At 32.6% G+C, this 461,373-nt stretch carries 395 protein-coding genes, 4 tRNA genes and 3 pseudogenes (1 of these 402 only partly in view); 173 read left to right on the top strand and 229 right to left on the bottom strand.

Annotated features, from left to right (window positions below; all coding sequences use genetic code 11):
* Positions 1-173: 173 nt before the first annotated feature.
* Both BUA99_RS04330 and BUA99_RS04335 read right to left on the bottom strand, forming a co-directional pair.
* Complete coding sequence (locus BUA99_RS04330; RefSeq protein ID WP_072988782.1) at positions 174-1,409, bottom strand: ABC transporter permease; 1,236 nt, start codon at positions 1,407-1,409, stop codon at positions 174-176.
* Positions 1,410-1,487: 78 nt separating this feature from the next.
* Entirely contained in the window at positions 1,488-1,982 is a 495-nt protein-coding gene (locus tag BUA99_RS04335; RefSeq protein WP_072988785.1) for a YkgJ family cysteine cluster protein, read from the bottom strand.
* Between the two features lie 86 nt (positions 1,983-2,068).
* Here BUA99_RS04335 and BUA99_RS04340 point away from each other — a divergent pair, with 86 nt between their 5' ends.
* Positions 2,069-2,785, top strand: a complete 717-nt coding sequence (locus BUA99_RS04340; protein WP_072988788.1) for a class I SAM-dependent methyltransferase — start codon at positions 2,069-2,071, stop codon at positions 2,783-2,785.
* A 162-nt stretch (positions 2,786-2,947) separates the two neighbouring features.
* Here BUA99_RS04340 and BUA99_RS04345 read toward each other — a convergent pair whose 3' ends face one another.
* From BUA99_RS04345 to BUA99_RS04385, 8 genes are all read right to left on the bottom strand, one after another.
* Positions 2,948-3,349: a DUF2059 domain-containing protein gene (locus BUA99_RS04345; RefSeq protein ID WP_072988791.1), complete on the bottom strand. Its 402-nt coding sequence runs from the start codon at positions 3,347-3,349 to the stop codon at positions 2,948-2,950.
* A 36-nt stretch (positions 3,350-3,385) separates the two neighbouring features.
* Positions 3,386-4,018, bottom strand: coding sequence for a 7-carboxy-7-deazaguanine synthase QueE (locus tag BUA99_RS04350; RefSeq protein WP_072988794.1), 633 nt, complete (start codon positions 4,016-4,018; stop codon positions 3,386-3,388).
* Positions 4,019-4,198: 180 nt separating this feature from the next.
* Entirely contained in the window at positions 4,199-5,893 is a 1,695-nt protein-coding gene (locus BUA99_RS04355; protein WP_234972911.1) for a tetratricopeptide repeat protein, read from the bottom strand.
* A gap of 12 nt (positions 5,894-5,905) precedes the next feature.
* Positions 5,906-6,799, bottom strand: a complete 894-nt coding sequence (locus tag BUA99_RS04360) for a PstS family phosphate ABC transporter substrate-binding protein (RefSeq protein ID WP_072988797.1) — start codon at positions 6,797-6,799, stop codon at positions 5,906-5,908.
* A 233-nt stretch (positions 6,800-7,032) separates the two neighbouring features.
* Positions 7,033-7,833 (bottom strand): energy transducer TonB, encoded by an 801-nt coding sequence (locus tag BUA99_RS04370; RefSeq protein WP_072988802.1) that lies wholly within the window; start codon positions 7,831-7,833, stop codon positions 7,033-7,035.
* A 40-nt stretch (positions 7,834-7,873) separates the two neighbouring features.
* Entirely contained in the window at positions 7,874-8,422 is a 549-nt protein-coding gene (locus BUA99_RS04375) for an ExbD/TolR family protein (protein ID WP_072988805.1), read from the bottom strand.
* A gap of 18 nt (positions 8,423-8,440) precedes the next feature.
* Positions 8,441-9,052, bottom strand: coding sequence for an ExbD/TolR family protein (locus BUA99_RS04380; RefSeq protein ID WP_072988807.1), 612 nt, complete (start codon positions 9,050-9,052; stop codon positions 8,441-8,443).
* A gap of 36 nt (positions 9,053-9,088) precedes the next feature.
* Positions 9,089-9,907: a MotA/TolQ/ExbB proton channel family protein gene (locus BUA99_RS04385; protein ID WP_072988810.1), complete on the bottom strand. Its 819-nt coding sequence runs from the start codon at positions 9,905-9,907 to the stop codon at positions 9,089-9,091.
* 370 nt (positions 9,908-10,277) lie between these two features.
* On the opposite strand from BUA99_RS04385, the gene BUA99_RS04390 reads away from it, so the two are divergent.
* The 3 genes from BUA99_RS04390 to BUA99_RS04400 are packed head-to-tail and all read left to right on the top strand — an operon-like array spanning position 10,278 to position 13,525.
* Positions 10,278-11,798: a helicase HerA-like domain-containing protein gene (locus tag BUA99_RS04390; RefSeq protein WP_072988811.1), complete on the top strand. Its 1,521-nt coding sequence runs from the start codon at positions 10,278-10,280 to the stop codon at positions 11,796-11,798.
* A 39-nt stretch (positions 11,799-11,837) separates the two neighbouring features.
* Entirely contained in the window at positions 11,838-12,200 is a 363-nt protein-coding gene (locus BUA99_RS04395; protein ID WP_072988814.1) for a cupin domain-containing protein, read from the top strand.
* A gap of 44 nt (positions 12,201-12,244) precedes the next feature.
* Positions 12,245-13,525 (top strand): NAD(P)/FAD-dependent oxidoreductase, encoded by a 1,281-nt coding sequence (locus BUA99_RS04400; protein WP_072988817.1) that lies wholly within the window; start codon positions 12,245-12,247, stop codon positions 13,523-13,525.
* 13 nt (positions 13,526-13,538) lie between these two features.
* Here BUA99_RS04400 and BUA99_RS04405 read toward each other — a convergent pair whose 3' ends face one another.
* Both BUA99_RS04405 and BUA99_RS04410 read right to left on the bottom strand, forming a co-directional pair.
* Positions 13,539-14,879 (bottom strand): FAD-dependent oxidoreductase, encoded by a 1,341-nt coding sequence (locus tag BUA99_RS04405; protein WP_072988820.1) that lies wholly within the window; start codon positions 14,877-14,879, stop codon positions 13,539-13,541.
* 59 nt (positions 14,880-14,938) lie between these two features.
* Positions 14,939-17,332 carry a penicillin acylase family protein gene (locus BUA99_RS04410; RefSeq protein ID WP_072988822.1) on the bottom strand — a complete coding sequence of 798 codons (2,394 nt, stop codon included), beginning with the start codon at positions 17,330-17,332 and terminating at the stop codon, positions 14,939-14,941.
* A 159-nt stretch (positions 17,333-17,491) separates the two neighbouring features.
* Between BUA99_RS04410 and BUA99_RS04415 the strand changes: the two genes are divergently transcribed.
* Both BUA99_RS04415 and BUA99_RS04420 read left to right on the top strand, forming a co-directional pair.
* Positions 17,492-18,133, top strand: coding sequence for a flavin reductase family protein (locus BUA99_RS04415; protein WP_072988826.1), 642 nt, complete (start codon positions 17,492-17,494; stop codon positions 18,131-18,133).
* Between the two features lie 2 nt (positions 18,134-18,135).
* Positions 18,136-19,668, top strand: a complete 1,533-nt coding sequence (locus BUA99_RS04420; RefSeq protein WP_072988829.1) for a cryptochrome/photolyase family protein — start codon at positions 18,136-18,138, stop codon at positions 19,666-19,668.
* A 64-nt stretch (positions 19,669-19,732) separates the two neighbouring features.
* Here the strand turns inward: BUA99_RS04420 and BUA99_RS04425 are convergent, their stop codons facing one another.
* On the bottom strand, positions 19,733-20,164 hold the full coding sequence (locus tag BUA99_RS04425; RefSeq protein ID WP_072988831.1) for a YMGG-like glycine zipper-containing protein: 432 nt from the start codon (positions 20,162-20,164) through the stop codon (positions 19,733-19,735).
* A gap of 87 nt (positions 20,165-20,251) precedes the next feature.
* Complete coding sequence (kynU, locus tag BUA99_RS04430; RefSeq protein ID WP_072988833.1) at positions 20,252-21,538, bottom strand: kynureninase; 1,287 nt, start codon at positions 21,536-21,538, stop codon at positions 20,252-20,254.
* Between the two features lie 152 nt (positions 21,539-21,690).
* Here kynU and BUA99_RS04435 point away from each other — a divergent pair, with 152 nt between their 5' ends.
* Positions 21,691-22,425, top strand: a complete 735-nt coding sequence (locus BUA99_RS04435; protein WP_072988836.1) for an SIMPL domain-containing protein — start codon at positions 21,691-21,693, stop codon at positions 22,423-22,425.
* A 77-nt stretch (positions 22,426-22,502) separates the two neighbouring features.
* On the opposite strand, the gene queA is transcribed toward BUA99_RS04435, so the two are convergent.
* The 3 genes from queA to BUA99_RS04450 form a co-directional block, all read right to left on the bottom strand.
* A complete protein-coding gene (queA, locus tag BUA99_RS04440) occupies positions 22,503-23,552 on the bottom strand; it encodes a tRNA preQ1(34) S-adenosylmethionine ribosyltransferase-isomerase QueA (RefSeq protein ID WP_072988838.1) in 1,050 nt (349 codons plus the stop codon).
* 163 nt (positions 23,553-23,715) lie between these two features.
* The gene (locus tag BUA99_RS04445; RefSeq protein WP_072988841.1) at positions 23,716-24,942 is read right to left on the bottom strand and encodes a 3-phosphoshikimate 1-carboxyvinyltransferase; all 1,227 of its coding nucleotides are present in this window, start codon (positions 24,940-24,942) and stop codon (positions 23,716-23,718) included.
* A 99-nt stretch (positions 24,943-25,041) separates the two neighbouring features.
* Entirely contained in the window at positions 25,042-25,368 is a 327-nt protein-coding gene (locus BUA99_RS04450) for a nucleotide pyrophosphohydrolase (RefSeq protein WP_072989690.1), read from the bottom strand.
* A 283-nt stretch (positions 25,369-25,651) separates the two neighbouring features.
* Here BUA99_RS04450 and BUA99_RS04455 point away from each other — a divergent pair, with 283 nt between their 5' ends.
* Together BUA99_RS04455 and BUA99_RS04460 are read left to right on the top strand one after the other, a co-directional pair.
* Positions 25,652-27,394, top strand: a complete 1,743-nt coding sequence (locus tag BUA99_RS04455; RefSeq protein ID WP_072988843.1) for an APC family permease — start codon at positions 25,652-25,654, stop codon at positions 27,392-27,394.
* A gap of 5 nt (positions 27,395-27,399) precedes the next feature.
* Positions 27,400-28,212, top strand: coding sequence for a mechanosensitive ion channel family protein (locus BUA99_RS04460; protein ID WP_072988847.1), 813 nt, complete (start codon positions 27,400-27,402; stop codon positions 28,210-28,212).
* Positions 28,213-28,224: 12 nt separating this feature from the next.
* On the opposite strand, the gene dtd is transcribed toward BUA99_RS04460, so the two are convergent.
* The 7 genes from dtd to BUA99_RS04495 form a co-directional block, all read right to left on the bottom strand.
* Entirely contained in the window at positions 28,225-28,677 is a 453-nt protein-coding gene (gene dtd, locus BUA99_RS04465; protein ID WP_072988850.1) for a D-aminoacyl-tRNA deacylase, read from the bottom strand.
* A 107-nt stretch (positions 28,678-28,784) separates the two neighbouring features.
* Positions 28,785-29,762, bottom strand: a complete 978-nt coding sequence (rsgA, locus tag BUA99_RS04470; RefSeq protein ID WP_072988852.1) for a ribosome small subunit-dependent GTPase A — start codon at positions 29,760-29,762, stop codon at positions 28,785-28,787.
* Positions 29,763-29,949: 187 nt separating this feature from the next.
* Positions 29,950-31,032: a bifunctional 3-deoxy-7-phosphoheptulonate synthase/chorismate mutase type II gene (locus BUA99_RS04475; RefSeq protein WP_072988854.1), complete on the bottom strand. Its 1,083-nt coding sequence runs from the start codon at positions 31,030-31,032 to the stop codon at positions 29,950-29,952.
* Positions 31,033-31,068: 36 nt separating this feature from the next.
* Positions 31,069-31,950 carry a prephenate dehydrogenase gene (locus BUA99_RS04480; protein WP_072988856.1) on the bottom strand — a complete coding sequence of 294 codons (882 nt, stop codon included), beginning with the start codon at positions 31,948-31,950 and terminating at the stop codon, positions 31,069-31,071.
* Between the two features lie 225 nt (positions 31,951-32,175).
* Positions 32,176-33,324, bottom strand: a complete 1,149-nt coding sequence (locus BUA99_RS04485) for an aminotransferase class I/II-fold pyridoxal phosphate-dependent enzyme (protein ID WP_072988859.1) — start codon at positions 33,322-33,324, stop codon at positions 32,176-32,178.
* Between the two features lie 63 nt (positions 33,325-33,387).
* Entirely contained in the window at positions 33,388-34,212 is an 825-nt protein-coding gene (locus BUA99_RS04490; RefSeq protein ID WP_072988861.1) for a prephenate dehydratase, read from the bottom strand.
* A gap of 366 nt (positions 34,213-34,578) precedes the next feature.
* Positions 34,579-35,505, bottom strand: a complete 927-nt coding sequence (locus BUA99_RS04495; protein WP_072988864.1) for a M20/M25/M40 family metallo-hydrolase — start codon at positions 35,503-35,505, stop codon at positions 34,579-34,581.
* A gap of 256 nt (positions 35,506-35,761) precedes the next feature.
* On the opposite strand from BUA99_RS04495, the gene gldA reads away from it, so the two are divergent.
* Positions 35,762-36,661, top strand: coding sequence for a gliding motility-associated ABC transporter ATP-binding subunit GldA (gene gldA / locus BUA99_RS04500; protein ID WP_072988867.1), 900 nt, complete (start codon positions 35,762-35,764; stop codon positions 36,659-36,661).
* Between the two features lie 3 nt (positions 36,662-36,664).
* On the opposite strand, the gene BUA99_RS04505 is transcribed toward gldA, so the two are convergent.
* From BUA99_RS04505 to fbp, 3 genes are all read right to left on the bottom strand, one after another.
* On the bottom strand, positions 36,665-37,972 hold the full coding sequence (locus BUA99_RS04505) for a TIGR00341 family protein (protein WP_143151714.1): 1,308 nt from the start codon (positions 37,970-37,972) through the stop codon (positions 36,665-36,667).
* Positions 37,973-38,037: 65 nt separating this feature from the next.
* Positions 38,038-38,823 carry a polysaccharide deacetylase family protein gene (locus BUA99_RS04510; RefSeq protein WP_072988870.1) on the bottom strand — a complete coding sequence of 262 codons (786 nt, stop codon included), beginning with the start codon at positions 38,821-38,823 and terminating at the stop codon, positions 38,038-38,040.
* A 342-nt stretch (positions 38,824-39,165) separates the two neighbouring features.
* Entirely contained in the window at positions 39,166-40,185 is a 1,020-nt protein-coding gene (fbp, locus tag BUA99_RS04515) for a class 1 fructose-bisphosphatase (RefSeq protein WP_072988873.1), read from the bottom strand.
* A gap of 169 nt (positions 40,186-40,354) precedes the next feature.
* On the opposite strand from fbp, the gene BUA99_RS04520 reads away from it, so the two are divergent.
* The 7 genes from BUA99_RS04520 (at position 40,355) to BUA99_RS04550 (ending at position 51,411) form a co-directional block, all read left to right on the top strand.
* Positions 40,355-40,858: a GNAT family N-acetyltransferase gene (locus BUA99_RS04520; protein ID WP_072988875.1), complete on the top strand. Its 504-nt coding sequence runs from the start codon at positions 40,355-40,357 to the stop codon at positions 40,856-40,858.
* A gap of 43 nt (positions 40,859-40,901) precedes the next feature.
* Positions 40,902-42,155: an aspartate kinase gene (locus tag BUA99_RS04525; protein ID WP_072988878.1), complete on the top strand. Its 1,254-nt coding sequence runs from the start codon at positions 40,902-40,904 to the stop codon at positions 42,153-42,155.
* A 1,054-nt stretch (positions 42,156-43,209) separates the two neighbouring features.
* Positions 43,210-46,641, top strand: a complete 3,432-nt coding sequence (locus BUA99_RS04530; RefSeq protein WP_072988880.1) for a hypothetical protein — start codon at positions 43,210-43,212, stop codon at positions 46,639-46,641.
* Between the two features lie 60 nt (positions 46,642-46,701).
* Positions 46,702-47,751: a glycosyltransferase gene (locus tag BUA99_RS04535; RefSeq protein WP_143151715.1), complete on the top strand. Its 1,050-nt coding sequence runs from the start codon at positions 46,702-46,704 to the stop codon at positions 47,749-47,751.
* Between the two features lie 93 nt (positions 47,752-47,844).
* A complete protein-coding gene (locus BUA99_RS04540) occupies positions 47,845-48,423 on the top strand; it encodes a non-canonical purine NTP diphosphatase (RefSeq protein ID WP_072988884.1) in 579 nt (192 codons plus the stop codon).
* Between the two features lie 194 nt (positions 48,424-48,617).
* Positions 48,618-50,555: a DEAD/DEAH box helicase gene (locus BUA99_RS04545; protein WP_072988886.1), complete on the top strand. Its 1,938-nt coding sequence runs from the start codon at positions 48,618-48,620 to the stop codon at positions 50,553-50,555.
* Positions 50,556-50,643: 88 nt separating this feature from the next.
* Positions 50,644-51,411: a carboxypeptidase-like regulatory domain-containing protein gene (locus BUA99_RS04550; protein WP_072988889.1), complete on the top strand. Its 768-nt coding sequence runs from the start codon at positions 50,644-50,646 to the stop codon at positions 51,409-51,411.
* A gap of 515 nt (positions 51,412-51,926) precedes the next feature.
* Here the strand turns inward: BUA99_RS04550 and guaB are convergent.
* Complete coding sequence (guaB, locus tag BUA99_RS04555) at positions 51,927-53,399, bottom strand: IMP dehydrogenase (RefSeq protein ID WP_072988892.1); 1,473 nt, start codon at positions 53,397-53,399, stop codon at positions 51,927-51,929.
* A gap of 158 nt (positions 53,400-53,557) precedes the next feature.
* On the opposite strand from guaB, the gene BUA99_RS04560 reads away from it, so the two are divergent.
* Positions 53,558-56,065 (top strand): cation-translocating P-type ATPase, encoded by a 2,508-nt coding sequence (locus BUA99_RS04560; RefSeq protein WP_072988895.1) that lies wholly within the window; start codon positions 53,558-53,560, stop codon positions 56,063-56,065.
* Positions 56,066-56,071: 6 nt separating this feature from the next.
* On the opposite strand, the gene BUA99_RS04565 is transcribed toward BUA99_RS04560, so the two are convergent.
* From BUA99_RS04565 to BUA99_RS04575, 3 genes are all read right to left on the bottom strand, one after another.
* The gene (locus BUA99_RS04565; protein WP_072988898.1) at positions 56,072-57,466 is read right to left on the bottom strand and encodes a DUF5723 family protein; all 1,395 of its coding nucleotides are present in this window, start codon (positions 57,464-57,466) and stop codon (positions 56,072-56,074) included.
* A complete protein-coding gene (locus BUA99_RS04570) occupies positions 57,463-58,014 on the bottom strand; it encodes a hypothetical protein (protein ID WP_072988900.1) in 552 nt (183 codons plus the stop codon). Before BUA99_RS04570 ends, BUA99_RS04565 begins: the two co-directional genes overlap by 4 nt.
* Before the next feature lie 90 nt (positions 58,015-58,104).
* Positions 58,105-58,968: a hydroxymethylglutaryl-CoA lyase gene (locus BUA99_RS04575; protein ID WP_072988902.1), complete on the bottom strand. Its 864-nt coding sequence runs from the start codon at positions 58,966-58,968 to the stop codon at positions 58,105-58,107.
* A 180-nt stretch (positions 58,969-59,148) separates the two neighbouring features.
* Between BUA99_RS04575 and BUA99_RS04580 the strand changes: the two genes are divergently transcribed.
* Positions 59,149-59,760: a hypothetical protein gene (locus BUA99_RS04580; protein WP_072988904.1), complete on the top strand. Its 612-nt coding sequence runs from the start codon at positions 59,149-59,151 to the stop codon at positions 59,758-59,760.
* Positions 59,757-60,467 carry a DUF3307 domain-containing protein gene (locus BUA99_RS04585; RefSeq protein ID WP_072988906.1) on the top strand — a complete coding sequence of 237 codons (711 nt, stop codon included), beginning with the start codon at positions 59,757-59,759 and terminating at the stop codon, positions 60,465-60,467. Before BUA99_RS04580 ends, BUA99_RS04585 begins: the two co-directional genes overlap by 4 nt.
* On the opposite strand, the gene BUA99_RS04590 is transcribed toward BUA99_RS04585, so the two are convergent.
* Positions 60,450-61,472 carry a quinone-dependent dihydroorotate dehydrogenase gene (locus BUA99_RS04590; protein ID WP_072988909.1) on the bottom strand — a complete coding sequence of 341 codons (1,023 nt, stop codon included), beginning with the start codon at positions 61,470-61,472 and terminating at the stop codon, positions 60,450-60,452. The genes BUA99_RS04585 and BUA99_RS04590 overlap by 18 nt on opposite strands.
* 137 nt (positions 61,473-61,609) lie before the next feature.
* Between BUA99_RS04590 and pepT the strand changes: the two genes are divergently transcribed.
* Positions 61,610-62,863 (top strand): peptidase T, encoded by a 1,254-nt coding sequence (pepT, locus tag BUA99_RS04595; RefSeq protein ID WP_072988912.1) that lies wholly within the window; start codon positions 61,610-61,612, stop codon positions 62,861-62,863.
* An 82-nt stretch (positions 62,864-62,945) separates the two neighbouring features.
* On the opposite strand, the gene BUA99_RS04600 is transcribed toward pepT, so the two are convergent.
* Together BUA99_RS04600 and BUA99_RS04605 are read right to left on the bottom strand one after the other, a co-directional pair.
* On the bottom strand, positions 62,946-64,013 hold the full coding sequence (locus tag BUA99_RS04600; RefSeq protein WP_072988914.1) for a sensor histidine kinase: 1,068 nt from the start codon (positions 64,011-64,013) through the stop codon (positions 62,946-62,948).
* On the bottom strand, positions 64,014-64,697 hold the full coding sequence (locus tag BUA99_RS04605; RefSeq protein WP_072989694.1) for a response regulator transcription factor: 684 nt from the start codon (positions 64,695-64,697) through the stop codon (positions 64,014-64,016).
* Between the two features lie 177 nt (positions 64,698-64,874).
* Here BUA99_RS04605 and BUA99_RS04610 point away from each other — a divergent pair, with 177 nt between their 5' ends.
* The 4 genes from BUA99_RS04610 (at position 64,875) to BUA99_RS04625 (ending at position 70,674) form a co-directional block, all read left to right on the top strand.
* Complete coding sequence (locus BUA99_RS04610) at positions 64,875-67,676, top strand: TonB-dependent receptor (RefSeq protein ID WP_072988915.1); 2,802 nt, start codon at positions 64,875-64,877, stop codon at positions 67,674-67,676.
* Between the two features lie 247 nt (positions 67,677-67,923).
* The gene (locus tag BUA99_RS04615; RefSeq protein WP_072988918.1) at positions 67,924-69,108 is read left to right on the top strand and encodes a hypothetical protein; all 1,185 of its coding nucleotides are present in this window, start codon (positions 67,924-67,926) and stop codon (positions 69,106-69,108) included.
* 99 nt (positions 69,109-69,207) lie between these two features.
* Positions 69,208-69,546 (top strand): T9SS type A sorting domain-containing protein, encoded by a 339-nt coding sequence (locus tag BUA99_RS04620; protein ID WP_072988921.1) that lies wholly within the window; start codon positions 69,208-69,210, stop codon positions 69,544-69,546.
* A 147-nt stretch (positions 69,547-69,693) separates the two neighbouring features.
* A complete protein-coding gene (locus BUA99_RS04625) occupies positions 69,694-70,674 on the top strand; it encodes a LuxE/PaaK family acyltransferase (protein WP_072988924.1) in 981 nt (326 codons plus the stop codon).
* Between the two features lie 51 nt (positions 70,675-70,725).
* Here BUA99_RS04625 and tyrS read toward each other — a convergent pair whose 3' ends face one another.
* Positions 70,726-72,018, bottom strand: coding sequence for a tyrosine--tRNA ligase (gene tyrS, locus BUA99_RS04630; protein WP_072988927.1), 1,293 nt, complete (start codon positions 72,016-72,018; stop codon positions 70,726-70,728).
* A 349-nt stretch (positions 72,019-72,367) separates the two neighbouring features.
* Here tyrS and BUA99_RS04635 point away from each other — a divergent pair, with 349 nt between their 5' ends.
* Complete coding sequence (locus BUA99_RS04635) at positions 72,368-73,363, top strand: NAD-dependent epimerase/dehydratase family protein (RefSeq protein ID WP_072988929.1); 996 nt, start codon at positions 72,368-72,370, stop codon at positions 73,361-73,363.
* Between the two features lie 4 nt (positions 73,364-73,367).
* Here the strand turns inward: BUA99_RS04635 and BUA99_RS04640 are convergent, their stop codons facing one another.
* Genes BUA99_RS04640 through BUA99_RS04650 form a run of 3 tightly spaced genes read right to left on the bottom strand, consistent with a single transcriptional unit; the run spans position 73,368 to position 75,942 of the window.
* On the bottom strand, positions 73,368-73,853 hold the full coding sequence (locus tag BUA99_RS04640; RefSeq protein ID WP_072989697.1) for a DUF4296 domain-containing protein: 486 nt from the start codon (positions 73,851-73,853) through the stop codon (positions 73,368-73,370).
* 10 nt (positions 73,854-73,863) lie between these two features.
* On the bottom strand, positions 73,864-75,204 hold the full coding sequence (locus BUA99_RS04645) for a dihydroorotase (protein ID WP_072988932.1): 1,341 nt from the start codon (positions 75,202-75,204) through the stop codon (positions 73,864-73,866).
* 12 nt (positions 75,205-75,216) lie between these two features.
* Complete coding sequence (locus tag BUA99_RS04650) at positions 75,217-75,942, bottom strand: polyprenol monophosphomannose synthase (protein WP_072988935.1); 726 nt, start codon at positions 75,940-75,942, stop codon at positions 75,217-75,219.
* Between the two features lie 103 nt (positions 75,943-76,045).
* On the opposite strand from BUA99_RS04650, the gene BUA99_RS04655 reads away from it, so the two are divergent.
* The 3 genes from BUA99_RS04655 (at position 76,046) to BUA99_RS04665 (ending at position 78,105) form a co-directional block, all read left to right on the top strand.
* Entirely contained in the window at positions 76,046-76,717 is a 672-nt protein-coding gene (locus tag BUA99_RS04655; protein ID WP_072988938.1) for a DUF4271 domain-containing protein, read from the top strand.
* Between the two features lie 13 nt (positions 76,718-76,730).
* Entirely contained in the window at positions 76,731-77,480 is a 750-nt protein-coding gene (locus BUA99_RS04660) for a uroporphyrinogen-III synthase (RefSeq protein ID WP_072989699.1), read from the top strand.
* Between the two features lie 154 nt (positions 77,481-77,634).
* A complete protein-coding gene (locus BUA99_RS04665) occupies positions 77,635-78,105 on the top strand; it encodes an Lrp/AsnC family transcriptional regulator (protein WP_072988940.1) in 471 nt (156 codons plus the stop codon).
* A 98-nt stretch (positions 78,106-78,203) separates the two neighbouring features.
* On the opposite strand, the gene BUA99_RS04670 is transcribed toward BUA99_RS04665, so the two are convergent.
* Complete coding sequence (locus tag BUA99_RS04670; RefSeq protein WP_200778639.1) at positions 78,204-78,890, bottom strand: zinc metallopeptidase; 687 nt, start codon at positions 78,888-78,890, stop codon at positions 78,204-78,206.
* A 155-nt stretch (positions 78,891-79,045) separates the two neighbouring features.
* Complete coding sequence (locus tag BUA99_RS04675) at positions 79,046-82,327, bottom strand: leucine--tRNA ligase (protein WP_072988943.1); 3,282 nt, start codon at positions 82,325-82,327, stop codon at positions 79,046-79,048.
* Positions 82,328-82,539: 212 nt separating this feature from the next.
* On the opposite strand from BUA99_RS04675, the gene BUA99_RS04680 reads away from it, so the two are divergent.
* The 5 genes from BUA99_RS04680 to BUA99_RS04700 are packed head-to-tail and all read left to right on the top strand — an operon-like array spanning position 82,540 to position 85,771.
* Positions 82,540-83,415 (top strand): cell division protein FtsX, encoded by an 876-nt coding sequence (locus BUA99_RS04680; protein ID WP_072988945.1) that lies wholly within the window; start codon positions 82,540-82,542, stop codon positions 83,413-83,415.
* A gap of 60 nt (positions 83,416-83,475) precedes the next feature.
* Positions 83,476-83,718: a DUF3098 domain-containing protein gene (locus BUA99_RS04685; RefSeq protein ID WP_072988947.1), complete on the top strand. Its 243-nt coding sequence runs from the start codon at positions 83,476-83,478 to the stop codon at positions 83,716-83,718.
* A complete protein-coding gene (locus BUA99_RS04690; protein ID WP_072988949.1) occupies positions 83,719-84,528 on the top strand; it encodes an undecaprenyl-diphosphate phosphatase in 810 nt (269 codons plus the stop codon).
* Positions 84,529-84,534: 6 nt separating this feature from the next.
* Positions 84,535-85,236 (top strand): tRNA pseudouridine(55) synthase TruB, encoded by a 702-nt coding sequence (gene truB, locus BUA99_RS04695; RefSeq protein WP_072988952.1) that lies wholly within the window; start codon positions 84,535-84,537, stop codon positions 85,234-85,236.
* Positions 85,237-85,240: 4 nt separating this feature from the next.
* A complete protein-coding gene (locus BUA99_RS04700; RefSeq protein WP_072988954.1) occupies positions 85,241-85,771 on the top strand; it encodes a hypothetical protein in 531 nt (176 codons plus the stop codon).
* 353 nt (positions 85,772-86,124) lie between these two features.
* Here BUA99_RS04700 and BUA99_RS04705 read toward each other — a convergent pair whose 3' ends face one another.
* Positions 86,125-86,730: a thioredoxin family protein gene (locus BUA99_RS04705; protein WP_072988966.1), complete on the bottom strand. Its 606-nt coding sequence runs from the start codon at positions 86,728-86,730 to the stop codon at positions 86,125-86,127.
* A gap of 105 nt (positions 86,731-86,835) precedes the next feature.
* Between BUA99_RS04705 and BUA99_RS04710 the strand changes: the two genes are divergently transcribed.
* From BUA99_RS04710 to frr, 3 genes are all read left to right on the top strand, one after another.
* A complete protein-coding gene (locus BUA99_RS04710; RefSeq protein WP_072989705.1) occupies positions 86,836-87,615 on the top strand; it encodes a patatin-like phospholipase family protein in 780 nt (259 codons plus the stop codon).
* 67 nt (positions 87,616-87,682) lie between these two features.
* Positions 87,683-88,390 carry a UMP kinase gene (gene pyrH / locus BUA99_RS04715; protein WP_072988969.1) on the top strand — a complete coding sequence of 236 codons (708 nt, stop codon included), beginning with the start codon at positions 87,683-87,685 and terminating at the stop codon, positions 88,388-88,390.
* Between the two features lie 38 nt (positions 88,391-88,428).
* On the top strand, positions 88,429-88,992 hold the full coding sequence (gene frr, locus BUA99_RS04720; protein WP_072988971.1) for a ribosome recycling factor: 564 nt from the start codon (positions 88,429-88,431) through the stop codon (positions 88,990-88,992).
* Positions 88,993-89,079: 87 nt separating this feature from the next.
* Here frr and BUA99_RS04725 read toward each other — a convergent pair whose 3' ends face one another.
* Together BUA99_RS04725 and BUA99_RS04730 are read right to left on the bottom strand one after the other, a co-directional pair.
* Positions 89,080-89,409, bottom strand: coding sequence for a DMT family transporter (locus BUA99_RS04725; RefSeq protein WP_072988974.1), 330 nt, complete (start codon positions 89,407-89,409; stop codon positions 89,080-89,082).
* A 1-nt stretch (position 89,410) separates the two neighbouring features.
* The gene (locus BUA99_RS04730; RefSeq protein WP_072989708.1) at positions 89,411-91,681 is read right to left on the bottom strand and encodes a cation:proton antiporter; all 2,271 of its coding nucleotides are present in this window, start codon (positions 91,679-91,681) and stop codon (positions 89,411-89,413) included.
* Between the two features lie 195 nt (positions 91,682-91,876).
* On the opposite strand from BUA99_RS04730, the gene BUA99_RS04735 reads away from it, so the two are divergent.
* The 5 genes from BUA99_RS04735 to BUA99_RS04755 all read left to right on the top strand — a co-directional run bounded on the left by BUA99_RS04735 (position 91,877) and on the right by BUA99_RS04755 (position 97,430).
* On the top strand, positions 91,877-94,288 hold the full coding sequence (locus BUA99_RS04735; protein WP_072988976.1) for an efflux RND transporter permease subunit: 2,412 nt from the start codon (positions 91,877-91,879) through the stop codon (positions 94,286-94,288).
* A 549-nt stretch (positions 94,289-94,837) separates the two neighbouring features.
* Positions 94,838-95,335, top strand: a complete 498-nt coding sequence (locus BUA99_RS04740) for a GlcG/HbpS family heme-binding protein (protein WP_072988979.1) — start codon at positions 94,838-94,840, stop codon at positions 95,333-95,335.
* Positions 95,336-95,353: 18 nt separating this feature from the next.
* Positions 95,354-95,764 (top strand): hydroxyisourate hydrolase, encoded by a 411-nt coding sequence (uraH, locus tag BUA99_RS04745; RefSeq protein WP_200778640.1) that lies wholly within the window; start codon positions 95,354-95,356, stop codon positions 95,762-95,764.
* 187 nt (positions 95,765-95,951) lie between these two features.
* Positions 95,952-96,647 carry an SMUG2 DNA glycosylase family protein gene (locus tag BUA99_RS04750; protein ID WP_072988982.1) on the top strand — a complete coding sequence of 232 codons (696 nt, stop codon included), beginning with the start codon at positions 95,952-95,954 and terminating at the stop codon, positions 96,645-96,647.
* A gap of 408 nt (positions 96,648-97,055) precedes the next feature.
* On the top strand, positions 97,056-97,430 hold the full coding sequence (locus tag BUA99_RS04755; RefSeq protein WP_072989714.1) for a GreA/GreB family elongation factor: 375 nt from the start codon (positions 97,056-97,058) through the stop codon (positions 97,428-97,430).
* A gap of 362 nt (positions 97,431-97,792) precedes the next feature.
* Here the strand turns inward: BUA99_RS04755 and BUA99_RS04760 are convergent, their stop codons facing one another.
* Positions 97,793-98,710, bottom strand: a complete 918-nt coding sequence (locus tag BUA99_RS04760; RefSeq protein WP_072988984.1) for an ABC transporter substrate-binding protein — start codon at positions 98,708-98,710, stop codon at positions 97,793-97,795.
* Positions 98,711-99,303: 593 nt separating this feature from the next.
* Here BUA99_RS04760 and asnS point away from each other — a divergent pair.
* The 10 genes and pseudogenes from asnS to BUA99_RS04810 all read left to right on the top strand — a co-directional run bounded on the left by asnS (position 99,304) and on the right by BUA99_RS04810 (position 107,514).
* Positions 99,304-100,740 (top strand): asparagine--tRNA ligase, encoded by a 1,437-nt coding sequence (asnS, locus tag BUA99_RS04765; protein WP_072988987.1) that lies wholly within the window; start codon positions 99,304-99,306, stop codon positions 100,738-100,740.
* 208 nt (positions 100,741-100,948) lie between these two features.
* Positions 100,949-101,263 (top strand): annotated as a pseudogene (locus BUA99_RS15550) (GxxExxY protein); the annotation flags it as partial.
* A 209-nt stretch (positions 101,264-101,472) separates the two neighbouring features.
* Positions 101,473-102,939, top strand: a complete 1,467-nt coding sequence (gene rpoN, locus BUA99_RS04775; protein ID WP_072988989.1) for an RNA polymerase factor sigma-54 — start codon at positions 101,473-101,475, stop codon at positions 102,937-102,939.
* Between the two features lie 143 nt (positions 102,940-103,082).
* Positions 103,083-104,195 (top strand): NAD(P)/FAD-dependent oxidoreductase, encoded by a 1,113-nt coding sequence (locus BUA99_RS04780; RefSeq protein ID WP_072988992.1) that lies wholly within the window; start codon positions 103,083-103,085, stop codon positions 104,193-104,195.
* The gene (mtgA, locus tag BUA99_RS04785; protein ID WP_072988995.1) at positions 104,195-104,935 is read left to right on the top strand and encodes a monofunctional biosynthetic peptidoglycan transglycosylase; all 741 of its coding nucleotides are present in this window, start codon (positions 104,195-104,197) and stop codon (positions 104,933-104,935) included. Before BUA99_RS04780 ends, mtgA begins: the two co-directional genes overlap by 1 nt.
* Positions 104,936-105,098: 163 nt before the next feature.
* Positions 105,099-105,172, top strand: a tRNA-Ala gene (locus tag BUA99_RS04790).
* Between the two features lie 141 nt (positions 105,173-105,313).
* Positions 105,314-106,081: an enoyl-CoA hydratase/isomerase family protein gene (locus tag BUA99_RS04795; protein WP_072988998.1), complete on the top strand. Its 768-nt coding sequence runs from the start codon at positions 105,314-105,316 to the stop codon at positions 106,079-106,081.
* Positions 106,082-106,088: 7 nt separating this feature from the next.
* On the top strand, positions 106,089-106,259 hold the full coding sequence (locus BUA99_RS04800) for a hypothetical protein (protein WP_200778644.1): 171 nt from the start codon (positions 106,089-106,091) through the stop codon (positions 106,257-106,259).
* 34 nt (positions 106,260-106,293) lie between these two features.
* The gene (locus BUA99_RS04805; protein WP_072989003.1) at positions 106,294-106,746 is read left to right on the top strand and encodes a 6-pyruvoyl trahydropterin synthase family protein; all 453 of its coding nucleotides are present in this window, start codon (positions 106,294-106,296) and stop codon (positions 106,744-106,746) included.
* Between the two features lie 9 nt (positions 106,747-106,755).
* Entirely contained in the window at positions 106,756-107,514 is a 759-nt protein-coding gene (locus BUA99_RS04810) for a UDP-2,3-diacylglucosamine diphosphatase (protein WP_072989006.1), read from the top strand.
* On the opposite strand, the gene BUA99_RS04815 is transcribed toward BUA99_RS04810, so the two are convergent.
* From BUA99_RS04815 to BUA99_RS04850, 8 genes are all read right to left on the bottom strand, one after another.
* Complete coding sequence (locus BUA99_RS04815) at positions 107,511-107,867, bottom strand: hypothetical protein (RefSeq protein ID WP_072989009.1); 357 nt, start codon at positions 107,865-107,867, stop codon at positions 107,511-107,513. The genes BUA99_RS04810 and BUA99_RS04815 overlap by 4 nt on opposite strands.
* Positions 107,868-108,099: 232 nt before the next feature.
* Entirely contained in the window at positions 108,100-109,416 is a 1,317-nt protein-coding gene (locus tag BUA99_RS04820; protein WP_084673479.1) for a sensor histidine kinase, read from the bottom strand.
* Between the two features lie 211 nt (positions 109,417-109,627).
* Positions 109,628-110,908 (bottom strand): MFS transporter, encoded by a 1,281-nt coding sequence (locus BUA99_RS04825; protein ID WP_072989010.1) that lies wholly within the window; start codon positions 110,906-110,908, stop codon positions 109,628-109,630.
* Entirely contained in the window at positions 110,908-112,596 is a 1,689-nt protein-coding gene (gene recJ, locus BUA99_RS04830) for a single-stranded-DNA-specific exonuclease RecJ (protein WP_072989013.1), read from the bottom strand. Before recJ ends, BUA99_RS04825 begins: the two co-directional genes overlap by 1 nt.
* Positions 112,597-113,157: 561 nt before the next feature.
* Positions 113,158-113,505, bottom strand: a complete 348-nt coding sequence (locus BUA99_RS04835) for a HopJ type III effector protein (RefSeq protein ID WP_072989014.1) — start codon at positions 113,503-113,505, stop codon at positions 113,158-113,160.
* A 12-nt stretch (positions 113,506-113,517) separates the two neighbouring features.
* A complete protein-coding gene (locus BUA99_RS04840; protein ID WP_072989017.1) occupies positions 113,518-114,570 on the bottom strand; it encodes a flavin monoamine oxidase family protein in 1,053 nt (350 codons plus the stop codon).
* Positions 114,567-115,286: a 16S rRNA (cytidine(1402)-2'-O)-methyltransferase gene (rsmI, locus tag BUA99_RS04845; protein WP_072989020.1), complete on the bottom strand. Its 720-nt coding sequence runs from the start codon at positions 115,284-115,286 to the stop codon at positions 114,567-114,569. Before rsmI ends, BUA99_RS04840 begins: the two co-directional genes overlap by 4 nt.
* A gap of 56 nt (positions 115,287-115,342) precedes the next feature.
* Complete coding sequence (locus BUA99_RS04850) at positions 115,343-116,335, bottom strand: hypothetical protein (RefSeq protein WP_072989022.1); 993 nt, start codon at positions 116,333-116,335, stop codon at positions 115,343-115,345.
* 197 nt (positions 116,336-116,532) lie between these two features.
* Between BUA99_RS04850 and BUA99_RS04855 the strand changes: the two genes are divergently transcribed.
* Positions 116,533-117,138, top strand: a complete 606-nt coding sequence (locus tag BUA99_RS04855; RefSeq protein WP_072989024.1) for a thymidine kinase — start codon at positions 116,533-116,535, stop codon at positions 117,136-117,138.
* A 56-nt stretch (positions 117,139-117,194) separates the two neighbouring features.
* On the opposite strand, the gene BUA99_RS04860 is transcribed toward BUA99_RS04855, so the two are convergent.
* On the bottom strand, positions 117,195-117,953 hold the full coding sequence (locus BUA99_RS04860) for a carbonic anhydrase family protein (protein ID WP_072989027.1): 759 nt from the start codon (positions 117,951-117,953) through the stop codon (positions 117,195-117,197).
* A 26-nt stretch (positions 117,954-117,979) separates the two neighbouring features.
* Complete coding sequence (locus tag BUA99_RS04865; RefSeq protein ID WP_072989030.1) at positions 117,980-118,675, bottom strand: DUF2490 domain-containing protein; 696 nt, start codon at positions 118,673-118,675, stop codon at positions 117,980-117,982.
* Between the two features lie 330 nt (positions 118,676-119,005).
* Here BUA99_RS04865 and BUA99_RS04870 point away from each other — a divergent pair, with 330 nt between their 5' ends.
* Positions 119,006-120,907, top strand: a complete 1,902-nt coding sequence (locus BUA99_RS04870) for a S9 family peptidase (protein WP_072989032.1) — start codon at positions 119,006-119,008, stop codon at positions 120,905-120,907.
* Positions 120,908-120,990: 83 nt separating this feature from the next.
* Here the strand turns inward: BUA99_RS04870 and accC are convergent, their stop codons facing one another.
* The 6 genes from accC to pdxA all read right to left on the bottom strand — a co-directional run bounded on the left by accC (position 120,991) and on the right by pdxA (position 125,973).
* Entirely contained in the window at positions 120,991-122,337 is a 1,347-nt protein-coding gene (gene accC / locus BUA99_RS04875; protein WP_072989035.1) for an acetyl-CoA carboxylase biotin carboxylase subunit, read from the bottom strand.
* Positions 122,338-122,430: 93 nt separating this feature from the next.
* Positions 122,431-122,907: an acetyl-CoA carboxylase biotin carboxyl carrier protein gene (gene accB / locus BUA99_RS04880; RefSeq protein WP_072989037.1), complete on the bottom strand. Its 477-nt coding sequence runs from the start codon at positions 122,905-122,907 to the stop codon at positions 122,431-122,433.
* 22 nt (positions 122,908-122,929) lie between these two features.
* Positions 122,930-123,928 (bottom strand): beta-ketoacyl-ACP synthase III, encoded by a 999-nt coding sequence (locus BUA99_RS04885; RefSeq protein WP_072989040.1) that lies wholly within the window; start codon positions 123,926-123,928, stop codon positions 122,930-122,932.
* A gap of 172 nt (positions 123,929-124,100) precedes the next feature.
* Complete coding sequence (rpmF, locus tag BUA99_RS04890) at positions 124,101-124,295, bottom strand: 50S ribosomal protein L32 (RefSeq protein ID WP_007137315.1); 195 nt, start codon at positions 124,293-124,295, stop codon at positions 124,101-124,103.
* Between the two features lie 9 nt (positions 124,296-124,304).
* Positions 124,305-124,838 (bottom strand): YceD family protein, encoded by a 534-nt coding sequence (locus tag BUA99_RS04895; protein WP_072989042.1) that lies wholly within the window; start codon positions 124,836-124,838, stop codon positions 124,305-124,307.
* Between the two features lie 85 nt (positions 124,839-124,923).
* Positions 124,924-125,973, bottom strand: a complete 1,050-nt coding sequence (gene pdxA / locus BUA99_RS04900; protein WP_072989044.1) for a 4-hydroxythreonine-4-phosphate dehydrogenase PdxA — start codon at positions 125,971-125,973, stop codon at positions 124,924-124,926.
* A gap of 57 nt (positions 125,974-126,030) precedes the next feature.
* Between pdxA and BUA99_RS04905 the strand changes: the two genes are divergently transcribed.
* Positions 126,031-126,618 carry a riboflavin synthase gene (locus tag BUA99_RS04905; protein ID WP_072989047.1) on the top strand — a complete coding sequence of 196 codons (588 nt, stop codon included), beginning with the start codon at positions 126,031-126,033 and terminating at the stop codon, positions 126,616-126,618.
* 32 nt (positions 126,619-126,650) lie between these two features.
* Here the strand turns inward: BUA99_RS04905 and BUA99_RS04910 are convergent, their stop codons facing one another.
* From BUA99_RS04910 to mce, 3 genes are all read right to left on the bottom strand, one after another.
* Positions 126,651-126,872 (bottom strand): hypothetical protein, encoded by a 222-nt coding sequence (locus tag BUA99_RS04910; protein WP_072989049.1) that lies wholly within the window; start codon positions 126,870-126,872, stop codon positions 126,651-126,653.
* A gap of 189 nt (positions 126,873-127,061) precedes the next feature.
* Positions 127,062-127,135 (bottom strand) — tRNA-Ile (locus tag BUA99_RS04915).
* A 135-nt stretch (positions 127,136-127,270) separates the two neighbouring features.
* On the bottom strand, positions 127,271-127,675 hold the full coding sequence (gene mce / locus BUA99_RS04920; RefSeq protein WP_072989052.1) for a methylmalonyl-CoA epimerase: 405 nt from the start codon (positions 127,673-127,675) through the stop codon (positions 127,271-127,273).
* A gap of 209 nt (positions 127,676-127,884) precedes the next feature.
* Between mce and BUA99_RS04925 the strand changes: the two genes are divergently transcribed.
* Complete coding sequence (locus tag BUA99_RS04925) at positions 127,885-129,549, top strand: Ig-like domain-containing domain (RefSeq protein ID WP_072989055.1); 1,665 nt, start codon at positions 127,885-127,887, stop codon at positions 129,547-129,549.
* Here the strand turns inward: BUA99_RS04925 and BUA99_RS04930 are convergent.
* Complete coding sequence (locus BUA99_RS04930) at positions 129,546-130,313, bottom strand: amidohydrolase (protein ID WP_072989057.1); 768 nt, start codon at positions 130,311-130,313, stop codon at positions 129,546-129,548. The genes BUA99_RS04925 and BUA99_RS04930 overlap by 4 nt on opposite strands.
* Positions 130,314-130,379: 66 nt before the next feature.
* On the opposite strand from BUA99_RS04930, the gene BUA99_RS04935 reads away from it, so the two are divergent.
* Positions 130,380-130,943 carry a hypothetical protein gene (locus BUA99_RS04935; protein WP_072989059.1) on the top strand — a complete coding sequence of 188 codons (564 nt, stop codon included), beginning with the start codon at positions 130,380-130,382 and terminating at the stop codon, positions 130,941-130,943.
* Positions 130,944-131,024: 81 nt separating this feature from the next.
* Here the strand turns inward: BUA99_RS04935 and BUA99_RS04940 are convergent, their stop codons facing one another.
* The 3 genes from BUA99_RS04940 to BUA99_RS04950 all read right to left on the bottom strand — a co-directional run bounded on the left by BUA99_RS04940 (position 131,025) and on the right by BUA99_RS04950 (position 134,536).
* Entirely contained in the window at positions 131,025-131,771 is a 747-nt protein-coding gene (locus tag BUA99_RS04940; protein WP_072989720.1) for a succinate dehydrogenase/fumarate reductase iron-sulfur subunit, read from the bottom strand.
* An 85-nt stretch (positions 131,772-131,856) separates the two neighbouring features.
* Positions 131,857-133,857 (bottom strand): fumarate reductase/succinate dehydrogenase flavoprotein subunit, encoded by a 2,001-nt coding sequence (locus tag BUA99_RS04945; protein WP_072989062.1) that lies wholly within the window; start codon positions 133,855-133,857, stop codon positions 131,857-131,859.
* A gap of 13 nt (positions 133,858-133,870) precedes the next feature.
* Positions 133,871-134,536: a succinate dehydrogenase cytochrome b subunit gene (locus BUA99_RS04950; RefSeq protein WP_072989063.1), complete on the bottom strand. Its 666-nt coding sequence runs from the start codon at positions 134,534-134,536 to the stop codon at positions 133,871-133,873.
* Positions 134,537-135,198: 662 nt separating this feature from the next.
* Between BUA99_RS04950 and BUA99_RS04955 the strand changes: the two genes are divergently transcribed.
* Both BUA99_RS04955 and BUA99_RS04960 read left to right on the top strand, forming a co-directional pair.
* Positions 135,199-136,491 (top strand): aminopeptidase P family protein, encoded by a 1,293-nt coding sequence (locus BUA99_RS04955; RefSeq protein WP_072989066.1) that lies wholly within the window; start codon positions 135,199-135,201, stop codon positions 136,489-136,491.
* Positions 136,492-136,915: 424 nt separating this feature from the next.
* Positions 136,916-137,716 carry a TIGR00266 family protein gene (locus tag BUA99_RS04960; protein ID WP_072989069.1) on the top strand — a complete coding sequence of 267 codons (801 nt, stop codon included), beginning with the start codon at positions 136,916-136,918 and terminating at the stop codon, positions 137,714-137,716.
* A 93-nt stretch (positions 137,717-137,809) separates the two neighbouring features.
* Here BUA99_RS04960 and BUA99_RS04965 read toward each other — a convergent pair whose 3' ends face one another.
* Positions 137,810-138,001, bottom strand: a complete 192-nt coding sequence (locus BUA99_RS04965; RefSeq protein WP_072989072.1) for a hypothetical protein — start codon at positions 137,999-138,001, stop codon at positions 137,810-137,812.
* Positions 138,002-138,239: 238 nt separating this feature from the next.
* Between BUA99_RS04965 and BUA99_RS04970 the strand changes: the two genes are divergently transcribed.
* Positions 138,240-139,022, top strand: coding sequence for an alpha/beta fold hydrolase (locus BUA99_RS04970; protein ID WP_072989075.1), 783 nt, complete (start codon positions 138,240-138,242; stop codon positions 139,020-139,022).
* Here the strand turns inward: BUA99_RS04970 and BUA99_RS04975 are convergent.
* The 5 genes from BUA99_RS04975 to BUA99_RS05000 all read right to left on the bottom strand — a co-directional run bounded on the left by BUA99_RS04975 (position 139,019) and on the right by BUA99_RS05000 (position 148,837).
* The gene (locus tag BUA99_RS04975) at positions 139,019-139,690 is read right to left on the bottom strand and encodes an ATP-binding cassette domain-containing protein (protein WP_072989077.1); all 672 of its coding nucleotides are present in this window, start codon (positions 139,688-139,690) and stop codon (positions 139,019-139,021) included. The two genes, BUA99_RS04970 and BUA99_RS04975, sit on opposite strands and share 4 nt — an antisense overlap.
* A gap of 302 nt (positions 139,691-139,992) precedes the next feature.
* The gene (locus BUA99_RS04985; RefSeq protein ID WP_072989083.1) at positions 139,993-142,755 is read right to left on the bottom strand and encodes a PD-(D/E)XK nuclease family protein; all 2,763 of its coding nucleotides are present in this window, start codon (positions 142,753-142,755) and stop codon (positions 139,993-139,995) included.
* Positions 142,756-142,818: 63 nt separating this feature from the next.
* Complete coding sequence (locus BUA99_RS04990) at positions 142,819-144,252, bottom strand: OmpA family protein (protein ID WP_072989085.1); 1,434 nt, start codon at positions 144,250-144,252, stop codon at positions 142,819-142,821.
* A 112-nt stretch (positions 144,253-144,364) separates the two neighbouring features.
* Positions 144,365-145,558, bottom strand: coding sequence for a glycine C-acetyltransferase (kbl, locus tag BUA99_RS04995; protein WP_072989088.1), 1,194 nt, complete (start codon positions 145,556-145,558; stop codon positions 144,365-144,367).
* A 42-nt stretch (positions 145,559-145,600) separates the two neighbouring features.
* Positions 145,601-148,837 carry a UvrD-helicase domain-containing protein gene (locus BUA99_RS05000; protein WP_072989090.1) on the bottom strand — a complete coding sequence of 1,079 codons (3,237 nt, stop codon included), beginning with the start codon at positions 148,835-148,837 and terminating at the stop codon, positions 145,601-145,603.
* A 246-nt stretch (positions 148,838-149,083) separates the two neighbouring features.
* Here BUA99_RS05000 and rbfA point away from each other — a divergent pair, with 246 nt between their 5' ends.
* Both rbfA and BUA99_RS05010 read left to right on the top strand, forming a co-directional pair.
* A complete protein-coding gene (gene rbfA / locus BUA99_RS05005) occupies positions 149,084-149,476 on the top strand; it encodes a 30S ribosome-binding factor RbfA (RefSeq protein WP_072989091.1) in 393 nt (130 codons plus the stop codon).
* Between the two features lie 3 nt (positions 149,477-149,479).
* Positions 149,480-150,679, top strand: coding sequence for an ABC transporter permease (locus BUA99_RS05010; protein WP_072989093.1), 1,200 nt, complete (start codon positions 149,480-149,482; stop codon positions 150,677-150,679).
* Positions 150,680-151,297: 618 nt separating this feature from the next.
* Here BUA99_RS05010 and dusB read toward each other — a convergent pair.
* From dusB to BUA99_RS05035, 5 genes are all read right to left on the bottom strand, one after another.
* Positions 151,298-152,290 (bottom strand): tRNA dihydrouridine synthase DusB, encoded by a 993-nt coding sequence (dusB, locus tag BUA99_RS05015; protein WP_072989095.1) that lies wholly within the window; start codon positions 152,288-152,290, stop codon positions 151,298-151,300.
* A gap of 41 nt (positions 152,291-152,331) precedes the next feature.
* The gene (locus BUA99_RS05020; protein WP_072989097.1) at positions 152,332-152,529 is read right to left on the bottom strand and encodes a DUF4130 domain-containing protein; all 198 of its coding nucleotides are present in this window, start codon (positions 152,527-152,529) and stop codon (positions 152,332-152,334) included.
* Between the two features lie 107 nt (positions 152,530-152,636).
* On the bottom strand, positions 152,637-153,275 hold the full coding sequence (locus BUA99_RS05025) for a pyridoxamine 5'-phosphate oxidase family protein (protein ID WP_072989098.1): 639 nt from the start codon (positions 153,273-153,275) through the stop codon (positions 152,637-152,639).
* A 105-nt stretch (positions 153,276-153,380) separates the two neighbouring features.
* A complete protein-coding gene (locus BUA99_RS05030) occupies positions 153,381-154,145 on the bottom strand; it encodes a TIGR03915 family putative DNA repair protein (protein ID WP_072989100.1) in 765 nt (254 codons plus the stop codon).
* Complete coding sequence (locus BUA99_RS05035; protein ID WP_072989101.1) at positions 154,123-155,403, bottom strand: putative DNA modification/repair radical SAM protein; 1,281 nt, start codon at positions 155,401-155,403, stop codon at positions 154,123-154,125. Before BUA99_RS05035 ends, BUA99_RS05030 begins: the two co-directional genes overlap by 23 nt.
* Before the next feature lie 196 nt (positions 155,404-155,599).
* Between BUA99_RS05035 and lepA the strand changes: the two genes are divergently transcribed.
* From lepA to thiL, 3 genes are all read left to right on the top strand, one after another.
* Positions 155,600-157,396, top strand: coding sequence for a translation elongation factor 4 (lepA, locus tag BUA99_RS05040; protein ID WP_072989103.1), 1,797 nt, complete (start codon positions 155,600-155,602; stop codon positions 157,394-157,396).
* A gap of 560 nt (positions 157,397-157,956) precedes the next feature.
* Complete coding sequence (locus BUA99_RS15555; RefSeq protein WP_084673481.1) at positions 157,957-158,166, top strand: hypothetical protein; 210 nt, start codon at positions 157,957-157,959, stop codon at positions 158,164-158,166.
* Positions 158,167-158,318: 152 nt separating this feature from the next.
* On the top strand, positions 158,319-159,365 hold the full coding sequence (gene thiL / locus BUA99_RS05050) for a thiamine-phosphate kinase (protein WP_072989105.1): 1,047 nt from the start codon (positions 158,319-158,321) through the stop codon (positions 159,363-159,365).
* 46 nt (positions 159,366-159,411) lie between these two features.
* Here thiL and BUA99_RS05055 read toward each other — a convergent pair whose 3' ends face one another.
* From BUA99_RS05055 to BUA99_RS05070, 4 genes are all read right to left on the bottom strand, one after another.
* The gene (locus BUA99_RS05055) at positions 159,412-160,125 is read right to left on the bottom strand and encodes a response regulator (RefSeq protein WP_072989107.1); all 714 of its coding nucleotides are present in this window, start codon (positions 160,123-160,125) and stop codon (positions 159,412-159,414) included.
* 6 nt (positions 160,126-160,131) lie between these two features.
* Positions 160,132-162,156 (bottom strand): tetratricopeptide repeat-containing sensor histidine kinase, encoded by a 2,025-nt coding sequence (locus tag BUA99_RS05060; protein WP_072989109.1) that lies wholly within the window; start codon positions 162,154-162,156, stop codon positions 160,132-160,134.
* Between the two features lie 102 nt (positions 162,157-162,258).
* Positions 162,259-162,501, bottom strand: a complete 243-nt coding sequence (locus BUA99_RS05065) for a 3-oxoacyl-ACP reductase (protein ID WP_072989112.1) — start codon at positions 162,499-162,501, stop codon at positions 162,259-162,261.
* 176 nt (positions 162,502-162,677) lie between these two features.
* A complete protein-coding gene (locus BUA99_RS05070; RefSeq protein WP_072989115.1) occupies positions 162,678-163,502 on the bottom strand; it encodes a LytR/AlgR family response regulator transcription factor in 825 nt (274 codons plus the stop codon).
* A 472-nt stretch (positions 163,503-163,974) separates the two neighbouring features.
* Between BUA99_RS05070 and BUA99_RS05075 the strand changes: the two genes are divergently transcribed.
* Positions 163,975-164,499 carry a hypothetical protein gene (locus BUA99_RS05075; RefSeq protein ID WP_072989117.1) on the top strand — a complete coding sequence of 175 codons (525 nt, stop codon included), beginning with the start codon at positions 163,975-163,977 and terminating at the stop codon, positions 164,497-164,499.
* A 98-nt stretch (positions 164,500-164,597) separates the two neighbouring features.
* On the opposite strand, the gene BUA99_RS05080 is transcribed toward BUA99_RS05075, so the two are convergent.
* Positions 164,598-166,139, bottom strand: coding sequence for a glycine--tRNA ligase (locus BUA99_RS05080; protein ID WP_072989120.1), 1,542 nt, complete (start codon positions 166,137-166,139; stop codon positions 164,598-164,600).
* A gap of 98 nt (positions 166,140-166,237) precedes the next feature.
* Between BUA99_RS05080 and BUA99_RS05085 the strand changes: the two genes are divergently transcribed.
* Both BUA99_RS05085 and BUA99_RS05090 read left to right on the top strand, forming a co-directional pair.
* Entirely contained in the window at positions 166,238-166,921 is a 684-nt protein-coding gene (locus BUA99_RS05085) for a ComF family protein (RefSeq protein ID WP_072989123.1), read from the top strand.
* A 325-nt stretch (positions 166,922-167,246) separates the two neighbouring features.
* A complete protein-coding gene (locus tag BUA99_RS05090) occupies positions 167,247-167,855 on the top strand; it encodes a superoxide dismutase (protein WP_072989125.1) in 609 nt (202 codons plus the stop codon).
* 300 nt (positions 167,856-168,155) lie between these two features.
* Here the strand turns inward: BUA99_RS05090 and BUA99_RS05095 are convergent, their stop codons facing one another.
* The 4 genes from BUA99_RS05095 to purN form a co-directional block, all read right to left on the bottom strand.
* On the bottom strand, positions 168,156-170,054 hold the full coding sequence (locus BUA99_RS05095) for an amidophosphoribosyltransferase (RefSeq protein ID WP_072989724.1): 1,899 nt from the start codon (positions 170,052-170,054) through the stop codon (positions 168,156-168,158).
* Between the two features lie 139 nt (positions 170,055-170,193).
* Positions 170,194-171,117 (bottom strand): PfkB family carbohydrate kinase, encoded by a 924-nt coding sequence (locus BUA99_RS05100; protein ID WP_072989127.1) that lies wholly within the window; start codon positions 171,115-171,117, stop codon positions 170,194-170,196.
* Between the two features lie 101 nt (positions 171,118-171,218).
* Positions 171,219-171,698, bottom strand: coding sequence for a ribonuclease HI (gene rnhA / locus BUA99_RS05105; protein ID WP_072989130.1), 480 nt, complete (start codon positions 171,696-171,698; stop codon positions 171,219-171,221).
* Between the two features lie 62 nt (positions 171,699-171,760).
* On the bottom strand, positions 171,761-172,318 hold the full coding sequence (purN, locus tag BUA99_RS05110) for a phosphoribosylglycinamide formyltransferase (protein WP_072989133.1): 558 nt from the start codon (positions 172,316-172,318) through the stop codon (positions 171,761-171,763).
* 176 nt (positions 172,319-172,494) lie between these two features.
* Here purN and BUA99_RS05115 point away from each other — a divergent pair, with 176 nt between their 5' ends.
* The 6 genes from BUA99_RS05115 (at position 172,495) to BUA99_RS05140 (ending at position 177,880) form a co-directional block, all read left to right on the top strand.
* Entirely contained in the window at positions 172,495-172,731 is a 237-nt protein-coding gene (locus BUA99_RS05115; RefSeq protein ID WP_007137004.1) for an acyl carrier protein, read from the top strand.
* A gap of 179 nt (positions 172,732-172,910) precedes the next feature.
* Positions 172,911-174,164, top strand: a complete 1,254-nt coding sequence (fabF, locus tag BUA99_RS05120) for a beta-ketoacyl-ACP synthase II (RefSeq protein WP_072989136.1) — start codon at positions 172,911-172,913, stop codon at positions 174,162-174,164.
* Between the two features lie 6 nt (positions 174,165-174,170).
* A complete protein-coding gene (rnc, locus tag BUA99_RS05125; RefSeq protein ID WP_072989139.1) occupies positions 174,171-174,911 on the top strand; it encodes a ribonuclease III in 741 nt (246 codons plus the stop codon).
* Positions 174,912-175,025: 114 nt separating this feature from the next.
* A complete protein-coding gene (locus tag BUA99_RS05130; protein ID WP_072989141.1) occupies positions 175,026-175,511 on the top strand; it encodes an IPExxxVDY family protein in 486 nt (161 codons plus the stop codon).
* Positions 175,512-175,516: 5 nt separating this feature from the next.
* Entirely contained in the window at positions 175,517-176,950 is a 1,434-nt protein-coding gene (gene pyk / locus BUA99_RS05135) for a pyruvate kinase (RefSeq protein WP_072989143.1), read from the top strand.
* Between the two features lie 159 nt (positions 176,951-177,109).
* Entirely contained in the window at positions 177,110-177,880 is a 771-nt protein-coding gene (locus BUA99_RS05140) for a Bax inhibitor-1/YccA family protein (protein WP_072989145.1), read from the top strand.
* A 53-nt stretch (positions 177,881-177,933) separates the two neighbouring features.
* Here the strand turns inward: BUA99_RS05140 and BUA99_RS05145 are convergent, their stop codons facing one another.
* The 3 genes from BUA99_RS05145 to BUA99_RS05155 form a co-directional block, all read right to left on the bottom strand.
* Positions 177,934-178,449, bottom strand: coding sequence for a PAS domain-containing protein (locus BUA99_RS05145; protein ID WP_072989147.1), 516 nt, complete (start codon positions 178,447-178,449; stop codon positions 177,934-177,936).
* 92 nt (positions 178,450-178,541) lie between these two features.
* Complete coding sequence (gene dinB / locus BUA99_RS05150; protein ID WP_072989149.1) at positions 178,542-179,624, bottom strand: DNA polymerase IV; 1,083 nt, start codon at positions 179,622-179,624, stop codon at positions 178,542-178,544.
* A gap of 45 nt (positions 179,625-179,669) precedes the next feature.
* A complete protein-coding gene (locus BUA99_RS05155) occupies positions 179,670-181,742 on the bottom strand; it encodes a recombinase (RefSeq protein WP_072989151.1) in 2,073 nt (690 codons plus the stop codon).
* Positions 181,743-181,974: 232 nt separating this feature from the next.
* Here BUA99_RS05155 and BUA99_RS05160 point away from each other — a divergent pair, with 232 nt between their 5' ends.
* Positions 181,975-182,442 (top strand): CYTH domain-containing protein, encoded by a 468-nt coding sequence (locus BUA99_RS05160; protein ID WP_072989152.1) that lies wholly within the window; start codon positions 181,975-181,977, stop codon positions 182,440-182,442.
* Here the strand turns inward: BUA99_RS05160 and BUA99_RS05165 are convergent, their stop codons facing one another.
* From BUA99_RS05165 to uvrC, 12 genes are all read right to left on the bottom strand, one after another.
* A complete protein-coding gene (locus BUA99_RS05165; RefSeq protein WP_072989154.1) occupies positions 182,443-182,925 on the bottom strand; it encodes a septal ring lytic transglycosylase RlpA family protein in 483 nt (160 codons plus the stop codon).
* A gap of 82 nt (positions 182,926-183,007) precedes the next feature.
* Positions 183,008-183,430, bottom strand: a complete 423-nt coding sequence (locus tag BUA99_RS05170; protein ID WP_072989156.1) for a hypothetical protein — start codon at positions 183,428-183,430, stop codon at positions 183,008-183,010.
* 93 nt (positions 183,431-183,523) lie between these two features.
* Entirely contained in the window at positions 183,524-186,784 is a 3,261-nt protein-coding gene (locus BUA99_RS05175) for a TonB-dependent receptor (protein WP_072989727.1), read from the bottom strand.
* Between the two features lie 365 nt (positions 186,785-187,149).
* The gene (gene pgi / locus BUA99_RS05180) at positions 187,150-188,793 is read right to left on the bottom strand and encodes a glucose-6-phosphate isomerase (protein ID WP_072989159.1); all 1,644 of its coding nucleotides are present in this window, start codon (positions 188,791-188,793) and stop codon (positions 187,150-187,152) included.
* A 172-nt stretch (positions 188,794-188,965) separates the two neighbouring features.
* Positions 188,966-190,186, bottom strand: coding sequence for a M23 family metallopeptidase (locus BUA99_RS05185; protein WP_072989161.1), 1,221 nt, complete (start codon positions 190,184-190,186; stop codon positions 188,966-188,968).
* 20 nt (positions 190,187-190,206) lie between these two features.
* On the bottom strand, positions 190,207-191,142 hold the full coding sequence (locus tag BUA99_RS05190; protein WP_072989164.1) for a tryptophan 2,3-dioxygenase family protein: 936 nt from the start codon (positions 191,140-191,142) through the stop codon (positions 190,207-190,209).
* 2 nt (positions 191,143-191,144) lie between these two features.
* Positions 191,145-191,912, bottom strand: coding sequence for a DUF3108 domain-containing protein (locus tag BUA99_RS05195; protein ID WP_072989166.1), 768 nt, complete (start codon positions 191,910-191,912; stop codon positions 191,145-191,147).
* Positions 191,913-192,206: 294 nt separating this feature from the next.
* A complete protein-coding gene (hppD, locus tag BUA99_RS05200) occupies positions 192,207-193,367 on the bottom strand; it encodes a 4-hydroxyphenylpyruvate dioxygenase (protein ID WP_072989168.1) in 1,161 nt (386 codons plus the stop codon).
* A gap of 262 nt (positions 193,368-193,629) precedes the next feature.
* The gene (locus BUA99_RS15335; RefSeq protein WP_317045031.1) at positions 193,630-193,806 is read right to left on the bottom strand and encodes a four helix bundle protein; all 177 of its coding nucleotides are present in this window, start codon (positions 193,804-193,806) and stop codon (positions 193,630-193,632) included.
* A 107-nt stretch (positions 193,807-193,913) separates the two neighbouring features.
* Positions 193,914-195,071, bottom strand: a complete 1,158-nt coding sequence (locus BUA99_RS05210) for a homogentisate 1,2-dioxygenase (protein ID WP_072989171.1) — start codon at positions 195,069-195,071, stop codon at positions 193,914-193,916.
* Between the two features lie 274 nt (positions 195,072-195,345).
* The gene (locus BUA99_RS05215) at positions 195,346-197,607 is read right to left on the bottom strand and encodes a patatin-like phospholipase family protein (protein ID WP_084673487.1); all 2,262 of its coding nucleotides are present in this window, start codon (positions 197,605-197,607) and stop codon (positions 195,346-195,348) included.
* 121 nt (positions 197,608-197,728) lie between these two features.
* Complete coding sequence (uvrC, locus tag BUA99_RS05220; protein WP_072989173.1) at positions 197,729-199,522, bottom strand: excinuclease ABC subunit UvrC; 1,794 nt, start codon at positions 199,520-199,522, stop codon at positions 197,729-197,731.
* 131 nt (positions 199,523-199,653) lie between these two features.
* Between uvrC and BUA99_RS05225 the strand changes: the two genes are divergently transcribed.
* Both BUA99_RS05225 and BUA99_RS05230 read left to right on the top strand, forming a co-directional pair.
* Positions 199,654-200,637 (top strand): succinylglutamate desuccinylase/aspartoacylase family protein, encoded by a 984-nt coding sequence (locus tag BUA99_RS05225; RefSeq protein WP_072989176.1) that lies wholly within the window; start codon positions 199,654-199,656, stop codon positions 200,635-200,637.
* A gap of 11 nt (positions 200,638-200,648) precedes the next feature.
* Positions 200,649-201,212 carry a 5-formyltetrahydrofolate cyclo-ligase gene (locus tag BUA99_RS05230; protein WP_072989178.1) on the top strand — a complete coding sequence of 188 codons (564 nt, stop codon included), beginning with the start codon at positions 200,649-200,651 and terminating at the stop codon, positions 201,210-201,212.
* 73 nt (positions 201,213-201,285) lie between these two features.
* Here the strand turns inward: BUA99_RS05230 and BUA99_RS05235 are convergent, their stop codons facing one another.
* From BUA99_RS05235 to gdhA (BUA99_RS05270), 8 genes are all read right to left on the bottom strand, one after another.
* Complete coding sequence (locus BUA99_RS05235) at positions 201,286-203,757, bottom strand: zinc-dependent metalloprotease (RefSeq protein ID WP_072989181.1); 2,472 nt, start codon at positions 203,755-203,757, stop codon at positions 201,286-201,288.
* 287 nt (positions 203,758-204,044) lie between these two features.
* Positions 204,045-204,647 carry a lipoprotein signal peptidase gene (locus BUA99_RS05240; protein WP_072989184.1) on the bottom strand — a complete coding sequence of 201 codons (603 nt, stop codon included), beginning with the start codon at positions 204,645-204,647 and terminating at the stop codon, positions 204,045-204,047.
* Positions 204,648-204,760: 113 nt separating this feature from the next.
* Positions 204,761-205,141: a TraR/DksA family transcriptional regulator gene (locus BUA99_RS05245; RefSeq protein ID WP_072989186.1), complete on the bottom strand. Its 381-nt coding sequence runs from the start codon at positions 205,139-205,141 to the stop codon at positions 204,761-204,763.
* Between the two features lie 7 nt (positions 205,142-205,148).
* Complete coding sequence (gene ileS, locus BUA99_RS05250) at positions 205,149-208,607, bottom strand: isoleucine--tRNA ligase (RefSeq protein WP_072989189.1); 3,459 nt, start codon at positions 208,605-208,607, stop codon at positions 205,149-205,151.
* A gap of 145 nt (positions 208,608-208,752) precedes the next feature.
* On the bottom strand, positions 208,753-209,466 hold the full coding sequence (recO, locus tag BUA99_RS05255) for a DNA repair protein RecO (protein WP_072989192.1): 714 nt from the start codon (positions 209,464-209,466) through the stop codon (positions 208,753-208,755).
* A gap of 39 nt (positions 209,467-209,505) precedes the next feature.
* Complete coding sequence (gene porZ, locus BUA99_RS05260; RefSeq protein ID WP_072989194.1) at positions 209,506-211,806, bottom strand: type IX secretion system anionic LPS delivery protein PorZ; 2,301 nt, start codon at positions 211,804-211,806, stop codon at positions 209,506-209,508.
* Positions 211,807-211,930: 124 nt separating this feature from the next.
* On the bottom strand, positions 211,931-213,274 hold the full coding sequence (gene gdhA / locus BUA99_RS05265) for an NADP-specific glutamate dehydrogenase (RefSeq protein WP_072989196.1): 1,344 nt from the start codon (positions 213,272-213,274) through the stop codon (positions 211,931-211,933).
* Between the two features lie 408 nt (positions 213,275-213,682).
* Complete coding sequence (gdhA, locus tag BUA99_RS05270; RefSeq protein ID WP_072989199.1) at positions 213,683-215,026, bottom strand: NADP-specific glutamate dehydrogenase; 1,344 nt, start codon at positions 215,024-215,026, stop codon at positions 213,683-213,685.
* Between the two features lie 276 nt (positions 215,027-215,302).
* Here gdhA (BUA99_RS05270) and BUA99_RS05275 point away from each other — a divergent pair, with 276 nt between their 5' ends.
* On the top strand, positions 215,303-216,103 hold the full coding sequence (locus BUA99_RS05275; protein ID WP_072989202.1) for a THC0290_0291 family protein: 801 nt from the start codon (positions 215,303-215,305) through the stop codon (positions 216,101-216,103).
* 78 nt (positions 216,104-216,181) lie between these two features.
* Here the strand turns inward: BUA99_RS05275 and BUA99_RS05280 are convergent, their stop codons facing one another.
* Entirely contained in the window at positions 216,182-217,327 is a 1,146-nt protein-coding gene (locus BUA99_RS05280; protein WP_072989205.1) for a cystathionine gamma-synthase, read from the bottom strand.
* A gap of 187 nt (positions 217,328-217,514) precedes the next feature.
* Here BUA99_RS05280 and BUA99_RS05285 point away from each other — a divergent pair, with 187 nt between their 5' ends.
* Complete coding sequence (locus tag BUA99_RS05285) at positions 217,515-218,258, top strand: DUF3298 and DUF4163 domain-containing protein (RefSeq protein WP_072989207.1); 744 nt, start codon at positions 217,515-217,517, stop codon at positions 218,256-218,258.
* Between the two features lie 213 nt (positions 218,259-218,471).
* Here BUA99_RS05285 and BUA99_RS05290 read toward each other — a convergent pair whose 3' ends face one another.
* Positions 218,472-218,927, bottom strand: a complete 456-nt coding sequence (locus BUA99_RS05290; RefSeq protein WP_072989733.1) for a DinB family protein — start codon at positions 218,925-218,927, stop codon at positions 218,472-218,474.
* Positions 218,928-219,009: 82 nt separating this feature from the next.
* Here BUA99_RS05290 and BUA99_RS05295 point away from each other — a divergent pair, with 82 nt between their 5' ends.
* The 5 genes from BUA99_RS05295 to nadD all read left to right on the top strand — a co-directional run bounded on the left by BUA99_RS05295 (position 219,010) and on the right by nadD (position 222,451).
* Positions 219,010-219,366: an arsenate reductase family protein gene (locus BUA99_RS05295; protein ID WP_072989209.1), complete on the top strand. Its 357-nt coding sequence runs from the start codon at positions 219,010-219,012 to the stop codon at positions 219,364-219,366.
* Positions 219,359-220,255 carry a DMT family transporter gene (locus BUA99_RS05300; protein WP_072989211.1) on the top strand — a complete coding sequence of 299 codons (897 nt, stop codon included), beginning with the start codon at positions 219,359-219,361 and terminating at the stop codon, positions 220,253-220,255. The genes BUA99_RS05295 and BUA99_RS05300 overlap by 8 nt, the downstream gene beginning before the upstream one ends.
* Positions 220,256-220,329: 74 nt before the next feature.
* A complete protein-coding gene (locus BUA99_RS05305) occupies positions 220,330-221,190 on the top strand; it encodes a YicC/YloC family endoribonuclease (protein ID WP_072989214.1) in 861 nt (286 codons plus the stop codon).
* A 63-nt stretch (positions 221,191-221,253) separates the two neighbouring features.
* The gene (gene gmk, locus BUA99_RS05310; RefSeq protein ID WP_072989216.1) at positions 221,254-221,823 is read left to right on the top strand and encodes a guanylate kinase; all 570 of its coding nucleotides are present in this window, start codon (positions 221,254-221,256) and stop codon (positions 221,821-221,823) included.
* Positions 221,824-221,869: 46 nt separating this feature from the next.
* Complete coding sequence (gene nadD, locus BUA99_RS05315; protein WP_072989219.1) at positions 221,870-222,451, top strand: nicotinate (nicotinamide) nucleotide adenylyltransferase; 582 nt, start codon at positions 221,870-221,872, stop codon at positions 222,449-222,451.
* A 3-nt stretch (positions 222,452-222,454) separates the two neighbouring features.
* Here the strand turns inward: nadD and BUA99_RS05320 are convergent, their stop codons facing one another.
* Positions 222,455-223,348 carry a LysR family transcriptional regulator gene (locus BUA99_RS05320; protein WP_072989221.1) on the bottom strand — a complete coding sequence of 298 codons (894 nt, stop codon included), beginning with the start codon at positions 223,346-223,348 and terminating at the stop codon, positions 222,455-222,457.
* A gap of 86 nt (positions 223,349-223,434) precedes the next feature.
* Here BUA99_RS05320 and BUA99_RS05325 point away from each other — a divergent pair, with 86 nt between their 5' ends.
* The 3 genes from BUA99_RS05325 to BUA99_RS05335 all read left to right on the top strand — a co-directional run bounded on the left by BUA99_RS05325 (position 223,435) and on the right by BUA99_RS05335 (position 226,674).
* The gene (locus tag BUA99_RS05325; protein WP_084673483.1) at positions 223,435-224,205 is read left to right on the top strand and encodes a type 1 glutamine amidotransferase domain-containing protein; all 771 of its coding nucleotides are present in this window, start codon (positions 223,435-223,437) and stop codon (positions 224,203-224,205) included.
* A gap of 4 nt (positions 224,206-224,209) precedes the next feature.
* Complete coding sequence (locus tag BUA99_RS05330) at positions 224,210-225,373, top strand: iron-containing alcohol dehydrogenase (RefSeq protein WP_072989223.1); 1,164 nt, start codon at positions 224,210-224,212, stop codon at positions 225,371-225,373.
* A gap of 305 nt (positions 225,374-225,678) precedes the next feature.
* Positions 225,679-226,674 (top strand): NAD(P)H-dependent glycerol-3-phosphate dehydrogenase, encoded by a 996-nt coding sequence (locus BUA99_RS05335; RefSeq protein WP_072989226.1) that lies wholly within the window; start codon positions 225,679-225,681, stop codon positions 226,672-226,674.
* 94 nt (positions 226,675-226,768) lie between these two features.
* On the opposite strand, the gene BUA99_RS05340 is transcribed toward BUA99_RS05335, so the two are convergent.
* The 3 genes from BUA99_RS05340 to BUA99_RS05350 form a co-directional block, all read right to left on the bottom strand.
* Positions 226,769-227,176, bottom strand: coding sequence for a hypothetical protein (locus tag BUA99_RS05340; RefSeq protein WP_072989227.1), 408 nt, complete (start codon positions 227,174-227,176; stop codon positions 226,769-226,771).
* 203 nt (positions 227,177-227,379) lie between these two features.
* Positions 227,380-228,399: a phenylalanine--tRNA ligase subunit alpha gene (gene pheS, locus BUA99_RS05345; RefSeq protein ID WP_072989737.1), complete on the bottom strand. Its 1,020-nt coding sequence runs from the start codon at positions 228,397-228,399 to the stop codon at positions 227,380-227,382.
* Positions 228,400-228,510: 111 nt separating this feature from the next.
* The gene (locus BUA99_RS05350) at positions 228,511-228,867 is read right to left on the bottom strand and encodes a hypothetical protein (protein WP_072989230.1); all 357 of its coding nucleotides are present in this window, start codon (positions 228,865-228,867) and stop codon (positions 228,511-228,513) included.
* A 146-nt stretch (positions 228,868-229,013) separates the two neighbouring features.
* Here BUA99_RS05350 and BUA99_RS05355 point away from each other — a divergent pair, with 146 nt between their 5' ends.
* Positions 229,014-229,520, top strand: coding sequence for a CvpA family protein (locus BUA99_RS05355; RefSeq protein ID WP_072989232.1), 507 nt, complete (start codon positions 229,014-229,016; stop codon positions 229,518-229,520).
* Positions 229,521-229,610: 90 nt separating this feature from the next.
* Here BUA99_RS05355 and BUA99_RS05360 read toward each other — a convergent pair whose 3' ends face one another.
* The 9 genes from BUA99_RS05360 to BUA99_RS05400 form a co-directional block, all read right to left on the bottom strand.
* Entirely contained in the window at positions 229,611-230,354 is a 744-nt protein-coding gene (locus tag BUA99_RS05360) for a tetratricopeptide repeat protein (protein ID WP_072989234.1), read from the bottom strand.
* A 107-nt stretch (positions 230,355-230,461) separates the two neighbouring features.
* The gene (locus BUA99_RS05365) at positions 230,462-232,204 is read right to left on the bottom strand and encodes a BatD family protein (RefSeq protein WP_072989237.1); all 1,743 of its coding nucleotides are present in this window, start codon (positions 232,202-232,204) and stop codon (positions 230,462-230,464) included.
* Positions 232,205-232,224: 20 nt separating this feature from the next.
* Positions 232,225-232,983 carry a tetratricopeptide repeat protein gene (locus BUA99_RS05370; RefSeq protein ID WP_072989240.1) on the bottom strand — a complete coding sequence of 253 codons (759 nt, stop codon included), beginning with the start codon at positions 232,981-232,983 and terminating at the stop codon, positions 232,225-232,227.
* A 47-nt stretch (positions 232,984-233,030) separates the two neighbouring features.
* Complete coding sequence (locus BUA99_RS05375) at positions 233,031-234,065, bottom strand: vWA domain-containing protein (RefSeq protein WP_072989242.1); 1,035 nt, start codon at positions 234,063-234,065, stop codon at positions 233,031-233,033.
* Positions 234,066-234,121: 56 nt separating this feature from the next.
* Positions 234,122-235,123: a vWA domain-containing protein gene (locus BUA99_RS05380; protein ID WP_072989245.1), complete on the bottom strand. Its 1,002-nt coding sequence runs from the start codon at positions 235,121-235,123 to the stop codon at positions 234,122-234,124.
* Complete coding sequence (locus BUA99_RS05385) at positions 235,123-236,754, bottom strand: hypothetical protein (RefSeq protein WP_072989247.1); 1,632 nt, start codon at positions 236,752-236,754, stop codon at positions 235,123-235,125. The genes BUA99_RS05380 and BUA99_RS05385 overlap by 1 nt, the downstream gene beginning before the upstream one ends.
* A gap of 290 nt (positions 236,755-237,044) precedes the next feature.
* Positions 237,045-237,200 carry a four helix bundle protein gene (locus BUA99_RS15340; protein WP_234972916.1) on the bottom strand — a complete coding sequence of 52 codons (156 nt, stop codon included), beginning with the start codon at positions 237,198-237,200 and terminating at the stop codon, positions 237,045-237,047.
* 101 nt (positions 237,201-237,301) lie between these two features.
* Positions 237,302-238,165 carry a DUF58 domain-containing protein gene (locus BUA99_RS05395; protein WP_072989250.1) on the bottom strand — a complete coding sequence of 288 codons (864 nt, stop codon included), beginning with the start codon at positions 238,163-238,165 and terminating at the stop codon, positions 237,302-237,304.
* Positions 238,166-238,244: 79 nt separating this feature from the next.
* A complete protein-coding gene (locus tag BUA99_RS05400) occupies positions 238,245-239,249 on the bottom strand; it encodes an AAA family ATPase (RefSeq protein ID WP_072989253.1) in 1,005 nt (334 codons plus the stop codon).
* A 211-nt stretch (positions 239,250-239,460) separates the two neighbouring features.
* Between BUA99_RS05400 and BUA99_RS05405 the strand changes: the two genes are divergently transcribed.
* The 3 genes from BUA99_RS05405 (at position 239,461) to BUA99_RS05415 (ending at position 242,546) form a co-directional block, all read left to right on the top strand.
* Positions 239,461-240,333 (top strand): aldo/keto reductase, encoded by an 873-nt coding sequence (locus BUA99_RS05405; RefSeq protein ID WP_072989255.1) that lies wholly within the window; start codon positions 239,461-239,463, stop codon positions 240,331-240,333.
* 227 nt (positions 240,334-240,560) lie between these two features.
* Complete coding sequence (locus BUA99_RS05410; protein WP_072989257.1) at positions 240,561-241,313, top strand: SDR family NAD(P)-dependent oxidoreductase; 753 nt, start codon at positions 240,561-240,563, stop codon at positions 241,311-241,313.
* 93 nt (positions 241,314-241,406) lie between these two features.
* Positions 241,407-242,546 (top strand): ATP-binding protein, encoded by a 1,140-nt coding sequence (locus tag BUA99_RS05415; RefSeq protein WP_072989260.1) that lies wholly within the window; start codon positions 241,407-241,409, stop codon positions 242,544-242,546.
* Positions 242,547-242,780: 234 nt separating this feature from the next.
* Here BUA99_RS05415 and BUA99_RS05420 read toward each other — a convergent pair whose 3' ends face one another.
* Positions 242,781-243,074 carry a Bor family protein gene (locus BUA99_RS05420; protein ID WP_072989262.1) on the bottom strand — a complete coding sequence of 98 codons (294 nt, stop codon included), beginning with the start codon at positions 243,072-243,074 and terminating at the stop codon, positions 242,781-242,783.
* A gap of 586 nt (positions 243,075-243,660) precedes the next feature.
* On the opposite strand from BUA99_RS05420, the gene BUA99_RS05425 reads away from it, so the two are divergent.
* The gene (locus BUA99_RS05425; protein ID WP_072989264.1) at positions 243,661-244,386 is read left to right on the top strand and encodes a metallophosphoesterase family protein; all 726 of its coding nucleotides are present in this window, start codon (positions 243,661-243,663) and stop codon (positions 244,384-244,386) included.
* 43 nt (positions 244,387-244,429) lie between these two features.
* Positions 244,430-244,927, top strand: coding sequence for a DUF6646 family protein (locus BUA99_RS05430; RefSeq protein ID WP_072989738.1), 498 nt, complete (start codon positions 244,430-244,432; stop codon positions 244,925-244,927).
* 79 nt (positions 244,928-245,006) lie between these two features.
* Here BUA99_RS05430 and amaB read toward each other — a convergent pair whose 3' ends face one another.
* The 3 genes from amaB to BUA99_RS05445 form a co-directional block, all read right to left on the bottom strand.
* A complete protein-coding gene (amaB, locus tag BUA99_RS05435; RefSeq protein ID WP_072989266.1) occupies positions 245,007-246,554 on the bottom strand; it encodes an L-piperidine-6-carboxylate dehydrogenase in 1,548 nt (515 codons plus the stop codon).
* 240 nt (positions 246,555-246,794) lie between these two features.
* Positions 246,795-247,325, bottom strand: a complete 531-nt coding sequence (locus tag BUA99_RS05440) for a 3-hydroxyanthranilate 3,4-dioxygenase (RefSeq protein ID WP_072989268.1) — start codon at positions 247,323-247,325, stop codon at positions 246,795-246,797.
* A gap of 33 nt (positions 247,326-247,358) precedes the next feature.
* A complete protein-coding gene (locus tag BUA99_RS05445; RefSeq protein ID WP_072989270.1) occupies positions 247,359-248,465 on the bottom strand; it encodes an endonuclease/exonuclease/phosphatase family protein in 1,107 nt (368 codons plus the stop codon).
* A 266-nt stretch (positions 248,466-248,731) separates the two neighbouring features.
* On the opposite strand from BUA99_RS05445, the gene BUA99_RS05450 reads away from it, so the two are divergent.
* From BUA99_RS05450 to BUA99_RS05465, 4 genes are all read left to right on the top strand, one after another.
* Positions 248,732-249,628 carry a S66 peptidase family protein gene (locus BUA99_RS05450; protein ID WP_084673488.1) on the top strand — a complete coding sequence of 299 codons (897 nt, stop codon included), beginning with the start codon at positions 248,732-248,734 and terminating at the stop codon, positions 249,626-249,628.
* Between the two features lie 82 nt (positions 249,629-249,710).
* Positions 249,711-250,070 carry a YraN family protein gene (locus tag BUA99_RS05455; protein ID WP_072989276.1) on the top strand — a complete coding sequence of 120 codons (360 nt, stop codon included), beginning with the start codon at positions 249,711-249,713 and terminating at the stop codon, positions 250,068-250,070.
* A 107-nt stretch (positions 250,071-250,177) separates the two neighbouring features.
* Complete coding sequence (locus tag BUA99_RS05460; RefSeq protein ID WP_072989277.1) at positions 250,178-250,834, top strand: aspartate kinase; 657 nt, start codon at positions 250,178-250,180, stop codon at positions 250,832-250,834.
* A gap of 75 nt (positions 250,835-250,909) precedes the next feature.
* On the top strand, positions 250,910-251,518 hold the full coding sequence (locus BUA99_RS05465) for a hypothetical protein (RefSeq protein ID WP_072989280.1): 609 nt from the start codon (positions 250,910-250,912) through the stop codon (positions 251,516-251,518).
* Between the two features lie 80 nt (positions 251,519-251,598).
* On the opposite strand, the gene mfd is transcribed toward BUA99_RS05465, so the two are convergent.
* Together mfd and BUA99_RS05475 are read right to left on the bottom strand one after the other, a co-directional pair.
* Positions 251,599-254,967, bottom strand: coding sequence for a transcription-repair coupling factor (gene mfd / locus BUA99_RS05470; RefSeq protein WP_072989282.1), 3,369 nt, complete (start codon positions 254,965-254,967; stop codon positions 251,599-251,601).
* The gene (locus BUA99_RS05475; RefSeq protein WP_072989284.1) at positions 254,960-255,562 is read right to left on the bottom strand and encodes a hypothetical protein; all 603 of its coding nucleotides are present in this window, start codon (positions 255,560-255,562) and stop codon (positions 254,960-254,962) included. Before BUA99_RS05475 ends, mfd begins: the two co-directional genes overlap by 8 nt.
* A gap of 212 nt (positions 255,563-255,774) precedes the next feature.
* On the opposite strand from BUA99_RS05475, the gene BUA99_RS05480 reads away from it, so the two are divergent.
* Entirely contained in the window at positions 255,775-256,713 is a 939-nt protein-coding gene (locus tag BUA99_RS05480) for an L-threonine 3-dehydrogenase (RefSeq protein WP_072989287.1), read from the top strand.
* Between the two features lie 218 nt (positions 256,714-256,931).
* On the opposite strand, the gene BUA99_RS05485 is transcribed toward BUA99_RS05480, so the two are convergent.
* The 7 genes from BUA99_RS05485 to BUA99_RS05515 all read right to left on the bottom strand — a co-directional run bounded on the left by BUA99_RS05485 (position 256,932) and on the right by BUA99_RS05515 (position 264,405).
* Positions 256,932-257,348: a hypothetical protein gene (locus BUA99_RS05485; RefSeq protein ID WP_072989740.1), complete on the bottom strand. Its 417-nt coding sequence runs from the start codon at positions 257,346-257,348 to the stop codon at positions 256,932-256,934.
* 13 nt (positions 257,349-257,361) lie between these two features.
* Positions 257,362-257,775, bottom strand: coding sequence for a hypothetical protein (locus tag BUA99_RS05490; RefSeq protein WP_072989289.1), 414 nt, complete (start codon positions 257,773-257,775; stop codon positions 257,362-257,364).
* An 18-nt stretch (positions 257,776-257,793) separates the two neighbouring features.
* Positions 257,794-259,086: a hypothetical protein gene (locus BUA99_RS05495; protein ID WP_072989292.1), complete on the bottom strand. Its 1,293-nt coding sequence runs from the start codon at positions 259,084-259,086 to the stop codon at positions 257,794-257,796.
* Positions 259,087-259,483: 397 nt separating this feature from the next.
* Positions 259,484-259,885 carry a hypothetical protein gene (locus BUA99_RS05500; RefSeq protein ID WP_072989295.1) on the bottom strand — a complete coding sequence of 134 codons (402 nt, stop codon included), beginning with the start codon at positions 259,883-259,885 and terminating at the stop codon, positions 259,484-259,486.
* Positions 259,886-259,917: 32 nt separating this feature from the next.
* A complete protein-coding gene (locus tag BUA99_RS05505; RefSeq protein ID WP_072989298.1) occupies positions 259,918-261,783 on the bottom strand; it encodes a M1 family metallopeptidase in 1,866 nt (621 codons plus the stop codon).
* A gap of 62 nt (positions 261,784-261,845) precedes the next feature.
* The gene (locus BUA99_RS05510) at positions 261,846-263,471 is read right to left on the bottom strand and encodes a S8 family peptidase (protein ID WP_072989300.1); all 1,626 of its coding nucleotides are present in this window, start codon (positions 263,469-263,471) and stop codon (positions 261,846-261,848) included.
* A 73-nt stretch (positions 263,472-263,544) separates the two neighbouring features.
* Entirely contained in the window at positions 263,545-264,405 is an 861-nt protein-coding gene (locus BUA99_RS05515) for an MBL fold metallo-hydrolase (protein ID WP_072989302.1), read from the bottom strand.
* A gap of 168 nt (positions 264,406-264,573) precedes the next feature.
* Here BUA99_RS05515 and BUA99_RS05520 point away from each other — a divergent pair, with 168 nt between their 5' ends.
* The 7 genes and pseudogenes from BUA99_RS05520 to sufD all read left to right on the top strand — a co-directional run bounded on the left by BUA99_RS05520 (position 264,574) and on the right by sufD (position 269,502).
* Positions 264,574-264,903: a HesB/IscA family protein gene (locus BUA99_RS05520; RefSeq protein WP_072989305.1), complete on the top strand. Its 330-nt coding sequence runs from the start codon at positions 264,574-264,576 to the stop codon at positions 264,901-264,903.
* Positions 264,904-264,958: 55 nt separating this feature from the next.
* Complete coding sequence (gene sufB, locus BUA99_RS05525) at positions 264,959-266,407, top strand: Fe-S cluster assembly protein SufB (RefSeq protein WP_072989307.1); 1,449 nt, start codon at positions 264,959-264,961, stop codon at positions 266,405-266,407.
* A 25-nt stretch (positions 266,408-266,432) separates the two neighbouring features.
* On the top strand, positions 266,433-266,630 hold the full coding sequence (locus BUA99_RS05530; protein WP_072989310.1) for a DUF2683 family protein: 198 nt from the start codon (positions 266,433-266,435) through the stop codon (positions 266,628-266,630).
* On the top strand, positions 266,621-266,893 hold the full coding sequence (locus BUA99_RS05535; RefSeq protein WP_072989313.1) for a Txe/YoeB family addiction module toxin: 273 nt from the start codon (positions 266,621-266,623) through the stop codon (positions 266,891-266,893). Before BUA99_RS05530 ends, BUA99_RS05535 begins: the two co-directional genes overlap by 10 nt.
* An 11-nt stretch (positions 266,894-266,904) precedes the next feature.
* Positions 266,905-267,657: a Fe-S cluster assembly ATPase SufC gene (gene sufC, locus BUA99_RS05540; protein ID WP_072989315.1), complete on the top strand. Its 753-nt coding sequence runs from the start codon at positions 266,905-266,907 to the stop codon at positions 267,655-267,657.
* Positions 267,658-267,753: 96 nt separating this feature from the next.
* Positions 267,754-268,143, top strand: a pseudogene (locus tag BUA99_RS05545) (four helix bundle protein).
* A gap of 42 nt (positions 268,144-268,185) precedes the next feature.
* On the top strand, positions 268,186-269,502 hold the full coding sequence (sufD, locus tag BUA99_RS05550; RefSeq protein ID WP_072989318.1) for a Fe-S cluster assembly protein SufD: 1,317 nt from the start codon (positions 268,186-268,188) through the stop codon (positions 269,500-269,502).
* Positions 269,503-269,578: 76 nt separating this feature from the next.
* Here the strand turns inward: sufD and BUA99_RS05555 are convergent, their stop codons facing one another.
* The gene (locus BUA99_RS05555; RefSeq protein ID WP_072989321.1) at positions 269,579-270,943 is read right to left on the bottom strand and encodes a serine hydrolase domain-containing protein; all 1,365 of its coding nucleotides are present in this window, start codon (positions 270,941-270,943) and stop codon (positions 269,579-269,581) included.
* 229 nt (positions 270,944-271,172) lie between these two features.
* On the opposite strand from BUA99_RS05555, the gene BUA99_RS05560 reads away from it, so the two are divergent.
* The 8 genes from BUA99_RS05560 (at position 271,173) to BUA99_RS05590 (ending at position 275,726) form a co-directional block, all read left to right on the top strand.
* Positions 271,173-272,387: an aminotransferase class V-fold PLP-dependent enzyme gene (locus BUA99_RS05560; RefSeq protein WP_072989323.1), complete on the top strand. Its 1,215-nt coding sequence runs from the start codon at positions 271,173-271,175 to the stop codon at positions 272,385-272,387.
* A 5-nt stretch (positions 272,388-272,392) separates the two neighbouring features.
* Positions 272,393-272,827: a hypothetical protein gene (locus BUA99_RS05565; protein WP_072989325.1), complete on the top strand. Its 435-nt coding sequence runs from the start codon at positions 272,393-272,395 to the stop codon at positions 272,825-272,827.
* 23 nt (positions 272,828-272,850) lie between these two features.
* Entirely contained in the window at positions 272,851-273,270 is a 420-nt protein-coding gene (locus tag BUA99_RS05570) for a SufE family protein (protein WP_072989327.1), read from the top strand.
* Positions 273,271-273,421: 151 nt separating this feature from the next.
* Positions 273,422-273,520: a GxxExxY protein gene (locus BUA99_RS15465; protein WP_262487696.1), complete on the top strand. Its 99-nt coding sequence runs from the start codon at positions 273,422-273,424 to the stop codon at positions 273,518-273,520.
* 17 nt (positions 273,521-273,537) lie between these two features.
* Positions 273,538-273,759 carry a GxxExxY protein gene (locus tag BUA99_RS05575; protein ID WP_262487693.1) on the top strand — a complete coding sequence of 74 codons (222 nt, stop codon included), beginning with the start codon at positions 273,538-273,540 and terminating at the stop codon, positions 273,757-273,759.
* 113 nt (positions 273,760-273,872) lie between these two features.
* Entirely contained in the window at positions 273,873-274,196 is a 324-nt protein-coding gene (locus BUA99_RS05580) for an SUF system Fe-S cluster assembly protein (RefSeq protein WP_072989329.1), read from the top strand.
* Between the two features lie 78 nt (positions 274,197-274,274).
* Entirely contained in the window at positions 274,275-274,787 is a 513-nt protein-coding gene (locus BUA99_RS05585; RefSeq protein WP_072989331.1) for a DUF2480 family protein, read from the top strand.
* A gap of 90 nt (positions 274,788-274,877) precedes the next feature.
* A complete protein-coding gene (locus tag BUA99_RS05590) occupies positions 274,878-275,726 on the top strand; it encodes a DUF3078 domain-containing protein (RefSeq protein WP_072989333.1) in 849 nt (282 codons plus the stop codon).
* Positions 275,727-275,839: 113 nt separating this feature from the next.
* Here BUA99_RS05590 and BUA99_RS05595 read toward each other — a convergent pair whose 3' ends face one another.
* The 3 genes from BUA99_RS05595 to hflX all read right to left on the bottom strand — a co-directional run bounded on the left by BUA99_RS05595 (position 275,840) and on the right by hflX (position 280,987).
* Positions 275,840-277,144, bottom strand: a complete 1,305-nt coding sequence (locus BUA99_RS05595) for a DUF819 family protein (RefSeq protein ID WP_072989336.1) — start codon at positions 277,142-277,144, stop codon at positions 275,840-275,842.
* A gap of 327 nt (positions 277,145-277,471) precedes the next feature.
* On the bottom strand, positions 277,472-278,263 hold the full coding sequence (locus tag BUA99_RS05600; protein WP_234972917.1) for a DUF1853 family protein: 792 nt from the start codon (positions 278,261-278,263) through the stop codon (positions 277,472-277,474).
* A gap of 1,473 nt (positions 278,264-279,736) precedes the next feature.
* A complete protein-coding gene (gene hflX, locus BUA99_RS05605; protein WP_072989340.1) occupies positions 279,737-280,987 on the bottom strand; it encodes a GTPase HflX in 1,251 nt (416 codons plus the stop codon).
* A gap of 502 nt (positions 280,988-281,489) precedes the next feature.
* Here hflX and BUA99_RS05610 point away from each other — a divergent pair.
* Positions 281,490-283,139 (top strand): DUF6377 domain-containing protein, encoded by a 1,650-nt coding sequence (locus tag BUA99_RS05610; RefSeq protein WP_072989343.1) that lies wholly within the window; start codon positions 281,490-281,492, stop codon positions 283,137-283,139.
* Between the two features lie 298 nt (positions 283,140-283,437).
* Entirely contained in the window at positions 283,438-285,552 is a 2,115-nt protein-coding gene (locus BUA99_RS05615) for a glycoside hydrolase family 97 protein (RefSeq protein WP_072989742.1), read from the top strand.
* Between the two features lie 251 nt (positions 285,553-285,803).
* Here BUA99_RS05615 and BUA99_RS05620 read toward each other — a convergent pair whose 3' ends face one another.
* The 7 genes from BUA99_RS05620 to BUA99_RS05650 form a co-directional block, all read right to left on the bottom strand.
* Positions 285,804-286,571, bottom strand: a complete 768-nt coding sequence (locus tag BUA99_RS05620) for a hypothetical protein (protein WP_234972918.1) — start codon at positions 286,569-286,571, stop codon at positions 285,804-285,806.
* 288 nt (positions 286,572-286,859) lie between these two features.
* Positions 286,860-287,309: an FKBP-type peptidyl-prolyl cis-trans isomerase gene (locus BUA99_RS05625; protein WP_072989348.1), complete on the bottom strand. Its 450-nt coding sequence runs from the start codon at positions 287,307-287,309 to the stop codon at positions 286,860-286,862.
* Positions 287,310-287,509: 200 nt separating this feature from the next.
* Positions 287,510-288,865 carry a DUF5689 domain-containing protein gene (locus BUA99_RS05630; protein WP_072989744.1) on the bottom strand — a complete coding sequence of 452 codons (1,356 nt, stop codon included), beginning with the start codon at positions 288,863-288,865 and terminating at the stop codon, positions 287,510-287,512.
* A gap of 10 nt (positions 288,866-288,875) precedes the next feature.
* A complete protein-coding gene (locus BUA99_RS05635; protein ID WP_072989351.1) occupies positions 288,876-291,713 on the bottom strand; it encodes a carboxypeptidase-like regulatory domain-containing protein in 2,838 nt (945 codons plus the stop codon).
* Between the two features lie 463 nt (positions 291,714-292,176).
* The gene (locus tag BUA99_RS05640) at positions 292,177-293,388 is read right to left on the bottom strand and encodes an MFS transporter (protein WP_072989353.1); all 1,212 of its coding nucleotides are present in this window, start codon (positions 293,386-293,388) and stop codon (positions 292,177-292,179) included.
* 176 nt (positions 293,389-293,564) lie between these two features.
* Positions 293,565-294,605 (bottom strand): Gfo/Idh/MocA family oxidoreductase, encoded by a 1,041-nt coding sequence (locus tag BUA99_RS05645; protein ID WP_072989356.1) that lies wholly within the window; start codon positions 294,603-294,605, stop codon positions 293,565-293,567.
* A gap of 341 nt (positions 294,606-294,946) precedes the next feature.
* Entirely contained in the window at positions 294,947-296,014 is a 1,068-nt protein-coding gene (locus BUA99_RS05650; RefSeq protein ID WP_072989359.1) for an NADH:flavin oxidoreductase/NADH oxidase, read from the bottom strand.
* A gap of 189 nt (positions 296,015-296,203) precedes the next feature.
* Between BUA99_RS05650 and rseP the strand changes: the two genes are divergently transcribed.
* The 5 genes from rseP (at position 296,204) to BUA99_RS05675 (ending at position 302,357) form a co-directional block, all read left to right on the top strand.
* On the top strand, positions 296,204-297,547 hold the full coding sequence (gene rseP, locus BUA99_RS05655; protein WP_072989364.1) for an RIP metalloprotease RseP: 1,344 nt from the start codon (positions 296,204-296,206) through the stop codon (positions 297,545-297,547).
* Between the two features lie 103 nt (positions 297,548-297,650).
* Positions 297,651-297,724: transfer RNA gene (locus BUA99_RS05660), tRNA-Asn, on the top strand.
* Between the two features lie 744 nt (positions 297,725-298,468).
* Positions 298,469-300,112, top strand: coding sequence for an amidase family protein (locus BUA99_RS05665; RefSeq protein ID WP_072989367.1), 1,644 nt, complete (start codon positions 298,469-298,471; stop codon positions 300,110-300,112).
* 673 nt (positions 300,113-300,785) lie between these two features.
* Entirely contained in the window at positions 300,786-301,910 is a 1,125-nt protein-coding gene (locus tag BUA99_RS05670) for a PQQ-dependent sugar dehydrogenase (protein WP_072989369.1), read from the top strand.
* Complete coding sequence (locus BUA99_RS05675; protein WP_072989372.1) at positions 301,911-302,357, top strand: c-type cytochrome; 447 nt, start codon at positions 301,911-301,913, stop codon at positions 302,355-302,357.
* A 201-nt stretch (positions 302,358-302,558) separates the two neighbouring features.
* Here the strand turns inward: BUA99_RS05675 and BUA99_RS05680 are convergent, their stop codons facing one another.
* Positions 302,559-304,637 carry a TonB-dependent receptor gene (locus BUA99_RS05680; RefSeq protein ID WP_072989376.1) on the bottom strand — a complete coding sequence of 693 codons (2,079 nt, stop codon included), beginning with the start codon at positions 304,635-304,637 and terminating at the stop codon, positions 302,559-302,561.
* Positions 304,638-304,959: 322 nt separating this feature from the next.
* On the opposite strand from BUA99_RS05680, the gene BUA99_RS05685 reads away from it, so the two are divergent.
* The 3 genes from BUA99_RS05685 to BUA99_RS05695 all read left to right on the top strand — a co-directional run bounded on the left by BUA99_RS05685 (position 304,960) and on the right by BUA99_RS05695 (position 309,193).
* Positions 304,960-305,994 carry a hypothetical protein gene (locus tag BUA99_RS05685; protein WP_072989379.1) on the top strand — a complete coding sequence of 345 codons (1,035 nt, stop codon included), beginning with the start codon at positions 304,960-304,962 and terminating at the stop codon, positions 305,992-305,994.
* A gap of 13 nt (positions 305,995-306,007) precedes the next feature.
* Positions 306,008-306,847: a polysaccharide deacetylase family protein gene (locus tag BUA99_RS05690; RefSeq protein WP_072989381.1), complete on the top strand. Its 840-nt coding sequence runs from the start codon at positions 306,008-306,010 to the stop codon at positions 306,845-306,847.
* Positions 306,848-306,946: 99 nt separating this feature from the next.
* Entirely contained in the window at positions 306,947-309,193 is a 2,247-nt protein-coding gene (locus tag BUA99_RS05695) for an inorganic phosphate transporter (RefSeq protein ID WP_072989383.1), read from the top strand.
* Positions 309,194-309,805: 612 nt separating this feature from the next.
* Here BUA99_RS05695 and BUA99_RS05700 read toward each other — a convergent pair.
* The 27 genes from BUA99_RS05700 to BUA99_RS05835 all read right to left on the bottom strand — a co-directional run bounded on the left by BUA99_RS05700 (position 309,806) and on the right by BUA99_RS05835 (position 334,600).
* Positions 309,806-311,059, bottom strand: a complete 1,254-nt coding sequence (locus BUA99_RS05700; RefSeq protein WP_072989386.1) for a murein hydrolase activator EnvC family protein — start codon at positions 311,057-311,059, stop codon at positions 309,806-309,808.
* Positions 311,060-311,082: 23 nt separating this feature from the next.
* Positions 311,083-311,868 (bottom strand): lipoprotein insertase outer membrane protein LolB1, encoded by a 786-nt coding sequence (locus BUA99_RS05705; protein WP_072989389.1) that lies wholly within the window; start codon positions 311,866-311,868, stop codon positions 311,083-311,085.
* Positions 311,868-313,217 (bottom strand): tetratricopeptide repeat protein, encoded by a 1,350-nt coding sequence (locus BUA99_RS05710; RefSeq protein ID WP_072989392.1) that lies wholly within the window; start codon positions 313,215-313,217, stop codon positions 311,868-311,870. Before BUA99_RS05710 ends, BUA99_RS05705 begins: the two co-directional genes overlap by 1 nt.
* 29 nt (positions 313,218-313,246) lie before the next feature.
* Positions 313,247-314,257 (bottom strand): sugar phosphate nucleotidyltransferase, encoded by a 1,011-nt coding sequence (locus BUA99_RS05715; protein ID WP_072989394.1) that lies wholly within the window; start codon positions 314,255-314,257, stop codon positions 313,247-313,249.
* Positions 314,258-314,439: 182 nt separating this feature from the next.
* A complete protein-coding gene (gene dut / locus BUA99_RS05720) occupies positions 314,440-314,874 on the bottom strand; it encodes a dUTP diphosphatase (protein ID WP_072989397.1) in 435 nt (144 codons plus the stop codon).
* 221 nt (positions 314,875-315,095) lie between these two features.
* Positions 315,096-316,562, bottom strand: a complete 1,467-nt coding sequence (locus BUA99_RS05725; protein WP_072989400.1) for a lipopolysaccharide biosynthesis protein — start codon at positions 316,560-316,562, stop codon at positions 315,096-315,098.
* Between the two features lie 106 nt (positions 316,563-316,668).
* Positions 316,669-317,130, bottom strand: a complete 462-nt coding sequence (locus BUA99_RS05730; protein WP_143151717.1) for a hypothetical protein — start codon at positions 317,128-317,130, stop codon at positions 316,669-316,671.
* 10 nt (positions 317,131-317,140) lie between these two features.
* Entirely contained in the window at positions 317,141-317,584 is a 444-nt protein-coding gene (locus BUA99_RS05735) for a GNAT family N-acetyltransferase (protein WP_072989406.1), read from the bottom strand.
* A 354-nt stretch (positions 317,585-317,938) separates the two neighbouring features.
* Positions 317,939-318,799 (bottom strand): ATP synthase F1 subunit gamma, encoded by an 861-nt coding sequence (gene atpG, locus BUA99_RS05740; protein WP_072989408.1) that lies wholly within the window; start codon positions 318,797-318,799, stop codon positions 317,939-317,941.
* A 73-nt stretch (positions 318,800-318,872) separates the two neighbouring features.
* On the bottom strand, positions 318,873-320,450 hold the full coding sequence (gene atpA / locus BUA99_RS05745; protein ID WP_072989410.1) for a F0F1 ATP synthase subunit alpha: 1,578 nt from the start codon (positions 320,448-320,450) through the stop codon (positions 318,873-318,875).
* Positions 320,451-320,488: 38 nt separating this feature from the next.
* Entirely contained in the window at positions 320,489-321,022 is a 534-nt protein-coding gene (gene atpH / locus BUA99_RS05750; protein ID WP_072989412.1) for an ATP synthase F1 subunit delta, read from the bottom strand.
* A gap of 4 nt (positions 321,023-321,026) precedes the next feature.
* A complete protein-coding gene (locus tag BUA99_RS05755; protein WP_072989415.1) occupies positions 321,027-321,518 on the bottom strand; it encodes a F0F1 ATP synthase subunit B in 492 nt (163 codons plus the stop codon).
* Positions 321,519-321,600: 82 nt separating this feature from the next.
* Positions 321,601-321,801 (bottom strand): ATP synthase F0 subunit C, encoded by a 201-nt coding sequence (gene atpE, locus BUA99_RS05760; protein ID WP_031453874.1) that lies wholly within the window; start codon positions 321,799-321,801, stop codon positions 321,601-321,603.
* A 40-nt stretch (positions 321,802-321,841) separates the two neighbouring features.
* Positions 321,842-322,981 carry a F0F1 ATP synthase subunit A gene (gene atpB / locus BUA99_RS05765; RefSeq protein WP_072989416.1) on the bottom strand — a complete coding sequence of 380 codons (1,140 nt, stop codon included), beginning with the start codon at positions 322,979-322,981 and terminating at the stop codon, positions 321,842-321,844.
* 517 nt (positions 322,982-323,498) lie between these two features.
* A complete protein-coding gene (locus BUA99_RS05775) occupies positions 323,499-323,723 on the bottom strand; it encodes an AtpZ/AtpI family protein (protein WP_072989422.1) in 225 nt (74 codons plus the stop codon).
* Entirely contained in the window at positions 323,710-324,099 is a 390-nt protein-coding gene (locus BUA99_RS05780) for a bactofilin family protein (RefSeq protein WP_072989424.1), read from the bottom strand. Before BUA99_RS05780 ends, BUA99_RS05775 begins: the two co-directional genes overlap by 14 nt.
* A gap of 2 nt (positions 324,100-324,101) precedes the next feature.
* On the bottom strand, positions 324,102-326,723 hold the full coding sequence (gene porW, locus BUA99_RS05785) for a type IX secretion system periplasmic lipoprotein PorW/SprE (protein ID WP_072989427.1): 2,622 nt from the start codon (positions 326,721-326,723) through the stop codon (positions 324,102-324,104).
* A gap of 483 nt (positions 326,724-327,206) precedes the next feature.
* Entirely contained in the window at positions 327,207-327,902 is a 696-nt protein-coding gene (locus BUA99_RS05790; protein WP_072989430.1) for an ABC transporter ATP-binding protein, read from the bottom strand.
* A gap of 48 nt (positions 327,903-327,950) precedes the next feature.
* Positions 327,951-329,414: a DUF5687 family protein gene (locus BUA99_RS05795; RefSeq protein WP_072989433.1), complete on the bottom strand. Its 1,464-nt coding sequence runs from the start codon at positions 329,412-329,414 to the stop codon at positions 327,951-327,953.
* Between the two features lie 48 nt (positions 329,415-329,462).
* The gene (locus BUA99_RS05800) at positions 329,463-330,170 is read right to left on the bottom strand and encodes a hypothetical protein (protein WP_072989436.1); all 708 of its coding nucleotides are present in this window, start codon (positions 330,168-330,170) and stop codon (positions 329,463-329,465) included.
* 3 nt (positions 330,171-330,173) lie between these two features.
* Entirely contained in the window at positions 330,174-330,836 is a 663-nt protein-coding gene (locus BUA99_RS05805) for a hypothetical protein (protein WP_072989439.1), read from the bottom strand.
* A gap of 126 nt (positions 330,837-330,962) precedes the next feature.
* Entirely contained in the window at positions 330,963-331,271 is a 309-nt protein-coding gene (locus BUA99_RS05810) for a GIY-YIG nuclease family protein (RefSeq protein ID WP_072989442.1), read from the bottom strand.
* Positions 331,272-331,539: 268 nt separating this feature from the next.
* The gene (locus tag BUA99_RS05815) at positions 331,540-332,211 is read right to left on the bottom strand and encodes a hypothetical protein (protein ID WP_072989445.1); all 672 of its coding nucleotides are present in this window, start codon (positions 332,209-332,211) and stop codon (positions 331,540-331,542) included.
* Between the two features lie 127 nt (positions 332,212-332,338).
* Complete coding sequence (locus BUA99_RS05820) at positions 332,339-332,650, bottom strand: GIY-YIG nuclease family protein (RefSeq protein ID WP_072989447.1); 312 nt, start codon at positions 332,648-332,650, stop codon at positions 332,339-332,341.
* Positions 332,651-332,916: 266 nt separating this feature from the next.
* A complete protein-coding gene (locus tag BUA99_RS05825; RefSeq protein WP_072989450.1) occupies positions 332,917-333,591 on the bottom strand; it encodes a hypothetical protein in 675 nt (224 codons plus the stop codon).
* Positions 333,592-333,594: 3 nt separating this feature from the next.
* The gene (locus BUA99_RS05830) at positions 333,595-334,248 is read right to left on the bottom strand and encodes a hypothetical protein (RefSeq protein WP_072989452.1); all 654 of its coding nucleotides are present in this window, start codon (positions 334,246-334,248) and stop codon (positions 333,595-333,597) included.
* 10 nt (positions 334,249-334,258) lie between these two features.
* Positions 334,259-334,600 carry a PadR family transcriptional regulator gene (locus BUA99_RS05835; protein WP_072989747.1) on the bottom strand — a complete coding sequence of 114 codons (342 nt, stop codon included), beginning with the start codon at positions 334,598-334,600 and terminating at the stop codon, positions 334,259-334,261.
* 339 nt (positions 334,601-334,939) lie between these two features.
* Between BUA99_RS05835 and BUA99_RS05840 the strand changes: the two genes are divergently transcribed.
* Entirely contained in the window at positions 334,940-335,992 is a 1,053-nt protein-coding gene (locus tag BUA99_RS05840; RefSeq protein ID WP_072989455.1) for a ferredoxin--NADP reductase, read from the top strand.
* 391 nt (positions 335,993-336,383) lie between these two features.
* Here BUA99_RS05840 and BUA99_RS05845 read toward each other — a convergent pair whose 3' ends face one another.
* Both BUA99_RS05845 and BUA99_RS05850 read right to left on the bottom strand, forming a co-directional pair.
* Positions 336,384-337,391 (bottom strand): glycosyltransferase family 9 protein, encoded by a 1,008-nt coding sequence (locus BUA99_RS05845; protein ID WP_072989458.1) that lies wholly within the window; start codon positions 337,389-337,391, stop codon positions 336,384-336,386.
* A 199-nt stretch (positions 337,392-337,590) separates the two neighbouring features.
* Positions 337,591-338,196, bottom strand: coding sequence for a DUF4254 domain-containing protein (locus tag BUA99_RS05850; RefSeq protein WP_072989461.1), 606 nt, complete (start codon positions 338,194-338,196; stop codon positions 337,591-337,593).
* An 87-nt stretch (positions 338,197-338,283) separates the two neighbouring features.
* Here BUA99_RS05850 and upp point away from each other — a divergent pair, with 87 nt between their 5' ends.
* A complete protein-coding gene (gene upp, locus BUA99_RS05855; RefSeq protein WP_072989464.1) occupies positions 338,284-338,937 on the top strand; it encodes a uracil phosphoribosyltransferase in 654 nt (217 codons plus the stop codon).
* On the opposite strand, the gene BUA99_RS05860 is transcribed toward upp, so the two are convergent.
* Entirely contained in the window at positions 338,932-339,861 is a 930-nt protein-coding gene (locus BUA99_RS05860; RefSeq protein WP_072989467.1) for a DUF6427 family protein, read from the bottom strand. The genes upp and BUA99_RS05860 overlap by 6 nt on opposite strands.
* Positions 339,862-340,002: 141 nt before the next feature.
* On the opposite strand from BUA99_RS05860, the gene BUA99_RS05865 reads away from it, so the two are divergent.
* The gene (locus tag BUA99_RS05865) at positions 340,003-340,233 is read left to right on the top strand and encodes a DUF6341 family protein (RefSeq protein ID WP_072989470.1); all 231 of its coding nucleotides are present in this window, start codon (positions 340,003-340,005) and stop codon (positions 340,231-340,233) included.
* A 23-nt stretch (positions 340,234-340,256) separates the two neighbouring features.
* On the opposite strand, the gene purD is transcribed toward BUA99_RS05865, so the two are convergent.
* Positions 340,257-341,531, bottom strand: coding sequence for a phosphoribosylamine--glycine ligase (gene purD / locus BUA99_RS05870; RefSeq protein WP_072989473.1), 1,275 nt, complete (start codon positions 341,529-341,531; stop codon positions 340,257-340,259).
* Positions 341,532-341,680: 149 nt separating this feature from the next.
* On the opposite strand from purD, the gene BUA99_RS05875 reads away from it, so the two are divergent.
* Positions 341,681-342,991, top strand: a complete 1,311-nt coding sequence (locus tag BUA99_RS05875; protein ID WP_072989475.1) for a phenylacetate--CoA ligase family protein — start codon at positions 341,681-341,683, stop codon at positions 342,989-342,991.
* Here BUA99_RS05875 and BUA99_RS05880 read toward each other — a convergent pair.
* The 7 genes from BUA99_RS05880 to BUA99_RS05910 are packed head-to-tail and all read right to left on the bottom strand — an operon-like array spanning position 342,975 to position 350,783.
* Positions 342,975-343,748: a glycosyltransferase family 2 protein gene (locus BUA99_RS05880; protein WP_072989748.1), complete on the bottom strand. Its 774-nt coding sequence runs from the start codon at positions 343,746-343,748 to the stop codon at positions 342,975-342,977. The genes BUA99_RS05875 and BUA99_RS05880 overlap by 17 nt on opposite strands.
* 1 nt (position 343,749) lies before the next feature.
* On the bottom strand, positions 343,750-345,102 hold the full coding sequence (locus BUA99_RS05885; RefSeq protein ID WP_072989477.1) for an exopolysaccharide biosynthesis polyprenyl glycosylphosphotransferase: 1,353 nt from the start codon (positions 345,100-345,102) through the stop codon (positions 343,750-343,752).
* The gene (locus BUA99_RS05890; protein WP_072989480.1) at positions 345,102-346,085 is read right to left on the bottom strand and encodes a UDP-glucuronic acid decarboxylase family protein; all 984 of its coding nucleotides are present in this window, start codon (positions 346,083-346,085) and stop codon (positions 345,102-345,104) included. The genes BUA99_RS05885 and BUA99_RS05890 overlap by 1 nt, the downstream gene beginning before the upstream one ends.
* A 44-nt stretch (positions 346,086-346,129) precedes the next feature.
* Positions 346,130-347,809: a DUF6909 family protein gene (locus BUA99_RS05895; protein ID WP_072989483.1), complete on the bottom strand. Its 1,680-nt coding sequence runs from the start codon at positions 347,807-347,809 to the stop codon at positions 346,130-346,132.
* Between the two features lie 43 nt (positions 347,810-347,852).
* On the bottom strand, positions 347,853-348,719 hold the full coding sequence (locus BUA99_RS05900) for a carboxypeptidase-like regulatory domain-containing protein (RefSeq protein ID WP_072989485.1): 867 nt from the start codon (positions 348,717-348,719) through the stop codon (positions 347,853-347,855).
* A gap of 6 nt (positions 348,720-348,725) precedes the next feature.
* Positions 348,726-350,213: a GH3 family acyl-acid amido synthetase gene (locus BUA99_RS05905; RefSeq protein ID WP_072989488.1), complete on the bottom strand. Its 1,488-nt coding sequence runs from the start codon at positions 350,211-350,213 to the stop codon at positions 348,726-348,728.
* Between the two features lie 51 nt (positions 350,214-350,264).
* Positions 350,265-350,783 (bottom strand): peptidase, encoded by a 519-nt coding sequence (locus tag BUA99_RS05910; protein WP_072989491.1) that lies wholly within the window; start codon positions 350,781-350,783, stop codon positions 350,265-350,267.
* Positions 350,784-350,974: 191 nt separating this feature from the next.
* Between BUA99_RS05910 and BUA99_RS05915 the strand changes: the two genes are divergently transcribed.
* Positions 350,975-351,175, top strand: a complete 201-nt coding sequence (locus tag BUA99_RS05915; RefSeq protein WP_072989494.1) for a Sec-independent protein translocase subunit TatA/TatB — start codon at positions 350,975-350,977, stop codon at positions 351,173-351,175.
* Between the two features lie 76 nt (positions 351,176-351,251).
* Here BUA99_RS05915 and BUA99_RS05920 read toward each other — a convergent pair whose 3' ends face one another.
* Positions 351,252-353,375, bottom strand: a complete 2,124-nt coding sequence (locus BUA99_RS05920) for a Tex family protein (RefSeq protein WP_072989497.1) — start codon at positions 353,373-353,375, stop codon at positions 351,252-351,254.
* A gap of 88 nt (positions 353,376-353,463) precedes the next feature.
* Here BUA99_RS05920 and BUA99_RS05925 point away from each other — a divergent pair, with 88 nt between their 5' ends.
* Positions 353,464-353,754, top strand: coding sequence for a DUF1294 domain-containing protein (locus BUA99_RS05925; RefSeq protein WP_072989500.1), 291 nt, complete (start codon positions 353,464-353,466; stop codon positions 353,752-353,754).
* 94 nt (positions 353,755-353,848) lie between these two features.
* Here the strand turns inward: BUA99_RS05925 and rpiB are convergent, their stop codons facing one another.
* Positions 353,849-354,280: a ribose 5-phosphate isomerase B gene (rpiB, locus tag BUA99_RS05930; RefSeq protein ID WP_072989502.1), complete on the bottom strand. Its 432-nt coding sequence runs from the start codon at positions 354,278-354,280 to the stop codon at positions 353,849-353,851.
* Positions 354,281-354,991: 711 nt separating this feature from the next.
* Positions 354,992-355,225, bottom strand: coding sequence for a hypothetical protein (locus BUA99_RS05935; protein ID WP_072989505.1), 234 nt, complete (start codon positions 355,223-355,225; stop codon positions 354,992-354,994).
* Positions 355,226-355,344: 119 nt separating this feature from the next.
* Here BUA99_RS05935 and rnr point away from each other — a divergent pair, with 119 nt between their 5' ends.
* From rnr to BUA99_RS05950, 3 genes are read left to right on the top strand one after another with little or no spacing between them, the layout of a single operon-like run.
* The gene (gene rnr, locus BUA99_RS05940; RefSeq protein WP_072989508.1) at positions 355,345-357,537 is read left to right on the top strand and encodes a ribonuclease R; all 2,193 of its coding nucleotides are present in this window, start codon (positions 355,345-355,347) and stop codon (positions 357,535-357,537) included.
* A 6-nt stretch (positions 357,538-357,543) separates the two neighbouring features.
* The gene (locus tag BUA99_RS05945) at positions 357,544-358,212 is read left to right on the top strand and encodes a head GIN domain-containing protein (protein WP_072989510.1); all 669 of its coding nucleotides are present in this window, start codon (positions 357,544-357,546) and stop codon (positions 358,210-358,212) included.
* Positions 358,213-358,252: 40 nt separating this feature from the next.
* A complete protein-coding gene (locus BUA99_RS05950) occupies positions 358,253-358,930 on the top strand; it encodes a LysE family translocator (RefSeq protein WP_072989512.1) in 678 nt (225 codons plus the stop codon).
* 1,100 nt (positions 358,931-360,030) lie between these two features.
* On the opposite strand, the gene BUA99_RS15075 is transcribed toward BUA99_RS05950, so the two are convergent.
* Both BUA99_RS15075 and folB read right to left on the bottom strand, forming a co-directional pair.
* Positions 360,031-360,101 (bottom strand) — tRNA-Cys (locus BUA99_RS15075).
* A 126-nt stretch (positions 360,102-360,227) separates the two neighbouring features.
* Positions 360,228-360,587 carry a dihydroneopterin aldolase gene (folB, locus tag BUA99_RS05955; protein WP_072989515.1) on the bottom strand — a complete coding sequence of 120 codons (360 nt, stop codon included), beginning with the start codon at positions 360,585-360,587 and terminating at the stop codon, positions 360,228-360,230.
* A gap of 51 nt (positions 360,588-360,638) precedes the next feature.
* Here folB and BUA99_RS05960 point away from each other — a divergent pair, with 51 nt between their 5' ends.
* From BUA99_RS05960 to BUA99_RS05975, 4 genes are all read left to right on the top strand, one after another.
* Complete coding sequence (locus BUA99_RS05960) at positions 360,639-362,741, top strand: glutamine--tRNA ligase/YqeY domain fusion protein (RefSeq protein ID WP_072989518.1); 2,103 nt, start codon at positions 360,639-360,641, stop codon at positions 362,739-362,741.
* 303 nt (positions 362,742-363,044) lie between these two features.
* Positions 363,045-363,374: a YtxH domain-containing protein gene (locus BUA99_RS05965; protein ID WP_072989519.1), complete on the top strand. Its 330-nt coding sequence runs from the start codon at positions 363,045-363,047 to the stop codon at positions 363,372-363,374.
* A 35-nt stretch (positions 363,375-363,409) separates the two neighbouring features.
* Positions 363,410-363,760, top strand: a complete 351-nt coding sequence (locus BUA99_RS05970; RefSeq protein WP_072989522.1) for a competence protein — start codon at positions 363,410-363,412, stop codon at positions 363,758-363,760.
* A 3-nt stretch (positions 363,761-363,763) separates the two neighbouring features.
* On the top strand, positions 363,764-364,033 hold the full coding sequence (locus tag BUA99_RS05975) for a DUF6327 family protein (protein ID WP_072989751.1): 270 nt from the start codon (positions 363,764-363,766) through the stop codon (positions 364,031-364,033).
* Between the two features lie 23 nt (positions 364,034-364,056).
* Here BUA99_RS05975 and BUA99_RS05980 read toward each other — a convergent pair whose 3' ends face one another.
* Together BUA99_RS05980 and gltX are read right to left on the bottom strand one after the other, a co-directional pair.
* Entirely contained in the window at positions 364,057-365,037 is a 981-nt protein-coding gene (locus tag BUA99_RS05980; protein ID WP_072989754.1) for an SPFH domain-containing protein, read from the bottom strand.
* Positions 365,038-365,248: 211 nt separating this feature from the next.
* Positions 365,249-366,754, bottom strand: a complete 1,506-nt coding sequence (gltX, locus tag BUA99_RS05985) for a glutamate--tRNA ligase (protein WP_072989524.1) — start codon at positions 366,752-366,754, stop codon at positions 365,249-365,251.
* A gap of 218 nt (positions 366,755-366,972) precedes the next feature.
* Here gltX and BUA99_RS05990 point away from each other — a divergent pair, with 218 nt between their 5' ends.
* The 6 genes from BUA99_RS05990 to BUA99_RS06015 all read left to right on the top strand — a co-directional run bounded on the left by BUA99_RS05990 (position 366,973) and on the right by BUA99_RS06015 (position 377,334).
* Entirely contained in the window at positions 366,973-370,269 is a 3,297-nt protein-coding gene (locus BUA99_RS05990) for a DUF4175 family protein (protein ID WP_072989526.1), read from the top strand.
* Positions 370,266-370,688, top strand: coding sequence for an rRNA maturation RNase YbeY (gene ybeY / locus BUA99_RS05995; protein ID WP_072989529.1), 423 nt, complete (start codon positions 370,266-370,268; stop codon positions 370,686-370,688). Before BUA99_RS05990 ends, ybeY begins: the two co-directional genes overlap by 4 nt.
* Before the next feature lie 133 nt (positions 370,689-370,821).
* On the top strand, positions 370,822-372,693 hold the full coding sequence (mnmG, locus tag BUA99_RS06000; RefSeq protein WP_072989532.1) for a tRNA uridine-5-carboxymethylaminomethyl(34) synthesis enzyme MnmG: 1,872 nt from the start codon (positions 370,822-370,824) through the stop codon (positions 372,691-372,693).
* Between the two features lie 378 nt (positions 372,694-373,071).
* Positions 373,072-373,920: a class I SAM-dependent methyltransferase gene (locus tag BUA99_RS06005; RefSeq protein ID WP_072989534.1), complete on the top strand. Its 849-nt coding sequence runs from the start codon at positions 373,072-373,074 to the stop codon at positions 373,918-373,920.
* Positions 373,921-374,207: 287 nt separating this feature from the next.
* On the top strand, positions 374,208-374,765 hold the full coding sequence (locus tag BUA99_RS06010) for an OmpH/Skp family outer membrane protein (protein WP_072989757.1): 558 nt from the start codon (positions 374,208-374,210) through the stop codon (positions 374,763-374,765).
* 301 nt (positions 374,766-375,066) lie between these two features.
* Entirely contained in the window at positions 375,067-377,334 is a 2,268-nt protein-coding gene (locus BUA99_RS06015; protein ID WP_072989536.1) for a helix-turn-helix domain-containing protein, read from the top strand.
* Positions 377,335-378,180: 846 nt separating this feature from the next.
* Here BUA99_RS06015 and BUA99_RS06020 read toward each other — a convergent pair.
* On the bottom strand, positions 378,181-379,128 hold the full coding sequence (locus tag BUA99_RS06020; protein WP_072989537.1) for an HU domain-containing protein: 948 nt from the start codon (positions 379,126-379,128) through the stop codon (positions 378,181-378,183).
* Between the two features lie 102 nt (positions 379,129-379,230).
* On the opposite strand from BUA99_RS06020, the gene dprA reads away from it, so the two are divergent.
* The gene (dprA, locus tag BUA99_RS06025) at positions 379,231-380,331 is read left to right on the top strand and encodes a DNA-processing protein DprA (RefSeq protein ID WP_072989759.1); all 1,101 of its coding nucleotides are present in this window, start codon (positions 379,231-379,233) and stop codon (positions 380,329-380,331) included.
* 853 nt (positions 380,332-381,184) lie between these two features.
* Here the strand turns inward: dprA and BUA99_RS06030 are convergent.
* The 3 genes from BUA99_RS06030 to trpS form a co-directional block, all read right to left on the bottom strand.
* On the bottom strand, positions 381,185-381,919 hold the full coding sequence (locus BUA99_RS06030) for a hypothetical protein (RefSeq protein WP_072989539.1): 735 nt from the start codon (positions 381,917-381,919) through the stop codon (positions 381,185-381,187).
* Positions 381,900-382,268, bottom strand: a complete 369-nt coding sequence (locus BUA99_RS06035; RefSeq protein ID WP_143151718.1) for a hypothetical protein — start codon at positions 382,266-382,268, stop codon at positions 381,900-381,902. The genes BUA99_RS06030 and BUA99_RS06035 overlap by 20 nt, the downstream gene beginning before the upstream one ends.
* A 243-nt stretch (positions 382,269-382,511) precedes the next feature.
* Complete coding sequence (gene trpS, locus BUA99_RS06040; protein ID WP_072989543.1) at positions 382,512-383,486, bottom strand: tryptophan--tRNA ligase; 975 nt, start codon at positions 383,484-383,486, stop codon at positions 382,512-382,514.
* A 110-nt stretch (positions 383,487-383,596) separates the two neighbouring features.
* Between trpS and BUA99_RS06045 the strand changes: the two genes are divergently transcribed.
* Positions 383,597-384,358, top strand: coding sequence for a lysophospholipid acyltransferase family protein (locus BUA99_RS06045; protein WP_072989545.1), 762 nt, complete (start codon positions 383,597-383,599; stop codon positions 384,356-384,358).
* Here BUA99_RS06045 and BUA99_RS06050 read toward each other — a convergent pair.
* The 7 genes from BUA99_RS06050 to BUA99_RS06080 form a co-directional block, all read right to left on the bottom strand.
* A complete protein-coding gene (locus BUA99_RS06050) occupies positions 384,342-385,769 on the bottom strand; it encodes a porin family protein (RefSeq protein ID WP_072989547.1) in 1,428 nt (475 codons plus the stop codon). The two genes, BUA99_RS06045 and BUA99_RS06050, sit on opposite strands and share 17 nt — an antisense overlap.
* Complete coding sequence (locus BUA99_RS06055) at positions 385,766-386,308, bottom strand: RNA polymerase sigma factor (RefSeq protein ID WP_072989549.1); 543 nt, start codon at positions 386,306-386,308, stop codon at positions 385,766-385,768. Before BUA99_RS06055 ends, BUA99_RS06050 begins: the two co-directional genes overlap by 4 nt.
* A gap of 11 nt (positions 386,309-386,319) precedes the next feature.
* Entirely contained in the window at positions 386,320-386,733 is a 414-nt protein-coding gene (locus tag BUA99_RS06060; RefSeq protein ID WP_072989552.1) for a hypothetical protein, read from the bottom strand.
* A 381-nt stretch (positions 386,734-387,114) separates the two neighbouring features.
* Positions 387,115-388,122 carry a recombinase RecA gene (gene recA, locus BUA99_RS06065; protein WP_143151721.1) on the bottom strand — a complete coding sequence of 336 codons (1,008 nt, stop codon included), beginning with the start codon at positions 388,120-388,122 and terminating at the stop codon, positions 387,115-387,117.
* 191 nt (positions 388,123-388,313) lie between these two features.
* Positions 388,314-388,823 carry an acyl-CoA thioesterase gene (locus tag BUA99_RS06070; protein ID WP_072989761.1) on the bottom strand — a complete coding sequence of 170 codons (510 nt, stop codon included), beginning with the start codon at positions 388,821-388,823 and terminating at the stop codon, positions 388,314-388,316.
* A 26-nt stretch (positions 388,824-388,849) separates the two neighbouring features.
* Complete coding sequence (locus BUA99_RS06075; protein ID WP_072989557.1) at positions 388,850-389,239, bottom strand: DoxX family membrane protein; 390 nt, start codon at positions 389,237-389,239, stop codon at positions 388,850-388,852.
* A 4-nt stretch (positions 389,240-389,243) separates the two neighbouring features.
* Entirely contained in the window at positions 389,244-390,392 is a 1,149-nt protein-coding gene (locus BUA99_RS06080; RefSeq protein ID WP_072989560.1) for a DNA polymerase III subunit, read from the bottom strand.
* A gap of 529 nt (positions 390,393-390,921) precedes the next feature.
* On the opposite strand from BUA99_RS06080, the gene BUA99_RS06085 reads away from it, so the two are divergent.
* The 10 genes from BUA99_RS06085 (at position 390,922) to BUA99_RS06130 (ending at position 418,154) form a co-directional block, all read left to right on the top strand.
* The gene (locus BUA99_RS06085; RefSeq protein WP_072989563.1) at positions 390,922-391,362 is read left to right on the top strand and encodes a hypothetical protein; all 441 of its coding nucleotides are present in this window, start codon (positions 390,922-390,924) and stop codon (positions 391,360-391,362) included.
* Positions 391,363-391,421: 59 nt separating this feature from the next.
* Positions 391,422-392,708, top strand: coding sequence for a hypothetical protein (locus BUA99_RS06090; RefSeq protein ID WP_072989566.1), 1,287 nt, complete (start codon positions 391,422-391,424; stop codon positions 392,706-392,708).
* A 54-nt stretch (positions 392,709-392,762) separates the two neighbouring features.
* The gene (locus BUA99_RS06095; protein WP_072989568.1) at positions 392,763-394,214 is read left to right on the top strand and encodes a T9SS type B sorting domain-containing protein; all 1,452 of its coding nucleotides are present in this window, start codon (positions 392,763-392,765) and stop codon (positions 394,212-394,214) included.
* A gap of 1 nt (position 394,215) precedes the next feature.
* Positions 394,216-397,689 (top strand): PorP/SprF family type IX secretion system membrane protein, encoded by a 3,474-nt coding sequence (locus BUA99_RS06100; RefSeq protein ID WP_072989571.1) that lies wholly within the window; start codon positions 394,216-394,218, stop codon positions 397,687-397,689.
* A gap of 156 nt (positions 397,690-397,845) precedes the next feature.
* Positions 397,846-411,843: a T9SS type B sorting domain-containing protein gene (locus BUA99_RS06105; RefSeq protein ID WP_072989574.1), complete on the top strand. Its 13,998-nt coding sequence runs from the start codon at positions 397,846-397,848 to the stop codon at positions 411,841-411,843.
* A gap of 46 nt (positions 411,844-411,889) precedes the next feature.
* A complete protein-coding gene (locus BUA99_RS06110; RefSeq protein ID WP_072989763.1) occupies positions 411,890-412,852 on the top strand; it encodes a PorP/SprF family type IX secretion system membrane protein in 963 nt (320 codons plus the stop codon).
* Positions 412,853-413,015: 163 nt separating this feature from the next.
* On the top strand, positions 413,016-414,203 hold the full coding sequence (locus tag BUA99_RS06115; RefSeq protein ID WP_072989576.1) for a phosphoglycerate kinase: 1,188 nt from the start codon (positions 413,016-413,018) through the stop codon (positions 414,201-414,203).
* Positions 414,204-414,601: 398 nt separating this feature from the next.
* Entirely contained in the window at positions 414,602-416,644 is a 2,043-nt protein-coding gene (locus BUA99_RS06120; protein ID WP_072989579.1) for a LysM peptidoglycan-binding domain-containing protein, read from the top strand.
* A gap of 46 nt (positions 416,645-416,690) precedes the next feature.
* Entirely contained in the window at positions 416,691-417,668 is a 978-nt protein-coding gene (locus BUA99_RS06125) for a DUF4837 family protein (protein WP_072989581.1), read from the top strand.
* Between the two features lie 39 nt (positions 417,669-417,707).
* Entirely contained in the window at positions 417,708-418,154 is a 447-nt protein-coding gene (locus BUA99_RS06130) for a GNAT family N-acetyltransferase (RefSeq protein WP_072989584.1), read from the top strand.
* A 155-nt stretch (positions 418,155-418,309) separates the two neighbouring features.
* Here BUA99_RS06130 and BUA99_RS06135 read toward each other — a convergent pair whose 3' ends face one another.
* On the bottom strand, positions 418,310-419,950 hold the full coding sequence (locus BUA99_RS06135) for a S41 family peptidase (RefSeq protein ID WP_072989586.1): 1,641 nt from the start codon (positions 419,948-419,950) through the stop codon (positions 418,310-418,312).
* A gap of 99 nt (positions 419,951-420,049) precedes the next feature.
* Positions 420,050-420,463, bottom strand: a complete 414-nt coding sequence (locus BUA99_RS06140; protein ID WP_072989588.1) for a ribonuclease P protein component — start codon at positions 420,461-420,463, stop codon at positions 420,050-420,052.
* A 124-nt stretch (positions 420,464-420,587) separates the two neighbouring features.
* Between BUA99_RS06140 and BUA99_RS06145 the strand changes: the two genes are divergently transcribed.
* The 4 genes from BUA99_RS06145 (at position 420,588) to BUA99_RS06160 (ending at position 424,169) form a co-directional block, all read left to right on the top strand.
* Positions 420,588-421,322: a lysophospholipid acyltransferase family protein gene (locus BUA99_RS06145; protein ID WP_072989591.1), complete on the top strand. Its 735-nt coding sequence runs from the start codon at positions 420,588-420,590 to the stop codon at positions 421,320-421,322.
* 10 nt (positions 421,323-421,332) lie between these two features.
* Positions 421,333-422,322, top strand: a complete 990-nt coding sequence (locus BUA99_RS06150; RefSeq protein ID WP_072989594.1) for an acyl-ACP desaturase — start codon at positions 421,333-421,335, stop codon at positions 422,320-422,322.
* 83 nt (positions 422,323-422,405) lie between these two features.
* Complete coding sequence (locus tag BUA99_RS06155) at positions 422,406-423,059, top strand: HD domain-containing protein (RefSeq protein WP_072989596.1); 654 nt, start codon at positions 422,406-422,408, stop codon at positions 423,057-423,059.
* A 798-nt stretch (positions 423,060-423,857) separates the two neighbouring features.
* Positions 423,858-424,169 carry a GIY-YIG nuclease family protein gene (locus BUA99_RS06160; protein ID WP_072989599.1) on the top strand — a complete coding sequence of 104 codons (312 nt, stop codon included), beginning with the start codon at positions 423,858-423,860 and terminating at the stop codon, positions 424,167-424,169.
* Between the two features lie 229 nt (positions 424,170-424,398).
* Here the strand turns inward: BUA99_RS06160 and BUA99_RS06165 are convergent, their stop codons facing one another.
* The 7 genes from BUA99_RS06165 to BUA99_RS06195 form a co-directional block, all read right to left on the bottom strand.
* A complete protein-coding gene (locus tag BUA99_RS06165) occupies positions 424,399-424,803 on the bottom strand; it encodes a hypothetical protein (protein ID WP_072989601.1) in 405 nt (134 codons plus the stop codon).
* A gap of 88 nt (positions 424,804-424,891) precedes the next feature.
* The gene (locus BUA99_RS06170; protein ID WP_072989604.1) at positions 424,892-425,674 is read right to left on the bottom strand and encodes an enoyl-CoA hydratase/isomerase family protein; all 783 of its coding nucleotides are present in this window, start codon (positions 425,672-425,674) and stop codon (positions 424,892-424,894) included.
* Between the two features lie 10 nt (positions 425,675-425,684).
* On the bottom strand, positions 425,685-427,157 hold the full coding sequence (locus BUA99_RS06175) for a sensor histidine kinase (protein WP_072989606.1): 1,473 nt from the start codon (positions 427,155-427,157) through the stop codon (positions 425,685-425,687).
* A 76-nt stretch (positions 427,158-427,233) separates the two neighbouring features.
* Positions 427,234-427,791, bottom strand: a complete 558-nt coding sequence (locus BUA99_RS06180) for a CopD family protein (RefSeq protein WP_072989609.1) — start codon at positions 427,789-427,791, stop codon at positions 427,234-427,236.
* Between the two features lie 7 nt (positions 427,792-427,798).
* Positions 427,799-429,133 (bottom strand): MATE family efflux transporter, encoded by a 1,335-nt coding sequence (locus BUA99_RS06185; RefSeq protein ID WP_072989612.1) that lies wholly within the window; start codon positions 429,131-429,133, stop codon positions 427,799-427,801.
* Positions 429,134-430,189 (bottom strand): ferrochelatase, encoded by a 1,056-nt coding sequence (gene hemH / locus BUA99_RS06190; RefSeq protein ID WP_072989615.1) that lies wholly within the window; start codon positions 430,187-430,189, stop codon positions 429,134-429,136.
* A 98-nt stretch (positions 430,190-430,287) separates the two neighbouring features.
* Positions 430,288-431,157 (bottom strand): helix-turn-helix domain-containing protein, encoded by an 870-nt coding sequence (locus BUA99_RS06195; protein ID WP_072989617.1) that lies wholly within the window; start codon positions 431,155-431,157, stop codon positions 430,288-430,290.
* A 962-nt stretch (positions 431,158-432,119) separates the two neighbouring features.
* On the opposite strand from BUA99_RS06195, the gene hemA reads away from it, so the two are divergent.
* The 14 genes from hemA to BUA99_RS06265 all read left to right on the top strand — a co-directional run bounded on the left by hemA (position 432,120) and on the right by BUA99_RS06265 (position 445,452).
* Positions 432,120-433,376 carry a glutamyl-tRNA reductase gene (hemA, locus tag BUA99_RS06200; protein WP_072989620.1) on the top strand — a complete coding sequence of 419 codons (1,257 nt, stop codon included), beginning with the start codon at positions 432,120-432,122 and terminating at the stop codon, positions 433,374-433,376.
* A gap of 259 nt (positions 433,377-433,635) precedes the next feature.
* Positions 433,636-434,556, top strand: coding sequence for a hydroxymethylbilane synthase (gene hemC, locus BUA99_RS06205; RefSeq protein ID WP_072989623.1), 921 nt, complete (start codon positions 433,636-433,638; stop codon positions 434,554-434,556).
* A gap of 12 nt (positions 434,557-434,568) precedes the next feature.
* Complete coding sequence (locus tag BUA99_RS06210; RefSeq protein WP_072989626.1) at positions 434,569-436,311, top strand: TrkH family potassium uptake protein; 1,743 nt, start codon at positions 434,569-434,571, stop codon at positions 436,309-436,311.
* A gap of 9 nt (positions 436,312-436,320) precedes the next feature.
* A complete protein-coding gene (locus BUA99_RS06215) occupies positions 436,321-437,028 on the top strand; it encodes a potassium channel family protein (RefSeq protein WP_072989629.1) in 708 nt (235 codons plus the stop codon).
* 2 nt (positions 437,029-437,030) lie between these two features.
* Complete coding sequence (locus tag BUA99_RS06220) at positions 437,031-437,687, top strand: uroporphyrinogen-III synthase (RefSeq protein ID WP_072989632.1); 657 nt, start codon at positions 437,031-437,033, stop codon at positions 437,685-437,687.
* Between the two features lie 63 nt (positions 437,688-437,750).
* A complete protein-coding gene (gene hemE / locus BUA99_RS06225; protein WP_200778641.1) occupies positions 437,751-438,809 on the top strand; it encodes a uroporphyrinogen decarboxylase in 1,059 nt (352 codons plus the stop codon).
* A 5-nt stretch (positions 438,810-438,814) separates the two neighbouring features.
* Complete coding sequence (locus tag BUA99_RS06230) at positions 438,815-439,195, top strand: hypothetical protein (RefSeq protein ID WP_072989634.1); 381 nt, start codon at positions 438,815-438,817, stop codon at positions 439,193-439,195.
* Positions 439,196-439,206: 11 nt separating this feature from the next.
* Positions 439,207-440,868 (top strand): RNA-binding domain-containing protein, encoded by a 1,662-nt coding sequence (locus BUA99_RS06235; RefSeq protein ID WP_072989637.1) that lies wholly within the window; start codon positions 439,207-439,209, stop codon positions 440,866-440,868.
* Between the two features lie 88 nt (positions 440,869-440,956).
* Positions 440,957-441,865 carry an oxygen-dependent coproporphyrinogen oxidase gene (gene hemF, locus BUA99_RS06240; protein ID WP_072989640.1) on the top strand — a complete coding sequence of 303 codons (909 nt, stop codon included), beginning with the start codon at positions 440,957-440,959 and terminating at the stop codon, positions 441,863-441,865.
* An 87-nt stretch (positions 441,866-441,952) separates the two neighbouring features.
* Positions 441,953-442,408 carry an IS200/IS605 family transposase gene (gene tnpA / locus BUA99_RS06245; protein WP_072989642.1) on the top strand — a complete coding sequence of 152 codons (456 nt, stop codon included), beginning with the start codon at positions 441,953-441,955 and terminating at the stop codon, positions 442,406-442,408.
* Between the two features lie 96 nt (positions 442,409-442,504).
* On the top strand, positions 442,505-443,518 hold the full coding sequence (hemB, locus tag BUA99_RS06250) for a porphobilinogen synthase (RefSeq protein ID WP_072989645.1): 1,014 nt from the start codon (positions 442,505-442,507) through the stop codon (positions 443,516-443,518).
* Positions 443,519-443,524: 6 nt separating this feature from the next.
* Entirely contained in the window at positions 443,525-444,340 is an 816-nt protein-coding gene (locus BUA99_RS06255; protein WP_072989647.1) for a helix-turn-helix domain-containing protein, read from the top strand.
* Between the two features lie 158 nt (positions 444,341-444,498).
* Positions 444,499-445,032: a carboxymuconolactone decarboxylase family protein gene (locus tag BUA99_RS06260; protein ID WP_072989649.1), complete on the top strand. Its 534-nt coding sequence runs from the start codon at positions 444,499-444,501 to the stop codon at positions 445,030-445,032.
* 30 nt (positions 445,033-445,062) lie between these two features.
* The gene (locus BUA99_RS06265; RefSeq protein WP_072989651.1) at positions 445,063-445,452 is read left to right on the top strand and encodes a DoxX family protein; all 390 of its coding nucleotides are present in this window, start codon (positions 445,063-445,065) and stop codon (positions 445,450-445,452) included.
* A gap of 384 nt (positions 445,453-445,836) precedes the next feature.
* Here BUA99_RS06265 and BUA99_RS06270 read toward each other — a convergent pair whose 3' ends face one another.
* From BUA99_RS06270 to BUA99_RS06295, 6 genes are all read right to left on the bottom strand, one after another.
* Entirely contained in the window at positions 445,837-448,089 is a 2,253-nt protein-coding gene (locus BUA99_RS06270) for a TonB-dependent receptor family protein (protein WP_072989653.1), read from the bottom strand.
* A gap of 124 nt (positions 448,090-448,213) precedes the next feature.
* Positions 448,214-450,316, bottom strand: coding sequence for a ferrous iron transport protein B (feoB, locus tag BUA99_RS06275; protein ID WP_072989655.1), 2,103 nt, complete (start codon positions 450,314-450,316; stop codon positions 448,214-448,216).
* The gene (locus BUA99_RS06280; RefSeq protein ID WP_072989656.1) at positions 450,310-450,552 is read right to left on the bottom strand and encodes a FeoA family protein; all 243 of its coding nucleotides are present in this window, start codon (positions 450,550-450,552) and stop codon (positions 450,310-450,312) included. Before BUA99_RS06280 ends, feoB begins: the two co-directional genes overlap by 7 nt.
* 1,026 nt (positions 450,553-451,578) lie before the next feature.
* Entirely contained in the window at positions 451,579-452,046 is a 468-nt protein-coding gene (locus tag BUA99_RS06285) for an SRPBCC family protein (RefSeq protein WP_072989658.1), read from the bottom strand.
* Entirely contained in the window at positions 452,036-452,542 is a 507-nt protein-coding gene (locus BUA99_RS06290) for a hypothetical protein (RefSeq protein ID WP_072989659.1), read from the bottom strand. The genes BUA99_RS06285 and BUA99_RS06290 overlap by 11 nt, the downstream gene beginning before the upstream one ends.
* A 3-nt stretch (positions 452,543-452,545) precedes the next feature.
* Positions 452,546-453,337: an SDR family oxidoreductase gene (locus BUA99_RS06295; RefSeq protein ID WP_072989660.1), complete on the bottom strand. Its 792-nt coding sequence runs from the start codon at positions 453,335-453,337 to the stop codon at positions 452,546-452,548.
* A 119-nt stretch (positions 453,338-453,456) separates the two neighbouring features.
* Between BUA99_RS06295 and BUA99_RS06300 the strand changes: the two genes are divergently transcribed.
* A complete protein-coding gene (locus BUA99_RS06300; RefSeq protein WP_072989661.1) occupies positions 453,457-453,819 on the top strand; it encodes a MerR family transcriptional regulator in 363 nt (120 codons plus the stop codon).
* Between the two features lie 659 nt (positions 453,820-454,478).
* Here the strand turns inward: BUA99_RS06300 and BUA99_RS06305 are convergent.
* The 8 genes and pseudogenes from BUA99_RS06305 to BUA99_RS15345 all read right to left on the bottom strand — a co-directional run.
* Positions 454,479-454,670, bottom strand: coding sequence for a GreA/GreB family elongation factor (locus BUA99_RS06305; RefSeq protein ID WP_072989664.1), 192 nt, complete (start codon positions 454,668-454,670; stop codon positions 454,479-454,481).
* A 710-nt stretch (positions 454,671-455,380) separates the two neighbouring features.
* Positions 455,381-455,644, bottom strand: coding sequence for a YqhA family protein (locus BUA99_RS15560; protein ID WP_084673484.1), 264 nt, complete (start codon positions 455,642-455,644; stop codon positions 455,381-455,383).
* 250 nt (positions 455,645-455,894) lie between these two features.
* Positions 455,895-457,397 (bottom strand): aldehyde dehydrogenase family protein, encoded by a 1,503-nt coding sequence (locus BUA99_RS06315; RefSeq protein ID WP_072989667.1) that lies wholly within the window; start codon positions 457,395-457,397, stop codon positions 455,895-455,897.
* A gap of 205 nt (positions 457,398-457,602) precedes the next feature.
* A complete protein-coding gene (locus BUA99_RS06320) occupies positions 457,603-458,442 on the bottom strand; it encodes a helix-turn-helix domain-containing protein (RefSeq protein WP_072989670.1) in 840 nt (279 codons plus the stop codon).
* A 551-nt stretch (positions 458,443-458,993) separates the two neighbouring features.
* Positions 458,994-459,251 (bottom strand): annotated as a pseudogene (locus tag BUA99_RS06325) (Txe/YoeB family addiction module toxin).
* Between the two features lies 1 nt (position 459,252).
* Positions 459,253-459,507: a type II toxin-antitoxin system Phd/YefM family antitoxin gene (locus tag BUA99_RS06330; protein WP_072989673.1), complete on the bottom strand. Its 255-nt coding sequence runs from the start codon at positions 459,505-459,507 to the stop codon at positions 459,253-459,255.
* A 1,357-nt stretch (positions 459,508-460,864) separates the two neighbouring features.
* Complete coding sequence (locus tag BUA99_RS06335; RefSeq protein ID WP_084673485.1) at positions 460,865-461,185, bottom strand: transposase; 321 nt, start codon at positions 461,183-461,185, stop codon at positions 460,865-460,867.
* Between the two features lie 42 nt (positions 461,186-461,227).
* Positions 461,228-461,373, bottom strand: partial view of a transposase gene (locus BUA99_RS15345; protein ID WP_084673486.1) — the 3' portion only. Its footprint extends 154 nt past the window's final position; 146 of the gene's 300 nt are visible here — the last part of the coding sequence; its start codon lies off the right edge, out of view — the gene reads right to left on this strand; it ends in the stop codon at positions 461,228-461,230.

The raw sequence follows: 461,373 nt of genomic DNA on the forward strand, positions 1-461,373 counted from the left end.
TAGCACGACCACGATTATGCAACTTTGTTTTGTTATTGATTAATATTTCAAAGTTAAGTATTTCATATATTTCTATTCAAAGCAAAGATATGAGCCCGGCACTAAATATAATAGAGCCCATAACCGAAAAGGTAATGGGCTCTATTGTATTTAGAGAAACGCCCAAATAAATACTAATCGTACCGAATTGCTTTTACTGGCGAAATTCTTGTAATTATGTACGATGGAATGAGTAAAACTGTGAAACACACTAAGATTGTTAACCCATTAAGCAGCAATATATATCCCCAGTTTAAATATACCGGAGCTTGATTGACATAATAATTCTCAGGATTAAGTTTGATTATTCCAAATTGTTGTTGCGCGAGTAGCAATAGAATTCCAATAAGGTTACCCCAGAACAAACCACGAATTATTAAATAAAAAGCATTGTACAAAAATATTTTTCTAACCGACCAATTATTAGCGCCCATTGCTTTTAGTATTCCAATCATTTGGGTGCGCTCGAGTATTAAAACCAGTAATGCGACCACCATATTAATTGTTGCGACAAGAATCATTACGAATAAAATTACAATAATATTGAAGTCGAACAGTTGAAGCCATTCAAATATATAACTATATTTTTCTATTATAGTCTTTGTATCTAGTGTTGAAGATGTTTGTGTATAAACTTGCTCACCAATAGTTTTAATAGAATTAAAATCATTTATAAAAACCTCAAATGCTCCTACTTCATTAGAACTCCATTTATTGATACGCTGAAGATGTCTAATATCTCCAATTATATATGTTGCATCAAACTCTTGAAAACCTGAATTAAAAATTCCAGTAATTTTAAATCTGCGGCTAGAAGGTAATTTGTTCTGGTTTTCCTTTACAAAAAAAGTATTGAAAGAATCACCAACCTTAAGATGTAATCTATTGGCTAAAAATTGCGAAATGACGACATCTTGATTTAATTCTGTGGAAAAATCAGGCAACTTACCCGCCACGAGATACTCTTTTATATTATTCCATTGATAATCTTTCCCAACTCCTTTTAGGATTATCCCTTCGAAGGCTGTTTCTGTTCTTATTATCCCAGCTTTAGTAGCTACTGCTTGAATATGGTTTACACCAGCAACTGAATTAAACTTGGGATAAAATGTTTGGTTTATAGAAATTGGAGTCAAAGTTACCTCAGAGAGGTTGTTATCGTAGTTTGAAATAACAATGTGTCCATTGAACGCAGCAATTTTCTGTTGAATCTTTTGCTGAAGTCCAATTCCGGTTGCAACAGACACAATCATCATGATCATTCCAATTGCAATTGCCGCTATTGCAATTTTTATAATAGGTGATGAAATACTGCTTTTATAATCTTTTGCAGTTATAAGCCTTTTCGCTATAAAATATTCTATATTCAAGGGTAAATATTTACAATTATTCCATTTTTCTTTTGAAGTTCGTCACAAAAAATAGTGCTAAACACTAGATTTAGAAATTTACAAAGGCATTTTCTTTTTCATTTCTTCTACGATATTAAAAGCAGCTGGACAAATAGCAATATTCATTAGCGTTAGCTCTGTAATTTGCTGAAACTTTTTTCTATCGGTATGTGGAAATTCTCTACAAGCTTTTGGTCGGACGTCATAAATCATACAAGCATTTTCATGATCTAGAAAATTGCAAGGTACATTTTGTAAAACATAATCTTGCTCTTCATCTACTCGCAAGTAATTATTGATAAACTGCTGTGGTTTTTGACGAAGATACTTTGCTACACGTTCAATATCAGCAGATGTAAATAGTGGACCCGTCGTTTTACAACAATTTGCACAATTTAAGCAATTTGTTTTCTTGAATTCAGCGTCGTGTAAATCTTGCATCACATAATCTAAATTCTTAGGCGTCTTTTTTTTTAATTTATCGAAATACTTTTTATTATCGATATGCTTATCTTTGGCTTCTTTTGCAAGGTTATTTAGAATATGTTCCAAGTTTCAGATTTAACGTTTGAAATGCAAAGTTACACTATTTGAACTACGGATTTTGAGTGATCAATTTTGAATTTTAAAATACTATTATGAAAGATCTTTTTGGGAAAGCCATTCTTGATTATCAAACTAATAATTCTCCCGAGGATATAGTAACAGCAACAACGATTTCTGATGAAGACGAAATGTCTGTTGCCTATTTATTCCGCTCTTATAAGGAGATGCCCGCGATAGAACAAAGAGCGCTACAACTTGCAAGAGGCACAGTGCTCGACGTAGGATGTGGAGCCGGAAGCCACAGTCTTTATTTGCAAAATAATCTAAATTTAGAGGTTTTTTCTATCGATATTTCTGAAAATGCCGTAAATGCTTGTAGACTTCGCGGTCTTAAAAATGTTTACATATCAAATATTCTTAAAATAAATTCAGACATCATGGTTAATAAGTTTGACACTATCTTATTACTAATGAACGGCACTGGGATCTTTGGTACTTTAAATGACACGACTCAATATTTACAGAAATTAAAAAATTTGTTAACTATTAACGGTCAGATCTTGATTGATAGTTCAGATATAATATACATGTTTGATATAGATGAGGATGGAGCTTATCCTATTCCTGCAAATGGTTATTACGGGGAATTAGATTTCACATTGAGCTATAAAGGCGAAAAAGAAGATTCTTTCCCTTGGCTTTATCTTGATTACAACACTTTACAAAATGCGGCTTTAGCCAATGGATTAAAATGTGAATTAGTAATTGAAGGAGATCATTTTGATTATTTAGCAAAACTCTACATTTGATAGGCACTATTTCCAACAGAAACAACGATTTAGTAATTTTTTACTCTTGTCATGATATTGCCAAATCTACTAGAAATAGATTGTTTAAACTTCAGATAAGAAATTAAAAAACATAAAAAAAACCAAAACAAGAATTTTGGTGTTTTTTATGTTGAAACTTTATTATTTCATATATTTTATCATCATGCCTTGTAATTCCGTTCCCCATTCTTGACCTGCAACAGTAGATTTTTTATAAAGTTCGCCTGTTGAACTTGAAATTTTCTTACCTAATGGTGAATTATAAAAGTTAAGCATTTCTGTAATTTCGTCTTGAGTATACGTTTCCATATATATCACTGCTAATTTTTCATATAGCGAAGGTAAGGTTTTATCAAATTCCTTTGCAAATTCAACCTTATTAGCTTCCGGAATATTTTGCATGATTTGCTCTTTAGCCATTTGCATAGGACCAGCTGCGCCCGAAATTTCTATCACTTTTAATGTTTCTGTTTTAAAAGTGTCTTGGGCGATAATTATATTTGCTAGTAATGCAAATAAAGTTGTAATAAATAATTTTTTCATAAAGTTTAGTTTCAATTGATCTTAAAGAAATTAATTTTAAGGAATATTTAAATACTTATGTGTCTGTAATGAAATTCTCCATTTTGGATTTTTCATCACATACTCAACAATTAGTGGCGTCATCTCCTCTTTTTTACTCCATTCTGGTTGGAGAAACAAAATTGCATTATTGTTAACTTTTTCAGCTTGCTCTTCAGCAAAAATAAAATCGTGTTTATTAAAAATTATAACCTTTAGCTCATGTGCATTATCGTAAACGGTTTCAGTCGGAAGCTTATTTTTCTTTGGCGAAAGACAGATCCAGTCCCAAATCCCTGATAGCGGGTAAGCTCCTGACGTTTCAATATGGACTTTCAAATTCTTACTTTTTAAACTTTTCGTCAAAGCGCTCATATCCCACATAAGGGGCTCGCCTCCTGTTACAACAACAGTTTCTGAGTATTTACTAGCATTATTAACGATTAGATCTATTGCAGTTGGCGGATGCAGTTCAGCGTTCCAACTTTCTTTAACATCGCACCAGTGACATCCCACATCGCAACCACCAATTCTTATGAAGTACGCCGCAGTACCAGTGTGATAACCTTCTCCCTGTATTGTATAAAATTCTTCCATTAAAGGAAGCATTGTTCCTCTATTAACTTCTAATTGTATTTCTCTTGATAACATTGCTATAATTTAAAGTGCAAAGATAGGTAATAACAAAATGAACTTAAGTGAAAAACGAAGTAATCTATTATCGTACAAAGCACAACATATTGAGCCCTCCTATCTGTAAATTATATAACTTCATAAAACAAAAAAAACCGGTAGTCTGACGATTACCGGTTAAAATATTTTTAGAGTTATTTATTTTAATATTTTAATTGACTCCATAGCATAGCTGTTAGCTGGATCGATTTCTAAAGTCTTTTTGAAATATTCAATCGCTTTTACTTTATCTGTATTTGCATAACTTGCAGCTATATTGTTGTAAGCCTCCGTAAATTTGGCCATAGTCGCTGGCTTAGCAATTTCCTCTGCACCTAATTCAGTTGTTTTAGCAATATAATCTTCATAATTTTTAACCATTACATCATCCTTCTCAAGTGATCTATTTGTTCTTGCACGATACAAATATGCTTCTAGATAAGTAGGTGATGCTACTAATACTTTCTCGAAAGCTGCATCAGCTTTTTGCAAAGCTATCTTATCTATATTAACGTCTTTTCCGCTATTAGCGTAATAATTAGCTAATCCGTAATATACATTATCATCTAGATAACTTTTTGATTCTGGAGTGTTAGCTCCAAATTCGAAAATTTCAGCCGATTCCTTGTATAATTTTTTAGTGAAAAAATCCTTACCAACTGAACTTAAATCTTGTACCGCAAGTGGCTCCATTTCAATTGACTTTTTAATATCGATTAATCCTTTTGCGAATGCAGTAGAATCAATCGCTGTACCCTCAAGGTTAGTTCCTTTCTTAATTTTGGTTAGACCTAAATACAAATAATCTAGTGCGATAGGTTTGTTACCGGGAGAGTTGATGAAATTTTCTAAAGATTTAATAGCAACACCTATATTTCCATTTTTGTATGCTGAATATCCTAAATAACGATAAATCCTTGGGTTTACTTTATCTAATTCTGTCATCTTTTTTGCCTCAGCTTCTAGAGCAACATAATCTTCAATTAAAATCAAGAAATCAGCTCTACGCATTCTCGAGTGAATTGAGTAATCGGTTAATGACATGTATTTATCATAATGACCCAACGCAATTTTATAATTAGCGTCAGCTTGAGAAGGCTTATTACGCGCAATTTTATAATAAGTCTCAGCTAATTCTCTGTAAACTGGTCCATAATTTGGATTGATAGCAATTACTTCATTATATGCTTTTGATGCCTCGTCATATGATTTCGCGCCTTTCAAAAGAACACCTAGCTGCATTTTAGCTTTTAATAAACTACTATCTAATTGAAACGCGCTTCTGTAGGCGATATAAGCTTCATTTTGCTTTCCTTCACCATAATATGCATCTCCTAATGCTAATTGTACTTGCGCATCTTGCGAATTATTTACAGCTGCTTTATTTAACACTGTTAATGCGCTTTTGTAATCAGGCTTTTCAGCATTCATGTACGCTCTTGCAATAAAAATAAATTCCTGAAAATCCTTCCTTCTCATGTCTTTAGTAGCTAGAGCAAAATTTGCTTGAGCAGCAGAAACATTTGAATCATTAAGATCAATTTGACCTAAGCCAATATAATTTAACTGCCCTTCATCAGACGCGGTTATTCCTTTTTGAAAATAAATCTTAGCGGAATCCTTAACATTTTGCGTAAGATAAACGTTACCTAAAGTGTAGAACGCCTCTCCATTAGAAGGTTTATCTCTTATTATTGATTTTAATATTGTTTTTGCACTTTCAAATTGTTCGGCATCAACAGCTTTTTTAGCTTGATCAATGTCCTGAGCTTGCACCGTAAAAGCAGACGCTAGTATGGCAACACTTAAAATTGTTACTTTATTCATGTTTATTGTAATTAATTTATTTTTCATCTCTTATTGAATTTATTTAAATAGAAGTTTTCTTCCTGGGATGCGAATTGGCAATAATCCAGACTTTAAAACAATTCTTTGTCCGATATCTCCAGCAACGAATGAAGCAAAGCCCATTCCTAGTCCAGTAGTTCCTTGACAATTTATGATAAACAAATCACGTGCCAAAGGATAAGTCCCTTCAGCCAAATTATTTTGAGTAGGAGCAAAAAATTCTTTACTCTTTTGACCTTGAACACTTAAAACATTTATTTTTTTTACATCATCAATCATATCGGGTGAAGGCTGGTACAGCCAGTTTAGTCCCACAACTCCAATCATCCCATCATTCTCCGCCACAAATCTCACCACTTCTTTATTCGACTTAAACGAAAATACATTATTTTTCGGGATTTCTTTAATACCTGCCAATTCATTAACATACCTCACAGTACTAGAATTAGGATTATCAAAGACTAATCCTTTAATGCGAACTTGTGTTTTACCTTGCATAAAAAGAATTACATCTTTTAACGTAATCAAAGTATCGTTATTACTTTTGTTCGAAATAAAAGCAATTGCGTCCGACGCTATTTGAGTTACTTTAGGCTTTATCTTAAGATTTTCAAAATACTTTTGTTCTTCATCGTTTAGCTTTCTAGATAAAATAGCAATTCGTGAAGTGTCCTTCAAAAAAGCACGTATCACTTCCTTTTCAGACCTTGCATTAATCGTTATTTTAGCTTTATACTCCCCTTGAAAAACAGCTACCTGATCTTCAATAATTGGTTGAAATGATTCATCAACTAATATCGTGGTACTTCCTTTAAGAATAGTTTCTTTATCGTCATCTGATCTTTTACAACCAACAAAAATCAGCATAACAATCATTATCGCGTAGTATGTACGGAAAGGAAAATAATTCATAATTTAATCTTTATTGTCTATTATTATTCGATAACATCTAATGATAGCATAAGTGATAAGTAAAGTTCCAAAGGCTACTCTATAACCATATACCATTTCAAAGGGGAAATTTTTCATAAATATAACAATCAATCCTAAAGCGAAATACAGCAAAAAAAACAAAATTGCCATAACAAGAAGAAATCGCTCTTTCGGCGATTTCTTCTTAATGTTATCAAGTATGTCACTCAGCATTAATCAGGTGATTGAATAGTTATAGGTAACGAGAAAAGCACTCGCACTGGCTTACCATTTTGAACTCCTGGCGCCCAGCGTGGTGATTTTCTCAACACTCTTATCGCCTCTTTTCCAGTACCATAACCTATATCTCTAATAACTTTGATATCAGTTAATGAACCATCCTTTTCAACTACAAACGTCACGTACACTTTACCCTTTAATCCATCTTCCTCTGGCGTAACATAATTGTTACCGACAAATTTATAAAACTTTTCAATTCCACCAGGGAAATCAGGTTTAACTTCAATACCTGCTGTATTGTAAATAGTATTATCATCAGCCGCTTCGACAACTGCAACTTTACCGGTTCCTACTGGTTCCACAGTTAAAACAGCATCAGGATCACCTTTAATAGTTTCAGCACCTAATTTTTTCTCTTTAATTTCTACAATTTTAGGTGGTTCTTCAGTAATTTCATTGGCTTTAGCCACAACTGGCTTAACAAATTTTACCTGATCGACTTTAGGTGGTGGTGGTGGTGGTGGTGGCTCATTTAACTTAGGCTTTTCCTTTTTCGGAGGAAGCTTAACTGTTGTAAGCTTTATGTCTCTATTAATTTCCTCTTCTGCTCCCTTTGGAATCATATTGATGATAAGCGGAGCAGCAACAGCAAGACTAAAAAATACAGCTCCTATAATAAGGGCCTTAATTGTAGTCTTTCTATTAGTTTTTCTTAATTCATAAGCTCCGTACGCTTTGTTGCGTCCTTCAAATACAATATCAAGCCATTGATTTTTTAATATGTCTAATTTCATTTTTATTAATTATTAGGTTATTCAGCGAACAAGATTACTCTTATTTTCCTTCTAACAACTTTGTTTCCTCGGGCGAATAATCATTTACGATTGTGTAGGTAGGAATACTAGAAATTGCCATTTCATCTAATATATCAATTACATTTTTATAATTAGATTTTTTACTTGGTTTGATTATAACTATCATTCCCTGATCAGGCTTACCTTTCGCAGTGGAATATGCTAAAACTTCTTTTTTCCTCTTTTCTAATTCTTGACGTATACCATCTTTTCCAAAAGTCAGGTCTTTTGGACCTGCTAAAGGAGTTGCTAGTAAGCCCATGTAAAAAACCAGCTTATTGTCATCTCCTAGTAAGAGCGTCACAGTACGATTCTCATCGACTTTAATATCCTCACCTTTTTCATTTTTATCTGGCAAACCCAAGCTCATCGATTGAGGTTTAGACAACGTCGTGGTAAGCATGAAAAATGTAATTAATAAGAAAGCTAAATCTACCATCGCAGTTAAATCCACTTTAGCATTTGCTTTTTTACTTCTTACCTTTCCACCTTTTTTGCCTCCACCGTCGCCGGTATTTAATTCAGCCATCTTAGTGTCTTTTTTTTATTAAAAATCTTTTCCTCTTAAACCAGTAACTAAACTAAAGCTATTGATTTTTTGATCTTGCAAAATATCCATTACTTTTCTAATAGCAGGATATTCTTCCCTTGCATCACCTTTAATAGCAACTTGCAATTCTTTATCATTAACTTCAATATTTGCAAGACGTGCATTACGAACCCAGTCTTGCAGTTGATTGTCTAACGAATCAGATGGAATACCTGGTTGATCTGCTTTACTTCTATCTGCAGCTTTTAAATCGATTATTTGTTTAAGACTGGAAATTGGTACACCAAAATCTTTCATTAAACCAAATTTGTCTTTATCCTCCTCTGAGAAAGTAATACCGTACTTTTCAGCCATTAACTCCAGAGTTCTTTTACGAACTGCTTTCCCTTTTAAATCAAAAAACACTTTTCCTTTTCCTACTGTTAACGTAGCTAAATCGGTATCGGGTACTTTTGTCTGAGTAGTCGAAGCTGGTGTGTCTACAGGTAAAGCTTCTGGGATTTTAGCAGTAGAAGTCATTACAAAAAAGGTAAGCAATAGGAATGCAACATCACACATCGCAGTCATATCCGTTGATCCCGGATTTTTCTTTATAACTATTTTAGCCATTCTTTTTATTTTAAATTTGATATAAATATCAAAATATTATTGCTTCAAACTTCCTCTGAATCTTCTGTAAGAATTTACGATTGAAACTGCAGCTTCATCAATTGAGTAAGTCAAGTCATCTATTTTAGATGTGAAGAAGTTGTAAGATATAATTGCAACGGCAGAAGTTCCAATACCCGTAGCAGTATTAATAAGTGCTTCAGATATACCAGCTGCAAGAGCTGCTTGATCAGGAGTTCCAGCTGCAGCAAGTGCGCCAAACGCTTTAATCATACCGGCAACAGTTCCCAGTAATCCAACAAGCGTACCTAAAGAAACTAATGATGAAATAATCGTCATGTTCTTTTGTAGCATTGGCATTTCAAGTGAAGTTGCTTCTTCAATTTCTTTGTGAATAGTTTCAGCAGCCTCTTCACTATTGAAACCTTCTTTTTTCACTGCCTGATATTTTACAAGCGCTGATTTTATTGCATTTGCAACAGAACCTTGTTGTTTATCACATGAAGCAATAGCTTCATCAATTTCACCTGTTTTAATACTTAATTGTATTTTTGTCATGAAAGTGTCTAACTTAGTTTTACCAGCTGCTTTTGAAATAACAAAATATCTCTCAACTGAAAACACAAGTACCATAAGTAACATTCCCAATAAAACTGGAACTATAACACCACCGTGATAAACTTGACCCAATGTGTTTAGTGGAACTCCAGTTTCTATATTCCCTCCTTCAAAATTGGAAGGATCACCCATGATAAATTTCCAAATAAGAATACCAATTCCAATACACGCAACAATAATAAGCCCTGAAACCATTCCTCCACCGTTTGAAGTGCTTTCTTTTTTAACGTTTGCCATTTTTTTTAATTTTAATAGTTTTAAATAAATTATGTTAGTTATAATAAACTTGTAGTGGAGCAAATTTATATTTTTAGTTCAAATAAAAAAACTTTTTTTTATTTAATTGTCATTAAATTTATTTTAAAAACACATTTCTAGATATCTTCATTGCATTTATATCGATTTGACGAATGAATTCAGCACGTAAATCAAAAAAAATGTAACTATTTATGAAAAATTATAATAATTTCTAAAAAATCACACTCTTTCAAAGAAAGTTTTTATTTGCGATATTAACAGATTAAAAGCAAGAAAAATGCGTTTTATATCAAAATAGCTAATTTTAAAAAAATATAATATCTTGCATCGAATAAAATGAAAAAAACATATGACTAGACATGACTCCTTTATAAAACACATTTCAGAAGGATACACTTTTAAAGGCGAAAGCATCATCCTTGGTGGTGCAATACTCGATGGCATTCCTTTACCAGATGCTCATGTCAAGGTTGCCCTAAAGACTTTGAACCGTCATGGATTGATAGCGGGTGCAACAGGAACTGGTAAAACTAAAACGATTCAAGTACTTTCAGAACAACTATCCAGTTTTGGTATTCCTGTTTTGATGATGGACATAAAAGGAGATTTTAGTGGAATTGCTAAAGAAGGTGAACAAAAGCCCTTTATTACAGATCGCCACGAAAAGATTAATATTCCTTATTTCGTATCAAGTTTTCCAGTCGAACTGTTGACAATCTCTGATCAAAATGGAGTTCGAATGCGCGCGACAATATCTGAATTTGGCCCTGTATTATTTTCTAGAATTTTAAATTTAAATGATACTCAATCTGGCGTTATTTCTGTTATTTTTAAGTATTGTGATGACAACAAAATGCCGCTACTTGATTTGAAGGACATTAAAAAAGTCATCAATTACATTACCGAGGAAGGAAAAAAGGAAATTGAAGAGCAATATGGAAAGATCTCAACAGCTACAACTGGAACAATTCTTAGGAAAATAATTGAACTAGAACAACAAGGAGCAGATCAGTTTTTTGGCGAAATGTCATTTGATATTGATGATTTAATGCGAATTGATTCTGATGGTAAAGGTTATATCAATATTTTACGATTGACTGATATTCAAGACAAACCAAAACTATTCTCGACATTTATGTTAAGTTTGCTCGCAGAAATATATCAACAAATGCCCGAAAAAGGAGATTTAGAGCAGCCTGAATTAGTCATATTTATTGATGAGGCGCATTTAATTTTCAATGAAGCAAGCAAAGTTTTACTAGAACAAATAGAAACAATTGTAAAACTCATTCGTTCTAAAGGAGTTGGAATTTATTTCATAACTCAAAATCCAATGGACATACCTAGTGGAGTTTTAGCACAATTAGGATTAAAAATTCAACATGCGTTACGAGCTTTTACAGCAAATGACCGGAAAGCAATTAAGCAAACAGCCGATAATTATCCCCTTTCTGATTTTTACAAAACCGATGAAATCCTGACAAGCTTGGGCATTGGTGAAGCTTTAGTTACTGTATTAAATGAAAAAGGAATTCCGACGCCTCTTGCAGCAACAATGTTGCGTGCACCAATGAGCAGGATGGATATTCTAACTGAGACTGAGATTCAAGAAATCAATACTAAATCTAAACTAGTCAAAAAATACAGCGAACTTCTTGACCGCGAAAGTGCTTATGAAATGTTGAATAAAAAAATTGCCAATGTTGAAGAAAATTCTGGTCAAACGGAACAAAAAAGGGAATCTAAAAAGCAAGAAAGTCAACATTCAGATACTGCTGCGGTTGTAGGTAAGTCAGTTTTAAAAGTATTAACTAGCGCCACCTTTATTCGAGGAGCATTTGGAATTCTAACGAAAATGTTCAAGAAATAGTAGAATAAAAATTAATTTACGATTAAAAGACCAATCATTTTGAAAAAATATTCTGTACAAAAAGCACCTTTTATAGTTCCAACCACTGATGGAAAGCTAATTGAGGAACATCACGGAAAAGCGAGCACAAACAATGATGAAATTTCTATTGCACATATGGTCGCACCGCCATACTGGTGCGAGCCATTTCAAACTCCAACATTTGAAGAATATACCTATATAATACGAGGAAAAAAACAATTTATTATTGAAGGTGAAATTATTGTTCTGGAAACTGGTCAATCCATTAAAATTGAGAAGAATACACGCGTTCAATATTCCAATCCCTTTGATGAACCATGCGAGTATATTGCCATTTGTACTCCAGCCTTTTCAATAGAAAACGTTAATAGAGAGGACTAAATTCTCATTATTTTGTATCTTTATCTTTAGAAAAGAAATTAGATATGGGAATTAAAAAGAAAATTGTAATTATTGGTGCTGGATTTGCAGGCTTACGCTTAGCGCAAGATTTGGAAAACACAGATTTTGACGTTTTATTAATCGACAAAAACAATTACCATCAATTTCAACCTTTGATGTATCAAGTCGCGACTGCTAGACTTGAACCTGCGAGTATTTCGTTTCCTCTAAGAAAAGTATTTCAGCATTCAAAAAATGTACGGATTAGAATTGCAAATGTAATTAGAGTAGATACGGAAAACAAAATTTTAAAAACTTCCATAGCAGACTTTGATTACGATCATCTTGTTATTGCATTTGGCTGTACTACAAACTATTTTGGTAATGCTCAAATAGAAAAATTTGCATTTCCTATGAAATCAGTTCCGGAGGCCATTCAGCTCAGGAATGAGATTTTGCAAACATTCGAGGATGCCTTAATTGCCTCCCCTGAAGAATTACAGGCGCTAATGAATTTTGTAATTGTTGGCGGTGGACCTACTGGAGTTGAGCTTGCAGGTGCTCTTTCAGAGATGAAGAAAAATATTCTTCCGAAGGATTACCCAGATAAAGATTTTTCTAAACTCACCATATATTTATTAGAGGGTTCTCCAAATGTTTTGAATCCGATGAGTGTTGATTCTCAAAAAATGGCACGTAAATATTTAGAAGAATTAGGTGTGATTGTAAAAACAAGTACTATTGTCAGTAATTATGATGGCCGAAATGTAATTTTACAGAATGGCGATAGCATTAAATCCACTAATGTAATTTGGGCCGCAGGAATTATTGGTAACACACTCGAAGGAATTCCTTTAGAGAGCATAACAAGAGGAAGTCGATTTATTGTTGATCGATTTAATAAGATCGAAAATCTAGAGAATGTTTATGCACTTGGCGATATCGCTTTTATGACTACAGTAAAATATCCTAATGGCCATCCTCAAGTCGCAAGTGTAGCTATTGAGCAAGCAAAAGTATTAGCAAATAGTTTTAAGCGCAGTTTAAAAAATAAATCTAAGATTGAATATGAATATCATGACAAGGGATCTATGGCAACTGTAGGAAAACGGAAAGCAGTTGTTGACTTGCCAAAATTTAGTTTTCAAGGACGACTCGCATGGTTTACTTGGATGTTCATACACCTAATGCTGATTTTAAGTGTTAAGAATAAGCTTTCAATCTTTATCAATTGGATGTTTAGTTATTTTAATAATGACAGTACTTTACGAGTGTTATTAAAACCAGCAACTAAAGTAGATTGTGCAGAAAAGGGCTCTTACTAAGAGCCCTTTTCTGTTATTTTATTAAATCTAATATTTTATTCTCAACAAACTGCGAATCCCAAATTTCTGCGATGTTTTCAATTTTTAAAACTTCTTGCATTATTTGATTTTGATACTCACCAATTGCTAAAGCTTCGGCATAAGGTTGTAAACTAAAGGTTACTCGACTGTACAAAGGCAGCCATTTCTCTGGATATTTATCTGAAAACCATTTTTCAATTTTCTTTTGTAATAGAAAATTCTCATCAGCAGTTTTAGCGCTCATTTCATTGAAATTGCGCTCTGCCAATTCAGCTATTGCATCAGCATTTGGTTTACGCGACTTTTCATATTCTGTAAAAATCATTTGCCAATCATCTCCGTACTGACCAATCAAATCATTTAAAATTGTAATATCTTCAAAACCAGCATTCATACCTTGGCCGTAAAATGGAACTATAGCATGAGCTGCATCGCCTATTAAAGCGAGCTTATCTTTGTACGTCCAAGGATAGCATTTCATTTTCACTAAATAACTCGTAGGATTCTTAAAAAAATCCTCAACGAGATCCGGAATGACTGCAACAGTATCAGGAAAATAAGTTGCAAAAAACGCAACTAAAGATTTCTCATCTTGCAATTGTTCAAATGAGTTTTCTCCTTCAAACGGCATAAACAAGGTACATGTAAAGCTCCCATCAAGATTGGACAAGCCCATTAGCATAAATTCACCACGTGGCCATATGTGTAATGAATTTTTATCAATTTTATGGGTCCCATCAGGATTGGCGGGAATATGCAACTCTTTGTAACCAATTTTCATGAATTCCTGAGAATAATCAAACATCGATTGTCGTTGCATTCTATGACGAATTCTTGAGAAAGCACCATCAGCACCAAAAACCTTGTCAAATTTTATTTCAGTCCATTCACCACGTTCCGTTTCTCCAACATGTAACGTGGCAGAGCTAAGCGTAACATCCCAAATTTTTTGATTAAAGAAGAATTTGACCCCTGATTTCTCAGCTAAATCAATCATTTTTCTATTCAAAATCCCTCTTGAAAGTGAAAAAATAGCTTCTCCTTCTTTTCCATAATTTTGAGTAATGTAACTACCATCTTGCAAGTGAATTCCTCTTTTATCGACTGGTATCCCAATATTTCGAATCTCTTCATCAAGACCAATATCCTCTAAAGTTTTCCAGCCTCGTTTAGACATAACCAAATTGATTGAACGTCCAGAAAATTCAACATTACGAATATCAGGGCTTCTATCATAAACATGAACCGTATGACCTAATTTTTTAAGATAGATTGCCAATAAGGTTCCAACTAATCCAGAACCTACAACGGCAATTTTTTGAGCAGTTTGCATTATATTTTTATCAAAAGTTAAGCAAAATTACCACTTTATTATGGCAGAAACTTTAAAATTTATTTCTTTTTACTGGGTACTAAAACTAATTTAGTTGAAGTCCTAACAATCTCCTCTTTATTAAGCAACATTCTTCTAAATTTTCCAGCATTGTACAGCTCAGCTTGATCGCTATAATGGGCACTAAATGGATTTCCTGACTGTCCTGTTGGCAAAACACTCCAACTATTTTCTACATCAGAGAAATCGACAATCCGACGGGTTGAAGGTCCACCTTTTACCTCGTAGATTCCATCAGGAGTATAATCAAAAAATAAGTTGTTAATTACTTCAGTAGCACCGGAAACTTCAAAAGGACCAACATTAAAAATTCCTTTTAAAGCCGAGACTTTACCAAGCGGATGTTCATGCTCAACAGTATGCACTTTATTCCAAGTCCAGTTTTCAACAGTAGTTCCTAATTGGTTTTCTAAAGCCACAATTGATTCTTTAAATGATTTTGAAATAATTTGCGATCTGTTTTCTCTAATGTTTTTTGTTTTAACATTGTCCCACCATAACGATTTTTCATTCCTAATTTGTGTCGCTATGATTTGTTTTACCACATGAGTGCCTAAAAATATTTTAAATTTCTCAGGTCCAAGCTCATCTTCAAAAGTATTTTTTAAATAATTATAAATCCATTTGTTGTAAATGGTAGGAGCAACATCAGTCAGATTATTTGAGCCTTTCCATCTTTTTAGAACAGCTACAGCTTGCTTTTGAGTCTCTGAAAGTATTTTTTTATCGAGGTTTGAAAGTAAATTTTTAACAACTTCTGGCGAAACAGTAGATGTATTGTCAAACATCATATTGCCTACAGCCGCTATATCCCAGTTTGACTTTCGATCCAGTAAGTTAGTAATCCTTTTAGCACGGTCTTCTGGAAGATAATAACCTGGATATAAAAATCCGTCAACAGGTTCTGGTTGATTATTTGCAGAATATACATAATTCCAACTCGGATTTTCGGCCGAAGGATTTTTAGAGAAATCCAAATATTCAACAATGTCATCTTTTCCTGTCGCACCATTTAAAATGAAATTTGGATTTACGCCTTCGTTATGTTTGTATAATTGACCAGTTGCCCACCAAGCCACATTTCCTTTGGCATCGCCATACATCACATTTAATCCAGGAGCAGCAATAAGAGAAACACCTTTTTGAAAATCCAGTTTATTTTTAGCGTGCGAAAGCAAATAAAAAGCATCTAGAATTTCAATGGGCTGTTGCGTGTATATCCACGACATTGCAACAGGTTTATTACTATGCAATCCATCTAACAAATCATTTACCACTGGACCGTGACGTGTAATTTTGACATTTAAAACTACATCAGCGCTATCTTTTACTTTTATTGTTTTTTTAAGTGTTTGATAGGCGGTAAAACCGCTAGGTGTTTTATAAGTATTGCTGTCTTTTGGATTAGTTTCCTCTTGATATAAATCAATATCATCGTTTTCAAACATTGTTAAACCATAAGCATACTCTCTACTATGTCCCAGCAATGGATAAGGAGTTCCCGCTAAATACGAGCCATATAATTCAAATTCAGGTGTCACTAAATGTGCTTCATACCAAGTTCCCGGCTGCGAAAAACCAATATGCGGATCATTTGCAAAAATAACTTTTCCGTTCTTTGTTTTCTTTGGAGCAAGAACCCAACTATTGCTTCCTATAAATGGAGAAATAGGAGAATATTCAAGAATTGCGGTAATCGACTTCGAAATAGCTGCGTATTCTTGTACTTTACCTTTAGCGTTTTTAATTTTTGTAGTACTCAAAGAGCTATCAAGTCCAAACTCTTTTAGGTATTCCATGCCATATTTATTACGAATGTCGGTCATTAAAGGATCTGACTTTTGAGCCATCGCAAAACTAAAGGACATATACCCAAAAATATTATAAACGTCTTTTATTGTAAATTTTTCTTTTTTGATTCCAAGTAAACTAAATTCAATGGGTGTAGTTCCTTCTGCAAGATATTGATTAATTCCATCTAAGTACGAAATTGTTAACTGGTAACTACTGCTGTTTTTATCTAACTTTGCTATTGCCTTAGCAGAAGCATCCTCTATACCAATGCCGGCAAAAAATTTATCATTCTTCAAGGCAACCGATCCAAATATTTCTGATAATCTTCCGGGAGCTATGCGTCGCATCAATTCCATTTGCCACAATCGATCTTGCGCATGAACATAACCTAGCGCAACCATTGCATCTTTAGATGATGAAGCATAAATATGAGGAACTCCAAATTGATCAAAATAAACTGTTGTTTCTTTTTGGATATTTGCAAGTTGCTGTTCTCCCTTGTATTTAGGCTTTGAATATATGCCGTAGATAAGCGCAGTGGTAATCACAAGCGCAATGATTAACAGTAGACCGAGTAGAACTTTTTTAAATATTTTCATTTTTGTAGCAATTGAAAAACAAATATAAATGATTTTTAAGTATTTGAATCAGGAAGTTGAGAAGCAGAATTTTTAGACTTTTAAAAAAATTTAATTTTTGTTTAATTTATTTTAAAATTAGTTAAACAAAAAGTATATTTGTTACAAATTATATTTAATATGAAACACATTTCAAGAGATGACATTTCTCAAATGGAGAAAATCGAAAGACTAAATCTAATTAACTCGTGTACTGGTTATAAATCGGCTAGTTTAATAGGGACAAAATCTTTAGATGGAAAATCAAATGTTGCTATTTTCAGCAGTGTAACTCATTTAGGAAGCAATCCTGCCATGATAGGATTTATTATGCGTCCTACCACGGTTCCTCGTGATACGTATAAAAACATTAAGGAAACTGGATATTTTACTATAAATCACATTACAGTTGACATGATCGCAGATGCACATCATACATCAGCAAACTATGAACCCGGTATTTCTGAATTTGCCAAAACAAACTTAGAGGAAGAGTATAAAATCAATATCGAAACGCCATTTGTAAAAGGAAGTCCAGTGCAAATGTACTGCAAATATTTAAACGAATATTATATCAAAGAAAACGATACTATTCACGTAATTGCATCTATTGAAAATTTATTTTTTGTAGAAGATTTAGAGCATAAAGACGGTTGGCTGCAATTAGACAGAGCAAATGTTGTTGCTATAAATGGACTTGATGGGTATTGCTTACCCACATTAATTAATCGATATCAATACGCTCGAAAAGAAATTCCTTCCACCTCATTTATTAAAAAATAAATATGAAAAAACTCCGCTTAATCCTTGGTGATCAACTTAATTTGCAACACTCTTGGTTTCAAGATTGCGATGAAAATATTATTTATGTTCTAGCTGAGATGCGTCAAGAAACTGATTATGTTAAACATCACATTCAAAAAGTTGTAGCGTTTTTTCAATCAATGCGTAATTTTTACACAACCATAATAGAGCGAGGTCATCAGGCTATTTATTTTCACATTAATGATAGCGAAAACCCTCAAGATTTAGAAAAATTAATTTTATTCTGTATAGAAAAATATTCTGTTGAAAAATTCGAATATCAATTGCCTGATGAATATCGCTTAGACGAACAATTAAGAAGAATTTGTTCCCAATTAAAAATGAATTCCGAAGCATTCGATTCGGAGCATTTTTACACAACTCGCAACGAGCTCTCGGATTTTTACGAAGGAAAGAAGCTGCTGTTGATGGAGAATTTTTATCGCAACATGAGAAAAAAACATCATATTTTGATGGACGGTTCAACTCCGGTGGGCAATCAGTGGAATTTTGATGCTAGTAATCGCAAGAAATACAAAGGCGAAGTTCCTATTCCAGCAGCAAAAAATTTCCACGCAAACGTGTCAACACTTGTTGTGCAAATCAATGAAGCTGGTATTAAAACTTTCGGGAATATTGATGAAAATAATTTTAGTTGGCCCACATCAAGAGAGCAATCTCTTGCTGTTTTAGATTATTTTTGCAGTCATTTGTTGAAACACTTTGGCGATTATGAAGATGCGATGCACACCAATGAAAAATTTCTTTTTCATTCCCGTTTGTCATTTGCTATGAATAGTAAAATGCTTTCACCAAAAGAAGTCATTAATACTGTTGTTTCTTTTTATCATGCCAATGAAACTTATATTTCTATTTCACAAGTTGAAGGATTTGTACGACAAATTTTAGGTTGGCGAGAATATATTAGAGGAATTTACTGGAAAGAAATGCCAAATTATTCCCAGATGAATGTGTTGAATAACACCAATAAATTACCTGATTTTTTCTGGACAGGAAAAACTAAAATGAATTGCATGAGTCACGCAATCAATCAAAGTTTAGACGAAGCTTATGCTCATCATATTCAACGACTCATGGTAATTGGAAATTTTGCGTTACTTACTCAAATCCATCCTGACGAAGTAGACTCTTGGTATCTAGGAGTGTACATTGATGCCATAGAATGGGTTGAAATGCCCAATACTCGCGGGATGTCACAATATGCTGACGGAGGAATTATTGCTACAAAGCCTTACGTATCATCAGGCAGTTATATTAATAAAATGAGTAATAATTGTGCTAAATGCCACTATAATGTAAAGGAAAAATTTGGCGATAAGGCTTGTCCTTTCAACACATTATATTGGAATTTCCTAGATGAAAAAAAGGAATATTTTAAAGGAAATCAAAGAATGGCCATGATGTTAAATCTTTTAAACAAAATCAATCCAGAAGAAATGTATAAAATAAAAATAAAGGCAAATGAGATAATTGAAAACATGGATTCCTATTAACAAAAAAAAGAGTGTTTCAATTCACAAGGAATTCAAACACTCTTTTAATTATAAAAAGATAAGTTTAATCTTTTTTCTTTCCGTCTAATATAGCTCCGGTTCCAGCTCCTACTCCAGCACCTGCAACACCACCAATGATAGCTCCTTGTACTTTTTTCTTGCTAATTATGGCTCCAGTTGCAGCACCAACTCCAGCACCTATGACAGCACCTTTTGCAGTATTGCTCCAACCTTTCTTTTTAGTGGTTGTACTGGTTGTAGTTGTAGTTGACCTTGGTGCCTGTTGATTAACAACAATAACTTCCTTTTTAGTTTCTACTTTGGCCTCTTCAATTTTAACCATTTCTTGTTTCATAGAATCAATGACTCTTTGTTTTTCAATTACTACATTCATTGAATCTACAGTTGCTTTTTTCGCTGCTTGCACATCCATTTTTCCTTGATTTTGACAAGATACCACAACTAGTGATAATAGAAAGAAATATACTATTTTCATAATTTATTATATTAATTTTTAATTTGCAAAGTAAGACTTAATATTACAAAGTATTGCTACACAATTAGCAGTAATATTTGTAAATCGTTAAACAACGGTTTTATTTAAAATTCCCGCTTTCAATATTTGTCCAAAATTATACATGTCCTCATAAGAGGTGTATAAAGGAACAGGTGCTAATCGAATAACATTTGGCTCACGCCAATCCGTAATTACACCATTTTTCATTAAATAATCAAATAGGCTTCTGCCTTCGCCATGCAATAAAACAGATAATTGCGACGCTCTATCTGATGGTTTTACTGGTGTTATGATTTCAAATGTGCTATCGGTTTCCTTATCTATTTCATGCAGAATAAATTCTAAGTAGGAGGTGATTGAATCTCGTTTATGCATCAATGCGTCCATTCCTATTTCATCAAACATATCAATAGAAGCTAAGTACGGTGCTAAAGAAAGAATTGGTATATTACTTATTTGCCAACCATCGGCACCGTGAACTGGATCAAAAGTTTGTTCCATCTTAAAACGCCTTTCTTTATTGTGTCCCCACCATCCGGCAAATCTAGGTAAAGTTGCATCATTGTGGTGTTTCTCATGTATAAAACAACCCGATGCATTTCCAGGTCCTGAATTCATGTATTTATAACTGCACCAGGAAGCAAAGTCTACGTTCCAATCATGTAACTGTAATTTAACATTACCCGCGGCATGTGCTAAATCCCAACCTACATAAGCTCCTGCTTTATGACCTGCAGCTGTTATTGTTTTCATGTCAAATACTTGGCCTGTATAATAATTTACACCACCGATTAAGACTAAAGCTAGCTCCTCACCTACTTCATCAATTTTTGCTAAAACGTCTTCTAACCGAATATTGTGTTCGCCCTCTCGACGCTTAATTTCTACGATTGCATCTTCTGGTTTGTATCCGTGAAAATCAACTTGACTCTGAAACATGTATTGATCTGATGGAAATGCTTTTTCCTCACAAATAATTTTGTATCTTTTTTTCGTAGGACGATAAAAAGAAACCATCAATAAATGAAGATTAACTGTGAGCGTGTTCATAACGGTCACTTCACTAGGAAGAGCGCCAACAATTTTACCCAGAGGTTCTGCAAAACGTTCATGATAATCCCACCATGGCTTTTTAGCATAAAAATGACCTTCAACAGCAAGATTTGCCCAATCATCCATAACCTCATCGACGTACTTTTTAGTTCGTTTAGGCTGTAAACCTAGGGAATTACCAGTAAAATAAATAACTTTTTTATTATTAACTTGAGGAAAAATAAATTCTTCTTGGTATTTATGGAGTACATCATTTGCATCAAGTTGTTGTGCAAATTCAAGTGTATTTTTAAATATCATAATTTGTAATTTGAATTGTAAAAATAGTAAAAAAGAAAGCAGTGCGCAGAAAATCAGATTAAGATTATGATTAAATTAAAGTTAGAACCTGTTCCAAAATTATTCTCGGTCTTATAATTGATTACATTTGTTCAATTATAAAATATTTTATTATGCTAAAAAACAGTTTAAACGTAATTATAATCGCTATCGCTATTGTAATTTCTTCGTATTTGTTTTCAAATGCTTTTCAAAATCGAAATAAAAGCAGTGATAATATTAGTGTTACTGGATCAGGTAAAAAAGATTTCGTTTCTGATTTAATTGTTTGGAGTGGCTCTTTTTCTAAAAAGAGTATGACTTTGAAAGATGCATATTCCGAATTAGATTCTGACAGGGCAAAGATTAAAAGCTATTTATCTAGTAAAGGAATTGCTGCAAATGAAATGGTTTTTTCAGCAGTAAATTTTAACAAGGAGTTTGAAACTAGTTATTATGAAAATGGCACGATGAGACAGCAGATATTCACTGGATTTACTTTAACACAAAGCGTAAACATCCAATCAAAGAAAGTTGATAAAATTGAAGAAATTTCGAGACAATCAAGCGAATTAATCAATTCAGGTGTTGAATTTTACTCCTCACCTCCTGAATATTATTACACAAAACTAGCTGAGTTAAAAATTCAAATGATTGCTGAAGCCACAAAGGATGCTAGTGCTCGAGCTAAAAGTATCGCCGAAAATGCAAATGCCAGTTTAGGGAATCTTAAAAAATCGGATATGGGTGTTTTCCAAATTACAGGTCAAAACTCCTCAGAAGATTTTTCTTATGGTGGATCTTTTAATACTCAATCTAAAAATAAAACAGCTCATATTACAGTTAGACTCGCTTATCAAGTTGAGTAGAGAATTTTGATTTTATTACAACAAAAAAATCTCGTCATTACTGACGAGATTTTTTTGTTTATAAAATAAATTTCAAATTATATGATTAACATAGCGTCACCGTATGAGTAGAATTTATATTTTTCTTCGATTGCTTCAGCGTAAGCTCTTTTCATTAAATCATGACCACAAAATGCAGAAACCATCATTAACAATGTTGATTTTGGTGTATGGAAATTAGTAATCATACAAGTTGGAATTGTAAAATCATGTGGAGGAAAAACAAATTTGTTAGTCCATCCATCAAAAGGATTCAGCGTGTTTTGAGAAGAAACTGAACTTTCAACTGCACGCATTGAAGTTGTTCCTACAGTACAAATGCGTTTCTTTTTAGCTTTAGCATTATTAACAATATCACACGCTTCTTGAGTAATTTTTAATTCCTCCGAATCCATTTTATGTTTCGATAAATCCTCAACTTCAACCGGATTAAAAGTTCCTAAACCTACGTGAAGTGTCACTTCAGCAAAATTAATTCCCTTAATTTCTAACTTTTTTAATAAATGCTTGGAAAAGTGTAATCCAGCTGTTGGTGCAGCTACAGAACCTTCTTCTTTAGCATAGATAGTTTGGTAACGTTCCGCATCCTCTGGAGTTACGTCTCTAGAAATGTATTTTGGGATTGGTGTTTCTCCAAGTTCGGTCAATTTATTTCTAAATTCTTCATACGAACCATCGTAAAGAAAACGCAAAGTACGTCCGCGAGAAGTAGTATTATCAATAACTTCAGCAACTAATGAATCATCATCACCAAAATACAATTTATTCCCAATTCTGATTTTACGAGCTGGATCAACTAATACATCCCAAAGTCTTTGTTCAGAATTCAATTCTCTAAGCAAGAAAACCTCGATTCTTGCTCCTGTTTTTTCTTTGTTACCGTATAAACGAGCTGGGAAAACTTTAGTGTTATTTAGAATTAAAACATCACCTTCATCAAAATAATCGATAACGTCTTTAAACATTTTATGTTCAATAGTTTGTTTCTTACGATCAATAACCATTAAACGAGCTTCGTCTCTGTTTTCAGCAGGATATTCTGCAAGAAGTTCTTTAGGTAAATCAAATTGAAAATGTGATAATTTCATATTAAATGATATGTTTTAAATTTTAGATTTAGGATTTAAAAAAATCCAAAAAATCTTTCAACTGCAAAGATACGATTGTGAGATAGGCGTTGTCAAGTGTTTTGCTATTTATTTTTAAAAGTCCAATGCCACAATAGCGAATTTGCACTACGTGAAATTTAATTTATAAAATTTCAGACACATTATAACCTAGCTTCTTCATGTCTTCCCAAAAATCAGGATATGATTTTGAAACAACTTCGGCGTTTTCGATAATAATGGGCACTTTTAGAGCTAAAGGTGCAAATGCCATCGCCATTCTATGATCATTATAAGTAGCGATTTTAATATTAGGATTGATTTTATCAGAAGCAAGAAGTGTCAAACTATCATTAGTTACTACTATATTTGCTCCCAATTTTGTTAACTCTATTCGAAGCGCTTCGAGCCGGTCAGTTTCCTTTATTTTTAAAGTATGAAGTCCATTAAGATGACAGCCTATTCCTAATCCAAGGCAAGTAACTACAATCGTTTGGGCGATATCAGGTGTGTTATTTAGTTCTAAGTTTAAAGTTGCCGATTTAAAATCAAGTTGTTTAACCAATGTCATTTTGTTTCCCATAAAGTGCGTTTCCACGCCCATTTGCTTGTAGATTTCAACTAATGCTGAATCACCTTGCAAACTGGTTTCTGTATAACTATTCAATGAAATTATGGCATTTTCGGACATAGCAACCAGACTAAAAAAGTACGATGCGGAACTCCAATCCGATTCTACTATCATTACTTTTGATGCAACTTCTTGTTTTGGATAAACGGTAATGACATTTCCTTTGAAACTGGTTTCTATATCCAATTCATTCAACAATGCCAACGTCATTTTGATATAAGGAACCGAAGTGATTTCTCCTTCTAATGTAAGTTCTAGTCCGTTTTCTAATTTTGGCGCAATTAATAACAATGCAGAAATATATTGGCTACTTACATTAGCTGCAATGGTAACCTTCGAAGCTGTGATTTTTTTTCCTGTAATTCGAATTGGCGGATAGCCAGCTTCCTTCTCATAGGAAATTTTTGCGCCTAACTGTTCCAAGGCTTCCACTAAAACTTTTATTGGACGCTCAGTCATTCTTTTAGAGCCGGTCAAAACTACTTCACGACCTTCATTTACAGCAAAATAAGCTGTCAAGAAACGCATCGCCGTTCCTGCATGATGAATGTCAACTATTTCCTCGTTTCCTTGCAATGCTTTTTGCATGACTTCGCTATCATCAGAATTAGATGTATTGGATAATGTAACATTTGGAAATAAGGCTTGCAATAATAAGAGTCGATTAGTTTCACTTTTTGAACCGGTAATTTTAATTGCAGCGTCTAAAGTGGAATGAGTAGTTTGTAATAGTAAGTTCATATTGTGGTGATGAGTTAAAATGCTTAAATTATAATTACTGTAATTCAGCTTTGCAATTTAACATTCCTCCTTTGCAATTCATAATTTATCGATTGCAAATTATTTTAGTTTTTCGTTGTTTTTGTGACGATCTTTATCTCTAATTGATTTAAAATCCATCTTTTTATCAAAAGCGGCTTGCATATCAATTCCTGTTTGATTTGCTAAGCATAAAACCACAAAAACTACATCTGCTAGTTCCTCACCAAGATCTTTGTCTTTATCACTTTTTTTCTCGGATTGTTCTCCGTAGCGACGAGCAATAATTCTAGCCACTTCACCTACTTCCTCTGTAAGTTGTGCCATATTTGTAAGTTCATTAAAGTACCGAACGCCGTGCTCTCTAATCCATGTATCTACGTCGAGTTGTGCATTTTTTAAATCCATTGCTATAATTTTAGACAAATATACAATTGGTAAAAGTCTGTTTACTGCCTTTTTAAAACTATTTCTACTGTTCACTGACAATTATATCTCCAAAAAATTATATTTAAAAACATTTAAGTTCCTAATTAATCTAAAAGGTAAGGAATTAAAAATTGCGATTTTAATCAGTTTATTTTATCTTTGAGTATAAAGAAATGCAAAATTATATAAAATTTCAAATGGTTTCTTCACCATTAAAGCTATACAGGCTTAAAAAAAGACAGTTGCTAAGTATCCGTAGACAATGACAAAAACTCCCCATAAAAAATTAAATCAGTTAGAATCTACCGCAATATGTGGCAACGACATTAGCTCATCTTGTTTATATGTATCTGCATTAACAATAGGTTTTGCAGGTCAATATGCATGGATTTCGCTACTATTTGTTGGAGTTGTTTTATTCTTATTTAGAAAAATATATGGTGAGGTAGTTGGTGCATTACCATTAAATGGTGGCGCCTATAATGTTTTACTAAATACCTCGTCTAAAAGGATGGCCTCGGTTGCAGCTGTTCTAACAGTGCTTTCGTATATGGCAACTGCAGTTATATCAGCATCAGAAGCAATGCATTATCTACATAATATCATTGATTCAATTTCGATTCCTATTGCAACAATTTTTGTTTTAGTGTCCTTTACCATTTTAGCAATCATAGGAATTGGCGAATCGGCTAAAGTCGCAGTTGGCATCTTTATTTTTCACTTAATTTCTCTAGTTTTATTAGTTACCACCTCCATTTTATTTGTTGTTTTTAATGGTTTACAAACTTTTCACCTCAATTGGGCAATCCCGTTAACTACGCATAGTTTGTTATATACTTTATTTTTAGGTTTTTCAGTTGCTATGCTAGGAATTTCAGGATTTGAAAGTTCTGCAAATTTTGTGGAGGAACAGCAAGTGGGAGTTTTTCCAAAAACATTACGGAATATGTGGGTGATTGTAACTTTCTTTAATCCTGTGATTGCTTTGTTACTAATTGCCATCATTCCTATTGCGCAATTAGGAGACCATAAGGAATCACTCTTAGCTTTCTTAGGACACACCGCAGGGGGAAATTGGCTTTCATGGCTAATATCGATTGATGCTGTACTAGTTCTATGTGGTGCTGTTTTGACCTCATTTGTTGGTGTAACTGGACTTTTAAAAAGAATGACCTTAGATCGTATCTTACCTAATTATTTTTTGAAAGAGAATAAAAGTGGTTCTAATTATAGAATTATAATTAGCTTTTTAATTTTATGCGTTTCTGTATTATTTGTTACCAAAGGAAATTTAGAGTCTTTAGCGGGTGTGTATACTTTTTCATTTCTTGCTGTAATGGCATTGTTTGGAATTGGAAATTTATTATTAAAGTTTAAACGAAAAAAACTGCCTCGGCCAGAAAAAGCAAAGGGCATATCAGTGATTGTAGCTATTTCTTTAATTATTATTGCTTTTACTGGGAACTATATTTTGAATGAAAAATCTTTTTTTACCTTTTTGAAATATTTGACTCCAGCACTACTATTTATTTTTATCATGTTAAATAGATTAATCATCATTGAATTTATCATTAAAGCAATGGAATATTTCTATAATCCGTTGCGTAAATTTGTTGTAACAAGCAGTCTGTTTTTGAATAAATTACACACTAAAATTAATTCTCAAGAATTTGTTTTTTTTACGAAGGGAGATGATGTTGCAATTCTTAATAAAGTTATGCAGTACGTCCAAAACAATGAAACCACTAAAAAACTTAAAATTGTAAATGTAATTCAGGAGTCGCATTCAAATCAGAAATTGAAGATAGATTTAGAAGTTTTAGACCGTGCTTATCCTGAAATACATATTGAATTTATAGAGATCGAAGGTGTTTTTGGTCCTGAGTTAATAACTGCACTGTCCGAAAAATGGAAAATACCAAAGAACTTCATGTTCATAGGTTCACCTGGAGATAAATTTTCCTATCGCGTCGCTGATTTAGGCGGTGTTCGATTAATAATGTAATTGATATGAAAGAAATTTTAAAATACAAGATTTTCACTTTTGATGGCTTCACACTGAATGTAGCGACTATTGTAAAAATTGTTGTGATTTTTATAATAATTGCAGTTATTTTAAAACTGGTGCGTCTTAGTATATATAAAACCAGAAGGTTTGACGAGGCTAAAAAATTCTCTATCTATACGCTCACTAAATATGTAATAATTATTTTTTCTTTTATTTATGGATTAAATGTTGTTGGTTTCAACATCTCTGTACTTTTAGCAGGATCTGCAGCACTTTTAGTTGGATTTGGACTTGGAATGCAAAATTTGTTTAGCGATTATATTTCCGGAATAATAATTTTAATAGACTCGACTATTAGAGTTGGAGACATCCTTGAAATAAATGGCTTAATTTGCACTGTAGAACAAATAAACTTGCGAACCACCACTGTTTATACAAGAGAAGATACTAGTATTATTTTACCTAATACTGACTTGACAAGAAATCATTTAATTAATTGGACACACAGCGGAACCAATGCCCGTTTTGAAATCTCCGTTGGAGTAGATTATAGCTCTGATGTAGATCAAGTCATTGCTATTATGCTTAATCTCACGTCAAATTTTGATCAAATAAAAAAAGAACCCGAAGCTTTTGTTCGCTTTAAAAATTTTGGAGATTCTTCTCTAGATTTTTCTATTTTCTTTTGGTCAGATGAAATATTTAGAATTGAAAAAATTAAAAGCGATTATCGTATAGCCCTTTTCAAAGCTTTTAGAGAGAACAATATCGGTATCCCGTTTCCACAACGTGTGATTCACAATGTCACTAATTAGTATACTCTTGTTTTACTCTTTATTTTTACTATCTATCACAATAGTTACTGGCCCATCATTGACTAATTCTACTTTCATATCAGCGCCAAAAACTCCTACTTGCACTTTTTTATCTAAATTAAACTCTAATTTTTCAATAAATTTCTTATAAAGTGGTACGGCAATTTCAGGTTTTGATGCTTTGATGTAGGAAGGGCGATTGCCTTTTTTGGTTAAAGCATGTAGCGTAAATTGGCTGACAACTAAAATTTCGCCACCAATATCTTTAACGGATAGATTCATTACTTGTTTCTCATCTCCAAAAATCCTTAGATTAGAAATTTTTTGACAAAGCCAGTCAATATCTTCCTGATTATCGGTATCTTCAATACCAATTAAAACAAGTAATCCTTTTTGGATTTTAGCAATTACATTGTTTTCAACAGTAACGGAGGCTTGAGAAACTCTTTGTATAACAACTTTCATTAATTAGTCTTAAGGTTTTAAAGGAATAAGGTCAAAAATCGTAAAACTATCTTAACCGTCTAGTTACCGCTGACTCTCGATTTTCGACATTGCAACTTTCCACACATTTACTCCCTCGTTTTATCACTAATAATTCGGTCTTCATTGTGAATATCAGTGCGGTAATTTTCATCATCACCTTCTAGGATCTTAAGGTAACTTCTGTAGCGTGACCAAGCAATTTCATCTCTTTCCAAAGCTGCTTTTATTGCGCAGTGAGGTTCGTCTTTATGTAAGCAGTTATTGAATTTACATTGTTCTTTTAATTTAAAAAACTCAGGAAAGTAACCACTGATTTCTTCTTTTTCCATATCTACAATCCCAAACCCTTTGATTCCGGGTGTATCTATAATTTTGGCATCAAAAGATAAATCATACATTTCAGCAAACGTTGTTGTATGCTGCCCTTGTTTACTAGCTTCTGAAATAGTCTTAGTTTTTAAATGTAGTGTAGGTTCCATTGCATTTACCAATGTTGATTTTCCAACACCGGAGTGTCCCGAAAACATGCTCACTTTACCAATCATCAATTCTTTGAGCTCTTCTATACCTTTCATTTCAGTCGAAGAAACTCTTAAACACTTATAACCTATTTCTTGATAAACATGTTGCATGTATAATTGTTCGTCAAGCGTGGCCTCATCAAAAGTATCGATTTTATTAAAAACTAGAATTGTTTCTATTCCATACGCTTCGGCAGTTACTAGAAAACGATCTATAAAATTGAAAGTCGTAGGTGGATTATTGATCGTAATCAATAGAAAAACACGATCAATATTAGAAGCAATTATATGCATTTGATGCGATAAATTTACTGACTTACGTACAATGTAGTTCTTTCTCTCCTGTATATTATGAATGGTTCCAGTGACTGTATCTGAGGATTCTTCTAGTTCATAATCAACAATATCGCCCACAGCAATAGGATTCGTGCTTTTTATACCTTTGATTCGGAATTTCCCTTTCATGCGGCATTCTATAAAATCCCCTTGTTCAGATTTTACGGTGTACCAACTTCCTGTAGATTTATAAACGAGTCCTGTCATAGAGGATTAATGATTGAAGATTAACAATTTTAGATTTATAATGCAAACCTAGTAATTTGCAAAGATAGAGGATTTATGATTTAGGAATACTGATTTTAGACTGATGATTTTACAACAATTCCTTAAAATAGAAAAATCCCAAAACGTAGCGCTTTGGGATTTTTAAAATCTCTAATTTTGAATTATTTTAATCATTTAATATTTTGTCTTGATGACTGATACTTTCTTGGTGAATCGCTTTAAATAATCGAAGAACAAATTCTTCTGACAGTCCTTTTTTCTCCCCATCCAAAATCATTTTCCCTAATATTTCATTCCAACGATTGTTTTGCAATACTGCAACATTTGCCTCTTTTTTGACATGACCTATTTCGTCTGCTACTTTCATCCTTTTACCTAGCAGCTCTACTAAAGTAGCGTCTAAAACATCGATGTTTGCTCTCAATTTTTTCATTTTATGAGTAAATTCATCTGACACATCATCTAACTTTCTAACTTTTAAATCAATAAAAATTTGTTTCAACGCATCTGGTGTTACCTGTTGTGCTGCATCGCTCCATGCATTATCCGGATCAATATGCGTTTCTATAATCATACCGTCATAATTTAGATCCAAAGCTTCTTGGGTCACTTCAAGTATCATTTTGCGATCACCAGTAATATGAGACGGATCGATGATTAGCGGTAAATCAGGAAATTTATTTTGTAATTCGATAGCAATTTGCCATTCTGGAATATTCCTATATTTTGTTTTCTCATAAGTTGAGAAGCCCCTGTGAATTACTCCTAGTTTCTCGATTCCAGCATTGTGTAATCTTTCAACGCCACCTAACCATAATGATAAATCTGGGTTTACAGGGTTTTTAACCAAAACAATTTTCTTAGTTCCTGCAAGTGCATCTGCAATTTCCTGCACTGCAAAAGGATTTACTGTCGTTCTAGCCCCAATCCATAAAACATCAATGTCATATTCTAATGCTAATTTTACGTGAGCAGCATTGGCTACTTCGGTACCCATCAATAGTCCCGTTTGTTCCTTCGCTTTTTTAAGCCATTTCAACCCTATTTCTCCTACTCCTTCAAATCCTCCTGGTCGAGTACGTGGTTTCCAGATACCAGCTCTAAATATACTTACATCTGAATCTTTTAATTCATGAGCTATTTTTAATACTTGCTCTTCTGTTTCAGCACTGCAAGGTCCTGCTATAACAAGTGGATGTGTTAAATTAAACTCATTTAACCAGTTTCTCATTTCTTTCTTATTCTCCATTTTTTATAATTATTTATTTTTTTATTAAGTCAAGTTTTATTTTCTAATCGATTCTTTATTTGGGATTTGAGAAATCATCCCGTTTAATATTTCTTTTATCCTATTCACACTTTCCATCTCTTCGAATATCGCATCATAATCCTCATTTACGAGCAAATCTTTAAAATGTGTTAGATTAGAAATATATTCCTCAAGTGTTTTTACCACTTGTTTTCTATTCTGTTTAAAAATAGGCGTCCACATTGCAGGCGAACTTTTAGCTAATCGTACGGTACTTTCAAAACCTGAGCCAGCCATGTCAAATATATCTTGCTCATGTTTCTCTTTTTGAATTACGGTTTTACCCAACATAAAAGCAGAAATATGTGACAAATGCGACACATAAGCAATGTGTTTATCGTGTGATTTCGGATCCATGTATCTGATTCTCATCCCCATTTGCTTGAATAAATCCAGCGCTTTTTCTTGTAATTTGAAAGTTGTTTTTTCAACCTCGCAAATAATATTTGTTTTACCTTGAAACAACCCTGTAATTGCCGCTGATGGCCCTGAGAACTCTGTACCTGCAATAGGGTGCGTGGCTATAAAATTTCTTCTTTTAGCATGGTTTACAACTGCTTCACAAATAGGCATTTTAGTTGAACCCACTTCAAATACAACTGTTTGTTCGCCAATCGAATCTAAAACTTTTGGTAAAATAATCAAAGCCACATCTACTGGAACTGAAACAATCACAAAATCAGCATCGCCCAAATCCTCAAAAGTCGCTGCCGCTTCAACGACACCAAGCGCGATTGCCTGAGCCAAATGACTTTCATCCGCATCGATCCCAAAAATCGTAGCTTCAGGTTGTAACGATTTAATGTCTAATGCCATTGAACCACCTATTAATCCTATTCCTATTACGTATACTTTCATGTTCTAATTTTCATAATTTGTCTTAATTGTTTCTAGGAGCTGCTTCCTGCTATCCGTTACAATCTTTTATGTCAGCCGCGGCGGACATAACAGGATTTTCACTACTATCAGGGCTAGGCAATCTCGTTTTTTAAAACGTTTACTTTCTTAAAAACAATTACAATTAACCTATTGTCCTGTGCTTGTTACAAGCCGTTTAAATACGAGACGTGATGAATTGTATCTCTAAGTACAACGACTGATCGCCTCATCAATTTTTTCTTCTTTTACACACAACGCAAATCGAACGTATCCTTCTCCATTACTACCAAAAATAGTTCCGGGCGTAATAAAAATTGATTTTTCGTGTAATATTTCATCAATGAATTTTTCTGCCGATGTAATTCCCTTTGGTAATTTTGCCCAGACAAATAATCCTACTCCTTCTTTATAAACTTTGCAACCCAATTTTTCTGCTAATTGTTCCGTTAAAACTCTGCGTTTTTTATAAATTACATTCATCTCTTCAAACCATGAAGTTTCACTTTTTAGAGCTTCAATTGCACCTTTTTGAATGCCAAAGAACATTCCGCTATCCATATTGCTTTTTACTTTTAAAACGGCATCAATACAAGTAGCATTTCCTAATACCATCCCAACTCTCCAACCTGCCATATTGAAAGTTTTACTCAATGAATTTAATTCTAAAGCAACGTCCTTAGCTCCATCCACTTGCAACAAACTGATTGGGTTATCATTCAACACAAAACTATAGGGGTTATCGTTAACTAATAAAATATGATGCTTTTTAGCAAAAGCCACTAACTTTGAAAACAACTCTAAACTTCCCCTTGCCCCTGTTGGCATGTGCGGATAACCAATCCACATAATTTTAACCTTTGATAAATCTAATTTTTCTAAGGCTTCAAAATCAGGCTCCCAATTGGTGTGTTCTGTTAAATTGTAAAATACAGGAATCGCTCCTACTAAATTTGTTACTGATGTATATGTAGGATAGCCAGGATTTGGGATTAGTACATGGTCTCCTTCATTTAAAAAAGCCAGTGAAATATGCATAATTCCTTCCTTCGAACCCATCAATGGTAATATTTCAACAGCGGGAATCAAAGCAACATTATAATTTTTTTTATAAAAATTAGCAATTCCTTCACGCAATTCAGGGAGACCTTGATAACTCTGATATTGATGTGCATTGGGATCGCTCATTGCTAAACTCACCGCATCAACAACAGCTTGTGATGGCAATAAATCAGGACTTCCAATTCCCATATTTATTATTGGTTTACCTTCAGCGGCAAGTTGTCTTACTTCTCTTAATTTAGAGGAGAAATAATATTCTTCAATTGTATCTAAACGTTTAGCTGTTGTTATCATTTTTATGTGCCTGTTTTTATTAAATCAACGGTATTTATATTTCCTAGATTTGGGCTAGAAAGTTTATTTTGTGTTTTTATATTCTCCTAAAACCTTAAAGTATTCCGCCATAATTACTAATAAAGATTTTGCTTTAGCGTAATCCTCATATTTATCAAAAGTAACGTCCACAAAAAAAGAATATTTCCACGGTGTATCTATTTTAGGCAAGGACTGGATTTTTGTCAAATTCAATTTACAATCACTCATTACATTTAAAACTGCCGCTAAACTGCCGCGCTTATGGTCCAATTCAAATTTGATTGAAGCTCTTTGTATTTCATTTTCGACAACGAATGAATTTTCTTTTTTGATGATAACAAAACGGGTCATGTTATTTTTGATCGTTTGAATTTCTGGAGCCAAAATATCTAAATCATACATTTCCGAGGCGGTTATACTGGCAATCGCTGCTATTCCCTTGAGCTGATTTTGTTGAATTCTACGTGCCGTCTCAGCAGTATCTTTATCCTCTACTAGTTTAATATATGGATATTTCTTTAAAAAATCCATACATTGTAAAATAGCCATTGGATGGGAATGTACCTCTACAATATCTTGTATTCTTTGACCTCTCAAAGCCATTAAATTTTGATGAATTTGCAAGTAATGCTCCCCAATAATATGTAAATTATTTTTATCAATTAATGCGTAATTTGGAATAATGGGTCCAGCAATTGAATTTTCAATTGCCATCACCGCTTGATCTGATTTACCAGATAATAGGCTGTCTACTAATTCCTCAAAAGACAAGCACTCATCAACAATCACGTTTTGTTCATAATATTCTTGTGCGACCTGATGATGAAAAGATCCCTTTATACCTTGAATTGCTACTTTATTAATCATTTTTTTTTAAGATTAGGCAAAAAAAAATCCCGATTCACATCGGGATTGTATATTATAATTATCAATTTAATTTTTAATTAAATAACCATACGACAATCCCTATCCTGTTTCCAGAAAAAATAATAAGAATTGCTAAAATAAAATCGGTTACTTAACATTGTACTGCTTGTTTGTATTAAACACTGTGCGAATGTATCAATTATTTCTCCTGCTTCGAAAAAAAAATTAGCTTTTTTTTAAACAAAAAAAGAATTCTTGATAAAACGGCTATAGTTTTATCATATTATTAAAATTGAGGTAAAAAATCGAAGTAAAAACATTTAGTAATAATTTTATTAAGTGTTACACACTCGATTAAAAGATTAATTATTTCTTTTTCACTCTTGACGGCGTATCGACACCATTAACTATCGTTTGGGAACTAATAGCAATTGCTTTTATAATCTCGGTCATATTATCAAGATCTAAGGTCGAAACCTCATCACTTAATTTATGATAATTAGCCTCCACATCCATTTTTGATGTAGAGATGGTATGAGCGGGAACTCCTTGAGCTGCTAATCTTGCATTGTCTGAACGGTAAAAAAGTTGCTGCTCAGGATAGGGATCTTGATAGAAATTGAAGTTTGTTCCCTTTAAATTTTGTTGTAAAATAGTACCAAAGTCTGTTTTTTCAAATCCTGTAATATACGCTGAGTTTTTACCCCACTTACTATCTGTTCCTATCATTTCAATGTTAAACATTGCAATAACTTTGTCTGGATTCATTTTCTCTGAGAAAAATTTCGATCCATATCCGCCAATTTCTTCACCAGTAAAAGCGACAAAAATAATAGTTCGTGCATTGTTGTTTAATTCTTTAAAATATTTAGCTAGCGCGATAACGGCTGTTGTTCCCGAAGCATCGTCATTAGCACCATTATAGATTTTATCTAAGCCTTCTTTTTCCATTCCTAAATGGTCATAATGAGCCGAAAATATAACGAATTCGTCTGGTTTTGACCTGCCCGGTATAATACCTATGACATTATTAGCTGCTTGACCCCTTACATCAAATTCCTGACGATAATTATTTAAATCATCATAATAGCTAAGATTTATCTTTTTAAATTCATTGGCAATAAAGTCCGATGCTAGTTCAATTCCTGATGAAAAAGTAGCTCTTCCCTCCATTTTATCTGAAGCGAGTTCTGTTTCAATTCGTATAACTTCTTTTTTATCAATTTTTACACTCTTTTGCGCTTGGACAAAAAACCCAATAAAAAGAAAAATTAATAGACTTTTATTTTTCATGTTTAAATAATATTTGTTTTGTTAGAATATGTAATTCAAATAAATATAATTTGATGCTAAACTTATAGCGTGATTATTTTATAATTTACAATCGTTTAATAATTCTTTGACGCTGCAAATTACAATTTTAAACTAAATATTTAGACAACTATTCATAATCTCAATAACAATTAAAAATGAAAATCAGATAAATGGCAGTCATCGATACACCAAATCAATTATTTTTCTGTTTACTTTTGTAACAAATAAATAGATCATGTCAATAGAAGTAAAGAATATATCAAAAAGTTATGGTGATCAAAAAGCGCTTGATAACATTTCATTCTCTGTAAATAAAGGAGAAATCGTTGGTTTTTTAGGTCCAAATGGTGCTGGAAAATCTACTTTGATGAAAATACTAACAACTTATATTGATGCTGATGAGGGTTCCGCAGTTGTAAACGGATATGATGTTAGCGGGAATCAAAAGGCTGTTCAACTGTCTATTGGCTATTTACCGGAACACAATCCGCTCTATTTAGATTTGTACGTGCGGGAATATTTAGCTTTTAATGCTGACGTATATAAAGTAGCAAAATCCCGAATTGAAGAAGTAATTCAACTAACTGGTCTATCAAATGAAAGTCACAAAAAGATTGGACAACTATCAAAAGGCTATCGTCAAAGGGTAGGACTAGCTAATGCTTTATTACACAATCCTGATGTTTTAATTCTAGATGAACCAACCACTGGTTTAGATCCGAACCAATTAATCGAAATACGAAATGTGATTAAAGATGCTGGAAAAAACAAAACTATTTTTCTCTCCACTCACATCATGCAAGAGGTTGAAGCAATTTGCGATCGCGTGATTATCATTAACAACGGTAAAATTGTTGCTGATAAAAAATTAGATAAATTAATTTCTGCCGATAAAGAACAAGTAATAGAAGTAGAATTTGATTATAAAATTGAAGAACAAGTAATTGCTAAAATCGAAAACCTTACTTCATACAAGAATACTCATGACATGATTTGGGAGTTAACATTTCTAGCTGATAGGGACATGCGTCCAGTTGTTTTCGATTTTGCTACTACAAATGGATTAAAAACACTACAATTGAATCAAAAAAGCAAAAATCTTGAAGCTGTTTTTAGAGAAATCACTAAAAACTAACTTTTAAGCTTGTCGATAAATTTCGATTTTTTCTTTTGAAAGCCTTTGTTGCAACCATAAAACTAATTTTACTTTAGACTCTTTAGAAAGCTCTTTTTTGCTTTTGTACACCATTACTGGAACAATCTTGGCATTATCTGTATTTTCATCAAATACGTGATTTGAGATTGATAAGTTCTCAATTTCAGGAAAAATAATTTTGGCTTCGGCTAAAATAGCAGAGTTATTGTACGTATTACTTTTTATTTGTTTTCCTAAGTTAGCAATTAGAACGTCCTTTTTATTTAAAATTGATTTTTCAAAATTAATTTGATTTGAAATGTATTTTTTGATATCAGTGGTGTCTTGTCTTATCCTCAATTGCGTATTTGCTATTCCATAATTCTTTAATCTTTGGTTAAGGATTTTTAACTCATTATTAGTTGTTTTCTTAGTCAAAAAAACAAGTTCGATTTTCTTAGGAATGGCATTTGTTACAATTTTTTTATATAGAATTGTATATCCTTTATTGGTAAACTCATTGGTTATAAATCGCTCAATTTTTTGATTGAACTTTTTTTCTTCGATTAATATGTATGCAAAATATATACTGGGAATAATCATCACTAAGATTAATGATGTCATGGCATACCTAACCTTTTTTGCACGCTGTTCATCAACTTGCTTTACTGGCTTATATTTTAAATATTTGACTATTAAAAAGGTTGCAATACAAATAAAAACGCAGTTGATACAATATAAGTAGATCGCTCCAAAAAAATAACTAAAATTGCCCACCGCTAAACCATAACCGGCCGTGCATAAAGGCGGCATTAAAGCTGTAGCGATTGCCACACCTGGAATAGGATTTCCTTTTTCAACTCTTGTGATGGCAATTACTCCAACCAGCCCTCCAAAAAAAGCAATAAAAATATCATAAATATTAGGAGAGGTTCGAGACAAGATCTCTGATTGTGTTTCTTTAAATGGACTTAAATAAAAATAAAATGTTGAAACAGACAATCCTACAATTGTTGCAATCAACAGGTTTTTAAGTGCTCTTTTAAGTAGCTCGAAATCGTAAATTCCTAAACCAAATCCAGCACCTACAATAGGTCCCATTAAGGGTGAAATAAGCATTGCTCCAATAACTACTGCGGTTGAATTAACATTCAATCCAATCGATGCGACCACTATAGCACAAGCTAATATCCAAAGATTAGAACCTCTAAACGAAATGTTAGCTTTTACATTTTCTAACACTTTATTTCTATCTTCTTCTCCAGAATGAAGATTTATAAAACCTATAATTTTATTTATCGTATCTCTCATTAGACTATAATTTATTAACTCGGACTAGCTTCATGTCTATTTCTAAAATAATGCAGAACCTGTAATCAAATTTTACTCATTTCTTTCAAATATAGTTCAGAAACAGTATAAAATTTCATGTTATTAGCCTGAACATATTTAGAAATCTCTATAAGAGTTTTGTATTCAGTTTCATATTTTGCGGTGGCTTTCAAAACAGGTTTGTGTGCATAGAAAATTACAACTTTATTATTCTCTTTAGCATATTTGAGTAAGGATAAAAAGTATGGAATACTAAATTGTGGGTAATTATTATCTATGCCTAATCCATATAAAACTCGACTATTATCATCAAAATAACACTTTTGCAAATTTGGTGGTTCATGACCATAAGTGGTTCCCCTAATAATATTAAATTCATGTAATAAAATAGTATCTGTAAGTGAATCTCTAGAGCCATAAGGATAAGCAAAAGAATGGACTGGGAATGATTTTTGTCTCATTGACTCTATCATGGGGAGAATCTCCTCGTCTAAATAACTCATTTTGCCATTATTTTTTTCAAAAGTGGCTGCTTTTAAATGAATCCATCCATGTCCTCCAATTTCATTTCCTTTGTTTTTTAATCTCTTTAGCTTATTTAATTGTTCATACGAGAGACTGTTAAATTGTGAAATAAAAAAGGTTGCCTTCCAATTGTATTTACCCAGAAGCTTATCAACGTTATACCATTGATCTACATAAGTATCATCAAAAGTTATCGCTACACCCGCTTGGATTTTTTTTTTAGAAAACGTAACACTTTCTTTATTTTTATTGCACGAAAATAAAAACAAACTAATTATTAAAACCACAATTTTCTTAGCCTTCATCTTGTTACTATTTTAAAGCAATCTCGTTTAAGGTCGCCAAAGTAGTGATTTTTTTTTAGGTGATATCATTGTTTTTCAATAAAAAGAAGCCGAAAAAATCGCCTCTCTAAATGATTAGTAAATTTGTTTTTAAAAAGACAAAATGGGAGACATAAAAGTAATAATTTCAATAATAAATCCTTTTTTATCGTAATTTTTTTAAGATGCGTTAGCTAAATTTGACATCTAAATAATTGTGTTTTTAAAGTTCGCTAAGATAAATCTACTAGCGTGATTATAAAATTTAGATCATTTTGCTTTAACAACAAATAAAAAGGAAGTCTGTCAAAAATTAATTTCTGTCTAATACTTAGATAATTTGGCTTTCATCATAAAATCTTCCGCTTTTTCAACCATATTATAACTTCCGCAGAAAAAAGGAACACGTTGATGCAATTCCGTTGGAGTTATTTCCATGATACTTCCAAAACCATCCGAAGCCTTTCCGCCTGCCTGCTCTACAATAAAAGCCATTGGATTACATTCATATAATAAACGTAATTTCCCTTTTGGCGCTTTAGAACTAGTAGGATAAATATAAATTCCACCTTTAATCATATTTCTATGAATATCCGAAACTAAACTTCCTATATAACGAGAAGTATACGGCCTATCTTCTTCTTCGGTTTGACAATATTTAATGTAATCCTTGACACCTTGTGGAAAATGAACATAATTCCCTTCATTGATAGAATAAATTGGACCATCTTTAGAGAATTGCATATTAGGATGTGACAAATAAAAAGTACCAATCGCAGGGTTTAAAGTAAATCCGTTCACGCCATGCCCAGTTGTGTACACGATCATAGTTGATGTACCGTAAATTACATATCCTGCCGCCACTTGATTGATTCCTGGCTGTAAAAAATCTTCAATTGTAACTGGAGTTCCTATTGGAGTAATTCTTCTATAAACTGAAAAAATTGTTCCTACAGAGACATTTACATCAATATTTGAAGAGCCATCAAGGGGATCCATTAGCACAACATATTTATTATTATGACTTTTATCGCTACCGGCTACGGTAATAAAATCATCATTTTCCTCTGAAGCAATACCACACACAATTTCTCTGTTAATCAAAGTTGAAATAAAAACTTCATTGGCATAAACATCTAATTTTTGCTGGTCTTCACCTTGTATATTTTGCTCACCTGCAGCACCCACAATATCAACTAATCCAGCCTTATTAACTTTATAGTTGACAACCTTCGCAGCCAAACGTATGGAATTGATAATTCGAGATAATTCTCCCGAGGAATATTGAAAAGCATTTTGGTTTTCGATGATAAATTCACCTAGCGTTGTGTTGCGTTCTTTCATTGCGAAATCGTTGTAGTTAATTTGAAGTAACAAATATCGGTTTTTTTGTGAAAATGAAATGAATAATATTTACTTAGTTTAACCGTATTGTATATTTGCTTGAAAAAATGATCTATTTTTAAATCAAAAACAGAACATTCATCAATAATAATCAATAAAACAAAGAATCATGAATATCAGAAAAGGTGAAAAAGAGGATATGAAAGCGGTTTTAGGACTTATCCAAGAATTAGCTGAATTTGAAAAAGAGCCAAGTGCTGTTCTTGTCACAGAAGCTGATTTAGTTCGTGATGGTTTTGGGACAAATCCTTTATTTCAGGTTCTAGTTGCAGAAATTGAAAGTGCTTCCAGTAATAAAGAAATAGTAGGAATCGCTTTATACTATTATCGTTTTTCAACTTGGAAAGGAAGAACGATTCATCTGGAAGATTTAGTGGTTAAGGAAAGTATGCGTGGCACAGGTATGGGTTACGCTTTATATTCTGAAATTATAAAACAAGGGAAAAAAGATGGAGTTCGACGAGTAGAATGGAATGTCCTAAATTGGAATACTCCTGCAATTGAATTTTATAAAAAATCAGGAGCTAGAGTTCTCGATGATTGGATGGTTGTTCAGATGGATGAGGAAGGAATAAACAATTTTGTTGAAAATAAATTGAAAGTTAGAGGTTAGAATTTAGAATATTAGAACTTAAAATGTTGGAATCAATATAATTATGAGAGTATTTAAATTTGGTGGTGCGTCAGTAAAAGATGCTGCGGGAATTAAAAACGTATATGACGTTTTACAAAAAGTAGGTTATGAAGATGTTTTGTTAGTGGTTTCAGCAATGGGCAAAACTACAAACGCACTTGAACTTGTTATCCAAAATTATTTCGATAAATCTCCAGAATTAAATTCCTCTGTTCAAGAAGTAAAAAAATATCACAACCAAATCCTAATAGATTTATTTGAGGACGATAAAAAAGAAGTTTTTGAGGCTGTTAATTCACACTTTGGCGATCTAGAATATTTTTTGATACATAATAAATCACCTAACTATAATTTTGTTTATGATCAAATAGTCAGTTTTGGAGAATTAATTTCAACAACAATATTGAGCCATTTCATGAATTTCATGGGAACAAAAACACAATGGTTAGATGTACGAAATTTTATAAAAACAGATGCTAACTATAGAGATGCAGAGGTGAATTGGGAAATGACGCAGAGAAATATTTCCAAAAACATTAAAAGAAAAATGCTTAACGTTACCCAAGGTTTCTTAGGCTCTGATGAAAACAACTTTACAACCACCTTGGGCCGAGAAGGATCTGATTATACTGCCGCTATTTTTGCTTATTGTCTAAATGCTGAGAGTGTAACCATTTGGAAAGACGTTCCGGGAGTCATGAATGCAGATCCTAGGTACTTCGAAAATGCGAGTTTGCTCAATCAAATATCCTATCGTGAAGCAATTGAACTTGCATTTTATGGTGCAACAGTAATTCACCCAAAAACTTTGCAACCTTTACAAAAAAAGGAAATTCCTTTGTTTGTAAAGTCATTTATAAATCCCTTACTAAAAGGAACTAGCGTCTCTAGAGGAGCCGATTTAGAGCCTTACTTACCTTGTTTTATTGTAAAGAGAAACCAACTTTTAATTTCGCTATCCTCTATTGATTTTTCATTTATAATGGAAGAGAACATTAGCGAAATTTTTGCTTTGTTTCACCAGTTTAAACTTAAAGTAAACTTAATTCAGAACTCAGCTATTAGTTTTTCGGTTTGTGTAGAGGATAAATTTGGAAATTTCAATGATTTGAAAGCTCTTTTATCTAAAAAATTCAAAGTGGAGTATAATGAGAATGTAACTTTATATACCATCAGACATTTCGATGAAAATGCTGCACAAACAGTGGAAGGGAATAAAATTGTTTTATTAAAACAATTGAGTCGAGAAACGATGCAGGTGATTACGAAAGAATGAAATTAAAAGAGAAATTAAAATAGTTTTTCTTGCTTATAGTATTAAATAGAGAAAAGAAAAAGAATGAACTATTAAATTCTAAATATTTAATAGAGATTTCGGTCAAGTAAAACAAAAATCTTTAAAATTACGTTGTTATGTTTTTATGCACGTCAATTTTCTGAATTTTTTTAGAAAATAAAAAGTGATTTGGCGAGATTATTTTACCATCACCTGAATGCGTTTTGGATTGGGACGATCACCAATTTCAAATTTTACTAAGATATTAATAATGTTAATTACTAAAAATACAGCAACTTGATTTAACGTAAATTAAAATAAATAATGTAAAACTGTTTTTTGATGTGAAGCGATTGTAAAACATATAATTTGTAGTTTGTAGTTTGAGTTTACAATCCCTAAAAAGACGCTTACTATACTCTTTACTTTTACATCTTTCAAAATAGTAGTTTAAATTCAATAAGCTGTTAAAGAACAACTTAACTCTCCCTTCGTATTTATAAAATATACTTATCCATCTGTACTTGAGTAGCAATACCTCCGTTTTTCAAAGCCTAGTTAGTTTGTTTCAATTTAGCCAGTTCAAATTCCAACAGAATATGAACTTTTAAATTCTTGTCAATAATTTGATTGATTTTCTCAAAGACAGCTTTATCGTTAATCGAAGTTATGTTTTTTAGACTCTTTTTTTTTGTAAGGCTGTAATGGTCATAACACGAATATTTTTCAAAAAGTTACTACTTTAATGTCTTTATCAACTTTTTTTTAAACTTTTAAGGTTTCCTTGTGCTTACCGGGAATTTTTCGGATTTAGCCAATCAGATGTTTTTTATAAATTAAATTACAACATTATTTTAAAGTTAAAGAGTTGTAAGCGCAAGTTTTTTTAAAAAGACTTATTATTCTTTAAATTGTTGTAATTTGTCTTATATTGAAAAATAGAAAATCAGAGATCTTCCTTATTTAAAAGTTCACTAAACTCTTCAACTAAATTTACCCTTTTCAAATTACCAATTATAAATACTACTTTTGATACTTTTGAGTTAATGTATTTATGTTTAAAAAACTACTTTTTTGGATTGCCATAAGTTGTTTTTCTGGGCTACAGGCACAGGAAATTAATTTGTTGTATAAATCTAAAAAAATGTTTCTTTCTCGAGATACTCTTTATATTGAAAAAGGAAGTATCAATCCTAGTTTTTTTAAATTATTTGATGCCAACGGCCAGCCGATCGACAGTTCCCAATTTAAAATTAATTTTAAGAAAGGAACTTTAATTTTTAATAGCGAAACTACTATAAGTTCAGATTCAATAACTGTCGAGTACTTAAATTTCCCTGAATTATTGACTAAAGAATACCGAATTTACGATCCAAGTAGAGTAATCGAAAATCCATCAGGATTAGGAAATCTATATGCCGTTGAAAATCCAAAATCGAAATTAAATGTGCCATTTGATGGGCTTAACACTTCAGGAAGTATCACGCGTGGAATTACGATTGGAAATAATCAAAATGCGGTGCTAAATTCTAATTTAGATTTACAAATCACAGGAAAAATTTCCGAAAAAGTAAGCTTAAGAGCTTCCATTCAAGATAGTAATATTCCACTACAAGATGGCGGATATTCTCAAAAACTAGATCAGTTTGACAATGTTTTTATGGAATTATTTAGTAATGAATGGAATATACGAGCTGGAGATATTTTCTTAGAAAATCGAAAATCACAATTCCTTAACTTTAATAAAAAAGTGCAAGGCTTATCCACTAGTTTCAACTTTGGTTCTGAGACTAATAAAACCAATGTATTTGCGTCAGCATCGCTAGTTCGCGGTCAATATGCTAAAAGTAATATTGTAGGACAAGAGGGAAATCAAGGTCCTTATAAATTAAAAGGACAAAATGGAGAGCTTTATGTATTAGTCATTTCAGGATCAGAGCGCGTTTATGTGAATGGACTATTATTAAAAAGAGGAGAAAACAACGATTATACAATAGATTATAATGCGGGCGAAATTATTTTTACACCACTTTTTACAATAACTTCTGAAATGCGTATTGCAATTGAATATCAATATTCTGATAGAAATTACACGCGTTTTGTAACTTATGCCGGTGCCACTCACGAAAATAAGTCTTGGAGCTTTGGAGCCTATGTTTATTCAGAAAATGATCAAAAAAACCAACCTTTACAGCAAAACCTTTCGGCGGAGCAAGCTCAAATTTTAGTTGAAGCAGGGGATAATTCGAACTTGATGGTTGCTCCTTCCGCTTATTCAGACACGTACTCTGAAAACAAAGTTCTCTATAAAAAAACCATTTTCAATGGCGTTGAAATTTATGAGTTTTCGAATGACAAACTAGATGAACTATTTAATGTTAGATTTACTTTAGTAGGTGCTAACGCTGGAAATTATATTATCACAAATTCAACAAACATAACTCGAGTTTATCAATATATAGAGCCCGTAAATGGAATTCCGCAAGGAAATTACGAGCCTATTATTCCACTTATTGCACCTACCAAAATTCAAGTTGCTACATTTTTAGGGAAATACAAACCTGGCGATAAAACAGCAGTCGATTTTGAAATAGGAATAAGCAACAATGATAAAAACTTATTTTCGACAATTAATGATGACAATAATAAAGGTTTAGCGACAAAAATAAATGCAAAACAGCGTATCTTTTCTAAAAAATGGAAATTAGATGCTTTTACTAATTATCAATACATTCAAAAGAATTTTCAAGCCATTGAGCGGTTGTATACCATTGAATTTGATAGAGATTGGAATTTAGGCACAGCAGGTATTGGCAATCAGAGTTTGCTAATCTCAGGATTACAATTAGATCTAAATCCAAAAATCAATTCACAAAATCAAGGCAAAATTTTGTATCAATTTGAAAAACTTGATTTTTCAGAAAATTTTTCGGGAAATAGACATATTTTGGATGGATTATTTCAGCTTAAAAAATGGAGTTTTTTAAATCAAGGAAGTTTTTTAAAAAGTGAAAGTTCTGAATTCTCCTCTCAGTTTTTAAGAAATCAATCTCGACTTCGTTTTCATTTTAATAAAAATTGGATTGGCTCTACGATGCGCTTAGAAAACAATCAGGAAAAGAATAAAGCGACAAATCAATTTTCGGCTTTAAGCCAAAAATTTACTGAATATGGTATTTATACCGGCCGTGGGGACAGTACAAAAGTTTTTGTAGAGTTAGGTTTTTTAAAACGAACTAATGATAGTTTACAAAATGGAATTATTAAAAGGGTCAATGCTTCGCAGTCTTTTCAATTAAAGTCTAAATTGATTCAAAACAATAAAAGTGATTTATCACTGTATGCCAACTACAGAATATTAGATTTTGAAGATCCCACTAGAAAAAAAGAATCTTCGTTGAATTCAAGAATTGTTTACACTGACCGTTTTTTTAATCAATTAATTCAAAATACTACCGTTTATGAAACAAATTCAGGAAGTATACCACAACAAGAATTTTCATATTTAGAGGTTCCTGTAGGACAAGGAGTTTATACATGGAATGATTATAATAGTAATGGCATTCAGGAATTACAAGAATTTGAAATAGCTCCATTTATTGATCAGGCAAAATTTATACGTGTATTTTTACCCAATAGGATTTATATCAAAACACTTCAAAATAAATTCTCACAATCAATAACTTTTAATCCAAATCAATGGCAAAATGAAAAAGGATTAAAAAAACTTATTTCTTACTTCTACAATCAAACAGCTTTTATCATTGATAGAAAAAATCGCAGTGATGGAACTACTTTTGATTTGAATCCTTTTAGTAATTCGAATGAAAATGTGCTAGGGCTAAACTCAAGTTTACGAAACAGCTTGTTTTACAATCGAGGCAAACAGGATCATTCAGTTACCTACACCTATTTAAAAAATAATACTAAAAATCTACTTTCTATTGGTTCGCAACAAGCTACAAATAGTTCAAATCAGTTGCAATATGCACATTTATATAGGAAGAGTTGGCTATTTGGTTTTTTTACCAAAACAATTCAAACCACAATAAAATCAGAAAATTTTCCCGAAAAAAATTATGAGATTACAGGATTTCAACTTGCTCCAAAGATTACCTATTTATTTTCAAAAAATACGAGCTGGGATATTTTTTATGAACTTCAAAATAAAAATAATCAAATAGGAATTTTCGAAGAACTAACTCAAAATCGTTTTGGAACTGCCTTTGCTTATGCTAGTGAAAAAAAATTTACTATGAATAGCGAAATTTCTTATTACCAGAATAAATTTAGTGGAAATGAATTTTCAGCTGTGGGTTTTCAAATGCTGGAAGGACTGCAAACAGGACAAAACTTGACTTGGAAACTACTTTTGCAAAAAAATATTACGCAGTTCTTAGATATTAATTTTAATTATCAAGGTAGGAAAAGTGAAACTAGCCAAGCCATCCATACTGGAAATGTACAATTGCGCGCTTATTTTTAAATTAAAGATAGTTTGTCAATTGAAGTTTTCATAACACTATTCTCAATGAGTCCTAAGTCTATGAAAAAAACAATATTAATTGCGCCTCTAAATTGGGGATTAGGTCATGCAACAAGATGTATTCCTATAATAGAGGCTTTATTGGAAAATAATTATAACCCAATAATTGCTTCAGATGGAAAAGCATTATTAGTATTAAAAAAAGAGTTCCCTGAGTTAATATCTCTTGAGCTTCCCTCCTACCAAATTGAGTATCCAAAAAATGGTAAAAATCTAAAATGGAAATTATTTCAAAATGGCTTGAAAACTATTCGAGCGGTTCAGCAAGAAAAAAAAATAATTGCAAAGTGGATCAAAGATTATAGAATAAGCGGCATTATTTCAGATAACAGACTGGGAGCTTACAACAGCGAAGTTCCATCCATTTATATTACCCATCAATTGAAAGTGATGTCAGGAAATACGACTTGGATTAGTAGTAAAATACACCAACAATTCATAAAAAAATATACTGAATGTTGGGTTCCTGATTTTAAAACTGAGCCAACTCTCAGCGGTAAACTTGGACATTTAGCAAAAACTAGCTTAAAAATTAAATACATTGATCCTTTGAGTCGCCTGTATAAAAAAGATATGCCAATAAAGTATGACCTAATGATTATTCTTTCTGGACCAGAACCACAGCGCGGACTTCTTGAGGCAAAACTAAAAAAAGAAGTTTTGAAATATGAAGGTCAAATCGTTTTTATAAAAGGTGTGATTGAAGAAAATCAAATAAAAAAACAAGAAAAAAATGTAACCCTTTATAATTTTATGACTTCTAAAGAACTTGAAGAAACTTTTAATTCTAGCGAACTAATTCTTTGTCGCTCTGGTTACACTACAATAATGGATTTAGCGCAATTGCAAAAAAAAGCATTTTTTATTCCCACGCCAGGACAATTTGAACAAGAATATTTAGCCCAAAAAATGCAAGTAGAAAATTTAATTCCCTTCTCAAAGCAGGATGATTTTAAAATGGAACATCTTCAAAAAATTATTCGTTTCGAAGGGTTGCCAAAAATAAATTCAGCGAATAATTGGAAAATGTTATTTCAGGTTTTTCAATAATAAAGTTTAAAAGATCACTTTCTAAAAATCAATATTCCTCTTTTATTTTATCCAAAAAATATATCTTTGAGGTCTAATTATAAAGTCTCAAAAATGCAAATTGTCTTTGCTTCTAGCAATAAAAACAAAATATTTGAAATGCAGAGTATGCTTCCTAATGCTATCAAAATTCTTAGTTTAGAAGATATTGGTTGCCTCGAAGATATTCCAGAAACCGCAGATACTATTGAAGGTAACGCAATTTTAAAAGTAAATTATGTAAGCAGTAAATATGGTTGCGATTGCTTTGCTGATGATACAGGCTTAGAAGTTGAAATCTTAAATGGCGTACCTGGCGTATATTCAGCTCGATATGCTGGAGAACAACGCAGTGCTGAGGACAACATGAATAAATTACTGACTGCACTTGTAAACAAAGACAATAGAAATGCACGTTTTAAAACGGTAATAGCTTTAAACATTAACGGTATTCAAAAATTATTTACAGGAGTTGCAGAAGGCGAAATTACAATTAAACAGTCTGGAGATGGAGGATTTGGCTATGATCCTATTTTTAAACCAAAAGGTTATGAGAAAACATTTGCAGAATTATCGCTAGAAATAAAAAATGAAATTAGTCATAGAGGTAAAGCGACGAAACAATTGCTTGATTATCTCACAAAACTTGGATAATTAAACATTTCTTCATTATTTACGTGCGAAAATTATTCTATAGTAAAGTAATTAAGCTCTAAATTGATTAACCAAATTTTCTAAATTCATTATTAAAAACATAACAATCTGATAATCAAATCACAATTTCTTAAAGTAGCATTAGTTTATATAAATAATTTAGAGTAATTTTGCACCCTATTTTAAAAATACATATGAATAAATTTGAACAATTAGGATTGAGTGAATCGTTACTGAAGGCGATTTTAGATCTAGGATTTGAAAGTCCGACCGAAGTACAGGAGAAAGCGATTCCCCTATTATTGGAAAAAGATACAGATATGGTTGCGTTGGCTCAGACAGGGACAGGGAAAACGGCAGCTTTTGGTTTTCCAGTTATCCAAAAAATTGATGCTGACAACAGAAACACACAAGCATTAATTTTATCTCCAACTCGCGAACTTTGTTTGCAGATTACCAACGAAATTAAAAACTACTCTAAATACGAAAAAGGTATTAATGTGGTAGCAGTTTACGGTGGAGCTAGCATTACAGACCAAGCGAGAGACATAAAGAGAGGTGCACAAATTATTGTGGCAACTCCAGGAAGAATGCAAGATATGATTAATAGAGGTTTAGTAAACATCTCTCAAATTAATTATTGTATTCTTGACGAAGCTGACGAAATGTTGAATATGGGTTTCTACGAGGACATCGTAAACATTCTTTCTACCACGCCAGACGACAAAAACACATGGTTATTCTCTGCAACAATGCCTGCTGAAGTAGCGCGTATTGGAAAACAGTTCATGAAAGATCCAATTGAAATTACTGTTGGAACTAAAAATTCAGGTTCAGCTACCGTTTCTCACGAATTTTATTTAGTAAATGCACGCGATCGTTACGAAGCTTTGAAGCGTTTAGCTGATGCCAATCCAGACATTTTCTCAGTAGTTTTTTGTCGTACCAAAAGAGATACGCAAGCCGTTGCTGAAAAATTAATTGAAGATGGTTATAGCGCAGCAGCTTTGCATGGAGATTTATCTCAAGCACAACGTGATGGGGTAATGAAATCTTTTAGAGGAAGACAAATTCAAATGCTTGTAGCTACTGATGTTGCGGCACGTGGAATTGACGTTGATAACATCACTCACGTAGTAAATTACCAATTACCTGACGAAATTGAAACGTACAACCACCGTTCAGGTCGTACGGGTCGTGCTGGAAAATTAGGAACTTCGATTGTAATTGTAACTAAAAGTGAATTGCGTAAAATTTCTTCTATTGAAAGAATTATTAAGCAAAAATTTGAAGAGAAAACGATTCCTTCTGGAATAGAAATTTGCGAAATTCAATTGTTACACTTAGCTACTAAAATTAAGGATACTGAAGTTGATCATGAAATTGACAACTACTTACCAGCAATTAATAGCGTTCTTGAAGGTTTATCAAAAGAGGAATTGATCAAGAAAATGGTATCAGTTGAATTCAACCGCTTTATCAATTACTATAAGAAAACTAGAGATATATCTACTCAATCTGGCGAAAGACGCGAGCGTGATGATAGAGATGGTGCTCCAAGAGAAAACAATAATGGTGGTGCAACAAGATATTTTGTGAACATAGGTTCTAGAGATAATTTTGATTGGATGTCACTGAAAGATTATTTGAAAGAAACATTAGACTTAGGTCGTGATGACGTTTTCAAAGTAGATGTAAAAGAAGGTTTCTCTTTCTTTAACACTGATCCAGAGCACACAGATAAAGTAATGGAAATATTGAATAACGTACAATTAGAAGGACGTAGAATCAATGTTGAAATTTCTAAAAATGACGGTGGCGGAAGACGTGACCATAATGGAAGAAGCTCAGGTGGAAGTTTTGGCGGTGGAAGAAGTTCTGCTCCAAGACGTGAAGGTAGCTTTGCTCCAAGACGTGAAGGTTCTTCAGGTGGCGGATTTAGAAGCGACAGAAATTCAGCTCCAAGAGAAGGTGGGTTTGGCGGAAGAAGTGATTCAAGAAGCTCAGCTCCAAGAAGAGAAGGTGGTTTTACATCTGATAGACCAAGAACCGAAGGATCATCTGATAGAGCACCAAGACGCTCTGAAAGCTTTGGTGATTCACCAAGACCTAGAAGACCAAGAAAAGAGTAGCATTCATTGTTAATCTTCTTATAATTATATTGAGAAACTACAAAATATTTAATCCTGATTTATTACTTTTAAAGTCTTAAATTAGTATATGAAATATTTTGTAGTTTTCTTATTTATATTCCTATCGGCAACTGCTATTTCGCAAGTTAAAGAACCCTCCCACAAAGTAAACGCGATTATTATAAGCAATACCACTAAGCAACCATTAGTAGGTGTAAATATCATTAATGTCAATAAAGTAAGAGGAGCCACAACTGATTTAGATGGCTATTTTGAAATAGATGTTCAAGTAAATGACACTTTACATGTTACAAGTTTAGGTTTTCAGTCGCTACGAGTAAGAGTTACAAATGACTGGATAAAAAATATTACCACAAAAATTCAGCTTACTGAAAAAGCTATTGCTTTAGAGGAAGTAGTTATTCGTCCATTTAATTTAACTGGTTATCTAGAAGTTGATACAAAAATCATTCCCGTAAAAGAAAATTTTAGATACAGCATTTCTGGATTAACTCAAGGTTATGAAGCGGGACAATATTCTCCGAATGCTTTTGGTAGAGTTCTAGGGTCCATTTTTAATCCTGCAGATGTTCTTTACAACTTCTTTGGTAAGAATCCTAAGGAACTCCGTAAACTCAAGGAGATGAAGAAGGATGACACCGTTAGAAATCTTTTAGAATCAAAATTTGATCGTGAGATGATTTCAGTACTTTTAGGAGTGGAGAAAAATGAAATCGCAGAAATTTTACAACGTTGCAACTATTCAGAGTCATTTATACAAACCGCAAATGACCTTCAAATTATGGACGCGATAAGCGGCTGTTATGAAGAATACAAGATTTTGAAGAAAAAATAACGAAAATAAAATTTCAATTGTCGAAAATAAATCTATTCCTTTGTAATAAAATTGAATGTTTTTAAACGAGATATCTTAAATTTTAATATTGGTTTATTACTGTACTTGTTTTGAGTAAGAGACTTAATTAGTATATAAATAAATGCTTAGACAAAATAGTACCATCATTTTTTTATCAAAGTTAGAGTAGCAAATTAATTTTTATGATAAAAAATTTAGTTCAAATTTGTGAAATCTGTTTTAAAAAAAGTACTGCTATTGATTTTTACTATTTTTTGTTTCAAAATCAAAAAATAACCTATATTTACTCGCATAACAAACACTAATTTTAAATATCTAAATCATGGCAAAAAGTCAAGACGCAAAGAAAACTGCGAAAAAGGAGCCTTTAAAAACAGCAAAGGAAAAGAAAGAAGAAAAAAGAGATAAGAAAAATTCTCCAAAAAGAGATTAATTTCTAATAAAAAAGGCTGTCAAGTTTTACTGACAGCCTTTTTTGTGTTCTAAAATATTATTTATCTAGAATAATTCGGAGCTTCTTTTGTGATGGTTACATTATGAGGATGACTTTCATTAATTCCACTAGCAGTAATTCGAACAAAACGACCCGTTTCTTGGAGAGTTGGAATATCTTTTGAACCACAATAACCCATACCAGCACGCAGTCCGCCTATGAATTGTTGCATGCTTTCATTCAGCTCCCCTTTGTAAGGCACGCGACCTACAATTCCTTCAGGGACTAATTTTTTAACATCATCTTCTACATCTTGAAAATAACGATCCTTTGAACCTTCTTGCATCGCTTCAACTGAACCCATTCCCCTGTAGGACTTGAATTTTCTTCCTTCAAAAATAATAGTTTCACCAGGAGATTCCATAGTTCCAGCTAAAAGTGAACCTAACATAACGCAATCAGCACCTGCAGCGATAGCTTTAGGAATATCACCTGTGTAACGAATTCCACCATCAGCGATAACCGGAACACCAGATCCTTTGATAGCCGCAGCTACTTCAAGAACCGCAGAAAACTGAGGAAAACCAACACCAGCAACGATACGAGTGGTACAAATGGAACCAGGTCCTATTCCCACTTTTACACCATCAGCTCCATTTTCGACTAAAAATTTAGCTGCTTCCGGTGTGGCAATATTACCTACAATTACATCTATTTGCGGAAATTTACTTTTTACTTCTTTTAAAACATTTACAACTCCTTGAGTGTGTCCATGCGCTGTATCTATAATGATAGCATCAACACCAGCCTTTACTAATGCCTCAGCTCTTTGGACCGCATCACCTGTTACACCAATTGCTGCAGCAACACGTAAGCGACCATATACATCTTTATTTGCAATAGGTTTTTGTGTGAGCTTCGTTATATCTCTAAATGTAATTAATCCAACTAATTTATAGTCCTTATTTACAACAGGTAATTTTTCGATTTTATGCCCTTGTAAAACTACCTCAGCTTGTTCTAAAGAAGTTCCCTCTGCAACAGTAACTAGATTTTGGGTAGTCATTACCTCAACAATAGGTCGAGAAATATTTTTTTCAAAACGTAAATCTCTATTAGTCACTATGCCTTTTAGAATTTGGTTTTCATCAACAATAGGGATTCCACCTATTCCAAATTCTTTCATTGCATTTTTGGCATCAGCCACGGTTGATGTCAACGGTAAAGTAACAGGATCGATAATCATTCCTGATTCTGCACGTTTAACTTTTCTAACCTTTGCAGCTTGCTGCTCTATGGTCATATTTTTATGCAAAACGCCTATTCCTCCTTCTTGAGCCATAGCGATTGCCATTGCACTTTCGGTAACTGTATCCATAGCAGCAGATACAATAGGAACGTTTAATGTTATATTTCGAGAAAATTTTGATTTGATACTCACTTCGCGCGGAAGCACATTCGAGTAATTTGGAACTAATAGGACATCATCGTAAGTTAATCCTTCACCGATAATCTTAGTGTTGTGTGCGATCATTGCAATTGTACTTGGAGATTAATTGCGTGCAAATATAAACAATCTTAAGCAAAAAAGCTCTTGTTTTTGGATTAAATAATTAAATTGCAGTTCAAACTCAATTATTTGCAACTCAGCAATACTTGGTTTCTGATCTATAATTAAAATTCCTAAATGTTATGATAACGGATAACCAACCTGAAAAACTAAAAGGCCTTTCAGACGAAGAGGTGTTAACGTCAAGAGCAAACTTTGGTAAGAATTCAATAATTCATGAAGAAAAGAATGTTTTTTTAAATTCTATTTTGGAAATGGTTATCGAACCGATGTTCTTGCTATTAATAGCAGCCACTACTATTTATTTTATAACTGGCGATTACGGGAATGGGATTTTTATGATGGCTGCAATAGTATTAATTTCTACCATTTCCCTTTATCAAGAATCAAAAAGCAGATCAGCGATACAAGCTTTAAAAAAGCTATCACAACCTAACAGCAAAGTCATTCGCAATGGCGAAATAGTAGAAATTTCCAGCGAAGAAATTGTAATAGGCGACCTGATTCAAACGGAGGAAGGTACTTTTATTCCTGCTGATGGAGTTATTATTCAATCTAATGATTTTGCAGTAAACGAATCTGTTTTAACAGGCGAATCGATGGCTGTATTCAAAAATGAATCGGCACTTACCAATACTGTTTTTCTTGGTACAATTGTCAGCAGCGGATTAGCTATTTGCAAAGTAACTGCCATTGGCAATGAAACCCAGTTAGGTAAAATTGGTAGAAGTATTGAAAATATCGTGGTAGAAAAAACACCTTTACAAGTTCAGATAGGAAGTTTTGTAAAAAAAATGTCGATCGTAGGTTTAGTTATTTTTGGATTTGTTTGGGCTATCAATTTTTATAATTCAGGTGTTGTTTTAGATAGTTTATTGAAGGCACTTACACTTGCAATGAGCATCATTCCTGAGGAAATCCCAGTTGCTTTTACCACTTTTATGGCACTTGGTTCCTGGCGGTTAATGAAAATGGGGATCATTGTTAAGCAAACTAAAACAGTAGAAACATTAGGAAGCGCTACAGTAATTTGTACTGACAAAACGGGTACAATTACTGAAAATAAAATGAGCCTTGCACAGGGTTACCTCTATGCTGATGATTCGATCATTACTGATTTTTCATCTGAATTAAGTATCGAATTATTGACTATAGCCATGTGGGCTAGCGAACCCATTCCTTTTGATCCAATGGAAATTGCCTTGCATGAAGCTTATACAAAATTAGATATAGTTGATGAAAGACCCAATTTCAGTTTAGTTCATGAGTATCCTTTAGACGGAAAGCCGCCAATGATGACTCATGTATTCGAAAATAAGAATGGAACAAAAGTTATTGCTGCTAAAGGAGCGACCGAGGCGCTAATGGCAACTTCGAATTTATCTGAAAAAGAAAAAGAGCAGATTTTAACCGCTATGAAAACAATGGCATTAGAAGGCTATAGAGTTCTAGGTGTTGGAATTACTAATTTTCAAGGCAATGATTATCCTCAAAAACAGCAGGACTTTAAATTTGATTTTAAAGGATTAATTGCGTTTTATGATCCTCCAAAAGCAAATATAAAAGCAACATTCGAAACTTTCTATAATGCCGGAATTCAGATAAAAATTGTTACAGGAGACAATGCCGAAACAACAGCAACTATTGCCAAACAAGTTGGTTTTCGAAATGCCGATAAAACACTAAATGGAGATGAATTGATGGCCATGGACGATGCTACTCTTAAAACGAGAGTAATGGAAACCGCCATATTTACTAGAATGTTTCCGGAGGCAAAACTAAAAATTATAAAAGCTTTAAAAGACAATAATCAAATTGTGGCAATGACTGGCGATGGTGTAAATGATGGCCCAGCTTTAAAATCAGCTCATATAGGAATTGCGATGGGAAAAAAAGGAACCGAAATCGCTAAGCAAGCTGCGAATTTAATTTTAATAGATGATGATTTCTCTAAAATGATTGATGCTATTGCTATGGGTCGAAAAATTTATAGCAATCTAAAAAAAGCAATTCAGTATATCATTTCCATTCACATTCCTATTATTCTAATTGTCTTTATTCCGCTGGCATTGGGCTGGATTTATCCTAATATATTTTCTCCCGTTCATGTAATTTTTCTAGAAATAATTATGGGCCCAACTTGTTCTATAATTTATGAAAATGAACCAATGGAACGCAATTTAATGAAAGTCAAACCAAGACTTTTTACTACCACTTTTTTTAAACTTAATGAAATCACACTTAGCATCATTCAGGGAATAGTGATCACTCTTGGCTTATTATTTATTTATCAATATTGCGTAACTATAAATTGCTCTGAAAAGACCACGAGAACCTTAATTTTCTTGACTTTGATCACAGCGAATATTTTTTTGACATTAACTAATCGTTCATTTTATTATTCAATTTTCACAACCTTACGCTATAAAAATAATTTAGTTTTAATCATTATAAGTGCCACTATTGCAATGACTGCTTCGTTACTATTTATTCCTTTACTCACTACATTTTTTGAATTTGAAAAGGTTTCTGGAGTGCAACTAAGTTTAAGTATTATAGTTGGGTTTCTTTCGGTAATTTGGATAGAAATTTACAAAGTTTACAAACGAAGAAAAGTGCCTCAAGCTTGATAGCTTTTATTTTTTATCGTTTTTAAAAATAATATTTAATCCCAATTGGAACGAGAGATTGTTTGCTTTTGAAATATCTCTATATTCTAAAAGATTATCCGCAAGAACATAGAAATTAACAGGTCCAAAATTAGTTGACAATCCTAGCCCGAGATTATTAAAAGAATAGGAATCTATAGTGTAAGTAGCTTTAAAGTCTAAAGATTTAAAAACTTTTCGACGATAATAGGTTGTTAGAGCAATTAATGGTGTTCTTGGTGTGGTCATTACAAATAGCTGAGCACCAACAGCATTTTTAAAAATTGTCTCTCGATTAGAATTTAAGCAGTCACATTCCTCAGGTCTTTCTTCATCAAATGAAAATTGAATCGAACTGTTAAACTTTGCGGGGCGCCAAGTGGTATATTTTGAATTTAATGTATCTAATGGAATTGCTTCTTGAAAATCTTTATATAGGTTGTCAACAGAATCACCAGAACTAAATTTAGGAATTATACCTCTATAATTATAAAGTCCTTTTAAGGAATAACTTTCGACATCTTTAGCGTGTCTAATAAAACCAATATCTAAAATGCTGGCTGTGATTTGGATGTTTTTTTTTGGGTAATAAGTAAAACCCGCATCGAATCCCAAGCCTAAATTACCCCCTAAAAGAGCTCTTTTTATTATATCCTTAGTTACGTTTGGAGTTGAATTTTCATCAAAATACTCCTTAAATCCCGAAGTATTAAGTTGCAATTGCGACTTGATTTGCTGATCATAAACTCCTGTATTTGAAGGAAATGTGTAAATATAACCAGAGTTATCAGTTGAAGTTGCATTAAAAATACTAGAGTAAATTTTTGCACGCGCTCCAAAAATCAATTTTTTAGTGATATTTTTATGAAAACCAATATGATAAACAGCTAGTAAATCTGTTTTTACATTTAAGTCACCTAAATTAAAAATTTTACCTAAATAATCTCTATTTCCATCTAACGCTAAAATGGCTAAATCTTTTGGCATATAATACAAAGCATCAAATTCTTGATACATCCCAAAGGAAACATAAATGTTGTTTTCTTGTTTTACGATTTTAAAACCGCCATTAAAGATCTCCACTTGTTGATTCATTGCTAGATGGTCTTTTCTAGTTGTAGAAAAGACTACGTTGCGCAACTTAATATTAAAGTTGACACCATTATTTGCAAATAAATCGTACGCAGAAAAGCCTGTAGAACCTATATTTGCTGAAATACCAGATAATAATGGAACTCCAAAATACCAGTCGTACTTAAAATCAGAACCAGGATTTGTTAATAGTGATTGTGGAACTTTCGTAAAATTATATAGAATTTGCTTATTTTGTGAATAACAATTTATAGTTAGGATCACAATTGAAATTAGTAATGATTTTCTCATTCAACTACTAAATAAGCAGTTACACTGGAGCGCAATTTTAAACTTCCTACACTATCCTTAGTCAATGGTTTACCAGGACTAATGGTCATTATAAAAGCGATTTTTGTAGTTCTTTTTAATAAGTCAAGCTGCACGTTCTCAAATATATCTGTTTTAGTGGTTTTATTTTCTGCACCACTATAGGATGGAATAGCTAAGTTAAGAACATGAACTGGCTGATTATTTATATCCAAAAAAAATAAATTTAATGAATATGCTCTATTTATAGTGTTTTCTAATTCAAAGAATAGTTCTACTTTTTTTAATCGACGTTTAAAGAAGGAATCATTAAACAGTTGGATAGTTGGTGCGTCAAAAATGACATTTTGTTCCACTCCATTAACAATGAATTGGCTTGCTTGTATATCGAAAGATGCTAAATTAGCTACAACTACAGGTTCCGTTTTAAAATTATTAACTTGATCAAAATCGAGATCGCTCGCACAAGAGTTAGAAAACAGCAAGAGCAATAGTATCCCTAAAAATTGATTTGAAGTGCATCCTTTCATTTAATATCATTAATTTATCAGTAAATAACGCTTCATTATTCTATTTAGTATTAAAATATGAAACAACTTAGAGTTAGGAAAATATTTTCTCTAATGATATGCTTTAAACAATTTAGAGGCATCGTTGTATGCGCTTTCAAAACTCATTGGGCTTAAATTATGCAACTGCTTTTGAGCTGTAAAATAAGACAATAACTTTTCTGTAGGCATATTTCCTGTTAGCTTATCCGTGGCCATTGGGCAACCACCAAAACCCTGAATAGCGCCATCAAAACGGCGGCATCCTGCTTTGTAAGCGGCATCAATTTTCTCAAACCATTTATCTGGAGTGGTATGTAAGTGCGCTCCAAACTCTACCTCTGGATAGGCTGGAATTAAATTTGAAAACAAATAAGAGATTACGCCAGGACTAGAACTGCCAACTGTATCCGAGAGCGATAAAATTTTCACACCCATATCTACTAGCTTTCGAGTCCAATCACCTACAATATCTACATTCCAAGGATCGCCATAAGGATTACCAAAACCCATTGACAAGTAAGCCACAACCTCCTTATTACTTCTATCTGCGATATTTAAAATTTCTTGAAGTGTACTTAAACTTTCAGCAATAGTTTTATGAGTGTTACGCATTTGGAAATTCTCAGAAATAGAAAATGGAAAACCTAAATATTGAATTTCGCTATACTTAGAAGCAAGTTCAGCTCCTTGTATGTTAGCAATTATCGCTAATAATTTACTTTTAGTTTGAGATAAATCAAGGCGTCCTAAAACCTCAGCGGTGTCTTGCATTTGCGGAATCGCTTTTGGAGAAACAAAGCTTCCAAAATCGATACTGTCAAACCCCACACGTAATAGTGATTGAATATAAGCTACTTTTCTCTCAGTAGGAATAAATGGTTTAATGCCTTGCATAGCATCGCGCGGACATTCTATAATTTTTATTGACTCCATAGAAAGCCAAAGATACTAAAGATATTGTTTTTACGAAATCGTTTTTTTATCTAAGTAAAAAGTAATTATTACGTATTATGGTAATAATTAAAATTATTACCATAATACGTAATAAAGTAGTTTATTACACATTTTGGTAATAGTAATTGCTTTTTCAAAATAAAACAGTAATTTTAACAGATGATTGCAATACTGACAGCAGATATAATTGACTCTAGAAAGCTACCTTCTAATAAATGGATTGAAGGTTTGAAAACCTTATTGAACACCATTGGGAAAACTCCAAATGATTGGGAAATATATCGTGGCGATGAATTTCAATTAGAAATTAAAAATCCCGAAGACTCACTGCTAATAGCTTTTAAGCTCAAAGCGTATTTTAAATCTATTAATTTAGACATTAGAATGAGCTTTGGCTTTGGAAATAAAACATATAAAGCAAAAAAAATTACGGAAAGTAACGGTACCGCTTTTATTCGTTCTGGCGAAACATTTGCTACTTTGAAAAAACAAAAATTAAATTTAGCAATCAATTCTGGAAACGTAGTCTTTGATGAAGAAATAAACTTAATTTTAAAACTAAGTTTATCTTTTATGGATAACTGGCTGCAACAAGCTGCTGAATTTGTCTTGATTGCCATTCAAAATCCAACGCTTTCACAAGAAGAAATTGGTGTAAAACTGGGTATAAATCAAGCCGCTGTTAGCCGAAGACAAAAACGATCTAATTATGAATTACTACTTCAAGTTGAAAACCATTTTAAATTTAAATTAAAAACACTTGAGTTATGATCCTATTTGTAAAACTACTTTTGGCACATTTACTTAGTGATTTTTTATTACAAGCCACTTCATGGGTAAAAGATAAAGAACATAAGAAACACAGAAGCATTTACTTGTACATTCATATTATTTTAAACTTTATTCTAGCTTGGATTTTAGTGGGAAAACAAGATTTTGGTTGGTATGCTTTAGCTCTGGCAATATCTCACGGCTTTATTGTTTTTTTAAAATTGTATTTTCAAACTTCAAAAACAAAACGCAGTTGGTTTTTAGCAAATCAAATTTCACACTTATTAATGATTACAGCAATTACTTTACTTTACACCAACACTATATTTGAATTTTCAGCTTTACGAAATCCATTTTGGTTTATTACAACTGCTATTATTCTCTTGACAAAACCAACATCAATACTTATTAAAAATATAATATCAATTTGGACACCAGAAAATAAATCGAAAGATGAATCACTCCAAAATGCAGGAAATTATATAGGAATACTAGAACGGCTTTTCGTGTTCTGCTTTATATTAACAGATCACTTTGAAGCTATCGGATTTTTATTAGCAGCAAAATCAATTTTTAGATTTGGCGATTTAAAAGAAGCTAAAGATCGAAAGCTCACTGAATATGTATTAATTGGAACCTTACTAAGTTTTGGTATTGCATTGTTGATTGGACTTGTAGTCCAATTAGGTTTACGATTTTCTTTTTAGAATTTCTTTATTTATAGCTTTCACTAAAGCTGGACCTTCATATATAAAGCCAGTGTAGAGTTGTACTAAACTTGCTCCAGCATCTAATTTTTCAAGAGCATCTTGCGCTGAATGAATTCCTCCCACTCCAATGATAGGAAATGATTTATTGCTTTTTTCCGATAAAAAACGGATCACTTCAGTGGAGCGATTAGACAAAGGTTTACCAGATAATCCGCCCATTTCTGATTTTGTATCAGACTTTAAACCTGCTCTCGAAAGCGTTGTATTAGTGGCAATAACACCCGCAATTTTAGTTTCATTTACAATTTCAATAATATCAAGAAGTTGCTCATTTGTAAGATCTGGAGCAATTTTTAATAAAATTGGTTTTTGTTTTGGCTTAGCCAAATTCTTATTTTGGATTGTTTGCAACAATTTTTTCAATGGTTCTTTATCCTGCAAAGCGCGGAGATTAGGCGTATTAGGCGAACTTACATTCACTACAAAATAATCAACGTAATCAAAAAGTGCTTCAAAACAAATTTCATAATCATTAGTGGCATTTTCATTTGGCGTTACTTTATTTTTGCCAATGTTTCCTCCTATTAATACACCAGTGTTTTTTCTCAACCGTTCTACAGCCGCCGTAACACCTCCATTATTAAAACCCATTCTATTGATTATCGCTGAATCTTCCTTTAAACGAAACAATCGCTTTTTTGGATTTCCCTCTTGACCAATGGGCGTAAGGGTTCCTATTTCTATGAATCCAAAACCAAAATTAGATAATTCTTTATACAAGACCGCATCTTTATCAAAACCAGCCGCTAAACCAACTGGATTTGGGAATTTCAATCCAAATACCTCAGTTTCCAATCGCTTATCATTTACTACATACAAAGCTTTAAAAATCAATGGAAAGCCTGGTATTTTTGACAATAAACGAATTAAAGAGAAAGTAAAATAATGTACTTTTTCAGGATCAAACTGAAAAAGAATCGAACGTATGAGTAGTTTGTACATTGTATTGTTGTTGTGTTGTGCAAAAATAGAATTATCTAGTCGATAAATAAATAATTGTACCCTAAATTACTTTGACAAAATATTTACCTTGAAAAAAGCTTCTAAAAAATTGATTATATTTGCATAAAATTCAAAAAATGCAGCACATTATAGACCGTTTTATCAGTTATGTAATTATCGATACAGAATCTGATGCAAACTCAGAGACAACACCTAGTACAAAGAAGCAATGGAATCTTGCCAATAAATTGGTAGAAGAACTAAAAGCTATAGGTATGCAGGATGTAACCATAGACGATAAAGCTTATATTATGGCAACTTTACCAAGTAATGTTAATCATGAAGTACCCACTATTGGGTTTATATCTCATTTTGATACTTCACCTGACTTTTGTGGAGCTAATGTAAAGCCACAGATTATAACGAACTATGACGGTAAGGATATTATATTAAATGCGGAAAGAAACATTATTTTATCTCCAAATTATTTTAAAGACTTATTACTATACAAAGGACAAACTTTAATAACGACTGACGGTACAACTTTGTTAGGAGCTGATGATAAGGCGGGTATTACAGAAATTGTCACAGCAATGGAATACCTCGTCAAAAATCCAGAAATCAAACATGGAAAAATCAGAGTTGGATTTACACCAGATGAAGAAATTGGTCGTGGTGCACACCACTTTGATGTGGAAAAATTTGGAGCTAAGTGGGCATACACTATGGATGGAAGCCAAATAGGGGAATTAGAATACGAAAATTTTAACGCAGCTGCCGCCAAAATAACATTTAAAGGCAAAAGCGTTCATCCCGGATATGCTAAAGGTAAAATGATTAATTCTATGTTAATCGCTAATGATTTTATCAATAAGTTACCTGTCGACGAAACTCCTGAAACCACGAAAGGATATGAAGGATTTTTTCATGTGCACCATTTAAAAGGATCAATTGAGGAGACTGTTCTCGAACTTATTATTAGAGATCACAGCAAGAAAAAATTTGAAAAGCGTAAAGAATTAATTGAAAAAATTACGAGAAAAATCAATAAGAAATTTGCTAAACAGTTTGGTGAAGATATTGTAATAACTGAAATAAAAGATCAGTATTACAACATGAAAGAAAAAGTTTTACCAGTTAAACATATTGTAGACATTGCAGAAAAAGCAATGAAAGAAATTGGAATAAAACCAATTATAAAACCTATTCGCGGTGGGACTGACGGATCACAATTATCATACAAAGGGTTGCCTTGTCCAAATATTTTTGCAGGTGGTCATAATTTTCATGGCAAATATGAATATGTCCCGGTAGAAAGTATGCAAAAAGCAGTCGAGGTTATTGTAAAAATTGCAGAACTAACAGCTGCCGAAAACCAAATAAAAAATTAAATTAATTAATATATATTTTTAATTTATTTTGAGAAATTTGATAAAAAGCTGATTCTAACGAATTAGCTTTTTATTATCTAAGTTATTTCTCATCATTTTTACTTTGATGTCTTAGTTTTTGTAAGGTAAAAGAAAATTCAGAACCAACACCAAAAGTACTGTCGACATAAATTTTCTCGTTGTGCGCCTCGATAATGTGCTTTACTATTGACAAACCTAATCCTGAACCACCTTCTGTTCTTGCACCGCTTTTATCAACTCTATAAAATCTTTCAAAAAGTCTTGGAATATTTTTTTTAATTATCCCTTCTCCATTGTCTGTAATACGAACTATAACTTTGTCTTGTGTTAAATCTTCAATGCTTACCTCGGTAGAACCTTTTACTTCTCCATATTTAATTGAGTTAACTATTAAATTAACAACTGCTTGTTGTATCTTTTCTTGATCGCCTATTACTATTATAGGCTTATTATACTTCATATCAAACATCAGTAAAATATCTTTTTTAGATGCTTTCATTTCGAGCAAATCAAAAACATTTTGAATAAGTTTTACGATATCAAATTCAGTTATTTCAAGATTCAACTCGCCTATTTCTAGTTTAGAAATCATGTCTAGATCCTGAACAATATAAATAAGACGTTCTACTCCCTTTTCGGCTCGCTCTAAATATTTTTTCCGAATTGCTTTATCATTCATAGCGCCATCAAGTAAAGTTGATAAGTAACCTTGAACCATAAATAAAGGTGTTTTTAATTCGTGAGACACATTTCCAAGAAATTCGCGCCTGTATTCTTCACGCACTTTTAGAGTTTCAATTTCTAGCTTTTTATCTGTCGCAAATTTTTTAACTTCACGCGTAAGCGTTGCCATGTCTGTGGTAATAGGCTGACTCCTAAAAGTACTAGATTCAAGCAAAGCAACATCGTCATAGATTTTTTTTACCTTTTTGTAAATGAAACGTTCTACACGATATTGAATTACCACAAATGAAAAAAAAGCAATTAATAAAGCAAAAATAAAACAAAATTGAAAAGAGAAATTAAAAAATAAGTAGGTCAATAAACCAACTAATCCAGTAGAGAAAAAAGTAATGTAAAGTGATGACATTACGGCAAAGCGGTATGTTTTTTTAAAATTCACAATGATTTATACTTCAAACTTATATCCCACGCCTTTAATGGTTTTAAATAATTCTTCGCCTATTTTTTCACGAAGTTTCCTAATATGAACATCAATTGTTCTTCCTCCAACTACGACTTCATTTCCCCAAACTTTATCTAGTATTTCATCTCTTTTAAAAACCTTGCCCGGTTTTGAAGCTAAGAGATAAAAAAGTTCAAATTCTTTTCTTGGTAAAACAATTTCAACGTTATCCTTTACAATTTTATACTCTTCTCGATTGATTTCAATACCACCTACATTTAGTGTTTCGCTATTTTGATCTTTCTCAGTTAACCTGCGCAATAGAGCTTTTACTTTACTAACTAGCAATTTAGGCTTTATAGGTTTTGTAATGTAATCATCGGCACCAGCGTCAAATCCTGCCACTTGTGAGTAATCTTCGCTTCTAGCAGTTAAAAAAGTAATTAAAACATTACTGAGTTCAGGAATTTTACGAATATTCTCGCAGGCCTCCATTCCGTCCATCTCTGGCATCATAACATCCATGATAATGAGATCGGGAATTACTTTTTTAGCAATTTCAATTGCCTCCGTACCATTAGTTGCAGTAAAAATTTGATAATCTTCCTGAGCAAGATTATATCCAACAATTTCTAAGATATCTGGCTCATCATCCACTAATAGGATTTTAGTGTTTTTTTTCTTCATAAAAGTGTCAAAAATTGTTCTTTGAGTGGTAAATGTAATCATAAATGAGGAACTGAAAAGGAGTTAACGGTAATTTAATGTTAAGGGATTTTTGATAATACAAACAAAACATAACCCTAACAAGATGGTAACTTACATTATTTATTTTGGACTTTACTTTGCAAAAAATTAAACCAAATGAAAACTAAGTTACTTTTTTTCACCTTATTGATCACTACTCTGTCATTTTCTCAAAGCACAGGGACTATTACGGGAATACTTACGGACAAGGAGGCTGGCAACCAATCGCTACCTTTTGCTAATGTAGTTATTAAAGGAACTAAAATAGGTACTAATACTGATATTGACGGAAAATATATACTTAATGTAGCAGCTGGGAATTACACATTACAACTTAGTTTTATTGGTTATGAAACTACTGAAATTGCCGTAATAATAAAAGCAAATGAGACTTTAGCTGTGAACCGTTCACTTGGGTCCGGAAGTTATACTTTAAAGGATGTTGTTGTAAAGGCAACCTCTTTCAATAGAGAAAAAGAAACGGCATTGCTGTTAGAGCAAAAAAATGCTGTTTTTATTAAACAAAGTATTGGAGCTCAAGAAATGACAAGAAAGGGAGTGAGTGACGTTGAAAAAGGATTGACTAAAATAACAGGAATAACAAAAGTAGGCTCAAGAGGTTTATTTGTGAGAGGTTTAGAAGATCGCTATAATAATTTATTAATCAATGGCCTTGCTTCTCCAACAAATAACCCTTTTAAGAAAATCATTCCGTTAGATTTATTCCCCACAGATATTGTAGGTGCAATTGATGTTTACAAAACGTTTAATCCTGATTTATATGGAGATTTTGCTGGCGGTACTTTCAATATTGGCACAGCAAAAGTAAGTAAAAGTATTACAAAAATAAGCATTGGAACAGGCTATACAACTAATAACAACTTGCGCAAGTTCTTAATTTCTAAAGATGCAGATGGTAGTAAAGGTTTTTTTGGACTGACTGAAAAAGATCGGTCCTTACCGAGATTTCTGGGAGGAGTTCCAGCCAGTTATACTTTTACACCGCAACAGTCATTAGAATCTTTTACTAGTGGTTTTGACGTAAGTGAAATGCGAAGCCCACTGAATATGAGTATTGGAATTTTACATTCAGAGAAATTTAATTTTAAAAATGACTCAAAATTCTCCTATTTGTTTTCCATAAATAGTGATAACAGCTATACTTACAGGAATGGTGTTGAACGAAATTTTACTAATAATCCATCTGGATTTGTCTATCGAAATGATTTTATAAATACTGAATATCGCTACAAAACATCATTATCTACATTACTAGGTTTAAATTACACAACGGATAGATTAAATTTAACTTGGAATAATTTTTACATAAGAACTACGGAAAATCTGATAAAAGATCAGTTTGGATTTGCTGATTTAACAACAAATAATAATAAAACATTGATTAGAACCAATCAATTAGACCAATCTGATTATTTTAACTCTCAATTATTAGGAGAGTACAATTTAACCAAAGATAAAAACCAAACTATAAAAGCTGGTGGATCATTTGCAAAAACGTCGTATCAACAGCCGGATAGAAAATTTTTCTCAGGGACAAGAACAGGCGAAAATCTTTTGACGTCTATTGCTGGAAATAATTTCATTAAACAATACTTAGACATTAACAGCGATATTTATTTATCAGGTTTAGCAGAATACCAGTTGAAATTTGGTAAAAATGAAAAACAAAATAAATTGACTCTTGGATATAATGGTAGTGCATCGCTGATGCAATCCTCTTACCGTTTCATAACTCCTACTAACAACTTCACACCAAATAGTTTTAGTGTTCCTGTCAACTCATTAGATACGGTTTTAAATGATTATTTAAATCAAAATGGCTTTGCATTTCGTGAAAGTTCTAATGCAACTTATAAAGCCAAGCTACAAGATTTAACAAACGCTGGATATACTAATGTACTTTTTAAAGTTTCTGATAAATGGGAACTAAATGGTGGCCTTAGAGGTGAATATACAGCCAGAGAAACTAAATACAGATTGCAAGGATCTTTTCAAGATCCCTTTCAAAGAGTCACTAAAAATAAATTGTATTTACTTCCTTCCCTAAACTTAAAATATGCAGTCACTGAAAAAGCTAATTTACGTTTAGCAACTAGTCAATCCTACACTAGGCCAGTCATAATGGAGGCATATCCTATTGAATACGTTAATGCTGACGGAACTTCTACGAGAGGAAATCCATTTTTAGTGAATAGCGAAAATATAAACTTTGATGCAAAATACGAATTATTTCCTACTTCTAAGGAAATAGTATCAATTGGTATCTTTGGAAAAAACATTAAAAATCCAGTTGAAAGAACTTTCATTGCTAATGCAGCAAACTCAACTATAACAACGTACTTGAACTCAGAAAGAGCAAATCTTTACGGTATAGAATTAGAATTTTTATTGGATGGAAAAAGGCTAAATGACGATCTAAAAGACTTTTCATTAGGTTTTAACACCTCATTAATGGATACACAAGTTACTGTTAGTCCAGTTACAATTAATACTGATGGAAGTGTAGTGAGTTCAATTGAGACACATAAATCTCGTGACTTACAAGGGGCATCAAAATGGTTAATAAATTCCGATCTAAAATATCAATTTTCAGTAGACGAAAAGTGGGAAAATACATTGTCGCTAGTATATTCAGTTTTTGGAAGAAGAATTTATGCAGTAGGAACGGGAGGCTTAGACCACATTTATGAATTACCTGTTCAGCAATTAGATTTTGTTTGGGGAAGTAAATTAAATGATCACATTGATTTGAAATTTATTGCCAATAACTTATTGGACCCAAATATAAAATTTGAACAAGGAAAAGATGGAACTTCATTGATTACCGAAAACTCAAATTTAATTTCGAATTTTAAAAAAGGAACTGGTTTTTCAATGAATTTGAGCTATACTTTTTAATTTTAAAAATTAAGTTTAATATTGATCAATATTAACAAAACCGGTTTACGCCGGTTTTGTTATTTAAAAGAAATAATATAGAATTCATATTTCGAGTACTACGGTAAATAAAAAAAGCAATTAAAATAATTCTTTACAATTAATTAACTTTTTAGCATACAATTAATAACTCTAGTATAACAGTAGCATAACTTCAATTTAGAAGGCTAAATATACATTTGTAAAATAATATTAAACACACAAACTAATGAAAAAATTACTTTTAGGTTTAGCAATTCTAGGTTCAACTTTTACAGCATGTACTAGTAGTGACGACAACACAACAGTAACTGCCGTTACTGGAGAAATAACAGGAACACTAACTGCAAACAAGACTTTTCCAACAGGAGCTTATACTCTTAAGGGAATTGTAAAAATAGGTAGTGGTACCATCGTTACCTTTGAGGCTGGTTCAACAATTACGGCTGATAAAACTTCAGGAGACAATGCATTAGTTGTTTTAAATGGTGGAAAGCTTATTGTAAATGGAACAGCAAGCCAACCGGTTGTATTCACTGAAAAATCAGGGGTTCCAGGTTCGTGGGGTGGAATAATCATTTATGGTGATGCGCCAATAAAAGCTATTGGAGGCGTTACAACATCTACTTCAGAGGATGGTAATGCTTTATCTTATGGTGGCACTAATACTGAGCACAATGGTGGCTCCTTGAAATATGTGCGAGTAGAATACGCAGGAGCAAAACTTGCGGACGGAACTAAGGAAAATAATGGTTTTACATTTTACTCCGTTGGATCAGGTACAACTTTAGATCACTTAGTATCTTACAAGGGTGCTGATGATGGTTTTGAATTTTTTGGAGGAACTGTAAGTATGACTAATGCAATTTCGTATGGTAATTATGATGATGCTTTTGACTGGCAAGATGGATGGCAGGGGAAAAATAATAGTAACTGGTATGCGTATCAAACTGGAAAAGGAAATTTTGGGATGGAAGTTGAATGTTCCAATAATAACAATTCCTTTTATCCAAAAATCACAAACATTACTTTAAAAAGAGAGGCTGGTTGTACCCCTGAAGTCGCTGGAGATGTTCAAGTAGATGCTTTTCAATTTAAAAGAGAAGGGAATGGCGAATTCAGCAATATTGTAATCGAAGGATATGGAGATTATACTGAAGGTGCAACTGTTTATAAAGGAGCAGCGGTAAAGATACAAGATGCAACAACAAATACTAATCAAGTTGCGGGTGGAAAATTACTTTTAAATTTAGTAAAAATCTCCACCACTTCTCAAATTGTACCTGTAGGTGCAACAGCTGGAATAATTGTAAATTTCCCAAATGCTAATTTTACAATAAGCACCACTGCAACTGGAGCTGCATTGACAAGCGGAGCTTGGGCAAATGTTAGCGGGGCAAATCTTATAAAATAATTTGTGATCATAATTTTTAAAAATGCCTTTCAAATTTGAAAGGCATTTTGTTTTTTAAATGAGATTTATTTCGTAGATTTACTTTCAAAAGAATTTCTAATGACAAAAAATTACTTTTACATTTTCACTTTATTGGTGTTTTTATTTTCTTTGAGCGCTTCTGCTCAAGATATTAAGACACACTCAAAAACACAAGAAGCCACTGTAATTGAGGGTCTAGATATGTACCCCAATCCTGTGAGCAATGGTAAAGTCTATATTTCTACTAAAAATGATTTTGATAAAGAAATAATAATTTTTGATGTTTTAGGTAAAAAAGTTCTTCAAACTGTTATCAATTCCCGTGAACTCAATGTTTCTGCTTTATCGTCAGGGGTTTACATTATAAAAATCAATGAAAAAGAAGCATCTGCAACTCGGAAATTAATTATACGATAATACTCCTTAATAATAAATTAAAGTCTTTTTAATAAAGAGACTTTTTTTATGCCTTGTACAAAGACTTCGCTGCTTATACTTTACTTTATAAGCCGTTCTACATTAGTTAGAATTTAAAAATTTAATTACTTTTGCTAAAAAGAATCCTTGATTACAACCTCAGATATATTTAGCGTTTCAAGTCAAAAACAATTTGAGAAAATTGCTTTGAAAATATTTCGTTTTCAGTTTGAAAATAATCTCGTTTACCGAGAATTTTGCGACTTCTTAAAAACCGATCCCCAAAAGGTTAAAACATTACAACAGATACCTTTTTTACCTATTCAATTTTTTAAAAGCCACGACGTAGTTTCAAATAATAACGATATTCAAGAAGTTTTTAGCAGCAGCGGTACAACTGGAATAATTACTAGCAAACATTTAGTTACTGACGTTTCGTTATATGAAGAAAGTTACCGTCACGGTTTTTCTCAGTTTTATGGCAACATTGAAGATTATGTAGTTTTAGCATTACTCCCTTCTTATTTAGAGCGAGAAGGTTCATCTTTAATTTACATGGTTAAAGATTTAATCTCCTTGTCAAATCATAACGATAGCGGATTTTATTTACACAATCATGATGCTCTTATCTCAAAACTTATTGAGTTAGATGATGCGGGACAAAATGTTATCTTGATTGGCGTTACTTTTGCTTTATTAGATCTAATCGAAAAACATCAGTTTCAGTTAAAACATACTATTATCATGGAAACAGGTGGTATGAAAGGAAAACGAAAGGAAATGATTCGAGAGGAATTACATGAACAACTGTGCGAAGGTTTTGGAGTTGCAGCAATTCATTCTGAATATGGAATGACGGAATTACTCTCACAAGCCTATTCTCTTGGCGAAGGTATCTTTGAATGTCCATCATGGATTCAAATTCTTGTTCGTGACACAGAAGACGCCTTAAGTTACATTCCTGATGGAAAAACAGGGGGAATTAATGTTATTGACTTAGCTAACATTAATTCATGTTCTTTTATTGCGACGCAAGATTTAGGCAAAAAATATCCCAACAATTCTTTCGAAGTATTGGGACGTTTTGATAATTCTGATATTCGCGGTTGTAATTTGATGGTGATGTAAAGGTTAATTATTGATTTATTTAATCGGTTAACCGATAATTTAAATAAACAGTTAAACCACTCTAACCACAAAATAATTTTTCTTACCACTTTGCAATAGCACGAACTGATTGTTAATTAAATCCTTTATAGTAAGAACAAAACCTTCGGCAATTTTTTCTCTGTTAACTGATATAGAATTGGCTGTCAAAGCGCGTCTTGCTTCACCATTAGACTTAAAAAATCCTGTTTTCTCATTTAGAACTGTAATTATATCAATTCCTAATTCTATTTCAACTTTACTTATTTCAGCTTGAGGAACACCTTCAAAAACATCTAAAAAAGTGGCTTCATCTAATTGTTTTAAATCAGCAGCGGTAGAGTTTCCAAACAAAATAGCAGAGGCTTTTATGGCATTTTCTAAATCAGATATGGAGTGAACCATTGTTGTTATCTCCTCTGCTAAACGTTTTTGCATTAAGCGTAAATGTGGAGTTTCTCTATGATTTTCTGTTAAAACTTCAATTTCATCTTTCGTTAAAAAAGTAAAAATTTTAATATATTTTTCAGCATCAAGATCTGAAGTGTTTAACCAATATTGATAAAATTTATAAGGAGAAGTTCTCGCTGCATCTAGCCAAATATTTCCTCCCTCAGATTTGCCAAATTTTGTTCCATCAGCTTTTGTAATTAAAGGACAAGTCAAGGCGTAAGCCTTCCCCCCAGCAATTCTACGAACTAGTTCTGTACCTGTAGTTATATTTCCCCACTGATCACTTCCTCCCATTTGAAGCGTACAGCTTTTATTATTGTATAAATGTAAAAAGTCATAACCCTGAACTAATTGATAAGTAAACTCCGTAAATGACATTCCTTCAGCAGCTTCAGATGATAAACGTTTTTTTACAGAATCCTTAGACATCATATAGTTTACTGTGATATGCTTACCAATATCCCGAATAAAATCTAGAAAAGAAAAGTTCTTCATCCAATCATAATTATTCACCAATTCCGCAGCATTTGCCCCCTTAGAAGTAAAATCTAAAAAACGAGCTAATTGTCCTTTTATAGCTTCCTGATTGTGGCGTAAAGTACTTTCGTCTAATAAATTTCTTTCATTTGATTTTCCTGAAGGATCACCTATCATTCCAGTCGCACCGCCAACTAATGCTAAAGGCTTGTGTCCAGATAACTGAAAATGTTTAAGCATCATAACTCCTACTAAGTGTCCTATATGTAACGAATCAGCAGTTGGATCAATTCCCACATAAGCAACACGCATTTGCTCCATTAAATGTTCTTCTGTGCCTGGCATTACATCGTGTAGCATTCCTCTCCAAGTAACTTCTTCAATAAAATTTTTCATCTTTTTTATTCAATTTGTGCAAAGATAGTAATTCAAGCGTAATGAAAGTATCAATTTTAACTGCACAGCTATTATGAATTATAATAACTAGAACCCGTTAGGTGTAATTATTCAAAACGTCAGTTCGGGTATTTTTTGTGGAGTAAAACGTAGCAAAAAATATATCGAGAACCGTTTTTAAGGAAATTTTTCTTGTTCTCGATACATTTTTCTATCGAAAAATACTCGAACTGACGAAAAATCATCTTCAAAAACTAATTATACCCAACGGGTTAATTGATAGCATTAATTGACAAACAGTAGCAGAATTGCATTTCTAAAATGAGATGGATTTCATTACATTTACAAAATGATTTTAATAACCGGAGGAACAGGTTTAGTTGGCGCTCATTTACTACTACATTTGATTAAAAATGGAGAGCAAGTTCGCGCTATTTATCGAAAACCTGAAAGTATTGAAAAAACAAAATCTCTATTTGATCTTTATAAAAAAAGAGGATTATTTGATTTAATTAATTGGTATCCCGCTGATATTAATAATATTCCTGCGCTTGAAAAAGCCTTTGAAGGAATAGATTATGTTTATCATTGTGCAGCTGTAATTTCATTAGATCCAAAAGATGAAAATTTATTGCGAAAAACAAATATTGAGGGCACGGCTAATATTGTTAATTTTTGTATTGCCTTTAATATTAAAAAATTATGTTTTATTAGTTCCATAGCTACTCTTGGCGATTTATTACCTCATGAAAAATTTATTACCGAAGAAACGGAATGGAATCCAGAAAATTATCACAGCGATTACGCGATATCTAAGTACGGTGCAGAAATGGAAATTTGGAGAGGACAGCAAGAAGGATTAAGCACTCTTATAATTAATCCTGGAGTGATTCTTGGACCTGGCTTTAGAGAGCAAGGAAGTGGATTACTTTTCCAAAAAGTTGAAGAAGGTTTAACTTTCTATACTTTGGGAACAACAGGATTTATTTCTGTTATTGATGTTGTTAAACTTACTATTGATTTGATGAAAAGCGATATATCAAATCAACGATTTACGTTAGTAAGTGAAAACATATCTTTTAAAGAAATATTATTTACCATTGCTGATGCCTTAAAAGTAAAACGACCAAAAACAGAAGCAAGCAAATTGCTCATGGAGCTAATCTGGCGTATTGACTATTTACTTTCGGCTTTATTTGGTAAAAAAAGACAATTTACAAAAGCTACCGCAAGAGCCTCCTACTCTCAAAGCTTGTATTCTAATCAAAAAGTTAAAGATACTTTACCAAATCAATTTACAAATATTAGATTATATATCAAAGAAATAGCGCGTTTAAAAAATTAAAACCTTACTGTAAAGGTTCTTTTCTCAGTGAAGTTTTGCTTACTGCTTCCTTGTTAATAAATTTCTTTTTTCGCTTTAAAATTGTGTCTTCCTCGGTTAACAATAGTCTTTTATTCTTGGTCTTTTTAATATTTAATGACTTTTTACTTTCAACTTTTATTAAAGAATCTGAAGTTGCTTTTTGAGTGCTAATACGCTTTGTTACTTGGGTAAACATCTTTTTATATTCCTCACTATCGGTAGAATAATAAACATTACTTTTTGCAAATTGAAGACTGTCTACTTTATACTTTTTATAGACATAATCTCTCGCGTTTATCTTAAAACTATCAATAGATGCTGGACTTTGATATTTAATAGCTTGAAGAATAGACAAATCATACATTATATTTATCATTACATCCTTCTCTATTAAGCGCGCAGGTTTTTTATCATCTTTACAACTTGAAAAGAAAACAAGAATCGCTATAAAAAGTATCACTTTATTCATTTCTTTTCTTTTATCTATCAAATAATAATCGTTTTCCTGCTCGAATATCTTTCACTTTGAAAGGGGTGTAAACCAGTTGTCCATTTACAAAAGTATGCGTTATCCTGGACTTAAAAGTATATCCTTCAAAGGGAGACCAACCACATTTAGCCAAAATATTTTCTTTTTTAACACTCCAAGGTAAACCAGGGTTTACAATCACTAAATCAGCATAATAACCTTCTTTGATAAAACCACGTTTCTCAATTTTAAAAATTTTTGCTGGATTATGGCACATTTTTTCTACAATTTTCTCAATACTTATTTTTCCCTGATGAAAAGCTTCAAACATTGCAACAACTGCATGTTGCACTAACGGACCTCCAGATGGTGCTTTTAAATAAGATTGGTTTTTTTCTTCGATAGTGTGCGGGGCATGATCTGTGGCAATAACATCAATTCTATCATCAAGCAAGGCTTCCCACAATGCTTTTCTATCATTGACAGATTTTATTGCTGGATTCCATTTAATTAAATTGCCTTTAATTTTATAATCTTCATCAGAAAACCATAAATGATGAATACAGACTTCGGCAGTTATTAATTTATCTTCCAACGGAATTTTATTTGTAAAAAACTCCAGTTCTTTTGCTGTTGATAAATGAAAAACATGCAACCTTGCTCCTGTTTTTTTAGCAAGTTTAACTATTCTTTCCGTAGATTTATAACATGCTTCAACAGATCTAATTTTTGGATGACATTCCACTGGAATATCTTCTCCGTACTGCAATTTAAATTTTTCTAAATTTGTTTTCACAATCTCATCATCTTCACTATGAACCGCAATTAGCAGCTTTGTAGATGAAAATATTTTTTCTAAAGATGCAGAACTATCTACTAACATGTCGCCTGTAGAAGAGCCTAAAAATAATTTTAACCCGGCAACATTTCTTGGATTCGTTTTTAAAATTTCTTCTAAGTTTTCATTCGTTCCACCCATCATAAATGAGTAATTAGCATATGAATTTTGCGCAGCTAATTCATATTTTTTCTCTAATATTTCCTGAGTGATGGCATTGGGAACTGTATTTGGTTGTTCAATATAAGAAGTTATTCCGCCTGCAACCGCAGCTCTAGATTCAGATTCTATATCGCCCTTGTGCGTCAAACCTGGTTCTCTAAAATGAACTTGATCATCAATAGCTCCAGGCATAAGATAATTTCCTTCAGCATCGATAATTTTACAATCGGGAGATTTAGCACTGATGTTTTCTGAAATTTCAACAATTAAATCATTCTCAATTAATACATCGCCCTCAAAAATCAACCCTTCATTTACTATTTTGGCATTCTTAATTAAAACCCTATTCATCGTTTCTCTTTCTTATAATGTGTTAAATAATTTCTTTAACCTAAGCGCAATAACACCTAAAACAGCTTCAACAATAATTGAATTACTCATTTTAGACTGTCCTTTCGTTCTATCTGTAAAAATAATGGGGACCTCAACAATTTGAAATTTTTTACAGTAAGTCCGGTATTTCATTTCAATTTGAAACGCGTAGCCCACAAATTTAATTTTATCTAAATTAATTTCTTCTAAAACATTTCTTTTGTAGCACACAAAACCCGCTGTGGCATCATGAATTTTCATTCCAGTTATCAATCTAACATAAACAGATGCAAAATAAGACATCAAAACTCGGCTCAATGGCCAATTTACAACATTTACACCAGTAACATATCTTGATCCTATTGACAAATCAGCATCCCCTAAATGGCAAGCATGATATAATTTTTCTAAATCTTTTGGATTATGAGAGAAATCAGCATCCATTTCAAAAATATACTTATAATCTCGCTTTAAAGACCACTTAAATCCGTGAACATAAGCAGTTCCCAATCCCGATTTTTTCTCCCTTTTTTCTAAAAACAATCTATCTTTAAATTCAGCTTGAAGTAGAACAACCTTATCAGCAGTTCGATCCGGCGAATTATCATCAATAATTAAAACATTAAAAGGGATATGTTGTGATAGCACTGATCGAATAATACTTTCAATATTTTCAATTTCGTTATACGTCGGAATTATAACAATACAATCATTCATATTTTAAGTAATTTCACGGCAAAAGTAAACTTTTTATGGCATTACATCCTTAATAAAATTATAATAAAGAGAATGATATAAAAATTACTAATTTTGCGCAATTATGATCGAAAATATACTTCAACCAAGAATAACAGAAAGTAAAGATTGGGCAACTGTACTCTTTGTTTTATCGTTTGCAATAATTGCAATAACCAGATCGGTTTTTGCAAATCGATTTAGTGATTTTGCGAATTTGATTTATTCTAATAAATATATAAAGATTTATAAAGACAGCACGAATTTAAAAAGTGTATTTACAATTTCTTTATTTTTAGTTCAGTCAATCTCACTTGCCTTCTTAATCCAAATAACGTTGAGTTATTTTGGCTTTGCCACAAAAACAGATTGGCTCGTTTACATACAAATATTTACGTTTTTAGTTTTTTTCATATTATCTAAATTTTTAATTGAAAAAATTATTGCAACTTCCTTTAATATTGAAGAATTTGTGGAGCAATTCAATCTTCAAAAAGTAACGTATAGAACCTATATAGGATTATTCATCCTTCCAGTTAACATAATTTTGTTTTATTACGACTCATTTTCAAGAAATATTCCTTTAATTATAATAGGTATAATACTGATAGCTAATGTTTTAACTTATTTTATTTCAATTAAAAATTATCAAAAATTAATATTCAGTAAGTTGTTTTACTTTATTTTATATCTTTGCGCTCTCGAAATAGCACCCTATTATTTTATGTATTATTGGTTTACTAAAGGGAATGCTTAGAAAAAGTGAAAATATGAAAGTGAAAACAATTTTGGTCTCACAACCTGAACCTAAGGTAGAAAATTCACCTTACTTTGAACTTCAACAAAAGCATAAAGTAAAGATTGATTTTAGACCTTTTATTCATGTGGAAGGAGTAAATGCAAAAGAGATTCGACTTCAAAAAGTGGATCTTAATAATTACTCAGCAATTATTTTAACTAGTAAAAATTCTGTCGATCATTTTTTTAGAGTAGCAGAGGAAATGCGCTTTAAAGTTCCTGAAGGATTAAAATATTTCTGTCAATCTGAGGCGATTGCTTTTTATTTACAAAAGTATGTTGTTTATAGAAAACGTAAAATTTATGTTGGTCCAAAAGATTTTGCAGACTTATCTCCACTGATAAAAAAATACAAGGACGAAAAATTTTTATTACCAGCCTCAGACCAATTAAATGCTGATGCTCAAATAACGCTAAATGCATTAAAAGTAGATTGGACACCAGCAGTTTTTTACAAAACAGTGATGAGTGATTTATCTGATCTTGCTGATGTTTATTATGATATTTTAGCATTCTTTAGTCCCACTGGAATTAAATCATTATTTATGAACTTTCCAGATTTTAAACAAAACGAAACACGAATTGCTGTTTTTGGAAGTACCACTCAAAAAGAAGCTTTAGATCACGGATTGAGAGTAGACATTCTTGCACCAACGCCTGCAACACCATCTATGACAATGGCTTTGGAAAAATACATAAGCGAAGCTAATAAAGGAAAATAAGGAAAATATTAAAGATATAAAAAAATCCATTCACTTGCTGAATGGATTTTTTTTGTATTTTAACTAAAGATAAATATTTCACATTATCATTTTTTGCTTATTTTAGATTTCAAAATGAAATTAAAATACAATTTTTAGTTTAAAGTAATACTATATGAAAAGTAATTCCTTCACTGTCGAAATAGACGGCATCGATAAAGAAATTCTGCGCGATTTAATGTCAGATGCCCGTAAACCCATTCTTCAAATTGCAAACAAAATAGGAATTTCAGGAGCAGCAATTCATCAACGTTTAAGAAAACTAGAACAATCTGGTGTAATTTCAGGTTCTAAGTTTACTGTAAATAATAAAATTCTAGGTTACAATACTATGGCTTTTGTTGGGATTTACCTCGACAAAGCAGCGCGAAATCCTGAAACAGTGAGAGAATTAAAAAAAATCCCCGAAGTGTTAGAATGTCATTACACTACAGGAAACTGGTCGATATTGATAAAAATTATTTGCAAAGATAATGAACACTTAATGCAGTTGCTCAACACTAAAATTCAAGCAATAGAGGGTGTTTCCAGAACTGAGACTTTCATTTCCTTAGATCAACAAATTGACAGACAAATTCAGCTTTAACTTTTAACTATTTAAAGCTAAAAAAAGCCGACTCATTTTAAAAATGAGCCAGCCTTTATATTTTAAAAAAAATTTCTAATTAGATAGTTGTCTTTGAATTAGTCTCTCCTACCACCCATGTAAATAGAAACATAATACAATAGCGTAGCGATTGAACCTAAAGCAGCGACTACATACGTTCTAGCAGCCCATTTCAATGAATCCTTAGCTCCCGCTTGTTCTTGTTGCGTAAGCATTCTTTTATTTTCTAACCATGCTAATGCGCGATTACTTGCATCATATTCTACGGGTAATGTTACAATTGAAAATAAAGTAGTTGCTGCAAAAATAATAATTCCCACTAATAACAATTGAGGAAAAGTATTTAATAACAAAATCCCCCCAAGTAATATCCATTGCATATAACTTGATGCTACATTCACAATGGGAACTAATTTAGAGCGCATAGTTAACCATTGATACCCAACTGCGTGTTGAACTGCGTGCCCACATTCATGAGCCGCCACTGCTGCTGCTGCTGCATTTCTTTGATTATAAACTGCTTCACTTAAATTTACTGTTTTATCCATTGGATTGTAGTGATCTGTTAATCTTCCTGGAGTTGAGATCACTCTTACATCGCGAATGCCGTTATCTGCGAGCATTTTTTCGGCAATTTCAGCACCTGACATTCCATTTTGTAATTGTAATTTAGAATAATGTTCAAATTTACTTTTTAGTCTTGAACTAACTAGCCAGCTGAACAACATGATTGCTCCAGCTAGAATTAAATATCCCATTCCCATAGTTTTTTCTTTTATTTTTTGAGTTAAAAGCTAATCAGCAAATTACGACCCAAAAATCAACAATGCCAAATTGACACTAGTTAAATATTTGCAAATAAAAAAAACCCAAACTTCAGTAATAGAAATTTGGGTTGATATTATTAAAATTTCATATACTATCCCACTAAATTGATAATCTTTCCTGGAACAATAATCACTTTATTTAGTGTTTTACCTTCTAATTGTTTAATCGTTCTATCGTCCTTCATTACAATTTCCTCAATTTGTTCCTTAGTCAAGTCTAATGGTAATTTTATAGTAAATCTCATTTTTCCATTAAATGAAACTGGATATTCTTTCTCACTTTCTACTAAATGCGCTGGTTCAAAAACTGGAAAAGTCACCGTCGAGATTGAACCTTTATTTCCTAGCAACGACCATAATTCCTCAGCAATATGCGGTGCATAAGGCGAAATCACAATCGCTAATGGTTCAAGAATAGCTCTAGAATGACAATTTTGTGTAGATAATTCATTCACGCAAATCATGAACTGCGACACCGAAGTGTTAAAAGAGAAATTCTCAATATCTTCCGCTACTTTCTTAATGGTTTTGTGTAGTGATTTTAAATTTTCTTTTATTGGTGTTTCATCAGTGACTATTAAACCATTTTCATCAAAATACAAACGACATAATTTTTTCAAAAAACCAAAAACTCCTGAAATTCCTGCCGTATTCCATGGTTTAGCTTGTTCTAATGGTCCTAAGAACATTTCATACAACCGCAGTGTATCCGCTCCATATTCATTACAAATATCATCTGGAGTAACTACATTGTATTTTGATTTTGACATTTTCTCGATTTCGCGACCTACTATATATTTTCCGTTTTCTTCTGTTATGAACTCCGCATCTCTATAATCATCTCTCCAATTTTTGAAAGCTTCAATATCTAATTCATCAGATGAATTAACCATAGAAACATCAGCATGAATTGGTTGAACATTTCGACCATCAATTTTAGTTTTAGAAACAAAAATATTAGTTCCCTCTAAACGATAAACAAACGCACTCATCCCTAAAATCATTCCCTGATTAATCAGTTTTTTAAATGGCTCTTCCGTTGGTGCGAAGCCTTTATCTTTTAGGAATTTGTTCCAAAAACGAGAGTACAATAAATGTCCCGTTGCATGCTCGTTTCCACCAATATATAAATCCACATTTTCCCAATACGCCAGCGCTTCTTTGCTAGCAAATTCGTTTTCATTATGCGCATCCATATAACGCATCCAATACCATGAACTTCCCGCCCAACCTGGCATCGTGTTCAATTCTAAAGGAAAGATTTCAAAATTGTCCACTAAATCAGTACTAACAACTTTATTATTTTTGGTATTCCAAGCCCAAATTGTTGCGTTTCCTAAAGGCGGTAAACCGTCTTCAGTTGGTAAATAGTTGGCTACTTCTGGTAATTGTATTGGTAAGTATTCTGGAGCAATCATTTGTGGTAAACCATTCACGTAATACACGGGAAAAGGTTCACCCCAATATCTTTGACGAGAAAAAACAGCATCACGCAAACGGTAATTGATTTTTCCTTTTCCTTGGTTGATTTCTTCTAAGGCTGCAATTACTTTTTGAGTTGCCGCTTTGTAATCTAATCCATTTAAAAAATCAGAATCTACTAACTTGAAACCTTCTTTCGAACCATAAGCCGCTTCCGAAATATCTTGGTCAAAAATATTTTTTATTTCAGGCATTCCTCCCGAAGTTTCGGGATTGCCTTTAAAGAAATTAGCAAAAGCATAATCTCTTTCGTCGCCACAAGGAACAGCCATGACAGCTCCCGTTCCATAGCCAGCTAAAACATAGTCTCCAATCCAAACTGGAACTGGTTCTTTAGTAAAAGGATGCTCCGCAAAAGCACCTGTAAAAACTCCTGATATTGTTTTCACATCGGCCATGCGCTCTCTTTCAGAACGCTTAGATGATGCTAAAATATATTCGTTTACTTTATCTAAACAATCCGGTGTTGTAATTTCTAATACCAAAGGATGCTCAGGAGCTAATGTCATAAAAGTAACTCCAAATATAGTATCAGGACGAGTTGTAAAAACACTAATTTCCTTTGTGACCTCAGCGACATTAGTTATATTTTCAAGTTCTACAGTAATCGTGTCTAAAACACCCGCCAAGTTTCTTAAAATTTCTTCATCTTTAAAACGAATAACTTTAAAACCTTTACTGGTGAGGATTTCTGTTTTATCTTGAATACTTAGATTAGTAGAATCTTGGCCTTCACCATCAACTTCAATCACTAACTTTTTTGAAAGACAAACAAAATCAACAATGTAATCTGCAATTAAATGTTTCTGTAAAAATTTATAATCAATAGCTTTAGAATGCAAACTTGACCATAAAATTTGCTCTGTCTTTGTTAAATTACCTTCAACTTGCGTTTCTGTTTCTTTTACTAAACTATTACTATTTTGACTTGCTGTAATCGTTTTGACCGAATCAATAGCTACTTTTGAAGAATTATTTGGTAGAACTCGGAACGAAACCATCGCTCCAACTGATTTTCCAATCCAGTTTCTTTGACTTTCTTTAATACTTTCGCTCCAATCAATATCGTTCAAACCCTGCAGTAATCGCTCAGCATACGCTGAAATTCTCATACTCCATTGCGTCATTTTTTTTCTAACAACGGTAAAACCACCGCGCTCTGAAACACCATTTACAATTTCATCATTAGCCAAAACGGTACCTAAACCAGGACACCAGTTTACTTCTGTTTCCGCTAAATAGGTTAATCGATAGTGTAAAAGAATTTTTTCTTGCTGTATTTTTGCGAAAGCGTTCCATTCGTTTGACGAAAAAACCTCGATATTATCATCACAAACTGCGTTGACATTTGTATTGCCATCAATTTCAAAAAGTGCTTTTAAAGTCGAAATATCTTCTGCTCGATCAGTGGTTTTGTTGTACCAAGAATTAAATAATTGGATGAAAATCCATTGAGTATGTTTGTAATAATCCGGATTTGAGGTACGCACTTCCCGACTCCAATCAAATGAAAATCCAATTTTATCTAATTGCTTTCTGTATCCTGCAATTTTATTGCCTTCTTTATCAATCCCACCATCAATGTTAACAGAAGTAGTCTCTTCGGGACGCTGACCAGTTTGAATGGCATATTGTTCAGCAGGTAATCCAAAACTGTCATAACCCATAGGATGGAGCACATTGAAACCTTGATGCCTTTTATAACGAGAATATACATCTGAAGCGATGTAACCTAGCGGATGTCCTACATGCAGCCCAGCTCCAGATGGATATGGAAACATGTCAAGCACATAATACTTTGGTTTTTGAGAATTATTTTCGGCTTTAAAAGTTTCATTTTCTAACCAATACTTTTGCCACTTGGCCTCAATTTCGTTCGGATTATATTTCATTCTCTATTTTATTGTTATTAGTGGAGTCATGCAAGGGCACGCTCAAGCCATCTCGTAAATTATTGTGAACCAATTAGCGATTTGAACCGCAAAAGGTTTGCAAAATTATGGTCGCAAAATTACGTTTATTGTACGAAAGTTAAAACTTTGGACGTTATTAACTTCAAATAAAGAAATTCTTTATTATTTTTACCCGATAATTTCAATAAACTATGAGTTCTTCCTTTGACAATTTTCAAAAACGTCGTCTTATTTCTTCTTACTTTTCAGTAGTGCTAAGTGTATTCTTGGTTTTATTTCTACTGGGATTTCTAGGTCTTTTTATAATTAATTCTAAAAAATTAGCGAACGATTTTAGAGAAAATATTGCCATGACCGTTTTTTTTAAAAATGAAGCTAATGATAGCATATTAAAAGGTTTTGGCACAGAATTAAAAGCGAGTCGTTTTGTGAAATCTTACGATTTTGTTGCAAAAGACGCTGCAGCGAAGCAGCACACCGATATTATAGGAGAAGATTTCATGACTTTTCTTGGTGAAAATCCATTACAAAACTCCTATGATATTCACTTAAAAGCTGATTACGTTGTAAAAGATAGCATTGTAAAAATAGAAGCAGGTCTTCGAAAAAACGCAATGATTTCTGATATTGTTTATGATAAACAATTAGTTAATTTAGTAAATGACAACATTAAAAAAGTAAGCAGTTGGATTCTAATAATCAGTAGTTTTCTAGCCATTATTGCCGTTTTATTAATTAATAGTTCTTTGCGTTTATCCATTCATTCAAACCGATTTATTATAAAAACGATGCAGATGGTTGGTGCCACAAAATCATTTATTAGAAAACCTTTCGTCACTAGAAGTATCAAATTAGGAATGCTTGGTGCATTGTTAGCAATCCTCGCACTAATTGGAGTTTTAATTTATGTTGAAAATAGTTTTCCGAATTTAGGAATATTAAATGACAAAGCTTTAATTGGAATTGTCCTTGCAGGAGTTTTTGGATTTGGAGTACTGATCACTTGGTTAAGCACCTACTTTGCGACACAGAGATTCTTAAATTTACGAACAGATGATTTATATTGATTTTAAATCAATAGTTTTTAGATTCTAGATATAATAATAAAGCATTCTAATTCAGTATAAATGAAAAATAACGAACAGAAAGAAGAATTCCTTTTTGACAAGATAAATTATAAAATTCTATTAATAGGAATTGCAGTAATAACGCTAGGATTTATATTAATGGCAGGCGGTGGTAGCGATGATCCTACTGTTTTTAACGAAGAAATCTTTAATTTTAGAAGAATTAGATTAGCGCCAACAACAGTTTTAATTGGTTTTGGGATTACAATTTATGCTATTCTCAAAAATCCAAAAAAGGCTTAAATGAACACATTGCAGGCTTTTTTAATTGCCATCATCGAAGGATTGACAGAATTTCTTCCTGTTTCTTCAACTGCTCATATGGTATTTGTTAGTTCTTACTTTGGAATACAAGAAGACGATTTTGTAAAACTATTTCAGGTTTCAATTCAATTCGGAGCTATTTTAGCGGTAGTAGCTTTGTATTGGAAAAAGTTTTTTGATTTCTCCAAATTCGATTTTTATATCAAACTTGTTTTTGCTGTAATACCAGCTTTAGTGCTAGGAAAATTATTTGATGACAAAATTGAAGCCATATTAGGAGATCCCATTCCCATTGCAATTGTATTAATTATAGGCGGAATAATTCTGCTATTTATTGACAATCGTTTCCAAAATCCTACTGTAATAAAAGAGGAAGATATTACAATAAAACAAGCTGTAATAATTGGTTTTTGGCAATGTCTGGCTATGATGCCGGGAACAAGTAGATCCGCCGCTTCTATTATTGGTGGAATGCAACAAGGGCTAACGCGTCATGTTGCAGCTGAATTTTCGTTTTTTCTTGCTGTACCTACAATGATGGCGGTAACTTGCTATTCGGTTTTCTTGAAAACTTATGAGTCTTCCCAAATGAAAGGCTACGAGTTAATTTTAAAATCAAATGAAAACATTCAGCTTTTTATAATTGGTAATGTCGTGGCTTTTATAGTAGCCGTTTTAGCCATCAAATTTTTTATTGAAATAATTAAAAAATATGGTTTCAAACCGTGGGGTTATTATCGTATCGTCGTTGGCGTTTTTCTTTTAATTTACTTTTCATACTTTAAATAAAATCTTTTGAATACAGTTGAAGATTACCTTAACGGCCAAATTTTGCTTATTGACAAACCTTTGAACTGGACTTCATTTCAGGCAGTAAATAAATTAAAGTATGCGCTTATTAATAAACTTGGACTCCCTAAAAAATTTAAAATAGGTCATGCTGGAACTCTCGATCCATTAGCAACTGGATTACTATTAGTTTGTACCGGAAAGTTTACCAAAAGAATTACTGAACTTCAAGGTCAAGCCAAAGAATATACAGGAACTTTTCATATTGGTGCCACTACTCCATCCTACGATTTAGAAACCGACATTGATCAAACGTATCCTACTTCGCACATAGACGAGGCATTAATTTTCGAGACGATAAAACAATTTCTAGGCGAAATCGATCAAAAGCCACCTATTTATTCTGCAATAAAAAAAGATGGTGTTCGATTATATGAACATGCTAGAGCTGGCGAAACAGTTGAAATTGCTTTTAGAAAAACCACAATTAACGAATTTGAAATTACCCGAATTTCACTACCAGAAATAGATTTCAGAGTAGTTTGCAGTAAAGGAACTTACATTCGTTCATTAGCTTTTGATTTTGGAAAAGCAATGAATTCAGGCGCTCATCTAACGGCTTTACGTCGAACAAAGATTGGTAATTATGATGTCCTAGATGGAATTGACGTGACTGAATTTGAAAATAGTTTGCTAGGCAAAATTTAGTTTCATGAATCAATCCATAGCTCTTATTTTATTTTTGTTCTTGAGCTTATCTGCTTTATCGCAAAATAAAAAATCTAAATACTTTCAATTTGATATAACTGCAGCTATTAGAGGAAATCCTGATGCTGCTATTGTAAATCAGTATACTCAAAAAAAAGGTTCTTGGCTAATACCTGATGGTTTAGGAACAAAGATTGGTTATGGAATTCAATATAAAGAATGGATTGGATTGGGTATTCACACTGGAATTAATTGGGAATGGAAGGATCAATTAGTTGTTGCACCAGTTTTTGCTAATTTTAAGTTAAGTCCAAAAGTTGGAGAAGATACTAGAATAACGTTACAGTTAGGATATGGGAAAGCTCTAGCGATAGGTCGTGGCTCTTTGATGGGAGATTATAAAAAAGTGAGCTTAGGGATACAAACTATTGATGATATTATAATTTTTATAGAATTGAATCATTATTCCTTCCCGATTAACAATCAAAAAGATTCCGGAAATATTAGTTTAGGAATTTCACTATTGACTTTCTAAAAGCAAAAACACATGACAAATTCTTTAATCGAATTTGCGATGTGTTTTTTCTAAAAAAATTGAAGTAGTTTTTAATACATACTTTTCCTTTATTTCTGACCTAAGCCGCTTGTTAATAATTAGCAACATTTTTACCTCCAAAAAGTAAATATGAAACATAATCATAAACTTTTTCAAATAATCTTTTCATAATGATATTTTTTAAATTGTTATTAGAAATTTAAACAGTCATAAAAAAATTAGATCAAAAACGATAGACTTGATTGGCAATCACTAAGTTACAAAATATTTTTCAATACAGTTGTTAAATCTGTCTGAAATATTTTAATTTCGACGAACTACTTAAAATTCTGTTAATAGTCTAATTCCTTTATTAAATCTATAAGTTCTTTTTGCGTACTTAATCCTTTATCTTGTAAATACCACATTTGTAAATTAGTTTTTGCTGTTTCATCGATAAAACCAAATTCCTTTTTATAGTTTTGAATCAATTCTACTGCACCTTTTGGTCTTGGACCCCAATGACCCACTAACTCTCCTGTATTTTTATCAACGATAATTACTATAGGAATCGACTTAGAATTATTAGTTAAAAACATTTTCATCAAATCATCATTATCATCACGCAGAACAATTCTTAAATCTATTTTACCAGAATCGATAGCCATCTTGTTCACTATAGGAAGAATTTGGGCTGCATCACCGCACCAACCTTCGGTAATGACTAACCAAATGTACTCTCCTTTTAATGCTTTTAATTGAAGAATAATTTCATCTGATAATTTCATTGTTTTATCTAAACGATGCATGCGCGTTTCGTTCAGTGAACTGTAATGCGTCAAATCCTGTGATTGTTCATGTCCAGTAGATTTATTTTCGATTAATAAATCAGAAACTAGTTTTCTGTATTCTAAATAGGGATGACTATTGAATAATGCTTTAGCTATTGTAGTTTTCATAATATCAAGTTTATATTTACAAAGTTACCATATTAAACGGGTAAAATTGTGACAATTGTCACCTTAGAACATTCTAAAATTGTAATTTTAGAGCAAATTATAATTATGGATTTAAAAACAAAATCGATAGGTCTTACTCTTTCTGGCGGAGGATCAAAAGGTTTAGCTCACGCGGGTGCTATTAAATTCCTCGAAGAGCAAAATATTCGTCCTAATAGAATGGCTGGAACAAGTGCTGGATCCATTGTAGGAGCACTTTATGCTTGGGGTAAAACTCCGGAGGAAATACTTGCTTTTTTTAAATCCATTTATCTTTTTCATTGGAAACATCTAACTTTTAAAAAAGCAGGATTAATCGATTCCGAAGCCTTTAAACATTATTTTCAAGACATTTTTAAAGATGCTAAAATAGCAGAGCTTAAAATTCCAATTCAAATCACCGCCACTGACATGGTGCGGGGGAAACTCAAGGTCTTTGGTCCCGACACGAAGATTATAGATGCAATTTTAGCCTCTTCTGCTTTTCCCGGGATAATGTCACCTTATGAGATTGATGGGCAGTTGTATAGTGATGGCGGGATTTTAAATCATTTTCCGACGGATATATTGCAAGGGCATTGCGAAACTTTAATTGGAATATACGTGAGTCCCATTCAAAAAATTGAAGCTAAAGATTTAAATTCGATCAAAGCAGTTACAACAAGAGCATTTGATATTCTATCTGCAAATTCCAATATGCATAAGTTTAATAATTGTGATTGGGTTATCGAACCTAAAGATTTGTGTTTATTCAGAACTTTTGAAACTAATAAAACAAAAATGGATGCCGTTTTTAAAATTGGCTATCAAGCCGCAAAAGATTCCTTTGAAAAACTTAAATTATAAAATTTAAGTAACACTATTTTAAAAAATCAGAATATGTCTATATTTGCAACAATCAACACAACTCAAAATGAAATACAAAAGAATTCTTCTAAAATTAAGTGGTGAAGCCTTAATGGGCGATTTGCAATACGGAATTGATCCGAAAAGATTAGGTGAATATGCCGATGAAATCAAGCAAATACACAATAAAGGAATAGAAATCGCCATAGTGATAGGCGGTGGAAATATTTTTAGAGGAGTTGCGGGTGCAAGTGCAGGAATGGATAGAGTGCAAGGCGATTACATGGGAATGCTGGCCACAGTGATCAACGGAATGGCATTACAAGGCGCACTCGAAGAAAAAGGAATGAAAACCCGTTTACTAACGGCTCTAAAAATGGAATCTATAGCAGAACCTTATATCAAAAGAAGAGCAGATCGCCATCTTGAAAAAGGAAGAATTGTAATTTTTGGAGCGGGAACAGGAAATCCATATTTTACTACAGATACAGCTGCAGTTTTACGTGGTATTGAAATGAATGCAGACGTAATTCTCAAGGGAACTCGTGTTGATGGAATTTACGATTGTGACCCTGAGAAAAATGCGTCAGCGGTAAAATTTGATTTCATATCATTTGATGATGTACTTAAAAAAGGATTGAATGTAATGGACACGACAGCGTTTACATTAAGCCAAGAAAATAAATTACCAATAGTAGTTTTTGATATGAATATAGTAGGGAATTTATTAAAAATTTGCGAAGGAAAAAACATAGGAACAGTAGTAAATATTTAAGTTTCTAGATTGTTAAAGAGGATTAAAATAAGGAAAATATGACTGAAGAAATTGAATTTATATTAGATAGTACTGAAGAATCAATGACGGGTTCTATTGCGCATTTAGAAAAGGAATTTTTAAATATACGTGCTGGAAAAGCTTCACCAGCAATGTTAGGAAGTGTTTTTGTAGATTATTATGGATCAGCGACACCATTATCGCAAGTGTCAAAAATCAGTGTTCCTGATGCACGAACTATTACTTTACAGCCTTTTGAAAAAAATATGCTGCATGTAATTGAAAAAGCAATAATGATTGCCAATATAGGTTTCAATCCAATGAACAATGGTGATGTCATAATTATAAGCGTGCCCGCACTAACGGAGGAAAGAAGACGTGAACTTGTAAAACAAGCAAAAGTAGAATCAGAAGATGCCAAAGTAGGAATAAGAAACGCACGAAAAGATGCTAATACTGACATTAAAAAATTAGAAAAAGAGGGAACATCTGAAGATCTTTGTAAAAATGCCGAGGATGAAGTGCAAACTTTAACTAATACATTTATCAAAAAAATAGATGAACTTCTTGTTTACAAAGAAGCTGAAATCATGAAGGTTTAGATTTTTTTAACTTAAATAATCCGTCTAATTAAAGTTCACTTTGAAATTTAATTAGACGGATTATTATTTTAATAAAATTTAATTGTTTTAAGTACTCGAAACAAATTTTAGTCCTATTATAGAACTTATTAATGTCGTAATAAAAAATATTCTCCAGAAATCAGCTGGCTCTTTAAATATTAAAATTCCCACTAATACAGTTCCTACAGCACCAATTCCCGTCCATACAGCGTAAGCCGTTCCTATAGGTAAAGTTTGTGTTGCCTTATAAAGTAAGAACATGCTTATTGCTAAACAAACTAAAAAACCTACTAACCATAGCGTTGATGTAGTGCCCGAGGTTTCTTTTGCTTTTCCTAAACAAGTGGCGAAACCTATCTCAAAAAGGCCACCAATAATCAATAAAATCCAATTCATATTACTGTTTTAAAATTAAGACTGAAGGAACTTCGCTCAGCCAAACGGTACTTTCATCTACTAATTGTTTCCAACTATGGAGACTAACTAACATTAAATTTTGTCGATCTAAAAATTCCTTTTCAATAATTTTAATGGAAATCGAACTAATATTATTTGGATATTTTTCTTTTAAAGAATCAAAAGCGCTCTTTATGACAAAATTAGAATGTACATATTCATTTACATCCAAAATTACAACTTCAGAATTGTTATTAAAAATTAATTTTTGAGCATATTCAATTAAAAATGAATCTTCAGTACTAAAAATTGGAATAAAGATTCGTTCAATCTGATGTAAATCTTTGTCAATCAATATTCCTATAGGCATCTTAGTCTTAGAAATAATTTGTCTTGTTCCTTCATCAAAAGGAGAGTTTTCAAACAATCCTTCTTTACCAGTAAACTTGTCAATCAAACGATCCGGGTTAATAATTCTAGTGGTGAACCCAATAACTTTACCTAGAATGGTTCCTTCAAAGATAGATTTTCCCAAACCTATTAAAAGTAAATCATAATTTCCCTGGTTAGCAACCTCAGCAATTTCAGTTTCTATATCTTGAGTCGACTTAAAAATCGTTGTAATATCTTGACCTAACAGTTGTGATTCTTCAACAATAGGATAAAAACTATTTTTCTCCTTGTGATCTAAATTAAAGGAATGCACCTCATCACTTAACGATAAATGCATAACTGTAATACTGGATTGGGCTTTTTGCTTCTTCACTAAACTATTTGCTAACCGCAACAAAGATTTTCCTTTTTCATTATTACCAAAGGAAATTAGGATTCTGTATTTATTGAGATTTGTTGATTCAATAACTTCAACTCGATCTTTAGTTTTAAAAATAAAATTAATTAAATCCAGCGCTGGACCAGTCATAAAAGTAGTTACTAGAGCCATTATAACCATCATTGTAAAAATTTCAGGAGTTAAAACTTTAAGCTCTAAACCTATGTTCAAGACTATAAGTTCCATTAATCCTCTGGTGTTCATTAAAGCACCAATTGTTAAGCTATCGCGCCAACTTTGTCCAACGAATTTAGCTGCCAAAGCACTTCCTGCAAATTTTCCAACCACTGCAATTAATACAATAAATCCAGTTATTTTCCACAAATAAGGATCATTCAAAAGTCCTATTTCTGTTTTTAAACCAGTAAAAACAAAGAACAAAGGAAGTAATAGTATCAAAGCTACATCCTCCACTTTTTCAATAAAAATTGTTCTAAATTTTGGAACATCAGGCATAATTGCTCCTGCCATAAATGCACCAAAAAGTGCATGAATGCCTATTACCTCAGTAGCGTAGGATGATATGATGAGTACTAAGAAAAAGATGGCAACAACAGGTTTTACAATATTGTCTTTCGAACCATATAAATCACCAATCCTCTTTAAGAAAGGCTTTACTACGAAAATCATTACAAGCACATAAATAATTGCAAGCATAATAATGTATAACGAACTAACGAAAGTCCCAGCTTTTACAATGGCAATTACCACTGCTAAAATACACCAAGCGGTGATATCATCTGCCGCAGCACACGTAATTACTATAGCTCCTAATTTAGTTTTATGAATTCCTCTTTCTTGCACAATTCGCGCCAAAACCGGGAATGCAGTAATACTTAAAGCAATTCCTAAAAATAAACTAAATGATAAAAACTTTACACCTTCTGGGGCAAATTCATCGTAAACGAAATAGGACAACCCTATTCCAAGAGTAAATGGTATCACAATACTTGCATGACTAATTACAATAGCTTCATTTGCTTTATTCTTCAATACTTTCATATCTAATTCCATTCCTATCACAAACATAAAAAGAATTAACCCTATCTGACTTAAAAATTTTAGGTTACCTAAAGATTCTAGCGGAAATAAAGCATCTGAAAATCCAGGAAAATACAATCCTAATAAAGATGGACCAAGAGCAATCCCAGCAATAATTTCTCCAATAACAGAGGGCTGTCCTATCTTTTTGAAAACCCAACCAAAAAAACGAGCGACAAGAATTATTGTTACTATTTGTGCTAAAAGAATAGCTAAAGGATCTTGAAGATTGTGTTGCATTGATGCTAAAAAATCATTCCAATAACCCTTGTCACTGTCAAGTGTTTCAATAGTTTTACTTGCCTCTAAGAACTTGCCTTTACCAATAATCCAATAAATTATAACGGAAAAACTTCCCGTTAGGACAAGATAAAAGATTGTGTTTTTATATTTTTTCATGTCTATTTCTTTTGTAAGTGTTCCGCTTCTTAAAAAAAACAAAGATGAGAAATTTTACTAAATATAAATTAAGGGTAAAAATATTATCTTGTTCATAAAATTAAACCACCATAAAAATTTATATTTCAATTTAAACTCCTTATTTATTATGATTTCATGCCTTTTAATTATCTTTGCATCCACTCTATAAAATTTATGAAAAAGAAAATAAAAGTAGGTATTTGGGAAAGAATTGCCCACATCGTGCTTAGAAACAGAATTTTAATGTTGTCCATAATTGCAGTAATAACAATACTTTTAGCATTGCAATGGAAAAACATCCAATTTTCATTTACAGAAGCTAATTTACTTCCTGACGACAACATTGTTAACAAAGAATACAACGCTTTTTTAAATAAATTTGGAGAAGAAGGTAATCTAATAGTTGTAGGCGTAAAAGACAACAAGTTCTTTACACCAAAAGCCTTTGCCGCTTGGAACAATTTAATGACTCAAATTAAATCTCAACCCGAAGTTGAATTAGTCGTGTCTATTGATGATTTAAAGCAACTGAAGAAAAATGAAAATCTTCAAACTTTTGAATTACTACCATTTGTAGACAGCAACAAAACGAAAAGTCAGGAATATTTGAACGGTATTAAAAAAGATTTGTTTCAAAACATGCCTTTTTATGAAGGCCTGCTTTTTAATAAAAAGAATGGAAGTATCCGTTCCGCCATTTATTTAGATAAAAAAATTGTTAACACTGCAAAAAGGAAGGATTATATTGTTAATAATTTTATTCCAAAGATCGAGGCCTTTGAGAAAGAAACCGGAATAGATTTACGCGTTTCAGGAATGCCATATATTCGTACGCTTAATGCCTTGAGTATTCTTAACGAAATCAGCTTATTCATTGGTGCATCATTATTACTTACTTCACTCATATTTTTCTTCTTTTTTAGATCATTCAGAGCGACTTTAATTGCAATACTCATAGTGATTGTAGGAGTAATGTGGACTTTTGGATTACTAGGATTATTCAATTATCACATTACTGTACTTACAGCTTTAGTTCCAACTTTAGTTATTGTTATTGGAATTCCAAATTGTATTTTCCTAACTAATAAATACCAGCAGGAATATAGTGCACATAAAAATAAGGCAAGAGCATTACAGCGTGTGATTACTAAAGTAGGAACAGCAACTTTAATGACAAATTTGACTACAGCGGCTGGATTTGCCACTTTTATAATTACTAGTAGTCAATTGTTAAAGGAATTTGGTATTATATCTTCTTTGAGTATTGTTTCGCTATTTTTTTTATGTTTGATTGTAATTCCTATTTATTACAGTTATCAACCAGTTCCAAAACAGAAACATCTGCAACATTTAAACAGGAATTATACTAGAGTATTTATTAACTGGATTGCAAAGACGGTAAAATACAATCGAAGTTATGTTTATGTTGTAGCCTTAATTATATTTTTTGTTAGTATTATTGGTGCTTTAAAAATAAAAACTTCGGGAAGTTTGATTGAGGACATGCCTAAAAATACCAGTTTTTATAAAGATATTTTATTCTTCGAAAAAGAATTTGAAGGAATCATGCCACTAGAAATAACGGTTGACACTAAAAGAAAAAAAGGTGTTATGAAATTGTCTACTTTACAGAAAATGGACGAATTTCAAGAAACTATCGAGGAAATCCCAGAACTTTCAAAGCCTATCTCGATTTTAAACTTAGTCAAATATTCAAAACAAGCGTACTATAATGGCAATCCTGATTATTATGATTTACCATCTTCACAGGAGCAAAGTTTTATTTTAAGTTATGCTAAAAATGCAACTAAAAACAGCAAAGATAACTTAATGAAAAGTTACGTTGACAGTACAGGCCAAGTAGCTAGAATTACTACTTTCATGCGTGACATAGGCACTGGTAATATGGCTAAAATTGAAGATAAACTGTGGGCTAAGGCCAATGCCGTTTTTCCAAAAGACCGCTATAATGTGGTAATGACTGGAAAAGCATTAGTCTTTGAAAAAGGAACACAGTATTTGTTAGATAATTTAGTAAGTTCCTTATTATTCGCTGTATTTTTGATTTCCCTACTAATGGTTTTTATGTTTCGCTCCTTCAAAATGGTTGTTGTGTCTTTGATTCCAAATTTACTGCCATTGGTGATTACAGCTGGACTAATGGGTTATTTTGATATTCCGTTGAAACCCTCAACTATTTTAGTCTTTAGTATAGCTTTTGGACTTTCGGTAGATGATACGATTCACTTTCTCGCGCAATACCGCCAAGAATTAAAACGCAACAATTGGAAGATTAAAAAATCTGTTTTTGCTACCATTAAGGAATCAGGGATAAGTATGTTCTATACCTCGGTAGTTTTATTCGTTGGTTTCTCTGTGTTTATGTTATCTGATTTTGGAGGAACTGTGGCGCTTGGTGGCTTAATTGCTGTTACATTAGCTTTTGGTATGTTATCTAACTTAATGTTATTGCCTTGTTTAGTTTTAACTTTAAATAAGTCATTAGCAAACAAACAAGAATTTATCGAACCAAAAATTGACATCTTAAATAATCCTATCGATGATAATGAATTAAGACCGAATTAAAAATATCAGCACTATAAATTAAATCCCGTTTTTAAAAGCGGGATTTTTTTGTTTCAAAGTAATTACAAATGCAATTAAAACATTTCAGTAAATAACTATTGATATTGTTAAAGGCGTAAATCAATAAAAAAACTAAGGAGAATTAGTAATACCACTTCATTTTTGAATATCCCGTAAAAGACTTTTGATTTTTGTCTGGTTGAGCGGAGTCCAAACCCTTTATACAAGTCCTGTATAATCTCGACTACGCTCGATTTGACACAAAACAAAATAGTAAATTTAAAACACAATTAGTATAAATAATAAGATATAAATAATCTCATTTGAACTATTTAATAGTTCTCACGGCTCTAAACCAAATACTAAAAAACGCTCTACTTGGCAATAATAATGAGAGTCGGTAGATTATGAGGCTGTTAATTTAATTATAAATGAATTTACACAGTGTTATAATTGAAGTAATTTTGCAAGATATCATTCACAAGTACAGAAAATTTTAATTTCTGATAAAATTTAGAGTTTAAATAACATTGTACAATTCCAAATAATATGAATATTAGAAAAAAAATATTAAGAAGCGTCATTTGTTTACTCGTGTCTTATTCTGCATCAGCACAATATTTAGTAAAATTAAGCGAACTTAATCAAGAAGGTGCATTAGAACTTGCAAAACAGGCAAACTTAGAAGCACAAAAAATCAACAAGAAAGTTTCTATTGCAGTATTGAACTCGTCTGGCGTAACAATATTGCTGCTTAAAGGGGATTCAGTAGGTCCACATAACACTGAAGCATCACGAAGAAAAGCATTTACCTCATTATCTACAAAAACTCCAAGTTTTCAGTTGATGAAAAATGCTGAGGAAAGTAAGGATGCTAAAAATTTGAATACACTTCCAGAACTCTTATTATTAGGTGGTGGAACACCAATATGGAAAGATGGAAATTTAATAGGAAGCATAGGCGTTTCAGGGGGTGGTGGCTCAGAAAACGATAACAATATAGCAATAAAAGCAGTAGAAAATCTAGGTTTTAAAATTAGTCAATAATATCTTAATTAAATTACAATGAACATTAAAAGTCTCTTATTAACATTATTTCTTGCTACAGCAAGTATATCATTTGCTCAAGAAGTAAAATACCAATTGTCAAGTCATATTCTTGATATCACACAGGGGAAACCAGCTCCTGATGTTAAAATAACTTTGTCTAAACAAGATAAAAATTCGAATTGGACAAAAGTCGATGAAAAATTTACAGATAAAAATGGTCGTATTGGAGATTTCTTGAAAGCAGACGGGAAAGATCACACCGGAATTTATAGATTAACGTTTCATACTGCTCCTTATTTCGAAAAAGCAGGACAAAAATCATTCTACCCTTTTATCGAAATTGTTTTTGAACTAAAAGATAACGAGCATTATCACGTTCCAATAACGCTTTCACCATTTGGTTATTCTACTTACAGAGGAAACTAAAATACCAATCTTATTTTAAATTAACTTAAAAAAGTTAGTTCTTAAAATATTTTAGAGGATTCAAATCCCGATCAAGATCGGAATTTGAATCCTCTTTTTTTTCTTAACATCTATTTGTAACTTTACGAAAGATCGCTTTTACAACGAAAATTATCAAAGTCTATTTTAATTCAAATAAATAATTCATTTGTCAGAAAATTTTGGAAATAAAGTAATCGATTTCAACCAACAATTGCAATATTTAGGAGCGCTTCCTGAAGGGTTCCATGTGATCAATCCATTTATAGATAATCTTGAGACGATGGAAGTAATGCGTAAATTTTATCATAAATTTTACTCTGACAACGAACAAAGAAAATTTATTGTTGGTATAAATCCCAGTCGGCATGGCGCCGGCGTCACTGGAGTACCATTTACAGATACTAAGAGATTAGAAAGCGTGTGCGGAATAAAAATGCATTCCGCTCACACTCATGAAATATCTTCTGTTTTTATGTACGATCTGATTCAAGAATTTGGCGGAGCTGAAGATTTTTACAAGCAGTTTTACATCAACTCACCATTTCCTTTGGCAATTGTTCGAAAAACAAAAGAAGGAAAATGGCTGAATGCTAATTATTATGATGATAAAAATCTCTTTGAAATGGTTAAAGATTTCATGATTTTAACGTTAAAAAATCATATTAATTTGGGCTTAGATACTTCTCAAGTCTATATTTTAGGAAAGAAAAATGCCTTGTTTATCAATAAACTTAATAAAGAAGCAAAATTATTCGAACAATTAAAAGTATTAGAGCATCCCAGATACATTCAGCAATATAAATCAAAAGAAAAACAACTTTATATTGATAAGTACATTTTGACCTTGAATAATATTCTTTAAATTATGTTGGGAAATTTGCAATTATTGCTAATGAAATGTTAATGGCTACAATACTACGTTTAAAGGTTTGAATTCAATCTTATATAGCTTACCTTAGCAATTATAGAAACGAGAAGCAATGAACAAGATATATTTTTTCTACAAAAAAAATTACAAGTTAGGTCTTGTTATGTCTTTACTATATCAACAAGATGATGCTTTTTTAAAAAGTTCTAAAGAGTTTATATCTTAAACCCTGTCGTTACCCAAGACAGGGAATTCATCACTATTCAAACTATCTTTTTAAAATAACACATCAAAACTTTGATGGAGTTTTTCATGGTCAGTTCTCATCTTTAAATAGTGTGGATAATTGACATTTGGGTTATAAAAAAAACTTCTAAAAGTCTTGTAATAATACAAAATAAAATGTCAAAAAGTTTAATTTTAACTACAGGAATTTACGATATGATTAAAGATCATGTTAAAAGAAAAAAAGCAACTGCAATTCAAGAAGCAACTTTACTTGCACAGCTTAAAAACGCGAAACAAGTAACAAGAAAAGAACTACCACTAGATGTTGTAAATATTGATACTCGTGCAACCATTAAATATTTAGACAACAATGAAGAAGAAGTTTTTACTTTTGTAGCGCCAGATAAAGCCAAGAAAAGAAACAACACGGAATCTATTATGTCCACAATGGGACTTGCTTTAGTAGGATATCAAGCTGGAGACACCCTTACTTGGTCGTTTGAGGAAGGTGAAAAAGAAATAGAATTACTTAAAGTAGAGAAAATATAGATTTAATATTTTTACGAATCAATTGCTACCAAAAAAACAGTTTCGAATTTAATTTTGAGGCTGTTTTTTTATTTTAATAATTTATATCGGTTGAATCTTAAACTTATAATTTAACGCCCCGCAAAATCTCTACTTTTAAAGATTTAATCATCAGTTGTAAACTGGTCGTAAAGTAACAATAGCCAAGAAAAAACACATCTCACTGCGATAAGTATTATAGAACTTGATTATACTTTAATTTCTTAAATAAATCTGTTTGCATTCATTTTATCAATCTGTAAGGCATTACAATAATGATTCACGATTTAAATGTATAAACGATTATATTAATTTTATCCTTTATCTATCAATTCCTTTTTTTATTAAATTGATTTTATTAATTCATTCGTGAATAAGTCCTGCGTTCTAATTATAGAGTTTTCTAAATTGTTTTCAATCAACCAATTTAAAAATGAGTTGACTCTTTCCGGATTCATAAACCCGCACTTATTATGATCTCCAAAATAACTGATTGTTGCGTTAAGTGCTTTTTCAAGATCAATATTTTCTTTATCATAAGAAGTTATGTAAAGGTTTAAAATCTCAATTACCTCCGACACATTTTCTTGTGCGTACAAATAACCTTTACGTGTTGCTTCCATAAAATTTATATAGAGTATTTTATTATTTTTTAGGTTATTTCGTTTTGTAATAATAACTGGAGAGTAGCCGTACGGAATGGAATAATCTTTGAGCGACCACTTATTTAAATCAATGTTTTTACTTTCAGCTTCTACGCCTTCCCAATTATTGAAGATCCAAGTTGCATCAGCCGTACCATCTAGTAACGTATTCCAAATGCCTAATTTATCCGGATAAACAATATTAAAAATTCCCTTTCCACCATCCGTTTTAACAAGTTCTTTTACGATTTTGTCTTCATAACGAGCTTTATAAGAGGCGTACGTTTTCCCATCTAATGCTTTTGGACTTTCTAATACAGTTGATTTTAAAGATGCAACACTGCTGATATCCTCTTGTAAAATTGCAAAGACTGCAATTGCGTCTACTGCATTTTCTTTATTGTTAAGGCTAATCACTGTCTCAAAAGGTGCTAGTACGAAGTCAGCAATGTCTAGCTCTAGTTTTTTACCAGGAGTAGTTTGATAATTATCAGTTACAGGATTGATAATTACTAAGTCGATACCGTATTGCTCATAAATCCCCAATTCTTTTGCGATTAAAAGACCAATATGATTAACATTTGGAGTCCAATCTAAAGCAATTTTTAATGTTTTCATCTACGTTTTATAAGATTAGTGTGTTTTATATTATTAATTTTTCAAAAAGTAAATTACGCCTATCAAATACAGATTATGATAGTCAAAAAAATAAAGTTGCGGGCGCAAAATCGTAAAGGCAATAAAAGTACTGCTTTTCCTCAATAAAATTATTTGCTATTAACAAAATTGCACAAACTTTCTAGATGCTGATCTAAAGTCCATTTCTTGTATTTAATGTTTCAAATATATAAATTTGAAATTTAAATAATACTCCGAAGTTAGTGAGGGCTAAATACTTGAAGCTTGACAAATGGAGAAGTTTGTTTCAATAAAAACGCTTTGCAACGTTTCTACCTTTGAGGATGTAAATATCAGTTTTAGACTGACGTTAAAGGCCTATCAATACACGAAACCCTAGCCCTGATAGCAATGGAAATCCTTATTGGTTTTGCTTTCAAAAACAATAAGATTGAAATGGATAGCGGGAAATAGCTCCAGAAAATAAAGTTCCTAGTAGATTGCTTCATTTCACGCAATGCCAATTACAAACAAATCATTTATATTTGCATTTCGCTTACGAGACAATTTTTAATATCAACTATATCTATAAAATGAGACATACAAAAGTTAAAGACTTACTAAACAGTACAACTACTCTTCATGAAGTAAATGCAAAAGGATGGGTGAGAACTTTTAGAAACAATCAATTTATTGCCTTAAACGATGGTTCAACCATTGATAATATTCAGTGTGTAGTAGATTTTGAGAATACGCCAGACGAAACATTGAAAAGAATTACTACTGGAGCAGCAATATCTGTGACAGGAACTTTGATTGAAAGCAAAGGCGCTGGACAAAAATTCGAAATTCAAGTTGTAAAACTCGAAATTCTGGGAGATTCTGATGCTGAAAAATTCCCAATACAACCAAAGAATAAACCAAGTCTTGATTTCTTGCGCGAAAATGCGCATTTAAGAGTGAGAACAAATATGTTTGGGGCGATTATGAGAGTGCGTTCTGTATTATCATACGCGGTTCATAGTTATTTCCAACAAAAAGGATTTGTATATGTAAATACTCCAATTATTACAGGATCTGACGCTGAAGGCGCTGGTGAAATGTTTAAAGTAACGGCTTTACCTTTTGACGGCACGCCAAGAACGTCAGATGGAAAGGTAGATTATAAAGAAGATTTCTTTGGAAAAGAAACTAATTTGACTGTTTCTGGACAGTTAGAAGGCGAAACTTTTGCAATGGCTTTGGGCCAAATCTATACTTTTGGACCAACTTTTAGAGCAGAAAATTCTAATACATCTCGTCACCTTGCTGAATTTTGGATGATTGAACCAGAAGTAGCATTCAATGATTTGAATGACAATATGGACTTAGCAGAAGATTTCATTCAGTACGTGATTAAATACACGATGGATAAATGTCCTGAGGATTTAAAATTCTTAGAAGGACGTCTATTAGACGAAGAAAAATCAAAACCAGCTGCCGAAAGAAGCGAAATGCCTCTTTTAGAAAAATTAAATTTTGTACTAGAAAATAACTTCAAGCGTGTTTCATACACGGAAGCTATCGATATTTTGAGAGATTGTACTCCAAATAAAAAAAAGAAGTTCAACTATATCATTAATGAATGGGGAGCTGATTTACAAAGCGAGCACGAGCGTTACTTAGTGGAGAAACACTTTAAATGTCCAGTAATCTTGTTTGATTACCCAGCTAATATTAAAGCATTTTACATGCGCTTGAACGAAGACGGAAAAACAGTTCGTGCAATGGATATTCTTTTTCCTGGAATTGGAGAAATTGTAGGTGGCTCTCAAAGGGAGGAGCGTTTTGATGTTTTAGTTGAGAAAATGAGAGCTTTAGGAATTGATGAGGAAGAATTATGGTGGTATTTAGACACGAGACGTTTTGGCTCTGCGGTTCACTCTGGTTTTGGTCTTGGATTTGAAAGATTAGTACTTTTTGTAACTGGAATGACAAATATTAGAGATGTAATTCCTTTTCCTAGAACACCACAAAACGCTGAATTTTAATTTTCACCACAAAGTTACATTTGCCATAAAGTCGCTAAGACACTAAGTTGTTTTCACAAATCAATAAGTGATTTAAAAGTAAGTCACTAAGTTTTTAAGATAAAGTAATCAATGAAAATTAAGAAATATGATTACAGCAAGAACGGAAGAAATAGCTAAAATTATAGTAAATTCAGCCTATAAAGTTCATAAATAACTAGGAACTAGCTTACTAGAAAGAGTCTATGAAGTTTGTTTAGCTCATGAAATCAGCAAAGTTGGACTTGATGTAAAAAGACAAATAGATATACTAATCGTTTATGATGGAATAGAATTTAGCGAAGGTTTACGCCTTGATTTATTAGTTGAAGATTGTATTATTTTAAAGATTAAAGCAGTTGAAACAATTAATCCTGTATGGCAAGCTCAAATTATTAGTCATTTGAAATTATTAAATAAAGACTTCGGTTTTCTGATAAATTTTAATGTACCATTAATAAAAAGTGGTATCAAAAGATTCATAAACACAAAAAATAATTATTAAATACTTAATACAATTAGTATATAAAACTTTGTGTATTAATGGTAAAAAACAAAACAAATTAGTGCCTTGATAAATAAAAAAATCAAATAAAACTTTGCTCCTTTGCATCTTAGTAGCAAAAAAACAAAATAAATTAGTGCCTTTATAAATAAAAACTTTGCGCCTTTGCTTCTTAGTGGCAAAAAAACAAAACAAATTAGTGCCTTATTATGCTAAAGCAATTCCTAAATTTAAAATTATCACAGAAATTATCTCCACAACAGATACAGTTGATGAAGTTAATTCAATTGCCTACGCAAGCTTTCGAACAACGTTTATTAGAAGAAATGAACGAGAACCCCGCTCTTGAAGCAGGAAAAGAAGAAGATGATTTCGAAAAAGACGAATTTGAAAATGAAGATTACGATGATTATGATGATGCTGAATCAGAACGAATTGATGCCGAAGATATCAACATAGACGAATATTTGAGCAACGACGAAACTCCAGATTATAAAACACAAGCAAATAATTATAGTGATGACGATGAAGATCGCGAAACACCTTTTGCTGCGCCAGTTAGTTTTCATCAAGATTTAATCAATCAACTGAACACCTTTATATTAAATGATGAGGAGCGCGAGATCGCAGAATTCCTTGTTGGAAGTATTGATGACATGGGTTACATTCGCCGCAGTGTTTCTGATATGGTTGATGACATGGCCTTCACACAAGGTATCTATACTGATGAAGAAAAGGTAGAGAAAATGATGCATGTCATTCATGAATTAGAACCTTCGGGAGTGGGCGCACGTGACTTGCAAGAATGTTTATTGTTGCAATTAAAACATAAAACACCTACAGAATCTGTAGAACTAGCGACTGATATAATCGAAAATCAGTTTGATGCCTTTACTAAAAAGCATTACGATAAGTTAATTCAAAAATACGGCGTTTCTACTGAGCAACTTAAAAAAGCGGTTCATGAAATAGAAAAGCTAAATCCAAAACCAGGAGGTGCATTTACAGGAAATAACAAAATTACTGAAAACGTAGTTCCAGATTTTGCTATTCGTATTGTTGATGGCGAACTAGAATTAACCTTAAACGGAAGAAACGCTCCCACCCTGCACGTTTCCAAAGATTATCAGGAAATGATGCAGACTTACAAGGATTCTCGTGATAAATCAGCCCAACAAAAAGACGCAGTACAATTTATCAAGCAAAAATTAGACTCGGCTAAATGGTTTATCGACGCTATTCGTCAACGTCAAGAAACTCTATTTGTTACCATGAATGCTATTATGCATTATCAAGAGGAGTTTTTCTTAGATGGCGATGAAACGAAGTTGAAACCCATGATTTTGAAGGACATCGCTGATATGGTAAACTTGGATATTTCGACGATTTCGCGTGTAGCAAACAGTAAATATGTAGAAACACCTTATGGTACAAAGTTGATAAAAGAATTTTTTTCTGAATCAATGAAAAACGATCAAGGAGAAGATGTTTCTACCTTAGAAATCAAAAAAATTCTCCAAAATACCATTGAAGAAGAGGATAAGAAAAAACCACTTCCTGACGATCAATTGGCCGAAATATTAAAAGACAAAGGATATCCAATAGCAAGAAGAACAATAGCTAAATACAGAGAACAACTTGATATTCCTGTTGCAAGGATGCGAAAGAAAATCTAAGATAATTTATTTGTGTAATTTTTAAGTGTTAGTGAGCACTGTTTACTAAATAAAACTCTTAATCTTATCAGTACTTTTACAAATTCATAGATAATAACTCAAATGAATTTAAAAAAATATTATTTTTATAAAAACACTTAGATATGAATTTGAGCTATTGGGAACTGAAAAATTGGTTTACAAATGTTGATTATACAATTGTAGGTAGCGGAATTGTAGGTTTACATGCTGCTTTACGTCTTCGTGAAAATTTTCCTAACAGCAAAATTTTAATTTTGGAAAAAGGAATGTTGCCGCAAGGCGCAAGTACTAAAAATGCTGGTTTTGCTTGTTTTGGAAGTATTTCTGAAATAATAGATGACTTAAAATCACACACTGAAGAAGAGGTTGTCACCCTGATTGAAAAGCGTTGGAAAGGTCTACAATTGCTTAGAAAAAGGCTTGGCGATAAAGCGATTGATTTTAAACCTTATGGCGGTTATGAGCTTTTTTTAAAAGCAGATGAAAATAGCTATAACAATTGTTTACAAAAAATTCCTTTCATAAATGATATTTTAAATCCGCTTTTTAAGGCGAATGTGTTTGCCAAAGAAATAGATTCTTTTCAGTTTTCAAGTATTCATGAATATTTGATTTTTAATCCTTTTGAAGCTCAAATTGATACTGGAAATATGATGCATGAATTGATGAAAAATGCAATATCTGAAAATATTTTAATACTTAACCAGCAAATTGTCACTGGATATCTTGATAAAGAGAAACATGTAGAAGTTGCGCTAAACGACTTTAATTTTATTACAAAAAAGCTTTTGTTTGCTACAAATGGATTTGCCAGCACTCTAACAAATAGTGACGTAAAACCTGCTAGAGCACAAGTTCTTATAACTGAGCCAATTGAAAATTTAGATATTAAGGGTACTTTTCATCTAGATGAAGGATACTACTATTTTAGAAATATAGGAAATCGCATCTTACTTGGCGGTGGTAGAAATTTAGATTTTGAAACAGAAAATACAAGTGAATTTGGGCAAACACAATTAGTACAAACTAAATTGGAGCAATTATTAAAAGAAGTAATTTTGCCAACAAGAGATTTTAAAATAGCCCATCGTTGGAGCGGAATAATGGGTGTAGGAACAACTAAAAACCCAATTGTTAACCAGCTATCAGAAAATGTTTATTGCGGAGTAAGGCTGGGCGGAATGGGAGTTGCAATAGGAAGTATAATAGGAACAGAATTAGCAGATTTGATATAATGGCAACAAAAATTACCCAAAAAAGAAATAAATCAACCGTTAAGAAAGAGCCCACTACTTTTTTAAGCAAATTATCTCGATTTTTGTTTAAAGTACTTTTATGGTTTTTTGGTGTTTCCTTATTTCTGGTAGTGTTTTTTAAATTCGTACCGGTTGTGTTTACTCCTTTAATGGTTATTCGTATGATAGAAAATAAAACAGCGGATAAAGAAGTTTTTTTCAATCATGATTGGGAACCGTTAGATAAAATATCCATGAATTTGCAAAAGGCAGTAATAGCTAGCGAAGATGGAAATTTCTTGAAGCACAATGGTTTTGATTTTACTGCCATGCAGAAAGCATATAAAAGTAACGAAAGAGGCAGACGAATTAAGGGCGGAAGTACCATATCACAACAAACGGCCAAAAATGTTTTCTTGTGGCAAGGACGTAGTTATTTTCGCAAAGGTCTAGAAGCGTATTTCACTGTATTAATAGAAATAATTTGGGGCAAGGAACGAATCATGGAGGTATACTTAAACAGCATAGAAATGGGGGATGGCATCTATGGTGCACAAGCCGCAACACAACATTGGTATCGTAAAGACGCTGCCTCATTGACTCCAATCCAAGCTGCCGGAATTGCTGCTATATTACCGAACCCAAGAAAGTTTAAAGCCACTAGCTCTTCTTCGTATATAAATAATAGAAAAGCTAAAATTGTCCGAGTAATGAGGCAAGTTGGAAAAGTCACCTATTAAATTTTTATTTAGTGCAATTTTCGATTTACAAAGAAATGTAACATTCACTTATCAAACGTGCGAAGTAATTATAATTTTTTGAATAATAAAAATGACTAACCACTTTCTTTTCATACTGGAAAGGTACTTTTAATCATTATTATATTATATTTGCGACATAATTGGGGGATTAGCTCATTTGGCTAGAGTGCTTGCCTGGCAGGCAAGAGGTGACCGGTTCGAATCCGGTATTCTCCACTAAAACCTAACGGCTTTGCAGCAATGCAAAGCCTTTTTTATTTTCTAGGCCTATCACTTTACAAATTGAAAAACTTGATATTATTTAAAAAAATCGTTCATTCCTCATTATATTTCTAACTTTACACCAAAATCCCTACTATGGCATTAGAAAATGTAAAAGGTTCTCTCCTAACAACAATTGAAAATAAAATTGCAACCATTACTTTTAGTCATCCTGCTAGTAACTCTTTTCCAAGAGAATTACTGGACAGACTTACTGCTGAATTTGAAAAGTTGAGCATTAATAATTCCGTTTCAGTTATCATAATTCAAAGTGAAGGGACGGGCGCTTTTTGTGCTGGTGCATCATTTGACGAGCTTTTAGCAGTTACTAATCAATCAGAAGGCACTAATTTTTTCTCTGGATTCGCAAATTTGATCAACGCAATGCGAACCTGTACAAAGTTAATAATTGGACGCATTCATGGAAAGGCGGTTGGCGGCGGAGTAGGAATAGCTTGTGCTTGCGATTATGCAATAGCTACAACAAATGCTTCTATAAAATTATCAGAGTTAGCAATAGGAATTGGTCCATTTGTAATTGAACCTGTTGTTTCCAGAAAAATAGGAAAAACTGCAATGAGCGAAATGACATTGGCAGCGCAAGAATGGAAATCGGCTGATTGGGCTTTCGCAAAAGGTTTATATGCAAATACAGTTGAAACAATTGAACAACTTGATAGCGCCATTACTGATTTTAGCAGTAAGTTATCAAATTATAACCCCGAAGCTTTATTAGAAATGAAAAAAGTATTTTGGGAAGGAACTGAAAATTGGGACACACTTTTATTAGATCGCGCTGCCATTTCAGGTAAATTAGTTCTTTCTGATTTTACTAAAAATGCATTACTGCAATTTAAAAAATAACACCATTATGATTTTTTCACTTGTTCAAAAAGTAAATATCGAAGAGAAATTAAGAAATGCAACGGATAGCGGCTACCAAATTGGTGTTGTAATTGGGTCGTTTATTCCTTTCGTCGTTTTAATTTTGCTAGCCTACTGGATGTATACAAGCGCAAAAAAAAGAGACAAAGAAATTTAATTATTCACTAAATTTGCACTAAAATAAAATCTCAATGAGCAATATCAGAATTACAAAACAATTTAGTTTCGAAACCGGCCACGCCTTGTATGGTTACGACGGAAAGTGTAAAAATGTTCATGGACATAGCTATAAGTTGTCAGTAACCGTTATTGGAACGCCGATCACTGATCGTTCTAATGTGAAGTTTGGGATGGTAATTGATTTCACCGACTTAAAAAATATTGTAAAAGAAGAGGTTGTAGATCAGTTTGATCATGCAACTGTTTTTAATGGAACCACACCTCACATAGAATTAGCAAACGAATTGATCAACCGGGGACATCATGTTATTTTAGTGGACTACCAACCCACTAGTGAAAACATGGTTGTTGACTTTTCAACAAGAATTAGCAGAAGATTGCCAGAGGGTATCACTCTTTTTTCATTGAAATTACAAGAAACCGAATCTTCGTTTGCAGAATGGTTTGCTAGTGATAATTCATAAATTTGTTTCATGCAATTACCTAATAACAAGAAAGTATATTTCGCTTCAGATCAACATTTTGGTGCGCCAACGCCCGAATTGAGTTTTCCACGAGAACAAAAATTTGTCGCTTGGCTTGACGAAATTAAAGCAGATGCTGAGGCAATTTTTTTGTTAGGTGATTTATTTGATTTTTGGTTCGAATATAAAACAGTAGTCCCAAAAGGATTTGTTCGCGTTTTAGGAAAACTAGCCGAAATAAGAGATAGTGGTATTCCCATCTATTTTTTTGTAGGAAATCACGATTTATGGATGGATGACTATTTTCAAAAAGAATTGAGCATTCCAGTTTTTCACGACAATCAAGAATATACTTTCAGTGATAAAACATTTTTAATAGGTCACGGTGATGGAAAAGGACCAGGCGACGAAGGCTACAAACGCATGAAAAAAGTGTTTACAAACCCTTTTTTCAAATGGCTTTTTAGATGGCTACATCCTGATATTGGAGTTCGCATCGCACAATATTTATCCGTAAAGAATAAGTTAATTTCAGGTGATGAAGATGTAACTTTTCTTGGCGAAGACAACGAATGGCTTATTTTATATTCCAAAAGAAAATTAGAAACAAAACATTACAATTACCTCATTTTTGGCCACCGACATCTGCCTATGAAAGTCACCGTAGGACTAAATGCGGAATACGTAAATCTTGGCGATTGGATTAGCTATTTTACCTACGGCGTTTTTGATGGTGAAAACTTGGAGATTAAAAAATTCGAGCGCTAATTCATTCCCTCGCCAAAAACGTAGTCACTTAAGGCTATTTGAAATAGGGTTCCCTCAACGAGATCCTTCACATTATTTAATTCTGCCATTGTTACCGCTAAATCTATTTGTGAACAAGGCGTTTTCAGTAAAAACTTTTGACAATATTTTTTTAGATTACAATCAGCACAATTAGAATTTCTAGAAAAGCATTCTTCAATGCATGTTCTAAATTGTAGTAATTCCCTTGTGCTAAGATAGAAACCGGTCTCTCTAAAAATTAATTGTACTTTATCAAGTATTATTTCGTTTTGCTTTCTCCAATAAAATGAAGTTCCAAAATCATTGTAATAAATCTGTTTTATCTGTTCCATTTGACATAATTTGAAACAAAGATAGTTATTATTTATAATTATTCTAAATAAAAAAATTAAAGCTTCAACTTTATATAAAAGCGAAACTGACCTCTTTTTGCCAAATGTCTTACTTGAACAAAATATTTTAAATACACGGTGCATTAAAATTCACTGTTAATAAAATAGCAGGTGCCTATTTACTTCCCTTTTTTTACTTAAAAAGCACGATCTTTTTTTAACTGCTTTTATTTTATCGATCATTATGTTGCACCGCAGGTATATAAATATCAAAAGTAGCTCCTTTATTCATTTTTCCGGTTGCAGTAATTATTCCATGATGATTTTCAACAATTTTTCTTGCAATTGTTAAACCTATTCCGGTGCCTTCATATTCATTTTTATGATGAAGACGCTGAAAAATTTCAAAAATTTTATCCTTAAATTTTGGTTCAAATCCTATCCCGTTATCGCTAATACTGATGTGATAATGATCTACTTTTAAATGGAATATAGTTACACTTGTTTGATCATATTTTATGAAGTCACTTTTAATTATAATGTGAGGTTTAATACCTGCCTCACAAAATTTTATAGAATTACTTAGAAGATTTTGAATCAATTGACGAAATTGAAAAGGAATAATTTTCATTGTACTTAAATGGTGAACTTCAATATTAGCTTGTTTTTCAATTAAATCTTCCTTCAGCATTTCCATTGCTTCCTTAACAACTGTATTGAGATCACTATTTACAAATTTGCGCTGCGTAGTATTAGTCCTTGAGTAAGCTAACAGGTCATTTATAAGTGTTTGCATATGTAATGCCGACAGCTTCGTGCGTTCTACATAGTATTTACCCATTGCAGATAAATTATCATATTCCTCGACAAAAATTCTCCCTGAAAAAGATTGAATTTTCCTTAAAGGCTCTTGCAAATCATGACTAGAAATATAAGTAAAAGACTCAATTTCCTTGTTGGCAATTAATAATTCATTCGCTCGCTTTTCTTTTTCAATATTCTGAAATGCAAGTTCCACATTGGCTTCAATTAGTTCTTCGGCTCGTTTTTGCTTTTCTTGATTTTGATACGCTAGCTCTTCATTAGCAATCACTAATTCTGCTGCACGTTTTTCTTTTTCTATATTTTGAAATATAAGTGCCGCATTAGCTTTGATCAATTCATCAGCCCGCTTTAGTTTTTCTTGATTTTGAAATGCAAGTTCGTTATTTGCAATAATTAATTCTTCCGCACGTTTCTGCTTTTCTTGATTTTGATAAATCAATTCTTTATTGGCAATTATTAGCTCTGCTGCACGTTTTTCTTTTTCATTGTTTTGGAAAGCAAGTTCAGCATTAGCAATAATTAATTCATCCGCACGTTTCTGTTTTTCTTTAATTTGAAAATCTAGTTCAATATTGGCAATCACTAATTCTGCCGCTCTTTCCTTGATCTCGATAACCTGTAAAGCCAACGCTTTATTTGCAATAATCAATTGAGCTGCATAGTTTTTTTGATCCTCAATTTCATGAGCGATTTTTGTAACTGAGGCTGTTTCTTTCTTACTCATTTATATTTTTTATTGCGTCAAAGATATTATAATTAATCTTTCATTTCTGACTTATAATTTAGAGATAACAATGATTAAAAACAATTTGTTTTTAATCATGTTTAAAAATAATTAACTCCTATCTGAGTCTGTAATTGATTCTAAATTAAAGAAATGACCTATTTCAAACACTATGAATACAGAGGCTTTAAGTTTATAAATTATTCTAAAATCAACTTTTTTCATGCTCCTCAACATCTTTTTGTAAATCTAATTTTCTAAAAGTAGGTGATACCGCTCCAGTTGCAAATACAGTAATTAATGTCATCGTTCCTCCAAAAACAACTGCATTTACAGTTCCCATCAATTTTGCAGTTAAACCACTTTCAAAAGCACCAAGCTCATTAGAGGAACCTACAAAAATCGAATTTACAGCAGCAACACGACCACGCATGTGATCTGGAGTTTTAAGTTGCAAAATAGTTTGTCTAATAACCACCGAAATTCCATCAAAAACACCACTTAAAAACAAGGCTGCAACCGATAGCCAAAATAGTGATGAAAGTCCAAAAACGATAATGCATATTCCGAATGCAAAAATGGCTATTAATAATTTCATACCTGCATTTTTTGTAAAAGGAATATATGCCGAAATAATTAGCATTAAGAAAGCGCCAACCGCTGGAGCAGCTCGTAAAACTCCAAATCCCTCTGGTCCTACCTTTAAAATATCCTGTGCAAAAATAGGAAGTAAAGCAACCGCTCCACCAAAAAGTACTGCGATCATATCAAGTGATAAAGCACCTAAAATTGTTTTATTATTGAAAACAAACCTAACTCCTTCTTTTAAACTTTCCATGATGGGTTCGCCAATTTTAGGATTCATTATAGGCTTAGTTTCAATTTGGGTTAATGCCGATAAAGCGAGAAGTGAACAAAATAAAACAATAGACATTGACCAGTGAACGCCTATCCAATTTATGGAAAAACCTGCGACAGCTGGCCCTAAAACAGAACTTATTTGCCATACAGAACTGCTCCATGTGGCAGCATTAGGATATATTTTTTTTGGAACAATGAGCGCTAAAAGTGAAAATATAGTTGGCCCAAGAAAAGCGCGAACTAAACCTCCTAAAAACACAAAGAAATAAATGGAATAAAGAATAGTGTTTTTAGAAAAATCTTTAATAAAAGGAGGCCATGTAAATAAAAATAAGCCTAGGCTAATAACCGAAAAACCTAAAATACATTTAAAAAGTAAGCCTTTTTTTTCTTTTTGATCGACGATATGACCTGCAAACAACGCCATAGAAACTGCAGGTATAACTTCCATCAGACCAATGATTCCTAATGATAACGGATTTTTAGTGAGACTATATACTTCCCACTCAATGACAATAAATTGCATTGACCAACCAAAAACCATTGCAAAACGCAGTAACAGAAAAATATTGAACTCTTTGTAACGAAGTGCTGAATAAGGATCGTTTTTAGATGTTTTTTGAATACTCATTATCTTATACTTTTCAATCGTAGTTGAACAGATGTTTGTCCATTCCATTCATTTTCATCGATACAATATGCCATTTGAAATGTTTTATGGTTACAAGTCAAATCATATTTGTCACCTAGTCCAAAACCAATTGCTGGAATTCCTTCACTTCCATTTTGTTTTACAAAAAGTTTTATGTGTTCATTTTCTTTACCCATTGGTTTACCATAACCTGTGTCCTTTACATCCATTGTCAAAAAGATAGGTGTCATATTCATTGGACCATAAGGTTCAAATTGTTTCAGAATTCGGATCAGTTTTGGAGTAATTTCAGAGAAATTAATGGCAGCATCAATCGTAATTTCGGGAATTAGCATATCAGGATGTATCGTTTTTTGAACTTCTTTTTCAAAAGCTTTTTTAAATAACAAGTAATTTTCTTCTTTTAACGTCATTCCTGCAGCATACATGTGTCCACCAAATTGCTCTAAATATTCAGCGCATGCTTCAAGTGCATTGTACACATCAAATCCTTTTACTGAACGTGCTGAAGCAGCATATTTATCGCCGCTTTTTGTAAAAACTAGCGTTGGCCGATAATAGGTTTCAATCAATCGAGAAGCTACAATTCCGATCACTCCCTTATGCCAATTTTCCTGATAAACCACCGATGTAAATCTATCTTTTTCATTGTTTTGCTCAATTTGATGCAAAGCTTGTTGAGTTATTACTTTGTCTAAATCCTTACGCTCTGAATTATAAGCTTCAATCTCAGAGGCAAATTGTTGCGCTTGATCAAAATCAAATTCGGTTAATAATTCCACCGCATGATTCCCATGCTTAATCCTTCCTGCTGCATTAATCCGCGGTGCAATGATAAAAACAACATCAGTTATATCTAAAATTTTCTTTTTAACTTGGAAAATTAAAGCCTTGATTCCTGGTCTTGGATCACTATTAATAACTTGTAAGCCAAAATGTGCTAACACCCGATTCTCGCCTTTCATGGGAACAATATCGGCAGCAATAGCAGTTGCAACTAAGTCTAAATACGGCACTAAATCATCTATATTTTGATTTCGATTTTTGGCTAAAGCCTGAATCAGTTTAAATCCTATTCCGCAACCACACAATTCATCATACGGATAATTACAATCATCTCTTTTTGGATCGAGAATTGCAGCAGCTTCTGGAAGAGACGAGCCTGGTCTATGGTGATCACAAATGATGAAATCAATGTTTCGCTCTTTTGCGTAAGCAACATGATCAATAGATTTTATACCGCAATCTAGTGCAATAATTAATGAAAATCCATTATCTTCAGCATAGTCTATTCCTAAAAATGAAATACCGTAACCTTCATTGTATCGATCAGGAATATAGGTAGCAACATCAGGATAATAGCTTTTTAAATAAGAAGAAACTAGGGAAACCGCCGTAGTACCATCAACATCATAATCTCCAAAAATAAGAATACGTTCTTGTCTACTAATTGCCTTTTCAATCCTTTCAACCGCTTTGTCCATATCTTTCATCAGGTACGGATCATGCAAATGATCTAGTGAAGGACGGAAAAATTGTTTTGCCTCTTCAAAAGTTTCGATTCCGCGTTGAATTAATAATGTAGCTACAAAATTTTCTACATTCAATGCTTGCGCTAAATGTTCAATTTTATCTTGATTAGGTTTAGGCTTAATAGTCCAACGCATATTTTTAAGGTATGATGATTGTAAAAAAATTAAATCGCACTTTCGAGTTAGCAACAAACCCAATAAGATTAATTCAGTGATTATAGAGCATAGCCATTTTACTTCAATTAATAGATAAAACCAAAAAGCTCTACTAGAATAATTATATTAATTCCAATTTCAATATTATCTTTAGCAAGGTAACTATTTTTGATGTTGTGAATTTGTACTTGTGTTTTGTTTTTCCACCCATTTCGAAAAACTACTTTTCATCTGGTGAATCAGCAATTAACCACCATTGAAAATCTAGAGAAGTGCCTACTGTTTTTTGCTGAAATTCTACTATTAGCTCAAACCTCATTAGATAAAATTATTAAAAACATCTATTCACGTATTTTATGATGAGCATAACGGAAGAAAAAATGTAGCAAGAATAGTTTATCGTGGAACTTTTCTTGTTTTCCGTACAATTTTCTATCGAAAATCACTCTAACTGACTAAAAATGAGCATAAAACTACTTGTACCCAACGATTTATTTTAAAATTAATATCATACAACTATCCTCTTTAAAAACAACAATTTCAAGTCTTAGGTTCTAAAGCACTACCATAAAACCCAATTCCTTCCCAACCTGTTTTGATGAAGTTTCTAATGTTTTGATGATCGATTCCATTGGGATTTTTTAAAACATCAATGCGATAAAAATCTCCAAAACAATTTAAAGTTGCCTCTTCAGATAATTTATGAATTTCAGCAAAAGTAAATATTTTGCATGATCCTAAATTCTCATCTACAGTATTATGCTGCACACCGTTCTCAAAAGCTGTTGGAATAAAGTTATAATTTTCTTCGATCACCGCAATGGTTTCTGCGAAAGTTATCTGTTCTGGTATTTGATTTAATTTTTCTAAAAAAGTAACTATATTCATGTTGATAGATTATTAAAAGTGAGTCGCAATACTTTTTGCTGCAACTATTGCTCCTTCCATATATCCTGGGTTTTTAACAGCAGTTTCTGAACCCGAAAGAAATAATTTATTATTAAGTAATGCTTTTTGATATTCAGGATGACCATTGTTTTCATGTCCTAAAACAAGTTGCTCATAAGGCAAAAAAGTCAGCGGTTCTTCTCGCCATACTTTTTCATGATAAGCTATATAATTAGCTGTTTCATCACCGTATAGTTTAGTTAATTGAAGTAGTACTTTTTCTTTTCTTTCCTCCTGAGATAATGTGTAAGTTCCTCCATTCAGGAATCCTTTTAATGCAAATCCGCTTTTATCGCTATTACTATGATCATACATTTCTTGAATAATACTTGCTTGACTGTACAAAGTGCCTGAATAATTCTGCTCCCGCCAAAACGGTTTTTTATATTCCACGGCAAATTTTATTGATTCGCCCATCCAAGTATGCGTTTTCTTAGCTAAACTTTGTATTGAAGTCGATAATGACGGTTCAAATGTGATGCTTTGCACCAGCAAATGTGGCGGTAAAGTACTAATTACTTTTGCAGCTAAATATACCACTCCATTAGAATCAATGATTTCTAAGCAATCACTTAGCTCTTTAATCGAACTCACTTTGGTTTCAGTTCTTATAGTGTCCACACCTACCTCATCTACTAATCTTTCAATCAACTTAATCGTTCCTCCCTCAATTCGATACGAGGATTCCTCGGCATCTGAAATTTCAAATTTTTGCGGCGGCACAAATGACATGGTTTCAAATAATGAAACTCCTTGTGTGTGCTGCTTGAAGTAGGAGATCTCTAATTCAGCTAACAAGGCTAATAAATGCTGGTGCGGATTGCTAAACCAAGTTGCGCCCATTTCCATGGTTGATCCGCTTGTACCTGTAACTGTTTCTATACGACCACCTATTCGAGAATTAGCTTCTAGAATTATGTACTCGAGTCCTTTTTTCTTTAACAAATAAGCTGTCATCAGTCCTGATAAGCCAGCGCCAATGATTATAATTTTATTGTGATTCATTCTGTTTCTTCTGTTGAAAATTTTGACTTTTTAGGTTCTTTTGTGATCGCTTTTCCACCTACAACCACAACAATTTCTCCTCTTGGAGCAGTTTTTTCAAAATGATTAAGTACGTCGCGAACTGTTCCACGAACGTTCTCTTCATGCAATTTGGACAATTCCCTTGACACACATATTTGACGGTCTTCGCCGAAATAAGTAATAAATTCCGTTAGAGTTTTTAATAATTTATGAGGAGAAACATATAAAATCATCGTTCGAGTTTCTTCGGCTAAGGCCAAATACCGAGTTTGTTTTCCTTTTTTATCAGGCAAAAATCCTTCAAAAACGAATTTATCATTGGGTAAACCGCTATTGACAAGTGCCGGTACAAAAGCAGTTGCGCCAGGCAAACACTCCACTTCAACACCATTTTCAACGCATGCTCTTGTTAATAAAAAACCTGGATCTGAAATTGCAGGAGTTCCAGCATCGGATATTAATGCTATGTTTTCACCTGCTTTTAATCTAGAAATTAAATTTTCTATTGTTTTATGTTCATTATGCATGTGATGACTGTACATGTGTGTGCCAATTTCATAATGTTTTAAAAGTTTTCCACTAGTGCGAGTATCTTCAGCGAGAATTAAATCGACTTCCTTAAGAATCCGAATAGCGCGAAAAGTCATGTCTTCCAAGTTACCAATAGGCGTAGGAACAATATATAATTTTGACATAAATAGAAAGTATTAACTGGTAATTTTAAGTTTTAAAAGTATTTATGACAAAGAAATTAAAGAAATTTCTTCTCTATAATATGCATAAATCGATCTTCATATTCTTGCTTCCCTTCCCAATTGTTGTAATCTGGTTTAACCATGTCCTGAATAAAATCTCGCGTTTCATAAAATGTATTAAATGTAATTAATTGACTTAAAACACGGTTATAATCTTCATCGCTATTAGCAAAAAGATGTTTGATAAAAGCTAATCTATCATTTAGATCAATATTTATTCCTTTAGCTAATTTATCGTTTAACGAAACTAATTTACTATCAAAATCATTAGACTGTTGATTTTCAATAATTTCATTGTTTTGCTCTTCAATTCTATTTTCAACTTTGGGCGTTTCAATTACAATTGTAGTAGGAATATTTTCAACTTGCTGTTTTTTTACAAAAAGAGTGTCGTGGTAATTTCCACCTAATAATTCCTCAAATGATATTTGTACCGCTTCGACTTTTTTAGTTTCCACTTCTATTTCTACCACATCAGTTTTTGTTAATTCAAAAGAAGGAGTAAAATTTACTTGCTCTATTTCTTGAGGTTCTAAATCGTCATCAACATTAATTTCTTCTTGAGCAAGTTCTGGATTTTCTTTATCATCAATTTCTGGCTTTTCCTCTTTTATCGTTTCAAATTCTTGCGCTGCGGTTTCTACTGGAATTGGATTTTCATTAGAAATATTAGTCTCTTCTTCAACTATTATTAATTCATCTTTGGAATTATCTACAAGTATTTCCTCATCAGACGATTTTTCTACTATTTCTATAGGCACAAGATTCTCTTCGACAGTATCAAAAACTACATTGATTTGTTTTTCAATCTCTGAACGACCAATGGTAGGTTGTACTTCGCTAAAATGCTGATCAACAAATCGCAATACTGCAAGTTTTTCATATAATTTCTGCGTTTCCAAGTATAATTGATTGATGTCAGATCTATTTTTTAGCTGTAATACTCTATGTGCAATGCTGATTAAATCGGCTTCCAATTGTTTTTTCATAACTTTGAAATTATAATGTTTTTAGTGAGTCTTTCCCAATTTGTTTCTTTTGAAGAAGTATTTTAGCAACTGGAAGAAGTGCCCTTTAATAAAAATGTCATACTTTTGAAACGACGTAAAAGTATAAATTTTTTATGTCGCTTTGTACTTTACAAAGTAATAAAAACTAATCATCTTTTAAGCTAGAATAATACAAAATGTTTCTCGAAAATACAGTAAATCACAAAGAGCAATTTGGCTGGATTGAAGTCATTTGCGGATCGATGTTTTCAGGTAAAACTGAAGAATTGATTCGTCGTTTAAAAAGAGCACAATTTGCCAAGCAAAAAGTGGAGATTTTTAAACCTACCATTGACACCCGATATGATGAAGCAATGGTCGTATCACATGATGCTAATGAAATTCGTTCTACGCCGGTTCCCGCTGCCGCAAATATTGCAATTTTAGCACAAGGTTGCGATGTTGTAGGGATTGATGAAGCTCAATTTTTTGATGACGAGATTGTCAAAATTTGCAATGATCTTGCCAATCAGGGGATTAGAGTGATTGTCGCAGGATTAGATATGGATTTTAAAGGAAATCCTTTTGGACCAATGCCCGCTTTAATGGCAACTGCAGAATATGTGACTAAGGTTCATGCGGTATGCACTCGTACTGGAAATTTAGCCAATTATAGTTTTCGCAAAACAGACAACGACAAATTAGTAATGTTAGGCGAAACAGAGGAATATGAACCATTAAGTCGCGCAGCTTATTACTACGCAATGCGGGACGAGCAAAAAAAAGATAATGAGGGGAAATAAATTGAATTATTTCGGCTCATTATCTTTTAAAAAAGAACAATTAAACTTCGATGTATTTATTCTACAAAAATTAATTCTCCTTTTGTAAGTGTGTAAAATGCACCAACTATTTTTATTTCGCCTTTATCCTCCATTTCTTTTAAAATTGGACTGTTTTCTCTAATGTTTTTGATAGTGTTTCTAACATTATTTTCGGCTACAATTTTTACATATTCTTCGTTTTTAGAATTTTTTTCTCCTAAAAAACTTGCACTTAAACCTATTGCGGGTTTTATGTTATCGACTAAAGAAGTTATATTCCCTAAATCCACATTGTCGATTGTAGCTTTTATAGCGCCACAATGTTGGTGCGCCATTACCATAATCAACTTAGCACCAGCTACTTTACAAGCAAATTCCATACTGCCTAACATATTTTCATCTGCAAAGTTTCCTGCTACTCGTCCAACAAAAACATCCCCAATTCCTTGGTCAAATATATCTTCAATAGGTGCTCTACTATCTACGCAGCCTAATACAAAAGCTTTTGGAAATTGACCAACAGCAGATTTTCTAATTTGCTCTTTGTAATCTCTAACCGTATTATTGTTGTTTCTAAAGCGCTCGTTACCAGCTTTAAAATCTGCAAGTACTCCGTCTGGAGTTAATTTATCTTGATCTTCTTTAGTCAAAACACGATTTTCAAGTCGTTTTTCAACATTAGTTACTGTTGCAGACTCTCCTTCTTTTTTGTCTGTTGTTTCTTTGTTCTCTTTGCAACTGACCATTATGACAGACATACAAATTAAGGATAATTTTAAATAATTGTTTTTCATAATTAAATTTATTAAAGGTTGTTATATTAAAAACTGTGATGAATACTAAACTGTAATTGATCTTTTCCTGCGTTTTCTGTTGATTGATTCATGAATCCTAATTGTGCTCTGATTTTTTTTGTGATTCCATAACCTAATCCAACATAAAATCGATTTCTATCAAAGACATTTACAATTCTGTTATTACCGATATTTTTTTTCCCGTTGATAAAAATCTCATTATATAAAGCTGCATATAAAGTATTTTTTTCAATTTTATTTTTATTAAGTGGTACATTAAGCGACATATTGTATCTAATACGAGTCCTAAAATCTTGATTTTCTATAAAACGTTGTTCGTATCTAATACGATGCGTAAAATAAAGTCTTTCACCTACCTTTTGTGGCAATAGTCCTTCCTGATATATTCTATTTTCGTTTATTGTATCATCATTTTCGCCTATCACTCCAGTTGTTATATTAGCAAATCCTAGAGCTAATGTTACATTAGTATTCTTTGGAGAATATGTTACTGCACTTCTAAGTAAAAGTTGTTCTAAATCGCCAATGGTATTGAAGTTACGATATTGCACATCTCCCTGAATACTAAAAGCACTGTTTTTTATTTTAGTGGTGTAAAAATACATATACCAAGCACCTAAATCATTTTCTTTAGTATTTTGTCCAAATAACATTGAACTGCAACACATAAATGCAATTATAAATATTTTAAAAGACTTCATATTGTGATTAGATTATTTTTATGCAAATATAATAGTGTTACTATTAAAAGTTTAATTAATTTAACTTTTTTTTATAAAATTGACAGTATTTTAATTTCAATAACTGGTTAAAAATTATTTTAATACATTAAATTTCAACTAAATAATAAAAATTGATAGTCAAGATTGAATTAAACTATTAGATAATCTAAATCTTCAAATAATATATTTTCAGTACCTAAATGATGATGCATATTTACTAAATAACCAAAACCATAGTTACGTTTAAGATTCAGTCAAAAAGGTTAAAAAAATTGGCTATTTTTATACTTTAAAATAAAATAATTAAAAATGAAAAAAATATTAGTAATACCGCTTATAATGATGAGTTTAAATGCTGTGGCACAAAATGTAATGACACCAGAATTATTATGGAAATTAGGAAGAGTTGCCCCTCTCGGTCTTTCAATTGATGGAAAAAATATAGTTTACAAAGTTACTTTCTCTTCGGTTGAAGAAAACAAATCAGACTATAAGATTTATAATTTAGCTATAAATGGCGGTAGTCCGACTGAAATAAACGATTCTAAAACTTTATTATTAGATAGAAATATATCTCCTGACGGAAAATTTATCGTTTACAACGAAGAAGTAAAAATTGACAAAGTACACGGAAAAGATTTCTATCCAAATTTACCTAAATCAGATGTTCAAATCTACGATGGCTTGGATTATCGTCATTGGGATACTTGGAACGATGGGACTTTTAACCATGTTTTTTACAAGGCAAATAAGGAAGGTGCTTTAGGAATAGATTTAATGAAGGGAGAAAACTATAATAGTCCTCAAAAACCATTTGGTGGAGACGAAGATTATATTTGGTCACCTGACAGTAAAAGTATTTTATATGTATCTAAGAAAAAAGCAGGTACACAGTATGCGCTTTCAACTAACACTGACATTTACGAATACAATTTAGAGACTGGAAAAACAGTCAATAGAACGGTCGACAATCTAGGTTATGATGTGGCACCACAATTTTCTCCTACAGGAAATTTGACATGGTTGCAAATGAAAAGAGACGGTTTTGAAGCTGATAAAAATGACTTAATTGTAAGTTTCAAGGGAATAAACATAAATTTAACCGCGCAGTGGGATGGAACTGTTGACAGCTTTATGTGGAGCAAAGATGCAAGCAAAATATACTTTGTTGCACCTATTGATGGAACAAAACAATTATTTGAAGTTAACTTTCCTGGCGTTAAACGCATCGCTATCACGGTTAACCAAATCACGAATGGAGATTTTGACGTAAATTCCATTATTGGTATTTCTGGAGCTAACGTGATTGTAACCAGAACAGATATGAACCACGCTGCTGAAATTTTTTCTTACAATTTGAAGAAAAAAACATGGAATCAATTATCAAATGTAAATACAAGTACTTATGATTCTTTGGCGTTAAGCAAAACAGAACGAAGATATGTGACTACAACGGATGGTAAAAAAATGTTAGTTTGGGTAATCCTCCCCCCGAATTTTGATGCTTCAAAAAAATATCCAACACTTTTATATTGCCAAGGTGGACCACAATCACCATTGACGCAGAGCTATTCTTTTCGATGGAATTTTCAATTGATGGCTGCAAATGGCTATATAATTGTAGCGCCTAACCGCCGTGGAATGCCAGGTCATGGCGTAGAATGGAACGAACAAATAAGCAAGGATTGGGGCGGCCAAGTGATGCAGGATTATTTATCAGCTATTGATGAAGTTGCTAAAGAGAGTTACGTAGATGCAAAACGTTTAGGGTGCGTTGGCGCAAGTTATGGTGGTTATTCGGCTTTTTATTTAGCTGGGATTCATAACAATCGTTTCAAAACATTTATTTCTCATGATGGTGTCTTTAACACCCAAAGTATGTTTGGCACTACCGAAGAGGTTTTCTTCAACAACTGGGATTTCGGCGGAGCCTATTGGGAAAAGAACAATGCAGTTGCTCAAAAAGCGTATAATGAATTCAATCCTATTAATTATGTGGATAAATGGAATACACCAATATTAATTATTCAAGGAGGGAAAGATTTTCGAGTTTCAATAGGACAATCGCAGGAAGCTTTTCAAGCGGCACAATTAAGAGGTATTAAAAGTAGATTTCTATACTTTCCAGAAGAAAATCACTGGGTATTGAAACCACAAAATGCTCAAGTGTGGCAAAAAGAGTTTTACAAGTGGTTGAAAGAAACGTTATAAAATAGCTTAACTCAGTTCACAAAATTATGATTGAAAACAAAAAACCTCACTTTGCAGTGAGGTTTTTTGTTACAATATATTTTTTATTCTGGATCGTTCATTTTAAAAGTATCCATAAACGCAGTTGTGTAATCTCCTGCAATATAACGTGGATCATCCATTAATTGTCTATGAAATGGAATTGTAGTTTTAATACCTTCAATAACAAATTCATCTAATGCCCTTCTCATTTTACTAATTGCTTCTTCACGAGTTTGCGCTGTCGTTATTAACTTTGCAATCATAGAATCATAATTAGGAGGAATAGTATAGCCAGAATAAACATGAGTGTCTAAACGAACTCCATGGCCTCCTGGCATGTGAAGTGTTGTGATTTTTCCTGGTGAAGGCCTGAAATCATTATATGGATCCTCTGCATTTATTCGACATTCAATCGCATGTAATTTTGGCAAATAATTCTTTCCAGTAATTGGAACACCAGCAGCCACTAAAATTTGCTCCCGAATTAAATCGTAGTCAATCACCTGTTCTGTGATAGGATGTTCTACTTGGATACGAGTATTCATTTCCATGAAATAGAAATTACGATGTTTATCTACTAAGAACTCAACCGTTCCTGCTCCTTCATATTTAATATATTCGGCTGCTTTAACCGCAGCTTCGCCCATTTTTAAACGAAGATCATCAGTCATGAAAGGAGAAGGAGTTTCTTCAGTCAATTTTTGATGACGTCTTTGTACGGAACAGTCTCTTTCTGAAAGGTGACATGCTTTTCCATAAGAATCGCCAACTACTTGTATTTCAATATGACGCGGTTCCTCAATTAATTTTTCTAAATACATTCCGTCATTACCAAAAGCAGCAGCTGATTCCTGACGCGCACTCTCCCAAGCTTTTAATAAATCTTCCTCTTTCCAAACTGCACGCATTCCTTTTCCACCACCACCGGCAGTTGCTTTTAGCATGACAGGAAAATTAAATTCACGTGATAATTGTAAAGCTTGCTCGTATGATTCTAAAATTCCTACTGAACCTGGAACACAAGGAACACCGGCTTCAATCATTGTTGACTTTGCAGAAGCTTTGTCTCCCATTCTATCAATCATTTCTGGCGAGGCGCCTATAAATTTGATACCATGTTCTTGACAAATCTTTGAAAATTTAGCATTTTCAGACAAAAATCCATATCCAGGATGAATCGCATCTGCATTAGTAATTTCAGCAGCAGCAATAATATTTGACATTTTCAAATAAGAAAGGCTACTTGGAGGTGGCCCTATACAAACTGCTTCATCTGCAAACTTCACGTGTAAACTTTCAGCATCAGCAGTAGAATATACAGCAACAGTTTTTATTCCCATTTCCTTGCAAGTTCTGATGATGCGTAACGCAATTTCTCCTCTATTTGCAATTAATATTTTTTTAAACATCGTTTTAAAAATTTAAAATTAAAATGACAAATTCCAAATTCCAAATATCCAGAAATTGGAATTTGGAATTTAAAACGTTGAAATTTAAAAATGTTATGAAGGATCTACTAAGAATAAAGGTTGATCAAATTCAACTGGTGACATATCATCAACCAGTATTTTTACAATTTTTCCAGAAATTTCAGATTCAATTTCGTTGAATAATTTCATTGCTTCAATGACACAAAGTACATCACCTTTAGCAATTGTTTTACCTACTTCTACAAACATTGGTTTATCAGGAGAAGGTTTTCTATAGAAAGTACCAATAATTGGAGATTTTATAGTGATAAAATGCGCGTTTTCTGAAACTGGAGCTTCTGCTACTACAGCAGGAACAGCTTGTTGTGGCGCAAACGCTTGCTGAAGTGGCGCTTGTGCTGGTATTTGCTGAACGTATGTTGTTTCGGTTGCGTGCCCTTCTAAAGTTGTTCTAATAGTGATTTTTACATCATCCATTTCCAACTTTACTTCTGCAACTCCTGAATTTGCTACAAACTTGATTAAATTTTGAATTTCTTTTAAATCCATAATTATTTGTTATTAGGTTAAATTATTTTTTATCGTATGCCCATTTTAGATAGATAGATCCCCATGTAAATCCACCTCCAAATGCGGCCAAAATTATTGTATCTCCCTTTTTGAACAAATGTTCAAAGTCATTGAGCACTAATGGTAAAGTGGCAGAAGTTGTATTTCCGTACTTCTCGATATTCATTAGCACCTTTGAATCTTCAAGATTCATTCTACTAGCTGTAGCATCTATGATGCGCTTATTTGCCTGATGCGGAACTAGCCAATCAACATCTTCATTTGTAAGATTATTTCTTTTTAGGATTAATTCACTCGAATCGGCCATATTTGTTACCGCATATTTAAAAACGGTTTTCCCATCTTGAATAATATTATGTCTATTCTCCTTAACTGTATCAAACGAAGTTGGATTTAACGAACCTCCTGCATCAATTTTAAGAAAATCTCTACCTACTCCATCGCTACGTAGATATTCATCCTGGAGTCCTAATCCTTCATAATTTGGCTCAAATAATACTGCTCCAGCACCGTCACCAAAAATGATGCAAGTTGATCGATCCGTATAATCTACGATTGATGACATTTTGTCGGCACCAATTAAGAGTACTTTTTTATAACGACCTGATTCTATATAAGCAGCAGCATTTGACATTCCGTATAAAAAACTCGAGCAGGCCGCCTGCAGATCATAGGCAAAAGCATTTATAGCTCCTATTTGAGTGGCAACATACACACCAGTTGAAGCAACTGGCATGTCTGGAGTTGCAGAAGCCATTATCACTAAATCTATTTCTAAAGGATCGATATTTGATTTTACAATTAAATCTTGCGCAGCTTTTATAGCTAAAAAGGAAGTTCCCTTATCCTCATCCTTAAGAATTCTTCTTTCTTTTATTCCTGTCCGAGAAGTGATCCATTCATCATTGGTGTCAACCATAGTTTCCAATGCTTTGTTTGTAAGCACAAAGTCCGGAACATAAGCTCCAACAGCGGTAATTGCGGCTGTGATTTTATTCATTGTATGCAATTTATTACTAGCCAAATATCACTATTTGAAAATTTTATAAAGACGTGAAATTTACAAAAAAAATTCCATTTTTTATTATACGGAACTTCTTATTTAACAAAAATTAAAAACAACAAAAAAACTCTCACGATGTGAGAGTTCGAATATTATTTACAAAAATGTATTAAGCAACCGCTACAGACTTATCTATAACAACTTGCCCTCTGTAGTACATCTTACCTTCATGCCAATATGCTCTGTGATACAAGTGTGCTTCTCCTGTAATAGGACAAGTAGCAATTTGCGCTACTGTAGCTTTGTAATGTGTTCTTCTTTTGTCTCTTCTTGTTTTGGAGATTTTTCTCTTAGGATGCGCCATTTTACTATATTATTTATCCGTTAATAGTTTCTTTAATTTGTCCCAACGTGGGTCTATATCTTCTTCTTTTTTATTCTCTTCATTTATTTTAAGCTCGTTCAATTTAGTCAAAGCTTCAGTTTTTAAACTTCCATCTTTTATCCCAGGATGAACTCGTCTTAAGGGCACTGATAAAACAATCAGTTCGTATATATATTGTGCAACATCAATTTCAAATTCACCGTGTGGCAAGATCAATAACTCTTCATTATCATTGTTGAATTCTTCTCCAAAACGAACTATTAATTTCATCTTACCTTTTATTGGCAAATCAAAATCTTCACTTGTTAAATCACAAGGTACATTTACCGTTCCTTTATGTTTTAAATTTAATTCTAAAAGTGTATTTGTCTTCTCTAAAACTAAGTTCACTTTTATATTTGAATCTTGATATTCGTTATAATCAAAGATTTCAAAGAACGCATTATTAATTTGATACTCAAAATGATGTTTCCCTAGCTTTAATCCCGCAAAAGGAATTAAATATTCTTTTGTGTTCTTCATTTTAATAGCAATTTGCCCCTAATCTTCGGGAGTGCAAAGATATAAATTTATTGCAAAACTAATAATGTTATTCACTTTTTTTTGTTCACAACTGTTTTTCTTTTGTTTTTAATGGTTTTTCGCTGATTATGGCATGTTGATTTCTAGAATGATAAATATCTATAGCTAAATAAACGGCTTCTTTAAATGAATTAAAATCAGCTATTCCTTTGCCTGCTATATCGTAGGCAGTACCGTGATCAGGTGATGTTCTTATTTTATCGAGACCCGCGGTGAAGTTTACTCCTTTCCCAAAAGACAATGTTTTAAATGGAATTAATCCCTGATCGTGATAGGTTGCAATAACAGCATCATATTTCTCATATTGATTGCTGCCAAAAAAACCGTCCGCGGCAAAAGGACCAAACACTAATGTCCCTTTTTCAAATATTTTTTTCAAGGTTGGCTTGATTATTAAATCATCTTCCGAACCAATTACACCTCCATCTCCACAATGTGGATTTAAACCTAAAACAGCAATTTTTGGCTTACTTACACTAAAATCTTGAATTAAAGATTGCTTGATTGTTGCAATTTTTTTCTTAATCAATTCTTCTGTTAAATGAGAGGCAACTTCACTTACAGGTATATGATCAGTTAAAAGACCGACCCTCAAATTATCTTGCACCATTAACATAAGGGCGTTACCTTCTAACTCTTGATTTAAATAATCAGTATGACCAGGAAATTGAAAATCTTCTGACTGGATATTATATTTATTTATTGGTGCAGTAACTAAAACGTCCACAAGCCCATCCTTTAAAGCTGTTGTAGCCGCAACAAAAGATTTTATTGCATACTCACCTGCTAAGGGATCGCTCTCACCAAGTTTTACATCAAAAGCTTCTTTCCAAAGATTTAAAACATTTATCTTTCCTATCACAATTTGATCTAGCCTATCGATTCCATGTAATAAAGAAGTTGACTGAAAACTTTTTTTGACGAATGACAATAATTTAACATTTGCAAAAATAACAGGTGTACACAATTCTAACATTCGAGAATCCTCAAAAGTTTTTAAAACCACCTCGCTTCCAATACCGTTTAAATCTCCTATTGAAATTCCGACGATTATATTTTCTGCTTTTTTCATAATGACATCCCGTTATTTATTGCTAATTTTGAAGTGCAAATTTAGTAAATAAAAACAAGAATGTTCACAGGAATTATAGAAACCCTTGGTACTATCCAAGAAATAGAAAAAGAAAATACTAACGTAAATGTTACTATTAAATCATCCATAGCAGCTGAATTAAAAATTGATCAAAGTGTTGCACATAATGGCGTTTGTCTGACAGTAGTAGCTATAGCAGATGATTTTTATAAAGTTACCGCAATTAATGAAACCATTCAAAAAACAAATTTGGGTACATGGAAAGCTGGAGATAGTGTAAACCTAGAACGAGCTATGAAACTAGGCGATCGCCTTGATGGTCATATTGTTCAAGGTCATGTAGATCAAACTGCTACCTGCATTGTTGCCGATGAAACTAATGGAAGTTGGTTTTATACTTTTGAATATGATGCACTTTATAACAACATCACCATTGAAAAAGGATCCATAACAGTAAACGGAGTAAGTCTAACAATAGTTGATTCGAAAAGTAATCAATTTAGTGTTGCAATTATTCCTTACACTTATGAGCACACTAACTTCAACTCGTTTATTATTGGAACAAAAGTAAACTTAGAATTTGACGTGATTGGAAAATATGTTTCACGGCTTTACGGAAATAAGTAAAAAAATCATTTCATAAGAATAAAACTCCAATTTTAATTTGGAGTTTTTATTTTTAGCGTTTTACTGTATATTAAATAAATTCCGAAAATCAAGGCGATGATTATCAAAATAAAAATGTTCTGATCAATAGATAATCCGGGTGGCGGTGGTGGTGGTGGCGGTGGTGGCGGTGTGATTCCACCTCCTTGTGCGCTAGTGTATATTGCATATAGTAGGCAAGGAATAAGTAATGATATATTTTTTGCGTATTTCATGCTTACAAAAAGTCAATTTAGATTATGATTGAACCAATTTCTATTTATTCAACTGTACAAATTAAACATAATGTTTCTTCAATTAAAAATAAATTGCTAAAAATTAATGTATCGGAAAGTATTTTTCTGCGTTTATTCTTAAACACAAAAAAAAGCCTCTACATTACTGTAAAGGCTTGATTTTACTAGTGGTCCCACCTGGGCTCGAACCAGGGACCACCTGATTATGAGTCAGGTGCTCTAACCAGCTGAGCTATAGGACCGGTTATGAATGTGCAATATTACTACTATTTTTGGTTTGTTACAACTATTTTTTAATTAGAATTTTACTCCGCTACGCTTTTTTTATCTCTAAAAACAGAAAACCGCTGATTGTTAGTTAATAAACCTTCCTGAATTTAATCTTTAATTTCTTGACAAAGTTCAATTAAAACACCATTTGTGCTCTTTGGATGCAAAAAAGCCACTAATTTATTATCAGCTCCTTTCTTTGGAATAGTATTAAGAATAATAAATCCCTCTTTCTGTAATCGTGCAATTTCTGAAACGATATCCTCAACATCGAATGCAATGTGATGAATTCCCTCTCCTTTTTTTTCTAAAAACTTAGCTATTGAACTTTCTGGATTAGTAGCAGCCAAAAGCTCAATTTTATTAGGACCATTCATAAAAAAAGAAGTATTGACACCCTCGCTTTCTACAACTTCCGACTTGTATGCTGGCATTCCAAAGAGCTTTTCAAAAAGTAAATTAGACAAATCTAGATCTTTTACGGCTATTCCTATGTGTTCTATTTTTCGCATTTTATTTTTGAATTTAATGTTAAAAACTAATTATTGTTGAAAGTTTATTTCACTAGAATTAGATATTTCAAGATGTAAAACTAAACAATAATTATAAAAATATTTTGAAATAAATATAATCCAATTATTTTCTATCATAATAATTCTCTAAAAATAAAAAATCACATCGATTATAATTGTTATTTTGTATTTTCTAATTTTGATTTGATATGCTGAAAAACAATTTAAAATATACTTTCTTATTATTACTTTTTATCATTGCGAGCTGCGCTAAAAGAGGCTCTATAACTGGCGGGTTAAAAGATACTATAGCTCCCGTTTTGAAAATGAGCTTTCCAGAAAACTTCAGTACTAATTTTAAGGGAGATCAAATCAAGTTAGTTTTTGATGAAAACGTCAAATTAAAAAATTTAAATAAGCAGTTAATAATTTCACCTCCAATGAAAAATGAACCGTTAGTCCTTCCAACAACGGCAACTAAAACAATTACTATTAAAATAAAAGATACACTACAACCTAATACAACGTATAGTTTTAATTTTGGGCAAAGTATAGCAGATAATAATGAAGGAAACCCATACAATCAATTCAAATATGTTTTTTCTACTGGTGATTTTATCGATTCCTTAAAACTGAGTGGAACAGTAAAAAGCGCCTATGATAAAGAGGTTGAATCTTTCGTTTCAGTGATGCTCTACGATATTAATAATGATTTTAATGACTCTATTGTTTACAACGAAACACCAAGATATGTTACAAATACATTAGATAGTTTAAAAACGTTTAATTTTGAAAACTTAAAAGCTGGAAAATACCTTCTTGTTGGAATAAAAGATGTAAACAGCAACAATAAGTACAATCCCAAACAAGATAAAATTGGATTTCATAAAGAAATCATAACCATCCCAACTGATTCCACGCCAGAATTATCATTATTTAAAGAAGAATTACCATTAAAAACTTTTAAACCCTCACAGGCCTCTGGCAATCGTTTTTTACTGGGTTATGAAGGCACAATAAATTCGAATGAAGCTAGACCTGAGATAATATTATCAGATAAAAACAATGCTTTAGTACATCTTGTCACAAAACTACCTAAGAAGGATTCATTACAAATTTGGTACAAACAAATAAAAGCAGATTCACTTAATTTGGCTGTTGCAAAAGGGTACTATAAAGTTAAATACACTTTTAAAAATAAAGACCAGAAAAAAGACACTTTAATGATCTCCGCCATCCAGAACAATGACATAAAATTTAGAGATAGATTCACATTAGAAAGTGCAACTCCATTGATTGCTATTGATAATTCAAAAATTAATTTAGTTAACAAAGCTAAAGCTAAAGTGCCATTTACTACCGAATATGATGAATTTAATCAAAAACTATATTTTGATTTTAACAAAGAACCTCAAGAAAATTATAGTTTTACTATTCTACCCGGCGCTTTAAATGATTATTACGAAAAATTAAATGATACGTTGAGTTATAAACTTTCAACAAAAAGCACTTCAGATTATGGAAACTTAACTGTATTACTTGAGAACATAAAACAGTTCCCAGTAATAATTGAGCTTACTGATACAAAAGGCGATGTTATGGCTAGCGAATATACTGAAGAAAATAAAACAGTAAATTTCAATTTAATTGATCCCGCAATGTATATTTTAAGGGCTATTTACGATGGAAACAAAAATAAACAATGGGATTCTGGTAACTATCTAAAAAAACGTCAAGCTGAAGAAGTAATTTATTTTTCTAAAGAAATCGACGTAAGAGCAAATTGGGATGTTAATCAAATATTTGATTTAAGTTTACCTTACCTTCCCGAAATAAAAAAGAAAGAAGATAAAAAGAGGAAATCTACTTTCTAATCTTTAATTTCAAAATTATCTTTATCATCTAAAAATCCAAACTTTTTTCTCGTTTTCAACAATATAGAATGATCTAAAGTAGTCGTAAAAACAGCTTCACACTCTTCCGGCGCTATCAGATAATCACCCATACAATCTATAACTTGCGAATGTCCTACGTACGAATGCCCATTTTGGTCTTCGCCTATTCGATTAACCGCAATTACATAACTCATATTTTCTATGGCTCTCGCTTTTAGCAGTGAGTCCCATGCATTAATTCTGATTTTTGGCCAATTAGCTACATATAACAATAAGTCATAATCAGCATTATTTCTTGAAAAAACAGGGAAACGTAAATCATAGCAAATTAGTAGACATATTCTCCAGCCTAAGTACTCAACCATTGTTTTGGTAGTTCCTGCATTATAATGCTTATGTTCACCTGCGAGCGTAAACAAATGTCTTTTATCATAATATTGTATCGCGCCAGAGGGAAAAGCAAAAAACATCCTGTTGTAAAAATTACTATGCTCCTTAATAACAATACTGCCCGTTATGGCAGTTTTTGTGGCTTTAGCCAAATTTACAAGCCATGAAACCGTTTCTCCTTTCATACTTTCAGCAACAGGAATTGGATTCATTGTAAATCCTGTCGTAAACATTTCTGGAAGCACAATTAGATTAACATCTGAAGAAATTAAATTGATTTTTGACTCAAAATAATTCCGATTTAATTCTGGCCTTTCCCAAATTAAAGGCGCTTGTATTAGTGCTACTTGCATTGTTTTATTTTTTTAAAAATAAGAAATACTAAGATAGTTTAAGTTCATTATATTAGCAAAAAAAATATGAGAGATACCATTGTACTAACCATGATGCTATTATCCATTTTTACTTTTGGCCAAAGCAAATCTGGCGCAAAACAATTTTGGGAAAACCTGCAAAAACAATGTGGAAAATCATTTGAAGGAGTGGTAACGGAGGGAGCTGAAAATGATACTTTTCGAAGTAAGACATTAATAATGCACATTCGTAATTGTAGTGAAAACACAATTCGAATTCCTTTTTTTGTAGGAGAGGATAAATCAAGAACTTGGGTGCTAAATTATAGAAATGACCACATTCAACTAAAACATGATCACCGGCATGAAGATGGTTCAGAGGACAAAGTAACTCAATATGGTGGAACGGCACCAAATTCTGGATCTGCAACACTTCAATTATTTCCCGCAGACCAAAAAACATGTGATTTGATTCCAGCTGCTGCTGCCAATGTATGGTGGATTACTCTGGAAGAAACGTCATTTACTTATAATTTAAGACGCATTGGTTCTGATAGACTTTTTACAGTAAAATTCGATTTAACTAAAACAGTTTCTACACCCGCAGCTCCATGGGGCTGGCAGGACTAAGATATTTAATGTAAAAACGCATTCAAATTAATGAATGCGTTTTTTTATTATCGTTAATTCCCTAAGGAATTGAGCACCTTTTTATCCTTTCAAACTTGCACCTAAATACTCTCTATTCATACGAGCAATATTCTCCAGTGAAATACCTTTAGGACATTCTACTTCACAAGCACCAGTATTAGTGCAGTTACCAAAACCTTCAGCATCCATTTGAGCTACCATGTTTAAAACACGTTCAGTAGCTTCAATTTTACCTTGTGGTAATAATGCATATTGAGATACTTTTGCAGATACAAATAACATTGCTGATGAATTTTTACAACTAGCCACACAAGCACCGCAACCAATACAAGTTGCAGCATCAAATGCTCGATCTGCGTCGTGCTTTTTCACTGGAATAGCGTTAGCATCAGTAGGTTTTCCTGAAGTATTTACAGAAATGAATCCTCCAGCTTGTTGAATTCTATCAAATGCACTTCTATCAACCACTAAATCCTTTATTACTGGAAAAGCTTTTGCTCTAAAAGGTTCGATGAAAATAGTATCACCATCCTTAAACATTCTCATGTGCAATTGACAAGTTGGAACTCCACGATCTGGACCATGAGCTTCACCGTTAATATAAAGTGAACAAGATCCACAAATTCCTTCGCGACAATCGTGATCGAATGACACTGGCAAGTCGCCTTTATTTATTAAACCTTCATTTAGAACGTCTAACATTTCAAGAAAAGACATATCCTCTTCAATTCCATCTAGTGGATATTCAACGATTTTACCTTCTGCTTTAGCGTTTTTTTGACGCCATATTTTTAATGTAAGTTTCATATTTTTTATTAGTTTGAAAGCCATAAAGTCGAACGTCAAGAGCCTTAAACTTTAAGACTTTGGAATTTTAACTTTGGACTAATTTCTATTTATAACTTCTTTGAACCAATTTTACGTTATCAAATACTAATGGCTCTTTGTGTAATATTGCATCGCTAGGTTTTCCCTTATATTCCCATGCCGCTACATATGCAAAATTTTCATCATCACGTTGTGCTTCTCCTTCTGGAGTTTGGTACTCTTCACGGAAGTGACCTCCACATGACTCATTTCGATGTAAAGCATCTTTAGCGAATAGTTCACCTAATTCAAGGAAATCAGCAACACGTCCTGCCTTGTCTAATTCTTGATTTAAGCTAAAGGCATCACCAGGCACTTTAACATCATTGTAAAACTCTTCTCTCAACGCTGCAATTTCATTAATAGCTTCATTTAATCCTTGCGCGTTACGAGCCATTCCTACTTTGTTCCACATGATTTTTCCTAATTTCTTATGGAAATAATCTACAGAATGTGTTCCTTTATTATTCATAAATCGCTCAATACGAGCTTTTACATTATTTTCAGCTTCAACAAATTCAGGTAAATCAGTTGAAATCTCACCCGTTTTAATATCAGGTGCTAAATAATTACCTATTGTGTAAGGCAATACAAAATAACCATCTGCTAAACCTTGCATTAATGCAGAAGCTCCTAATCTATTTGCACCATGATCAGAAAAATTAGATTCCCCTATTGAAAAACAACCTGGAATGGTAGTTTGTAAATCATAATCAACCCATGTTCCACCCATTGTATAATGCACCGCTGGGTAAATCATCATTGGAGTTAAATACGGATTTTCATCAACAATTTTCTCATACATTTGGAACAAATTCCCGTATTTATTCGCAACTGTTGCAGCTCCTAATTTTATTATTAATTTAGCATCACTTGCGTCTAATCCCTTTATATAAGCTTGCTCTTTTCCATAACGTTCTATTGCAGCAGCAAAGTCTAAATAAACAGCTTCACCCGTTTTGTTTACACCAAAACCTGCATCACATCTTTCTTTTGCAGCACGAGAAGCAATATCACGAGGCACTAAATTTCCAAAAGCTGGATAGCGTCTTTCTAAATAATAATCTCTATCTGCTTCAGGAATGTCTGTTGGTTTTAATTTTCCTTCACGAATACTTTTTGCATCTTCTAATTTTGCAGGAACCCAAATACGCCCATCATTACGCAAAGATTCTGACATCAAAGTTAATTTAGACTGATGATCTCCTGAAACCGGAATACATGTTGGGTGAATTTGAGTGTAACATGGATTAGCAAAAAACGCTCCTTTTTTATGGATTTTCCATGCAGCAGTTGCATTACTTCCCATAGCGTAAGTAGATAGAAAAAATACATTTCCATATCCACCTGAAGCTATAACAACAGCGTGAGCTGAATGTCTTTCTATCTCTCCAGTTACTAAGTTACGAGCAATAATTCCTCTTGCTTTACCATCTACCAGCACTAAATCTTGCATTTCGTGACGCGTAAATGATTTTATTTTACCACGACCTATCTGACGGTTCATTGCTGAATACGCACCTAATAAGAGTTGTTGCCCTGTTTGTCCTTTAGCATAAAATGTTCGAGCTACTAGAGTTCCTCCAAAAGATCTGTTATCTAATAGTCCCCCGTATTCACGAGCTAATGGAACACCTTGCATTACACATTGGTCGATTATATTTACAGAAACTTCGGCTAATCTGTGCACATTCGCTTCTCTGGAACGGTAATCGCCACCTTTTACAGTGTCATAAAACAAACGGAAAGTTGAATCTCCATCGCCTTGGTAGTTTTTTGCTGCATTAATTCCCCCTTGTGCAGCAATAGAGTGCGCACGACGAGGTGAATCTTGAAAGCAAAATGATTTTACGTTATATCCTAATTCAGCTAAAGTTGCAGCAGCAGAACTACCTGCAAGCCCTGTTCCAACAACGATAATATCAATATTACGTTTATTAGCAGGATTTACTAAATTAATGTGATCTTTATAATTTGTCCATTTGTCCGCTATTGGACCATTTGGTATTTTTGAATCTAATGCCATTTATAATTTAATATTAATGATTAAAATGATGAAATAATGCGATGAAAATGAAACCAAAAGGAATTACAATTGCAAAAGCATATCCCAGTTTATGTAATGATCTTGAATATTTGTTGTTGAAACCCACAGATTGAAAAGACGAGTTGAAACCGTGCCATAAGTGAAGTGATAATAAGATAAAAGAAGCACAGTAAATAGCAGTACGTACAGAACTTTCAAACTTATGCGTCAACTCAGCGAAATATCTAGTTTCATCAAGCGGATTAACTTCTACATATTTATAAACCATCTCTGGAATCCAGAAATCATAAAAATGTAACAGCATAAACGCTAAAACAACTGAACCACTTACAATCATGTTTCTTGAAGCCCAAGATGAATTTGCCGCCCCATTATTCTTAACATAACTGATTGGTCTTGCTTTATTATTTTGATACTCTAAAACAATACCCATAGAAAAGTGAAAAATAACACCAATGATAAGAATAGGCTGAATAACAAATTGAACCAACGGATTGTTACCCATAAAATGAGAAATACTGTTGAAAGTGTCAGGACTAAAAACCGAGGTGCTGTTTATAAAAAAATGTTGTGCTAAAAATAAAATTAAGAAAAGTCCGGAAAGCGCCATTGCAACTTTCTTTGCAATCGATGACTTTAATAATGCAGATTTTGCCATAAGAATTTGTATGTTATAATTTAAAAATCATACAAAAATAGACCAATTACGAATGAACTACAACCTTTTCGTTATAATTTATAATGATTTTAAAGTGTTAAAGCTTACAATTGAACAATTTACTACCAATCAACACTTAAGAGACTATAAACCCGTACTCTAATTAGACAAACGCAAATTTTTTCTAAATAATATAGCTATTTAAAAAATTAGTAATCATTAAAAATTGTAGTGAAAAATAGTATATCAATAAATTTTATGACAATTAAATTTTAAACCCTCAGATATTTTGAAAACGTATTTTTTTCTTACTTTACGAAATTGTACCTGAATTCCTAACTTTTGCTTTTATGACAAGACACTAATGATAAAAAAAAATATTATCTATGGTACTTTTGATTTTGTAAAAACGCATTTAACGATCCAAACTTTGGTGAAAGTCTAGAAACTTAGAAAATTATAATATGGAGTGAAATTATTATAAATCAATTTTCTACTAATCCGATACGATAAAGTTTTTCGCTGATAAATAGCATCACTTTTTTATAATCTCATATTGAAATATGCACAATTATGATTTATATTAAAATTTATTAAATTCATGAGTTTAAACGATTTTATCTTAGTAATTTTGAGTAATTAAAAGAACAAAATTCAAATTTATGAAATACCATCAAATAGATCGAAACTTATTTATTAAAAATAGAGCGAAGTTTATGGCTCAAATGAAGCCAAAAAGTGTTGCTGTTTTTAACTCTAATGATATTTATCCCGTTTCTGCTGATAGCACTTTACCTTTTGCACAGCATCGCGATATTTTTTACTTAAGCGGCGTGGATCAAGAGGAAAGTATTTTACTCCTCTTTCCAGATGCGCCTTACGAGCATCAGAGAGAAATCTTATTTTTAAAAGAAACTAATGATCATATTGCAGTATGGGAGGGCGAAAAATTAACTAAGGATCGAGCATTTGAAGTTGCAGGAATCAAAACCGTTTATTGGTTAGATCAATTCGAAAAAATATTATTCGAATTGATGACGCACTCTGAAATAATTTACATCAATACTAATGAGCACTACCGTGCAACAATAGAAACGGAAACTCGCGAAGCCCGTTTTGTAAAATGGTGGAAAGATAAATATCCTGCTCACGCAGTAGCAAAGAGTAATCCGATTTTACAGCGCCTACGCTCTGTTAAGGAAACGGAGGAATTAGATTTGATCCAAAAAGCTTGTAATATAACGGAATTAGGTTTTAGAAGACTACTAAATTTTGTAAAACCAAACGTGACTGAGTACGAAATTGAAGCAGAGCTGGTTCATGAATTTATCCGAAATCGTTCAAGAGGTTTTGCTTACACTCCTATTATTGCTTCAGGAAATAATGCCAATGTGCTTCATTATATTGAAAACAATCAACAATGTAAAACCGGTGATTTAATATTGCTTGATGTTGCCGCTGAGTATGCTAATTATTCGAGTGATATGAGTCGCACGATTCCAGTTTCGGGAAAATATACAAACCGACAAAAAGAAGTATACAATGCAGTTCTAAGAGTGAAAAATGAAGCTACTAAAATGCTTTCACCAGGCACATTATGGAAGCAATATCACGTTGAAGTTGGTAAAATAATGACTTCAGAGCTACTAGGTTTGGGTCTTTTAGACAACGCTGATGTACAAAACGAAAGTCCTGATTGGCCTGCGTATAAAAAATACTTCATGCATGGAACGTCTCATCATATGGGACTTGATACCCACGATTACGGTATACTTACGGAACCAATGCAGGCAAATATGGTGTTTACCGTAGAGCCAGGAATTTATATTCCTGCCGAAGGTTTCGGAATTCGATTAGAAGATGACATTATCATTCAAGAAAGTGGAGAACCATTTAATATGATGCGAAATATTCCAATTGAAATTGAGGAAATAGAAGACTTAATGAATTCTTAATAACTAAAAATTACAAAGTATCAATCGATTTACAGCAATGTGAATCGATTTTTTTTGGATGTAACTCAGCTTACGTGAACTCAAGCTGAGTCGGGCTTTGCACTACTATCCCTTGCACTTAATAAAGAGCAAATATCAAATTCCAAAACTCCAGTTCTAAAATCAATCTTAAAATTGTAACTTTATATTTTTAATAAATACCTATTTAAAAAACATATTATTTTTTAATTTTTTATAAATCGAAATCCTGCTAGTAATAATGTGCATTTAAAGATTTGCTCATTTAATAAATCACAAAGGAATTATTTACGATAATTTATTTTCAGATTAAAACAATACGCTTAACGACTTGTTACCTTTGTGGCAAATGAAGTGCAAATCATATTAGTTAAAAAATGAGACAGGAACTAAAAAAACATAAATTATGCAAGCGCACGAGATAGAATATCACATATTTGGCGAGGAAATGCAGTATGTAGAAATAGAATTAGACCCACAAGAAATTGTAATTGCCGAAGCAGGTAGTTTTATGATGATGGATAATAATATCAAGATGGAAACTATTTTTGGCGATGGATCCGCACAACAAAACGGATTATTTGACAAACTATTAAGCGCTGGTAAAAGAGTACTGACAGGAGAAAGTTTGTTTATGACCGCGTTTATTAATCAGCAAAGCAATAAAAGCAAAGTTTCATTTGCTGCTCCATATCCTGGAAAAATCATCCCAATTGACCTTACGCAATTTGGCGGAAAATTTATTTGTCAAAAAGATTCTTTTCTTTGTGCTGCAAAGGGAGTTTCCATAGGAATTGAATTTTCTAAAAAATTAGGTCGTGGATTATTTGGTGGTGAAGGTTTTATAATGCAAAAATTAGAAGGAGACGGAATGGCATTTGTGCATACTGGCGGTACACTAGCCAAAAAAGAATTAGCAGTAGGTGAAGTTTTAAAAGTTGACACTGGCTGCATCGTTGGATTTACAAAAGATGTCGATTATGACATTGAATTTATTGGCGGAATAAAGAATTCAATTTTTGGTGGCGAAGGATTATTTTACGCAACGCTTCGCGGACCAGGGACTGTTTATATACAATCATTACCTTTCAGTAGATTGGCTGATAGAATAATTGCTTCTGCACCAAGAGCTGGCGGAAATAATCGAGATGAAGGCAGCTTACTAGGCGGTTTAGGAAGTATGCTTAATGGCGATCGACGTTTTTAATTCTGATAAATGGCTTTTACAAATGGCTTTCAGCAATAAGAGCCATTTGTATTGATCGCAATTTGCGCACTCTATTAGAAAAGTAAAAATTTATTACTCGTCTTTTGTAGTACGGACTAAACTAATTCCTGACATAAAGAATACTATTCCTAGAATTCCATATATAAGTAACGATTTAATCTCTTTAGTTTCGCCAGATGTGCTAGCAAATATAACGGCTGTGTAAATAAGACCTACAATACCAAGAACCGTGAGCAGTCCTCCAAAAAATCTTTTCAGATTCATAATTTTTGTTTTAAAGTTTAAAGCAAAATTATAATCTTGTTAAAACTATTTGTTACACAATTACATCTAAAAGTTATATGGTTACAGATCATTGTGTTTGTGAATAAAAACACAAAATTTTTTATACTAAAGCGAAATATACTCATCGATGCACAAACAAGTTTGATGGAGATCTTTTTACCCGATTAGGGTTTAAAAAAAATTAAACCTTAATTTTACAAAAATTTAATATCTCAATTTGAAGCAAATCCAATTTAAAAACACGCAAATCTCTTTTTCAGATATTGGAAAAGGAACCGTAATTGTTTTACTTCATGGTTTTTTAGAAAACAAAGAAATGTGGAATTTCTACATCTGTGAATTTGCTAAAAAAAATCGTGTAATCACTATTGATTTACTGGGTCATGGACAATCAGAATGTTTGGGTTACGTACATACTATGGAAGATCATGCTGATGCTGTTTATGCTGTACTTTCAGAATTAAGGATTCGTAGAGCGGTTTTTGTTGGACACTCCATGGGCGGTTATGTTTGTTTGGCTTTCGCCGAATTATATCCAAAATACATGAAAGGATTAGTTTTACTAAACTCAACAGCAAGAGCTGATAGTGAGGAGCGAAAATTAAATAGAGATCGAGCAGTGAAAGCGGTGAAGCAATCATTCAAGAATTTCATTTCACTTTCTGTATCAAATCTTTTTAGTGAAAATAATCGAGAACGCCTTGCACCGCATATTGAAGAAGTAAATAAAGAAGCCCTTAAAACCCCATTGCAAGGAATAATAGCTTCGCTTGAGGGAATGAAAATTAGAATGGATCGACAAAAGATACTGCGCCTTACAACGTATCCTAAATTAATGATACTAGGTGAAAAAGATACTGTGCTGCCATATGAGGAAACTAAGCAACAGTTAAAAGACATTAAAGTAACCTTAATTTCATTTCCTGATGGTCACATGAGTCATATTGAAAATCAATCGGAATTGTTGACTAATTTATTGTCGTTTTTTAAAAGGATTTAAAGCATCCCTTCTCGCAAATATCCTCGTTCAACTAATTCATTTTTAGTTTTTAGATGAAATAACTTCCCTTCTTTAATCAGCGTTAACTTAGTAGATACTTTTATCACATTTTCATAGTTATGATCCGTGATTATAATTCCTTTTTCATCTCCTTTGCTTAGAATTAACTGATTAACTTTTTTTATCATAACTGGCGATAAACCATTGTAAGGCTCATCTAATAGTACAAATTTAGAGTTGGTATTAAGTACTAATTTGATTTCTAAGTATCGAAGCTCTCCTCCGGAAAGATGCTTTATTTTTTTATCTAAAATCGACTGAATCATTTCATCATTATGAAACCTCGAGATCATATTCTTAGAAATCGAGAGTCCAATTGTCTTTTCGACAGTAAATGAACTTGGAATAAAATTGTCCTGAGGCAAATAGCTAATTTGGTCTAGCAACTCACTTGTTTTGGTCTTAACAACACTATTGATCCGAACAAATTTAAAATCAGCAGCTTCAATTCCGAAGATAATCTTGAGCAAAGTAGATTTACCTGAGCCATTTCTTCCTAAAATCCCTATAATATCATTTGTTTCACATTTAAGATAAACATCAGAAATTATAATCCTTCCATCGTATTGCATTTGGACGCTATCAACTTCTAAAACATCTTTAGTCATCTCAATATCAAAATTAAATTAATGACTAGAATTAGAACCATAGCAAAAATAAAATTCATTATAAAAGTGTAGACAAATAAATGTAATTTGGATATTCCGTTGTTATAGTAAAACAAATATTCCTTTTTAGAATTTACTTCTTTAAGCAACAAACTAAAAAATAAACCGAATATGATCAAAACATATTTAAAAGTCTCAAATCCAATAAAGATCCAGGCTATTAAACTCAATGATAAATTTATCGCCAAGGTCGATTTATAAAACTCAAATATATTTAATAATTTTCTGATGTATTAGTAAGATTAAATTTTTTCTTTAAAAGGAATGTTTTCATCTAAAATTTCAGCTAGTAATAATACGATTTGCTCAAGGTAATTATTACAAATAGATGGACTAATTAAAGATTCTATTTCCTTTCCCTCTTTGTAAACAAATGGTAAAAATCCTGATTTCAGATTTTTGAAAGACACAATTCCGGCTTCTATTGGTTTTCCATTTGACTCGTCACCAAACATATAGGCATATGCTAAAACTTGAATTACTTTATCGTTTTTAATATCCTCCGTTAATCCTTTCCACGATTTTAATGTCACGCTTGACTTTTCAACTTTACCCGTTTTGTAGTCGATAATTCTTATCGTTCCATTGCGCTCTTCAATTCTGTCGACATTTCCTTTAATTAAAACCGGAAAAGGCAGATTAGAATGATTTAAAGTTCGATGATACGTTTGTTCTAAAGCAATAATTTTTATAGTATCACCCGCTTTAATACTTTCTAATTCTACCTTAAGAAAATTAGATACATTGCGTTTTGCAACTTCAAACGCCAGCAAATTTCTTCCTTTTTTAATCTCTCCTTCTTTATAAATAAGTTTAAATTGCTTGAGAACTTCATGATCAATTTGTTTAAAACAATTTAAAATATCACTTTCTAAAATGAATTTTCCAATGAAAGGCTCGTACAAAACTTTTAAAGTTTCATGAATAATTGTACCTAATGTATTTAGTGCGATATTTTCTTCCACTTCCTCTACTTCACTGATTCGCAATATTTTCTGAAAATAAAATTGAATAGGATTTCGAATATAACTTGTAAGCGCAGATGGCGAAAACCCCTTCTCGGCGATCTCTCGTAGGCGAGTCATAACTAGTTCTGATTTAGGAATTACCATTGGCTCATAAGCCAGATCAGGCAAAACCGCATTATAAATCTCATGCGTGAGATTATGATTTACCTGCTTTTCGACCTCTAATTGCGTTATAAACCGGCTTTTTTCTCCTGCATCTAATCCCTCACTTTCTGTGTTATATAATAAGTAAATATTCTTGGCTCGTTGCAATAAATGATAAAAGTGATAAGTATAAATTGCGTCTTTCTCTTTAAAAGTTGGCAAGCCCAATTCACGTTTCACATCATAAGGAATAAAGGAATTTTGCGATTTACCTGCTGGAAATTTACCCTCATTCATAGAAGTGACAATAACAGTATCAAAATCAAGAACTCTGCTTTCTAAAACGCCCATGATCTGCAATCCATTCAATGGTTCTCCCTCAAATGAAACTTCGGCAAGATCAATAACTTGCTTATAGATTGCATAAAGAGTTTCTATTTTATCTATATGCTGATGCTGCGAGTAATAATTAATCAACTTATTGATTACTTTAAAAATTGCAAATACAAAAGCCTTCGTAATCTTCTCCTCTTCATTATCATTATTCAAATTATTTTTAATTGTAAGTAATAATGTGGAAATACTATCTAAAACTGCAATAGATCCATTTTCCCACTTACTAAATAATAACAGAAATAATTCAGATGGAGCAGTACTAAGTTCCATCAATTTTTGATGAGTGATGAAAGTGTAATTGTTATTATTAATAACATTAACCAATGAACTAGTTTGAGCATAAGGATCAACTAGAGGATGCGTTAGAATATCAAGTACGTCTTTATAATAAAAAACATAACTACTATTTTTTCTCGATAATGCATTGGTGTGCATTTTAAACAATTTGGCAATCAAGATTTGAGCTGGATTGTTTTTGCTAGAGTATCCCATTGTAATATTCAAAGCACCAACACTAGCTGGCAAAGAGTAAAGAAGCGGCACTAAGAGATTCTCTTCGCCAAGAACAACAGCAACTTTATCTAATTTATTAGTTGGATTTTGAATGATAATATTTTCAATAATAGTACCTGCAATTTTAGCTTGGCCAATCGTCTTTGGTGTTCCAATAACTTTAATATTTTTTGCGTTAGCAAAATCATTAACTATCCATTCAAAAGGATTTGATTTATAATATTTCCAATTTTCCTTAAAGCGTCTTACAAATAAGCCAGCATCATGGTACGGGTCATTTAAGAATGCTTGATCTACATCCCAATACACTTTAGCTTGACTCGAGGAGATTAATTGTTGAATGATTTTTTCTTCAGCTGTATTTAAAGCATTGAAACCAGCAAATAAAAATTGCTTATTTTGAACTTTTTCTGAATAAACATTTACGTTATTTACCGCTTCACGATAAATAAGACCTTGGTAACCCAAGCCTTTATTTAACAAATGACTGTATAAATTTTGATAATAATTTGGTAGCATTTTCCAAAAATCGATATACTTTTCTAATAATGGAGTTTTATTTTCGACTTCAATTCCCCATTTTTTAATATCTTCAATATCTTTCAAATAAGAAAGTACGTGCGATGGATCTAATAAATAACGGTCAATTTCATTGAAATCTTGTAGTAAAGTTTTGGCCCAATTAGCAAAAAGTTCAAATGATTGTTGATTTGATTTCTCAGTGATAGATAAATACACTTCATAAAATTCAAATAATAATTCTATAGGATCAATAGCTCGAATACCTGCTATTTCTTGAATAAAATCTTCGATACTTATAATTTCAGGAGAAAGTATATTATTTTCTACTTGCTTCTTTAATGCTTCAATTAAAAAGATCTTCGCTCGTTTATTTGGTAAAACAACAGTAATATTTGAAAGATTATCAAAATAATTTTCAATTAGAACAGTCGCTATTTTATCAAGAAAAGTATAATTTATCATTTTATAAAAATAAAAAAAACGCCCCGATAAATCGAGGCGTTTTCAAATATATTTTGTGAGAAATTATTCTTTTATTAAAGTAATCTCAACTCTTCTGTTTTCAGCTTTTCCTTTTGCGTTCTTGTTAGATGCAATTGGCTTAGTTTCACCAAAACCAGTAGATCTTAATCTGTCAGTAGCAATACCCTTTTCAATTAAATAATTTTTAACTGCAGCAGCTCTGTTCTCAGATAAAGTTTGGTTTAATTCATTACTTCCGTCGCTATCAGTATGACCTTCAACTTGGAATCTTGAATTTGGATATTCTTTTAAGATTGTAGTAATAGATTCTAATACTGTGTAAGTACCTTGTTGGAAAGTAGATTTACCAGAATCAAATAAAATTACTTTTCCATAACTATTTAAAGTTTTTATTACTTCTTCAGTAACTTCAGGACAACCTTTATTACTAGCAGGACCGGCTACTGTAGGACAAGCGTCATCTTTGTCTAAGACACCATCTCCGTCAGTATCTGGCCAAGGACAACCTGCATTTTCTTTAGGACCTGCAACAGTAGGACATTTGTCATCTTTATCAGCAATACCATCTCCGTCAGTATCAGGACAACCTTTTAAAGCAACTAAACCAGCAACATCTGGACATGCGTCATCTTTATCAGCAACACCATCTCCGTCAGTATCAGGACAACCTTTTAAAGCAGCTAATCCAAATTCGGTAGGACATTCGTCTTCGCTATCTTGAATACCATCTCCGTCAGTATCAGGACATCCGTTAAATTGCTTTAAACCTGCAACATCTGGACAAGCATCATCTTTATCATAAATTCCATCACCGTCAGTATCTTTACCTCCAAATTTGAATACGATACCAGCTGAATGTTGAAAATGTGATGGAGAATCTGGAGTTCCAGAAGCATCTTCTCTATCACCGAATGATTTTTTGTAACGGCTAGTAAGTTCTAAACCTACATTTTCAGTAAACCAAAATGTAAGACCAGCACCCGGGTTTAATGTTCCGTAGCTACTATCTCCAAAGAAAGTATAACCTCCACCTACAGAAAGAGAAGGATCAATAACTTTAGAATTGATAGCAGTCATAAAACTATATTTTATAGTTGCATCAATACCATAATACATCAAGTCTCCAGGATTAGATACTACATAACCACGTGAGTCACGAGCAGGATTCGCTGGATTAAATTTTACATATTTATCAATCTTATTAACCGATCCAGATAAACCAAAAGAGAAATTATCTCCTACAGATCTAAAAACGCTTAAATAAGATACAGATGGTAGTACATTCCAGTTGTCTTTTACTGCAAATGGCTGAGAAAAATGGCGATCTGCCCAATTGTTTCCTCCACCAGCACTAGTTCTGGTATCCACGGCATTAACTCCAAAAGAGATCGCCCATGGATTATTACTGTCTTGTGCATGAGAACTTAGTCCCATCACCATCATCACAGCAACAAAAATTTTGTTAAGATGTTTCATACTTACTTTTTTTAATTACGATTTAGTTAATTACTGGCAAAAATAGGACGTAAATTTTAAACTACAAAATGAAATGTTAATTAAAATACATTTAGAGCTTAAAAAGTGGGAATTATATAACATTTAGAGCTCTCCCAACAGTAGTGAAAGCATTGATAGCCTTGTCCAAATGCACTTGAGTATGGGCTGCCGATAATTGTACTCTTATTCTTGCTTTATCCTTTGGGACTACAGGGAAAAAGAAACCTATTACATAAATTCCTTGTTTTAGTAGTTCATTTGCCATATTTTGAGATAATTTAGCATCGTATAACATAACCGGTACAATTGCAGAATCTCCGTCAATGATATCAAAACCAGCTTTTTTCATACCTTCTTTGAAATAATTAGTATTCCATTCTAATTGATCGCGTAAGACGGTATCTCGCTCTAATATTTCAAAAACTTTAATGGAAGCTCCTACAATTGCTGGTGCTAATGAGTTTGAAAATAGATAGGGTCGCGATCTTTGACGTAAAAGTTCTATAATTTCTTTTTTTGCTGTTGTATAACCGCCCATAGCACCACCCAAAGCTTTACCTAATGTTCCAGTTATAATATCAACTCGTCCCATTACACCTTTTGCTTCAAGCGTTCCTTTACCCGTTGCACCAATAAATCCAGTTGCATGACATTCATCTACCATTACAAGTGCATCATATTTATCGGCTAGATCGCAAATTTTATCTAATGGCGCAACTAAACCGTCCATTGAAAAAACACCATCTGTAACAATTAGCTTGAAGCGAGTCCCAGCCTCTGTCGCTTTTATTAATTGTTGTTCTAAATCTTCCATGTTGCTATTTTCATAACGGTATCGTGCCGCCTTACACAAACGAACGCCGTCAATAATAGAAGCATGATTTAAACTATCTGAAATTATGCAATCCTCAGCTCCTAATAAAGGTTCAAAAACTCCGCCATTAGCATCAAAAGCTGCAGCGTATAAAATGGTATCCTCAGTCCCGTAAAAATCAGCTATCTTTTTTTCTAAAGTTTTATGAATATCCTGAGTCCCACAGATGAACCGTACTGATGACATTCCGAATCCGTGCGAATCCAAAGTGTCTTTTGCTGCCTTAACGACTTCAGGATGTGATGAAAGTCCAAGATAATTATTAGAACAAAAATTTAAAACTGTTTCGCCCGTGGAAATGGTAATTTCAGCTCCTTGCGGTGAAGTGATGATTCGTTCCGATTTAAAAATTCCGTTATCTACAATAGTTTGAAGTTCTGATTGTAAGTGTTGTTGTATTTTACCGTACATATTATTTTATTTGTTCATTATTGCGAATAAATCATTCTCAGGCTACAAATTTACTACATCGATTTCTTTTCCGATATAAATAAGTGCTTTTTTTAACACTTTGTAACCCATGAGTTCAATTGCACTTTGATAATTTTCTAATTGTTGCTGGTATTTTACTTGATGCGTTCCTGTTTTATAATCTAGTAATAATACCTCATTGTTCTTTTTTAAAACCATTCGGTCAGGTTTTATCGTTTTACCTTCTTTTTGAATGATGGTTTGCTCGTTTAGCACTTCATTTCCCTCTTCAAAAAAGCTCTCTAATTCACTATGAGTAATAATTAAGTTTACCGTTTTTTCTACTGTTTCTCTTTGACTAAATCTTATTAGGCCGCTTTCAATTGCTTTAGCAAGTGCAAGTTCTACATCCTTCTTTGTTTTTACGAATGACAATATTTCATGTATGATATTTCCATATTCTATCGCGTCTTGTTGCAAAGTTCCCCACATCAAAGCCTCCTTTTGAGCAATTTTAATATTTTTAGGATTTAAGATCGACTGTACTAATGGAATTGTTTTAGAAGTATCTACGTGTTTTTTTCCACTAGATAATTTACTACTATTCCCAAAACTATAATTCAATTTGTCTTTTTGAAAAACAGTTTTATTTATCAAATAATTGATAAAAAAAGTACACATATTATTATCGGGAATTTCTTCTTTCCGTGATAAATTCATATTTGATATCACGTATAATTGTTCCTCGGCCCTTGTTAAAGCAACATAAAGCACATTAATATTATCTAATAATTCCTCTTGCTTTTTTTGATTATAAACTGCTGTAGCAGCTTCACCAAAACCCTCTACTGCACTACTATTATCAATTAAGACTTTGGGCAAACCAAAATCTTCAACTTCAGCGTTAAGCCACAATTTATCTTTAGGTTTCCTGCTATAATCTTCTTCTGCAAAAGGAAAAATTACTACTGGAAATTCTAAACCCTTTGATTTGTGGATAGTCATAATCCGCACTGCATTATTCCCCTCTGGCGATGGGATGCTGAATTTCTCCCCATTCTTATCCCAAAAACTTAAAAAATCAGAAATTCCAGCTTGATTGCGAATGTCTCGTTCCAGAACAATGTCCAGGAAATATTGAACATAAGCATTCCCAGCGGCGGAAGGAGAAGCTACTATAATATCTTGAAAGCGGTCCTCACCCGTATCACTATTCTCTTCAAATTTTTGAAGGGCTAGAAACTTACTAACTATAACCTCAACAGCTTCATAAAGCGATTTTTTACGAATATTTTGAAATGATAAATTAACATTGATTGCCAATAGCCAGTTTTCAAAATCAATTTCTTGTTTTAATGCCATTCCCTGCGCTATAAAATCGTGAACTGCCAAGTGATTTTGACTGTTTTGAGCCAAATATTGTAAAAAAAAAGCTTTAGCCTCTAGGTCAGAATTATTTTTTAAATATTTTAATAAATTTATTATAAATCGCACTTCAGTAGCATTTTGAATCATCAGCGTTTCTGATGACAAAAGCGGAATTTTTTGTTCAGTTAAATAATTAGCGATTGCGATGCCTTGACTTCTTTTTCTAGTTAAAATTACGATATCTTTATATTCAAAACCTAATGCAACAACTTCATGAATAGTGTTTAATGTAGCTAAAACAAATAGGTCTGTTTTGTCCAAACCTTCCTCCTCATTAATAGTTTCTGCACTATCGTCCCCTTTTTCTACTTGTGGAATAAAAGAAATATTCACGTAGCCACCAGTTTTATTGTTAACTTTTTGCCGACTGTGATTGGCATATAAATCTTTATAATCTAGATTTTCAAATTCATTCGATACCATTTGAAAAAAATCATTATTAAATTCAATGATCTGCGAATAGGAACGATAGTTTTTATCTAAATGTTCCAATACTTTTTCTTTATTGCTAAACGGATTTTGACCTTTACTTAAATCAATAAACTGTTCTGCCTTGCCACCACGCCATCTATAAATAGATTGTTTTGGATCGCCTACGATCATCAAAGTTCCTTTTTCACCATCTATTTCGCTAGAAGTCGCGTTATCTATTAGTGGAATCAAATTTTGCCACTGCATTTCAGAAGTATCCTGAAATTCATCTATAAAAAAATGGCGGTAACGCTCTCCTAATCGTTCATAAATAAAAGGCGCAGGTTGATTTTGAATTTCTATATAAATTAAAGCATTAAATTCAGAAATAGAAAGAATATTTTGCTCCGTTTGAATTTTTGCGAGTTCATTACTTACCGTATTTAACAGGGAAAGTGGAGTAATGTTTTTTAAAAATGCTTTGTAAAAATCTCTTTTTTCAAAAGTTTTATAAATTGTTGCTAACACTTGCAGGAATTCTGGAATTAAATTTTCAATAATTCCACGGTCTTTAGCCGTTTTATTAATTTTTATATCATCAAATTCATGATACGTTTTATTTTTAGGGTTAAATTTTCCTCCTTGAATACTGATTAAATGTTTAGGAAAATAAGATCCTGAAAATGATTTGCTATCAATTCCATTTTTATCAATTAATGAAAGAGCTTTTTCAGCGAGAGCAATACTTTCTTTATCTAATAATTTGCAAGATTCCGTTAATTTTACTTTTATTTCAACAAACTCAGCTATGGATTTATCTCGGAAATGCGTGATTTCATTCCGATTGTTTTCATTGAGTACTAAACGACCAGTTTCTAAAATTTCCCTTGAAATATCCCAAGATTTATCATCATCGGTTTTTTCCATCGTAAAATCGACGAGTAATTTTGTCAAAGTCTCGTCCTCGCCAGCTTGCGCAATAATGGCATCAACGGCTTCTACTAATAAATTTTCAGTATCTAATGTGACTTCAAAAGTCATAGGTAAACCTAAATCATGCGCGAATGCACGAATTACCTTATGTGTAAATTTGTCAATAGTGGAAATATCAAAAGCGGCATAATTATGAATAATATGCTTAATGATTTGTTGTGATTTTATTTTTATTTGAATAATTGAAAGCTCAGTATCGTGAGCTAAATCCATCATCAAATCTTGTGCTTTTGGACTGGGTTCGTCTTTTGCAAATTCAGATAAGCTGCCTACAATACGACTTTTCATTTCGTGAACCGCTTTGTTAGTAAACGTAATGGCAAGAATATTTCGGTAGGCGTCATTTTTTTTAGCAACTAGAATAATTTTAAGGTATTCCTTGACTAAAGCATACGTTTTCCCCGAACCGGCTGAGGCGTCATATATGGCGAAAGAGGGTCTTTGCATTAGGGTTTTTGGTTTTTAATTAAAGATTTTAGATTTCCGACTTAAATTTTTAACGTCTTAACTGTTTGGATGTCATAGCCCTGATGGAAACGGCATCCTTTTGTGGCGGTCCCGAAACTTCGGGACGTCACAAAAGATATAGTGTACAGCAGGAAACAGCTCCGAAAAAAAATAACTATTACTGAGTTGGTTTTAAAAATTGATTCTAAACTACGGGATAAGCCTTAAAAGTACTATTTTTGCAGCATGGAAACAAATAGACAGAAAAAAATAGGTGGGGTTATCCAAAAAGATTTGGTTGACATTCTGCAAGGTGAAGTGAGAAAAAATGGAGTTAGTAATTTAGTGATTTCGGTATCCAAGGTTGTTGTAACTACAGATTTATCAGTAGCTACGGTGCATTTAAGTGTTTTCCCCCAAGAAAAAGCAATAGAAATTTTAGAGGCAGTCAAGTCGAATTCAAAAAATATTAAACATGATCTCTCACAACGCGTTCGTTTACAATTGCGTAAAGTTCCCAATTTAGTCTTCTTTATTGATGACTCTCTAGATTATATTGAAAAAATTGACAACGCGCTTGCTAATAGAGACAATCCTATTGAAAATAGAGAATTGCTAGACAAACGTAGATTCCAATAAAGTTTGAATTTCCCTCTTTATATAGCCAAAAGATATATTCGTAGCAATAGTAAAAACAACGCTATCAATATTATTAATAGAATTGCAAGTCTAGGAATAATAGTGGGTGCGCTGGCTTTATTTGTGGTTTTATCTGTTTTTAGCGGCTTAAAGGTTTTTAGTCTTTCTTTTAGCACTGATATTGATCCTGACTTAAAAATAACAACTATTCTGGGTAAATCATTCTTTGTATCTCCTGAACAAGAAAACCAGATTAAAAAAATTGAAGGACTAGATTCTTATACTAAAATAATTGAGGAACGTGTTTTATTTACTTTTAATGGCAAACAAGAAGTAACTTATCTTAAAGGTGTCGACGCTAATTTTAGAAAAGTCAATACCATTGAAAAAAAACTTTTCAACGGACAATGGCTCAAGGCAGATACGTATCAAGTTGTGGTAGGTTACGGACTTTCACAGAAATTCTCAATGGGATTATTAGATTTTAATAATCAACTAGAAGTTTTAGTTCCTAAACCAGGAAAAGGAGCTATTGATAATCCGGATCAAGCTTTTAATAAAACTGATATTATTCCGGTAGGCATTTATAGTATCAGTGAGGATCTAGATTCAAAATTTGTTTTTGCTGATTTAGGTTTGGCGCAGGAATTACTAGAATACAAAACCAACCAAATTTCAGGCATTGAGATCAGACTAAAAACGGGAGCCGATGAAACTTCAATCATCAATAGACTTCAAACAATTTTCAAAAATAAAATAACAGTAAAAAATAGAGCGCAACTTAACGAATCGCTTTACAAAATGCTGAATACTGAAAATATTGTAGTTTATTTAATATTTACTCTAGTGATTGTTGTTGCTTTATTTAACTTAATAGGCGCGCTAATAATGATGATTTTAGATAAAAAAGGGAATCTTAAAACATTATTAAATCTAGGAACAGAAATTAAAGATTTGAGGAAAATTTTTCTTTTGCAAGGAACTTTACTTAGCGTTTTTGGCGGACTTATTGGTCTCACGATTGGTGTTCTAATAGTATTACTGCAAGAATATTTTCAGTTAATAATGATTACTCCCACACTTCCTTATCCTGTAATTTTCTCGATTGAAAATGTGTTAATTGTAATGGGAACCATTGTAGGATTAGGTTTTATCGCTTCATTAATTGCGAGTAGTAGAGTAAGTAAAAAGTTATTAGAGTAGGATTTTGATTTCTAATTGAGGAATAAGATTTTTGACTTTAAAAATACTTCTAGGGTAATTACAAATTTTTCATGATTTTATTTGGAATTTCTTCTTTTGAATTCCAAAATGCTAAAATAAAAACCTCAGTATTCTCTAAAATATAATATAAACAATAAAGAAATTTATTTAATCAAAACATTCTGATTATAGAATAACGGCATTGAAAACTTTCAGGATTTTTAGAAATAATTTTAAATCCCACCGTATTTCTTTTTCTATACTTTTAGCTAGGGAAATAGTGATCAAAGCATAACTCTTAATTACACTTTCAATTTCAAGAGCGGCAGTTGTTTTTATTGTGAGTTTCCTATAAATCCTATTTAGACTTTAAGGAGTCTAAAAATTCAAAAGCATCGCCTCCAGAATTTGGATTTTCAGTATGTTTAGCTAATCTTGTATCTCATTCTTTTTTTTTCATCAGATTAACAACATTTATTTCACGAATTAAAAATTCTTTACTTTCTACATAATAGAGGCGTTATTTATACTTTAAAGCAAGTGTATTAAAAATATTTTTTTAATTGAACACTCATAATGCATTATGTCTAAAACAAATATTGCGAAAAAAGCTAAAATCTAAACCACCTCATAACCCATATACGCTTCCTCAATTTCATTCAATGCAGCGAATAATTCTTCAGGTTTATCTAAGGTTACTAATTTTTGTTTATGAGGCTTGAAAGAATGAATTCCTTTAAAGTAATTAGTGTAATGCGGACGAGTTTCAACAATTCCTAAACGCTCTCCCTTCCATTCCATTGCCCAAGTCAAGTGATTCCGAACCGCTTCTACTCTATCGATAACGGTTGGTTTTGCTAAATACTCGCCTGTTTTCATGAAATGTTTGATTTCATTGAAAATCCAAGGATAACCTATTGCAGCGCGACCAATCATGATTCCGTCAACACCATATTTATTTTTATATTCTAATGCTTTTTCTGGGGAATCAATATCTCCATTACCAAAAATAGGCATGGTAATTCTAGGATTGTTTTTAACACGTGCAATGTGAGACCAATCCGAATGGCCTTTATACATTTGCGCGCGAGTTCTAGCATGAATGCTTAACGCAGCAACCCCAATATCTTGTAACCTTTCGGCAACCTCATCAATATTTATAGAACTATCATCCCAGCCCAAACGTGTTTTTACAGTTACTGGTAAATGTGTACTATCGATAACTGCTTTAGTTAAACGAATCATCAAATCCACATCTTTCAAAACTCCTGCTCCTGCTCCTTTACAAACTACTTTTTTTACTGGACAACCAAAATTGATATCAATTATATCAGGATTTACGGCTGAAACAATTTTAGATGACATTGCCATAGCTTCCTCATCTCCACCAAAAATTTGGATTCCAACCGGACGTTCGTAGTCAAAAATATCTAATTTCATTCGGCTTTTTATGGCATCACGAATTAAACCTTCCGAAGAAATGAATTCCGAGTACATCATATCAGCACCGTGCATTTTACACAATCTGCGATAAGGCGGATCGCTCACATCTTCCATAGGTGCGAGGAGTAAAGGGAAATCAGGTAATTCTATGTTGCCAATTTTGACCATCTGCTTAATTTTTGTGCAAAATTACAACTTTCAACTCAAGACTAAAAAATTTTCTTTTCCATCAAATATTTCCAATAGCGTTTTGGGACGTGTTGTAAGTGTAATTTGATTTTTTTTCGTTCCTTTATATTGGTGTGATCAAAATATTCCCACCACAATTTCTGGTATTGGATTTCAGAATCCAAGAAAACGGAACTGCTTTTGCCATCAATTAATTTTAGGTCTAAATCTACAGACACTATTTCAATATTTTTGAAACAGAAAAAGGATCGACTTTTTACAAAGCTAATTTCAAACAGTATAAATTATAGATTTTAAGTTTACGCGACAATAAATCTTAAAGTTATTAAGGAACAACCCAAAAGCAATCTGTTAAAGCTCCGTTTTCATAATAAAAATTAGCTTTGCGATTTCCATAGTAATCTAAATAAAGAAATTCAAGATCATAAACTTCGCAAGCTATTACTGCAAAATTATTTTCATATAAATTACTTTCGGCTTCTGTGGGTTTAACTTCAGAAAATCGTTCTTCATAACCTAGAGTAGTTGTAATTGATTTGGTGTTTGGTGGTAAAATAGTCATATAACCTAATCTCGCTTGATCACTAGTAGCTTGCCATTTTTCGTTGGATAATTCAGTATTGACGTGTAAAGTAGCATGTGCTTTCACTACTATTTGGGTTTTTTGCCGCGCATCATAAAATAACAACGAAATACGATTGTCATTTTGTAGATCATAAAATTTCCGTGAACGATTGTCCGTGTGAAAGAAAATTAGTTTTTTTATCTCATCCACTTTTCTATTCACAACTATTCGCAATGACGAATCTTTATTTTCATTAGTAGTACCAACACACATTGTACGAAAGCCATTTTTTTTCTTAATCGAACCGTTGACTAATTTTTTCCATGCCAATGCTTCTAGGCTTTGCAAGTCATATTTAACAGCATTAATTGTAATAGAATCGCTAGATTGAAAATTCATAATAGGAAGCTTCGTTATAATAAAAAATAATTTTTAATGATCCAAAAGTATACAAAAATTACAGACCATCAATTCCAAAAATCCTTTATCTAACATAACTTTAAATTAAAATATTTTCTTTTCGGTTAAATATTTCCAATAACGTTTTGGCACATGTTGTACGTGTAATTTTGTATTTTTTCGTTCCTTAATATTAGTGTGATCAAAATATTCCCACCATAATTTTTGGTAATTTATTTCTGAATCTGAATAAATTTCACTGTCGCTTTTTAGTAATTTTTTATCTAAATCTATTTCAACTATTTCAACGTCGTTTAAGTCATAATACACGCCATATTTTCTTCGTAAATCATAAATTAACCATTTTTGATCTTGGTATCTATTTTTAAAATGTGGAACAATTAAAGTTAAAACATCAAAATCAGGATCAATTTTAGCAAAGTATATTCCATCTTTTAATAATTCGAATCTAATAAAAGCTTCCATTCGATGCTTCTCTCTACCTACACTTTTTGTTAATTGTGAAACCTGCAAAACAGCATCATTAGAAAAATCCTTCATGATGTTCTTACTTTTATTGGCCACAGCATAGTGAATCACTTTATATAAAAGATCTTCAACACCCACTTTCTCCGATAAAAAAGCATAAATTAATGTCCGAACACCATCATTCTGTAACTGATCAGTCAGTTTTTTTATCACCCGGTCAGACTTTGTAATATCTGTTACAATTTCTATGGGAGTAGCAAACATATTGTGCTGTAAATCATCTTTTTTAATAATTTGTGGCTCTTGATATTTGAATTCGAAAATTTCAAAAACAGTAGTTAGAAAACCTTCTAAAGTACTATCGTAAGAAAGAATTGTCATTGAGTAATGATAATTGGTTGCTAAAAGGATTTTCGAATTTAGACTTCGTGTCAGACAAGATTATTTCTTTTAAATTCAAAGCATTTAAAAATTTAAGATGTGAATTCTCATTACTTACTGAAATAAAATATCGAGCGCGATTAACAGCAATGCCAATTTTCTTGAGATGCTCTAAATTAAGGTTTTGAAAACGTCTCGCTTGAATGATTTTATGTGCAGATTTTACTCCAATACCAGGAACGCGTAAAATCATTTCTAAAGATGCATTTTGAATTATTACAGGGAACTGAGTAATATTACGCAACGCCCAACTCATTTTTGGATCGACTTCCAAGTCTAAAAAAGGGTTATTTTTGTCTAAAATTTCATTGGCTTTGAAGCCATAAAATCGCATTAACCAATCAGCTTGATACAATCTATTTTCTCGCACTAGTGGAACCTGAGCACCTATTGCTGGCAACCTTATATCATTAGAAACGGGCACATAACCTGAATAATACACCCGTTTAAGATCGAAATTTTTATAAAAGTGATCAGCAACTTGAATAATCTGAAAATCATTCTCCTGCGTAGCACCTACAATCACTTGAGTGCTCTGACCAGCAGGCGCAAATTTTGGCGTGTTCTTAAACTTTTTCTTTTCTTCCTGATATTGAATTAATTGGTTTTTAACAAAGCCCATCGGTTTTATCATGTCTTGATGATTTTTATCAGGGGCCAAGAGTTTCAATCCAGATTCAGTAGGGATTTCAAGATTCATGCTCAATCTATCTGCATACAAGCCAGCTTCTCGCATTAAATCATCGGAGGCACCAGGAATACTTTTAAGATGAATATATCCATTAAAATTATGTTCAAGACGTAATTTTTTAGCCACACGTACGAGTCGCTCCATCGTGTAGTCAGCATTTTTGAAAATACCAGAACTTAAAAATAATCCTTCAATATAATTTCGCCTATAAAAGTTAATGGTTAAGTCAACCACTTCTTCAACTGTAAAAGCGGCACGTTGAATGTCATTGCTTTTGCGAGTGACGCAGTAAGCACAGTCATAGATGCAAAAATTTGTAAGCAATATTTTTAAGAGTGAAACGCACCTACCATCTTCAGTATAGCTATGACAAATTCCCGTTGCTGAAGAATCACCTAAACCTTTAGCAGTATTTTTACGATTGCCACCGCTTGAAGAGCAGGAAACATCATACTTTGCGGCATCAGCAAGAATTTCAAGTTTTTCTTTTACTTTATCGTAATTCAAAAGAAAATTTTTAAGGATTTTGTATTACAAAATTAACAATTATATCAGCCGTAACTGTTTAAAAATTAGTTAATTTATAAGTGATAAGATGTTAAAATTTAATCCCAAATAAATAGCTAATTTTGTTTCAAACTTTACCTTATATTTGCAGATTAAATGCAATAGCATTTAGATTTTAAATTGACAGACACAGAAGATGAAGCATATTAGAAATTTTTGCATTATTGCCCATATTGATCACGGTAAAAGTACGCTTGCTGACCGTTTACTTGGCGCAACTCAAACCGTTACGGCCCGTGAAGAAAAGGCACAACTGCTAGATAATATGGATCTAGAGCGTGAACGTGGTATCACGATAAAAAGTCATGCCATTCAAATGGAATATACATACAAAGGACAAGAATATATCTTAAATTTGATTGATACTCCAGGTCACGTAGATTTCTCTTATGAAGTCTCTCGTTCTATTGCTGCTTGCGAAGGTGCCTTATTGATCGTAGATGCAGCACAAAGCATACAAGCACAAACGATTTCTAATCTATATTTAGCTCTTGAAAATGATTTAGAAATTATCCCAATTCTAAATAAAGTTGATTTACCAAGTGCAAATCCAGAAGAGGTTAGTGATGACATTGTTGATTTACTAGGATGTAAATTAGAAGAAATAATTCATGCTTCGGGTAAAACTGGACTTGGCGTTGAAAATATTTTGGCAGCTATTATTGAAAGAATTCCACCTCCAAAAGGAAATGTTGATGAACCTTTACAAGCTTTAATTTTTGATTCACATTACAATCCATTTCGTGGAATTGAAGTAATATTCCGAGTTAAAAACGGACAAATTAAGAAAGGCCAAAAAATTAAGTTTATGGCAACTGGAAATGAATATTTTGCAGATGAAATTGGTACATTAAAATTAAACCAAGTTCCAAAGCAAGTAATTTCAGCTGGCGATGTTGGTTATTTAATCTCCGGAATTAAAGAAGCTAAAGAAGTAAAAGTAGGTGATACGTTAACGGATGCTAAGAATCCTACTACCAACATAATTACCGGTTTTGAAGATGTAAAGCCAATGGTTTTTGCGGGTATTTACCCTGTAGATACCGAAGATTATGAAGAATTGAGAAACTCAATGGAGAAACTTCAGTTGAACGATGCTTCGCTGGTATTTTTACCAGAAAGTTCAGCGGCTTTAGGTTTTGGTTTTCGTTGTGGATTTCTAGGCATGTTGCACATGGAAATTATCCAAGAAAGACTAGAGCGTGAGTTCAATATGACAGTAATTACAACTGTTCCCAACGTTTCCTATTTAGCTTACACCAAAAAAGATCCGACTACACCGCTGATCGTAAACAACCCCTCTGACTTGCCTGAGCCTTCGCGTTTAGACCATGTTGAAGAACCTTTTATCAAAGCTACCATCATTACTAAGTCTGATTATGTAGGTAACGTAATGAGCTTATGTATTGAAAAACGTGGTTCGATTACAAATCAGACTTATTTGACTACAGAACGTGTAGAATTAACTTTTGACATGCCATTAGCAGAAATCGTATTTGATTTTTACGACCGTTTGAAAACCGTATCTAAAGGATATGCTTCTTTTGACTATACACCAATAGGAATGCGAACTTCTAATTTAGTAAAAGTAGACATTTTACTAAATGCTACGATAGTAGATGCTTTATCGTCTTTAATGCATACTGACAACGCTTACTCTATAGGTAAAAAAATGTGTGAGAAGTTGAAGGAACTAATCCCGAGACAACAATTTGACATTCCTATTCAAGCAGCTATTGGAGTAAAAGTAATTTCTCGTGAAACTATTAAAGCATTGCGTAAAGATGTAACTGCAAAATGTTATGGTGGAGATATTTCTCGTAAACGTAAATTATTAGAAAAACAAAAAAAAGGTAAAAAACGTATGAGATTAGTTGGTAATGTTGAGATTCCGCAAGAAGCATTCATGGCGGTTTTGAAACTGAATGATTAATCCTTTTTTAGAAAAAAGAACAAAGAGAATAGAATAAAGAGCAAACCTGATGATGTAAAAATTGTCAGGTTTTTTTAGATTTTTTCTTGTAACTGATTTTTACAACCCTTGAAATACAGAAAGAGTTTACCTAACAAATCCAATAAGTTGGGTTATATTTATTTTTGGAAAAAATGTAATTGCTTTTGGTATTTACGAAATGATTCAATCTTTCCGAAAATTTAACGCTTAAAATCGTATTCCTTTTTTTACTAACTTTGTTTTAAGGAAAGCATTAAATTAAATATCGACTTCAATGTCAATCAATTAATTGAAGTTGTAAAAAAGCTCTCTCCCAAAGATCGCTTATAACTTAATGATGCGATTTGGAATGACGATACGACTATTTCAATTGAGCACCAAAAAATAGTTTTAGATAGAATGGCCAAAGCAAAAGCAAATCCTGAACGTTTGTTAGATTGGGATGAAGTTTCAAAAATGCTTTAATCCAATTGAGTTATATATTAAAAATAGATATTGATGTATTCAAAAACATTTAAGACACTAGTGAATGGTATGAATTGCAATCAAAAGGCTTAGGGCAACGTTATAAAACACAGACCAAAAAACAAATAAATACTTTAGAAAAAGACCCTTATTTATTTTCTATCAAATATGGCGAAATACGTTGTAGAAAAATTGAAAAATTCCCTTTCGTAATTCATTACACGATAGACGAAAACACAAAAACTATAGCTGTTTTTGCCGTTTTCATACTTCAAGAAATCTAGAAAGCTGGAAAGCTAATTTAAATAAATAACATTTTTGAAGATGTAAAAATCCTTGCCATCATTGGCTACAAAACTTTGTACCTTTGCTCTTTTAAAAAATAATTTAATTTAAGAATGAGCGAAGTTTTATTTCTTCGTTCCTCGCAATGAATATGATAGAAGATAAAAACCCACAACGTACGAGCATCGCGCAATTAGGCGAATTCGGATTGATAGATCATTTGACAAAAAACTTTAAAATTAATCAACCCTCTACATTAAAAGGAATTGGAGATGATGCTGCCGTTTTAGATTTTAAGGACAAGAAAGTAGTTGTTTCTACTGACTTATTGATTGAAGGTGTACATTTTGATTTGGCTTATATGCCCTTAAAACATTTAGGGTACAAAGCAGTCGTTGTAAACATCTCGGATATTTGCGCTATGAATGCCAAGGCGACACAAATTACGGTTTCGGTTGCAGTTTCTAATCGATTTCCATTAGAAGCACTAGATGAGTTGTTTGCCGGAATTACGCACGCAGCAATTGAATACAATGTAGACGTTATTGGCGGAGACACTACCTCTTCGCAAAAAGGTTTAATCATTAGTATTACTGCTATAGGCGAAGCTGATGAAGATGAAATTGTTTATCGAAATGGTGCGAAAGAAACTGATCTTTTAGTGGTAACTGGCGACATTGGAGCTGCTTACATGGGTTTACAAGTTTTAGAAAGAGAAAAACAGGTGTTCCAAGTAAATCCAAATTCACAACCTGATTTAGACGCGTACACCTATTTAATTGAGCGTCAACTTAAGCCCGAGGCTCGCAAGGATGTTAGAACATTATTGCATGCTTTAGAGATAAAACCAACAGCAATGATTGATATTTCAGATGGCTTATCATCAGAAATTATGCATCTATGCAAACAATCTAAAGTGGGTTGTAATTTATATGAAGACAAATTGCCAATTGATCCGCAATTCATCAATGTCTGTGAAGAGTTTAATATTGACAGCACAACTGTTGCCATAAATGGAGGTGAGGACTATGAATTACTTTTTACTATCGCAATGGAAGATTTTGAAAAAATAAAGGGTAATCCAAATTTTACTATTATTGGTCATATGACCCAAGAAAGTGAAGGAATTCATTTAGTTACTCGAGCAAACACTAAAATTGCTTTGAAAGCAAGAGGTTGGAATGCTTTAGAAGAATAAAAACCATTAAAAAAAACGACATTTATCAAATTGTCGTTTTTTTTATTTAGAAGAGTAAACCTCTATTTTTTGCCTCTTTTACAAGTTCACTGTCACTTTTATCATTAATTACTAGTAATTTTTTAAGATCTAATTTTCTTCTTTCAATTGCAGCAATCGATAACGGAATATATTTAGGCATTTCGTTAATTTTCGTGCCTTTTGATAAATGAAATAAAATTTGCTTATCAAACTGATCTATTTCAATAGCATTAATCTCTGATTGACTCAATAGTTTTAATACTGATTCGCTATAATACTGATCATTGTTGATTATTTTATCAAACGCAAATAGAAGTTCGTCGAATGTTAAGTCATTTTTAATTACCAGTCCAGCAGGATTTATAGCCTTGATAATTGTTTTTATTTTCAAAAGTTCCGTGAACATCGTTAGTAAGATAATTTTGCAATCTGGCATATATTCAGCTAATAATTTTGCTAAATCTTCTCCTGAAAAGATATTTTTCTCCTCATAAGAAGGCATACTTATATCTAAAAAAGCGATATCATATCGAACTGTCTCCCTATCAGTAATTAGATTATATCCCGATTCACAATCTTTCGCTTGTGTTATGAAAAATGAAAATTCATCAGGATTATATCTTGTTATTGCATTTTTATATCCTTCAATGATAAATGGATGGTCATCAACAATTAAAATATTTTTATTTATTGCTTTTTTTAAAGTCGGAACAACATTATTATGATCTGGATTATTCATATTTTATTAAATTGGTATGGTGACTTTTATTGTTGCTCCTTCTCCTTTTTCTGATTTGATCTCAAGTTTTCCGCCACATTCATTAGCTCGAAAAAGTATATTTTGTAAACCAATACCTTTTTTCGCTTTCAGGATATTAAAACCTCTTCCATCATCAGAGATTTTTACGACCAATGAACTTTCAACTTTCTTCAATATTATCTGTATGTTATTTGCTGTAGCATATTTATTACTATTTTGTAATGCTTCTTGCAAAATTCTATAAATATTAATTTTGATAGAGTTGCTAATATTTTCCCATTTAATACTGTTATCAATGTTTGAAGTCAACTTTGATTGATAAGTTTTCGTCTGTTCCTCGAATAAATTATTCACTATTGCTACGAAGTTATTAATTAATTCTGATTTTTCTCTATTTAGATCATGTGAAATTTCGCGAATATCCTGTTCTATATCTTTCAACTCCGTCAAATAACTTTTTCGTTGCTCTCTTGCTATGTCGTCTTGAAAGGAATTTAATCCATCTAAATTCATTCGAACGCCGAACATTCTTCCCAAAACTCCATCATGTAATTCACGAGCAACTCTATTTTTTTCTTGGATTCTATTAACTTCAATGGTACTTTGTTGCGAAATCATTAAATTATAAATTTCTGCATTTGCAACTTGTTGTTGCTGCTTGAATAGTAACTCCCTGTTTTTAGCTTTTTGTGTATTGATCGTAAAAATAAATAGACCTAAGATGCCAATTCCACTAAAAAAAAGAATCAAATTTCTGTTTTGAACAACTAAATCTGTGTTCTCACTTTTTATCTCATCAGTTTCATATTCTATACGCGTAAACTTTTCGCCCATTTTACGTTCTGCCTTTTGTAGGCTATCGTTAATATGGATGTATTGTTTAGAATAGATTGAGGCTTTTTTTGGTTCAATGATGGTAAGCTGTCTCAGTGCAAGTAGTACACTTTTAAAATTTTTAACTTTTTTCGCAAGTTCTAGCGATTCTCTAGCAAATTTTAATGCCATCACAGAATCTTTCCTAAACGCATAATATTCTGATATTCTCATTTTACTTACGAGAATTCCAGAAGTCAATTTTAAATTTTCACGAAGCTTTAAGGACTCATAAAATTGTTCTGGTAAACCTTTAAAATTGCCCGTTTTAAATTTTGAATATGCTAAATTATCGAGTAGCATTGCAAATACAAAAGGTTTATCAGTTTTTAGATTTTTTTGCAATAGTCCTTTCTCGAAAAATCCGATTGCATTCGCGTGCCTTTTCATATTCTGATAAACGTATCCTAGATTATTTAAAGAAGTAGCTTTTGATTGATAAACCGGTTCAATATTTCTATCATTGATAATATCTAAAGCTCTTTTATTATATTCAACAGCTCTTTCATAATTTCCCAACTCATTGTGAATTAATCCCAATAAATTATAAGAATCATATATTAAAACTTGATTATTTTTTTCGCTTTTTACAGCGCGTAAAGCGTTAAATATTGTTATTTCACTACCCAAAAAATCTCCTTCATTGAATTGCAACAAAGCTTTGTTTAATTTGATTTTTGCAATGTTTAGATTATCATTCTGCATCGCATAAATCTTTTCTGCTTTAGAATAAAAAAGGAAAGCACTATCTGATTTTGCTTGCGAAACGTAAAAATCTCCCAAATAAGTTAATGCCTTAGATTTATTATTAGTATCGCTGCTAATAATTGATCTTTCTAAAATAATATCTACTGTTTTCTTATAATCATGGTAATCATCCATGTTGAAATAACGATTTGCTACTTTAAACAAATTTATTTTGGAAATCGAATCATTTGAATAATCAATGATTACGGAAAACGCTTTGCGATTGTATTCTCTCCTTTTTTCTATTGGCAAATTAAAATCATTTGCCAATAGAAAATAAATAGCTAAACTATCCTCAGAAGAATTGAGCTTCGAAGTAAATTTGTTTTCTTGTTTACATCCAAAAAAAACAAACAGTGTTGATAAAAATAGGAAGATTTTAATTTTCAATATAACTTTTTATTTCTATCAAAAATAGTAAAAGAAATGACATAAAAAAAGGCCATCAATAAAATTAGACGGCCTTTAACAATATTTTAAAAACGATTAGACTTAATCTACTTTCTTATTTCCTCCTGCTGCTCCAGCGCCAACAATATCTACTTTCTTATTACCTCCTGCAGCTCCAGCGCCAACAATATCTACTTTCTTATTTCCTCCTGCTGCTCCAGCTCCAACAATTTCAACGTTACCATTACCTTCAATATTTACTGTAGCTTCTGTTTCAGGAGTTGTAAATGATGTTAATACCATTACTAAAGAGAATAAACCGGCTGTTAAGATTACTTTTTTCATAATTTGGTTGTTGTTATATTTTTTAATTTTGTTTTTGTTTAAGAATCTAGATTTTTGTTAGATTCTGGCATAAAACTACATAGACAAGTTGAAAATCTTGAATAAAAAAAGGTATATATGGTAGAATACATGCAATTGTTAGTGAATGACCATCAATTTACAGTAACTGGTGAATTTTAAATTTCGAGGTAATTTCCGTTGGCAAATTCTGAAATTATTAAATCAATATTGATTTTATAGGTGCGCGAAAAAGGAAGTTTAACCGCACTATTTCTGATATAACACACTGAATTTCCCGTGTGTATTCTAGCAATATAATTTCGATTAACTATATAACTGTTATGAATTCTCAGAAACGGAAATGACAAAGCGCCCTCAAAGTGTTTTAACGTTTTAAAAGCAGTTACAATTTCACCATTGTATAAGTGAATGTCCGTAGAATTATTATCAGCTTTAAGATAACTAATATCTTTAGCGTTGATATATCTATAATCACCGTACGATTTTATACATAATACAAATGATTTTTCTTGACTAACTAGTTCTTGTTGCGGCACACATACTGGAATTTCTGGAATAATTGTAGATTCAATTTTTTCTACCATTTGACCTCGGTCTTCATGAGGCTCTAATTTTTTTAGTTTTAGGATGAATTTTATGAAATCGATTTTTTCTACCGGTTTCAATATATAATCAGCAACGCAATACTGAATAGCATCAAAGGCTAAATCTTTTCTATGAGTTGTAACAATAATTTTAGGTACTACTTTTAAATACCGATATAGTTCATTGATAAGAGAAAGGGATAAATTGCAGTTTTTATCCTTTGGATCAATTTCTAAAAATACGATATCAGGATTAAGTTCTAAAATCAAGTTTAGTCCATCCTCGTAATTATTAGCTGAATTCAAAAAATTAAGTTCTAAAAAACTATCGGCAACACTTTTGGTTTGTAAAATACTTTCCTGTTTATCATCAATAATAATATAAGAATAGATCATTAATGATTTTTACTAGAATTGTTAGGGTTGTATGGCTGAAAATTAAACTATTGAAATGATTGAGATAATTCAATAATTAAGATTTAATTAGCTGATTAATTAGAAAATGGGATGTATGAATCCGGTTCATTTTATAATTCATTTAAAAATAAGCATTTAACCGTTTTTTGATAACCGTTGTTAATATGTTTTTAACAAATGTTAAAACAATAAGTTATAATGCAAATATATCCGTTAAAGAGCTTTTAAACGAATTTTATAAAGAAAGATAATTGTAGGTATAATTTGCATCTATAACAATAAGTTATCTATATAAAATTGTTAATTCTATAAAATATTTAACAATACTTGAAAATTAAGTATCTTATTTAACAAAATTTTTAAGCAAAAAATTCCTGACAAAAAAATATTTAGCACTGAAATAAAAAATGGATTATCTTACAAATTTATATTACTTTTATAAAAAAATTACATGAAGAAAGTATTTATTTTGTTTGGATTATTTGTTTACGCCGCTGGTATTAGTCAAGAAAAGGAAGCGCTCGATTTCAAGAAAAACGAAATCAAACTCAACGTAGCATTTTTAGTTGCAGGTGCTTTTGAAGGTACTTATGAAAGAATTCTAAATGAAGAATCTGCCTTTGGTATTGCTTTGTTTGTCCCAATAATTGACGATATTGAACCAAATTTTCAATTAACTCCCTATTACCGCTATTATTTTGGCAAAAAGCCAGCTGCTGGTTTTTTTGCAGAAGGGTTTGGTATGTTAAACGCCTATGATAGTTATATTTACTCTAATTCTAGTAGCAATTTTAATTATGTTATGGAAAATAGAACTGATTTTGCTCTAGGTTTTGGTTTAGGATCGAAATGGATCACCAAAAAGGGTTTTGTATTTGAAATAAATGCAGGCGTAGGACGAAATTTATTCAACAGTAATGACACTGATTACGAGATCGTTGGTCGTGGTGCAATTAGCTTCGGGTATCGCTTTTAAAAAATGATAAAAATCCCAAATTATACTAAATGAATTTGGGATTTTTAATTGACTTCTAATTTTGGAATTGTAATATTCAAAAATTAGAATTTTATTTTCTAAATTTTCATCAACCAGTTTTTAATAGAAACTTCGTTTTCGATAATTGATTTCAAGTCTAAAATACTTACACGGTCTTGCTTCATAGTATCTCTATGACGAATCGTTACTGTATTATCTTCAATTGTTTGATGATCTACTGTAATACAAAAGGGGGTTCCAAGTGCATCTTGTCTTCTATAACGTCTTCCCACTGCATCTTTCTCATCATATACAACGTTAAAATCCCATTTTAAATCTTCAATTATTTTATGTGCTATTTCAGGCAATCCATCCTTTTTGACTAGTGGTAAAACTGCCGCTTTTGTAGGTGCTAAAACTGATGGCAATTTTAAAACAGTTCTTGTGGATCCATCTTCTAATGTTTCTTCTTTTAATGATGTGGCAAAAACGGCTAAGAACATTCTATCTAATCCTACTGATGTTTCCACAACATAAGGAACATAATTCTGGTTCAATTCCGCATCAAAATACTGTAGTTTTCTACCTGAAAATTGCTCATGAGCTTTTAAGTCGAAATCGGTGCGAGAATGAATTCCTTCTAGCTCTTTAAATCCAAAAGGAAAATTAAATTCGATGTCAGCGGCAGCGTTAGCATAATGAGCTAATTTTTCATGATCATGAAAACGATAATTTTCTTTACCTAGACCAAGAGATAAATGCCATTTTAAACGGGCTTCTTTCCAAAACTCATAATGCTTCATTTCATCGCCTGGACGAACAAAAAATTGCATTTCCATTTGTTCAAATTCCCTCATTCTAAAAATAAATTGTCTTGCTACAATCTCGTTTCTAAAAGCTTTTCCTGTTTGTGCAATACCAAAAGGAACTTTCATTCGACCAGATTTCTGGACGTTTAGGAAATTTACAAATATACCCTGCGCAGTTTCTGGTCGTAAATATAGATCCATCGCAGTTTCTGCAGAAGCACCTAATTTAGTTCCAAACATTAAATTAAATTGACGTACCTCGGTCCAATTTCTCGAACCTGTTTCTGGGCAAGCAATTTCTAATTCTTCAATTAATGCTTTAACATCTTCAAGATCTTCGTTGCCAAGCGAGCGACCCATCCTTTCTAGAATTTCTCTTTCTCGTGATTTATATTCAATTACCCGTGCATTAGTAGTAACAAATTCTTTCTCATTGAAAGCATCTCCAAAACGGGTTCGTGCTTTTTCAATTTCTTTGACCGCTTTTTGATTTAGCTTTTCTGCATAATCTTCAATCAAAACGTCAGCTCTATATCTTCTTTTTGAATCTTTGTTGTCAATTAATGGATCATTGAAAGCATCTACGTGACCTGAAGCTTTCCAAGTTGTAGGATGCATTAAAATTGACGAGTCCAGACCTACAATATTATCATTCAACTGAACCATTGCTTTCCACCAGTATTCGCGTATGTTCTTTTTTAATTCGACTCCGTTTTGTGCGTAATCATAAACTGCACTTAAACCATCATAAATTTCGCTTGATGGGAAAATAAATCCGTATTCTTTTGCATGCGAAATTACATTCTTAAATAAATCTTCTTGTTTTGCCATAGTACTGCAAAAATATAAAAAGTGATCTACTAAAAAAAGTAATTACGGCAACATTGAACGATTGATTTGTTTATTTTTACAATTAAATCTCTGATTATATGTTTCAAAGCATCATTAATCTCTTTTTTCCAAAAGTTTGCTCGGGTTGTAATTCTTTTTTATTAGCGAATGAAAAAGTAATTTGTACCGTATGTCGGCACGATATTCCGTTGACCAATCATCACTTAATAGCAGACAATGATGCTTTCAAAAAGTTTTATGGTCGAATTCCAATTCATCATGCGTCGGCATTGTTTTATTTTCATAAAAAAGGAATCGTCCAGCAACTTATCCATAATTTAAAATACAAAGGACATGAAGAAATAGGAACAATTCTAGGTGAATGGTATGCTGAAGATTTGAGAACAATTGATTTATTACAAAGTGTAGATCAAATCATTCCTGTTCCGCTACATCGCAGAAAATTAAAAGAAAGAGGTTATAATCAAGTTACGGCATTTAGCAAAGCGCTTTCTTTAAGTTTAAAGGTAGAGTATAATAATACTCTTTTAGTGCGTACTATTTATTCAAAGACACAATCTAAAAAAAATCTTTTAGGAAGAACAGAAGGAATTGAATCTATTTTTGACGTTTGCTTCACTGAAAAAGATTACAACAAACATTTTCTATTAATTGATGATGTGATTACAACTGGATCAACTTTAGAAGCTTGTTCTCGAGCATTGTTGAAAGTTCCAGGAGCCAGAATTAGTATTGTTTGTATGGCAATGGCGCAATCTTGATGGCTATTTACAATAATTGTTTATCAAGTGAATTATATCGCGCTATTTTATACATTTATTATTTAACATTACTTACTCAATCTGATTTTACATAGAAATTTATTGAACTGAGTTTGCAATAATTTCTTTTTATTTACTTCTACAAAACAAAATCATTACTTTACAAAATTGGAATTGGATTCTATATATCAAAGGATTATGAATTCTACAAAGCGCACTATCAATTAATTTAATGAAATTATAACGAATTAGAATTTCCGTTTCCAAAGTTTAATGAGTAAATTTGACTTGAATAATAGTACAAATTAATTTAAACAATCATATTATGGCTTTCGAATTACCACAATTACCTTATGCTTATGACGCATTAGAACCAAATATTGATGCACGTACGATGGAAATCCATCATACAAAACATCATAACGCCTACACTACAAACTTGAATGCAGCTATTGCAGGAACAGATATGGAAGGCAAAACAATAGAAAATATCTTGATCAACCTTGATATGAAAAACATGGCAGTTCGCAACAATGGCGGTGGTTTTTATAATCATAGCTTGTTTTGGACTGTTATGTCTCCAGATGGTGGAGGATTACCAACAGGTGATTTATTAGCTGCAATCGAAACTGCTTATGGAACTTTTGAAGAATTTAAAGCAAGTTTTAGTAAAGCGGGAGCTACACAATTTGGTTCAGGATGGGCTTGGCTTTGTGTACACAAAGGGGGGAAGGTTGAAGTTTGTGGAACTCCAAATCAAGACAATCCATTAATGCCAAGTATAGGTTGTGGCGGAACTCCAATTTTAGGAATGGATGTTTGGGAACACGCTTACTACTTGCATTATCAAAACAGAAGACCTGATTATATAGAAGCATTTTTTAATGTAATTAATTGGACTGAAGTTTCAAGAAGATTTGCTTTAGAGAAATAAAATCTTCTCATAAATTAAGATAGATTAAAAAGACGGACTATAAAAAAGATAATTAAAATTTTTTATAGCCCGTCTTTTATTTTTTAAAAATTGATACAATTGTTAAGTTTCCTATTTCTACCGCTTTGACTTTATTCCAATAAAAAAGGTGAAATTGCTTTCACCTTTTTTGCCCCAAATCTACCATAAACTTAACCTACTAATATTATGGTTTAGTAAAACTATTAAAATTTTGTTTTGTTGCCAAATAAATTAGGCAACTAGCTTATATAGCCGATTAAAAGCTTATTGTGCTGATTTCTAGTATGCTCTGACATCTTTTCCCTCATAAAAATTCATAAATGCACGATTTACGACACGGTTTCCTCCCGGTGTTGGATAATCACCTGTGAAATACCAGTCCCCTAAATTTTTAGGACATGCAATGTGTAAATCTTCAACGGTTTGAAAAATAATTTTTATTTCGGCTTTTATTTCTGGAGAACTCAACATTTCAGCAATTTTATCTGAAACCTCTTGAGGTGCAAATGGAGCATAAATAGCTGTCACATAATTTACAACTTCACTGTCATCAAAATTTTCCTGAGCTTTACATTTAGCATAAACCTCTTCAACAATATGATATATATCTCTTTCTCTTAATAGCTCTAATGCTGCTTTAAATGCTACTAATCCTTCTAGCTTAGCCATGTCAATTCCGTAACAATCAGGATAGCGTATTTGTGGTGCTGATGAAACAATTACAATTCTTTTAGGATTTAATCGATCCATCATTTTTATGATACTCATTTTTAAAGTCGTACCACGCACAATGCTATCATCTATAATTACGAGATTGTCCGTTGGTTTAATAACACCATAAGTAACATCATATACGTGCGCAACTAGGTCGTCTCTACTACTATCCTCAGTAATAAAAGTTCTTAGTTTAGCATCTTTTATTGCTACTTTTTCTGTCCTAATCTTTACAGCAAGTAATTCTTGTAATGACTCTTTAGTTAATGCATTTCTATTTTGTAGGATGTAATTATTTTTCCTTTGATTTAAAAAATCCTGAGCTGCTTCTACAAGACCATAAAAAGAAGTTTCAGCCGTATTGGGAATATAGGAGAAAACAGTATTATCCGTATCTTGATCAATTGCATCTAAAACTGCTGGCAGAATTAGTCTCCCTAATGTTTTTCTTTCTTGATAGATTTCAGCATCGCTACCTCTTGAAAAATAAATACGCTCAAAGGAACATGCTTTTTTAATTGTAGGAGTCAGTATTTCCTCCATAGAAATTTTTCCATTCTTCTTTATAATCAAAGCATTTCCAGGCTCAACTTCTTGAATTTTTTCAAATGGAACATTAAAAACAGTTTGAATTACTGGTCTTTCAGATGCAACTACAACTATTTCATCATCTTGATAAAAATACGCAGGACGTATTCCAGCTGGATCTCTAAACACGAAAGCATCTCCATGTCCTAGTAATCCTGCCATAGCGTAACCGCCATCTAAGTTTTTTGATGCGCGTGTTAATATTTTTGCAACATCTAAACGCTCTGCAATTATTGGTGAGGCTTCTCTTTTATTTAAACCTTCATTTTTACATTCTTGATACAAGTCAGTAACGGCATCATCAAGGAAGTGACCAATTTTCTCCATTACAGTAACTGTGTCCGCCATCTCTTTTGGATGTTGACCAAGTTCAACTAAACTTTGAAAAAGCTCTTTTACGTTAGTCATATTAAAATTCCCAGCCAAAATTAGATTGCGATGCATCCAGTTATTTTGTCTTAAAAATGGGTGAACACTTTCAATACTGTTTTTACCAAAAGTTCCGTAGCGAACATGACCCAAAAATAATTCACCTAAGTACGGAATTTTCTTTTTTTGGAGAACGACATCATCCGCATATTCTGGATGAGCTGCCATTTCTTCATTAATTCGATCGTTGATTTGAGCAAAAACATCTTGTATTGGTTGTGCATGATTAGATCGAACCCTGCTTATATATCTTTCGCCAGGTTCAACGTCTAATTTTATACTCGCGAAACCAGCACCATCTTGTCCACGATTGTGCTGTTTTTCCATTAAAAGATACATTTTCTGAATCCCGTAAAAAGCAGTTCCGTATTTCTCCTTGTAGAATTCAAGCGGTTTAAGTAATCGTACTAATGCTATTCCGCATTCGTGTTGTAAAGCGTCGCTCATTGTATTGTAATTTGTTGTTGTTGTTGTTGAGTTATCCTGAAGATTAATGAAATTAGATTTCATTTTTTTAGTAAAGTTAAACTGAAATTTATTGCTTATTTTTTTAGACAAAAAAACCCCGTTTCCGAGGTGTTCATTACTATAATTCTATATCAAATTGAGTTAGTGATTTGAATTGTTTCAATCGTGATAAAACTTCACTCTTATCTAATTCAATCATTCTTTGAGTACCAAATTTCTCAACGCAAAACGAAGCTAAATTAGAACCTTGGATGATGGCGTTTTTCATGTTTTCGAATGAAATATTTTCGCTTTGAGTGATGTAACCTGCAAATCCACCTGCAAAAGTATCGCCTGCTCCTGTAGGATCAAAAACTTCTTCTAATGGTAATGCTGGAGCAAAGAAAACTTCTTTATCATGAAACAGCAATGCTCCATGTTCTCCTTTCTTTATGACAACGTATTTCGGGCCCATCATTTGAATTTTGGCTGCAGCCTTAACCAGAGAATATTCTCCAGAAAGCTGACGCGCCTCTTCATCATTAATTGTAATTACATCAACACGTTTAATTACTTCTAGAAGTTCTGGCAAGGCACAATCCATCCAAAAATTCATAGTATCTAAAACAACTAATTTTGGCTGTGTTGTCATTTGGTCTAAAACACTACTTTGAACAAGCGGATGTAAGTTTCCTAACATTACTATGTCAGCATTTTTATATTCTTGAGGTACTCTTGGCTGAAAATCAGCTAAAACATTTAATTGCGTATCTAAAGTATCTCTTGAATTTAAATCATTATGATACCTTCCACTCCAGAAAAATGTTTTACCCCCTTTTACAACTTCAAGTCCTGAAATATCAATATTTCTTGAAGTTAATAAATCTAAATATTCTTGTGGAAAATCATCGCCAACTACAGAAACTATAGCCGATTGTACATTAAAAAAAGAAGCCGAAAGACCAATATAAGTTCCTGCACCACCTAAAATTTTATCGGTTTTTCCAAAAGGAGTTTCAATTGCATCAAAAGCTACTGTTCCAACAATCAATAATTTATTCATTTTTTTCGTTTCGAATTAAGACGCAAAGATAGTTTATAACAACTAAAATTGCAACGCGTTTAAAATGTAAAGTTTTAATAATTTTGAATATTAATCACATCTTAAAGTAGCTTTTTATCTTCACTTTCGTAAAAAGCATCAATGGATAGAGTTGGTAATCCAGATGCATAAACTGCTAAAACGTCGCATCTTTCATTCTGGACATGATTGTTATGCCCTTTTATCCACTTGAATTCTACTTTATGTTTTCGGTAAGCAACGAGAAAACGTTTCCATAAATCAGAGTTTTTCCGATTAACAAAGCCCTTTTTTTCCCAGCTCAAAACCCATTTTTTATCAACTGAGTCCACCACATATTTAGAATCTGAAACAACTAAAACATGTGTATTTGCGCTTTTAAGTTTCTCAAGACCCACAATAACAGCTAATAACTCCATTCTATTATTAGTAGTCAATCGAAAACCTTCATAAAATTCTTTTTTATATGGTTTACCTACCCACTCCATCACAATGCCATAACCACCGTTTCCAGGGTTTCCTTTCGCTGCACCGTCAGTATAAATATGCACGTCGTGTTTCATTTGAAATATTGGTAATTAATATTGATAATTCATCTTCAGCGGTTATACAATTAGTTTCAAATTTATAATAAGCTCTCAATAATCTTTGGAAAATACTCTTGTTCTAATTGATGAATTTTTGCTGCAACTTGTTGCGCAGTTTTTAAATTATCGATATTAATCTTTTGCTGAAAAATAATGGCACCTTCATCATAATTTTCATTCACATAATGTATGGTAATACCAGTTTCAGTTTCCCTATTATCAATTACGGCCTGGTGAATATGCATTCCATACATTCCTTTACCGCCATGTTTAGGAAGTAAAGCGGGATGTATATTTATTATTCTATTTGGGTACTCGGTAATAATATTTTGAGGGAATTTAAGTAAAAATCCAGCTAAAACGATCCAATCTGGCTTAATTACATTAATCTTTTGTAATACATCACCTTCATTTAAGTCAGTTTTTGAGAAAATCTCTATCGGAATACCGTAGTTTTTTACTTTCTCAATAACTGTTGCATTTGGATTATTAGTAAAAACAGTTACAACATTTGCTGAAAGACTTTTTTCAAAATATTTAATGATATTTTCAGCATTAGTACCCGATCCAGAGGCAAAAACAACAATTTTTTTCATAAACAGCTTCTTTATATTGCCACAAAAAAACGGATAAAAATCGTAAATAAATAACATTGTCTGTGCTTTCTTAAAATAAATTTCATACTTTAGATTGCACATTTATGAACTATATGGTTGTTTTAAAATAAAGTTTTTTATTTTTGCCAACAAATTAAATTCTAAAATTAAAGATTATGTCAGACATTGCATCAAGAGTAAAAGCGATTATCGTAGACAAATTAGGTGTTGACGAAAACGAAGTTGTAACAGAAGCAAGCTTCACTAATGATTTAGGAGCTGACTCATTAGACACTGTAGAGCTTATTATGGAATTCGAAAAAGAATTTGACATTCAAATTCCAGACGATCAAGCAGAAAACATCGCTACTGTAGGTCAAGCAATCTCTTACATAGAGGAAGCTAAAAAATAATAAAAGATACACCCGTTTACAATACAGTAAACGGGTGTCATTATTATTTTTCTAAAATTAAATTCGAGATTGTATTTCAATCAAAAGATATTTATAAAATTACCCATAGCTGTTTTGTACTAATTTATACAGTATCGGCATGGGTTTTATTTATTTAAAGATAACAAAATAAAGAATTTATGGAATTAAGACGAGTTGTTGTAACAGGTTTAGGCGCTCTTACTCCTATTGGTAACACTGTTGAAGAATTTTGGAATAACCTCATTAATGGCGTTAGTGGTGCTGCACCAATTACGTATTTTGACGCTTCAAAATTTAGAACTCATTTTGCCTGCGAAGTCAAAAACTTTAACGTAGAAAATTTTATTGAGCGAAAAGAAGCCCGAAAAATGGATCGTTATGCGCAATATGCAATGGTCGCATCTGAAGAAGCAGTACGAGATGCCGGTTTTAATTTTGAAACATTAGATAAAGATAGAGTTGGTGTAATATGGGGATCAGGAATTGGTGGTTTAGAAACTTTCCAAATTGAGGTTCTTAATTTCGCAGCAGGTGACGGAACTCCTAAATTTAATCCATTTTTTATTCCGAAAATGATCGCTGATATTGCTGGCGGACACATTTCTATAAAATACGGTTTTAGAGGTCCAAACTTTACAACTGTTTCAGCTTGTGCCTCATCTACAAATGCGATCATAGATGCTTTTAATTATATTAGATTAGGTCACGCTGATGCCATGGTAACCGGTGGATCCGAAGCTGCTGTTACAATTGCTGGAATGGGTGGATTTAACGCTATGCATGCACTTTCAACAAGAAATGATGATCCAAAAACGGCATCACGACCAATGGATAAAGATCGTGATGGTTTTGTACTAGGTGAAGGAGCAGGTGCATTAGTATTAGAAGAATATGAGCACGCAATAGCAAGAGGCGCAACAATATATTGTGAAATTGGTGGCGGTGGAATGTCTGCTGATGCGTATCACATAACAGCTCCACATCCTGAAGGATTAGGCGCTAAAAATGTGATGCTAAATTGTTTAAGAGATGCTGGTTTACAAGCAAGCGATGTAGACGGTGTCAATATGCACGGTACTTCAACGCCCTTGGGAGACATGGCCGAATCAAAAGCAATCTTACACGTTTTTGGTGAGCATGCTTACTCAATGAACTTGAATTCAACCAAATCGATGACTGGCCATTTACTTGGTGCAGCAGGAGCTGTAGAAACTATTTCGTCTATTTTATCATTAAAGCATGGAATAGTTCCACCTACTATCAATCATTTTACTGATGATGAAAACATCGACTCTAAATTAAACTTTACCTTTAATAAAGCACAAAAAAGAGATATGAACGTGGTAATGAGTAATACTTTTGGTTTTGGAGGTCACAATGCCTGCGTACTAGTTAAAAAATTAGAGATCTAATTTTATATGGGTATAATTAGAAAAATATTTTCAAAATCCCGTTCGACAGAAGACGGGATTTTTTTTAATTCTGTCCAGAAAATTTTAGGATTTGCACCATTAAATCTTGAAAATTATAAAAAAGCATTTACGCATCGATCATCTAACCGACTTGATATAATGGGAAACCCCATGAATTACGAACGTCTAGAATTTTTAGGTGACGCCATGTTAAGTTCTGTAATTGCCGCTTATTTATTTAATAAAGCACCCGCAGGCGACGAAGGTTATTTGACAAAAATGCGTTCAAAAATCGTAAGTAGAGAACATTTAAATGCACTAGGTAAAGATCTAAATTTAATTCAGTACATCGAGAGCAAAGTTCAATTGCAACACTTTGGTGAAAATATCCATGGTAATATTTTCGAATCTTTAGTAGGTGCTATTTATTTAGATCGAGGATACCTATACTGTGAAAAATTCATTCAAAAACGAGTGATCACTCCTTACGTTGATATTACCAGACTTGAGGGAAAAGTAATCAGTTATAAAAGCTTGATAATTGAATGGTGTCAAAAAGAAAAAAAAATATTTCATTATGATATTTTTGAAGATAATGCGATAGACGGTCAAAGACTATTTGGTGTAAAATTAAGTATTGATGATAAGGTCGTTGCAAAAGCAAGAGCGACCTCTAAAAAGAAAGCAGAAGAAAAAGCATCCCAACGCGCTTATTTTGCATTTCAAGAAAAAATGGATAGAAAATAATGAATCCATTAGTAAAACTATATCGTTTTCGTTTGTAATTTAACAAAAACATCCCGTTTTTAGGCTGAGAAACTTAGATAGAAATACTATATTTACATCTTATTTTTTCATGGAATGGCAATTCTTAAACTAGATCTGGGCGAATTTGACGAAATAGACTACCATCTAATTGCAATTCATACTTCGTTAGAAGACTATCGATTGGCTTACTTTATTAATCAAAAGCTTCTTGTAAAACTTAGCAAAAGTGACAACGAACTTCAAATTAGTATAAAAGAAGAAGCCGCTAATTTTTCGAGATTTTTATATTCTGACGAAGAAAATTTAATCTTCTGGGATTTAATTCAAAATAAAAATAAAATCATTCATATCAAGGAACAAAAGACTAATAATCTGTTTTCAGATGTTGGAATTGAAACGGCAACAAAAGTTTTTTTGGTGCCTGATTTTAATAAAGTAGATTATTTTTTAAAAATAGAAGACAATCCTATTATCAACCTTTCTGAGATTCAAATGTCATTAAAAACCATTGCGGGAATCTCAACAGTTTATGTCGTAGATGTAAACCAAATAAAATCTAAAAACAATTTAATTTTTTAATACAAATGCTTACAAACAAAAAAACTAAAATTGTAGCCACACTAGGGCCAGCATGTAGCACAAGGGAAATCATAAAAGATATGATTGATGCCGGAGTAAACGTGTTCCGAGTAAATTTTTCACATGCTGACTACGAAGATGTAAAAGAAAAAATAAATCTTATTCGAGGTTTAAACAAAGAATTTGGTTACACAACAGCAATATTAGGTGATCTACAAGGACCAAAACTTCGAGTAGGAGTTATGGAGGAAGGTGTAGTTGTTCAAGATGGTGACCTTATTACTTTTACAACAGCAGAAGATGTTCTAGGCACAGCCAAAAAAGTATTCATGAAGTACAAGAACTTTCCAAATGATGTTAATGCTGGAGAAAGAATATTACTTGATGACGGAAAACTAATTTTTGAAATTGTTGAAACTGATAAAAAAACCGAAGTTGTTGCAAGAGTAATTCAAGGTGGTGAGCTTAAGTCTAAAAAGGGAGTAAATTTACCCAACACTAAAATTTCGCTACCAGCTATGACGGAGAAGGACATTGCTGACGCTATTTTTGCTATTGGACAAAAAGTAGATTGGATTGCTTTATCTTTTGTAAAAACGCCACGAGACTTGCAAGATTTACAAGAATTAATAGCAGAGCATTCTGAGTATAAAATTCCAATTATCGCTAAAATTGAAATGCCTGAAGCATTAGAAAACATTGATAAAATTGTAGCTTACTGTGATGCTTTAATGGTTGCCCGAGGAGATTTAGGCGTTGAGCTTCCTGCTCATGAAGTACCGCTAGTGCAAAAAGATTTGATTAGAAGAGCAAAAACAGCTCGAATTCCGGTAATTGTGGCCACACAAATGATGGAAACAATGATTACAAGTTTGACACCAACCAGAGCTGAAGTTAATGATGTAGCAAATTCTGTTATGGATGGTGCTGATGCGGTAATGCTTTCAGGCGAAACTGCAACTGGAAATTATCCTGTGCAAGTGATTCAAAAAATGACACAAATATGTGAAGCGGTAGAAAATTCTTCACTAATTCATGTACCTCAAAACACGCCGCAAATAAAAACAAAACGTTTTATTACTAAAACAATTTGTAGACATGCAGCAACTATGGCAAACGCGATAGAAGCTAAAGCAATTTCAACAATGACTAATAGTGGTTATACCGCCTTTCAACTGTCAGCTTGGAGACCTAATACAGCAGAGATTCTAGTTTTTACTTCTAATGAAAGGATTTTGACACAACTGAGTTTATTGTGGGGTGTTAGAACTTTTTTCTACGATAAAGAAGAAAGTACAGATATTACGGTAACCGATATTAATGAAATAGCTAAAGAAAAAGGACATGTGAAACATGGTGATTATATCATCAATTTAGCTTCCATGCCGATAAATGAAAAAGGAATGGTAAACACCATGCGTGTTTCAGAGATAGAGTAATTTATTTATACTTTAAAAATTTTATAAACCGCTTTATCATATGATATAGCGGTTTTTTTAGTGCTGTTTTTATTTCCAAAAACAGTAATAAATTAAGAATAAATAAACAATCTTTTCTCAAATATCAATTATATTTGGTCAACGAAAAAATAATAAATTATGAATTTCAATTCTAAAAATCCCTTCTTAAATAATAAGACATTCACAACCGCCGCTTCACGAAATGAAGATGTTCAACGTACTACTTTAATAGATTATAATCAAGAAATGACTTTGTCAGGAACGATCAATAGAAGTTTAATTTTATTCTTACTTCTTACCGCTTCTGCAACAGTTATCTGGTGGTTCACTTTTAATGGAATGAATCCATTATTTCCTACAATAGGTGGAGCTGTAATAGGTTTAATTCTCGTTGTTATTGCTGCTTTTAAACCGCAATTTTCTCCAATTCTAGCACCAGGATATGCATTATTTGAGGGTTTATTCATTGGTGGAATTTCAGCTATATTTGAAGCTATGTATCCAGGTATTGTAATACAAGCCGTTGGAGCAACTTTTGTTACATTTATAGTTTGTCTTGGATTGTATAAATTTAAAGTAGTTAAAGTGACGGAACAGTTTAAATCAGTTGTTATTGCAGCCACTCTAGCAATTGCTACTTATTATCTTATTTCGTGGTTATTCTCAATGTTTACCAGCTTTGTTCCCGTTCACGCTGGAAACTCAACAATGAGTATCGGTATTAGTGTATTTGTAATTATAATTGCAGCTTTAAATTTATTTTTAGACTTTGACCGCATTGAAAAAGGTGCTGAGCAGAAAATGCCAAAATATATGGAATGGTATAGCGCAATGGGATTAATGATCACTTTAGTATGGCTCTACATAGAATTTTTAAGATTACTATCTAAATTGAGCAGTAAAAACTAAAATAAATAGCTTAAAAAAAGAAAACCTTTCCGGACTGGAAAGGTTTTCTTTTTTTAAGCTGCTTTTTCAAAAGCAATGTAGTGGGTTAAATCACCCTTAATATCAAATATTGGATATCCTTTAATCAAACATTCGTAGATATCACCGTTTTTCTTATAATTAATTATAGTTTTCTCAAATGATCTCAATTCGATAATGGCTTTTCTAATTTCGTTAGACGTCGCCTCATTAGTAGCTTGTCCCTGAAACATTCTTGGACTATTACCAATTACTTCAGCTGGTTTGTAACCGTTCATTTCAATTATATTATGAGAAGCGAAAACAATTTTCAATTTTGCATCAGTAACAATTATAACTTCTTCCTTTAGACTGTTTTTTAAATCCCAATTGTTAACAGACCATTTACTCTGCTCCGCAATTGCAGTCAATTTATTTAAGTCAAAACTAAAATTACGCACCTGATTTAAAAAATTATTATGAAAATCCCAAGAATTAACGGGAGTTGATTTTGATTTTAAATTGCTGTTGTACAACGCAATAGTTTCTTCGTATTGTCTAAGATCACTCATGTTCATTAAATTTAAGCGTCAAATGTATATTTAATTATAATGATAAAATAGTGATTTATGAATTTTAACCCTTGTTGAACGTGATTTAAAAATTAGAAATCAAATTTTAATTGCACGACTACAAACTGTTTCTGTTCTGTATTTAGATTACTTAAAGAAATTCCTAGCAATCTAACAGAATTTTTCATGCGCTCTTGATACAAAAGTTCACTGATGATTTGTAATATTAAAGCTTTATTAGATACAAAATAAGGCATTGTTTTACTTCGCGTTTGTTGCGTAAAATCGCTATATTTAATTTTTAAAGTAATCGTTTTTCCTGCAATCTTATGTTTCTTTAATCGTTTCTCTAAGGAAGAGGCTATACTCTCTAATTTTTCCATCATGAAAATTTCAGAAGAGAGATTGTTGTCAAAAGTGTGTTCTGCAGCTACTGATTTCGTAATTCTATTACTCTTTACTTCACTATTGTGTACACCTCTCACTACATTATAATAGAATTTTCCCGATTTACCGAAATGTTTCTCTAAAAATTCTAGTGATTTCTCTTTTAATTCAAGTCCAGTGAAGATTCCTAACTGATACATTTTTTCAGTAGTCACTTTACCCACACCATGAAACTTCCTAATAGCTAATTGTTCTAAAAAGGCAATAACCTCATCTGGATTAACTGTTTTCTGACCGTTTGGTTTATTATAATCACTTGCAACCTTCGCGATAAATTTATTTACTGATATTCCAGCAGAGGCAGTCAAGCCTACGGTGTCAAAAATACGTTGTCTAATTTCCTGCGCTAAGATTGTTGCGCTTGGATTCCCTTTTTTATTAATTGTGACATCCAGATAAGCCTCATCAAGTGATAAAGGCTCAACTAAATCAGTGTATTCGTAAAAAATTTTTTGAATTTGACTTGAGATTTCCTTGTAACGATCAAAACGTGGCGCTACAAATATGAGATCTGGACAATTTTTCTTTGCTATAATACTACTAATTGCACTTCGAACACCAAATTTACGAGCTTCATAACTTGCGGCCGCGACCACACCACGATTTTCAGAGCCACCCACAGCAATTGGTTTTCCTCGTAGTGAAGGATTATCTAATTGTTCAACTGACGCATAAAAAGCATCCATATCAACATGAATTATTTTTCTATTTGAAATAAAATCCTTCATTACAATTCAATTGCGCTATTTTACCATTTATAAACTAAATCAAAACTAACTTATGATTTTTGTATCATCCACTTTCAAGTGATCAATTTTTCTTTCTGTGGGAAAAAAGAAACTAACTGGTTTGGACTTGAAATGTTGCCAAATAGATACTGTAACAAATCGAAGTTCAAATAACGATATAGCTCTCGAGCGAAAAGCTAAACCTAACGAAAGACTAAAACTGACGATAAAATTGACTAATCCTATTAAACCAATACCAAAAACTCCCCAAAATATCATATAATTACTTACCACATAATTAGCGCCATAAAGAGCAAGAGCTAAATTCCCACTCGCAAAGGTAATGTGCCGAATATCCAAATCTAAACCCAAAAACAAGCCTATTGATGCTGCGCTTCCCATAAAGACACCAAACCAAAAATTAGAAATAATACCTGCCCATCTTTGTTCATATAATTTTGCCAACTTAACGGTTCTTGCCTTACCAAAATTTCTTTTTAAAAATGGATGTTCTGTAATTCTAAAATAAACTTGATTGTGCTTGTCACGGTTTGCGACACTACCTGATATAATCCCTGATAAAAATAGAAAAACACCGGCTATTGCCGCATGAAAAATAGCAAGAGAATGTATTGGACTTAAATCAATCAACAATGATTCCCATTTCGATGCAGCAATATTGTAATGAAAAAAGTAATCAATTAACCAAATCCCTAAAAGAGAAACTGGAAAAGCCATTATTACATTCCCAAAAAACGCAATTAACTGAGAACGCACAACTCGCGCAAAAAGAATAGCAAAGGCTTTGTATTTATCAGCTCCTCGACCCTGCTGCAAAACGCCTTCTTCTAACGCCTTAATTAAAGCCGCAGCAGTCATTGCAGGTTGCTTTGTAGCTAATGCAAATCCTAATAAATATATTGCAATAAATCCAAAAGCATAATTCATACTATAAATAAATGCATGTCCAAAATAACTAGTATCAACTTTTGATAGTAGTATTTTTATAATACATAAAATTCCAACAATAAAACCACCACCTAAAGAGGCTTTAAACATATTAAAATACTCTTTTCGACTTTCTGTAATATAACGTTCCCCAGTTTTAGCAGTATGCTGCGTTATCTCATAAGAAATTAACTGCGTACTTTCGGCAATGAATTTACGCACATTATTCTTGTAACAATTAAATTTTATTAATCGTAGTGCTAATGCAATACCATTATTCTTTTTATCTTTTTCGGTATCGACTGTCAATAGCGAGATTAGAAATTTTAGTCTTGCTAATTGCTGCCTAATTTTCAATAAATTTTGATTGACTCTTAAAGAAATTCCATATTTTGAACTATTGTGAAAGGCTTTATCAACAAAACCCTCGCACTGTTTTTGAAGAACTAATAACTGTGCAAATGAAATATCATTTGAGGGTATATAGTGTTTATCAGAATTTATAATAAAATCTTCGATTAAATACAATTCCTTTTCAAAAGCTGAAAAAGGACTTTCAAGATCATCATATTCTGGCACCATTTTAATCACATCTGTTTCCATCGCGCGACCACTAATCCTTTGAATAAGTAAATGTTGAGCGATTAAAACTTCAGATAAAACCGAATTAGGCTCCATACTTTCGTAAATAGACTTAAATTTTAATAAATCATATAACTCTGCTAATTGCGCTAATGGAATTCTTCCTATCCAGATACCATCATTAGCAAGATGAAATACTTGATTGAATACATATTCTAATGTGTCTTTTTGAGGTTGATAAGGTAAAAACTTCGCAAAAATTCTTTTTTTAACTTCAAAGATAAAATCTACATCTTGCAGAATTGCCGCGTCTGACAAAATTTTATTGAACTTTCTATCTTTTAATACTTCTTTAAGATAAATTGAGAACTGTTGCCGACAGGAATGATTCTGCTTTAAAAATGAAATTATTTCTTGCAAATCTACCGTAATACCCTTCTTTATTTTAGCAGGTCGAATTAATTGTATAATTTCGACTAAGGGTTCTAACCTATCATTTGTTTCACGCCATGACTGCGAAGCACCAAAAAATTCAGTTAAAATACCAGCGGCAGTTGCTTTTGGCTTTGTTTTGAAATATAATTTCATTATTTTAGTTGATTTCGTGTAAAAATACAAATCAGTAATAGAAATTCGCTAAATAATTATTAAAATAAATTACAATACTAAAATAAATAATGGGTTCGAGAATAGCGCTGTTTTCTCGTTATATTTATTTTAAAGAGATCAACAATAAAGAGCTCTAATTCATAATTAAGATGGAAATTTTCTATAAGATTTGAAGATATTAAATCGTAATAAAGACTTAAACAAAAGTGAAATGATAGAAATAGAAAGAAAATTTTTAGTCTCAAATGACTCCTTTATAGAACAAGCTTTTGTAAAAAATAAAATTAGTCAAGGTTACCTGAGTTCAGTCCCTGAGCGAACGGTTCGTGTAAGGATTAAAGGAGATGTTGGATTTTTAACAATAAAAGGCGCTTCTAGTAAAAGTGGGTTATCCCGTTATGAGTGGGAAAAAGAGATTTCATTAAACGATGCTGAAAACTTATTACTTCTATGCGAACCAGGAGTCATTGAAAAAACTAGGTATGAAGTAATATCAGGGAATCATACATTTGAAATAGATGTGTTCTACGGCGATAATAAAGGATTAATAATTGCTGAAATAGAACTTACTGCAGAGATGGAATACTTTGAACTGCCAGATTGGATTGGTGCTGAAGTGACAGGTGACGTGAAGTACTACAACTCCTTTTTAAGTCAAAATCCGTTTAAAAACTGGTGATTATTTTTCTATTATTTCCATAGTAACTAATATTCCTCCACTTCCCTTATTGGTTGCAATATCCATAAAAGCCCGTTTAGACAAGTCAATTTCCCTAGACTTTACAAACGGACCACGATCCGTAACTTCAACCACCACCCATTTCCCGTTTTTTTCATTAGTTACTTTTACCCGAGTTCCAAAAGGTAATTTTTTATGTGCTGCCGTGTATTTATTATTATCAAATCTAACTCCGCTTGCAGTTTTTTTTCCCGTAAATTTATCAGCATAGTAGGACGCGTGAACTGTTTTTTTATATAGTTTAAAAATTTCTAACACAGCAATAATCGAGTCTGTTTTTTTTTCTTGAATTTCAGCAATAATTTTATTTTTCCTCACGCTATCTTTTTGAACGGATACTTTAGTAGAACCTGTCTTTAAGTTTTGTGAATTCATTAATGTAAAAGCGGCAAGCAAAAGAAATAAAGTTAATGACTTTTTCATATATGTTTTATTATTGAATTTTAAATTGCAAAAACTATACCTAGATAAAAAAAGCTCTATTTCTAGAGCTTTTCAGGTTTTATTACAACCACATTGACCATGGTATTCTACTTAAAATCAGCAATAAACCAATACCATAAAAAATAGAAAACGTTTTAAATTTAGATTCTGAAGTTATTAATTTTTTATGTTTTGACCATCCTATTGTAATTAATGCTATTGCAATAATATTTATTAACGGGTGCTCTAACGATGTTAAGCGTAACGCTTTATCAGCCATATTCCCTAACGATGCAAAACCTAAAGGAGAAACAAAATATAAGATAAGACCAACTAATAATTGTATGTGGATTGCGATTAAAGCTATGAGTGCAATTTTTCTATCAGTAGCTGTAAACTCTCTTTTTGAGAACATTCCCACTAAGGAGCTTACTACTGCAATTACTAATATTAAAAGTGCCAAGTAAGCCCAGCCCGAGTGAAATTTTTGAATAAAATTGTACATAAATAAAGTTTTTGTTTTGAACAAATATAATAAAAAAAGGCATAAAAAAACCCTCATTTAATTGAAATGAGGGTTTTTTATTTTTAAATTAAACTAGTTGAAAGTATAACGAACACCAGTTTGCATTTGCCATCTTGAAGAGTTCAAACCTACATCATCAGCTTGATTAATTCTTGTCGCAGCATCAGGATTGAATCTAAATGTTGGAGTCGTTCCGTTAGGTAAAAAACCAATTTGTTGGATTAACTGAACTTGGTCAACATTAGTAAAATATCTTTTACCCCAATTTTTATTTAAAAGATTCGTAAAGTTAAATATATCAGCAGTAAATTCTATTGTATGTTTCTTTTTACCAACGTTTAAAGTAAATTCTTGAGCAAATTTTAAATCAATAACATGACTCGTTTTTAAACGATCACCATTACGTTCCGCATAATTGCCTTTCCTTCCTCTTAGGTATTCATTTCCTTCAATGAAAGCACTTAATGCATCCCATTGTTGGTCAGCTGTTAACCCGCCAGTTTCGCTTACTAAAATAATCTCGGACTTTGCTGCAGGAATATATATTAATGCTGAGCTAGAGAAAGTATCTTGCAACAAGTTTCCTCTGTCAGCGTAAACATAGCTAAATGGTGTGCCTTGAGCTCCTTCATAGAAAAAACCAATTCTTGACTTCGTAAAACTATTCCACTTGATAGTAGCATTACCGTTAGAAACAATCCTTCTTCCTGGATCAAAATCAGATCTCGAAAGCGATAAATTATTAGCCCCATTAACTGTTTCAGTATTTCTCCACTGTGAACTGTTTTGAGATGAGGTTGCATCTAGTAGAACAGTCGACTTTCCATAAGAATAAGTTGCAGAAATATTAGCATCTATAAAATCAGATCTATAATTTTTAGCTAATGTAAAAGCCACATTATAAGCTTTACCTTCGCTTGTATTAGAACCTAAATAGATTCCTTCATAAGTTGGATCAACACGTGACCTACCATTGTAACGAGGTCGTGTGTCAGCACCAGTCAAATTACTTGAAGCACTTTTAATATTTAAATTCTCGTAAGTAACAGCACTAATATTATCGTTATATGTAATTTCAGAACTTAGAACAAAACCTAAAGGTAATTTTTGATCAACACCAAAACTTGCTTTAAATACTTGTGGTAATCTAAAATCTTTTGCAAATAAGTTAATATCTCCACCTGTACGACCGGAACCCGGTCTAGGGAATGACGCAGGAAGCGGAGCAATCTGACTTGCAACACTAGTATTTGGATTGAAGAATGGCATCGAAGCAGGTTTAACATTACTCTGAGGTGTAGTTATTAAAATAGCTCCTTGAGTAATACCATTGTTATTATACGTTCCGCCTGGCCACACTAATGGTAATCTTGAAGTAAAAATTCCAACACCACCTCTAATTTGAGTATCTTTTTTACCATTCACATCATAATTAAAACCGACACGTGGAGCAATATGGGGATTTGTTCTGATACGATCTCCTACACTTGCTCCTTGTAAATTTTTACCCGCAGCTTGCAATATCGCTATTGTTCTATTGTTGAAATCTGCATTTACAGTTCCTTGTTCCCATACTGGAACATCAACTCTTACTCCATAAGACAACTTAAAATTCTCAGTTAATCGCATTTCATTTTGAAGATACACACCAAATTGCTTCGTTCCAAATTCAGCTGCTCCCAGAGAGTTGTCGCCATCACCGCCAATTAAGGAATAGTTCATAGCAAATGTATTTGGCTTTCTATCTAGTAAGAAATCATCTAAATTATCAAAAGTATAGGAACCAAAGTTATTTCCAAAAAATACATTTTTTGACTGTGAAAACTCATTATGAGTTCCAATGGTGATTTTGTTACGGCCAAGATTAATCTCAAAATTATCCGTAATAGTCAAAACACGTTGGTCTAATAAATTGGCAGTAGAAAATCCTTCTGCACCAAAATTAATATTATTTCTTGTACTTCCATCATTGATTCTTACCGTCGGAAATGGATTTCCAGCTGCATTTCTATCATCAGCAACATTTGTGTAGGCAACTACTAAGTTGTTTGAAAATTTGTTTCCAAACCTTGAGTTTAACTCTATCGCAGTAGAATTTGTTACAGATTTAAACGTTTGGCTACCATTAACAAAGTTAATAGTATTCGCAGATGAACGACCTGGCGAAAGTTCATCAGCAGTAACATAACTGTGTTTCAATGATAATTTATGATTATCGTTAATATTCCAGTCTAATTTTGCAATTACTTTGTCACTCACTAACGTACGGAAATTATTGTCAAAAACACCTGGATCATATCCATAAGTAGCAAGCTTAGTTTTTAATTCTCCTATTCTATTTACGGATGGTCCTAGATAAGTTGTAGGGTCAAAAGGTTGAGGAGTTGCATTATCTTGTCTCTCATAGTTAACAAAATAAAACAATTTATCTTTAATAAGAGATCCACCTGCACGAACACCGTAAGTTTGAGCGGTAAAATCAGCAAGCTTTTGTCTACCATTTGCACCAGCTAGAGAAGGAGGTGTTTTAGCAGCTAAAGATTGATCTCTGTATAAAAAATAAGCAGATCCTTCAAAATTATTTGTTCCTGAACGAGTAATTGCACTAATTGCTCCACCAGCAAAACCTGATAATTTTACATCATAAGGAGCTACGCTCACTTGAAATTGCTCAATTGCATCAATAGATATTGGGCTAACACCAGTTTGTCCACCATTAGTACCATTTGCAGCTAAACCAAAAACGTCATTACTTACAGCTCCGTCAATATAGATTGCATTGAATCTATTATTTTGACCACCAATAGATAAAACATCATCACCTCTTAGTTGCGCCTGTGGAGTTAATCTTGCAAAATCAGAAATATTTCTAGATAACGACGGTAAAGCCTGTATTTTATCTGAATTAATTACTGTTTGTGCTCCAGTTCTTTGTGAGTTAAACGTATTATCTCTCGTAGATTTTACTACTACTTCTTGTAATTCATTTGACTCTTCTGTCAAAAGAACTTTAAAAGTTTTGTTTTCACCTAACTGAAGATACACATCATTTACAACAAAATTTGAGAAGCCAACAAAGGTTACAGTAATTGAGTAAGGTCCACCAACTCTCATGTTAGAAATACTAAAATTTCCCGTGTAGTCAGTAGAAGCCGAGTAACGAGTACCTGACGGTGTGTGAACAGCAAGAATTGATGCTCCTGGTAAAGTTTGCGAATCTTTTTCGTAAACATTTCCGCTAATAGAAGAATTAGTGTTTCCCTGAGCATAAATACCAGGATTAGCGATAAATAACCCCGCTAACACAAAAAACAACTTAAATAATTTTTTCATATTGTTTGGTTTAATAATATTTGGCAAAAATATAACATTTTTATTATAGAAAGTTAACATAAGGTTAAGAATAACAACTTTTTTTCAACGAAAGTTTAAACAAAATTAATAAATGACGTTTATTGTTAAGAAAATTAAATTATTCACTTTGTTTTAAGCATAATAGTACTTTTTTTTCAATGATTTTTTAAATTACCATGATGTAATTTTTTATTTTTTTTAATGAGATTATTAGGTTTGAGCTAATTAAAATTAAAAATGCCCAAATTATTTTACAATTAGGGCATAACTATTACATGAAATCTTTAAAAAATTATACGCAAAGAGCTGTCTTTCATCAAATACGAGAATTTTAAAATAATGAATTACTTATTTTTCAAAAAGTAGTTTAATAAGAAATTAGTCGAACTATCATGTCCGTTTACAATTTCAGTATCGATTTCCTCCAAAATAGAATTTGCCAATTGTTTGCCTAGTTCAACTCCCCATTGATCAAAACTAAAAATATTCCAAATTACACCTTGTACAAATATTTTATGTTCATACATAGCAATGAGTGCACCTAAAGATTCTGGAGTTAATTTCTGTATTAAAATTGTATTCGTAGGTTTATTACCTGAGAAAACTTTAAAAGGCAGTAGGAAATTTGAGTCTTCTATGGAAAGACCTTGCATGTCAAATTCTGCTTGTACTTGTTCTTCTGATTTTCCCTGCATCAAAGCCTCAGTTTGTGCAAAAAAGTTAGACATCAATTTGTCATGATGATCTTGATCTCCATATAAAGGAGAGACATAACCTATAAAATCAGTTGGAATTAATTTTGTCCCTTGATGAATCAGTTGAAAAAAAGCATGTTGTGCATTAGTTCCCGGTTCACCCCAAATAATAGTTCCTGTTTGATAATTTACTGGCTTTCCATCACGACCCACACTTTTCCCGTTGCTTTCCATGGTACCTTGTTGCAGGTATGGCGCTAACTTTTGTAAATATTGCGTGTAAGGAATCAAAGCTTCGCTTTCAGCACCTAAAAAATTATTATACCAAACACTGAGCAACGCTAATATAATAGGCATGTTCTTATCAAAAGGGGCTTCTTTGAAATGTTTATCCATTTTATTAGCTCCTTTTAACAAGTTGTTAAAGTTCTCAAAGCCAACAGCTAGACTAATAGTAAGCCCAACGGCACTCCACAATGAAAAACGTCCTCCAACCCAATCCCACATCGGAAAAATATTTTCAAGATTAATTCCAAATTTTGTTACCTTTTCGATATTGGTGGAAACCGCAATAAAATGCTTAGCTACATCTGCTTGTTTAGCTGACTGTAGAAACCACTTTTTAATAGTTTCAGAATTAGATAATGTTTCTTGAGTAGTAAAAGTCTTAGATACTATTACAAATAATGTCGTTTCAGGATTTAATTTTTTTATAATTTCGTGCACATGATCGCCATCAACATTAGAAACAAAATGTGTTGTTAGATGATTTTTGTAAAATTGAAGTGCTTCAACTGCCATTGCAGGACCCAAATCTGAGCCGCCAATTCCTATATTTACAATATCAGTAAATGACTTACCCGTAAAGCCTTTTCGCCCGCCCGAAATGACTTCATTAGTAAACTGTTCCATTTTACGTTTAACTTCATATATTTCAGGGATTACATTAAAACCGTTAACAGCGACTACAGCAGATTCCTCTGCACGTAATGCGGTATGAAGGACAGCTCTATTTTCTGTTTGATTAATTATTGCACCATCAAAATAATCAGTGATTGCTTTTTTAAGACCTATTTGGTCAGCTAATTCAATTAATAATTGAACTGTTTTAGTATCAATTTTATTTTTAGAATAATCTAATAAAAAGTCGTTCCATTTTATATGTAACTTTTCAACTCTTTCGCTATCGTTTTGAAACAAGTCTTTTATAGAGAGATCCTGTATTTCAGCAAAATGACTTTCTAGATTTTTCCATGCACTGGTAGTTGTTGGATTTATTGTATTTAATGCCATTAAAAGGGATTTAGATATGAATTTTGCTTTCGCCAAAATTACTTAAATAGTTTTAAAGATAAATATGATTCGAAATTTATCACAATTTAGAAATTAAAGGATTTATATTTATAGATCTGAAGTCATTACTAGAAAATGACTTAAAAAGAAGGAAGTGAAACGATAATCAAACTTATAGATTCGCAATGCTATCTAATTCAAACTTTAATGGTGTAATTTTTTCGATAAAGCGAGCTCGATTATTTCCAGTCATTGGTTCTCCCGTTGGTAGTTTTAAACGTAAAGCATCTACCTGAACACCATTTTTCCAAAAACGATAACATACATGCGGACCAGTTGCAAGACCTGTACTTCCCACTAAGCCTATAACTTGGCCTTGTGTAACGCGTTGCCCCCGTCTCACTAAAATTTTTGACATGTGTAAATACTGAGTAGAATAGGTTTTGTTATGCTTAACTTTTACAAAATTTCCATTTCCAGCAGTGTACCCACTTTGTTCAACAACTCCTCCAGCGGTGGTGGTGATAGGCGTACCGCGTGGTGCTGCATAATCCGTCCCTTTGTGAGCTTTCCAGCGATGTTGCACAGGATGAAATCTACTTGAAGAAAAACGAGAGGAGATTCTACTAAATTTTATTGGAGATTTTAAAAAGAAGTTCTTTAATGTTTTGCCTTGCTCATCATAATATTCCACTTTTTCAGAATTAGGATTTTGGGCAAACGGAAAAGCGTAGATAATTTTTCCTCTATATTCGAAAAATGAGGCTTCCAATTCCTCAACTCCATCATAAATAGTATCATTTATAAAGCGTTCTGTAAAAGTAAGAGCGAAACGATCACCCTTCTTCAATTTCATAAAATCAATAGAATATGCATAAATTTTAGCAATTTTGCTTGCTAGAGCGCCTTCAATTTTAGCATTACCCAAGGTTTCAGATAAAGATTCTTTTAAGACACCGCCAATTGATCGTCTCTTAAGTGTAAGTGGTTTAGTCTTTTTATAGGCAACAACTGTAGAATCCCTAAAATCTACAACATAGTAATTTAAAGCATCAGGCTGGTAGATAAAGACCTGTAAATCATGTTTTTTATTTTTTGATCGCAATAACGTAAAAGGCTTATTATATCGAATAGATCGAACGCTGAAAGAATCTTTTATTGCAGCAGTAATATCGTAAATTCTTCTATTTCCAATAGATTGCTTATCAATTATAGTCCCAAAGGTATCCCCTTTTCTTATCGTGTCTTGAACGACATTAAAATCAGCATAAACGAAACCAAATTCTACCTTTTTTGGGATAACTTTTATTATTTTTTTCTCTTTTATTTCCTTTGTTTTATCACATGACACCAAAGAGAATAACGCTATTATAATTATGAATATTTGTTTCAAACCTTACTATTTTTTTCAGTCTACATTTCCACTCCCCAATTTTCTAACTCGTGACTACTCCATAATTCTGGGAAGAAAATTCTTCTTTGATATTTAGGATGCATGTATTTTTTCCAGTCACTACCGCCAGTTGCTTCGCCATCACCCTTTCCACTTTGATCGATGTATTTTTTAGCCGTATTTAAATGTTGCATAACCCAAGTTATATTGACCGTATGGTCATAATGACGCATTGCTTGTACTAATTCCGGGTTTCTTTGATCTAAATCAGGCAATTGTCTAAATTTTTGCCAAATATTTATAGTGTTATATTCTTCCATGTGATTGAGAAAATTTTTTTTATATTTATTCTCGAATTCAGTTAACAAAAATGACTTTTTCCCGGTATGATAATCTTTGCCGGCGCCTTGCCAGTACAAATGCTCAAAAGCAAATTCATAAGAAGTGTCTCTATTAATAGTATTTCTATAACGGCTGTCAATCAAATTTATTAGATCTGTAGAACAAAACTCAATCATACGGTATTGTGCGCTTTGGAAACCACTGGCCGGTGTCAAAGTATTTCTAAATTTCATGTACTGCTCTACTTCCATTCCGTCGCCCATAATACTAAAGGAAGTGGTTAGCATATCAAAATAACGACTAATTCTCATTAATCTTTCGGTAAAAAATACCGTATCAATATGTTCACAGTAAGAAATTTGCTTCATTTCCCACAAAATCATTTTAAAAATTAACTCATTTACCTGATGATACATGATAAATACCATTTCATCAGGAAGGGTTGTTCTTTGAGTTTGAAGGTTCAGTAGTGCATCTGTCTGAATATAATCCCAATAAGTTATGGGTTTTGACCAGAGCAATCCTTCGAGTTGTGTATCTGTCTTTTGATTTATAGCTTGATACTTGAGCTCAATTTGTTTTAAAAGGTAATCTGTATTATCATTACTACTCATTCTTATTTTGTTTTAAAAGGATATTTTAGTCCCTTGTATCCATCTAAATCTGCCTTGATTGAACCCACGGCAAGACTTGCTTTTATTCGAAGTGGTAATTTATTACTGTCATCTGAAATCCAAACAGTTAAACTCTCTTGTTCTTTGAACACACGTCCTGATTGTACTAAAGGCCGAAAAATCATAGCTTGTACATCCCCAAATTTAGTATTTATATTTTCTCGTCCAATAAATTTTAGCTTAAATTTTGTAGTTTCATCATCAAAAAACATATCAATTACGATAGCTTCACCTACTTTTAACTTATCAATATTAGGATGATTCCTTAAATAATAAAATGTAGACAAAATGTCCTGCGTGTTTTTTGGTACCATTAAGGTTTTTTCTGTTTTATTCTTGTAATCTTTAACAACTACTTTATTAGTGGACTGATTGAAAAAACCTTCTTGATTTTTTGTGTATCCACCTTCATTAATTTTTCTTACAAACTGATAGGGATTACCCGTTTCTTTGTCAATATAACTTTCGTATAAATCATCGACTTTAAAAAAAAACCGAGACATGCCTGTTGTATAACCTTTACCTACTACATGAAAGGTTTTTTTATTATTTAAAATGGCATCCTTAACTTCGAGGGTTGCATAACCAGCATTCACAATACCGTAATGGATTCTTAACTTAAACCATTCTCCAGCATCGTAAGCATCTTCTTGCGGTGCGTCAAAACTTACGGTGGTGATAAGGATAAAAAGGAGTATTATTTTTTTCATTGTTTGTATTTATCTAATTCCAAGGTTGGATTGCAATATTTGTTCCAAATATATTAAAACAAAAAAACTCAGTCAAATAATGACTGAGTTTTCATGCTATTAACTAACCAAAAAACTATAAATTATGAAATTTATATCAAATTAGGAAGGAAACCACCCCTTCCAGTTTTGCGAGTGCAAAGGTAGCTAACAAATCCATTAATAATTTAATAAAAAAACACTTTAACACAATATATATCAAAAAACGTACACAAATTAGTGTAAAATTTCACATAATGCAAAAATAACTAATATCTATAACGTTCCGCGTAATGCTTGTTCTCTCTCAATTGATTCAAAAAGTGCTTTAAAGTTACCCGCACCAAAACCTTTAGCTCCCATTCGCTGAATTATTTCAAAAAATAGAGTTGGCCTATCCTGCACTGGTTTTGTAAATATTTGTAGCAAATAACCCTCTTCATCAGCATCAACCATGATGGCTAGTTTTTCAATTTCATTTAAATCTTCCTTCATCATTTTCATGTGATCGCCTAATCGCTCTGGTATAGCTTGATAGTACGTGTGCGGCGGAGCTGATAAAAATTCAATTCCTCTAGCTTTTAATTGCGAAACAGTCTTAATAATATCGTCAGTTGCAATTGCGATATGCTGAATTCCTGGCCCACCGTAGAAATCTAAGTATTCTTCAATTTGTGATTTCTTCTTTCCTTCAGCTGGTTCGTTTATCGGAAATTTAATTCTTCCATTTCCATTTGACATGACTTTACTCATTAATGCAGAGTATTCAGTGTTGATTTGCTTGTCATCAAAAGACAAGAAATTTACAAATCCCATTACTTCTTCATAGAACTTAACCCAAGTATTCATTTCGTTCCAACCTACATTCCCTACCATGTGGTCAATGTATTTTAAGCCTGTTGATTCTGGGTTATAATCTGATTTCCATTCTTTGTATCCTGGTAAAAATACTCCTGTATAATTTTTTCTCTCTACAAAAATGTGAACAGTTTCTCCATAGGTATAAATTCCGGAGCGTACTACTTCCCCAAACTCATCTTTTTCGACTGTTGGCTCCATAAAAGAACGCGCACCACGCTTCATTGTTTCTTCATAAGCACTTTTAGCGTCTTCAACCCATAGAGCAGCTACTTTTACACCATCACCATGTTTTTTTAGATGTTCGTGTATAGGAGAATCCTGCGTTAAAGGTGTCGTTAATACAATTCGGATTTTATCTTGCATTAACACATAAGATGTTCTGTCTTTTACTCCTGTTTCTAGCCCTGCATAAGCTAAAGATTGATAACCAAAAGCAGTTTTATAATAATGTGCAGACTGCTTTGCATTTCCTACATAGAATTCTACGTAATCAGTTCCTAGCAAGGGCAGAAAGTCCTGAGCCCCTTCAAATATTTTTTCTAAACCGTATTCTACTGATTTTAGTTCTTTTGACATTGTTATTTTTAATTAGATAATTGATCAATTAGAAAATTAGATGCTACTCGCATCTACCCATTTTCTAATTATTCAATTTTGTTGTTGCTATTATTTTATTTAGTATTTTATTAGATACTTATAAATCCTTGAAAAGCATTTCACAATCAGGCTAGGCTTTATGCGCAGGGCATAAAATCAAGCAATATTCTGTTTTGTCCGCCTCTTTAGTCGCTATTTTTAACTTATGAATAAAATTAGCTTTACTTTCGGTATTTTGCGATTATTTTGAATTAGCCCCTATTGAAGTTCTACTTTTAAGCAATTGATTAGCAATTACAAACTTCTTTCTTTCTTGTAGTGCTTTTGTGTAATCAATTATTTTCAAAGCAAAATCAAATGTTTTAACCAGAAGGGCGTTGCCTTTATATTTTTTATTGAAAGTCCTATTTTTTACGATAGAGAATTAGTTAAAACCGATAGTTAGTCAATTATTATAAACAGAGTATTTAATACACTCCGTTTTTAATTATCTAATTTTCAAATTACCTAATTACCTAATTTTTCTTATTCTACCCATGATTTATAATACTTACCATCATCTAATCCCATGGCTTCTTCAGTTACCATTAATGGCCGAAAAGTATCAACCATGACCGCTAACTCATGCGTTTCAGTGTGACCTATGCTTCGTTCCATAGCTCCAGGAGCTGGACCATGCGGAATTCCCTTAGGATGTAATGTAATATGACCTTGCTCAATATTATTACGTGACATAAAATCACCATCTACATAATACAAAACCTCATCACTATCAATATTACTGTGATTATATGGAGCAGGAATTGATTTTGGATGGTAATCGTACAATCTTGGCACAAATGAACAAACTACAAAAGTGGCCGTCTCAAATGTTTGATGAACTGGTGGCGGTTGATGCACTCGTCCAGTAATAGGTTCAAAATTATGAATACTAAATCCGTAAGGAAAATTATAACCGTCCCAACCCACAACATCAAACGGATGTGAGGCGTAAACCACTTCATGCATCATTCCTTCTTTCTTGATTTTAATTAAAAAATCTCCTTTTTCATCGTGTGTTTCTAATTCTGTGGGTAAAATAAAATCACGCTCGCAAAAAGGTGCATGTTCTAAATGTTGACCAGACTCATTTTTATATCGTTTTGGTGTATAAAACGGAGAAAAAGATTCAACGTAGAAAAGTCTATTTTCTTCAGTATCAAAATCAATTTGATAAATCATTCCACGTGGAATGATAAGATAATCGCCATACTCAAAAGGAATATTTCCCATCATAGTACGCAACTTTCCTTTGCCTTTATGGATAAAAATCATTTCATCGGCATCGGCATTTTTATAGAAATAATCACGAAGTGATTTTCTGGGTGCTGCTAGACCTATAGTACAATCTTTGTTGATTAGCATCGCTTTTCGACTGTCTAAAAAATCATTCTCGGCTTTTAATTCAAAACCCTTTAACAGCAATGATTTTATATTTTTTCCAATGGCAATTTTTGGTTCAACCGAATAGGATTTAATAATCTCTTTTATTTGTGTAGGTCGATGCACATGATAAAGTAATGCTGAATTACCATGAAAGCCTTCTGTACCAAATAGTTGCTCATAATATAAGCCGCCAGTAGGTTTTTCAAACTGTGTGTGTCTTTTTTGGGGAATATTTCCCAATTTATGATATATGGGCATGATTTTATTTAAATTAGAAGATTATAAAAGCTTAAAGATGAGAAAATTAAATCCCCTTCCTGATTAAAATGTCATAAAGATTTATATAATTAGATAATATATAAATCCAATAAGATCCAACTAAAAAATTATCTAACTTTCTAATTAATCTCATTATCTTGCTGACTCCCTATTCAGGATTTCTCTTAATAAGAAATTGCAGATAGTCCAATAAACCTAGCCATTTCGTTTTCATAATAACAAATATCGGAAATTTTATTAATATAAATTCAATTTAAAACACAAAACCAATACTAAACCAAGTAAACCCTTTGGCTTGTTCTGGAGACCAAGAATACTTCACTTCCAATGGTCCAATAACAGATTCAAGTCCATATCCAATTGCATAACCCGAATATTCTGGAAAAGAAACCCAAGCTACTGATTCAAAAATTTTGTCTCCAGCATTTGCAAAGTTGGCGGTAAAATTAACGTGGTTTTTTCTAAAAATTTCGTAATCAATAGTTGCGGTTGACTTAATGTAACTATTAGCCACCACACTGAGATAATCGTATCCAAAAAAATACTTAAAATTATTAATTTTATTGTATCCATAACCACCCAAAATAAAATTGAAAAAAGGCACGCTTTGCTGTCCGAAAGAAAAACCGGCGTCAGTTTCTAATTTTATTGTTGCATTTTTAAATAAAGTTGCCGCAACACCAAAATCTCCTTTAACGATAGAAAAAGGCTGAAATGTTCTCGTATAATTTGATGAAATCAAATAAGACTGAACATCGCCCGCAAAATACCATCCTTTTTTAGGAAAATATTTATTATCAAAAGAATCAAATTTTAGATAGCTAAAAAGACTTAAGTAATTACTGCGGTCAATCAATGGATCAACATTAGCTAGCGTTTCGGATTTAATTTTTAGGTGTTTTAATTCGATTCCTCCTCCAATTAAGAATTTTTGAACAAATAAAGATTGAAAATACAATTGATTTGTCAAATCAGTAAAATCAACATTGATTGTGTTGACATTTGGACTCACTGCTATTATTGTGGATATTTCTTTAGCGATATTTCTATTGAATTGATCGTAATGTGATTTAAAACCAAAGCTTAAATTAAATCCGTTTTCGATATAATAATCTAAGTTGTACCTGAAATTATCACCTAAAATAATGTCTAATGAAGCTAAATCATTTTTAAAAAGTGTTTTTTTACGTGTCAAATTTATTAATACGCCACTCTTAAACAAATTGTCATAATGTAATCCAAATTTCAAATAGGTCTTAGTTGTATTTTCTTTTAAGTCAAGATTTAGGTTTAAACCTTCATTATTTTTTTCTAACGAATAGGAAATTGCACTAAAATTTTGTGTGGCATTTATATTGTTTATTCCAGTTATTAGATCATTATAATTTATTTTAGAATTTGGTTTAAATCTTAATTTTCCATTGACATATTCATTAGTATAATTTGCTAATTTATTAGTATTAATTGCCTTTATTTTCAAACTATCCGAGTGTAAAACAAGTTTTGGTTTTTTATAAGGATTTGATTCATCAACTAATTTTTTGATTTGTTCAAAAACAGCAAAGGTGGCTTCTTCTCCTTTAATAATTATTTCTTTCCCTTTATCAAAAGAGATAACCCCGTATTGAGTAATATCAGGTTTTATATAAATATCAGTATTTTTAATGTTATTTTTCATGCGTTCAATAGAATGAAGATTCGTAATTTGCACTAAAATCTTTGTTGCATCTTTTAGTTGATCTCTATCCAGTAGATCATTTTGAACATCGACACCTATAATTATATCCGCACCTAATTTACGCACTTCTTGGATAGGATAATTATTTACAACTCCCCCATCTACAAGAATTTCTCCATTAATTTCAACCGGTGAAAATAAGGACGGAAAAGACGAGCTGGCAATCATAGCTTGTGCTAAATTTCCTTTGTTAAGCAATACTTCCTTACCTGTTTCGATATTAGTGGCTATACATAAAAAAGGAATTGGGAGCTGATTAAAATCCTTGACATCTCTAACATTTCTAGTAATTCTACTTAATAAATTATAGTTGTACATTCCTTTTGACAACGCCTCAGGAATTCCAACTTTGAAGTTTTTAAATGGTAAGACAAGCGCATACAACTCTTCGTTTCTCTTTTCGTAGAAGTTTTTAGAAGATCTAGGTATAAAGTCGTTAATTAATTTACTAAAATCAGTAGACTTAAATATGGAGTCAATTTGAGCTGCATTGTATCCAGAAGCGTATAATCCGCCTATGACGGCGCCCATACTCGTGCCACCAATATAATCTATTTTCAGGCCAGCTTCTTCTAATACTTTTAAAACACCAATATGCGCAAAACCTTTAGCTCCACCACCGCTTAAAACCAAACCTATTTTTGGACGTTTTTGCTCTTGCGCACTTGAATTTTGTGACAGAAAAAGCACAGAAAACAATAGAAAGAGCACCGAAGAGAATTGTCGATATGAACCTGAATTTAAGCCCCAGATAGAAGTGAAAAGCCTTGAAAGCATAAAATCTATTTTTTCTTGAAAAAAAAGAGCGACCCTAGAAGCTCCTTTTTTTTTATTAGAAAAAAAGATTTTTTGCAGAAAGCTTAAAACGTACAGCTGGAATAGGCTCATAAAAAAAAGACTAGTTATGATTGTAAAATTCGACAATTTTTTTGGCTTTTGAAACTCCTATAATCTCAGAAATATCTTTTTCCGTGGCTAATTTCAATCTTTTAACACTTTTAAAATGTTGTATCAAGGTCAGCATCGTTTTTTCGCCAATTCCAGGAATACTTTCTATTGAAGAGTTTAACGCCGCTTTACTCCTTTTATCTCGGTGGTGTGTGATTCCAAAACGATGCGCTTCGTTCCGCAATTGCTGAATAATTTTGAGTGTTTCTGATTTTTTATCTAAATACAAAGGAATAGAATCGCCGGGATAAAATAATTCTTCTAGTCTTTTTGCGATTCCGATAATAGCAATTTTTCCCCTTAACTCTAGTTCATCTAAACTTTTAAGGGCGGCTGATAATTGCCCTTTCCCACCATCGATAATGATTAAATTAGGTAAGGGTTCATTTTCATCCAGCAATCTCTTGTATCGTCTATAAACTACTTCGGTCATGGAAGCGAAATCGTCAGGACCTTCAACAGTTTTAATATTAAAATGACGGTAATCTTTCTTGCTTGGTTTACCATCTTTGAAAACCACACATGCTGAAACGGGGTTTGTTCCTTGAATATTAGAGTTATCAAAGCATTCTATATGACGCGGCTCTACTGGTAACCGAAGGTCTTTTTGCATTTGCGCCATAATACGTTTTGTGTGGCGATCTGGATCTACAATTTGTAATTGCTTTAATTGTTCAATACGATAAAACTTGGCATTCCTGATGGATAAATCTAAAATTTGCTTTTTGTCGCCTAGTTGTGGGACAGTTACTTTTACATTTTCACCAACTTCAACAGGAAATGGAACTATAATTTCGCGGGACAATAAATGAAAGCGCTCACGGAGTTCGATAATAGCTAATTCTAACAATTCTTCGTCAGTTTCATCTAATTTTTTCTTTATTTCCATGGTATGCGAACGTATAATGGAGCCATGAGCAATTTGCAAAAAATTGATGTAAGCGGCACTCTCGTCAGAAACGATGGAGAAAACGTCAATATTGCTAATTTTAGGATTTACAATCGTAGAACGCGATTGATAATTTTCGAGTATTTCAATTTTTTCTTTGATTTTTTGAGCTTCTTCAAAGTGCATATCAGCGGCGAGATTAATCATCACACGCTTGAAATCCTTCATACTTTCTTTAAAATTTCCTTTTAAAATTTCGCGAATTGCGTCTACCTGTTTTTGATAATTTTCTAGCGATTCATGACCTTCACATGGCCCCATACAGTTACCAATGTGATATTCGAGACAAACCTTGAATTTTCCACTTTCAATATTGCTTTTACTCAAATCATAATTGCAAGTTCGAAGCGGATAAAGTTCTTTTATAAGATCTAAAATAGTACTAACCGTTTTGAAGCTGGTATAAGGTCCAAAATATTCTGAGCCATCTTTGACCATTCTTCTGGTGGCAAAAATGCGAGAAAAAGGTTCTTTTTTGATACACAACCACGGATAACTTTTATCATCTCGCAACAACACATTATAGCGTGGCTGTAAGGTTTTGATCAAATTGTTTTCCAATAAAAGTGCATCCGTTTCGGTAGGAACCACAATGTGCTTTATAGTTACAATCTTCTTTACGAGCACATTGGTTTTAGCTGTATCGTGAATTTTATTAAAATACGAAGAAACTCGTTTTTTTAAATTTTTGGCTTTACCTACATATAAAATTTTACCATCCTTATCGTAATATTGGTATACACCGGGATTATCTGGTAAAGTTTGGATTTGAAGAGCTAAAGCGGTTGGAGTCATAGAACAAAGTTAATGGCAAAAATTGCGAAATACAAACTAAAATTTTCTTAAATAGTGATGGCAAAAGTTTTAGGATAAATTTAGTTCGTAATTGGTTATTATGGTTATTTTTATCTTTTTAAGATATAATGATGAAAATTAATACTACTCCTATTGTTCTTTTTGGCGAAAGCATAATGCCTGGCGAAAATAAAACGATTAATGTTGAAATCGCCAGATTGCACACCACTACAAAACTAAACATTCCTGTCATTGTACGGCGTTCTAAAATTGATGGTCCTGTAATGCTTTTCTCTGCAGGAATTCATGGTGACGAAATCAACGGTGTTGAAATCGTACGACAACTCATTCGCACCAAAATAAATAAACCAAAAAGAGGAACAATTATTTGTATTCCAATAGTTAACGTTTTCGGTTTTGTAAACAAATCAAGGGAATTTCCTGATGGACGGGATTTAAATCGTGTTTTTCCAGGTAGTAAAACGGGCTCATTGGCTAGTAGATTTGCGTTTCACATTATAACTGAAATTATGACTGTCGTAAATTATGCTGTAGATTTTCATGCCGGTGGAGCGAGCCGTTTCAATGCGCCACAAATTAGAATTGCACCAGATAATCCCGATTTAAAGCTTCTCGCTGATGTATTTAACGCACCATTTACGTTGTATTCTAAAAATATTTCAGGTTCATTTAGAAATACAAGTGAAAAATTAGGTGTAAAGATGTTGTTATTTGAAGGAGGGAAATCTCTTGATATAAATACTGCAATTGCTGAAGAAGGAATCGAGGGAGCAAAACGCTTGTTGGCTCATTTAGATATGTTAGACCAAAAACATTACATTCCCCAACAACAATCGAACACTATTTACATTGAAAAATCAGGTTGGATACGTGCTAAATGTTCAGGATTGTTACATGATTGTAACATGATAGGCACTTTTGTGAAAAAAGGAACTGTTCTCGCAATCATAACTGATCCATACGGAAAATTTGAACGAAAAGTAAAAGCACCTAATGATGGTTACATTATCAATGCTAATCATTCGCCTATCGTATATCAAGGTGACGCAATTTATCATTTATCAAACGCTTTAGATACCGAAGAAGGAGAATAAATACTTTTAAAATGAAAAAATCAGAAATAAGATTAAAATATAAAGGGTTACGAAAAGAATTTTCTGAAAGAGAAATAGAGGAAATAAGTTTGGCTATTGCCAATAATCTACTCAAACTTCCTATCTGGCAAAAAACATATTTCCATATTTTCCTTCCAATAACAGAGCATAATGAAGTAAATACTGAGTTTATTTTACATTTACTTTCAGGTAAAGACAAAGAAATTATTATTTCTAAAAGTGATTTTGAGACTAGAAATATGACTCATTATTTATTGACTGATAATACTAAAATTAAGAAAAATACATATAATATTCCTGAACCAGTTGATGGAATCGAAGTGCCATCAATCAAAATACAAGTTGTATTTGTTCCACTTTTAGCTTTTGACAAAAAAGGTCATCGAGTAGGTTACGGGAAGGGATTCTATGATAAATTTTTATCTAAATGCAGGCCGCAAACGATTAAAATAGGATTATCATTTTTTGAAGCAGAAGAACTGATCGAAGATATTTTTGAAGGAGATGTGCAATTGGATTATTGTGTGACACCCGAGAAAGTTTACAAATTTTAATTTTCATAATAATAAAAAGGAGCCCTATTACATATAGAGCTCCTTTACTTATTTATGCTAAAACTGAATCTTGTTATTTAGGGTCTAATATTTTCTCAATACGTTTGATACAATCTTGGTAATGATATTTCGTTTCTGTGTTTACGGCAACGTTTTTAGCTGCTGATAGCGAAGTTTTTAATAAATTTAATTCGCCTCTAACTAGTCCTCTCACATCAGATTGAGAAACGTTATAATAATCTCTTGATGATCCTGCTTTTAATTCTTCAATCATCAAGAAACTCATTCTTTCAATATAGGAACGCTGCAAATTTCTTCTATAAATAGTAACATTCGATCCTGAGCTAGCTTCTTTCCAGATCCCTTTTCGCATGTCTTGAAGTAAATCTAAAGCATTATAATTATTAGCTCCTACAATTTCTGTGTCTATCAGTCGACCCATTCGTTCAAAACTCAATACATTATTCAAATGACGCACTTGCAAACTTCTAAAACGTTCGGTGTAACCAGAATAATCAATATTTTTTAGTGTTCCTAGATTAACTAACCAAGTTGGAGATGCAAAAGCATTCGTTTGTAACCACTGCATCGCTTCTTGTTGTTTTATCTTTGGCACCACATTATAAACGCTACCTTTTTCATTTGGTTTTTTAATATTCTCAAAAACTCCACCTACATTGGTCACGACATGTCCTACATATCTACCCCAAACATCTAACATTTCTTTATACAACTCGTCTAAATCCTCGTAATTATTAGTTACATCACTGGTCCATTTTGACAAATTTGCAGCAACAAATTCTAAGTTTTTAAGGCCGTAAGTACTTGCTTTCATTGAATTATTTCCAATATCTTCTGTTTGTGATGTAGGGTCAAAACTACTGCTTTGTTTACCAAATCTATAATTTAAATCTCCCGCTTTCTCTAAAATCCATTTGTCTAATGTAGGAACTTCAGCTTCTGGAGAAGTAGCATTTGGTATTACACGATATCCCCAGTTTAAAGCATAATAATCATAAGGTCCCATTTGGCGAATAAAACGAATCCCTTTGTCACCAGGCTGAGCGATATAATTAAAACGAGCATAATCCATTAAACTAGCAGCAATTCCGCTTTTTTGAGTGAAAGGTCCATTTCTATAATTTTCTATCTCGTAAGCGCTACTTGCTCCCATATTATGTGGAAAACCAAGTGCGTGACCTACCTCATGAGCAATTACAAATCGCATCATTTCACCCATTTCTTCATCAGACGTATTTAAAGTTCTCGCAGAAGGATTTGCCGCACCTGTTTCTAGTAAATACCTATTTCTATACGAACGTAAATGATTGTGGTACCAAATTACATCACTCTCAATAATTTCACCTGTTCTAGGATCAGAAACACTTGGCCCAACTGCATTTCTAGTCGTACTCGCTACATAACGAATTACAGAATACCGAATATCCTCTGGACTGAAGTCAGGATCTTCCTCTTTTGTGGGTGGATCTTTAGCGATAATTGCGTTTTTGAAACCTGCTGATTCAAAAGGTTTTTGCCATTCTTCAATACCTTGTTTAATGTACTTGCGCAATTTTTCAGGTGTAGCTGGATCTATATAGTAAACAATTGGCTTGATTGGTTCTACTAGTTCTCCTCTTGCGTAAGCTTCAGGATCTTTTGGCTCCAACCTCCAACGGCGGATAAAAGTTTTACTATCTGATTTTAATTCATTACTTCCGTAGTCTATTTGGTTCATTGTGAACCAACCCACTCTTGGATCAGCTAATCTTGGTTGCATTGGTACTTCTGGCAATAAAATCATTGATTGGTTCATCTGGATACTTATTGTCTCAGCATCTTTCATTACTGGAGGATTTGATGCATTATAAGTGAAATCTTGAACGACTTCAATATTCATTGGAAAACTCTTCATGGCTGTAATAAAACTACGAGAATCATCTAGTCCTTTTACTTTATATGATTCACGCATCGAAGCCGAAAGTCCGCTGATTGCTTTTACGTCAGTACTATAAAACTTTGTTACATCAATAACCGTATTCTCGGCGTTTGTGCTAAAAGCGACAATATCAAAAGCAAATAAAATAGGCTCATAATTATTGTTTTTTACAGAAAGACTAATTGGCAAACTAGGATCTGCAACAGCGCTATATGATTTTACTTTTAGCAGCACCTTATCTTGAAAACGCTGCCAAACTACCAATTGCTCATTGGTTTCAGAACCTGCATTAACATAACCTCCGCCCAAATCAGAAGGTAATTTAGACAACCGACTTACCAATAGCATGTCTTTATCTAAAAGTTTGTTAGGGATTTCAAAATAGTATTTTTTATCAACTTTATGCACCATAAAAAGTCCATCATCAGATTTAGCTTCCTTAGTAATCACTTTACTATATTCCTTTATCGTGGTTTCTGGTTTTTTTTCAGCAGTAGCTGCAGCTAATTTTGCTTGCTTCTCTTTTTCTTTTTTAGACTGCGCAAATTGTGTTGTAGGAAGTAATAAAAGTGCTGTAAATACAGTTAAAATAAAAAACTTTTTCATTTATTATTTTTTAATGGTTATTGATAACCAAAAATAAATTTTAGAGTCTGATAACTAACAATTGTTTAATAATTTAACAATTTATTAACTATTGACGATTAAAATATGTGTTTTTAATCGCAGTTTTAAATAAATACGAAATATAGTATATTAATTTCTCTTAAGGATATAAAAAAACCTTCTAAAGTATATTTAAGAAGGTTTACTATTATAATATATGCGAGCCTAAAAATGTAGTGAACTGACTATCGGCGTAATAAAATTTTTTTACAAAAAAAGTTAATCTGTCACTCGTCCTTGTGAAACGCTTTTTTATTAAAAACGATCAAGATACCAACTCCGGTTGAAATTGCCATATCAGCAACATTAAAAATAGCGTTGAAAAAAGTGAAGTCTTTTCCACCCCAAATAGGTAACCAACTTGGTAAAATTCCACTCCAAAAGGGAAAGTAAAACATGTCCACGACTTTACCGTGAAACAGAGTCCCGTACGGTTGATCAGCGAATAAAGTAGCTACTTCATAATGACTATCGTTAAAAATAATTCCGTAGAAAACAGAATCAATAATATTTCCAAAAGCTCCAGCAAGAATTAACGAAATTGCGACAATTAAATAATTAGAACTATCTTTTCTTTCGACAGAATCCCATAACCAGTAGCCAATGCCACCTACAGCTACTAACCTAAAAAGAGTCAAAAATAATTTCCCATACTCACCAGGAATTTCTGTTCCCCATGCCATTCCTTCATTTTCAATGAATAAAATTTTAAACCACCTGAATACCTCAACTTCCTGTCCTAATACGAAATTGGTTTTAATGTATATTTTAGAAACTTGATCAACAAGTAAAAGGATAAAAATTAAGAGATAGGCTTTTCGTAAAGACATTTTGTAAAATTTGATGGCAAAAATAAGTAAAAACTAAATTCCAAATCCCAAACACCAATAATTTTTGGGTTATTATTGGGATTTGGAATTTAAATTATAAAACTAAAATAGAATTATCGCTGCAAATTTTTTGCTTCAATACTCATAGTTGCATGAGGAACAATTCGCAATCTATCTTTACCTATCAATTTACCGGTCACTTTACACACTCCGTACGTTTTATTTTCAACACGGAAAAGTGCATTTTTCAAATCACGAATAAACTTTTCTTGACGAATCGCAAGTTGAGAGTTGGCTTCTTTTGACATTGTTTCGCTTCCTTCCTCAAAGGCTTTAAACGTAGGCGAAGTATCATCAGTCCCATTATTCAAATCATTCATATAAGCACTTTTAATCAAATCTAAATCCGATTGTGCTTTTTGCATTTTATTCAATATAATTTCTTTGAACTCTGCTAAATCTAGATCAGAGTATCTTGCTGTTTCGCTTGCCATTTTCGTATTATTTTGAAATTAATATCCTTGTTTTTATATCGTCAAATTCAATTTCGATCCCGCTTTCAAGCGTATCAACAAAAACTAAATCGCTCGTTAGTGTTTCTGATTTAATGTACTCCTCATTTTTAAGAATTGCCATTTCTAAAAGTCCATTTCGCTTCAGCTGAACTTTTATTTTATCAGTGACTTCAAATCCAGAATCTTTACGGATATTCTGAATTCTATTTACTAATTCTCTAGCAATTCCCTCTTGTTTCAATTCCTCAGAAATTGTAATGTCAAGCGCAACGGTTATTCCATTGGCATTTGCTACTAACCAACCTTCAATATCTTGCGATGTTATTTCGACGTCATTTTGGGTTAAAAGTACATTATTTCCTGCAATAAAAATCTCTAAAGTTCCATTCTTGTCTAACTGATTTATCTGCTCTTTTGATAGATCTTGTATCTCTTTAGAAATCAGACCCATATCTTTTCCAAAACGGGGTCCGAGTGCTTTAAAGTTAGGTTTTATTTGTTTTACTAAGATCCCAGAAGCATCATCTATAAGCACAATTTCCTTCACGTTTACTTCTGCTTTTATCAGATCAGAAACAGCCTGTATTTCAGCTCTTTGATCCTCATCAAGTACGGGAATCATTACCTTTTGTAATGGCTGGCGCACTTTGATCATTTCCTTTTTTCTAAGCGATAAAACTAGTGAGGAAATAGTCTGTGCTTTCTGCATTTTGCTTTCAAGCGATTTATCAACATAGTTTTCAACGTATTTTGGAAAATCAGCTAAATGTACACTACTAAATTCTTCTGATTGCGTTGCCAAAGTTAAGTCTCTATAAAGCTTATCCATAAAGAACGGTGCAATAGGCGCTCCAAGTTTGCTAATGGTCAATAAACAGGTATATAAAGTTTGATAAGCGGCAATTTTATCTTGTGCGTATTCTCCTTTCCAAAATCGACGACGACACAAACGCACGTACCAATTACTCAAATTTTCCTGAACGAATTCAGAAATAGCGCGTGCTGCTTTTGTAGGTTCATAATCAGCATAAAAACTATCCACTTCTTTTATTAAAGTATTCAATTCTGATATGATCCATTGATCAATTTCTGGTCTTTCAGTTAAAGGGATTTCCGCTTCTGCATATTTGAAACCATCAATATTAGCATATAAACTAAAGAAGGAATATGTATTGTATAATGTTCCAAAGAATTTTCTACGAACCTCAGCAATTCCTTCTAAATCAAACTTCAAGTTATCCCATGGATTTGCGTTTGAAATCATGTACCAGCGCGTAGCATCAGGGCCATATTCCTTTAATGTTTCGAAAGGATCAGCAGCATTACCTAGACGTTTGGACATTTTTTGTCCGTTTTTATCCAAAACTAAACCATTAGAAACTACATTTTTATAAGCTATTTTATCAAAAACTAAAGTTCCAATCGCATGAAGTGTATAAAACCAACCACGAGTTTGATCTACACCTTCAGCAATAAAATCAGCGGGAAAGTCTTTATTTTCATCAATTTTATCTTTGTTTTCAAAAGGATAATGCCATTGTGCATAAGGCATAGAACCCGAATCAAACCAAACATCTATCAAATCAGCTTCACGAATCATAGGCTTGCCAGAAGTAGAAACTAAAGTGATTTGGTCCACTACATTTTTATGTAAATCGACTAAATCATAGTTCGACTCGGCCATATTTCCAATTTCAAAACCCTTAAAAGGATTTTCTTTTTGGAAACCTGCAGCGATCGATTTTTCAATTTCGTTATATAATTCTTCAACGGATCCTATTAGAATTTCTTCTTTTTTGTCTTCGGTTCTCCATATAGGCAATGGAATACCCCAAAATCTAGAGCGCGATAAATTCCAGTCATTTGCATTTTTCAACCAATTGCCAAAACGTCCTTCTCCCGTTGCTTTTGGCTTCCAGTTGATCGTCTCGTTTAAGTCGAACATTCGATCTTTCACTTCTGAGATTTTTATAAACCAAGAGTCTAACGGATAGTATAAAATAGGCTTATCAGTTCTCCAGCAATGTGGGTAACTGTGGACATATTTCTCTACTTTGAATGCTTTGTTTTCTTCTTTTAACTGAATAGCAATTTCAACATCTACAGATCTTTCTGGAGCATCGCCATCGTTGTAATATTCGTTTTTGACGTATTTGCTAGATAAATTTCCAAGACCTTTTACAAATTTTCCTTGCAAATCCACTAATGGTACCGGAGTTCCATATTCATCTAAAACTAACATTGGTGGAATTTCTGGTATAGCTTCTTTGGCTACTTTGGCATCATCTGCACCAAAAGTGGGTGAAGTATGAACAATTCCAGTACCATCTTCAGTAGTGACAAAATCACCCGCAATCACTCGAAATGCATTTTCAGCATTTTGATACGGTAATACTAAAGGCATTAATTGTTCATAACTGATATTTACTAAATCAGCACCTTTACATTCTGCTAAAACTTGATATGGAATTTTTTTATCACCTTCTTTAAAATTTTCAAAATCAGCAGGTTCGTTACTTTCGAAAAAACCTTTACCAAATTGTTTTCCAACTAAGTTCTTCGCTAAAATTACTGTGGAAGGGCGGAACGTATATTGATTGAATGTTTTAACTAGAGCATATTCTATTTTTGGACCTACAGTTAATGCTGTATTACTTGGTAATGTCCAAGGTGTTGTAGTCCAGGCTAAGATAAAAATATCATCTAAATCTAGAACTTCTAGTTTGTAGTGCAATAGATTATTTGAACTTATGTAATCATAAAACTTAGCAAAAACTAATTCTTTATGCGAATCAATTACTTTAAATTGAGCGACAACGGTAGTGTCAGTAACGTCTCTATAACTACCTGGCTGGTTTACTTCATGCGAAGATAATCCCGTACCTGCTTTTGGAGAATACGGCTGAATCGTATAACCCTTGTACATTAAATCCTTGTTGTAGATTTGTTTTAAAATCCACCAAACCGTTTCCATATATTTGGATTTATAAGTCACATATGGATCTTCCATATCTACCCAATATCCCATTTTTTCGGTCAAATCATTCCACACATCGGTATAACGCATCACGGTTTTTTTACACGCTTCGTTATATTCTTCAATAGAAATAGTTTTTCCTATATCTTCTTTGGTAATTCCTAATTCTTTCTCCGTACCTAATTCTACCGGCAAACCATGAGTATCCCAACCTGCTTTACGCTTTACTTGAAATCCTTTTTGTGTTTTATATCTGCAAAAAATATCTTTAATTGCACGTGCCATCACGTGGTGAATTCCTGGCAAACCATTAGCTGAAGGTGGTCCTTCAAAAAATACAAATGGTTCATTCCCTTCCCGAGTTATTACACTCTTCTCAAATATGTTTTCTTTCTTCCAAAAATCAAGTACTTCTGACGCTACTGTTGGTAAGTCAAGTCCTTTGTATTCAGTAAATTTTGTGCTCATTTTATCCTTTTCTTAAATCGAAGTGCGAAAGTAATAAAATTATGTCACAAGTCGAAAGTCGTAGGTCGAAAGTTATACCTGTGAGCATAAACTAAATTGTATTTTTCGACCAATATTTTTACAATTTTGATGTAATAAAATTTTATCAAGAAAAAATCTCTTTTAAAACATCCAATGATTTGGGTTTTTTAAAACCATCCAAATGAAAACTATAATAATCAATTAGAACTTTTAAAACAATTTGTCTTTCTATAACATGAAATGTTTTTTGATTGTTATCAAATTTTAAATCAATTAGTTTTTTAAACAGACTGCTTTCATGCTCTGTTAACGAACTAATCGCATGAAAAGGAGTAAATATACCTTCATTCATTTCGAAAAAAGGTAAATCGATATCAGAGGTATCAGGATAAAAACCTAAATACTTCGTGGTTTCTAACAAGAGAATTAGATGAAAATTAGCAATGTCGTCATGATTGTCTAACCAATTTAATGCGGCTTCGAGAAAATTGAAAAGGGGCTCATTTGTTTCTTCTTCATGTATGGAGTGATGCAGCATTTCAGAAACAAACATCACAATTGTACTTTTGTAAATATCCGAATGTATGGAATGAAAAGCTGAGGCAATTTTTATCTCTTTAAAATTTTCTAAAGTTCCTTTATTTTTATGAACGGCTTCAATATCAAGTATAGTTAGTGGCTGAAAATAAGCGATTTTTTGACTTGCTTTTCTACTCGAAAAAGCATCCCGCACAAAATAGGATTTCAAGCCGTGCGAAAGAGTAAAACATTTTACAATTAAACTTTTTTCCTGAAATTTTAGAGACGACAAAACAATAGCTTTAGTTTTAACTTGCACTTGTAAGAGTTTGGATTTGAAATTTAAAATTTAGACTTTTCATCGTATTATCATGACTTTTTTTACTTTAGTCTCCGCACCATCTTGAGCCGAAATAAAAATCATATACACACCAGACACTACTTCATATTTGCCAAAAGCACTAGTATCCCATTCAATTGTTCCGCCTTGAGCAGTGGTTTCATAAACTAGATTACCTCCAATATCGGTAATTTTGACATTTGATTTGTCAAGCAGTCCCGTGATTTTAACCGTTCCTTTGTATTCCGGTCTTACGGGATTAGGATACACAACAACGTTATTTAAATCCTCTTTTGCTGCCGTTGCAGTTCCCTTAAAAGAGATCATTCCTTTAGCTGTAGCTATAAAAACTTCGCCCGTATTGCTGTTAATATCAATGTCATTTATAGTATTACTAGGTAAAGGTGAATTGTTTACCGTGAAATGGTACTTTGTTTCTTGACCATTTGGAGACACCAAAAATATTCCAGAATCAGCAGTACCTATCCATTTATTATTAGCTCCATCTACGGTTATATCAGTGATAAACTGTTCAAACAATAACTCCTGTGCTACATTATCTTCAAGAATTATGATGGAACTTGCGATCATTTGGACTTCTGATTTGTAATTTCCTACGTTTGACAAGACTCGCAATCCTTTATTAGTTCCTATCCATAATTGATTTTTATTATCAATGGCTACACTTCGAACATCAGGAGATGGTAAATTCCCTTTTTCACTTCCTTCCGTTATCACTTTCAAAACACCTCCTTTTTCATTATAACCAATTACTCCTCGTCTAGATGCTACCCATTTAGTATTATTATTATCTATTGCTAAACCACCAAAAGCCGTTAATTCCGGTAAAACTGAAGCGAGAGATATACTTTGCCATTCTCCATTTGTCTTAAGAACTTTTAACGCTTTTGCTACTAGATTATTAGTCAACCATAAGTTTCCGTCTCTATCAAAAACAGGATTATTTATCCTAATATCATTAGGATTATTAGCAACTTCAATACTTTGTAAGCCATTAAGACCGGTGTTTTGCGGTGTTAGTAATTGTGTGGGAACATCATTTTCCAATTTTAATAAACCAGAAAAAAAGGACGAAACATACACCTCGTCATTATTTCTAGGGTTGACAGCGACATTAGATAAAGATCTAGCTCCTAAAACTTTGGAAGCGGGAATATTTAGCCATGATTTATAATCTAATTTAGAAATACCATACAAAGTAGGAAAACCGCCAGGTGCTTGATATGGATTATAATTTGCTGGATAAAATCCGTATACCGCCCAAAGTGCACTTGCCGAAGCTTGAATAGAAAATACATTGTTTTTTGAAGGCCCAGAAGGTGTTATATTTTCAAAAGTTGTATTTGTATAAAGCAAAGTTGTAAGTAGCCCGTCATCCTTAGTTCCTATAAAAATAGTATCTCCTATTATAGTAGCACAGGTAAAGCTAGAATTAATTTCTAGAATTTGATTTCTATTTATTTGACGGATCATCTCCATTTTAATATTGTAAATGTAAATGCTATCGGCTGTAGTAATGATCCAGTAATTTGCAGAGATTTTACTGTCTAATGAAGGTTGAGGCAGTTGAGTAATAGTACTAAAAGAATTAAAAACTACATTAAATTTAGTAATATTTCCTGTGGAATTAATAGCGTATAAATCGCTGCCAAATGTTGTAATACTCGACCAATTACCACTAGATACAGTTAACCATTGACTAAAATCATTTAAATTTTTATTATTTACACCAGCTCTTTTAATTCCATTATTTGTGGCTGCGTAAATAAAACCATCAAAAACTGCTGTTTGATTCACAATTATTTCAACGCCATTATCTCCAATAAAATAAGTATCGCCAAATTGCATCGTTTTTAAATTAAATTGTACGATTCCAAAGTCACAAGAGACATATATAACGTCTCCAGCTTCCAAGAAATGATTTACTTTCTTGATTCCAGCGGGAAGTTGCTTGCTTATAATATCTACAACATTAAGTATGGAGCCATTAGCATCATTAATTACTATTATTAATCCATTTTCATAACCTATAATAGTTTTGTTATTATTCAAACTATGGTATATTGTAGATATCGTTTGACCTGAAAGACCATCAATAGTATTAGTTGTTTTAATTATATTAGTCTTATTATCATAAGAAAACAATGCGTTTTCAGAAGCGGCAAAAATAGTTGTCGCTGATTGTGAGATACCTTTTATTTCGGAATAAGAAAAATAACCCTGCCACACTAATTTATTTTGGGCGAAAGCCATTTGAATAAAAAGAAGCATCAAAATACACAAGCTATTATTTTTCATAATTTAAGTCAAAATTAGAATACAAATATAGAACAAACGTAATTCCAATTATTTTTTCCGCAAAAAAATGCCTTTCATCAATAAATTATTGAGGAAAGGCATTTTTAAATTATTAAATCTTAATTTATACCACACCTTGTGCAAGCATCGCATCTGCTACCTTTACAAATCCAGCAATATTTGCTCCTTTTACATAATCGACATGTCCCGTTTCATCGGCGCCATATTTCATACATGAAACATGAATGTCAGTCATAATTTCTTTTAATCTATCATCTACTTTTTCAAAAGTCCATTTCAATCGCAATGAATTCTGAGACATCTCAAGTCCCGAAGTTGTAACGCCGCCAGCATTAGAGGCTTTTCCTGGAGCATATAATATTCTAGCTTTTTGAAAAATCGAAACAGCATCGGGCGTTGATGGCATATTAGCACCTTCAGCAATGCAGATACAACCGTTTTCAATTAGTGCTTTTGCGTCTTCAACATCTAATTCATTTTGGGTTGCGCAAGGTAATGCAACATCACATACCACTCCCCACGGTCGAGCTCCTACAATATATTTCGCATTTGGATATTTAGTCACATAATCTTTTATAGTGCCTCTTAGCTCATTTTTAAGTTCCATCACATGCGCTAATTTCTCTGCATCAATGCCCTCTTCGTCATATACATAACCCAGCGAATCCGAAAGAGCTACTACTTTACCACCTAACTCATTTACTTTTTCGGTTGCATATTGCGCCACGTTTCCAGATCCAGAAATCACCACTATTTTCCCTTTAAAGTCATCGCCTTTTGTAGCTAACATACTTTGTGCAAAATATACGGTGCCATAACCAGTTGATTGCGGTCTTATTAGAGATCCTCCAAAAGAAATTCCCTTACCAGTTAATACACCCGTAAATTCGTTTTTAATTTTTTTATATTGACCAAACATATACCCTACCTCCCTAGCTCCTACACCAATATCACCGGCTGGAACATCAGTATCTGGACCTATATGCCTGCATAATTCATTCATAAAACTCTGACAGAAACGCATTACTTCAATATCAGATTTGCCTTTAGGATCAAAATTAGCTCCTCCCTTTCCTCCACCCATTGGGAGTGTTGTCAAACTATTTTTAAAGGTTTGCTCGAAAGCTAAAAATTTCAGAATACTAAGATTCACCGAAGGATGAAAGCGAATACCTCCTTTATATGGACCAATAGCAGAATTCATTTGAACACGATATCCTCTATTAACTTGCGTTCGTCCATTATCATCTATCCATGGCACCCGAAAAATAACAATGCGCTCTGCCTCGACCATTCTTTCCAAGAGCATCTTATTCTGATATTTTTTATTATTTGCAATAAAAGGAATTACAGCTTCTGCAACTTCAATAACCGCTTGCATAAATTCGGGCTCATTAGGGTTGTTTTTCGCAACCTCTTCGATAAAGTTAGTGATGCTTTGTGACATGGGTATATAAATGATTAAGATTTTGAAACTAATATTTTACATATCAAAGATAAGCTACAATTAAAATTTGAGAAAAATTATTCCTTTTTTAATTTAAGATTTCTCTATTAGTCAAATATCTTAACTTATAATTATGTAAACCTCTAATCCTGTATCAAATTTTACGAATTTCGTAATCATAAAAGTTTAATTGAGAGCAGAACTTGAAATAATTAGTACATAACACTTTTTTAGTTTTACTGGAAAGTAGCATTTATTTACCTAAATTATTTTTAAAAGACTCCATTTTACCCTTTATTACTCTTTTACATGGATCACGAGGGCTTCTAATTTTTAGAGCTTTATTAAATTAAAAAAACCTCCTGTCAAAAATTGACAGAAGGTTTTTTGAATATATATACTGAAATTTTAAACCACTCCTTGCGCAATCATTGCATCAGCAACTTTTACAAAACCTGCAATATTTGCCCCTTTTACGTAATTCACATAACCTGATTCGTCCGCACCGTAACGCTTACATTGATTGTGAATACCCACCATGATTTCTTTTAATCTTGAATCTACTTCTTCACTTGTCCAGTTTAAACGAATTGAGTTTTGTGTCATCTCTAGACCTGACGCTGCAACACCACCAGCATTTGCTGCTTTGCCCGGAGCAAAAAGTACCTTCGCATTTAAAAATTCTTTAATAGCTCCTAGAGTACTTGGCATATTAGCTGCTTCCGTAACACACAAAACGCCATTAGCAATCAACATTTTTGCGTCATCCTCTAACAATTCATTTTGAGTTGCACAAGGAATGGCAACATCTACTTTTACTTCCCACACACTTTTTCCTTTATGGAAAACAGCATTAGGATATTTTTCTAAGTAGGATTCAACTCTATTATCTCCTCTCGCTCTCATTTCAAGCATAAAGTCAATTTTATCTCCAGAAATTCCTTCTTCATCATAAATGTAACCATCAGGACCAGAAATTGTAACTAATTTTCCGCCAAGATCATTAACTTTTAGTGCCACTCCCCATGCTACGTTACCAAATCCTGAAATAGCTACTCTTTTATCTTTTATAGTGTGTCCAATAGTTTGTAGCATTTGCTCTGTAAAATAGACTACCCCATAACCTGTTGCTTCGGGACGAATTAAAGATCCTCCGTATGCTAATCCTTTACCGGTTAAAACTCCTGTAAATTCATTTTTGATTCTCTTATATTGTCCAAACAAATAACCTATTTCTCTGGCTCCAACTCCAATATCTCCTGCAGGAACGTCTAATTGCGGACCAATATGTCTGCACAACTCTGTCATAAATGATTGGCAAAAACGCATTACTTCTCCATCTGATTTTCCTTGCGGATCAAAGTCTGACCCTCCTTTTCCACCACCCATTGGCAAAGTGGTCAAACTATTTTTAAATACTTGTTCAAATGCTAGAAACTTAAGTACAGATAAATTTACGGTATGATGAAAACGAATACCACCTTTGTAAGGTCCAATAGCAGAATTCATTTGAATTCTAAATCCTCTATTCACTTGTATTTCTCCTTGATCATCTACCCATGGAACTCGAAATATTATGGAACGTTCCGGCTCACTCATTCTCAAAAGTAGATTCTTTCCGTCGTATTTTTTTTGTGTTGCAATAAATGGGATAACCGTTTCCGCAAACTCCCTTACCGCTTGAATAAATTCAGGTTCATTTGGATTTTTAGCTTCAACTTGAGCCATAAAATCATTAATTTTTAATAACATAAACTTTGTATATAATTAATTTAAGAAATCGATTTCGTAATAATGCGTAAAGATACATTATAATAAAAATATTATCATAAGTAATGCTGGTTTCTAAGCAGAATTATCTATTTATCAAGAATATATTAATTAATCTATTTTAAAGTAATTATTTTAAAGTAAACGGCTACGTTTTGTTAAACAAACAACATTTTGAGTGATTTTTTTATTATCTATATATTCCCTATTTGAGTGATGTTTTTATATATTTGCTTTGATTTGAAATTTCACCTTCTAATGATTAAAAATATTTTAGCGTGTTCGCTACTTTTAATTGGCTTCTCAAATTACTCAAATGCTCAATTTGATGGCTTTTCTCACGAGATAGGAATCATCGCTGGGCCTGTTGCCTTTCAATCTGATTATGGAGAACGATACGATTTTAAAACTAACTCTGGAAACACTGGAATAGGTATTGGTCTCGTGCATTATTTCAATTTTAGATTCAATGCGGATTATAATTATACTTCAAGAACCTATTTTAACGATCATTTTAAAGTAAGATCAGAAATCTCCTTTATTACTTCTAAACTAAACCATTTTGGTGAATATGTTGCACCCACCAAAACATCAATTGATGCGCAACAACTTCGGGCTATGTCCGGTAAAACTTCAGTAACAAATTTAGGAACTCAACTTGAATTTTTTCCGTTAAGCATTCGAGATTATTCAGCAGTTGAAGGCAGTTTTGCGCCTTTTGTTAGCCTTGGCGCACAAATTAGTTATTACAGTGCAAGTGCTTCGTCAACACTTGGTCCATTAGGAGCTACAGCCACTACTTTCCCTAAATACTTAACGCCTAGCGAAGGGCGTTCTTTTGGATTTTCTAATGAGAACAAGACAGTTTGGTCGGCAGTATCTAGTGTTGGTACTCGTTATAAGTTAAATGAATCTGCTGATTTGATGGTTGATCTAAAATTTCAATATTATTTCTCTAACTGGGTTGATGGTCTAAATCCTAATCCCGACATTTATAAAGAGAATAAAGCAAATGACTGGCTAGTATGGTTTAATTTTGGTTATATCTATTACTTATAAATCTAAAATAAAGTATATAAAAAAAACTCCAATTCTGAGCTATAGAATTGGAGTTTTTTGTACATTATAATAAATTTGTTAAGCCAGCGCTTGTTTTAAATCAGCAATTAGATCTTCAGCATCTTCAATACCTACACTCAATCGTACTAGGTCATCGGTAATTCCTATTTCTTTTCGCTTTTCCTCAGGAATTGATGCGTGTGTCATCAAGGCAGGATGATTCGCTAGTGATTCCACTCCTCCTAAAGATTCAGCAAGTGTAAAAACTTTTACTTTTTCTAAAAAGTCGATAGCATCCTCTTTTTTGCCTGAAACAAAAGTAAAAGAAACCATTCCTCCAAAACCGCTCATTTGCTTTTTCGCAATTTCATGGTATGGATGACTAGCTAATCCTGGATAATAAACTGTTTTAACTTTAGGGTGATTGTTTAAAAATTCAACTACTTTTCCGCCATTTTCACAATGTCTTTGAACGCGCAAATGCAACGTTTTTATTCCTCTCAAAATAAGAAAACTATCCATAGGTCCTAATGTAGCACCAGTTGCAAACTGCTGGAAATGCAATTGCTCGCCAAGTGCTTCGTCCTTTACAATTAACGCACCCGCTATTACATCAGAATGACCTCCAAGATATTTTGTTGCCGAGTGCATGACGATATCAGCACCTAGATCTAGTGGTTTTTGCAAATAAGGAGTTGCAAAAGTATTGTCAACCGCAAAAAGTATTTTTTTATCTTTAGTAATTTTAGCAATTTCTTGAATATCCGCCAATTTCATCAAAGGATTTGTTGGTGTTTCAACCCAAACTAATTTAGTATTTTCATTGATCAATGATTTGAATTTTTCTAAATCATTCATATCAACAAAATGAAACTTTATGCCTGAATCTTTGTAAATGCGTGTGAACATTCTATAAGTTCCACCATATAAATCGTCCATAGCTATGATTTCATCACCTGCTTTAAACGAACGCAAAATACAATCAGTTGCTGCTAATCCCGATGAAAAAGCTAATCCTCGCGTTCCATTTTCAATACTTGCTAATGCGTTTTCAAGAGCAGTCCGAGTTGGATTTGCAGCTCTACTGTATTCGTAATCTGGGTTTAGTGGCTGTCCAGGACTTGTTTGTATAAATGTTGATGTTTGGTAAACTGGAGGCATAACTGCTCCTGTGCTTGGGTCGTGATGTTGCCCACCGTGAATAACTTTAGTATTAAATTTCATATTGTATAATTTAAATTTTAAGCGATAATTATGTTTCTGCCTTTTAATTTTAAATGGTCGCCCAAAATAAATTTGGTACGATTTCCAAATTTTACTTTCAAAGTAAAATTTTTTTACAAATTTACCTTTTAATTTTGGCTAAGCAAGAAACAACCAATTACCTTTGTTTTTAATTAACATTTTTGAGATGAAATACTTTATAGTTTATTCGTTGATTCTTCTTTCGATGGCGCAATGTTCTAATGAATTGGTTTTTGAAGAGCAATCATTTCAAAGAAAAACGGCTCTTCCATGTGCTGCAAATTGTCCTGAGATTAAAGTAAAAATTCCAGTTGCAAATGGAGTTACTATTGTAGCAGATAGTATTAATAAAAAAGTGTTTTCCGTTTTAAAACAAATTATTTATTTTGGCGAAAAGCCATATACTTCAAAAGATTACAATGGTTTACTAAAATCATTTATCGATTCGTACGAGCAACTACAAAAAGAATTCCCTAAGGACAAATTTGGTTGGGAAGGTGACATTAAAGGAAGTGTGACCTACCAATCAGAAAATATTTTAAATATACAGATTGATCATTACACCTATACTGGTGGCGCTCATGGTTATCATGGTTTACGTTCTTTACTTTTTAATACTGAAACTGGAAAATCGATCTCTGTCAATCAATTATTTAAAGATAGAGATCTCTTTAAGGCTTTCGCCGAAAAAAAATTCAGAGAGAAATATAAAATCCCTGCTAATAAAGAGATTAATTCAAGCGGTTTAATGTTTGAAAATGAAAAATTTCAACTGCCACAAAATATTTTCTTCACCGATAGTGGTATACTTCTTTACTACAATAGTTATGAGATAGCCTCGTATGCTGATGGCGCTAGAGAAATGCTATTGCCTTATAATGAAGTCAACGATTTTTTGAAAGTAAAATAGTTTTATGTGAGTTTCAAATAGCTTTTTAAAAACTGTTTAAACTAGCAAAACATCTTATCAATTCTATTTCATAGCCGCGACAGTAGTGAAAATCCTCTTGATCAAAATCCAATTTTTTCTTGTCCTAAAAGAGCGACCAACGGAAGCTCCTTTTATGACTTAGAAAAAAAGGATGTTGGTCTAGAGATTGAAACAAATGGCGGGAAACAGCTGTTAAATAAACTTACGAATGCTCATCATGATCCCAATGTGAAGTCCTTCATGGAAATAATTAAAGTCCATCGCCTCATAGACAGTTTTTATTACAAATCCAGTTGACGTAGGGTATTCCTGAAAATCATTGAACGTTTTAGCAATGAAATCAGCTTCAGTTTTGTCAATTGTTTCTACCAGTAACCGCTGCATTTCATTTAACTCATCCTGCTGCACAATATGCTCTGGTTTAGTTCCTTTTTTATATTTTTCTACCATTTCGTTAGAAATCATCATTGGTAAACCGGATAGATTGTAGGTTAACATTTGCTGAACAACTATTATATGACCAATGTTCCAAATGATGTTGTTATTAAATCCTTCCGGTATTTTATTTAACTGATCTAATGTGTAATTTTGCAGTATTTGGGATATAATTTTTCTACTTGTTCTGGTAATGTCAAATGTTGAATTCATTTTTATGATTTTTAAATTTTTAATAAAAATAATCATTTTCAGTGTTAAATGAATTTTCTTTGTGCTAAAAAAAAGTATAAAAATGGATAAAATATATTACCTAGCTTCCTGCGATACCTGTCGAAAAATAATTAAATCATTACCAAAAGATCACAACTTATTCTTTCGCGATATTAAGCAAGACCCTATAACCGTTGAAGAATTAGAGCAAATGGTTGAATTATCAGGAAGTTACGAAGCTCTTTTTAGTAAAAAAGCACAATTGTATAAATCATTGGATTTAAAAAACAAAGCTTTAACTGAAGCGGATTACAAAAAATATATTTTAGAGCACTACACCTTTTTGAGTCGCCCAGTTTTTATCATCAAAAATAAAATCTACATTGGTAATACCCAACAAAATATGCATCAAGTAATGCTCGCTTTTGCTAATGTCTAAACGTAATATTGCATTATTTGGAGCCACATTTGTCTCCATCATTTACGGAGTCACTTTTACAATTGCTAAAGATGTCATGCCAATATACATTGATGCCTACGGATTTATATTTTTACGTGTAGGCGGGTCCGTAATTTTATTTTGGTTAGCTTGGCTTTTTATGCCAAAAGAAAAAATTGCTTTTGCTGATTTTCCTAGAATTATAGCCGCAGCTTTTTTTGGCGTTGCTTTCAACATGCTTACTTTTTTTAAGGGTTTGAGTTTGACTTCGCCTATTTCAGCGGCTGTAATTATGGTTACAACGCCTATGATAGTGCTAACATTATCGGCAATAATCATGAAAGAGCGTATGAAAAGCCGAATGGTTTTTGGGATTATGTTGGGTTTAATAGGCACTGGTTTCCTTATCCTTTATGGTAAATCAATAGGTAGCGCAACTGATGCTGGCCTGGGCAATTTTCTCGTTTTACTAAATGCCGTTTCTTACGGATTTTATTTGATCACGGTTAAGAAGTTAATGGATAAATACAATGCTTTTACATTTGTGAAATGGATTTATTTGTTTGGTTTTTTTATGGTTTTACCTTTTGGCTGGAGCCAATTCCAAGCTGTAAATTGGGAGATAATTCCTGTTGCAATTAGCTGGAAAATAGCTTTTGTAGTAGTGTTTTCTACTTTTTTGACCTATTTGCTAAATTTACTTTCTATGAGAGAATTGAAACCTACTACCGTTGCTGTTTTTATTTATTTACAACCTGTGTTTGCAACTATATTCGCTATTAGTCTAGGAAAAGACAACTTGAGTTTTGTTAAAATTGGTTCTGCTATTTTAATCTTTGGTGGTGTTTATTTAGTATCCTCACCCAGCCCTTCCAAAAGTGAGAACTAGATCTATATTGCAATTCCCCTTTGGAAGGCTAGGGGGCTTTTTTTTACTATCTTTGCCCTCTTTTAGAAAAATATATGATACAATCAATGACCGGTTTTGGGAAAGCGACTTTGCAATTACCAACCAAAAAAATAACAGTAGAAGTAAAATCCTTGAACAGTAAAGGATTAGACTTAAATGTGCGAATGCCTTCACTGTACCGCGAAATGGAATTAGGATTACGCAACCAAATTGCGTTAAAGTTAGAAAGAGGGAAAATTGATTTTTCTGTTTTTATTGAAAGTACTGCAGAACAAACTTCCACAAAAGTAAATGTTCCAATTGTAAGAGGGTACATAAATCAGTTAAAGGAGGTTTATGCCGATGCTGACGAAACAGAACTAATGAAAATGGCGGTGCGTATGCCCGATACAATGAAAGTAGAACGTGATGAAATTGATGAAAATGACTGGATACAAATCCAAACCGTTATTGAAGAGGCGTTGCAAAACATTTTGACTTTTAGAAGAGATGAGGGAATGTCCCTAGAAAAGGAATTTCAATTACGCATAGGAAATATTCGCCAGTATATGACTGAGGCTCTAGAACTTGATCCAGAGCGGGTTCAAGCGATAAAAGATCGTTTGCAAACAGCAATTGCAGAGCTAAAAGTGAACGTTGATGAAAACCGATTTGAACAAGAATTAATCTATTATTTAGAAAAATTAGACATCACCGAAGAAAAAGTACGTTTAACAAATCACTTGGATTATTTCCTTGAGACCATCAATGGAACCGAAGCTAACGGTAGAAAATTAGGTTTTATTACCCAAGAAATGGGGCGTGAGATAAATACGATGGGTTCTAAATCCAATCATGCTCAAATGCAAAAATTAGTAGTGCAAATGAAGGATGAGTTAGAAAAAATTAAAGAGCAGGTATTAAACGTTTTATAAGTAAACCGTAAATCGTGATTCGTATTTAGCCAATCACTATTCACTATTGACTATTGACTAAAAATGAAAAAAGGAAAATTAATCGTATTCTCGGCACCATCAGGATCAGGAAAAACAACTATAGTTAGGCATTTATTAGGACAATCAGATTTAAATTTGGAATTCTCAATTTCGGCAGCGTCGAGGGAATCTAGAGGAGAAGAAACTAATGGCAAAGATTATTATTTCATTTCTACAGAAGAATTTAAAAAGCACATTAAAAATGAAGACTTTTTAGAATGGGAGGAAGTGTATCGAGATAATTTTTACGGAACATTGAAAAGCGAAGTAGAACGTATTTGGGCTCTGGGTAAAAACGTTATTTTTGATATTGATGTAGCAGGAGGATTGCGTATTAAAAGTAAATTTCCAAATGAAACTTTAGCCGTTTTTGTAAAACCTCCAAGCATCGATGAACTAAAGATCAGATTAAAAAAGCGTTCCACTGAAAGTGATGACAAAATAAATATGCGAATTGCAAAAGCTTCTGTTGAGCTAGCCACCGCACCACAATTTGACGTTGTTATTAAAAATTATGATTTACAAGTTGCTTTAGAAGAAGCACATCAATTGGTGAAGGATTTCATCAGTTAGTGATTAGTTACTAATCACTAGTCACTAATTACTAGTCACTAAAAAAATGAAAATAGGACTCTACTTCGGAACATTCAATCCCATTCATATCGGGCATCTGATTATTGCCAATCACATGGCTGAATATTCTAATTTAGACCAAATCTGGATGGTGGTGACACCGCATAATCCGCTGAAAAAGAAAAGTGCTTTACTTGATGATTACCATCGTTTACAAATGGTGCATCTTGCAACTGAGGATTACCCTAAAATTAAACCTTCGGATATTGAATTTAAATTACTACAACCTAATTACACGGTAAATACGTTAGCTCATTTACAAGAAAAATATCCAAATCATGAGTTTTCATTGATAATGGGTGAAGACAATTTGAAATCATTTCATAAATGGAAAAACTATGAAATAATTTTAGATCGCCACGAAATTTATGTTTATCCCAGACTATCTGACGAAAAAGATATTTTAAAATTAAAAAACCATCCAAAAATTCATTTAGTCGATGCGCCAATAGTAGAAATAGCATCAACCTTTATTCGAGAAAATATTAAAAAAGGCAAAAATATTCGACCTCTGTTACCTCCAAAAGTTTGGGATTATATTGATCATAATAACTTTTATAGGAAGTAATCACTACAACAAATTTTTAAGTTTAAGTTCTATTTTATCAAAAATAGCTTTTAGATTTTCCTTCTTATTGGACAGTAAAAAAACTTCGGTGTGGGGCATATCTTTACTATCCCACAGTAGTTGAATCTTGTTTTCTAGAATAAAATTCTTAGCGTTTATATTCCATACAACTGCTACTCCTGTATTCTTCGCAATAATTTCTAACATTTCATATTCTGATGGAATAATATAATTGGGAATCATTGAAGGTCTTTTTTTATTAAAAACATGCAACCAGAATAATTTTATATGCGGAATTTGGGCATCATGGCTAAACCATTTTTGCTCGTTTAACCAATTTTCGGTTGCATCAAAATTTTTACTTTTAATATTACTCTTTAGAATGGTTAAGTCAATAGTATTAGAACCAACAATGATTTGCTTTATTTCTCCAAGCTTTTTCTGTATCGTATCAAATGTATCATATCTTTTAGTTACCACTGCAAAATCGAGTTTTTTAGAGTCAACTAATTCAAATAGCACATCATTTTCATGAAAACTAAAATCAATAAAATCAAACTCGGAAACCAATGTACTTGCTATACTACTCATTAAATGTTTTGAAATTCCAACTGATATCAATCGATTAGCATCAAATGCTTTGGCCCTAAAACCATTCTCCACATTTTCTAATCGTTCAAGAGCCTCAATAATTAAATTATTGAGTAACTTAGCGTAATCTGTTGGCTCGACACCTTTTGACCTTCTAATGAAAAGTTTATAACCTACATGTGCTTCCAACATTGATATTTGCTGACTAACAGCAGGTTGACTGATAAATAATTCTTTTGCTGCCAAAGAAAAATTTCCGTTTTTATAAACAGATTTAAAAGTTCGGTACCATTCTAGATTTGTCATGATATAAATTTACTTATCACAAACATAACTTAAATTATTTTTACTAATAGCATATAAGCCTTAAATTTGCAATCAACAAAAAAGTTATGAGGAAAATTGCTCTATTATCAATCATAGTATTAACATTAAGTTGCATTCCTGCAACTGCACAGAAACAAAATAAAAAAGTTATGAAAAAAGTATTATTTGTTCTTACAAGTCACGATAAACTTGGAGACACAGGAGAAAAAACAGGATTTTGGGTTGAAGAATTTGCAGCTCCTTATTATGAACTATCGGATAAAGGGGTTCAAATTGACATTGCATCGCCCCTAGGAGGACAGCCGCCAATTGATCCAAAAAGTGATGATGCATCTGCAGCTACTGAAGATACTAAAAGGTTTGATAAAGATACTGAACTACAAGCCAAACTAAGTAAAACACATAAACTAGCTGAGGTTAATCAAGCTGATTACGATGCTGTATTTTATCCTGGAGGACATGGACCACTATGGGATTTAGCAGATGACAAAAACTCAATTGCGCTGATTGAAGCATTTTATAACAATGACAAACCAGTGGCTTTTGTATGTCACTCTCCTGCTGCATTAAAAAATGTAAAGGTAAATGGTGAGTATTTAGTAAAAGGTAAAAAATTAACTGGTTTTTCTAATAGCGAAGAAGAAGCGGTAGGTTTAACTAAAGTTGTTCCATTTTTACTAGAGGATGCTTTGCAGGCAAATGGAGCCACTTACTCAAAAATTGGTGATTGGCAACCATACGCAATTGAAGATGGGTTGTTAATTACTGGTCAAAATCCAGCGTCGTCTAAACTCGTTGCCGAAAAATTATTGAATAAATTGAATCTAAAAAAATAATATCATGATAAATTTCGAATTATACAACCCTACCAATTTAATTTTTGGGAAAGGACAAATGGAAAAACTAGCGTCATTAGTACCAAAGGGAGCAAAAATCCTATTGGCTTATGGAGGTGGAAGTATTTTTAAAAATGGTATTCACGAGCAAGTAATTAAAAATTTAAAGGATTTTGAAATTATTGAATTTGGAGGTATTGAGCCTAACCCTCATTTTGAGACTTTAATGAAAGCGGTTGCTGTAATAAAGGAGAAAAAAATCGATTTTATACTTGCTGTAGGTGGTGGATCAGTAATTGACGGAGTAAAATTCATGTCGGCTGCTGCACATTTTGACGGAAATCCAATGGAAATTTTACAAAAAAAGCTCCTAATAAAAGATTTATCTAAAGTAGTGCCTTTTGGAACGATATTGACATTGCCGGCAACAGGAAGCGAAATGAATTCAGGAGCGGTAGTCACTATTCAATCTACTCAAGAGAAGTTAGCTTTTGGTGGTTCAGCACTGTTTCCAAAATTTTCTATTTGTGACCCTACAGTGATAGAGTCATTACCAAAAAGACAATTACAAAACGGAGTAATTGATGCCTATACACACGTTTTAGAACAATATTTAACTTATCCGCATGATGGTTTTTTACAAGATAGAATTGCTGAAAGTATTATTCAAACATTAATTCAAATAGGACCTGATGTAGTTGAAAACCCAAAAGATTATGCCCTCGCCTCTAATTTTATGTGGAGTTGCACGATGGCTTTAAATGGTTTGATTCAAAAAGGAGTACCATCAGATTGGGCAACACACATGATAGGTCATGAATTAACAGCTTTATATGGTATTGATCATGCCAGAACACTAGCTGTTGTAGGTCCAAATCTATACCGCGTCATGTTTGAAACTAAAAAAGGGAAATTAGCACAATACGGAAAACGTATTTTTAATTTAACAGGAACTGACGAGGAAATTGCAAATGAAGCAATTAAAAAGACAGTAGAATTTTTCCACACAATGGGAATGGATACTAAATTATCAGATTATACTAAGGATTATAATAAGACTGCTTCCTTCATCGTTGATCGTTTTAAAGAAAGAGGATGGTTAGGACTAGGTGAAAAACAAAATATTACCTTAGAAAAAGTCAAAGAAATAGTTGAAATGAGCTATTAATGATCATTAGTGGCTTATTTATAAATAAAAAGGCGTCTTCCGATAAAATGGAAGACGCCTTTTACAGTTCAAAAAATATACTAACTAACTAATTCTAATCTCTTAAAAATGTTAAAATAAAAAACAATATACAATCATAACTTAAAATCATTACCATTATTGTTATAAACATTAAATTTTAATATTAATATGACATACTTTTGTCAAATAAAATCTTAAAGGCTCGAAAACACTGGGCTAAACGTTTTGATTAATTTTTTTTAATTGATAGTTTTTTAAGTACTTTTGAATAAATCGAATAAAAAATGGCTGATAAAATTAAATTTGCAGTAATTGGTGGTGGAAGTTGGGCAACTGCTATTGCTAAAATGCTATGTGTAAACTTAAGCGAAATTTCATGGTACATGCGAAATGAAGCTGCAATTGAGCATATTAAAACTTACAAGCACAATCCAAATTATTTAAGCTCAGTAGAATTTGATATAAAGAAATTAAAATTAACTAGTGACATTAATGAGGCTATTGCCTATGCTGATTATATAATATTTGCAATTCCATCTGCTTTTCTAGATGCCGAATTAGAAAAACTAACAGTTTCACTTGAAAATAAAATTATTTTTTCAGCTATTAAGGGAATTGTTCCTGAAACAAGTTTGATTGTAGGTGAACATTTTCATGTAAAATATGATATTCCGTACTACAATATTGGTGTAATCACTGGTCCATGTCACGCTGAAGAAGTGGCACTAGAACGATTATCCTATCTTACCATTGCATGCGGTGATCCAGATAAAGCTGCGGTCGTAGCGAAAAATTTATCTGGAAATTATATCAAAACTAAAATTACTGATGATATAATAGGAACAGAATATGCTGCAATGCTTAAAAACATCTATGCGATTGCTGCGGGAATTGCACATGGTTTAGGCTATGGCGATAATTTTCAATCGGTTTTGATGAGTAATGGTATTCGTGAGATGAAAAAATTCATCAAAAAAGTACACAAAATGAAACGTAACATCAATGATTCAGCTTATTTAGGCGATTTATTAGTTACAGGTTATTCTATCTTTTCTCGTAATAGAATGTTTGGAAACATGATTGGTAAAGGATATACGGTCAAATCAGCAATGATGGAAATGAGCATGGTTGCTGAGGGTTATTACGCCGTAAAAAGCGCCTATAAACTAAACCAAGCTTATGGTGCGAAAACACCAATAATCGATGCAGTATACAGTATTTTATATGAAGGAAAAGATGCTAAAACTGTATTTAAGAAATTAACGGATCAATTAGATTAATAATCTTTTTTCAACAGGAAATTAAAAAACCGCAAATTCACAGCTTAAAATATAAAAGCTGCGAAGTTGCGGTTTTCTTTTTTCAGGAAGTGTTTTATCTCACAATAATCCCGTCAACAAATAAAATGGGAACTTCTTCAACATTTATCTCGTTAATGGAATTTGCATTAAAAATAAACTTTTTATCGTATAGCTTATCATTCATAAAAAATGTAAGCATAAATTCATTATTTAAAGTTAACACGCTTTTCTCAATCATTTCAATTTTTACAACAGAAACAGCTGGAACTTCAACGTAAGCGTGACGCAACAATGATGTTTTTTTCATCTCTCCATCTATGGTTCCAAAAGCTTTTGAAACTACCATAACATTTTCAATTAGAAAGTCACTGTCGTTAACTAAATAAGCATACCAGACTTTCTCCATAAAATCGTCGCTCCATTCTTGAACTACGGCAATGAAAACATTTTCTACTTCGGGAATTATAATATCTTTTTTCATGAAATGTAGTCTAAATAAAAAATTTAAATTAATTTAATTGCCTTTAAGATTTGAAAGATAAAATTTTATTCAAACCGAAAATGCCTAGCCCAGATGGAAACGGCATCCTTTTTATAAGGCGATTTTTATCGCCGTATAAAAAGATATAGTGGACAGCTGGAAATAGCTCCTGAAAATAGTAAATGCATTACTCCTCGAAATAACTATATTGACGATTTAAATTGCTCTAAAAACCGAACGTCATTTTCATAAAACATACGGATATCACCAATTTGATATAATAACATTGCAATTCTTTCGATTCCCATTCCAAAAGCAAAACCGTTGTACTCATCCGGATTGATACCACAATTTTTTAGAACATTAGGATCAACCATTCCGCAACCCATGATTTCTAACCAACCGGTTCCTTTAGTAATTCTATAATCAGTTTCGGTTTTTAAACCCCAATAAATATCAACCTCAGCACTGGGCTCTGTAAATGGAAAATAAGAAGGTCGTAGGCGGATTTTTGACTTTCCAAACATTTCTTTAGTAAAATATAAAAGCGTTTGCTTCAAATCAGCAAAAGAGACGTCTTTATCGATGTACAAACCTTCTACTTGGTGGAAAATACAATGTGAACGAGATGAAACGGCTTCATTACGGAACACTCTTCCTGGAGAAATCGTTCGAATAGGCGGTTTATTATTTTCCATGTACCGCACTTGAACCGATGAGGTATGTGTACGCAATAAAATATCAGGATTAGTTTGGATAAAAAAAGTATCCTGCATGTCACGAGCTGGATGATATTCTGGCAAGTTTAATGCAGTAAAATTATGCCAATCGTCCTCAATTTCAGGACCTTCGGAAACATTAAAACCAATGTTTGAAAAGATATCTACGATTTGGTTCTTTACCAATGAAATAGGATGACGAGAACCAATAATTACCGGCTCAGCAGCGCGTGTTAAATCACCATAGAACCCTTTACTTTCCTCTTTATTTTCTAAAGATTCTTGAATGGATTTTACTTTTTCCTCAGCAGAAGTTTTAAGCAAATTGATTACTAAACCAAATTCCTTTTTTTGATCATTTGGAACATTCTTAAATTCAGCAAAAAGCTCTTTTAAAAGACCTTTACTTCCCAAAAATTTAATTCGAAATGATTCTAATTCAGCTGCGTTTTGCGTCGAAAAAGCTTGTGCTTCGCCAATATATTCTTTTATTTTATCTATCATTTTCATTCTATAATTGAGAGTGCAAAAATAAGTAATTTGTTCTAAGTTTACTCTGTCCTATCGCTTGTTTTTACAGCAAATCTTAAATTGGCAATCGTAATTCGAAAATCATTAACTAATCACTTCTCTTTCTAGAAAGTAATTAACAATTGCTTCTTTCATTAAAACAGATTGTTCTCCCGCTTTTAATGGCGGCAACTCTTCTTTAACTTTGTAATGTGGCCAACCATCCTCATCAAAAAACTCAAATTCATAAAAACCATAAGGCTCTAACAACCTACAGATGGCTATGTGCATCAGGTTTAATTTTTCATCTTTTTTATATTCGTTGTGCACTTTTCCAAGTTCTTGTACTCCAATTAAGTATATAATAGCGTCTAAATCTAAATCCTCACCTTGTGAAAATTGATTAGAAAGTATATTTACAAGCTGTTCCCAGCGTTCTTTAAGTTGCGTGTCTCTTGACATATTGATTTTTGATTGTAGTTTTATGATATCTGTGTTTAGAATTCAAAAAATCATTTGTTATTTTCGCAAAGATAAGAACTTGAAAATTGGGAATTGGTATGCAACAATTCTTTTATATTTGTGCCTGCAAATTATAAACAAATACAATGGGATTTTTTGATATTATTTTATGTGCTTTACTAGTTTTTGCCTTTTATAAAGGAGTTGTAAATGGACTTTTCATAGAGCTAGCCTCACTTATATCATTGATTTTGGGGATTTATTTTGCCATAAAATTTTCTTCTTTTATGAAAGAGATTTTAAATGGATTTGTGAAGTGGAATCCTAATACAGTTCAAGTTGTTGCGTTTGCATTGACATTTATTATTGTTGTTATTGCAATAAATCTATTAGGTAAGTTCCTTACTGGAATAGCTAATTTTGCATTTCTAGGTTGGCTGAACAAAATAGGTGGAGGATTTTTTCGAGTATTAAAAACAATCCTTATTCTGAGCATTGTATTTTCAATTTTCGAAAAAATAAATTATAATAATTTCCTAGCTAAAAAAGAAACACTTGATAATTCTATTTTCTATAATCCAATTCAGAAGATAGCTGCTTATGTTTTTCCATCGATTAAAAAAGGATATGAGGAGATGAAGAAGAAAGCATAAGAAAGTGATCAGAAATAGGTTTACTGTTTGTAAATAGTAAAGCTTCCAGCCTTTAAAAGGCTGGAAGCTTTAATAAAAGGGTAACGATTATTATTTAACTTCCCTGATTGCGCTACTTTCAATCCAACCTTCCACTCCATCAGTTAGTTGAACTTTTTTCCATTTACCAATAATTTCCTTTACATAAACTTTTGTTCCTTCATGAAGTACTAAAAGAGGTTTTCCTCCATCTCGAGGTTCCCGTTTAAGGTTCGTCATTTCGTCGAAGATTATTGCGGGCTTTTCAGTATCATAATATTTTTTTTCAAAAATTGCTGATGATACCGTGATCAACAGTATAACAACAGAGATAAACATTCCAATAAAGAAAGTACGTTTCCACACTGTAATTTGTGCAAAGTAGTACCCAATGAATAAAAATAAGAACAATGATGACAATGCAACAGTGAACCAGCCCCAAGTATTATAATGAAAAATTCCTGTGAAATCGCGAATTAACTTAGCAAAACCAACTTTTGGAATTACTTTAATTTCATCTATCGTTTTTTTATGAGCAAATTTTAAATTATTTAAACTTTCTTTATCCTTCGGGTTAAGCACCAATGCCTTTTCATAATAATAAATTGAAGGTGCTACCTTATTGAGCTTATAATAAGCGTTTCCTAAATTAAAGTACAATTCTGCGGAGTGCTGATTGTTTTGTAAAACACTTTCATACGCAGCCACTGCTTCAGAGTAATTCCCTTTTGCGTAAAGCGCATTCCCTTTTTCATAGCCTGTTTGGGCAAAGAAAATTTGAGATGAAAGTAAAAATATAAATAAAATATTTTTCATTTTATGTTTTTATTTTGCCATTAAAGCAATAATTTTATGAGTTTTATACTGCTCAGCAATACAAGAGTTTTAAAATCTTTTCTTCTAAACGCCTCGACCACTATTTTCTAGATCTGTTTTTCTAATTCAGAAATTATAAATACTGCCTGATCAAAATCTTGTTGTATTGTAGCGCTTGATGAAGGCGCATAGCGAGCAACTTCACAATTTTCTGTCAACACAATAAACTCATTTACTATTTCTTGATTGGCATTTCTTGACAATAAAAGCTCTTGAATATTGTCCTTGCTCATTTCTGAAGTTTCAATATTTAATTTAGCTTTCAAGAAATTATGCATTGCTTTTTCAAGTGCAATGTAAAATAACTCTTTATTTTTAATTTGCTTTCTAGCTTCCGACAGGTATTTTTTGGCCAATCTATTATTCATTCTCATTCGGTTTCCAGTGAGATCACCGGCCATCGCTTCTCTTTTATTTTTAAACAAAACAATTAACGGCAGTAATAGAAATGGCGCAAAAAGCAATGCATAAAACAAGTTAGATCCAAAAAAATCATCTTTTTTAATAGAAGTGATTTCAGTCTTTAATTTGATGGGTTTAAATTTTTCTACATCAACAATTTTACCCCTATTCTTGTCAGTTGCTGTAGAATCCACTGGCGTTGCACCTTCAAGTACATTAACAATGATCTCCGGCGAATTTATTGTTTTATATGTTTTTGTTTCTAAATCGAAATAAGAAAATTGTATCGGTTTTATTGGATAATTCCCTTTATACTGCGGAACTATCGTATAACTATCAGATGATTTACCTACCATTCCAGAAAGCGGAATTGTGATATTCTCACTGTGAACCGCGTCGTACATTTCTAATGCATTTGGCACAACTGGTTTAGGTAAGCTGAATAGTTTTAAATTTCCTTTTCCAGTTACACTAACAATTAAATCAAGTGTTTCTCCACTTTTCAAATTATTTTTTGAAGGAGTTACTTTAAAATCGAAGCTTCCTACTGCTCCTGAAAAATTATCTGGTTTTCCATTTTCGGGAAGAGGTTTAACATTTATAGTTTTGCTACCAGCAGAAACTCGTTTACTTGTTTCATTCAAAATCATCCTTCCAAAAACGTCTCGTTGATTAGTTGGCAATTGAACATCAATTTCTAATGATAATGGTTCTAGATTTAATTTTCCAGATTTTTGAGGATACAAAACCACCTTTTTAAGAACCACGTACCGATAATTTTGTCCCTTGAACAATCCTTCCTGCGTTACTAATTGTTTTATTTCAATATTTTGACTCCAAAAATCATTATACTTTGGTTTACCTAAATCTCTGAAATTTGAAATTCCAATATTTGCAAAATAAAGTTTATAAACCACCGTTGTAGGTTCGTTTACGTATAAATTATCCTTAGAAACCTCTGCTACTAAATAAAGATTTTCATCAGCTGCTATTTGATTGTCATTTGGATCTCTAGGTTGTTCTTGAGCTGCGGTAACATTTACACGTATAGGAGCAGTTTTATAGATCTGACCATTAAATTCTATGCTTGCAGACTTGATTACAAAAGTTCCTTTTTGATTTGGTGAAAGAAAATAAGAATATGCTTTTTCAAATGAACTTCGACCATTTACCCATGACTGACTAATTTGTTGACTTGGGCCAGCGATTATTCTAAAACCGTCAAAATTGGGAGGAACAAAGTTGTCTCCATCAACATTCATCATAAAGTCAATTCGTAGTCTTTCATTTAGCGCCAATGTAGTTTTACTTACACGAGCTTCAAATTGAACTTGCGCACTAATGGATCCGTACAATAAAAAAACAATCGCTGCTAAATATCTTTTCATTTTCAAAGTGTAAGATTGAATTACCAATCCTTTTCTGTTTTAATAGGTTTCCCTTTTACCTTTTGAGCATTAACCTTGTCTTGAACTTTCTTTTCTTCTCTATTTACTGCGTTCAATAGGTTTTCTAAACGTTCTTTAGAAAGTCCGCCCGGAATGGGTTTTGGCTCTCCTTTATCGTCCTCTTTTGGATCTTTTTTCTGTTTATCTTGATCGCCTTTATCGTCCTTTTTATCGTTGTCTTTATCCTGATTTTTTTTATCTTTTTCGCCGTCCTTCTTATCGTCTTTTTTATCCTTATCCTTCTTATCGTCTTTTTTCTTATCGTCCTTTGGAGGATTGTCTTTCAACATTTTTTTTGCTAAAGCATAATTGTAACGCGACTCATCATCAGCAGGATCATTTCTCAAAGCATTTTTATAGGCCTCAACAGCTTGTGTATAATCCTTTTCATTCATAAATACATTACCAAGATTGTGAAAAGCGCGATGCTTTTCGGCCCTTGATTTTGAATTTTTTAAAGCATTCGCATACGCATATTTTGCCTCAGAAGATTGTTTTTGTCTGTATATCGAATTACCTAAATTATAAGGTGCGGCTGCTTTAGTAGGAAATTTTGAACTGGAAATTCTGTATTCAGCCTCTGCTTCCGCAAATTTGTTGTCAGCATATTCTTTATTCGCTTGTGGTAATATTCGATCTTTCTGTTGCGCATACAATCCAGTTAAACCTGAAAATGCGAACAAAATAAAAGTTAATAGTATAGTTTTAAATGTTTTCATTTATTGTTTTTTTACGTCTAACAAATTTTAAAATTTGCTAGAAATAATTATTTATTTTCATTAAATAAATCTAATTTTTTTACCCATTTTGTTTTTCTTTCCAATAGAAAAACATCAACGAATAGAAGCAAAAAAGCGAAGCCTATAAACCACTGAAATTGCGACTGATAATCGGCCATTTCAGTTGATTCAAATTCTGTTTTCTGAATTTTATCTAATGTATTTTTAATATACTCAATCACTTCTTTCGTATTATTACCACTTATATAACCGCCTTTAGTAGCTTTTGCAATCGCTTCAAGACTGGCCGTATTGAGTTTCGTAATCACTACTTCATTATTATTATCTCTTTGAAAACTTTCAACAACACCATTCCTTTTTAATGGAATAGTTGCTCCTTTTTCAGTTCCCACGCCTATTGTTATGATTTTCATTCCTGCTTTATTGGCTTCTTCTGCCATACTTTCCGCACCATCAGAATGATCCTCACCATCAGATATTAAAATAAGCAACTTACTTGTTTTACTTTTATCATCAAAATAAGTTAATGACAATTTTATAGCCTCATCAAGTGAGGTTCCCTGTGAAGAAACCATTTCAGTATTCATACTTTGCAGAAACATTTTAGCAACACTATAATCAGTTGTGATAGGCAAAACGGGAAAAGCACTTCCAGCATAAGCCACAATTCCTATTCTATCGTTTCCTAGTTGATTTATTATTTGCGAAACCAGTTGCTTGCTTTTATCTAAACGATTAGGTGCCACATCCTCGGCAAGCATACTTTTAGAAACGTCCATTGCAAAAACAATGTCGATTCCTTCCCGCTTAACCGTTTCCATTTTTGTACCTATTTTAGGATTTACCAAAGCAAAAACGAGCCCTAAAAAAGCTAAAATCAACACTATTAATTTCAAAACAGGTTTGAAAATCGAGCTTTCTGGACTTAATTTTTTTACCATTTCTAAATCACCAAACTCACGCTGTTTTTTTCTCTTCCAATATAAATTAGCAAAAAAAACTAACACAATAAGTGGAAGAATGATGAGCAGATATAAATATTTTTTTTCGTCTAATTCCATAAATTTTTTAAATTCCAAATCCCAAACCCCAAATCCCCATTGATGACCGTAGGGATTTAAATAAAACTTCTAAAAACGGTATTTCTTAAGCCAAGTTCTGCCAATAATAAGAAACCTGCAAGCCATATAAAAGGTCTAAATTTCTCATCATAATCATAGAATTTTAATTCTTCGATTTCTGTTGTTTCCAGTTTATTAATAGATGCGTAAATCTCCGCTAATTTGCTATTGCTTGTTGCTCTAAAATATTTTCCATCGGTTTTCATAGCAATACTTTTCATTAATTGTTCGTCAATTTCTACCTTCATCATTTGGAACATTAATTTTCCTTGAGGTGAAATTGCATAAGGAGACATCGCCATTCCATTTGAGCCAAGACCTATTGTATACACCCTAATTCCATACTGCTTTGCAATATTAGCTGCTGTTTCAGGTTCTATAAATCCTGCATTATTAACACCGTCAGTCAATAAAATAATAACTTTACTTTTAGCTTTGCTGTCTTTTAATCGGTTTACGGCAGTAGCTAATCCCATTCCTATGCCAGTTCCATCTTGTAAAACGTTATCGTATTTTATACCTTTTATAGCCTCTAGAATAATTGGTTTATCACTTGTTACTGGTGTTTTAGTGTACGCTTCAGATGCATAGACAACTAAACCTATGCGATCATTTGGCCTTTCTTCAACAAAGTCAGCAGCAACTTTTTTCAACGCTTCCATTCTATTTGGTTTCAAGTCTTTAGCAAGCATACTTCCTGAAACGTCTATCGCCATCACAATATCAATTCCCTTAGTTGTTTTTGTTTTATTACTAACATCTACGGTTCTAGGTCGTGCTATTGCAATAATTAATGAACTTAATGCTAGAATTCGAAACACATTTAAAATTGGTTTTAATTTAGTTAAAAAGGATTCTGTTCCTTTAAAACCACTTAACGAACTCATTTTTAAAGTTGCGGACTGTTGGTTTTTTTTCCAAAATAGCCAAACAATAGCAATTGGAATTAACAGAAATAACCAAAAAAATTCTGGGTTTAAAAATGTTATTTTATCCATTATTGTGCTGCTTTTTTTAATTCAACAGAGTTTAAAACTCGTTCTGAAATTTCATCCCCGTATTTATCACCTTCTTCGTGGAATAATAAAATTTGTTGTAATCCCCCTTCTTGGCTAAACAATAAAGCTTCATAATACATTTTTACGCTGGACTTAGTTAAGGAATTTATTTGAGAAAAAGTTCCGTATGCTTTTCTACCTTTTATGCCTTCTTTAGTTTCAAATTCTTCTTGCTTTACAATCATATTTTGAGCCCCTTGCGCTTCTAAGGATTGCAAAATACCATCCATAGATTTTGTCAAATCAATTTGCGTTTCTTGTTTAAATTTTAGTGTCGAAATCATTACATAAAATTGATCAAAAACACTTCCATAAGCAAACGACTGCATTTCCTTTATTAATGCCATTCCGTCTTTAGGTAACGTTTTAGTCAAATCTACTCGCTGTAAAACTTTAGGCGTTTCAATTACAATACCGGGATTTCCGTATTCACTTTTTATCCATTCTCCTTCTAACAATTCTTTACTTGGATGACCTAGTACATTATCTTTAACATAATCGAAGCCTTTTGTAATAATGAAAAAAGTTGTCACTGCAAATAATAAGAAAAAAACCGACGCTAATGCTGTGACAATTCTTTTCTTCCTTTGTTTTTTTAACTGAATTTGGATCTGCTTTTGTCTTTGTGCTTCATTTAATAGCATATCTTCCTCAACTTCAACTTCAACAGGTATCGAGTCATCTAATGTTAAAATAACTTTCTGAATTTTATTTCTGTCTTCCGTAATTTCAAAGTCTAACGGTTTAGACTTTGCAAATTTCACAAGATCGGCTTGTTTTAAAACGCGTTCTAGATTTTCTATTATTTCCTGTGAAAGTGTCATTTTCTTTTTGACAGAAGCTGCCTTAAGCCCTTGTATCAATTCAGATGTTGTACTTTCCATTGCTGGAATTTCAATAGCTTCCTCAATATAATTTCTAGCAATGTCAGTTAGTTCACTATAGTAGGCTTTGACTTCTCCTTTTTGCCAAAGTTCTTTTTTCTCCAAAGTATCCAGCAAAGTAGTGGCTTTTTCTATCGGAGTTTTTATTATCTCAGCTTGCAGTTTTTTCTCCTGTCGCTTTTTAATAAACCAATATATAAATGCACCAATCCCTATAATAAGCGCAATAATTAAAAGATATTTACACCAGTCCCCCATAGGATTTTCTGCGGCAGCAATATCCTTAATATCAAACATTTTTTGTTTTAAGGTATCTACTTGTACATTTGCAACCTCAACCAATAATGAATCTGTAACAAACGGTTTACTATTGATAAAAATCTTAATACTTGGAATAACATATCGACCCGAATCAAACTGAGTTAGTCCATATTTTTTAATTAACTCATATTTACTATCTAACTTAACGGTGTCAATAGGATAGGAATGAATCACTTCTAGAGCTCCAATATTTTTCAAATTTGGAAAAATAACCTTAGCTGAAGTATCAACTGTTGTTTTAATTGAAAGTTTAAATTCGGCTCCAATTTTATTTTTAAGCGTATCAATACTTGTAATCACTTGTTTTTGTTGTGCAAAAACAGCGGTGGAAAAAAGTAGAAGTAATAAATATAAATGTTTTTTCATGTTGTATTATTGCAAGCTTCTGATCTGTGATTGAAGACTAACGATTTTTGATTTCAGATTTCTTTTAAATCTTTTAATACTCATATTTTTCTATTTCAAATTTGTTTTAGCCGTTTTAATACTTGAAACGAAAATTGAAATTAACTCATTTGCTTCCGCTTTTGCTATTAACAAATTACTCATATCTGATGTTAAATTTAAATTTTCAATAATTTTTAAACAAAAGTTTCTTTTAATTCTTTCAAACAGTTCTCCATTTTATGGATGAAATCTTTTGTACTCTCAGCACTTTAAGCTTCACCATAATTTAAAGCAGAACAAATTCCTGATGTTATAATTTGTCCTGCTAAATGATTTCCAGCATAATTCTTTTCAAATTTATTTACTAAAATTATTATTGTAGCTGCACAATCGATCAATCTGTTTTCTAATTCTTGTTTGTTCATTCATTGCTTTTTCCTCGCTCTTCATTCTAGTTAAATCTCAAATCATTATTTATTCTAAAACCATCGAAAATCAAAAATCGTTGATCGAAAATCAAAAATCGTTACCTCGATTTAAAATAACTTAATAATTTTGTCACGTAGCTTTCGTCAACTCTTGTGTTTACAACTCCTGATCCTGATTTGCTGAATGTATCCTTGAAATAGTTTAGTTTTTCATAATACAATTTTTCATAGTTCATTCGCACTGATTTCGAACCAGTATTTACTAATTGTATTTCTCCGGTTTCAGCATCAAGCATAGAGACCATTCCTAAGTCTGGCATTTTTTCTTCTCGAATATCGTAAACTCTAATTCCCGTTATATCATGTTTCTTAGCCGCTATTTTCAAAGTATGTTCATAATTCTCTGCCATAAAATCTGAAATTACAAATACAATAGCCTTCTTTTTTTGCGTTCCTGATAAAAATTTTAAGGCTTGTCCAATATCCGTTTTACGACTTTTAGGTTGGAATTCAATTAATTCTCTAATGATTCGCAATACATGAGATCTTCCTTTTTTTGGTGGAATATACAATTCGATTTCATCTGAAAACAAGATCAAACCTATTTTATCATTATTTTGAGTAGCTGAAAATGCCATAGTTGCAGCAATTTCAGTAACAATATCTTTTTTTAATTGGTTTTTCGAGCCAAAACTTTCAGATCCGGAAATATCAACCATCAACATCATAGTCAACTCCCGCTCTTCTTCAAAGACTTTGACATGAGCTTCATTATACCTAGCAGTAACATTCCAGTCTATAGCACGAATATCATCACCGTATTGATATTGACGAACTTCACTAAAGGTCATTCCACGTCCTTTGAAAGAAGTGTGGTACTCGCCAGAAAAGATGTGATCGCTTAATCTTCTCGTTTTGATTTCTATTTTTCGTACTTTTTTTAAAAGCTCTTTTGTATCCATTTTTTTAGTAATTAGTAAGTAGTGAATAGTGAATAGTAAAAAACCGAGGCTAATTACTAATCACTCATTACTATTGACTTTATGGTACTTCTATTTCATTTACGATTTTATTGATAATATCTACTGAAGTTATGTTTTCTGCCTCTGCCTCATACGTTACACCTATTCTATGACGCAGTACATCATGAACCACAGCGCGAACGTCCTCGGGAATTACGTAACCGCGACGTTTAATAAAAGCATAACATTTAGCGGCTGTAGCCAAGTTGATACTCCCACGTGGAGAGGCACCAAAACTGATTAAAGGTTTCAAATCGGCGAGCTTATATTGCTCTGGAAAACGAGTTGCAAAAATAATATCAAGAATATACTTTTCTATTTTTTCATCCATATATACTTCGCGAACTGCTTCTTGAGCACGCAAAATTTGTTCTACAGAAACCACAGGATTAACTCTTTCATAACTGCCTTTTAAGTTCTGACGGATTACCAAACGCTCGTCTTCCATTTTTGGATAGTCAATAACCGTTTTCAACATAAAACGGTCCACTTGCGCTTCTGGAAGTTGGTACGTTCCTTCTTGCTCAATAGGGTTTTGAGTGGCGAGAACTAAAAATGGCCTGTCTAATTTGAAAGTAGTATCGCCAATGGTTACTTGTTTCTCCTGCATTGCCTCCAATAAAGCCGACTGCACTTTAGCAGGTGCACGGTTAATCTCATCCGCAAGCACAAAATTGGCGAATATTGGACCTTTTTTAATTGAAAACTCATTAGATTTAATATTGTAAATCATAGTTCCAACAACGTCTGCTGGAAGTAAATCTGGTGTAAATTGTATTCTACTAAATGAACCTTGAATAGCTTGTGACAAAGTATTAATAGCTAATGTTTTAGCAAGACCTGGAACTCCCTCTAGTAATATGTGACCTTGTCCCAAAAGTCCAATCAACAGACGCTCCACCATATGTTTTTGACCCACAATAACTTTGTTCATTTCCATTGTGAGAAGATCTATAAAAGCACTTTCTCTCTCTATTTTTTCATTGATTGCTCTAATGTCTAAAGTAGCTGTATTTTGTTCCATTTTATGATTTTTAAAACCTTGTATTTAATCCCTTATATTTGAAGGTGCAAATTGAATTTTTTTTTAGACGTAAGATGTTAACAAATGGTTAAAACTTCATCTAACAATTCAATTTTAAGGATGAATTGTGATACAATTTTTATATTTTTAAGAACTTTGAAAATTATACTTGTAATCAGTAAATCTTAGTATTCATTAAAAAATTAAATCTATGAGCAAAACAAATTTATCACCTGTTATTGCAGGTGTAATGAACTGGGGAATTTGGGATAAAAAATTAAGCATCAAAGAAATGGAAAACATGATTAACGTGTGCTTAGAAAATAAAATCAGCACTTTTGATCACGCAGACATTTATGGAGATTATACTACGGAAGCTTCTTTTGGATCAGCCCTGACCTCAAGTAAAATAGCGAGAGAAAAAATACAATTAATATCAAAATGTGGAATTCAATTAGTCACTGGCAATCGAAACAATTCGATTAAGCATTATGAATATTCAAAAGAGTACATTGTTCAGTCAGTTGAAAACTCATTACAAAATTTACAAACAGATTACTTAGATGTTTTTTTACTACATAGACCAAGCCCATTGATGCAAGTAGATGAAATTGCGGAAGCAGTTTTAAAACTGAAGTCAGAAGGAAAAATCATCGATTTTGGACTCTCTAACTTCACTACTTCTCAAACTGAATTAATCCGACAAAAAGTAGCGGTTTCCTATAACCAAATTCAATTTTCGGCAACTCATTTTGAACCAATGGTAGATGGAAGTTTTGATTACATGCAAGTGAATTCTATTCGTCCCATGTCCTGGAATCCATTAGGTTCGGTTTTTAGAGAAGATAATTCTCAAACGCGCCGTTTAAAAAAATTGCTGGTGACTTTGATGGCAAAATATCACCTTGGCTCTGACTCGATTTTACTGTCTTGGATTTTACAACATCCTGCAAAAATTATCCCAATAGCTGGAACTGTGAATGTGGCACGAATCCAATCTTTAGAAAAAGCAATTGAATTAAAATTAGATAAAGAAGATTGGTTTGCTATTTGGACAGCGAGCATGGGCGAAGATGTAGCCTAGTCTTTATTAGGAAGCACAATTTATATAAATATTTATAAATTTATTTATAAAATTCGTGTTGAAATTTTTTGAATTGCGTGCAGGATTGCAGTGGAGCTCTTTTTTAATTTGATCTTGTATTTGAACGAGAATAAATTAAAAAATGCGGGAACGGAAAGCCCGATTCACCGCGGCGAACACGCCCTAATTTAAAAAAACAAAAGTGTTAATTAAAAAAAACAAAAAAAATGAATAAAACAGCATTAGTAACTGGAGCAACCAGCGGAATTGGGAAAGCAACAGCACAAATACTAGCAAAAAATGGTTATCACGTTGTTTTATGTGGTCGTCGAGAAGATCGCTTATTAGAACTAAAAAACGAACTTTCAGTGTTTACTGAAGTTCATACTTTATCGTTTGATGTTCGGGATAAGCAAGCCGCTTTTGAAAGTATAAACTCATTACCAGCAACTTTTTCTAGGATTGATGTGTTAATTAATAATGCTGGAAATGCTCACGGTTTAGATTCTATTCAAAATGGAAATTTAGAGGACTGGGACGCCATGATTGACATTAATGTTAAAGGGCTTCTATATGTTTCTAAAGCTATAATTCCAAAAATGATCGAGAGAAAATCAGGTCATATCATTAATATTGGTTCTATTGCGGGCAAGGAAGTTTACCCTAATGGAAATGTATATTGCGCTTCTAAACACGCTGTAGATGCCTTGAATCAAGCCATGCGAATTGACTTAAATCCTTATGGAATACGCGTAGGAGCAATTCATCCAGGAGCGGTACAAACAGAGTTTAGCGATGTTCGTTTTAAAGGAGACTTAAATCGAGCGGCCAGTGTTTACAATGGTTTTGAGCCCTTACGTGCAGAGGATATTGCTGATATTATTCATTTTGTTGTCTCTAGACCATATCATGTAAATATCGCTGATTTATTAGTTCTCCCTACAGCGCAAGCATCGGCGACTATTATGAACAAATCATAATTAAAGATAACCGTAGATTAACAGATTATAAAGTGCAAAAAAATCTGCAAATCTGTAATAATTTTTTAAAACGAAATTAAAAAAACCAATTTAATGATCAACAAACGTATTCTTATTAAAAATCTTCTTGCTCATAACGACGAGAGCAGTTTTTTTGATAAGAAACGTCAGTTGAATTTACATTCTCAGGAGGGAAAAGCAAAGTTTTTAAAACACATTTGCGCACTTTCTAATTCCAATCCTACTAATAATTCTTATATCATTGTTGGTGTTGAAGATCAAGACAACACCATTGTTGGTGATGATTTTTTTGATGATAGCCGCATTCAGAATTTAGTTAATGCTTATTTAGAAAACCCACCAAAAATTCAATATGAGAACATACCTTTTCCAAATCTACCAAAAGATAAGGTTATTGGTTTAGTGACAATTAATCCCAAAATTAAATCTTCTCATTTCAAAAAAGGAATTTATACAATACCTATTAACAGCGTTTATGCTAGGAGAGGAAGTAATACTATGCCTGTTGAAGGTGTAATTGAAAAGAATAATCAGAATACGGAAACAGTTTTAGGAATCGAAAATAATTCTAGAAATAGTATTGAGTACACACTTGATAGTGTCATTGATTTTATGAATTTCAAACATAAAGATATGTCACCGAAGTACAAGGTTTTTAAAGAGTTGTTTGTGATTTGTTGGGCGGGAATCCCGAAGCGATCTAGAGGTACAACGTATTTATCTCGTGTAGATATTGAACTAATAAACGAGCAAATTAAATTATTTTATTCGGCTCAAGATGTTGTAGAAATTACCTTTGATGAAGATACTTTTATAATCACTGAATATGTTCCCTTGGGTTTAAATGACAAAACAAGCTTTTATCCCTTAGAACGACAAACAATCCGTTTTCAAGATAATGGTTATTACAAAATTGAAAATGAAATGCTCTTTCAACCACCAGAATTCAATAGAAAAATGCTGTTTCATATTTATAATTCCAACAATACTTTATTGAAAAAACTGAGAAGTGGAAACTCACTTTCGGAACGAGAGCAGAAAGATTTAGAGAACTTACCCTCTACTTTTATGATTTGTTACCTAAATGGATTTGAGGAGGCAAAGCAGAAATTAATTGATGCTAAAGAAATTTTAAAGCCTTTTAATTCCGTCTATCTATCGTTTAAAGAAGCATTACGAATATTGAGAAAGATGAAATATAACTTACAATAATTTAGAAACTTTTTCGTAATTTATAAGTTGAGAACCCAAAAAACAACAATAATATTATCTTACCGAAAAGAAAGCCAAAACCAAATGTATTAAGTTTTTGATAGTGGTAAACAAAAATATTTGACAAAATAAACAATAAGTAGATTGTAATAATTGCTGTTATAAAAAATAATATTTTTTTCATTTTTATTTAAATTTGGCGACCGCAATAAAACGATCGCCAGAATTATGTAATTACTTAGTTACAGTTGTCGTTGTTGGAGTGTAAATGCTGAAAGTAATAGCAGCAATTAAACCGTTTACAAATGATTGTCTTGTAAAAACTGTGTAGTCTGTCGCTCCACCAGCCATTGCTTTTGAATCTGAAATTCCTACAGGAGCCAATCCACCAATAACGTAATGATTCCATTCTGTTACACTTGCTGTTCCTTGAGCTCCTTTACCTACAACACTTGTATAAGAGAAACATGATGTCATCATTACTGACAATGCGAAAGCAACTGATAATCTTTTAATTGTTTTTTTCATTCTAATTTAATTTAAAATTTTATATGGTTAGGCACTCTAAATGAGTCGTTTTTTGAAAACCTCCTTTTTTATTGTTAATTGTCACTAAAAACAATTTCAAATACTGGTGGCTATTAACTCATCCCAATATTGCAATTAATGCAACTATATTCTGAGTATATCAATTGTTTTCTTAAAATCAAACTATTTTCACAAAGCAATTGTGATTCGCGTAAGATGAAGTTTTAATAATATTTTTACTTAATTTTTTATCCAAAAAACAGATAATTAACAAAGCTACAAATCACACGAACAAATAATAACGTAAGGGCTATAATTGCATTCATAAGTTTAAATGTTTAATTTTTCGTAAACTTAATACTATTTTTTATTAAAAACAATCACGGAAATTAGTGATATTTATCAAAACAAATTTTAAAATTTAATGCGTTTTTATTAAAAAAATTTAGCAACTTTAATTCTATTTACCAATATCTAAGAAACAAATTTTTAAAGGTACATAGATGGACAGTTTTGCTTAATTTTGCGTTTGTAAAATTTAAAAAGTCTTTACTTAAATTGCACTCAATTATAGAACATTAATTACATGAGAACACTTGTTATAGGCGATATTCACGGTGGTTTGCGAGCCTTACACCAAATAATGGAGAGAGCTAAAGTTACTACAACAGATACATTAATTTTTCTTGGTGATTATGTTGATGGTTGGAGTCAATCTCCTCAAGTTATTGACTTTATTATCGATTTAAAGTCTAAACAAAATTGTATTTGTATGCGCGGAAATCATGATGATTTATTACTAGAGTGGCTTGACGAAAGCAAAGATAATTTATTATGGTACAAACATGGCGGCGAAGCAACTGTAACCGCTTACGAATCTGTTAGTAAGGAAACTAAAAAAAAACATATTGATTTTTTACGATCACTGCAAAATTTTCATCTTGATGATCAAGAGCGTTTGTTTGTACATGCTGGATTTACTAATATGAATGGTGTAGATTTCGAGTATTTTCCAGGACTTTTTTATTGGGATAGAACATTATGGGAAACTGCTCTATCATTTGACACGCGAATTACACCAGATCATCCCTTTTATCCAAAACGTTTTACGCTTTATAATGAAATTTACATTGGTCATACTCCGGTAACGAGAATAGGAGAAACAACTCCTGTTCAAAAAGCAAACATCTGGAATGTCGATACTGGCGCAGCTTTTAAAGGACCTTTGACAATTATGGATGTAGACACTAAGGAATTTTGGCAGAGCGAACCGCTGAATCAGTTATATTTTGATGAGAAAGGAAGAAATTAAATTTTATTGGACTAATTTTGTTCAATATTTAAAATTAAACGGTATGAAAAAGACGATTACATTAGCATTATTGTTAACAATTGGATTACTAAACGCACAAGCATTTAAGGGCGACGGCGACATAAAATTTGATCTAGGAGCTACTATTCAAGAGGGCGGATCTGGAATAAGAGTTTCTTCTGATTTTGGTTTGGGAGAAAACATGTCTTTTGGATTTATAACTTCGTATTTATTATCTGTTTCAAAAGATGATCTTGGTAAAACACCAGATTTTGGTGATAGAATAGATGTAAAAGGACGTTTTAATGCTAATTTAGGAAATGTTTTTCAATTAGATCCAAAAATGGATATTTATCCAGGATTAGATTTAGGATTGAGAAATTTTGGAGCGCATTTAGGATTCCGCTATTTCTTTACTGAAGGTTTTGGTATTTTTACTGAAGCTGGAATTCCAATAGCAAGTTATAAAACTAGTCCAGTAGGTTTTGACAAATTGAACAACCAGTTCGTCTTTAATATTGGTGCTTCTTTTAATTTGTAGTTTTCTAAGAATTAAATTAATATAAAAAAACGGCAATTTGATCAATCCAAATTGCCGTTTTTAGTTACTTTAAGTTTGACTACAAATCAAACTTTATTCCTTGTGCCAATGGTAATTGGGTTCCGTAATTAATTGTATTTGTTTGTCTTCTCATGTACGCTTTCCAAGCATCAGACCCAGATTCACGACCACCACCAGTTTCTTTTTCACCACCAAAAGCACCACCAATTTCTGCTCCGGAAGTTCCAATATTTACATTGGCAATTCCACAATCAGAACCCGATTGAGAAAGGAACAATTCCATTTCTCTCATACTAGTGGTAAATATAGAAGAAGAAAGTCCTTGAGGAACTCCGTTTTGCATCGCAATTGCTTCTTCGATCGTGCTATATTTCATTACATATAAAATAGGTGCAAAAGTTTCAGTTTGAACAATATCAAAATGATTGGCCGCTTCAATGATACATGGTTTCACGTAGCATCCACTTTCGTAACCTTCACCTTCTACTAATCCACCTTCAACAATAATTTTTCCACCTTCTTTTTTAGCTAATTCAATAGCTTCTAAATAATCTTTCACAGCACCTTTATCAATTAGTGGTCCAACGTGATTATTTTCGTCTAATGGATTTCCTATTTGCAACTGACCGTAAGCATTTTTTAAAACACTAATCGTTTTGTCATACACACTTTCATGAATAATTAAGCGTCTAGTTGAGGTACAACGTTGTCCCGCAGTTCCTACTGCTCCAAAAACAGCTCCAACTAATACCATACTAATATCAGCATGTTCTGAAACTATAATTGCATTGTTTCCTCCTAGTTCAAGAATGGTATTTCCAAAACGTTCCGCGACAGTTTTTGATACGTGACGACCAATTCTAGTTGATCCTGTAAATGAAACTAAAGAAATTCTTTTATCATTATTGATTAAATCTCCTGACTCATTTCCGGTTACTAAACAACTAACTCCTTCTGGTACGTTATTTCTTTTAAGAACTGTTTTGATTATATTCTGGCAAGCAACGCCACATAAAGGTACTTTAGAACTTGGTTTCCAAATAGCAACATCGCCACAAACCCATGCAATCATGGCGTTCCAACTCCAAACGGCTACTGGAAAGTTAAAAGCCGATATAATTCCAACGGTTCCTATTGGATGGTATTGTTCATACATTCTGTGTAAAGGTCTTTCAGAATGCATTGTTAATCCATAAAGTTGGCGAGATAATCCCACTGCAAAATCACAGATGTCAATCATTTCTTGCACTTCTCCATATCCTTCTTGAAGACTTTTTCCCATTTCATAAGAGACAAGTTTTCCAAGAGGTTCTTTGAATTTTCTTAATTCGTCCCCCATTTGACGAACGATATCACCTCTTTTAGGAGCTGGAATCATACGCCATTCTAGAAAAGCTTCTGATGCTTTTTGCATCGCTTTTTCATAATCTTCTTTTGAAGAAGTTTTTACTTTTGCAATCAAAGCGCCATCGGCTGGTGAATAACTTTCGATGATTTTTCCGTTGGCAAAATTAGACTCACCAGTCGATGTTCCTTCATTTATGGCTTCAATCCCTAATTGTTTGAGGGCTTCTTTGATTCCGAATTGATCTGCTATTGTTATCATTGTAACTTTTTTATTAAAAATTGTTATATTTTTATACAAACATAACTCTTTAACAGGAATAAATAAATAGTATCGCTTGTTATTTAGCTCAAAATTTTGGAAAAAATTCCTATAAATTATTGAGTCTTTAAGAAGATTTTATCCAAAATTCATGTTTTTTATTGCTAATTTCTTCTTTCCAATAAAAATGAATGTGTTCAAAAATCCTTTTAATAAACAATCAAATTGAAAGTTTATTTTCTATATAAATTTTGGATCAACTTCCATTACAGTTCCACATTTATCGCAAGTCCTTAAATCCTGTGATGTGTAAAAATGCTTAAAATGAGGGAGAAAATCATTTTCAATATTATGTAGTTCAAAATACACATCATATAATTTGTGATTACAGTTATCACAAAACCATAACAATCCATCTGTATAACCGAGTCCTGCACGTTTGCGCTCGATCACTAATCCTATTGAACCTGGTGAGCGCACTGGTGAATGAGGTGTCTTTGCAGGATGAAGATACATATCTCCTGCGTATAATTCCATTTCTTTACGTTCACCCTCATCCTGAACAATCACTTTTATAGAACCTTCAAGCTGATAAAAAAGCTCTTCGGTTTCGTTATAATGATAATCTTTACGTGCATTTGGACCTGCAACCACCATTACTATATAATCTCCAGATTCTGTATAAAGATTTTTATTACCAACTGGTGGTTTGAGTAGATGCCGATTTTCATCGATCCATTTATTAAGATTGAAGGGTTTTGCTATTGCCATTGTGTTTGTTTTAAAGGTAAATTATGATTTCTATTATTTTTCTTTAATGAGATAAATGTATACAGGAAAATGATCACTAAATCCTATTTCAGTAGTGGAATGCCTTAACGGATATCCTTTATATTGCCCGCTAGTTTGTATTAAAAATGACTTATTGTAAATGCCCGCTTTCCAGAATCTAAAGCTAGAATAATCTTGTTTTATTAGGGTTTCTGAAACTAATATTTGATCAAAAATATCCCAAGCATCTCTGTATGCAATTGTTCCCATTCCGCTTTTAGCCATTTCTTCAAAGGGGTTGTAAATATCAAATTGTTTTACCTCGCTTTTTTTTGCTTTGGCGCCAAGCCCCATTTTTATGCTTTTATTATATGCACCGTCATTCATATCCCCCATAGTAATCACTTTTGCATTTGGATTTATGCGCTGTAACGAATCTATGATTTTCCGATTTAATGCTCCAGCTGCTTCCCTAAAAGGACTTGATTTTTTTTCACCGCCAGATCGAGATGGCCAGTGATTAACAATAATATTAATTTCCTCGCCTTCCAGAAAACCTGTTACCAGTAATTGATCTCTGGTGTAAACCCTGTAATTTTTAGTATTAATTTGAATTTCATCATCTGTTTTCTCCTCTGACGTATTCAAAATCATTTCGCTTTTTTCAGTTCCTTTTTTGTAAATATACAGTGGAATATTGCTGTAGCTTGTAGGTTGGAATTTAGCTTTTTGATACAATAAAGCCACATCAATTCCTCTTTTATCTGGCGAATCAAAATGAACAATTCCGTAATTTTTCTCTATTATTTTGGGTTGTTTTATTAAATCTTCAAGAACGCCTCTATTTTCAATTTCGCAGCCTCCTATAAATGTTGGAGCATCATTGTTTTCTCCAGAACCAATTTCGGCTAAAACTCGAGACAAATTTTGAAGTTTTTTTTGGTATTTTTCAGTATTCCAGCGTTGTAATCCTTTCGGGGTCCATTCTTCATCGAAAGTTTCAGGATCATTTATAGTATCAAATAAGTTTTCGAAATTATAGAAAGCAACGGTATGAATAATATATTTCTTTGACTGAGCCGATACAAAAGTGACCGCAAAAAACAAACTAAGTATAAAAAGCCGATTTATAATTCTCATAAATAAGAGTGCTAAAAGGATTAACTTATTGTAAATTCGAATTCGCTTTTGTAAAAATAGTGATTTGGAGTTGGAACTTAAAATTATTTTGTAATTCCCTATCTTTGTTTTTGACCTAAAGTCTATTTCATTACACAAGCATTCCAAAAATTTAATATTGTATGTCCTTTAAAAACGATTTGAATAAAATTCCTAAAAGCTTTTTTCATATAATTCTAATAACAATCATAATTTTTAATTCACTAAAAATTCAAGCTCAACATCCGATGATCACACCACCGTATTTACAAAAAGGAGACACCGTAGCAATAGTAGCCACAGCTCGAAAAAATCTTGATGATAACTTGAAGCCTGCTATTGATTTATTAAAAAGTTGGGGCCTTAATGTTATTATTGGCAGTACAATTGGTTTAGATAATAATCAACTAGCGGGTACTGATGAACAACGTGCAACCGACTTCCAGCAACAAATGGATAATCCAAATGTAAAGATGATTTGGTGTGTAAAAGGTGGTTATGGCACAGTAAGGATAATTGATTTATTAGATTTTACAAAATTTGAACAAAAGCCTAAATGGCTAGTAGGCTTTAGCGACGTCACAGCGTTACACAATCATTTGAATACGATGGGCTATAAATCAATACATGGAATTATGCCTGTAACAGTTGCAAGAGCAACTCCTGCAGCAGTTGAAACAATGAGAATTGCATTATTTGGTGAAAAATTAAAATATGAAGTGGCACCTTTTAAAATGAATAGAACAGGAAAAGCAAAAGGAGAATTAGTAGGTGGAAATTTATCTATTTTGTATAGCTTATTTGGATCGCCGTCAGCAATTGACTGTTCAGATAAAATATTATTCCTTGAGGATTTAGATGAATATTTATATCACATTGACCGTATGATGATGAATTTGAAACGAAATGGTTGTCTAGAAAGTATTAAAGGAATTATAGTAGGTTCTATGACCAAGATGAAAGACAATGATATTCCATGGGGAAAAGATGCCGTTGAAATTATTGATGACGTGACTAAAAAATATAATATTCCGGTGCTCTATAATTTTCCAGCTGGTCATATAAGAGATAATCGCGCTTTAATTTTAGGGAATATAGTTACGCTTGATGTAAATGAGCAGTCAAGCACTGTAATTTTTAATTAATAATCAAAAAAAAAAATTACATCATAGTTTAAACTACACATTAAACCTAAGCAGTGAATAGTAATAATTAAGCACTAAAAAAATGGCTGAACATAACGAACTTGGAAAATTAGGGGAAGAAATGGCAGTAGAATTTCTGAAGAAAGAAGGTTATATTATACTAGAAACTAACTGGACTTTTCAAAAAGCCGAGATCGATATTATAGCTAAAAAGGAAAATACCTTAGCAATAGTGGAAGTTAAAACGCGATCTTCCTTAGATTTTGGTCTACCTCAAGATTTTGTAAAAACTAAAAAAATTCAGCTTCTAGTTAAAGCCGTGGATGCATTTGTCAATGAACGTGATTTAGATTTTGAAGTTCGTTTTGATATCATTGCAATTCATAAAGAAGGAAAATCATTTAATATTGAGCATCTTGTAGATGCATTTTATCATTTTTAAAATTTTAAATTAATGTTATATTTGTAACAAATTGTTTTTTTATTTACATTTGGCCTTAATTTACAAATAAACATTTGTAGAATCAGCATTAACTAATAATTAAAATTATGAAGACTGTTTCTTCCCTTGTAGAAAACTACATCAAAACAAAACCTTTTCTTTTAAACGGTTTATCTCTTGGCATTATCAATTTGACGTCACTATCGAGAAATATAATGACCGAATTAGAATCTGAATTTAGCAAGGAAGTGAAACAAGGTGCAGTAGTTATGGCTTTGAAAAGACTTACAGAAGAACTTGATTTTAGATTGAATCACAAAATAAATAAAGTTATAAAGAATATTGGCGAAATTACAGTTCGGTCCTCATTGACGGATTATACATTTGCTGCTTCTGAGACAGTTTTAAATAAGCAAGCGGATTTAATTTCAGATATTAATGCTCTTCCAGATATTTTTTACACCTCATCACGGGGTGTAAACGAAACCAATATTGTCGTTAGTAACAGTGTCAATCATCTTGTTGATAAACATTTTGTTAATGAAAAGTTGATTCAAAAACTTGACAACCTCGCTTCAATAACCGTAAAATTACCAAAAGAGAACATCGTTGTGCCAGGAATTTACTACTTTATTTTTCAACGTTTAGCGTGGGAAGGTATAATTATCAATGAAGTAATTTCAACTTCAAATGAGTTTACTATTTTAGTTAGTGAAGCGCAAGTTGATGTAGCGTTTAAAGTTATTAAGGACCTGAAGAATTAATGACATTTAATTTTAAATCTTCCAGCCTTTGAAAGGCTGGAAGATTTAGAAAAATTACTATTTAAAAAAACTATTATGAATCCAATTCCTTTAGAAAACGGCAGATATTATCACATTTATAATAGAGGTAATAATGGTATTGATTTGTTTTTTGAAACCGAAAATTATAATCATTTTTTAAGATTGTACACAAAATACATTGCTCCAATAGCAGAAACTTATGCTTGGTGTTTAATGAGGAATCATTTCCATATTTTAGTTTATATAAAAGAATTCGACGAAATTGATGTTTCAACATTAGAATATTCCTCTACTGATAAACCGAAATTCATAAGCGCTTCAAAACAGTTTTCGAACTTATTTAATGCTTATACCTTAGCAATGAATAAACGATATAAAAGAACTGGTAGTTTATTTGAAAAAAATTTTAGGAGAAAACTAGTAATTTCTGAAGCATATTTCCAAAAACTTATCTTTTATATTCATAATAATCCTGTACATCATAAGTTTACAGACAGTATTACTGAATATCCTTGGACTTCTTACGGTAGTGTTATATCAAAAAAAACAACCAAATTGCAGAGAGATAAAGTCTTAGAAACTTTTCATGATCTAGAAAACTTTAAATATTATCATAGTCTTGATCAGGATTTAGGTGAAATCGAAGATTTGATTATAGAATAAATAAATTCAAAGCTTCCAGCTTTTGAAGGGCTGGAAGCTTTGAAACCGGTAGAAGGCTGGAGGCTTTAAACACTAAATTATTATTTACCTCCCAACATTTCCATATATTCTAAAGCAGTCCTTGTATTCCTAACATTTTCAAAAGTCAATAAAAGTTTCAAGCCTGCAGGAGTTTCTTTTTCTTTTATTTTACAAATTGCACTGTTTTTTTGGACAAATTGCAGCATATTAGTAAAACGCTTGGATTGATAATAATCAGATTGTTGATCAGATACAAAATACCCAATCATTTTACCTTTTTTCATCACTAATTTCTCAATTCCTAAGCGGGTTGCTATCCACTTGATCCGGATGCTATTCATTAATGCTTTGGCTCTTGGTGGCATTGGACCAAATCGGTCAATTAATTTATTTTGAAAAACAATTAGTTCTTCCTCATTTTTTACAGCACCTAATTCGTTATACAAACTCAGTCGTTCCGAAACATTATTAATGTATTCGTCAGAAAACAACAACTCAAAATCGGTGTCAATTTGCAAGTCTTTGACATATTCTTTCGTTTCAATATCGTTTTCTTCTGGATATAAATCTTTGAATTCATTTTCTTTCAATTCATTAATCGCTTCGTTTAAGATTTTTTGATATGTATCAAAACCTATTTCATTGATGAAACCACTTTGTTCACCGCCTAATAAATCTCCCGCACCACGAATTTCAAGATCTTTCATCGCAATGTTAAAACCACTTCCTAATTCGCTAAATTGTTCTAATGCTTGTATTCTTTTTCTAGCATCATCAGTCATAGCAGAATATGGAGGACAAATAAAATAACAAAACGCTTTCTTGTTACTACGTCCTACTCGACCCCGCATTTGATGCAAATCAGACAATCCAAAATTATTAGCATTATTGATGAAAATAGTATTCGCATTAGGAACATCTAATCCACTTTCGATTATTGTGGTGGCGACCAAAACATCAAATTCTCCGTTCATAAAAGCCAGCATTAACTCTTCTAGTTTTCTTCCTTCCATCTGTCCGTGACCAATGCCCACGCGGGCATTTGGCACCAATCGCTGAATCATTCCGGCTACTTCTTTAATGTTCTCAATTCTATTATTAATGAAGAAAACTTGTCCGTTGCGCTGAATTTCATACGAAATCGCATCCCTAATAAGCTCTTCACTAAATCCGACAACATTAGTTTCAATAGGATATCTATTAGGCGGAGGTGTTGTAATTACTGATAAATCACGCGCTGCCATCAATGAAAACTGTAATGTTCTAGGTATTGGTGTCGCAGTCAATGTTAACGTATCAACATTAGCAGCAATCGTTTTAAGTTTATCTTTTACGTTGACACCAAATTTTTGTTCCTCATCTACAATCAGCAATCCTAAATCTTTGAAAACTACATTTTTATTTACTAATTGATGTGTTCCAATAACAATATCAAGTTTTCCATCAGCCAAATCTTTCAGCGTTTCCGCTTTTTGTTTTGCCGTTCTAAAACGGTTCAAGTAACCTATTGTAACTGGCATATCTTTTAACCTTTCGGTGAAAGTTCTATAATGCTGATAGGCTAAAATAGTTGTTGGTACTAAAATCGCCACTTGCTTGCTATTATCAACAGCTTTAAAAGCGGCACGAATGGCTACTTCGGTTTTACCAAAACCTACATCACCACAAACCAAACGATCCATTGGTCGATCGCTCTCCATATCGGCTTTTACTTCTTGCGTTGATTTAGTCTGGTCTGGCGTATCTTCATAAATAAATGAACTTTCTAATTCATTTTGCAGATAACTGTCGGGCGCAAACTGGAATCCTTTATCTAATCTTCTTTTGGCATACAACTGAATTAAGTTAAACGCCACATGCTTCACTCTAGCCTTCGTTTTTTGCTTTAAAATCTTCCAAGCATTAGAACCTAACTTGTAAATTTTAGGAGGCGCACCATCTTTTCCATTATATTTAGAAATTTTATGCAGCGAGTGAATACTCACATACACAATGTCATTATCTGCATACGCTAGCTTGATAGCTTCTTGTGTTTTTCCTTCGACTTGTATTTTTTGTAATCCACCAAAACGTCCTATTCCGTGGTCAATATGTGTTACATAATCACCCACAGATAAAGTAGTAAGTTCTTTTAAAGTGATATTTTGTTTTTTAGAATAGCCACTTTTAATATTAAATTTGTGGTAGCGTTCAAAAATTTGGTGATCGGTATAACACGTAATTTGAATTTCCTCATCAATAAACCCTTGATACAACGGCAAAACCACGGTGTGATATTGCTTGCGAATATTCTCAGAATTAGCTTCATCCAAAGTTTCAAAAATATCGTGAAAACGCTTTGCCTGAGCATCATTCGAACAAAATAAATAATTCTTATAACCATTAAAATGATTTTCACTTAAATTATTGAGCAATAAATCAAATTGTTTGTTGAAAGAAGGTTGTGGTTGAATGTGGTATTCAAATTTTTTACTGGTTCTAAAAATAGGTTTCGAACTCACCTCTACAATAGAAAAATCCAAAGCTCTTTTTATAAATGAAGCTTGGTTTAGAAATAATTGTTCTGGTGTAGAACGTTTTATTTCTTGTGATAGTTTAGCAAACGCTTCTTCGGCCTTGACAAATTGCTTGTCTAATTGTGCTAAAAAATCTTCCGTATTTTGAATGAAAATTACGGTTTGCTCTGAAATATAGTCCAAGAAACTCTCTCTATTTTCCTGAAAGACTTTATTTTCAACGTTAGGAATTATGGTAATCTTTTTTTGTGTGGCAATAGATAATTGTGTGGCAACATCAAAACTACGTATACTTTCTACTTCATCACCAAAAAATTCTATGCGATAAGGATTATCATTCGAAAATGAAAAAACATCTACAATTCCCCCACGTACAGAGAATTCACCGGGTTCAGTAATAAAATCAACCCTTTTAAATTCGTATTCGAATAAAACCTCATTTAAAAAATCTATGGAAATTTTATCCGTAACAGCAACTTTTAGTGTGTTTTTATCTAATTCTCTTCTCGTGACCACTTTTTCAAAAAGTGCTTCGGGATAAGTCACAATTATTGCCGGATTTTTTCTAGAATTAATTCTATTCAAAACCTCAGCGCGAAGTAAAACATTAGCGTTATCAGTTTCTTCAATTTGATACGGACGACGAAATGAACCAGGATAAAAAAGCACATCTTGCTCTCCAATCATTTGCTCTAAATCATTTAAATAGTAAGCCGCCTCTTCTTTATTATTTAAAACAATTAGAAAAGGGAGCTCTGATTTTTTAAAAATTGACCGAATAACAAATGAAAATGCTGAACCTATAAGTCCCGAAAGATGCATTTTAACTTGATTGTTTTCTAGTAAACGAGCAACAATTTGCTGCGTTTTAGGAGAATTATCATAGGTGCTGTATAAAACTTTTTTACTCAACGCGTGGTGTGTTTTCGTCAATAATTACATTAGGAATAGCTCTTGAAGTATCTCTCATCTTTCGAAGTTCGGATTCGCCTAATTCAGTCGGAATTTTACCTTTTTCAACAATTTTATCCATCTGCCGTTGCAAGGAAACTAATTCTAAATTAATTTCAGCGATTAATTTACCTACTTTTTTATCAGGAATATTATCTAGATGAATGTATAAATCAAGCATTTGAACTTTAGTAACAACAGCTGAAATTCGGCTTTTTACTGGCGGATTACTAAAGTTATAAGGGATATTGTTGTTTAATGCCATCGCTTTTTTAGTGATAGCTGTTGACTTTTGCTGAAAAGCTCCAATTGTTTTTTTAGGCTTTTGTGCCAATTCAGCTAAGAATATACGCCATTCACTCCAAGATGACACGCTCTTTTCGGCAGCATCCGTAACTGGTGTGTCATAAAATATCCAAGCTTTTTCGATTTTTTTAAATACAACTTCTCGCTTCTTTGTTTCTTTTAAGTTTTCTGCATTACGTTTTTCATCTTCATTTTGACACGAATTCAAAACTAAAAATAGTGAAAAGAAGAACAGTATTTTGTTGTTCATTACGTATAAAATTTTAATGCAAAGTTACGAAGTAATTTTACAAATATATACTTCAATGTAGCGTTAACAATTTTATACCTTCAGTAAATTATTTCGTCATCAAAACTTATTAAAGACTGACGTTCTATCCTTCTATTAGATCCAAAAAATGTAGTAACTTCAAAATTATATTATTTACGAAAACGTTATCTTTGCAACTCAAAAATCAAAAAATGAGTACAAAAATATTGATTATAGGCGCTTGCGGACAAATTGGCACTGAACTAACTCACAAACTGCGTGAAATTTATGGTACTGATAACGTTATCGCATCAGATATTAGAAAATTGAATAATGATGTTGTTAATTCTGGACCTTTTGAAGTGATAAATGCATTGGATTTTAACCAAATTGAACATCTTGTAGAGGTTCATAAAATTGACGAGATTTATCTAATGGCTGCCTTATTATCAGCTACAGCAGAGAAAAACCCAGCATTTGCGTGGGATTTAAATATGAATTCACTGTTTCATGTTTTGAATTTGGCCAAAGCCAAGAAAATAAAAAAAATATTTTGGCCTTCCAGTATCGCCGTTTTTGGACCAACCACGCCTAAGGAAAATACACCACAATATACTATTATGGAACCTTCAACTGTATATGGAATCAGCAAGCAAGCAGGTGAAAGATGGTGTGAATATTACTACAATATTTTTGGTGTCGATGTGCGAAGCATTCGTTACCCTGGTTTAATTAGCTGGTCATCTCCTCCTGGTGGTGGAACTACTGATTATGCAGTGGATATTTTTCATAAAGCACTTGCTGATAAAACATACGAATGTTTTTTGTCAGCAGAAACTAAAATGCCAATGATGTACATGGACGATGCAATTGCTGCAACCATTCAAATTATGCAAGCACCAGCGGAAGAAATAAAAATTCGTTCTTCTTACAATTTAGCGGCAATGAGCTTTACGCCAACTGAAATTGCGGCCGAAATTCAGAAACATATTCCAGAATTTACAGTTACTTACAAACCTGACTTCCGTCAAAAAATTGCTGATAGCTGGCCTGCGAGTATCGATGATGCTGAGGCTAGAAAAGATTGGAACTGGGAACATAAATATGATCTGGAAAGTATGACGGTGGATATGCTGAAGCATTTGAAATAACATATTGAATATCTTAAAAAAGGAGGCAAAACAAATGTTTTGCCTCCTTTTTTAAATCCTTACTTTGCAATTTCAAAAAAATTACAGATTTCTGTTCGTTAGCTTTTAATTGATATTTTTTGTATTTACAACCATTTGTTGTGCTCTGTAACTATTATTCATTAAAAGAAATATCATTGAAAAAATTTTGAGTGTGTTTTGTCATAATTTTTATTCTATTAATCTTTTCCAATTACCCTGATACGGATCACAGTAAGGTTACCGTATTTTTCCACGTCTTCTTTTGTCCATAGAAATTCTTTATCTTTTGCTCTTTTATCAAAATCCCATTCTACAGGTTCTTTTACATATACATATAGGCCTAAGTGATTTTTCCCTATTGCTCTTCCGCTTTTAAATTCCTCCAAATCTATGAATCTAAAAGAGAAATAGGACGGAAAATCTACAGTTCCAAACGCAGTCTTTATCTCGGGTTTGATTTCGTTTAATAAATATTTTAGTGGTTTATTTAAAAACTGTTGCTCATTTATTTTTAATTTATGAGCATCGTTAGCCGTTTGTACCATTTGTTGTGCTTTACAGCTATAGTTCATCAAAAGAAATAATATTACGAAAATTTTGAGTGTGTTTTTCATGATTTTTATTCTATTAATCTTTTCCAATTACCCTGATACGGATCACAGTAAAGTTACCGTATTTTTCCACGTCTTCTTTTGTCCATAGAAATTCTTTGCCCTTTGGTCTTTTATCAAAATCCCATTCTATAGGTTCTTTTACATATACATATAATCCCAAGGAATTATTTTCAACAGGTCTACGTCTTATTTCCTCCGAATCTATGAATCTAAAAGAGAAATAGGACGGAAAATCTAAAGTTCCAAATGCAGTCTTTATCTCGGGTTTGATTTCGTTCAATAAATATTTTAGTGGTTTATTTAAAAACTGTTGCTCATTTATTTTTAATTTATGAGCATCGTTAGGCGTTTGTACCATTTGTTGTGCTTTACAGCTGCTGTGTACTAATAAAAATAGTATTGCTAAAGTTTTAATTATATTTTTCATTTTTTTTTAGATTTATTATTAGTTACAAGGTGTTCTTGTCGTGTAGGTTTTAGAGCCATCTGAATTTGTGGTTTCTAGAGTTTTAATGGGTTTAAATTCTCCATTGCTATCTTGTTTAAGCAATGTTATACCTGCATTGTATTTATCTAAAATAAAAGCGATTGCCGCAGTCTTACCCTCGATACTAGACCCCATTGGAGTCACGAGAACCTGCAGTTGATTAAATATAAAATCAGGAAATTCAGGGTTATATCCCGGTGAATGATCTGCGGGGTAAGCAGCCACAAAGGCTTGTGCGGCTGCCAAGTCCGTAACTACAGCAGCATAAACCTCCCCATCAGTTGCTATAAAGCTAGTGGTAAAATTGCTATTGTTCGCGTTTAATGCTATACTAGCATATATATCTCCACCTGAAATTTGCGTATTATTAGGATGATTATGTAAAGCGCCAAACGCTCCTGGCCATGTGGTGTTTACGGCCACGCTATTTTGTCCCCCACTGCGCATAGGGGCTTGAGTAATATTTCCGTTTACATCCTTACCAAGTGTAATACTATGCTCAATATTTGCACTGGCACTATTAATGCTGGCTTTAGCAGATAAGTAGGTTGTACTCTGAGTAGCAATAGAAATTTCTTTGGCAGTTATACAAGGGTCAATTAAGTTAGGAACACAGCTTCCATTTTGATCTTGAATATATCCTTCCGGACAATTTCCTCCCTCACCGCCCCCACCACCTCCATCAGGAGCTTCTTGCTCGGGTGTGCCGTTACTACCTCCTGAAGAACACTCCCACCAAGTATAAATTAATGTTCTTTCGCCTGTGTCATTATTAGTTAAAAAATAACCCCATAATTCGCAACCTGCGATTTTTGATGTTTTTAAGGCTTGCTTGCTAACTTTTTTTTCTTTATTTACTGTTAACTTGTTATTATTATCGTAGAAATGATAAGTTTCTTTATTAAAGGTTTCTTTTTTTAAGGAAAAATATACTTTTAAATTATAATTAAATGATTGATTTGATTTATTTTCTGTAACTGCAATAAAAGGGAATATATATTTCTCTGTTTTACCGTTTTTGACGACTTTTATTGAAAGCGAACCTTTTGAAAATAAAGGAACATATAATGTGTCATTATTAAAGTTACCATTATCCCATTTTAATTCTCCTACAAAATATAAATTTTGTTTTATTTTTATAGGATTATTGTTAAAAAAATCCCTTGCATCCTCTATATTGAAATTGTTGACACTGTTTTCAATATTTAAGACTTCCTCTTCTTGACAATTACTTAGCGAAAATACTAACAAAAATAATATTGAAATTTTTAAAATAGAACTTCGAAATTTTAGGAATTCAAAATTAGGGAAATTTCTTAAAAATGGGGGGGGATAATTTTTTTATCATTATTGGTTTGATTACTGGTTAATAATTATTGTGTAATTTTTTAACTAAAGTACTACAATTTATTTAAAGCAAGTTTTATTTTAGTCTTAAAAATAGAGACAATACACCACAACCTGACTTCCGTCAAAAAATAGCTGACAGCTGGCCCGCTAGTATCAATGATGCTGAGGCTAGAAAAGATTGGAACTGGAAACATAAATTTGATTTAGAAACAATGATCGCGGATATGCTGGAGCATTTAAGATAATTATCGTTTATAGATAAAAAGGTCGCAAAAACATTTTTGCGACCTTTTTTAATTTACACTTGAACTCCAGCCTTACTTAATATTTTTTTAAGTTTACTAAAATCAACATCTGTTTTGACCTCGATTAAGTCCCGAGTCTTTCCATTGCTTAATTCTAAAAAGTATTTTTTACGTCCTAAAAAAATTCTCTGCCCGATTCCCTTTATTTTGTCATTTTGTATTTTTTCTGAGGTTGTTTTTTTGTAAAAGAACTTATAAAGAACAATGATAGAAATGGCTCCTAGAAATATCCAAATTAACTTTGCAAATCCAAAATTCACAGTACTTAAATCATATAAATTTAAAATGGAGTTCCCTAAGTTTAAAAACATTAAAAACTTAATCAGAAAAACATAGCTCTTGAGCCCATCTTTAATTTCTACAGTTTTTTCTGATTCATTATAAGTGATATTCATAATTATTTCATTGAAATTTGCACAGCAATTTATTATTTATAAACATTATTCTCCTGTTTTACATCAGCCATTAAACCGCTTGGGTCAATAGTGATTTTCTTAATAGCACTTTTAGGTTTTGCAATTGAAAATTCTTTGGTAGGAAATGCCCAAGCCCAGTCAGACAAAACTGTTCTTTTTATAGCTGGATTAGGATTTTCTTTTTCAAAACTCATCATTCGCAACGGAATATAAAAACTTTCCATTGTTCCATCAGTATATTCCACTAATAAATCTATTGGCATTGGCATTCTACCTATTCTTTCTAAAGTTACTGTTGTTTGATTTGCATTCTCTTTAACTTCTTTAATACCATAATCGATAGTGTTAGTGGTTTGCGTCCAATCTGTTAAATACCAATCTAAATTAGCGCCAGAAACTCTTTCGGCAGATCTTTTAATATCATTTGGTGTAGGATGCTTGAACTGAAAGTCTTTGTAATATTTTTTCAAGGTCTTTAATAAATTTTCTTTTCCTATTAAGTAAATTAATTGTGTTAGAAAAAGTTCGCCTTTGCTATAGGATGTAATACTGTACACTCTATTTTCATCAAATCGATCCGCGTGCGTGGCTTGAGGCAATTCTTTTCCTGAATTTACCATCGCAAAATAACCTTTATAAGCTCCAGTAAATGGATTTTCCAGTTTTTTATCTGCTATTTCATTTGAGCCATAATCATCAAGAAAAGAGGTGAACCCTTCATCCATCCAGCCGTGTTTTGATTCATTTGAAGCTAATACATGCTGGAACCAGGAATGCGCCATTTCGTGAGCAGTTACTCCCACTAATCCATCAAAACTTCCTTGACCTAAGATTAAAGTACACATCGCATATTCCATTCCGCCATCGCCACCTTGAATTACGGAATATTGCTTATACGGATAATCACCAACTGTTTTGTTATAAATTTTCATTAACTCTACCGTTTTCGGTTGTAAGTTTTTCCAGTTTTGAATAAACTTTGGATTGTTTTTATACAAGAAATGCAAGTCAACGTCATTAGGTCCTTTTACAACATCATGGATGTACTCTTTGTCAGCTGCCCAAGTAAAATCATGTACCATGGGCGCGTTAAAATGCCAAGTCAAGGTTTTCGTTTTCTTTGGAATTTTTACAACAACACCTGCATCCTGATAGCCATGTCCTATTTCATTTTTATTTTGTAAATAACCGGTTCCTCCTATGACATACTCTTTATCAATGGTAATTTTTACATCAAAATTTCCCCAAACTCCATGAAACTCTCTAGCAATGTAGGGATCAGCGTGCCAACCTTCAAAATCAAATTCGGCTATTTTAGGATACCACTGTGCCATTGATAAGGCCACTCCTTCAGCATTATTTCGACCTGAACGTCGAATTTGAACTGGAACCTGACCGTCGAAATCTAAAGTTAAAGTTGTTTTTGAATTGGGCAAAATTGGCTTAGGCAAAGTGACTTCTAGAATAGTTCCTACCGTCTTTGTCATAGCGGCAACACCATCTTGCATAAAATTAGAAACTCGTAAATAACCAATTTCGTTTGGTTTCAAATTTTTAATTCGGCTTTCTTTAACTTCTTGGTTTCCCACTTTCACCTTAGTGACCATTCGAGCATCTGGATCTTTAATATTTTGAATTCTAACATCCATTTCGCTTCCCGGTTGAAAAGCATTGTTAAACAAATGATAATACACTTTTCTAAGAGTATCTTGAGAATTATTGGTGTAAACCAAATCCTGTTTCCCTTTATATTGATAATTTTTCGCATCCATGGTTACGTTCATTTTGTAATCCACGTGTTGCTGCCAATAGGTGCTATTTTGAGCTAATAAGCTACCAAAACTTAAAAAAATAGAGAGTGCTACTAATTTTTTCATCTTTAAATTAAAATAAAAATGGAAGGACAATTTGCCCTTCCATTGAGTGAATTTATATGTTTTTATTTCTTAGACATTTTTTCTGCCATGATTAATGCATTGTAAGCATTTACTATTTTTCCTGATTTCGACAAGGTTGTAAATGAACGGGTATCAGTTGCTTTTCCCCCCACTACAACATCTGCTGTAATAGCCACACCAGATTCCATTAAAATATTCTTAACCTGCTTTGCAGATAATTTTGGATAATACGATCGAATCAAAGCGGCAACTCCTGCAACATTGGGAGCAGCCATTGATGTACCTGCTAAAAACTGATAAGAATTATTTGGAGTTGTAGCATATATTTGTACTCCAGGTGCAAAGACATCAACATTTATTATTCCAATATTTGAAAAACGAGCAACTACTTTGTCACCGTACTCAAAATTTAAAGCACCAATGGTGATAACATTGCCGGCGTATTCTGTTTTTTTATCATCAGAATCTGTTGGGAAATTATCAGCATAATCAATGTCTTTTGCATCATTTCCTGCTGCATGCACAAATAATACATCGTTTTTTTCTGCATATTTTATAGCATCATAGACCCATTGTTTGTGTGGCGAAAAACTTTTTCCAAAACTTCCATTAATTACTTTAGCACCATTATCAACCGCATAGCGAATTCCTAAAGCAATATCTTTGTCATACTCATCACCATCTGGTACCGCACGTACCGTAAGGATTTGTACATTATTAGCTACACCATCCCCACCTAAGCTGTTATTTCTAGTTTGAGCAACAATTCCAGCAACATGAGTCCCATGAAGAATTTCATTCTTGTCTGGTCCCATAACATTATTGTTTCCGTACTTAGTATCAGTAATGTCGTTTGGATTATCACCTAACACTTTACGATAATCCGTTTTTAAATTTTCTCCACTTGATAATGCAGCAAAACCGGTTAAATCTTTTTCAATTGCTTCTTTTAATCCTTCAACAGGCAATCCATAAGAAAGCATTTGTTGCATGGTCATTTTACTTTTTTGAATATCAGCTTCTGTTGAAGTAATCGCTTTTAAATCTTCAATAGTATAAATTGGTTTACCAAGATGTTTTACTAAAGCTCCATCAGCATCTTTAATTGCAACTAGCATTTGCTCTAAACGTGATTTTCCAACATTTGCCTCAGCAACTTTTTTATCATTCAAAACTTTTGCCGCTTGGTATGTGGCATCATCTGTTAAAGTTTTATCTTTAATAATTCTCTCATATTCTAAATTTTCTTTAGTGATATCTCCAAGAAAATTCCATCCATGAATATCATCGATGTATCCGTTTTTATCATCGTCAATACCGTTCCCTGCTATCTCCTTTACATTGGTCCAAAGTACATTTTTTAAATCTTCATGCTCAATATCTACTCCTGAATCAACAATTCCTACGATAACGGGAACACCAATCTTACCTTTGAGTAATTCAGCATACGCTCGATCAACACTCATACCTGGAATAGTATCAGTAACAATATCTAGGTGACTCCAGCGTTTTAAATCACTTTCAGTTATCGCTGCTTTCTTTTTAACATTTAAAGGAGCAGTTATAGCAGTTAATCCTGTAGTATTAATAACTTGTTTTGTAGTACCACAACCTGCTAAAACTAATAAAGCAAAAGCAGATATGTAAATGGGTTTAATGGTATTCATTTAATTTATGTTAAGTTGTTGAAATATTGGTCTAAAATAAATTTTTTTGTTACAATGGCAAGTGTTGTTAACACTACATTAAGACTTCATTACAAGTAAAAACATCTTTCAATCGCACTCCTTTTTCTGTTTTTTCTACAGTAATAATTTCGTTGTGGGCATCATGTTCTAAAAACAAATAATAGTTATTATCTGCGGCAGCATTCATAAATTTTTGTTTTTCAGGCATCGTTAATAACGGCCTTGTATCATAACCCATTACATAAGGAATAGGAATATGTCCCGCTGTTGCCAATAAATCAGCACAGAATACGATTGTTTTATCTTTATAAAGAATGTGCGGAATCATTTGCTTTTCAGTATGACCATCTGCAAAGAAAACTCCAAAGCCAAGCTCCGTTTTAGTTAGAAAATCTCCTTCTGGAGTTTCAATAAAATGCAATTGACCACTTTCTTGCATCGGTAGCATATTTTCTGATAGGAAGGATGCTTTCTCTCTCGGATTAGGTTTTGTTGCCCATTCCCAGTGGTTTTCATTACTCCAAAATTTTGCATTTTTAAACGCAGGTTCATAACCCGTCTTATTAGCATTCCATTGAACACTACCTCCACAATGATCAAAATGTAAATGTGTCATAAAAACATCAGTAACATCATCCCGATGAAAACCATATTTCGCTAATGAATTATCCATTGAATGTGTTCCCCAAAGTGAATAATATCCATAGAATTTTTCTGATTGCTTATTTCCCATTCCAGTATCAATTAATATCAATTTATTACCATCTTCAATGAGTAAACATCGCGCGGCTATATCAATTAAATTATTAGCATCGGCTGGGTTGGTTTTATTCCAAATAGTTTTTGGCACCACACCAAACATTGCTCCACCATCTAATTTAAAGTTTCCAGTTTCAATAGGATATAATTTCATGTCTTTTGTTTATTTCTAATAAATTCAAAGTTATGGAATTCAAATGCTTTTCTTGATTACAAATAGCTTTTTTCTATTTGATAATTAGTTATTAAAATGTTATCATTTGTTGAAAAAGATTTTTAAATAGTATCTTTGTCCTTAATTTAGACAAAATCAATATAAGCTATGATTAAAGTTTCTGACACTGCAAGAAAGAAAATCATCGATCTAATGAAAGATGATGGATTTGATGCTGCAAAAGACTACGTAAGAGTTGGTGTAAAAAGCGGCGGATGTTCTGGATTATCTTACGATTTAAAATTTGATAAAGCCAAGAACGAAGAAGATAAAATATTCATTGATAACGATATAACTATTGCGGTAGAAAAAAAATCTTTTCTTTACCTAGCAGGAACAATACTGGAATTTTCAGGAGGAATAAATGGAAAAGGATTCGTTTTTAATAATCCAAATGCCAACAGAACTTGTGGTTGCGGCGAGAGCTTTTCGCTCTAATTCATAACATCTTTTAAGAAATACAAATTCTTAAATAGTTAACTAAAAAAATAATATGTCAAAATATACAGAAGACGACTTAAAAATCGAACTCGAAACGAAAGAATATGAATATGGATTTTATACTGAATTGGAAGCGGAAACTTTTCCTGTTGGTTTAAATGAAGACATAGTTCGAGCGATATCTCACAAAAAAGGAGAACCACAATGGATGACTGACTGGCGTCTTGAAGCATATCGTGCTTGGGAGCAAATGATAGAGCCAGAATGGGCAAATGTACATTATGTAAAACCCGACTTTCAAGCTATTTCCTATTATTCAGCGCCAAAAGCGGTAGATCCTAACAAGACACTCGATGATGTGGATCCTGAACTTTTAGAAATGTATAAGAAATTAGGAATTTCTGTTGATGAACAAAAGATGATGAACAATGTCGCTATGGACATAGTTGTCGATTCCGTTTCAGTAGCTACTACTTTCAAGAAAACATTAGGCGAGAAAGGAATAATCTTCATGAGTATATCTGAAGCTATAAAAGAACATCCAGAATTAGTGCGTAAATATTTAGGTACAGTTATTCCGCAAAAAGATAATTATTATGCAGCACTAAATTCAGCTGTATTCTCAGATGGTTCTTTTTGTTATATCCCAAAAGGGGTGCGTTGTCCTATGGAACTTTCCACTTATTTTAGAATCAATCAAGCAGGAACAGGACAGTTTGAAAGAACCTTGCTTATTGCTGATGAAGGTAGTTATGTTTCTTATTTAGAAGGATGTACCGCTCCAAGTCGCGATGAAAATCAACTTCATGCTGCATGTGTGGAATTAATTGCTTTGGACAATGCTGAAATCAAATATTCAACCGTACAAAACTGGTATCCGGGAAATAAAGAAGGAAAAGGTGGTGTTTATAATTTTGTGACTAAAAGAGGAATATGTGAGAAAAATGCCAAAATTTCTTGGACACAAGTAGAAACAGGATCGGCAATTACTTGGAAATATCCTTCTGTAATTTTAAAAGGAGATCACTCAATAGGTGAATTTTACTCAATTGCTGTTACTAATAATTTCCAACAGGCTGATACGGGAACTAAAATGATTCATTTAGGTAAAAACACTAAATCGACTATTATTTCAAAAGGTATCTCTGCAGGAAAATCACAAAATAGTTATCGTGGTTTAGTGAAAATTGGACCAAATGCCGATAACGCTAGAAACTTTTCACAATGTGACTCGTTGCTTATGGGTAACAATTGTGGTGCACATACTTTCCCGTATATCGAAACTAAAAATCCAACAGCTAAAATTGAGCACGAGGCTACAACATCAAAAATTGGTGAAGACCAAGTTTTTTATTGTAACCAGCGTGGAATTCCAACAGAAAAAGCAATTGCTTTAATTGTAAACGGTTTTAGTAAAGATGTTTTGAACAAGCTACCAATGGAATTTGCCGTTGAAGCTCAGAAATTACTTGAGATTAGTTTAGAAGGATCAGTAGGTTAGAAATTTTATTTAAATTTAAAAAGCTATGGATATTGTTTTAAGAAATGTAAAGAGGAAAGATTTTCCAGTATTAAAATCATTGGCAAAATCTCTTGGGTTTGAAATTATTGAAAAAACTGAAAAGCCTTACAATCCTGAGTTTGTCAAAGAAATTTTACAAGCTGAACAAAGCATTAAAGACGGAAAAGGGATTAAAATTAAAATGGAAGATTTGTGGAAGTAATTTATTCTGAGAAAGCTCAAAAAGACAGAGAATATTGGAAGAAATCTGGCAATAAAGCAATAATGAATAAAATTACTGCTTTAATAGAAGACGTTAAATTACATCCTTTTGAAGGAATCGGAAAACCAGAACAATTGAAACATCAACTTTCTGGAAGATGGTCTCGGAGAATAAATCAAGAACATCGCATTATTTATAAAGTTACTGAAGAAAACACAATAGAAATTTTAGACATTTTATCACTGAAAGGTCATTACGAATAAATAAAGACAACATGTTATCAATAAAAAATTTACATGCCACAATTGGCGATAAAGAAATATTAAAAGGTATAAACCTTGAAGTAAAAGCAGGAGAAGTTCATGCAATAATGGGACCAAACGGTGCTGGTAAAAGTACTTTGGCATCGATCATTGCAGGAAACGAAAACTACGAAGTAACAAGTGGAGAAATTTCGCTAGACGGAGAAGATTTAGCTGAATTGGCACCGGAAGAAAGAGCACATAAAGGTGTTTTTCTTTCGTTTCAATATCCAGTAGAAATTCCAGGAGTTTCCGTGACAAACTTTATTAGAACCGCTATTAATGAAACTCGTAAAGCACAAGGTCTCGAAGAAATGCCTGCTAACCAAATGCTAAAAGTGATTCGTGAAAAATCAGAATTATTAGAAATCGATAGAAAATTTTTATCTCGTTCTCTTAACGAAGGTTTTTCTGGTGGAGAGAAAAAACGTAACGAAATTTTCCAAATGGCAATGTTAGAACCAAAATTAGCTATTCTTGACGAAACTGATTCTGGACTTGACATTGATGCCTTGCGCATTGTTGCTAGCGGTGTAAATAAATTGAAGAGCGATAAAAATGCAGTTGTTATAATTACCCACTACCAAAGATTATTAGATTATATCGTTCCTGATTTTGTTCACGTTCTCATGGATGGAAAAATTGTGAAATCTGGCGACGCCAGCTTAGCTTTAGAATTAGAAGAAAAAGGATACGATTGGATCAAACAAGAGAGTTTTGTTTAAAATTATTTCAAGTTTTCTCTATTTTAAGTTTTGCTAACGTTGAATAATTACTGTCCAGGAGAATAGCACTTAATTTTAATATTATCCAAACAGTTAATGGCAACAATTAATAGATTTGAGAATTTAGAGATCTGGTAAGAAGCAAGACGATTAGCAAAAGAAATTCACCTTATTGAAATTCAATTTGGTTTGAAATCATGTTTTAAATTAAAGGAATAAGTTAAGGCATCCTCTGGATCAGCAATGGACAATATTGCTGAAGGATTTGAAAGAGACGGAAATCTTGAATTTAGGTAGTTTCTCTCAATAGCCAAAGGTTCCGCTGGAGAAGCGAGGTCTCAGTTGTACAGAATTTACGATTTTGAATATATTGACGAAAACAGATTCGATTTATTAAAAAAAGATTACGAAAACTTGAGTGGTAAAATTAAAAACTTTATAACTTATTTAAATAAGAAGGACTTTAAAGGTAATAAGTTTCAATAGGCAAAACCTGAAACGTTAAACTTTAAACCTGAAACAAAACTTATGGATTTAAAAGAAAAATTACTAGCCTCATTCATGGCGTTTGAAGAACGTGTTGATGTTCATTCAGAACTGCACGATATAAGAACAGCAGCCATTGAAAATTTTGAAAATAAAGGCTTCCCGTCTAAAAAAGAGGAAGCATGGAAATACACATCACTAAATTCAATACTGAAAAATGATTTTACTGTTTTTCCAAAACATGAAAACTCAATTGAGTTTAGCCAAGTTCGTAAATACTTTCTAAATGAAGTAGACACTTATAAGGTTGTATTTGTAGATGGTGTTTTTAGTTCGCATTTATCTTCAACAACGCATGAAGGTATTGACGTATGTTTGATGGCCTCTGCATTAAATAAGCCAAAATATAAACCTGTCATTGACAAATATTTCAATCAAATTGCGAATAAAGAAGAGAGCTTAACTTCTCTTAATACGGCTTTCGCAAATGAAGGAGCGTATATTAACATCCCTAAAAATAAAATAGCTGAAAAGCCTATTGAAATCATGTATTTTTCTACAGGTAGTGAAGCAGCACTTTTAGTTCAACCGAGAAATTTAGTAATTGTGGGTGAAAACTCGCATGTTCAAATTGTTGAACGTCACCAGAGCTTAAATGAAAATCCTGTGTTGACCAACTCAGTTACTGAGATTTTTGCTGAAAAACGTGCCATTGTTGATTACTACAAAATTCAAAATGATACGCTTGAAGCGAACTTGATCGATAATACTTTCGTTTCGCAACAACAAGAAAGTCATGTTTATGTTCATACTTTCTCATTTGGCGGTAATCTAACTCGTAACAACTTGAATTTCTATCACTTTGGCGAAAGATTGACCAGCACATTAAACGGAATTACCATAATTGGTGAAAAACAACATGTTGATCATTATACATTAGTAAACCATGCTGCCCCAAATTGCGAAAGTTTCCAAGATTATAAAGGAATTTATTCTGATCGATCAACAGGAGTTTTCAACGGAAAAATTTACGTAGAAAAAGACGCTCAAAAAACAAATGCTTTCCAAAAAAGCAATAACATACTATTGAGCGACAAAGCAACTATTAATGCCAAACCACAATTAGAGATTTTTGCAGACGATGTAAAATGTTCTCATGGTTGTACGGTAGGGCAATTAGATGAAACTGCATTGTTCTACATGCAGCAACGCGGAATTCCACAAAAAGAAGCGAAAGCATTGTTGATGTATGCTTTTTCAAATGTAGTTATCGAAAATATAAAAATACCTGAATTAAAACAAAGAATTACTAAAATTATCGCTACTAAGTTAGGCGTTAAAATGGGATTTGATTTGTAGTTTTAACGACAAATTTCACTAAGATTGATCCAAGGTCACAAAGTTTATAATTGAACTTTGTGACCTTTGTAGTTTTTTAATTAGTGTTCTTTATGGTAAAATTCAAACTCCCAATAATTTCTTTAAACATTCCATTAAAATCAAACTCTGGGTTTTCTTTTAATCCCATTCTGACTATTACTACATCTAATGATGGGATAATCACTACCATTTGTCCTTGAAATCCGCCGCAATAATACATATCTCTGGGAGCATCAGGGAATTTCCCACCACTATTCAACCAAAAATGTCCACCATAATCACCGTTTGATGTGTTAGTAGATGTTGCCGTGTATTTAGCCCAACTTTCATTAAATATTTGCTCACCGTTCCAGTTTCCTTTGTGTAAATACAGCAAACCAAACTTAGCCCAATCTCTTGTTGTAGCCCAACCATAAGATGAACCAACATAATTACCCTTCATATCCGTTTCTACGAGCATAGAATTCATACCTATTTTATCTATTAAGGATCTGTACCAAAAATCAAGATATTCTTGATGCGTTTTAAACTGCTTTCGCAAAATCCCTGATAATAGATTTGTAGTTCCTGATGAATAGTTCCAGTGTGTATTGGGTTTATAAGCAGCTGACTTTTCTAGCTGTGAACGCGTCATATCTTCCGCTTGAAAAAGCATCTTAGTCGCATCGCAAATTTTATCGTATTTTTCCTCCCACTCCAAACCAGAATTCATGTGTAGTAAATCATTTGTAGTAATAATTTTGCGCTCATCATTTGCCCATTCTGGAATTGGTGCTGGTGCATAAATATTAAATTTACCTTGCTTTTCTAAAACACCAAACATGGCACTAGTAATACTTTTTGTCATTGACCAACCTAAAATTTTACTATCTTTATTAAAGCCTGTATCATATTTTTCAGCTATAATTTTATCCTTATAAATAACTAAAAGGGAGCGCGTTCGTTTATCAATTTTACCGTCGGTATCAAAAGTATTGGCAACAGCTGCATTAAGTTTAGTATAATCAACAGATCTAAAAATAGTATCTTTTGGTTCCAAGTTTCCGTAAGGAAAGGGCAAATTATTGTTTAGTTTATTACGATTAGGAAATAAGTACGGTTTTGTCACATCAAAATCATCATTAATTAGTGTCGCTCCTAGTCCTTTACGATATATAGCTTTGCGCTCTTTTAAGCCATAAACTGAAGCAGTGGCAAACTTACCCGCTTCATTAATAGTGTTCTTAGCTAAATCTATAAGCGCAATGTCATTATCCCCTTTTTCAATCATTTCTTGAGACCGATTGTCTATAAAATAACCCGAAGCAATACTTTTGGCTGAAAAGCCGGAAATTAAATCTAGTTTTGGATAAGTTGTAAAACCGACATAAACTAGCACAACAAATATTCCAATACCAGCAAACTTGAAGAACTTTTTCATAAAAATTATTTTGAAGCAATTTAATAAAAAAGATCATAAATGCATCGGAATAATACGGACATAAAATGAGGTTTTATTAACAAGTGTTTGCTAAAAATCAGTTGCATTTTTACTACTTTTGTATTTAGATAAATTCTAAATAATATTGAAAGAAATTAGATAAATTTATCTGTAATACAAAGTCTACTATCAATAAAACATATAATAGACTTACTAAAAAAGAAATTACATGTTAGATATAAATAAAATTAGAGCCGACTTTCCAATACTTTCCCAGAAAGTGAATGGAAAACCATTAGTTTATTTCGATAACGGCGCCACTTCGCAGAAACCACAGGTGGTAATTGACGCTATTTCCAAATACTATCAAGAAATCAATGCTAATATTCATCGAGGTGTACATACTTTGAGCCAACTTGCAACTGACGCGTACGAAATTTCAAGAAGCAAAATTCAAAAACATATTAATGCTGAGTTTGCACATGAAGTTCTTTTTACTTCGGGTACCACTCATGGGATCAACTTGGTTACGAACGGGTTTGCTTCTCTATTAAAAGCTGGAGATGAAATTTTGGTTTCGGCGTTAGAACACCATAGCAATATCGTACCATGGCAAATGTTGTGCGAGAAAACAGGAGCTGTTTTGCGTGTCATTCCTATGAACAATGAGGGCGAATTGATCATGGAAGAATATGACAAACTGCTTTCAGGTAAAACTAAAATAGTTACCGTAAATCATATTTCCAACGCTCTTGGTACTGTCAATCCTATTAAATATATGATTGATAAAGCGCACGAAGTTGGTGCTGCAATCTTAATTGATGGCGCGCAAGCCGTTCCACATTTAAAGCCTGATGTACGAGAACTAGATTGTGATTTTTACGTTTTTTCTGGTCATAAAATTTGCGGGCCTACAGGAACTGGTATCTTATACGGAAAAGAAGCTTGGCTCAATAAACTACCGCCCTATCAAGGTGGTGGCGAAATGATTAAGGAAGTGAGTTTTGAAAAAACAACTTACGCTGAACTACCTCATAAATTTGAGGCCGGAACACCAAATGTTGCTGGAGGAATTGTATTAGGAACCGCGATTGATTACATGAATGAAGTTGGTTTTGACAACATTCAGCAACAAGAGAAAGAATTGTTAGAATACGGCACGAAAAGATTATTAGAAATTGAGGGTTTGAAGATTTTTGGTACAGCTAAAGAAAAAACATCTGTAATTTCGTTTAATATTGAAGGAATCCATCCTTACGATATTGGTACTATAGTTGATAAGTTGGGAATTGCAGTGCGAACAGGTCATCATTGTGCGCAACCCATAATGACTTTCTTTGATATTCCTGGAACAATTAGAGCTTCTTTTGCATTTTATAACACTATGGAGGAAATTGATCTAATGGTTGCGGCAATTAAAAGAGCTCAAATGATGTTATCTTAATCAATATGAAAATTCTAACTGCATTTTTAATTTTTTTATTTTTAGGTAAAGGATGTGATAACGCAACTGCTCAAGATATGGGAAACACAGTTATTGAATACACAGCTTCTAGTAGAGGTTTTTACCAAAAAATAACGGTTAAAAATGAGACGCTAACTGTTTCAAGAAATAGAAACGTAGATGATAAAGCTATTATTAGCAAAATAAATCCGTCAAATTGGAAATCGGTAGTTTTACTTTTTCAAGAGTTAAAATTAGAGGATTTAAAAGAATTAAAAGCACCTTCTGAAAAACGATTTTACGATGGTGCGGCTATTGCCAGCTTAAAAATAAGTATTAAAGATAAAAATTACGAAACTTCTAGTTTTGATCATGGCTTTCCGCCAAAGGAAATTAAGCAGTTAGTTGATAAAATAAACTCACTAGTTAAAAAAGATTAGAACCAACAAAAATTCAGTTTACTATGAAAATTAAAGAAATACAGGACGAAATTGTTGATGAGTTCTCCATGTTTGACGACTGGATGGAACGATATGAATATATTATTGAACTCGGTAAAAAACTTCCAATAATCAAAGAAGAGTATAAAACCGACAATAATATTATCAAAGGTTGCCAATCTAAAGTGTGGTTGCAAGGCGAGCAAAATGATGATACGGTTGTTTTTACAGCTGATAGTGATGCGATATTGACAAAAGGAATTATAGCGATTTTAATTCGTACGTTCTCCAATCAAAAAGCAGCTGATATCTTACAAGCTGATATGGATTTTATTGACGAAATAGGATTGAAAGAACATTTATCACCAACACGCGCTAATGGATTGGTATCGATGATTAAAAATATTAAAATGTATGCTTTAGCATTTGACTCAAAAAATTAAAATAGATTTTAGTTTTTTTAAAACATATAAGTCAGATAAGTTTTTCAAAAGATTCAAATGAAATAATTCGATAATTATGAATTTTACAAAAGCATTTTTATAAGATTTAGTTTATCAAGTTAATGGCGCAGCAATTGAAGTTCATAAAAGTATTGGTCCTGGTCTTCTAGAAGTTGCATATCATCAATGCCTTAAAAAAGAATTAGCACTACGAAAAATAAACTTTTTATCTGAATTGTTAGGCCGTTAAAATACAAAGGATATGAATTGGAATCTAAGTTAAGATGCGACTTATTTGTTGAAAATGCACTAGTGGTAGAATTAAAATCAGTCAGCGAATTTAATCCTATTTTTGAAACCCAACTTTTAACTGATATGAACTTATTAAACTCACCTATTGGGTTATTGATAAATTTTAATGTAAAAAATATACTTTACGAAGGTCAAAAAACCTTGGTAAATAAATTATATACTAATCTCGAAGATTAGATAAGACGTAATAATATTTAACTACATTTTAAAATTAACGAAAAATAAAAAACTAACATGACTTATATGTTTAAAACAGAAGTAATATATCTAAAAATCAAAAATTAATAAAAATGGAACAAGAAATAGACACTACAGACTTAGGAGAATCAATCGTAAAGACTTTAAAAACAATTTATGATCCAGAGATTCCTGTTGATATATACGAATTAGGATTAATTTATGACGTAATGGTAAATACTGATTATGAAGTAAAAATACTAATGACTCTTACTTCACCAAACTGTCCAGTTGCAGAAAGCTTACCAAGAGAGGTGGAAGATAAAGTTAAATCTATTGCAAATGTGAAAAATGCTGAAGTTGAAATAACATTTGATCCACCATGGAGCAAAGATTTAATGAGTGAAGAAGCAAAACTAGAATTAGGAATGCTATAATTAGTCATAAAGTTAAAAGTCATAAAGCTTGTAAAAAAATGCCTTATGACTTTTAACCTTAGACCTAAAGACTTAGATATGGAAGAAATAATAAATAAAGTTGCCAATAGCGTGCTGGAAATTTTCGATCTCGAAGATTATTATTTAAAAGGTACACGGGTGCAAGTCGATATTTCGCAATGGCTGATAGAAGGCTTTTTATTAAAAGAAAAAGACTTTAGAGAGTCTTTAAAAAACAACGATTGGTCACAATATCAAGATCAATATGTCGCTATTAACTGCAGTACAGATGCTATTGTACCCGCTTGGGCATCCATTTTAGTTGCGATACAATTAGCGCCATTTGCAAAAAAAATAATAAATGGAACGATTGAGGATTTAGAAGCTTCGCTTTATGAAGAATTACTATCTAAAATTGATTACTCCGTTTATACAAACAAGTCCATAATCATTAAAGGATGTTCCAGAAAACCAGTACCTATGCGGGCTTACGTGCTAGCTGCACATTATCTGCAACCGTTTGCCAGAAGTATAATGTATGGTGAAGCATGCTCGGCAGTTCCTTTGTTTAAAGCTAATAAAAAAGTTTGATCTCTTTAGATTATAATTTCATAACACAAATTATTTATAGTTTAAAGTAATAATTATCTATTTTTGACAAAACTTTCAACAATAATTTCTATGAAAAAAACAGTAATTATTTCATTTCTATTTTTGACATTTATAGCTGTCAAGGCACAAGAAACTGTTCAAGATAGCACAAAATTATGGAAGAGAAATGGAAACATCTCGTTGCTTTTTAATCAAACGGCTTACAATAAGCAATGGCTAGGAGGCGGAACTTCTAATGTTGCAGGAAACTTTGGACTTAACTACGACTTCAATTACAAAAATGGTGATGTTGTTTGGGATAATAAATTCATTTTAGCTTATGGCCTTAGCAAAATAAAAGGAGATGAGAAAACTGCAAAAACTGACGATCGTTTAGAATTGAATTCTCTTTGGGGTAAGAATGCGTCTGGTCAGTGGTACTATTCTATGTTTTTTAACTTCAAAAGTCAAGTAGATACTGGCTTAGATAAGAATATGACAAAAATATCTCATTTCTTTTCTCCCGCTTTCTTTCAACTAGGTCCCGGAATTTTATGGAAAAAAAATGACAATTTAAGCGTTAATTTTTCTCCTGCAACTGCTAAACTAATAATAGTTCACCCTCATTTTACTGAATTCGGATCTTCATTTGGAGTTCTGCAAGGAGATTCCTCTCGATTTGAATTTGGAGCAAGTATATCAGCTTATTATAAACTTAATTTAATGACCAATGTTTCTGTTGAAAACCGATTGAATTTATATTCTAATTATCTTGATAATCCGCAAAATGTTGATGTGGATTACCAAATGAATGTAGTTATGAAAATAAATAAATATCTATCAGCAAATATAGCCTTACAAGCTATTTATGATGATAATTCGGTAAAGGCAGTTCAGATTCGAGAAGTTTTTGGCTTGGGTGTTAATTATGGCTTTTAAGTAAATATAATTTTGCAAAAAATACCTTTAGAAAATTTCTAAAGGTATTTTTTATTTTATCTTATTAGAAAATAACGAACATTAAACAATCATCTCAATCAAAATTCTTTAGCTTATTTTGGCGCAGCTATTTCCATTAAAAATGTAGCAAGTAAGGCTCCATAAGTTCCTATTACATAACCAAAGACAGCTAGAAGAACACCTACACTCGCTAATGATGGATGAAAAGCGGAAGCTATAATGGGCGCCGATGCTGCTCCACCTATGTTTGCCTTACTTCCCACGGCAAGGAAAAAGTAGGGTGCTTTAATTATTTTGGCAACGATGACTAAAAGTAAAACGTGTATTGACATCCAGATAAGTCCTACGACTAATAATCCAGGATTACTCATAACAGATCCTAAATCCATTTTCATTCCAATTGAAGCTACTAAAATATAAATAAAAACGCTTCCTATTTTACTCGCTCCAGCGCCTTCATATTCCTTGAGTTTAGTAAATGAAAATAAAATTCCTAATGCAGTGGCAATTGTAACCATCCAAAAAAAGCGATCTCCAAAAGTTGAAGCAAAACTTGTAGGATCATTTACAATTGTGAAATTAGCTTTCAATAAATCAGAGATTGAATTACTTCCCCAATGTGATAGTCCCACTGCTGTAAAAGCTATTCCTAAAATCACCATTAAATCCGTAAGACTTGGGTTTCTAGTTACAGTGCTGGAATAAGCAGTTACCTTTTCTTTTAATTCATCAATAGAACGATTATCCGCCTTTAACCATTTGTCGATCTTTTCTTTTCTTCCAATACCAAAAAGCAATATAGCCATCCAAATATTAGCTACTACAATATCTACCAATACCATGGCTCCATATTTTTCTTGATTGTATTGAAATACTTCAAGCATTGCAGCTTGATTTGCTCCGCCGCCAATCCAACTACCCGCTATTGTTGAGAGCCCGCGCCACACGGCATCAAAGCCTGCTCCGCCAACGGTTTCAGGAGAAAAAATAGACATGATTAAAACTGCAAGTGGAGCACCAATAATTACACCAACTGTTCCCGTAAAAAACATTATTAAAGCCTTAGGACCTAATTTAAACATTGCTTTTAAATCAATACTCAAAGTCATTAAAACTAAAGCTGCTGGAAGTAAATATCGACTAGCGATAAAATATATAGATGATTTTTGTGTTATTATTTCGCCATTTTCTCCCATTTCACTCCATTCTGGCGAAATGATATTTAATGAACTAAATATAGATGGTAGCAAATAACACATTAATAGAGACGGAAAAATAATATAGAATTTCTTCCAAAAGCCATCTTTGATTGAAGAGGTGTAAAACACAAAAGCCAAAAGCAACATTAACAATCCAAATACTATTGTATCATCAGTAATAAAAGGCCGATTTATCATATTTATAAATTTCGTTGCAAAATAAGGTATTTTAAACTCAAAATTGCTAATTCTAATTATACTTTGAATTCTATGACAATGGCTTTCATGGTTTAAAAGGAAGTTGTGTTTTTGTAAAACAAAATTTGATTACTGTTTCCTTGCCTATGTTTTGTGAAACATCCTTGATATCAGTTACTATATAATTTATTGTATTTACAAGGAATTATAAATTTACTTGATTGCCCATGCGATTACGCTACATATGATTTAAAGTTGTATTGACAAATAAATAACACATTTAACTCAACACTTTTAATCATTAAAGTTGTTGTTTCATGATAGAATTTACCACCATACAATGAAAAATTGTAAATAGGAATTCTTATGTTTTTGCCAACACAATGGCGATTGTTTTTGTTTAATACTTAAATAAATATATTTTACAACATCATTGAAGTCTGTCCAAGTTTCGTTTTCAGTTGGATCAATTCCCCATTCGGTTTTTATAGGAAGATAATATGTTTTATCGACACTATTAAGGCTTTTGAAAGTTTCCACATTGATATAATAGCCTTTTATCGCTTTTTGAAAAACAGGGTGGTAAATTCCTTGATAATCAAAAGGAATGAATAACGACACTAAAAAACATAGCGCTTGAGAAACTTCGTGAATTGCCAAAGTATTAAGCAGTGTGGCAGTACAGTCATGATAAAGTATAGGAAATTGTTTTGTTTTCAATTTTTCTAATTTCTCTTTCAAGGAATCATTTCTATTTGGACCAATCCAATTATTTATCGGTTCTACTGAAATACTGGGATCATAGAGATAAAATTTATAGGCTAACTCAAGGTGGATGCATTGTTTTGTGTTTTCATCTTGAATAATAAAATCAATCTCACCGATAGTTTTTTTGTCTTCAATTATTTGAATGTTTTCATAGAGCAATTTGTATTTTGTAGAAGATCTAATTAATTCAGCAACTATTCTTTCTATTAAATGACCCAACCTTAAATTAATAGGTAATTGAAATTCCAGGTGAGATACTAGATCTAATTCCGATAAGTTAAAAGTTTGACAGCCGGTAATAGAAGAATCTAAACTCTTTGCTTTCATAATTGATGCAATTCTCGACTTCATTTTCATTTTATAATTGTTATAATTAGTGTACTTTTTTCTAATGTTTTCTGAGGAAACTTACTATTTTACTTTTCGACTATTACGTTTTTTGCTTCGTATAATTGACCTCTTCAGTTCCTATAAAAAATTTAATAATTTACAGAACACAGTGACAATTTACTAATTGTGGCCAAAGAGCGAAGCGGTTCGTAATCTTATTTCTTATCAGCAATCATAATGATGCAAGTGACTGCGATAAGCTGACCAATTTTAAGAGCGTGAGCCAAAAGATTTAATATAAATCTTCTATAAACTGATCAACAAAAATTATTAACATACTTGAAAAAGTTAGAATAATTTTTTTTCACCCAAAATTTCTGGGGTTAATGACTGGTCTTTATCTTTTTCAACTTGCCTATGAAACGTTATTTAAAACTCAAAATCATCAATAAATTAAACATTTAAAAAAGTTATTAAGAAATTTGATTCTTTTACATAGGAACCTTTGCTATCGGAAGTAGTGTTTTTAGGACTGACAAGTCTGTTCAATTTTTTTAATTTTCCGCTCATTATTTATGTTCTCAATTATGATTAAATATCCTATACCGCATCCAGGTTGACACAGATAATTTCTGCATAAAATTCCAATTTATTTTCGTTCATGAAAGACAATTTTAGAAAACAAAATTCGTCCCAAAAACTTAAAGCTACCATCTATATTTAAGATATTTGCGCTTTCAGGAAATTCAGATAAATATTTCAATCTAAATTTGTTATTGTTTTAAAATTCGTTGATTTTTTTTTTTAGGTATTATTAATAGAGTTATCAGCTTTTAATTTTAATATTTTAAAATATAATTTTATACTTTCATCTTCATATTTTGATGGAACATATAATTTTCATTTATACCAATAATTAATTTGGTTGTGTCTTTTGCTTTTTAATTTTTTTTAATTATGAAACTTTATAATTTGAATTTTATAGTTTGTCGAATTAACTTCAATATTATTTACTTTTTTATCATATCTAATGACCGGAAATTGAGGAAATGTTAAGAATACTTTTGGGTTTTTATGAATATAATCAACCATTTCTACAAATAGAGGATTAATAATTTCTTTCTCAATATCTAGTTTTGTTTTTACTTTTTCACTGTATTATGGTTAATCTATCCCATTTTTTTGATTTGTAGACCCTACTACCTTATAATTCCTAAATGTAGAAATAATAATTTTATTATAAATCAGCGAAGATTTCTAATTTCTACCATTTAAATTCCAAAATCGAAACCTATTTACATTACTATTATCGCATGAGGTATAGTGCCGAAGTTTTGTGAGAAAATCGTTTTATATGATCCCGAATTTAGGGACTATGTAAAAGATTGCAGCGTACACCCCGACCCAGCTGTAATAATAATGAAAGCGAGAACATGACAAAAAAAATCCCTATTGAAACTCAAAAGGGATTTTGTAAAGTAGAAAATACTTTAGTTATTCGGTGTCGTTATCGTCGTTATCGTCTTTCTCGACAGCATCTTTATAATCAGGGTACAAAAATTTATTGTAAGGAAAGCGCGTGATATGAATTTGTCGTACAACTTCGTAAACACGTTCTCTAAACTCTTCAAAATTTTCTTTATTAGTAGCCGAAATGAACAATGCATTTTGCTCGCCAACTCGATTCATCCAGGTAGATTTCCACTCTTCTAGAGTGTAATGTCTTGGTGTTTTTTCGGTCATTAAATCATCTGCGTCAATAGTCAAATGCTTGTAAGCATCAATTTTATTAAAAACCATGATCACTGGTTTGTCATTTGCTTTGATGTCCAATAACGTTTGATTTACCGATGCGATATGGTCTTCAAATTCAGGATGCGAGATATCAACAACATGCAATAATAAGTCGGCTTCGCGAACTTCATCTAATGTACTTTTAAAAGAATCTACTAATTGTGTTGGCAATTTTCGAATAAATCCTACTGTATCCGAAAGCAAGAAAGGTAAGTTTTTGATCACCACTTTGCGAACGGTTGTGTCCAAAGTTGCAAAAAGTTTGTTCTCCACAAAAACATCACTTTTACCTACTGCGTTCATTAAAGTTGATTTCCCAACATTAGTATACCCCACTAAAGCCACACGAACCATTGCACCACGATTTCCGCGTTGCACGCCTTGTTGCTTATCGATAGTTTTTATTTTTTCTTTCAATAATGCAATACGGTCACGCACAATACGTCTGTCTGTTTCAATTTCCGTTTCACCAGGTCCACGCATTCCAATTCCTCCTTTTTGGCGCTCAAGGTGCGTCCACATTCCGGAAAGTCTCGGCAATAAATATTGACATTGCGCTAATTCTACTTGCGTTCTCGCATATGAAGTCTCAGCACGTTGTGCAAAAATATCAAGTATAAGGTGCGTTCGATCAAGGATTTTACATTCGGTTAATATTTTGGAGATATTTTTTTGCTGTGATGGTGATAATTCATCGTCAAATACCAAAGTCGAAATGTCATTTTCTTTGACAAACTGATGAATTTCTTCAATCTTTCCTGTTCCCACAAATGTCTTAGGATTTGGACGTTCCATTTTTTGCGAAAAGCGCTTCACCACTTGACCTCCAGCGGTAAAAGTCAAAAACTCCAATTCGTCTAGGTATTCATTTAGTTTTTCTTCACTCTGATTTTGAGTCACAATACCTACAATGGCTGTCTTTTCGAAATTTATTACTTCTTTTTCTAACATACTTTTAAATAAGTGACAAATTTAATGATTTGTGAGGGACTTATGAGGTTATCGAATTATAAATAAATCACAACATACGAATAATGATATATTTAGCCATAAATAGTATAAAAATCGATTATATAAACTAAAAATGTATTTCCAAAATAAGACCTCAAATTGCTTTTGTGCATCCCTAAATTAAAACAATTGGAAGAAAATGAATCTGCGAATCTGTGGTCAAACCTTTAAAACTAAAACATAAGAAAACAAATCTGCAAATCAGTGGCCGAACTTTTTAAAATAGACTAAAATTAAACAACAAAAGCATCTAAAAATAAATCTGCGAATCAGTGGCCGAATCTTTAAAACTAAAAAATTTAAGAAAAGAATATGCGAATCCGGGGTCAACCCTTTAATAATAAGCAGCACAATTTATGGAAAAAATGCTTTCCCTGTAATTGTAATTCGTAAGGCAAGACTACCGTATATTTTAATTATTTTTACAACAAACTATGAATCAATGAATCGATTTTTAAATCTACTAATTGTATTTCTTTTTCCCGCTTTTCTTTTTGCACAAAGTAATTTTAATGACTTGTTAAATGAACTGGATCAAACTATTGCTAATCCTGCATTTTATTTGGATAAAAAAGAAAGTTACATCGGCAAACTCAAAGTGCAATGCATGCACGCAACGACTGATCTAGAAAAATATGCTTGTAATGAAAAATTATACTTAGCTTATAAATCCTATCAGTCTGATTCGGCGATGGTTTACGCCCGCAAAGGTTTTCAAATTGCGAAAAAATTAGACGAGCTAAAAAAGCTAGCTCACGCACAACTAAATTTAGCTTCGATAATGGCAACTTTAGGAATGTATAAGGAATCAACTGATTTATTAAAACTAATATCTATTGAATCTACTGCTGATTTAAAGGGTTATTATTTTAATACGAGCAGTGTAATTTATGGCTATATGTATGATTACGCGGCATCACCACAAGAAAAACAAAAGTATATTGAACTAACTAGAAAATACCGCGATTCGTCCCTACAGTATTTTAAGCCGCACACTAGCGCTTTTATAATGGCTAAATCTAGTTTCTTTATAGATGTAGGGCAATATGATAAAAGCTTAGCGTTGCTGCTTCCGTATTTTCCAAAAATCACTAAAGAAAATCCCGATCGAGCAGTTTTTGCCTATTTAATTTCACAGGCTTATCGGCAAAAAAACGAACTCGATCAACAGAAAAAATGGTTGGCTATCTCAGCAATTTCTGATTTGGCTTTAGCCAAAAAAGAATATATTTCATTGCGTTCTTTAGCGTTTATAATGTATAAAAGTGGCGATATTGATCGTGCTTATAAATATATTGAACGTTCATTAGCCGACGCTCTTTTTTGTAATGCCCGATTACGGACTTATGAAATTTCTAAAATGTTGCCCATCATCAACGAAGCGTATCAAAAACAAAATGAAACCAATCGATTCCAATTAATTCTGTTTTTGATGAGTACAAGTGTATTGTCACTATTTCTTTTAGGCGCTCTTTTTATGCTTTTTAAGCAAATGAAAAAAGTGGCAAAAGCAAAAGAGGATTTAGGTTTAGCTAATACTAAACTGCTAGAATTGAATGGAGAGTTAAGTGTTTTTAATAAAAAATTGAATGATAACAATTACAATTTAACTGAAACTAATTTATTAAAGGAAATTTACATAGGCCGCTACATGGATCAATGTTCTGATTACATACTCAAACTAGACGAATACCGTAGAAAATTAAATAGTATGGCTACATCAGGCAGAATAAATGAACTAACGCAAGCCGTAAAATCAAAAAATTTTATTGAAATTGAACTCGCAGCTTTTTTAAACACTTTTGACGTAACCTTTCTACAACTTTTTCCAAATTTTATCGAAGAATTTTCGGCTTTATTAAATGATAGTGAAACAGTGCAGTTGAAAGAAGGTGAATTGCTAAACACTGAATTACGAATTTTTGCACTAATTAGGCTTGGCATAAAAGACAGTGCAAAAATTGCTACTTTCTTGCGTTATTCCGTTTCTACTATTTATAATTATCGGTCGCAAATCAAGAGTAAGGCAGCCGGCGCACGAGAGGATTTTGAGTCTCAAGTAATGCGTATCGGAACAAAATTAAACCAATAAATCATGAACTTATAAAATCTCAATAACTCTTAAAATTTTATAAAAAGCACAATTTCTGATAATGTAGTACTACTTTTTTATTGATCTGATTTTAATTAACTACCTATAAATCATTATATTGCAAACATAAAAAGGAATTGTAATCTACTTTCTTAAATTCTTCAAAAAATAATGCGATTAAAGAGTTTACTTTTACTTTTTGATCCTTCTTAATAGGATAATCTGATTGTGAAGGTTGGATTTGTTATATGGATTCAAATTCTTTTTAGAACTAAATATTAATTTACAATTTAAAAAAATGAAGCAAGTTATTTTTACATCTCTTTTGTGGTTAGCTTTTTTTAGCCCAATAAAAGCGCAGCAATTAAAATCTCCAAATGGAAATTTTGTAATGGATTTTAATTTGCAAAGCGATGGAACACCTTCGTACAACTTAATTTATAAAAATAAAGTGGTTGTAAAATCCAGTAAGTTAGGACTCGAATTAAAAGACGACAAAAAATCATTACTGGATGATTTTACTATTGTCGATACAAAAACAGCAACATTTGATGAAAACTGGAAACCTGTTTGGGGAGAAGTAGCTTCAATTAGAAATCATTATAACGAACTAGCTGTAACATTAAATCAGAAAATAACAGATCGAAAAGTGATCATTCGCTTTCGTCTTTTTGATGACGGTCTTGGATTTCGCTATGAATTTCCGTCGCAAAAAAATCTAACTTATTTTGTAATTAAGGAAGAGAGAACACAGTTTGCAATGACAGGAAACCACACTGCATTTTGGATTCCTGGCGATTATGATACTCAAGAGTACGATTACACTAAGTCAAAATTATCAGAAATAAGAGGATTATCAGAAAAGGCAACCACTGATAATGTATCGCAAAGATCATTTTCACCAACAGGAGTTCAAACATCATTGATGTTAAAAACGGCTGACGGAATTTATATCAATTTGCACGAAGCGGCATTGATCAATTATTCTTGTATGCACTTAAATTTAGATGATAAGAATATGATATTTCAATCGTGGTTAACACCGGATGCACGCGGTGATAAAGGATATATGCAAGCGCCACATCACTCGCCTTGGAGAACCATTATTGTGAGTGATGATGCAACAGAAATTTTAGCTTCAAAAATGACATTGAATTTAAATGATCCTAATAAAATTGAAGATACTTCCTGGATCAAACCTATAAAATATATTGGAGTTTGGTGGGAAATGATAACTGGAAAAAGCTCATGGGCTTATACAGATGATTTTCCTACTGTACAATTGGGAATAAGTGATTTTTCTAAAGCGAAACCAAACGGAAAACACGCTGCCAACAATGAAAAAGTAAAAACATATATTGATTTTGCTTCGAAGCATGGTTTTGATGCCGTTCTAGTCGAAGGTTGGAATGAAGGCTGGGAAGACTGGTTTGGTCATTCTAAAGATTACGTTTTTGATTTTGTTACACCTTATCCAGATTTTGATGTCAAAGGAATTGAAGCTTACGCCAAATCTAAAAAAGTAAAAATGATTATGCATCATGAAACTTCAGGTTCGGTTCGTAATTATGAGCGTCACATGGATAAAGCGTATCAATTCATGAAGGACAATGGTTATGATGCTGTAAAAAGTGGCTATGTAGGTGATATCATGCCAAGAGGTGAAAACCATTACAGCCAATGGATTGTTAATCACTATCAATATGCTTTAGAAAAAGCGGCGGAATATAAAATTATGATTAATGCGCATGAGGCCGTTCGTCCTACGGGAATTGCAAGAACTTATCCCAACTTGATAGGGAATGAAGCCGCTAGAGGAACAGAATATCAAGCTTTTGGTGGCAGTAAACCAAATCACGTGACCGTCTTGCCTTTTACACGTTTAGTGGGTGGACCAATGGATTACACTCCAGGGATTTTTGAGATGGATATAAGCAAGTTGAATCCTGATAATAAATCTCACGTAAATAGCACAATTGCAAATCAATTAGCATTGTATGTTACTATGTACAGTCCGTTGCAAATGGCTGCCGATTTACCCGAAAATTATGATCGTTTTCTGGATGCTTTTCAATTCATCAAAGATGTTGCCGTAGATTGGAGTGATAGTAAATATTTAGACGCAGAACCAGGAGAATATGTTACGGTCGCACGTAAAGCTAAGGGAACTACCAGTTGGTTTGTAGGTAATGTGAATGGAGAAACTCCGCGAACTTCAATTATAAAGTTTGATTTCTTAGACAAAGGAAAAAAATATGAAGCTACCGTATATGCAGATGCCAAGGATGCACATTATAAAACAAAACCTCAAGCATATACAATTAAGAAAATGACTGTATCTAGTAAATCAAAGCTGACGCAGCTCTCAGCTGCTGGCGGTGGTTTTGCTATTAGCATTATTGAAGTTAAATAAACTATATATTTTATAAAAAATTACCCCCAAATAGTTCTTCACTATTTGGGGGTTTTTTATCAATAAAAAGGTCAGATTCTTTTTTGAAATTGAACAACATAGCAATAAATTAAATCTGTTTTTTGAGATCGCTTTTTAGCAGTTTTAACATCAATACCTTAATCAAGGATTAAGTTTTAACCGTTTTAATCTTAATAGAAAAATTGTTGCTCTTATGTGGTTCTAAGAAAATAAATCATTGGACCCAAAAATTATTCGTACAAATACGCAATTTCAGTTTTTACTATTCCGTTGTCCTCAATAATGGAGCAGGAAATAGGATAGTTTAAAGCGTTGTACTTGTATTTTCTATTAGTCGCGATATCTTGAGTTGAAGTAGAATTAAAACTAACTTCATTGTTATTGGAAATTGATTCTAAATCAAATTCTTCTTCATGAAATGAAATTACAGGTACAATAACTTTGTATTGTGGACCAAATGTGTTTTGAGCAATTAATAATTCCACTGAATTTTTGTCATCAAAAATAAAATTTCTAATTGTTTTATCACCTATTAATCCTTTGTGTCTGGTAATATTATCTTTGTAATATACGTACTCAATTTTATTAATTATTTGTTTATTGCGATCTCTACTAGAGCGACGAATGACAATGCCATTCTCTACTATGTACTCAATATCTTCAATAAAAGTTTGCTGAATATTACTTTTTTTACTTGTGGCTCTTACTCGTGATCCATCGTAAGCAATGAGAACAGTTTTAGTAACTAATTCACCACCTTCTTCGTATTTTTTTATAAATTTTACAATTTGGTCTTGCTTATTATAGGAGTAATTAATCACTTCTTTCCAATTGCTTCCTTCCTTATCCTTAACTGTCATGTCCAACAATCCTTTTTCATTATAAAAAAAACTTTGCTTGACGTCTGATGTTTTAATTGAAACAATTTTTCCATCCTTAAATAAGATAGTTTTATTAATAATTTCGCCACTTTTGAGGTTGCGAAAATTAGTCTTCACAATATTAATTTGTTTTAATTGAACTTGACTTTTTTTTGTTTGACTTTGAATCAAAAAAGAATGAGCTATAAAAAATAGCGTGATGTAGAAAACTTTCATGTAGTAGAAACATAGATTTGGGATTGCCAAAGTACGAAAACGAATTAACGTAAAGCCTCAATAATTCAAATTTGTAAACGGCCGTTACAATTTTTATCTAGGAAAATTAGTAGATGATATTTATCCAAAAAAAAAGAGTCCATCTTTACCTGTAGATGAACTCTTTTCAAAATTGTAGATATAGTAGGCTTATTTTACTGAAATAAGTTTTATTTCAAAGATTAATACTGAACCACCTGGAATTCTATTTCGATCGCTGTTACCATATCCTAAATTAGAAGGTACTAATAAAATACCATTTCCACCTTCCTTAAAACACGTAATTCCCTCGGTCCAACCTTGAATAACTTGTTGTAAGTTAAACGTGATTCCATCAGCGCCACTTTGATCAAACACATTACCATTAGTAAAATATCCTTTATAAGCAACTCTCACATCTGAAGTTGTGGTAGGCTGAGCTCCAGAGCCTTTTTCATTGACTACATAATATAAACCAGAGGCGCTTTTTTGAGCATTCAAGTTATTCTTAGCAATATAATCTGTAATTTCTTTTTCGTTTCTGGCAGTAAAATCCTCTTCTTTATCTTTCGAACAAGAGATAAAAAGTGAAAATACAACAGCAATTAAGGCATATTTCATAGTTCTTTATTTTTATTTTTTTTGTGGAACAAATATAATAAAATTTAAACTTTAATGATTTAAAATACGAAAGCGCTATTGCTTCTTTACTATCACAAATATGAATTAAAAATTATTCAGATTAATTAAACTTAGTAAATAGATGAAGACAACGCCTTTTAAGAACTAAGGGATATCATGATTTATAAGAAATCAATCAATTATTTATCTCCAAAAATTTGAACATCATCTATTTGAAATCCTCCGTCTAAAGCTTTATTTCTTCCTGAACCTACAAATTTAAAAGCAATATTTATGGAGCCAGTATAGGAGGACAAATCTACTGCGCCACTTCCTACAAACTGATTGTCAGGCGTGGCTTGATTTGGTAAATTTACCGCTAAACGAGTCCAGGTTGCAGTTGTGACATTCACTCCGTTAAAATTAGTAGAAACATAAACTTCCAGCGCGTTTAATGGGGAATCCACATCTAGACCGTTTTGTGCTGCTCGAAAAGTTAGTATTTCTTTTTTATAGATATCCATATTTATTTTTGGTGTTATCAACCAAGCCACATTTGTAAGTACTCTAGTGCCTGAAAAATAAAATTCAGCGTAACTATTACCAGCGTAAGTGCCACCTCGCCAAGAAATTGTTCCGCTTTGAACAATATTAGCCCAGCCCGGTAAACTTACAGCTGACCTGTCGACAACAGTTTTAAAATCTTGGGAGAAAAAGGGAATTATTCTTTTCCCCGTTAGATCAACATCTTTTTCTGATCGTGGTAAAAGCTGATAATCATCTCCAAATCTAGTTAAAATACCACGTACTTTTCCGCTTCCATCAGGAACGATCTTAGTGGAAAAGTCAGAAAAACTGCTGGTTCTAAAATAGATTTGATTTCCTAATTTATCTATCAAACCCCAGTTGGTTGCCCCGCCTGTATTATTGGCTTCTTCAAAATAACGCCGTCCAACTGCTTCTTCAGAAAATTGGACATCAGACAATTCGACAAAGGTATTAAGATTCGAGTCGTTTAATAATTCTGACATAGTCAATGATCGAACTAAATCTTCCTCTTTTAAAGTGGTGCAAGAAGCGTTTAAAATCTTTTTATAATCATTCTGCGATAATCGACCTACTCCTCCTTGATTACCTGCACTTACAAAAATATTGCCTATGCGCATCCCACCAAACGACAGATCAGTATATTGATCCTTTAATTTTATGTATACTTTATTACCTACTCGATAATCAATATAAAGATTTGTCGCATCCACTGGAACGCTAAATCCTATGGCAGGTGTTGCGGCTGTTGCCAAAGTTTGAAAAGAGATCGATTTAAAAAAATTTCCCGCTTCATCGCTGGAAACGACATATGCTTCAATAATATCATCGAATTTATATTGGGTTACAACATTATTTGCAACCGCGCGAATCTCACCTACTTTTTTGTTAGATATCAAATCGGGTTGTGTGCAAACTAGTTTAGGAGCGTCAATAACGTCGTCAACGCAACTGCAATAAATTACTATAATTATTAGCAATAAAAAGGATTTGTAAAATATTGATTTCATTTTTTCATATTTAAAAATTGACATAAAGATTTACGAAATAGGTTCTTCCATATCCATAAAAATATTTGTTACCAAAAGAAGGTGTTCCGCTAGAAACATCTTGATTGCGTTCTCTAAAATTAGCATTTCGAGCTTGTTCATAACCGCCCGTTTTATAAGAAAAATTGAGAACATTATTAATGCTAGCAAACACACCATAATTTTTTCCATTAATACGCCAAGATTTTCCTCCAACTAAATTTAGTAATAGTGATGGATCAAATTTCTCTTGTTTTAACAACTCAGCGGCTCTTTCTTCTGTCGCTTCTGGAAAATTAAAACCACTTGCTGGATTTTTATAAAATATCTCAGTTCTTGCAATAGCAGAAACATCGACATAACTATTTGTCAAATAATTAATATTAGAACTTATCCACCAGTATTTAGGATCTCTATATTCTAATCCAAATGAATAAGCGCGCTGAGGCATTCCAGCTTGTTTGTAATTTTTAAGTGTTGCTTTTCCAAAATCAAATACAGGACTGGTGTTCTCTATTGAAGCTTTCGCATCATTTGTTAACATTACTTGTGGGTTACTATCATAAATATATTCGCCAAAACCCACTGCTAAAGTAGCTTTAACGGTAGATGTCAATTGGTATTCTAAACTTAGTTCTGCACCAATATTTTTTTTATTTATCCCAGTCATAGTTTGACTCACAAATGCATCAGTGTTTAAGTAACCCGCACCATCATCAAAAATTCCTTCGGCATAAAAAAAAGATATTTGAGTAGCATCTCTAATCAAGGAATAATAGGTTGTAAACCGACCTTTTAATTTTGGGGAACGATAGACATAACTAGCATCAAGACTACTGATGGTTTCACTTTTAAGACCGTTCACAATTGTATTATTTAATCTAGAATTAGAAAAAATGTTTCGTAATGATGGTGCTTTTGTTAAATGTGCGGCATTAAAAACAACTACTTTTTTTCCGGAAATCTTTAAATTTAATCCGGCTTTGAAACCAAAGTTTTCAAACTTTACTATTTCACTCTTACCAAAAGAGTTGTTTTCATAGATTCCATTTTTATATAAACCTTCACGTTGATATTGACTACTAGAAAACTGTTGTGCGAGATAAAAATCTACTTTTTTGTAATTGAATTTAAACTGTGTAAAAGCTTCTAAAGTAGTAGCGTAGAAATTATAATTATATCCGTAAGTATCGCCTGCAAACACTTGACGATTTGGATTATTAAGATCTGATTGTGATTGATTACCGCTATAAAATGCATCAATATCCTCATAATAAGATCCACCAAGCAAGTCCATCAAGTATTGAGAATAGCGTAGTTTCGATTTTTTATAAGTTACACCAGCATTTAAAAAAATATTTTCAGAAACTTCCAATGTTATATTTGATGCCAGTATTCCCGTTTGGTCTTCAACTTGATCTTCATATAAAACATATTTGCTTTTTGAAGGTTCAAAACCAATCACGTTTCCACTTGCATCTACCACTTGACTTTGATTAGCTTGGTAAATTGCGGTCCAATTTATTTGAGAATTTTCTAAAAATAAATTCTTACTTTTTTCAGCATTTTGATAATCTGGAATAAACGCACCCGAAAATTCACCGTTGTCTCTTTCATACAAAGAGCTATAATAACTAGGTAAGTTTCTATAATAGGTAGGATCAGGACTATTCGAATTTTGATAATCGATATTACTGTTTGCTGTTCTTCCAAATTGGTAAGTTGCACTACTAATCAAGTTCGTTTTTTCATTAATTTTAAAATAATGATTGAGCATTACAGTAGGCGCTTCAATTGTTTTTACACGTGAATTTCTTCTTTTTCCATCTTGAAAACCCCAGTATGAATTATACTTAACACTCGTTAATTGGTTAACTTCATCCGTATTTGGGGAGTTTTTGGCTCTAGAATTTGGTGTGTACATTGCCGTTAGATTAATGGAATGCTGATTAGTCCATTTTTTTTCGAGACTCAAAAAAAAAGAATTTGCATCATAACTAGTTCCTTCAAAATATCCTTGCTGTGCCCAGCGCTTTCCTGCCGAAATTACGTAAGCCCAGCCGCTCGCATTCATTCCTGATGCGTGAGTGCCCATTGTACGCCAGCTATAATTAGTATTTGTTCCAGAAAATGTAATTCGGGATCCTGGTCTATAAATTGAAGCACGAGTGCTTATTTGTTGCGTTCCTAAAATTCCTCCAAAAATATAATCAGAAGTAACAGTTCCTAGCGTAAATTCTTGATTGCGAAGCGCATCATTAAGGCCGCCCCATTCTCCCCATTGCGGTCTTCCATCATACACTTTGTTCATAGAAACACCATTTATCATCATTGTTGAATATTCACTATCTAAGCCTCTAACTCGGAATCGAGCTTGACCCCAATTGAATGCAGCGGCTTGCAAAAAAGCATCGCGGGTAGATTGTAAAAGTCCAGAAGTGCTTTCGGAACTACTGTTTTCATCGCTAAAATCACTTTCAATTAAAGATATTATACTACTTTGTTGCTCGAATGACTGATCTTCTTCTAACAATATTGTTCCCAAGTTCAAGAGTTGTCCTTCAACAATTTCTACAGGAATAAGTGCATCTTTATATCCTTGAGATCTGATGGATAGTAGAAATTTCCCTGCTGTAACATTTTGAAAACTAAATTCACCATCGGTTTTAGTAAGTTGTAGTAATGTAGAATTTGGTACGCTAACAACTACAAATCCCAGCGGATTTTGTGTTTTAGCATTCAAAATTTTACCGTTGAACCCAGTATTGTTTTGAGCAAAACTGGAGCCCATTTTAAGTAGAAGAAAAAACACAAAGTAAAATTTATTCATATACACTACTCTAATTAATCAATCATTGATAACAAAATGCCTACTAAGCACATCATTAAAAAATTCAACCTACGGCATAAGTGCGTAGGTTGAATTCTACAAATGAAAGGTGATTTCTAAAAATGTAAAAACCTTAAATAATTATAAATTGATTTTTGGAAAAGTGGTATATACTTTTGAAATTAAATGCTAATAAACGTGGTATTTATAAATTAGCAAACATTGTTTTACACAATATTTAATGATAAAAGTAAGACAAAAAATTATTAAACTACTGATTTACAGATAAAAAAATTTATTGAGTTTTCTTAATTTATTTTTCAATGATTAATCCTGAAATAAGAAGACGTGTAATTTAGCCCCGGTAGAAGCAAGTATCCCACGCTTTTGGGCGTGGATACTGCGGATGACGGGACAAAAAGTATTTTAAAAAATGAATTTTATGCTCCTAAAAAATTAAATTTTATGCTATTGCTTTTATCCTACTAACCATAAAAGTGATTAGAATTCCGAAAATACCAATAAATGCAAAAGAAAATTGCAGGCTTGAAAACTCTGCTATATAGCCAATTACTGGTGGACCCAATAAAAATCCTAAAAAGCTAACGCTTGAAACTATGGTGAGCGCTATGCTTGGTGAAACATTTTTATTTTTTCCCGCAATGCTATAAATTGTGGGTACAATTGTTGAAACGCCAAGACCAACAAACATAAAGGCAATTGTTGCTGGAATAATATATGGAAAAATAACAGCTGTGAAAAGGCCTAGAGAGATCATTACTCCGCTTATTTGTAAGACCGTTTTTCTTCCAAATCTCAAGATTAATCCATCGCCAATAAAACGCCCGCTAGCCATTGTGATCATAAAAGAAGTATAGCCTAAAATTACTAATGGTCCAGGTACTTTAATGACATCTTTAAAATAAATCCCGCTCCAGTCAAACATAACGCCTTCGCTGGCCATGGAACAAAATGCTATAATACCCAGCCATATAAGTGTACTATCTGGTTTAGTAAACATTTTTTTCTTTTCGGTTTGGATCTTTTCCTTGGCAACAATTAAAAATTTGTAATTAAAAGCAACCATAATAAGAACGATTGCGCCAATTATTAAAAAGTGTATGTAAGGTGTGAGTTTAAAAGCTAACATTGCCAGTCCTAGAAGAGCACCTGTAAATCCAGCAAAACTCCACATGCCATGAAACGAGGACATAATTGTTTTTTTAAATAAAACCTCGGTGTAAACTCCTTGTGTGTTTACAGCTATATTTGCTAAATTTCCAAATATTCCAAAAACAAATAATGCCAGTGATAATTGCCAAGCTTGCGTAGCTAAGCCAATATTTGTTAAACTAATAGCATAAGAGATAAGTGAAAAAACTAGCATGCGATGACTCCCAAAATAACTAACTAATTTTCCTGAAAACGGCATGATCACTAACTGACCTAACGGCAAAGCGAATAAAATGGTACCAAGATCACCTTCACTCAATTGTAAAGTAGTCTTAAGATCTGGAATTCTACTAGCCCAAGTTGCAAAAGATAAACCCATAGCAAAATAAAACGCTGAGACTGCCCATCGTATTCGTCGTAAATAGGATGTTTTCGCATTAGCGAAGGATTTCTTGATCTTTCCTTTGTTGTGAAACCTTCCAAAAAAATTTAAATCTATCAATTTGCTTTATTTTGTATTTAAAAGTGCAAAACTACAAAAAGCAATTGCTTGTTGATTCAGTCCAATGCAATTGAAAAAATATACATCGTTATTGTTTATAAATACATCTAATTATAGCTAGAAAATCACAATGAAAACTGATTTTTTCTTAAGGTTTTGTGGTTTAAATATTCATTTTACAAGACAATTGCCCTTTTATGATTGCTACTTTGAATTGAAGCTTCAATAATTTGCATTACTCGAATTCCATCTAAAGCAGTGACAGGTTCAACAGAGTTATTGCTGATTGAATTATAAACTCCGTCAAAAAAATCATAATAATTCCCTTGTAGTGTAGGTATCAATTTTTTAACAATTTCGCCATTAATTTCTGTGTGCAATAACCCTTGATGTTCTATTGATTCAATTCCCCAATTATCAAGATTTGGTTTTTTACCTAATTTCAATTCGTCTTCTTGTACATCGCCACGTGGTTTTAAGAAAGATCCTTTTTTCCCGTGAATTAGGTATGCTGGGTTTGCTTCCCGAACAAAAAATCCTGCTTTTAATCGAACACGAAAATCAGAATAATAAAGTAAAATATCAAAGTAATCATCAACAACGGAATGATCTCGAGTGATTCGAATATCGGCAAAAACTGATTTTGGCATTCCAAATAGAAAAAGTGCTTGATCAATAATGTGTGGACCTAAATCTTTTAAAATTCCGGCTCCAGCATTAGATGTTTCCTTGTGCAGCTTAGGACTCAAATTAGGATTGTATCTATCAAAATGAAATTCGGCCTCCACCATTTCGCCTAATAAGTCTTGAACTAGGATTGCTTGAACTGTTTTAAAATCGCTATCCCATCGTCGGTTTTGGAACACCGTAAGTTTCAACCCTTTTTCACTGGCAATAGTTGCTAGTTCCTTTGCTTGAGCAACCGTTGTTGTAAAAGCTTTTTCAACAATAGCATTTTTACCGGCCAGCAAAACTTTTTTAGTATACTCATAATGTGTTTCTACTGGAGTATTTACAACCACTAAGTTTACATCATCTGCTAATAATTCCTCTAGAGTTGGGTAACTTTTAAAGTGGGGAAAGTCTACTTGTATTAATTTTTTTGTTCGTTCCCAGGCGCCGAGTATTTCAAAACCGGGATGAAAATCAAGAAAAGGCGCATGAAAAATTTTGCCTGACATTCCATAAGAGAGCAGAGCCGTTTTTATTGTTTGCATAGCAATTTACATATAATTTTTTATTTCACTTTGTTACACTGTGTGGCATTTATTATTAGTTACACTGTGTAATACACCGAGTTACTCTGTGTAGCATTTTTTATTAATTTCACTGTGTTACACTGTGTAATACACCGAGTTACTCTGTGCAGCGTACTTAAATTATTAATTTCACCGCGTTACACTGTGTAATACACCGAGTTACTCTGTGCAGCGTACTTAAATTATTAATTTCACCGCGTTACACTGTGTAATACACCGAGTTACTCTGTGCAGCTTACTTAAATTATTAGTTTCACCGCGTTACACTGTGTAGCATTTATTATTAGTTTCACCGTATTCTAAATCTTTGCTCTCAAATATTGTTTTGGCCAATTTACATCTACTCCTAGATCATCAGCAAAGGTTAAGCCTAAATAAGGATTTCGCAATGATTCTCTCCCAAACAAAACTAAATCTGCTTTTCCTGAGCGTATTATTTCTTCGGCTTGAGATGCATCAGTGATTAAACCAACAGCTCCAGTTAAGATTCTAATTTCTTTTTTAATGCTTTCAGCAAAAGGAACTTGATAATTAGATTCTACCGGAATTTGTTGGTGTGAAACCGCTCCACCAGAGGAAACATCAACTAAATCCACCCCTTTTTCTTTCAATATTTTTGAGAGTTGAATTGATTCTTCAATATTCCATCCGCCTTCTGCCCAGTCGGTAGCGGATATCCTAATGAATAACGGTAAACTGTTAGGCCATTCTGACTGAACAGCTGCAATAACTTCAAGCGTTAATCGGATTCGGTTTTCAAAACTTCCACCATACTCATCAGTTCGTAAATTAGACAAAGGAGAAAGAAATTGATGCAGTAAATAACCGTGTGCCGCATGAATTTCCAGCACTTGAAACCCTGCTTGCACGGCTCTTTTAGTAGCGGATTTAAAATCAAAAATTACTTTTTGAATTCCGCTTTTATCTAATTCAAGTGGCGCTTTTTCACTTTCATGATAGGCGATAGCACTTGGCGCAACAGTTTCCCATCCACCTTGATCTTCCGCTACTTTTCGACCACCATTCCAAGGTGATGCTGCACTTGCTTTACGTCCAGCATGTGCCAATTGGATTCCGGGAACCGCATCTTGACTGATGATAAACGCATTAATTTGTTTTAGTTTTTCGATTTGTTCGTCCTTCCAAAGTCCGAGATCTTCTGGCGAAATCCTACCTTCAGCAGATACTGATGTCGCTTCCTGAATAATTAATCCCGCACCGCCACTAGCACGACTGCCAAGATGAACTAAATGCCAATCATTAGCAAATCCGTCAACGGCTGAGTATTGACACATGGGTGATATTGCGATTCGGTTTTTGAGCGTAATACTTTTTATAGATAGAGGAGAAAATAATTGTGCTGACATTTAAAATTTTTTAAGGTATAATTATTGACGATTGCTTTTTTGAAAAAGTAAAGTTAGTAGACTCATTCTAAACGAGGGATTGTATTTATAATAATTAACAAACATTTAAAACGCTGCAGAAGAATTATTGTAAATAAAACAAATAGAAAACCTTACTTTTGCGAGTTATAAAAGAACTAATATTAAAAAATGGACATATTTATAAAGCTTTCTCAATTTTTATTGAGTTTATCATTACTTATTATACTTCACGAATTAGGACATTTTATTCCTGCTAAATTATTCAAAACCAGAGTCGAGAAATTTTACTTGTTTTTTGACGTTAAATATTCCCTTCTAAAAAAGAAAATTGGCGAAACTGAATACGGTATTGGTTGGTTGCCTCTTGGCGGATATGTAAAAATATCTGGAATGATTGATGAAAGCATGGACAAAGAACAAATGGCTTTGCCACCGCAGCCGTGGGAATTTCGATCTAAGCCAGCGTACCAACGTTTAATTATTATGTTGGGCGGAGTGACTGTAAATTTTATTTTAGCTTTTATTATTTATATCGGAATGGCATTTGCTTATGGTGATATTTACATCGCAAATGCTGATCTAAAAGATGGTTTGTTGATCGAAAATAAAGCAATGGAGAACGTAGGTTTTAAAACTGGAGACAAAATTATTTCAGTGGACAACCAAAAAGTTGTAAAATTTGACAACGATATTAATATGAAGGTTGTTATGGCTAAGGAAGTTCTTATCCAAAGAAATGGTGCAGAGCAAACTATAAAAATGCCAATTGATTTTGTAGACCAATTATCAAAATTCGAGAAAGGACAATTGTTAGGGATTAGAATGCCATTTGTAGTAGGTGCTATTGCTGATGGATCTAAAAATACGGCATTAGAACCTAAGGATATTGTTATTTCACTAAACGGACAGCCAGCGAAATATTTTGACCAGGCAAAAACGATTTTGGAAAACAACAAAAACAAAACAATTTCTGCTACCGTTTTAAGAGATCAAAAAGAAATTAAGGTTCCTGTAATCGTTTCTAATGATGGGAAATTAGGAATTGCGGTAGGAGGACTAGACATGAACTCGCTAGAAAAATTAGGCTATTACAAGGTTAGTAAGCAAGAATTTACTTTGCTGGAATCTATACCTGTTGGAATTATAAAGGGGAAAGATCAGTTAATAGGTTACGGAAAACAATTAAAAATGATTTTTAGTCCAAGTACTGGCGCTTACAAGCAAGTAGGTGGTTTCAAAGCCATATTTGATATTTTCCCTAACACTTGGAGTTGGGAAACCTTCTGGCGAATTACCGCATTATTATCCATCATGCTTGGTGTTATGAACTTATTGCCTATTCCAGCACTTGATGGTGGCCATGTAATGTTTTTATTATACGAGATTATAAGCGGTAGAAAACCAAGTGACAAATTTCTAGAGAATGCGCAATTAGTTGGTTTTGTTTTACTTATCACATTATTACTATTTGCGAATGGAAACGACATTTACAAGGCAATTGTAGGCCGATAAAAAAAATTAAAAAAACTTTGGTTTTTATTTGCACAAATCAAATGATAGCCTATCTTTGCACCGCTTTAGAGATGTAATGCAAGTTACTATTTATTGCTCAGTTTCCTTCTTAGCTCAGTTGGTTAGAGCATCTGACTGTTAATCAGAGGGTCCTTGGTTCGAGCCCAAGAGAGGGAGCTTTTATAAAAAGACTATCAGAAATGATAGTCTTTTTTGTTTTGAGTAAGTATCATTATTATGCTTTGTGTCTATATTTTTCATTCATTAAAACTAAATTAATTTATATAGGTTTTACATCTAATTTGAATTAACGGTTGGGACTTTATTTAAATCCAAACCTCAAGCATAAGCAATTGAGCAGCATATCAAAAATCTGTTGTGATATCCCGATATTACAATCAAATTATTTCAAAAAGTAAGGTCTGCTATTCAGATCCCAAAAAGCTGTTGAGAGAAGCTTTAATATCCTGGCAGCACTATCGGACTATTTTATTTATCGCAAAATCAGTACTGCAAGGCGTTACATTATAGCAATTAGGATTTTACCTTCTATTAACTTACCAAAAAAAATTCAAAAAAAAGAATCACTTTACGTTCCGTAATTCACTACTCTATTTGTGATTACTAACAAAAACCTTCTCGTTTTTTCAAGCTATCCACCCTGCTTTTAATGTCATTTTACTCCTGAAGTACAATAAAAGTTTATCTTTGAGTTTTTATGAAATATCTTATAGTTTTACTATTTATAAAGAATCAGTAAAGACGTATATTTTTGTACTATTGAGATGAATTTATAAAATTTTATTTCAAAAAAACACTTAACAGCTTTTGCTGAAAGTGGCTTTGATTAAATAAAGAGTATAGAAATGAACCAGAACTAGCCTAGAAAAACCAATATATAACCTTAAAAATTAAATGATTATGAAGAAAATTATTTTCCTTTCCCTCTTTTTCATACTGGCTTGTAAGCCAACTCAAAAAACGCTTATTTCCGCTTGGGTGCCTTATGACGAAACCGAAGAACTAGCAAAAAGCGCTACCAACGCATCAACTAGAATGCAATACAAATTGATCCAGTCTAAAATTTTGGATAAAAATGCTATTTGGAAAAACATAGCAGAACAACTAGGTACTTTTTCCGAGGAAGATTATCAAACGCTAAAACCTTTAATTTTAGAACAAAACATTCCTACCATTCAATCCCATATTCAATCTGGCAGCTTGAACTACGAAAAATTAACACAATGGTATTTATATCGAATCGTTAAATATGAGAATGATAAAGACAAAATGCTCAACGCAATTGTTGCCATTAGCCCAGAAGCAGTTATGGAAGCGCGAAAAAGAGATAAAAATAAATCCAATCAAAACCATCCCATTTACGGTATTCCAATACTTGTGAAAGATAATGTAAACGTAGCGGGCATGCCTACCACAGCAGGAACACACTTGTTGCGAAACAACATCGCTGCTGATGCATTCATCATTACGCAATTAAAAGATAAAGGAGCAATTATTTTAGGAAAAACAAACCTAAGTGAATGGGCTAATTTCCTTCATCTTACGGGTCCTAATGGCTACAGCGCCGTAGGAGGACAAACACTTAATCCCTATGGGCGAAAAATATTTGACACTGGTGGTTCGAGTGCTGGAAGTGGTGTGGCAGTAGCCGCTAATTATGCAGCAGCAGCAGTGGGAACAGAGACTTCAGGTTCTATTCTTTCTCCTTCATGGCAAAATTCAATTATTGGTCTAAAACCAACTACTGGTTTATTGAGTAGAACGGGTATTGTTCCAATATCAAGCACACTAGATACGCCAGGACCAATGACAAAAAATAGTACTGATAGTGCCATCCTTCTTTCGGCCATGAGTGGAGAAGATGAGAATGATCCTGCCACCATAAATAATCCAAAAAATAAAAAATATATAGAAGGTTTACAGACAGGAACACTCAAAGGATTACGATTTGGCGCTATTAAAAACTTTTTAGGAGATTCAATCTACAAACAAAGTATAAATACAATAATCAAGTTGGGCGGAATAGTTATTGAATATGATCCAGAACCCATGAACTTTGACGGTTTTGGTACTATACTTACTGCCGATATGAAAGTGGATCTCCCTAATTATTTGAATAAATATGCTTCTGATAAAGTTACCAGCCGTTCTATTGCTAAAATCATTGCCTACAATAATAGTGATCCAGCATTGAAAATTCCATACGGGCAAGGCCGTTTTGATGGTATGTTGTCTGACAAGACTTCTGCTGAAGAATTACAGCAAATAAAGGTCAAAGTAAAAAAAGAGGGTGTCCAATTTTTTGAAACGCCAATGGTAAAATACCAACTCGATGCGATCTTATCCATAAACAATAATAACGCAGGTCAAGCGGCGGCTGCAAATTATCCTTGCCTTACTATTCCTATGGGGTATAAAGCAACAGGAGAGCCATGGGGACTTACTTTTATAGCTAGACCGTATCAAGAAGATTACCTCTTAAAAATGGGGATTGCCTTTGAAAAAGCAACAACAATTAGAAAGTCTCCTCAAGCATACAAATAGGTTTAGTAGTGAAAATTAAAAACACCTGTATGATTAATTTGGTTTTACTGCTACTTTCGATCCAAGCTTGGATCGAAAGTTTACTAGCAAAGCAGAAATTTGGATATAGTATTTTATGATAGAATGTGAAACTAAAAAACAAGCTTTGCAATCGAGCAGCATATCAAAAAAATGAAAAGTAAAAATTACAAAGAAAATTCATTACGATATTTTGATATAACAATAAAATTACTCGAAAAACACAAGAAATCTTAATCATAACCCGAAAGGCTTTCGGGTCATGATTAAGATTATTATCGGGACTAGAGAGGAAGCTTTAAAAAAGACTTTACAGTGATGTAAGGTCTTTTTCTTTTTAAAGCAGAAGTGAAATTAATATTTCAGGAAATTTTATTGAAAACGGAAATTTTTTCTATTGACAACTCATCAATTTATGTTAGGAAAAAAAGATACCATCTATTTTTGAAAAGGGAGTACTTTTCTATAATCCCGGATGCTGTGTATAACCTAAAATAAAGTTATAGCAACACAAAATTTTAAAATTCTATTTGCTCAAGCGGAAATCAAAACACATTAAATTGTTAATTCTGCCTGAAACTTTAAAAACATCTATTGTTTCCATCGCTCTTTTACTATCTTTAAATTTAATTTTGTAGTCCTAAAGTTTAATAAGATGAAAATACCAGCTATAATTTCGCTTTCTATTATTGCATTTATATCGTACAGTTGTGATGCACAAGTTAAACCAAATGATATCGTTCTAGAGGACGATGCTAAAAATTATAAACTTGAAGTTGTAGCAGCAGATATTGCGATTCCGTGGGGAATGGCTTGGTTGCCAGATGGAACTATGCTTGTGACTGAAAAAAGTGGCGTACTTTACCATATTAAAAAGGGTATAAAAACGGAAATAAAAAACGTTCCTGCAGTTTATACCCGCGGGCAAGGTGGATTATTAGATATTGCATTACATCCTGATTACGCTAGAAATGGTTGGATTTACATTACCTATTCTTCTGATGAAGGCGAAGGGAGTGGCGGAAATACGAAACTTATTCGAGCTAAATTATTGGATGGAAGTTTAACTCAAATAGAATCACTTTATAAAGCTACACCAAACACTACAAAAGGACAACATTTTGGTTCTAGAATTGTATTTGATAATGAGGGATACTTATATTTCTCTATTGGTGAACGTGGGAATGAATTTGTAAACCCGCAAGATATAATGCGAGATGGAGGAAAAATATATAGACTAAATGATGATGGAAGTATTCCTAAAGACAATCCATTTGTAGGTCAAGCAGGAGTTAAAGAAGCGATTTACACTTACGGAAATCGCAATCCACAAGGAATAGCAAAGAATCCTATAACAGGGGCAATTTGGGCACACGAACACGGTCCTAAAGGAGGTGATGAAATCAACATAATAAAAAAAGGAGCTAATTATGGTTGGCCTTTAGTCACATACGGTATCGATTATGACGGTACTACAATTAGTAAAGAGACTGAAAAAGCAGGAATTGAAAGACCTATTTATTACTGGTTACCTTCAATTGCGCCAAGCGGAATGGCATTTGTAACCGGAGATATATATTCTGATTGGAAAGGACATTTATTAGTAGGCTCTTTGAAATTTCAATATCTTGAACTGGTTAAACTAAAAGGAAATGAAGTAGTAGGAAGACAAAAAATAGCAACAGATGTTGGCCGATTAAGAGATGTTAAGCAAGGTCCGGATGGCTTTATTTATATGGGTATTGAAGGAAAAGGAATCGTTAAAATTATACCAAACTAAATGCTATTAACTACAAAGTTATTAATTGGTTTTACTGCAATTGCGATAACTGGGATTTCGCTTTTTAAACCATTTTCAGATGAAAAATATTTTGATTTAGAGACCAAAAACAAAACTTCAGTAAAAACACAATCACCTGGAAAAGAGATCTATTTTGATTTTTGTGTCCAGTGTCACGGTGCTAATGGAAAAGGAGATCTAAAAAATTTCCCTCCACTTGACGATTCTGATTGGCTGAAAAATAAAAGAAAAGAAAGTATTGCAGCAGTCAAGTTTGGACAAAGCGGTGAAATTGTTGTAAATAAAATTAAGTATAACAACGCCATGCCGGCAATGGGACTTTCAAATCAAGAAGTTGCTGATGTGATGAATTATATTATGACCTCTTGGAGCAATAAACAATCAAAAATTGTAACGGAGAGCGAAGTAGCAGCCATAAAAAAATAGATACAAATTACTGATAATAGCTTTGAGTAAATCAAAAATCGATCTGTTTAATTCAAGATCGTTAAATAAATTTTTTGCTTTTAAGCTTAACGACTCATCTAATTGATTCGCAGTAAAAGCTGCCCTCACCGAAGCGTAAATAATACCATTAAAATTCAAGATTTTTCTTATTCTGCTTTTAAGAATTCGAATAAACGTAAACTAAAAAAGATAACCTACTGTAAAACCCCCGTAATAATTTATAGGATTTCCAGGGTAAAAATAACGCGGTGCGGCATTTCCAAAACCAACTGCATTCGGCAATATATTCGCTGCATATTTTTTATTTAAAGCATTATTGACACCAGCATTTAACTCTAATTTTAGTTTTTTTAATAGGGTGAAAACATAAGTAGTTTTTAAATCGAGTAAGGAATAGCGCTCGTTGTATTTATTATTAGAATCATTCAATGGAATTGCACCCATCGTTCTAAAAGAGCTATTTATACTTAAACCGTTTTTAATAGAAACATCAAGTCCAAAATTAAATTGCTTTTCAGGAACACCCGTCAATTGATTTCCTGAATAATCAGTATTGCCATCAACAAATTCTTTAAATTTAAATTTATTGACTGATCCTGAAAAATAAGGTGTGATACTAAGACTATTCCGTGAGATAAAATTATAGTTAACTAAAAATTCCAACCCGCTATGTGAACTACTTCCCGCATTAATACCAACAAATTGATCTTCAGCAGTACGTCTTGCTACCAACAAGTTTTTTATCTGTGTGCTGTACAAAGTTACCTCTGCGTACAACTTGTTTTTGACCCAATTCCCTTTAAAACCTATTTCGTAATTCCACCCTATTTCTGGTTTTAAATTGGTATTGATTTTTCCCTCAGGAGTCAACGTTTCAGCAACTGATGGTGTTGAAAATCCATTACTAACTGCTGCAAATAGATTTTTACCACTAGCTAGTTTATAAGATAAGCCAGCTCTAGGCGATAATACTGTACCAAAAGTAAAGGGCTCTTTTATGCCTGTTGCATTGTTTTGAAAAATATTTTGTAGTGAATATTGAGTTGTGTTTAGCGCCAAACCTGTCTCTAAATTCAATCGATCTGAAAGTAGAAGCACCATTTGTAAAAAGTAATCGCTGTAATTGCGATTTTGTCTAATAGCGGTAAATTTATCGCCTTGTACGCTTCCCTGACCGGGTTTCGACTGGTATAAATTTTTAAACAGTGCATATTCATAATTTTCATATTGTATTTCAGTACCCAAACTCACTTCTATTGGCAAAGTCAGCAATTGATCTTTATAATTTATGTTGGCTCGAAACCCAATTGCAGTAGTTTTATCATCAATAATATCAAAAGGCCGTGGCTCATAAGCCTTTTTAGAATTAGAAAAAACACTAGTTTGCAGCGACCATTTATTAGAAAAACGATGTTCATATCCTAATCCAATCATAAACTTATCATAGGACTCGAATCCTTGTGCGGCGGCCCAAGTTGTTGCAGCTCTTTCGGGATTATTATTTAAATCAGTTTCATTTATAGAACTTGGAATAAAAGCTTTCAATCGTGTAAAGACTCCTAAAAATGATAATAAGCCATTAGAACTCATTTTTTGTTTTGCATGAAAATTGAATGATTTTCTGTTATATGAGCTATTAGCTCTAAAACCTTCGACCGCTAGATCAGTATAACTTGCAAATAAATTAGTTTTTACATTGCTATATCCTGCTGAAAATCGTTGTTGCAACAATCCAAAACTACCAAAACTAACTGTTGATTTTCCAAAAGATTCCATTTCTGTTGTTTCTCTAGAAAATAATTGCATTACTCCACCTAAGCCAGAACCGAAGCTAGTGGCATTTGGCCCTTTGATAATTTCTATTTTTTCGATAGAAGCTAAGTCAATATCATCAATAGTCGTTTCTCCTTCGCCAGAGGTTAACGGAATTTCATCAAAATAGGCTTTAATTTTATTAGTGCCATATTGAGATCTTGCTCCAATACCGCGAATAGTAATTCGACTGGTATTCAATGCGCCTTGTTGCATAGTGACTCCAGGAATTTTGTTTAACACAGGAGTTAATATAATTCCATCCGTTTTTTCAATGTCCGCAGTCGTAATAACGGAAATAGAAGCTGCTGTATTTTGCAGTACATTCTTAATTGGTGAACCTGTAAGAGTAATTCCTGAAAGCGAAATAGTGTCCTTTTTTACTTGACTCGAAACGGAGAAAATACAGATGAAAAAAATTAGGATAGGGAGGGAATATTTAAACAACGATCTAAATTTTTTTGATTAATAATAGAAAAGTTAAAGTTACCTAATTAATTTTTATTTTTTATCGATAAATAAAACTGCAATTAGAATTACTTACACTTTTATTATAGCACATAAAATGATATACAATGCTAAGATTAATCTGAACACAAAGTTTAATCTTGATTTTTTGACTATCAAAACAGTAAATTATATAAAAAGTTACTACCTAATTCATAACTTTATAGAATAAGAGATTCCTTTAAAAACATATCTTTGCCGCATATCATCTGGATTGTTTCCTATGTTGAATTAAATAAACTGACTGTAAAACTAAAAAAATATGACAAAAATATCCTATCTGTTATTAGTAATTCCAGTACTACTTACAAGTACAATATCCTGTAATAATAGTAAAGCTAAAGAAACTGAAATAGAATATAATTCAGAAAAAACAGTAAAAATCAATTCGGATTCAATAGCAAAAAGCAAAGTTTTGACCGTTGATACATTGGATTACAATAAGCGTTTACTTGCTATCAGTAATCATGACACCACAGGAAGGTGGCCAGTAAAAACACCATATCCATTACCGGGAGCGATATTACCTTATAATAGAATCATTGCTTTTTATGGAAATTTGTATTCTACAAGAATGGGTGTTTTAGGAGAATATCCTCGTCAAGAAATGATTACAAAACTTCAAAATGAGGTGGCAAGTTGGCAAGCTGCTGACTCCACCGTGAAAGCAATTCCAGCATTACATTACATTGCAGTTACCGCACAAGGTGCTCCAGGTAAAAATAATATGCATCGTTTAAGAATGCCCTTTAAGCAAATTGATACTGTGATTAGCTGGGCAAAACCTATAAACGCATTAGTGTTTTTAGATATTCAAGTTGGTCACAGTACTGTAAAGGACGAAGTGGAACAACTAAAACCCTTTTTCGCTTTACCCAATGTACACTTAGGAATTGATCCTGAGTTTTCGATGAAAAATGGAGAACGTCCTGGTTCTAAAATTGGTTATTTTACCGCAGATGATATTAATGATGCTATTGATATTCTCGCTGATGTAGTGCGTAAAAATAAGCTTCCGCCAAAAGTACTAGTAGTGCATAGATTTACTCAAGGTATGGTTAAAAATTACAAAGACATTAAAACTGTTCCTGAAGTCCAAATTGTGATGCACATGGACGGATTTGGTAGTAAAGTTTTAAAAAGATCTACTTATTTGAGCTACATCTATAGAGAACCGGTTCAATTTACAGGTTTCAAATTATTTTATAAAAATGATAATTGGAACGATTGGAAAATCTACCAGCCGGAGGAATTAGTGAAATTTACACCAAAACCTTTATATATCCAATATCAATAAAACGTAATTTAGTATGAAGAATATTTGTATTTGCTTTTTAATTGGATTTTTATTCAGTTGCCAATCAGAAACTCGCAAGCATATTCCTGAGGTTATATCTGACACTATTGCATTATCTAAAAAAGTAGTTACAGTTAAAAAAGTCATGGCTAGTGCCGCAGCGATTCTCTCGAAAAAAGAAGTGCCAATTTTATGCTATCACAATATTAAAGATTTTACGGCCAGCTCTGGCGAAATGACCAAAGTGTATAGTGTAAAACCTTTAGATTTTGCGGATCAAATGAAAGCGCTTTCAGATGCAGGATATGAAACAATTCTGCCGCAACAACTTTATAATTATTTACTTTATGACGGCAAACTTCCAGCTAAACCCATAATGATCACCTTTGATGATACTAGGGAAGAGCAGTTCAGCATTGGCGTTGCCGAAATGAAAAAATATGGTTTTAAAGGAGTATTTTTTATTATGACTGTTTCAATAAATCGTCCAGGTTATATGAGTAAAGAACAAATTAAAAATCTTGCAGATGAAGGACACTCTGTTGCAGCACACACTTGGGATCATCATATGGTAACAAAATATTCTGGTGAAGATTGGAATACTCAATTGATAAAACCAAAAATTAAACTGGAAAAAATTATTGGCAAGCCTATAACAAATTTTGCTTATCCCTTTGGCTTATGGAACGCTGCGGCTATTCCTGAATTACAAAAAAGTGGTTATAAAATGGCTTATATTTTGTCTACCAAAAGAGATAGTATTGATCCTTTATATACAATTAGACGCATTATAGTATCGGGAACTTGGACTACCGAACGAATGATGAAATCAATTGAAACTTCATTTAAGTAATCATATTTAGAACCGATGCATAACTTTTTAATAACGTTAAGTTAACATATAAACTGATTTGTTACAGGACTTTTGTACAAAAATTAAACACAAAGCATCATGGAGCAAATTTATGTGATAATGTTAATTGTATTAGGCGTTCTAGCTATTATCGATTTAATGGTTGGCGTTAGTAACGATGCGGTTAACTTCTTAAATTCTGCTATAGGATCTAAGGCAGTATCATTCAAAACAACTATGCTTGTGGCCAGCCTTGGGGTTCTTGTTGGTGCTATGTTTTCCAGTGGAATGATGGAAATAGCAAGAAGCGGAATTTTTGTGCCAAGCATGTTTAGTTTTAATGACGTGATGATTATTTTTCTTGCGGTTATGATCACTGATATTTTATTGTTAGACGTATTTAACTCGCTAGGATTACCAACATCTACTACTGTTTCTATAATTTTTGAATTATTAGGAGCAGCTGTTTGTTTAGCACTTTACAAAATATATACTACTGATGATTCTTTTGATAATCTAGGAATGTATATTAATACTAAGAAAGCTACTACAATAGTTTATAGCATTTTACTATCTGTGGTGTTGTCTTTTTCTTTAGGTAGTTTCATACAATACATTTCCCGATTAATTTTTACTTTTCATTATGAGAAAAAGCTCAAATACTTTGGAGCTATTTTCGGCGGCGTAGCCATTTCTGCCATTACGTTTTTTATATTAATTAAAGGATTAAAAGGAGTTTCTCTTATATCAAAGGAGCAATTTTCATGGATTGATGAGCATCAGTTTTTAATTCTGGGAGTTAATTTTTTATTTTTTTTGGTACTTTCGCAAATACTAATTCAATTCTTTAAAGTCAATATTTTACGAATCATTATATTGATTGGAACTTTTGCTTTAGCATTGGCTTTTGCTGGAAATGATTTGGTTAACTTTATTGGAGTACCTATTGCTGCTTTCAACTCTTATGAAATTTTCCAGAATAGTGGCGTCTCTGGTGATGATTTTATGATGGGTGCTCTAGCAAATGATGATATTGTAGCTCCTTTTTACTTTCTATTGATCGCTGGCGTTGTAATGGTTGTTACATTATGGACATCTAAAAAAGCAAGAAGCGTAATTGAAACAGGTGTAAATTTATCTAGACAAGGAGATGGGGTTGAAAAATTTTCACCTAATACTGCCTCACGATTTATTGTAAGATTAGGAGTGAACATAGGAGAAGGTATCAATTATTTTTTGCCAAATAAATTACAGATTAAAATTGATGAACGTTTTAAAAGTGTTGTAAAACCAACAAAAAACACAAAAGACGAACCCGCTTTTGACATGGTTCGTGCCTCTGTAAATTTGATGGTAGCCAGTATTTTGATTTCAATTGGTACTTCTTTAAAATTGCCTTTGTCAACAACTTACGTAACATTTATGGTTGCAATGGGTAGTTCGTTTGCTGATAGAGCTTGGGATAGAGAAAGTGCTGTTTATAGAATTGCAGGAGTTTTTAAAGTGATAGGCGGCTGGTTTTTTACAGCATTCGTAGCTTTCATTTTAGCATTCATAATGGCTTATATCTTAAAGGTAGGTGAAGTTTTTGCTTTCGTTGGTTTATTACTATTGTTAGGAATAATGCTATATAAAAGTTCTAGAAAACACAAAGAAAAAGTTCAAGAGGAAGAAGAGGTTAAAAGTCTTCGTAGAGAGGATATAGGAACCGTTAATGAAATGATTAGTGAGAGCTCATCTCAAATTGCAAAAGTCTTTCGTAAAACGAGCGCGCTGTATTCTAACCTGATTGACAATTTAAGTTTACAAGATTTAGCTAAATTAAAACAGAACAAAAAAGACCAAAAGAAATTAGAAAAAGAAATTGATGAACTAAAAAGCAACGTTTTTTATTTTATAAAGAACTTAGATGATAATTCAGTTGAAGCTAGTAAATTCTACATTTTAATCTTAGGTTATTTACAAGACATGGTTCAATCTATTGATTTTATCACTTCTAATAGTTATTCACACGTAAATAATAATCATAAGAAATTAAAATTCAATCAAATTAAAGGTTTAAAAACAATTGACATGCAGTTGCAACAATTGTTACAGTCTCTTGAAGAAAGCTTTAAAAACGAAGATTTCTATAAAATTGATCTGGTATTAAATGATAAACAAATTTTACTAGATACTGTTTCTGATTTAATTTCGAAACAAATTGATACCATCAGAACGACCGAAACGAGTCCTAAAAACAGCAAACTCTATTTTGCATTACTACTAGAGGTTAATGATCTAGTTAAGTCTATTACTAACTTATTAGAATTGTTTAAAGAGTTTAATAAATTAAACAAAAATTAGTTTAAGAAATTTGAATAATTTTATTTGGCTTGTTAATAATAGCCGAATTATAAAGTTACGATTTTCGCTTTTTCTTAATTATTATCTGTCACGCTGTAAGCGTCTCAATTATGTTGCTTTAGTTTGTTGAGATGCTTTCAGCATGAAAACAGGAGACAGTTTTTATGCAGCGCTATGATAATACTATTGTAGTCTCTTCTTGTCAATTACTATTTGTCACGCTGCAAGCGTCCCTATCATGTTACTCTCGTTTGTTGAGATTCTTTCAGCATGACAACTGGAGTAGATTAGTATTGTGAAGAACTACAGTACTCACCATAAAATTTTTATCAATTACTATTTGTCACGCTGTAAGCGTCCCAATAATGTTGCTCTCGTTTGCTGAGATGCTTTAAACATGAAAACTTAAAGCAATTGTTATGCAGAGCTGTTATATTACTATTGTCGTCTATTCTTCTTGATCACTATTTGTCACGCTGTAAGAGTCCCTATTATGTTGCCCTAGTTTGTCGAGATGCTTTCAGCTTGGCAATAAAAATTTTAATAACGCACAAAAAAAGCACTATTGAATTTTAAAAATTCGATAGTGCTTTTATATAAGATAAAGATGATTTATCTTCCTGACAACCAACCCTCAGGATTATTATAAGTTGTATTTTGTAAGATTAAAAATTTAATTATTGTTTTTCCTGTTTCTCCATTAGTTCTTACAGTGCCTATATTTTGTTTGATACTTACCTTATCTCCTTTACTAACACTTACGGAACTTAGGTTTTGATAAACAGTAAAGTAATCACCGTGTTGTATCATTACAGCTCTATTTACGGGAGATAGAATAATTACGCTTGTTACTTCACCTCCAAAGACTGCCCTTGCAGTAGCACCGCGATCAGTAGTGATCTCTACACCGCTATTGTGTACTGTTATAGTGTTAAACAATGGATGGGTTTGATTTCCATATCCTAATGAAACATAGCCTTTCTCTACTGGATAAGGTAATCTTCCTTTATTAGCTCTAAAATTATCAGCAATTATTTTTGCCTCTGGTGTAAGTTCAATTTTTGATGATGATACAGCAGCTTTAGAAACTGGAGCACTTGGATTTGCTTTTGCTTTCTCTAGCGCCGCCTTTCTATTTGCAGCAGCGATAGCCTCCCTAATTAATTTATTTATTTGCCTATCAACTTGTCTATATTCTTGTTGTTTTTTACCAATTTCTTTTGAAATTTTATTTTTGTCCTTTTTAAGAACATTTACTAATTTCAGTTGCTCTTTCTTTTCTTTTTCTAGTGACAAACGTTCCTTTTCATTTTCAGCAATTAATTTTTGCTTCGCTGATTTTTGAACTGATAATTTATCATTAAAATCTGCTAATTTATCTGTTTTAACTTTAATTTCCTCGCCTTGCATTTTTCTGTAGCCCGTATATTGTTTCATATACTGCGCTCTTTTATAGGCTTGCAAAAAACTATCTGATGAAAGAATAAACATTGCTCTGCTCTCAGAGGAGCGGCTTTTATATGATTTGACAATCATTTTAGCATAATCATCTTTTAAAACTACAAGTTCTTTTTTGAGCTTATTAATTTGAACTTGATTAATATACATATCATTACTTAGCAATTTAGTTTGCTTTTCAGTGGTGTTAATCAGTTTTTCTTTAAGTTTAATTTTAGTGCTTTGAATGATGACAACATTTACTGCTGATTTCTCTTTCTTCTTTACACTTTGCAATAATTTTTCATTTTCCCGAATTTCTTGTTGAATTTGAGCTTTACGTTCTTCTAACTTTTCTTGTTGCGATTCCTGACTCCATAAGATCGAAGTCATACAAATAAAAATTAGGCTTAGGAGAAATTTTGGCATGTTGAAAAAATATTTTTGCAAATTTACTTAATTATAATTCTTTTGTACCCATTTGGCACACTATAAGGAAAAGAAAGTTCTTCGTTGAATGATACAGAGTTGTATTCTAGATTTATTTCAGTGTTTCCCTTTTTTTGAAATGTGTTTATTACAACGCTGGTTGGTAATATTGCCTCGTTGTACACTTTATTGTCTGCATAAGCGACCTTAATCATGCGCTCTTCAGCGGTTTGTGTGATTTCTTGCTTTTGAACTAAAAACTTATCAGCATCTAAAAAAAATGATTTTTTTGTGTTTTTATTCGATAAATCATCTAAACGATACGTTTGTTCAAAAATTGATTCTAAATATTTACCCTTACTTAAATCATCAATTGCTTGTCCTAATAACATATTTTGGATTTTGCTATAATCTAAATCAGTTCCTAACCATTGACTCAAACTACTAAAATCTCCTTCAAAATATTTTCCTCCTATCTTTTCATAATAGTTCACTGAAGTTGGCGTGATCAGCGCTTTAGCCATTGTTATTCCAAGAAATCGAATGCTTACTAAAATTTGTTCATCTTTTTTGATTCGTATTTCAGCGGTAACATTTTGTGTTTGCTTATCATCTGCATAGCGTGCGCTTGATTTAATATATAATGTCGAAAATTGATTTTTATTGTTGTTATATTTATCAATTATTTTTTTAGCCGACATAAAATTAGCCGTTTCTAAAGGCTCATTACTTGCTGCAACGGCGATAGCTTTTGTTTTACAGGAAACTATAAAAGCAGAAAGTACTACCAATAATATTGTTTTTTTCATTACTTTTTTTCTTTTAATAATTGATTGGCTTTAGAGAAATACAAGTCTTTTTTCTTAAAATCTCCAAGACCATTAAAGGCTTCTCCTAACTGAATATTGAAATTAATTTCTAATTCTTTGTCCTCTACTACATAATCTATGCCCATTTCTAATATATCTTTTGCTTTTTTAAATTCTAGTAATTGATTATTAGCTAAAGCCGCGTAATAATAAAACTGAGGTTGCGTAGGAAAGCTTTCCATAAGTACTGTTGCCCTCTTTGCTAAACTATCAAATTGTTTTGTTTCTGTAAGTGCTTGAAGCAAAAATAAATTTGTTTCAATAGATTCATCTGATCCATTATTAAGTGCTTTTTCAAAATATTTAATGGCATTCTCCCATTGCTTTTTACTAAAAAAAAACTTGCCTATTTCTTGAGCAGCATTTATAGATTTATCCTTTTCAAAATAACCAACTGCTTTCTCCAAATCAGAAGAATATTGTGGGTTTATAATCGAATAAAGCAAAAACTCGTTAAGAATACGGTGTTTAATTTTAGAATCAATTTTAGAACTTCCTAAAACTGTATTCATCGCCTTAACAGCATTTACACCGTCATTTTCATCTAAATATTTTTTGAATAAAGTAACTTGTGCCCATGCTGAATTTGGAATTGCTTTTTCCAGTTTTTTTACAATTTCAAAACCTTTACTCTCTTCATTGTTTTTAGAATATAAAAAAATCAAGCTAATATAATTAGACTCTTCGTTAGGGTATTTTTCGATTTGTGAAATTAAATTACTAATTTCTATATTTTGAAAATTGCCTTGAGACATTATTTGGCTCTTGTATAATTCTCTACGATCTGTTTTTCCAATTGTTTCGTCGAGTTCCTGAATTAAGATTAACGCTTTTTCAAATTGTTTTGTACCCATATAAAGCGACGCTAAATCTTCTTTGTACTTGGGGTCAAATTCAATTAACTTATTAATTACAGTAATTCCTTGATTAAGATTTTTAGTTTCATAAGTTACATCATACATTCCCATCCAAAACCACTTGTTTTTAGGATCCGTTTTTGCGGCTTTTTCAAAGGAGCTGTATGCATTATTATAGTCTTTTAAGGCGAAGTAATTTTTACCTAATTCGAAATTTACTGTCGCATCATTAGCTTTAATTTTATCTGCTTTTTCAAGCGCTATAATTGCTTTATCATAATTTTCAATTCCTTTTTGAAGTAGTGATTCATAAAAAAGCTCCTGGAATTGATCCGTATCCAGTTTTATTTCTTCAGGCTCTACTTGTGCCCACAGCAAAGCCGTATTGCATTGCAAGACAAATAGTAATCCAATGTAAAACTTTCTTTTCATAATTCAGTTTTCTAGAGGCGCAACTAAAATTATTCTAAAACCGAATAATCACCTATACTAATACTTGTAAAGTTACCATCAAAACTAGTATGATTACCTATCATCGCATTATCTAAACGAGCATTTATTATGTGCGAGTGTGTTTGAACTAAGCTGTTTTTAATAGTGCTGTTTTGGACATGACATCCATCTCCTAATGAAACATTTGGACCAACGGTAGTATTAATCAAAGTTATATTTTTACCTATGTAACAGGGCGGAACGATGGTAGAGTTTTCTAATTTTACATCATAATCTACCAAGTGTTCTCCGTCATTATGAAGGAAACCTAACATTCTTGAATTAGTTTCTACTGTTACATTTTTATTACCACAATCCATCCATTCATCTACTTTACCTGGAACAAATGTCATCCCTTTAGCCATCATTTGCTTAATTCCATCATTAATTTGGTATTCGCCACTATGAATTATATTGTTATCTAAAACCCACTGCAATTCATTTTTTAAAACGGCCACATCCTTAAAATAATAGATTCCAATCACAGCCAGATCAGATACAAATTCAGCAGGTTTCTCTACTAATTCTACTATTTCATTAGCATCATTTAATTTCACAACACCAAAGGCCTCGGGTTGATCGACTTGTTTAACCCAAATTACACTATCAGCATTTTTATCTAAATCAAAATCAGCACGTATTAGCGTATCAGCGTAAGCGATAACTGCCGGCCCGGATAATGAATCTTTTGCACACATGATTGCGTGACCAGTTCCCAGCGCTTCGTTTTGGTAATAAATAGTTCCTTTAGCGCCAAGTTTAGTGGCAATTGCTATTAATTCCTCTTCTACTTTTTTTCCAAAAGTTTCATGAATGATAAAGGCAACTTCCTCAATGTGTTGTTGCAAGACTCCTGCAATATCTTCTACTAAACGATGCACAATTGGTTTGCCAGCAATAGGAATTAATGGTTTAGGAATAGTTAAAGTATGTGGGCGAAGCCTTGATCCACGGCCAGCCATTGGGACAATTATTTTCATTTAAATTTTTTTAAACGCAAAGTTCACAAAGATTTTTCGCAAAGTTCACGAAGGTTTATATTATTATTTTCAGTCACAGATTAAACTGATTTCCGCAGATTTTTATAAGTTATAATTAAATATTTTAGTAGTATAGTCGTTTTTAGTGTAACTATCTTTTAACTACATGCAAACTCTGCGTACTACTTTACTCCCGTACTCCCAAAACCACCTTCTCCTCTTTCTGTTTGAGATAATTCTTGTACTTCGATCCAATTTGCGCGTTCATGTTTTGCGATTATGAGTTGTGCGATGCGTTCGCCATTTTGCACTACAAAATCTTCATTGGATAAATTTACTAAAATCACACCAATTTCGCCTCGATAATCCGCATCAATTGTTCCCGGTGAATTAAGAACCGTAACTCCGTTTTTGAAAGCGAGACCGCTTCGAGGTCTCACTTGCGCCTCATAACCTATAGGTAAGGCAATAAAAAGACCCGTTTTTACGATGGCTCTTTCTAGAGGTTTAAGTGTTATTGAATCTATAATATTAGCTCGCAAATCCATTCCTGCTGAAGCTATCGTTTCATAACTAGGCAATTGATGTGCTGATTTGTTGATGATGTCTATTGTCATTTTTTCTTGTTTTATAAATCGAAAAATACGTTTATGAATTGGTATTTATTTTTATTTCTAAGTCTTAGCCGTGATGGAAGTGAAAAGCCTTTTTTTATAAAACTGTATTTTTTCTTGTACAAAAAGAGCGACTGCAAGAAGCTCCTTTTTGTGCTTAGAAAAAAACAGTTTTAGGAAAAAGCTTGAAACGTACAGCGCGATTAGCTCCCATAGCATAGGATTTACTTTGATTTTCGTTTTAAAATAGTAGTTAATAATTCTTTTTCGTTGTAATATATGAAGTATAAAAAAATTGTTAATAACGATATACCTACGAAATAATTTTCTCGGAAACCATAAAATGATAATGCCGAAAACCCAATAGAAATAATCAAATACATCCCTATTTTATTGATGTCATACGGAATAGGATAATATTTATTACCAAAATAATAAGAGATTCCCATCATGCTGCCATAAGCAGCAATAGTTGCAATTGCAGATCCGTAATAGCTCAGTGTAGGAATCAATAAGTAATTGAGTGCTAATGTGATTAAAGCTCCTACTATAGAAATGTAGGCGCCGTAATGCGTTTTATCAATAAGTTTGTACCAGACTGAAAGATTGGTATAAATTCCCAGAAAGAAATTTGCTAATATGATTAGTGGTACTACTTTCATTGCTTCCCAGTAGGATTTATCTTGGATCATAATTATTTTTAAGATATCGGCAAAAACGATTACGGAGAGCAAAATAAAAGAACCAAAAATGACAAAATATTTAGTGATTGTGGCATAGGTTTGTGGCGCATCTTTGCTGGCAGCATGACTAAAAAAGAAAGGTTCTATTCCTAATGTATATGCGTTCCGGTACAAGACCATAAATAAACCAAGCTTATAACAGGCGGAGTAAACTCCAACCTCCGCAGTAGCTATATTTGGCGGTAATAAGTAGCCAAGTAAAATTTTATCAAATTGTTCGTTGATGGCATATGCGATTCCGGCAATCATTATTGGCATGCTATACTTCATCATTTTTTTCCAAAGAAGGTAATCAAATTGCCATTTTAGCTTGGCATAATTTGGCAAAAGGACAATGAATGTAAGCAAACTTGCTATAATATTTGACACAAAAATATATCCTATTTGGAAATTTTCAATGTATAAATTGCTTAAAATATGATTTGGATTTGATTGTGCTACTACTGGCAAATAAATTAAAAAGAAGATATTTAAAAACAAGTTTACGGCTACGTTTCCTATTTTTATGATTGCGTATTGAATAGGTCTTTGATTAACACGTAATTTAGAAAAAGGAATAATTACCAGTGCATCAAGTACTAAAATCCAGGTGGTGTAAGTTATATACTGCTCGTTAATCCCAGACCACGAGGCTATAGAATTGCGAAATAACAAAGCAACTAGTAAAAATAAAAGTGAAGTCCAAAAAATTGAAACGGAACTAGTTTCTACTACAGCGGTTTTGTTAGTTTCCTTATTATAAAATCTAAAAAAAGCAGTTTCCATCCCGTAGGACAAGAAAACATTAAAAAAAATCATTCCTGCAAAAATGATAGAGATTTTACCATACTCCTCTTTTGGGAGTTCAGATGTATAAAGCGGTACTAATATAAAACTGAACATTCGCGGGATTACTGTTGCTAATCCGTAAATCGCGGTTTGTTTAAGAAGATTTTTATATAATCCCAAAATGGTTTTTTATTAAAATTAAAGTTACAAAAATAACCATTTCTTTCTTTGAAAGGAGAAAAGCGGTCAATTGTTTTGAGTGTGGGAACGAGGACTGAATTTCTAATTAGTTGGCTGTTTTTTCAATGAGGTTTGTGATTTTGAAATAATATGTTTTGCTTTTGTTTTTATATTCCAAAATGGCTTCGTCCCGTTTTAAATCAAAATGTGTTTTTTTAAGAACAGGCGCTTTGTTTCCATATTCTTTAGCACCGTCAGAATCTAAAATAATATCATTGGTTTGCTTGTTTTGTTCTAGATGAGCTACGAAAGAAGTTTTATTTATTTCTTCAAATTTTGCCGTTTGATTATTGAAATATACTTTTTCTAATAGTATGTTTTCTCCTAATTTATTTTTGAATTCAATGTAGAAATCAACTTGACTTTCAGTATTACCAAAATTCTCTTTTTGATAAAAAATGGATTTAATTTCCTGTGGAAATTCCAGTTGCACTTCTTGTTTCATAGCACAAAAAGTAAAATTAAGCGTAATAATAGATACCAAGATTATCGTGAAAAATCTTTTCATTAGTATTGAATTAACTAAGACCGTTTTCGTTTAAAATTTTTAAAAAATGAAATCCTTTGGGAGCGTATCCTTGATTGTAATAAAAACGATGCGCATTGTAGTTACCTGTGAAAGCATCTAGGACTATCATTGTACAATTAGTTTCTTTACCAATGATATCAATATAATCAGTCATCATCTTTCCAACGCCCTTTTTCCGATGATCGGGATGAACGATGAAATTATCTATTTCTAGGTATTTTCCTGACCATAGTTTAGTCCCTGACCATAATCCCGAAAGACCAACGCAAAGATCACCCTCAAAAACCGCAACTTGTTTATAATTATTTGGAATCATATCAGTGAGATATGCATCATACTTCTCTAAACTGAAATTAGTATATAAATATTGCATGACAGGAAACTGCGCGAGCATTTCTTGCTTAGTGATTAGTTCTTTAATGTGTAGGTGCATTTGCGAAGTAAAAGGATGAAATTAATAGAGCAAACTTAGATAAAAATCTTTAATGAAAAAAACGTCGTAAGAATCCGATTTTCGTGTTCATTCTAAAGATTTTCTTATCCGATGATGTTTATAAAATAATTACACATAGGCCTAAAATTATCAGTGCCAATAATCAAAATACGTGTCTTGTTTTATTCAACCAAAATCTGTAAAATTGTTACTTATCAAAATGATATTTACTTTCAAAACTATATTTTAGAAATCATAAGCCAGCATTGGTTACAAACAGCAAAATATACCCACAAAAAAAGCCAACAAATTGCTGGCTTAAATTTTTTATTTTTCTTCGAGAGCTATAATTCTCTATCCTTTCAAAGCTTCTGCTCCACCTACGATCTCTAAGATCTCATTAGTAATAGCTGCTTGACGCGCTTTATTATATGTTAATTTCAATTGATTTCTCAATTCTGTTGCGTTATCTGTTGCTTTGTGCATAGCAGTCATACGCGCTCCGTGCTCTGAGGCAAATGAATCACGAATTCCTTTATACAATTGTGTTTTCAGTGATTTTGGAATCAAGGTTAATACAATTTCTTCTTTTGAAGGTTCAAAAAGATAATCTCCAAGAGTTACAGCAACATCTGATTGAATTGGCGCAAGTGGTAAAAACTGCTCCGTTTGTACTATTTGTGTCGCAGCATTTTTAAATTGGTTGTAGATCAACTCAATTTTATCGTAGTCACCTGAAACAAACTTATGAGTTAAGTCATCAGCAATTTTAGCTACGTTATCAAAAGTCAAGTCATCAAAAACGGAACTTTCGTTAGCTACAACAGGAAGCGTCTTGCTCAAAACATCATTTCCTTTTTTACCAATAGCAAAAACATCCACTTGTTTACCAGCATAATAAACGGCACGACTTTTAGCTTCTTTAATGGCATTAGTATTAAACGCACCCGCTAAACCTCTGTTTGAAGTTATAACTACAAGTAATACTTTTTTGATATCACGTTGCACTGTATACTCACCACCAGCATCACCTTCTAGTGTAGCAGATAGATTTTGTAACAACTCTGTCAATTTTTCGGCATAAGGACGCATTGCTGTAATTGCATCTTGTGCTTTCTTTAGCTTTGCTGCAGAAACCATTTTCATCGCTGATGTAATTTGCATCGTAGATGAAACGGAAGTAATTCTATTACGGATTTCCTTTAAATTGGCCATTTTATTTTTAGTAATTAGTAAATAGTGATTAGTAATTAGCTCTTCACTAGTTACTAATCACTACTCACTTGTATTAATTATATTTTGCTGATAATTCTTTTGCTACAGACTCAATTACATCAGTAATTTCATCTGTTAGTTTTCCTGCTTTCAAAGCATCAAGAGTGGCTCTGTGTTTGTTGTTTAAGAATTCTAAGAAGTCTTTCTCGAATTCTCTTACTTTATTCACAGGAACTTTTCTTAATAAGTTTTTTGAACCAGCATAGATAATAGCAACTTGATCTTCAACAGTGTACGGATCGTTCAAACCTTGTTTTAAGATTTCAACGTTTCTTTTTCCTTTTTCAATTACGTTTAATGTAACCGCATCAAGATCAGAACCAAACTTAGCAAACGCTTCCAATTCACGGAATTGTGCTTGATCTAGTTTCAATGTTCCTGCTACTTTCTTCATTGATTTAATTTGAGCATTTCCTCCCACACGAGATACTGAAATACCTACGTTAATTGCTGGACGAACTCCTGAGTTAAACAAATCTCCATCCAAGAAAATTTGACCGTCAGTAATCGAAATTACGTTTGTTGGGATATAAGCGGATACGTCACCAGCTTGAGTTTCAATAATAGGTAAAGCTGTTAATGAACCACCACCTTTTACTATTGATTTCAATGAATTCGGTAAATCATTCATGTTTCTTGCTATTCCATCATCAGCAATTACTTTACAAGCACGCTCTAATAAACGGCTGTGTAAGTAAAAAACGTCTCCAGGATATGCCTCACGTCCCGGTGGTCTTCTTAATAATAAAGATACTTCGCGGTAAGCAACAGCTTGTTTAGATAAATCATCATACACAATTAAAGCTGGACGACCTGAATCTCTAAAATATTCTCCAATAGCAGCACCTGCAAAAGGAGCATACACTTGCATTGGAGCAGGATCAGAAGCATTAGCAGCAACAATAATGGTATATGCCATTGCTCCTTTTTCTTCTAACATTTTTGCAATTCCTGCTACAGTTGACGCTTTTTGTCCAATGGCAACATAGATACAAAATACTGGTTTCCCTGCATCATAAAATTCTTTTTGATTTAAGATCGTGTCAAGACAAACAGTGGATTTACCTGTTTGACGGTCACCAATAACCAGCTCACGCTGCCCTCTTCCTACTGGAATCATTGCATCTACTGCCTTGATACCAGTTTGTAACGGTTCAGTTACCGGTTGACGGAAAATTACTCCGGGAGCTTTTCTTTCTAATGGCATCTCGTATAAATCACCACCTATTGGTCCTTTTCCATCAATAGGAAAACCAAGAGTGTTTACTACACGACCTACCATCTCCTCTCCTACTTTAAGAGAAGCAATACGTTGTGTTCTTTTAGCAGTTGAACCCTCTTTGATTCCTGTAGAAGGTCCTAAAAGTACCACACCCACATTATCTTCTTCAAGATTCAAAACAATCGCCTCAAGACCATTGTCAAATTCTACTAACTCACCGTATTGAACATTCGAAAGCCCGTAAACACGAGCAATACCATCTCCAACTTGAAGTACCGTTCCTACTTCCTCCAGCGTAGCGCCAGATTCAAAACCTTCTACTTGCTTTCTTAATATTGCTGATATTTCAGCAGGTTTAATTTCCGCCATCTTAATTTATAATTTAGACACTTTAAAGTGTGATAAAACTAGTTACTTAACTCTCTCTTTAATACTTGTAATCTATTGGCAACTGAAGCATTGTACTCTTTGTCGCCTATTCTTAAAATAAATCCTCCTATAATCGTTGGATCTATTGTATTTACTATCGTGATTTTCTTATCTGAAAACTCTTTTATTTTAGCCGAAACTTTAGCTTCAAGCGCAGCGTCCATAGCGATTGCTGTTGTTACTTTTACAACTTGAAAACCATTATTTTCGTCTGACATAAGAACGTACTGTGAAACAATATCTGCTAAAATCTCAAATCTCTTATTTTCAAATAACAAACGGAAAAGACTTTTAGTCAATCCTGATGTACTTGCAAAAACTTCTGTCAAGGCACTTTGTTTCACACTAACAGAAATTGTGGGATTTTGAATAAAACTACTCAACTCCTCATTACCGTTTATTGTTGACGAAATCAAAGCCATATCTTTGTAGACTTCTGGCTCATTTCCTGCAGAAATAGCTAAATCTAAAAATGCTTTTGCATAACGAATTGCTGCTCTAGTTCCTGACATAATTTTAGTTTAATTTTACGTCACCTAACATATTCTCAATCAATTTAGTTTGAGCTTCTTTATTAGATAATTGGTCTTTCAATAATTTTTCTGCGATATTCAATGACAAGATTGAAACTTGTGATTTCAATTCAGCCATTGCTGCATTTTTCTCCGCTTCAATTGCAATTTTTGCTTGCGCAATCATTCTTTCGCCTTGAATTTGTGCTTCTTTTTTAGAATCAGCAACCATTTTATCTTTCATTTCACGAGCTTCTTTAAGCATGTTGTCACGCTCTAATCTCGCTTCTTGTAATATACGCTCGTTATCAGCAGTTAAATTCTGCATTTCTCTACGCGCTGATTCGGCTGATGCCAAAGCATTGTTAATCGATTCTTCACGACCTTTCACGGCTCCCAAAATTGGTTTCCAAGCAAATTTTCTCAAAAGTAGAAAGAAAACAATGAAAATAATCGTTGTCCAAAAAATTAAACTCTCCGGTGCTGTAAGATTCATATAGGTATATTTAAAATATTTTTTTTATTTTATAAATAAAAACTTCCTGCAGCCAACCGCTACAGGAAATTTTAATTTGTAATTACTTTGCGATTAACGCAACAACCACTGCGAAAAGTGCAACACCTTCAATAAGTGCAGCAGCGATAATCATAGCAGTTTGGATTTTTCCAGCAGCCTCTGGCTGACGAGCAATTGCATCCATAGCAGATCCACCAATTTTTCCAATTCCAAGACCTGCTCCAATTACTGCTAATCCAGCTCCAATTCCAGCTAATACCATAATAATAAATTTATATAGTTAATAATTAATAAAACTCAAATTAATGATGATCATGCTCTGCTACTGCTTGACCAATAAATAATGCTGACAATAACGTAAAAATATAAGCTTGCAATGCGGCAACTAACATTTCTAATACCAACATAAATAATACAAATGCTCCCGAAATAGGAGAAACCGCTAAAGTTTCAAATATAAAAATCAATGAAATTAAACTCAAGATGATAATGTGTCCTGCTGTAATGTTAGCAAATAAACGTATCATCAATGCGAACGGCTTTGTTAACATTCCTATAATTTCTACAGGAATCATAATTGGATATAATGCTTTTGGTACAGGAGGTGTTAATATGTGTCCCCAATATTCTTTGTTTCCGCTTAATGTAGTAACAATAAAAGTAATAAAAGCCAAAACAAAAGTAAAATAGATGTTACCCGTCAAGTTTGAACTAAAAGGAAAAAACGGAATTAAACCTATCAAGTTGTTAATCCAGATAAAGAAAAATATAGTTAAAAGATAAGGCATATATTGCGCATATTTTTTTTCTCCTATGTTTGGTCTAGCGATATCATCTCTAACAAAAGTTACTAACGGCTCTAGAAAACCAGCAATCCCTTTCGGTGCTAGTTGGTTTTTCTTGTAAGATCTTGCCACTACTAAAAATATTAGAAACATCACAATAGCTGACATAAACATTGAAAACACATTCTTTGTAATTGAAAAGTTTAAAGGTCTTGCTCCAAATTCAAATGCGCCATTGTCTTTCTGATCTTGTGTTAGCATTTCAAATTTATCCGCGTAAAAAATAATTTCGTTGTAACGCACTAACTTCTGACCATTTTGATCTACAAAATGTTCCGCTTTGTTGTCATGGTGGAATTTTTCAGAAGAGAAAATTTCCAAACCGTTATTTGTCCATAAAATTACAGGAAGATAAAAAGTAATAGGATGTCCATTCCAATCAGCAATGTGAAATTCATGAGAATCACCAATGTGGTCATTGATCAGTTTAGTAGCACTGAATTCTTCTTTCTCTTGAGCTGCTCCTGTCGGATTTTCTGCAATCACTTCATTTGCAACAGAAACACTTTTGGCATCTGGATTTGCAAAACCGAAATAAGGAATACTGACTACTAAGGCAACTAATACGAACTGAACAAGTTTATTTGAAAATACCATTATTAAATTGTGTGTCTAATTTTACGTTTCAAAATTTTTTGCAAAGGTACATAAAATATTCATATCTGAAAATTTATCATTTTGTTTTTAGAAGTAAAATTCTAATTAAAAATACCTTTTGACTGCGGTTTCATTTATTGATTATTTAATAACTTAATAGCGAAAAATGTTTCTATGAATAAGAATAAAAAATAGGGTATGAAAAATGCACTTACATCTGGAATTTTACTTACAACTTCTGACTGAAGCAAGGGAATCAAAAATACAATAGCAGCCATCATTTTTATTAAACTAAATCCCATGAAGGCAAAACCAGTTTTATCAAAAAAAGTTCTATTCACAAATACTAAAAAACCATAACTAATTAAAGTGAGGATAAAGTGAAAAAGATATATACTCCAGGTGGAATAATAAAAAGAAGTATTTTTGAAAAACGATGCACTAATGTAGTATTGTACGAAAAAAAATACAATAGAAATTGGAAAAATAGTGATTAAAAATTTGTAGAAATGCTGCATTAATCTTCTTTATTTAAATTTTTAACTTGCCTTATCACATTATACAATGCTATGAAAACTGCAAAGAGCGATAGAATAATAGTGAATATTGATGAATTCGAATATTTTTCATCGAGCCACATTCCTAAATAAGTAAAACAAAATATGATTAATCCCATTTGAAAGGGAATATTCATCATAATTAGCCACTTATTGGTTTGCTTTAGATTATTATTTTTGTTCATTAACCGGCATTACTTGTTTTATAGAAGTATTCATGATGCAAGTCGCACTAAAATCAGCTCCTGGTTCTACTGACAGTTTTCCTACGGTAACTTCTCCTTTAATACTTGCGGTTGCTTTTACGTTTAATAGTTCTGCGACTTGAATATTACCACTAAATTTACCTTCTATATCTAAATTATTACAAATAATATCTCCGATTACGTTTCCTGCAGGACCTATAACGAGTTTTCCTGTTGTTTTGAAATTTCCTATTAATTCTCCATCTAGCCTAAAATCAGCTTTTGAAATAATATCTCCTTTTATTACCGTTCCTTCAACGATTCGATTGGTTTTTCCTAATAGTTCTGTATAAGGTTTCTTTTTTTTATCAAACATAATTATTTTTTTAAGGCTAAATAGGCTTCAAGATTTTTTTTAATTTGAATCACTTTGTAATTCTCGCTTGAAACCACAATTGGGGTATTTGTAATTTTAATTTTATCAGTATCGGCTAAAACAAATGCGATATCATCAGCGTACAATTTTGAATTTATTCCATGGATAGTTATAAAATTCTGATCAGCAGTATAAATATCAAACGAAAAATAAATTTTTTGTAGCTTTTCATTTTCTATAAAAAGCTTGATTTTATCCTCTATTTCTTTGGTTTCTTTATCATCACGTAAACCTACTTTGTACAAAATTTTCCAACTATTTGAAGGTGTATCTACAAAATCTATTTTCTCTAAAAATGGAATTTGGTCATTGATTATTAGTTGTGCACTTTTGCCTTCTTCGGTATTAGAAAAATTATCTGCTACATCTTGTAAAGCAGCTTTGTACGCCTCTACTCCTTTTAATTTACCAATTGTATTTGCTTTAAGCAACTCAAATTTAGACACAATTTCTTCACCAGAAAATTGTGTAATTAATGGATCTATATTAGCTAAAACTAAAACAAATTGCTCTTGCTCATATAACTTGTACCATTTATTATAAGTGCCTTCTGGACTGTTTTCTTGTAAACTTGAATCTAAATTTAAATTGCTAATTATTTGAGCATATCGAGAATCAGGATATTTAGTTATAATACTGTTTTTTATTACTGTTGCTTTACTTTGATCTGTAATTTCATATAATTTATACAAATTGTACATAGCAGGAAGAATGAGTTTTTCCTCTGGATTACTATTTAGCAACTTTTCTAATTTGGCTACAGCCAAAATATTTTCTTTGAACTTTTCTTTATAAATAATTCCCAATTGATAATTTGCAAAATTTTGCTCTTTTTGAATGCTATCAATTGCAATCGCTGCTGTAGGCAATTGTTTGATATAAAAATCAGTTGTGTATTGTTCTACTATGATATCTTTCTCCTCTACCTTATCTGCATTTTCGGTATTAGAACTAAGGCTATCATCAGTTGTATTATTGGAGTTTACTGCAGAATTTCTCCAGTTACCCGTTGAAGCTCTTTTTCCCCATATTTTTTTAAATTCTAATTTTCCAAAAGCTATGGTTGTTGGGTTATAAAAGTAAAAAGTGCTATTTCCTGTCGTAGAAGGTATTCCTGGCATAGTTGGCGGACTTATACTTGTTCTAGTAATTGAATTTGCTGTTGTATTTGAGATAGGATCACTATTTGTAACCGCATTATTGCGATCAATATTTGCTTGCTTCACCGCATTTTTTTCCTCTAACACTCTTTTTGCTTCATCTTCTTTCTTTAATTTGTCAATGTAATTTTCAAAATATACTGTTCTATCAGCTGGGTTAAGTGCTACTATTGTTAAAATACTATCATTACGTTGTGCTATGGTTTCGTATAAAATGACCTCATCTAAATTTTTTCTGACTTTTTGAATTTTAAGAAATTCTCGTGATTTGACATTTAGTTTTACCAAAGTACTGTCATAGTATTTTGCTGCCAAAGGATAAGAAGCCTCTCTAAAATACATATTTCCCAAATTTCTATAATTTGATGCCACTAGATAAGCATCTTTCGAATTTGTTTTTAGTGATGCATTGTACAATTCACGCGCTTCTTTTTTATTATCTTGTTTATCAAAATACAGTGCATAATTGTGAAAAATCAAATCTTTGTAGGGACGATTTTCTCGATCCTTAATTAATTTGTCAAATGTTTTTTCGAATAAATCAAAATCTCCATTTTGAAAATCAAATAATGCTGCTTTTCTAGCATGCGCTTGAATTACAAATTTTCGTTCCGCTTTTCTTTTCATATCAATAACTGATTGATACGATGCAATTGCGCTGTCTTTATAACCTAATTCTTGGTACAACTGTCCTAATATAAAACGATATCTTGCTTTATCCTGATTGACTTTAGTAAATTCTATTGCTAATTTAATTTTTGCAACAGCGCTATCTTTCTCTTCTAGATTCAAAAAAGAGGCAGTCAAGAGTGCATTTGCATCTGCAAATACTTGGTTTTTAACTTGGCGATCTTCTAAAAGTTTGCTAATATTTTTGATTACTAAAGCATCATTGCCTAAACGCATATTCGTTTTTTCGCGCCAAATTTTAGCTTCGTTAATCTTACTGCTATTGGGATATTTATATAAAATGTAGTTAAATGCATCGAGTGCTGGCACAAAACGCTGATCAAAGTATCGTGCTTTTCCAAGCATTAAATAGGCTTCATCAATTTGGCTGTTTCTTTCTCGTCCACCAATATTCATCGAATGTTTCTGAATCGCTTTCGTAGCTTTGGTTTCCGCTAATTCAAAATCAGCGTTGCTAGGTTTTGAGGTTGAAAGAATGTCTTCTCTAAGTTGCATTTTCTCTGGTGGTAAAAGTTGCCAAAAATCATCATCATTATTAGACTTAATGGTTTGAACTCCTTTATCAAAGCCTACTCCACCATTGTATAATATATTATACTTGGTGCTTAATGCGTGCGAATTTCTAGCCAAAAAAGTATTTTTTTTAGTAGAACATCCTGCAAAAATTACTAGCAATAACGGTAGGAAGAATTGTTTAACTATATTGATTTTCAATGGAAAATGTTTTTATCATTTAACTAAATTATACACTTTTTAGTATAAAGAGTGGTAAAAATACATTTCTTTTTGATAGCTTGAAAATTATGAAGGTTTAATCCAAGAAAATGAATTTTTTCATACCACAGATTCGCAGATTTATTTTCTAAAAATAAGCAGTGGCAATTAGTAAATACTTATCACAAAACGATTTAAGGAATGTAACGAGATTTATGGTTTTGACCTTAGTGCTTATGTTCTTTAGTATTTTTAGATTTTTATTCCTTTACATGAAGGATGTAACTTAAATCCTTATTTAATCTTCAAAAGAATCAAAAGATGGGGAATAAATCCCGAGTTAAAGTTGCAGTAAGAACAACGAAAAAAACAGGGTTACTTCCAAATAAAACTTGAATTATGGAGATTAGGTTTTAAACCGCAGATTCACATATTTTTAAAGATTTTAAAAATCCGCGAATCTGCGGTCTATAAAATACTCTTCTAAACAGCAAAAAACAGCTCTAATTCTTTCAAGGTTTCCTCAGAAGTTTGAATGTCTTTTACGACTTCGCCTTTGTGCATGGCAACAATTCTATTACTAACCTCAACTGTATGTTGCAAATCGTGACTAGAAACTAGCACGGTAACTTCTGGATTTTCAGCTAGATCTTTGATAATTTTTTTTAATCGGAATTGGGTTGTTGGGTCTAAGTTAGCAAAGGGCTCATCAAGAATAATAACTTTAGGATTTCCGATCAGCGTAGCAATGATTCCCACTTTTTTTTGATTTCCTTTAGATAAATCGCGTAAATATTTTTTGTTTTTCAGGATTTCTCCGTTGAAAAATTCTTCATGTTTTGCTAACAAAGCATCAACATCGGCTTTATTTTGTCCGCGTAAATCGCCTATGAAATAAAAGTATTCTTCAGGAGTTAAATAACCTATCAAGAAACTCTCATCTAAAAAAGAAGCTGTGAACGGTTTCCACGCTTCGCTCGTATTTACCTGAACTCCACTATTTATAATATTTCCCGTTGAAGGCTGGATTAAATCTAATAAAAGACTAAAAAAAGTAGTTTTTCCTGCTCCATTATTACCCACAAGACCAAAGCTTTCGCCTTTTTGAATTTCTACTGAATCTATTTTAAGTACGGTTGTTCCGTTATATGTTTTTGAAAGATTGTTTATCTTGATCATTTTTCGTAGTTTATTAGTTCAACTAATTATTGTTTATCTGTGTATTGACTATGCTTTTTGTTTGTATGCGGCAATTGTCGCATATTTTTCTGATTTATAAACTCTTTCAATCAAAGAAAAAGCTTTGTTTTTTAATGCAAAACCAATTACTCCTGCGCCAGCTACTAAAGCTAATCCTATATTTGGATTGGCATATTTTAAACTTAACCAATAGAGTAAAACAGGCAATCCAAATTGTGGAACAGAGATTAGCATAGTTTTTATATTAAACGCTTTTTTATCTCCAAAAGCTCCTTTTCCAGAACTTAAATCAATTGGCGTCTTAGTATAAGCTCCGCCTAATAAAACCAAATGCGAATTCACGCCAATGTTATAAATAGCACCTACAATAATGACTAAATACGTTTCCCAACCAAAATAAAGATAAAATGACGCAACAATAGTGGTTAGTATAGTTGCAATAACCATCAACCACCATTTAGAACTCAAATATTCTTTATACGGAATATTTTGTGTCATCATTAATTGGTAATAGGCACTATCCCAACTTGGTACAAATTGTCCAAAAGTGATTAGAAATCCTCCTGATACAAATATTCCCGCGAATATGTGCATTACTGGTCCATAAAAAGCAGTGGTGGAGAAAAACAGAAGTCCATAAAAAAGAAACATAACACTTAACCCGACGGTAGTCTTCGATCTTTTGTTCCTTTTTATTAATTTGATGTCATTTTTCAAAAATGTTCCTATGGTTCCAAATTGGTTCAACCAAGTTAAATTTTCTGTTTTAGCAACATCGTGTTTAGTAGAAAGTCCTGCATCTAGATATAAATTATTTTTGAAATAGATAAAAGTGAAGTAATACAAAACTATTAAAGCGATAACTGGAATTGCAAAAGCCCAATACGTATTGAAAATAGCATCAAACAAAGGCGCTGTATAATCCGTAATATTAAAAAATTCGTAATACTGTAAACCAGCTATTACAGCTGTTATTGCTAAGAAAATTCCAAATAAATTATCTTTATTGCTTAGTATAATGTTAATAAAGTTGTTGATGTACAGTAAAGAATAAATACCAGCATACCACAATAGTACATGTACAACATCATATCCTTCTATCATTAAAACAATACTAAATGGAAGTAAGAAAAAAGCATGAACTAAGTTAAAGAATGATAAAATTGTTTTTCCTAAAGAAAAATGAACAATCGTGGATTTTTTTATAGGGAAAATTAGCATGGGACGAATGTTCATTACTGGAATTTTCTGCACCAATATTCGAACGACTAAATCCATTACTACATAATAAATCATGAATTTATTCACCGTTGTGATTGGGTCCATGTTCATTTTCTTTAGGATATAGAAAACCCCAATACCCATTGCTAAAAATAGTAAGATAAAATAGGCGGCAAGAAAACCAATGAGGATTTTCAGCGCTAAGTTGGTCGCAAAGGAAGCCGATCTAAAAAAAGCTTTCCATTCGAGATAAAGGAATTTTTGAATCATAGTTTGGTTGTTTTGGTTTTAAGGTAAGTAAGTGAAAGTAATAAAACGTTACAAATTTTGTAATTTATATTCAGGATATGTCGCTTCTAAATAGGTACAAATTTTTGACGGAATAATTTTGAAAACAATAAAAAGTACCAAACTAAATAATATAAAAAGAAAACTAATTCCTAATATCCAATAATCGTTAGTTAAAAAGTTATCACCATGATTGATTAATTGAAACAACAAATTAAGAGGCAGTATTATTGTTGCAGAAAAAGTGCCATATTGATTGATAATCTCTTCGAACAGCCACTTTTTCTCATTTAATTTCTTTTTTTCCTTTCTTGTTTTTCGGTTTTTATACATTTCATAAAATGTAAAGCCTAATAAGAGGATATAAAAACCAACTAGAATCCATACTTTATATAAACTTAATTTTATGAAAGTAAAAAGCAATAAAGTCAATGCAATAGTTAAGACAATCTTTGGGATACCAAAAAAATCTTTAAAATGTTGCCAAACCAAACCGTTGTATTTTTTTCCAAGTGCTACTTGTCTTTTTTCCACCACATCCATAAAACCAAAAACGCCAAACTTCTTGAACTCAATATGTAAAGCTTCTTCAAAAGAACGATTGGGATTTTCCTGCCATTGTTCTTCAATTGAATTGGCTAAATGATCCACTAGTTCTGATTGCAAGTCATAATACTCCACATAATGTTGTCGAGTAAAAGTGAAAAGTTGGTCTATTTGTTGATTGGTTAATTTCATGTTTTAAAGTAGGTTGTATTTTTTTATTATTCTAAAATGCTCTGCTGCAAGCGCAATTAAATAAACACTTATAAAAAAGAAAAAACTAGTAACAGACCACTCCATAAAATTGCTAAACAAACTGCCTCTGTGATAATGGCGATAATTTCCATTTAAAAGTGTGTAAATCATATAAAAATTAAAAGGTAGCAAACAGGAACTTTTTAGAAAAAAGTAGCCATAAACCGTTTTAGATTTTAATTTCCAAACAAAAAACATAGTAGTTAGTATTGCCACACAAGATAAAATATATACTGACGTTAAAAAGGATTTAAAAATAGTATAAACGTATTCTTGTGGATACATTATTGTGATCGTTGTCATCAAAATGCTAAAAAAAAGTGTTGAAAATAAACTCGATTTAAAAATTTTTGATGCCTCAGCAACATATCGGTCTACAATTATTTTTGGCCCAATAATTCCCCATCCAACACTATTTGTTTGTTTCAACAGTGATTCCCACTTTTTTAAACTTTTTGCAAAGGCTTCTTCAAAAGTAGATTCTTCTTCTAATTCAATCTCTGAAGCAATATGATCAATTAATTCTAATTTTACATCTTCATAAATGACATCCTTTGAAATTAAGGATTCATCTATTAATTGGATTTGGTCTTTGGTTAGTTTCACGGTGGAAAATTTAAATTAAGTGACACAGTTTTTTAGTTTTTTAAAATATTCTTTTGAACTTACATTTCAGTAAATACAATTTTCTACCTTATTTGTCATGCTGAGGAACGAAGCATCTCTTCCCTACTATTCAAACAAGTCATTAAGAAAATTCAATTCAGGATTAATTGTTTTTATTAGTGTGATTTTCTTGTCTTTTTTCCATCCCTTAATTTCTTTTTCTTTAGAAATTGCTATTTGTATCCATGCAAATTTTTCGAAATACAATAAGTAATGAACGTTATATTTAGCTGTAAACGAATTCGGATTCAAGGAGTCTTTGTGCTGCTGTAGTCTAACTTTTAAATTATTAGTAACTCCAGTGTACAAAACTGTTTTTGCTTTATTGGTCTGAATATAAACGTAATAAGTATGGAACCCTTCTTGAAATTCTATCGTGTTTTTTGCTTTAAAGATGATTTCATCGTTTGTGGAGATGCTTCGTTCCTCAGCATGACAAAGTATTTGGTTTGACTAATAAAATTCTATCCTATTTTTTGCTTTAAAGATGATTTCATCGTTTGTGGAGATGCTTCGTTCCTCAGCATGACAAAGTATTTGGTTTGACTAATAAAATTCTATCATGTTTTTTACTTTAAAGATGATTTCATAGTTTGCGGTGATGCTTCGTTCCTCAGCATGACAAAGTAATGAATTGATAATTCTAGCTTAATTGATATTGTTTTTTAACCTTTTCTAGAGATTTCCTTTGAAGATTATTTCCAGCAAATAATAATAATATTCCAAGTACCCAAAGACAGCAAAAGGGTAATATCAAAATTGGATGTTCTTGAATCGAATCTTTTAAGAAATCTAATAATAAAAGTACCCAATACATAACTCCAAAAATTCCAGTAAAAGTAGCATGGTTAATGTTTAATTCTAAAAACCGTTTTCCTTGGATTTTTCTATTTTTATAGTAAGAAAATAATCGCGGGATAGCTAAAATTACTAATAGCCCAAATAACTTTACAACCAATTTAATTGGTTCATCAAAATAAAAAGTAGCGTTGTAGATAATAAAAATAACTAGTGCACTAACAATAATTTTCGGAAATTTAAAATACTCTGTAACCATGTTCCATTGCTCTTTCCTAAATTCTTTCCGTAGAATTAAAGTACGCTCCTGTTCAATAACTTTAAAACCATTCCTACCAAATTTTTCTTCAGCATAGTGTTTTACTAGATGAAAAGTTAGTTCAGGATCGGCTGCCCAAAGTTCCTCCATTCTCGAAACCATATGATCCGTTAATTCAACTTGTAATTCATACCATTTGATATCTTTTGATTCAATGTAATCTGAGACGTATTTTATTTGTTCGGTTGTTAATTTCATTTTATAAAATCTTAATTAAGTAATATCATCTTTTAGTTTTTTTAAAATATTCTTTTGAACTTACATTTCAGTAAATACAATTTTCTACCTTATTTGTCATGCTGAGGAACGAAGCATCTCTTCCCTACTATTCAAACAAGTCATTAAGAAAATTCAATTCAGGATTAATTGTTTTTATTAGTGTGATTTTCTTGTCTTTTTTCCATCCCTTAATTTCTTTTTCTTTAGAAATTGCTATTTGTATCCATGCAAATTTTTCGAAATAGAATAAGTAATGAACGTTATATTTGGCTGTAAAAGAATCTGGATTCAAGGAGTCTTTGTGCTGCTGTAGTCTAATTTTTAAATTATTAGTAACTCCAGTGTACAAAACTGTTTTTGCTTTATTGGTCAGAATATAAACGTAATAAGTATGGTACCCCTCCTGAAATTCTATCATGTTTTTTGCTTTAAAGATGATTTCATAGTTTGTGGAGATGCTTCGTTCCTCAGCATGACAAAGTATTTGGTTTGACTAATAAAATTCTATCCTATTTTTTGCTTTAAAGATGATTTCATCGTTTGTGGAGATGCTTCGTTCCTCAGCATGACAAAGTATTTGGTTTGACTAATAAAATTCTATCATGTTTTTTACTTTAAAGATGATTTCATAGTTTGTGGTGATGCTTCGTTCCTCAGCATGACAAAGTATTTGGTTTGATAATGCTAACTTAATTGATATTGTTTTTTAATTCTTTTGATTGTTTTATTTTGTAATTGGATTCCAGTTATTAAGCATAAAACCGCTAATGCCCACAGACAGCAAAAGAGAAAAAGTACTAAAGGATATTCATCAATTTCTTCTTTAAAAACATTTCCTAAACTAAGTCCTAAATTAATAAAACCACCAAAAATTATTGGAATTGGATTAATCATCTCAATTTCCAAAAAGCGATTACCATCTATTTTTCTACTCTTCAAATAAGTATATAACATAGGTATAGCTGCAAAAAGTAAAAAAAGAAATAATACTGCTACACACTTTCTTGGCTCTTCAAAATACAAAGAAATTTTAAATGTCAAAGCAAGCAACAAAATACCACTTATGATTTTAGGGAATTTTAAATACGCTGCAATCATTTTCCATTGCTCGCTGTTATATTCTTTTCTAAGAACCTTTTTTCGTTTCTTTTCAATAGATTTAAAACTAGAGTCTCCAGTAAACTTATTCTCAGCGTATTTTTTTACTTGATGAAAAGTGAGTTCAGGATCTTTCTCCCAAATTTCTTCCATGCTAGAAACCATGTGATCCGTTAATTCCACTTGCAATTCATACCAATTGATATCTTTTGATTCAATGTAATCTGAGACGTATTTTATTTGTTCGGCTGTTAATTGCATAATTTATTGAATTGGTAATTTTCTTTGAAATTGTAAATGCTTCACTCCCAAATATAATATCGAAAACAAAAACACAAAAAAACAACCTATTGTTGCTACAAATAAGTTTTGATTCCTTAAATCATGAGGAATACTTGGATTAATAATAAATGATAAACAAACAATAAGAAGCGCAAAACGACTATCAAACAAATGCTTGTATGTAGAAGTGGCTTTAGACTTCAAATTCCATAATTTGATTAAAAGTGCTAAAGTTCCCGTTGTGCAAAAGGAGTAGAACAAGAAATCTTTAATCAGAAGAATAAATTCTAATTTTTCCTTTGTGTTATCTACCAATTGAAAAATAATAATCAATATGATTGATGTTATTATTGACAAAATAACTTCCTTTTTCATCTGATTTTTTAATTTACTATGGACTAGTTTAGGATATGTTGATTGCAATGAAAAAAAATCTCTTGTCAATTTGAACTCCTCACCCCATTTATTAAGAACCTGATTGTAAACTACAGGAAATTCATTGTTAGTAACTTCCATTTCATTTTCAATTTCACTAGCAATATGATCTAAAACCTCGAGTTTTATATCGTCAAACTTTATCCCTTTTTCAATTAAATTCTGGTCTATACACTCTATTTGTTCGGCTGTTAACTGCATCTCCTTAAGATTAAAATTCTAATTTAGGACTTGGGTTAACTAAACTCTGCATGTTTCTAATAAAATCTTCCAGTTCTGAAAGTCGGTTTACGGTTTCAGTAGTTCCTTTTTCGGTTAGTTTATAATATTTGCGCATTCTATTGTCTACTTTTTCCATCTCTACATCTAGAATTCCTTCTGCTTCTAGTTTATGTAGTGCAGGATATAAAGCGCCTTCGGTAATATTAAGTTCACCGGATGTAATCGCTTTTACTTTTTGAGTAATTTCATAACCATACATCTTGCCGTTTTCCTCCAGCAACTTCATGATGATCGTATTTAAACTTCCCTTATATAATTGTGAATTCTTCATGTTTTTTATCATTACGAGTTGCAACGCAATCTCTTTTCGAAAACAAATATACATAAGATTCCTATACATAATACTATTAGGTATTTAAATTTTAAAGTAAACCTATTATTTAATTAAAAAATAAACTACAAGTACAACATATTAACACCAAATGTAAATTTTTATAGGTTTCCTAATTTTTAGAAGTAGAAAATTAATGGGGATTTTTAAATATTAAGTATTTATTAATTTTCGTACGATTTATGGCAAAAAATAACTTTAATTAATTGCGTTAAAATTTTCAAACACTTTGATTTAAGAAAACTAATCTGTTTATTATCTTTGTCAAAAAATAATCACATGTCATCCTTTTTAAAACTAATTATAAAAGAAGTAAAACGCGAAACTAAAGATGCCGTTTCTATACTTTTTAACGTTCCGGAAGAACTAAAAGCCAATTATAAATTCATAGCAGGTCAATACCTAAATTTGAAATTAACGCTTGATGGAGAAGAAATTCGTCGTGCCTATTCTATATGTTCTTCACCAGATAGTGGCGAACTTCGTATTGCGGTTAAAGCGGTTAAAGATGGCGCATTTTCTCAGTTTGCCAATACAAAACTAAAAGCTGGAGATGCCATTGAAATAGGAACTCCCGAAGGAAAGTTCACATTTGAACCTCAAGCTGATCGACAAAAAAATTACGTAGCATTTGCAGCTGGTAGCGGAATTACACCTATAATGTCTCTTATAAAATCAGTGCTTAAAAACGAACCAAAAAGTTCTTTTGTACTGGTTTATGGAAATAAAACTCCTGAAGAAACGATCTTCCATCAAGAATTACATGATTTACAATTGCAAAATGTGGGTCGGTTTTTTGTACATTATGTTTTCAGTCAAGCCAAAGTAGACGATGCTTTATTTGGACGAATAGAGAAATCAACGGTGAATTTTGTTTTGAAAAATAAGCACAAAGAATTAGAATTTGATAAGTTTTATTTATGCGGTCCCGAAGAAATGATCAATCGTGTTACCGAAGTTTTAAAAGAGAACAACGTAAAAGAATCTTCTATTAAATTTGAACTCTTCTCTTCTTCCAGCACTGAAAATGCAATTGGAAAATCACTAAGTGGACAGACAAAAATTACAATAATGGTTGATGATGAGGAAACCACTTTTGAAATGTCGCAGAAACAAACGGTTCTAGACGCAGCCTTAAAGCAAGGTATTGATGCTCCATATTCTTGTCAAGGTGGAATTTGCAGTAGCTGTCTCGCTCGTGTTACATCAGGAACTGCTGAAATGAGTAAAAATTCAATTCTTACTGATAATGAAATTGCCAGCGGCTTAATTTTGACTTGTCAAGCGCATCCTACATCTGAAAGTATTTACATCGATTACGACGATGTTTAGAAAATAATTACTGAATAATTATAATTCCAAATTCCTTTTTAAAAATTGGGCTTTGGAATTTTTTATTTTAACTAAATGAGGAACTTTTATTAGTAAGAAACCGCATCCTATAAAAGAAGCAAAAGACTTTTTAAAATTTTTTGAAAACTTATAAGATGAACTGGTCGATTTAAAATTTGGTCAAAATAAAAACAAGCAATTGATTGAGCTTTATATATTTAAAGAAATTGTACCAACGTGTAAAAAACTGAAAAACAACAAAAATAATATTTACATTTTGGTTTACAACAAGCTGACTATCAGAAGAAATTTATAAATAGTAAATGTTTCTTAATAGTGAGATTTAGAGGAAATGGGATTTCGCTTTAAGCCAATTTATGATTGTAACATTCTACAACAGTGATTCGATTTTCAAAACTACTTCTTCTGGTTTAATTGTTCTCATTACATCACTGTAACCCTCTACTTTTTTATTTCCATAAACTGATGTAGGTAACAACGGATATTTTTCTCTATCAGAAAATAAAGCATTTTCCAGCGGTTGATTAAACGGAGAAAATCCTGCAAATGGATGTGTCGCGCCCCATAATGTAACTACTTTTACACTAAGCATGGCTGCAATATGCGCATTTCCTGAGTCCATAGAGAGCATAACATCAAGATTACTTATCAACTTCAATTCCTGCTGAAAATTTATCTTACCTGCCATATTAATTACATTCTTTTTGTGTTTTGAAAGTGCGTCTAAAACTTCTATTTCCTTTTTTCCACCTCCAAAAAGTAACACGGTATTTGTATTTTTTTCAGCTAATGTATCAATAACCTGCCTCATTAAATCTATAGGATATACTTTAGAATCATACTGTGCAAATGGAGCAATCCCTATTAATTTTTGATAATGCTTACCAATGATTGTTTGAATCTCTTTATCTAAAATTCCTTTTTCTGGAAGATCAGGATTTGATAAGTTTACAGGAAATCCAAGTACTTCAAAAACTGTAGTATGCCGCTGAAACATAGTGGGCAATTGCTTGAATACTTTATCCTCTGTGCGAGTTAATTCTTTTTTTCCTCGCCGACCTTTGTCTACCGCAGCGATTTTTTTTCCGCTTAAAGCAAAAAGATTACGAATGATTTGGGAACGAAGAACATTATGCAAATCAGCAAAAGCATCAATATTTAGTTTTTTTAAATCTTGAAACAGACGCAACAATCCTAAAAACCCTTTATGGCGTTCTTTTTCATCGAAAGCAAAAAAAGAAACATTAGGAATTCCGTCAAAAAAAGGTTTAAAAAAAGGACGAGAGATTACCGTTAATTGAACGGTTGGATATTGTTTTACGAAAGCTCGTAAAACAGGAACCGTCATAGCGACATCTCCCATTGCGGAAAGTCTCATGACGGCTATATGTTTAATGTTATTTGGCAATTGTAATAATGACCGTGGTTTTTAGCCCAGATTAAAATGAAAATCCCGGAACAAAAAAAGTAAAGTTTCTGGCTCTAAAAAAGCGACCAACGGAAGCTCTTTTTAGCGCCATAGAAACTATACTTTTTTTGTGAGGAATTGTAATGGAAAGCTGGAATAGCTTCAAAAACTATTTCTTATTCTGATACAAAACAGGATTTAATTCATCATCATTGTACATTTTCATTTGTTTGTACACTTTCATAAATTTATCGCCTTGCTCAATATCACTCAATAAATCATCAATAGCAGTAGACAAATCAGTTCTTTGTTCTAATAAAATGTTCAATTTTACTTGACATTTATCTCTGTGATCTTGCGTAGCTTGAACACGTGTAGCTTCTTCATTCATGTGATAAATTTTCAAAGCTAAAATTGATAGTCTATCAAATGCCCATGCTGGACTTTCAGAGTTGATTTTTGCATTATCTTTTACCTTAACAGTACTGTATTTTTGAAGAAAATAACTATCGATATATTCCACCATATCAGTACGTTCTTGATTAGAAGCATCAATTCTTCGTTTTAAAGTCAAAGCGGCAACTGGATCAATATTTGGATCTCTGATAATATCCTCAAAATGCCATTGAACGGTGTCAATCCAATTTTTATGATATAATAAATGTTCAAACTTATCTTTGGGATACGGATTGTTGATAGGCTGATCTACATTATCAAATTGATGATAATCTTTGATACTCTCTTCGAAAACGGAATAAGCTAATTTTGAAAACATAATTTTATAATTTATAAATACAAAGATACTTTTTATACTTTTATGGTTTAATAAAATCTTTACAAGTTAAATATTAAAATTCCTACCATGCAAATACATAATCTATCAGAAAATAATAGTGTTCTCAATCACTTTTTAGCACAATTACGAGACGTCAAGACGCATAACGATAGCATGCGCTTTCGCAGAAATATTGAACGAATTGGTGAAATAATGGCGTATGAACTGAGTAAAAAACTTCATTACAGTGACATAGAAATTACAACGCCGCTAGGAATAAAAAAAACGACTCAAATAAATGACCAACTCGTTCTATGTTCTATTCTACGAGCAGGTTTACCCATGCATCAAGGGTTTTTAAATTATTATGACAGCGCTGAAAATGGTTTTATTTCTGCTTTTAGACATCATCCCAATAATGACGACTATTTTGAAATAAAAGTAGATTACCAAGCTGTTGCTGATATAAATAATAAAAATGTTTTACTACTTGATCCAATGCTCGCTACTGGTCAATCTATTGTTGCTGTCTATAATAAATTAATAGAAAAAGGAACTCCAAAAGAAATTCATATTGCTGTAGTAATCGCTACTCCTGAAGGAATTTCACATCTAGAAAATAATCTTCCTGAAAACTGTCACTTATGGATTGCCTCGCTGGATGACAAACTGAACGAGCATAATTACATCGTTCCAGGACTTGGTGATGCGGGCGACTTAGCTTATGGTAAAAAGTTATAATTGAGTAAAAAAAGTAAACATACTGCAAATAACTAGTGCATAAAAAATCAATTCTTGATTGAGTTTTACTTGTGGTATTTCAATATCTGTAGTTACTAAAATAGACAATGGTGCAATTGTAAAGAGTAGTAAATCATTACTTTTTTCTGCTGAAATAAGGAAAACTAATACGCCAATAAAAAAAGAAGCAATTATTTTTTTATATGACGAATGCAAAATTTGTGGCTTGCTCGATAAAGTTGCAAACATCGTTAAGATAAAAAATAGTGCAATTGTTGCATAAATTGCAAATGCAACATTTTGATAATTGTTAGTAAAATAATCGATTTTAAAATTGGTTTGCATACTATAACTAAAAAAAGCGAGGATATCAATGTCGAAAACGGAAGCAAAAACCAACGATACTATTGCTACACTGACTAAAGCTATAATAGGTAAAAACCAATTCCTATAATCTCTTGCAACATGAAAAATAATGGATATAAAAACCAGTAATATAAATAGTATACTCCAAAAATGAAATAATGTAGCTACAAAAATCCAAAACGAAGCATCAAAAATCTTTTCTTTAGCCGCCTTAAGTGATTGCATAGAAACTAATCTACGGATTGCTAAAAGAATAAAAAAGTTAGCAATAATTAAGTTAGCATTATTTAATACTGAAGGAAAAAACAGTAAAAACAATAAGAAAAAAAATATTGTGAAAGCGCTGTCTTTGCTAAGTCCGTTGCGCTTTGCTATAAAACTTGTAGTAAACATTGAAACTAATAATAAACAGAATAATCCAGCTTTGCTCACCATTAAAAAAATAGAATTTGTCCATGACAAATCTTGAAACTGGAAAATTAAAAAGAAAACCAGCATCAAGATTACAACCATTGAAAAATTTAACGGTGTAGATTTTCTAAAAACACTTGTTATCATAAGGATATTTTATACTTTTGTGAATGTAAATATAATACTTGTTTAAAAAGGAAACTCTGTAAGGTCAAAACATTATTTAAAATAATCAATGTGATTGGTCAGTGTTCAAAATAGTACTAATGAAATTAATTTTTATACATTATGAAAGCATTTTTTGAAGGAATACAATACTTATTTGTAGACATTTTATTTGCTCCATGGGATTTTTTACGTTCAGTAGAGCTTTCTTCTTGGTTCGTTGCAAATACAATTAACTGGATTTTTGTGATTATTTGTGCCTCTGCACTTGTGTACTGGATCAAACAATTGAAAATTTTTGAAGATGCTGGAACGGAAAAACAAGATACAACCGCTCACTCTTTCTTGAAATAATAAAGAGTAAACGGAAATAGAATCTATTTCAAATCGTTTCCAATATCTTTTCTAAAATACATCTTATCAAAATTTAGTTTATCTATGTTTTGGTAAGATTTTTTTATGGCCTCTTCAAAATCATTTCCATACGATGTAACTGCTAAAACGCGTCCACCATTAGAAACTATATTTCCATTATCTAGTTTGGTTCCAGCGTGAAATACAATTGAATCTTCTATACTTTCAAGTCCTGAAATAATCTTTCCTTTTTCAAAATCTTCGGGATAACCTCCAGAAACTACCATTACCGTTGTGGCACTTCGTTCATCGACATCTAACATGATTTCATCCAATTTTTCATTAGCTACAGCCAAAAATAATTCGACTAAATCTGTTTTTAATCTCGGTATTACAACTTCTGTTTCAGGATCGCCCATTCGCACATTGTATTCAATAACAATTGGTTCATTGTTTACATTAATTAGCCCAATAAATACAAATCCTTTATAAGGAATTCCGTCTTTTTGAAAGCCATCAATAGTTGGCTTTACAATGCGTGTTTCAATTTTTTCCATTAAAACAGCATCAACATAAGGAACAGGAGAAACGGCTCCCATTCCGCCTGTATTTAATCCTGTATCGCCTTCGCCAATGCGTTTATAATCTTTAGCAGTGGGCAATATCTTATAATTTTTTCCATCGGTAAGAACAAAACAACTTAATTCTATACCATCAAGAAATTCTTCAATCACCACTTTTGAACTCGCTACACCAAATTTTTGATGAACGAGCATGTTTTGCAATTCTTCTTTGGCTTGCGCTAAATCTTGAATGATAAGAACACCTTTTCCAGCTGCTAATCCGTCTGCTTTCAATACATAAGGTGGTTTTAGGGTTTCAAGAAATTGAAAGCCTTTTTCAACTGTAGCAGCTGTAAAACTTTCGTACGCGGCGGTTGGAATATTATGTTTAATTAAAAATTCTTTGGCAAATTCCTTACTTCCTTCGAGTTGAGCTCCTAATTGAGACGGACCAATAACTGGTATATGTTGTAAATGAACATCGTTTAAGAAAAAGTCATAAATTCCTTTTACTAAAGGATCTTCAGGGCCTACAACAACCATTGAAACTTTTTCTTGAAGGACAAATGTTTTAATCGCTTCAAAATCAGTTATACTTACTGCAACATTAGTAGCAATTGAAGCGGTGCCAGCATTTCCCGGAGCAACAAAAAGGGTTTTACAAAGTGGACTTTGAACCATTTTCCATGCAAAAGCATGTTCTCTTCCGCCAGAACCTAATAATAAAATTGTCATGTGTTGTGTGTTTAGTTGTGTGTTTACTTTTTCAAGTAGATGCAAAAATAATTAGTTTTAAACGTAAAAAACAATTAATTCTTAAAAAACTCCTATTTACGATCCTTTAGTTCTAACTAAATATTATTTTTGATAAAACATCAGTTTCAATGATTCCACTTTTCAACATTGCACTTCAAGCAAATGGTTTTCCTATTAACGAAGCTAAAATTGAACTACAAAAAATTTTGGCACTCAACGATACCGGTTACAAAAAATTTCTCGAAAATAAAAAAAAAGAAATTGTTGCTTTTCACTTAAAAAATAATCTTTTTTACCAGCAATTAGTTGGTTCTAAAACAATTTCTAACTGGAAAGATTTACCAGTTTTAAACAAACAGAATTTACAAAAACCAATATTAGAAAGGTTATCTACAGGATATTCTTTAAAAGAGGTTTATGTCAATAAAACTTCTGGTTCAAGCGGAACTCCCTTCATTTTTGCTAAGGATAAATACTGTCACGCATTAACTTGGGCTTCAAACATATACCGTTTTAGTTGGTATGGAATTGATTTCAATACTTCATACCAAGCTCGTTTTTATGGAATTCCGTTAGACTTTTTTGGAAATAAAAAAGAAAGAATGAAAGATTTTTTAAGCAATCGTTTTCGATTCTCTATTTTTAATTTATCTGATTTAGTTTTAGAGAAGATGTTACTTAAATTTCAGAAGTCGAAATTTGATTATATAAACGGTTATACTAGTTCAATTGTTTTGTTTGCCAAATTTTTACAGAGCAAAGAAATTATATTAAAAGATATTTGCCCGAGCTTGAAAGTGTGCATGGTGACTTCAGAGATGCTTTTTGATAATGATAAACTATTGCTGGAAAAGCAATTTGGAATTCCTATTGTTAATGAATACGGTGCTTCCGAATTAGATTTGATTGCTTTTCAAAATCCAAATTTAGAATGGCAAGTGAACTCAGAAACTTTATTCATAGAAATTCTTGATGATGCTAATCAACCGGTTCCACATGGTTCTTCAGGTCGAATTGTTATTACATCGCTATTTAATAAAGCGCATCCATTTATACGATATGACATTGGTGATATTGGAATTCTAGACGAAAAAAGTACATTACAAAGACCTATTCTCAAAAAATTAATTGGAAGAACTAATGATATTGCCCACTTGCCCAGCGGCAAAAAATCACCCGGATTGACTTTTTATTACGTGACAAAAAGTATCATTGATGATGATGGAAACATTAAAGAATTTATTATCACACAAACTAAAATTGATTGTTTTGAGATTGAATATGTGAGTGAAATTGAACTTACGGTAGAACAAATAAAAAAAATTGAATTCGCAGTAGATTTATATCTTGAACCAAATTTACATTTTACATTTATTAGAAAATCAAAATTAGAACGAAGTAAAAGTGGAAAATTGCATCAGTTTAAATCGCTGCTTTGACATAATGAGGTTTTATAATTAGTTGGGTAAAAAGAAAAACAATCATTAAACAGAGCGAGGAAATAATACTATAGCCATGAAAAAATCGATAGACTGCATAATTGTGTTTTAATAATGCGAGCTTTGAAGATGATAATGAGTTTTTACGTACTCTATAATAAGCTAAACTTTCAGGAACAACCTGAGCCACTTCAATTTTATCTAAAATAGTAAGCCATAACATCCAATCTTGGCGTTTTCTAGTTAATGAAATACTGATTTTCCCAAAATAATCAGCATCATAAATTCCTGTAAGATTACCTACGTAATTACAAAAAAACAGTTCCTTGTAGGATAAATGTTTTGGTGCTTCAATCGTTATGTTCAGTAAATTTCCCTCTTCGTTTATATAATCATAAAAAGAAAAAGTAAATGGTAGATTATTATTTATAAGAAAATTAACCTGCTTTTCTAATTTATCGGACTTCCATAAATCATCAGCATCTAGAAACGAAATGTATTTTCCTTTAGCATAATCTAGTGCAGTATTTCTTGCTATTCCAGTTCCAGAATTGCTAGCAAGCTTTATTAATGTAATCCGATTATCAATAGCTGCAATTTTCTCAATTATGGCAACAGTCTTATCTGTAGAGGCATCATCGACAATAATCATTTCCCAGGTTTGATAGGTTTGATTTTGCACAGATAGAATTGCTTCTTGAATATACTTTTCAGAATTATACGAAGGCGTTAAAACAGATACTATAGGATTTTCCATTTTAATAGGCTTTATCATCACCTCTTAAGGTGTTGAAAATGGTATCAATTATAATTTTTACATCTAACAATAATGACCAGTTTTCAATATAAAAAATATCATATTTTACCCGATTTATTATATCTTCATCATTTTCAACTTCTCCTCTAAACCCTTTCGTTTGTGCTAATCCTGTTATTCCTGGTTTCACAAAATGACGAACCATGAATTTATCCACTTTAGCTGCATAAATATTAGTTACACTTACCATGTGTGGTCGAGGGCCAACTATTGACATTTCGCCAAAAAAAACATTAAAAAACTGTGGAAATTCATCGATACTGGTTTTACGAATAAATTTCCCTACTTTAGTTACACGTTTATCGTTCTTAAAAGTAAGTTGCATGTCGGCATTTTCATTCAGTTCCATAGATCGGAACTTATAACAATTAAAATCTTTTAAATTTAATCCATTTCTTTTTTGGACAAAAAATATTGGTCCTTTTGAATCTAATTTAATTATTATTGCCATGATTGGCACTAGCCAAGACAAAATACTTACGATTATAAATAATGAAAAAACTAAATCAAAAACACGTTTAATTACCTTATTAAAACTTTCTTCCTGCAGTATATTCCGCAACGAAATTATAGGAATATAGCTGTAAAATTCAAATTTAACATTACTGGAAAGAACTTGTTTTCCATCAGGAATAAATTTTACAGTTTTTAGGTTATTATCAGCAAAGTCAATGATAGTAGCTATTAAACTGTCTGGTAAATCCGCCACAGCACAATAAATTTCATCAATTTTTTTATCGGCTACAAAGGAGAGACATTCGTTGATTCTTGCTTTTTTATCTTCATTTACACTAAATACTTTTACTAGATTATATCCATAATCAGGATTATCAGTAAAAAAATGTTTTAGAGGTTCAATATTATTATCATTGCCTAATAAAACTACTGTTCTAGAATTGCCACCGTATAAAACCCTAAATCTTCTTAAAAAATAATAGATAAAAAGTTTCACTGCTAAGATTAATGATACCGATATTAAAACACATAAAACAACTTTTTTTTGATAGACAAACTCAGAAAAATATAGTTCTAGCGCAAGACAAACAAAACCAAATAAAACGGTTTGTTTAACGGTATTATTAAGAATTGTTATTACTCTTGTGTAGCGGTATACTTCATAAAACCCAAAATAAATAGCCATAATAAACCAAGCTACGCTAATAAAAACGGCGTAAAGAGTTTGATTTTGGTGAAAACCAACAATTAAAATAGAAATTGCATTGATTATTATTAAATCAACTACGTAAGAAAACGGGCGAATATAGGCCGAATATCTTCCTACTCTTGCTTTCACTATTTTATGTAATTTGAAAAATCTTTATGCTCTTCCTTTGAAAGTTCATCAGCAGATAATGATTTAAAATAATCGTAAGTGATTTTCATTCCTTCAGCACGACCAATTTTAGCTTCCCAGCCTAGTAACTCTTTTGCTTTTGTAATATCTGGTTGCCGTTGTAAAGGATCATTCATTGGCAAAGGATGGTATACTACTTTTTGATTTGTACCTGTTAGTTTTATAATCTCTTCCGCAAAGTCTTTAATGGTTATTTCATTTGGATTACCAATGTTTACTGGATAAACATAATCAGAATGCAATAATCTAAAAATTCCTTCTACTTGATCATCAACATAACAGAAAGAGCGTGTTTGCATTCCATCTCCAAAAATCGTTAAATCTTCGCCGCGAATGGCTTGTCCAATAAATGCCGGAATTACACGACCATCATTCAGTCTCATTCTTGGGCCGTAGGTATTAAAAATACGAACAATTCTGGTCTCCACACCGTGAAAAGTATGATAAGCCATAGTGATCGATTCCTGGAAACGTTTAGCCTCGTCATATACACCTCGTGGACCTATAGTATTTACATTTCCATAATATTCTTCTGTTTGCGGGTGAACTAGAGGATCGCCATACACTTCAGATGTTGATGCGATAAGGATTCGCGCCTTTTTTACTCTGGCCAAACCTAAAAGATTGTGCGTTCCTAAAGATCCGACTTTTAGCGTTTGGATAGGAATTTTTAAATAATCAATGGGACTCGCTGGTGAAGCAAAATGAAGAATATAATCTAAATTACCTGGAACATGAACAAACTTTGTGATATCATGATGATAAAATTCAAAATGCTCTAATTTAAAAAGATGTTCAATATTTTTTAAATCACCGGTAATGAGATTGTCCATACCTATAACAAAATATCCTTCCTTTATAAATCGATCACAAAGATGTGAACCTAGAAATCCTGCCGCGCCAGTGATTAAAATTCTTTTCATAATTCTTATGCTTTGCTAGAAAAATAATTTTCTCCGTTTATAATTTATTTAGAATTAAAAATTTGTTCTAAAATTTTAATTGTGATTAAATAGGTTGGTTTTACACCCGTAGTTCCTAGTCCTCCTGATGCCAATGTACTTCCTGTTTCTAAAGGATTATCTGATGCGTAATAAGCATATCTAACCTTTACATTGTGTGGTACACTTTTTCTGATTTTTGAAGCTGATTGAATCGCTTTTTGATAATAAGAACCTTCCATTTCTAATCCTATTACTCCCCAAGTTGACTCATGAAAAAACTTTAACAAATCTCTATTTTGTAATGAAGTTCCTAACACAGTAACCATTGGACCGGCAAAAACTGCAATGTCATTTCCTTCAAACATATCAGCTGATAATTCATTTTTAAAATAATAATTATCTGCAGTTCCTTCATTAATATGCGCATTTGGAATCATAATATCTCCTTTTCCGCCTTCTAGAATTCCTGCTTTTCCCATAATAGAAACTGATTCCACATTAAGCAAAATATCTTTTTTGAATGGTTTCAATAATTCATCAATAGTTTCATAAGCTTGCTCACCAAAGGCGTAATCCATTACAATTAATACAGGCTGTTTATCGCCTGTTTTTGCTGTAGCAAAAGAGGTTTTTTTCCAGTCAATTTTTGCCGTATCAAATATTTGTACGTCTATGTTAGTACCTGAACTATCAGGCAACGAAATCATTCCTTGCTTCAATGCTACTGCTGTCACTTGGTTCCGAACCTCATCAGCGCCAGATTTACTCAATTCTTCATAGATAAAAAAATCTGATTTATCTTTAAATTTAGTTTTCAAAACCTCGGTCGCAAATATTGAATTCATCACTGAGTGCATATTAGCACTAATAACGTGTATAGGACGATCTAAAAGTTGATTTGCTTGTAAAACTTCCTTGATGTTCGTAGCCCAAATTTCACCATGAATATGGTGTCCTAAACGTTCTCTTAAAATAGGACTGAACGTAATTGTCCTTTTATTATCATCTACAATTTCTTCAATGGCTAATTTCCCCAGCCAAAAAATGACATGTAAAAAACGATCTGGCGCAGCGGCTGAACCAAAAGCATCATAAATATCTAGTACTTCCTCAAAAGTTCTACCTAAGATATTAGCCGAATGGGAAATGGCTTTCTCTTTTTCGACCTGTGTTAATTTTTTCTTTTGAGAAACTGCCTGTTCTAATTTGAACCAATCACGCGAAACTTCGCCTGCATCATCAAGTAGAACTCTGTTTCTAATTTTATGTGATTCGATAAATATAAATGTCAAATGTGTCAAAATATCATAGATGTCTGAACGACCTCTGGTAATTTCAACATTCATTTGCTCTTCATCAATACGGTAGCAATTACGACGCCTCTTTGGTGGAACAATCGCTTGAAAATGTGATTTAGAATATCCTTCTTCTGAAGTTAAATTAATAAATCGACATTCTTCTATTCCTACAGGAAGTCGTTCAATAACGTACAACAGTCCGTTTAATTCCACTTTGTCTTCGGCAATATTTCCATAAATTTCTGGACGTAAAGCTAGTAATGCTTCTCGTAAGGTATCGCCTGAAATTCCCATTGGTTTATAGAAACCTCTATTGAATAAATGACGCATTGTAATGTACATTTTTTCAATGGCTGCTGATGATTCCTGAGCTCGCGAACGAGATATATTTTTTGTTTGTTTCATTTTATAATTATTTTCTAACCTGCAAAGTTAGTTTTTTTATGTTTTAATTTGTTAATGTTAGATTAATTGCGGGCTCTATTATAACGTTCTTTGAATTTTCTTTCATTGAAGAACCTTTTCTAGACATCCATCGCCCTTCTCGATACGTAAATGTATTTTCCGTTTCAACTTTATTCACTAGTATAGCTGGAGCATAATTCATAGAATAATTATTTGATGATCCTTTAAAATTAGTTTTATATAAATATTTATTTTCTTCGATTATTAACCATTCATAAGCTATAAAAATTCCATTATCCGGGAAAATTATATTGAAATTGGACAAATCAATTACATTTTTAGTTTTTCCTGATTTTACAACAACTACAATATCTTCTTTTAATAAGTCTTCTGCTGGGAAACCATTTTCTTGAACTGCAAAAATTCTCAATTTGAATTTCGCGTTTTTTATTTTGCTCTTTGTAAATACTATAGCATTTTTCAAAAAAGGAGTTTTTTTATATAAATTATTATACTCAAATCGTTTAGCATAAATCCAAGGCACAGAGCCTGAAAGATGGCTTGCGTATGGTTTTTTATAATTTCCAATTTCACTTTCTATTGCCCTTTTGCTTTTAGCTATTACAACTTCATTTAAATTATAAATGGCGGTTTGCAAAGTCACTATTTCTTTATCAATAATTTTAATTTTCTTCAATTCAAAACCTACTGCAGAGAAAATAAAGGCTTTTTCAATAGTGGAATTTATAAAAAACTCACCTTTTTGATTAGAAGTCGTTCCTATGTTTTCATTTTCTACCCAAATGTTGACATAAGCAATAGCTTGGTTTTTCTCATCAACGACAGTTCCATTGATCTGCGAACTCATTGAAAAATAAACAAGAAATACAAGCACGTAAAAAATTTTCATTTTCCTTTATTCTCTTTTTAATAAATCAACAATATTCCTATTATCCGAAAGTCTTGGAATTTTATTTTGACCGCCTAATTTACCTATCGATTTCATATAATCTTGAAATCCATTTTTCACCACTTTGGTAACCACCACTTTTCGCAACACTTTACCCACTATCAAATCATCATAATACATATTTTGTTTGCGCATGGAATTGTCTAGTGCTTCCGCAAAAGCTACGCTGTCTTGCGGTTCGTTTTCAAATTCTATAAACCACTCATGATACGGTAAACCAGATTCTGGCGTGATTTGAGGAGCAATAGTAAATTCATTAATACGTATATCCGTTCCAACAATCGCTTCTTGCAAAGCACTTTCTACTTCCTTGCCAATTACATGTTCGCCAAAAGCAGAAATAAAATGCTTAATTCTACCCGAAACAATGATTCGATACGGTTTTAAGGACACAAATTGTACCGTGTCACCTATATTATATGCCCAGAGTCCTGCATTTGTAGATATGATTAAAACATAATTTACATTTAATTCTACTTCACCAATTGTATGACGTTTTGCATTTTCATTATGAAATTCGTCACTTTTTATAAATTCGTAGAAAATTCCAGCATTCAATAGCAGTAACATTCCTTTTTCTTTTTGAGAATCTTGATAAGCAAAAAATCCTTCTGAAGCCGGAAATAACTCAATACTATCTACTTTTCGACCAATAAGGTTTTCAAATTTAGCGCGATACGGTTCGTAATTAACACCACCGTAAATAAATAAATTAAAGTTTCTGAAAATTTCTCCAACTGGCTTCTCTCCTTTTTGCTGTAATTTTTCAAAATACATTTGTACCCAAGATGGAATTCCCGAGATAACCGCCAGGTCTTCGTTAAACGTCTCTTCCACAATTGCGTTTACCTTAGTTTCCCAATCCTCAATACAATTAGTTCCTAAAGATGGCATTCTATTTTTTTGCAAGTATTTTGGAACAAAATGAGCTACAATTCCAGACAACCGACCTAAGTTTATTCCATTTTTTTCTTCCAGAATTGGGCTTCCTTGCAGAAAAATCATTTTCTTATCTACAAAATCAGCATTTCCTGTTTCATTAATGTAATGCAAAATTGCGTTTCTAGCTGCTTCAATATGATAAGGCATGGATTCTTTAGTAAGCGGAATGTATTTTGCCCCTGAAGTTGTACCTGAAGTTTTTGCAAAATAAAGTGGTTTTCCTTTCCAGAGTATATTATCGGCACCTTCAACTACTTCATCAATATAGTGCTTCAATCCTTCGTAATCGCGAACTGGAACTTGCCGAGCAAAATCTGCAGTAGTTTTAATTTGTTCAAAATTATGATCCACTCCAAACTTCGTGTTTTTAGCTTGCTTAATTAATTCTAAAAAAACGCTGTTTTGAGTTTCAACTGGATTGATAACCCATACTTGCGTTTTTTTGTAGATTTTTTTTGCAAATATTTTTGCAGCAATAGATTTTAATGACATATATATTTTTGTTTTGCCAAGAAAGTTTAAAGGCTCAAGGTTTCTAAGATTTTATTTTTTAATTTTCCTCGCTTTAACTTTTGATGCCTCATTAAGCTGAATGTTTTTTTCTTCTTGATAAATCTGATTTCGTAACTCTAATTCTTCGTCTGAGGCTTTTAACTTTTCAGGCTCGATTTCAATTTCTGCAGCAGCAATAATTGAATCTTTATTAAATTTGGCATAGTCGAGCTTGCCAGTTAGTACTTTTTTTATAGAAAGAATATAAGCTTCATTTTTTTTAAGAGCTATGGTCAAGGAATCTGATTTTAAAGCTAATTCGGTAGCGTCCTTCTTCAATTTAGTTGATGAATAACCAGGAATGAATTCTCGCAGCGGTGTAAATGCAATGATAAAAGTAGTAACAAATGTAATTATGATTGCGCCCAAAGTAGCAAATATAAAAACGTTCATCAGCGTTAGTTTGAATGAAAATGTTTCCTCAAATGTATCTTCATTTAAAATTATTAAACGTCTTTTATTGAATAAATTTTCTTTTATCTTGAGCTGTTTCAGCTTTTTCTTAAACATACAATTTCTATATGAAACAAATATAACAATTAATGTTGGGAATCGAAATCATTGGTTTTATAGCTAACAATTATCAAAAAATTAAATTAGTAAATTTTTAACGCTTTTGAAACTCAAATAAATCTAATAAAATGATTTTCCGTGAACTAATTCTGCATACCTTTGCTTATCTTTTTTAAAAAATAGAAAATATGAACTTTTTAACTATAACTTTAGGGATGTTGCCTGGTGGTTCAGAATGGATTCTTATAATTGCAGTTGTTTTATTGCTTTTTGGAGGTAAAAAAATTCCAGAATTAATGAAAGGCTTAGGTGGCGGAATTAAGGAATTTAAAAATGCTTCAAAAGAAGATCAACCAGCTCCGAAAAAAGAAGAAGAAATTAAAGAATAATTATCTTTATATTTCAATACGCGAGAATATCCAAATTCTATAAGTTTTACTTATGGAATTTGGATATTTTTGTTGATTATAGTATCATGGTCAACTGAATTCTCTTTCGATCCTCGTCCACTTCCGTTACTTTAACTTGAACATGTTGATGCAATTTGACTACTTCATTGACATCACTCACAAAACCTACTTTCAATTGTGAAATGTGAACTAAGCCACTTTCTTTAACACCAATATCAACAAAGCAACCAAAATTGGTAATATTATTTACAATTCCAGGCAAAATCATTCCTGATTTTACGTCTTTTATTACTTTTACATTTGGATCAAATTCAAATACTTTAGCTGCTTTTCTTGGATCTAATCCGGGTTTCTCCAACTCTTTTATAATATCTTTTAAAGTTAGTACACCTATCTCCGGAGTACAGTAATTCTCTAGTTTGATTAATGCTGTTTTTTCCTTATTAGCAATTAAATCATTAACTGTCAGTTTTAAATCATTAGCCATTTTTTCAACAATCCCGTAAGCCTCTGGATGAACAGCCGAATTATCCAATGGGTTTTTGGCATTGGTAATTCTTATAAAAGCAACTCCTTGTTGAAAGGCTTTTTCGCCTAAACGTGGCACTTTTTTTAATTGTTTTCGATCAGTAAATGGTCCGTTTTCATAACGATATTTGACAATATTTTCCGCTAGCTTCTCTCCTATTCCACTCACATAGCTCAATAAATGTTTGCTTGCTGTGTTGATATTTATTCCCACCGAATTCACGCAACGAATAACCGTTGTGTCCAACTCCTCTTTCAACTTATTTTGGTCTACATCATGCTGGTACTGGCCTACGCCAATGGCTTTTGGATCAATTTTTACCAATTCAGCTAAAGGATCTGAAAGTCTTCTTCCTATAGAAACCGATCCACGAACTGTTACATCATAATTAGGAAACTCCTCTCTCGCAATTTTTGAAGCCGAATAAACCGATGCTCCTGCTTCACTGACTATGAAAACTTGTACAGGCTTGTCAAAAGCGATTTTTTTAATAAAAAATTCGGTTTCTCGTGAAGCGGTTCCGTTTCCTATAGAAATGGCATCAATTTGATAGGCATTTACCATCGAACGGATTTTTTTCATTGCCATTGTCGTTTCGTTTTGCGGTGCGTGCGGATAGATATTTTCATTGTAAAGTAAATCGCCTTTTTCATCTAAACAAACTACTTTACAACCACTTCTAAATCCAGGATCAATAGCAAGGATTCGCTTTTCTCCTAGCGGCGGCGCTAGCAATAGTTGACTTAAATTATTAGCAAAAACCTGAATAGAATTGGCATCAGCCTTAACTTTTGCTTCCTGTAAACTTTCATTTGATATTGCAGGATTTAAAAGTCGTTTGAAACTATCTTCAATAGCAAGCTGTATGTGTGAAGTAAAATTACTTTGTTTTTTTAAAATTATTTCATCAATTAAATCATAAGCTTCCTCAATATCAACTTCAATTTTCATTTTAACAAAGCCTTCGTTTTCAGCGCGAAGCATGGCTAATAATCGATGTGAAGGTGTTTTACTTAGCGGCTCGACCCAATCAAAATATTGATTGAATTTTTGTGCATTTTCATCCTCTTTTTTAGTTTTCACTACCTTGGTAGCGATGCTCGCTTTCCTTTGATATAATCGTCGCAATTGTTTTCGAACATAAATATTTTCGTTTATCCATTCGGCTACTATATCTCTTGCACCTTGCAATGCAGCTTCTTCATTAATAACCTTTTTATTTAAATATTTTGTTACAATAAAGGCGATATCATCATTGCCTTGATCCATCATTGTTTTTGCCAAAGGTTCTAAGCCATTTTCACGTGCTACATCAGCTCTTGTTTTTTTCTTTTTTTTAAAAGGTAAATAAAAATCTTCAATTTCTTGTAAATCAAAACTATTTTCAATTTTAGATTTTAAATTTAGTGTTAAAGCATTTTGTTCTAAAATAGATTTTAAAATTGCGTCTTTTCTTTTTACAATTATTTCAAATTCTTTTTGAAACTTGGCTATGTTTTCAATTTGCACTTCGTCGAGATTTCCAGTAGTATCTTTTCGATATCGCGAAATAAAGGGGATTGTACAATCCTCAGCTAATAATTGAACCGTGTTCTGAATGTTTATATCTGCTGTTTTGACTGATCTAGCAATGAATTGTATATTGGTCATTTTTAATGTTAGTTTGAAGATATTTTGAAATAAAATTTAAAGAAAACAAGATGCTAAAATAATATCTTTGTTAGATAAATTGAGTTAAATGAATATTTTATTATACGTTTTTTTTAGCGTTAATATAATTGCTTTTTTACAAATTGGTTACGACAAAAAATTAGCTCAAAACCAAAAAAGGCGAATTTCTGAAAAAACACTTCTTGCGTTTGTCTGCATCGGTGGGACAATTGGTTCCGGATTAGCAATGCTTATTTTTAGACATAAAACAGCCAAAAGAAGTTATTTTTTGAAATTATCGTTGATTATAATTGTACAAATTTTGATATTTTGTTTTTATTTTTTAAAAATAAAAATATTGATTGCGTCAATCAATTGAAGCAATCAATGTAATTTCAGACAAGAGAAAATAAAAAAAGCTTAGTGTTATGACTAAGCTTATAATTATTGGTGCGAAGCACCACCGATTTTTTTTATGAACAAGCAATTTTATTAACTCTGTTTTGATGCCTTCCACCTTCAAATTCAGTAACAAGAAAAGCGTCAACCATTTCTACAGCCTGTTGGATTGAAGTATAACGAGCAGGAATACTTATTATATTAGCATCATTATGTTGGCGCGCTAAAATTGCGATTTCTTTCATCCAGCATAAAGCAGCACGTACTTTTTGATGTTTGTTAGCAGTCATTGCAATTCCGTTTCCGCTTCCGCAAATGATAATTCCAAAATCGGCTACACCTTCAGAGACATCTTTTGCAACGGGATGTCCAAAATCTGGATAATCAACACTATTAGTAGAATCCGTTCCGTAATTAGTTACCTGATGTCCTTTTGCATTTAGCATTTCAACAATTGCTTTTTTATAATCAGGCGCTGCATGGTCGTTTCCAATGGAGATTTTCATAAAATATTATTTAAGTTGTGTGTTGCAAATTTAACCAAAGTATTTAATTATCATTCTTAATTCCATCATACAATTTTTTTCTTTAGTAAAAAAAAATAGTTTAGATTTTAAAATTATAACTGTCTTTATACCATTAGATTAAGAGTTATTAACATTTTTTTTTAAATGTAACTAACTGATAATCATCAAGTATATTTCAATATAATTGTTAAAATTTTGCATTGTTAATAGTAAAACGCAATTACTTGATATTCAGTTAACTTTAAATTAACAGTCACTGTTGATAAGTTGAAATAGAAAATAAGAACTAAATTTTGGTTGTATCGAAATAAAATGTAATCCAAAACCCAATATTAAAAACCTAATTTAGTTTGCACTTTTTTTAGAATACTTATCAATATAAAAAAGTGTTTTATTAACAAAAGCGGTAGTAAGAGTTATTTACAAAATCAGCAATATTGAAGTTATCAACGATTGTTAATTAAAATATAAAAAGACTTAAAAACTAAACGTTTATCTAAATATAACTTTGTTGATAAGTCCCAATAAAATAGTGAAACTTAATATTACTCCATTTTAAAATAAATTTATTGCCACTATTAACACACTATAATAACAACCAAGAAAGATTTTAAATTTAAATTTTCTTTTTGTTTATTTTAATATATGTTGACAACTTTAAAAATTTTATTTTAAAAGTTGTCATTTAATTTAGACAATTTTTAAATTGTTATTTAAATGATCTAGTAATGCTTGTACTTTTTCAAAATCGTTAAAATGAATTTTAAGTTTGATTCCACCGTAAGCAAAACTTGCAAATGGATCTACTGAAACTATTGTTTCATTTTCAAAAAAATAATAAATTTCTTCCTGTTCTAATAAATGTTTAATAACTACAATTTCGTGTGAATAATTAAAAATTGCAATGGTTTGAAATTCTTCCATTTTATATTGTTTTTATAAAGATACAACTATTCAGTAAAGTTATATTTTCTTTAAATCTGTGAAGTCTTAACGGATAAGAGTTTAGTATTTTGTAATTTTAGACCTTTAAGAAAAGTTTTATGAGTAAAAGATTAAGAAAGCCGGTAAAAAAAGGGAAAGATTTCTCTGAAAAAATAGTTAAAATATTATCGCAAAGTGCTAATAAAGCATTTAATTACAAACAAATAGGAGCAAAGCTAGAGTTAGATGATACCGAAAGTAGAAATCAAATTATCAAAGACTTGAAAATTTTAGCTGCTCAGAACACAATTATAGAAGCAGAACCTGGAAAGTATCTCATAAAAGCAGTAAGTAAAGATTATTACGAAGGTAAAATCGATATGACGGGTCGCAAAACAGCTTACTTTGTCTCTACTGAACTAGAGGAAGATGTTTTTATTCCAACTAATAATTTGAATCATGCCTTAGATAAAGATATAGTTAAAGTATATGTTTATAACCGCAGGAAAGGAAAAAAGCCAGAAGGGGAAGTTATTGAAGTTATTGAAAGGAATAAAACTGATTTTGTTGGTGTTATTGACATTCAGGCTAATTTTGCTTTCGTTTCTACTGCAAATCCAAAAATGTATACTGATATTTTTATTCCAAAAGATAAGATTGGTGAGGCCGAACAAGGTGATGTTGTTTTAGTTCATATCGAAGATTGGCCTGCTAGAGCTGATAGTCCTTTTGGTTCAGTGATTAAAGTTTTAGGAAAACCGGGAGAACATGATACCGAAATTCATGCAATTCTTGCTGAATATGGTTTACCAGCAGAATTTCCGATAGAGGTAGAGACATTTGCACAAAAAATTGATACTTCTATAACTGAAATTGAAATTTCAAAACGTCGCGATATGCGTGATACTTTGACATTCACAATTGATCCAAAAGACGCTAAAGATTTTGATGACGCACTTTCATTTAAGAAATTAGAAAATGGGAATTACGAAATAGGAATTCATATTGCTGATGTTTCATATTACTTACAAGAAGGAACAATTTTAGATGATGAAGCATATCAGCGTGCAACTTCGGTGTATTTAGTTGATAGAGTTGTACCTATGTTGCCCGAAGTTTTATCGAATTTTGCTTGTTCATTGCGACCAAATGAAGAGAAATATACATTTTCAGCAATTTTTGAGATCAATGAAAATGCTCAAGTTATGAATCAGTGGTTTGGTAGAACTGTAATGTATTCTGATCAACGTTTTGCTTATGAAGAAGCACAGTATATCATAGAAACAAAAGATGATACAATTCCAGCAGAAACTTCTATTACTGGAGCATCTTATCAAGTTTCGAAAGAAATCGTTGCAGCAACACTTAAAATGGATGAATTAGCTAAGATTCTTAGAAAAAAGAGAATGGCTGAAGGAGCTATAACTTTTGATAAGGTAGAAGTGAAATTCAACCTAGATCAAGAAGGGGAACCTCAAGGTGTCTATTTTAAAGTTTCTAAAGATGCCAATCATTTAATTGAAGAATTTATGCTTTTAGCTAATAGGAAAGTGGCAGAGTATATAGGAAAGCAAAAGAAAACCTTTATTTACAGAATTCATGATGAACCAAACGAAGATAAATTAATTGCTATGCAAACGGTAATCGCCAAGTTTGGTTATAAAATTGATTTTCGTAATAAAGGAGATATTTCTAAATCATTAAATGCTTTAATGGAAGAAGTAAATGGCAAGAAAGAACAAAATCTAATTGATACCTTGGCAATTAGAAGTATGAGTAAAGCTAAATATTCAACAGATAATATTGGTCATTATGGTTTAGCGTTTGACTACTATTCTCATTTTACTTCACCTATTCGTCGTTATCCTGATGTAATGGTGCATCGATTGTTACAACATTATCTTGATGGAGGAAAATCAGTTGATGAAGAAACGTATGAAACTAAATGTTTACATTCCTCAACAATGGAAGGCTTAGCCACACATGCTGAAAGAGATTCTATAAAATATATGCAAGTGAAATACATGCAAGATCATAAAGATGAAGAGTTTTTAGGAGTTATATCTGGTGTTACAGAATGGGGAATTTATGTAGAAATCATCGAGAATAAGTGTGAAGGAATGTGCAGAATTAGGGATATAAAAGATGATTATTACACCTTTGATGAAAAGCAATATGCATTAACAGGAGCTACTTCAGGTAAATTATTACAATTAGGAGATGAAATTTACGTTAAAGTAAAAAATGCCGATTTAGTTAAAAAACAACTTGATTTTAATTTTTTAAGAAGAAGTGAAGAATTAGTAAAATAATAAATGATGAAAAAAATAGCAATTATTGCATTTGTATTTTTAAGCCAAATTACAATTGCGCAAGTAACTAGAAATTTAGGAGACTTTGATGAAGTCAAAGTTTTTGATAAAATAAATGTAAAGTTGATTCCAGCTTCAGAAAATAAAATAATGATTACAGGAGCTCGAGCTGAAGAAATGCAAACTGTGAATAAAAATGGAGAATTAAAAATTAGAATGCCCTTTCCTAAACTTTTGTCAGGAGATGATATCATGGTTAAATTATATTTTAAAAAGTTAGAAAGTATATCAGTAAGTGAAGGGTCTTATGTTTCAAGTGAGATTGATTTCAAGCAAACTAGTTTAGAATTAAACGCCACAAGTGGAGGAGAAATTGATCTGGAATTAAGCGTTGATAAGGTTAGCACAAAAGCCAATGCCGGTGGAATTATAAATATTGTAGGAAAGGCTACTAATCATGATGTAAAAATCACATCAGGAGGAATTCTAAATGCAAAAGATTTAGAGACAGCGCAAACGTCTATAAGTGTATCTGCAGGCGGTCAATCAGAGGTTCGAGCTAGTACCTTAGTGGATGCTAAAGTAAAAGCTGGTGGTTCTATTTTTATTTATGGTAAGCCAAAGCAGATCAATAAAGATGTTTTTATTGGTGGAACTATTTTAGAAAAAAATTAGTATTTTCCCATTAATTTTTAAGCAATTAATTTAGATTTTAATGATAAATGATATTTTAGCTGGTATACCTTGGGGAATTTTTTTAAGTTTCATGATAGGCCCTGTATTTTTTATTTTACTAGAAACTAGTATTATAAAAGGGTTTAGAGCAGCATTGGTATTTGATTTAGGAGTGATTTTAGGTGATATTGTATTTATTGGTATAGCATATTTAGGCAGTTTTAGATTAATTCAAAGTTTAAAGGATCAGCCAGCTTTATTTATATTTGGAGGAGTATTGATGTTATCATACGGTGTAATTTCATTTTTTCAATTAAAAAAAGAACAGAAAATAAACACTGATTTAATTGATAAAGAAATTATAAAAAAGAATTATGGAAGTTTATTTATCAAGGGCTTTTTTTTAAATATTATTAATATTGGTGTGCTGGGTTTTTGGTTAGCAATTATTATATCTGTGGGTCCTAAATTAGAAATGCAAACCTCCAGAATGATTACTTTTTTTACAACAGTAATTTTATCATATTTGGTAGTTGATTGTATTAAAATATTACTAGCTAAACAGTTAAAAAATAAATTAACACCTGTTAATATATTGAAAATAAAAAAAGGAATAAGCATCGTTTTAATGATTTTTGGAACTGTTTTAATCACACAAGGTTGGTTTCCGAAAGAAAAAGAAATGGTAAAACATGCTTTAGAAAAAATTGATAAGTAAGATTTTGTAGAATTTACTAATAAACATAATCCTAATTGTGAATGAAAGTTCAGAATTAGGATTTTTTTTGCTTTAATTGAATTTAAAACCAATAAAATCAAATTCAATTATTTTATTTTCTTCGAATTTAATGAACTATAAGCATGATTGGATCCATTCCAATTGTTACGCTGGAAGCGTCTCAACAACTTAGAGCAACGTAGTAATGATGCTTCCAGCATGACAATGTTAGTACTTAAAAATCAAATTCAATTATTTTATTTTCTTCGGATTTAATGAAGTATAATCATGATTGTATCCATTCCCATTGTGCCGCTGGAAGCATCTCAACAATTTAGAGCAACTTAGTAGCGATGCTTCCAGCATGACAATGTTAGTACTTAAAAATCAAATTCAATTATTTTATTTTCTGCGGATTTAATGAAGTATAATCATGATTGTATCCATTCCCATTGTGCCTCTGGAAGCGTCTCAACAACCTAGAGCAACGTAGTAGTGATGCTTGCGGCATGACAATGGTAGTACTTAAAAATCAAATTCAATTATTTTATTTTCTTCGAATTTAATGAAGTATAATCATGATTGTATCCATTCCAATTGTTACGCTGGAAGCTTTAAATTGACTTAGAGCAATTTAGTAGTGATGCTTCCAGCATGACAATGTTAGTAATTAAAAATCAAATTCAATTATTTTATTTTCTTCGGATTTACTGAAGTATAAGCATGATTAGATCCATTCCAATTGTCACGCTGGAAGCTTTAAATTGACTTAGAGCAATTTAGTAGCGATGCTTCCAGCATGACAATGTTAGTACTTAAAAATCAAATTCAATTATTTTATTTCTTCAAATAAAGGAAGTATATGCATGATTGGATCCATTCCAATTGTCCCGCTGGAAGCGTCTCAACAAATTAGAGCAACTGTGTAGCGATGCTTCCAGCATGACAATGTTAATACTTAAAAATCATTCATAAAAAAAACCTCCAAGTTTCCTTGAAGGTTTTAGAGGCATCGTCCGGATTCGAACGCAATATTTACTTAATTTTTCTTAAAAATTTGAACTAATAAAAAAACCTCCAAGTTTCCTTGAAGGTTTTAGAGGCATCGTCCGGATTCGAACCGGAGTAGGAGCTTTTGCAGAGCCCAGCCTAGCCGCTCGGCCACGACGCCAGTTATTTACTGGGTTGCAAATGTACTATAAATAATCGAAATTCCAAATCGAAATTCTCGATATAAAAATAATTCTCTCAAATTTAAATCTAAAATCTAGATTCCTTAATCAACAATCATAAATCTTTAACTTCTATATTCTTCCATTTCAATAGTAACTGCCTCAACATCACCGCCAATAGGAGGATTTAGCTTAGAAACGCCAACAATAATTCGTGATATCTCAGGGATTTCATCAAATATTCTGGTCACAATTCGATGTGCAACATGCTCTAGTAAATCAGCACGAATCGCCATTTCGTCGACAACAATTTGATTTAAAAGTACATAATCGACAGTGTCTTTTAAATTATCTGAAATACTTGATTTTCTTAAATCAGTTTTAACTTCCAAGTTCACAATGTAATCAGATCCAATTTTTCCTTCTTCTATCAGACAACCGTGATACGAGTAGGTTCTAATATTTTTTAGCTTTATAATTCCCATTTTCTATTTTCTATGTTCTATTTTTTATCTTTGCTAAAATTAAGAAAAATTATGTCAACCGAAGAAAAATCACTCCATTTTATAGAACAAATCATTGAGGACAGTTTAACTAATGGTTTTCCAAAGGATAAATTACGCTTTCGATTTCCACCAGAGCCTAATGGTTATTTACACATAGGTCACGCCAAATCTATTTGCTTGAACTTTGGTTTAGGTTTGAAATATAATGCGCCGGTGAATCTTCGTTTTGATGATACAAACCCTGCAAAAGAAGAGCAAGAATACGTTGATGCAATTAAAGAAGATGTTAAATGGCTAGGTTTTAACTGGAGTGAAGAATTGTATTCTTCTGATTATTTTCAGCAGTTATATGAATGGGCGGTTGAGATGATAAAAAATGGTAAAGCTTATGTTGACAGTCAGACTTCTGAAGAAATGGCTACGCAAAAAGGCACGCCAACGCAACCGGGGGTTGACGGACCTTTTAGAAGTCGGTCTGTACAAGAGAATTTAGATCTATTTGAAGCAATGAAGCGTGGCGATTATCCTGAAGGAAGTCATGTGTTGAGAGCTAAAATTGATATGAAATCAACAAATATGTTAATGCGTGATCCTTTGATGTATCGCATTTTACATCGTCATCATCATAGAACTGGATATAATTGGAATATTTATCCTATGTATGATTATGCGCACGGCGAAAGCGATTATGTAGAACAAATTTCGCATTCAATTTGTACCTTAGAATTTGTTATGCACAGGGAATTATACAATTGGTTTTTGGATCAAATTTATGATAACAATAGAGTTAGACCACATCAGTATGAATTTGCACGGTTAAACCTTAATTATACGGTTATGAGTAAGCGGAAACTATTGCAATTAGTGCAAGAAAATATTGTGCATGGTTGGGATGATCCAAGAATGCCTACCATATCTGGATTAAGAAGAAGGGGTTATACTGCAACTTCTATTCGTAAATTCTGTGATATTATTGGCGTTGCCAAAAGAGAAAATATCATTGATTATTCACTTTTAGAATTTTGCTTGCGTGAAGATTTAAATAAAATAGCTCCAAGAGTTATGGCTGTTTTAGATCCTATAAAATTAGTTATTTCTAATTATCCTGACGATTTAGAGGAATGGTTAGACGCTGAAAATAATCAGGAAGATGAAACATCAGGTTATAGAAAAGTTCCTTTTTCAAGAGAACTATATATTGAAAGGGAAGACTTTCTTGAAGATGCGCCTGCTAAATTTTTTAGGTTGAGTCTAGGTAGGGAGGTACGTTTAAAAAATGCTTACATTATCAAAGGAGAGAGCGTTATAAAGGATCAAACAGGAAATATTACTGAAATTTATGCTACTTATGATGTTGATAGTAAAAGTGGAAGTGGTAATGAAGCGAGTACACGTAAAGTTGCTGGAACACTTCACTGGGTTTCTATAAAACATGCAATAGAAACTGAAGTTCGTCTATATGACAGGTTATTTATTGATGAAGCGCCTGATAGTCACAAGGAGAAAAACTTTTTAGAATTTATAAATCCTAATTCGTTAGAAGTTATTAAGGGGTACGTAGAACCTACTTTGGCGGAGGCTAAACCTGGAGAGAAGTTCCAGTTCCAACGATTAGGTTATTTTAATGTGGACAATGACTCGACAAGCGAAAAAATTGTATTCAATAAGACCGTTGGTTTAAAAGATGCTTGGGAAGAGAAAGGAAAAAAGGAAGAAAATTTATTGATGAATACGCAAAAAGAAATCAATAAATATGTAAAAGAAAAGGAGGAGAACAATGCTCTTTTGATTTTGCACGCGATAGTTGAAAATATAGTAAGTATTGATAATTACAGTTTACTAGTAAACACAATTGTCAAAAATATTAAAAACGACAGTAACTCGTTACTGTTCTCAAATTTGATATTGCAACATTCTAAAAAAGTTAAGTTCAAAGATATTGAAGAAGATTTATTAACTAAATTATATTCGATGTCACTAAGAAGTCAATTAGCTGAAGTTAGAATTTCAGCAATTACAAATCTTCAAAATGATTCCCATAATTATAGTCTTTTCGAAACTCAACTTTCTGATTTAAAAATTTCAGAGAAAAATGAGAAAGTTTTACAATTAATAGCAGATCGAAAAATTTAATTTCAAATTATTATTATAGATTTCGCAAATTAAAAGCTCTCTTTCAAGAGGGCTTTTATTATTATTAGTTTTAACTATCGATTTCAAGATTTTTATTTATTATTTCTATTAAAAACTATTAACATAAACGCTTTTTAAGAACATAATTTTTAAAATACATATACTTACGCGATATCTAAAATATCGATTCATATGTCGCTTTGAAATGCTTTTTACATAGTTGTCATGCAGTTTAACGAGTTGTTAACTTAATATTGTTAATATTATTGTAACTTTAAAGAACAAACTATAAAAAAACAAATTATGTCAAATAATACGGGAAATACATTGGTTGCTGTTTTAGCTGGAATTGCAATAGGAGCTGGAATTGGAATTTTATATGCTCCAGACAAAGGTTCAAAAACTAGAAGAAAAGTTAAAGATGGTTTTGATGATGCAAAAAACGATTTACATCACAAGTTTGATATTGTTTCATCTCAATTGAGTGATAAATTATCAAGTGCAAAATTTGATTTAGAAGAAACTTATGAGGATCTACTATCAAACATGAGCAATAAAACAGATGATGTTATTTCATTTTTAGAAGAAAAATTGGCTGATTTAAAAAAGCAAAAAGCTAAACTTCAAAAATAAATAATCTACTGTTTAATAATTGAAAAAAATATTTTATGGCATTTGAAGAACTTAAAGAAAATACTGAATTTATCCAAGAAAACATTCATGACTATATTAAGACTAATGTTTCTTATTATAAACTTTTAGGATTTAAGATTGCAGTAAAATCAATTTCTGTAATCTTAAAATTTTCTATAATTTTTATCTGTTTAATTATAGTTTTACTATTTTGCTCCGTTGCAGGTGCATTAGCAATTGGAAAATATATAGATAATTATCCCCTAGGATTTCTCATAATTGCAGGTTTATTTTTAGTCATAGCATTATTTTTAATAGTGCTAAAGAGTAGGATAGGAGAAAAGCCAGTTTTAAAGAAGTTTTCAGAAATATTTTTTAATGATTAAATGATGACAAATAAAAATTATACGTCTTACGAGCAAATTGATAGAGAACTTGAAATATTAAAAATTGAAAAAGAGATCAGTTATCATAAATTAGTTAGCGGAGTTCAAAAAACTAAAGACAGTTTAACCTCAAAAAACATTGTTACAGATTTATTAAGTACTTATAGCTCATCAATTCCTTATGGAGCAATTATATCTACAGCTGTTCCTTTTGTTCTTAATAGAGCTTTACCTTTTGTAAAAAATTGGTTTAAAAGAAAAAGAGGCAATTAAGCCTCTTTTTTATTGTAAATCGTTTACTCTTCATCTTCCGGTTCTTCAGGAGATTCAGGTAATTCGTAATTACTCTCCCTTTTTCTTTGGTCTTTAGTATTTTTCTTTTTCATTAATTCTCCCACTTGATTAGAGGCACTAAATGAGGCGATCATATTATTTAGCATGTCGCTTCCGGCTTGAGGTGAGTTAGGCAATAGAATTAAATTAGAGTTAGCGTCAGCGCCAATAGCCTGCAACGTATCGTAGTGTTGCGTTACTACAATTAATGCTGATGCTTCTTGAGAATTGATTCCAACTCTGTTTAAAACATCTACACTTTCCACTAGACCTTTGGCAATTTCTCTTCTTTGATTAGCAATCCCTTGTCCTTGTAATCTTTTGCTTTCTGCCTCAGCCTCCGCTTTAGCAACAATTCTAATTCTAGATGCTTCAGCTTCAAATTCAGCTACCGTTTTTTCTCTATCAGCAGCATTTATCCTGTTCATAGCATTTTTCACCTGAATATCTGGATCAATATCTGTTACTAGGGTATTAATGATCGTGTAACCGTAAGTGGTCATTGCTTCATTTAATTCTCTTTTTACAGCTATAGCAATGTCATCTTTACGTTCAAAAACGTCATCTAATTTTAATTTAGGAACTTCTGCACGCACAACATCAAACACATAAGAAGTGATTTGATCGTGTGGATATTCTAATTTATAGAATGCATCATAAACAGTTTCTTTGATTACCATAAATTGGACTGAAACTTTTAGTTTAACAAAAACATTATCTTTAGTTTTTGTTTCGATAATAACATCTAACTGTTGGATTTTAAGATTTACTCTGCCAGCAATTCGATCAATAAGAGGAATTTTAAGATGTAGACCAGATTGTCTTATACTTAGAAATTTTCCAAAACGCTCAATTACTACCGCTGTTTGTTGTTTAACGGTAAAGAATGCCGAGAGTAAAATAAAAAATCCAAGTACGGATAGGATAATTAATGTAATGTTCATATCTCTTGTATTTAAATTTAAGTTAACTGACAATTTACAACAAAAGTTGGGCTTTGTTTGGAATACTGCAAAATTTTATGATAAAGATATTAGTTGTCTAAATAATTGATAATGTTTATTTTTGTAGTTTTAATTTAAAGTACGGTGAGACCCTTTACTAATTGAAATAGTTTGATAAAAAAAGTCCCGTTAAATTCGGGACTTTTATATGTTATAAGGTATTTATTGTTGTTTTAATTCTATTAATAGTTTCTTCTTTCCCAATGATTTCAACGATATCAAATAAATGAGGGCCTTTAAGTGCTCCAACTACACTTAGTCTAAAGGGTTGCATTACTTTACCCATTCCAATTTCGTTTGTTGTCATCCATTCTTTCACTATTGTTTCAATATTTATAGATGTGAAATCCATAATTTCTTGTAGAACAGAGATTAATTCCTCCATCAATTTAGGTGTTTCGGTCTTCCAGTTTTTGAGTGCTTTTTCATCATAAACTGTTGGAGCTACAAAAAAGAAGTTACTTAATTCCCAAAATTCTGAAACAAAATGTGCACGTTCTTTGATTAAAGAGACAATTTTTATTAATTTTTCTTTTGATATTACTATTCCTTTGTCAATCAAGGTAGGAGTGAAGGCAGAGGCCAAATCTGAATCCGTTTGTTTGATTAAATATTGATGATTGAACCATTTATTTTTTTCTGGATCAAATTTTGCACCTGCTTTGTGGACTCGATTTATATCAAATGATCGTACTAATTCTTTTAAAGAAAATAATTCTTTTTCAGTGCCATCATTCCAACCAAGTAGTGCTAAAAAGTTGATAACCGTTTCAGGAAAAAATCCATTTTCTCTATAACCAGATGATATTCCTTCGTTTGTTTTCCAATCTAAAGGGAATACAGGAAATCCCATTTTGTCGCCATCGCGTTTTGACAATTTTCCATTTCCAATGGGTTTCATTATTAGTGGCAAATGGGCAAATTCTGGCGCTTGCCAATTAAAAGCTCTATACAACAAAACGTGCAGAGGCATTGATGGCAGCCATTCTTCACCACGAATTACATGAGAGGTTTCCATTAAATGGTCATCAATAATATTAGCTAAATGGTACGTTGGCATACCATCACTTTTGAACAGAACTTTGTCATCTAAAAGGTTCGTGTCGAATTTTACATCTCCACGTATGATGTCATGAAGATGTAAAATTTCATTAACAGGTGTTTTAAACCGAATGACATAATGTTCGCCATTTGTTAATCGTTGATTGATTTCAGTTTCAGAAATACGTAAAGAAGTGTCAAGTTTCTCTCTGTTGTGATGGTTGTAAATAAATGTTTTTCCTTGTTCCTCTTCCTCTTTTCTCGCTAATTCTAAATCTTCAGGAGTGTCAAAAGCATAGTAGGCATTTCCTGAAGTGATTAGCTCTTGAGCATATTTTTGATAGATTTCTTTTCGTTCACTTTGACGATAAGGTCCATGTTTTTCATTTTTTCCAATGGTTTCATCTGGAGCAATACCTAACCAGTTTAAGGCTTCTAAAATATATTCTTCCGCGCCAGCAACGAAACGTGCTTGATCCGTATCTTCAATTCTTAGAAAGAAAACTCCATTATTTTTTTTAGCAAACAGATAATTGAAAAGAGCGGTGCGAACTCCACCAATATGTAAAGGTCCAGTTGGACTTGGTGCAAAACGCACCCGAACTTGTTTAGACATTTCTTGATTTTTGTACAAAGATACAATTCTAAAAATAAAAGTGATACTTCAAAATTAAGCATCTACTAGTGGTGAGTGCGTATTAAAGAACAGTTTTATTCTTAGCGTTATTAAAGGTGCACACTTGGTAAAGACTAATTTTGAGAGCTAAAAACTCATTCAAATTAAATCATATTAAATTAGTACTTTTAGTGGTTATAAAATCCAAACTATATATTGTGGAGCATCAACAAGTTATTTATCAAAAATTAGAAGCTTTTATAAGGAAATTTTACACAAATAAGCTCATTCGCGGCTGTATTTTTTTTGTTGGATTAGGCTTGTTGTATTTTTTATTTACGCTATTCATTGAATACTTCTTGTGGTTAAAGCCTGCGGCAAGAGCAATTTTATTTTGGTGCTTTATTGTTGTTGAATCACTTTTGATGTTTCGATTTATTATGTTTCCAATATTTAAGTTGCTTAAATTTAAAAAAGGAATAAACCACAATGAAGCGTCTTCAATTATAGGAAAACATTTTGGTGAGGTAAGTGATAAGTTAACTAATTTCTTGCAATTGGCCAATCCGTTAGAACAAAGTGTAAAATCAGAATTGATTAGTGCTTCAATTGATCAAAGAGCAAAATTATTACAGCCTATTCCTTTTAATAATGCCATTGATTTTAAAGGGAATAAGAAATATGTTTCAGTGGTTATAGTGCCTGTAATTTTATTTGCTTTATTCTATTTTTCAGGTAATGGTAATGTGATTTCTCAAAGTCTTAACAGAGTAGTAAATTACAATAATGTTTTTGTTGCACCTGCTCCATTTAATTTTGTGGTCTTAAACTCGAAGCTTGAAACTGAAGAAGGTAAAGATTTTGCAATTAAAATCAAGACTATTGGTAAAATGGTTCCTGAAGATGTATTGATTTACGTAGGGAAGGAGAGCTATTTTATGGAGTCTTCGAAGGCTGGAGAGTTTGAATTTAAGGTGTCAAAACCCAATCAGAATATTGTTTTTCATTTAGAGGCAAATTCTGTATCGTCGCAAGATTACATATTGAAAGTTGTGTCTGTTCCGTCGGTTGTTAATTTTGAAATGCTTCTTAACTTTCCAAATTATTTAAGTAGGAAGGCGGAGATTATCAAAGGAACTGGCAATGCAGTTATTCCGGAAGGGACAAGAGTATCTTGGAAAATAAGTACTCAAAATACTGATAAAATCACATGGGACGACGGTAATTCTATTTTATCATTTCGAAAGCAAGAAAACAAGTTTAGTTTATCAAAGGTAATTATACAAAACGCAGATTATCAAATAAATACATCTAATTTTAATGTTACAGGTTTTGAAAAATTTAATTATCAATTATCTATTGTTAAAGATCAGTATCCTACAATTAATGTTAGAAATGTGCCAGATAGTTTGAAGGTTGGAAATAATTTTGTGTTGGGTCAAATAGCCGATGACTATGGTTTTTCAAAGTTGCAGGTTGTTTACTATCAAAAAGGAAAGGAGACCCAAGCAAGGCGTGGAACAATTGGAATCAAGAATGCATCTTTTGATCAGTTTGTCTTTTCTTTTCCTAGTAATTTATTAGTTGAGAAAGGTGTGGCTTATGAATATTATTTCGAAATATTTGACAATGATGCAGTACATAATTATAAAAGTGCAAAGTCAATTGTTTTTTCCAATCGTGTTAGTACAGATGAAGAAAAGCAAGATTTAATATTGGAGCAGCAAAATGAAAATATAAAAGGATTAGAAAAAACTTTAAAAACTCAAGATAAGCAAAATTTTGAGATAGAAAAGTTACAACGTTTAGGAAAGGAAAAAGAGTCTTTTGATTTTAAAGATCAGCAAAAAATCAATGATTTCATTAATCGTCAAAATAAGCAAGATGATATGATGAAAGAATTTGCAAAAAAAGTAAATGAAAATTTAGAAAAATTTAAAACCGATTCAAATGACGCTGATAAAAAAGAGTTACAAAAACGATTAGAAAAGGTCGAACAAGAATTGGAGAAAAATAAGAAACTATTAGATGAATTAAAGGATCTTAACAATAAAATAAAAGAGGAGCAATTATTAGATAAATTAGGTCAATTCAAACAGAATAGCAAAAACCAAACTAAAAGTCTTGAGCAGTTAGTGGAGCTTACTAAAAAGTTTTATGTAGAAAAGAAATCTAAACAAATCGCTGATAAATTAGATAATCTTGCTAAAAAGCAGGATGATTTGAGTAATGAATTAATGCGAGCTGACGTCAAAAAGCAAGAGATTGTTAATGCTGAGTTTGATAAAATAAAGGAAAGTTTGGATGAGTTAAAAAAAGAGAATAAGGATTTAAAAACTCCAATTGACCTTCCTGATGATACTTCAAAAGAGAAGAGTACAGAGCAAGATTTGAACAAAGCGATTGAAGAATTAAAGAAGGACAATAAGGCGAATGCTAAGTTAAAACAGAAAAGTGCAGCAAAAAAAATGAAGGAGATGGCTCAAAAAATGTCGGAAAGCATGGAGAGTTCAGAGATGGAACAGTTGCAAGAAGATGTTGCAATGATGCGTCAAGTTCTCGATAATCTTTTAGCTTTTTCCTTATCTCAGGAAGACTTAATGAAACAGTTTAGAAAATTTAAATCAGGTTCTCCTGCCTTTAATAAAAATATTAGAACACAGCAAGATTTGAAGTTGCAGTTTAAACATGTTGATGATAGTTTGTTTGCAATGTCATTACGTAATCCTAAAATTGCTGAGGACATTACGAAGGAAATAGGGAATGTAATTTATAATGTTGATAAATCGCTTAGTAGTTTTGCTGATGCGCAAGTTTCAAGAGGATTGTCTCATCAGCAATATACTGTGGCTGCAGCAAATAAATTAGCTGATTTTTTAAGTAATATTTTGTCAAAGATGCAAATGCAAATGTCGGGCATTGGAAAACCAAAACCAGGACAAGGGGATGGGATGCAGTTACCAGATATTATTAAGAAACAAGGAGCGCTAGGAGATAAGATCAAGAATGGAATAGAAAAAGGTAAGAAACCTGGTGATGGAGAAAAAGGTAAAGATGGCACGCGGGGCAGTAATGGTGATGGAGGAAAAGAGGGTGAAAGTGGCGAAGGTGATGCTGAGGCCATAATGAAAATATATAAAGAGCAAAGAGAGTTGCGAGAATCGTTACAAAACGAACTCGAAAAAAATGGTCTCGGGGGCAATGGTCAAAGCGCTTTAGAGAAAATGAAGCAATTAGAAAAAGAGATACTAAATAAGGGATTTAAAAATGAAACGTTGCAAAGAATATTAAACATCAAACAAGATTTATTAAAACTAGATTCAGCATTGCAAAAGCAAGGCGAGGAAAATAAGCGGCAGGCTGAAGGTAATAAAAAAGAGTTTGAAAATAGGTCAAACGCATTACCTCCTGTATTAATAGATTATTTAAACAGTATCGAAATATTAAATAGACAATCATTACCTTTGCGCTCGAATTTTAATCAAAAAGTTCAAGAATATTTCAATAAAAAATGATCAATTTTAATTACGAGACAGATTTTAATTTAGATAACGAAGAGGCGATTGCTGCTTGGTTGTCAGGTGTGATTCTTTCAGAAAATAAAAAAGAAGGAGAAATCAGCTATATTTTTTGTGATGATGAATACTTGCACAAAATAAATTTAGAGTATTTAAAGCACGATACTCTTACCGATGTCATAAGTTTTGATTATACGATGGGAAACGAAATTAGTGGTGATTGTTTCATTTCTATTGAAAGAGTGAAAGACAACGCTTTTGACTTTAACGTTCCTTTTGACGAGGAATTGAAACGTGTGTTGGTACATGGTATATTGCATTATTGCGGTTACAAAGATAAAGGAGAGGTCGAAGAAATACTAATGCGAAGTAAAGAAGACGAAAAAATTATGTTGTTCCACGTGGAACGAGAATGATATTTTCTTATAATTAAATAAAATGTTTCACGTGGAACATTCATGATAAATTGGAATAGATTTTTTTGTTTCACGTGGAACAAAACAGCACTACAAAATAACAACCCGCATTTGGGTTAATTTATATAAAAAAATGTTTCTAGAAGAATATGATGTAATAGTCGTTGGTGCCGGTCACGCTGGTTCGGAGGCTGCAGCAGCGGCGGCAAACTTGGGTTCAAAAACTTTATTGGTCACCATGAGTTTGCAAAATATAGCGCAAATGTCTTGCAACCCTGCAATGGGCGGTATTGCAAAAGGACAAATCGTACGTGAAATTGATGCCCTTGGCGGTTATTCTGGTATAGTATCAGATAGGACGGCAATTCAGTTTAAAATGTTGAATAAATCAAAAGGTCCTGCTATGTGGTCTCCAAGAGTTCAAAGCGATCGTATGCGTTTTGCAGAAGAATGGCGAATGATGTTAGAGGGAACACCTAATCTTGATTTTTATCAGGAGATGGTAAAGGGCCTAATAATCGAAAACGGAAGAGTCAAAGGTATACGTACTTCTCTAGGATTAGAGATTAGATCAAAGTCCGTTGTTTTAACTAATGGAACTTTTTTGAATGGTTTGATTCATATTGGCGAAAAGCAATTTGGTGGTGGAAGAGCTGGCGAAACTGCATCGCATGGAATAACTGAGGATTTAATTGCCGTAGGTTTTGAGGCGGGTCGAATGAAAACAGGAACTCCGCCCAGAGTAGATGGCCGCTCATTAGATTACTCTAAAATGAACGAAGAAAAGGGTGACGCAAAACCGGATAAGTTCTCTTATTCTGATGTTACTTCGCCATTAATTCAGCAGCGTTCTTGTCATATGACTTACACTTCTTTAGCAGTGCATGATGTGTTAAGAGAAGGTTTTGATCGTTCACCAATGTTTAATGGTAGAATTAAAAGTTTAGGTCCAAGATATTGTCCTTCAATAGAAGATAAAATTAATCGTTTTGCCGATAAAGAAAGACATCAATTATTTATAGAACCTGAGGGGTGGAAAACTTGTGAGGTATATGTAAATGGATTTTCAACATCATTACCCGAGGACATCCAATTTAAAGCTTTGCGTAGCGTTGTCGGTTTTGAAAAAGTAAAATTTTTTAGACCAGGTTATGCAATTGAATATGATTATTTTCCGCCCACGCAGTTGAAACATACTTTAGAAACGAAGCTAATTGAGGGATTGTATTTCGCTGGTCAGATTAATGGGACAACTGGTTATGAAGAGGCAGCTTCACAAGGGCTGATGGCAGGAATCAATGCACATTTAAAAATCAATGAAAAAGCACCTTTGATTTTAAAGAGAGATGAAGCGTACATTGGTGTTCTAATAGACGATTTAATTACTAAGGGAACTGATGAACCTTACAGAATGTTTACGTCTCGTGCCGAGTATAGAACATTATTGCGACAAGACAATGCTGATTTCAGGTTGACACCGATGTCGCATGAAATAGGCTTAGCGTCAGAAAAGCGCTTGCGTAGAATGGAACACAAATTAAACGAAAGCGAAAAAATGGTTTCGTTTTTTAGAGAAACTAGTGTTTCTGTCGCGGAGGCAAATCCAGTTTTAGAAGCAAAAGAAACAGCGTTAATTACACAAGGTGACAAAATGTTTAAGGTTTTCTCGCGTCCGCAAATTGATATAGATGATATGTTGAAGTTTGATAAGGTAAGGGATTATATTGCTGATAACGATTTAGATCAAGAAATAATTGAGCAAGCAGAAATACAAGTTAAGTATTCGGGTTATATCGAAAAGGAGAGAAACAACGCTGATAAATTACTTCGATTAGAAGATGTTAAAATCCCAGATAATTTTGATTATGATAAAGTTAAATCAATGTCGATAGAAGCAAAGCAAAAACTTAATAAGATACGTCCAGTTACAATTTCGCAAGCTTCCAGGATTAGTGGAGTTTCTCCAAGTGACGTTTCGGTACTACTGATTTATATGGGACGGTAATTGTGTTATCGGTTTTCTGTTTTCTGTTATCGGTTGTCTGTTATCGGTTGTCTGTTATCGGTTGTCGGTTGTCTGATATCGGTTGTCTGATATCGGTTGTCTGTTATCGGTTTTTAATAGTCCGATAGAGATACCTTCTAACTGTCACAACTTATAAATTGTTTACATGTTTATATTTGTTATCAATTTGAATATGGACATTAGGGTATTCCGATAATTTTTATGATCTCAATCCCATTTCCAAAATCAATTGTTCCACGTGAAACTTCGTCCTTAACCATTGCTATTACAGGGAAATCAAAAATATAATATATTGAAAAATTTAAATTATGTTTTTATTAAATACTTTAAAATTAAGTCCAATAGAAAAAACAATAAATGAATATTTTAAATAAAGATCCTTTTTTAACCGTTAAAGATTATTCAGTTTCTCAAGAGACATTTGACTTATATCACGACCAAGAATTGGACATGTTAATTACACGCCCTCAACCTAGTTTAGAAAATCTAGGAAAGTATTATGAAAGCGTAGATTATATTTCGCATACTGATAGTAAGCGAACTTTTTTTGAAAAAACGTACCACTTTATTAAAGGTATTGCGTTGACTAGGAAATTGAACTTGGTGAATTCATTGCAACCCCATAAAGGTAGAATCTTAGATATTGGTGCCGGAACGGGAGATTTTTTATCAGTAGTAAAAAATAATGGATGGGAAACAGTAGGAGTGGAGCCCAGCGAGAAAGCTAAAGCTATTGCTATAAAAAAAGGTATTGCATTTAGCAAACAAACAAGTGATTTAGAAAATCATTCATTTGATGTTATAACAATGTGGCACGTTTTAGAACACGTTCCCAATTTAGATCAGCAGATAATAGAATTAAAACGTTTACTAAAATCAAGTGGCACCCTAATTATTGCAGTGCCAAATTTTAAATCTTTTGATGCATTGCACTATGGAAAATTTTGGGCAGCCTATGATGTACCAATTCATTTTTGGCATTTCTCAAAAACGGCTATAAAAAAATTGTTTGAAAAAGAAGAAATTAAATTGATTGAAGTCCTTCCCATGAAATTCGATTCGTTTTATGTGAGCTTACTTTCAGAGAAATATAAAACAGGTAAAATGAATTTCGTAAAAGCATTTTTTATTGGTTTACAATCAAATCTCAAAGCAAAACGGAATTCTGAGTATTCTTCACACATTTATGTCTTAAAAAATAAGTAAAAATCATTTCAAAGAGTTTTAAGCAATAGATTTGATTACAAACCCGCACTATGTTAGATAAATTAATAACTTTCTTTATTTGCGAGTTATTAAAGCCATTTTTAATAGTGTTAGATTATCAAATTTGAGTTTATAATAATCAAATCTTATATCACAAATTAAGTGCAAATTTTAAAAGATTTGTCAATCCTATCAATTTTTTTATATTTTTGTCAGTAATACTTAAAAGTAAAAAACAAGCAAATTTAAATTCACGAATAACAAAAAAAGAAACAATAAAGGTCATGATTAAAAAAGTATTAGTAATTATCGGATTAGCAATTTCAGTAGTTGCTTGCAACAAACCTGCAGAAGCAGCTAAAGAAGTAAAAACAGCTTACGTTGACACTTCTGAATTAATGAAGCAATATACAGAGGCTAAAGATCTTGAGGCGAAATATAAAACTAAGGCAGAAGAAAAAGGACGCCAACTTGAGGCTGAGATTAGTAGATTTAAACAAGAGGCAGCTGGTTTCCAGTCGCAAGCGCAAGCAAACGGTCAAGAATGGGCTCAAAAAAAAGGTGCTGAATTACAAAAAAGAGAGCAACAATTAGGATACGCTCAACAAGCATTGTCTCAAGAATTGCAACAAGAAAGTGGAAAAGAAATGGATTCTTTAGTTAGTGGTGTTAAGAAATTTATCAAAGCTTACGGAAAAGAAAAAGGCTACGCTTACATTTATGGGACTGGAGATGCAGCTTCGATTTTATATGCTGAAGATAAATTTGATATTACAAAGGAAGTAATCAAATCTTTGAATGATAAATACAAATCGGCTGAGAAAAAAGAAGAAGTGAAAAAATAAATTTATATCTGCCAATCAAATTAAGCCTTCATCTAATTTTAGATTGAAGGTTTTTTTTTAGAACCATTTCATGGTCCTAAGGGCGGGTTTGTTACAGTCAAGCGATCATTTACGAAGTTTTCTTTGCTTTAAGCAAGCTTCTCACAATCGCTTTGTGATTGCTGGAAAAAATTAATTTCGAAACGGTGAGGGTTTCTTTTTCTATCCAAATTAAAACGAAATGAAATATAGCTTTATTATTTTTGTGAAAATAAAATTTACTATCTAATTTTCAATACTTTAGCTACAAATATATACACTAATGCAAACCATATCAGAGGCCGCTGCTTATACTTTACGATTTATCAACCAAACGCACCGTTCTGTTTTTCTCACCGGAAAAGCAGGCACAGGTAAAACGACGCTTTTACGCGAAATCATTGCAACTACACATAAAAATACTGTAGTTGTGGCACCTACTGGTATTGCTGCACTTAACGCGGGCGGAGTAACAATTCACTCGATGTTTCAATTGCCGTTTGGAGGTTTTATACCAGATAATTCATCACCCCAATTTTCCGATCATACAAAATTCGAGACTAAAGCAACGTTACGCAGGCATTTTAGAATGAGTGGTTTGAAGAAATCTGTGATTCGGAATATGGAATTACTAATAATTGACGAGGTTAGCATGCTTCGCTCTGATTTATTAGATGCAATGGATTATATGATGCAATCTGTGAGAAAGAAAAATACAGCTTTTGGTGGCGTACAAGTATTATATATTGGTGATTTACTGCAGCTTCCGCCTGTCATTCGGGATGATGAATGGCGCACACTTAAAACATATTACAAAGGAAAATTCTTTTTCCATTCTCACGTTGTTCAACAAAACCCACCGTTATACATAGAATTGTCTAAAATTTTTCGCCAGACTGATGATACATTTATCTCCGTTTTAAACAATTTACGCAATAACCAAATATCGCAGCAAGACATACAAACGCTTAATCAATATGTTAAACCTGATTTTGATTTAAAAACAAATAAAGGTTATATCACACTAACGACGCACAACAATAAAGCCGATTCAATGAACGCGCAGGCTTTAGAAGATCTTAGTGGGAAATTGGTCGTTTACAATCCAGAAATAGTTGGCGACTTTCCAGATAAAATTTATCCAGTAGAACAAGATTTAAAGTTAAAAGTTGGCGCCCAAGTCATGTTTATAAAGAACGACCTTTCTTTCGATAAGAATTACTTCAACGGAAAAATGGGAATTATCAAATCACTTTCTGCTCAGGAAATCTTAGTACATTTTCCTGATGAAAATAAAACAATCGAGGTAGTCAAGTATGAGTGGAAAAATATTAGATACAAAGTTGATGAAACTACCAAGGAAATTGAGGAAGAGGTTTTAGGAACTTTTGTTCATTATCCTATAAAATTAGCATGGGCTATTACAGTACATAAAAGCCAAGGTTTGACTTTTGACAAAGCAGCACTTGATGTTTCACAAGTTTTTCTGCCTGGCCAAGCGTACGTAGCATTGTCTCGTTTGCGTTCTTTAGAAGGTCTAATTTTGCTTTCTCCTTTGAGGATGAATGGTATTTCAAACGATCAAGATGTAATGGACTATTCTTTAAATAAGGCTACTGATGACTTTTTAGAAAATGCTTTACATTTTGAAACTAAAAATTTTATTCACAACTATTTAATTAGCAGTTTCAACTGGATCGATTTAGCCCAAGAATGGCGCAATCATAAATTCAGTTACAATGAGAATAGCGAAACTTCGGTTAAGTCTAAACAAGTAGTTTGGGCAACAAAGCAAATGGAGCATATGGAACAACTTTTGGAGCCATCCAGAAAATTTATTTCGCAGTTAAATAAACTTTTTAGTCAAGAAACAGTCGATTTACATCATGTATCGGAGCGTATTGAAGCTGCTTATAGTTATTTTATCAAACCATTGGATGATTTAGTTTTTGAAATTCTATGGAAAATCGAAGAAGTGCAGCGAAGCAAAAAAGCAAAATCCTATTATGAAGAATTAGTTGTTTTAGAAGATTGGCAAACTAAAGCCGTTTTGCAATTAATGAAAGCTAAATTACTAATAGAAACCGTCGTTGCTGGAGAAACAATTTCCAAAGAAAAGTTGACATCTGCAGAAATCAAACAATATATTAGCAGAAAAACAACCGCTATTCAGGAACAGTTTAAAAAACTAAATGTTACTCTAATAGATGATGGCAAAGATGTAGAACGCTACACCTCAAAAAAATCTAAAACTAAAGTTCCCAAAAAATCAACTATTCAGGAAACCTATGATTTATGGGTAGACAAAAATTCCATTGCTGATATTGCGACAATTAGAGTGCTTACAAAGCAGACTATCTACGGTCACTTTGTACAGTTAATACAAACTAAAGCGGTTTCTATTTCGGAAGTTTTAAGTGCCGATAAAATCCAAATACTCGCTGATGCATTTGATGGTTATAAGGAAGAATCGCTAAACGCGCTAATGGAAAAAAATAGTGAAAAATTCACGTGGAACGAAGCGAGAATGTTCAAGGCGAGTTTGAATTAAGATGTTAAACAATAGGAGCAAAACTTTTTAGTATTTCAGTAACTTTTTGTCCTGCTTTCCGCTCTATCTTTTACAAAGCTTCCCGCTTTTAAAAGCTCGAAGCTTTGTAAAAGGATGCCGCTCCAATCAGGGCTACTAGAGGCTAATGTTTTTCAGTAGTGTTATTTTAAATTTAGAAGTCAAAATGGAGATTATAGGCACTAATTGTCATAAAGTATTTTTAAATTAGTAAGGAAAATTTTAGATATCCTATTCGCGTTCCTATATAAAAGTATTAATTAGTAGTTAAGAGCTATATTTCACTTAAGCACATTACTTGTTTCTTGAGTCACTTTTAGAATTATATATTTCAATCTTTTCAAATCTCATTTTTACCCATTTATTAATTTTTAGCTACAAATTTTTTAGTCTACTTACGTGGTAAATAAAGTATTATATGTTTTTGTTGTAATTTATAAGCGCAATATATAGAGACCCGTTAGTAAAATTAAAATTTTCAATCTCTGATGTATGCTGCGATACCTATATAATTTAAAAAAAGCTAATTTTTTAGTAATTGATCGAACTGATGATCAATTAATCATACGATGATAATTATAGAAACGCAGTTGAGAGGCTTTTTATTCGGCGCACAGTACAAATGTTTGCTTTTGAGTAAATCGGACCACAGTCGGCACATAATCGATTGAATAAACCCTTTACAATCCTTACTGTATTAAACCATAAGAATTGACGTGGTCTTTTATTATTTAGATAAAGTGAAAGCTAAAAAGTAAATCGTACAAAAAATCCGCAAATAGCGAAGCGTTTTTTGCGGAGTATCTTAACCATAATTTTATCTAAATTTTATAATGATTCAATCAAAATCCAAGCATCAGGATTGTGCTTAATATTGATTTCTTTTCTCGCCATCTCAGCTTCTGCAAATGTTGCATAACTACCGTATAAAACAGGATAATAGCCATTTTTATTTGGAGCAATACGCTTTGCATTATAGCCTAAACGGTTTAAATTGCGCAGTGTTTTGTTTGCATTTTTTTCTTCTCTATAAACACCAGCCATAATGTGATAAGACATCTTAACTTCAGTATCGGATTTTATAGATAGTGTTACAGCAGGAACAGGACTTTCAATAAAAAAAGTTGCTTGTTGAATTTTATTTTGAACTTGTTTTTGTACCGCTGTTTCTACAAGTGTTGTTTCTGATGCGATTTGGTTTTGATACAATGTGTAACCAACACTTCCTGTAATACCTATTGTTAAAATGAGAATCGCTGCATACTTCAAATATGGATTTACTGTTTTTACGGGTTCAGTAATCATTGTGATGATTGCTTCTTCTTCAATTGCTGCAATCTCTTTTTCAAAAATTTCTCTTTTAACAAGTGGTGATACAAAGGGAGCTAATCCAAAAGAACTCGTTAAATAGTTTACATGATTGTAGGGAGTAAAGACAATATTTTTATCTGCGTTTAAGGAAAGTTCTCCAATATTTTTAAAAGATAATACCTCATTTTCATCTAATGCTTTTTTCCAATTAAAAACTTCAAATTGAATAGCGCTTAATGCATATTCATAAGATGTTTTTTCAGCTAAAGCGATGTGATTGGCAAGCAAACCATCATTGTTTTTAAGATTAGAATTAAAAGCTAACCTTTTTGTAGGAGGAGAAAATGAATTTAAACTTTCATTCAATCGAGCCGACTGAATCTCAGTCAAAAATGCTCCGAAACCAGGAACAGTTACACATTGATAACGGTATAAAAGCTGCGCGATGTATAATTCGATTTTCATACTTACAAAGTTAGACAAGCAAAATAGTTATCAAAATTTTATTCACAATTTTTATTAACAATTCGCATAAAAATGTATACATTTCACACTCAAATTATTAGCATGAACGAACAGGATTTATTTTATTTATTGGCTTTGCAAAGAATTGATGGTGTGGGCGACATTATGGCCAAAAAGCTATTGACTCATTTAGGAAGTGCAGAGGCTGTTTTTAAAGCTAAGGCGTCACAACTAGCTGCAATTGATGGAGTAAGTTCAGTACTGCTGAGAAATTTAAAAGATAAATCAGTTTTTGAAAAGGCGAATCTAGAATTGGAATTCATAAAAGGGAACAACATCAATATAGCTCATTTTCAAGATGAGAATTATCCAGAACGATTAAAACATTGTATCGATGGACCACTTTTATTATTTACTTCAGGAAATATAAATCTAAAAAACAGAAGAATCATCAGCATTGTAGGAACGCGCCAAATCACGTCCTACGGAACCGAGTTTTGCCGCAAGCTAATCGAAGATCTCGCACCGCTTGATCCCATAATCGTGAGTGGTTTTGCTTATGGTGTTGATATTGTTGCGCATCAATTAGCCATGGAACACAATCTCCAAACAATTGGCGTAGTCGCGCATGGATTGAATCAAATATACCCCAAAACCCATAAAAAGTACGTGGCTAAAGTAGAGCAAAATGGTGGTTTTATGACCGAGTTTTGGAGTTCTTCAAATCCTGATAAAGAGAATTTTGTAAAAAGAAATCGTATTGTGGCGGGAATGAGCGAAGCAACAATTGTTATTGAATCAGCTGATCGTGGTGGCTCGTTGATTACAGCAAATATGGCAAATGATTATAATCGTGATGTTTTTGCGGTTCCTGGTCGAGTAACCGACAAATACAGTCAAGGTTGCAACAACCTCATAAAAACCCAAAAAGCAAATGTCCTCAGTAGTGCTGCGGATTTAGTGTATATTTTAAACTGGGATATTCAAAAGGACTCTAAACCTGTTCAAAAACAACTCTTTGTTACCCTTGATGAGGACGAACAAAAAGTGTATGATTACCTCCTAGTAACTGGAAAAGAACTGATGGATATAATTGCCTTACGTTGTGATTTCCCCATTTATAAAATCTCAGGGATGTTGCTCAATATGGAATTAAAAGGCGTTATTAGGCCTTTGCCAGGAAAACTTTTTGAGGCGATATAAGGATTGATACCATACCATATTAAAAGTGCTGCGGTACATCAGTGGCGGTTGGTCTCTTTAGGAGCAGCAGATTGTTGCGCAGTACACGACAGGTCCCGCTGTTCGTTGCAATCTCTTGTACCAGTCCCGAAGTGTCGGGACCGATACAAGAGGATTTTCACTGCCATCGCGGCTAGGGGAGACGTTTTGTTTTCATCAGTAAAAAAGGGATCAACTTGCAGTTACACTTTCTGTAATGAGCTGATTTGCAAACGAACCTGACTAAAACTGTAAAAATAAAACCTTCAGTACTTAATTGAGCAGCAAATACTATCTGTTTAGTCTGTTACGCCGGAGGCGTAAACAAGCTTTTCGCATACATGCGCAACTAGCGTACTACTTAAAACAAACACAAGCTACAAATTTGTCACGCCGGAGGCGTCCCACATTAGTTGCTCTCATGTATTACGACGCGTCGAACATAACAAATTTATATGATACAGTACAACAGGGAATATACTTAATTAAAGTGACGCCTGTTTTAGTTTTGCCGCGTTGCAAATGTTACGAATTGTTTTTAGAAGATAGGAAGGCACTCGTTGCATACGAGCGCCAGTGGGAGTAAACAAGTTTTTCGCATACGTGCGCAACTACCGTGATACTTAAAACAAACACAAGCTACAAATTTGTCACGCCGGAGGCGTCCCACATTAGTTGCTCTCGTGTATTACAACGCTTTGAACATTACAAATTTTATATGACTTAATTCAACAGATAATATACTTAATTAAAGTCACTCCTGTTTTAGTAAGCCGCGTTGCAAACGCTACGAATTGTTTTTAGAAGGTAAGTAGGCACTCGTTACAAATGAGCGCTAGTGGGTTGATGGCGCTGGGGCAACATCACCACTATCCATTTTATTTTTCCAGTTTTTGTTTACCATATAAATTACGTATTCGTCAAATGTCTTACAATTATAACAACTACCAAAAGTACCATCATTATTAAGTGGTTCCATACTTATAAATTTACTGTCATTAATTTTATATTGAACCTTGCTAGAATTAGTAGAAGAGGGTATTTCAATTAAATAACCACTAAAAATTTCTTCGATAGCAATTTGTTTCATTAAATCTAAACTCAAAGGAATATGCATATCGTCTTGATAATAGTCGCGAGGAAGGTAGGTTGTAGATCCTTGAAAAAAATACCATTTTCCTTTTATTTTTACGCCATAAAAATCTTGTATATTATCTCCCGCATCGGTGCCATAGCTTGATCCAAGAGCCATGTAACATCTGTCTTTTTTAGCATTAAAGCAAACTAAACTATCAAGTATTAAACTATTTGCAAATTGTCCTGTATATTTTAATTTATTAGTAGTCCAATTTACTACCGTATCTCTTGCATTATTATATACCTCATAATATTCTTTTTCTCCTACCAATGTTTTTGAAAAGTTAAAGTATAAAGCTCTCTTTTTGTTAGCAATTTGCATACGTTTTAGATCAAATTGTTTTTGTTCCTCTTTGTTCAAAACCTTATCCTTGCAAGAAGACAAAAATAATATGATACACAGTACTACAATTTTAATTCCTTGTTTTAACATAGCCTTTTTGTTCTTTCGTTATTGTACTAAATATCCAATCATAATTCACTATCGAGTGACTTGCAGTAAATCCTAATTGTTCTGGTGTTCTTTGTTTTATTGGGATTTTTATTCTCTTTAGATCATCAATACCATTCATAGCGCACTGAGGCGCAACACCATCTTGTATTTCTATAGGATTTTCTTTAGTCGTTCTTTCGTCACTCCCATATTGCCATGTTCTGTCTTCTAATCCTGATAGGACACTACCTGAGCAGGCATTTTCGGGGGCAAGTACGTAATAATTGCCTATAGTTATGCCTTCTTGTTGTAAAACCTCTATCATTCCTAAGCTATAGGCAAACCCCATACTGTGTGCTACGATATCGACTACTCCATTTACTGTCATTTTTCCCCTCTGGTGCTCGTTTGCAACGAGTACCTACTTACTTAATCAACGAAAACCACAGCGTTTGCAACGCGGCTTTATTTAATGCATCAGTGTTACTTTCATGAATGTCTTTTTAGTACCACGATTCAATTCAACTATAAAGAAAAGAAAAGATTTTTACAAGCGTAAATCTGCGCATTTACTTTTATAATCAGGAAAGTTTTATACCTCAAATCCTAACTTTTCTCGAACTTTACCCAGTACACCATTGGCGACAGCCGTAGCTTTATCAGCACCTATTTTTAGTAAAGTATCAACTTCTTGAAAGTTATTCATGTAATGATTGTATTTTTCTCTTTCAGTTTTGAAGGTATGGCAAATGAGTTCATACAAAGCTTGTTTGGCGTGACCATAACCGTAATTTCCACCAAGATAATTAGCTGTCATTGTCGCTACTTGTTCTTGGGTGGCTAATAGTTTATAAATTCCAAAAGCATTACAAGATTCAGGATTTTTAGGAGCCTCAAGTGGAGTGCTATCTGTTTCTATGCTCATTACTTGCTTGCGCAAAGCTTTGTCATCTAGAAATATATTGATAATATTATTAGCTGATTTACTCATTTTTCCGCCATTGGTTCCGGGAATTAGTAAGCCATCTTGTTGTACAATTGCTTCAGGAATTACAAAGGTTTCTCCCATTTGATGGTTGAAACGAGAAGCTACGTCACGTGTAATTTCTAAGTGCTGCAATTGGTCTTTTCCTACAGGAACAAACTCTGCATTGTAAAGTAAAATATCTGCAGCCATCAGCATTGGATAACTAAATAAACCTGCATTTACATCATCCAATCGATCAGCTTTATCCTTGAACGAATGAGCTAATCGCAAACGCTGAAAAGGAAAAAAACAACTTAAATACCAGGATAATTCTGCCGTTTGGGGAACATCAGATTGTCTATAAAAAACTACTTTGTTTACATCCAGACCACAAGCAAGCCAAGCTGCAGCGGTGCTATAGGTGTTTTCCCGTAATGTTTTCCCATTTTTTATTTGAGTAATGGAGTGTAAATCAGCTATGAAAAGAAAGGATTCGTTTTCTGGTTTATTGGATAGTGCTATCGCGGGAATGATTGCGCCAAGTAAGTTTCCTAAATGCGGAGTTCCGGTACTTTGAACGCCAGTAAGTATTTTTGCCATTGTATTTTATATGATGCACAAAGTTCGTGAAGTTTTTTATTTTTTACTGCAAATTAGCAAATTTTAAAAATCAGTCTTTTTTATTATTCTGATTTCATACTTTTGGCGTTATGAGAGCACTAAAAATTATTTTTTGGACATTATGGCGCATTTGGTTTTACATACTAATGACTTTTCCCATACTTATTATGTTTCCTTTTTTAGTGCTGTCAATACTAAAAGAAAGTGGCTATCCGTATTTTTTTAAAATGGCGAGAATTTGGGCAAAAATTATTCTTTTTGGAATGGGATTTCGATATAAAATTGATAAAAGCCAAGAAATGGAGTTGGGTAAAAGCTACATGATAGTTGCTAATCATACATCGATGGCAGATATAATGCTGATGCTTGTTTTAACCAAAAACCCATTTGTATTTGTGGGTAAAAAAGAATTATCTAAAGTTCCGATATTTGGTTTTTTCTATAAGAGGACTTGTATTTTAGTGGATAGAGGCTCTTCAAAAAGTCGAATGGAAGTTTTTGACCGTGCTCAAAAAAGAATTAATCAAGGGTTAAGCATTTGTATTTTTCCAGAAGGAGGTGTGCCCGATGATGAAGCTATTTTGCTAGATACTTTTAAAGATGGTGCTTTTAGATTAGCCCTTGAACATGAAATTCCAATTGCACCCATAACATTTGCGGATAACAAAAAGAGATTCTCTTATACTTTTTTAAGTGGAAGTCCCGGTTTAATGCGCGTGAAAATGCATAATCATGTCTCAACAGTAGGAAAAACGGCAGTTGATCGAAAAAATATACGCGATGAAGTACGTGATATAATACACACACAGTTAGTAGCTTTTGCAAAGAAATCGTCTAAAAACTATAGCTAATTCCCGAGTATAACCCAATAAGAATTGGTGGAGTTGAATTAGCTTTATTGGAGAAGGTATTCATTTGATATTTTATCATTGGTTCAAAATTGAATTGGAATGATTTTACAAACTTATAATTAAAACCGATTCCAATATTGCTACTAAAATGAGTACTATTCAAGTTATTAGCTTGACCTATTTGTTGATTTGTTTCTGATGAAATTAACGCTATTTTATTAGTGTCTAAAAGTAAAGTACTAACACCACCTATTACATGAATACCTACCTTTTTATCTAAAAGAGAATATGATATTTCAAGAGGTATTTCGTAATAACTCATGCTTTGATTAATAGTTCCCGTATTAGTTTTTTGTAAATTCCTTTCGAATGTCATTAGCGAACTCTTGCCTGCGTTGCTGCTAATTTCTACCGTAGCGTTGTTAAATTTTACATTCGCTAATGACATAGCATTTAAACCTGCTGAGTAAGTAACGTTGTTCGTATTATATCCAACAGCAATTTTATTGATTCCTGAGCGAATTGTGAATTTTTTGTTCAGTGCATAATTTACGCGTATGCCATAACTTAATTTGTTGTCAGTGGTTTTAGCATTTTCTGAAAATTGAGGATCAATATTTACGGCATTTGAGTTAGTAAAGAGTGCTGCGACAGTTGGCGTAACCTGCCACTTATTTTTTACAACAGTTACAACTATATCCTCTTTTGTTGTTTTCTTCTTTAAAACAGCTTCCAGTTCGTTTTCCGGCTCGCCATTTGAATTGTTTTCTGGAGTAGGATTAACTTTGGCAAGAGCCAAAATACCTTTTTCAATAGCTACACTTTTTTTATTCTCTAAAATAATTCGATTTTGCACAACAAAGTTCTTTTCAACAGGATTCTTATCATTGATAAAGAGTTCGTTTTTACTATTTGTAGCTGGGTCGTTCTCTGGTTTTATCGATTGATGATTTTTACGGTTATAAAGCGAAGCACTTTTTTGATTAGAATTTTTAAAAAATACGGTTTCTGCTTTCCTAAGTGTTGTATTTTGTTTCTCATCTTCTTTGATTGTTTGAAGGTTGTTTTTTACAATTTTATACTTATTTTTTAGATCATTACTTTTTTCAATTTCTTTATTTTGTTTAGAAACACTGTCGATTAGTTGTTTTTTAGAATTAGTAGTTTTAGAATCGATAACAATCTTATTTATAATCTCATTATTAGATTGATACATTGTGTTCAATGCGAGTAAACCAAATAAAAGTGTTACTGCAATACCAGCATATTTTAACCAAATCGGAATTATTTTGCGTTCTTTTTTTTCCATTAAACCTGCTTGGATAATGCACCAAGTTTGATCATTAGGTTTTGCTTCAAAATCTTTAAATTGCTCTTGAAACAATCGGTCTATATTTTTACTATTTTTCATTTTGCCGATGATTCGAAATTAATTTCTGTTAATTTTTCAATTTTTTCCTTCAAGATTAATCGTGCTCTAAAAAGATTTGATTTGGTTGTGCCAGTTGAAATTTTAAGCATTTCGCTAATTTCTTTATGAGAATATCCATCAAGAACGTATAAGCTGAAAACAATACGGTATTGGTCTGGTAGTTCTTGTATGATTTGGAGAAGGTATTCTAGCGATATTTTTTCATCATCTATTTCAACAGCTACGTCAGCGATGTGATCCTCTATTATTTCAAGAAAACGTATATCTTTTAGACGTAAAAGTGCATTATTAATTAGAATTCTTTTAGCCCAACCCTCAAAGGAACCTTTTCCGCTGTATTGCTCAATTTTTTTGAAAATGATGATGAAACCATCTTGTAAATTATCTTGTGCATCATCATAATTACGAGAATATTTAAGGCAAACCCCAAAAAACTTTTTAGCAAACAATTGATACAATTGTTCTTGAGCTTTGGGGTGGTTCTTTTTACAGTCAGCAATTATTTGTTCTAATGCCACACGATTTTTTATTAAGGAACAACTTGTATTTCAACGTTTTCAAATAAATCTTTGTCAGCAGCATCTTTACCTTTATAAAACTTAAAAATGTAAGATCCATTCGAAGTAACTAAGAAGTTAAATGAAACTTCAGATAGTGGTGGAACCTCAGTGGTGCAAACTTGATTTGTATTTACGGCAGTTTGTATTGCAATTGTTCTTGTATTTAAATCTTTATCATAATAAATTCCTTGATAGAGATGACACGAAGTTGGTCTCTGGTATTTTAATTTAATGTTGTACGTTTCACCTAATTTAAAGTTGTCAGGTAGCGTGTAGCTTTCTACTGCTAACACATTGTATGTGTAATTCTCTCTCTCATTATTATCATTACTACAACTAAATAGCGTAGCAACAAAAATTAAAAGTACTGCAAATTTTTTCATTTCATTTTCATTTAAAAGTTAATTATTTCGCGATCACTTTATCAAGAGAAGAAATTATCAAAAAGGTTGCTTAAATTATAAATTTTTTAGATCAAAGTATGCGAGATACGTTTGTCAATATAAATTACAACAACAACATCAATTTAAATAATATACCACTTCATTTTTGAATATCCCGTAAAAGACTGTTGATTTTTGTCTGGTTGAGCGGAGTCGAAACCCTTTGTGCAAGTCCTGCATAATCTCGATTACGCTCGATTTGACACAAAACACAACAGTAAATTTAAAACACAATTAGTTTTATTGATTGGTCTTCATAAATAATCAAAAAAAATGCCCGAAAAGTTTTCGGGCATTTAAATTTTTCATTGTATCAACTAGTTATGCATCAGCGAGTTCTTTTATTTTAGCTTTTATTTTCACTTCTAATTCGTCAGCTAATTCTGGATTGTCTTTTATTAAAGATTTCACGGCATCACGACCTTGTCCTAATTTGGTTTCACCGTAACTAAACCAAGAACCTGCTTTTTTAATAATTTCAAATTCTACCGCAAGATCTAGAATTTCTCCTGTTTTAGAGATTCCTTCACCGTACATGATGTCAAATTCAGCAATTTTAAATGGTGGCGCAACTTTGTTTTTCACCACTTTTACTTTAGTTCTGTTTCCTAGTACATTATCACCATCTTTAATTTGAGTGGAACGACGGATATCTAAACGCACAGAAGCATAAAATTTTAAAGCATTTCCACCGGTTGTTGTTTCAGGGTTACCAAACATTACACCTATTTTCTCTCTTAACTGGTTAATAAAGAAAACGGTACAATTCGTTTTACTAATAGTTCCAGTTAATTTTCGAAGTGCTTGTGACATTAAACGAGCGTGAAGTCCCATTTTAGAATCTCCCATTTCGCCTTCAATCTCACTTTTAGGAGTCAACGCAGCAACTGAGTCAATTACAACAATATCAATTGCGCCTGAACGAATTAAGTTTTCAGCAATTTCTAGTGCTTGTTCTCCATTGTCTGGTTGAGAGATGATGAGGTTCTCAATGTCTACGCCTAATTTTTCAGCATAATTTCTATCAAATGCGTGCTCTGCATCAATAAAAGCGGCAATACCTCCTGCTTTTTGAGCTTCTGCAATTGCGTGAAGTGTCAAAGTAGTTTTACCAGAAGATTCCGGTCCATATATTTCAATAATTCTACCTCTAGGATACCCATTTACTCCTAAAGCTAAATCGATTCCTAACGATCCTGACGAAATAGTTTCTACTTCAACAATAGCTTTATCGCCCATTTTCATTACCGTACCTTTACCGTAGGTTTTGTCTAATTTATCAAGCGTTAATTGTAACGCTTTTAATTTAGATTCTTTCTCTGAACTCATCTGTTCTTTTACCTTTTCTTTCATCAAGTGTATTATTTTATAACTGTAAGAAACTGACAGGTTGTTATTTATCCTTAAATTTCTAAATGTGTATGTTAAATTTATTTTCGTAAAAATACTTCTTTTTTTAATCAAAAAAATCTCTTTCTAGAATATTTTTAATTATTCGAATAGTGATAAATCGAGAATTTTTAAATAAACAATGCTTTCAATTCAGTAGCATCATGTGGATTCATTTTTCCGGCAATGACTAAACTAAGTTGTTTGCGTCTTAATGCTGCTTCATATCGTTGTTTTTCTAATTCTGTTTCAGGAATTAACTGCGGTACTTCAACAGGTCGTCCAGTATCATCAACAGCAACAAAGGTATAAATGGCTTCATTAGCCTTTGTTTTATTACCTGATTCTCTATCTTCTACCCAAATGTCGATGAAAATTTCCATCGAACTTTTGAATGCGCGCGAAACTTTGGCTTCGACCGTAACAACACTTCCTAATGGAATTGCTCTATTAAAGGCGACGTGATTTACAGATGCTGTAACTACAATTCTACGAGAATGTCTTCTTGCTGAGATGCTTGCCGCTCGATCCATTCTGGCTAATAATTCGCCACCAAAAAGATTATTTAAAGGATTTGTTTCACTTGGTAAAACTAAATCTGTCAATATCGTTAAGGATTCTGAAGGGTGTTTTGGTGTCATTTTTAATTTTTTATAATAATTAATTTTTATTTCCAATTTAATAAATAAACGGCCATTATTGCTGGCATAAAATAGATAACAATTGTTTTTGCTCCATCATAATCCTTAGCTAATCGCTGACCAAACAGCAACATTAATAAGGTTACACAGGAAAAAACAGCTCCATAGAAACCAAAAACTTTTCCTCGGCTAACTAATAACTCTATACAGCCTACAACGCAAAGAATTCCCGAAATTAGTTCTAAAACAAGGATGTTTGCTAGCGCTAATGGCACTTGATTTTTTAGTGGAGTTTTTGCAAAATGACCTTTCAACCAGCTCAAATTGTCTTTCCAGTAAAATAGTTTGTCATAACCAGATTGAAGGAAAGTAATGGCTAGAAAAATTAATAATAAAATTGAAGTAATGTTTGACATAAGTTTATTTTTTGTGAATTAAACGGGTTAGTTTTATTGATAAATCAGTTAGTATAATTTTAGCATTTCCGTTGCGTTCAATATGGTACATTGCATCAGAGAGTTCTTTAAAAATGGCATTAATATTATTTCCGTTGACAAATGGTGCAAAATTTTCTAATTTAAATTTCTCGACTTGCGGTTCCATGTAAACTAGAGATGGTATTTGATAATTCAGTAACAAAGCTTGGCGAAACATATCAATACAAAAGGTTAAAAACTTTTTTTGAGTTTCTCTTCCTAAACCAGCAATATGGTCACTCCACTGAATTAAATCTTGAATTGCGGCCGCATTACCTTTAGCCCTAAAAGCGGCACGAACCCAATCTACAAACCATTTTTCAAAAAAAGTAGTTTCACTATCAGGAAGTAATAATTGTAACGCTTTATTATAGTTTCCTTGTGATTGATGTGCAATTTTTGCTGCAGTTTTAGAATCGGTGTTTAAATTAGAAATCAGGGCATCTGCTATAGTTTTTTCGGGTAAACCGTTAAAGTGTAGAACTTGGCAACGCGAACGAATCGTTTGTATGATATCCTCTTCGTTATCAGACAATAAAATAAAAACAGTTTTATCAGTGGGCTCTTCTAATATTTTTAAAAGCTTATTAGAGGCTGCAATGTTCAACTTATCAGCCATCCAAATAATCATTACTTTATAACCTCCTTCAAAGGATTTTAGAGCAAGTAGTTTTAATATTTCTTGAGCATCATCAACTCTTATTTCGCCTTGTTTATTTTTTACACCCAAAATTTGATACCAATCAAACAAACTGCCATAAGGATTATGGTCTAAAAATTCGCGCCATTCCGTTATAAAATCAATACTTTTTGGTTTTGTTTTCACATCTTCGGTACTGACAGTTGGATAAATAAAATGCAAATCAGGATGAGAAGTTTTTTGAAATTTTAGATTGCAGGCGTGATTTGATCCTTTATTTTCAGCATTTTGATTGCTACAAATTAAATATTGGGCGTAAGCAATAGCCATTGCTAAGGTACCACTTCCTTCTGGACCAATAAATAATTGAGCATGCGGAATTCTGCCTACATCAGCACTTTTTGTCAAATGACTTTTTATGTGTTCTTGCCCTAATATTTCTGAAAATAACATGCCGCAAAGATAGTAGAAAATGGTTTAGTCCGTAGTTTTTTAAAATCGTTCATTTGGTTTATTTTATTTATTTTTTAGAATTAAAAAACCAACTTTAATAAAATTTCGTAAGTAGATTATATTGTCAATTTAAATATTTTGCGTCGTTTTCTAAGTAATATTTTACAATTCAATAAATTATAAAACATTTTTATTTTTATAAATCTTGATTTTTAATAAGACTTTTACGCTTTTTTTTGTGCTAATTAATTTTTATTACAATTATAAATACAGAATATAATTTTTAAATATTGTTCTATTTATTATGTATAATTGTTTATAAATCAATATTTTAAGTCTAATAATCTTATATATTTTTTTTTATAAAAAAAAGTTAAAAAGTCGTTGTAGCGTATAATTAATCGGTGTTTAGTATCATTTCATTTAAATTGTAATACTTTTATTTATTAACAATTGTTGATAAAATTTGTAAATTAATATTAAATAATTACTTTTGTTTGCATGATACCAACTTACTACATCTAAAAATATGAAAACTAAAATTATCTTTTTAACTTTATTTATGCTTACCGCTAGCTTTGCTTTTTCACAAAACAAAAATACCCCAAGGTCTATTATAAGCTCTGGCGCTGCAATTAAAAAATACCATGAATTGGAGGAATTGAAGCGAATGCAAAAAGGAGAACTTCTAGATTTGTATGTTGAAAGAATACAGGTTTTGGTTAAAACGCTTCCCTACATTGCACTAGCAACTAAACCAGGAATTACAATAGCTGATTTAGGAATTCCTTACAACTCAGAAAACAAAAAAACAATGGAAGATCAAGCAGATGCAACTGCTAGTTTTTTAGATACTACAGTAAACTTTCAAAGAAAAATGGTTCCTTACTCTGATAAAGATAATTTAATATCTGCTATTTTATTTTATGAAAATACAATGAGAGCATTACATGAATTTTCTTCGCTGTAATCATTTATATTGTATTGCTTTTTTGTTCCCAAACAGTTTTTAACTTAACCCCATAATTTATGAAAATTTTCACCCAAATTATAGCATTATCTCTTTTAGTAAGTTATAGTGCCGTTGCTCAGCAAGAAAAGGGAATAACAGGTTTAAACAATTGGTTAAATAATTGGACAGAATTTAAAGCCAATAAAGTAGAATATGCTGAAGCTAATCAAATTTTAGCGGGGAATATATCTGCTAATACTAAATTGTCTAAGAGAAATATTTATCAACTTCAAGGAAATGTCTATGTAACCAATAATGCTGTTCTAACTATTGAGCCAGGAACTGTAATAATTGGTGATTTTGATTCAAAAGGCACACTTATTATCACGAAAGGTGCTTCACTTATAGCTGATGGTCTTGAGACTGATCCTATCGTTTTTACATCTAATAGAGGTTTAAGAAAAGCGGGAGATTGGGGAGGTATAATTATGTTAGGTGATGCTCCAATAAATAAATATGGTGGAGTTTCTTCATTGAGCTATGATTTAAATCCTGCTTTTACCTCATTTGGTGGGACTAATCCAAGTCACAATGGTGGAATTCTACGGTTCGTTAGAATTGAATTTGCGGGTGCAAAAACGACAAATAGTGCTGAAAAATTTAATTCTCTTTTGTTAGGAGGAGTTGGTAATAAAACGATCTTAGAAAATATTATGATTAGTTTTTCTGGCGGTGATTCTTTTGAAGTTCATGGTGGGGAAGTTAATCTTAATCAATTGGTTTCTTTTAAATCAAGTAACAGCGATTTCAAATTTAATTATGGAGCGCAATGTAATATCAATAATTCGCTTGCAGTGAGATCACCTTTTTTATCAAGTAAATTTGGGTCAAGATGCTTAGATGTTGCATCTTACACAAAAAAAGAGGAAGTTGATTTTACAAAAAAGCAAACCTTAGTTATTGCAACAAATTTAACACTAGTGAACAGCAGTGAAAATATAAATGCTGACATTGAATCTGGTTTAATCAAAGAAGCAATTTATGTAGCCGAAAATTCTTCCTTGCAATGTAAGAGAACTGTTGTTTCAGGATTCAACCCTGCAGTTATTTTTGACAATAAAATTGAAGTTAACGATGAAAACTTAAAAAAACTAAAGTTTGAAGCAATGTACTTCAATAATTGTAAGGGTAATTTATTTACTGAAGACAATATTAATAATGAAGACTTAGAAAGTTGGTATGGTCAAAGTGCATTTTACAACGTTTATTCTAAAGGTAACAACTCTGAGACTTTTATAGACTTTTCAAATGATAGAAGACCAGACTTTAGATTACAATTATCTAAAATTACAGCGGCTAAATAAAATTTTGTAACCAAAAATTTAATGGAATTGTTTGTAAAATACATCAAATAATCAATGAAATTTAGTCCAATCACAATTTTTAATAGAGGCATATTGTTTTGTATATTGCTAGTTTTACCTGCAATCACTTTTGTGCGTGCTCAAGTCGCTATCAATAAACCCGCTCTCGGTTTTACTCAGTTGTGTGCTAATCCAGATTTCAACACCTTTGAAATTAATTTTTCATTTAGTCCGGCAGGCTCATTGGATTCTTCCAATAAGTTCGTTATCGAAATGTCCGATCCATCGGGAAATTTTGTGACGCCAATTGTACTTAATTTTACTGAGAAAACAGCAGTGTCGACTCCAACATCTAGAACACTTATCTTTTCAGTTCCCACTACAACTGGTGGTGAAAACTATAAACTTAGAGTAAAAACAACTGCTCCCGCAGCAGTAAGTCCCGTTTCAAATTCATTTGCTGCTTATTATAAAATTCAAGATTCCCAGTTTTCAATCAATAATTTTAAAGCAACCGCTACTTATTGTACAGGAGGTTCATATCTACTTACAATAGATAATCCAGGAACAGGAACAAATGATTCTCCGTTAAAATATCCTTCACTAACCTATAAATGGTTTAAAGAACCAAGTTTAAGTCCTATTGCTAATACGCCTACTTTAACGGTTACTTCTCCTGGACGTTATTACGTAGAAACTAATTACGGTACTTGTACATCTGATTCATACTCCAATAGAGTTACTGTAGGTGAATCATCTGGACTTTCGGCTACCATAACTTCAAGTAAAGGGAATTTATTTTGTGCTGCTGATGGACCTACTACATTAAGCACACAGGCAGCTAATTCCTATCAATGGTTTAAAAACAGTACCTTAATTGTAGGAGCAACGAGCCAACAATATCAAGCAACTGACGAAGGTCAATATTCAGTAAAAGTAGATTATGGAGGCTGCAGCTCAACAGCGGTTATTCAAATAGACACTGTTCGTTTCAATAGTTCGTTAAATGTAGACAGTAGTACTACAATTAATGAGGGTGAAAGCAAATCTATTTTAGTAACTACTGATGCGGTCAGTCCCACATTTAATTGGTACTTAAATAATAACATAATTGCAAGCGCTGTTTCAAATACTTTAATTGTAACTGATAAAGGATTATATTCTGTAATTATTACACAATCTACAGCTTGTGCTTCGACAAAAAAATTAGATTTTGAAATCAAGTTTTCATCTGATCCTAACGTTACTTTGATACCAAATCTTATTAGTCCAAATAATGATGGTGTAAATGATACTTGGATCTTGCCTCAGCAATATGGAAATGGAACAAACACACAAATAACAATACTGAATTCTAGGGGTGAGGTAGCTTTACAAACTACTAATTATCAAAACAACTGGCCAGAAAACGAAATTGATTTTAGTTCCATAAATCCCATTTATTATTATGTTATCACTACTCAGGATAATAAAATCAAAAAAGGCTCAATAACTGTAGTTAAGTAAAATGAAAAATAGGTATTTAAGTATTTTGTTTTTTCTGTGTTTACTGCAGTCGCTACATTCTCAGGAAGGTGGCGTGGCTTCTTACAATATTCCGGTTAGAAATTCTCTAAAGTTTAATAAGTTTATAATAAATCCTGCTTTTAGTTTTGCAAGGGAGCAAAATTCCTATGTTACTGTATTCAACAAGCGAGAGTGGGTCCAATTTGATGATGCTCCTCAAACTTATTTAGTAAGTTACTCAGGTCGATTTAGGGAAAGTCAAGGTATTTCACTAGGATTGTTCCAGCAGAATTACGGCGTGCTCACCACCTTTGGCGGAATCGCAAATTTCGCCCAAAATGTTTATTTAAGTCAAGATAGTAACTTGACTTTTGGCGTTAATTTAGGTTTCTATAAAAGCGGAATTAATATTGGTAAGGTTGTTACAAATTCTGCTGATCCATCCTTAGAACTAATTCCTTCTAATTCTCTGGTGACATTAAGTCCCGGGATAAATTATGGTAATACATTTTTCGATTTTGGTTTAGCATTTAAGAATGCAGTTTTATACAATTTGCAAACTTCCCAAATGGTACAAAATGATCCAGAGAGAAGTATTCAAGCCCATATTATGTACACTGGTTTTGTTGATACTAATGGTTTTTTTGATAAAAGCAAGTTTTCAGGTTTAGTAAGGGCTGAAAGTAAGAAAGATAAAACTGTTATTTCAGGATTAATGATGTTTGCTATCCCGAGAGGAGTTTGGGCTCAGGCAGGCTATAATAGTTTTAATGGTGTTTCTGCTGGTGTAGGATTAAATTTAACATCGCGATTAGCAATAGAATACAATTACGAAAAAGCTTTAGGTAAATTTACGCAGTTTGGTCCATCTCATGAAATTGTTTTAGCTTATAAATTTAAAGGGAAGTATAGCGATGATGATGAAGAGGAAGGCGCTATAATTTCACCTTCTGAGACAAGAAGAGTTGCTCCTGTAAAAACATTAGATAAAGCTACTGTAAAAATTGATGATGATATCCAAAAAGCAAATGAACTGAAACGTGCTAATGCTAAATTATTACTACAAGAAAATAGATTAAAAAGTGAAAAATTACTAGCCGATGCTGCTGCAAAAACTAAAGCTACTGCTGAGGCTAATGAAAAAATTAAATTAGATAATGCCGCTACAGCAAAAGCAAAACTAGATGAAAATAGAATGCGACGTGAAAAAGCACTTGCTGATGCTGCTGCTAAAGCAAAAGCCGCTGCAGATGCTAAATCTAAAAGTATCAAGGAAATCCCTAATCAAAGCAAAGATGCAACAGCTGCGAAAAATAAAGCGGATGCTGACGCAAAAGCAAAACTAGTTTTAGAAAATAAATTAAAAGCGGATGCTTTAGCTAAAAGCGTTACTGATGCCCAAAATAAAGCAATTGCAGATGCTAAAAAATTAGCGGCAGATGCTAAGGCGAAGGCCGATGCACAAGCAAAATTAGCTTTAGAAAATAAATTAAAAGCCGATGCTAAAGCTAAATTAGAGGCTGATGCAAGATCAAAAGCAATTGCTGATGCTGAAAAACTAGCTGCAGACGAGAAAGCAAGATCCATTGCCGCAGCTTCAAAACAGGCAGCTGATGAGAAAGCAAAAGCCGACGCTAAAGCTAAATTAGAGGCTGATGCAAAATCAAAAGCAATTGCTGATGCTGAAAAACTAGCTGCAGACGAGAAAGCAAGATCCATTGCCGCAGCTTCAAAACTGGCAGCTGATGAGAAAGCAAGAGCCGATGCCAAAGCTAAATTAGAGGCTGATGCAAAATCAAAAGCAACTGCTGATGCTGAAAAACTAGCCGCAGACGAGAAAGCAAGAGCCGACGCTAAAGCTAAATTAGAGGCTGATGCAAAATCAAAAGCAATTGCTGATGCTGAAAAACTAGCTGCAGATGAGAAAGCAAAAGCGGATGCTCAGGCAAAAAGCGATGCCGATGCTAAAACTAGAGCTGCATTAGAAGAAGTGCGAGTAGCAGCTGATGCTAAAACAAAAGCCGAGGCACAAGCAAAACTTGAAGCTGATGCTAAAGCAAAATCAATAGCTGAATCCGCAAGGTTAATTGCAGACGCAAAAGCAAAAGCCGAAGCCCAGGCAAAACTCGAAGCAGATGCGAAAGCAAGAGAAGCGGCTGAATCAGCTAGGTTAATTGCAGCGGCGAAAGCGAAAGCAGAAGCTCAAGAACAATTAATTGCAGCTGCCAAAGCTAAATCAATAGCCGATGCTGCCAAATCAGCTTCTGATGCTAAAGCAAAAGCGGATGCGCAGGCAAAAGCGGATGCTGATGCTAAAGCAAAATCAATCGCCGATGCTGCAAAAATAGCAGCCGATGCCAAAGCAAAAGCTGACGCACAAGCGAAATTAGATGCAGATGCTAAGGCAAAATCAATAGCTGACTTAAAAGCGAAAGCGGATGCACAAGCAAAATTAGAGGCAGAAGCAAGAGCTAAAGCAGAGGCAGAAGCTACAAGAATAGCAACTGATTTACAATCGAAAGCGGATGCACAAGCAAAATTAGATGCTGAAGCAAGAGCTAAAGCAGAGGCAGAAACTAAAAGATTGGCGGCAGATTCACAACCTAAAGATGCCAATGCTAAATCAATGGACAATATTGCAGAAACAATTGATAACTCTAATAAAACGCAAATACAATTATTAGCGCAACTGAATGAAAAAGTAAAACAAAAAGAAAATGAATTACAACAGTTAAAAACAGAAAACGATTTAAGCGATCAAGGAATAACCAGCGCTCCTAAGGAATTTAAAAGTGTATCTGCCGAAAATGCTGCTCTCGAATCACTAAAATTAGAGATTGCATCTGTTAACACAAAACAAAATCAGTTGTTAAATAATTTTAAGAATTTGTATGACGAACGTATAAAAAAAGTGTCTAATAAAAATGATGCACTCACATTAAGTTATTTAAAAACTATAGATTTATTAAAAGCAGAACAAGCTAAAGCAGAACTCTCAAATAGTAATTTAATCAAATCGTTAGAGAAAATTAGTGTAGAAACTGAAATAGAGAAGAAACGTAGAATTAAACGTGCAAACTTTGTGAACGAGGACAGTAAATATGCAACTGATCAGGAGACATTAAAAAGGATAAAAGCAACTACAGCAGTAAGTTCTGTTAAACCAAACCCTAATGATTTTGATTATGGTTCGGAACAATCCAATTTGCAAATTATCAAAAACGTCAAGAATGTAGAAACGGGCTATTATGTAGTTCTTGCCGTACACGCAGATGTACAAAAAAGAGACACTTTTGTCACTAAAACGGTAGCGGCCGGTGAATCAAATATTGATTTCTTCTACGATGTTAAATCAACTAATTATTTTATATACACTAATCGATTTGACAATATACAAGAAGCAACAAGAGTGTTAGAATCAAAAGGAAATAAGCCATACAATGGAAAAATGGTAATTGTGCGCGTGGAAAATTAGCATCCATAGCAATTTGATTGGGATCAAATTGCTATGGATGCTACTATTAGAAAAAAATAGGTAATTTATTTTCCCATAGATAATCAAAAATTCGTAAATCACTTTTGTTTATATACCCAAATAAACGAAAGTGAAAATTAAATACAAGACCCAAACATGAAAAAACCCACTTTTTCAAAAATTATTTTAATTACTTTATTTTTTCTACAATTTCTCGCATCCTATTCTCAAAATTTCAAGCCTTTTGTTAAAAGGTTCGATCAGGATATTAAAGGTGATATGCTTCTCATTGGGAATAATATCTTAAATAGGAGCACTGCTAAAAATAATGAAAAACCTAACGATGCATTCAATGGTAATAATCTGAATTCAGATTTTAATATGCAATTTGTCAATATCGACAATGGAGCTACGACAGGCGTTTTTAATTCTAGTAGTGCTAATTTAGTAATACCAAATTTGTCAGCTCCCGCTCCTGCATGTTATAAAATTGTTTATGCTGCATTATATTGGGGTGCCGTTACAAAAGGAACTGACCCAATAACAAATATAAAATTTAAAATGCCTTCGGGAGGTTATAATGATATTACAGGAACCGTCATTCATGATTCCGGTACAACTTTAGTAGGAACGAGTTTACCTTATGCTTGCTTTGCAGATGTGACAAGTTTAGTTACTGGTACTGGAAACCCAACTCCTGAGGGAACGTACACAGTTGCAAATGTTTCCTCCAAAGTAGGAAGTAATGGTGGAACAGGATTATCTGCTGGATGGTCTCTTTATATAGTATATGAAGATCCGAAACTACCTGCTAAATCGATTACCTCTTTCGATGGTTTTAGTGCTATTAGTGCAACAGTTAATTTAGACATTCCTGTAACGGGTTTTAGAACAATTCCTACAGGTCCAGTTCGGGCTAAGTTCGCATTTTCTTCTTTAGAAGGCGATAGAAGCATTAGTGGAGATTATTTAACGGTTAATGGTTCTATACTCTCAGCGGTAAATAATGCAGGAGTAACAATTAGGACTACAAATAATTTTTTCAATAGTTCTGTTACGTACATTGATCCATTAACAAATAAAACGGAGAACTATATTAATCGAAATCCAGCAAGTACTAACACACTTGGTTATGATGCTGGTATATTAGAGATAAACAATAACGGGAATAAGATTATAAAAAATAATGATGTTAGTGCTACAATAGGATTGCGTAGTAATCAAGACGTCTATTTTTATTATTTTAACGCAATTGCATTAGAAATAATAGCGCCAAATATTGTTTTAACTAAAGAAGTTTTTGACAATGCAACACCTCCAAACAATATAGGAAATGCAAATGTTACATTAGGACAACAATTATTTTATAATATTGGTTTCCAAAATATTGGAAATGATAATGCTGAAAATTTTACCATTAAAGATATTTTACCAATAAATATTAACTTTGATCCTGCTAATATTATTGTTCCCAATAATTCTGGTATTACTTATGTTTACACGGCAGCAACGAGAACTATTCTATTTACAATTCCAAAAGGGTTAGTAGAAAAAAATGATCCTCGATACGTAATCAAATTTAAAGTTCAGGTTGTTCCGGAATGTAATGACTTAAGCGATGCTTGTTCAGATAAAATCCAAAATCAAGCTTTTGCAACATATGAAGGCGTTGATAGTAAGATTAAAATAGACGATCAGCTCAGTTTGGCTACTTTTGGAAACTGTTACTTGGGCACGCCAGCCCCAACTAATTTTCTTGTAGGAGTTGAAAATTGTATTTACTCGAAAGATTATCAGTTGTGTGGTGCAAATGTATTATTAACGGCAGCAAATGGATACAATCAATATTCATGGTCAACAAGTCCATCTGGAACACCAGTCATTGGCACTACTCAGTCCATCACAGTAACACAAACAGGAACTTATTATGTAACTAATACTGCAATTGCTCCTTGTAGGTCTATAAAGCAAGTTGTTACCGTTTCACCTTCTGGTACAACTGTTAAAAATCCAGTAATCCCTTTTGCAGATCAGGTAACTAAGTGTCCAGATAATGGAAAAGATCTTCCAAAAATATTCTTATGTGGTGCAAATGCAAGTAGGCTAATAAATACAGGTGTCACAGATGCCATATCAATTATTTGGCAAAAATTAGATGAATCCAGCTGCCCCGCTTCAGGTAGTGATGATTGCGCTAATGAAAAAGTAAATTGTAAATGGGATAATATTTCTAGTGGAATAAGTTATACCGCTAACACTTCTGGTCAGTTTAGAGTTGTGTTTAATTATGCAGGTGGATGTTTTAATATTTTTTATTTCAATGTCTTTAAAAATTTATTAAACCCAACTGCAACTTCAAGAGATATTATTTGTAGTACCGCAGGAGAGATAACGGTAGGCGGAGTTCCTGGATCTGGTTACGAATACAGTTTGAATCCTACGGGTCCTTATCAGGATAGTAATATATTTTCTATTCCAGTTGCAGGAACGTACACAGCGTACATCAGACAAAAAGGAGTGGTTAGCAATCCTTGCTTATTTTCAGTACCTGGAATTGATATTTTACAACGCAATTTCACAGTAACTGAATTTATTTCTCAACCACTTTGTAATGGTGAAAAAGGTGCTGTAAAATTAGCTGCTAATGATGTTCGCGGAGGCTATTATTATAAAATTAGTTTAGGAGGAACTCAAGTAAATAGTTTAGGTCCAATTGCCGCTAGTGATTATACATTTTCCAATTTAAGTCCTGGCACTTATGACTATGAGGTAAAAACTGATGATAATTGCTTAAAGACTGGTTCTTTTACAATACGAGCCCCAGAGATTTTAACTGCAAGTGTGGCACTAACTAAATCTTTAACTTGTACAGATGGTCTAATAACTGTTAAAGCTTTAGGTGGAACTGCGCCTTACTCTTATTATGTTAATGGATCGGCATCTCCGCAATTTGCTGATGATATAGTAATTTCAACTGCAGGTGTATATCAAGTAAGAGTTGTTGATTACAATGGTTGCGTAGCAAATACTTCTATTACTGTAAATGCAATCGCTAAACCAGTAACTACTGTAACAAATACGAATGTTAAGTGTTACGGAGATAATTCTGCCGCCATCAACTTCAACGCTACTGCTACTAACGGTTATAGTCTAGCCTATAGTATAGATAACGGTGTTACTTACTTAGCGTCATCAACTTTTTCTAATTTAGTGGCAGGAACTTATAGTACAATTGTTAGATATTCTCTAAATGGTGAAGACTGTTTTGATACAATGAGAACCGTAGTTATCACTCAACCAGCTGCTGCATTGACTGCCTCTGCTGGTGTGTCAGAACTAGCGGGTTGTGGAATAGCACCTACACCAAAAAATTATGGTAAAGTTCGTATTACAAACCCTCAAGGAGGTGTTGCGCCTTACACTTATAGTTTTGATAATCAAGTTACTTATGGTAGCAGTAACGAAGCATTTGTAGCGCCTGGAACTTATACATTATATGTTAAAGATGCTAATGGATGTATTTTTTCTGCACCAGTGACATTAGATCCAGAACCTGTAGCTCCAGTTATAGACGTAGCGACTCCTGTTGATTTTAATTGCGATGGAACCGCAACCAGCACAGTGACCATCAACAATCCTGGTGGCGCATCTTATACGTATGATTATTACTTAGACGGGACAAAAAACACGAATGTACCCAGTAATGTATTTTTAAATGTACCACCAGGTACGCACGCAGTTCGGGTAGAATATAAGGTGGGAACGGTACCTACCTTTAGTAATTTGTTAAAAGAGGATTTTGGTATTGGTGAGGATGTAACCTCTCCAGGAATGAATAGTGCGTATTGTTTTGAAAGACAAGTTACTGCTACCCAATGTAAGTCAAGTATACAAATTAATGATGGGGATTACTCTGTAACAGCTAGAATTGTCTCTCCTTTTGGACCTTGGGTAGCTGCGAGAGATCATACTTCTAATGCAACTGTTACAAAAGGGAGATTTCTTGCCGTTAATATTGGTGGATTTGCAGGAGCCGACGGTGTACTGTACAGTAAACCAATCAAAGATATTATACAAAACCAACCCGTTTCGGTATCGGTTTATGCTATGAACTTATTAGAATTAGTGAATAGTCAGGAAGATCCAGAATTGCTTTTTCAATTGGTGAATGCTGCGGGTGTTGTAATTGCTTCTCAGTCTACTAACAAGATTCCAAAAACATTTAAAAAAACAAATCCGGACTGGATTAATTATTCTTTGACGCTTGATCCATTAAATAACACCAATTTAAATTTTGTTATACGTTCTAAAAGTATTGCAACTAGCGGAAACGATGTTGTTATTGATGATATCAATGTTTATCAATTACCAAAAAGTTGTATTACTTCAAAAGATTTTACAATAGTTGTTCCAACTGGTAAAGCATTTAATGCTCAAATTTCAGGCACTAAAAATGTAACTTGTTTTGGTCTAACCAATGGAGAAATTACCATTGCGGTGCAAAATTTTGGTTCTAGCTTTCAATATTCTATTGACGATGGTGTAAATTATACAACAGCAACAGCATCACCAGTTACAATTACCGGATTAGCTGCTAATACGTATCAAATAAAAATTAGGCCTGATGCATCATCTGCGGTAGCGTGTACTAAATCCTTCGCGCAACCCATAACCGCACCAACTGCTGTAACGGCATCTGCATCAAGAATTCTTGAGGCTACTTGTGCTACTGGAGCAACCATACGTGCAACTGGCGGAGGTGGAACTCCAGCCTATCAATATGAATTACGTGCGGCAGATGGAACCACTGTTGTTCGCGCTTTCAATAACAATCGTGATTTCACTAATGTGCCAGCAGGTAATTATACCGTTTTTGTGCGTGATGCTAATTTATGTACCAACCCTACCGGATTTGCAATTGCGGTTGCGGCTCCGCCAGCACTCACAGCAACTCTAGATGCTACAACTGATTTTTGCTACACCACTGCAAATCCAGCTACACTTGTTGTAAATGTTGTGGGTGGTACTGCGCCATTTACTTACAAATTTAATGGCAATACACCGCAAAATTCAAATACATTCACTAACGTCGCTCCAGGAACACACACTATAATAGTAACTGATAGTAATAATTGTGATTTTACAATTAATAATATAGTTATTGCACCTGCATTAACTTTGAAATTATCTTTACTACAAGATTTAACGTGTATCGATGATGCCTCAATTGGTAATGAAGTAATTACAGGTGGTAATGGAACACCTTACACTTATAGCGTGTCCTATAATGGAGCAGCAGCAACTCCAGTTACAGTTTTTCCTTATACTACAACACAAGCTGGAACTTATGTGTTTACAATAACAGATACCAAAGGTTGTCCAGCAACGAGCAACACGATCACAGTAACGCCTAAAACAACACCAACACATACTACAGTAAAAACGGATGTAACGTGCAACGGTTTTGATAACGGAAGCATAACAGTCACTGCAACGGGAGGTTTTACAAGTGCATATACTTATGTACTAACTGGACCAATTACTGTTACTCAAACTACAAATCAATTTTCTGGTTTACCAGCAGGTACTTATGATGTCAAAGTGACTGATAGCAAAGGATGTCCATCTGTAGTAACTCAAGTAATAATTGCAAATCCAGCTCCTATTGTAGCGACTGCCACTGCAACGTCTTTTGCATGTACTGCTACAAATACGAAACAATCAGCAACTATTACAGTTGCTCCAACAGGAGGAAGTGGAACGTACACCTATAGCTACAATGATGGCGTTTCATACGGTTCTAATAATACGCTCATTGTTAATGACAATGGAACTACACAAACATTTAAAATAATTGTTAAAGATTCAAACGGCTGTTTATCGCTAGTAGAAACTGTAGTATTAGCACCATTAAACCCACCAACTGATTTAGCGTTTACTAATCCTGCAATAACTTGCGCTGCAACAACTACAACTGTAACCGTAACAGCTACAAATGGAGTGGGTGCTTTGACGTTCTTGATTACTGGAACTACATCAGCTACTAATCCATCGTTATTTGTGCCAGCTACTACATCGGGTTCAACGGCTACCTTCCCCAATTTATTACCAGGAAACTACACCTTTAGAGTAACCGATGCTAATAATTGTTTTTACACTGAATCTTACACCATTGCTCCAGTAACGCCTATTGCTGTTACAGCAGTAAAACTGTCAGATGTAGCTTGTTTTGGAAACAGTACAGGTTCAGCACGATTTACCGTGACTGGTTATAGCATTCCAAGTAATTATACGATAACCGTAACAACAACGCCTCCAGGTTTGCCATCTGCATTAAGCCCAACAGGCGACGTAAGAACGCTTACAAATCTTGTTGCGGGAACCTATACTTTTACGGTAACAGATAATACAACAGGTTGTACTGATAGTGAGTCCATTACTATCTTGCAACCTACAGCTGGAGTATCAATCACTTCCGCAGCAGGAACGCCAGTATTTTGTAGCAATGATAATTCTCAAATTACAATTACTGCATCAGGCGGAACCCCAAGTTATGGCTATGCGGCTGTGCCAAGTGGTGCAACGGCACCTACTACTTTTGGAACATCAAACGTGGTAACAGTAGATACTAATTTAGGAACTATTCTATCTTGGGACGTATACGTAAGAGATGCCAATGGTTGTATAGCACCATTGAGAACAGTAAACATAACTAATAACGGTACACCTACAGTTACCGCCACGGTTACAAACCAATGTACAGCAACTGGTAGTTTATTTCAAATAGAAGCATCTGCAACGGGTGGTTTAGCGCCTTACACGTATACGATAAACACAGGCGTAGCGCCAAGTCCTGCAAATACTTTTACAGTTGCTCCAGGAACTTATACGATTACCGCAACGGATGCTAATGGCTGTCCAGCCACAACATCAGTAACGGTTAATCAAAGATTATCTGCTGTTGCAGCAGTAACTAAAGATATTACGTGTTCATTACCCGCAGCAGCTACAATTAGAGTAACTATTTCTGGCGGATTAGCTCCATTTACTTATAGAGCTAGTATTAATGCTGCCGCTTATATTGGTGGTCCACAAGCTGTCATTGGGAATACTTTTATTTACACTACAGCGGGTAATATAGGTGCTACGTACACTTTTGAAATTACCGATGCTAATGGAGTTCCATGTACTACAATAACGAATGTAGTAACTACAATTGCGCCTGCAACTGTTACGGCTACAGAAACTCATGTGGATCCTACTTGTAACGGATTTACTGATGGTTCAATTCGATTAAATGCCACAGCGGGTGAGGCACCGTTTACGTACAGCATTTCAGGAAGTAGTGGTTTAGGATCATCAAATGTGTTTGGTGGCTTAGCTGCAGGGACATATAATTATATTGTTAGAGATGCTAAAGGGTGTGATGCTACAGGGACCATTGTATTGGATAATCCTCCAGCAATTGTTGTAAATGTTGTTACTAATCCTATTCAATGTAATACAAATACTCCTGGTAGTTTTGATGTTAATATCATTTCAGGCGGTACGGCTCCCTACACTTATAGATTACTTGACAATGCATTTACTCAAATAGCTACGTACACTGAAACAAATAGTGCACCAACACCAGTTTATAGTTTTATGAACTTAAATTTTGGTGATTATTACATTACTGTTGTTGATGCAAATGGATGTGAATTTAATAGTACTAAAATTAGGATTGAAACTCCTCCATTTTTAACGCAAACTTTTTTAGTTGACTCAAATAATTGCGCTACTGGTGTTGATGTGGAGGTTACAACTTCAGGTGGAATAGGTCCGTTTAGATATTCAATATTTGGGCAACCATCAACTGAGACTGTCCCTTTAGCAAGTAATGTTTACGTTTTCACAGGGTTGCTTCATGGTGTTACTTACTTTTTACAAGTAAGAGATGTAAATAATTGTATTTCTATTAAAGAATTTGCTACACCACCGTCTCCATCGGGCATCAATATAGCAGGCACAGCAACCACGAATGTTAATTGTAACGCAGCTTCTGATGGAACACTAGCATTTACAGTTCAAGCTTTTGATCCAACAGTAACAACGATCAATTATGAAGTATTAAATGCATTGACACTTTTACCGCTTCCTACACCAATAAATGGTACATTAACCGGAGTTGCAGGAGGTCCATTGACTGGAAATATTACAACATTACCAGCGGGTAATTATGTGTTGAGAGCAATGGAGGCAACAGGAACTTTATGTTCAGCATCGTTCCCATTTACAATTACACAGCCGGCACAACCACTTTCAGCTGCTGTTAGTGCAAACGTAAATGCAAATTGTAATTTAGGTGCGTTGGTTACAGTGACAACAACTGGTGGAACTGGCCCTTATACGTATGCAGCAGCAGTAGCGCCAGCTACTTCAACAGCTTTTGCATCAGGCAATGTGTTGACTTTAGATTATAATTTAGGCACAGTTTGGAACATTACTGTTCGTGATGCAAATGGTTGTACGGTTGATGTACCAGTAACTATAGCCCTAGATCCTTCGCCAGAAATTGCCTTATCTGTAGTAGATAAATGTGTAGCAGAAGGTGCTTTTCAAATTTTGGTTACTGAAATTACAGCAGGCACAGGTGCTTACAGCATTAGTGTAGATGGAGGAACATTTAGTAGTATTCCTAGTTTACCGTTTACTGTTACGGGATTAAACTCTGGACCGCATACTATCATCATTCGTGATGCTAATGGCTGTACGGATTCGGAATCAATCACAATTGATGCGCCATTAGTGACAACACCAGCCATTACGGCATTGCCTACATGTGCTGATAACGATGGTGTAATTACAATTAGCGGAGTTGGTGGAACAGGAACTTATACCTACACAATTACGCCAACGGCACCAAGTGTTGCAATAAATAACACAACAGGAGTTATTTCAGGATTGCCTGCCGGAACATATACCATCACAATGACTGATACGGCTACTCCAACAGCTTGTTCGACTACTGCAGTGGTAACTTTAGTTGCTCCAATTCCCGTGACATTTACAACCGCTACAACTCCAGCCCTTTGTGTGGGAGATAGTAACGGAACTATAACCGTTACATTGGCAGCTGGTAATAACAATCCAATTTATACATATGAGATTATAGCAGGTCCTCAAACAGTAGCTTCACAACCGTCTAATATATTCACTGGTTTGTTACCAGGAACTTATACAGTAAGAGTAAACTCGGGAAGGGGTTGCTCAGCTGATGATGCAAACGTAGTTGTTGCTCCTGCGACTGTTTTAACAGCTAACGCAACTTTCGTACCTAATTCATCTTGTAGTACATCAACAGTAATTACAGTTGCTGCCAGTGGTGGAACAGGATCAGTTTATACCTATAACTTTAATAGTTTAGGATTTACAACTGATAATACTTTTACAGTAAATAACGGCCCAATAGCTGCAAGTACAACAATCGTTGTGCGTGATGCTAATGGTTGTACCTTCTCTCTTGTAAATGTAACTACCCCAGCGTTCAATCCACCAACAGAAATGGATATTGCTGGTACGCCAATATACTGTGTTCAACAAGGTTTAGGAGATTTGACTAGTACGGTAACTATAAACAGCGTAACAGCTGGAGTTGGTCCTTATACCTATCAAAATATCACATCTGGTACTACAAATACAACCGGTTTATTTTCTGGTCTAACTCCTGGTGATTACCTTTTCCAAGTGACAGACGCTAATGGTTGTACGTACCAAGAACTGTACACCGTTGCTCCGGTAACTAATATCACGGCAGCAGTAAGTGCAACTACTGATGTAACTTGTTTTGGTTTGAACAATGGAACGGCAACAATTGCTGTGGCTAATTTTTCAACAACATATACTGCTACTTTAACTGCAGGAACAGGAACAGTTGCAATCACAGGCAACACAGTAACAATAACTGGTATGCAGCCTGGAAATTACACGCTACGTGTAACTGATGATGTAACCGGTTGTATTGCTGACGTTTCAGTAGTAATAACTCAGCCAGCTGCATTACTTGCTTTATCAAGTATAGCTACAAATATTAATTGTGATAACGATAATAGTACTATTACAATAACTGCAACTGGAGGAACAACTAATTATCAATATGCAGTGGCAAAAACGACTGATCCTGTACCAACCGTATTTGTAGCAAATAATGTTTTTGTTGTAGATACTAATGGAGGAGCTGATATGGCTTGGACGGTTTATGTTACGGATGCTAATGGTTGTACTACAAGTAATTTACAAACTATAGTATTAGATGCGAGTCCATCGAATATCACTGTGGCTCCTTACAGTGAATGTCCTGATGCAGTAACAGGAACGTATACTTTCACGATTAATACACCTACAGGTATTGCGCCTTTCACTTATAGTATAGGAGGTGGTTTTCAAACAAGTTCAACATTTATTGTAAATACGCCAGGCACTTATGATGTAACGGTAAAAGATGCTAATGGTTGCCCAACAACTGCAACTGCTCTAGTTGTGATTAGACAACCATTGATTTTGACACCAACAGTTACGGCAGCGCCTTCTTGTACAGATGGTGATGGAGTTATTGCCGTGTTACCAACAGGTGGTTCAGGAAATTATGAATATAGAATAGACAGCGGTGTGTATCCAATGGCTATACCTTTTACAGGAATTGCATCTGGAGCGCACACAATTTATGTACGTGATACAACAACTAGTTGTGAGGCATCTGTATCTGTAAATTTACCAGCTGCAACTGCTATTACAGGATTTGCGTTAGCAACTACTCCTGTAACGTGCAACGGTGGAAATGATGGAACTATCACAGCTACATTAGACACGCCAGCTCCCGGAATTAACGATAATCCAGTATATTTATACAGCTTAAATGGTGGAACACCGCAAGCTTCTCCATTATTCAGTGGTTTAGCAGCGGGAACATACACTGTAAACGTTACTTCAGAGAGAGGATGTACTGCATCTGAAACTATTGATGTTCTAGAACCTGCTTTAATTGTAGTTCCAGCACCATCGGTTGTAGAATTTGGTTGTACTACAGGAAACACTGGTAATTTTGCGACTATAACGGTTGATCCTGCAGCAATTACAGGAGGTACAAGTCCTTATCTAAATTATGAGTTTATAAAAATTGGATCTCCTGACGTGCAAGTTCAGTTTGGATCAAGTAATGTTTATACAGAAGCTAATTTGGCGGGAGGATCCTATCGTGTAAACGTGTATGATAGTCAAGGTTGTATAGGAACAACAACTGCTCCTCTTGTAATTGCGCCTTACATTGCTTTAGACAAAGTAAATGTCACTATAAACCAAGCAATAACTTGTACTAATCCAGAGAACATTAAAGTAACGGCAACCACTATACCTGCGGGAGCTACTGTTAATTTAGAATATACTCTTGTTGGTGTAACCTATGATCCAACTACAAATGCACCAATATATGGAACAGGGGTAACCAACTCAACAGGTATCTTTACAGGTTTATTAGTTGGCAATTATTTAATTACGGTTAAAAATCTAGATACTAATTGTGAAGTTCAAGCTGCTCATATCGTTAATGAACCCAACACTTTCGACCTAAAAATTGACACTATTGTTGATGTAATATGTTTTGGAGGATTTGATGGTAGTGCAAATGTTACTTTCGTAGATCGTTTAATCACAACTACACCACTTAACGGTGATGATGCGGGTCCGTTTTCTTATACAGTGCTTGACGCAGCTGGAGTTTCGGTTGCATCAGGAAATGCATTAAATGCAGGACCAATAACTATTTCTGGATTAGCAGTTGGGACTTATACGGTAACAGCAACGCTATCACAGGCACCTTCATGTACGGTTTCTAAAAACTTTACCATATCAGGTCCAAATGCCGCATTAGATATTACTGAAACACATACTGAAATCACTTGTGTGACTGGTAATAACGATGGAACAATTTCAGTAACTGCTACTGGTGGCTGGCCAGGTGGTTATGAGTATCAATTGCTATTAAACGGTAGTGAAATCATTGCTTACAGTACTCAAACCGAATTCAATGGTTTAGTAGCTGGAAATTACACTGTAAATGTAAGAGACAGTAAAGGGTGTGTAGATCCAGTTAATGTGATTTTAGTAAATCCAACACCAATTGCGTTTACAGTAACAGCCGGCGCTGCATTAAGTTGTTTTGGAGATACTACAAGTAGCATTACAGCTAGTTTACCAACTGGCGGTTCAGGAGGCTATTTATATACTTTAATAGCTACGTTTGCTAATGGCACTGTTACTAATAATGGTCCACAATCATCTAATGTGTTTACAAACTTAGGAGCGGCGAGCTATCAAATTAAAGTTACTGACTCTTGGAGTTGTGAAACTACTTCGGGAGCTATTGTAATTGCAGAACCTGCACTGGTAACAGCAAACTTAGTACTAGCGTCAGCAAATACTTGTGGCACTCAAGCCACGCTTACACTAACAGCTGCTGGGGGAACTGCACCTTATATTTACAGTGTAGATCCTAGTTTCGCTACATTTACCGCAATGACTGGATCGTCAGTAACATTCCCAGTCGCAGTAGGAACGTATAATTATTATGTACAAGATGCTAATGGATGTATCAGTTTTATTTCTAATGATATAAAAATTGAAGCTGTTCCAACTTTACTACTTGATGTAAACACACAAAATGCAGTAATCAGCTGTAAAGGAGATAGTTCAGGAGTGATTGTTGCAAAAGCAACAGGTGGCTTAGGGAATTATGTTTATACGTTGTTAGACGGTGCTGGAAATGCATTAACATTCACACCTACGGAATCAAGTCCAGGTAACTTTACTAATCTTCCTGCAGGATCTTATCTTGTAAGAGTGGTAAGTGTAGATTGTGTTGAGCAAAGCACAAGTCCTGTAAACATTACCGAACCTGCTTTTCCATTAGTGCAAGCTAATACAATTACTAATGTCACTTGTTCAGGAGAAGGTGATGGAAGAATTGTGATCACAGCTTCTGGTGGAACAGGAATAATAAAATATGCGATCTCGCCTAACTTGAATCAGTTTTTTGAATCTAATGTTTTTGATAATTTGAAGCCAGGCACTTATGATTACATCGTTCAAGATGAAAATGGTTGTTTCCTATACGTTACAGGAGTTCTAATCACTGAACCAAATTCAATTACAGTAACAACAGTTGCAGGATCAGAAATGGCAGAAGTGTGTGCAGGAGATGCTGACGGTATGTTTAGCATTAATATAACAGGAGGTAATTCTCCTTATAGTGTAAGCATTGACGATAAAAACGGCACGTATACTGCTGGAGTTTTTGGTCAAACACAATTTGATTTTAGTAATTTATCAGGTAGTGAGCATACCGTTTACATTCGTGATGCTAACGGTTGCGACGCTGAGCACGAAGTGATTTTAGGAGAGCCGGTACTCTTAAATCCTCAAGCTACTATCAATTATGGTTGTGTTAGTAATATTGCAAGTAATTCAGTTACAATAACGGTAGAGGCAAGTAATGATCCAATTGATCTAGATTATGCGCTAGACGGCTCAACTACTTTCCAATCAAGTAATGTGTTCAATAACTTAACACCAGGATTACATACCGTGGAAGTAAGACATACTAATGGTTGTATTAAAGCCGTTGTCTTTGGTATTCTTCAAGTAGAACCTTTGACACTGACTCTTACGGAGGGAGGACTTAATGAAATTGTTGCTAACGCTGCTGGAGGTGGTGGAAGCTACACTTATGCACTAGACGGTAGCTCTACTGGAGCTCAAAGTAATTTTATAATAACTAAATCTGGTAACTATACAGTGGTGGTAACTGATGCAAATGGATGTACTGCTACTGCAACTAAATATTTTGAGTTTATTGACATCAAAATACCAAATGCATTTACACCAAATGGAGATGGTACTAATGATACTTGGGCGCCAACCAATACAATCAATTACAAAGATTTAACATTCGATGTTTTTGATAGATACGGTAGAAAAATTGGTTCTTACAGAGAAGGTCAATTCTGGGACGGAAGGTACAATGGTAACGAGTTGCCTTCTGGGGATTACTGGTATGTTATAAAAATTAAACAGGCAAATGATGGACGCGAATTTGTTGGACATTTCACATTATACAGATAATTTGAAACTAAAATAAAGAACGATGCCTCAAATAAAAATAAGTAAAATGAAAAAAATTATAGTTTCAATTTTTCTCTTGACCGTGGCTTCAAGCCACAGTCAGGAGCTTAATTTGCCTGTGTTCACGCAATATTTAGCTGATAACCCATTTGTTATTTCTTCTACCTTTGCAGGAATTGGTGACAATTTAAGAATTAGAGCAAACGGCCTTACGCAATGGGTGGGAATCAAAGACGCACCCGATAATCAATCTATTTATGCTGATTTTAGAATTGCCGATCAATCTGGTGTAGGAATTTCAGTTTACAATGATAAAAATGGATATACGAGTCAAACCGGTGCTAAGGCCTCGTTTGCACATCATATCATTTTAGATTATTACAGCAAGCAGTATTTGTCTTTTGGTCTTTCCTATAATATCAACACCTTTAAAATTGATGTTAGCGAACTCGATCCTATCGATTTTGATCCAGCCATAACTGATAATAGGTTTACATCAAATAATAACTTTGACGTAGGATTGCTTTATCGCAACAAAGGATTTTATTTGAGTTTCAATGCGAGTAATATCTTAAATAAAAACATTGATAAATTCACGCTGAATGAACCCAATCTTTTAAGGAATTACCAAGTGTATTCCGGTTACGTTTTTAGAAGTAAAAACTATAATAGATCGGAGATTGAGCCTTCTGTTTATTATCAGTTGTTTGCGAGTGATGGACGCTCAAGTACCGATTTAAACATAAAATTTAGAAAGTACGATCGAAATGACGATTATTATTGGGGTGGACTATCTTATCGTTTTTTAAATGATCAAATAGGAAAGCCACTAAATATTGGGCCGATGGCTGGCCTTAAGAAATCTGGTTTTTATCTAGGTTATTCTTACCAAATGACACTTAATGAACTTTCTCCATACAATTCGGGTACACACGTAGTCACTATAGGATTTGATTTTCTTGCAGGAATTAGTAACTGCCCTTGTACTCAAAGTCCTGTTCATGATTAAAGTTTATCAATAACATTGGTTTAAAAAATCATTAATAAATTTACTAATTTACATCGATTTCGTTGCTTGGAATACATCTTTCAGTGTTTTTGCTCGTTTTTTAGTGATTTAAAAGTTCTATATTTGTTACTCTTTCAAATAAAATAAACTAAAAAATATACCGATGAAAACTTTAAAAGATTTCGATTTCAAAGACAAAAAAGCGATAATAAGAGTTGATTTCAATGTGCCTTTGGATGAAAATTTCAATGTTACTGATGCGACTCGTATTGAAGCAGCTAAACCTACAATTGATGCAATTCTTGCTCAAGGTGGAAGTGTTATATTAATGTCTCATCTAGGCAGACCAAAGGGTGTTGAGGACAAGTATTCTCTAAAACATATTTTAGAAAAAACTTCAGAAATTCTTAATGTTCCAGTAAAATTTGCTTCTAATTGTGTTGGTCAAGAAGCAACTTCTGCCGCTACTAGTTTAAAAGCAGGGGAAGTTTTATTGTTAGAAAATTTGCGTTTTCATAAAGAAGAAGAAGAAGGGGATATTGCTTTCGCAAAAGAGTTAGCGTCTCTAGGAGACATTTATGTGAATGATGCTTTTGGTACGGCTCACAGAGCACATGCATCAACTACCATTATTGCTCAGTTTTTTCAAGATAAAAAGTGTTTTGGACTATTGCTAACAAAAGAAATAGAAAGTTTAAATAAAGTCTTAAAAAATAGCAAAAAACCAGTTACTGCAGTTCTTGGAGGATCTAAAGTCTCTTCTAAAATTACAGTGATAGAAAATATTTTAGATAAAGTGGACCACATGATTATAGGCGGTGGAATGACATTTACGTTTGTCAAAGCTTTAGGTGGTAAAATTGGCGATTCTATTTGTGAAGATGACAAACAAGAATTAGCACTTGAGATTTTGAAATTAGCAAAGGAAAAAGGGGTTCAAATTCATATTCCAGTTGATGTTGTAGCAGCAAATGCCTTTGCAAATGATGCCAAAACTCAAATTGTTGATGTAGACAAAATTCCTGATGGATGGCAAGGCTTAGATGCTGGTCCTAAATCATTGGAAAACTTTAAAAAAGTGATTATGGAATCTAAAACTATACTATGGAATGGACCATTAGGTGTTTTTGAAATGCCAAATTTTGCAAATGGTACTGTTGAATTAGGTAATTTTATTGCTGATGCAACGGCACATGGAGCGTTCTCATTAGTTGGCGGCGGAGATTCTGTTGCTGCTGTGAAACAATTTGGTCTTGAAGATAAAGTGAGCTATGTTTCTACTGGAGGCGGAGCAATGCTCGAAATGTTGGAAGGAAAAGTATTGCCAGGAATTGCAGCAATTTTAGATTAAATCACAATGCATAAAAATGTAATGGTGAATCTTACTTTAAATAGTAATAAGTAGTTTCAAAGTTCTGTCTGAAATTATAGACCTTGGCTTTATTTTAATGCCAAGGTTTTTTTATGTAAATTGTTGAAAACATTTTTTAGAGGGCATTCTCTTAATAAATTGATAGAAAAATAATAATAATTAGGCTGAACATTTCATTTTTAACAGTTTATAAACAATTTTTTAAATTTTTACCTATTATGTTTGCACAATAAAGTATTTAAATGGGTTGAAATATAGCCTCTTGATCAGACAATTAACAAATGAGCATTTCCTAGATTTGGTCTTAACACCAATGACGATATAGGCGTTCTTCCCGATTGCGATCGAGAACATTAAAAAATAAATAGTATCTATCTATGAACATAAAAAACACCACTTTATCTTTTTTTCTATTAGCGTCTCTATCTATAGGCGCACAAAATAGTATTGAAAGTAAAATTTCTAACAAACTTGAAATCAAAATATCTTATTTAGATTCTGTTAAAAAAACATTCGTAAATAATGCGCTAGCATCTCGAGTAGATAGTTTATGGATGAATGAACTAACTAGTTTAGATTTGTACAATACAATTACTGCAGATATCGAAAATGTTAATATTGATGAAAAAGTAGATTTTGAATTGCCAACTGCCCTTTTAAAAGAAAGATTAGCAGCAATGGATGCAAAATCACCATTTAATATTGAGTATAATCAAGGACTTGAAAATATTATTAAATCGTTTTTGAAAAACAGGAAAAAATCATTTGAACGTTTAATGGGCGTTTCGGAATATTACTTTCCACTTTTTGAAGAAGCTTTGGCAAAGCAAAACGTTCCATTAGAAATTAAATATTTAGCGGTTGTCGAATCAGCATTAAATCCTAGAGCAGTTTCTAAAATGGGTGCAACTGGATTATGGCAATTTATGTTCCATACCGGAAAACAATATGGTTTAAAAATCGATTCTTATGTTGATGAACGCAGCGATCCACTAAAATCAAGTGAAGCAGCAACACAGTATATGACTAATATGTATAAAATGTTTGGCGATTGGGATTTGGTTTTAGCCTCCTATAATTCTGGTCCGGGAAATGTATCTAAAGCTATTAGACGATCTGGTGGGCAAAAGAACTATTGGAACATTCGAAAAAATTTACCAAAAGAAACACAAGGTTACGTTCCTGCTTTTTTAGCAACAATGTACATTTATGAATACCATAAAGAACATGGAATTGTTCCTCAAAGAGCTGTGGTAAAACATTTTGCTACTGATACCATCATGATCAAACAGCAAATGTCATTTAAGCAAATAAGTGATTTGCTAGACGTTCCAGTAGCGCAGTTGCAGCTGTTAAATCCTTCTTATAAATTAAATGTAGTTCCGTTTTATAATGATGAACCTCATTTTTTAAGATTACCACAAGACAAAGCAGCTATTTTTGCCTCAAATGAAAGTCAAATTTATGCGTACACAGAGTACGAATTAAATCAGCGAGAAAAGCCTTTTGAGTCTGCTAGAGCGATAGCCGCAAAAGATACAGCAAGTTTTTCATTGCAAAATAACAAATCTTCAAAAACCAGTTACTACAAAGTGCGCAAAGGTGATAATCTATCAGCAATCGCGGCTAAATATGATGTTACTACCGCTCAAATTAAAAAATGGAATGCTATAAAAGGAAGTGCTATAGCATACGGTAAAACACTTAAAATTGTTCAAGATGAAAACACCGATAAATTAAGTAAGGTACCGCAAAACGACATCGTCCTCACAGATAACAAAATAAAAAGTCAAGTCACTGTCGCAAGAACATTAAAGGAAGAAGGGCTTATAACTAAAGCAAACATAGTAAGTACAGAATCTGAATCTACTTATATTGTTCAAAAAGGAGATAATCTTGGTTCTATAGCTAAGAAATATAATGTGACAGTTGCTGATCTTCAAAAATGGAATACACTTTCAACTAATATGGTTCAAAGTGGAGCTTCATTAGCAGTTTCAAATGATGAGATAGCGGAAAAAGAGGAATTACCATCAAATCCTGAGCGTAAAAACATAGAATACATTGTACAAAAAGGTGATAATTTAGGAAACATTGCGTCAAAGTTTGGAACGACTTTAACGGATTTGAAATTGTGGAATAAATTAGCCGATAATAATTTATCAATAGGTAAAAATTTAATTGTTGCTAAAGGTGAAATTGCAATAGTGACAGATAAAGCCACTGTTAATACTTTTAAAACTAAATCAAGTATTGCAGGAACTTCTAGTAAAATGGCTGAATATTACGTAAAAAAAGGAGATTCACTGTTCAGTATAGCTAAAAAATATCCAGGGGTAACTATTTCCGATTTAAAAAAATGGAACGATATTCGCAGTGAAGATATTAAACCCGGAATGAAACTAAAAATTAACGGATAATAAAGTAAACTTCTTTAAATTTGGGTTTTGTTTTAAATAAAAAGCAATGAATAAAACCCACTATTTACTATTTTTTGTTTCCTTATTATTTTTCTCTTGTAAAAATAGTGATCATCACTCGCCTCGTAAAACTAGTGGTAAAATTAATGCAATCTCTGTTATTATTGATGATCAGTTGTGGAATGGCGATATAGGCGATAGCATTCGCAATAAGTTTGCTTCACCAGTAATTGGTTTACCACAAGAGGAACCGTTATTTAATATTAATCAATATCCTGCTAAACTTCTGGAGGGTTTTATGACTGATACACGATCCATAATCGTAGTAAAAAAAGCGACTGAAAATAAATTTGAAATACACAAAGATCAGTATGCAGCGCCTCAAAATGTATTTCATATTTCTGGCAAAACTGCTGCAGACATAATTAAAAGTATTGAAAAGAATTATCCTAAAATGATTCAGATCATTAAAGAAGCTGAGATTGCCGAAGCGCAACGAATAAATGCGCAATCTTTAATAGATCCTAAAATAATCTTTAATAAATTTAGAACCACAATAGAAATTCCTACTGGATATGCGTACGTACTTCAAAAAAGTAATTTCACTTGGCTCAAAAAAGAAATTATAGGAGGTAACACTAGTTTATTAATTTACCAAGTTCCTTTAAAAACAATAAACAATAAAGGCGATTTAATAAGTTGCATTGTAAAAATGCGGGATTCTATAGGGAAGTTATACATTAGTGGTAAAGACTTTAATACTTACATGTTAACAGAGGAGGCTTACGCTCCCTATCTTTCAAAAAGTAATCATAACGGTAAAGAAACATATGAAACGAAAGGAACATGGCAATTAAATAATGATTTCATGTCAGGACCGTTCATCAACTATTCGATTGTTGATCCAGATAATGACCGCATATTAGTCTTGGAAGGATTTTGTTATGCCCCATCAAAAGATAAGAGGGATTTGATGCACGAATTAGAGTCCATCATAAAATCAGCGGTGATTCCTAAAAAGTAATCTTAATTGCTTTAATTTGCACTCAAAAAATAATAATTGATGGCTATACATTGGAAAATTAAATCATTTGATTCCCTTACTGTGCATGAACTTTACGATCTACTGCAATTAAGAAGTGAAATTTTTGTGGTAGAGCAAAACTGCGTTTACCTTGATCTTGACGGAAAGGATAAAGTGGCTTTACACCTCATAGGTGAATTCGAAAATAAAATAGTAGCTCACGCACGACTTTTTAAAGCGGGAATTAGTTTTGATAATGCCTCCATTGGTCGCGTGACCGTTTCTGCCGCTTATCGAGATCGAAAATGGGGACATGAATTAATGCAGCAAGCTATTGCAGGAATTCAACTTAATTTTGGCGAAAGCAAAATTACAATTGGAGCCCAATTATACCTTAAAAATTTTTATGAAAGTCACGGATTTATACAAACAAGTGAAATGTATCTAGAAGATGACATTCCTCATATCGAGATGGTTAGAGAATGATTATTTATTACTCCTAATTTGAGCAAGTTTAGATGCATAATTTCTTTAGTCCTATCAATCACTTTCTTGAATTATCGCTTAGCGATAAACAAAGTTGAAATTATTTATGCCTTCACAAAATGACAGGATTAGGATTATGCAAATTGTACTTTTTATCAAATTTTTAAAATCGCATTGTACGCTGCATTATTGTTAAGTATGGTGGTTGCTTTTTTAATTTCAGCATTGTTTTGAATATAATACAGGTATAATCCCTCTTGATATTGATACCTTTTAATGATTTCATCTACCAGTATATTTTTAATTTCCTTTTGGTTTTTATCAAGTAAAGTGTTTTCACTTTTTTGAAGTGCCGTTAATAATTGCTGATATTCTGCCTGAATGGATTCGTCTAATTTTTCTTTTTTGGCCACAGCCAAAGTGTTTTTTAAAGCTAGTTCCGTTTCCGTATCGAAGGAGAATTTTTGAACTTTTAAATACTGTTTAAAATCTAAATAATCAGCATCAGAAATTACTGGAATTGTATTGCCTAAATTCGGGTTTTTATAATAATATGACGTAACATAATTAAAGATCCCGTCATTACGAAGTAAAGCTTTTGTTATAGGGCTAGATTTAGTTTCTTCCATTTCCACATCAGGCTGGATTCCTCCGCCGTCATAAACGGTTCTCCCTTTTCTAGTCTTAAAGGCATTGTAATTCTTTTCGTCTGTTTTAATTGCTTTTCCGTTTTGATCTTTTTTCGAATAATCTAATGCTTGAATGCAACGTCCAGAAGGAGTATAATATCTTGAAATAGTTACTTTTAATTGTGTTCCATATGTCAGGTCAACAGGTCGCTGCACTAATCCTTTACCAAAACTTCTACTTCCTACAACAACTGCACGATCTAAATCCTGCAAAGCTCCTGCAACAATTTCTGATGCTGATGCACTTCTTTCATTGACAATAACAATCAATGGAATTTGAGTATCAACAGGATCTTTTGTAGTTCTATAAGTGCTATTATGTTTTTCAATTTTAGATTTTGTTGTAACGATGGTTTCGTTTTTTGCAACAAATAAGTTGCAAATATTTACCGCTTCGTTCAAAAGTCCGCCTGGGTTATCTCTAACATCTAAAACAATTCGTTCAGCACCTTCTCTTTTAAGTTGTTCAAGGGCATCTTTAGTTTCTTGTGATGCTTTTTTAGTAAAACGTGCTAAAACAATATATCCTGTTTTATCATCAATTTTAGCAAAAAAGGGAACCGCCTTGATTTCTACTTCATCAAGGATAATTTGTGTCGTATTTATTTTTGCTTGTCGCAAATATTTTATATCAATTTTAGTGTTTTTAGCTCCTTTAAAAAGTTGTGTTGCTTCCTCTTTATAATCAGATAATTGAATATCTCCTATTTGTGTAATTTCGTCGCCAGGTTTTAATCCAGCTTTATCCGCAGGAAAACCTTTATAAACTTCCTTAACAACTAGTTGGTCTTGCTTCCGAGTCAGAATCGCTCCAATACCTGTATACTCGCCCGTATTGTTGATTTTAAAACGCAATACATCTTGCTCATTAAAATATACAGTGTAAGGATCTAAACTAGCGAGCATGCCCTTTATCGCTTTATCCATTAAATCGCCAGGATTTGTCTCATCAACATAATTCCTGTTAAGTTCTTTAAAAAGTGTGGTAAAGATTTCGATTTGCTTAGCAATTTCGAAAAAATCATCTTTAAAACTAGTGCCTACAAATAGAAAAGCCGACGCGATGATAGGTATAAGAATTTTTTTTTGGGGGAGGAATTTTTTCATTTTTAGTACTAAGAATTTAAAACACTAAAAATAGTTAAAATAAATAACTATTTAAAATGATATATAAAGCAAATGTTTATGCTTGATAATTAATTTAAGCTAGTCTTTTTCTAATGCGGGCTTAATATCAAGATCATTTTTTTTACAGTTTTGTTGAATAAACTTCTCAAACAATTGAATAGTCTTAAGATTTATTTCCTCGTAACTCAAGCGCTCTTTAGTTTGATAAAAAAACATAAACGAATAGGGTTGATCTAAATTATCAATTAGCAAATGTTTATTTAATCGATAGGTTTCGCGCAGTACGCGTTTAAAGTAATTTCTATCTACGGCTTTTTTAAAATTCTTTTTTGAAACAGAAACTCCCATTTTGATTTTTTCACCTTCACCAAAAGATTCAGATTTGTAAACGAGTCGCAACGGAAATTTAGAAACTGATTTTCCCTCAGTAAATAATAATCCTATCGTTATTTTACTTTTTAGCTTTTCGTTTTTTGGATACTTAAAATTCATTGTGATGTGGAAAAATCGTAAATTATAAAATGCAAACTTACGATTTAACGTTGAGCCATGATATCGATTTAGTTTTTTATACCACTAAAAATATATTTATTACTTTTGCACGAAATTATTAAGCATGCAAAAACTGATTTCATATCCCATTTCCGTAATTTATTATTTGTGTTTCGGACTTACATTAGTGATTTTTCATCCTATTCAGTGGGTTTGTTTCAACGTTTTTGGTTACCAGGCCCATAAAAAAAGTGTGGATTATTTGAATTTCTTCTTAGTTAGATGCACTAATCTTTTAGGCACCACTTATAAATTTGAAAACTTAGATGCCATCCCTAAAAACGCGCCATTAATATTTGTTTCAAATCATCAAAGTATGTATGATATTATTGCAATGATCTGGTTTTTTCGCCGTTTTCATTGTAAATTTGTAAGTAAGAAAGAATTAGGGAGCGGTATTCCAAGTGTATCTTATAACTTAAGACACGGTGGTTCAATTCTAATTGACAGGAAAGATCCTAAACAAGCTATTCCAGCAATCAAGGGACTCGGAGAATATATTGAAAAATACAATCGATCAGCGGTTATTTTTCCAGAGGGAACTAGAAGTAAAACGGGTACGCCTAAAGTGTTTTCTCAAACAGGATTAAAAATTTTATGTAAAAATGCACCTTCAGCTTATGTGGTTCCAATTAGCATAAACAATTCTTGGAAAATAGTTAAATACGGTTTTTTCCCTTTAGGTTTAGGAAATCGGCTTACCTTTGTAGTCCATGAGCCTTTAGCGGTCAAAGATTATGATTTTGCTGACTTAATGTTAAAAACAGAAACAGCAGTAGTTCAAGGAATTAAAATTTAAATTATATATAATGTCAATAAAAAATATACGATTAGAAGTAATGCAGTTTTTGGAAAAAAACGTAGATAGCTTTGTGGATCAGTATCTAATTCCAGTTGAAAAAATTTGGCAACCAACAGATTTCTTGCCAGATTCTCAAAGTGATACTTTTTTTGATGAGGTTAAGGAATTACGTGAAATTGCAAAAGAATTACCATACGATTTCTGGGTAACCCTAGTTGGTGATACTATTACTGAGGAAGCGTTACCTACTTACGAATCATGGTTAATGGATGTAGAGGGAATAGATAACGTAGAGCGAAACGGGTGGTCTAAATGGATTAGGCAGTGGACTGGTGAGGAAAATCGTCACGGCGATTTGCTTAACAAGTACTTGTATTTATCAGGACGTGTAAATATGCGTGAGGTAGAAATGACTACGCAACACCTTATAAGCGACGGTTTTGATATTGGAACCGGAAGAGATCCTTACAAGAATTTTGTTTATACAAGTTTCCAAGAATTAGCAACTTATGTATCTCACAACAGAGTAGCGCAGATGGCTAAGAAGTATGGAGATAATAAATTATCGAAGATGTGTAAAATGATTGCTGGCGATGAAATGCGTCATCATCATGCGTACAGCGAGTTTGTAACACGTATATTTCAAATCGATCCAAGTGAAATGATGTTAGCTTTTCAGTATATGATGAAAGCTAAAATCGTTATGCCTGCACATTTCCTGAGAGAGTCAGGCGAAAAAATTAGTACCGCATTTGAGCAGTTTTCTGATTCAGCACAGCGTATAGGTGTCTACACAGCTGCTGATTATGTAGATATCATGCAAAAGTTAATTACAAAGTGGGAAATTGATAAAATTGTTGGATTAACTGATGAAGCTGAAAAAGCACGCGATTACTTAATGAAATTGCCTGCTAGAATGGCAAAGGTTTCTGAGCGATTAGTAATTCCTCAAGAATCCCATATTTTTAAATGGGTAGAACCCGCTTTAGTGAGGTAAAAGAAAGTTTTAAGCAATAACAAAATGTTGAATTTTGAAGTAATAACTTTGAGATTCAACATTTTTTTTAAATTCAAATTTAAATGATTCAACCCGATTTAATAAGTAAGACCATTTCTTTTGTAAAAACGAAATTAGAAAATGCTGAAGGCGGTCACGACTGGTTTCATATAGAAAGGGTCTATAGAAATGCAATTTTAATTTCTAAAGATGAAGTGTGCGATACAACAATTGTGCAACTGGGAGCATTACTACACGACATTGCTGATAGTAAATTTCATGATGGAGATGAAGCTATTGGACCAAAAATTGCTCGTGAATTTCTCTTAGCAGAAAAAGTAAATGAAGAAATTATAAACCAGGTTATCAAAATTATTGAAAACATCTCGTACAAAGGTGGAAATTTTGATAAGCAATTCACATCCATAGAACTAGATATTGTTCAAGATGCAGATCGCTTAGATGCCATAGGAGCCATTGGGATTGCTAGAATGTTTAATTATGGCGGCTTTAAAAACAGATTGATTTACGACCCACAAATTGCCCCAAATTTAAAGATGACTAAAGAAGAATATAAAACGAATAGCTCTCCAACAATTAACCATTTCTATGAAAAGTTGTTTTTGCTAAAAGATAAAATGAATACTGAAACTGGTAAAGAAATTGCAAAAAAACGCCACCGTTATATGGAAGGATTTTTGTCACAGTTTTACGCAGAGTGGGAAGGCGAGAAATAGTATTTGTTTGTCACGCTGGAGCCGTGTCACCATTTACTATTAAAGCAATCAGTTTTTGCAGGGATTCCTCTGGAGTGACAATGTAGATTGTAACACTTCATTTCCCCAGTTTAATTTTGTCACGCTGGAAGCGTCTCATTCTTGCTAATAAAGTAAAATCATGTTATTGCAGGGATTCCTGCGGAATGACAATGTAGATTGTAACACTTCATTTCCCCCAGTTTAGTTTGTCACGCTGGAAGCGTCTCATTCTTGCTACAAAAGTAAAATCATGTTATTGCAGGGATTCCTGCGGGATGACAATGTTATTGAATTGTAACACTTTATTTTTACCAGTCTAATTTGTCACGCTGGAAGCGTCTCATTCTTGCTAATAAAGTAAAATCATGTTATTGCAGGTATTCCACCGGGATGACAATGTTATTGGATTGTAACACTTCATTTTTACCAGTCTAATTTGTCACGCTGGAAGCGTCTCACCATTTATTATTAAAGCAATCAGTTATTGCAGGAATTCCTCCGGAATGATAATGTAGATTGTAACACTTCATTTTTACCAGTCTAATTTGTCACGCTGGAAGCGTCTCATTCTTGCTAATAAAGTAAAATCATGTTATTGCAGGAATTCCTTCGGAATGACAATGTTATTGGATTGTAACACTTCATTTTTACCAGTCCAATTTGTCACGCTGGAAGCGTCTCATTCTTGCTATTACACCAAAATTATTTTATAAGAATCATATTAGTTTAATTTTTTTTAAGCGATGAACAATTATTTATTAGATTTATAGTAAAAAGATGATTGAGTATACTGAGGGAATCTATAATTTTTACGTTTATATCCTTACAAATAAGAACAAAACGGTTTTATACACTGGAGTAACCAATAATTTGAAACGCAGGCTTAATGAGCATAAAAATCACATTAATGCCAAAAGTTTTACAGCTCGATATAACGTGGAGTTTTTAATCTATTATGAACATTTTGGTTGGATTCAACTTGCTATAGCAAGAGAGAAGGAAATCAAAGATTGGCGTAGAGAACTTAAATTAAATTTGATAACAGCTTTTAACCCAGAAATGATATTTTTAAATTCTCATTTTGAGTAGGGATTCCTTCGGAATGACAAATAAAATAGATAGTTTAGTAGTAAATTAGTCTATTTAGTTTGCTACTTGGGAAGTGTTTCACTACTTGATATTAAGTCAAAATTATGATATTGCATGGATTCCTCCGGAATATAAAGTAACTTCTTATTCAGCATTTTTAAAATTTAAGAATAATCCTTTTTAGTCCGAAAAACAGAAAACAGAAAACAGAAAACAGAAAACAGAAAACTTAAATTTTAATCCCTTTTTCTTTCATTTCAATTATGACATCAGAAGCATTTTTAAATGTCGGGGCCTTTTCAACAATACTTCCCACTCTTTTTTTGTTGAGTTTAAAGGTAATATCTTTTTCTGTGGTGAATAATAATGCCGTTAAAAACGGATTATTCATGTAAGGAGCCAATACCATAAAAGCTTCATCGAGTGTGTGAGTTGATTCTATTTCTTCTGTTTTGTACTTTGCGGTGAGGGAAAGTGCAAATACATCATTGTCTAATAAAACGGGACGTACATAAATATTTTTTAAATCAGTATCACCAATAGTTTTAGCTAATGTTAGTTTAGCATACGTTTTATCGGCTATACTTTCTTTTACTTTTTCCAAAAATTGAGCGAATATAGGTTGGTAGGACATGAGTTTTTATTTATAATCTAAAATTTTTCGAAAGGATTGCAAAATTAGCACTTGTTGTTTGAAATATTTGTTTTTACTTAAAAATTATTTACTTCCCAGTAAATACTGCTTTTCTTTTCTCTAAGAATGCTGTAGTTCCTTCTTTGAAATCTTCCGTTCCAAAACAATCTCCAAAAGCTTTTATTTCTGTTTTAAATCCGTTTTTACCTTCTTTAAAGTTAGAATTGACAGATTTTATCGCTTTACTGATAGCGTAAGGTGAGTTTTTCTTTATTTTTTGTGCAATTCCATTACAAAATTCTAAAAGCTCTGCTTGTGGTACTAAGTGATTTACAAGTCCACTTCTGTGCGCATCATCTGCGGTTATCATTCCTGCTGTCATGATCATTTCCATGGCACGTCCTTTCCCAACTAATTGAGGTAAACGCTGTGTTCCTCCATAACCTGGAATGACACCGAGCGAGACTTCTGGTAATCCCATTTTTGCATTATCTGATGCTATTCTGAAATGGCAAGCCATTGCTAGCTCTAATCCGCCACCTAAAGCAAAACCATTTACGGCTGCAATTACAGGAGTTTTGAGATTTTCGATAAAGTCAAATAATTTTTCTTGTCCCTCTGCTGCTAATTGCGCTCCTTCTTTAACTGAAAAATGAGCAAACTCTGAGATATCAGCACCTGCAACAAATGCTTTTTCGCCACTTCCGGTAAGGATTATTACTTGAACTTCATTATTTTTATTGAGTGTTTTAAAGGCTTTATGAAGTTCGTTTATAGTTGCAACATTCAAAGCATTCAGCTTGCTTGGACGATTTATAGTGATGATAGCTATATTGTTGTCAACTGAAATTAAAATATTTTCGTAGTTCATAATGCTAAATTTAAATGTTAGTGATAGGAAGTGAAACCGTAAAGGTGGTGCCTATTCCAAGTTCAGTTTCAAAGGTAATAGTTCCTTTATAATTTTCGATGATGTTTTTTATAATTCCGAGTCCAAGTCCCATTCCACTAGTTTTAGTGGTGAATTTTGGTTCAAATATTCGCTCTGTATCCATTCGCTGAATACCTATTCCGTTATCAGTAACAGTAATGAGCACGTTGTTATTTTCTTTTTTAATTCTTACGATTACTGATTTATCCTCCTGTCGTTCAGGTATAGACTGAATTGCATTTTTAGCTAAATTGGTGATGATTCTTATCAATTGGGTTCTATCAATTATCGAAATTATCTCTGGTAATTCACTTTTACACTCCACATAGTCTTCATTAAAAATATCCATAGCAAGTTCCACAACTTCAACTACATTCAAGGTTTCATTTTGTTGTGCTGGCATTGATGCAAAATTAGAAAAAGCAGAAGCAACCGCGCTCATTGTATCAATTTGCTGAATTAAAGTTTCGGAGTAATCATTCATTTTTTGTTTTACATTTGGATCGTTTGGATCAAATTTTCGCTGAAAACTCTGGACTGTTAATCGCATTGGTGTCAGCGGATTTTTGATTTCATGCGCCACTTGCTTCGCCATTTCGCGCCAAGCCTCTTCTCGTTCGCTCTGTGCGAGTTTTAACGCACTTTTCTCTAATTCATCGACCATGGCATTGTAAGAGTTTATTAAAAGATTAATTTCCTTACTGCTGGCTTCTAATACAATTTTTTCGTTCTTTTGATTTAAACTTGTTTCGCTAAGCTTATCTGAAATAGTTTTTAATGATTTCGTAATGTAAGATGATAAAAAATAAGCTAATGCAAAAGCCATAATAAGCATAAATGAATACACTTGTCCTAATCTAATGAGAAAGCTTTTTAATTCATTTTCATAATATCCGTCATCTTCAACATAGGGTAGATTTAAAATCCCTAAAGGCTTGAATTTATCATCCTTAATTTGACTAAAAGCCGAGCGATTCTTTTTCCCATCAATTGTTTTGATATCTACGTAGCGTTTTTCGATAGAGGATCTTACCAATTTTAAAATATATTTTGGAATAGGTGGTGCAACTTTATCTACAGAAAATGATTCTTTAGATGACTTTAATAACTTTCCGTTTAAATTGTAAATATTTATTTCTACGTTGTGAATGTGCGCTAGTTCATGAATTTTATCCTTAAAAATAAGATCTAAGTTGTCAGAAGTGAGTGGATAGGTAGTTGTGGCAAGAATATAATTGATATGTTGTTTAACGGCATTTTCATTGCGTTCTAACCTTTCTTGGTGGTAAACTTTAGCTTCGTTTTTAAATTGAATTATTGATATTGAAGCCAATATTATAGAGGCCATCAATATCAATACAATCATGGATAGAAAAATCCTAATTCGTAATGAAAGCGTTGCTATTTTGAAGTTTTTGATCATATATTTTTCACAAAGACAGTAATCAAAAACGATGTTCGCAGCGATTTATAGTGTTCTTTGTGCTCTCCTTGCGAACTTAATGATTAGACTTTTTCTCTCTAATTTTCTTATAAAATTTAAACCCAAGCATTATTAAAATCGAAAATGCAAATATTCCTGCCACACCATATATCCAGTTTACCGCACTCTTTAAAATAACTAAAAACACTACTGCAAAAAGAATAATTGTAGCACCTTCATTCCATAATCGCATGAAATTTGTAGAATATTTTACTTGGTCATTTTGTAATTGATTGAAAATTTGCTGGCATTTCCCATGATATAAATAGAGCGCAAATACAAAGCCAAGTTTAACATGCATCCATGGCATTTGTAACCAGGCTTGACCCAGATCAGTAAAAAACAACATCCAATAAGCAAAAATGCTCGCTAAAACTGCAGAAGGCCAAGTTATAATGTACCACAAGCGATACGTCATGATTTTATATTGTTTTTGTAAAATTTCTTTTTCTGGCGAAGGTTTGTCTGCTGCTTCAATTTGGTAAACAAATAATCGTACAATATAAAATAATCCTGCAAACCAAGTTATTACAAAGATGAGGTGCAGGGACTTTAAGTAATTATAATATTCCATTTTTTGTCTAAATCAGTTTTGTAGTCATCTCTTTTTTTAGAAAATAACCAGTGAGTATTGTTGAAAGTACATCGGCAATTGGGAACGCAATCCACACTCCAAAAATACCTAAAAAATTTGGTAGAATTAATACTAATGGAATTAGGAAAAACCCTTGTTTGCTTAAAGTTAATAGTAATGCTTTTCGAGCTTTACCTGCTGCTTGAAAGTAAGCTGCACCAATAAGCTGAATGGCAATAATAGGTGAAGCTGCAAAAACCCAACGCAATGCTTCCGGTGTTTGCTCAATTATTAACACATCGGTAGTGAAAATGGCAGCTATAGGTTTTGCGAAAATTAAAATCACTACAAAAATAAGTGACGCTAAAATGGCTGCATATTTGATCGAAAGTTTGACCGTTTCTTTTACTCTTTCGTAATTTTCAGCACCGTAATTATATCCTGCAATAGGCAAAAATCCTTGTGTAATACCAAGTATAGGGAACAATGCAAACATTAACATTCTGCTAATTATTCCGTAAATGGCTACTGAGTGTTCCCCTCCATAAGTGTATAACGTATGATTTAGAATAATTGATAAAATAGCAACCACACCTTGTCTTGAAAAAGTAACAAAACTCAATGCGGAGATTTCTTTGACTATAGGAAATTGAAATTTGAAATGCTTTAGTTTAAGCTTCAATTCACTTTTAAAAACGAAAAACCAAAGTACAAATAAGAAACAAGTGAAATAAGATATGGCTGTTGCCATTGCAGCTCCTTCCATACCTAGGTTTAAATATTTTATAAAAAGAATGTCAAGTCCAATGTTGAAAAAAGCAGGAATAATCATCGCTGCCATAGCAAATTTAGGTTTGCCTTCTGCACGTATTACATTATTTCCCATCATGCACAAAGCAAGAAAAGGAACACTAACAATTATTGGAAAAAAAAACTCTTTGGCTGGTTGCATTATGGCACCTTTAGCCCCGAATAAAATAAGCATTTCATCGCTAAAAAAAAGTCCAATTATTACAAATATGGATGCCAATAAAAAGGTCATCATAATTTGGTTGCCAAAAGTAATTAATGCTTTCTCTTTATCACCGCTTCCTAGTGCACGAGAAAGCACTGATCCGCCGCCCACACCAATTGCCATTCCTAATGAAGAAATTAAAAAAGTAATAGGTAAAACTACGGTTACTGCGGCAATTGCTAGCGAACCTATCCACTGACCTACAAAGATAGTGTCGATTAAAATATTAACCGACATAAATAAGATACCAATAGAAGCTGGAACTGCTTGTTTAAATAAGAGTTTTTTAATGTCCTGAGTTCCTAACTCAGCAGCTGAAACAGCCATTTAGGCGGTTACGGTTTCAGTGGGTACATCAACTTTAGAAGAAACATTTGACCAATTAGTGATCCAATTACCAACGGTTGCACACCAATCATCTCTGTCATTTAAACATGGAATAGCTAAAAATTCTTCACCACCATTTTCTTTAAATTCGTGACCGGCTTCCATAGCGATTTCTTCTAATGTTTCTAAACAATCAGATACAAATGCAGGAGTTACAACAGCAAGTTTTTTAATTCCTTTTTTAGGCATTTTATTTACTTCTACGTCAGTGTAAGGAGTTAACCACTTGTCTCCTGCTAATCGTGATTGAAAGGTTTGGCTGTACTTTCCTTCTGGAATTCCTAGCAACTTAACAACTTGCTTGGTAGTTTCATAACATTGGTGACGGTAACAAAACTCATGTGCTGGTGATGGCGTATTACAACAAGATCCATCAATTTTACAATGTGATTTAGTTATATCCGTTTTACGAATATGACGCTCAGGAATACCATGATATGAAAATAATAAATGATCATAGTCATAACCTTGTAAATGACCTTTGATAGAATCAGCAAGATTTTGCAAATAATCAGGTTTGTTATAAAAAGCAGGAACTATTGTAAACTTCATTTCTGGGAAGTACTTTTTACGGTGCTCCTCTGCGAGTTCTAATATGGTTGTTGTAGAGGCCATAGCATGCTGGGGATACAATGGAAATAACAGCACTTCATTAACACCTTTATCATGTAATTCTTGAAGTCCAGACAATAATGATGGATTTCCATAACGCATTGCTAAGGATACAGGGACATCAACTAATTTCTGTACTTTTTCGTGCATCCTTTTAGAAATAACTACAAGCGGAGAACCTTCATCCCACCATATTTTTGCGTAAGCGGCGGCTGACTTTTTAGGTCTTGTTTGAAGGATTATTCCACGAACAAGCAAAGCACGTAACAAAAAAGGAACATCAATCACGTATTTGTCCATTAAGAATTCATCTAAATACGGTTTAACATCTTTGGGGGTTGGACTTTCTGGAGAACCTAAATTAACTAATAATACACCTTTCATCTTGTCTTGTTTTTCGTTTTGCAAAAGTACTTAAAGTTACGTTCTGCAAATTGAGATTAACTATTTTTTATTTATTGTCTAATATGCAAAAGCAATTTTTATTGCGTAATAGAATTTAATGCCATCAAATATTTTTTTGGCGTTGTTGCAAATTTCTTTTTAAAAGCTGCAATAAAGTGGCTACCGGTGCTATAGCCTATTTTTAATCCTACTTCATTTACATTATAGGATCCACTATCGAGTAGTTTTCGGGCAACATCCATTTTGTAATCAAATAGGAATCCATAAACGGTGTCTCCATAAATTTGTTTAAAACCCATTTTAAGTTTCTTCAAATTCAAACCTATTTCATCTGCTAATTCCTGCAAACCTGGTGGTTCAGCCATATTGGCTATTATAATCTCTTTAGCTTTTTTTATTTTCAAGACATTTTCTTCGTCTACTAAAAACGGACATTGTTCCGCATTAGGATCTTCATTTCGATTAAAAAATAGACTTAACAACTCATATCCTTTTCCTTTATAGTAAAGATTTTTTATTGATGGATTCAGGTTGTAATGAAACATTTGGTTTAACACAATCGCCATCGATGGGCTTATGTTACTCTCATTATAATATTTTTTGTCTTTATTTTCTTGACTCAAAAAAGGAATATATTCAGCATCATTTGTAAACAATCCATGAAATTTTCTAACCGATACAAATATTGATATTAACCATGATTTAGGCGCAATTTTGACATGTAAAGGCAATTCTTTTTCTGTATTATAAAACAATAATGCCTTTTCTTCTTGCAGGTTCATGATGTACGTACCCTGATTAAAAATATAATCCGCACTACCTTTTAAACCAAAATGAAACTGTATCAGGCCTAATTGCACAGGGCGCTTAAATTCGATAACTTCATCGGTATTGTTTTGAAAACGAATTAAAATGAAATCTTCGTCAATTTTTATTTCTTCCTCCATTGTTTCGATGTTCTACTTTTAACTTATTGAATGAACCTTTAAATAATTCCATGTAGTGTGCTTTTCAAAATTAAATCTTTTTGATGGTTATTTCTATAATTGGTCTGTAATTTATGTAATGTTTAATGATTGTAAGTTATTCTAAGCTAATTGTGAGCAAAATTTTTATTTTCACAACCTGTGTTTTGCGCGATTAACTTAACAATAATGTTAAGTTCATAATCAAGGTGCCATAAAGCCCGATGTATGATTTATTATTAGTGATTTGTAACAAAATTAATTTTTACCATTATAATGCGAACGTAAAGTGTATTAACTGTAATCACGATTAATATTTAATTTCTATTTTAACCCGTTGGGTGTAATTAGTTTTTGATGATGATTTTTCGTCAGTATGAGTATTTTTTGCTCCGTTATACTCCATAAAAAACACTCGAACTGACGTTTATAATAATTACGCCCAGCGGGTTGCTTTATAAATTTTGTTTAAAAACTAGTTTGACAAGAGTCAAATTTTCAGTTACATAAATGTTAAGTGGAGGGAAACGGCACTATTTACATTCATATTCCAAAATAATCTTAATAAATAAAAAAATTAATATGATAATTTTAAATCAATTTAAAAATATTTATTTCAAAGTAAAATGGATTATGAGGAAATATTGTCAATAAATATTTTAAATCGTTGAAGAAAATTAATTAGCTATTCTTCTATAACTTTGGTGAACTTTAAGCGATATTTTTAAATATACAAAATGGTTAATAGGAACTACCTTTATTTAGAATTAATCTACATAGGCAGTATATAAATGCTTGATAATGCTATAATATTTGCTATTATAGCTGTGCAAAGGGTGGTTTTTATTCAAAATATCGCTCAGCGATACAAAAAGCACTTACAGCGTTGTTTTTATAGAATAGATAACAATAATTTTGTAGAGCTTTTTTAAGAAAAGTATAATATGGAAAAATTCAACATGTCCAAGAATAGTAGTTTTTATGCTTTAGGTTTAAGTTACAAAAAAGCAGACGCTACTATCAGAGGAAAATTTAGTTTAGACGCCAAAGCCCAATCTATTTTATTGATACAAGCTGAAGCCGAAGGTATAGAATCGCTTATTGTTACTTCTACTTGTAACCGAACTGAAATTTACGGTTTTGCTAATCACCCTTATCAATTAATTAAATTACTCTGTGAGAATAGTAATGGTTCTGTAGAGGAATTTCAGGAAGTAGCTTATATTTATAAAAATCAGGAAGCCATCAATCATATGTTTCATGTAGGAACAGGATTAGATAGTCAAATATTAGGTGATTTTGAAATCATTAGCCAGATCAAAAATGCCTTTAATTTAAGTAAATCAAATGGTTTGATCAATACTTTTATGGATCGCCTAGTAAACTCGGTGATACAAGCCAGTAAAAAAATCAAAACGGATACTGAAATTTCTTCGGGTGCAACTTCTGTTTCATTTGCATCAGTTCAATATATAATTAAAAATGTTCCTGATATTACCAACAAAAATATTTTGCTTTTTGGTACTGGAAAAATTGGTAGAAATACTTGCGAAAATTTAGTTAAGCATACTAAACATGAGCAAATTACTTTAATCAATAGAACTAAAGATAAGGCTGAAAAACTAGCTGAAAAATTAAATCTAGTTGTAAAAGATTATGCTGATTTGCAGCTTGAATTACAAAACGCAGATGTATTAGTCGTTGCTACGGGAGCGCAAAACCCAACGGTTGATAAAGCAATACTTAATTTAAAAAAACCTTTATTAATTTTAGATTTATCAATTCCAAAAAATGTAAATGAAAACGTGACGGAAATTGAAGGAGTAACGCTTATTCACATGGATTATTTGTCTCAAATGACGGATGAAACATTAGAAAAACGAAAAAGACAAATTCCTGCAGCGGAAGCAATAATTGAAGAAATACAAGAAGAATTTGGAGTGTGGACAAGAGGACGTAAGTTCGCACCCACAATCAATGCTCTGAAAGCAAAGTTAAACGACATTAAAATGTCAGAACTTGATTTTCAAAGTAGAAAAATTTTAAATTTTAATGAAGAGCAAGCAGAAATTATCAGCAATAGAATAATCCAAAAAATAACAACTCATTTTGCAAACCATCTTAAAGATGAAAACACAATGGTTGACGAAAGTATTGAATGGATTGAAAAAGTATTTAAAATTGAAGCAATGGTTCGGTAAATTGGGTTTTACTTGATTTATAATATAACTCACTCAAGCTATTATTTTCTCAGAAAACAATAGCTGTTTTTGTTTTAGACCTAAGAAAACAAGCTGTGCTTTTGAAAGTCAGATTTTGAAAGTCAGATTTTGAAATTTTCAAACAATTGACCCCTTCAATATTTTTATTAAAGTAGATTTACTGTTGTAACTATTTTTAAATTGATGTTGAAAACTAATTTCTTTATTGTTAAAAAGCAGTATAGATTAAAAAATAATAATGGCAGATAAAATTATACGCATTGGAACTCGTGATAGTGAACTCGCACTTTGGCAGGCTCACACAGTAGAAAAAAAACTTAATGATTTAGGTTACAAAACTGAAATTACTGCTGTAAAATCACAAGGAGATATAATTCTAGACAAACCACTTTATGAATTAGGAATTACAGGAATTTTTACAAAAACATTAGATATTGCCATGATAAATGGTCAAGTAGATATTGCGGTGCATTCCATGAAAGATGTTCCTACCGCTTTACCTATAGGAATTGTACAAGCTGCAGTTTTAGAAAGAGCAAATACGCTAGATATTTTAGTTCATAAAGGAAATCTGGACTTTCTCGAGGGAGCGGGCACTATTGCAACGGGTAGTTTGCGCCGTCAAGCACAATGGCTTAATAAATACCCTACTCATAAAGTAGTCGATTTACGAGGGAATGTAAATACTAGAATGCAAAAATTGCAGGATAGCGACTGGAGCGGAGCCGTTTTTGCAGCAGCAGGACTGGAAAGAATCAATATAAAACCTTCTAATTTCATCAATTTAAACTGGATGGTTCCAGCACCAGCTCAAGGTGCTATGGTAATTGTTGCTATGGCAAATGATCCATATTGTAGAGATGCAGTATCTGAATTAAACGATATAGAAACAGAAGTTTGTACACATATTGAGAGACAATTTCTAAAAACATTAGAAGGAGGCTGTACCGCACCAATTGGAGCATTAGCAATATTCAAAGAAGATGAAATTGTTTTTCAAGGCGTTTTATTCTCTATTGATGGAAAAGAAAAATTAGAAGTCTATAAAATAGTTCCTTTAGGTGACTGGAAGAAATTAGGATTTAAAGCAGCTCAGGAAATTTTAGTAAATGGAGGAGTTCATCTAATGGAAGGCATTCGTAAAGATTTAAAAAAATAATTTTATTTCGTTATGAAGAAAGAATCAATTCTTAATTATCTCTATCGATTTATTGATATAATTGTTCTACTATTTATCGTTTTTGAATTTGGTTACGGTTTTGATGAAAATTATTATTCTCCACATATTGGTGGTCTACTTGCACTCACTTTTGGTCTTTTAGTTTTCAATTGCTTTAAATATTTTAATTACACTACTAAAGGAAATAAAAGAGTTATTCTGATCAACATAATTTTAATAGCTGTGCTATTGGGATTATGTGGAATAATTGCAATGTTAAATAGTAATTTTGACGGTGATTATATTACACAGAAAATAAAACCAGTGCTAAAGGGTGGCTTGATTTTTTATTTCCTTTTAAGATTAATGGTTTTTGTACGATACATTTATGATATCTATTTTAATCCAGCTATAGTTTTTGTTGGCAGTTTTATGATCTTAATTTTAATTGGTGGCTTTTTGTTGATGTTACCTAGCGCAACTGTAAATGGAATATCTTTTACAAATGCATTATTTACAGCTACTAGCGCAGTTTGTGTAACTGGTTTAACAGTAGTAGATACAGCAGCAGATTTTACAATTATAGGACAAACCATAATTATCGTTTTAATCCAACTAGGAGGAATAGGAATTTTGACCTTCACTTCTTTTTTTGCGTTTTTTTTTAGAGGTAGTACTTCCTTTAAAGAAGGTTTAAACACGCGAGATTTTATTGCACATGATGGTTTGAAAGATGTTTTTAGAGCCGCTTTGAATGTAGTAATTTTTACACTTGGGGTTGAATTAGTAGGTTCAGCTTTTATTTATACGTCGATAGTTGATAACCCAATTATTGAAAATGATTTTTATTTTTCAATGTTTCATTCTATTTCAGCATTCTGTAATGCAGGTTTTTCTACCATACCAGGTGGGATTATGCATGAAACAGTTAGTTTTAATTACTACTTACAATGGATTATCATGCTACTAATCATTTTAGGTGGACTAGGTCATAATATTGTTTTCAATTTTGTCCAATACCTGCGAAATTATATCGTTGAGTTGTTTTACAAAAAAAGAATTCATAGAAAAATTAGAATTATTACTGTAAACACTAAAATCGTAATTTATACAACTTTTATTCTGTTAGTAGGCGGCTTTATATTTCTTTACATTTCGGAATACAATAATACATTGTTAGAGCACAATACGATTTTTGGAAAAATAACTGCGGCAAGCTTTCATGCTGTTTCGCCTAGAACAGCGGGTTTTAGTACGGTTGATTATACATTAATGACTGTGCCATCATTGCTTTTTATTATTTTTTTAATGTGGATAGGTGGCTCACCAGCATCAACAGCAGGTGGTATAAAAACAAGTACTTTTGCATTAGCAACATTAAATATTTATACCCTTGCAAGAGGGAAAAGCAGAATTGAATTGTTTGGACGAAGGATATCATCAGAATCTACTTCGCGCGCTTTTGCTATTTTGTCAATTTCTTTAATCACAATTGGTATTTCGATTATGGCAATTTTAATTTTAGAACCAAAAGATACACCGATATTAACAGTTGCTTTTGAATGCTTTTCAGCCTACAGTACAGTTGGATTGAGTATGAATTTTACACACACCCTGACAGAGCCAAGCAAATATGTCTTAATTGCTTGCATGTTTATAGGTAGGATAGGAATGTTGAATTTAATGGTAGGTTTATTGCGAAGATTAAACCATCAGTTTTATGAATATCCTAAAGAAAATATATTAATTAACTAACTTGCCATCATGAAGATAATCGTATTTGGTTTAGGGAATTTCGGTATGTCGCTAGCGATCAGTCTTACCGAAACGGGAAATGAAGTTATAGGCGTTGACAGAAATATCGAAAAAGTAAATCTCGTGAAAGACAAAATTTCGCTTGCCATTGCAATGGATTCTACTAATGAACTTTCTTATGAAGCTTTACCTTTAAAAGATGCAGATAAAGTGGTAGTTGCTATTGGAGAAAATGAAGGTGCGGCGATTATTACCACAGCCATCATAAAGAAATTAAGTGATGTAAAAATCATAAGTCGAGCATTGTCTCCTATTCATGATACGGTTCTTGAAGCTATGGGAATCTATAGCATTGTACATCCAGAACAGGAATCAGCGGATCGATTAACGAAACAAATTAATTTTAAATCGACTCTCGAAAATTACCAATTAGATAATAACTACACTATTTCTGAGGTGAAAGCTAAACCTGAATTTTATGGTAAAACTTTAGCTGAACTAGATACAATTGATAAATATCGTTTGACTCTTATCACTATAATTCGCAAACGTGAAAAGAAAAATTTAATTGGAAAAAAATCAATTATTAAAGAGAGTATTGGTCGGCCTACGCCAAATACCATCATTCTAGAAAATGATATTTTAGTAGTTTACGGTTACAATAAAGATATAGAAACATATTGCTTAGGACAAGAAGAATACCAAATAAGACGTTAAAAATGATACAGATACTTTCTACTAAAATACTTTCTCACAATCAAAAGCAAGCTTTACTAAGTGCTAATTGCAATGTTATTGAAGTTGATTTTATTCAAACTAAAAGTCAGCCATTTCAATTAAATAAAATCAATAATAATTTAATTTTTACAAGTCAAAATGCAGTTCAAAGCTTTTTGCTAGATCCACAATCAGCCAATTTAAAATCAAAGAATGTGTTTTGTGTGGGTTTAAAAACAAAAATTATGCTTTCTGAAAGCGGATTTAATGTGGTTGCTTACACAGGTTATGCAGAAGATTTAGCCGAAATTATAACGCTAATTTATGCCAGTGAAAGCTATACTTTTTTTAGTGGAAACTTACGAAGAGAAACTTTGCCAAAAGCATTAAAAGAGGCTCATATAAAGTTTAATGAAATTCAAGTTTACGAAACTACACTGACACCTGAGAAAATTAAAACGGCTATTGATGCGATACTGTTTTTTAGTCCGTCAGGAATCGAGAGTTATTTGAAAGAAAATAAAATTAAAAACGAAACTTGTTTTTGTATTGGAACCACAACATCCAGCGCATTAAAAGGAATAACAAAAAATGTCATCATGGCAAATCAACCTACAATCGAAGACGTGATTGACGAAGTAATTGCAGAGTATAATTAAAATCCTCTAATTCACTAAAGCGCGAAATTTAGGAAAAAATAAAATAATTTAAAAAATAGTAAAATGAACGATAAAGATATGCATACGGCTGTTTCGGGGATTAAAAATGATCTATTTTTAAAAGCATTAAAAGGAGAAACAGTGCAACGTCCGCCGGTATGGATGATGCGTCAAGCGGGGAGATATTTACCTGAATTTATCGCATTACGTGATAAATATGATTTTTTTACCCGTTGTAGAACCCCTGAGATAGCTGCAGAAATTACAGTGCAACCTATTCGTAGAATTGCTCCTGATGCAGCAATTTTGTTCTCGGATATTTTGGTAGTTCCACAAGCAATGGGACTTGAGGTGATTATGAAAGAAAATTTTGGTCCTTTTGTGCCAAATCCTATTCGAACTATTCAAGATGTAGAGCGCGTATTTGTGCCAGACATTCACGAAACTTTAGGATATGTAATGGAAGCTATCAAAATAACTAAGGAAATGTTGAATGATGAGGTGCCATTAATAGGTTTTGCGGGTTCACCGTGGACAATCATGTGTTATGCAGTCGAGGGACAAGGGTCTAAAAGTTTTGATAAAGCCAAGGGATTTTGTTTTCAATATCCAGAAGCAGCTCACGTTTTATTACAAAAAATCACTGATACCACTATTTTATATTTAAAAGAAAAAGTAAAAGCAGGTGTCAATGCCGTTCAAGTCTTTGATTCTTGGGGTGGAATGTTATCGCCAGTTGACTATCAAGAATTTTCTTGGAAATATATTAATCAAATCATTGAAGCTCTAGCTGATGATGCGCCGGTTATTGTTTTTGGAAAAGGATGTTGGTTTGCTCTAGGGGAAATGGGCAAAAGTAGAGCTTCTGCTTTAGGAGTGGATTGGACTTGTTCGCCAAGAAACGCACGATATTTATCAGGTGGAAAAATTACTTTGCAAGGAAATTTTGACCCTTCACGATTATTGTCGCCAATTCCAGTGATCAAGAAAATGGTACACGAAATGATTGATGAGTTTGGAAAGGATAAATACATCGTAAACTTAGGTCACGGAATTTTACCAAATATCCCTGTAGATCACGCCAAAGCATTTATCGATGCAGTAAAAGAATACAATATATAGTTTAAATGTTAAACAAAGGATTAAAAGATAAAGAAAGCGAACGAATAGACAATGTGCTAAAGACTTTGCTTTCTTTTGTTTTTGTTCCAAAGTTTTGGAATAATGAAGATACAATTGTTATCGACAATCATTTAACTAATCTCGGTTTGACAACAGAAGTCATAATTACAAGTAGTCAAAATGAATTACTTGATTTATTACAGCGGTTAAAACTTGATTGGAGTCAGCAAGAACAATTTGCTGATTTTTTAATTGCTTTATCAAGAGAAAATCCATTTTGTTTAGTTGAAAAAGCAATTGCGATTTACGAGAATATTCAAACAGAAAGTAAGAGTTTTTCTTTCGGAATTTTTAATAAAATAGCTTTATCAAAAGCCAGTTTGTAATAAATAGCTAAATGACAGAAAAAGAATTACATAATTATCTCAAGGTAAACTATCCAATTGAAAATGAAAAATGCGAATGGAAAGAGTTTAAATCTTTAAAAAGTGCTGTTTCTGGCCGAGCAGGTGATGATGTTATTTCATATATTTCTGCAATAGCGAATATGCAAGGTGGAAATTTAATTATTGGTATTCAAGATAAAACTTATTTTATTGTAGGAATTCAAGAATTCGCAGATTATTCACTTGAAAATATTAAGTTCAGGATTACAGGTAATTGCCCAAATTTGAATTCAGATATTTTTAAAGTTGAAGAAATTATTTCATCCGATACTAATAAAACTGTTTGGATATTTCATATTCCTAAACATCAATTTAGATTACCCGTTTATGCACATAAAAAAACTTGGCAGAGAATAGATGACAATTTGGTTGAAATGACCAAAGCGAGATTGGATGCAATATTGACCCAAGTTCAAGTAAATGAAGATTGGTCTAAAGTTATTATTGAAGAAGCAAATATTCATGATTTAGATGAAATCGCAATTGCAAAAGCGAGAATAGAGTTTAAAAAAAGAAACCCTAAATATATTGATGAAGTTGATAATTGGAATAATGTCGATTTTTTAAATAAGGCTAAGATTACCATAAAAGGTAAAATTACTAGAACGGCCTTAATACTTTTAGGAAAAGATGAAGCAGAGCATTTTTTAGATTCTTCTGTTAAAATCAGATGGAATTTAAAAACAATATACAATCAAGATAAAGATTTTGAGATCTTTTCGATTCCTTTTTTATTATCTGTAGACGAGGTCTACAAAAAAATTAGAAATCTAAAATATCGTTATTTGCGCGACGGAACCTTATTTCCAGATGAATTATTACGTTACGAACCTTTTAGTATTAGAGAGTCTTTAAATAATGCTATTGCACATCAAGATTATGCCAAAGGAGCTAGGATAAATGTCGTTGAATTTGAAGATGATCATTTGGTTTTTTCTAATTATGGTTCTTTTTTACCAAAATCAGTAGAAGATGTAGTGTTAAATGATACTCCAGAGGAAGTATATCGCAATCCATTCTTGGTTGAAGCCATGAAAAATCTTGATATGATTGAAACTCAAGGAGGAGGTATTAGGAAAGTATTTAATTTTCAAAAACAGCGTTTTTTTCCATTGCCTGATTATAACTTTGAAGACAATAAAGTAAAAGTAACCATTACAGGGAAAATTTTAGACGAAAATTTTGCTAAGATTATTATCCAGAACGCTAATTTAGGTTTAGATGAAATAATTTTACTAGATAAAGTTCAGAAACAGAGGGAAATTTCGGAGGATGAATTCAAGCATCTAAAGAAATTAAAATATATAGAAGGTAGAAGGCCAAATATATATTTATCTTTTAATATTGTAGGTTCAACCAATGATGAAAACCTACAGGCGGAATATTTAGCTAATCGTAGTTTTGATGACTCTCATTTTAAGGGAATGATTTTGGAATGCCTTAAAAAGTGGGGAAAAACAAAACGTGATAAGATTGATAATCTTATTATTCCTAAATTATCAGCAGCTCTTTCGGAAGAAAAGAAAAAGAATAAAGTAACAAATTATCTTTCAGCATTAAGAATAGATGGTAAAATTATAAATACACCTGGTTACTATTGGGAAATTGTTTAAACACTTTTAAACACTTTTAAACACTTTTTTAAACACTTTTAAATAGTTTCAGCTTGTTAAACGCTTACATTTTTGAATAAATAATACAATGAAAAATAAATTTTACGCTTACATACAAAACTTGCAAGATCAAATCGTTGCAGGATTAGAAGCAGTTGATGGAATAGCTAAATTCCGTGAAGATGTTTGGGAACGTCCAGAAGGTGGCGGAGGACGAACACGCGTTATTGAAAACGGTAATGTATTCGAAAAAGGCGGTGTAAACATTTCAGCGGTTCATGGGAAATTACCTGAGGCTATGCAGAAAATGTTTAATGTAGGCGAAGCTGATTTCTTTGCTTGTGGATTAAGTTTAGTAATGCACCCAAAAAGTCCACTAGTACCAACGGTTCATGCCAACTGGCGCTATTTCGAAATGTACGATGATGCTGGAAATGTAATTAATAGTTGGTTTGGCGGCGGACAAGATCTTACGCCATATTATTTATTCGAGGAAGATGCAACACATTTCCATCAGACTTGTAAAATAGCTTGTGATAAACACAATCCAGAGTTTTATTCAAAGTATAAAAAGCAATGTGACGCTTATTTCTGGAATGCACATCGTTTTGAAGCTCGTGGAATTGGCGGATTGTTTTTCGATTATTGCAAAGAGACGGAGGAAATGAAAATGGGAGATTGGTTCAGCTTTGTTTCAGAAGTGGGCAATAGTTTTCTAGAAGCGTATGTTCCAATTGTTGAAAAAAGAAAAAATTTACCATTTACAGAAGCTCAAAAAACCTGGCAAGAAATTCGTCGCGGTCGTTATGTAGAATTTAATTTAGTTCATGATAAAGGGACATTATTTGGTTTGAAAACCAATGGTCGAATTGAAAGTATCTTGATGAGTTTGCCACCACATGTGCAATGGGTTTATGATCATCATCCAGAAGTGGGAAGCGAAGAAGAAAAATTAATAAAAGTATTAGAAAATCCAAAAGAGTGGATAGCTCTGTAAGAGCGACATAACTATAGAAGAAGATGATTTGAATTCAGGAAGCTCCATAGGAGCGTTATATTTATAACAATTGAATTAATACTAATAATGGCAAATACCTATTCACAATTATATATTCAAATTGTATTTGCTATCAAAGGCAGACAAAATTTGATTTCAAACAAATGGAAAGACGAGTTGTTTAAATATATTACCGGAATTGTTACTGATGAAGGCCAGAAATTAATTGCTATTAATGGAATGCCTGACCACATTCATGTTTTAATTGGATTAAAGCCTACCAAAGCTTTGTCTGATTTGGTTAGAGATATAAAAGCTAACTCATCACGATTTATTAACAAAAAAAAATGGATAAATGGTAAATTTGAATGGCAAACTGGGTTTGGAGCATTTTCATACAGCCATTCGCAATTAAGTAACGTTATCAATTATATTCAAAATCAAGAAGAACATCACAAAACAAAAACATTTAAAGAAGAATATATTGATTTTTTAAAAGCATTTGAAATAGAGTATAAAGACAAATATATTTTTAAAGAATAAAAAATTACTGAAAAGATGCCGCTCCTATGGAGCTCATAGCCAACAAAAATATAACTATAAATATATCGCTCCTATGGAGCTAAATCATAAATCATTATGTTCCCATTACAAAGAGGTAGAAGATTACGCGTCAATGAATCCATTCGTTCTTTAGTTCGCGAAACGACTTTAAGTCCAAGCGATTTTATGTTTCCAATGTTTATTGCAGAAGGTGAAAATTACAAAGTAGAAATTTCATCAATGCCAGGAATTTTTCGTCGTTCAGTAGATTTAACGGTTTTAGAAGTTAAGGAATTGTTTGCTTTAGGTATTCGTGCGGTAAATATTTACGTAAAAGTTGATGAAAGTTTAAAAGACAATACAGGGAAAGAAGCATGGAATCCTAAGGGACTAATGCAAGATGCTATTAGAGAGATCAAAGCGGCTTGTCCAGAAATGATTGTAATGCCAGATGTAGCATTAGATCCTTATTCTATTTATGGTCATGACGGAATAATCGCTAATGGCGATATAGAGAATGACTCAACAAATGATGCATTGGTAAAAATGGCTGTTTCTCAGGCGCAGGCAGGAGCCGATTTTGTAGCCCCATCTGATATGATGGACGGACGTGTTTTGCGCTTACGTCAAGGATTGGACGCTGCAGGTTTTCAGAATGTGGGAATTATGAGTTATTCTGCTAAATATGCTTCTGCATTTTACGGGCCATTTAGAGATGCTTTAAACAGCGCGCCTAAGGAGATTATATCTGGTGCTGAGCTTGCAAAGGTGCCAAAAGATAAAAAAACATACCAAATGGACTATGCAAACCGATTAGAAGCGATTAAAGAGGCTTTGTGGGATGTAGAAGAAGGTGCTGACATGGTTATGGTAAAACCAGGAATTGCTTACCTTGATATTGTGCGCGAAGTAAAAAATGCTGTAAATGTGCCCGTAGCAGTGTTTCACGTTTCAGGTGAATATGCAATGATTAAAGCCGCCGCCGAGAGAGGTTGGGTTGATAATGACAAAGTTATGATGGAACAATTAATGTGTATCAAAAGAGCTGGAGCAAGTTTAATTTCGACTTATTTTGCTAAAGAAGCCGCGATACTTTTACAAAAATCCTAATTATTAATGCTCTACACGGGACAAATAAATGAGTTTTTAAGATTAGATGAGGTCAGTTCACTAAACTGTCATCTTTTAAAAGAAAAAATTTCAGAGGGCCTAAGTGTTGTTTGGGCTTTAGAGAAACTTACAATTAAAGTAGATGGACAAGAAAAACAATTTCAAATCAATGAAATTGTTTTTCTTACTGAATTTCACACCATTGAAATTATTGATATTCATAAAGTAAGATTAGTTCGGTTCAACAGAGCATTTTATTGTATTTCAGATCACGATAGTGAAGTGGGTTGCAAAGGAATTTTATTTTTTGGAGCCTCTCAAGTGCCCAAAATAGCAATCCCAATTCTTGAATTAGAAAAGTTTGATACGCTGTGGAAAATGTTTTCTATTGAAATGGAATCAATAGATGACTTAAAAAATGAAATGCTTCAAATGATGCTAAAACGTTTATTGATTCTTTGTACTCGAATTTATAAAGAACAAACTGAGCTAACTTCATTCGATAGAAATCAACTTGATATTGTTAGAGAATACAATTATTTGGTAGAAAAATATTTTAAAACGAAACACCAAGTCGCAGATTATGCTGTTTTACTAAATAGAAGTCCCAAAACCCTTTCTAATCTTTTCAAAAAATTTGGTAAAAAATCCCCCCTTCAAGTTATTCAAGATCGAAAGATATTAGAAGCTAGAAGGCTGCTGCAATATAGTGACAAGTCTATCAAAGAAATAGCTTATGAAATCGGGTACGAAGACATCCAAACTTTTAGTCGGTTTTTTAAAAAAATAGAAGGTATTTCTCCCTCAAACTACAAAAAATAGCAACGTCGGGAATAAATGACCATTCATTAGGAAAAACAGTCTAATTGCAACCTGTTTTTATGTTACACCTTTGTACCATCAAATAAGAATAACTGCTCTCTAAGCATAAATATTCTTTTTTGAGACACAATATTTAGTAACATTAAAAAAAATTAGACATGGAAAAATTTGCAATCCCAACAAAAAATGAAGTTTCAGCATCAAATCAGGCTATTTTTGAAAACTTGGAAAAAGCACTAGGATTTGTACCCAACTTGTATGCGTATTACGGTAAAAATGAAACGGCGCTAGCTGATTATCTAGCATTACAAAACAGAAAAAATACGCTTAAAGCAAAAGAAAGAGAAGTTGTGAATTTAATTACAAGTCAAATCAACGGTTGTCGTTATTGCCAGTCAGCTCATACTGTTTTAGGGAAAATGAATGGTTTTACAGACGAAGAAGTTATCGAATTACGAAAAGGTAGTGCTTCATTCGATCCAAAATTAGATGCTTTAGTAAAATTTGTTGCTTCGGTTGTTTCAAATCATGGAAATGCAACTCAAGAAACGAAAGATGCTTTCTTTGCCGCGGGATATTCTGAAATTAATTTAATTGATGTGGTAATGGTTATCGGGGATAAAATTATGAGTAATTACATTCATAACTTGACTGGTTTTGCTATTGATTTTCCGTTAGCTCCAGAACTGTAATTTACAAAATAGTATATATAATTTAAATATATGAAAACAGGAAATATAATTATCCGCATTGGTTTTGGATTGCTATTCGTTTGGGGTGGTTTAGAAAAATTTATCGAGGGCTTTTTAGGTGGTGTAGGATTAAATAATATGGCAGCATTTTTAAAGTCTAGTGGCTTTGCTTTTTTAGGTGATTCAGGAACTTTTCTTTTAGGAGCTTTTGTTGCCTTAATTGAGCTTGTTGCTGGACTTTTATTATTTGCTAATAAAAAAATATTTTTTGCCTATGCACTTTTAACAGGAATTATTGTGGTAGCTTTACTTTCAGTGCATATTCCTTCTGGTAACTGGATGAATATCATGATTCACATCGCGTTACTAACAACATTATTAGGCTTAGCAATTAACCACAAGGATGAAATCGATACGTAAATTATTATCTTTTTAAAATAAGGGGCTTTAGTTGTATAGATAACAATAGGTTTTTTTTATTATTTTATAGGATTACTTTGATGTATCTAAAGTTAAATTAAACATGCCCCAAAAAGTTAATCACTTATTGGGGCATTTTTTATATCAAGAAAAGTATTACTATGTATTTAAGTTAGAATGCGTGATGTTGTTTCCAATTCTTAGCTATCAACTTAAAATTTTGATTGCCCGTTGTTATTATATCGAACATAGTTTGCTTTCAACTGAGAGTCAATATATATGATTAGGAAAAACTTCTATTATTAAAATTGAATTTTTAAAAAGAAGTTAGAGCAAAAATAAATCTATTTCTTTTTATGTAGCTAGTACTGAATTGTAGACTATTTAAAATTTAGCCCCAACTGAAATAAAGAAAGTTTTTCCTTCCCCCGGTAACATACCTGGTCCAGGATAACCCCCTGCTCTTCTAGTGGCATAATTTTCGTTTGTTAAATTATTTATACCAGACCTGATATTGTAATTTTTAAGAAATTTATATTCAGCTGACAAATCCATTACCTTATAACCATCTAATAATCCTGTTACACCATTTGCTGAAGGAGTCGCAGTATTATTAGCATCAGTAAAAATTTTGCCTGATGTTTTATACTGTAATGTTGCAGAAAATTCAGTTATACTCCAACTTATACCAAAATTATGTATGTATCTCGGCGCATTTTCTACACGATTACCATTTAAATTGGTTTCACTTATTACAGCGTTAGGCGCCGTTCCAGTTACTGTATTAATTCTAAAATCAGTGTATCTAGAATCAATAAAACTGGTAGTTGAGAAAACATCAATGTTTCCGTAGGTTTTTTCGATTCCAAAAAATTTAGTGATATTTAAGTTTACAAATCCTTCTAATCCTTTATTTACCGTTTCTCCTAAGTTGGTTCTAAATAAAAATGTGCCCTGTGAGGGATCGTTGTTAATAAACTGTCGAACACCACCTATTCTGTCATTATAGCTCAAATAAAACAAACTAAAATCGAAATTTAAATAACCTTTTATTATACCGCGATATCCTAAATCAGCATTATATCCACTTGCATCTCTTAAATTAGGGTCAACGACATCTGTAACAGCCGGTGGAGTAATATCTGAGAATAATACGGGTCTAAAAGCTTGCGTAATATTACCGTATATATTAGTAGCACCTATTTTATATTCCATTCCAAGACCAAAAAGTGGCTTGCTGCGAGATATTTTTTCATTTTGAAAAGGAGTAGGAGTTCCTGAACTAACGCCAAATTGTCCATTTCCAGAAGAAGTAATATATTCATACCGAACGCCAGGGACAACACTAAAGTTCTCTATTACTTGTATTTGATTTTCAGCAAAAAAAGCAACATTTTCAGTAGTGAAATTTAAATCTCTAGGGTATTTTTCAAGCGTTGTTAAATCGAAAGTGGAGCCTGTTGTTCCACGTCCTTCTTGTTGTCTACGTGTTTCAGCTTTATAAATTCTAACTCCAAAAGCTAAAGTGTTTTGGCTTTTGCTAATCGAATAACGGTAAGTATTTCTATTTTCAATTCCAAAATTTTTATAATAATCCCTGTCAACTCTTCTATTAGAATAATCATTAGTTGAAGGATTTATTGCATCCATCACATTTGGTGTTCCTAGAAAACCTACACTATTTCGCTCACCAATCAACCCAAAAAGTTTAGTATTTGACTTTAATGAATTAGATATTTTTGTATCAAAGTTTACTGAAAATAAATTCCATGGCGCGCCAAACCAGTTTCTTTCTCGTGAGGACTGTCTTGAATTTTCTTTAAATTGTTGATCTGTTAAACCCCCGGCTTGCTGCATCGAGTAATCCATATTAGTATATTCGGCAGATAATTTTGTATCAGCTGTAAAAGCATATTCTAAAAAGACATGTGAATTACGAACTTTATACTTGCTATTTTCTCTCCAGCCATCGGCACTTCTACTATGATTATAAGCAAAATAAGAGAATTTATTTATTGTACCACCAATGGAGTTGTAACTACTCATTAAATTGTAACTGCCAACCGCATTTTGAGTTTCAAAACTGAATTTTCTTTTATTTTCTCTCTTCAGCACATAATTTAGCATTCCTCCAAACTGTGGTCCAAATTGTAAAGATGCGCCACCACGAACTAATTCGATATTTTCAACTGCTTCTAAAGGGGGATTGTAATAGGCTTCAGGGTAGCCAAAAACATCTGATGAAATATCGTAACCATTTTGCCTTGTGTTTAATTCCCAACTTCTATTAGGACTCAATCCTCTAACGCCAATATTGATTTGTATGCCGGAACCATCATTTTCCCAAACGGTAACTCCTGGAACTCTTGAGAAAACCTCCCGTGCATTATTAGTTGTTAAATTCGCAGTAATAGCAGATAATTTTAGGACTTCATTTTTTTTACCAACAAAAAGTACGTTTCCCTTTATCTCAGGTTGTCTTTCTGGACTTTGTTTAAATGGAGTTATAATCACTGTCTCTAAATCAATTGCAGCTTGTTTAGAGTTGTCAATGCTGTCAAAAGCTGGTTTGTATTGTTGCTGAGCAAATGAAAGGGACGTTATTAACAGTGAAGCTACCATTATGCTATTTCTCATCTTATTTGTAATTAGATTGATTCTACGCAGCAAAGATAAAATGCAAATCTTATTTAGACAAATTAAGAATAATAAAAATATAATATTTAACTATTGTTGAAAGTGACAAGCAATAAAACTAGAATTATTTTAAAATTTGATACGCAAGCAAAGCCACCATATAAGCAAATCCAGACATTAAGATTAATTGTCCAACGGGCCATTTCCAGGAGTTGGTTTCTTTTTTAGTGATGGCAAGTGTACTAGCGCATTGTAGAGCAAAAGCATAAAATAGTAACAATGATATTCCTGAGGCAAAATTAAACACTTTTTGTCCTGTTGCAGGATTGATTTCGGCAGCCATTTTATTTTTTATTGTGCCCTCATTATCGGTTCCGCCTACACTATAAATGGTTGCTAAAGTTCCAACAAATACTTCTCTAGCTGCAAAGGAACTAATAATGGCAATTCCTATTTTCCAGTCATAACCTAAAGGGGAAATAGCAGGTTCAATTGTTTTACCCATAATACCAATATACGAGTTTTCTAACTTTTGCGAAGCGACTGCATTTTCAAATTCCTCAGATGTTAAGGGTTTGTTGCTGTTCGTCTCAGTAACGATTTTTTCCGCTTCATTAAAATCTTTTCCAGGCCCGTACGATGCTAAGAACCATAGTACAATGGAGATTGCTAAAATTATTTTCCCTGCCCCAAAAACGAATGCCTTTGTTTTTTCAATTACATTAATACCCACATTTTTAAAAAGAGGTAATTTGTAATTGGGCATTTCTACAACAAAATAGGTTTTACTTTTTATTTTTAAAATTTTATTTAATATGTAAGCAGAGAAAATTGCAGCTGCAAAACCTAAAAGGTAGAGTAGCATTAAGGTTAAACCTTGCATATTCAAGAATCCAAAAATATGCTCATCTGGAATAACTAAGCCAATTATAATTGCATAAACAGGAAGCCTTGCTGAACAAGTTGTAAAAGGCGTTACTAAAATTGTTATTAATCTTTCTTTCCAGTTTTCTATATTTCTTGTTGCCATAATAGCAGGAATAGCACAAGCAGTTCCTGAAATAAGTGGCACTACACTTTTACCGGATAAACCAAATTTCCTCATAATTTTATCCATCAAGAAAACGACACGACTCATATAACCGCTTTCTTCTAGTATGGAAATGAACATAAATAAGAAAGCGATTTGTGGTATGAATATTAAAATTCCACCAATTCCTGGGATAATTCCTTGAGAAATTAAATCAGTTAATACTCCAGCGGGTAATGACGAAGCAGTATAAGCACTCAATGATGCAAAACTAGCATCAATAAAATCCATAGGTATAGTCGACCATTCGAAAATGGACTGGAAAATCACAAACAATATCAAAAAGAAAATTACATAGCCCCAAACTTTGTGCGTAAGAACACGATCAAGTTTACTTCGATAATCTTTAGCGACACTCGAATCAATGTTAAGCCCTTCCTTTAAAACATCGTTAATGAATTGATATCTCTTGATAGTCTCTTTCTGTTGCAAACGCTTTAAATCAGAATGCGATTTAGTAAAAGAGCTTCGAATTTCGTTTCGGTCTAAATTTAAAAAATTTACATCTTGAGTGATCACTAACCATAATTTATAAAGTAATTGATTAGGGAATGCTTTTCGCAAACTATCAAAATATTCAGGATCAATAACTGAAGCGTTCAAGCATGGCTCTGTTGAAAGCGTTCTATAAGTTATAATCATTTCCTTTAATTCTTGGATTCCAAAGCCTTTTCTAGAACTAATAAGCGCGATTTTTGTTTTTAGATGTTCCTCAAGATAAGGAATATCAAGCGAAATCCCTTTGAATTTCATCCTATCAGCCATGTTAATGACTAAGATTGTTGGAATTGCTAGATCTTTTATTTGGGTGAAGAGTAGTAAGTTCCGTTTTAGATTTTCTACATCTGTAACAACTAAGGCAACATCAGGATATAATTTATCATTTTTGTTGAGTAGTAATTCAATAACTACATTCTCGTCGATGGAACTGGCATTCAAACTGTATGTTCCCGGTAAATCTAGGATATTAGCTTTAATATTGTTAGGTAATTTGCAAAAACCAATTTTTTTCTCAACTGTTATTCCGGGATAATTTCCTACTTGTTGATTTAAACCTGTCAGTTGATTAAAAACAGAAGTTTTTCCCGTATTTGGATTTCCAATAAGGGCAATATTAATATTTTGTTTACTTACCATAAGTTGAGTTTTATAATGTCAACTTCAATTTGTTTTGCAGTTTCCACTCTAATCGCTACATGCGAACCGTTGATATTTAGAAATAATGGATCTCCAAAAGGTGCAATTTGGAGTAATTCGACCATATTGCCGGGCAAACATCCCATTTCCAATAATTTTAATGGAACGACTTCAATGTCAAAGTCTTTTATAATGGCTTGCTCGCCTTTCTTTAGAGAATGTATCGTTGTTTGCAAAGCTTATTTAGATTGAATTAAGATTGCAAATTTACATAATTTTAAGCAAATTTAAATGGTTGTAATCATATTTATATCCTAAAAAAAGCGAGAGAGTAGCGTTGCCATTTCTTGATGTAAATAAAATTACAAATAATGATTCCTGAAATTTTACTGATTATAGGAAAGGTACTATTTATGGTAAAAGGTTATCGTTTTTTTTGTTTCTGCAAAATCACGCAGTATTTTCTAATAACAATTAGAACTAAATTTTCAGTTTGAAATCTAACGCCTAGTTTTTTTGCTTTTAAATTTCATTACTGATGCCGCTGTAGGTGACTTTATCCAAAACATTACAATATGGAATTAAAATTATGTGGTACCAATTGTGTTTTAAATTTACTGTTGTGTTTATTGTCAAATTGAGCGTAGTCGAGATTATATATGTCTTGTAAAAAGAATTTCGGTTGCGCTCAACCGGTCAAAAAATCAATATTCTATTACAGTTTTTGCAAAGATGAAATAGTATGAGTAGAATGCTATAGAAAAGCGTAAGGTTTTAGGAACCTGAAAAATTAAAAGTTTAAAGACAAAAACTTAAAGCACAACTGCTAAAAAAAGAATGATAAAGTGGCGAAATAATAACTTGTGCAATAATGTCCTTCTAAAAAACAGTCCATTTAAATCGGATATCAAATATAGATCAATGTGGTCCGCCTTATAGGTAAACTGCTGTTGATCATAGCTCAATTTGCTTAAAAAGATAATTTTTTGGGTTTGTGCACTTATGCTTAATAGTGAGATTTTGAATCAGGGAAACGAAAAAAATCGACCACCACACACTTAAAAGAAAGGAATTCTAAATCCTCTTATAACCTTTCAAGTCATTTTATAATTCTTCTTTGGTGTTGACGGCATTGAATCAGTAGCAGCCTTTCCGTGAGGGAAAATTTAACCGTCTCTTGATTTTGTTTCGCAACGGCTAATCCATCAAATTTTTTCACTTTTGGGTCATCCTTACTTTTTTTAGTCAATTGTGTTTATTGTCTAATTAGTTTTTTCTACTCGATTTTTTAAAGTCTCGTTAAATTCGGTATAGCTTTTTAAGAAAAAGTCCATAATATAATTACCCATAAACAATGTAGCAAAACCATTGACCTCGTCAGATTGTATCGACTTTGTTTGATGGTCAGAAATTCTTTCTAATTGATATTTATGGTTGTCTGTTATTCCTAAAATAAATGGGTCGCTCCAGCCGAAAAGTGTCCCCTCTTCAAAATATTTTAGTTGGTGTTTATAAACACCAACTTTTCCCTTATGATCCATAAAGTGAACTTCTGTATGACCATTTTGTATGAAATCGCCTTCGATTTTTTGTAGCGATCTACTCCAAGTTGGCATTTCTTTAAAATTGGTCAATTCGCTCCATACCTTTTCTATTGACGCGTTAATTATTATTTCTGTGTAAACACTTCTTTTAGTTTTGGAGTATTTTACAATTTTATTATTTGTCATTTTTTAACACTTCTATTGTTTGTAAATGTTTTGAATAATTGTATCCGCTCTTTTCTGCAAAAAAGTCTAATGAAAGCAAAAGAGCACATTGAATAAAAAGTCCTAAACCAAAGCCTTTCCAAAAGCCGTAATTAGATAATGAAAACATTAAAATTACGCCTAATACAATCATGGTTATTTCAAAATAACGATAGTAAACAAAGTTTTTCATCACTTTTTCCATTCTCGGAATTTCTTCTGATTGTATTTTTTCAGGTTCATTTTTTATTATATATTCTACTCGCAAACTATCTTTTGGACTTCGAGCGTATATTATTGTTCCAATAGCGATTTGAACCAAAGAAAAAAGTACTAAAGGAATGGCTAATCCTTTCCAAAAATTGTCTTTCAAAATGAAAAAACAATAAATAGAAATCAGTATTGCAAGTAAGCCAAAGCCCATAAATAATAGGCTTTCGGCTTTTTCTGCGTTAAAATAGTTTTTTATGACTTCCATTTTTTAGCTTTTTAAAGTCCAAGCATCGGCCTGTAGTTGTTTGATGTAATTTTCAATAGGTTGTGGACAAACATTTCTAAAACTTGGATTTTCAGAAAGTATGACATCTACAATTATCTCAACCATCATTTGTGGGTCAAATTGTTCTGATAACATTTCTTCAAATCCTGCAAAAATTGTTTCTGATGTAAAGTTTTTATTTGGGTTATACCAATGTCTGATGCTATCCATTCCTCTATCGTTAAAACCTGTATCAAAAGCACCTGGGTTTATGGTAGCAATTTTAATATTAAATGGTTCCAATTCTGTTTTTAACCCTTCAGCAATTGCTTCTAATGCGTGTTTTGTAGCACAATAAGCTGATGCATAAGGAACGGTTAGTAAGCCGCCCATAGAAGAAGTAAAAACTATCTTACCTGATTTTTTAGTAACCATTTTTTTGATAAAACCTTGTGCAAATTCTAATGCCGCGAACACATTTATTTCAAACATAGAACGAATTAAATCAACCGGTTGTTCGCCAATTGGTCCAGCTTCCATTAACCCTGCATTGCTAAATAAAATATCAATGTCGTACTTTTCAATTAGATATGCTCTTTCTCTCTGCTTGGTTATATCTAATTTTTCAACAACCAAATTGGTTAAGTTTTTTGCTTTTACTTCTGCCTTAAGTTCTGATACTTGTGGCCAAATTTCTGCTGTCGCAATAACGTTGTGTCCTTTTTCTGCCAAAATAAATGCAGTAGTTTTTGCAAATCCATGACCTGCTCCAGTAATTAAAATTGTCTTTTTCATTTTATTTATTTTAAATTCCTGCAAACCTAAAAGAATAAATTCAAACCTACAACCTTAGAGTACAGTCTACACTTGCATATTTTTTAAAAATAATTTATTTTTGTCAAAAAACACAAGTTATGCTTATAAATGAATTGTCTAAACGCACTGGAATTACATCACATACTATTCGGTTTTATGAAAAGTCAGGTTTGATAAAAGGAAATCGTGATGACACAGTAAAATCAAATAATTACTTTCATTACGATGAGGAAACAGTGGATAAGCTAGAGTTAATTCGAGATGCGAAAGCAATTGGATATACAATTAGTGAAATTGCACAATTAATAGAAGCTTGGTATAGCAATACATTTTCTAAAGATGAAAAAGTAGCCTTTCTTGATGAAAAGTTGAGTTCTCTTGATCAAAAAATCAAAGATTTAAAAGAAATGAAGAATTTAATCAGTCAGTATAAAAAAGATGTCTTGAATGACGAGTGTTAAGTTTAATTATTGGTTTCAGTAGAATTACACGTAACTGCGGTTCATCCATAAACTTTTATAACTTTCAAAACTTCAGATTATTGGACATAAACAAACAGTTGATTTTTCAGAGATTTAAAATTAAAAAAAAACATTCTGATTTTAGTGTGAAAAAAGAGGTAGTCTTATCTGTGAAGCCAGAATTTAGATATGATCAGAATGTGATGATAAGTTTATGGTTTTATCCGTTGGGTGTAATTATTTAAACATCAGTTCGAGTGTTTTTTGTGGAGTAAAACGGAGCAAAAAATGTGTCGAGAACCGTTTTTAATGAAATTTTTTTTGCTCTCGATACATTTTTCTATCGAATAATACTCCAACTGACGAAAAATCATTATCAAACACTAATTACACCCATCGGGTATGGTTTTGATAAAATGTAATCGATTTTAAACGGCCCACCGCACAGGCTTCAACAACAGATTCATTGTTGATATGTCTCTGCAAATGCAACGAATCCTTAGCTTGTAGCCGCTGGATTTTAGATTATTTTCAGACCCTAATGATTATACAATTTAGTTCATGTTTTCTTATGAGTCTATTTTACACATGCTTATAAAATATTTCCAAAACTTTAAAAAATCAATTTTCTTTTGCGAGTTTTGGTGTTAGTTTTTCACTCACTTTTTGTTGGTCAGTAGTTTGGCAATGAAAGAAACGAAGGCGATTTTTCCTTTCAAAATACTAGCTTCGTCGATTCCTGCAATTTGATAGTTCTGAATTTTTTTAGCCGAATCTATTTTACATACTACTAGGCCACCAAAGCGTATTTTATTTTGAGGCCGTTCTTCGAGATCAACTATTTTTACCATGTTAATTTGTTTGTTCAACTATTGTAACTTTGTATTTATGTGGTTGAAGATAATTCACTTTTTATTTTCGTTGGTTATCGCTAAAGAGTCATTAATATTGGTTAATTCTTGTTCTAAAATTCTTTTATTCCAACTTGAGAAACTAACTTGTTATACTACTAAATTATGATAGGGAATTTAAGTTTTATTTGTTTTGTGATTTTTCATCTTTTCCAAGATAGAAATAATTGAGCCGCTGTCTTTAATTTTATCGAGTTAGCAGTTTCTTTATTGCCATCGTCCAGAAGTGTTATGTCTTTTCCCCTTCTTTTCTCACATTACATGCTTCTTCCGTAAAATTGTTTCCAAGAGTATCTAAACCAAACCCACATCTTTGGAGATTGCCATCTAATCTAAAATTTTGAAATCAACCGTAATATCGGCTCCAAGGATGTACCAAGCGAAAATTTTCTCTACTTGTGGTTGTGTAAACTTAAGCTCTAATTGATTTATGCTAGCTGCATAAGCTTCAACTAAGGCTGTCTTTTTGTTAATTGTTGGTTTTTAGATTTTGTCTGTTATTGTGTTTTTGGCTATTTTTTCTTAACCAATAAATTGTATGTTTTCAAAATCAATTATTTTTTAAGGTTGTTATTGGTTTACTTGTTAAGCCGTAACATTTTTAATCCTATCGCCATTAAAGTAATAGAAATTATGTGGATTAATAATTACTATTTTAAAATACCGATGTTGACAAATACAATTTCTAGGCATTTTAGAAATAATGTAATGACAATAATTTCTATTAAAACATTTTTTAACTGGCTAATGTTAGGTGTTTGAATACACTTTAAAACATCGTTGTTTATAGTGCTTGAAATGTTAGAAATGAACAAAGTATAAATGCGATGTGCAAAAATTAATAAGATTAATGCAATTAGCAATGTGTAGAAAGATTTTATAAGATACGTAACTCTAATATCTGCTGAGTGCAAGTGATCTTAACCTTCTGGAGTGGATGTCCAAAAGAAAACACGAGAAGTATTTAGAGTTTTTACTGCACCAACGATAATAAGTAATAAAGAACCAACTAGCGAAAAAATAACTGCTATTTAGCTGATAAAACGAAATGCGTAAAATGGTTTTATAACAATAAAACGTGGTTAAAGTATACGGTCAAGATTGATAACATAACGAGAAAACCCCGGAATTGCCGAGGTTTTGAAAACTAACTTTTCGTTTTAATTAAAAGAATCCCATTGGTTCTTTGTCGTAAGAGATCAACATGTTTTTTACAACACGGTAATGATCTAATGCCATTTTGTGGTTTTCACGACCAAATCCTGATTCTTTAACACCACCAAACGGAGCGTGAGCAGGATAGGTATTGTATTGGTTTACCCAAACTCTACCCGCTTGAATAGCACGTGGAACTTGAAATAATTCGTGAGCATCACGTGACCAAACACCTGCACCTAATCCATAAGGAGTATCATTTGCAATAGCGATAGCTTCTTCTGTAGTACTAAATGTTGTTAACGCTACAACTGGTCCAAAAATTTCTTCTTGGAAGACACGCATATTGTTTGTTCCTTTCAACACTGTTGGTTGAACATAGTAACCTCCGGCAAGATCGCCTTCATAATTACCCGCTGCTCCTCCAGCTAATACAACTGCACCTTCCTCTTTACCAATATTGATGTAATTGACAATCTTATCGCATTGTGCTTTCGAAACTTGAGATCCAATCATTGTTTCTGGATCTAACGGATTTCCTGCTTTTATTAGTTTTAAACGCGCTTGCATTCTTTCGATGAAAAGATCAGCAATACTTTCGTGAACTAAAATACGGGACGGAGTGGTACAAATTTCTCCTTGATTTAAAGCGAACATTAATGCACCTTCAATCGCTTTACTAAAGAATTGATCATCTTGAGCTGCAACTGATGGGAAGAAAATATTGGGAGATTTTCCACCTAATTCCATTGTTACTGGAATAATATTTTCTGCTGCATTTTGGTATACTTTACGACCTGTATCAGTAGATCCTGTAAATGATAATTTAGCAATACGTTTTGAAGTGGCTAGAGCTTGTCCTGCTTCTGAACCAAAACCAGTTACAATGTTTAATACTCCTGCAGGTAAAATATCACCTATCAGTTCCATTAACATCATTACACTTGTAGGTGTTTGTTCTGCTGGCTTAACAACTGCAGTACAACCTGCTGCTAAAGCCGGCGCCACTTTCCAAGCTAACATCAACATTGGAAAATTCCATGGAATAATCTCTCCAACAACTCCTATAGGCTCGTGTAAAACGATGCTTAAAGTGTTTTTGTCATGCTCAGAAACGCTTCCTTCATCGGCACGGATGACACCTGCGAAATAACGAAAGTGATCGATACAATATGGAATATCTGCTGCACGTGATTCACGGATTGGTTTACCGTTATCAATTGTTTCTAGTGTTGCTAAGTATTCTAAATTGTCTTCCATTACTTGCGCAATTTTTAACAACATATTACTACGATCTGTTACTGAAGTTGTGCTCCATGTTGGGAACGCTTTGTGTGCTGCATCTAAAGCAAGATCAATATCTTCTTGAGTAGAACGAGCTGCTTGAGTAAATACTTTTCCGTCTACTGGAGATGCGTTATCGAAATACTGACCTTTAACTGGAGCTACAAATTTACCGCCAATAAAATTCCCATATCTTTCTTTGAATACAGGTTTAGTTACATTTGCCATAATTATTTATTTAAATTTTTTAGATGTAATCTCAAAGAATTGTCTCTTATTAATTACATTACAAATTTACGACAGCAGTTCTTTTATCTTGTTATTGATTTAGTTCAATTACTTATGAAAAAAGGTCAATGTTATTTTTACTAAAATAAACCTATATAATATTTATTATAATATATTGAAAAACAAGTATATAAAAAATATAATGTTAATTGGAGATATCTGTTGGACTAATGCCGAACTTATTTTTAAACGCTATACTAAAGTTAGACAGGTTGTTATAACCAATATCTAAATAAATATCAGAAGGTTTTAAATTGCCTGTTTGTAGTAGTTCTTTTGCCTTTTGCAGGCGCTTGTCTTGAAGCCATTTTCCAGGTGGTTCGTTATATTCGTTTGTGAAGTGTCTTTTAAAAGTAGATAGACTCATGTTGCAGAGAAACGCAATTTCTTCTAATTTTAAATTAGAATTTATGTTGCTCTCTACAATATTTTTAAAAAGCGAAATCTCTTTAGAAATTAATGAATGCAAGTAATATTCGAAGGAAGAACCATACTTATTGAGTAAATACAACATAATTTCTTCAAACTTTAAAAACAATAAAGCATCACTATAACTTTGATTTGTAAAGGTATTAGACGATAGAGAATTAATGAAAGCAGCAATATAATTGTCGTTTTCAATTATAAAATAGGGTACTTCCTCCTGAAAAGGCTTTACACTGTTGGTATATTTACTCAAAAAATCGGTTAGTTTTTTTTCAGAAAAAAAGAAGAGTTTACAATAATAAATAGCTTCTATATCTAATAATTCGGTCCAAAGCCAATTTCCTTTTTTTAGCAACAACGATTGGTCTTTATTTACTGCAACTGATGTTCCAGCAAAATGCACTTGCTTTTTTCCTACTTGCAGGAAACTGAACATATTCATGCTTAAATTAACTTTACTTTTCACGACATCGCTAGTCATTTTAAAATCATATACAAATATATCTTGCTCAGTTTTCTTATTCTGTAAGTAAATTTCAGGTATGTTTTCTATTGGCATCTGTATTTTTTTTCAGCTTGCAGCCTAACGTCAGTCTTTGAAAAACTACCGTTTTATTTCTTACAAAGGTAGCCAAATTGTTTTTGATGTAATAATGAGAATTTGTATGTTTACAGATGCAACATATATCAGGAAGATCGCATCATCTGTTACAAATAAGTAGTTCAGAAGATAAAATCGCTTTGCACAATTCATTGGACGCTTTATTAAATTTTTTGTAGTGCACATTTCCCCGAAGCCCTTGGTTTAAGGGTGTAAACTTTAAAGTATGCAGGTAGTAGTAGTTTTAAGATTAAAGTTCTATTAAAATTTAATGGTAAGTTCATTTAAATAGTCTTTTAAGTGTATTAAGGATTAAAAAAAATATTTCCTTTTACTGTAAAAAAAGAGAACTATAATTCCTCATGTAATATCTCAAATGATTTTACGATAACTCCATAGTGTTGACGGGTTGTAATCGGTTCTAGCTTGTCCGCCGCGGGGGATTCGAGCCGGGGTTTATTGTTCGTTCTGCGAACGCAACGAAACTCTTGCTTTTAGCAGAAGTAACATTATTCGTAATGATGTCTACATTTCAAAATTTGAATTTCAGCATCTATAAATCTGTAAATCAATCTATGTTCATCATCAATTCTTCTTGACCAAAATCCAGCATATTTATGTTACAATACTTCTAGTTTTCCTATACCTTCAAAAGGATTTCTTGAGATGTCTTTGAGTAGATCATTTATTTTTTTAACTTTCTTCTTGTCAATTTTTTGCCAATACAAATAATCTTCCCAAGATTCATCAACAAATACATATTTCATCTTATTCGTCAATTAAGTCTTTGGAAAATGAATTACCATTCTTAAATTTATCAATTGCAGAATCTAACCTACTTTCGTTAGTTCTATTTGATAATTCATAATTTGTAGTAATTAGTGAATTATATTCTTCAAGTGAAATAACAACAATCCCTGAATCTTTCCCACGATTTATAATTAGAGTTTCAAAATTTATTGCTACTCTATCAAAGTAAGATTTAATATCTTTTCTAAAATCAGAAATATTTGTGACTATCATACTTTATATATTTTGTACAAAATCATGTACAATATTTCGATTTTACGCAATATTCGTCTAATATTTACCGCTAACGTCAGTTCGTCTAAAAACCCTTCCAAGTTCCTATCTAAACTTAATTTTGAAGTAAATATAATTCATTTACTGAACAATAATTCCTTCTTTTAAAAAGTACACACGCAATTATTTCAAAATTTACAACGGTGTAAAAAGCTTTAAAATGAGCTCTATTGACTCAATAAAACAAAGTCGTGCGTTTTAAGTACATTTTCAACCTATTTAGGGCAACGAGATTAAATATGCGCTTGAGATTGTAAGCGGTAAACAACACATTCTAATGGCAAGTTTGACTTATAACTTGAAGAAATTTTTGCGTTTTATGGTCAAAAAACCAGCACAACATCTTAAGAAAACGCATTTCAAACAAAAAGGTGCAAAAGCTTTTTTGAAAACGCATTTTATGAATTTAAAACAAGACTTTAAAACCATCTTAATTTTCCAGAAATCCACCAAAGCGCAAAAATTAACCTCGCTTAAATGTCTATAAAATAGGTTGATTTTTATAAGTTTTATTGAAATTTAGTTCATAAGAGCAGTTGTGCAACGGTCACCGCTGGTAGTAGCTGTACTTTTATTTGCAGTTATTTCTTATAAATTTATTTTTCACATATTCCACAAATACTTTTTGTAATAGTGATTTTTTGTGCTTTTCGCTTATCATTCTTTCCACAATTTCACATTTACATATTTCAGAAATTATAACTTCCTCTGCGGATTTATCTCTTTGTTAATAAACATTAAAGGAGAAAAAGGTGCAGTATAATAATTTTATTTTCTAAATGTATTTAGCGATTAATTTAAAGACTTTAAAAAAAAGTAACAATAAAAAAATAATATGATACCCATATTGCTACAAAAAAGAGCCCAAAATACAAATTGTTTAAATTTTTACTTAAGTCCTTTTTAATAAAAAGTCGATACAAAATCCAACCTATGAAAACAATTGTTAAACCTATTGCTACCCATCCCATATATTAATTATTTTTATGATTAATTCTTAATTTGGTCTAATTTTCTCGCATTTCTTTTTCGCATGTCGCACAACTTCAATTCCTCTAAAAACCCTTCCATGTTCTTATTCCAACTTAATTTTAAAGTAAATATAATCCATTTAAAGAACAATAATTCCGTCTTTTAAAAATTACGTCTACATTTATTTCAAAATTTACAAAGTCGTAAAGAGCTTTAAAAACAGTCATATGGGAAGAGTAAAACAAAGCAGTACGTTTTAAGTAGATTTTCAACATATATAGGTCAACGAGATTAAATAATCGCTTGAGATTGTAATCGGTGAAAATCAATCCCACATCAGCACTGGCGTGATTGATGTTTTTTTTGTCATGATGTAATAGAAGTCCCAGCGGTGTTTGATTACACCGTACGTATGCGCGACAATAGCTTGGCGACGGCGGTAGATTTCGTAATTATTTTCGATTCTGACCTTGTTTTGATAAATCAAGTCGGCATGCTCAGAGGGTTCAATGAGGCGGCCTCGCGCGTTTTTGGTACACTTTTTAAAGAGTTCGCAACTCCGGCAATCGCTTGTTTTGTAGTGCTTCATTTGGGTAACCGACTTTCCGTTTTTCTTGGAATACCAATTGCTTTTGGTGGTTAAGATTTGATTGGCGGGAAATGTAAATGAATCCGTTTTTAAATCGTATTAAAAATGTTCGACATCAAAAGCCAAATCAGGAGCGTGAGCAGCAACACTTGGAATGGCCACTAAAACATCAATTTTCAATCGCTCGGCATAAGCAAATTCACTTCTGGTGTGATAGCCTTTGTCGTAAATAGCTATAAAATTGT

It is taken from the genome of Flavobacterium segetis, assembly GCF_900129575.1.
GTDB lineage: Bacteria > Bacteroidota > Bacteroidia > Flavobacteriales > Flavobacteriaceae > Flavobacterium > Flavobacterium segetis.

Coding starts and splice junctions, on each gene's coding strand:
- BUA99_RS04475 (WP_072988854.1), bottom strand. CDS start 31,032: ATGGAGAATAAGAAAGAAATGAGAAACTGGTTAAATGAGTTTAATTTA.
- BUA99_RS05405 (WP_072989255.1), top strand. CDS start 239,461: ATGAGCAAAACAAATTTATCACCTGTTATTGCAGGTGTAATGAACTGG.
- BUA99_RS05440 (WP_072989268.1), bottom strand. CDS start 247,325: ATGGCAATAGCAAAACCCTTCAATCTTAATAAATGGATCGATGAAAAT.
- BUA99_RS05350 (WP_072989230.1), bottom strand. CDS start 228,867: ATGTCAAGAGACACGCAACTTAAAGAACGCTGGGAACAGCTTGTAAAT.
- gltX (WP_072989524.1), bottom strand. CDS start 366,754: ATGTCTAAACAAGTTCGGGTGCGTTTTGCACCAAGTCCAACTGGACCT.
- dinB (WP_072989149.1), bottom strand. CDS start 179,624: ATGAAGGATTTTATTTCAAATAGAAAAATAATTCATGTTGATATGGAT.
- BUA99_RS05225 (WP_072989176.1), top strand. CDS start 199,654: ATGAAAATTAATACTACTCCTATTGTTCTTTTTGGCGAAAGCATAATG.
- BUA99_RS04400 (WP_072988817.1), top strand. CDS start 12,245: ATGGGAATTAAAAAGAAAATTGTAATTATTGGTGCTGGATTTGCAGGC.
- BUA99_RS05065 (WP_072989112.1), bottom strand. CDS start 162,501: ATGAAAAAAGTAATCTTAACAGCCGGTTTATTCTCTTTAGTAATGGTA.
- BUA99_RS05160 (WP_072989152.1), top strand. CDS start 181,975: ATGATAGAAATAGAAAGAAAATTTTTAGTCTCAAATGACTCCTTTATA.
- BUA99_RS05820 (WP_072989447.1), bottom strand. CDS start 332,650: ATGATAGAATTTCAGGAGGGGTACCATACTTATTACGTTTATATTCTG.
- BUA99_RS05215 (WP_084673487.1), bottom strand. CDS start 197,607: ATGCTTTCAAGGCTTTTCACTTCTATCTGGGGCTTAAATTCAGGTTCA.
- BUA99_RS05370 (WP_072989240.1), bottom strand. CDS start 232,983: ATGAAAACATTTAAAACTATACTATTAACTTTTATTTTGTTCGCATTT.
- fabF (WP_072989136.1), top strand. CDS start 172,911: ATGGAATTAAGACGAGTTGTTGTAACAGGTTTAGGCGCTCTTACTCCT.
- BUA99_RS04815 (WP_072989009.1), bottom strand. CDS start 107,867: ATGGAACAGATAAAACAGATTTATTACAATGATTTTGGAACTTCATTT.
- BUA99_RS05100 (WP_072989127.1), bottom strand. CDS start 171,117: ATGAATAAATTATTGATTGTTGGAACAGTAGCTTTTGATGCAATTGAA.
- BUA99_RS05335 (WP_072989226.1), top strand. CDS start 225,679: ATGGCTGATAAAATTAAATTTGCAGTAATTGGTGGTGGAAGTTGGGCA.
- BUA99_RS05950 (WP_072989512.1), top strand. CDS start 358,253: ATGATAAATGATATTTTAGCTGGTATACCTTGGGGAATTTTTTTAAGT.
- BUA99_RS05895 (WP_072989483.1), bottom strand. CDS start 347,809: ATGAAACAAACAAAAAATATATCTCGTTCGCGAGCTCAGGAATCATCA.
- BUA99_RS05735 (WP_072989406.1), bottom strand. CDS start 317,584: ATGCACCTACACATTAAAGAACTAATCACTAAGCAAGAAATGCTCGCG.
- BUA99_RS05860 (WP_072989467.1), bottom strand. CDS start 339,861: ATGATAACAAGTGTTTTTAGAAAATCTACACCGTTAAATTTTTCAATG.
- BUA99_RS04570 (WP_072988900.1), bottom strand. CDS start 58,014: ATGAAAGGATGCACTTCAAATCAATTTTTAGGGATACTATTGCTCTTG.
- BUA99_RS05355 (WP_072989232.1), top strand. CDS start 229,014: ATGGGATTTTTTGATATTATTTTATGTGCTTTACTAGTTTTTGCCTTT.
- dut (WP_072989397.1), bottom strand. CDS start 314,874: ATGACAATAGACATCATCAACAAATCAGCACATCAATTGCCTAGTTAT.
- queA (WP_072988838.1), bottom strand. CDS start 23,552: ATGAAATTATCACATTTTCAATTTGATTTACCTAAAGAACTTCTTGCA.
- BUA99_RS06155 (WP_072989596.1), top strand. CDS start 422,406: ATGATTCAACCCGATTTAATAAGTAAGACCATTTCTTTTGTAAAAACG.
- BUA99_RS05890 (WP_072989480.1), bottom strand. CDS start 346,085: ATGAAAAGAATTTTAATCACTGGCGCGGCAGGATTTCTAGGTTCACAT.
- BUA99_RS06260 (WP_072989649.1), top strand. CDS start 444,499: ATGGAAAAATTTGCAATCCCAACAAAAAATGAAGTTTCAGCATCAAAT.
- BUA99_RS04885 (WP_072989040.1), bottom strand. CDS start 123,928: ATGAATAAAATCACAGCCGCAATTACCGCTGTTGGAGCTTATGTTCCG.
- BUA99_RS04345 (WP_072988791.1), bottom strand. CDS start 3,349: ATGAAAAAATTATTTATTACAACTTTATTTGCATTACTAGCAAATATA.
- BUA99_RS05570 (WP_072989327.1), top strand. CDS start 272,851: ATGAAAATTAAAGAAATACAGGACGAAATTGTTGATGAGTTCTCCATG.
- BUA99_RS04760 (WP_072988984.1), bottom strand. CDS start 98,710: ATGAAAACATTAAAAATTGCTTTAGATTGGACTCCAAATGTTAATCAT.
- BUA99_RS05480 (WP_072989287.1), top strand. CDS start 255,775: ATGAGTACAAAAATATTGATTATAGGCGCTTGCGGACAAATTGGCACT.
- BUA99_RS04730 (WP_072989708.1), bottom strand. CDS start 91,681: ATGAAAAAATATAAAAACACAATCTTTTATCTTGTCCTAACGGGAAGT.
- BUA99_RS04505 (WP_143151714.1), bottom strand. CDS start 37,972: ATGAGAGATACGATAAATAAAATTATAGGTTTTATAAATCTTCATTCT.
- BUA99_RS04445 (WP_072988841.1), bottom strand. CDS start 24,942: ATGAACTTACTATTACAAACTACTCATTCCACTTTAGACGCTGCAATT.
- BUA99_RS05615 (WP_072989742.1), top strand. CDS start 283,438: ATGAAGCAAGTTATTTTTACATCTCTTTTGTGGTTAGCTTTTTTTAGC.
- BUA99_RS06080 (WP_072989560.1), bottom strand. CDS start 390,392: ATGTTATTTTCAGAAATATTAGGGCAAGAACACATAAAAAGTCATTTG.
- BUA99_RS05790 (WP_072989430.1), bottom strand. CDS start 327,902: ATGATCAAGATAAACAATCTTTCAAAAACATATAACGGAACAACCGTA.
- BUA99_RS06295 (WP_072989660.1), bottom strand. CDS start 453,337: ATGAAAAAGACAATTTTAATTACTGGAGCAGGTCATGGATTTGCAAAA.
- BUA99_RS04550 (WP_072988889.1), top strand. CDS start 50,644: ATGAAATATTTTGTAGTTTTCTTATTTATATTCCTATCGGCAACTGCT.
- BUA99_RS05715 (WP_072989394.1), bottom strand. CDS start 314,257: ATGAAAATAATTGTCCCAATGGCTGGCCGTGGATCAAGGCTTCGCCCA.
- BUA99_RS05325 (WP_084673483.1), top strand. CDS start 223,435: ATGAGGAAAATTGCTCTATTATCAATCATAGTATTAACATTAAGTTGC.
- BUA99_RS06150 (WP_072989594.1), top strand. CDS start 421,333: ATGTCAATAAAAAATATACGATTAGAAGTAATGCAGTTTTTGGAAAAA.
- BUA99_RS04810 (WP_072989006.1), top strand. CDS start 106,756: ATGCAATTACCTAATAACAAGAAAGTATATTTCGCTTCAGATCAACAT.
- BUA99_RS04380 (WP_072988807.1), bottom strand. CDS start 9,052: ATGGCTAAAATAGTTATAAAGAAAAATCCGGGATCAACGGATATGACT.
- BUA99_RS04645 (WP_072988932.1), bottom strand. CDS start 75,204: ATGAATAGGGTTTTAATTAAGAATGCCAAAATAGTAAATGAAGGGTTG.
- BUA99_RS04800 (WP_200778644.1), top strand. CDS start 106,089: ATGATTTTTTCACTTGTTCAAAAAGTAAATATCGAAGAGAAATTAAGA.
- BUA99_RS04490 (WP_072988861.1), bottom strand. CDS start 34,212: ATGATTAATAAAGTAGCAATTCAAGGTATAAAGGGATCTTTTCATCAT.
- BUA99_RS05295 (WP_072989209.1), top strand. CDS start 219,010: ATGGATAAAATATATTACCTAGCTTCCTGCGATACCTGTCGAAAAATA.
- BUA99_RS05880 (WP_072989748.1), bottom strand. CDS start 343,748: ATGGAAAATCCTATAGTATCTGTTTTAACGCCTTCGTATAATTCTGAA.
- hemH (WP_072989615.1), bottom strand. CDS start 430,189: ATGAAAGGTGTATTATTAGTTAATTTAGGTTCTCCAGAAAGTCCAACC.
- BUA99_RS05285 (WP_072989207.1), top strand. CDS start 217,515: ATGAAATACTTTATAGTTTATTCGTTGATTCTTCTTTCGATGGCGCAA.
- BUA99_RS04780 (WP_072988992.1), top strand. CDS start 103,083: ATGAATTTGAGCTATTGGGAACTGAAAAATTGGTTTACAAATGTTGAT.
- BUA99_RS05730 (WP_143151717.1), bottom strand. CDS start 317,130: ATGAAAAGATTTTTCACGATAATCTTGGTATCTATTATTACGCTTAAT.
- BUA99_RS05490 (WP_072989289.1), bottom strand. CDS start 257,775: ATGAAAAATATAATTAAAACTTTAGCAATACTATTTTTATTAGTACAC.
- BUA99_RS05875 (WP_072989475.1), top strand. CDS start 341,681: ATGATTCCACTTTTCAACATTGCACTTCAAGCAAATGGTTTTCCTATT.
- BUA99_RS05650 (WP_072989359.1), bottom strand. CDS start 296,014: ATGTCAGCACAATTATTTTCTCCTCTATCTATAAAAAGTATTACGCTC.
- BUA99_RS05830 (WP_072989452.1), bottom strand. CDS start 334,248: ATGCAGTTAACAGCCGAACAAATAGAGTGTATAGACCAGAATTTAATT.
- BUA99_RS04685 (WP_072988947.1), top strand. CDS start 83,476: ATGAAAAATAACGAACAGAAAGAAGAATTCCTTTTTGACAAGATAAAT.
- BUA99_RS05155 (WP_072989151.1), bottom strand. CDS start 181,742: ATGAAATTATATTTCAAAACAAAGCCAAAAGCAACTGCCGCTGGTATT.
- BUA99_RS05240 (WP_072989184.1), bottom strand. CDS start 204,647: ATGTCTTTACGAAAAGCCTATCTCTTAATTTTTATCCTTTTACTTGTT.
- BUA99_RS06305 (WP_072989664.1), bottom strand. CDS start 454,670: ATGGTAAAAATAGTTGATCTCGAAGAACGGCCTCAAAATAAAATACGC.
- BUA99_RS04605 (WP_072989694.1), bottom strand. CDS start 64,697: ATGAAGAAAAAAAACACTAAAATCCTATTAGTGGATGATGAGCCAGAT.
- BUA99_RS06135 (WP_072989586.1), bottom strand. CDS start 419,950: ATGAAAAAATTCCTCCCCCAAAAAAAAATTCTTATACCTATCATCGCG.
- BUA99_RS05235 (WP_072989181.1), bottom strand. CDS start 203,757: ATGAAAAAGTTTTTTATTTTAACTGTATTTACAGCACTTTTATTACTT.
- BUA99_RS04385 (WP_072988810.1), bottom strand. CDS start 9,907: ATGGCAAACGTTAAAAAAGAAAGCACTTCAAACGGTGGAGGAATGGTT.
- tyrS (WP_072988927.1), bottom strand. CDS start 72,018: ATGAAAAATTTTATTGAAGAAGTTACTTGGAGAGGAATGCTACACGAT.
- BUA99_RS06060 (WP_072989552.1), bottom strand. CDS start 386,733: ATGAAAAAATTTGCAGTACTTTTAATTTTTGTTGCTACGCTATTTAGT.
- BUA99_RS05145 (WP_072989147.1), bottom strand. CDS start 178,449: ATGAGTGATCTTAGACAATACGAAGAAACTATTGCGTTGTACAACAGC.
- BUA99_RS05375 (WP_072989242.1), bottom strand. CDS start 234,065: ATGGAATTAGACGAAAAAAAATATTTATATCTGCTCATCATTCTTCCA.
- recA (WP_143151721.1), bottom strand. CDS start 388,122: ATGAGTTCAGAGAAAGAATCTAAATTAAAAGCGTTACAATTAACGCTT.
- BUA99_RS04935 (WP_072989059.1), top strand. CDS start 130,380: ATGAGAGATACCATTGTACTAACCATGATGCTATTATCCATTTTTACT.
- BUA99_RS04740 (WP_072988979.1), top strand. CDS start 94,838: ATGAATATTAGAAAAAAAATATTAAGAAGCGTCATTTGTTTACTCGTG.
- BUA99_RS05800 (WP_072989436.1), bottom strand. CDS start 330,170: ATGAAATTAACCAATCAACAAATAGACCAACTTTTCACTTTTACTCGA.
- BUA99_RS05070 (WP_072989115.1), bottom strand. CDS start 163,502: ATGATCTATTCTTATATTATTATTGATGATAAACAGGAAAGTATTTTA.
- BUA99_RS04705 (WP_072988966.1), bottom strand. CDS start 86,730: ATGAAAACTACAATAGCTAAAGCATTATTCAATAGTCATCCCTATTTA.
- BUA99_RS05340 (WP_072989227.1), bottom strand. CDS start 227,176: ATGAAAAAAGATATTATAATTCCCGAAGTAGAAAATGTTTTCATTGCC.
- guaB (WP_072988892.1), bottom strand. CDS start 53,399: ATGATCGCACACAACACTAAGATTATCGGTGAAGGATTAACTTACGAT.
- BUA99_RS06220 (WP_072989632.1), top strand. CDS start 437,031: ATGATACAGATACTTTCTACTAAAATACTTTCTCACAATCAAAAGCAA.
- BUA99_RS06215 (WP_072989629.1), top strand. CDS start 436,321: ATGAAGATAATCGTATTTGGTTTAGGGAATTTCGGTATGTCGCTAGCG.
- BUA99_RS06110 (WP_072989763.1), top strand. CDS start 411,890: ATGAAAAAAATTATAGTTTCAATTTTTCTCTTGACCGTGGCTTCAAGC.
- BUA99_RS05905 (WP_072989488.1), bottom strand. CDS start 350,213: ATGTCATTAAAATCTATTGCTGCAAAAATATTTGCAAAAAAAATCTAC.
- BUA99_RS05915 (WP_072989494.1), top strand. CDS start 350,975: ATGAACTTTTTAACTATAACTTTAGGGATGTTGCCTGGTGGTTCAGAA.
- purN (WP_072989133.1), bottom strand. CDS start 172,318: ATGAAAAAAATTGTTGTTTTTGCCTCTGGATCGGGTACTAATGCTGAA.
- BUA99_RS04560 (WP_072988895.1), top strand. CDS start 53,558: ATGATAACGGATAACCAACCTGAAAAACTAAAAGGCCTTTCAGACGAA.
- BUA99_RS04635 (WP_072988929.1), top strand. CDS start 72,368: ATGATTTTAATAACCGGAGGAACAGGTTTAGTTGGCGCTCATTTACTA.
- BUA99_RS05970 (WP_072989522.1), top strand. CDS start 363,410: ATGGCATTTGAAGAACTTAAAGAAAATACTGAATTTATCCAAGAAAAC.
- BUA99_RS05755 (WP_072989415.1), bottom strand. CDS start 321,518: ATGAATCTTACAGCACCGGAGAGTTTAATTTTTTGGACAACGATTATT.
- BUA99_RS05385 (WP_072989247.1), bottom strand. CDS start 236,754: ATGAAAAAACATTTATATTTATTACTTCTACTTTTTTCCACCGCTGTT.
- BUA99_RS05165 (WP_072989154.1), bottom strand. CDS start 182,925: ATGAAAAAGTCATTAACTTTATTTCTTTTGCTTGCCGCTTTTACATTA.
- BUA99_RS05700 (WP_072989386.1), bottom strand. CDS start 311,059: ATGCCAAAATTTCTCCTAAGCCTAATTTTTATTTGTATGACTTCGATC.
- BUA99_RS06160 (WP_072989599.1), top strand. CDS start 423,858: ATGATTGAGTATACTGAGGGAATCTATAATTTTTACGTTTATATCCTT.
- BUA99_RS05530 (WP_072989310.1), top strand. CDS start 266,433: ATGGATATTGTTTTAAGAAATGTAAAGAGGAAAGATTTTCCAGTATTA.
- BUA99_RS05590 (WP_072989333.1), top strand. CDS start 274,878: ATGAAAAAAACAGTAATTATTTCATTTCTATTTTTGACATTTATAGCT.
- BUA99_RS04455 (WP_072988843.1), top strand. CDS start 25,652: ATGACAAAAACTCCCCATAAAAAATTAAATCAGTTAGAATCTACCGCA.
- BUA99_RS04620 (WP_072988921.1), top strand. CDS start 69,208: ATGACAAAAAATTACTTTTACATTTTCACTTTATTGGTGTTTTTATTT.
- BUA99_RS05520 (WP_072989305.1), top strand. CDS start 264,574: ATGATTAAAGTTTCTGACACTGCAAGAAAGAAAATCATCGATCTAATG.
- BUA99_RS06125 (WP_072989581.1), top strand. CDS start 416,691: ATGAATAAAACCCACTATTTACTATTTTTTGTTTCCTTATTATTTTTC.
- BUA99_RS04405 (WP_072988820.1), bottom strand. CDS start 14,879: ATGCAAACTGCTCAAAAAATTGCCGTTGTAGGTTCTGGATTAGTTGGA.
- BUA99_RS05975 (WP_072989751.1), top strand. CDS start 363,764: ATGACAAATAAAAATTATACGTCTTACGAGCAAATTGATAGAGAACTT.
- BUA99_RS04835 (WP_072989014.1), bottom strand. CDS start 113,505: ATGAATATAGTTACTTTTTTAGAAAAATTAAATCAAATACCAGAACAG.
- sufB (WP_072989307.1), top strand. CDS start 264,959: ATGTCAAAATATACAGAAGACGACTTAAAAATCGAACTCGAAACGAAA.
- BUA99_RS04940 (WP_072989720.1), bottom strand. CDS start 131,771: ATGAAACTTACATTAAAAATATGGCGTCAAAAAAACGCTAAAGCAGAA.
- gdhA (WP_072989199.1), bottom strand. CDS start 215,026: ATGTTATTAAAAATTAATGATTTTATGGCTCAAGTTGAAGCTAAAAAT.
- rsgA (WP_072988852.1), bottom strand. CDS start 29,762: ATGACAGGACTCGTTTATAAATCTACAGGAAGTTGGTACACCGTAAAA.
- BUA99_RS06180 (WP_072989609.1), bottom strand. CDS start 427,791: ATGGAATATTATAATTACTTAAAGTCCCTGCACCTCATCTTTGTAATA.
- atpE (WP_031453874.1), bottom strand. CDS start 321,801: ATGGTATTAGCTGGAATTGGAGCTGGATTAGCAGTAATTGGAGCAGGT.
- BUA99_RS05485 (WP_072989740.1), bottom strand. CDS start 257,348: ATGAAAAACACACTCAAAATTTTCGTAATATTATTTCTTTTGATGAAC.
- BUA99_RS06085 (WP_072989563.1), top strand. CDS start 390,922: ATGAAAACTAAAATTATCTTTTTAACTTTATTTATGCTTACCGCTAGC.
- BUA99_RS05140 (WP_072989145.1), top strand. CDS start 177,110: ATGAATTTCAATTCTAAAAATCCCTTCTTAAATAATAAGACATTCACA.
- gmk (WP_072989216.1), top strand. CDS start 221,254: ATGAAAAAAGGAAAATTAATCGTATTCTCGGCACCATCAGGATCAGGA.
- BUA99_RS06300 (WP_072989661.1), top strand. CDS start 453,457: ATGCTTATAAATGAATTGTCTAAACGCACTGGAATTACATCACATACT.
- BUA99_RS04415 (WP_072988826.1), top strand. CDS start 17,492: ATGAAACACATTTCAAGAGATGACATTTCTCAAATGGAGAAAATCGAA.
- BUA99_RS06130 (WP_072989584.1), top strand. CDS start 417,708: ATGGCTATACATTGGAAAATTAAATCATTTGATTCCCTTACTGTGCAT.
- dtd (WP_072988850.1), bottom strand. CDS start 28,677: ATGAAAGTTGTTATACAAAGAGTTTCTCAAGCCTCCGTTACTGTTGAA.
- BUA99_RS04390 (WP_072988811.1), top strand. CDS start 10,278: ATGACTAGACATGACTCCTTTATAAAACACATTTCAGAAGGATACACT.
- BUA99_RS06255 (WP_072989647.1), top strand. CDS start 443,525: ATGCTCTACACGGGACAAATAAATGAGTTTTTAAGATTAGATGAGGTC.
- BUA99_RS05555 (WP_072989321.1), bottom strand. CDS start 270,943: ATGAAAAAGTTCTTCAAGTTTGCTGGTATTGGAATATTTGTTGTGCTA.
- BUA99_RS05600 (WP_234972917.1), bottom strand. CDS start 278,263: ATGAAGTCGAGAATTGCATCAATTATGAAAGCAAAGAGTTTAGATTCT.
- BUA99_RS06210 (WP_072989626.1), top strand. CDS start 434,569: ATGAAGAAAGAATCAATTCTTAATTATCTCTATCGATTTATTGATATA.
- BUA99_RS04825 (WP_072989010.1), bottom strand. CDS start 110,908: ATGAGTATTCAAAAAACATCTAAAAACGATCCTTATTCAGCACTTCGT.
- BUA99_RS04670 (WP_200778639.1), bottom strand. CDS start 78,890: ATGGGAATGGGATATTTAATTCTAGCTGGAGCAATCATGTTGTTCAGC.
- BUA99_RS06005 (WP_072989534.1), top strand. CDS start 373,072: ATGAATATTTTAAATAAAGATCCTTTTTTAACCGTTAAAGATTATTCA.
- BUA99_RS04855 (WP_072989024.1), top strand. CDS start 116,533: ATGTTTCTCGAAAATACAGTAAATCACAAAGAGCAATTTGGCTGGATT.
- BUA99_RS04955 (WP_072989066.1), top strand. CDS start 135,199: ATGAAATACCATCAAATAGATCGAAACTTATTTATTAAAAATAGAGCG.
- BUA99_RS04960 (WP_072989069.1), top strand. CDS start 136,916: ATGCAAGCGCACGAGATAGAATATCACATATTTGGCGAGGAAATGCAG.
- BUA99_RS04975 (WP_072989077.1), bottom strand. CDS start 139,690: ATGACTAAAGATGTTTTAGAAGTTGATAGCGTCCAAATGCAATACGAT.
- BUA99_RS05115 (WP_007137004.1), top strand. CDS start 172,495: ATGTCAGACATTGCATCAAGAGTAAAAGCGATTATCGTAGACAAATTA.
- upp (WP_072989464.1), top strand. CDS start 338,284: ATGCAAATACATAATCTATCAGAAAATAATAGTGTTCTCAATCACTTT.
- BUA99_RS05780 (WP_072989424.1), bottom strand. CDS start 324,099: ATGTTTGATAAAAAAAAGAAACCTTATACAGAACTATTAGGAAAAACC.
- BUA99_RS04930 (WP_072989057.1), bottom strand. CDS start 130,313: ATGCAAGTAGCACTAATACAAGCGCCTTTAATTTGGGAAAGGCCAGAA.
- BUA99_RS04580 (WP_072988904.1), top strand. CDS start 59,149: ATGATTGCAATACTGACAGCAGATATAATTGACTCTAGAAAGCTACCT.
- BUA99_RS04990 (WP_072989085.1), bottom strand. CDS start 144,252: ATGAAACATCTTAACAAAATTTTTGTTGCTGTGATGATGGTGATGGGA.
- BUA99_RS04725 (WP_072988974.1), bottom strand. CDS start 89,409: ATGAATTGGATTTTATTGATTATTGGTGGCCTTTTTGAGATAGGTTTC.
- porZ (WP_072989194.1), bottom strand. CDS start 211,806: ATGAAAAATAATAGCTTGTGTATTTTGATGCTTCTTTTTATTCAAATG.
- BUA99_RS06235 (WP_072989637.1), top strand. CDS start 439,207: ATGACAGAAAAAGAATTACATAATTATCTCAAGGTAAACTATCCAATT.
- BUA99_RS04375 (WP_072988805.1), bottom strand. CDS start 8,422: ATGGCTGAATTAAATACCGGCGACGGTGGAGGCAAAAAAGGTGGAAAG.
- BUA99_RS05835 (WP_072989747.1), bottom strand. CDS start 334,600: ATGAAGAATTCACAATTATATAAGGGAAGTTTAAATACGATCATCATG.
- BUA99_RS04360 (WP_072988797.1), bottom strand. CDS start 6,799: ATGAATTATTTTCCTTTCCGTACATACTACGCGATAATGATTGTTATG.
- frr (WP_072988971.1), top strand. CDS start 88,429: ATGACTGAAGAAATTGAATTTATATTAGATAGTACTGAAGAATCAATG.
- BUA99_RS05645 (WP_072989356.1), bottom strand. CDS start 294,605: ATGCAAACAATAAAAACGGCTCTGCTCTCTTATGGAATGTCAGGCAAA.
- BUA99_RS04820 (WP_084673479.1), bottom strand. CDS start 109,416: ATGAGTAAGAAAGAAACAGCCTCAGTTACAAAAATCGCTCATGAAATT.
- purD (WP_072989473.1), bottom strand. CDS start 341,531: ATGACAATTTTATTATTAGGTTCTGGCGGAAGAGAACATGCTTTTGCA.
- BUA99_RS05075 (WP_072989117.1), top strand. CDS start 163,975: ATGAAGAAAGTATTTATTTTGTTTGGATTATTTGTTTACGCCGCTGGT.
- BUA99_RS04355 (WP_234972911.1), bottom strand. CDS start 5,893: ATGAAAAATAAATTAATTACAATAAACATGAATAAAGTAACAATTTTA.
- BUA99_RS05795 (WP_072989433.1), bottom strand. CDS start 329,414: ATGATTCAAAAATTCCTTTATCTCGAATGGAAAGCTTTTTTTAGATCG.
- BUA99_RS05980 (WP_072989754.1), bottom strand. CDS start 365,037: ATGAACATTACATTAATTATCCTATCCGTACTTGGATTTTTTATTTTA.
- BUA99_RS05960 (WP_072989518.1), top strand. CDS start 360,639: ATGTCAACCGAAGAAAAATCACTCCATTTTATAGAACAAATCATTGAG.
- BUA99_RS04425 (WP_072988831.1), bottom strand. CDS start 20,164: ATGAAAATAGTATATTTCTTTCTATTATCACTAGTTGTGGTATCTTGT.
- BUA99_RS05380 (WP_072989245.1), bottom strand. CDS start 235,123: ATGGATAAAATAACATTTTTAAACCCAGAATTTTTTTGGTTATTTCTG.
- dprA (WP_072989759.1), top strand. CDS start 379,231: ATGAACGAACAGGATTTATTTTATTTATTGGCTTTGCAAAGAATTGAT.
- BUA99_RS06070 (WP_072989761.1), bottom strand. CDS start 388,823: ATGACACCAAAACACCCTTCAGAATCCTTAACGATATTGACAGATTTA.
- BUA99_RS05865 (WP_072989470.1), top strand. CDS start 340,003: ATGAAAGCATTTTTTGAAGGAATACAATACTTATTTGTAGACATTTTA.
- BUA99_RS06140 (WP_072989588.1), bottom strand. CDS start 420,463: ATGAATTTTAAGTATCCAAAAAACGAAAAGCTAAAAAGTAAAATAACG.
- BUA99_RS05290 (WP_072989733.1), bottom strand. CDS start 218,927: ATGAATTCAACATTTGACATTACCAGAACAAGTAGAAAAATTATATCC.
- pepT (WP_072988912.1), top strand. CDS start 61,610: ATGCAGCACATTATAGACCGTTTTATCAGTTATGTAATTATCGATACA.
- BUA99_RS05920 (WP_072989497.1), bottom strand. CDS start 353,375: ATGACCAATATACAATTCATTGCTAGATCAGTCAAAACAGCAGATATA.
- BUA99_RS05945 (WP_072989510.1), top strand. CDS start 357,544: ATGAAAAAAATAGCAATTATTGCATTTGTATTTTTAAGCCAAATTACA.
- BUA99_RS06095 (WP_072989568.1), top strand. CDS start 392,763: ATGAAATTTAGTCCAATCACAATTTTTAATAGAGGCATATTGTTTTGT.
- BUA99_RS05560 (WP_072989323.1), top strand. CDS start 271,173: ATGTTAGATATAAATAAAATTAGAGCCGACTTTCCAATACTTTCCCAG.
- BUA99_RS06145 (WP_072989591.1), top strand. CDS start 420,588: ATGCAAAAACTGATTTCATATCCCATTTCCGTAATTTATTATTTGTGT.
- BUA99_RS04805 (WP_072989003.1), top strand. CDS start 106,294: ATGAGCAATATCAGAATTACAAAACAATTTAGTTTCGAAACCGGCCAC.
- BUA99_RS06320 (WP_072989670.1), bottom strand. CDS start 458,442: ATGCCAATAGAAAACATACCTGAAATTTACTTACAGAATAAGAAAACT.
- BUA99_RS04480 (WP_072988856.1), bottom strand. CDS start 31,950: ATGAAAGTATACGTAATAGGAATAGGATTAATAGGTGGTTCAATGGCA.
- BUA99_RS05515 (WP_072989302.1), bottom strand. CDS start 264,405: ATGAAATTATATCCTATTGAAACTGGAAACTTTAAATTAGATGGTGGA.
- atpG (WP_072989408.1), bottom strand. CDS start 318,799: ATGGCCAATTTAAAGGAAATCCGTAATAGAATTACTTCCGTTTCATCT.
- accC (WP_072989035.1), bottom strand. CDS start 122,337: ATGTTTAAAAAAATATTAATTGCAAATAGAGGAGAAATTGCGTTACGC.
- atpH (WP_072989412.1), bottom strand. CDS start 321,022: ATGTCAGGAACTAGAGCAGCAATTCGTTATGCAAAAGCATTTTTAGAT.
- BUA99_RS05415 (WP_072989260.1), top strand. CDS start 241,407: ATGATCAACAAACGTATTCTTATTAAAAATCTTCTTGCTCATAACGAC.
- BUA99_RS04870 (WP_072989032.1), top strand. CDS start 119,006: ATGAAAAAAATATTAGTAATACCGCTTATAATGATGAGTTTAAATGCT.
- BUA99_RS05030 (WP_072989100.1), bottom strand. CDS start 154,145: ATGACAATTCTTTCTTACGATAGTACTTTAGAAGGTTTTCTAACTACT.
- BUA99_RS05695 (WP_072989383.1), top strand. CDS start 306,947: ATGGAGCAAATTTATGTGATAATGTTAATTGTATTAGGCGTTCTAGCT.
- BUA99_RS05000 (WP_072989090.1), bottom strand. CDS start 148,837: ATGCAAAGACCCTCTTTCGCCATATATGACGCCTCAGCCGGTTCGGGG.
- BUA99_RS06330 (WP_072989673.1), bottom strand. CDS start 459,507: ATGATAGTCACAAATATTTCTGATTTTAGAAAAGATATTAAATCTTAC.
- rseP (WP_072989364.1), top strand. CDS start 296,204: ATGGACATATTTATAAAGCTTTCTCAATTTTTATTGAGTTTATCATTA.
- BUA99_RS05055 (WP_072989107.1), bottom strand. CDS start 160,125: ATGAATAATCCAGATCATAATAATGTTGTTCCGACTTTAAAAAAAGCA.
- BUA99_RS05595 (WP_072989336.1), bottom strand. CDS start 277,144: ATGATAAATCGGCCTTTTATTACTGATGATACAATAGTATTTGGATTG.
- BUA99_RS05170 (WP_072989156.1), bottom strand. CDS start 183,430: ATGTACAATTTTATTCAAAAATTTCACTCGGGCTGGGCTTACTTGGCA.
- BUA99_RS04965 (WP_072989072.1), bottom strand. CDS start 138,001: ATGAATCTGAAAAGATTTTTTGGAGGACTGCTCACGGTTCTTGGTATT.
- BUA99_RS05510 (WP_072989300.1), bottom strand. CDS start 263,471: ATGAATACCATTAAACCCATTTACATATCTGCTTTTGCTTTATTAGTT.
- BUA99_RS06230 (WP_072989634.1), top strand. CDS start 438,815: ATGTTAAACAAAGGATTAAAAGATAAAGAAAGCGAACGAATAGACAAT.
- pyrH (WP_072988969.1), top strand. CDS start 87,683: ATGAAATACAAAAGAATTCTTCTAAAATTAAGTGGTGAAGCCTTAATG.
- BUA99_RS05610 (WP_072989343.1), top strand. CDS start 281,490: ATGAATCGATTTTTAAATCTACTAATTGTATTTCTTTTTCCCGCTTTT.
- BUA99_RS06265 (WP_072989651.1), top strand. CDS start 445,063: ATGAAAACAGGAAATATAATTATCCGCATTGGTTTTGGATTGCTATTC.
- BUA99_RS06290 (WP_072989659.1), bottom strand. CDS start 452,542: ATGGAAGTCATAAAAAACTATTTTAACGCAGAAAAAGCCGAAAGCCTA.
- hppD (WP_072989168.1), bottom strand. CDS start 193,367: ATGTCAAAAGAACTAAAATCAGTAGAATACGGTTTAGAAAAAATATTT.
- BUA99_RS06185 (WP_072989612.1), bottom strand. CDS start 429,133: ATGGCTGTTTCAGCTGCTGAGTTAGGAACTCAGGACATTAAAAAACTC.
- BUA99_RS04370 (WP_072988802.1), bottom strand. CDS start 7,833: ATGAAATTAGACATATTAAAAAATCAATGGCTTGATATTGTATTTGAA.
- BUA99_RS05630 (WP_072989744.1), bottom strand. CDS start 288,865: ATGAAATCAATATTTTACAAATCCTTTTTATTGCTAATAATTATAGTA.
- BUA99_RS04615 (WP_072988918.1), top strand. CDS start 67,924: ATGAAAAAATTACTTTTAGGTTTAGCAATTCTAGGTTCAACTTTTACA.
- BUA99_RS05460 (WP_072989277.1), top strand. CDS start 250,178: ATGAAGACTGTTTCTTCCCTTGTAGAAAACTACATCAAAACAAAACCT.
- BUA99_RS04540 (WP_072988884.1), top strand. CDS start 47,845: ATGCAAATTGTCTTTGCTTCTAGCAATAAAAACAAAATATTTGAAATG.
- BUA99_RS05925 (WP_072989500.1), top strand. CDS start 353,464: ATGAATATTTTATTATACGTTTTTTTTAGCGTTAATATAATTGCTTTT.
- BUA99_RS05195 (WP_072989166.1), bottom strand. CDS start 191,912: ATGAAAAAAATAATACTCCTTTTTATCCTTATCACCACCGTAAGTTTT.
- BUA99_RS05365 (WP_072989237.1), bottom strand. CDS start 232,204: ATGAAAAGATATTTAGCAGCGATTGTTTTTTTATTGTACGGATCCATT.
- rpoN (WP_072988989.1), top strand. CDS start 101,473: ATGCTAAAGCAATTCCTAAATTTAAAATTATCACAGAAATTATCTCCA.
- hemA (WP_072989620.1), top strand. CDS start 432,120: ATGGAAAAATTCAACATGTCCAAGAATAGTAGTTTTTATGCTTTAGGT.
- uvrC (WP_072989173.1), bottom strand. CDS start 199,522: ATGACTCCAACCGCTTTAGCTCTTCAAATCCAAACTTTACCAGATAAT.
- BUA99_RS05500 (WP_072989295.1), bottom strand. CDS start 259,885: ATGAATATCACTTATAATGAATCAGAAAAAACTGTAGAAATTAAAGAT.
- BUA99_RS04905 (WP_072989047.1), top strand. CDS start 126,031: ATGTTCACAGGAATTATAGAAACCCTTGGTACTATCCAAGAAATAGAA.
- folB (WP_072989515.1), bottom strand. CDS start 360,587: ATGGGAATTATAAAGCTAAAAAATATTAGAACCTACTCGTATCACGGT.
- BUA99_RS04435 (WP_072988836.1), top strand. CDS start 21,691: ATGCTAAAAAACAGTTTAAACGTAATTATAATCGCTATCGCTATTGTA.
- BUA99_RS05445 (WP_072989270.1), bottom strand. CDS start 248,465: ATGAGAATTATAAATCGGCTTTTTATACTTAGTTTGTTTTTTGCGGTC.
- BUA99_RS04485 (WP_072988859.1), bottom strand. CDS start 33,324: ATGATAACAACAGCTAAACGTTTAGATACAATTGAAGAATATTATTTC.
- BUA99_RS06100 (WP_072989571.1), top strand. CDS start 394,216: ATGAAAAATAGGTATTTAAGTATTTTGTTTTTTCTGTGTTTACTGCAG.
- BUA99_RS06035 (WP_143151718.1), bottom strand. CDS start 382,268: ATGGGGTTTGCCTATAGCTTAGGAATGATAGAGGTTTTACAACAAGAA.
- thiL (WP_072989105.1), top strand. CDS start 158,319: ATGATAGAAGATAAAAACCCACAACGTACGAGCATCGCGCAATTAGGC.
- BUA99_RS05690 (WP_072989381.1), top strand. CDS start 306,008: ATGAAGAATATTTGTATTTGCTTTTTAATTGGATTTTTATTCAGTTGC.
- BUA99_RS05175 (WP_072989727.1), bottom strand. CDS start 186,784: ATGAAAAAATTATTTAAGTTGTTTTTTGTGTTAGCGGGGTTATTTATC.
- BUA99_RS05850 (WP_072989461.1), bottom strand. CDS start 338,196: ATGTTTTCAAAATTAGCTTATTCCGTTTTCGAAGAGAGTATCAAAGAT.
- BUA99_RS05425 (WP_072989264.1), top strand. CDS start 243,661: ATGAGAACACTTGTTATAGGCGATATTCACGGTGGTTTGCGAGCCTTA.
- kbl (WP_072989088.1), bottom strand. CDS start 145,558: ATGTACGGTAAAATACAACAACACTTACAATCAGAACTTCAAACTATT.
- mce (WP_072989052.1), bottom strand. CDS start 127,675: ATGCGAAAAATAGAACACATAGGAATAGCCGTAAAAGATCTAGATTTG.
- BUA99_RS05670 (WP_072989369.1), top strand. CDS start 300,786: ATGAAAATACCAGCTATAATTTCGCTTTCTATTATTGCATTTATATCG.
- BUA99_RS05845 (WP_072989458.1), bottom strand. CDS start 337,391: ATGAGACTTTCCGCAATGGGAGATGTCGCTATGACGGTTCCTGTTTTA.
- BUA99_RS05935 (WP_072989505.1), bottom strand. CDS start 355,225: ATGGAAGAATTTCAAACCATTGCAATTTTTAATTATTCACACGAAATT.
- BUA99_RS06015 (WP_072989536.1), top strand. CDS start 375,067: ATGCAAACCATATCAGAGGCCGCTGCTTATACTTTACGATTTATCAAC.
- dusB (WP_072989095.1), bottom strand. CDS start 152,290: ATGGTCAAAATTGGCAACATAGAATTACCTGATTTCCCTTTACTCCTC.
- BUA99_RS04510 (WP_072988870.1), bottom strand. CDS start 38,823: ATGAAGGCTAAGAAAATTGTGGTTTTAATAATTAGTTTGTTTTTATTT.
- BUA99_RS05420 (WP_072989262.1), bottom strand. CDS start 243,074: ATGAAAAAAACAATTAAAAGATTATCAGTTGCTTTCGCATTGTCAGTA.
- BUA99_RS06050 (WP_072989547.1), bottom strand. CDS start 385,769: ATGAAAAATAGTAAAAATATAGACCGATTGTTTCAAGAGCAATTTAAA.
- BUA99_RS05280 (WP_072989205.1), bottom strand. CDS start 217,327: ATGAAATTTAATACTAAAGTTATTCACGGTGGGCAACATCACGACCCA.
- BUA99_RS04450 (WP_072989690.1), bottom strand. CDS start 25,368: ATGGATTTAAAAAATGCACAACTCGACGTAGATACATGGATTAGAGAG.
- BUA99_RS05675 (WP_072989372.1), top strand. CDS start 301,911: ATGCTATTAACTACAAAGTTATTAATTGGTTTTACTGCAATTGCGATA.
- BUA99_RS06030 (WP_072989539.1), bottom strand. CDS start 381,919: ATGTTAAAACAAGGAATTAAAATTGTAGTACTGTGTATCATATTATTT.
- BUA99_RS05505 (WP_072989298.1), bottom strand. CDS start 261,783: ATGAAAAAATTAGTAGCACTCTCTATTTTTTTAAGTTTTGGTAGCTTA.
- BUA99_RS04520 (WP_072988875.1), top strand. CDS start 40,355: ATGAATATCAGAAAAGGTGAAAAAGAGGATATGAAAGCGGTTTTAGGA.
- BUA99_RS05585 (WP_072989331.1), top strand. CDS start 274,275: ATGGAAGAAATAATAAATAAAGTTGCCAATAGCGTGCTGGAAATTTTC.
- BUA99_RS06315 (WP_072989667.1), bottom strand. CDS start 457,397: ATGGCAAATGTAACTAAACCTGTATTCAAAGAAAGATATGGGAATTTT.
- BUA99_RS04590 (WP_072988909.1), bottom strand. CDS start 61,472: ATGTACAAACTACTCATACGTTCGATTCTTTTTCAGTTTGATCCTGAA.
- BUA99_RS05210 (WP_072989171.1), bottom strand. CDS start 195,071: ATGCCCATATATCATAAATTGGGAAATATTCCCCAAAAAAGACACACA.
- BUA99_RS04410 (WP_072988822.1), bottom strand. CDS start 17,332: ATGAAAATATTTAAAAAAGTTCTACTCGGTCTACTGTTAATCATTGCG.
- kynU (WP_072988833.1), bottom strand. CDS start 21,538: ATGATATTTAAAAATACACTTGAATTTGCACAACAACTTGATGCAAAT.
- BUA99_RS05705 (WP_072989389.1), bottom strand. CDS start 311,868: ATGAAAAAAACAATATTATTGGTAGTACTTTCTGCTTTTATAGTTTCC.
- BUA99_RS06195 (WP_072989617.1), bottom strand. CDS start 431,157: ATGGAGGAAGAAATAAAAATTGACGAAGATTTCATTTTAATTCGTTTT.
- rnr (WP_072989508.1), top strand. CDS start 355,345: ATGAGTAAAAGATTAAGAAAGCCGGTAAAAAAAGGGAAAGATTTCTCT.
- hemC (WP_072989623.1), top strand. CDS start 433,636: ATGGCAGATAAAATTATACGCATTGGAACTCGTGATAGTGAACTCGCA.
- BUA99_RS05085 (WP_072989123.1), top strand. CDS start 166,238: ATGTTTCAAAGCATCATTAATCTCTTTTTTCCAAAAGTTTGCTCGGGT.
- BUA99_RS05300 (WP_072989211.1), top strand. CDS start 219,359: ATGTCTAAACGTAATATTGCATTATTTGGAGCCACATTTGTCTCCATC.
- sufC (WP_072989315.1), top strand. CDS start 266,905: ATGTTATCAATAAAAAATTTACATGCCACAATTGGCGATAAAGAAATA.
- BUA99_RS04545 (WP_072988886.1), top strand. CDS start 48,618: ATGAATAAATTTGAACAATTAGGATTGAGTGAATCGTTACTGAAGGCG.
- BUA99_RS04660 (WP_072989699.1), top strand. CDS start 76,731: ATGAAAGTGAAAACAATTTTGGTCTCACAACCTGAACCTAAGGTAGAA.
- mtgA (WP_072988995.1), top strand. CDS start 104,195: ATGGCAACAAAAATTACCCAAAAAAGAAATAAATCAACCGTTAAGAAA.
- pheS (WP_072989737.1), bottom strand. CDS start 228,399: ATGATAGATAAAATAAAAGAATATATTGGCGAAGCACAAGCTTTTTCG.
- nadD (WP_072989219.1), top strand. CDS start 221,870: ATGAAAATAGGACTCTACTTCGGAACATTCAATCCCATTCATATCGGG.
- BUA99_RS05580 (WP_072989329.1), top strand. CDS start 273,873: ATGGAACAAGAAATAGACACTACAGACTTAGGAGAATCAATCGTAAAG.
- BUA99_RS05900 (WP_072989485.1), bottom strand. CDS start 348,719: ATGAAAATTTTTTACGTGCTTGTATTTCTTGTTTATTTTTCAATGAGT.
- BUA99_RS04665 (WP_072988940.1), top strand. CDS start 77,635: ATGAAAAGTAATTCCTTCACTGTCGAAATAGACGGCATCGATAAAGAA.
- BUA99_RS05095 (WP_072989724.1), bottom strand. CDS start 170,054: ATGAGCGACGCTTTACAACACGAATGCGGAATAGCATTAGTACGATTA.
- BUA99_RS05465 (WP_072989280.1), top strand. CDS start 250,910: ATGAATCCAATTCCTTTAGAAAACGGCAGATATTATCACATTTATAAT.
- fbp (WP_072988873.1), bottom strand. CDS start 40,185: ATGAAAGAACGCAACACAACGCTAGGTGAATTTATCATCGAAAACCAA.
- BUA99_RS05190 (WP_072989164.1), bottom strand. CDS start 191,142: ATGAGTAGTAATGATAATACAGATTACCTTTTAAAACAAATTGAGCTC.
- BUA99_RS05825 (WP_072989450.1), bottom strand. CDS start 333,591: ATGCAATTAACAGCCGAACAAATAAAATACGTCTCAGATTACATTGAA.
- recJ (WP_072989013.1), bottom strand. CDS start 112,596: ATGCGTTGGACTATTAAGCCTAAACCTAATCAAGATAAAATTGAACAT.
- rpiB (WP_072989502.1), bottom strand. CDS start 354,280: ATGAAAATCTCCATTGGAAACGACCATGCAGCGCCTGATTATAAAAAA.
- BUA99_RS15340 (WP_234972916.1), bottom strand. CDS start 237,200: ATGAACAAACAAGAATTAGAAAACAGATTGATCGATTGTGCAGCTACA.
- BUA99_RS04865 (WP_072989030.1), bottom strand. CDS start 118,675: ATGAAGTCTTTTAAAATATTTATAATTGCATTTATGTGTTGCAGTTCA.
- BUA99_RS05025 (WP_072989098.1), bottom strand. CDS start 153,275: ATGAATTTTCAATCTAGCGATTCTATTACAATTAATGCTGTTAAATAT.
- BUA99_RS05245 (WP_072989186.1), bottom strand. CDS start 205,141: ATGGCAAGCGAAACAGCAAGATACTCTGATCTAGATTTAGCAGAGTTC.
- BUA99_RS04850 (WP_072989022.1), bottom strand. CDS start 116,335: ATGAAAAAACAATTGGAAGCCGATTTAATCAGCATTGCACATAGAGTA.
- BUA99_RS05710 (WP_072989392.1), bottom strand. CDS start 313,217: ATGAAAAGAAAGTTTTACATTGGATTACTATTTGTCTTGCAATGCAAT.
- BUA99_RS05475 (WP_072989284.1), bottom strand. CDS start 255,562: ATGAACAACAAAATACTGTTCTTCTTTTCACTATTTTTAGTTTTGAAT.
- BUA99_RS04675 (WP_072988943.1), bottom strand. CDS start 82,327: ATGAAATATAATCCGAACGAAATTGAGGCCAAGTGGCAAAAGTATTGG.
- BUA99_RS06285 (WP_072989658.1), bottom strand. CDS start 452,046: ATGACAAATAATAAAATTGTAAAATACTCCAAAACTAAAAGAAGTGTT.
- BUA99_RS05305 (WP_072989214.1), top strand. CDS start 220,330: ATGATACAATCAATGACCGGTTTTGGGAAAGCGACTTTGCAATTACCA.
- ileS (WP_072989189.1), bottom strand. CDS start 208,607: ATGAGCACAAAATTTACTGAATACAAAGGACTTGACTTACCAACAGTA.
- BUA99_RS04585 (WP_072988906.1), top strand. CDS start 59,757: ATGATCCTATTTGTAAAACTACTTTTGGCACATTTACTTAGTGATTTT.
- BUA99_RS04950 (WP_072989063.1), bottom strand. CDS start 134,536: ATGGCAAAATCTGCATTATTAAAGTCATCGATTGCAAAGAAAGTTGCA.
- BUA99_RS04710 (WP_072989705.1), top strand. CDS start 86,836: ATGGATTTAAAAACAAAATCGATAGGTCTTACTCTTTCTGGCGGAGGA.
- BUA99_RS04735 (WP_072988976.1), top strand. CDS start 91,877: ATGAAAAAGAAAATAAAAGTAGGTATTTGGGAAAGAATTGCCCACATC.
- gldA (WP_072988867.1), top strand. CDS start 35,762: ATGTCAATAGAAGTAAAGAATATATCAAAAAGTTATGGTGATCAAAAA.
- BUA99_RS06075 (WP_072989557.1), bottom strand. CDS start 389,239: ATGTCAAACATTACTTCAATTTTATTATTAATTTTTCTAGCCATTACT.
- uraH (WP_200778640.1), top strand. CDS start 95,354: ATGAACATTAAAAGTCTCTTATTAACATTATTTCTTGCTACAGCAAGT.
- BUA99_RS04755 (WP_072989714.1), top strand. CDS start 97,056: ATGTCAAAAAGTTTAATTTTAACTACAGGAATTTACGATATGATTAAA.
- BUA99_RS06165 (WP_072989601.1), bottom strand. CDS start 424,803: ATGTCCTACCAACCTATATTCGCTCAATTTTTGGAAAAAGTAAAAGAA.
- BUA99_RS06045 (WP_072989545.1), top strand. CDS start 383,597: ATGAGAGCACTAAAAATTATTTTTTGGACATTATGGCGCATTTGGTTT.
- rbfA (WP_072989091.1), top strand. CDS start 149,084: ATGGAAACAAATAGACAGAAAAAAATAGGTGGGGTTATCCAAAAAGAT.
- BUA99_RS04700 (WP_072988954.1), top strand. CDS start 85,241: ATGAATCAATCCATAGCTCTTATTTTATTTTTGTTCTTGAGCTTATCT.
- BUA99_RS05080 (WP_072989120.1), bottom strand. CDS start 166,139: ATGGCAAAACAAGAAGATTTATTTAAGAATGTAATTTCGCATGCAAAA.
- BUA99_RS05430 (WP_072989738.1), top strand. CDS start 244,430: ATGAAAAAGACGATTACATTAGCATTATTGTTAACAATTGGATTACTA.
- BUA99_RS05665 (WP_072989367.1), top strand. CDS start 298,469: ATGAAGAAAATTATTTTCCTTTCCCTCTTTTTCATACTGGCTTGTAAG.
- atpB (WP_072989416.1), bottom strand. CDS start 322,981: ATGGTATTTTCAAATAAACTTGTTCAGTTCGTATTAGTTGCCTTAGTA.
- BUA99_RS04495 (WP_072988864.1), bottom strand. CDS start 35,505: ATGAAAAATAAAAGTCTATTAATTTTTCTTTTTATTGGGTTTTTTGTC.
- BUA99_RS04895 (WP_072989042.1), bottom strand. CDS start 124,838: ATGAAGAACACAAAAGAATATTTAATTCCTTTTGCGGGATTAAAGCTA.
- BUA99_RS04910 (WP_072989049.1), bottom strand. CDS start 126,872: ATGAAATACGCAAAAAATATATCATTACTTATTCCTTGCCTACTATAT.
- BUA99_RS06175 (WP_072989606.1), bottom strand. CDS start 427,157: ATGATCAAAAACTTCAAAATAGCAACGCTTTCATTACGAATTAGGATT.
- BUA99_RS04650 (WP_072988935.1), bottom strand. CDS start 75,942: ATGAATGATTGTATTGTTATAATTCCGACGTATAACGAAATTGAAAAT.
- BUA99_RS04525 (WP_072988878.1), top strand. CDS start 40,902: ATGAGAGTATTTAAATTTGGTGGTGCGTCAGTAAAAGATGCTGCGGGA.
- BUA99_RS04690 (WP_072988949.1), top strand. CDS start 83,719: ATGAACACATTGCAGGCTTTTTTAATTGCCATCATCGAAGGATTGACA.
- trpS (WP_072989543.1), bottom strand. CDS start 383,486: ATGGCAAAAATACTTACTGGCGTTCAAAGTACCGGAACTCCGCATTTA.
- BUA99_RS06270 (WP_072989653.1), bottom strand. CDS start 448,089: ATGAGAAATAGCATAATGGTAGCTTCACTGTTAATAACGTCCCTTTCA.
- feoB (WP_072989655.1), bottom strand. CDS start 450,316: ATGGTAAGTAAACAAAATATTAATATTGCCCTTATTGGAAATCCAAAT.
- BUA99_RS04350 (WP_072988794.1), bottom strand. CDS start 4,018: ATGTTATCAAGAGAAATACAATTAGAAGTTAATAGAGGAACAATGCTT.
- hemB (WP_072989645.1), top strand. CDS start 442,505: ATGTTCCCATTACAAAGAGGTAGAAGATTACGCGTCAATGAATCCATT.
- rpmF (WP_007137315.1), bottom strand. CDS start 124,295: ATGGCGCATCCTAAGAGAAAAATCTCCAAAACAAGAAGAGACAAAAGA.
- BUA99_RS05565 (WP_072989325.1), top strand. CDS start 272,393: ATGAAAATTCTAACTGCATTTTTAATTTTTTTATTTTTAGGTAAAGGA.
- BUA99_RS05320 (WP_072989221.1), bottom strand. CDS start 223,348: ATGACAAATCTAGAATGGTACCGAACTTTTAAATCTGTTTATAAAAAC.
- rnhA (WP_072989130.1), bottom strand. CDS start 171,698: ATGAAACACGACGTGCATATTTATACTGACGGTGCAGCGAAAGGAAAC.
- BUA99_RS05815 (WP_072989445.1), bottom strand. CDS start 332,211: ATGAAATTAACAACCGAACAAATAAAATACGTCTCAGATTACATTGAA.
- tnpA (WP_072989642.1), top strand. CDS start 441,953: ATGGCAAATACCTATTCACAATTATATATTCAAATTGTATTTGCTATC.
- hemE (WP_200778641.1), top strand. CDS start 437,751: ATGAACGATAAAGATATGCATACGGCTGTTTCGGGGATTAAAAATGAT.
- BUA99_RS04565 (WP_072988898.1), bottom strand. CDS start 57,466: ATGAGAAAATCATTACTAATTTCAATTGTGATCCTAACTATAAATTGT.
- BUA99_RS05910 (WP_072989491.1), bottom strand. CDS start 350,783: ATGTTTAAGAAAAAGCTGAAACAGCTCAAGATAAAAGAAAATTTATTC.
- BUA99_RS04340 (WP_072988788.1), top strand. CDS start 2,069: ATGAAAGATCTTTTTGGGAAAGCCATTCTTGATTATCAAACTAATAAT.
- BUA99_RS05360 (WP_072989234.1), bottom strand. CDS start 230,354: ATGAAAAATATTTTATTTATATTTTTACTTTCATCTCAAATTTTCTTT.
- BUA99_RS04795 (WP_072988998.1), top strand. CDS start 105,314: ATGGCATTAGAAAATGTAAAAGGTTCTCTCCTAACAACAATTGAAAAT.
- BUA99_RS04925 (WP_072989055.1), top strand. CDS start 127,885: ATGCTGAAAAACAATTTAAAATATACTTTCTTATTATTACTTTTTATC.
- BUA99_RS05840 (WP_072989455.1), top strand. CDS start 334,940: ATGTCATCCTTTTTAAAACTAATTATAAAAGAAGTAAAACGCGAAACT.
- BUA99_RS05625 (WP_072989348.1), bottom strand. CDS start 287,309: ATGAAATATGCCTTAATTGCTGTTGTATTTTCACTTTTTATCTCTTGT.
- amaB (WP_072989266.1), bottom strand. CDS start 246,554: ATGATAACAATAGCAGATCAATTCGGAATCAAAGAAGCCCTCAAACAA.
- gdhA (WP_072989196.1), bottom strand. CDS start 213,274: ATGTCACAAAGCATCACTAACTTTATCGAAGAGGTTGCGAAAAACAAC.
- BUA99_RS04460 (WP_072988847.1), top strand. CDS start 27,400: ATGAAAGAAATTTTAAAATACAAGATTTTCACTTTTGATGGCTTCACA.
- hflX (WP_072989340.1), bottom strand. CDS start 280,987: ATGTTAGAAAAAGAAGTAATAAATTTCGAAAAGACAGCCATTGTAGGT.
- accB (WP_072989037.1), bottom strand. CDS start 122,907: ATGGATTTAAAAGAAATTCAAAATTTAATCAAGTTTGTAGCAAATTCA.
- atpA (WP_072989410.1), bottom strand. CDS start 320,450: ATGGCGGAAATTAAACCTGCTGAAATATCAGCAATATTAAGAAAGCAA.
- BUA99_RS06120 (WP_072989579.1), top strand. CDS start 414,602: ATGAACATAAAAAACACCACTTTATCTTTTTTTCTATTAGCGTCTCTA.
- BUA99_RS05685 (WP_072989379.1), top strand. CDS start 304,960: ATGACAAAAATATCCTATCTGTTATTAGTAATTCCAGTACTACTTACA.
- BUA99_RS05410 (WP_072989257.1), top strand. CDS start 240,561: ATGAATAAAACAGCATTAGTAACTGGAGCAACCAGCGGAATTGGGAAA.
- BUA99_RS05965 (WP_072989519.1), top strand. CDS start 363,045: ATGTCAAATAATACGGGAAATACATTGGTTGCTGTTTTAGCTGGAATT.
- asnS (WP_072988987.1), top strand. CDS start 99,304: ATGAGACATACAAAAGTTAAAGACTTACTAAACAGTACAACTACTCTT.
- BUA99_RS06090 (WP_072989566.1), top strand. CDS start 391,422: ATGAAAATTTTCACCCAAATTATAGCATTATCTCTTTTAGTAAGTTAT.
- lepA (WP_072989103.1), top strand. CDS start 155,600: ATGAAGCATATTAGAAATTTTTGCATTATTGCCCATATTGATCACGGT.
- pgi (WP_072989159.1), bottom strand. CDS start 188,793: ATGGCATTAAATACAATAAATCCAACAACTACCAGTGCATGGAAAAAT.
- BUA99_RS05395 (WP_072989250.1), bottom strand. CDS start 238,165: ATGGATACAAAAGAGCTTTTAAAAAAAGTACGAAAAATAGAAATCAAA.
- mnmG (WP_072989532.1), top strand. CDS start 370,822: ATGTTTCTAGAAGAATATGATGTAATAGTCGTTGGTGCCGGTCACGCT.
- BUA99_RS04840 (WP_072989017.1), bottom strand. CDS start 114,570: ATGAATCACAATAAAATTATAATCATTGGCGCTGGCTTATCAGGACTG.
- BUA99_RS05400 (WP_072989253.1), bottom strand. CDS start 239,249: ATGGAACAAAATACAGCTACTTTAGACATTAGAGCAATCAATGAAAAA.
- pyk (WP_072989143.1), top strand. CDS start 175,517: ATGCTTACAAACAAAAAAACTAAAATTGTAGCCACACTAGGGCCAGCA.
- BUA99_RS05635 (WP_072989351.1), bottom strand. CDS start 291,713: ATGAATAAATTTTACTTTGTGTTTTTTCTTCTACTTAAAATGGGCTCC.
- BUA99_RS05090 (WP_072989125.1), top strand. CDS start 167,247: ATGGCTTTCGAATTACCACAATTACCTTATGCTTATGACGCATTAGAA.
- BUA99_RS04575 (WP_072988902.1), bottom strand. CDS start 58,968: ATGGAGTCAATAAAAATTATAGAATGTCCGCGCGATGCTATGCAAGGC.
- sufD (WP_072989318.1), top strand. CDS start 268,186: ATGGATTTAAAAGAAAAATTACTAGCCTCATTCATGGCGTTTGAAGAA.
- rsmI (WP_072989020.1), bottom strand. CDS start 115,286: ATGTCAAAATTATATATTGTTCCTACGCCTATTGGTAACTTGGAAGAC.
- BUA99_RS04530 (WP_072988880.1), top strand. CDS start 43,210: ATGTTTAAAAAACTACTTTTTTGGATTGCCATAAGTTGTTTTTCTGGG.
- BUA99_RS06115 (WP_072989576.1), top strand. CDS start 413,016: ATGAAAACTTTAAAAGATTTCGATTTCAAAGACAAAAAAGCGATAATA.
- BUA99_RS05775 (WP_072989422.1), bottom strand. CDS start 323,723: ATGAACAAAAATAATAATCTAAAGCAAACCAATAAGTGGCTAATTATG.
- BUA99_RS04420 (WP_072988829.1), top strand. CDS start 18,136: ATGAAAAAACTCCGCTTAATCCTTGGTGATCAACTTAATTTGCAACAC.
- ybeY (WP_072989529.1), top strand. CDS start 370,266: ATGATCAATTTTAATTACGAGACAGATTTTAATTTAGATAACGAAGAG.
- BUA99_RS04535 (WP_143151715.1), top strand. CDS start 46,702: ATGAAAAAAACAATATTAATTGCGCCTCTAAATTGGGGATTAGGTCAT.
- BUA99_RS05330 (WP_072989223.1), top strand. CDS start 224,210: ATGATAAATTTCGAATTATACAACCCTACCAATTTAATTTTTGGGAAA.
- rnc (WP_072989139.1), top strand. CDS start 174,171: ATGGGTATAATTAGAAAAATATTTTCAAAATCCCGTTCGACAGAAGAC.
- BUA99_RS05130 (WP_072989141.1), top strand. CDS start 175,026: ATGGCAATTCTTAAACTAGATCTGGGCGAATTTGACGAAATAGACTAC.
- BUA99_RS04680 (WP_072988945.1), top strand. CDS start 82,540: ATGAGTTCTTCCTTTGACAATTTTCAAAAACGTCGTCTTATTTCTTCT.
- hemF (WP_072989640.1), top strand. CDS start 440,957: ATGAAAAATAAATTTTACGCTTACATACAAAACTTGCAAGATCAAATC.
- BUA99_RS04655 (WP_072988938.1), top strand. CDS start 76,046: ATGATCGAAAATATACTTCAACCAAGAATAACAGAAAGTAAAGATTGG.
- BUA99_RS05455 (WP_072989276.1), top strand. CDS start 249,711: ATGGCTGAACATAACGAACTTGGAAAATTAGGGGAAGAAATGGCAGTA.
- BUA99_RS06170 (WP_072989604.1), bottom strand. CDS start 425,674: ATGAACTACGAAAATATTTTAATTTCAGTTGACAACAATATAGCTATC.
- BUA99_RS05275 (WP_072989202.1), top strand. CDS start 215,303: ATGATTAAAAATATTTTAGCGTGTTCGCTACTTTTAATTGGCTTCTCA.
- BUA99_RS04640 (WP_072989697.1), bottom strand. CDS start 73,853: ATGAATAAAGTGATACTTTTTATAGCGATTCTTGTTTTCTTTTCAAGT.
- BUA99_RS04985 (WP_072989083.1), bottom strand. CDS start 142,755: ATGATAAATTATACTTTTCTTGATAAAATAGCGACTGTTCTAATTGAA.
- BUA99_RS04610 (WP_072988915.1), top strand. CDS start 64,875: ATGAAAACTAAGTTACTTTTTTTCACCTTATTGATCACTACTCTGTCA.
- BUA99_RS05450 (WP_084673488.1), top strand. CDS start 248,732: ATGATCACACCACCGTATTTACAAAAAGGAGACACCGTAGCAATAGTA.
- BUA99_RS06020 (WP_072989537.1), bottom strand. CDS start 379,128: ATGAAAATCGAATTATACATCGCGCAGCTTTTATACCGTTATCAATGT.
- BUA99_RS06105 (WP_072989574.1), top strand. CDS start 397,846: ATGAAAAAACCCACTTTTTCAAAAATTATTTTAATTACTTTATTTTTT.
- BUA99_RS04860 (WP_072989027.1), bottom strand. CDS start 117,953: ATGAAAAACAATTATTTAAAATTATCCTTAATTTGTATGTCTGTCATA.
- BUA99_RS04945 (WP_072989062.1), bottom strand. CDS start 133,857: ATGGCATTAGATTCAAAAATACCAAATGGTCCAATAGCGGACAAATGG.
- BUA99_RS05230 (WP_072989178.1), top strand. CDS start 200,649: ATGAAAAAATCAGAAATAAGATTAAAATATAAAGGGTTACGAAAAGAA.